We start from the raw sequence: 461,373 nt of genomic DNA on the forward strand, positions 1-461,373 counted from the left end.
TCCGCTTGCGCGTCGTAGAGCGCCGGATCGCTCGTCGCCATCGCCGACGCCTCGCGGTACAGCGCGATCGCGCGCCGCAGATCCCCGAGCGCCAGCTCGTGCTCCCCCCGGTCCTCGGAAAGCGTCGCCCGCCCCCGCAGCGCGTCCCCCTGGATCACCCGCGCCTCGTAGCTCCACGGCTCGGCCCCGAAGGCCCGCTCCCCCTCCGCGTACGCATCGTCCAGCCGCCCCTCCAGCAGCGCCAGCAGTGCCGACGCGTAGGGCATCGACGCCCGCGCCCCCTCCACGCTGCTCCGCAGGTAGCGCAGCGCCGGCTCCAGGTGCTCCCGCGCGATCTCGTCGCGCCGCGCCTCCTGCGCCTCCCGGTTCGGCAACCGGCTCGCCTTGTCGAGCGCCCGCGAGTACAGCATCGCCCGCGCCCGCCCCGCTGCGAAGCTCACCTCCGCCGTATCGTATCCCCGCGAGAGCGACTGCTCCAGGTGGCGCACCGCCTCCTCCACCTCCCCCAGCGCCAGAAACCCGCGCCCCAGCGCGTAGTGCCCCGCACCGTCGGCAAGAGGCCCCAGCCGCTCTCCGGAGGCCGTCACCCGCCGCTCCAGATCGGACAGGCGCGCCCGGATCATCGCCTTCTCCCGCATCGTGTCGTGGAGCGGCAGCGCGTACGCGTAGCGCATGAACAGCTCCATCTCCTTCGCGTCCTGACCGATCTCCTGCGCCAGCGCCCCCACCTCTTCCGCCCGCTGCCGCTGCTCACGTGCCGTCACCCGCGCCCGCAGCGCCACACCGCCCACCATCCCCAGCGCCACCAGCGCCAGCGCCCCGACACCGAGGCTCAGCCGGTGCTTCCGCACCTTGCTCCAGCCCACGTACACCCAGCTCGCGCGCCGCGCCCGCACCGGCTCATCGTCCAGGTAGCGCTGCAGATCCTCCGCCAGCGCCCGCGCCGAGTCGTACCGACGGTGCGGCTCCTTCTCCAGGCACTTGAGCGCGATCGTCTCCAGATCCATCGGCACGCAGTGATCGATCTCCCGTACCGGCCTGGGCAGCTCCGTCCGCACCTTCCAGATCACGTCGAGCGGTGGAAACCCTGCGAACGGCGGCTCCCCCACCAGCGCCTCGTACAGCGTCGCGCCCAGACCGTACACATCCGTGCGCCGGTCGAGCTGCCGCAGATCCCCCGCCACCTGCTCTGGCGACATGTAGCAGGGCGTCCCCTCCACGCTGAAGATCGTCCGGTCCTCCGCCTTGATCTCCCGTGCCAGCCCGAAGTCCACCAGGTAGGGGACGAACTCCCCCGTCGCCGTCCGCTCCACCAGGATGTTCGCGGACTTCACGTCGCGGTGGATCAGCCCCGTCCGGTGGCCCTCATGGAGCCCCTCGGCCACGTCGCGGATCGCCTTCACCCGCTGCTCGAGCGACATGCTCTGCATCGCCTCCCCGAGCGGCCCCCCCTGGATGAGCTGCATCGCGATGTACGGCAGCCCGGCCACCTCGCCGACCTCGTACACCTTGCACACATTCGGGTGATCGATCTGCGCCTGCGCCCGTGCCTCCCGGAAGAAGTGCTCCACCAGCCCCGAATCGCTGCTGCGCAGGAACTTCAGCGCGACCAGCCGGTTGAGGCGCGGGTCTCTGGCCTTGTAGACCGCCCCCATCCCTCCCTCACCCACCAGGCCCAGCACCGCGTAACGGTCCCAGCCGGCGACGGCCAGTTCCGTCGAACGCCTGCTCGACACCGCGGCGAGCCGCCCACCGCTCTCCGGCGGACAGTCCTGCGCTTCCTGGGACGGAGGGCGCACGCTCGGCGGCAGATCACGAGACGAGAGCGTCTCGCTCTCCACCTTGATCTGGCGCCCCGAGCGCTCGGCGCCACACGCGCCGCCCCCGGTGAACCCGACGACGCCAGGGTCTCTGACGCCGCGGTCCGACAGCGTCTCTTCATCGTGTCTGGAGTCGGTGAGGGCCACGTGGAGGGGCACGCCGCCGAGCGTCAGGGACGCTCAGTCGCGCAGGTAAGTGGTGATGACCCGGTCCCCGGAGCCACAGCGCGTGTACCCCATGGTCGGATCCGAATCCGCGGCGCAGGCCGCGGCGCAGCTCCCCGCGCTCTGGATGCCGGTACAGAAGGCCGGACCTTCCGGCGTGCTGTACCCGGCCGCGCACACGCGCTTCAGGGAGCGGGACGTCTCGATGCTGGTCTCATCGTAGCACGAATGGATCTCCGGGCTCGACGAGAAGAGATTGCCCCAGAACGCCCCCTCCCGCACCCGGTAATCGCTCAGCTCCATCGTGGTGACGTCCAGCACGGTGTGGGCCGGGTTTCGTAGCGAGATCAGCACGGAGACACCGTAATGGTTCGCCTTCGCGGCCAGGCACGCGGTGACCCATTCCTGCCCGGCCAGAGGCAGGGGTCCAGTCTGCCACTCCGGCGCCAGCCCCAGGTCTCCCCTGTACTCCTCGTCGTGGATCTCATCCACGAGATCGGTCCACGCGAACCGGAACGTCTGCTCCGGCGTGAAGGCACAGCTCACTGCATAGCGCATGAACATGCGCGACATTTCGCCGGCCGGTCCAGGATCCAGCAGAGCCGTCGTCACCGCGCCTGCCACACCATTCGGCGTCAGCGCATTCGGCGTCAGCGCATTCGGCGTCAGCGCATTCGGTGTCAGCGCATTCGGCGAAAGCGCGTTCGGAGCGACGATAGGGGCGTCGAACTCGCCCACATCGTCCTCCTGTTCTCCCACAATACACCCTGACAGCGCCGTCACGATCAACAGCAGCCTCACAGCACGATGCATCATCTCCCACCCCCTGCACGTCGAGAGGTCCATCGAACATGGCGCCTTGCAGCAGACTCATGGTCGGGCGCGTCGCAACGCGATCCCGACCCGATGGGATCGATGGTCACATCATTGAACTGCAGGCGAGGCCCGGGGCCTCCAAATCGAAGCGTGACGCCCGCCGCACGGTCACGCAACGTTCGGACAATGAGCTATTTGCTCCAGATATCATCCGGCCGCAACGAAGGGTATGTGCACCGCCTGGTGTCGCTCGCTGCAGCGAACACCGCGGCGCTGCACCCCTGGAGCGCGCCTGCCGATACCGATTCGCTCGCAACCTCGGCGCGGTGTGCGCGCAGCTCACTCCCTGGCGGGCAAGAATAGCTTCACGTCGTCGAACTCGGCGGTGCCTTCGTAATAATTGATGTGGGGATCGCCGAAAAAGAAGTGCTCCGGATACCCCACGTCCGCCGGCCAGGCCTCGAACGAACGTGAACCCACTGTCACTTTCTGACGCATCGGTGGCGCTCCCAGCTCACCGGGCACCTGGTTGTAATGCCACACAGGAGGGTCGTCTCGGAACCGTCGACGGGCAATGTAGGTGGTCGCGCCACCGTGATGAAATCGTCCGGTCACAGCCAGCGTATACGCCTCTCCGTCCCGCTCCACGGCGAATGTGTACGCCTCCCCGTCCAGGTACTTGTCCACGAACACCGGCCCGCGCTCGAACCCCGCAGGGGTGAACGAGACGAAAGCGTTTCCCGTCCAGGGAGAGCCGAACGAGCTCCCGTCCAGAAAGATCATGCTCACGTAATGCGAGCCGTCCAGCTCGGGCCGCTGCGTGAGGGGGTCCCACACGGCCGACCAGGCCGGGATGTTGTTGTCGGTGTCCATCACCACCTTGCGGTGGTGATGAATGAAGACGTTATTGTGCGGGGCGGGGCGGGCATAGTCGGTGATGCACAGAAAGTAGACCCCGTTGTCGGTCAAAGCCGGCAGAGGTGTGGGCGAATTCGTCCTGAAACGCCAGGGATCTCCGATCTCGTCACCGTCGTAACCATTGAAGCGACTTCCATCCGGCGAGAGCCAACCGTTCGGACCTGCACCGCCGAAGCGAATGCCGGAGACGGTGACCTCCACGCGGTAGCGCGGGGGCAGCGGGTGGGTCGAGCGCAGGATCGCCGCGTCGTGGTGACGCTTCGACACGAGACGGGCGCGGCCGCCCTCGCTGACGAAACGGCCACCGCTCTCGGGCACACCGTCCCGATCCTGATCCCGGCCATAGAGCTCGACCGTGAGCCACCCGTCGCGGCCATAGGTGAAGCTCTTGCGGAACGATCGAAAGCTCGCCAGGCCCGCGCGAAACAGCTCGCCTCCGGCCTCCAGGAAGAACGCCCCGTCTTCGTCGAAGTCGTCCACGTGCCACGGGCTGGAAGGCCCGTACGTATCCTCGGTCCAGGCCTCGGGCTCGATGAAGGGCGTGTCGAACGTCTCGTGGAGCACGAGCTGGAGATCGGGTGCTGGCGGAGGGAGCCCGGGCGGTCGCGGAGCCCTTCCCGTCCCACCCGATGCACCGGACGCCACCACGCGAGACCCAAGCGCGCCCGCGGCTGACGCTGCCGGCATGGCGCGGGCCTCCTCTGGCGTGGCCGAGGTGGACACCGCGCTCCCGCACGCCAGCAACGCCGAGATCGACAGGGAACTCCCGAGAAGACACGGACCGACAGGGAGGGTGCACGGCTTCACCCCCCCACCGTTATCTCAGCCCACATCCTCCTGGAACGACCTCGGCTGCGGGAAACACCGCGCTCCGGACGAAGGGGAGCGCGAACGGCTCAGAGCTCGAAGCGGAACAGATCGGACTTCACGCCATCGACGCCCGCCTGCTCCGGCCCAGCCCCTTCGCCACCACGCCCCCCGTTGGACCCGTAGACGATCAACCCCTCGACCGACGGCGCCTCACCGATGAACGCGAGCCCGATGCTCGGCCCCCCGGCGCCCCCGCCCCCGCGTCCCCCCGCGCCCCCCGGCCCGCCCTTCCCCCCCGCACAGCCCTCGGCCAGCGACGTCGTCCCCTTCCCTCCCCCGGGACCGCCAGCGCCCCCAGGACCGCCCTCCTGCCCAGGACCGCCGGCGCCCCCCTTCCCCCCTGTTGCCACCGACAGCACGGACCCATCGAACACCAGCGACGCGCCCAGGCTCACCAGGGCGATGCTCGCACCTCCAGCGCCCCCCCCTCGCCCGCCGAGCCCACCACAACCCCCCGACCCCCCGCCCCCACCGCTCGCCCCTGCCCCCATGGCCTGACTCGCGCACATCATGGCGCCGACCCCCCCTCGCATCGCGCCCCCGCCGCCACCTCCCTGCGCGGTCCCCCCCTTCCCGCCGGGCCCTCCAGCGGCGCCCAGGAAACCATTCGCCGTGAGCGTCCCTGTCCCCGTCGCGCCAGCGCCCGACACGCCTTCCTGGCCGGCCATCCCCGCATCCCCTGGCCTGCACAGCTGGGAGGTCCCGCCCCCTTTTCCACCGTTCGGCTGATCGTCCGCCCCGGGCCACCCCGCCGCACCATCTCCACCCGTGGTCAGCGTCGACGACCCCCCGAGCCCCCCGATGGAGTCATCCTCCTCGAAGTCGGGCGTCCCGCAGTCGAAGAGCTGCTCCAGCCCCCCGAACGAAGCTGGCGCCGCGCACGCATCCGCCCCCGCGTTCCCTCCGAGCCCCGCCAGCGCTTCCGTATCGTACCCCTCCCCGTCCTTCCCGTGCCCCCCGGGACCCGCGTCGAGCAGCACCCGGAACATCGTCACGCTCCCCTCCGCCACCGCCGCGATCGACGACATCCCTCGCGTCGCAGGGTCCTCCGGATCCAGCCGTGCCCTCGCGTCGAGCTCCTCCAGCCGAACCGGCGCCGAGATCCCCTCGATCCGCAGCGGAATCTCCCCCGGCCGCGCCACGATCGCCGTCCGCGTCTTCGACGAGTTCGGCGTGAGCGTCCACCCGTGCGCGCAGTCCAGGCTCCCGAAGATCGTCACCCCGCCCGGCACCGTCACCGGCCCCTGAAACTCCTCCCCGCAAGCGTAGATCCGCCCCCCCGCGTCCTGCTCCTGCGCCCGCACGATCGCGCGCGCCAGCGTCTTCAGCGGCTTCTCGCGCGTCCCGGGCCCCTCGTCGTCGCCCTGGCTGCTGGACACGAACACCCCGCAGTTCCCCTCCACGCCCCAGCCCACGTCCCGCGGCGAGCAACCCACGGGCGTCTGCCCTGCACCCACCGTCGGCCCAACCTCGGCCGGCTGGCAGGTCTGCGACCGCGAACAGTCCGTCCCACAGCCCGGTGCACTCGAGACGAGCCCGAGCCCAGCGACCAGAACCTGCGCCACTCCTACCCGTGCCCGCTTTTTCATCTGCACTGCTCCCTGCTTCCCAGCGACCCGACCGCACCCACGCACCCCGCACCCACGCTCGCCGCGCGCATCCACGGCGCGCTCAGAACACCCCCACCACCCCCACGCCCCCACCCCCTGGACCGAACCACGGCGTCACCCGCGCCGACGGTCGCAGCGACGCCCGGGGCCGCGGCGGCGGCGGCGGCAGCAGCAACAGCAACGACGTCCCGACCGCTGCGCTGATGGCGATCGCGTACCCGATGCCCGCCACCGCGGTGAACGTCTCCATCTCCGTCACCGCCTCTGCCAGCGCCTCGCAAGGCCCCGTCTTGCTCCGGTAGCAGGCCGACGGACTCCCATCCCCCACCCGCAGCGCGTCGACGCTGCTGCTGGCGCCATTCGCCGCCGCCGTCATGGCCAGCCCGATCCCGAGCCCTCCCAGCGTCACCCCTCCCCCCACGAGCAACGTCCCGAGACGCCAGGAGCGAGACACCCGACCCCCCTCCAGCGGCGCAGCGGCTTCGCGTGCCGGAACCGACGACACCGCACCTGCCGGTGCCGGACTCGCATCGACCGCTCCCGACGAGGACGCTCCCCCTGGCGCCACTGGCGCGACCGCAGCCCCCGGCGCCGTGGACACCGATGCGGGCACCTCACCGCCGGTCACATCCGCTTTCGAGGGTGGCACCACCGGCAACGCAGCCGCTTCCGGTGCAGCCGCCGCGCTCCCTTCCGGAGGCGTCGCTGGCGAGGACGCCCCTCCAGGCTCACTCGCCCCCGCAGCATGCGGGAACAGTGCACCGAAGAGCAGCGCAGCCGTGAACATTGGCGCACGAAGCGCAGACGAACACATCGAGGGCCAGAGAAGGCTCATGACATGGCGACGATTGAAATGGTGATACTCCGACCAACCTCACCGCGATACTCACGTTCAATGAACCGACCGCCGATGACGTGGAGTGCTCGGACACTAACATGCGCGGCGACACCCAACGCAAGCCCGTTGTCGCCACGATGGCCTTGGATCTCCGGCACTTGAAGCCATTCCAGATGACCGCCGAAGTTTACCACCCACGCAATCGATTCATGCTCGAAGCATCGAAAACCGGTCTCCACCGGCTTCTCTCGCCCCCCAGGAAAGAGCCCACGCCGACGCGCCGCCCGTGAAATCTTCCGGGCGAAGAGTGACGAACACCGACCGCATCTCGTCAGCCCGCCGAGAAACCGTCACCCATTATCGTAAGCATCACGCATGCCCGGACGCGGCATCGAAGTCACGTCCACGCGAGTCCACGCACCCCATCGACCCGCCCCAGCGTCGACGCCGTGCACCGCGCCGGCCCCACCCATCGGCCCGGCAGGCTTCCGCCCTTCAGCGCGATGGGTTCACGATGGCGATCGCGTCGAGGTCGAACCCCGCCGTATCCGCGGCCCCGAAATTCGAGATGTCGCGCACGCGGACGAAGCGCACCTCGGAGAGCCCCAGCTCCGCCAGATCGAAGGGATCGCCCCCGGCGACCTCGGGGTTGAACATCCCCTCGCCCGAGTCGGGCGTCGCCAGCACCGGCCGCCACCCGGCACACCCCTCGTACGGGTACGCGTCCGCCTGACAGGGGAACGTCGTCCACGTCTCGCCATCGGCGCTGACGCTCACCTCCCCCAGCTCCTTGAACACCTTCATCGGATCCCCGCCCACGAGGAACGGGTTCTCGAAGACGATGAAGTCCGGCCCCGGGCCGTCGACGATGGTGTTCCCGCCGAACCCCAGCGCGATCTCTCCGCCCTTGCCCAGCGAGAGCACGTGCAAGCTCCCGCTCGACGAGCTGCCCCCGTGCGGCGGGCCGTAGACGATCTCCGGATACTCCTCCATCCCGAAGCCAGACCCCTCGCCCGGCGTGAACGACAGGACGCAGGAGGCCGTGCGGGTCGGGGGCGCGTCCGCAGGGCACGCCTCCTCTTCGGGCTCCGGCTCCGGATCGAGATCTCTCGGCTCCGAACCGCAGCCAGCGACGAGCAGGGTCACCGAACCGAACACCGAGGCGAGCAGAGCATCAGGACGCAGCACGACGCACCGCATAGCAGAGCCCCGCCCCGCGCTGAAGCCTTGCGGTTGACGGGGCCCGGTGGCCGCTCCAGCGTGGCCCTCCTCGATGAAGAGCAAGACCGAATACTTCACCTTCGAGACCAAGAAGCGGCGCGAGCTGATCAACATCACCGAGCGCGTCGCCGCCGTCGTGAACGCCAGCGGCATCCAGGAGGGCATGGTCCTGGTGAGCGCGATGCACATCACCGCCGGCGTCTTCGTCAACGACCACGAGCCGGGCCTCTGGGAGGACATCTGGGAGTGGCTCCAGCACCTCGCTCCCCAGGGCCCCGACTACAAGCACCACCGCACCGGCGAGGACAACGGCGACGCACACCTGAAGTCGATCCTCGTCCACCACCAGGTCATCGTCCCCATCACCGCCGGCAAGCTCGATCTCGGCACCTGGCAGCAGATCTTCTACGCCGAGTTCGACGGCCAGCGCCGCAAGCGCATGGTGGTGAAGGCCATGGGCGAGTAGGCCGGGGGTCCCCCTGAGGTTCCGGTTGCGGATCGACGGACCGCTGGGGTAAGCCTCCGGCATGGATTCGTCCTCGTTCTCGGGCGATCGGGACGCGGCGCTCAGGGCGCCCAGCAGCGCCTCGCGTGACCTGAGCGGGGGCCCACCGCGCGAAGGCGACGGCGCGCATCGCCCCACCGAGATCAACGCCCTCCTCGGCCGCGGCACCCACTTCGAAGGCAAGCTCTTCTTCGACGGCCGCGTCCGCATCGACGGCAGCTTCCGCGGCGAGATCCGCGGCGAAGACGTGCTGGTCATCGGTGAAGGCGCGATGGTCGTCGGCGAGATCCACGTCGGCACCTGCATCGTCACCGGCGGCGAGGTGCAAGCCAGCATCCGCGCCCGCGACGGCATCGAGCTCTACGCCCCCTCGCGCGTCACCGGCGCCCTGCACGCGCCCGCCATCTTCATCGACCGCGGCGTCCAGTTCGACGGCTCCTGCAAGATGGCCCCCCTCGACGAGCCCACGCAGATCCCCGCCCCCGAAGACGCCCCTCGCCCGGAACTGGCGACCCTGCCCATGGTCGGCAGCGCCAAGCCCGCCGACGAACCGGGCTGACCGCGCCAGCCACGACGGCCGCGCCAGCGCATCACCCCAGGCCGCTGCGTCGCTCCGCAGCAGCACATCACCTCAGGCCGCTGCGTCGCTCCGAGCCACTGCACCGCTCGAGCCCAATGCGAGCGACCGCCCCTACCCATTTCCATTCCAGCGTCCGTGCGCTTCACCGCATGGAAAAACGGCAATCGAGAAGATCCCCCCCTCGCCCTGCCATGTAGAGGAACCTACGCACCCCCTGTATCCGTAGCGCAACGCGCAACCGGAGCAGCTTTTTTTCGGGTTCCTCGCGTGCAGCGGCAGGAAAGCGAGGATACAAGTGAATGGCGTGCGCGGCGAGAATTCACGCCGTGCAGCTCAGGAGTACGCCCCCCGATGAAGCACCTCCGCACCGCATGGCTTGCCCCCTTGATGGCACTCGCCCTCCAGCTCGGCGTCGGCGTGGCACACGCGGACGAGGAATCGGATCGGCTCGCGGCCCTGGGCAAGCCGCACACGTACACCATGAAGACCACGAACCCCCCGTCGCCCATCGAGACGGGGGGTGCCGCGACCGTCATCGACGCGCCCATCGCCGAGGTCCGCAAGGTCGTCACCAACTACGGTGCCTACCAGAAGTTCCTCAAGCCCTTCGATCAGAGCCGCGTCATCTCCAAGCGCAAGGGCGTGAGCGAGGTCTACCTCCAGGTGCCCATCCTGAACGGCGCCGCGAACATCTGGATCGTCACCGAGATCGCCCCCCCCGTGAAGCAGGGCAAGGACGAACTCGTCGTCGGCAAGTTCAAGAACGGCAACGTCGAAGACTTCCGCGCCGTCTGGCGCATGCGCTCGGTGAGCCCCGACAAGACGGTGCTCAAGCTCGAACTGATGGTCGACCCGGCCCTGCCCTTCGGCGCCTCGATCGTCACCCAGACCCTGGTCAAGAGCGCCGCGAAGGGCGTCGCCGGCGTCAAGACGCGGGCCGAGGAAGCCCACGCCAAGCGCCCTGGCAACAAGAAGAAGGGCTCCTCCGCGGCCGTGGCCGACACCCCCTCCGAGGCCCCCGAGAAGCGCCCGGAGACCACCGAGGTCGCGAGCCAGTCTCCCGCCGACACCAAGGCACCTCCCTCCGGCTCCTCGAAGCCGAAGGAAGAAGCCCCGCGCTGAGCCGAGAGGCGCCTCCAGCACCGGCGTCTCTTTCGCCCGCGTGCTGCCCCTCTCGCCCCCGCCTGCACCCGCTTCGCCTTCGCCGGCCTCGCCTTCACCTGCTTCGCCAGCTACGTCGCCGCGCGCAGACGCTGGACGATCGCGTGCATCTGCGATGACGCGCTCTCCTCGGTCAACGCCGCGTCGAGCGCGTCGAGCCCGTCGGCGCGCCTCTCTTTGAGGAGGTTCGCCCATGTCACGAGCGCGGCCTCGTCCCCGAGACGCACCGAGAGACGCGCCGCTGGAAGGGCGACCATGTGGAAGAGGGCCCGGTGACGCGCGCGATCCAGCGCCCCCTGGAGGAGGTCGAGGCCACGACGAAGCTGTGCGGCGTCGCCTTCTTTCAGGACGAGCGCGAGCCCCCCCTGGACGATGCCCTCCCACCGCGATGGATCCGGCAAGGCGACCATCCGCGCCATCGCCGTGAGCGCGTGCTCGAGCCGGCTCTCGATGGGCAGCGTCTCCACCTGCGCGAGGGCGTGGAGCTCGAACGCCTCGGCCACCTCATCGCTGCGGCGCTGGTTGGCTTCCAGGGCAGCCAGCCCCTCGGGCGTCGTCGGGAGCGGCTGGACGGGACCGGCAGGCGCCGCAGGCGCAGCCCCTCGCAGCGCGAGCCAGCGGAACGCGCGCCCTGCCCCCGCGCGATGGGCCTTCCCGAGCGTGGCGGTGGCGGCCTTGGTGCCAGCCAGGTGCTGGAGCAACCCCTGCGCAAAGAGCGCGTCGGCCGCCGAGATGCCGGAGAACTCCCGCGCGTTCCGCGAGAAGTTCCGCGCAAGGGTCGACCAGAGGGTCGGCTCGTGTACCTCGAAGCCCTGCTGCCGCGCTTCGAACACGTCGAGGTCATGCATCATCGCGTGCCGCAGCATCGTCAGGACCATGAAGTAGCTCTCGTCGTTCCGCTGCAAGAGCACACTGAAGTCATCCACGAAGGTCGGCGCGCACAGCCTGGCGAGATCGAGCCCGTTCGAGAGATACCGCCCAGCCCACGGGATGCGAGGCCAGCTCCGGCGCAGCAACTTGAAGTGAAACTGCGCCTCCAGACGCAGCGTCTCGACCGGCTGCGTCAGCGCATCGTCCACGGCGAGCAGGAGCGGCACCAGGTACGCCTCGAGGGTCCCCAGGAGGTCTCTGACACACGGCCTCCCGTCCCGGGTCTGGACCCCGGCGCGGAACTCGGTGCGATCGCGGGTGAGCGCAAACTCCGGACTCCCGGGCCCGGGCTCGAACAGGTTCGCGCGCATCACGGCCCCGAAGAGCGGGAGCAAGGGAATGCGCCGCGTCTCCTCGGCCGCGTCGTCATTCCACGCGAGGTGCCACGCCACGGAAGTCGGCATGTGCCCCCAGAGGCACACGACATGCTTCCCGGCACGCGCCAGGAGATCTCGCTGATGGTAGCCGTGGGTCCCGATGATGTAGTCGCCCATCCGGCGGCATCCTAACTTCCACCCCCCCGCCCGACCAGGACGCCAGAGGGGCTCCGCCGCACGCGACCAGCCCCTCCGAGCGCGACCTCCTCAGCCGCTCCCGCGACCTCCTCGGCTCATGGAGTCGTCACCGGGAGCGAGACGATGCCGTTCACTTCCTTGAACTTCCACCCGGCGTTCGTCTTCACGTACTTCTCGGCGTAGTGCCCCCACAGCGTCAGCACGGGCGAGGGCGGACTCGTCTTCGGCTGCGTGTAGAGCAGGAAGTACCAGGTCCCCGTCGCGGTATTGCCGTTCACCTGGAGGAGTGGGTTCACGATGTAATGCGTGCTCCAGGCCGTGGCTGCGGGAAACAGGTTCTGAAACGCATTCAGGATCTGCGCGCGCCCCTCATAACGGCTGCCCGGGCCCAGATCGAGGATCGCGTCATTCGTGAAGAGATCGGCCGCTGCGGTCGCGGACTGAGGCGTCGGCGCACGATGATTGTCATCGACACGCCGCGCATAGAGCGCCTTCAGATCGCGCAGCGCTTCCAGATCGTCGATCCGATCCAGACGCGCCTTGATTCCCGGCAAGAAGCTCAGATCCGGAAGGAGTGCGTTGCTGTCCGACATGCGTTCACCTCGATCCCTTCGGTCCCTGCATCGCCCGCTCGAAGCAGAGAGTGGTCAACACGGCGCGGGGCAACTGAATCGTGGTCCCGTGTCGTCGCGCATCGTCTCTCGAAGACCCACGGCGACACCCCGTCCGACGACGCACGGCGCCGCGCAATACCGCACGGCGTCGTTTGCCGCCTCCGTCGACATGCACCGACATACGGTGACGGTCGTTGGCGCGCATAGCAATTCGCATCGCATCGCGCGGACGCACGGGTAGCTTCGCGCGTCTGCGCGTGAAAGAGACCACGATCCAGCCGCTTCTGGGTATCATGAACGGTCTGGCTGCCCTAAGGTCGAATCCACACGTGGCATTCGATTCGGGGGTCGAGGCGACGTTCTGCACGAGCCGACGCACCGGATCACGAGGCAGAGCGCTCACCATTCTCTCTCGCGGTACACATGATGGATCCGAATGCGCATGACACGCTGCTCGACGCGTGTCCGGACATGCTATCGACCCACGGCCACGACAGCGCTTTCGTGAACGCCTCTGGTGTGTGCGAGTCGCTCCTCGGCTGGTCGCCGCGAGAGCTGTCGGGGAAGCTCCTCGCCGAGCTGGTCCATGACGAGGATCGTCGCGCGTTCGACGCCCGGTGGCGCAGGGGCGTCGAGCACGAGGGAGAACTCGTCACCATGCACTGCCGCCTCAAGCGCGCCGACGAGAGCTACGCCTGGGTGGAGCTGCGGCTCCAGGGGGCGCGGGCCGCACGTGCGCTCGGCGCGAACGGCGCGAACGGCGCGAACGGCGCGAACGGCGCCTCGCCGCACATCCGCTGCGCGGCCCGGATGCTCGCGCCGCACGTGCCCGTGGAGTACGCCTACAGCCAGCCGGAGACGGTGGAGCACGCTGCCCGGCACCGCGACTTCCTCACGCGGATCATCCCGGGAATGGTCTGGTACTGCCAGATGAACCCGGACGCGACGCTCCGGCCGGCGACGTACATGAGCCGCTACCTGGAGCGGCTGGCCGGCTACTCCCCGGAGCAATGGGTCGGCACCCCTGGCATGTGGGCGAACCTCATCGATCCCGAGCAGAAGGCCGAGGTGCTCGCCGCCACGCGGGAGGCGCTGCTCCACGGTACGCCGATGCCTCCCTACCGGCTCCGGGCCCAGGACGGGCGCTACCTGTGGCTCCAGTCGGACCTGTTCGTCGAGCGGCAGGACGACGGAACGCCTCTGTACATGTACGGCCTGTCCCTCGACGTCACCCGCTACAAGGAAGCCGAGCTGCGCATCGCCCAGCTCCTCCACGGCGAGCAGGAGCTGCGCGAGCGCCTCGACGGCCTGGTCCAGAGCGTCCCCGGTGTGCTGTGGGAGCGCTGGGAGGGCGACCCGGAGCCGCTCGCCAGCGCGGCCTTCTGCAGCGAGAACGTCGAAGTGCTCACCGGGCACAGCGTGGAGACCTGGCGCGAACGAGGCGGCGGGTTCGTGGCCATGGCCCCCGCAGCGGAGCGCGCGCGCGTGGAGGAGGCCTGGACGCAAGCGTGGGAGCGCGGGGCCGCAGCGCTCCGTCAGCCGATCGTCACGCGCCAGGGCGAGCTGCGGTGGCTGGAGCACCACGTCCGCGTGCTCCCGGCCCGCGGCGCCGACGGCGTCCGCTGCATGCGCGGGGTGACGCTCGACATCAGCGAGCAGATCCGCCTCGAAGAAGAACGCGCGCGCCTGCGCCACGAGGTCGAGCAGCAAGCCCAGCGCATCGTCGAACTCTCGGTGCCGTTCATCCCGCTCGACGATCGCGTCGCCATCCTCCCCCTGGTGGGGACGATCGACGCCTCGCGCGCCGATGCCCTCGTCGGAACCTTGCTCGACGGCATCGAGCGCACCCGCACCGAGATCGTGGTCCTCGACATGACCGGCGTCCCCACCCTCGATCGCGACAGCGTCGACGTGCTGGAGCGCGCGGCCCGCTGCGCGCAGCTCCTCGGCGCCCGGCTGGTCATCGCCGGCGTGCGCCCGGAAGTGGCGCGCACGCTGGTGCAACTCGGCATCGCGCTCGAAGGCGTGGAGCTGAAGCGGAGCCTCCGGGGTGCGCTCGCCGCTTACATGACATAAGTGGACACGGTGCGTGGAAGAGACGCCGCGGATGGCGCAAGCCGCGTCGAGCAGGGCGGAAGCTGCGTCGACGACGACAGCACGTCTGGTCCTCTTCAGCGCCTTCGCCTAGAACGCGCGCCGGAGGTCAGCTCATGTCCATCGTCTTCTACTTCAGCCCCTGGTCGAACGCCGTCCGCATCCAGGCCTCGCTCGCCGAGCTGGGCACGCCGCACGAGGTCGTCACCCTCGATCTGAAGGCCGGCGACCAGAGGAAGCCCGAGTTCCTCGCCTTGAACCCCAACGGCCGTGTGCCCACGCTCGTGATCGACGGCGCCCCGATCTTCGAGTCGGTCGCCATCCAGATCGCCCTCGGCGATCGCTACGGCGTCGAGAAGGGCCTCTGGCCTGCTCCTGGCACCGCCGATCACCTGCAGGCCCTGAGCTGGCTCGTGTGGAACCAGGTCACGCTGCACGGCTGCACGTTCCGCTACATGCAGTCCACCGGCAAGTTCGTCCCCGAGGGCTACCAGCACCAGCCCGCGCTGGCCGAGCACTTCCTGAAAGACGCGCTCGAACAGCTCCGCATTCTCGACGCCCACCTCGCGGGCCGTGAGTACATCGTCGGCGACCGCTGCACGCTGGTCGACATCGACGTCGTCGCCGGGCTCAACTTCGCCATCCAGGTCGCGCAGCTGGACATCACGCCCTTCCCTCACCTCGCCGCGTGGCAAGGCCGCATGATGCAGCGCCCCGCCCTCCGCTCCGCACTCGGTGGCGGCTGAGCCCGAGCGACCTGAACGGCCGCGACCGCGCAGCCTTCGTCGAGCCCTCCTCGAGGCACCTGGCCTGATCGCGCGCCTTCGCCTAGAACGCCCGCGGAGGTCAGCTCATGTCCATCGTCTTCTATTTCAGCCCCATGTCGAGTGCCGGCCGCGTCCATGCGTCGCTCGTCGAGCTGGGTGTCCCGTACGAAACCGTCACCCTCGATCTGCAAGCGGGTGATCAGAAGAAACCCGAGTTCCTCGCCCTGAACCCGAACGGCCAGGTGCCGACGCTGGTGCTCGACGGCACCCCGATCTTCGAGTCGGTCGCCATCCAGATCGCCCTCGGCGAACGCTTCGGCGTCGAGAAGGGCCTGTGGCCCGCGACGAGCTCACCCGAGCACCTGCAAGCGTTGACCTGGCTGGTCTGGACCCAGGTGTCGCTGCACGGAGACGTGTTCCGCTACATGATGGCCGCCGGCATGACCAGCGCGAAGGACGCGGCGAACCCGGCGCAAGCCGAGCTGCTCCTGGGAGAGTCCCACAAAGCGCTCCGCGTCCTCGACAAGCACCTCGAAGGCCGCGCGTACCTCGTCAGCGACCGCTGTACCCTGGTCGACATCGACGCCGTCACCACGCTGGGCTGGAGCCTCTCGTTCGCCAAGATCGACACCAGCGCCTACCCGAACCTCGCCGCCTGGCTGGAGCGCGTGTCGAAGCGCCCTGCCCTGGCCGCCCTGTTCTCCGGCGCCTGACCCTCAGCCGCTCGACCCCTCCTCGCCGCCCGACCCCACCCCGGCCGCGACGCGCGCCGCTCCCCAGCCCCGAACCCACCCGGACACGCGAGGGACACCCCGCCGCGGTGTCGGAACGCGCCCCGATCGCGAAAAAACGCGTTCCCACTTCTCTCAACGTCGCCCCAACCCGTTCCCGCGCCGTTGAAACATCTCTCAACGTCGCCCCAACCCGTTCCCGCGCCGTTGAGACATCTCTCAACGTCGCCCCAACCCGTTCCGACGCCGTTGAAACATCTCTCAACGCCGCCCCAACCCGTTCCCGCGCCGTTGAGACATCTCTCAACGTCGCCCCAACCCGTTCCCGCGCCGTTGAAACATCTCTCAACGTCGCCCCAACCCGTTCCCGCGCCGTTCCCACTTCTCTCAACGCCATCCACGCCCGCACCCGCGCCGTTCCCATACCTCGGAGCGCCACCTCGCCTCCTCCACCCCTTTCGCGCTCCTCCTTCAGCCTTCTCTCGCCCCCTGCTTCGGCGCTTCCTGCCCCCACGCCTCCAGCACGCCCAGCGCGACGGTCCACCCGCGCTCGTCCCCTTCGACGACTCACCCATCGACCGACGATCCCCCTCGCGTGACGCCTGCGTTGGTCCATCTCGTGCATACCGCGCGTCCTGGTCCATCTCGTGCATGGCGACGCGACGTCAGCCTCCCGCGGGCGCCCGGTCCATTTCCTGCAAGCGGCGGCTTCATCCCCAACCCATTGGGGGTCCTTCCTCGCCACGGCCCCATGGATGGTAGCCGCGCGGCTCGCGGCACCATTCTCGACGCGGTCCTCCCGCGCACAATTCGACATCCATTCGTCTGTTCAGTGGGGATCGTGGGCCGCACGCACCGGCTCGGCCCGCTTCTCGGCGCGCGCACCGATCGAAGAAATCGTGGCGTCGACCATTGCATCCTGGTCATCCAATCAGTAGAGCCTCGCTTGGAACAGTCGCCCCCGCCGTTCTGCGGCGGCCAGAGCCCCTGCTGCGCGAGGCGCACCTGTGTGCGTCGTGTGGCGCGGGCCCGTGCGATCCGGGGCGCGAGCGAGCACGTCCACGTGATTGAAGGGTCCCTCCTCCTCGTCCCCACCGAGCGCCACGTCGAGCTCGAGCTCTCACGGCAGGAGACTCGACTCGGGGAGGATCACGGCACCGCGATCCACGACGGGCCGGTGCTGGCACGGTGGCCCTTCCTCGCCGGGTGTCTCGCGAAGCTCTGCCCCGAGCTTCGCGTCGCGACGCCGCACGCTTGCCGGCTCGCGACGCGGGTGGCGCTCGACGCGCTGGCGCCCGGGCGGCTGCGGCAGCCCTCGGAGCCCGCGGCGCAGGTGGCGCTGGCCTTCACGTTCGACCGGGCGCTCGGCGGGCTGCGGCGCGCGGGCACCGAGCCCGACGATCTGCGCGGGGTCGGGTCGCCGTTCGCGGGCGCGATCGCGGACGTGCTGGAGCATGCGGACGCGCTCCTTTCGGACGCGGGCCTCGTCGATCCGCGCGGCATCGGCGCGGTGCTGGGGCGGGCGCTGCGCGATCTTCCGCGGGGGTTCCCGCTGCCGAGCGCGGTGACGGTGCGCGGCATCGCGGCGTGGGAGCTGGACGATCTGACGTGGGTGGAGGCGCTGCACGCGGCCATCCGGCGGCGCAACGGTCAGGGTGTGACGGTGGAGCTGCCGCAGATCCGCGGGCCCGAGGGCGACGCGATGGAGCCCATCGCCGATACGCTGGAGAAGCGCTGGGCATCGCTGGCCGACGCGCCGGAGCTGCTCTGGACCACCGCCAGCGCCGGGGCGTCGGGCGCGGCGATCACGGCGCGCACGCCGGAGGGAGAGGCGCGCGCGGTCGCGACGGAGGTGGCGCGGGCGCTCGCACGCGGTGTGGCACCAGAGCGGATCGCGATCGTGGTGCCGACGCTGGACGACGCGGCGATGGAGCCTTTGCGGGCGGCGCTGCTCGACGCCGGGGTGCGCTTCCACGAGCCACGGGGGCGCGCGGCGGCGAGCTGCCCGGACGGGCGCGCGGCGCTGTCGTTGCTGAAGCTGGCGCAGACGCCGGTGACGCGGGAGCAGACCATCGAGCTTCTGCGCGCGCCGGGTCTGTCGACGGTGCCCTGGACCGATCGAGGGAGCCCGCGGGAGGCCGCGCGGCGAGCGCAGCGGCTCGCGCACCGGCTGCGCGAGGTGCCGGTGGAGGTGGATCGCACCGGCAAGCTGCTGGTGGAGGCGCTGCGCAAGCTGGTGGAGAAGCAGCAGGAGGAGCGCACGGCGCGCGCGTCACGGAAGCGCGGGTCCGCCGGGGAGATGGCGCTGCCGCTCTCCGGGGGAGACGATGGGCTGCCGCCGGTGGCGGTGGCGGCGCGTGCGCCTCGCGGTGGGAAGCCCGGGGACGACGAGGACGAGAGCTGGATGCCGTTCGCGCTGGAGCGGCTGCTCGCGAGCGGTCGGCATCTGGGCGAGGGGGAGACGCGGCCAGAGCTGGCGCGGCGGCTGCTGGCGCTGATGGATCAGCTCAAGCTGGGCGTGCCGGTGGCGGACGAGCTGCGGTCGATGCTGAAGGCAGAGCTGCGCGGTGGGGGTCGGGGGGCCGGGGGGCTGCCGCAGGTCGAGGGGGGCGCGCTGGCGATGGAGGCCATCGGTCAGGGGGCGCGCGCGGCGAAGATCGTGCGCGAGCTGGTCGAGGGCATGGCGCAGGCCTCGCGCACGCTGGGGCTCGCGGAGCGGCCGTGCACCGTGGAGGAGCTTTACGCGGAGCTGGAGCGCGCAGCCACGGAGGTGGGGGTGTGCCCGCAAGGGGCGCCGGCGCGGGCAGGCGCGGTGCGGGTGGATCTGCCCGGTGGGCTCGCGGGGCTGTGGCACGAGGTGGTGGTGGTGACGGGGCTGTCGTCGCGCGCGTACAGCGGGGCGGCAGGGCCGGAGGACGTGCTGGTGGGCGAGCACCTGCGCGCGAAGCTGCCGCCGCAGTGCAGGCCGCCGTCGATGCGCGAACGGCAGGGCTACCAGCGGGCAGAGCTGTCGTGGGTGGTGGCGGGCGCGACGGCGGTGTCGGTGAGCTACACGCGGGGTGACGAGAGCGAGCCGTCGGATCCGCATGCGCTGTTCCGCTGGGTGTCGGTGCGCAAGGCGCGCAAGCACGAGGAGCCGGCGTCCCGGGTGGCGCTCTCGGCGTCGAAGCTGGGGCCGCGGGGCGCCGAGCTGATCGCGCTGGCGAGCGGGGCGCCGCCGTCGACGGACGTGGCCGAGCGGGCACGCATCGAGCGGGAGCGGGCGGCGTTCTTCCTGGATCTGCGGGTGCCGGCGGAGGCGCACACGGGGCAGGTGGAGGTCGGGCGCGACGCGGCGCTGGGGGCGCAGCTCCAGGCCGCGGTGGGCGGGGGCAAGGCGGAGAAGCCGATCGCGGTGACGCACATCGAGCGCGCGATGGGGTGCCGGTTCGCGGCGTTCGCGCGGCGGGTGCTGCGGGTGCGGCGGGTGGAAGACCTGCTGGAGTCGGCCGACGCGCGGGAGCGGGGGACGATGATCCACGGGGCGCTGGAGGCGGCGTTCGAGGCGCTGCGGGAGCTGAGCCCGGAGAGCGATCCCGACGTGCAGCTCCAGCGAGCACGGGAGGCCGCCGAGGCCGCGCTGGGGGCCGACGCGGCGATGGCGCCGCTGCGGCGGGACGCGATCGAGAAGGCGGTGTCGGACGCGCTCCAGGTCGTGGTGCGCACGATCGACGCGGGCGATCCGGTGCGGTTCTCGCTGGCAGAGCAGCGGTTCGGGGCGCGCGAGGACGCGCCGTGGGGCGCGCTGGAGCTGGAAGACGACGAGGGGGGTGGCGAGAGCCTGTTCGTGGACGGGGTGATCGATCGGATCGACCGGAGCACCGACGGGCGGATCGCGCGGGTGATCGACTACAAGACGGGGCGGCTGCCCGACAAGAAGCAGCAGGAGCGGGCGCTGCAGCTCCCGCTCTACGCGGCGGTGGTGCGCCGGGCGCTGGGGGCCGAGGAGGTGCGCGCGCAGTACATGGCGGTGCGCCAGCGCGGCTTGGTCGAGGAGTCGCCCGCGAAACCCGAGGCGCAGATCGCCTTCGCCGACCGGGCGCCGCAAGCGGCGACGGAGGCGCGCAAGGCGGTGCGGGCGCTGTGGGTCGGAGACGTGGCGCCGCGGCCGACGCGCCAGGACATGTGCGCGAGCTGCGATGCGCGCGACGTGTGCCGGCGGCCGGCGGTGATGCCGATCGAGGAGGCCTCGGAAGAGCGAGGCTGAGGAGCGGGAACGCGCTGGCGCTCGGGAGGCAACGCGCTGGCGCTCGGGAGGGAGCGCGCTGGCGCGCAGGAGGGAACGCCGTCGCTCAGGAGGGGGAGGTCGTGAAGAGGGCGGATGCGTCGCCGATGGCGGCCGCGCGGCGGACCCACTGGTCCAGCTCGGTGAGATCCGTGCTCGCGAGCACGCGCTTGCGCACGGTGGCGGGGATCTTGATGGCCCGCGCCTCCAGCACGGCGAGCACGGCTTGCGCCTTGCCTGTGACCAGACCATTTCGCTCCCCTTCCAGGAGCCCCTCCCGTCGACCTTGCGCAACGTAAGAGCGTGCGAAATTGCTCTGATACACGTACCCGTTCTTCATTTTCGCCTCCAGGCTTCGCCTCGCGGCTTGGTTCAGCGATGAGAGTACCACGTCGATGTAGAGCCGTTGCCGTTCCGGTGGAACCTTGGCGATGGCCCCGATGGCGGCGAGCCCGATGGAGAGACCTTCAGGGCTCCGTCCATGCGCCATGGCGGAAAGAACGGCGATCTCCGGGTTGCCACGCGCATCTTGGCGCTTGGTAATTACGGGGATCGCCTCGGGTCCGATCACAAAAGGTGTGAGAGTCCAGCCAGGGACACCGACGCGGATGGGCCTGGCGCTCCACCTTGCAATGGTCGGGTCGGTCGTCACCACCAGCAGACAGACGAGGCACTGATGACGCGCACGCACCGCGGTCAGGTAGGAGGGCCAGGTGTACTTCTTGTTGGGGTCGCGCCCGAGCTGCGCTTCGATGACGATGGCGAAGACGGGGCGACCCGCGAGGAGCAAGACGACGAGGTCGGCGTGACGCGCGACGGGGAGGGCTTCGGTGAGATCCGCGGGCACGATGCGGGCCTCGGAGAAGGAAGGCACCGGGATGTCGAGGAAGTCGCGCAGGAACTCGGCGGCCATCGCGGGTCGATGCCGGAAGAGAAGGAGCAGCGCTTCGTGGGTCGAGGAAGGCACGTGGTTTCCGCCGTGATGTCCGGCGTGGGACCCGTTCACGGCACATGCCAGCAGGTGCTCTCGCTGCAAATGCTTGAATCGATGTGAGAATGGCGAGCGGCGGGTTCCGCGCGACCGTTCTTTCTTCGTCGACCGCCATGGCGCCGACAGGCGTGGGCCAGGGGGTGGCGCGTGAGGTGATGGAGCTGCGCGAAGGGGCGCGGTGGAGAGGGGGGCGGTGGAGAGGGGGGCGGTGGAGAGGGGCGCGGTGGAGAGGGGCGCGGTGGAGAGGGGCGCGGTGGAGAGGGGGGCAGTGGAAAACGGGGCGGTGGAAATCGAGGTCAGGGGGGCTGCCCGGACGGGCGAGGGAGGCCGCCTGTGCAGGGCGCGGGTGGAATGCAAGGTCCCGTTGCCTGAACAGCGGTTCATGCAGTAAAGCCTCACCATGTCCTCGAAGCCGCCGCGCGGCCGTTCGGGCTCCGCCAAAGCCATGGGGGCGCGGCCGCTTTCGCGTGCCGTGCGGTCCGGGCCGGTCGGGGATACGGTGTTCGAAGCGGATCTCGGCGGTGGCGATATAGACTTCGACGTGGATTCGGATGTGGCAGCGTCGCTGTTCGCGCACGTGAAGCCGGGAGCGGCTGCGTCGGGGCGATCTGCGTCCGAAGAGCGTGGAGACGAGCGGGCGCTTCGGGGATCGCGCGACGGCGAGGAGCTGGACGCGGGCGACGGGAGCGCGGACGGCGGGAGCGTGGACGACGGGGACGCGGCTGCCGCAGAGGCTGGCGAGGACGACGCGGAAGGGGCCGTCGAGCTGGTCGAGAGCGAGCCAGTGGTGCCGAGGGGGCCGCTACCGCCGCTGTCGAACGACGACGCTCGGCTCTACGCCTTCAAGCGCAACGTGGTCGTCGCGGCGAGCGCGGGGACGGGGAAGACGTACCGGCTCACGGCGCTCTACCTGCTGCTCACGCTGGGGCTCACGTCGTCGGGGCAGCTCGGGCCGCAGTTCGCGGCGAAGGCGGTGCTGCCGGATCGGATCGTGGCGACGACCTTCTCGCGGGCGGCGGCGGCGGAGATCGCGCACCGCATCGAGTCGGTGCTGAGGAAGATCGCGGGCTGGGACGGGCGCGGGGAGATCCCGGCGCTGCCCGAGGTGATCCGGGCGCGGGAGGCGACGACGGGAGAGTTTCTGTCGCCCGAGGAGCTGAAGAAGCGCGCGGGGGAGGCGCTGGGGCGCTGGGGGGCGGCACGGATCGATACGCTGCACGGGGTCGCGAAGCAGATCGTGGACCGGCACGCGATCGCGATGGGGCTGACGCCAGGGGCGCGGATCCTCGACGAGGAGGAGGCGCAGGCGCTCAGCGATCTGGCGGTGGACGAGGCGCTGTCGGCAGCGCTCGCGGAGGGCGGGGAGCGAGGCGATGCGGCGCGGGCGATGCTCGCGGCGGCGGGCGGCGTGGATGTGGCGCGGGCGCAGATCACGCGGCTGCTGGATCGGCTCGACGAGGAAGGGCTGACGCCGCGGACGCTGGCGTTGACGGATCACGCGGCCGAGGCGCGGGCGCTGCGCAAGGAGTTCGCGCGGGTGGCGGTGGCGCTCGCGACGGGGGGGAATCCGAAGCTGCAGGCGCCAGCGAACACGCTCGCGGCGGCGCTGCGCGGGGTGTCGCACGATGCGCCGCTGCCGCGCGGGGCGTGGGGGCCGGCGGTGGAGCTGATCACCACGCCGAAGCGCGGCAAGAAGACGCCTGCCGACGAGGCGTTCGTCGCGTTCTGCGAGGAGCTTCCGGGCGATACGCTGAAGGACAAGGCGCACAAGCTGCTCGGGTTCCTGCGGGATGCGCCAGGGCTGGGGCGGCGCGAGCAGCTCATCGTGGAGCTGCTCGAAGAGGTGAAGGTGCGGCTGGCGACGATCCGGCGCACGGAGGGGGGGCTGGGGTTCGGGGACCTGCTGCGCGCGGCGCGCGATGGGTTGCGTGACGACGTGGGCGTGGGGCAGGCGGTGCGCGACCAGGTGGACGTGCTGCTGGTCGACGAGTTCCAAGACACGAGCGCGGTGCAGCGCGATCTGGTGTACCTGCTGCGCGAGCGCGAGGACGCGGCGCGGATGCGCAAGCCAGGGGACGCGCCGACGGCGGCGGGGCTGTCGGAGCACGGGCTGTTCCTGGTCGGGGACCGGAAGCAGTCGATCTACGGGTTCCGTGGCGCGGACGTGTCGGTGTTCAGCCGGGTCTGCGCGGAGCTGGCGGGGAGGACGGCGGGAGAGGCGCTGGGGCTGCCAGAATCCTTGTGGTCGCCGCGGCCGGTGGCGGACTTCGTGGCGCTGAACGAGAGCCGGCGGTCGACGCCGGAGGTGCTGCGCTTCGTGAACGAGTTCTCGGTGCGGGACTTCGCGCAGGATCGGCTCGGGGCGCCGGCCGGGGCGCCCGTCCGGGACTTCGAGGTGTCCTACGGGACGGCGGAGCACCTGAAGCCCGTGGAGGGAGCGACGCCGCCGTCGTCCGACGTGGTGCTGATCGGGGACGACGGGGAGGCACCAGAAGACGCGGAGTCGCTGGTGCGCGACGCGAAGGGGCCGCTGCGCGAGGCGCTGGTGGCCGCGGCGTGGGTGGCGAAGCGGGTGCGCGAGGGCGGGGGGGAGCTGAAGTTCAAGGACGTGGCGGTGCTTGCGCGGCGGCGGAGCACGATCCCGTTGATCGAGCTCGCGCTGGGGCGGCTGTCGGTGCCGTACGTGGTGGCGGGGCGGGCGCTGTTCGATGCGCCGGAGATCCGCGACACGGCGGCGGCGCTGCGGCTGCTGCTCGATCCAGGGGACCAGCTCGCGCTGGCGACGGTGCTGCGCGGGCCGATGGTGGGGCTCAGCGACACGGCGCTGGCGATCCTGGCGCCGCCGGGGCGAGGGCTGACGGTGCCGCTGCTGGGGCGGTGGCCAGCGCGGCAAGGGAGCGCGGAGGCAGGAAGCGCGGGAGGCGCGGGAGGCGCGAAGGGGGGGAGCGCGGACGCGACGGACGACATGACGGCGTCGGCGCTGGAGCGGTTGCCCGCGCAGGACCGGACGCGGCTGGAGCACTTCCGGTCGAAGTTCTCGGGGCTCCGGCGGGCGGCGCTGCGCTCGTCCCCGGGGGAGGCGATCCGGGCGGCGATCGCGGCGTTCGATCTGGACCGGGTGCTGGCGGCGCTGCCGCGGGCCGACGCGCGGATCGGGAACCTGGATCGGCTGGTGGCGATCGCGCGGCGGCGCGGGGGGTCGCTGGCGAGCTTCGTGCGGTGGCTGGATCGGCGGATCAGCGACGAGGCCGACGAGCCGGAGGCGGCGGTGTTCTCGCAAGAGGACGACGCGGTCCGGCTGACGACGATCCACGCGAGCAAGGGGCTCGACTTCGCGGCGGTGGTGGTGGTGGACCTGAACGCCGCGCCGATGCCGCAGCTCCCGGGGCTGGGGTTCGTGCCGGCTTCCGGGGACCGGCCGGCATCGCTGTTCGTGCAGCACTACGCGCGGCGGATGGATCGGGCGGGGCGGGAGGGGTCGCGCTACGAGGCGGCGGTGGAGGCGCTGGCGCCGCTGTACGCGGTGTCGACGCCGGCGATGAAGGAGGCGCGGGAGGAGATCCACGCGCGCGAGCGCGCCGAGCGGCAGCGGCTCAGCTACGTGGCGATCACGCGCGCGAAGCGGGAGCTGGTGCTGGTGGGGCCGGCGGCGAAGCCGCGCAAGGGGTCGGCGTGGCTGACGCTGAAGGCGGCGTTCGACGCGGAGGCGATGCCCGGGGTGGTGCGCACGGTGCTCGACGCGAAGGCGCTCCTGCAGGGGGCGCACGCGCCAGAGGCCGGGCTCGATGTCTATGCGCGGCCGGTGACGCCGTTCCGGCACGCGCCAGCAGCGCGGTTGGCCCACGCGCGCACGGTGGCCATCGACGCAGGGGCGCTGGCGCTGTTCCAGGAGTGCCCGCGGCGGTTCCGGCTGCGGCACCTGCTGGGGGTGGAGGAGCCGGCCCCGAAGGCGCAGCTCGGGCTCTTCGATCTGGAGGGGCCGGCCGAGGTGCCCGGCGAGGAACGGGTGGAGCTGATGGAGGGCGCGGATCCGCGGCCGCCGGGGCGGGCGGCGCACCGGGTGCTGTCGCGCTGGCCGCTCCAGCGCTGGGGGGTGCCGACGAAGGTGGGCGAGGTGATGGAGCGCCTGTCCGCCGAGGGGATGGGGCCGGAGCATCCGGAGGCGATGCGGCTGGCGCAGGGGATCGCGGCGTTCCTCGATGGGCCGTACGCGCGGCGGGTGCGGGTGGAGCAGGCGGCGGTGCTGGGGGATGAGGCGTTCACGCTGGGGGTGGATCCGCGGATCATCGAGCGAGGGCGCGGGGCGCATCTGTCGGTGCGCTGGGCGGCGGATCTGGTGGTCGACTTCCCCGACGGGTCGGTGGACGTGATCGAGCTGCGGCGGGCGCGGCCTCGGACGAACCTGTCGGCCTACGAGCTGGTGCTGCGGGTGGACGCGCTGGCGTTGCACCGGCGCTCGGAGGGGAGGCCGATCCGGGCCGGGGTGCTGTTCCTGGGGAGCAAGCTGGAGCCCACGTGGCTGCCAGCGCAAGGCGAGGGCGGGGCGCTCGCGCTCGAGGAGCACGAGCGGTTCGAGCAAGGGCTTTCGTGGCTGGCCCAGGGGTTCGCCGAGGCGCGCGGGAACGAGCGCTGGGAGCCCGTGCCGGTGGAGACGTGCCGCCGGCTGCGCTGCGGGTTCATCGAGATCTGCCACGGAGAGAAGGACGCGACGGTCTGAGCCGCCGTGGGGCCGCGCAGGGCCGCGGGGGGGGGCAGCACAGGGCCGCGCAGGGCCGCGCAGGGCCGCGCAGGGCCGCGGGGGCAACGAACGCGGCCAAGGGCGACAGGTCGAGGCCTACGAGTCCAAGGGGTTGCTCACGCGGCCCACGAAGATCACGGCCTGGGTGGCGCGGTCACGGATGAAGAAGAGGAAGGGTCGATCGGCCTTCACCGACGGCGGTTCGTTGCTCGACACGTCGAAGCCGATCACCGCGGTCGAGGCGGCGGCCTCTGTGCCGCTCTCGTCGACGCTCACGAAGGACTGGTGGACGACCTCGGCGAGCGCGAGGCTTCCGCTGGTCGAGATGCCCGACAGATTGGCCTCGGAGGTGAAGGCGCTCGCCATGCCCAGCTTGCTCAGCAGCTCCTTGAGCTTGAACTTCGCGTCGATCGAGAACCTGGGCATCTCGAGCTTCACCGCACGGGGCGTGAGGCCCGCGACGACTTCGTCGAAGCGCTCGAAATCGAGGCCTTGCTCGAAGGCGTCGAGATCGTCGGGGACGACGAGGACCATCTCGACCTCGTCCCCGTGGTAGGGCAAGGCGATGGCCTGATAGCCCGCGCCTGCGCCATAACGCCCGTTCCGGAGGGCGCGCATCATGGGCACGTTGACCCGCGCGCCCGCCTGGGTGGCGAAATCGCTGTACTGCGTGTCTCCCACCTCGAACCGCTCGGCCCAGGAGGCAGAGAAGTAGATCGCGTTGGTGAGGACGAAGCGCGTGTCTGCGGTGACCGGCGGGCTGCTCAGGAGGTCGTTGACCTTGTTCTCGGTCTTCTCGGACACCCAGCCGTTGATGGCCTCGATGGAGTCCTGGGTGCGCTCCTTGAAATCGGCGACGTACAGGGGGGAGCCGTAGCTCTCGCTCAGCACGTTCAGGAAGGGGTTCTCGAAGGTGTAGCCGAGCTGGCCCCAGAGCGAGTTGGCGACGACGAGACGGAAGGAGCTCGCTCCGTCGTGGGACGCACGCTTCCCTCGGCTGGCGAGTGCCAGGTCGAGGGCGTTGAACGCAGGGTGCAAGCGGTCCTGCGGCAAGGTGAACTGGAGGGCGGTGGCGATGTCCCGCTCGGTCTGCTCACGGGCACCGGCCCACGTCATGGCGAGCGCGGTGGAGATGCTGTGCGGTGAGTAGAAGAGGTTTCCGGGCGTCTCGCGGAGGTGCTCGTAGAGGGCGAGCGCGAAGCGGGCGTTGTCCCGGGCCAGGACGTCGGCGTCGGCCGCCGGGACCTGGGGGCTCAGGTTGCGTTCGACGCTTCCGGCGAACGCGCAACCGATGATGGGGGCGTCTTCACAGGACGGTCTGCCCGTGTCGTCGGGCGTCTCGTCGCCGCTCGACCCCGAGGTGCATCCGACAGCCACCAGGGAGAGGAGGAGAGGGAGGGTCTGGGACCAGCGCATGGTCATGCGGAAAGCAAGCGGCGTTCCGGAGCCGAGGCGAGGGCGAGGACGCGCGCACGTCGCAGCGCAGGGGCGTCGGCGCGCGCGGTGGCACAGGGTGCCCCGGTCAGGGGTGATCTCACCGCGGCGCAGGGTGACACAGCTCACGGGCGGGAGAGGTGCCAGCGCGGGGTAGGAGGTCCGATGCCGTCGGCGAGGGCGCGAGGGCGCGGTGGTGAAGGGGGAGCGGCGGCGCTCAGGGATTGGCGACGCGGCCGACGAAGAGCACGGCGCGCGTCTCGATGTCGCGGATGAAGAACAGGAAGGGGCGATCGAGGTGCAGCTCGGCGATCTGCGAGGGATCCGGGGCGCTCGTGGGGACGGCGACGACGGCGGTCGCTGCAGCCGCTTCGGTTCCCGCCTCGTTCACCTTCACGAACGACTGGTGCACCACGTCGGCGAGCATCAAGCGGGTCTTCTCCGAGATGCCCGTGAGATCGGCGTCCGGGGTGAACGCGATGGCCATGCCCAGCTTGTCGAGGGCCGACTTGAGGCTGAACTTCGCGTTGATCTCGAACCTGGGCATCTCGACGTCGACGAGGCGGCGGCTCATGGAGGCGACCACCTGGTCGAAGCGCGCGCCGTCGAGGCCTTGCTCGAAGGCGTCGAGATCGTCGGGGAGGACGAGCACCATGTCGAGCTCGCTGCCGTCGTAGGGGAGCGTCGCCGCCTTGAAGCCCGCGCCCTCGCCGTAGCTGGCGTAAGGAACGCCGGCCATCGTGGGCACGTCGCGCACGTCACCGGCCTGGTTGGTGAAGGGTCGGGGCTGGGTGCGCTCCTCCTCGAACGGCTCTTGCCACGCGGCGTTGAAGTACACGGCGTTGGTGAGCACGAGTCGGGTGTCGGAGGTGACGGGGGGGCTGGAGAGCAGGTCCTTGATCCTGTCCTCCGTCTTCTGGGCGACCCAGCCGTTGATCAGATCCAGGGCCTGCTGGGTGTGGCGCTCGAAGTCGACGACGTGGACGCCAGCGCCGTAGCTCTCGCCGAGCACGTCCAGGAACGGCTGCTCGAAGGAGAAGCCCGTCTGGCCCCAGAGCGCGTTGGCGACATGGAGGCGGAAGGGCTGGCCGTCAGCGCCAGCGGCCCCCTGCCCTCGGCTCGCCAGCGCGAGGTCCAGGGCGTTGAAGGCCGGGTGCAGGCGCGCTCGAGGGAGGTCGAAGCGCAGGGCCTTCGCCATGTCCTGCTCGGTCTGTCCGCGCGCGCCGGCCCAGGTCATCGCGAGGGCGCTGGAGATGCTGTACGGCGAGTAGAACAGGTTGCCGGGCTCCTCGCGGAGCTGCTGGTAGAGATCGAGGGCGAAGCTCGTGTTGCCTTTCGCCAGGAGGTCACTGTCGGCAGGCGAGACCTGGGGGTTCAGGTTCCGCGCAGCTTCGCTGGTGACGACACAGCCCGCAGTGTTCGGGTCGCTGCACGCAGGGCCGGGGTCGTTCGGCTCGGATCCATCCCCGCTGCTCGTCGTGCAACCAGCAGCAGCCAGGGACAGAACCAGGGGGATGGACATGAAGAAACGCATGTCCCTTTGCCGAGCAAGGAACGTACCCGGCCGTGATGCCCCTCACTGAGCGGCCTCGTTGCGCAGCAGGGGCACGGCCTGACCAGGGACACAGGATCGGGGCCTCGGAGGTTTCGATGGGAGGGTGGGTGGCGCGCCGAGCGGGATGATGACGGCAATGCCCAGGTCGAGGCGCAAGGTGGCACAAGACCGTCCCTGGAGACCCGGTGCCTTCAGAGCGGCTCGTGGCCGGCGACGCCCGTGACGCGACGCCCCCACCAGACCAGGTGGGGGCTCCTGGAAGGAGGCCGTCGTGACGGGGAAGGTCAGTTCCCGGCGGGGTCGCTCACCCGGCCGGCGAAGACGACGGTGTGCGTCGCGATGTCGCGGATGAAGAACAGGAACGGACGGTCGAGGTGGAACTGCACCATGTCCGACGGCGCGCTGTCGCGGCCGATGATGACCGCCGTCGCCGCGGCCGCTTCCGTGCCGGTCTCGCTCACGTTCACGAACGACTGATGGATGACGTCGGTGATGGAGAGGTGCTCCTGCGTGGAGATGCCTGAAAGATCGGCCTCCGCCGAGAAGGCGATGCCCATGCCCATCTTGCTCAGGACGTCCTTGAGCGAGAACTTCGACGCGAACTCGAACTTGGGCATCCGCGTCTCCACGAGGCGGGGACCCAGGCCAGAGAACACCTGGTCGAGGCGGACGGCGTCGAGGCCTTGCTCGAAGGTGCCGAGGTCGTCGGGGAGCACGAGCACCATGTCCAGCTCCTGTCCGTCGTACGGCAAGGAGGCCGCCTTGAAGCCGGGTCCCTCGCTGTAGGTCGTCTCGAAGGTGCCGTTCATCATCGGCACCTGGACGCTCTGCCCCGCCTGGGTGGTGAAGCTGCCGGGCTGGGTGTCGTCCTCCTCGAACTGCGCCAACCACGAGGCGTTGAAGTAGACGGCGTTGGTGAGCACCATGCGGGTGTTCGGGGTGACGGGGGGCGAGGAGAGGAGGTCTTTGATGCGGTCCTCGGTCTTCTTCTCCACCCAGCCGTTGATCAGGTCCACGGCCTCCAGGGTCTTGTTCACGAAGTCGACGACGTGAACGCCGGCGCCGTAGCTCTCGCCGAGGACGTTCAGGAAGGGGGCCTCGAAGCTGTAGTTGATCTGGGCCCACACGGCGTTGGCGACCGTGAGGCGGAAGGGCTGGCCGTCCGCGCCCTGGGCGCCTTGTCCACGGCTGGTCAGCGCGAGATCCAGGGCATTGAAGGCGGGGTGCAGGCGGTCCTGCGGGAGGGTGAACCGGAGGGTGGAGGCCATGTCCTGCTCGGTCTGGCCACGGGCGCCCGCCCAGGTCATCGCGAGGGCGCTGGAGATGCTGTACGGCGAGTAGAAGAGGTTGCCGGGGTCCTCGCGGAGCTGCTGGTAGAGCGCGAGGGCGAACTCGGTGTTGCCCTGGGCGAGGGCGTCACGATCGGTCGCGGGGATCTGGGGGCTCAGGTTGCGCGAGGCCTCGCCGACGACCACGCAGCCGGCGATGCCGGGGTCGTTGCAGGCGATGTCATCACCCGGCAGGTCGGGGTCGGTGTTGGGATCCCTGACGCCGGTCGAGGTGCAAGCGAGGGCGGTCAGAGAGAGGGTAAGCGGGAGGAGGTGGAGGAAGCGCATGCCCTCTCTGAAGCAAGGGGCGTACCGCGGCAGGGGGCGTACCGCGGCAGGGGGCGTACCGCGGCAGGGAGGCGTACCGCGGCAGGGGGCGTACCGCGGCAGGGAGGCGTACCGCGGCAGGGGGCGTACCGCGGCAGGGGGGCGTACGGCGCGACTCAGGAGGGGGAGGGATCGCCGACGCGACCGACGAACAGCACCGCGCGGGTCTGGAGGTCGCGGATGAAGAACAGGAACGGCCGATCCAGGTGGAACTGCACCATCTGCGAGGGGTCGGGGGCGCTCTCGTTGCCGACGATGACGGCCGTCGCCGCGGCGGCTTCGGTGCCGGTCTCGCCGACGTTCACGAAGGCCTTGTGGACGACGTCCATGATGTAGAGGTCCCCTGCGGCGGAGATGCCCGAGAGGTCGGCCTCCTCCGTGAAAGCGATCGCCATCCCGAGCTTGCTCAGCGCGTCCTTGAGGGAGAACTTCGCCTCGAACTCGAACTTGGGCATCTTCGTCTCCACGAGGCGCTGGCTCAGACCCGAGAACACCTGGTCGAGGCGAGCGGCGTCGAGGCCCTGCTCGAAGGCCGCGAGGTCGTCGGGGAGGACGAGCACCATGTCCAGCTCGCCGCCGTCGTACGGCAAGGACGCCGCCTTGAAGCCAGGTCCCTCGCTGTAGGTCGTCTCGAAGGTGCCGTTCATCATCGGCACCTGGACGCTCTGCCCCGTCTGGGTGGTGAAGCTGCCAGGCTGGGTGTTCTCGTCGTCGAACTGCGTCTGCCACGCGGCGTTGAAGTAGACGGCGTTGGTGAGCACCATGCGGGTGTGTTTGGTGATGGGGGGAGAGGCGACGAGGTCCCTGATCCGCTCTTCGGTCCTCTTCTCCACCCAGGCGTTGATGAGACCTACGGCCTCCTGGGTCTTGTTCACGAAGTCGACGACGTGGATACCCGCGCCGTAGCTCTCGCCGAGCACGTCGAGGAAGGGGGCCTCGAAGCTGTAGTTGATCTGGCCCCACACGGCGTTGGCGACCGTGAGGCGGAAGGGCTGGCCGTCGGCGGCCTGGGCGCCTTGTCCACGGCTGGTCAGCTCGAGGTCGAGGGCGTTGAAGGCGGGGTGCAGGCGGCCCTGGGGCAGGGTGAAGTGGAGCGCGGAGGCCATGTCCTGCTCGGTCTGGCCACGAGCACCGGCCCAGGTCATCGCGAGGGCGCTGGAGATGCTGTGCGGCGAGTAGAACAGGTTGCCAGCGGGCTCGCTGAGGTGCCGGTAGAGCGCGAGGGAGAACTCGGTGTTGCCCTGGGCGAGGGCGTCACGATCGGCTGCGGGGATCTGAGGGCTCAGGTTGCGGGAGGCCTCGCCGACGACCACGCAGCCGGCGACGCCGGGATCGTTGCAGGCGATGTCTTCACCCGGACCCGGCTGACCGGGTTCAGGGTTCTCGGTGCCGGTCGAGGCACAGCCGAAGGCCGCGAGGGACAGGGCGAAGGGAAGGACACGGAGGAAGCGCATGCTCGCCTTCAAGCAATGGGTGTGCCGCGTGGCACCACGCGCGCTCGACCGCGGCGCAGGCTGGAAACGCGCCGAACAGGAGTGGTCATGCGCCGTGGTGTGCCAGACACGTGGCACACCGGGGAAGGCCAGCCATGCCGCTCTGGGGGGTGCGTGAGGTGAGCGTAGGCGACAGGCGCGGTGGCGCCCCCGTGGAGCGAGAGCGCGAGCCACCATGTCGCTGGAAGAGGTGGGGGTGAGGCCCGAAGGCGCGGGGGCCTTCGTCACGACAGGGAGCGGCTGGGCGGGGAGCGGCTGGGCAGGGAGCAGCGCGGCGAGGCGCTTCCCTGCACCACGTCACTTCGTGGGATCAGCGACGCGGCCGACGAACAGCACCGAGCCGGTCGCGATGTCGCGAATGAAGAACAGGAAGGGTCGGTCCAGCGTGATCGACGCCGGCTCCTCGGGATCGGGGATGCCACCCCCCAGGACGAGCACCGCGGTGGCCGCGGCAGCCTCGGTGCCCTTCTCGTCCACGCCGACGAAGGCCTTGTGGATCACGTCGGAGATCTGCAGGCCCTCGGTCGAGCTGATGCCGGAGAAATTGGCCTTCTCGGTGAAGGCGTCGGCCATGCCCAGCTTGCTGAGCGCGTCGGCGAGGCTGAACTCCGAGTCGAAGCTGAAGCGCGGGATGCGCGTCTCGACGCGGTGGTCCTGGAGCGAGCCGAGCACCTCGCCGAAGCGGGCGCCGTCGAGGCCCTGCTCGAAGGTCGCGAGGTCGTCAGGGAGGACGACGACCATGTCGAGCTGGTCGCCATCGTAGGGGAGCGTCGCGGCCTTGAAGCCGTCCCCTTCGCCGTATGTCGTGTCGAGGAAGGCGTGCATCATGGGGACCTGGACGGCCTGATGCTGGTCGGTCGTGAAGGTCGCCGTCTCGGTGTTGTCCTTCTCGAACATGTCCTTCCATGCGGCGCTGAAATACACGGTGTTGGTGAGCACGAGCCGCGTGGACGGCGAGACCATGTCGGGGCTCAGCAGGTCCTTGATCTTGCCCTCGGTCTCCTGCTCCACCCAGGTGTTGATCAGGTCCACGGCCTGGTCCTTCTTGCGGGCGAAATCGACGACGTGCATGCCTGCGCCGTAGTTCTGGGCGAGGACGTCGAGGAACGGCGCCTCGAACGCATAGCCGGTCTGTCCCCAGAGCGCGTTGGATGCGTGGAGGCGGAAGGGCAGGCCGTCGGCCCCCTTGGCTCCCTGACCCCGGCTCGACAGTGCGAGATCGAGGGCGTTGAAGGCGTTGTGGAGCTGCTGCTGCGGCAAGGTGAAGCCGAGCGTTGCGGCCATGTCGTCCTCGGTCTGCGCACGGGCGCCGGCCCAGGTCATCGCGAGGGCGGTGGAGATGCTGTACGGGGAGTAGAACAGGTTGCCCGACTCGGCGCCGAGGTGGCCGTAGAGCGAGAGCGCGAAGCTGGTGTTGCCCTCGACCAGCGCGGTGAGCTCGTTGGCCTGGACGGCGGGGCTCTCGTTCCGCGCCAGCTCGGAGCGCACCACGCAGCCCGCGGTGTCGGGGTTGTCGCAGCCGCAAGGCGGGGCATCGGCGGCCTTGGGCGTCGAGGAATCACCGCAAAGATCGGGGGCGCTCGTCGTACATCCGAGAGCGGCGGCGGAAAGGAAGAGGGGAAGGAGCTTGAGGAACCGCATGGCGTATCTGTTTAGCAAGCGACATGCCGGGTCTACCCCGCGATGAAAACAGCCCTCGAACGGCCAAGAATCGGGCCGTGAATCGGAAGGGATCATCCGCAGGTCAGGAGGGGGGGTCGAGAAGCGAAGAGGGGAGGTGAGCCCGCAAGGGCGTGGCTGCCGGACAGCGACACAGGGTGGCACAGCCTGGCTGAGGTCGTCGCGACGCTCCTCTCACAGGATGCCCTCGGCACACGGTGGGGAGAGTCGGTGAGCTCTGGCGGGGGGATGCCGAGGAGAAGACAGGGACAGGCCATTCCGGCAGATGCTCACTCGTCCTCGTCCTCGTCCTCGTCGTCCTCTCCTTCGGCCTCGTCTTCGTCCCCATCCTCCTCTTCAGCCCCGCTCTCGTCCTCGTCGTCGCCCTCGTCGTCGCCCTCGTCCTCTTCGGTTCGCTTCAGCGAGAGCTTCGGAAACCGATCGCCAGAGAGGTCTCGACCCGCTGCCTCCCACGCTTCTGCCATCTGGGTCAGCTCGTACCAACCGAGCGGGGACGCATCGATGAAGAGGCGCCCCTCCGAACGCTGGAACTCGAAGAGGGGCAGTTCGAACTCGCCCAGGATGCGGGGCCCATCCTCGTAAATCCCCCACAAGAGGATCGATTTCTCGCCACTCACGGCCGCGGCGACCACCCGCCCCTTGCAAGCGGATTTCATGTCGAAGCAGTCGAGGCCGCCGCGCATCCTCAGCTCGCTGACAGTGTCGCGTACGGTGAAGAGGTAGCCTTCCGAATGGGTCGCTACCAGGACCCACCCATCGGCGAGCGGCTCGCAGAAGTTGACCTCCTCCTGGTCCTCACCGAAGTCGCGAACGAGGACCATGTCGTTCGAGTGGATGCCGACCCGCCAGAGCTTCGTGTCGTCGTCGGTCTGTACGAGGGCGTGGGTCTGGTCCCAGTTCACCACGGCGTTGCTGGGGTGAGGCGTCACCAGGGCCGTCTCGAAGAGCTGCCCGTCCTTCGCCACGCAGAAGCGGAACGAGCGCTTCGCCTCTTTCTTCCAGCCCCAGCAGCTATCGCTTTCTTTGTCGATGTCGGTGACGTCCCGCGCGCCGGTGCCGAACATGGCGCGAACGGGCTTCGGGATGGTCTTTCCTCGTGGCAGAGGGGACTTCTTGCCGAGGTAGCGCAAGCCAGGGTGTCCAGCAGGCGGCTCGATGACGAAATCTTCGGGCTGCTTCGGTGGCGCCGCGGGGGTGTCATCGTCATCGTCCTGCGACTCGTCATCGTTCTCGTCGTCGTCGTCGTCGTTCTCGTCCTTGGCTCGGTCGGTCACGGCGACCTCCGGATACGAGCGTGGATCCGTGGCGAGCCGTTCGAGCAGCGCTTCAGGGTGGAGGATCTCGTACCCCCTGGCGTAGCTCCCCGTCCTCACGGGCTCCCCCGAGACACGCACGAAGAGACGGTCGCCGCTCGGAACGACGTCGGCGATCGAGACGTCCTCCTCGCACTGGAGGCTCGCCAGACTGCGGAGCGTGGCGCCGTCGAAGCCCAGAATGCGCAGGGATGGCGCGTCATTGCCCGCGTCGGCGAAGGTCATGACGATCCGCCCATCGAAGAAGGTCTTGAGATCGTCGGCGTGCACGTCCCATTCCGCCTCTCGTACGAACCCTTCGTCGGAGGGCCCGTACACGACCAGCGAGTCGCTCGACAGCAGCAGGATCCTGCCTTCCGGCCCACAGGCCACGGTAGACATCCAGCCATCGAACTCGAAGAGCTGTCGCACCTTGCCCGCGGCGAACTCCAGCTCGTACACGGCGCCGGAGTCGACGGCGACGAGGGCGGTCGCGCTGTCTGGGCGGGCGGCGAGGTGGTACTCGGATGACCAGACGCCCTCCAGATCGGCCAGGCGAACCTCGTCACCTTCCAGCCAGGCGAAAGCGATTGCCTTGCGGAGTGGCCTCACGATGCCGAAGGGGCGTCCGTCGGGCGCCACCTCCAGCGCGAGGGGCCTGGAGAACAGCCTCCGGACATCTACCGATGGCTGGGGCCGAGACGGTAGCTCTTCGCGCTTGCGCGCCTCGAACTGGAGGTCACCTTCGATCAACTGAAACGGGGGGTCCTTGGACGGATCTCCGGCAAACGCCTCGTCGTCCTGGTCTTCGTCGCCTTCGTCGTCGGACGCGGAATCCTCGTCGTCGGAGGCGGAGTCCTCGTCGTCGGAGTCCTCGTCGTCGGATGCTGCGTCTTCATCGTCGGACGCAGAATCCTCCTCAGCGTCTCGATCCTCGCGCTCCACCGCGACCCGGGCGACCTCGGCGAAGGCCCCGGGATCGGCCTCGAGGCGCTCGAGCATCGTGCTCAGACCGACCAGCTCGCAGGTCACCGGCCCGGCCTTGCGGCCTCCGCGCTCGCTTCGACCCTGTGCCAAATGCCGTCCGTGCAACGAGAACAGGGCGCCGACGCTCACGGTCTTCCGGGCGAGCAAACGAAGGGTGGGCCCGTCGAAGCCATAGACGGCGACGCACTCTTCACCGTCATCGTCCCACTGGGTCATGACGAGGATGCGGCCATCGAGGCAAGAGCACATGGCGTAGCCGGTGACATCCCACCCCTGCTCCAGCACCCAGGTGTCTCCATCGTTCCGGTAGACGACGAGCATGATGTCGGCGAGCACGAGGACGCGCCCCTCAGGTCCGTAGGCAATCTCATCGGCCCCGCTGACTCTCCCGTCGATCGGGAAGAGAAGGCGCTGGGTCCCGTCGCGGAAGTCGATCTCCCAGATGGCTTCGTCTTCGATGGCGATCAACGCAGTGCTGCCATCGTCGCGCGCCGCGAGGGTCATGCTGCTGACGTCTGGAAGCTCGGGCCCAGAGGCGGTGCAGAGGGTGTCATCGACGAGCCACGCGCCGACGCGGCTCCGATTCTTTTTGGCAACGCCATACACTTTGCCATCGGGGGCCATGCGGACATGAGAGGAGGAGCCGAATGGCTTCCACCGCAAGGCGAGCGCGCCAGGCCACGGCTCGTCTTCGTGGCGCTCGATGTTCAGCTCGAGCAGGGCGCGAGCGCCGGTTTCGTCCCCTGTCGCCTCGTCTGCCGCCCCCACGCTCCAGCTCCGCGAGGGCTGCTCTTCCGCGGCTTCTGTGCGCATGGCAGCGAGGGCGCGCTCGACCTCCGGATCCACCGCGGCGCGGGCCTCGAAGCGCGCGTGAGCGCCGGAGCGAGGCAGGTCGATGGGCCAGGCTGGGCCTGGTACGGGCTCGGGCCGGAGGGCAGCAGACCAGGCGTCCCAGTCGCCGTCGCTCTCCAGGACCTCGGCGAGCTGGACCTGATCGAGGGGGCAGGCTTCGTGGACGGCACGAAGCGCATGCGCGACGGCCTGCGCGAACGCTTCGAGGCACGGGCGGCTCCAGCCCGCGGGCCGCGCTCGCACGAGGGCCCAGCGCTCGGTCCACAGGAGGGGCTCGACCAGCTCCACGGTGTCCGGATCGAGGGCGCGCTGCCATGCCATCGCCGCCGCCCGCCTCGCCGTGCCATCCAGTGCGCTCGCAAAGCGGAGCTCGTAGGAGAACAGGTCCTGCTGGAGGGAAAACCAGTCCGCAGGTTCCACGCCGAAGAACACGAAGGGGTACGACGCTGCGTCCGACATCGGGCGCTGAGACTAGCCGAATACAATGGGCTCCGGGGAGCGACGCGCGGCGTCCCAGGCTTCGTCGAGGTGGTGAAACTCGTACCAGCCATGGAGCAATGCGTGGATAAAGATCCTGCCCTGGCGGTCGCGCTCGATGGACTCGGGCTCCATGGGAGAGGTGGCGAGGAGGCGCAGGCCGTCTTCGTACACGCCGCAGACACGGAGCGGCGCTCCCTGGGCCGACTGCACGACGAGCGTACGTCCACCAGGGCATGCGAAGATCCGCCGCAGGTCCAGGTCGCCGCGCGCTCGTAGTCTGAACTCGTCTCCGCACCGGGTGAAGCGCCAGGTGCCCTGGTAGGACTCGGCGAGGACGCCGCCGTCTGCGACTGCCTCGGCGAGGTACACGACGCGCTCCGCCTCGTCCTCGATGGCGGCAAAGTCGTCGCTGAAGTCGCGGACGAGCAGCGGCGCCGCGCCGCTCAGCGGGACCCACCAGAGCGTGGTGTCATGGTGCACGAATACCAGGGCGTGGGCGCGATCCCAGCTCAAGCTGACCCGGGCTCTGGGCTGCTGCGCGGGGATCAGGAAGGAGGTCTCGCGGCGCCTCTCCCCATCGACGACGACGAGGCGGTAGGTGTCGTCACGCACTCGCGTCCAGCCGGCGTAGAGAGCATCGAGGCCCACGTGCTCGATACGGTGCACCTCTTCCCCGAAGCGTGCGCGCACCTGCTCGGGGATCTCGCGACGCAGCGCTGGCAAGGGAGGCTGGCGACCCAGGTAGCGTAGACCGGCCCGCCCAGGAGCCGGCGCGATGATGAAGTCCTCCGGGGCCTCGTCGGCATCGGACCACGCGTCGTCGTCTTCGTCCGCGCCCTCCTCGGGCGCGTAGAGGGCGACCAGCGGAGACGCCTCTCGCTTCGCAGCGAACTCGACGGCGATGGCACGCAGGCCCAGCAGCTCGCACCAGTCGATCTGCGCTCGAACGAAGGCCTGCTCTCCGCTGACCCGAGCGTCGAACACGTCACCACGCACGGATGCCAGGCGGCGGAGCCGGGGGCCATCGCGGCCGAGAAGGACGATCCCCTCCTCGGCGTCGTCTCCCTCTCCGACGAAGCTGACGACGAGCAGGAGCGGTAGATGGGGGAAGGGGTGGATCTGGAAGGCGGGCAGCGCGAAGCGCTGGTCGAGCACCACGGCCTCTCCGTGGCGGCGGTAGACGTCGAGCGAGCGCGAGGTCCCCACGAGGAGCGTCCCCTCCGGCCCGTAGGCGACGCTGTAAATCGCACCTCCAGGGGAGAACATCTCCCGAGCTTCCCCGGTCGCGAAGTCGAGTTCCCAGACCACGCCGTGCATGTACCCGAAGAGCACGGCACCGCCGTCAGGGCGCGACGCGAGGGTCACCTGCCCCCCGGGCAGGTAGTCACCCGTGGCTTCGTGAAGCGCGCCCTCCTCGATCCATGCGGCGAATGAAGGACGACGACCGAGGGGGATGACGCCGTAGAGGCGCCCCGTCGGTGTGCAGTGAACCTGCGCCGCTGGGCCGAACAACGCTCGTTCTTCGGGCTTCGGAGTCGGCTGTCGCGGAAGTCGGTCCACCCCGCGATGCGTGATCTGGAGGGCTCCTTCGATGACCTCGAAGGGCAAGGGTCTGGACTCGACGGTCGCCCTGGCGACGTGACGCCTTCCGCGGCTCTGGCTGCGTCTGGCCTTTCCCCCCTGCTTGCTCGCGTCCTGTGGCTCATCGGGCGCGATCGTCGTCACCGACGAGAGCCAGGCCGCGGAGGGGGTCGCGCGGGCACGCGCATCGCGGTGGCTCCCCTCCTCGTCCCCTGCCCCCTCGACGTCGGTCCTCTCGTCGCTCGCGTGATTGTCGTCCGTCTGCTCTTCGACAGGAACCAGGTGGAAGGCCGTCGGGTTCCTGTCGAGCTGGGCGAGCAGTGTGTTCGTTCCGAGCAACTCGAGCCAGGTGCGCCTCGTGTCGCGCTTCTCGGCGATGACGACGCGCCGCTCCAGGAGGGCCATCTCTCCGGGGACGATGTCCACGCGGAGCAGCGCCCGCAGCGTCAGGTCGTCAAAGCCGTACAGGACCAGGCCGCCAGCGGCACATGCGTCGGAGGACCGCACGACCACGAGGCGGCCTCCGTGCAAGGTGACCATCTCGTCGCCAGCGACGAACCAGGGAGGGCTCTGCGAGGACACGGCGCCGTCGGGGCGAAGGCTCTCGCCATCGCGCCGGAGCAGGTGCAGTCGCTGGCCCGCGAGCAGGAGGATCCTGTCTTCGGGTCCGTAGGCGATGCCAGCGATGGGGCCGAGCGAGGCGTCGAGCGCGCAGAGTCGACGCACCGTTCCCTCGCGGAACAGAACCTTCCAAAGGCTGTCTCCGTGCAGCGCGAGCAGCGCGGTGTCGCCCTCGTCGTGGGCTGCGAGCGAGACGTCTCCGGACCTGGGCCACGCTGGGCCTCGTGCCGTATGAAAGGCGCCTTCGTCGTCGAGCCATGCGGCGAGCCGTCCCTGCCCCTTGATTCTCGCCACGCCATAGACACGCCCCGTCGGAGCGACGCGAACGTCACGACGGAGGCCGAACGGCTTTGCTTGCGCGGCAGAGACGCGGGGCAGCGCGAAGCTCCGGAGGCGCCGCAGGCGGACCGCGTTCTCGAGAGCGCGAGACATGACGACGAAGGTAGCCGAGGGCACGCGCCCGCAGGGGTTCGCCTCGCGCGACGAACCCGACAACGTCGGAGCTGACGAAAAATGGAGGGCTGGCGGACGGAAAGTGTCACACGACGCAATGCAATTCCCCGCGACAGGCTCTGGGCGGCCATAATTCGGTCCCCTCCCGGGATCACCGATGCCCTTTGCTCGATCGCTCGCCGTCTTCGCTCTCGCCTCCGCCCCGCTCGGCCTGTGGAGCTGCACGCCCGAGGGTCCTCATCGGACGCAGGAGCCTTCGCCGCGCCCCCTCGGCCCCCCCGATGACGAGGTCACCCTGAGCGAGCCACCGCCGCCCCCCGTCAGCGGTGGCACGCTGCTGATGACCCGTGAAGGGTTCGCGTTCGCCGCGGATCCGGACCGGGATCGGATCTGGATCGTGCGCCCGCCCGGGGACGAGGAGGAGGGGTCGGTGGTGGCCACCGTCGTCCTCTCTCCAGGGGACGAGCCCGGGCGCGCCGTGGAGACGCCGGATGGGCGTGTTCACGTCGCGCTGAGGGGCGGCGGCGCCATCGCGATCGTGGAGCCCGCGACGGGAGAGGTGGTGGAGCGCCGCGCGGTGTGCGAGGGCCCTCGGGGGATCGATGTCGATCCGGCGCTCGGTGTCGTCCACGTCGCGTGCGTGCGGGGGGAGCTCGTCAGCTATCCCCTGGCGGGCGGGGCCGAGGTGCGGCGCCTGCTGCTCGACGAGGATCTGCGCGATGTCGTCGTCGATGGCGATCGGCTGCTGGTGAGTCGTTTCCGGTCGGCGGAGGTGCTGGTGCTCGATGCAGCCGGCACGGAGACGGCGCGACTCCGACCCCTGGACGGCCTGTGCACACCGGGCGTGGCGTGGCGCATGACGGCGCTGCCTGGCGGTGGGGCCGCGCTGGTGCATCAGCGGGCCCAGATGACGCCGGTGAACGACGAGCCGGGGGCCTACGCCGCAGGGCAGCACGACTGCGACGGCGGCGTGGTCGCGACCCGGGTGGCGATCCTGCCGCCCGTGACGACGCCGGGCGATGCGCCACCAGAAGACGCCCTCCCGGGCGGCGCCACACCAGGGGGCGCGACACCGAGCGACGGGATCCCTGAGCACACCGCGCAGCTCGTCCCGCTCCTGACCCGCCCCTCGTCGCCCCTGAGCTTGCAGCACCAGCTCCTCGTGGACGTGGCGGTCTCACCTGATCACAAGCGCTATGCGCTCGTGAGCGCTGCAGGCGGGTGGATCGGCGAGCTGCGCCGGCGTCACGTCGGCGGGGATCTGCTGTCCAGCCTCCAGGTCACCGTTCTGCCCGACGCTTGCCGCGTCGCCGGAAGCGCCGTCCCCTGCCAGCCGACGGCCGCAGCTTACGACGCAGAGGGGGCGCTGCTCGTCTTCTCGCGAGAGCCGGCGCGGGTGCTGAAGCGGACGATGGCCCCCGATGACCGGCCCACCTGGCGAGAGGTGGTGCTCGGAGGGGAGAGCCGGCGCGACACGGGGCACGATCTGTTTCACCTGGCGCCCAGGGGGACGTCGATCACCTGCGCCTCCTGTCACCCCGAGGGTCGGGAGGACGGGCACGTGTGGCACTTCGGCAGCGAGGGTCCACGTCGTACGCAGTCGCTCGAAGGTGGAGTACTGGACACGGCGCCGCTCCACTGGGACGGGTCACTCCCGGATCTGGAGGTGCTCGCCGCGCGGGTGCTCACCGGGCGGATGGGAGGGGATCGGTTGGGGCCTCGACGGGTCGACGCGCTGGGTCGCTGGATGGATGCGCTGCCGGCCCTGCCGGCGCGGGTGGTCGTCGATCCAGCGGCGGTCTCCCGCGGTGAGGCGCTCTTCACGGACGCCCGGGTGGGCTGCGCGGGGTGCCACGCTGGGCCTCAGTTCACGAACAACCAGTCCGCGGATGTGGGCACGGGCGCCCCTCTCCAGGTGCCCCGGCTCTCGCGGGTGGGCGCGCGGGCGCCTTACTTCCACGATGGCTGTGCGCCGACGCTGGACGCACGCTTCGGCGCGTGCGGGGGAGGTGACGCGCATGGGACGACCTCTCACCTGAGCGACGCTGAACGCTCGGACCTCACGCATTACCTCCAGTCTCTCTGAGCAGGGACGAAACCGCGGGCCGCGAGCAAGCACGCGCCGACCAGGAGCAAGCGCGGGCAGAGGGGCTCGCGGAGCGGTTGAAGGCGCCGGGCGTCGATCCCGACGCCGACTGATCACGGGAGCGCTTCGCAGTGCCTCCATGCTCGGAAGGGCTCGCTCAGGGCTGCACTGGGGTATGGATGGGCATATGCACATGCCGCGTCGTCTCCAGGCTCTTGGCCGTGGCGTGCCCCGCCTGACCTTCCTCTTGCCGGTGCTCGGCATGATCGCAGCGTGTGCCGGCGCGCCCGTCGAGCCGTCGGCGCAACCTCCCACGGCCTCGACGAGGGCTGGCGCCGCCACGCCCACGCCACCTCGGGCGGGCGACATCGACGGCGTGATCCAGGGTCCGGACGGTAAGCCCGTCGCGGGCGCGCTGGTCTCGGTGGTGGCGGCCGATACGGACGAGACGCGCGCCGCAGGGCAAGCGTTCACTGGTCCCGAGGGACGGTTCCGCGTCAGCGGTCTCCCCTCGGGGAGGTACGGGATCACGGTCACTGCTCCCGGCTTGACCGGCGCCTACCTGGACGTCTTCCAGCACCGCGAGACCGCGCCGACCGAGAAGCTCGCGATCCAGCTCGGGGGCGAGGGAATGACCGTGGAAGGCGCGGTGCGCGACAAGGCGGGCAGGCCCGTGCCGGGAGCGATGGTGTCGCTCATCGGGTTCAGCTACTTCGACGCAGACATTTTCTTCGCCCCCGTCGATGGCGACGGTCGCTACCAGGTGAAGGTGCCGGAAGGGCGCTATCACCTGGCCGCGCAAGCGCCCGGGCACGCCGACGAAGGCAAGACGGTCACGGAGAGCACGACGCTCGATCGCACCCTCCAGCGCGCCTTCCCTGCCGATCAGCTGGCGCCGGAGGCCGTGTCGACCTGGCTGCGCGCGAACGTGGCCCCGATCGCTTCCGTGGAGGTCGGGCGAGGGTTCACCGATCTGGCCCCCGTGACCGCGATGATCGGAGAGGCCAAGGTGGTGTCGCTCGGCGAGGCCACGCGGGGAACGCGCGAGTTCTTCCAACTCAAGCACCGCATGCTCGAGGTGCTCGTCCACCAGAAGGGGTTCCGCGTGTTCGGCATCGAGGCGAGCTTCGCCGAGGCGCTGGTGGTGAACGACTACATCCGCACGGGCAAGGGAGATCCCGTCTCGGCGGTGCGCGGGCTGCGGTTCTGGACGTGGGATACGGAGGAAGTCGTCGCGCTGGTCCGCTGGATGCGCGCGTACAACGAGGATCCCTCGCACCCGCAGAAGCTCGCATTCCACGGCTTCGACATCCAGTCGCCGGCGTCCTCGGTTCGTGCACTGCTGACCTATCTCCGGCAGGTGGATCGCAGCTTCGGCGCCGAGGCGGAGCAGGCGCTCCGGCCTCTCGACAGCCAGTTCGACGTCTTTCGCTACGATCGGCGCGGGGCCTCGGTGTGGGAGGCAACGCGGACCGGCCTCGAGCGGATCGCGCAGCGGCTCGAGAGCGAGCGAGACGGCTACATCCAGCGGTCCAGCGCCGCGGCATGGAAGACGGCGCGCCTCCACCTCGACGTGGTGCGCCAGGCAGAGCCAGGGCTCGCGCAGGGAGGGGACGCGCCAGGAACACGTGACCAGGCGATGGCGAAGAACGTGCTGAGCTTGCTGGATCTCGAGGGACCGCAAGCCAAGATGGTGCTCTGGGCCCACAACCTCCATGTCGCGCGGGGGCAGCTCAACGGGAGCGCGACGATGGGGGAACACCTCCACCAGGCGCTCGGAAAAGATCAGGTGAGCTTGGGCCTGGCCTTCGACCAGGGCAGCTTCCAGGCGCAGGACATCTCCCCTGGGGCACTCCGGGCGCTGCGGGATTTCTCGGTGGGCGTCCTCCAAAAGGGAAGTCTGGACGCGACCCTGGGGCGGCTCGGTGTGCCGATCCTTGCGCTCGATCTGCGGCGAGCACCGGCCGGGAGCGAGGCGGCGGCGTGGCTCGAGGCGCCGCTCCAGAGCAGGACGATCGGGCCGTCCTTCCAGGAGGGAGCGGCAAGCTCGTACGTGCGAGAGATCTCGCCGCGAGCAAGCTTCGATGCGCTGCTCTTCGTGGAGCGCACCACGGCGGCGCGACCCACGCAGGGAGACCGTCCACCGCCACCGCCGAACCGCGGCCCGTTGCCGCTGCCCGTCAACCTGGGGTTCGAGGAAGTGGACGCGCAGGACACCGCCCTGGGCTGGTGGAACCCGCCCCTCTCCACGAGCGGTGACCCGGCGCAGCGCGTGACCACCGTCGGCAAGCCTTCGCGGTCGGGCAAGCGCGCGGCGCTGATCCAGGTCGAGCCGCGCGACGAGCGCCTGGCCGACGAGATCGGGATGCTGGTGCAGAAGGTCGACGCCGCTCCGTACCAGGGGCAGCGGGTGCGGCTCGACGTCGCGGTGCGGACGGCGCGCCTCGCCCCCAGGTCGCGCGCGCGTCTGTTCCTCGAGGTGGTCGGAACGAACCGGCAGATGTTCCGCTACGTCGACACGCTGGAGCGGCCGATCACTGGCACCACGTGGCGTGATCACACGCTGGAGATCGACGTCCCTGCCGACGCGACGACGCTCACGATGGGGTTGATGCTGGTCGGTGAAGGGCAGGCGTTCTTCGACGACGTGCGCCTGAAGGCCGTGGGCGCGAAGTGAGGCCGGGGCGCAGCAACGAGGGCGGCGCGGGGCGAGAGGGCTGGAGAGACACGATGGACAGGGGAGCCATGAGACGAGCGGGCGGGGCGACGGGTCGATGGTGGCGCGCGCTGGGTTGGATCACACCGACGCTGCTGCTGATGAGCGCATGCGGAGGCGTGGATGCGTCGACCAAGGGACAGCAGGCGGTCGCGCCGGCGCCTGGAGGTGACGAGGCGGCCCCGGGAGATCTCTCCGGGCTGGTCACGGCCCAGGACGGGCAGCCCATCGCGGGAGCGCTGGTCTCGGTCGTGGACGCTGCTGTGCTCGACGACGAGCCTGCGGCGCAGGTGAAGAGCGGCGCGGATGGCCGGTTCCGTGTCTCCCGGCTCCCCACGGGGCGCTACGGGATCACCGTGACGGCGCCCGGGGTGACCGGGACGCGCCTGGAGGTACTCTCGCACCGTGCCGAGACCCCGACCCGAGGCCTCGTTGCGCGGCTGGGAGGCAGAGGGATCGTCGTGCAAGGCGCCGTTCGCGATCCCGCGGGCAAGGGCGTGCCCGGCGCGACCGTGGTCGCGACGCGCCAGGGAGAAGGCGGCGTGGTCTCGTTCTTCGCGCCGGTGGCCCCGGAAGGGCACTACCAGATCATGCTCCCCGAGGGACGCTACGACGTGGCCGTGAAGGCCCCGGGTCATGTGGCGGGTGGCCCTGAGGGTGGGCGGCCCGTCACGGAGAGCGCGCAGGTCGACATGGCGCTGCGGCGAGCGCCTCCGCTCGATCAAGCGGCGCCGGCCGAGGTGGTGTCCTGGATCCAACAGCAGGCGATGCCGCTCGGTGGGACGGAGGCCGGGCGTGGGCTCGCGGACATGGCGCCGATCAAGGCGATGGTCGGCAACGCGCGCGTGGTCTCTCTCGGCGAGGCGACCCACGGGACCCGCGAGTTCTTCGCACTCAAGCACAGGATGCTGGAGCTCCTGGTCACCGAGCTGGGCTTCACCGTGTTCGCCATCGAGGGGAGCTCTCCGGCGTCGCTCGCGGTGAACGAGTACGTGCTCACGGGCAAGGGAGATCCGGTCAAGGCGCTCCAGGGGCTGGAGTTCTGGACCTGGAACACGGAGGAGATGCTGGCGCTGGTCCGCTGGATGCGCAGGTACAACGAGAACCCAGCGCACAAGCAGAAGCTCCGGTTCCATGGGTTCGATCTGGAAGACCCACAGCAGGCGGTGCATGCGCTCCTGAGCCATCTCCGCAAGGTGGACCGTCCCCTGGCGCAGGAGGTCTCGGCGCAGCTTCGCCCGCTGGACAATGAGCATGACGTCGAGCGGTATCCGCAACGCGGCGACACGGTGATGCGAGCGACACGGGCGGCCATCGTCCGGGTCGCGGAGCAGCTCGACCGGGAACGACCCACCTACGAGCGCCGCGCAGGCGCCGCAGCCTGGAAGCTCGCCCGCCATCACGCGCGGCTGCTGCAACGGACCGAGGCGATGCTCGCAGACCCGCGCGGAGGGGCCGCGCTCCGCGAGCAAGGCATGGCGGAGAACGTGCTTTCGTTGCTGGACCTGGAAGGTCCCGACGCGAAGGCCGTGCTCTGGTCCCACAACGTTCACGCGCAGCGCGGCGGACAGGAGGCGTACCCCAGCATGGGGGAGCATCTCCACCGCACGCTCGGCGCCGAGCACGTGGTCTTCGGCTTCGGCTTCAACCAGGGAAGCTTCCTGGCGGTGGAGCTGAACCCGGTGACTGGAAACAGGCTGCGGGATTTCACGGTCGGCCCGGGTGACGTGGGGACCCTGGACGCGACGCTCGCGAAAGGCGGCGTACCCCTGTTCGCCCTGGATCTGCGGAGGGCGCCTGCCGACGGCCTCGTGGGAGGATGGCTCGACGCGGCCCTCGGGACACGCTCGATCGGGTCGGTGTACCGGGAGAGCAGCCCGGCCTCGTCCTTCCGACGGAGCGCGCCACGGGGCGCCCTCGACGCGCTGCTGTTCGTGGAGCGGACGACGGCGACACGACCCCTCGCCAGCGTGCGCCGCGGCCGTCCGCCGAGCCCTCCTCCGGCCGCTGTCCTGTCGAATCCGGGGTTCGAAGAGGTGAACGGGCGCGGCGCGGCCGCCGGCTGGACGGCACCGCTGCTGACGCTCGACACCACCTCGACGGACGTCGCCACGAGCGAGCAGCGGCCGCGCTCGGGGAAGCGCGCGGCGGCGCTGCGCGTGGTGCCCAGAGGCCCGTCGACCGTGGGAGCCCACGCCCTCGCCACCCAGACGCTCGATGCAGCGCCGTTCCGCGGCAAGCGGGTCCGCCTCACCGTCGCCACACGCGTGGAGGGGCTTTCCGCCGAGGGCCGCGCCCAGCTCTTCCTGGAGACGGTGGGCGCCAAGGGGCAACCAATCGGTTACGCCGACCTGCTGGACCAGCCCATCACGAGCACGGCCTGGGCCGACCACGGCGTCGCGCTCGACATCCCGTCGGAGGCCGCGACCCTCACGCTGGGCCTCGTCCTCATCGGAGACGGGCAGGCCTTCTTCGATGACGTACGCCTGGAGGCGCTCGGCAACCCCTGACCCCCACGGTCGGAGACGTCATCGCTCCTCGGCGCGCGGGGGTCGGGCCTGCATGCAGGAGGGGACGGCAGGCGCCGCCCCCGTGGGCTCACTTGATGCCGTACTCGGCCTGCAGGAGCTTGGCGATGGTCGAGAGCTGCATGTTCGAGGTGCCCTCGTAGATCTTGCCGATCTTCGCGTCTCGATAGAGCTTCTCCACGGGGTACTCCTTGGTGAAGCCGACCCCGCCCATCAGCTCGACGCACTGCGAGGCGGCACGCTCCGCGACCTCCGAGGCGAAGAGCTTGGCCATCGCCGCCTCTTTCACGAACGGCTGCCCCGCGTCCTTCAGCCGGGCCGCGTTGTACACCATGAGCCGAGCGGCCTCGATCTCCATGGCCACGCGGGCGTACTGGAACTGCATGCCCTGGAAGTTCGCGATCGACTGACCGAACTGCTTGCGGTCGCCCATGTAGCGCATGGCGTGGTCCAGCGCGCCCTCGGCGAGGCCGAGCATCTGCGCGCCTATGCCGATGCGGCCTTCGTTCAAGGTCTCGATGGCGATCTTGTAGCCCTTGCCGACCTCACCCACGACGTTGCTCTCCGGGACCTCGCAGTCTTCGAGGATCAGCTCGCAGGTGCTGGAGGCGCGGATGCCGAGCTTGTCCTCCTTCTTGCCCACGGAGAAGCCGGGGAAATCGCGTTCGACGGCGAAGGCGGTGATGCCCTTGTAGCCCTTGGAGGGATCGACGTTGGCGAAAACGAGGAACAGGTGGCTCTCGGCCGCGTTCGTGATCCAGAGCTTGCGACCGTTGAGGATGTAGCGATCACCCCGCTTCTCGGCGCGCGCGGCGAGGGCGAACGCATCGGAGCCCGAGCCAGCCTCGCTGAGGGCGTAGGAGCCGACCCAGTCACGACACAGGCGGGGCAGGTAGCGGGACTTCAGCTCGTCGCTCGCCCAGCGCAGGTAGGCGTTGGCGACGAGCGTGTTCTGCACGTCGACGACCACGCTGACGCTGGGATCGACGATGGCGAGCGCCTCGACGGCGAGGATGGCGTTGAAGAAGCTGGCGCCGGCGCCGCCGTACGCCTCGGGGATCTCGACGCCCATGAGCCCCAGTTCGAACAGGGGCGGGACGATCTCCTTGTCCATGGCGCCGGCTTCATCCATGGCGTGGACACGGGGAGCGACGCGCTTGCGCGCGAAATCGAGGACGGAATCACGGAAGAAGCGCTCTTCCTCGGAGAGCTGGGTCAACGCAGGGTGAGTCACGGCTACCTTTCTCGGGGGTTCAGGGGTGAAGGCTCGGCGCCGTCGACGTTTCTCGGACGCCGCGGCCGCAGCCGTCGAGCTGGGATGAGGGAGGATTCTTGGTAGGGAGCGCCCCGAGCGTCAACCTGCGAAGGCAGGCCTCGTCAACCTGCGAAGGCAGGCCTCGTCAACCTGAGAAGGCAGGCCTCGTCAACCTGCGAAGGCAGGCCTCGTCAACCTGCGAAGGCAGGCCGCCCCGCGTGGACCCGCCTGGCGACGCAGGGGCACGTTTGACCGGCCAGGCCGTTCGGATTACACCCGAGCGTTACCGTGGCCACGAGGCTCGACCGCGACCAGCCACGCATCCAGAGGGGGGATGATGGAGCAAGATACGATCGACACTGCACTCAGCGCAGGTCGAAGCGGTTGGCAGCGCCTCGGAGCGCACAGCATCCGGTTCGAGGCGCCTGATCTCGTGTTCCTTCGGGTGGTCGGCGATGTCAGTCCGGATCAGCTCACCCACCTCTTCGCCGCGCTGCGGCGCCTGTCCTCACGTGCGGGCGGCGTCTGCTGGCTCATCGACATGACTCACCTCGGCGAGATGCCCCTGGCCACGCGCAAGGCCGCTCGATGGCACGGTCTCGACGGACAGCTACACGCGACCGCGATGTTCGGAGCGTCGCTGCTTCAGCGGGCGATGGCGACCTTGACCATCCACGCTGGCCGCCTTTCCAACCGCGGGAATGGACACCACAAAACCCGGTTCTTCACCAGCGAGTCCGAAGCGCGAGCGTGGCTCGACGGCGTGCGCCCCACGCCCCACCAGCTCGGCCCGACCGAGTGACGTGCCGTGGGTCAGGAGGCTGGCGGCCACGCGGTCCCGCTCCTCGGCACCGTCAGCGAAGCGTGCCCCTGTCGCCCCGTCCGGGAGCGATGCCTTCCGGAGGAAAGTTCGGCGTCCCGGGCGACTGCACCTCGGGCCGCGTGCCTGGCGGCATCTCGGGCGTGGGCGGAGGCTCTGCGGGCTGCATCTCGCGCTGCGTGCCACCCGGCATTCCAGGTGGGATATCACCGTTCGGTGGTCGAGGTCGCTCGGGAGACGAGTCGGGCGGCCCCCAGAGGGGGGGATCCGGCGGATACCGCGGGGCGGGATCGGGCTCGATCACGACGGGCCGCCTGGGCACAGGGGCGGGCTCGGCGCGCGGCTCGGTGCCAGCTTCGCCAGCTCTCGGTCGCTCTGCTGGCTCGAGGGGCGTGCTGGTCTCTCCGCTCGCTGGTCCCGGGCGCTCGGCGCCCAGCGCGCGCCCCTCGTCCCGCTCGGCGCGACATGCTGCGAGCCCCAGGACGCCGGCAGCAACCACGATGAACCATCGCATGGGCGTCACCTCCGTTCCTCACACAAGCGATGAGTGTGCCAGCGTCGGGGGCTCTCCCCGACCAGCAGGCTCACGCTCACCCTGCGCCGAGTGCGCTCTCCGTGCTCGGTGTGCCACCCGGACACCTTCTACGACCTCGCGCCTCGTTCCGGCCTCTCGACGTCTTCCGTGAGGTGACGTATGCGCCTGCGCTGGAGGCCTACCGAATGACCGTTCACTCTCCGGAGACCCGCCGAGAAGCGGGCATCCTGCTGCACCCGACCTCGCTCCCAGGCCCGCATGGAATCGGCGATCTCGGTCGAGCGGCGCGGCACTTCGTCGACTGGCTCTGTTCCGCGGGGCTGTCCTTGTGGCAGGTCCTGCCGCTCGGGCCCACCGACAACGACGCCCCCTACATGAGCTGGTCGGCCCTGGCGGGCAACCCTCTGCTCGTCGATCTGGCGGCTCTCCGCGAAGCCGGCTTGCTCGACGACGACGACCTGCGTCCGACCGAGGGGCTCGACCACGGCTCTCTGGTCGACTACGCCGCGGTCCGCGCCTTCAAGGAGCCCCGCCTCGCCAAGGCCGCACGGAAGCTACTCTCGACCCCATCTCATCCGCTCGCCGCCCGCTACCAGGAGATGAAGACGCGAGAAAGCTGGCTGCTCGATGCCGCGCTGTTCAGCGTCCTGAGGCGCCAGCACGGCGGGATCGCCTGGTGGGACTGGGCGACGCCACTGCGTGACCGAGACCCTCAGGCCATCGAGGCCGCGAAGCGAGAGCACGCCGAGGCCATCGAAGAGGAAGCCGTCGCGCTGTTCTTCTTCGAGCACCAGTGGGCCGAGCTGCGCCGCTACTGCAATGACCGTGGCGTGCGCATCGTCGGCGACATTCCCATTTACGTGGACCGCAATAGCGCAGACGTGTGGACACACCGGGATCTTTTTTTCCTGGACGAGAATGGCTTGCCCACGGGCGTCGCCGGCGTCCCTCCCGATTACTTCAGCGAGCTCGGTCAGCTCTGGGGGAATCCCCTCTATCGCTGGGAGCGAATGGCGAAGAACGATTTCGCCTGGTGGCGTACGCGCCTCGGCCGCACGCTCGCCCACGCCGACGTCGTGAGGATTGACCATTTCCGTGGCCTCGCGTCGTACTGGGAGATCCCCTTCGGTGCTCCTGACGCGCGCGGGGGCCGGTGGGTCGAGGGCCCCGGGATGGCCTTCTTCGAGGCCATCGAGCGCCACGAGGGTCGGCTACCGCTCATCGCCGAAGATCTCGGCATGATTGACCAGGAGGTCCTCGACCTCCGTCACAAGGCCGATCTGCCCGGGATGCGTGTGCTGCATTTCGCCTTCGGTGGCGGCGCGGACAACACCCACCTCCCCCATCACCACACGGAAGACAGCGTCGTTTACCCTGGTACCCACGACAATGACACGACCGTCGGCTGGTGGAGGAGCATGACCGCTCATGTCCGCACGCATACCCAGGTCTATCTGCGGGTCTCGGGTGACGAGATTCACTGGGACATGATCCGGACGGCATTCTCCTCGGTGGGCCGGATGGCCATCGTGGCGTTCCAGGACGTCCTGGGGCTCGGCGGTGAGGCGCGCATGAACAACCCAGCCGTCCCCTCGGGCAACTGGCGCTTCCGCCTCACGGGGGATCCCTTCCGCCAAGAGCATGCGGCCCGCCTGCGCGACCTCGCGGAGATGTACGATCGCATTCCCCGCCCTCGCCCGGAGCAGAGCTGAGCCTGCGCGCCCCGGGGCGCTGATCGCACCGCGAGAGACCTCCCGTCGCCGAGCTGCAGCACGTATCGCCAGCCAGCACTCCTCGGGCCCCAGCGTGTGACCGCACGCTTTGCACTCACGCTTCGCCGGGCTCGCGCCTCTCCGAGTGGCTCGGTCCCGGGTGGTTCGGTTCTCTCGACCCACCCTCCACCTCACGTTTCGTCGCCACCGCGCGCCTCGCCGACGCCGTCCGTCGATCGATAACTTCTCCGCCACCGCGACGCTCCCCTCACATCACAAGGGGCACATCGCATTGCAGGACCTGCAGCATTTTTTCCACCCGCTGCGGCCGCGCATGAGATTCGCCTCTTTCCGTCGGTGCAGGCGCCACTTACGGAGCGCTTACAGAATACGCAACACCATTTCCCCTTCGCTCGATGCCTGCTCCTCCTTGCCTCGTTCTCGGCTGAATTACCCGGCTCCACACACGATTCGTGAACCGTAATCTTCTTGCGAGACATCGTATTGCAGTGATAATCAGCGCGTCGTACCGCGGTAGTCAGCGCGCGGCATCGCTCCGAGAAAACACGGATGCAGCGCGGAATACAGCGGCAGGAATGCAAAGCCGTGAGTGGCTCACGAGTGGAGTCGAACTCGGATGGATGTCATCCGCGCAATCGCATCGATTGGTAATACGAGCACCGCACCCGGAGGGACATCGGCCAACAGGGCCTACCCCAGTGGCAAGGTGCCCGATGAAGCGGGGCAGCCGTTGCAGGTTTTCTGGACCACCGCGAGCTGGGCCCACGCAATACTCGAACTCCCTGTCGAGGGTCCGCTGCCGGTGCGGACTGTCCTGGTCCCGCACGGACGCGCGGCCCACGGGTTGCGTCGGGAGCTGTTGCGGCTGGGTCGCCCCGAAGGCCTCGCAGGGACGCGCTTCGTGACGGTCGCTGGCGCTGCTGCCGCGGTGTTGCGCACCGCCGAGACGTCGTTCACTGCGGGGGAAGAGTCGATGCGGGAGGCCCGGCTCGCGGCGCTGTTTCGCGAGGCGCTGCCCTTGGAGCGATTCGATATCGCCCAGCTCCGCAGCAGCAGAGGCTGGGAGGAAGCATTCGCCCGCACCCTGCGGGACCTGGAGGCTCAGGGGTTCGGGCCCAGGGATCTGCTCGTCCAGGCCGGTCCTCGGGAGCGCGACGTGGCGACCCTGTGGGCGGCGGCCGAGCGCGCCGCGGGCAGCTCGGTGACGACACCTCGCCTGCTCCGAGAAGCCGCCTCGGTGCTGACCACCACCCCCACGTCGTGGCCGTTCGAGGGCCCCACGCTCGCCGTGGTGGCTGGGGATCTGACGGTCGCGGAGCGCGATTTTCTGCTCGCGGTGCCCCGCGTGACGCTCGGGCTCCTCGCCGCCAGGCCACGGACGCCGGAGTACCTGGCGCGGATGGAGGCACTGCTCGGCGCAGAGGTCGCTGACGCGCTGCGGAACGACTGGCCGCCCGAGCATGCGTTCGGCCCGCAGGAGAGCACCAGGACGCAACCGCAGAGAGGCATCGCTCCCTCCCCCGCCCCGAGCACGACCGCGCCCGAGAGCGACGCCACTCCGGAGGGCGCAGCTCCTGAGGAGGTGCAGGGTGACCTGTCCCGGCTCGGCAGTCGTCTCTTCGAGGCCCCCGTGGTGCTCGCTGATCAGGAGAGAAGTTCCAGCGCCAAGGGCGATGGCGCGGTCCGCCTGGAGCTCCATGGCTGCATGGACGAGGAGCTGGACGCAGCCGCAGCGTGGGTGTCCGAAGCAGCGCGCGAGACGCCGCTCGACGAGATCGCGCTGCTGGTCCCCGCCATCGAGCCCTGGGCGGCGTTGCTGAAGGAGCGCCTGGAGCGCGCGTCGTGGCCTCTGGAAGGTGGCGTCCCCCTGTACGTGGCAGGCGGGCTCCCGATGGCGCAGACGGTGTTCGGTGCGCGGATGCTGGCCCTGGTCCGAGCGCTCCAGGAGCACCTGCCCCTGGCACGCCTCGCCGAGCTGCTGCCCACCTTCCGTCTCCCGGGGCGTGACCCACTCTCCCCGAGCGAAGCGAGCGAGGTGGTGGCGGCACTGATCGAGGTCGGGGGGGGACCCGAGGATCTGAGCGGCGCCATGGGCTGGGTCGAGCGGGTGGGTGGACGAGGCGATGAGGCGCGCATCGCGCTCCTGAGAGCCGCCAGGCAGCCGCTCCTGGCGCTGGCGAACCTGGCGCGTCTTTCGGCCGAAGGGGGCCCGCTGCGTCAGATCTGGCCAGCGCTGAGGACCCTCGCCCAGCGGTGGCTGCAGGCCCCTTCGGGGGAGGCTGCGCTGGACGCGGCGCACGTCGTCCTCGCGCCTCAGTGCACCGACCCAGCGACGGGCGCGCTGCGCGGGGAGGCGGCGCTCGCGCAGGTCGCGCGGACGCTGAGAACATGCCGTGTTCCGGCTGGTCGGTGCGGGGATCGAGCGGTGTTCATCGGGACGCCACGGCAAGCGCGGGGGATGCGGTTCGACGCCACCCGGCTCCTCGGGCTCACCGACGGCGTGGTGCCGGCGCCATCCGAGGTGGATCCCGTGCTCCCGGGCCGCCTCACGGTCCGGAATGCGGACCTTTCGACACTTCACGACCTGGATCGCGCAGTGCGTGATACGCGGCGCACCCTGATCCTCTCGGCGGCACGGCGGGACCGCAAGGGACTGGAGAGGGGGCCCTCCGTCGTCCTCCAGGACGTGGCCGCAGCCCTGGGGCGACCCCTCGTGCTCAGCCCGCCAGCGGTCGGACAGGGTGCCGCTGGGCCGAGCCACGCGAGCGTGTCCGGCGAGGCAGCGACCGACCCAGGGGGAGATGCGCTCGATGTCGCCCGGGTCCTCGCCCTCCTCGCCTCGGACGCCTGGGATGCCCCCATCTCCCCCGGAGCAGGGCCCCTCCGGCTGCCGGGGATGAGCGCCGACGTCCCCATCACGGTCCCCGAGCTGCAGGAGTTGCTGGCGTGCCCGCAGCGCTTCCTGCTGATCCACGGGCTGAGGTTCTCGCCGAAGAGGCCCCTCCCCATCGCCCACGCGCTGGGCCCGGAGCCGCATGGGCGGCTGCTGCGTCGCGCGCTGGCTGCGTTCTTCGCCAAGCATGGAGAAGAGTTCGGCAAGCGCGAACGCAGCTTGCCCGCCTGGGAGGTGCTCGCCGACGCCGCGGCGCGGACCGTCTTCGCGAACAGCATGGTCCCTTCGCTCCGGGCAGGCGCCGCGGTCCGGGAGCAGCGCGACCGGCTTCGTCGCGACGCTCGCCTGTTCGTGTCGCAGGACTGGTGCGGTGGGCGGCCGCGTCGCTTCCTGGATGTGGAGAGGCCCTTCTCGGCGGTGCTGCCTGCCGGAGAGGTCCGGCTGCACGTGGCGAGTGTGACGCACCGGCTGGACGAGGATCGGGATCGTCTGCTCGTGCGGATGCTCAGCACCGAGCGATGCTGCCCCAGGTCATCGGAAGGGCCGAGCCCCGAGCAGGATCTCCCGGTCGCCGTCGCGGCGCTGGCCTCCGGAGATCAGGCCCAGGCGCTCGGACTGAGTCCTTCGGCGGCCACGGCCTATGCGGGGGTGCAGGTCCCCTCGGAGCGGGCCTACCATGACGACTTCGACGAGCTGGCCAGCGCGGCGAGGGCGTGGCTCGCGATGCTGGGTGGCCTGCTCGCTGCGCGCGCCTTCCCGCATACGCCCCGAGAGAAGGACTGCCATCGCTGCGCCTTCCAGACGGCGTGCGGCTCCCGCGCGTCAGCGCGCGCGGCGAGCAGACTCGCAGTCGGCGCAGAGCCCGCGCTCGGCGCGTTCTGGGCGCTGAAATCCGCGAGGGCGGTCGGCGCTCCGGGTAGCCAGGGAGGGGCGTCGCTCACGTGACGCGCGACCTTCCTCCGGGACCGTCGTCGACCGATGAGGCCGCGCGACGATCCGCATTGCGCGAGCGAGGCCGGTGCGTGCTCGTCGAGGGCGGGGCGGGGACCGGCAAGACCACCCTGCTCGCAGCGCGCATCGTCGCGTTGCTCGCGCCGGAGGAGCGGGAGAGGGCGCCTGCCCTTACCCTCGAGCAGGTCGCCGTGCTCTGCTCCACGCCCGAAGCTGCAACACGGCTGCGCGCCAGGGTCCGGGAGCAGCTCCTCGACGCGCTCGACGGCGTGGAGCGTGACGACATGCTCGAGGAGGAAATCACGGGTCCAGGAGGAGCACGAGCGACGAGGCTCCGCGCCGCCCTCGCAGGCCTGGGGACCACACCTGCGTGGACGCTGACGCACCTGTCGGAGCAGCTCCTCCGAGAGTGGCCCCTGGAGACTGGTATCGGTCCTGCGGACCTGCTGGTGGAGGATCCGACGGCGCTCGCCCACGAGACGTTCTGTGAGCTCCTCGATGGCGCCCAGAACGGGACCCTGGCGGCCTCGCTCGGCGCAAAGCCCGTCTCGGCCACGACCTCGACCGAGCACCGTGGGCCACACGATCTCCCCATGTCGCTCGCTGCAGAGGCGGAGCAGACGGTGCAAGAAGCGCTGCTGCTCGGGATCCATGCCAGAAAACACGTCGGGGGCCAGCGAGACCAGCTCACGCTGGAGGACCTCGTGACGGGCTTCCTTCTGGAACGGCACACACGCCCTCGGCTCGAGCTGCCCGTGTTCGACCGGGAGCGGTTCCGCCGCGGCGTCGACGGTCTGATGACGCTGACCGAATCGCTGGGCGTGGCCTCACCGGGCGCCGCCTGGATCCAGGGCTGCGCATGGCTCGCGGACGCGATGCGCGACAAGGTCGATCCGCTGACGATCCTGCGGACGCTGGGGCCCGCTCTCGGCGCGCTGCGCGACCGGCCGTACCGCAAGGCATTCGACGGAGATCCAGGCGCCTGGGAGGCCTGGAGAAGACTCTCGGAGGGGTCGGGGCGACCCGACGAGCCCCCCTTGCTCTTCGAGCTTCTCGGTCCAGCCGAGGAGCAGTTCGCAGCCCGGCTCTCGCGGCTCGAGCCGGTGGTGCTCGCGCTCCACGAGCGGGTGAAGCGACGCCTCCGCGTGCTCGATCGGCGCGACGTCCTTTTCAAGCTGCGCGCGCTGCTCACCTCGAATGTCGCTGCGCGCGCCGAGTTCCAGAGCCGAATCCGCCACCTCGTCGTCGACGACGCCCAGACCCTCGATCCACTCGAAGCAGAGATCGTGCTCCACCTCGCCGGAGATGGGATGGCAGCCTGGACCCCCCCCTCGGCCCGCTTCGGGGAAGGGCGCGTCACGCTGGCGCTGGACCCACTCTCTTTTTCTGGTGGCTCGTCCCCCGAAGACACGCCGGGCGAGATGCTCCGCGAACGGGCCCTCGAGGCGGGGGCGCTGCGGGTGCAGCTCACGACGAGCTACCGGGCGACGCCTCCCCTCACGCGCTGGCTCGCGCGCCGTCTTCCAGCGCTGCTCGGAGTCTCCTCATCCAGCGATGAGGGTCCCACGCTCCCCCTGCTCACGCCGAGGCCCATGGAGGAGGAGCGCGCGGGGGAGCCCCCTGGAACGCGACACCCATCCGTCCACCTGCTCCCGCTGGCGCTGCCGGCAGGAGCGCCATCCGCCGAAGCCACCTGGAAAGCACTGGAGGCGCGGACGCTCGCCGCTCACCTGCGGTGGCTGGTGGAGGAGAGCGGGCTCCGGATCGATGCGGAAGAGGGGAGGCACCGGGCCGTGCGTTACGGAGACATCGCGGTGATCGCACTGAACGGCGAGCACCTCGGGGCGCTGTTCACCGCGCTCGATCACCAGGCGGTCCCCCACGCAGCCGCAGACGGGCCGCTCGCGCTCGAGGATCCGCTGCTGAGGCGCTTTCTCCTCGGCCTGCGCGCCCTGGCCGATCAGGACGACGGAGCCGCCATGGCGACGCTGCTCCGTCCACCGTTCTTCGCGCTGACCCTGGAGGATCTCTGGCGACATCGCGCCGGTGACGCGCAAGATCCAGCCGCAGCGCGGGTCGCAGTAGCGCTCGACCTCGTGACGGCGCTGCGGAAACGACGGCTGGAGCGCTCACCAGGAGCGACGGCCAGGGACCTGCTGGAGCAAACGGCCTTCGGTCGGACCACCGCGCTGGGCCCAAATGGCGAGGCGCGACTGGCAAGGCTCAGGGCGCTCTGCTTCGCGCTCGGTGAGCGCGCGGCGCGCGAAGGGCTCGACTACGACACGGCCACCGCAGGGCTCCACGGCTGGCTGGAGCGCCCCCCCCCTCTGGGGGCGCTGGGGACAGGGCTGGAGCATGTGCGGGTGCTGATGGCCCAGCAGGCCGGAGATCTCGAGATCCCCGTGGTGGTGCTCTGGGATGCGCTCTTCGCAAGGACGCGCGACGCGAGTCCTCCGCTGCCGCGACGCGCCTGGTGGGTCGACCCGCGCACAGAAGAGTGGGCGGTCTGGCTCTCGGCGGAAGGGGGCTGGCAGCTCCGCTGGGGTAGCCAGGTGCTCTCGCGCGCGCGCGACGAGCAGCTTCGAGAGCATCGGTGGCAGATCTACCGGATCATTACGCGCGCGCGTCGGCTCCTCGTGCTGCCTCACCCCGAAAGCGCGACGCACGATGCAGGCTGGCTCGAAGCGCTCTTGCGCGTGGATGACCAGGAGCGCGGCGCCACGCGCTCGACCGATCAAGAGGACGTCGACGCGCCCTGGGCGCCGACTCGGGACATCACCCGGGCTCTGACTGAGCTTTCCTCCCCTCCCCTGCGCGCCGGCGTTCAGCTGGGTGCGCGGAGCGCCCCTCATCGCGGCCCCCCCCCCCTAGAAGTGCCACGCCCACGCGCCCAGCGGTCTCCGCTCCGATCCGAGGAGCCAGAAGGCGACACGCTGATGCCCATCTCTCCTGGTGATCCGGCCGAGCCACTCCCGAGGACGACCCGCGGCGCGCCGCGGGTGAGCCGCTTCGATCCCCCCTTCGCGGCCACCGTCCAGCGAGCGCTGTCCTTGCTCCTGCGAGGCGCGCTCTCCCTGGAGGCTGCGCTGCACATGGCGGCGCGGGAGACCGGCCTACAGCGTCGGCTCGGTGAGGCAACCCGTGACGTGGGACGAGCGCGGACCGCGCTCCGCGCTGAAGGCCTCTGGGAGCGCGCCGGGATCACCCTGCACACCGACTACCCGATCGCGGGCTCGGAGAGCGGGACGCTGGTCCATGGGAGCATCGATCTCGTGGCCGTGAGCGCCACGCGGCTCGATCTCCTGGAAATCAGGACCGAACAGCCCATCAGGAGCGCCTCTGAACTCGAACGGGCGGCGCAGCACCTGGTGGCGTGCGCGCGGCTGCTGGAGACGACGACGCGAGGCACGGGCCGACGGCTGCGCTGCGGGCTGCTGTTCACGGCCGAGGGGCGGGTGTGGTGGCTTTAGCGCGCCTTGCATCTCTCTGGCCAGCTCGGTCCGGTTCGGCACACCCAACTTTTGCATTCCAGGCCACAATTTCAACCCCACCTGCTGAACCTGGTGCCGGAGCTTTTTTTTTCGTCCGGTCACGGTCGTGAACGAAGAGATGCAGCGAGCGACACGGTCCAGCTCCTCCTCGATCCTGTCCTCCTTGGCCGACACGATCCCCCTGTCACGCAGAACTCGACGTCCCTGGCCGCAGGCCAGACCAGGGTCCCCTCCCGTTCAGGTCCCCACGCCAGCAGGCGACACCTCGTCTCGAGCATGACCCACCGCCGAGAGCCACATCCGGAAGGATGGTTTGCTGACCAACATCCCATGGGTGGCCGGCGGCACCTGGTCACGCCCGAGACAAGGTCGCCTCAACGGCCGACGGCACCTGGTCACGCCCGAGACAAGGTCGCATCAACGGCCGACGACGCCTGTTCCACCGAAAACCTGGGGCCGTCCTGCCCTTGGAAGCACATTTTCCTTCCCGCAGCCCTCAAGCCGGACGGTTTGATGACGCGATCCTGGCCATCCGGAGCCACGGCGTAGATCGTTCAGGACAGCACGCCTCTCGCACGAGACGGAGCATGGATCTCGGTCATCCAGAGACCCCCTCGCCCTCAATCTTCCGTACGAAACCGCTGGAAACCGGCGCGAACCGCATCCCCAAAGCGTGACAGGAGGTTCTTCGCGGTGCGCCTCCGAATTTAACCGTCGCGTTATATAACGCGCACGCTACACAAGGGACTTCGGCGATTCATGGTTTCCGGCCGTCCCGATCCAGGCTGAGCCAGTCTGCGCATGCGGGTGATGGGAGCGTTCGTCCCAGCGTCCTCAGCCATCAGTTCAGCGATCTAAATCACATTCAACGAGGACCTGCTCGCCAAGCGGTGGAGCTCGGCAGCGGAGAGTCACCGGGCGACACGTCTCATCTGGCGCGCGCGATCGTCCGCGGCGGGATGCGAGCTGCATCGATTAGGATGCGCAATCATCGGGCACGCGCAATTCCATCCTCTTCCTTCACCAAACGAGCACCGCAACATCCAAGCGGATCGACATGACGAGACCCGTGATACGGTGCCGAAACGTAATTCGTGGCACGTGCTATCAGCATACCGACCCTTGCCCTGTGAAGCGGCTTGGAGGAGGATGACTCCGTGGCGACAGTCGACCATTCCAGGAAGCAGATCCTGGCCAAAGTCGTGTGGTATGGGACCTCGGGTTCCGGGAAGACCTCATCCCTTCAGCACATTCGCGAAACGACCAGCTCGCCCGCGGAACGAAGGAAACCTCTCGATACGAGAGCAGCCGGCCCGGAAGGGGTCTACGAGCATTACACGCTCACCGTCAGCGAGCAGCGCGGTTATCGGACCAGGCTGGGGATCTTCACGGTCCCGGGTGCGCCCAGATTCGCCGAGGCGCGGCGCGTGATACTCGAAGGCGTGGACGCCGTGGTATTCGTGGCCGACGCGCGCCCGGACCGTCAGCAGGCGAACAAGGCCGCGCTCGACGAGCTGCGGACCCACCTGGACTCGTACGATGTGCCGCTGGAGCGGCTGGGCTTCGTCGTGCAGTGCACGTTCATCGACGCCCCCGATGCACTGCCCGTGGCCGATGTCGTGACCCCCTTGCTGGCGGATCGAGCCGATGCCGCAGCCATCCCGGTGGTGGGCACGGTCCCCGTGCGAGGGCAAGGCGTCCTCGACACCGCCCACCAGGTGGCGCGCCAGATCCTGAAGCTGGTTCCCCCCGGCTGACGCCCTGGCCCAGCAGGGACTCCCGAAAGAGGAGCCCGGACGCCACGAGACCTTCGGTTGACGCGGCGCGCGCATGCGAAGTTTAGCCAGAGTCCCTCCGATCGCGGTACGACTCGGCCATGAGACCTTCCCGACGAGCCGCTCTGGTCGCCATCGTGGCGTGGGCCCTCGGCCTGTCTGCGTGCGGCGCTCCCCTGCCCGAGCCCGAGATCCTGTCTTCCGCACCTCAAGGAGGCTACGCGGCGCGGTTTCCCGAGGGCCTCGGCGAGACCACCTCGCGGGTCAACGTGCAGGACGAGACAGCCAGCCGCACCGCGAGCGAGATGGCCAGCTATCCCGAGGCGCTCAAGAAACCCGACTGGGCGCTGGTGCTGAAGATCGTGGAGCGCGCCGAGGACACGGGTCGAAGCCACGACTACGTGGAGCGAGCGCGCCGCGTCGAGGGCGCAGCTGGCTTCTTCGTCGACAACAAGGACGACATCACCCGGAAGGTCGCGGGCTCGGCGCAGTACGTCGCCAAACAGAAGGGGTGCGAGGTCGAACTCTCCGGGACGGTGGCGCACGCGCTCGAAGAGGCCGTGGAGCGTGAACTCCAGCGAGAGCTGCGCAAGCGCAACGAGGCGCATCGGCTCATCGAGCGCCACAAGACCGGGCTCGGCAAGGAGAACGTCGCGGCGCTCGAGAAGCAGGCCGACGACATCGCGCTCGCGAGCTACATCGTCCACATCTCCATGGTGGAGGACAAACTCCGGCTGAAGCGCCTGCTCGAAGAGGTCGAGCAGGTGCAGGCATCCATCGACACCGCCATCGAGGAAGAGCGCGCCTTCGAGGCCGAGCCGAACCGCACCGCCGAGGAGAAGAAGGCATCGGCGCAGCGATCGCAGGAGCTGTCGAAGGCCAAGGCGCTCCTCGCCTCCACCGCGGAGCAGGCCAGGAATGCCTCCGAGCGCATGGAAGAGCGCATCACCACGGCGCGCAAGCGGCACACCGACGCCATGAACAAGCTCACGGCCGACATCCGCCAGCGCGGTGGCCTGCCGGCCGCCGAGCAGAAGCCCTAGCGGCGACGCACCAACGAGCATCGAGGCCCATGTCACTCCGAGTCCCTTTCGTCTCCGTCAGTCTCTGCGCCGCCGCTCTGCTGGCAGCGGGCTGTAGCTCCAGAAAATCGGAGCGCCCCGACTGCAGCAAGCCCGAGGTGTTCTGCGTCGGCCTCGTGACCGACGTGGGCAAGGTGGACGACAAGTCGTTCAACCAGTCGGCCTGGGAGGGGGTGCAGCGTGCGAAGCGAGAGCTGGGCGCTACCGTGCAGTTCATCGAGACCACGGACGCCAAGGACTACGCCAAGAACATCGGGACCTTCGCCGAGGACCACTACGATGTGGTCGTCACCGTCGGTTACGCGCTCGCCGAGGCCACGCAGACGGCCGCAGCGCGGTTTCCTTCGGTCGCGTTCATCGGCGTCGACCAGCTCCAGCCACCCGGCCTGGGTACGTCGAACCTGGCCAGCCTCGTCTTCGCCGAGGATCGAGCGGGTTTCCTCGTGGGGGCGCTGGCGGCGATGACCACGAAAAGCGGGAAGCTGGGCGCGGTTCTGGCGACGGACGCCGTGCCGCCCGTGTGGCGCTACGGCGAGGGCTACCGCGCAGGTGCGAAGCACGTGAGGCCCGACGTGGATCTCAGCGTCGTCTACCACAACGACGTGGGCATCGATCGAACCTTCACCGATCCGGAGTGGGGCAAGACGACGGCGATCTCGATGATCGACAAGGGGGTGGACGTCGTCTTCGGCGCGGGTGGAAAGACAGGGAATGGCGCCTTGCTCGGCGCAGCGGAGAAGGGCGCGTATGCCATCGGTGTAGACACCGATCAGTACGCCACGGTCCCCGAGGCGCAGAAGGTGATGCTGAGCAGCGCCATGAAGCGCCTCGATGAGGGCACCTTCGATCTGCTGAAGCTCGCCAAGGAGGGGAAGGTGCAAGCAGGCAACCACCTGGGCAAGGCGACCTACGCCCCCTTCCACGACACGGAAAGCAAGGTTCCGGCCGAGGTGAAGGCTCGCCTGGAGGCGCTCGAGAAGAGCCTCGACGACGGCTCGCTGAAGACGGGCGTGCCCCCGACGAAACCCTGACGTCCAGCCAGTCCCCTGGCCAGTCCGTGACGGCCGCGCGCCGGGGCGGGTGGGAAGCGCCCACCCAGAAGGCTGCTCTCCCGCATGCGATGTCCGGTCACCCTCCTTTACAATCCTCCAGATCCAGGGCAAAGGACCGAGCATGGCGGTAGCAGCCAGAACGACATCGGCGTTCGACGCGGAGGTCGCGCGCGCCGTCGAGGCGGTCGGCGCCAGCGCCTCGGATTCGCTGATCGACGGCCTCACGGATCCGATCGGCGCAGCCCGAGCGCTCAGCGAGCGAGGCGCGAAGCCCCCCTTGCTGCGCGCCGTGCCAGCCCTTGGGACCGGATCCGAGGGATACGGGCCCACGCCTGCTGACTCTGTCTGGATTCGGCCGAGCGGGAGTTCCATCCGCATCGCGCCGTTGCGTCTCGACGCGGGCGGCAAGGCGGAGACTGCCGAGGTGGCGCGCGTCGCGATCACCTCACGGCAGCTCTCCTGCTGTGAGTCGCCGGCGTGTAACCGGCAGCGCACCCACCTCTCGGCGTGGGTCGTCCTCGCAGGAGGCTCAGCGGACGGCGCTCGGACGCCGCGTGATCGCTGGCTCGTCGCGGAGGTACGGAGCCTGGACGCCGCCCGCGCCGAGGCCCAGGTCGAGGCCTTCGCCGCCAGGCTCGCCCGGGTACTCGGTGTCCCTCTGGAGACCGCACATGGGACCGAGCCGGCCGACGCCATCGCCCACCGCGCGGTGCCAGAGCGCGACGGCGACCGCGAGACCGTCGACGACCACCCGCCGCCAGGGGTGGCGGACCTTGCGCGCTTCGTGCTGCGCACCGAGGGTGACTACCTCGTCCTCCGCGACCACGCGAGCATCGGCCCCCGCACCACGGCCCCCCGCAATGTGACCATCGGCTCGCTCCTGCTCGCGGTCTCCGTGCCACTGTGGATCCAGGTCGCCCGCAGCCTCTCCGCAGGCCAGAACGGTCTCGCCATCGGCCTGGGCGCCTCGGCGATGCTCATCTCCCTCACGGCCTATGCGTTCCTCGGCGTGGCCCGCTTCGCCGTGAAATATGTGGCGCTCTCCAGCCCGCTGTTCTGGCTCGCGAAGGACCGGATCGTCGTCGCGCCATGGGTGAGCCGGGTGGGCGGCATCGATCTGAAGCCAGAGGGTCGCTTCGGTGCAGGGATTCCTCTGGGTGAGCTCAACGGGGTCCATGTGCGCGCCGCGGCCGGGAGCTGGGCGGTGGAACTCGACACCGAGCACGGCCCCATCGACGTCGTCGCCGCGCCCACGGAGCAGGTCGCGCGGCACCTTGCCGTGATCGTCTCGCGTGCTGCCGCCTCGGTGCGTCACCCGGGAGGCCCGTCGCTGAAGCAACGGCTGCGCGCTCGCGCCCGCCAGCAGGCCGAGGCCCACGGCGGGAGCGCAGCCCGCGGCGCTGCGGCGCGCTAGCCTCAAGCGTCGCCGGCAACGACGCGCTGACTCTCGCAGCGCGCGCTCTCCAGCGTGCAGGCTCACGCTCGGCGCGCGGACAGAGGCATGTCGACATCTGCGGCACCTCCCAGCTGATGCCTTCGCGGCATCTTCTCACGTTACATTCCTCTGTCACCCTGAACCCACCTCCTGTCCAAGGAGCATCTCCATGATCCGCAAGATCCTCGCTGCCGCTGCCCCCCTCGCCATCGCGCTCGCGTCCTTTCCAGGGGACAGCGCCGCATCGAACTACCCGCCCGACTACGACTTCTGCAGCCGCGTCGACACGGCCTCCTCGGGCCCGTTCGACATCATCCGGGATCATGTGGACGTCACACGCCACATGAAGCTCACGATCAGCTACGACGGGTATCTGCGTGACCACTTCGCCGACGACGAGATCAACATCTACATCCGGCTGAACGGGAACGACGCGTTCGTCGCGGCAAACGCCGGCGTGAACGACGATGCGTACGTCTTCCTCGACTCCGGCCCCCGCGGCTGTTTCTGGTGCAGCGCGGGCAGCTACAACCAGAACCCTGCCTGTGAGGGGGTCGAGCACGCGCCCTACTCCGGAGGGCGTTACGTGTGCAGCGATCCCACCCCGACCGAGGAGCATGTGTTCTTCTGGGCGTTCGGCGAACAGGGGCAGCTCAACGCGTGGGACATCGAGGTCGCCGCAGAAGCCAACGGCTGGTGGGACAGCAACTACGGCGCCAACTACAGCGTGCGCCTGGAGCCCACCAGCTGCTTCGGCAACTGAAGCGCTGACAGCCCCTCACGGCCTCCAAGAGGGCGCACCACGGCCGCGCGTCACGGGACGCGCCGCACGCTCTCCGCCCTCACCCAGCGCTCGAGGCCCTCACCACTGTCAGCCCCCACGCGGGGCGCTCACCGCCCGGAGCAGCAGCTCTCCGGCGCGCTCCACGTCCTCTTCGGTGGTCCCTCGCCCCAGGCTCAGGCGGATGGCGCACACGGCATCCTCTGCGGCGATCCCCATGGCCGTCAGCACGTCGGAAGGCTTCGCGACGCCTGCGTGACAGGCGCTGCCCGTCGTGAACGCCAGCTCTTCGCAGAGGCGGGTGGCGAGCGTGGCTCCTTGCACGCCCGGAAAGCGACCGTTCGTGGTGTTCGGAAGCCGCGACGCGCCGGCTCCGTGGACGACGAAGCCCGCCGCACCGAGCCGCTGCTCCAGGGTGTCGCGGAGGCCTTGCTGTCGCTTCGCCTCTTCGTCGAGTCCCTCCAAGGCCATACCGCAGGCCTCACCGAGTCCCACGATCCCGGGGACGTTCTCCGTCCCTGGCCTCAGGCCGCGCTCGTGACCCGCGCCCACCAGCAGCGGCTGGATGGTCACGCCGCGTCGCACGTAGAGCGCTCCCACGCCCTTGGGTGCATACAATTTGTGTCCTGCCAGCGAGAGGAGGTCCACGCCGAGCGCGTTCACATCGACCGGAATCTTGCCCACGGCCTGCGCCGCGTCGACGTGCAACAGGGCGCCGTGAGCCCTGGCGAGCGCCGCGATCTCGGCCACGGGCTGGAGGACGCCCGTCTCGTTCTGGGCGAGGAGCAGGCTCACCAGAACGGGCGGTGTGCGCATCGCGTCGAGCGCAGCGGACACGTGGTCGGCCTCCACGCACCCGTCCGGGGTCGGCGCGACGCGCGTCACCTGCACCCCCGCGGCTTCCAGTGCGCGCGACGGCGCCTGGGTGGCCGGATGCTCGATGGTCGTGGTGACCAGTCCGCCTCCGTTGGTCCCGGGGAGCACGCCGCGCAGGGCAAGGTTGCTTGCCTCGGTGCCACCGCTGGTGAAGACGATTTCTTCAGGCTCCGCGCCGATCAGCCGGGCTACCTGGATGCGCGCGCGCTCCACCATGTCCCGCGCTCGACGCGCATAGGGGTGAGCGGCGCTCGGGTTGCCAAAGCCCTCTTCGAGGGCCCGGAGCACCGCGGCGCGGACACGCGGCGGGACGGGGGTGGAGGCGTTGTAGTCGAAATAGAGTGGGTGGCCGGTGCGGTTCAAGGCATTGGCTCGGATGCAAAGGCAGGCAGGAGGGATTCTGCCCGCTCCCCGAGCGCTGCGTAAGGGGACGACCACCCCTTCCCTCCGAATCGGCACGGCCAGCGTCTTGCAATGAGACGGGCGATCCGACCAGAGCACAGCGCCGAGGCACTGCTCGTGGGGGCAGGACATGCAAGCCGGTCGCGCGACGGGCCGTCCGTGCGGAAGACGGTGTCGTCCGTCGCGTGCCGTCCGTCGTGGCGGGCCGTCAGTTCGGAAGGATGATTCCACCCGGGGTGCGAGTGCCTTGCACCCTCGGGGCCACGCCAGGCAGAGAGAAATCGACATCGCCTGGCTTGATGATGCGCGGCGGCTGGATACGGGGGCTCTGGCCTGGAAGCAGGATGGTCCCCTGGCCGCCCGTGGGGCTGGCGACCCGCGGTGGTGGCGCGGGGAGGAGCAGGCCGCCGTCGGTTCTGCGCATGCCAGGAGGCGCGTTGGGCACCAGGAGACCCGACGCCCGCTGGGTGGTTCCGGCGGGCGCCGTGGGCACGAGCAGGCCGGCATCGTTCCGCATGTAGCCCGGGGGAGGCTGTGGGGTGCGGACCGTCGAAGCAGGCGTCGCCTGCGGACGCATCCGGAGGAAATCCCGGCCCGTCTTCACCGCCGCAGCACCGCCGAAGATCAGCTTTCCGTACTGGTAATACTGGTTGTCCGCGAGGCTGGTGCCGCTGACCGCCTTGTCGAAGGCGTAGAGACCGATCGAGCCGAGGTCGTTCCAGTTCTGTCGCCAGAAGGAGGGCTTCAGGAGGTTGCGGGCGAGAAGCCTGAGGCCGCCCCTGGCGAGGCCGGCCGCGCTCCCGAGGAGCGAGACCACATCGAGCGTGTTGCTGATCCAGGTGAACCACCACGGGTCGTCCGGTGACTTGATCTCGAGGACCTGCACCGAGGGACCGCCGTAGATGACGGACGGGCATCCCTCCTTGATCTTCCCGTTGCACTCGGTCTTCTCTTCGACCCGTGCGGCAGGCTCGTCGTTGATCGTGATGGTGGCGCACCCCGACGCGATCCGCTTGCCTGGATGGCAGTTGACGGGATCGCGGACCCGGGCAGCCTGCAACATCATGCTGCCAACGGTCACGTTCGGAGAGCCACGTTCTATGTCACCTGCGTTTTTATTGAAGAACCCGCCTATGAACCTGCCGATGTCTCTGCCAAAAGCACCGCACGTCGCCACGGTGCCCGCCGCCATGAGCACGGGCACGACGGCGAGCGCCATCCCGCCGGAGAACACGACGGCTGCGACGATCGCAGCGCCGATCGCGAGCCCGATGGCTGCGCCGACGATCGCACCGAACAGGCCTCGATCGTGCTCGATCGGGTCGACCATGTGGCGGGCAGCTTGACCCATCGCGCTCATCTCGTCGTCCTCTCGCTCAGGTGTCTTCGGCGTCGCGAATGGTGATCGTCGCACGCAGCCGCTGGAACAGCGCGTCGATGTGCTCCCCGGCCTTCACCGGGCCGAGGACACCGACGGTCACCAGCTTCTCGCCCACAATCAGCGTCACCGCGTGCTGGTAGAGGTGCGCATCCTCGTCGCGGTAGCGCATCCCCAGCTCGACGGCTGCGCGCCCGGCCACGAGCACCTCTTCTTCGAGGATCAGCTCGAAGGCCGCGAGCCTCCGGCGCAAATCCACGAGGCGCGCGGTATGCAGGTCTTTCAAGGTGCGCTGCTCGGTGGGCTCGCGCTGCACCACCACCCGGGTCACCCCCTCGGGGCTGCTGTACTCCAGGGATGTGACCGAGCGATCCAGCCAGCTCGCTGGCACATCGAAGCGCGCTTCGTCCGTTTCGTAGGCCGCCATGATCACCTCTTGCGAAACTTGATGCTGTCGGCGAGCGACTCGACCGCTCGGTCACAAAACGACTGGTGAGCGCGCTTCGTCGTGACGGTCATGGTGAGCAGCGTCCCGTAGTAGGAGACGAAAACCTGGCGCGCGTAGAGAAGGATCTTGTTCGCCGCGGTGGTGGTACGGACCTCGCGCGCGGCGAGCCCGCCCATGGTGCGCTCTCGCTGCCCGGTCACCTTGCTCCCGGGCACCTGCTTCAGCATCGCCTCCAGTACCTGAGACACCTGCGTCGCGAGGGGCGCGTCTGTCCGCGGCTCCCGCGTGATCACCAAACTGATCGCGGGCTCTCCCGTCGGGGAGAGCACGGTCAGGGAGCGGTCGTCGAAGCCCTCGGGCACCTCGAAGCTGATCTCGTCGGTGTGGTAGATCGGCATCGGTTCACCCCAGTTGCACGACGAGATCACGTGGGACCATTCCGATCACCGCTGGCGAGCGGGTCGCGACCACGAGCTGGTTGTCCTCTTCGAGCGAGAGCAGGCCCTCCACGAACTCGCGCGCCTCCGTGTCGGAACGGTGCAGTTCCGGCGTGTCGACGAGGACCACAGAGTTCCGGATGCCGTTGCGTACGAACGACGCCGCGAACAGCAGCGCGTCGAGCTCTCCGTCTGAGAGCTGGGTCAGGCCCAGCGCACGCCCCGCTTTGTCCTGGAAGCCAGGAAACACGCCGTCGCCGACGCGGTAGAGGCCAGCGAGCTTCTTGGTCGAGCAGAGCTTGGCGAAGGCGGCGGTGACCCGCCCTGGCTGGCGCGGCTGACCTTCAGCGTCGACGTCGAGCCCGAGCCCGGCAGCGACGATGTACTTCACGAGGGCGCTGAACTTGCCGTCGTCGCGGGTCAGCCGCAGTGCCCGCTCCGCCAGCCCTCCGGAGAGCTGCGTCGCGTCCACTGGCTGCCCGGGGTTCATGCGGCGCGTCGCGTGGAAGTATTCGATCTTCGACGACGCCGGATCGAGCGAGTATTCCCCGAGCACGGCGGAGAGGGCGGGGTCGTTCACCGGCGGGGTCAAAGAGCCCCCGAACATCGCCTCGCTCTCCAGCGTGGGCACCCCGAGCCCGGTGCGCCCCCGTTCGGCGTCCGACAGCTCCCAGACGATCTTGACCTTCGCCGCCCCGGCACCAGGGCGCACGTACGTGGTGTCGGGACGCATCGGACCGTAGGCGGCCACCTTCTCCTTGCCAGCGATGATCGCCTCGAGCAGCGAGGTCTTGCCTGACCCCGTGGCACCAGTCACCACCACCAGCGACCCTGCCCGCCCATTGCTGGGATCGATGAACGGAAATGCCTTGTCGGGGAGGCCGCGGAACCCGTCCACGCTGACGCGCTGAACCTTCATGGCGCACCGAAGAAGAAGCCTTCCGGCGGCGTGATGTTCACCTCGTTCACTGGCGGCGGAGGGGGATCCGCAAAACAAAGGCTCGGGTTGATGTGGACCATGTCTCCCTGGATGATGATGTGCTCATCGCTCATGATGATGACGGACTTGCCGCACTTCAGCCGGATCTCTTTGGCCCCCACGCTCTGCACCAGCACGTTCTCGTAGGCGTAGAGCATCAGACTCTTCTCCTGGGCGTGCTGGATGATGTGCTCCTTCACGGAGTGGATCTGGTCTCGGCCCACGCTGACCAGGCGATCCTCGCCGACCTGGATGTACTGATCGCGGGTGACGCTCTCGCGGTCATCGTTGTTGACGTGGTGCTGGCGGTCGTGACCGATGTTGAGGGCGAAGTCGTTCTTCACGAGGCCCGAGAAGTCCTTCTGCGCCTGAAAACGAACGAGTTCCTTGCCCGCGGAGTCCTCGAACATCAGCTCGCTGTAGCCGCCGTTCGATGGTGACGAGTTCGACCGGAGGCCGCTCTGCGTCTTGTTGGCCGGCAGCGCGTAGGGCACCTTCTGCAGGTTGGTGTAGACGCGGCCGACGATGACCGGCCGATCCGGATCGGCGTTCAGGAAGTCGACGATGACCTCCTGACCGATGCGCGGCAGGTTCATGCCGCCGAAGCCGGCGCCCCCCCACGGCTGGCTCACATGGATCCAGCACGAGCTGTCCTGGTTCATGCCGCCCTCGCGATCCCAGTGGAACTGGACGCGAACCCGGCCGAACTCGTCGACATGAATCTCCTCACCCGCAGGGCCGACGACGGTGGCACTCTCGCAGCCATCCGCTTTGGGCTTCTCGGTCGCGAGCGGCGGCCGGTAAGGTAGCGCCGCGCTGCGCGCCTCGATCCGGTGCTTCCACGCGCCGTCGTAGGTGCCCTCGTAGGTCGCCTCGACGACGAGGAGGGGCTTCTCCAGCTCCCGGTGGGGGTGGTCGGAGACACTGAGCACCGTACCCGTCCGGACGTCGAGCGCATGGACCCGCATCACCACGGACTTGGCCGAGGCCCGCTTCGCCTCCAGCCGGTGTCGTGCGATGCGTGCCGCCTCGCCTTCGTCGTGCCGCGCCGACCCCTTGTCGTCTGCCGAGGGTGTGGGCTCTCGCCCATCGCTCCGGAACAGCGACATCCCGGGTACGTAGTGGAATCGCTCCATCCGCTGCTCGATCGCGTCGCCGGCGCTGTGCGTCCCCTGGAGCTTGAAGCTCGCCGGGCGTCGGTAGTCGTGATCGAAGATGGTGTACTTGCCAGGCCTCGTCCGCTGCTGGACCCGCACCTCGGTCGCGAACTCCTCGTCCTTGTCGACCATGGGCCGCTCGATGAACGGCAGCGAGCCACGCGGCGGGTTGTCTTGAGGCGCGTCGTTCAGCACGAGCTTGGTCTCGTCGTCGACCTGGTCGAAGTAGAACGAGATGCCCGCATCCTCGAGGAGCCGGCAGACGAAGGAATAATCGCTCTCGCCGTACTGCACCCGGTACTTCCGCTTCTTGTAGGCCCCCTGATCGACGGACATCACGGGGGTGATGTCCCACTCGGCGAGGAGCTTCAGCACGATCTCGAGATCCGAGAGCTGCTGGAAGATCCGGTGGTTCCTGCGCTGGGTCAGGAACCAGAGGGTCGGCACGATGGTCAGCTCGTAGGTGCTGAGCCCCTCGTCTTCGACGCCGACCTGCTGGATACGGCAGCAAATACCACGCCACAGCCGCTCCAGCGTCCCGACCAGCCGATTGCGCTGGATGCGAAACAGCGCGGGCTTTCCAAGCACCGCGTCGAAGTCGATATCAGGGTTCGGGGAGACCACCCGGAGCTGAACCTCGAACAGCGAAGAGAAGCGCTCCTGCACCTGGAATTCGCGCACGTCGAGGATGTCACCCGAGTCGACCCGCAGCTCGAAGTTGGGCTTCTGAAGATCCGAGGCGATCGCGCCTGCCGAACTCACGAATGAGCTCATCACCATGACGTGCTGGCCTTTCCTGCGAGGGAGGCGACGCCTCCGCGAGGCCGGCGAGTCTACACGAGACACAGCGCATGCAACGCCACAACCTGCGCGCCTCATCTCGTGGGGAGAGGATCACGCCGCCGATCTTGCCCCTCCTGCGGAAGAATTTTTGTGTTCGTGTGCTCGTCCACGGTTCCGCGACGGGCTCTGCATTCGCGCTGCGAGCCACCCCATCGACGCCCGGGCCGTGAAGTTCGCGCCCACGCTCGGCGCCTCTACGGCCCCAGTGCGCGGCGCACTTGCTGCTTCCGGGGAGAGCCCAGGAGAGGCCATGCACCAGCACACGTCACGACGGGTCTTCCTGCAGACCATGGGCGCCGGCATGGCGCTCACAGCGTGCTCCGGGGGCGCCCCCAGGGGACCCTTGCCGGGCGCGCCCGAGCAAGGTGACATCCGCCTTCCCCCGGGTGGGATCATGCCGACGAGGAAGCTCGGGCGCACAGGCCAGACCGTGAGCCTCGTGGGGCTCGGCGGGTTCCACATCGCGATGCCCAAGGAAGAGCAAGACAGCCTGCGCATCGTCCGCCATGCGATCGATCACGGCGTCACGTTCATGGACAATTGCTGGGACTACAACGAGGGACGCAGCGAGATCTTGATGGGAAAGGCGCTCGCCGATGGCTACCGCCAGAAGGTCTTCTTGATGACCAAGATCGACGGCCGCACCAGCGAATCGACGACGAAGCAGCTCGAGCAGTCGCTGAAACGCCTGGCGACCGATGTCATCGATCTGGTGCAGATCCACGAGATCATCCGGATGGAAGACCCCGCGCGCTGCTTCGCGCCCGGAGGCACCATGGAGGCGCTGCTCGCAGCCCAGAAGGCCGGCAAGATCCGCTACATCGGCTTCACCGGACACAAGGACCCAGCGATCCACCTCGCCATGCTGAAGGCTGGCTTCGACAACGGCTTCACCTTCGACAGCGTGCAGATGCCCCTCAACGTCATGGATCCGCATTACAAGAGCTTCGAGCGACACGTACTGCCAGTGCTCGTCGAGCACGACATCGGCGTGCTCGGAATGAAACCGCTCGGCTCGGGCGCGATCTTGAAGAGCAAGACGGCTTCTGCGACCGAATGCCTGCACTATGCGATGAATCTGCCCACCTCGGTGGTGATTACCGGATGCGACAGCGTGGGTGTGCTGGATCAGGCGCTGGCAGCCGCGTACGACTTCCAGCCGCTCTCTTCTCGGTCCGTCGATGCGCTGCTCGCGCGCACAGCCCCAGCCGGCAAGGCTGGCGAATACGAGAAATTCAAGACGACGGAGGATTTCGACGGGACGACGAAGAACCCGCACTGGCTCGAGACGGCCTCGCTCTGAAGGTGCTCGTCGGGCGATGGACGAGGTGGTGCTGTGTGGGTCCAGCGATGGATCGTGTGGGTCCGAGGAGCATGAAGAACACGTGATGCACGGCGTCGTGCCCCGGGGGAGGGCCTTGCCGCTCCAGACGGTCCTCTGATAACCTGTCCGGGCGTGCTCTGCGTCATACGATCACACATCAACGATGCCGCTCCGGGTTCACGAGCAGCGATTTGTCAGAGCACCTCGCCCCGGATCCATTCATTCTCTTCCGGGAGAATGTCTCCGTGAAAACCATGGTGTCCACGCTCGTGGGCAATACCCTGGTCCTGCTTCATTCGGAGGCGCCCCCCAGCGACGACGAATGGGCCAAGTACATCGATCTCATGCGATCGATAAAAGATATCACCAAAGCGCGCAGCATCGCGTTCACGGACGGAGGCGCTCCCAATTCGAGGCAGCGCAAGGACGTCAACGACATCCTGCGCGGGCGCCCTGGACTCGCCGTGGTGGTCTCCCACAACACCCTCGTCCGGGGTGTCGTCACCGCGCTCAACTGGTTCAATCCGCTGGTGAAATCATTCCCGCCGGACAAGCTGTCGGAGGCGTACGATTACCTGAAGCTCAGCCGTGAAGAGGTCTTCAAGCTCAACAAGGCGATTGAAGATCTTCATGTCGAGCTGGGCTTCAGGTTGAAATGCTCTCCCACCAAATTGCAGCTCAGGTGAGACGACGCGCGGGCGTCCCTCGCCAGACAAGGAGAGCATGGCCCATCACGCTGGTCTGAAGTCCCTCGCCATCTGCTCTCCCTCCACGCTCCGCACGCCCGACTACTGGAGAAAGCACCACGCGCAGGCGGTGGCCGAGGCCGAGAGCAAGAGCCTCGGGCGCCTCTTCGCGGGAGGCTCGGCTCCGTCGACCGATCCATTCCAGATCGAAATGCAGCCGTATCTCTCGACCCCCTTCCGCGGCACGGTCGAATGCCGCGTGCTCGGGCCGGAGGAGACGCCGCTGTCGCTCGAACTCCAGGCGGCGCGGGGGGCGCTCGCTGCAGCGCAGCTCTCTCCGGGGGACCTGGACGCCATCATCGTTGCGTCGTTCGTTCCCGACAGGCTCTTCCCTGGCAACGCCGTTTTTCTGGCGCGTGAGCTCGGCGCAGCGGCGCCAGCCTGGAACCTCGAGTCGACCTGCACGGGTGCCATCGTGGGGCTCCAGAGCGCGTCGGCGCTGATCCAGGCGGGGGCCTATCGAAACGTTCTCCTCGTTTCCTCTTGCTCGTATTCCCGGATGCTCGAGCTCTCGGACTCCCTCTCCTGGTTCATGGGGGATGGCGCCGGGGCCCTGGTGCTCGGTGAGGTGCCGGAGCCCTACGGGGTGCTCGGGACGAAGCTCGTGAACACCCAGAGCACCTGCGGCGCGTTCGGCACTGGCGTGAAGCTCGACGAAGACGGGAGGGCCGTGTTTCGCATGTGGTCCGGTGACGAGGAGGCCGCACGACGGATGCGGGACGACGCGGCCTCGCAGCTCGAGGCCTCGGTGGCGGGGGTGACCGCGGCGACGGGAGTCGCGTTGGAGGACATCGATTTCTTCGTCTTCAACACGCCCACGGCCTGGTTCGCCAGCTTCTGCGCGAGGGTGCTGGGGATCTCTTCGGAGCGCACGATCAGCGTCTACCCCAGGTACGGGAACATCGGCGCGGCGCTGATGATGGCCAACCTGTTCCACGCCGCCCACGAGAAGAAGATCGCGGCGGGGGACCTGGTGCTGCTCTATGGCGTGGGTTCGGTCTCCACGGCAGGGGCGACCCTGGTGCGCTGGGGCGATGTCGCCCTGGGGCCCCTCCCCCCGCCGTCGAGCACCCTCAGGCTCGCCTGAGCCCTGCTGGCCAGCGCCGTCACGCTCTGCCCGAGGCGACCGGCGCAAGACCCGAAGCGACGTGGAGACGAGCCCTCTCCGTTCATCGACGGGAGCGCATCGACAGCGGCACGTGGTCGAAGGAGGCCGCGAGCGTTCTGACGCGGCGCGACAAGGTCTGCGGCACCTCGCGCGGGTCGACCAGCACGTCGATGACGCAGGGGGCCTGGGATGCCTGGGCCTCCTCGAAGGCAGCTCGGAAGGCCTTGCGCGTCTCCACGCGGAAGCTCCGCGCGCCCAGCGCCGTGCCGAGCGCCGCGATGTTCAGTGGGGTGCGGAACCTGCAAGCGTCGAGGTGTCTGCCGAGCAGCAGGCTCTCGCCGTGCATGATCATCGCGTGCCCGCCGTCGTTGAGAACGATCCAGATCACGGGCGCCCCGTGCTCCACGGCGGTGTGAACCTCCATCCCGTTCATCGCGAACGCCGAGTCACCGACGAGCGCCACCACCGTCTTGTCGGGAGCGGCGAGCTTGCCGCCGATCGCGCCGACGAGGCCCGTCCCCATCGACGCCAGCCCCAGGGCGACGAAGTAGGTCCCCGGCCGGCGGCACTGGTAATAGTGCCCGGCCCAGCTCATCGCGTTGCCGATGTCGACGAAGAACAGCGCGTCGTCCGGCATGAGCTGCTGCAGATCCTGGATCAGGTACTGCGGTTTCACTGGCGTCGACTCGTCGTCTCCCTGTGGCTCGTTCAAGAAGCGCGGCGTCGTCTCCCGCATCGACTCCACCGCCTCGGTGCTCATCCGCCGCTCTCCACGGCGCTGGGAGAGGACCTCGATGCCCTCATTCATCAGGGTGAGTACCTCCGTGGCGTCGCCGACCACAGGGACCTCGACATGGAAGTTGCGCCCGATGATGGCCGGCTCGATGTCCACCTGGATGAGCGCGCGCGTGGGCTGGAGCCGGCTGCTCCAGGCGTTCGTCGACCACTCGCCCATGCTCGTCCCGACGACCAGCAGGACGTCGACGTTCGTCTGCAGCAGGTATTTCTCCGCGTGCGCGTGCCCAGCGAAGCCGAAGACGCCCAGGGAGAGGGGGTGATTCTCCGGAAACACGCCCTTGGCCTTCGGGGTGGTGGCGACCGGAATGCGCAGCCGCTCGGCGAGCAGCAGGAGCTGCTCCGAGGCGTTGGCAATGCTCGCGCCGTGCCCGGCCAGGATGGCTGGCCGCTCGGCCTCGGAGAGGGCTTTCACGGCCTCGGCCGCCGCCGCGCGATCCGCCGGTCGGCTCCTGGGGCGCAGCTGCGTGGGGAGGATCCGCGTTGCGGCCACGAACTCTTTCAGGAAATCGGCAGGGATGTTGATGTGTACCGGCCCTGGACGACCAGCACGCATGGTGCGCAAGGCCTCGTTCAGAAGCGCCGGGAACCGCTCCGAGTTCGGGAGCATCACCGAGAGCTTGGTGACGGGCTCGAAGAGCCGGACGATGTCGATCCCTTGAGGTGAGCTCTCCTGGAAGGCCCCCTTGCCGAAGAACTGGGTCGCCGCTTGCCCGGTCACGAGGAGCACGGGGACCGAGTCCGCATGAGCGGACGCAATTCCCGTCAGGGCATTGGTCGCTCCCGGCCCTGTCGTCGCGCAACAGACCCCGATCTTGCCCGAGGCCCTGGCGTACCCCATCGCCATGAGCGCGGCCCCCTCTTCGTGCTTCGCGAGGACCTGCTTGATGCCCGGGCGCTCCAGCAGCGCCTCGTAAATGGGGGTGAGCGACGCACCTGGTACACCGAAAACGTATTCGACCCCTTCGGCCTCGAGACAATCCATCAGGATCTCGACGACCGTCGCACCGTAAGCCCCTGGCATATCGAAATGCTCCGATCGGTGTTCAGTCACCCGCCACGGGAGCCGTGGCGACGTTCGCCAGCAATCATTGCGAAATCACCGACGGCCTGGCTCAGCTCGTCGCCTCGATACCGATAATCAAAGGAGACCGTGTCTCCACGGGCGGGTCAAGCACGATACCCCTGTTCTCGTGCATAGCAGAGAGCGCAGCATTTTCGCGTTCTCTGCGCCGGAACAGAACATTCGTGTCCTCACCAACGACTGCAAGCGCCGAGAACGGCACCATTATGGTCTGCACGCAGCGCTACGACGTGGCCGGAGTCACCGGGTAATCAGGCTCTCCCGAGAGCGCCTCCTCGATGGCAATCATTGCGGCCAGGACGACATGCTCTTGATAAGGAAAGCTCACGACCTGGACACCCACCGGCAGCCCGGCGCTCTTTCGGTCCACCTCGAGGGCGCGGCGCTCGAGCCGGTCTCTCGGATCGTCACGCCGCGCCTCCTCCGCCTGCACCCGGCTGACGGGGACGACTCCGGCCGGGAACTGGCAGATGTTCCACAGCATCGAGTAGCTGCCCGCCAGCGCGAAATCACGAGATGCTCCGTGCGGCAGCGCGGGGGTCGCGTGGGGCGGGCATAGCACCACGTCGAGGCGCTCCGCCCGCATTGCAGCGTGAATTGCATCACGACTCTGCCGCATAGCGTGGGTCAGCCCCCAGAGTTCTGCGGTCGACCGGGCCCCCACCGCGGTCAGGAAGCGCTCCAGTCGATGCTCGCCGGCCAGACCAGCGACCCGAGCGGCTGCGACCCGGGCGAGCGGCGGGAGCATCGCCAGCGCACGAATGGACTGGAGGGAGCGGTCGACCTCTGACCCCCGCAGCAGCGTGGCGGCCGCAGCTCCGCCATCGGCCGAGAGCGCCGAGAAGTACCCGAAGATGGCGTCTGGCATGCCGGGCGGTGTGAACGGGAGGATGGTCGCTCCTCGCGCGTGAAGGGCAGACGCAGCCTTCGTCACGGCGCGGGCCACCGCCTTGGAGGCAGGGAAGACCCCATCATCGACGTAGAAGCCGACGCGCAATCCGGCGACATCCACCGACCCTGGGTCGGAGACCGGGAGCGGAGGGACCCGGGGATCCATCGCGGCCATGGCCAGCGGATCCAGCGTCGTCATCGCCAGCGCCAGATCGCGCGCGGTGCGAGCCATCGGGCCGAGCTGGGAGCGAATGACCTCCTGACCGAGGAGGGCGCCGTTGCTGCCCTTGTTGGTCCAGCGATCGAGGGTGGGCTTGAGGCCCGCGATCCCGGCGAAATGTGCGGGGACGCGGATGCTGCCGCCGATGTCCGTCCCGACGCCGAGGGGAGAGAGTCCGGCGGCGATGGCCGCGGCTTCGCCTCCCGAGGAGCCCCCCGGGGTGTGGTCGAGGCTGAAGGGGTTGGCCGTCTGACCGAAGAGAGGGTTCCTGCTCTCATGGAACAGGAGGAGCTGGGACACGTTGGTGCGACCGAGGACCACCGCCCCCGCACGGCGGAGGAGCTGGACGATCCCCGCGTCCGTTGCAGCCCGCAGCGTCTTGCGGGCGTGGACGCCCAGCGTGGGCGCCTGGCCCTCCATGTCGAGCGATTCCTTGATGGTCACGGGCAGGCCGTGGAGGCGACTCCGCACCTCACCCCGACGGCGCTCCTCGTCGGAGCGTCGTGCGGCCGCGAGGGCTTCGCTCCGGAACACCTGCGTGAAAGCGTGCAGCTTCGGGTCGAGCGCTTCGATGCGATCGAGGTGCGCACGGGCTGCCTCTTCGGCGCTGATGGTCCCCTCCTCGAGGAGTTCGACGAGGCGGGTAGCGGATTGCTGGGTGAGGTCGGTCGCTGTGCTCACGAGCCCTGCTTGCGGTGGAGGAGATGACGCCGGGTCGACGCGACCCTGATGCCCCCACGCCTAGCACAGGTCGGTGTCCGTCAAAGCTTGCTACGCTGCGCCCCCTTCGTCCCCCAGCCACGGCTTCTCCATGCTCGCGCTCCCCATCGATCCGCTCTTGCCAGAACTCTGCTCACGCCTCCGGGCCTCGAGCGCCGTGGTCCTCGAAGCGCCTCCTGGCGCGGGCAAGACCACCCGCGTCCCCCGCGCACTGCTCGACGAGGGGTTCGCAGCCCAGGGCGAGATCCTGGTGCTGGAGCCTCGACGGATCGCGGCCCGGCTCTCCGCGCGCCGCGTGGCCGAAGAGCTGGGCGAAGAGGTCGGCCGGCGTGTGGGGTACACCATGCGTTTCGAGGAAGCGGCGGGCCCGGAGACCCGGATCCGCTTCATCACCGAGGGCGTGCTGACCCGGCGCTTGCTCGCCGATCCGACGTTGCGGGGCGTCAGCGCCGTTCTGCTGGACGAGTTTCACGAGCGCCACCTCGCCGGTGACGTGGCCCTCGCGCTGCTCCAGCGCCTCCTCGGAGGGGCCCGTCCCGATCTCAAGGTGGTCGTGATGTCGGCTACGCTCGATGCGGGACCCATCGCTGCGTTCCTGGGGGGCAGCGCGCCCGTGCCCATCCTGCGCGCCGAGGGGCGCATGTTCGAGGTGACCATCGAACACCTGCCTCGCCCCGACGAGCGCCCTCTGGAAAGCCAGATCGCCTCGGCAGTCCGGCAGCTCCTCCAGGACGGGCTCGAGGGTGACGTGCTCGTCTTTCTGCCAGGAGCCGCCGAGATCCGGCGAGCGATGGAGGCTTGCGGCAACCTCGCTCGCAGCGCCGATCTGCTTCTGGTCCCTTTGCACGGCACGCTCGGCCCGGCCGAGCAAGACCGCGCCGTCCGTCCTGCCGATCGGCGCAAGATCATCTTCTCGACCAACGTCGCGGAGACCTCCGTCACCATCGACGGTGTCACCGCCGTCATCGACAGCGGGCTGGCCCGCGTGGCGGCCCACTCGCCCTGGTCCGGCCTGCCCACGCTGCGCCTCGCGCCCGTCTCCAAGGCCTCGGCCACCCAGCGGGCCGGGCGCGCCGGTCGCACCCGCCCCGGGCGCTGCTTGCGCCTCTACACCCGCACCGACTTCGCTGGGCGACCGGATCACGACGCGCCCGAGGTGCGGCGCGCCGATCTCGCCGAGGCGGTCCTCGATCTCCACGCCGCAGGCGTCGACGATCTCTCCCGCTTCGGCTGGCTGGAGGCGCCACCTCCCGCAGCGGTCATCGCGGCCGAGGACCTCCTCGTCCGGCTCGGCGCGCTGGTGCGGACCCCAGCGGCTGCTTCCTCCGATCCCGCGAGCCAGCGCCGCCTCCAGGTCACCGCCACTGGCCGGCGCATGCTCCACTTCCCGACCCATCCCCGCCTCTCGCGGATGATCCTCGAAGCCGAGCGCCGCGGTGTCGCGGCCGACGGCTGCGCCCTCGCAGCGCTCGCCGGGGAGCGCGAGATCCAGACGTCGTCCGGTCGCCGCACCGACGCTCGCGGCAGCTCGGATCTCATCGCCGCCCTCGACCGCCTCGACGAAGCCGCTGCAGCCCGCTTCGATCACGATCGCCTCCGCTGGATGGGTGTCGACCCCCTCCGCGCCACGGCCGTCGACCGCACCCGCAAGCAGCTCGCCCGCATGGCCGACCGACGCGCAGCCGCCCCCGGCTCTCCCGAGGCGCACGAAGAGGCCCTCCTCATCGCCATCCTTGCCGGCTTCCCCGATCGCGTGGGCCGCCTGCGCCGTCCCCAGAACGCCACCGGCCGCGCCGGTCGCGAGGTGGTGCTCGCCGCTGGCGGCACCGCCGTGCTCGCCGAGAGCAGCGTGGTCGACGGCGTCGAACTCGTCGTCGCCGTCGACGTCGAAGAGCGCAGCGAAGGCGGCCGCGCGCGCGCCGTCGTGCGCTCCGCCAGCGCCATCCAGGCCGACTGGCTCCTCGACCTCTTCACCGACGCCATCGTCGACACCGCCGAGGCGGTCTGGGTCGAAAGCGCCGAGCGCGTCGAGGTGCTGCGACGCCTCTCCTACGACGGCCTCGTACTGGAGGAGAGCCGCATGGCCGCCGCCGACGGCACCCCGCTCGCGGCCACCGCCGAGAGCGCGCTCGCCACCCGGGCCAAGCTCCGCGGCTGGCGCACCTTCACCAAGGGCGACGATCTCGACCGCTGGCTCGCGCGCGTCGCCTTCGCCCGGTCGAGCTGCCCGGAGCTGGCCCTCCCCGCCCTCGGCGACACCGAGCTCGATGCCACCCTGGAGGATCTCTGCGTGGGGCGACGCAGCTTCGCCGAGCTGCGTGAAGCCGACTTCGCCACCGCGGTGCGCGCTACGCTCGACCCCGCCACCCGGCGGCTCCTCGAGGAGGTCGCTCCCGAGACCATCACCTTGCCGGGTGGGCGCCGCGCGAAGCTCGAGTATCCCCCTGGCGCGCCCCCGTCCCTCGCCTCCAGGCTGCAAGACTTCTTCGGCATGGCCGATGGCCCGGTGGTCGCGCGAGGCCGCGTCCCCGTCGTTCTGCACCTCTGCGCCCCCAACCAGCGCCCGGTCCAGGTCACCACCGACCTGCGCGGCTTCTGGGCACGCCACTACCCGGCCGTCGCCAAGGAGCTGCGCCGCAAGTACCCGCGGCACGCCTGGCCCGACGATCCCCTCACCGCGCGCCCCCCCACCGGCGGCCGACCTCGCTGAAGCCCGGCGATGGCGCTCAGCGCTGCACGGCCACGTTCTTCAGCACCTCCGCCCCCTGCCGGAGCAGCATCCGCGCCATGGTGTCGTTCAGCGGCAGCGTGAACGCCACCTCGCTCTGATGCTGAGCCACCTGCATCTGCGGCGCGGACCCGAGCCCCCATGACGTGAGCAGCGACGCCACCCGGGCGATCTGCTCCACGTTCCGCAGCGCCTGCGCCCCGCTCGCCGCCGTCTGCGGATCGCCGTACGTCAGCGTCCCCGCGTAATTGACACCCGGCGACAGAAAATTCCCCAGCACCCGCACGTATTTCAGCCCCGCGAGGAACGGCACCTGCTGCGCCGCGCTCGCCACCGCGGCCTGGCCCGAGAGATCCCCCGCGAGCGCGAACGCCGCGCCCTGCGTCTCGGTCAGCTGCACCATCCAAGGCGGCATGCTCCGCGACAGCTTGCCGCGCTGGATCCGATCGAGGGCGCGGCGCATCCCCGTCTCGTTCCCCGCCAGCGCCGTGCGCGGCGTCAGCGGCACGAACCCGATGTTCCCCGCCGTGTACATGTCGTTGCCCGCGTAACGCGATTTCACCAGCGGCACGCCGAGCATCGTCGTCGCCCGCGCATCGGCCGCGCGCCGGATGGCCTCGGCGTCGAAGTTCCCCTGAACCACCGCGCAGAAGTCCGCCCCCTGCATCGCGTACACCCCGCCGTAGATCCGGGTCACGTCACGCGAAGCCACGAAGTTCGACTCACGACCGATGGGCACGAGCTGGCCGACCAGGGTGTCGACCTCGCCCCCCAGGCTCGACTTGAACAGCGTCGCTGCGTCGAGGTAGGCCAGCATCAGCACGCCGCTCGGCAGGACCGACAACGGATCCTTGTCGATGGCCGCCGCGTCGATCGGCTCGCCTCCGACGAGGATCAGGCTGTCCTTGGCCGAACCACACCCCAGGAGCCCGGTCCCTACCGCGAGCACCCCCGCGCCGAGGGACAACCGCAGCGCGCCCGCGTAGAGGCGCTTCACCACCCAGCTGTTCATCCGCATGTCTTCAGAGTCGCTCGGCCGAAGGAGAAGGATCGATCCGCTCCAGCGGGAACGACCCGATGATCTTGAGCATCTTGGTCTCCCGCTTCACCCCCTCCAGCGCGGCGACCAGCGCCCTGTCCGTCGAGTGACCGCTCACCTCGACGTAGAACACGTATTCCCACCCCTCTCCGGGGATGGGACGGGAGTGGATCCGCCGCAGGTTGCAGCTCCGCTCCTTGAAGTGGTGCAGGATGTCGTGCAGCGCTCCCGGACGATCCCGCACGCTGAACAGCAGCGCCGTCGTGTCGTGCCCCGAGCGCGGCGCGGGCAACCGGGAGACGACCGCGTAGCGCAGGCGCACCTCGCCCTCGTCGCCGATGTTCTCTCGCACCACCTTCAGCTCGCGCGGCCCGGCGAACCCCCGGGGCACGATCGCCGCGGCCGTCGGGTCCTCCGTGGCAAGCTCCCAGGCCATCTGGGGCGAGCGCACGTCGATCACCAGCGCCTTCGGGTGATGCTGCTCCAGGTAGCCCACGCACGCGACGTGATCCTGGGGTGAGCTGTACACCTTCTGCACCTCGGTCGGGTTACCGACGCGGCTCACCAACACCAGCGCTTGCAGGAGTTCCCGCTCGGCGACCACCTTCAGATCGGCTCCGCCGATGGCCTGGAGCGTGGGGAAGATGGGCCCCTCGGTGAACGACTCGTAGGGGACCACCGCGAAGTCCGCGCGCGAGCGCACCACCTCGTCGAGCGCGGCGGAGGTCGCCTCCACCCGTACGAACTCCGCCCCGTGACCGAAGTGATCTCGCGCGGCGAGCCACCCGAAATCGCCCTCGGCGCCGAGGAACACCACCCGCGGTGTGATCTCCGAGACCCGACAGGCGGCGTCGATCGCCGTGAAGATCGGGCGAATGGCGGCCACCGGAATCCTGGAGGCCGCCGCCGCCTCCAGCTTCTGGAGGTCGCTCGCCTCGGCGAGGGGCGCGTACCGCGACGTCCCGGGCCGCAGCTTGGTCAGCTCCTGCGCGATGCGCGCCCTGCGCTCGATCGCGCGCACGATCTCTTGATCGATCTCCGCTATCTGCGCACGGAGCTCTTCGAGTCGCTTCCTCTCGTCCATCCCTGCTCACCCTAGCACCAGGCGAGCTTGAGCGGGTGGCCGAGCACGCCCGAGCCGCTCGGCCCGAGAACCTCCGGGCGCGCCACCGTGCCCCCGGAGGCCTGGATTCAGACCGAACCGTTCCCCCCTCGGGAGGCCGCGCGCTTCAGGAAGCCGTGCTCGTCGAGGAGGACGAGGTCGATGTGCTCGGTGCAGCGGTGCTGGTGCTGGAGGAGGCCGAGCTCTCGCTGCTCGAGCTGCTGCCCGCAGTCGGCGTGCTCGCCGCCGACTCGCCCGAGCTGCTCCCCTCAGACTTGCTCGCGCCATCGCTGCCCTTGTCGGGGCGCGCGTTCGAGCCACCCGAGTAGAGGTCGGCGTACCAGCCGCTCCCCTTCAGGATGAACCCGGTCCCCCGGGAAATCTGACGCTTGGCGGTCGCATTGTTGCAACGTGGACAGTCTTTGAGCGGATCGTCCTTGATGGACTGCTCCGCCTCCCATTCGTGGGTACACGACGAACAGGCGTACTCGTAGGTGGGCATCGGGGTTGTACTCCTGGAACAAGCGACGGGTACGGCTCGCCTAGCCACCTGTCAAGGTGAGTGCCGCCCCAGCAGGGTGCCAGGGCCATCGAAAGAACGTTCGAACGAGCACCAACGGCGACTCCGCTCACGTCGCCAGCACGCCTTCCGACCTGGTGAAACCTCGTCGCGCGTTCAGTCCTCACGCCCATGGTTCAGCCCGGATCGAAAAGGGCGGCCAGAGCATCGGGGGTGCGATCCATGATCTTGCCGCCGCAGGAGGTTGACCTTAGACCGCGTCCCTGGTGGCAGTACGTGACGTGCGGTGACGCTATATCACCCCGCGGGGACTGACCGACCGCCCTGATTCTCTCATGCGCATCCGCAAGCTCGAAATCTCTGGCTTCAAGTCGTTCGTCGACCGGACCCTCATCCACTTCGACAGCGACGTGATCGGCATCGTCGGACCGAACGGCTGCGGCAAGTCCAACATCGTCGACGCCATCCGCTGGTGCATCGGCGAGCAGAGCGCCAAGCACCTCCGCGGCAAGTCCATGTCGGACGTCATCTTCAACGGGTCCGAGACCCGCCCGATGCACGGCATGGCCGAAGTGACGCTGACCTTCGAGAACAGCGACCCCGAGTCCGCGGCGCAGCTCCCGCTCGAGTACAAGGATTACGCCGAGATCGCCGTCACCCGGCGCCTCTACCGCGACGGCACCAGCGAGTACCTGATCAACCGCACCCAGGTCCGCCTCAAGGACGTCACCGACCTGTTCCTGGGGACCGGCGTCGGGACCAAGGCCTACTCCATCATCGAGCAGGGCAAGATCGGCCTCATCGTCTCGGCCCGCCCCGAGGACCGGCGCATGCTCATCGAGGAGGCCGCCGGCATCACCAAGTACAAGGCACGCAAACGCCAGGCCGAGCAGAAGATGGAGCAGACCCGCCAGAACCTGCTCCGCGTCGGAGACATCGTCTCCGAGATCCAGCGCAGCCTCGCCTCCCTCAAGCGCCAGGCCGCCAAGGCGGAGCGCTATGTCGCGTACCGCAAGGAGGTGGAGGACCTCATCCTCCACGAGGCCTCGCACAAGTACCTGGAGATCACCGTCCTCAACCAGCGCGAGGAGTTCGCCCGCAAGGACCACGCCGAGCAGGAACAGGTCGCCAAGACGGCGCTGGGGACCCGCGAGGCCGAGCTGGAGGTCAGCCGCCTCGAAGCCCTCGCCTGCGAGGAGCGGGCCGAGCGCGCCCAGAACGAGGCCTTCATGGCCGACAACGAGGTGCGCACCCACGAGGCGGAGATCGCCCGCGCCAAGGACAAGCTTCGCCACCTCGAAGAGCGCCGCACCGTCGCCGCCCGCGAGCAGGCCGACCTGGAGCGCTCCATCCAGGAACTGAGCGCCGAGCGCGCGCAGCTCGAAGCCCAGCTCGGTGCCGTCGCCGAGGAAGAGGCCCAGGAGAACGAACTCGCCCTCGAACAGCACGAGCGCCTCGAAGAGGTCCGCTACGGTGAGCGCAACGCCGAGCAAGAACTCGCCGTGCTCCGCAAGCGCGCCGCCGAGGCCACCGCGGCCGTCGCCGCCGCCGAGGCCACGCTCACGGGCTTCGATCGCCGCCTGGTCGACATGAGCCAGCGCCGCGCCAAGCACGAGGACGAGCTGGGACGCCTGAGCTTCGAGGGCGAGGACTTCGAGCGGCGCCGCTCGGATCTGGCCCGCGAAGTCGCCGAACTCTCAGGCAACAAGCAGTACGCGACGGACGAGCGTGCGCGCCTCGACACCGAGCTGAAGCAGCTCCGCGAGCAGGCCGTCACCTCCGATCGCACCGTCGAGCAGGCCAAGAACGAGCTGAACCAGCGCAGAAACCGCCTCCGCGCCCTCGAAGAGCTGCACACCCGGCTCGAAGGCGTCGGTGCCGGCGTGAAGAACCTCCTCAAGACGAAGGACCCGGCATTGCTCGGCCTCGTCGCCGACCGCGTCGAGGCCCCCGCCGAGCTGACCGCGGCCTTCGCCGCCTTGCTCGGCGATCAGCTCCAGTGCGTCGTCGTGAGCGATCTCGATCGCGCGATGAGCCTCCTCGGCGATCTGGCCCAGAAGAAGCAAGGCCGCGCCAGCGTCATCGCCACGAACCCGACCTGGATCCCCGACCCGAACTTCACGCTCCCCGAAGGGGAAGGCGTCCTCGGCCGCCTCGTCGAGCGCCTGCGCTTCGCCCCCGAAGACGACGCCCTCATCCGCGCCCTCGTCGGTGACGCCGTCGTGGTGGAGAGCGCCGAGGTCGGCGCGCGCCTCGCCGCCCAGGGCCTCCGCTGCCCGCTGGTCTCGCTGGACGGCACTGTCTTCGGGTCCGACGGCACCGTCAGCGGCGGCCAGGGAGACGCGGTCGCCGCCGGCATGATCGAGCAGAAGCGCGAGATGCGCGAGCTGCACGAGTTCATCGCCCAGCGCAGCGACGAAGTCACCGCCCTCCTCGAAGCACAGCAGACCCTCCGCCAGCGCATCACCGACGCCACCGCGGCCCTGGAGCGCGCCCGCACCGAGGCCCACCAGAGCGAGATCGGCCTCCTCGCCGCCGAGAAGGACCTCAAGCGCGCCGAGGAGCAGCTCGCCGGCGCCCACAAGCGCCGCGGCGTCGTCGAGCTGGAGCTGGAAGACCTCCGCGAGCACCTCGATCTCGCCAGCGGCGAGCACGAGGCCGCCCGCGAGCGCCTCGAAGCCGGCCGCGCCACCCTCGAAGAGGCCCACGGCGGCCTGGAGCACGCCGAGCAGGTCGCCGCCGAGTGGCGCGAGCGCGTCCTCGCGCAGCAGTCGGTGGTGACCGACCGCAAGGTCCGCCTCGCCCGCGTGCGCGAGCGCGCCACCGCCGCCCGCAACACCGTCGAACGCCTGGCCCGCTCCTGCGAAGAGCTGCGCATCCGCATCGACCGCCTCGATCAGGAGCGCACCGACGGCGCCGTCGGCGCCGGCCGCGCCGCCGCGACGATCATGCTCGCCCACGAGGCCCTGCGCCGCGCCGCCGCCGAGGCCCACACCGCGCAGGCCAACCTCACCGAAGCCCGCCGCGCCCTCGACGAGAGCCGCCACGCCCTCGCCGGCCGCGAGTCCGGCTTGCGCGGACTACGCCAGCAGCTCGCCGAGATCACCGAGCGCCTCCGCAAGCACGAGCTGGCCCTCGAACGACTCGCCATCGAGCACACCCACCTCATCGAGGGCGTGCGCGAGCGCTTCCGCGGCCTCGAGCTGCACACCGTGGTCGGCGACTACCACAAGCGCCCCCCCGTCGAGGCCTCCCACCGCGCCCGCATCGTCGAGCTCACCGAGCTGCTCGATCGCATGGGCCCGGTGAACCTCGAAGCCGTCCGCGAGTACGCCGAGGCCGAGGAGCGCCACACCTACTACGCCAGCCAGAAGGCCGACCTGGAGAACGCCATCGCCGACCTGGAGAAGGCGATCGCCCAGATGAACCGCGAGTCGAAGCGCCTCTTCAAGGCCACCTACGACAGCGTCAACGCCCGCTTCAAGGTCCTCTTCCCCAAGATGTTCCGCGGCGGCACCGCCGAGCTGCGCCTCACCAACCCCGATGACATGCTGGAGACGGGCATCGAGATCCTCGCTCAGCCCCCTGGCAAGAAGCTCGGCAACATCGAGCTGATGAGCGGCGGCGAGAAGGCCCTCACCGCCGTCTCCCTCATCTTCTCCATCTTCCAGCACAAGCCCTCACCGTTCTGCATTCTCGATGAGGTCGACGCTCCCCTCGATGAAGCCAACGTCGCCCGTTACAACGAGGCGATCAGGAGCATGACCAGCCACTCGCAGTTCATCCTGATCACCCACATCAAGCGGACCATGCAGTCCGTCGACGTCCTCTATGGCGTCACCATGCAGGAGGCCGGCGTCTCCAAGCTGGTCAGCGTCCGCGTCAACGAGACCGTCCGCCGCGCCGACACCCCCTCCACCGCCGTCGCCTGAAGCGCGGAACGAAAAGCACGCCAGCTCACCGCGAGAACACGTTCGCCTCGGCGCCCATGCTGGCGCTGGAGCGGCGTGGTCATCCTGGTGCGCGCACATGTGCGGCTCGGCGTACCGGGTCCTGGGGGCGGACGCACGGGAGGTGCGGGAGGCCACGGAGTCGCACTTCCCCATGATTCATGGCGCTCGCTGCCATGCCGGGTAGACGGTATCGATGTTGCCAGGGGCCTCAGGACGAAGGGCCGCCTCGCACGACGCCGAGGTCCGGCCCTGGAGGATGATCATGGCAAACCCGATCGAGACCGTGGACCTGTCGACGTGCGCCCAGCGAAACACCGCCGTGAAGTCCCCAGCGACACCAGCAGGACCCAGCAAGCGGCCGCCCCTCGGGCAGCTCGATCCGAGCGTGAAGGACTACGCGCTCTACGATCTCACGATCACCACGAGCGGCGGGCGCCTGAAGGCCCAGGTCCTCGCGGTGAACAACCCGCACTTGACGACCTTCGGCCCGTACGAGGCCGGCGCGGAGTACTGGGTCGTCGACGAGGCCTTCGTCCGCGCCGTCAACGACACGACCTTCGCCAGACGGAAGCTCATCGTGACCGTGAGCAGCGGCGACTGGGGAAACGAAGACCCGCTCTCGGCGCGCTACGTGCTCGAGGACGCGACGAAGATCACCTGGAGTGCGGAGGAACCCCGCGATGTCACCTGGCTCGAGTGCAGCGCCGCCAACGCAGGCATCGGCATGGCCTGGAAGGACGACAACCTCACGGTCTACTGGCGCCTCCTCGGAGACGAGATGGGCCCTCCGCCTCCAGGGATCTACGCACTCTCCAGCAACAGCAGGTCCCCCTACACGTTCACCACCCAGGTCATCCCCGACAGGAACAGCGTGTGGGGGTATCACGTGAGCGGCCGGAACGAGGATCGCCTTTCACAGCAAACCCATGACCGGCTCGACGCACGTCGTGACGCGAGCCTGGATCAGCGGTAGCTGCGCGCGAGACGGATGCCAATCACGGGGCGGCGCACATCGGGACGGGCACCGAAGCGCGCCGCAGCCCGGCTGTAGGCCATCGCGCTCGCCCACGCGCCGCCCTTGATGGCCCGGAAATCGTCGTCGTCCGGCTGCGCGGCGTCGATGCAGAGGCGGTCGCCCTCCGTCCGGGGCCCCTCGTACCTCCACGTACCGAGACACCAGTCGCGCGTGTTCCCGGCGAGACCGCGCACGCCATAGGGGCTCTCGTCCGCCGGATGCCCGTGCACGCTCTGCCGCGAAGGCTCCAGGGAACTCGCATCGACGACGGCGGCGAAGGTAGGGTCGGCGTGACTCCCCCAGGGAAACTCGCGCCCATCCACGCCACGGGCGGCCTTCTCCCGCTCCAGCTCGTCGGGGAGACGCCAGGGGCCACCACGCACCCCCGCGAACCAGCGCGCGTAGGCCATCGCCGCATGCCAGTCGACGAGGACCACGGGCCAGTCTGGACGCCAGGAAAGGCCTTTCTGGTCGGGAGGCAACGAGAACAGACCACGCTCGTCGCGCTGGAAGGCCAGGTGCGCGTCCGACGTCTCTGCCAGGCCGAGCTGCGCACGAGGACAGACGGCGCGGGCTTCGGCATCGCGGCCGCAGGCCACCAGGTCGTTCATGAACGCCAGGTATTCGGCGGTGGTCACGGGGTGCCGACGGAGGATGAAAGCGTCGATCCAGAGACGTCGCCCTGGGAGGCTGTCGGACGCCCCGGAGTCGCCTCCCGTCCACGTCCACCCCGCGGGCACGTACACGTCGTCCGGCGCGAGCGCCGCCTCGTCGGGCAGCGTGATCGGAAGAGGCTCCACCGCGCCCGGCGGCACACCGTCCCAGTGGCTGTCCCGGGTGATGAGCACGGGATAGCGCACCTCGGCACGTCCGGGCGCCCGCACGACGAGGAGATAACTCCCCCGGGCGACGGGCACCTCGCGGAGGGGAGTGACGCCGAGGTCACGCACGAAGATCGGAGCGAGACGGCGGTCCTGCGAGGCGTAGCGAAACAGGGCGACCGAGGCGCCAGGGGGATCGGTCAACAGCGTCAGCGCGCCATCGCCCCGCAGGAAGGCGGCGTGCCTCCCGCGATCGTGCGCCTTCAACATCGCCTCGAAGCGTGCCGCATCCGCATCGGCGTGCGCGCGCTCGGCCCGGGTGAGGGCCTCGCGGTAGTGGTCCGCGAGCACCTCGTGCGCCTCGGGGAGCTCGCCGTCGATGGCGAGGGCGCCGTGGACGCGCTGGAGCCACAGCGTCTCGGCGAGGGCCGCTTCACGGACGCGCGCAGCAGCCTCGTCTTCGAGCTGCCACGCCGGACGCTTGGTCTCGACGGGATCGAAGGGCCGCACCTCGGCGAGACGGACCCGTGCCTGGTGCTGTGCAGCTTCGGCCGCACCGTGGAGCTTCTCGATCTCGGGACCGAGCGCCCGCGCCTCCCCCAGCACGGCGAGCGCCCGCTCCCGCCGCTGCACACCATCGAGCCACGCGAAGAGATCCTGGGCGAACCCCTCCGCCGTGCCACGCGCCGCCATCTCCCGATCCAGGGCCCTCGCGCACACCCGCGACAGCTCCAGGGGGACTGGCGCGTGCCCAGCCGCGGCGCTCTCCACGGGCGCCGGCGGCCCCGCCAGGATGGCCTGCAGCACGTCTCCTGCGGTCCCCACATAGGGAGGGCGGCCGGCGAGCAGGTGGTAGAGGATGGCGCCGAGCGCGTAAACATCGCTGGGCGGCCCGTGCCGCTCCCGCTCCCCCCTCGCCTGCTCCAGCGGCATGTACGCGGGCGTCCCGAGCACGTCGCCATGACGCGTGTGCGCGCTCCGATCATCATCGGCCCCCACGCGCGTCGGTGCGAACGCCTCGATCTCACGCCCCGACCCGATGCGCCGGGCGAGGCCCCAGTCCATGACGAGCACCTCGCCGAACTCGCCGACCATGAGGTTCTCCGCCTTGAGATCACGGTGAACGACACCACGACCGTGGGCATACGCGACGGCCTGGGCGATGCGCGCCAGCGCGTCGACGAGCCGGCGGAACGTCCAGCCCGAGGCGGTGACCCCGTAGGCCTCCGGGCCCGACGCCTGGTGCAGCTCGTCGATCAGCTTGCCGAGCGTGCAGCCACGCACCTCCTTCATCGCGTACCAGAGGCGCCCATCGGCAAGCTCCCCATGATCGTAGACCGGCACGATGCCGGGATGCTGGAGCTGCGCGGTGATCTGCACCTCGGTGAAAAAGCGCTTCCGGATGGCTGGCAACGCACCGAGCTCGGCGTGCAGGAGCTTGATGGCCAGGCGGCGTTCGAGGAGCGTGTCGCGCACGCGGCGCACCTCCCCGAAGGATCCGCGGCCGATGAAGCCCAGATCCTCGTAACGACCCGGCAGAGCGCCCCCCCCCGTGGAGACGGGCACGTCCATGTCGAAGGCCGCGGCATCTCGCGATGGCGCCGGGATGGTCACCTCGAACCTCCCCTCGCCCTCCGAGGCGACGTCCGCTCCGGAACCAATCACAGGGACGCCTGATCCCGAGCCGTCCGCAGGGAGGAGCGAGGGCTCCGTGACCAGCGTGGCGTCGTTCGGGTCGCCATCGCGCATGGAGGACGCGGATGGTAGCGTGCAGCGTTGCGCGGATGCACTCCTCCAACGAGACGCGGGCAAAGCTGTGATGGGGATTTCCTCCACACTCGATACCGCTCCCTCGATGCACCAGGCAGACGAGGACGGCACGCTCGACGTCCTCGGGCTACTCATCGCCTGGTCGCGCGACGAGCCTCACCGCGTGGGCGAGGTGGCGCTGTTCGAAATGGAAGGGGCCGCACTGCTCCTCGGCCGCGGCGATCCTCCTGGCGGATCGACCGCCGGCCGCGCCGTCTTCCTCCAGCAGCACCCGGGGACGACCACGCGCATGCCCCCGCTCGCGAGCCCCGCCGTGTCGCGCGAGCAGCTCCGGATCACGCCCCGACGAGGGCAGCTGCACATCGAGCGCCTGGGCCGCTGCCCCCTGCTCTTCCAGGGAAAGCAGGTCGACCACTGTGTCCTCGGCCCCGGGGACGCGCTGCTCCTGAAGGGGCAGCTCCTCCTGCGCTGCACGACGCGACCCCACCGGCTGCCTGCGCTGCGCGACTTCCCGGCTGCGGCGGTGAAGGGCTTCGGAGAGCCCGACGCCTTCGGACTGCTCGGCGAGAGCCCGACCGCGTGGTGGCTGCGTGACGCGCTCGCGTTCCAGGCGAAGGCAGGCGCGCACGCGCTCGTGCTGGGTCCGAGCGGCGCCGGCAAGGAGCTGGCAGCGCGCACGCTCCACCTCCTCTCCAGCCGCGCCGAGGGACCGTTCGTCGCCCGGAACGCAGCGACCTTGCCAGCCGGCCTGGTCGACGCAGAGCTGTTCGGAAACGCGAAAAACTACCCCAACCCCGGCATGGCCGAGCGCCCGGGCCTCATCGGCGCCGCGGATGGCGGCACGCTCTTCCTCGACGAGATCGGCGAGCTGCCGGCCGCGCTGCACGCCAACCTCTTGCGCGTGCTCGACGGCGACGGCGAGTACCACCGCCTCGGCGAAGCCCGAGCACGGCGGGCCCAGATGCGCCTGGTCGCAGCGACCAACCGCACCCCCGAGGCGCTCAAGCACGACCTCCTGGCGCGCTTGCCCCTCCGGCAGCGCATCCCGGGAATCGACGAGCGACGTGACGACATCCCCCTCCTCGTACGCCACCTGCTCCGACGCGCCCTCGAACGGAGCCCGGAGCTGGTAGGGCGGTTCGCCGAGCCGACCGGCGAAGTCCGGATCGGCAGCGATCTCGTGCTGCACCTGCTCGGGCGTACGTACACGACCCACGTGCGCGAACTCGATGGACTCCTGTGGAGAGCGATGGCCGCGAGCCGAGGCGAGCGGGTCACCCTGCCCGACGACATGGCAGCCGAAGAGAAGGTCGACGAGCGGGCGGCGAGCGCGTCGAGCAGGTCGAGCGCGGCGAGCAGGTCGAGCGCGGCGAGCAGGGCGAGCGCGTCGAGCGCCGAGGCGGAGGAACAGGGCCGCGTCGATGCTCCCACGGACGGCGGCTGCTTGGCGTGCACGACCAAACACCGAGGTGACACGACGTCCCCACCCCCGGCCACACCGTCCATCCCTCCTGCACCTGCAGCCCCTCCTGCACAGGCGGCCCTTCCTGCACCTGCGGCTCCACCAGCCGCGACCGCGTTCACCAGCGACCAGCTCCGAGCCGCCGTGGCTGCGCATGGCGGCAACCTGGTGAAGGCCGCTCAGGCGCTCGGTCTGTCGAGCCGCTATGCGCTCTACCGCCTTCTGCGGAAGCACGGCATCGACGTGGACTCGCTGCGCGACGACGACTGACGGACAGCGCCCTCGCTCTCCTGGAGCCCGGAAGTCCGGTCGACCCTGCTCCTCTTCACGACAGACAAGGACGAGCCGCATCACCCGGCCGCCCTTCAACCACCGTACTTCCGTCGACCATCGTGGTTGGCGATGTCCTCGCGCACGAGGTCCTGAAACTCGAAATCGCCGGGCTCCCAGCTCCCATCAGGCCTCTGGCCTTCGGCGAGGAGAGAGACCCCGTCTTCCCCGTCTTCCAGGTGAATGTTCCGCGCCATGCGCACGTAGGAGCTGCCAGGTAGGGGGATCAGCACGCCATCCCTGCTGGCGACGTAGTACGTCAGCGCGCTGTCGCTGAAGCTGCCTTCTCTCCTCGCTCGCCGGGCAGAGAGGGAGCGGCTCCCGTTCACCTGCTCGAAGGAGAGGTCACGGGAGGTCTGGGTGCAGGAGCCGGGGGAGAGTGCGTCGGCCATGTCGTTTCGCCTACCAGGAGTGGCTTTCATCGCCGGATCCGGAGCGTGCTCTCCGCCGACGATCACCCCCTCAAGCAATGCCGGTGCCGACGCGGCTCACCTCTCCTTCGCCCCCCCCCGCATGCACCTCGTGCAGAGGCACCGCGCGGAAAAGTGCATCGGCACGGCCACACCGCCCACTGCGGGCGGCCGTGTGCGCGGCGTGTGCGCCGCACATGTGCGGTGCGCGACGGCCCCTACGCCGAGACCGGGGGGCGCACACCACGCTTCAAGACAGCACGCCCCCGCTCACATCGAGCACGGAGCCCGTGATGTAGCCCGCGTTCGGCCCTGCCAGGAACACGATGGCCGCGGCCACCTCCTCGACCGTCGCGATACGACGGATCGGGTGCATGTCGAGGACCGACGGCGGCAGGTTGTGCGCCGCGCTGGCGGCCATGTCGGTGTCCATGATGCCTGCCTGCACCACATTGACGGTGATGTTGCGCGGGCCGAGATCACGCGCAGCGCCGCGCGTATAGCCGTTCACGGCCGCCTTCGTCGCAGCGTAGTCGGTCGCCCCCGGAAACAGCGAGCGGGTCCCGAGCCCCGAGCCCACGGAGATGATCCGACCCCCTTCCGGCAGCACCTTCGCAGCCGCGCGAATGTTGGCGATGACTCCCGCCACGTTGATCGCCCACTGACGATCCAGAGCGGCGACGTCGAGATCGGGATCGTCGACCCGCTTCCCCTGAACGGCGACGGCGGCATTGTTGACGAGGATGTCGAGGTGACCGAAGTGCTCGACGACCGCGCGCACGAGCGGCTCGGACTGACTCGGGTCCCCCTGATCGGCGCGGAACGCGCGCGCCCGGACACCCAGAGCGCTGACGTCACGCGCGACCTTCGCCGCCTTCTCCTCCGATGCGACATAGCTGATGGCCACATCCGCTCCCTCGCCGGCGAAGGCCAGTGCTGTGGCCGCGCCGAGTCCACGGGAACCACCGGTGATGAGAACCACTTTGCCTGCAAGTACCTTGGTCATCGAATGCTCCTTTCAATCGTCGAGGCGTGTCACCACGGCAAACGTTGCTCGCGGAAAAAGAACCCCCCCGTGGGCCCGTCGTCATCGAGCAGCGCGTGGACGACGATCGCATCCGCCCCCTCCTCGATGCCGAGGTCTGCCGACGGGCCCCCCATGTCGGTCCGCACCCAGCCCGGATGCACGGCATTCACCTTGATGCGCGTGTGTCGAAGCTCCTCCGCGAACAGCAGAGAGAACGCATTGAGCGCGGTCTTCGAGGTGTCGTACGCCAGCGTCTTGTTCGGGTAGACGGGGGAAGACGGGTCGGCTTGCAGGGTGAGCGACCCGCGGATGCTCGACACGTTCACGATGCGGCCCGCCGGCGAGCGCCGCAGGAGCGGTAGCAGCGCCTGCGTGAGCGCGAACGGACCGAAGAAGTTGGTCTCGAACGTCTCTCGAAGCACGCCGAGGGGCGTCTCGCTCGGCGACCTCGACGTGGCGGAGCCTGCGTTGTCGCTCTCGAGCCACACGGCGGCGTTGTTGATGAGCACATCCAGCCGCCCGGACGTGCGCTCGATGAACGCCACCGCATCGCGTCGATCGCTCTCGCGCGTCACATCGAGCGGGAGCGCGTACGCCTGGACGCCATCGCGCACCAGCTCGGCGACCAGCGCCTCGGCGTCTGCCCCCCGTCGGCCGGCAGCGACGACCACCGCACCGAGCGCACCGAGCCGCCGGCACACAGCCCGCCCGAGCCCGCGGGTGGCGCCCGTGACGAGCGCGACACGATCACGAAGGGGATGGAGCGTCTCCGCGTTCGACATATGTACCGATCGGTACTGTACCAATCGGTACACGTCAAGCGAAGAGGGCGACCTCACCCCCGGCGCTGCGCCCCGTGAGGGAAGGGCCGAGGTTCCCGCGGGAAAACGCCGGGAAAACGCCCTCCCACGACAACCACGGCTCGCGATCGCCCACCGAGCGAGGGCTCACGAGCGCGATGCCGAGGAGGAACCGTCGCGCTGGCTCGTGTGTCAGACGGCGCGCGTCGTCACCGTGGTGCGTGAACGAACCACGCCGACCTCTCGAACGTTCTCCGCGACGTCACCGTGAGGTCCGAACGGATGACCCTCGCTGACTTCCTGCCAGCGTGGATGCAAAGGCGCGTCGTGGGAGCAGCCGGTGGCTCCAAGGCAAAGGCGCGTCGTGAGCCTTGCCCGTGTCGGTGGCGAAGATGGCGCGCCTCAGCGTGCGCGCCATCTCAGTGGAAGTCCCGCGACCGCGCCGGCACGTTCCCCCCGCCCGGCAGATCCAGCCGCTCCAGCTCCCGCGCCAGCACGTGGATCACCTCGCCCTGACGCTCCACCCGCCCGGCCACCAGCATGATCTTCGCGTGCCGCGCCACCTGGTAGCTGTCCGCGAAGAGCTGCTTCTGCACGATCACGTTCACCGTCCCCGTCTCGTCCTCCAGCGTCACGAACGTCACCCCGCTCGCCGTCGGCGGCCGCTGCCTCCCCACCACCAGCCCCGCCAGCCGCACGCTCTCCCCGTGCTGTAGCTGCGGCAGCTCCTCGGCCCGCCGCACCCGCCGCCGCCGCAAGGACGCCCGCAGGTGCCGCATCGGATGATCATCGACCGACAGCCCCACCCGCCCGTAGTCCAGGCTGAGCTGCTCCAGCGGCGCCAGCGCCGGCAGCCCCACCGGCTTCTCCGCCTCCAGCGGCACCCCCTCGAACAGCCCTCCCAGCCGCGGCGCCCGCGCCTGCCACAGCGCCTCCCGCCGTGACGGCGAGAGCCCTTCCAGCGCCCCGGACTCGGCCAGCGCCTCGATCTCGTTCTTCTTCAGCCCCGCGCGCCGCACCAGATCTTCGAGCCCCGCGAGCGGCGCCTCCTCGCGCGCGGCCACCACCGCCCGCCCAGCCGCCTCCCCCAGCCCCTTGATCAACCGCAGCCCCAGCCGCATCGCCGGCTGCGCTTGCGCTCCCCCCAGCGCATGCTCTCCCCCGTCCACCTGCGGCTTCCCCGCCTCCGCAGCCTCCTCCAGCGTGCAGTCCCAGTCGCTCTTCAGCACGCACACCGACCGCACCTCCACCCCGTGCCGCTGCGCGTCCTGCACCAGCGCCGACGGCGTGTAGAACCCCATCGGCTGCGAGTTCAGGATCGCACACACGAACGCCGCCGGATGATGCACCTTCAGCCACGCCGACGCGTACACCAGCAGCGCGAAGCTCGCCGCGTGCGACTCCGGGAACCCGTACTCCCCGAACCCCTGGATCTGCTGGTACAGCATCTCCCCGAAGCGCGCCGAGATCCCTTGCGCCACGAACCCTCGCAGCAAGCGCTCCCGGTGCCGCGCCAGCCGCCCGTGCTTCTTCCACGCCGCCATGTCGCGCCGCAGCTGATCCGCCTCGCCGGGCGTGTAGCCCGCTCCCACCATCGCGATCTGCATCACCTGCTCCTGGAACAGCGGCACCCCCAGCGTCCGCGCCAGGATCGGCTCCAGACAGGCGTGCGGTGACACCGGCGCCTCTTCCCCCGTCCGCCGCCGCAGGTACGGATGCACCATCCCGCCCTGGATCGGACCCGGGCGCACGATCGCCACCTCGATCACCAGATCGTAGAACGTCTTCGGCTTCAGCCGCGGCAGCATCGCCATCTGCGCCCGGCTCTCGATCTGGAACACCCCCACCGTGTCCGCGTGGCAGACCGCCTCGTACACTTCCGGATCCTCCGGCGGGATCTGCGCCAGCGCCAGGATCGGCTCGAAGCTCCCCTGCCCTGCCAGCGCGTCCCCCAGCGGCGCCATCCCCCGCCCGTGCAGGAGCCCCAGCGTCTTCCGGATCGCCGTCAGCATCCCCAGCCCCAGCACGTCGATCTTGAAGAAGCCCAGCTCGTCCAGATCGTCCTTGTCCCACGGGATGACCGTGCGCCCCTCCATCCGCGCCGGCTCGATCGGCGCCACGTGGTGCAACGGCGCCGACGACAGCACGAACCCGCCCACGTGGATCGACAGGTGCCGCGGGAACCCCTCGATCGCTTGCGCCATCAGCACCGTCTGCCGCACCCGCGCGTCCAGCGGATCCAGCCCCGCCTCGGCCACCCGCTGCTCGGACACATCGATCTCGTGGTACGTCGACAGCCCGCTCAACCTGTCCAGCTGATCCAGCGACAGCCCGAACGCCTTCCCCACCTCCCGCAGCGCGCTCTTCCCCCGGTAGCAGATCACCTCCGACACCATCGCCGCCCGGTCTCGCCCGTAGCGCGCGTAGATGTCCTGGATCACCTCTTCTCGACGCTCGTGCTCGAAGTCCACGTCGATGTCCGGCGGCTCGTTCCGCTCCTCCGACAGGAAGCGCTCGAACAGCAGGTTCGACCGCGCCGGGTCCACCGCCGTCACCCCGAGCACGAAGCACACCGCGCTGTTCGCCGCGCTCCCGCGCCCCTGGCAGAGCACCCCGCGCGCCCGCGCCATCTTCACGATCTCCTGCACGCTCAGGAAGTACGGCGCCACCCCCAGCTTCTGGATCAGCAGCAGCTCCTTCTCGATCTGCGCCTGCACGGAACTCGGCGTCTCCCCCGGATACCGCTCCTTGCACCCCTCCAGGGACAGCCGCCGCAGCGCCTCGTCCGCCGACTCCCCTGGCAAGCACAGCGTGTCGCTCGGAAAGCTGTAGCGCAGCTCCGACAGCGAGAACCGACAGCGCTCTGCCACCTCCACCGTACGCGCCACCCAGCCCGGTTCGTCCCGGAACAGCGCCGCCATCTGCCCGGGCGCCCGCAGCGCCGCCTCCGCATTTGCCGCCAGCAGCGTGCCCGCTTGATCCAGCGTCGTCCCGCGCCGGATGCACGCCAGCACATCCGCCACCGGCTTGCGCGACGGGTGGTGGTACAGCGGCCGCGCCGACGCGATCACCGACACCCCGAACCGCGCTGCCATCGCCCTCGCCGCCGCGGCCCGCGCCGGGTCCCGCCCATCCAGCCGGCGCCACGTCGCCACGTGCACCCGCTCCCCGAACCCCTCGCGCAGCGGCCCCAGCACCGCCTCCCACGCCTCCATCGGCACCGCCGGATCCAGCGGCACCACCGCCGTCAATCCCGCCGCTGCCGCGGCCACCGCCTCCACCCCGATCCCCGCGTCCCCCTTCTCGTGCTCCGCGTGCGCCGCCGTCAGCAACCGGCACAGGTTCGCGTACCCCGCGTGCTCCTCCACCAGCAACGCCACCGACGGCACTGGCCCGGCCGCACCGCGCCCCCGCGCCCCCTCCGCCACCTTCGGCACCTCCGACGACGACGGCGCCAAGGTCGGCTCGAGCGTCAGCTCCGAGCCCACGATCACCCGCTGCCCCAGCTTCTTCGCCGCGCTGTGCGCCCGCGCGCTCCCGTAGAGCCCGTTCCGATCGCACAGCGCCAGCGCGGCCAGCCCGATCTCACCGGCCCGCTCGCACAGCTCATCCGGGTGCGAAGCCCCTTCGAGAAACGAAAAACTGGAGCGCCCCAGAAGCTCCGCGAACGACGCGCTCACTCGCACCATCCCTGCAAGAATGCCTCACCCGAGGCCCGATCCACATAAATCCACGCCTCCCCCGCCGGACCGAGCGCCCCCTGGCGCCCCTCCCCCACCCCGCCCGAGCGCCCCCCGCCCCCCGCAGACGCTGGCGACGCCGCCGAGAACCACGCCTTGAAGTAGTCCCGCGACACCGGCGTCGACGTCCACCACTCCACCCCGTCGAGCCGCATCACGAAGCGCATCCCCTCCACCGAGAAGATCTGCCGATCCACCGCCACGATCGCCCCGCGCCCCACCTGCCCCAGCGGGATCGCCCGCGGCAGCATCCGCGCCGGCGCGGGCAGCGCCATCGCATCCGGCGCCTCCGGATCCACCACCTTCCCCGCGGCCGCGGCCTCCAGCGACGCCGGCACCAGCCGCGAACGCGCCTCGGGCCGGTGCGCGTCCACCACCTCCAGCACCCCCACCCGCTCGGCCCCGATCTCCGCCGACAGCTCCGCCAGCAGCGCCGGCAAGCTGTCCGGATCCGCGCACCGATCCCGCGACAGATCGAGCTGCACCCGCCGCGCCGGCACGATCTGCACCGCCGTCAACCGCACCCCCACCGCCGGCGCCAGGAGCGCGATCTGCTCCAGCCGCGCCTTCAGTGGACGCAGCAGATCCGCCGCGTCCGCGAGCGGCGCCGGCAGCTCGATCGCGAACCGCAGCGCCTCCACGTCCTCCCCGTCCGCCAGCGGCCGATCCAGATCGAGCGCGCGCAGCCGCGCCACCGACCGATCGTAGGGAATCATCACCTCCAGCAGCCCCGTCGCCTCCCCGCGCGCCTCCAGCCGCGCCCCGAGCCGCGACGTCATCCCCCGCAGCACGAACAGCAGCGACTCTGCCCCCTCGACCCCGTCCTCGAACGACGCCTCTTCCTCCAGCACCCGCGGCGGCTGGAACGGCTGGAGCGGCGCCGGATCGAACCCCCCCGTGAGCGCCATGATCTCCGCCGCCGCCTTGCCCAGCCGCGCCGCCGCCGCCGCCCGCGGCAGCTTCGCCAGATCCCCCACCTTGAGCAGCCCCACCCGCACCAGGAAGCTCGCCACCTCCGCGTCGAGCGGCAGCGCCTGCACCGGCAGCGGCGAGAGCGCATCGGCCCCGCGCCCGGGCGGCGCGATCAACCACCGCGACGAACCCCCGCCCTCGCCCTCCGCGCGCGCACCTTGCGCCGATGACGCACGCCCCGGAGCGGCGCCACCCATCCCTTGCGACACCACCCCCCAGCGCGCCAGCGCCTGCGCGATCCGCGGCCCGTCGGCGATCGCGATCCGCGCCCGGTGCCCCAGCACCGACAGCCGCTCGGCCAGCTCGTCGCACAGCGCCTCTTCGCCCCCGACCAGATGCGCCGCGCCCGTGATGTCGAGCCACACCGTGTCGTACGGCCCCTTTCCCCACGCGCACCGATCCCCCGCCTCGATCTTCGTCCCGAGCTGGATCGCCGCCGTCGGCCCCAGCGCCAGCGCCACCTCGGCCACCCGCCCCAGCGCCGCGTCGATCTCCGCGAACGTCACCCGGTGCACCGCCAGGTGCGCCACCAGCGCCGACGCCTCCGTCACCCGCTGCCCGGGCCGCACCCCGTAGCGACGCGCCTCCTCGTTCACCACGTCGATCACCGCCGTCGCTGGCAGCGCCTCGCGCCCCTCGCCTTCGGCCCCCACGGCGTGCACCGACGCCTCCAGGATCACCGACAGCGGCCCCTTGCTCCCGGGCGCCACCGCTCCTCGCTGACCCACCAGCTCGCACGCGAGCTGAGGGAGCACGATCGCCGCGATCCTCCGTGCAGTGCTCATCGCAACCCCCTCACGCGCTCCGCGGCCACGCCGCCGTCACCGAAGACCCCGCCGTCGATCCTGCCGAAGCCCCTGCCGCCGCCGACCCCATCACCACGCCCGCCGACGTGAGCGGCCCACCCGCCGACGCCACCGGCCGCAGCGGCACCGCCGCCGGCGCCGTCACCCGGCCCTGACGATCCTTCGCCACCCGCACCGACAGCCGCCCCTCATCGAGCCGATCCACCTCGATCCGCATCGACACCGGCAACGGCATCGGCCGCGCCGCCAGCCGATCGGTCAACAGCAGCACCGTCGCATCGCTCCCCTCCACCGCCAGCGACAGCTTCCGCACCACGTTCAGCCAGCGCCCCAGATCGGCGCCTTCCTCTGCGCTCCCTCGCTCCCGGTCCGCGCGCGTCGCCTGCTGCCGCGACCCCCGCGAAACCGGCACCCCGCGCGAACGCCCCACCACACTGCGCGCCCCGGGCACCCCGAGGGTGTCCACCACCAGCACCGAGAACGACCCGCTCGACGCCATCCGCACCGCCACCCGCGCCAGCGACTCCAGCGGAGGCCGCACCACCAGCAACCGACCGAGATCGACCCCCGCCGCTGCCACTGCAGGTGCGTACAGTGTCGACATCACATCGATCCACGCACACCACGCCCCATCGCTCGTCGCCCCACCCCGCAGCCGCGCCTCTGCCTGTGCGGAAGCACACGCCGACAGCGCGATCGAGGTCGCCCGCCCCAGTCCCCGCGGGCTGGCGATCTCCACCACGCCCCCCCGAGGAATCCCGCCTTCCGGGAGCACCTCGTTGATTCCCACGAGCCCGAGCGGCAGCGCCTTGGCACGCCCTTCCAGTTCAGGCAGGGTGTGGCGCAACAGGTCCCGAGAAATCGTTGCGGGCAACGGCATACTGAACACGTTACCAGTAAGCCATCCTCAGGCCAAGTCCATGGCGGACAGGGAATGTCCTAGCCGCTCTGCCACGCGACGTCGCCCCGCGCCCACCTCCGTGACGTCGACCCGCGCTCGCCACCTCGACGCCCACCCGACGGCGCTCCTCCGACGACGCCCACCCGACGGCTCCCCTCTGATGCTCCTCGTGCTCATCGTGCGCCAGCAGCGGCATCGCTCGTTCCGCGCGCGGCATCACCAGGCCATGGCCTCACCCGTCATGGCCTCCCAGGCCCGATCGAGGGCCTGCAACGGTCGTCCTGCCTCCGCTTCATGACGTCACGAGCGCGGAGGGTCGGTTAGCCTCGCGGCCATGGCCTCCAAGAACCACCCGAACGATGAGCCCCTCATCGGAAACTGGAGCCTCTCCCTCGACTGGCTCGACCTGCTGATCCTCATCGTCATCGTCACCGCCGCCATCTCCGCGCAACACGCCCTCGGGCTGGACTCGCTCCGCCCCCGTTACGTGGGCCTCATGCTGGCCCCCCTGGTGCTCGGCGCCCTCGTGGCGCGACGCAAGCTCCTCCCCGTGCGGCGCGCTCCCGTGAAGAAGGGGCTCACGCTGGTGGGCGTGCTCTCCCTCTTCCTCATGGTCCCCGGCGTGATCGTGGGCGCCTTCGGCGCATTCATGTGGTGGAGAGGGATGCAGGAGGAACCACCTCGGGTCGACGAGTCCCTGGTGCAAATGGAGGCCGAGCTGCGCGCCAGCGCGACGCCGCTCGAGGTCGTCCCCGTCGTCGACGGCGTGGCCTTGCCGTCCGACCATGGCGAGCCCAGCGCCGGAGACACCGAGGCCCTCTTCGCCGCCCTCAGGGACGCCAAGACACCGTCGACCGACGTCCTCGCACGTCACAAGGCCGAAGTACGCCACCAGCATGAAGAAGAACTCGCCACGCGCTTCGCCGAGCGGCGAGCGGAGAACAACACCAGGGCGCTCTGGTGTGCCGCCATCAGCGCGCTGGCCATCGTGCTCGGTGGCTTCCTCGACAGCCGCCGAGCGCGTCACGCACCGACCCCAGAAGGCGCCTGACCGCCCGAACCGGGTCGGCGTGCAGCCCGGACCCATGCCCACGCGCGCAGGTCCACCGTCACACCAGCGCAGGTCCGACGCAGGGAGGACTGCGATCCGGTGTACCGTGGCCGCGTGCGCAGGCTCCTCATCTCTCCTCGCTCCGCGTGGCTTTCCCTTGCGTGGCTCCCCCTCCTGCTGACTTCAGGCCTGCTCTCGGGCTGCCTCTCTCACGCCTCCGAGGCCGGCCCCAGCGATCCCACCCACGAGCACGCCGCATCGAGCAGCGCCGCGCAGCGCGACGTCGACCCCCAGCACCGCCGCCATGACACCTCTGGCACGCCCCGCGTCCGCGCCAGCGCCGTCCCCGCGAGCACCTGGACCGCCTGCTACCGCGACTTTCAGCCCGAAGGCGACGCCCCCACCGATCTGGAGCGCCTGGCCACCGCCTGCGGCGCCATCACGGGCCTGTCACCGATCACCCCCGTCCACCTCGGCGCCCCCCAGAGCGCCGACGATCCCTCCGCACGTCTCACCTTCCGGGCACGCGCGGGCCACTGCTACCGCTTCTTCTCCGTGGGCACCGCCGACGTCGCCGATCTCGACGTCGCCGTGTTCGATGCCGACGGGCACATCGTCGCCGCCGACGCCTCCGACGATCGCTTCCCCGTCGTCCCCCCGCGCGGGCCCCTCTGCGCCGAGGACGACGGCACGTACGCGCTGGAGATCGCCGTCATGCGCGGCAAGGGCAGCTTCGTGATGCAGGTCTGGAGCGACTGAGCCCGGATCGCCGTCCCGCGCTTCGATACGTCACGCTTCGATACATCGCGCTTCGAAGGTCAGGCCGGGCGTCGCGCTTCGAGGGGTCAGGCCGGGCGTCGCGCTTCGAGGTTGAGCGGCACGTAGTCCAGCACCAGCGCAGGATCCGCCTGCCGGGCCTTCGCCACCACGGTGTCCACGAAGGCGGCGCGCGTGGCGTCATCCGGGAGCCTCGCCAGGTGGGAGCGCAGCAGCACCTTGTCGAGGAAGGAGCGCAGCGCCGTCGCGCCCGGCATCGGGGTCGGCACCTGCTCCAGGTAGGTCCGCACCGGCGCGAAGCCAGCGTCACGCAAGCGGGTGGCGCTGAGCTCCGCCGGGGCGAGCTCCCAGGGCTCGGTCCAGCCCTCGAAGAACCGCGCGTAGCCAGGCTCGTGCATCAAGCGCTCGGCGGGTTCGAGCACGCGGCGCATGCTCCCTGCGCCGCCGCACTGCGCGTGCAGCCGACCCCCTGGCCGGAGCGCGGCGAACAGGTTCCGGAAGAGGCGCGGATGATCGAGCAGCCAGTGGAAGACCGTCGTGCTGAAGATCACGTCCACCGGCCCCACGTGGAGCGACTCCTGCACATCGGCGACGTGGAAGCTCACGCGGTCGCCGTAGGCCGCCAGGTTGTGGCGCGCCTCCTCCAGCATGTTCTGCGAGCGATCCACGGCGATCACGCGCCCTTGCGGCAAGCGATCCAGGAGCGCCGCGGTGAGCCGCCCCGAGCCACAGCCGGCGTCCACCACCACCTCGTCTCCGCGGAGGTAGAGCCGCTCCAGCACGCGCGACCCCCACTGGAACTGCGGATCGGAGATGCGGTGGTACGTGGACGCATCCCATTCCACGAGCTTGTCGTCGCTCTTTCCGGCCACCTGCCAGCCCCCGGCAGCGACACGCCCATCGACGGCGACGCGCCCATCGACGGCGACGCGCCCATCGACGGCGACGCGCCCATCCATGCGGAGTTCACTCATGACCTGCTGCTCCTTCGCGTTGGACCCCTTCCTTGACACGGCCGCGCGCGCCGTCGACCGGCGGAGCACGACGCCGCACGACCTCGCAGCGCGCACGCCGTCCTGGTCGACGGCGTCGCCGTCAGGGCCTTCGCGTCCCGGCCATCCTCGCGCGCCTCACCGCACCGAGGCGCGAGGCACCCGGAAGTCTCAAGGCACCCGGAAGTACTGACGCCCCCTCTCGGCGAGCTGCGCTGCATCGAAGGTGAGCGGCTCACTCGACCAGGCCTCGAAGCGCTCACGCTCTCGTTGCTCCCCGCGCGTGGCCACGAGCAACTCCAGGTACGACGCGAAGTCCGTCGTCGCCGCCTTCGGTTCGAGGCAACCCGAGCTGATCAGCTTCACCACCCGCGCCCGCTCCGGATCGTCGAAGAGCACCAGCGCCATCGCCGCATCCTCGTTGCTGCGCCGCAGGTGAAAGTCGAACGGGAAGATGCGCCGCGCGAGATCGGCATGCGCGAGTTCGTCCCCCGCGAAGCGCGCCGGCTCGTCCCCGAGGACGACGAACTCGCGCGGCCACTGGGTGAACGCGACGATCTCCTCCAGCGGCGGGATGAGGATCCCGTGCGTCTGCTCGGGGTGGAAGTAGTCGCTCTGCGGCTCCTGGTCGATGTACGCCATCCACAGCTCGCCGGGCAGCTCACGCGGCGCGCGCCAGAAGACGGTGACGCCGTTCATCTCGCGGAAGAACGTGTGCGCCGCGGCGGGCAGCTTCCCCCCTGCCTCGCGTTCGAGCGCCTCGATCCGCTCCTCGGAGAGCCCAGGCGGAATCGCAGCGTCAAGGACCTGGATGCAAGGGTGACGTCGCAGGTCCTCGATCAAGGCCTCGAAACGCGGTCGGTAGTGCAGCAAGGGACGTCCTCCAGTGGAAAGCACGCCCGGTGGCGCGCGACAGGAGGGCAGGCCACGAGGCGAGGCATTCCCAGAGAAGCCTCCCAGCCACGCTCGCGTGAACCCCACACCCCACCGAGCCGAGTTCACCAGGCCCGTCGACGGAAGTCACGGGTCCCTGTCGCAGCCCGTGCGCGCCTGGACGGCTCACGCGCCGTCTCCGAGCCGCCACCGCACCAGACGTGGGTAACATCACGGTTCATCCGTGGGGGCGTGTGTTCCCTCGGAGGAACCCCGCTCCCAGAACTTCGGCGCGTGTGTTCCCTCGGAGGAAACCCTCCTCCCAGAACTTCGGCGCGTGCCTTCCCTCGGAGGAAGCCTGCTCCCAGAACTTCGGCGCGTGTGTTCCCTCGGAGGAACGCCGCTCCCAGAATTTCGGCGCGTGTGTTCCCTCGGAGGAAACCCTGCTCCCAGAACTTCGGCGCGCGTGTTCCTTCGAGGGAAGGCGCTCCCCACGGCTCGGAGGTGGGATTTCTTGCGAGGACGGCATCTGCGAAGGAAAGCCGGCCCACCTTGCCCTGGTGTCCATCGGGCTGGTGTCCATCGGGGAACCCCGAGCGTGTGGCGAGACGGCAGGATGAGGGTGGGCCTTCGCCGTTCGTCCGTGGGGTTGGAGCGATGGCGTTCCGCTCACGATGGATGAGGAAGGTCAAGGCGGGGAGGTTCGCTCGGGCGCGGAGGTGGTCGGGCGATGCGTGATGAGGAGGGAGAAGGGAGAGGGAGGTGAGGGCGCGACCAGGTAGCGGCGGGCGGAGAGATGCTCGGGCGGAGATGACGAGCGCAGGCGTCGTGTGCCCGGCGGGGGTGGGAGCGTCCAGTGTCCCCGCAGTAGCGTTTCCACTCTCGACACACGGGATTGCCCGGACGAGGGTGGATGAGGAGGCCGGGAGGGCGATGGCGCTGTACGACCGGCGCGGCGTCAGGCAAAATTCTGAGAACCGAAGGGGGTTTTGAGCAGGTTTGAGGTTCTCAGAAAAACGATGCCTCCAAGCCAGCACCGACCAACGTGATTTCAAGCACTTAGCGGAGCGCCCCGCAGTCCGCTCCCCGCTGATGAGGGGATTGAAACAGGCTTTGGAGCGCCTGAAGGCGCCCGGCGCTACCCCGCCCGCAGTCCGCTCCCCGCTGATGAGGGGATTGAAACCGCACCTCGTCCCTGCGCAGGAGTGGCGCCTCGTCCTCCCCGCAGTCCGCTCCCCGCTGATGAGGGGATTGAAACCACAATGCGCAACGTACCCTCACTGTCGATCTCGATCTGACCCGCAGTCCGCTCCCCGCTGATGAGGGGATTGAAACGCTACTGGTGTCACCACCCTCCCGTGAAGGTCAGCCACTCCCGCAGTCCGCTCCCCGCTGATGAGGGGATTGAAACTCGCATCGACCGCGTGGAGGGCTTTCGTCGCAGCCTTGACCCGCAGTCCGCTCCCCGCTGATGAGGGGATTGAAACCTGGAGGTGCCGCTCCTGGAGGCCCGCAGTCCGCTCCCCGCTGATGAGGGGATTGAAACGTGAACTGGGGTAGCTGGCCGTTCCAGCGACGCTGCGCCCGCAGTCCGCTCCCCGCTGATGAGGGGATTGAAACACTTGACGGATGCGATCCCTGATGGGGTCTTCGGCGACCCGCAGTCCGCTCCCCGCTGATGAGGGGATTGAAACTGCTCAGGCATCTGCGACTGGGAGGTGCTTTCCGCCCCGCAGTCCGCTCCCCGCTGATGAGGGGATTGAAACTTGTTGTCGAAGTACCCCTGGACCGCAGCCGCCGAGTCCCGCAGTCCGCTCCCCGCTGATGAGGGGATTGAAACCAAGCGGATACGTGCCGGTGCCGGTTGAGCTGTATTGCCCCGCAGTCCGCTCCCCGCTGATGAGGGGATTGAAACCCGAGGGGAAGCGAATCGAAGCCGAGCCCCATCGGTACCCCTTCCTGGCTCCAGACGGCATGGCCAAGCTCGCTGCGCCTCGACCGCAGCCACGCTGCTGAGCCGCGCATCGTCCAGAAATGCGCTAGGATCGCCGGGATGGGAGACCCCGCGGAGCAGCGGCCCGCGCCGGCCACGTACGCCGATCTCGAGGCGGTACCAGCGCACCTGGTTGCTGAGATCCTGGCTGGCGTGCTCCACACCTTCCCTCGGCCCGGACCTCGGCACGCCAGCGTCGCATCGCGTCTCGGCATCGATCTAGGTGGCCCATTCGACCGGGGGCGCGGAGGACCAGGCGGCTGGTGGATCCTCTTTGAGCCCGAGCTGCATCTCGGCGGTGACGTGCTCGTCCCCGATCTTGCCGGCTGGCGCGTGGAACGCATGCCGGACCTCCCGGATGCGGCCTTCTTCGTCTTGCCGCCGGACTGGATCTGCGAGGTCCTGTCCCCGTCGACCGCCGCTCACGACAGGTACGGCAAGCTCCCCGTCTACGCGCGAGAGGGGGTCACGTGGGTCTGGCTCGTCGACCCCGTCGAGCGGGCCCTCGAGGTCCACCACCTCGGCTCACGAGGACGCTGGGAAGTCGAGATGGTTGTTCGCGGTGACGTCAGCGTCCGAGCGGCGCCCTTCGACGCCATCGAGCTGGACCTCGCAGCCCTGTGGCCACGAAGCCGCGGATAGGGGAGCGCCCAGCCCGGAGGGTGCCAACCATCTCGGGCTGCGCTTGCGTCGACCCTGCACGCCGAGCTCAGCGCCCGCCACGCTCACCCCTCAACCTGCCGCGGAGGGCGTCGGGCGGTGCCGCTTCATCTCGGCGATGAACGAGGCGGTGTGCGGCGAGCCGCCCGCGCGCGCGGTCGCGGCGGACCAGTCGAGCCACAGGCCGCCTCCGATTCGCAGGGCGACGACCTCGCGTCGGGCCAGGTCGGGCTCGGCGAACCAGCGGGGGCAGACGGTCACGCCCAGGTTGGCGCGCACCATCTCCAGGGGCGCTCCGGAGGCGTAGGCGAGTGGCGTGACCCGCGTGAACGAGACGCCGTCGGCGGCCAGGGTGTCGCCGAGGGGGGTGCCGGGCGCGAAGCTGTCGGGCGCGCCCCAGTACGCTTCGGCGGCGAGATCGCGCGCGCGGACCTGACGACGGCGCGCGAGGGGATGGCGCGGGCTGACGAGAGCGACCAGCTCGTCGCGGAAGAGGGGGGTGAACTGCACCCGGTCGTCCGAGGGGGCGTCGCCGGCGTCGCCGACGACGAGGGCGAGATCGATGGCGCCATCGCGGAGGGCGTCGAGGGGGGCGACGCCGGCTTCACCGACGATCGAGACCTGGGTGTCGGGGTGCGCTCGGGACCAGCTTTCGAGGACGGGCGGGAGCCAGTGGTAGGTCTGCATGCACGCGGTGGTGATGCGCAGGGTGCCGGTGTGGCCGGCGAGGAGGAGCCGTGTCTCGGCCTCGGCGCGCGCGAGGTCGGCGAGGACGGCGCGGGCGGTGTGCGTGAGGCGTCGGCCTGCGGGTGTGACGTGGAGGCGGCGCCAGCGGCGCTCGAAGAGCTGGCCGCCGAGTCGGTCTTCGAGGTCGCGGAGCTGGAGGCTGAGGGCGGAGGCGGACAGATGCAGTCGCCTGGCCGCAGCGTGGAGGGACCCCAGGTCGTCGATGGCCACGAGCAAGTGGAGATGCCTGAGGTCGAGGCGCATGCGGTGAGCGTGCCTCGACATCCTGGTGAGAACAACGCGCTTTACGGGATCGAGGGCGGCGCCGCATGGTCAGGCACATGCGCGCCTGGCTGCTTCTCGTGATGGGGTTCCACCTGGCCGGCTGCGCGGGGAGATCTTCGACGATGCCCAGCACAACGGCAGTACGAGACACCATCGAGCGGTTCCACGATGCGGTGAACCAGCGGAGAGCCGACGTGATCGCGACGCTGTTCGCCGAGAAGGGGGTGTGGGAAGTCGCGCCGCCCTATGGCCTCCGGTTCGCAGGGAGGAGCGCGATCGAGGCGGGGATCACGGGTACGCTCGACGCGACCGAGGTGCTGGTGCAGTCGTGCGGGCCGATCGTCGTCGAGTTCGTCGACGCCACCCACGCAACGGCGCGCACGTCGATGCAGGAGTTTGGTCGGCTCCGGGATGGGACGTCGATGCACGTGGCTGGGACGTACCACGATGCGCTGGAACGCCAGGACGATGGGGCGTGGCGGTTCGTTCATCGGCGGTTCGTGGCGCACTACGCGGATGATCTGCCGGTGCCTGGGAGGGCGCTGTTCCCCTCCGCGCTGGCGCCCGCGTCGTCGCCGTGAGGTCGGTGTCGCGGGTGTCGCGGGGAGGAGGAGCGGCGGGGGCGACTCCAGGAGGTCAGCGGGCGCGGCGGGATTTCTCGGCGGTGGCCCAGGCGATGCCGCTCTGGAGGGTGCCGTGGGTGATGATGCCGTGGAGGTCGATGCCGAGACCGACGAGGGTCTGGGCGACCTGGGGGCTGATGCCGGTGAGCACGGTGCGCGCGCCGAGGAGGCTGACGCCCTTGGCGGCGCGGAGGAGGGCGTCGGCGACGGCGGAGTCGACGGTGGAGACGCCGGTGATGTCGAGGATCACGGTGTGACAGCGGAGCGAGACGACGCCTTGCATCAGGTTCTCCATGACCTGCTGGGCGCGGCGGCTGTCGACGGTGCCGATGAGAGGCATGACGACGACGTCGTCGCTGATGGGGATGAGCGGGGTGGAGAGCAGCTCCAGGGCCATCGCTTGGGCGCGGATCAGCTCTTCGGTGAGCCGGGTCTGCTCGGCCTGGGCGCGCTTCTGCTCGGTCAGGTCCTGGGTCACCGAGGCGAGGGCGATGGGCTCGCCGGTCTCGCTGTCGTTGATGGAGAACACGGTGTAGCGGACGGGGAAGAGCGCGCCGGTCTTCATGTTGCGGAAGCGGTAGTCGCCGGCCCAGCGGCCACCCTTCCTCAGCTCGGACAGGATGTTCGCCTCGACGAAGGGAAGATCCTCCGGGTGGAAGTAGTCAGGGACGATGGTGCGCTGGGCGGCCTCGTCACCGTCGATGCCCATCATCTTCTGGCCGGCATCGTTGAGGTACTTCACGTGCCCGTCGGGTGTGGCGAGGCCGATGAAGTCGGAGCACTGGTCGAGGATGGCGATGAGAAGCTGTTGCTCTCGCTCCATGGCGCGGAGGCCGTCGAGTTCGAGGCGCAGTCCGGCGAGCGCGCGGTCACGTTCGGCGAGCGCTCCTTCGAGCTCCGCCACGCGGCGCTGGAGGGCCTCCACGTTCTCGTCGGCGCCAGCATGCGCAGACGTCTCCTTGTGCGGATCGTCCATGGTTGCTTCGTCCCGTCTCCCCAAGTGAAGGAATCATGAGCAAGCGTCGCGCCGCGCGACCCTGAGCGCGGTCACGGCTGCCGTCTCGGTCCGGCCTGCTCGTGGCAAACGGACCGAGGATAAGCGTTTCGGTTCCACCAACAACGGGATGGCGCCATCGATTCCGAGGGGCCTGTTGTGGCGATCACAGCCGCGAGCGTACACCCGCGGAGGCGGGCGTCACACGGGGTGAGCCCGCGCCCACGCGGCGCTGGCGAGAGGACGCCACCTTGGAGAGACGGTGGAGGGGTGAGAATGCCTGGAGGCATGGCGTGCGGACGTCATGCAAGGCGAGGGGTCGTGCGTCGACGTGGCGGGTGGTGCGGGCGATCGCGCCGACGAGGACGCTCCTCAGGGGCTCAGCTCGGGCGCCGGGCGCACAGATCGAGGCAGATGTAGTCGAGCACGTACGGCGGATCGTCCTTCGCTATCATCTCCGTCAGCGTGTCCAGGAAGGCGGTTCTCGCGCTGTCGTCCGGGAGCCTCTCCAGGTGGTGCCGCAGGATCACGCGCTCGATGAAGAGGCGCATCGGCGGGGCACTGGGGTACACGATCGGCACGCTCTCGGTGGCGGTCTCCACGTCGACGAAGCCAGCGCGCCGGATGCGGGCGGCGCTGATGTCGGCGGCTGCGAAGTCCCAGGGGTCGGTGAAGCCCTCGAAGCAGGGGGCGTACTCCGGGCGGTGCATGAGGGTCCTCGTGTCTCGCTGCAGCCTGCGCAGGGTGCCGTCGCCGCCGATCTGGGCGTGCAGCCTGCCGCCGGGTCGGACCGAGGCGAACACGTTGCGGTAGAGGTGGTCCTGGTCGAGCACCCAGTGGAGGGCGGTGGTGCTGAAGAAGACGTCGACGGGCTCCTCCGCGACGAACGTCTGCAGGTCGGCGGCGAGGAAGGAGACGCGGTCGCCGAAGCGGGCGAGGGTGTGGCGCGCTTCGTCGAGCATGTTCTGCGAGCGGTCGACGGCGATCACGCGGCCTCGGGGGAGGCGCTCGAGGAGCTCCGCGGTCAGCCGCCCGGAGCCGCAGCCCGCGTCGATGACCACCTCGTCTCCGCGGAGCCGGAGGCGGCTCAGGGCGCGCATGCCCCAGCCGTACTGGGGGTCGGAGATGCGGTGGTAGGTGGACGCGTCCCACTCGAAGTTGCGGGCCTCGGTGGCGTCTGCATGTCGCCGGAAGGCGACGGTGTCCTGGGTCGTGCACTGGTCGTTCATGGCTGTTCCTCCCGTAAGCGCGTGCGGCTGGTGCTTCTGGATCGCGGGTGTCGAGGGGGGAGGTGGTTCATGGGGTTCACGCCGGGCGGCGGGCCTTCAGGTTGAGGCGGACGTAGTCGAGCACGTAAGGGGGCTCGTCCTCACCCGCTTGCGCCATCAAGGTGTCCAGGTAGGCGTTTCGCGTGGCGTCGTCCGGGAGCTTCGCGAGGTGGTGCCGGAGGACGACGCGCTCGACGAAGATGCGCATGGCAGGCGCGTCGGGGAACGGGGTGGGCTCCTGTTCGAGGTCGGTCTCGATGGCCTCGAAGCCGGCGGTCTGCAGGCGGGTGGTGCTGGTCTGGGGGGAGGCGAACTCCCACGGGTCGGTCCAGCCCTCGAAGTAGCGCGCGTAGTCGGGGTGGCGCATCAGCGCTTCGGCGCGGCCGTGCATGCGGTCGAGGTTGCCAGCGCCGCCGCACTGGGCGTGCAGCCGGCCAGCAGGTCGGAGCGAGGCGAACACGTTGTGGAAGAGGCGCTGGTGGTCGCGGATCCAGTGGAAGGTGGCGGTGCTGAAGACGACGTCGACGGGCTCCTCGGAGGGCTCTTCTTGCAGGTTGGCCGCGCGGAAGGTGACGCGATCGCCGAAGGGGGCGAGGGTCTGGCGCGCCTCGTCGAGCATGTTGAGGGAGCGGTCGACGGCGATCACCCGGCCGCGAGGGAGGCGTTCGAGGAGCTTCGCGGTCAGGCGCCCGGAGCCGCAGCCGGCGTCCATCACCACCTCGTCCCCGCGCAGGGTCAAGCGATCGAGGACGCGCATGCCCCACCGGAACTGGGGGTCGGAGATGCGGTGGTAAGCGGTCGCGTCCCACTCGATGGGCCCCTCGTGGGTGGGCGTCGAGGGCTGTCCGGCGGTACGGCTCCCGTTCGTGGGGTGTTCGCTCATGCGTCGGTGCTCCTGGGGTTCGGGGGGGGCGTTCGCGTCAGGGCGCTGCTGGTTCGAGGTACCACGAACCGGAGATCTCGGGATGGAGGGGTCGCACGGAAGGAGCTGCAGGAGACGCCAGAGAGGACGCCGCGTGAGAGGTGCCTTCGAGCAGATCATGGTGTCGTCCGGGCGCAGAAGCACCCACCCCTGCGCGGTTTCAGGGAGGGCGCTCGTCGGCGTGGCGCTTCGACGGGGGCATGCGTCGGTGTTCGCGTTCAGCGAGGGCGCTCGTCAGGTCGGTGGTTCGTCAGGGCGAGGTGCGCGCGCAGCGGCGGCTTCCCGGCAGCGCGCGGCGTAGGCCGCAGGCGTGGCGCCGACGAGGGCCTTGAAGTCGCGGATGAGGTGCGCCTGGTCGTGGAACCCGAGCTCGGAGGCCAGCGCCGCCCAGGCCACATGTTCGCCGTGGGCCACGCGCTCGGCCGCTTCGTGCACGCGGGCGCGACGGATGACCCACTTGGGACCGACCCCCACGTAACGGTCGAACGCGCGGTGGAGCGAACGCAGCGATGTGCCCGCGAGCTTCGCGAGGTCCTCGGCGCGGGTGAGGGTGTGGTCTTGCTGGGCGCGCAGGGCGAGTTCCATGATCTCGCGCAGGCCGGGTTCGTCCGCGGGGTGGAGCGACGCGAAGAACGCTTCGACGAGCGACACGGCGCCTTCGCCGCCGCGCAGGGCACGCACCCGTCGTTCGAGGTGCGCGGCGGGACTCTCCAGGGGCTCGGGCGGGTCGAGCAGCGCTGGCGTGGGGGCGCGGTCCGGGGAGACGAGGGCGGTGTCGAGGGCAAGGCTGCGATCCTTCAGCGCACGCATGGGGACGCGCGAGAACGGGTAGAAGCCACCCGGGCGAAACTTCACGCCGAGCACCCACCCGCGGCCTTCGAGGCGCTGGAGCGAGCGCCGGGTGCCGACGCCGTGCACCTTGGTGAAGGCGGACTCGAACACGAGGTTGACGCACGGGTGCGGGAGCACCTCTTGCTCGAAGGGCGCCGGGAGGTCCCAGTCGACGCACCAGATCCAGTCGATCCACGCGGCGAGCGCGGGCGAGGGGGCGTGGCGCACCAGGCGGAAGTGCTCGAAGCCCGCTCTCGGGTTCAAGATGCCGTAGGTGGACCTGGGGGTGGAGGGCGACATGCCGACAGGGGCTCGACGTCTGGCGCGAATCTACAATACCGCTCGGGCCAGGGAGGATACACCCGGCCGCAAGGAGTCACCCATGATCACCCAGCTCATCGAAGGTCCCCGTAAGCGCGGCGAACTCGTCGTTTTCCATGCACCGAACAGCCGCTCGGTCGGAACGCTCACGCTGCTCGACGAGCTGGGCGCGAGCTACGAGCTGCGCGCGATCGACCTGCGCGCCGACGAGCAGCGCGAGCCGGCATACACGGGTGTGAATCCGCTCGGGAAGGTGCCCGCGCTGCTCCACGACGGGGTGCTGGTGACGGAGCAGGTGGCCGTCACGATCTACCTGGCAGACCGCTTCGCCGACGCCGGGCTCGCGCCGGCGCTCGATGATCCGGAGCGAGGGGCTTACCTGCGGTGGATCGCGTTCCAGGGTTCGAGCTTCGAGCCGGCGATGGTGGACAAGGCGATGAAGCGGACGCCTGCACCGCGCGGGGTGGCCACCTACGGCGAGGTCGAGCAGGTGCTGTCGACGCTGCTCGGAGCGCTGGAGCGTGGGCCTTACTTGCTGGGGGAGCGTTTTACCGCGGCTGACGTGCTCTGGGGCATATCGCTCGGGTGGCTGGTCTCCTTCGGGCTGGTGCCGAAGGAGCCGGCGGTCGTCGCGTACGTGGAGCGCATCAAGAGCCGCCCGAGCGTGGCGCGCGTCGCCGATCTCGATCGGACGCTGGTGGCGCGCTTCGACGCGGCGAAGGAGACTGCCGGGTAGCGGCACCAACGGGGGGGCACGAAAAGGTGGTAGAGGGGGCGATGGGCGCGCGAGGGCGGAAGGAGTGGGTCGTTTCCACGGCGCTGGGGCCGCTCAGGCTGCGGTGGAGCGAGCAGGGACTCACCGGCATCCGACTGCTGGAAGAAGACGAGCAGACCGCGGGCGCGATGGCTGCGACGGGCGCGACGAGCACCACTTCGAGGCCGCGCGACGCACACGACGAGGAGGTGCCCGACTTCGTGCGGGAGGCGGCAGCGCGGCTCGCGCAGCACGTCGCAGGGGAGCCGCAGGATCTCACGGGCATTCCGCTCGACATGCGCGGGCTGCCCGATTTCCATGTGCAGATCTACGAGGCGGCGCGGCGGGTCGGGCCAGGGCAAACGACCACGTACGGGGAGCTGGCGAAGCAGGTCGGCGCGCCTGGTTCGGCGCGGGCCGTGGGGCAGGCGATGGCGAAGAACCCGTTCATCGTGGTGATGCCATGTCACCGGGTGCTGGCCGCGGGGCAGCAGCCGGGTGGCTTCTCTGCGCCCGGGGGGCTCGTGACGAAGGAGCGGCTCCTCCGGCTGGAAGGGGCGCACATGGGGCCTCAGCAGCTCACGTTGCTGAGGTGAGCAGGCTCAGGAGGTCGCAGGGCGAGCGCCGACGTAGCGGGAGTTCGGGCGGATGAGGCGGCCGGTGCGGCGCTGCTCGTCGACGTGAGCACACCAGCCCGCGATGCGGCCGACGGCGAACGTGGGGGAGAAGAGCTCGCGGGGGAGGCCCACGGCTTCGAGGAGGACGGCGGTGTAGAACTCGACGTTGGCGCGGAGGGGGCGGTCGGGGTGCTTCACTTCGAGGGCGCGCTCGGCGGCCTTCTCCACGGCGCGCGAGAGGTCGAGGCGGACCGCGGCGCCGCCGTGGGCTTCGCGGGAGAGGCGCTCGATGGCGCGCTCCAGGACGGCCGCGCGGGGGTCGCGGACGCGGTAGATGCGGTGGCCCATGCCCATGATGCGGCGGCCGGCGGAGAGTTCGGCGGCGATCCAGGCGTCGGCGTGTTCGGCGGAGCCCACGGCGTCGAGCATGTCGAGCACGGGGCCAGGGGCGCCGCCGTGCAAGGGTCCCTTGAGCGCGCCGATGGCGGCGACGACGGCGGAGACGCGATCGGAGCCGGTGGAGGTGACCACGCGGGCGGTGAAGGTGGAGGCGTTCATGCCGTGGTCGGAGACGGTGACGAGGTAGGTGTCGAGGGCGCGGGCCTCGGCATCGCTCGCGGGGGCTCCGCGAACCATGCGGAGGAAATCCTCGGCCTGGCGCAGGCTGGGGTCGGGGGCGACGGGGGCTTCGCCGGCACGGAGGCGGGCCCAGGCGGCGGCGAAGGTGGCGGCGGCGCCTGCGATCGCGGCGGGAGCGGCGTCGCCGGCGAGGTGGGCGACGGCGGCGCGGAGGGCGTCCATGGCGTCGACCGCACGGAGGGCGTCGCCGAGGTGGTCGAGGCGAGCGAAGGCCTCGACGCGGCCAGCAGCGAGGGCAGCGCGCAGGGTCTCCCGGCCCTCGGGGCGCGGGAGGGCGCCTTGCCAGAGGAGGGCGCAGAGGTCTTCGAAGGTGACGTCGCCGCCGGCCGAGAGGGTTTCGAGGTCGTGGCCCGCGAGGAGGAGGTGGCCGCGCTCGCCGTCGACCTCGGACAGGGCGGTGTCGGCGACGACGATGCCATCGAGGCCGCCTGCGCGAGGCTGCCCGGGGCCCGGCTTCGGGGCGACGTCCGCTCCGCTGGGGCTGATGGCGCCGTTGAGTTCGGTCCTGTTCGTGTGGTTCATGGAAGTCTCCTCCATCCCGCTCGTTCGCGGCGGGTGCTGCGCGGCAAGCGCACCCCTGCGTTCAGGGGTGGCCGCTCCGCGGGGCCCGTTCGTGGTGTGACCACGCGCGCTGGCCCGTCCGGCACGCGCGGGACGACGCCCTGGGAGGGGCTCCGCGCGTGTCGCACGTCTCGCGTGGACGGGGATAATGTTGGGGAGTGGGCAAGGTTGATCAATCTCGAATCGACAATCAACCATCCGACTACCTGACGGGGGAGGAGGCGGCCGCGCTGCTCGATGTGAAGCGCGAGACGCTCTATGCGTACGTGAGCCGGGGGCTGTTGCGCGGGACGCCGTCAGGGCGAGGGCGCGCGCGGCTGTACCTGCGCGATGATGTGGAGCGGCTGAAGGTGCGGAGCGATGCGCGCTCGGGGCACGGGCCGGTGGCAGCAGCGGCGCTGCGGTGGGGGGAGCCGGTGCTGGAGTCGGCGCTCACCGGGATCGGGGCGAACGGGCCGCTGTACCGGGGTCACGAGGCGGTGGGGCTGGCGCGCGCGGGGGTGTCGTTCGAGGCGGTGGCGGAGCTGCTGTGGACCGGGGCGACGGACGCGCTGGGGGCCGCCGGGGCGGCTGGGGCGACGGGCGTGAAGGGGGCAGCCGGGGCGGCTGACGCGGCTGACGCGGCTGACGCGGCTGACTCGGCTGGCGTAGTGGAAGCGTCGGAGATGCTGGAAGCGACGGGGGGCTCGGAGGACTCGGGCGCGAAGGCACAGCCGCTCACGTGGGATGCGCCTCCCAGGCCGCCCGTGCAGCGCATCGCCGCGCTGCTGCACGAGGGGGCTCACCCGTTCACGACGCTGGCGGTGGCCATCGCGGCGCTCGGCGCAGGAGGCGCGGCGTCTCGCGCGCTCGCGGTTGGAGGGGAGGCGTCGGGCGAGGAGCTTTCGCACGCGCGGGCGATCGTGGGGGCGCTGGGAGCGCTGGTGGGGCTGGGCCGCGGGGTGGAGGCGGTGGAGGCGGCGCTGTCGGAGCGGTCGCTCGCGCGGCGGGTGCTGCGCGCCTTCGGGGGGCCGCTCGCGGAGAAGGCGGCGGCTGCGATCGATCAGGCGCTGGTGGTGTCGGCAGATCACGAGCTGAACGTGTCGACGTTCGCGGTGCGTGTCGCAGCCTCGGGGGGCGCCGATCTGTGGGCTTGCGTGACCGCCGGGGTGGCGGCGCTGTCGGGGGCACGCCACGGGGGGTGCTGCGATCTCGTGGAGGCGCTGATCGACGAGGCGGGGTGTCCGGAGCGGGCCGCGCAGGTGATCGAGGGGCGGCGCGCGCGGGGGCAGGATGTGCCGGGGTTCGGGCACCCGTTCTACCGGGCGGGGGATCCCCGGGCGGTGGTGCTCGTCGAGACGGCGCTCTCGCTGGAGACCGCAGGCGTGGCGAGGGAGTGCCGGTCTTCGCGGCTGGGGACGTTGCTCGCCCTGGTGGAGGCGACGCGCGCCGAGGGGCTGGAGCCGCCGTCGCTGGACGTTGGGCTCGCGGCGGTCTCGGCAGCGCTGGAGCTGCCCCGCGGGGCGGCGGCGGGGCTGTTTGCCATGGGGCGCACGGCGGGCTGGATCGCGCACGCCTTCGAGCAGCGGGCCGCGGGGTTCATGCTGCGGCCGCGGGCGCGCTACACGGGGCCGAGCGAGGCGCCCGAGGAGCACCCGTAGGGGGCGCGGGAAGGCTCAGACGAGACCGAAATCATAGCGGTTCAGGATGCTGGCCAGCAGCTTCGTGTGGTCGGGAGCGGCCAGGGTACCGAGCTTCTCGACATCGAGATCCGGGGCGATCCGATCGAAGAGCGCAGCGCAGAGTCGGCTTGGATCGTGACGGGAGCGATAGACGATGCCATCCGGTTTTTCCGGGTGCTCGTGAAGAGCCAGTATCCACCTCTGGGAGAGGTCGTAGGAGTCGCCGGATGTCAGACGCGAGTCAGCGCCGATGCGAGCGAGCCCCTCACTCGTCAGATCGACCAGCCGGAGCGCGCGCTTCGGTGTGATCTTCGCGAGCCCGCGGGCGGAGATCTCCGCCCACGGCACGAGCCGGTGCGCAGGTAAGCGCCCCATGGTCTCGATGAAAGAGCCGCGCGCATCTGCGGCAGCGTAGAGCACACCGAACTCTTCCCTCGGTGCGTCGAAGCGATTCGCTCCCGAGCGGCCGAAGAACATCGGCTCGTGCATCGTGCGGTGAATTCTGAACCACGCGCGGCGGAACTTGCGAATGAGGGGTTCGAGTCGAGCCCAGTCCGAAGGCGGGTTCGGGTGCGGATCCAGAGCCATTGCGTGGAGTCAGCCAGAGATGGCAAGACGGCGCCGGGACACGGACGGAGCGATCACCCCGCCCCCTGTTCCCCGAAAACCTGAGCGGCTCGAATCACTGGATCCAGCACGCCGCGGCGGAGCATGTCGAGCGGGCGCTTGCCGCCCAGGAGAGGATGGCTCGACAGAAAGAAGCGCATCCGGGTGAGAGGCGGGTCTCCTGCCAGGATCACCAGCACCTTGTCGATGTCCGGAAGCAGCATGGGCCCGACGAACTGCCAGGCGGGATATCCGTAGGTCTGGTGCTCCAGCTCCACGGCGATCAGCTCTCCTGCGCCCCGTCGCTCCTCGACCTCGTCGAGGGGGATCCGGAGCTGGATCGCGACTTCTCCGGCGTCGAGAAGACCGCCTTCATCGTCGAGGAGCGCTGCGAGGGCCTTCACGCCTCGAACACGCGCCGGAGCGAGCGGGTCCTTGAAGGCCCTGCGCGCGCTCGGCTGCTGCAGTGCCATGATGAGCGCCATGTAGTCGCTGGATGAGCGCTGGACCTGAGCGAGCTCGTCGGGCTGGAGTTCGGCGGCGAGGCTCTTGAGCGCGTTGGAACCGCGCTCCAGAAACTTTGCTTGGAGAGGCTTCAGTTCGCTCTCATCCGTCTTCTTGGTGGCCGAACTCTGTGCCCGTCTCATGACCCAAAAAGGGTGAGCCGGCATCCACCAGCCGTCAATCTTCTCCTGCCATCGAGGCGGACCAGCGGTTCCCAAGCCCCGCCAGCGGGTCCGCGGCACACCCTCGGCACAGCATGCTGGCTCCAGACGGCCTCGCAGGTGAGGCTGATGCCCTGCAGTCGGCTCGACAGCCACGAGCTACAGGTCGATCTGCATGCCCAGCTCGACGACGCGGTTCGGGGGCAGGCCGAAGTAGGCGGTCGCGGGGCGGGCGTTGCGCGAGATGAAGGCGAAGAGGACCTTGCGCCAGCGGGACATGCCGGAGTGGCCGTCGATGAGCAGCGTCTCGCGGCCGAGGTAGTAGCTGGTGCGGCGAGGTTCGATGGTGAGGCCGTAGGCGTTGCACATCGAGAGGACGGAGGGGGCGTTCGGTGTCTGCAAGAAGCCGTAGTGGGCGGTGACCTGGAAGAAGCCCTGGCCGAGATCGACGACGTAGACGCGGCGCTCGTCGGAGACCTCGGGGACGTTGGCGACCTGGATGGAGAGCAGCACGACCTGCTCGTGGAGCACCTGGTTGTGCTTGAAGTGGTGCAGGAGGGCGGGCGGGGTGCCATCCGGGTTCGAGGCCATGAACACGGCCGTTCCGCGGACGCGGTGGGGCGCGGTCTGCTTCACGTCGTCGAGGAAGGTCGCGAGGGGGAGGAGCGCGTTGCGGAAGGCTTCGGCGAGGTGCGCGCGGCCGGTCTTCCAGGTGGTCATCACCACGAACACAACGAGGCTCAAGGCGACAGGAACCCAGCCGCCGTGGAGGAATTTGGCCCAGTTGGCGACGAAGAAGGGGATGTCGAAGGCGAGGAAGAGCGCGGCGAGCGGGGCCGCCTTCCAGATGGACCATCCCCAGGCTTCGCGGACGACCACGTAGTAGACGAGGGTGGTGACGGTCATCGTGCCGGTGACGGCGATGCCGTAGGCGGCGGCGAGGCCGCTGGAGCTCTGGAAGCCGAGGACGAGGACCAGGCACACGACGAGCATCGCGGCGTTGATCTCGGGGATGTAGATCTGGCCGTGCTCGGTCCTGGAGGTGTGGACGATGGTGACGCGAGGGAAGTAGCCGAGCTGCACGGCTTGCTGCGTCAGGGAGTAGGCGCCCGAGATCAGGGCCTGGGAAGCGACGACGGCGGCGGCAGTGGCGACGATGACCGTGGGGTAGAGCGCCCACGAGGGGACGAGGGCGTAGAAGGGGTTCTGCGCCGCGGCGGGCTCGGCGAGCAGGCGCGCGCCCTGACCGAAGTAGTTGAGCAGCAAGGCGGGCCAGACGATCGCGAGCCAGGTGCGGACGATGGGAGGGCGCCCGAAATGGGACATGTCCGCGTACAGGGCCTCGCCGCCCGTGATGCAGAGGACGATGGAGCCGAGGATCAGGAAGCCGTGCCCTTTGTTCTCCAGGAAGAACGTCACGGCGTGGTCCGGGGAGATGGCGAGGAGGACGCCCGGGTTACGGACGATCTCCTTCAGGCCGAGCGCCGCGATGACGACGAACCAGAGCAAGGTGATCGGGCCGAAGATCCTCCCCACCCCGGCGGTGCCGCGCTTCTGCACGAGGAAGAGCGCGAGGATGATGCCGCAGGTGAGTGGGACGACGGCGGGCTTCAGCTTCATCGTCGCGACTTCGAGACCCTCCATCGCGGAGAGCACCGAGATGGCCGGGGTGACCACGCCGTCGCCGTAAAGAAGCGCCGCGCCGAAGAGGACGATGAGGAAGAAGAGCCGCCGCTTTGCGCTCGGTGTGCGGCCCTCGGGTCCCTCGCGCGTGGGGACCAGCGCGAGCAGGGCCAGGATGCCGCCTGCGCCCTCGTTGTCGGCGCGCGTGATGAAGGACAGGTACTTGACCGTGACCACCATCATCAGCGACCAGAACACCAGGGAGAGCACGCCGAGGATGTTCTCCGGGGTGACCGGGACGCGGTGCAGGCTCTGGGGGCTGAAGCACTCCTTCACCGCGTAGAGCGGGCTGGTCCCGATGTCGCCGTAGACCACGCCGAGGGCGGCGAGCATCAGCGTCCCCATGCGGGCCTTGCCGTGATCACCCTCGGTGGTGGAGGCTGTCATCGGCGGAGCACGCTAGCGCTTCCGCGAAGCGGGCTGATCAGGATCCGCTCCGGGCTCCGTTCGCTCGCCCCTCTCCTGCCCTGCCCCACCGCGCATGGTTTCACCCCTCTGAAAAAGATTGACGCGAGATGCTTGACGGTTGCGCGGCACACCCGCATTCTGACTGGCCAGTCAACCATGCCTCGTGTCGCCGACCGCCGTATCAAGATCGAGCTTCTCCGCGCTGCCGAGGCAGTCTTCTCGGAACGTGGTCTCGCCGGCGCGCGGGTCGAGGACATCACGGGTCGCGCCGGCGTGTCGAAGGGCGCGTTCTACCTGCACTTCAAGAGCAAGGAAGACTGCTTTCAGCAGATCGTGGAGGGCTTCGTGGCGCGGCTCGCGAGCACGACGGAGCCCCCGGACGACATCTTCGAGGGGCTGCCGGCGACGGCCGGGGAGCTGCTCGAGCGCGTGCGCGAGCACCACGTGTCGATCCTGGAGTTCTGCTGGCAGAACCGCTCGCTTCTCCGGATGATGCTCGCGGGCGGCGGGGGCACGCCGTACGCCTACCTGATCGACGAGTTCGCAGTGCGGGTGGCGAGCAGGAGCAAGAGGCTGCTCGCCAGAGGGATCGCGGCAGGCCTGTACCGCACCGACCTCGATCCCGAGCTGGCCTCCGCCGTGCTCTCGGGAGGCTACGAGCGGCTGGTGCGCGAGCTGATCCAGCAGGACAAGCGGCCCGACCTGGTGGCCTGGTGCACGCAGGTCCAACGGATCTTCCAGGACGGGATCCTGTCCTCGGAGGCCCGTCAGCAACGTGACCGGCGGGTCAGCAACGAGGCGCTGGCTGTCGAACCGGTCTGAACGCGCGCCGAAGGTTCAGCGGGTCGACGCCTGGCGGGACGTGGGCTGGAGCGCACGGGGCACGCGGGGATGGCTCGACCCACGCGACGCGGTAGGACGCTGGGCCATCGATGGACGCTTCTCCGTGGAGGTATCGGCCGCGATGTGCCGCGGCGAAGGCTCGCTCCACTCACTCCAGGAGGACGTCGGGCGTGGTCAGCGGATGTGGCGGCTGACCGCGTCGAGTAGCTCCTCGAGCCGGATCGGCTTCTTGAGGAGCTGTACCGCGCCGAGCTTGGCCACCTTGTCGTCCTTGCCCGTGGCCGAGACGACGACCACGGGGATGTCGGCGAACTCCGGGTCCTTGCTCTGCTCGGCGCGAAACTGCCAGCCATCCATGACCGGCATCATCAGGTCGAGGAGGATGAGGTTCGGCCTCGTCTGGCTGCGCAGGGTGGCGAGCGCTTCGCCGCCGTGCGCGGCGTTGAGTACGTCGTACCCTTCGTCCACCAGGAGTTCGGTGAGCGTATCCCGAATGTCTTGATCGTCATCGACGACCAGGATCGTTTTGCGATGGCCCGTCACGAGAGCCCTTGGATCTACGTCAAAATCCCTAACGCGCGAATCGGGGAATCCCCGAATCCGGTTCGGGCTCCCACGTGCCCCAGAAGATGCGCCCACGGCGAACGCTGACGTCAGGAACATGACCCTGTTACGCTGGGTTCAATGCCCTCTTCCGGCCGTGTCGCGCTGCTCTCCATGGAGCCCCGCATCTCCGGCGCAGACTACACGCCCTTCAGTTACGGGGTGCGGCGGATCCAGGCCGCTTTGCTCTCGGATCCGAGCCTGTCGGACGTCGCGGTCCACCTGGTGGAGTCTCAGACCCAGGACCCGGAGGCCTGGGTGGCAGAGGTGGAGGCGGTCGACGCCGACCTGGTGGGGTTCTCGACCTACACGTGGTCCTTCGCGACCTTCCTGGAGGTGGCGCGGCGGCTGAAGAGGTCCAGGCCGGACCGGCTGATGGTGATGGGGGGGCCCTCGGCACGGGCGGCGATGTTCGCGCTGCCCCCCTGGCGGGCGTCGCTCGGGGTCGTGGATGCGCTGGTGGCGACCGACGGGGAGCAGATTTTCCGGGACCTGGTGCGGGCGCGGCCGAAGGATCGAGAGGCGCTCCGGGGGATCCCGGGGCTCCATCTGTCGACATCGAGCGGCTTCACGCCGACGTTGCCCGCCGAGGAGATCCACCGGCTGGACGACCTCCCCTCCCCTGCGCGGATGGGGCTGATCCACGGGGGGCGCACGGTGCCGCTGGAGACCTACCGGGGGTGCCCGCTGTCGTGCGCGTTCTGTCAGTGGGGGGATCTGAACAAGCCGGACCGGATCTTCTCGGAGGCGTATCTGACGGCCGAGCTGGGGGCGCTGAAGGAGGCGGGGGCGCCGAGCGCACAGCTCGTGGACGCGGCGCTGAACCTGAACTCGCGGGCCTTCCGGAACCTGGCGGCGGCCGAGCGGCAGGTGGGGTTCTTCCGGGACGCGATGCTGTTCGCCTGCGTGTACCCGACGCACTTGACCGAGCAGCACCTGGAGTTCCTGAGCGGGGTGCCGCGGGCGTGCCTCGATGTGGGGCTCCAGTCGTTCAACAAGGAGACGCTCGACGCAAACCACCGGCCGTTCAAGGAGTCGAAGTTCGCGCAGGTGATCGAGGAGCTGTCGCGCCTCGCCCACGTGGAGGTGGAGATCATCCTGGGGCTGCCGGGCGACAACCCGGAGGCGTTCCGGAAGACGGTGGAGCGGGCCCGGGAGCTGCCCTGCAAGGTGCGGGTGTTCCACTGCCTGGTGCTGCCCGATGCGCTGATGACGCGGGCGCCGGCGTCGTTCGAGATGAAGTTCGATCCGGTGACGCTGCGGATGGCGTCGTGTCGGGGGTGGTCGGAGGAGGCGCTCGCGCGGGAGCGGGCCTGGCTGGTGGAGACGGTGGGGCGCGTGGACGGGGAGATCAGCGCGGACATGTGGTCCTTCCCTGCTCCGGAGCGCGCACGCCGGTCGGTCGCGCAGCATGTGGCGCGCTTCGGGAGGAGCGCGGGAGCTCAGGGGGTCGGAGGAGGCAGCGCGACGGGTTCGGTGGGGATGGGCCGGGTCGGTGAGGTGGGCCGGAACGGTGAGGTGGGCCGAAGCGGTGAGGTGGGCCGGGGCGGGGACCGAGGCGGGGAGCGTCAGGGGGGCGCGGCGCGCGGGGTCGCTGGTGCAGCTGGTGATGAAGGAGAGGCGAGTGCCGGGCTGAACGGAGCGAGCGGGGCCTCACAGGTGGGGGTGCTCGGGAACGCTCCTGCCGCGCCCGGGCCGATGCCGCCCGCGCTGCAGGAGGTGATGGCGTCGGCACTGCGCGAGGTGACCGGCGGGATCTGGAGCTTGGTGGAGGGGTCGCAAGGGCCAGCGCAGCTCGCGATGACCTTCAAGACGCGGGAAACGCGGCTCGTGCTGGAGGCCGTCCCGGCGGCCGGAGCGGTGCGCGCCTACCGGATGCTGGACGGGGTGGCCTTCAGTTACCGCGTGGGGTCAGGGGTGCGTCTGAGCGACGGGGCGGTGCGGCTTCTCGATCGGGTGCTGCGGCGGCTCCACGGTCCCGTGCAGGAGGCGCTCGGGGTGACGTCGAGCCTGTCGGCGCGCCCCGGTGGCGTGCGCCGGCTGCCGGTGGCGCCGTGAGTGGGAATCAGGCGACGGCGGCGCACGAGCCGCTGTCGCGGAACGCGCCCGTGGAGGCCTACCGGGCGCTGTTCGCTGCGTGGGCACGCCTGGAGGGTGAGCCGGCCCCTGCGGTGGCGCGCTCGCTGGAGCAGGTGCTGGCGCTGTTCGCTGCGGACCGGGGGCGGTACGGCGACGTGCTCGAGCCATCGCTGTCCTGGGAAGGGAGGCAGGGGCGCGAGGGGGCGCGCTGCACGCAGCGGAGGTTGTCGTACGCGCTGCCTGGATTTCGTGCGGATCCCGAGGGGGGAGCGCTGGCGCTGCGCGCGCTCTGCGCGCCGTTCGGGGAGGCGGTGCTCGCTCAGGTGGAGCGGGTGGCGCGTGCGGCGCGTCATCCCGTGGTGGCGCAGCCGCTGTTCGGGCTCGCAGACGATGGGCCGGGAGGGCTGCGGCTCAAGCTGTACCTCCAGCTCCGGGACGGTGCTGGAGCGGCCGGGGTCGCGCTGGTCGAGCGGCTGCTCGGGGCGCGGCTCGCGGGGACGCTCCCGGCCCGGGGAGCGCTGCACCTCGTGGGGCTGGATCTGGGGCCGCACGGGCAGCTCGTCGGCGCCAAGCTCTACGTGAGGCATGTGCGGGTGGGGCTGCGCGCGGCGATGGAGCAGGTGGGGCCTGCGGCGCTGTTCGAGGCGCTGGCGGCGGCCGGGTGTCGGCAGCTCCGGGAGGTGCTGGGGATCCATCGCATCGATGGACCAGAGGCCGCGGGGGTGGCGCAGGCCGTGGAGATCGACGTCGCGCTGGAGGATACGGGCCTGAGCTGGGGCACGCTACGGACGCTGTTGCCAGCAGCAGCGCACGTGCTTGGCGAGGGCGGTGCGCTGGCGAGGCTGGAGGCCGAGGGGGCGCGGCTCGTTCCGCGGCGGTTGTCGACGCCCGTGGGGCGCGACGACAAGCTGAACCTGTACTACGTGCTGGCGACGGAGATCGCTCGGTGAGCCTGCGCCGCATCCCCAAGGATCGTTACCTGAGCCGTGAGGCGCTGCTGCTGGAGCGGGAGCGGCTGTGGCGACGGGTGTGGTTGCTCGCAGGGCACGCATCGATGCTCGATGCACCGGGGAGCTTCTTCACATTCGAGACCGGCGTCGAGTCGCTGCTGCTTTCCCGTGATGCGGGAGGGCGGGCGCGCGCGTTCCACAATGTGTGTCAGCACCGGGGGACGCGGCTGTGTGCGGAGGACAGGGGCCACGTGGAGAGCTTCCGCTGTCCCTACCATGCGTGGACTTACGGGCTCGATGGGGCGCTCCTGCGTGCACCCGGGATGCGCTGTGCGCCGGAGGCGCTGCCGCGCGGGCTCTCGGAGTTGCGCTGCGAGGAGCTGGGGGGGTTCGTGTGGGTGTGCCTCGATGCGGAGGCCGAGTCGCTCGACGTGTTCCTGGGGCCGCTGCTGCCGAAGCTGGTGGCGTACGAGGCCAGGGGATACCGGCTGACGCACGATCTGACGGTGGAGATTGCCTGCAACTGGAAGACGTCGGCCGACGTGTCCAACGAGGCGTACCACCTGCGGAGTCTGCACCCGGAACTGTGCGCGGTGGTGGACGATACGCGGATCACCGTGGAGCGGCTGGGGCTGCACGGGAGGATCACGGTGCCAGTCGGAGCGCCGTCACCAGGGACACCGTACGAGGGCAAGGTCGCGGGGGCGCTGCGGGAATTGCTGAAGCAGAGCGGGCTGGATCCGGCGCGCTTCGAGGGGGATCCAGGGTCGGTGCGGCCGGCGCTGCTCACGGCGGCGAAGGAGCGCGCGGCGGCGGCTGGGTGGACGCTGCCAGGGCTCGAAGAGGCGCAGCTCCTCGACAAGCATCAGCTCTACGTGTTCCCGAACGTGCAGCTCAATTTCACGCTGCATCGGCTGGAGATCTACCGACACCGGCCGCACCCGGAGGATCCGCAGGTGACCTACTTCGACGAGCAGGCCTACGAGCGCTCCGGGGGTGAGGGAGGGCGCGGGGTGCGGCCTTTGCCGCAGCGGCGTCGGATCCGTCACGGCGAGGCGCCGCTCGGTCCGGTGATGGGCGCCGATGTGGATCTGCTGCCGGAGCTGCAACGAGGGATGGCGTCGAGCGGATTCTCGGAGCTGCTGCTGGGCGAGGGCGAGAGGGCTATCGAGACGATGCACCAGGGGCTTCAGCACTACCTCCACGGGACGGAGCGACCGACGTGAGGCTCACCGAGGCGGCGCGGGCGCGGTTCGCAGAGGAGGGGTATCTGGTGCTGGCCGACGCTCTCCCGCGGGCGGCGTGCGATGCGCTCTGCGTGCACCTGTCGGAGATGATCGTGGGGGTCGCGGGCGAGCATGTGCGCGGGGAGCGAGAGGACGTGGGCTTCTGGTCGGCGCTGCGGCGCTCGGCGCAAGGGGTCGAGGTGTTCGTCGATCCAGCGGCAGGCCCGCCGCGCGCACTGAAGCCAGTGGACTGGGAGCGGCACGTGATGCGGGTGGGCCACGGGCTGCACCAGGTGGATCCGCGCATCGCGGCGCTGTGCCGCTCGGCGGCGGTGGCAGAGCCGCTTGCGTCGCTGGTGCCCGAGCCTGCGGGGGTGGTGCAGACGGCGTTCATTTACAAGCAGCCACGGAGTGAGGTGGTGCAGTTCGGGTTCCACCAGGACTCCTGGTACCTGAGCGCAGAGCCCGACACGCTCGTGCTGGCGTTCGTCGCGCTCGACGGCATGGACGAGGAGAACGGCTGTCTGTCGGTGATCCCGGGGAGCCACCGGGCAGGGCTCGGGACGCGCCTGGTGCTGGGGGACGCAGGTTACGTTGCCCTGGGCCGGAAGCAGGGGTTGCCAGCGCCGCCCCATCCGGAGCGTGCTGTGCTGCTGCCGGCGAGGAAAGGTACGATCATCCTGACGCACGGGCGGACGTACCACGGGTCGGGTCCCAACCGGTCGGACCGGCCGCGACGCGCGTTCATCGTGCATGCGCTGGGGGGCGGCTCGCGGATGCACGCGACGAGCTGGATCCAGCCGCCTCGGGGAGGATTCATGGGCCTCGGGCAGGACGCGACGGTCGGGTAGCACCGGGTCACGAGCACCGGGTCACGAGCGACCGGCGCTGCGCGCCCTGGGGCCTGTTCGCGAGGTGCGGGGCGCATCGCCTGCCCGCCGCCTTGGTACGTCAGGGGGCCTTGGATGGAGTGCGGGCGTCAGGTGGTTCGCGAGGACCTGGAGCGCTCCCAGGACGAGATCGCCGAGCTGCCAGCGCCTGGCCTGCGCTCTTCGTCGTGCTCGGACGGCGCCGCGCACAGCCTGGATGAGCAGGTCGGGGGTCGGCCCACGCGCCGGTACGCTCTTCGAGGATGCAGCCTCCGGCGACGCGGGGCTCGATGGTCGCGCCTCCGCCTTCGCCCTCGTCCTTCTCGGTCTCGTCCGTCTCGTCGGCTCCGCTGGACTCGACGTGCGCGAAGCGTTCCTTCCCGGCCGTTCGCCGTCGGCGTCGCGCGATGAGGTCTCCGCAGTGACCCGCTCCTTCGGACGGCGCTCGGCACGCTTTGCTGCAGGGGCTCGCCTCGGCAGCTCGGAGCGCGCGTCGCTCGTCCGGCGCCCCTCCGTCGCCCCCTGCGGGCGGGCCTTCCTCGTCCTGGCTCGCGGGCGCGCTTTCGTCGTCGCCTCCTTCGGCTCGGTCGTTGGTTCCGACGCCATGCTTTCGGGTGCCGTGTCTCCTGGCCTCGCGGTTCCACGCCCCCCAGAAGATCTCCGGGATTTTCGGGCACGAGAGGGCGCTTCCTCGCCGAGGAGGGACTCGGACTTCTTCGCGCGAGCGCGGCGCGTTGCAGGAGCCTTGCGCGGGGGGCGCTCGGAGCGCTTCGTGCTGGGGCGACGGGAGGTCGACCCATCGGCGGGGGCGCTGTCGGAAGCGCCCTCGGCCGCGTCGGTCGCGGGCGTGGTTCGCTCGGTCTTTCGAGGTTTCATGAGAGATCCTCCGGGACCTGCGAGGTCCGCGTTCTCGTCGTGAAGAGGCAGCACGCCACGACCGAGGCGCGCTGCATGAGCTGGACGCTGAAAATCGCGAGGAAGCGGTCCATGACCTGTCAGACCCGCACCGGCCGGTCCATGCGATGGCGGGGTTCTCTCGGTGCTCTCTCGGAGGGGCTCGCCGTCTCACCCCCCGAGGGACGGGCACGCCGGGAGCGCCACCATTTCTCCGCGCTGATGATCGGGAGAATGAGCGCAGCCACCGCGGCCGACTTGAGCCAGGCCGTGAAGGACAGCGGGGCAGAGCCGAACAGGGTGTGCATGAAGGGCAGGTAGACGAAGCCGACCTGGAGCAGGAGCAAGAGGAGCGCGCCCGCGTAGACCCAGGGGTTGGAGAAGAGGCCGACGCTGCGCAGCGAGCGGTGCAGCGAGCGGCAGTTGAAGACGTAGAAGATCTGGAACAGCACGACGGTGGTGACGGCGAGCGTCTGCGCCTCCCGTGCGGCACGCGCGGCAGGCTCGCCAGCCTGGAGGGCGAGGTGGTAGTCGACGAGGAAGAGGCCGATCGCGCCGGCCGCCATCAGGACGGCGACGAGCGCGGTCCTGAACAGGACGAAGGGGCTGAGGATGGGGGCGTCCGCGTCGCGCGGAGGACGGGTCATGACGTCCTTCTCCATGGCCTCGAAGGCGAGCGGGAGCGCCAGGGCGACGGTGGCCACGAGGTTGATCCAGAGGATCTGGACGGCGGTGATGGGCATGAGCGGGGAGCCGCCCACGACCGGGAAGAAGAGGACGGCGATGAGGAGGATGAGCGCCTCGCCGAGGTTGGTGGGGAGCACGAAAGCGAGCGATTTGACCAGGTTGTCGTAGACGCGCCGGCCCTCCTCGACCGCAGCGCGGATGCTGGCGAAGTTGTCGTCGGTGAGCACCACGTCGGCAGCTTCTTTGGAGACGCTGGTGCCGGTGATGCCCATGGCCACGCCGATGTCGGCCTGACGCAGAGCGGGCGCGTCGTTCACGCCATCACCAGTCATCGCCACCACGCGCCCCGAAGCCTGGAGGGCGCGCACGAGGCGCAGCTTGTGCTCGGGGGCGACGCGGGCGAATACGTGGGTGTCGAGCGCGGCCTGTCGCAAGGCGCCGTCGGCCATTCTGGAAAGCTCGGCGCCAGACAGGGCTTTCTCTCCCGTCGCAAGGAGGCCGAGCTGCTCGCCGATGGCTCTGGCGGTGCTGATGTGGTCGCCGGTGATCATCTTCACGGTGATGCCGGCCTGACGACACGCGGCGATGGCCTCCACGGCCTCAGGTCGCGGGGGATCGATCATCCCCATGAGGCCGAGCAGGGTGAACCCTCCCTCGGCATCGGCCTCGTCGACGGTGTCCCGACCCCCATCGACCTCGCGCTCGGCGAAGGCGAGGACGCGCATGCCCTGTTCTGCCATCCGCTCGACGCGAGAGAGCACGTCGGACGTCTCGGGCTCGTCGAGGGAACAGCGGGCGAGGATGATCTCGGGCGCGCCCTTCAGGTAGAGGATGCGGGCCCCCTCGGCGCCGCCGTGCAAGGTGGCCATGAACTGGCGCTCGGACGCGAAAGGAATGGCGTCGATGCGGCCTCGCTCGTCACGCAGGGCGTCGACGGAGATACCGACCTTCTCGGCTGCGACGAGCAGCGCCCCCTCGGTGGGATCACCCGTGAGGGTGGGCTCCTCGCCGTCGCGCCGCTCGAGGCGGGCGTCATTGCAGAGCGCCGCTGCGAAGAGGAGGGCGGTCACGTCGTCGGACGGGTCGATCGACGCGCCAGCGCGCTGGAGCTCCCCGTCGGGGGTGTAGCCGACGCCGGTCAACTCGAGCGGCTCGTCGTCGAGGGCAGGGGTCCAGAGAGCCCGGACGGTCATCTCGTTCCGGGTGAGGGTGCCGGTCTTGTCGGAGCAGATCACGGCGGTGCTGCCCAGGGTCTCGACGGCGGGGAGCTTGCGGATGATGGCGCGGCGGCGGGCCATGCGCTGGACGCCGATGGCGAGGGCGATGGTGATGATCGCCGGGAGCCCCTCGGGGATGGCCGCGACGGCGAGGGAGATGCCGGAGAGCACGGCGTCGACGAGGGGGTAGCCGCGGAAGAGGGCCACGCCGACGATGAGCGCGGAGACGCCGAGGATGGCCAGGGTCAGCGTGCGCGCGACACGCGACATGGCGCGGGTGAGCGGGGTCTCCAGCTCGGTCGTCTCGTCGAGGAGAGCAGAGATGCGGCCCAGCTCGGTGGAGCTGCCAGTCTCGACGACGACCGCGCTGGCAGCACCGCTGACGACCATGGTGCCACCGAAGGCGAGGTCACACCGGTCGCCGAGCTCGGTGTCTTCAGGCAAAGCAGGAAGGCTCTTGTCGGCGGGCACGGACTCCCCGGTGAGGGCAGCCTCCTCGATGCGGAGGTTCCGGGCAGAGAGGAGGCGCACGTCGGCCGGGACGCGGTCGCCGGCTTCGAGGAGGACGACGTCGCCCGGCACGAGCTCGGCGGCGGCGATCGACACCTTTTTGCCCGCCCGGAGTGCCACCGCGTTCTGCGGGACCATGCCACTCAGCGCCTCGATGGCCTGGCTGGCGCGCAGCTCCTGGACGAAGCCGACCACGGTGTTGAGCACGACGACGGCAAGGACGACGGCACCGTCGACCGCTTTGCCGAGGACCATGGCCAGCACCGCCGAGCCGAGCAGGACGTAGATGAGCGGGTTGTGGATCTGGTGAACGAGCAGGGCGAGGACGCCTTCGCGGCGCTTGCGCGGGATCACGTTGGGACCGCTGTCCACGAGCCGCTGCGCAGCGTCCTCGGGCGTCAGGCCGTCTTCGCTGCTCTTCAGTCGAGCGAGCGTGTCGTCAGGACCGAGGGCGTGCCAGGCCGTGGCGTCGGGTCGATCGGGCGCGTCGTTCGCAGACTGGGGCGCAGACATGGGTCCTCGGTGGGGCGCGCAGGGGTGCCCAGGTCATGGAAGAGCAGCTTCCGTGCCGTGCCAGGCAGACGCGACACTGCCTCTCCTGCGCGCACGACCGGGGCACGGCGCTGCGCCTTTTGCTCGGAGCGCCCCCTCCGTGCGAAGATCGCCGCCTGCTCGTCGGTCACCGTCCATGAGGGAATCCGAACGCTTCTCCGATCGCTTCGGCGCGTGGATCGACGCCCGCGCCGACGTCCTCGACTTCCGTGACAGCCTGTACCGCCCGACGATGGCGGAGGTGCCGCCACGCATCCCCCTGGAGGAGTTCCAGAAGCACGAGATCCCGGTGCTCGATCAGGGCCGGGCGAACGGCTGCACGGGGTTCGCGACGGCGACGATGGCGCACTACCTGCTGCGCAAGCGGCAGATCGATCCAGACAGCGCGCTGGTCAGCCAGAACATGCTGTACACGATGGCGCGGAAGTACGACGAGTACCCGGGCGAGGACGACGCGAAGGGCTCGAGCCTGCGCGGGGCGATGAAGGGGTGGCAGAAGCACGGGGTCTGCTCGGGTGAGCGGTGGCCCTGGGACCCGAACGATCTCTACGGGGCGCTGACGCAGGAGCGCTCCGAGGACGCGGCGCTGCGCCCGCTGGGGCTGTACCAGCGCGTGAACCACAAGGACATCCCGCTGATGCACAACGCTCTCGCCGAGGTCGGAGTGATCGTGGCGTCGGCGCTGATCCCGCTCGGGGGCTGGTACTACGGGACGCGCGAGGACGGGGTGCTCGCGCCGGTGGATCGGTCGAACCCGTTCATCGCGCCATGGGGTGGGCATGCGTTCGCGATCGTGGGGTACGACAGCGAGGGGTTCTGGCTGCAAAACTCGTGGGGCCCGGAGTGGGGGAAGGACGGGTTCGCGCGGATCAGCTACGACGACTGGCTGAGCTTCGGCATGGACGCCTGGGTGGGCCGGCTCGGGGCGCCCATGCGGCTGAACAGCGCGCGCGAGCGGCGGGGGGTCTCGTACGCCGGTCGGACGTTCGCAGACCTGCGACCCCACCTGGTGAGCATCGATGATCACGGGCAGCTCCAGCGGCGCGGCGCCTACGGGACCACGTCCGAGGATGTCCGGGTGATCATCGAGGAGGACTTCCCGAGCATCACGCGCGACTGGAAGAAGAAGCGGCTGCTCCTGATCGCAGGCGGAGGGCTGCGGAGGCAGCTCGAGGTCGTCGACCGGATGTCGCGCCTGCGGCCGAAGCTGCTGCAGCAGGAGATCTACCCGCTCGAGTTCCTGTGGGAGACCGACCATTACGCGCGGCTCGTGGAGATCGCGCACCGCGCAGCCGAAGGCAGGCGGCAGGACGGCTACGATCCCAGGGAGTTCAGCTTCATGATCGATCGGCGCGACGACGCGCTGGAGCCGATGGTGCGGCGGATGGGCGGAAAGGCCGAGTGGGATCGGATGAAGCTCGCCGCCGGGGATGCGGTGATGGACGCCGACGCCGGCGGGGTGCGCGAGGCGATCGGGCGGATCGCCGAGCTGATGATCAAGGACCCGAGCATCGAGCTGCACCTCGTGGGGCACTCGGCGGGAGTGTTCTTGCTTGCGCCGCTGGTGCAGCTCATCACCGCCGACCGGGGCAAGAAGATCGAGGGGGGGCCGATGCGCGGACAGATGGGGCTGGGGCTGCCCGTGGAGTCGGCGGCACTGCTGGCGCCTGCGTGCCCGATCGAAGCCTTCCGGGACACGTTCATGCCGGCAATCAAGGCGGGGCAGGTGCGAAGGTTCACGCTGTTCACGCTGACCGACGAGGCGGAGCTTCAGGACCACGTGGAGTCCTACGGGCGCTCGCTGCTCTACCTGGTGTCCAACGCGCTGGAGCGCCGGCCTCGGGTACCTGGCGGGACGGGGGTGAGCCTGCTGGGGATGGAGCAGTCGTTGCTCGATCCGGAGAGCGGTGACGTGCTGGGGTTGCTGTCTATCACGCGGGATCCGCAGCCATCTTCGCCCGAGGTGATCGTGCAGCCCTCGCCTTCGCTCACCCTGAGCCAGACGTTGATCAGCGCCGGGAGCAGCGCCAGGGCGTTCCGCGCGGCGGTCAACGAGGGCGGCTTCGTCGAGCCACCGACGATGCTCAGCGTCGGCTCCCTGCGCTCGCCGCGACAGAAGCAGATGGGCTTCCCGAGGGCGGAGTGGATCCGGGGGCCAAACACATGGCCGGCGCCCTACGGCTCGGAGGCGCGGAGGCACGAGGATTTCGAGACCGACGCGACGACATGGCGCTCCATCAGCGCGCGGATCCTGAACAAGGCCTCGGCCGACGAGCCCCCGGCGTCGTCGACCCGGGAGTCGTGGTGACGGTGGCCGCGAGGCCCTCGCTGCCCACCGTGCAAGGGAGTGCCCCGCCAGCGCCGAGGGCACGGACGTCGTTCGAGCGCGTCGGCCCAGAGGATCAGTTCCACGACTACGTGCTGGGGGCTTACACACCAGTCGCTCCAGCAGAAGGGAAGCTTCGCTCGCTGGCGCTCCTGGTGGAGTCGTTCGCGCTGGCGGGCCTGGAAGAAGAGGGGCTCCGGCTCGTGCGCTGTGTACGCGAAGGCCTCGGAGCCTTCCGTACGGTCTGGGGCGTGAAGCGCGTCCACGCGACGGAAGCGATGGCCTGGGAGCTGTATTTCTACGACTGGGAGCGGGCGCACGCGGACGTGTCGCTCCCGCGCCTGCGGGAGATTCTGGCCCCCTCGGTGGACGTGGACGCGCGGGAGCCGTTCCCCCTGCCCTGGCACATGGTGTCGATCGAGGTGTCCTCCGAGGCGCTCGCGCAGCGAGGCCGGGTGGCGGCGCACGTGTACATCGACATGCGGAGCTATGAGCTGTCGGGAGACAAGTTCACGTTCGAGAACGTATACACGTTCCATGATCCACGGACGGAGGTGGACATGATCCTGCACCGGTTGCGGTCGTCGGTTCACTTCGATCCGGATCGCGATGGGCTGGCGACGCTGATGCCTCCGCCGCTGCGACGCTGCGGGAAGATGTGCGTCGCGAACAAGCGCGCCTCCGACGCGGTCTACTTCTCGCGCATCCGGACGCCCGCGCTGACGTGGTTCCTGCGCACCCATGGGTGGCCCGAGGCCCTGGCGTCGCTGACGACGACGCAGGCGGCGGCGCTGGATCACCTGCTCTGGGACGTGGGTCTGGATTTCGATCGCGCAGGAGGGGTGGTCTCCCCGCGCAAGACGGGGATCTATGGAAGCTTCTGAGCGTCCCCGGGCGAAGGCGCTTCAGCTCGCGCCGCCCCTTCCCTCGGTCCGTGAGGAGCACGCGCCGATCCCGCGGGCAGAGGCGTGGTGGGCGGAGAGCCTGCTGGTGACGTTCGCCTTCCGCTGCAACCTGGCTTGCACGTTCTGCATGGTCGAGGACGCGCTCGACGTGTACGCGGGGACGTCGCTGGAGGAGATGCGGCGCGCGACGAGAGATCCGACCGTTTTGCGGGGAGCGAAGCGGATCATCTTCAGCGGCGGAGAGGTGACGCTGGCGAAGGATCTGCTGGCCTACGTGGAGGCGGCGCGACAGCTGCCAGGGATCGAGCACGTGCGGCTGCAGACGAATGGGGTGCGGCTCGTCGACAAGGCGTATCTGAGAGCGCTGCTCGATGCAGGCGTGGACGAGCTGTTCATCTCGCTGCACGCACCGGACGCGGAGACGTGTGATGCCGTCACGCAGCGACGAGGATCGTTCAGGCGGATCCTGGCAGGCATCGAGGCGGTGGCCGAGAGCGGGGCCGCGCTGTTCACGAACACGGCGATCGTGAAGGCCAATTTCGAGGTACTCCCGGAGATCGTGTCGCTGGTGGCGCCGTTCGGTCCGCGATCGATGGAGTTCTGGAACTACTGGCCGAGAGGGGACGAGGAAGGCGCACGGGGGATGAACGCGCGGGTGAGCGAGGTGCGAGAGCCGCTGCTGGAGGCACTCGGGCGCTGCGTCATGCGGGGGATCCCGCCCGTGGTGAAGTGGTTTCCGCGATGCCTTCTGGGAGAGTTCGCGGCCTGTCACGATGACGGGCAGCCGCCGTCGCTGATCGAGGATCGGTACTGGGAGCGGGAGCCCAGCTATGGGTGCATCTATGAGGGGGTCTGCCAGGAGGCGCCCGCACGACCCGGTGGCTCGACGGCAGGAGCGTGCGTTGGGCTGAGCGACTCGTACGTGTTCGAGCACGGCTGGGAGGAGCAGGTGCTCGCGCCGCGCAGGGGCGTGAGAGGTCCTGGTCGAGACGATGGAGAGAAGGTGGTCAGGGGAGATGCCGCTTTCGCAGATGCGGCGGGGGTCGGGCGTTCACTCACCGCAGACGCCGGGCCGCGACGGAGCGAGCAGGCGGTGCTCGCAGAGTTCCTGAAGCCACTGGACCTTCACGTGGGGATGAGGTTCGGAGGGAGCTGGGCACTGCAGGAGGTCGGGCGCGCGCGTGGAGCCGAGGGCGCTCTGGTGACGCTGACGTTCACGCCGTCGGCCCCCGGTGGGCGCGTCATCGTGCGCCTCCACGGGCGGGATCCTGCCAGGCGATGCGCGGTGCGGACGAAGAGCTTCGACGTGAGCTACCGGGTGGAGGGCGCGGTGCGGGCGGAGGAAGCCGCGGGAATGCTGCGGTTGTTGTTCGAGCAACTCGATGGCCGTGATCCTGGTGGGCTGCGGTTGCCGTGAGTCCTGCACGGCGTGGGGACCCCGCTCAGGCCAGGGGAGACGCGAAGGTGAAGAGGAGCGCGCCTGTCGGCCGTATCCATCTGGCCCACGCTGCACTGACCATCACGCTCGTTGCTTGCGCAGGGGACGGGCCGGCCGGGGAGCCTTCTGGAAGCGGTGGCGCCGGAGGGAATACGACGAGCACGACGGGCGTGGTGAGTTCGTCGGGGACCGGCGGTGAGGGAGGAGCGCTCCCCGAGGAGTTCTCGGTGGGTGGTGTGGTCACCGATGGGGTAGCGCCGATTGCAGGCGCGATCGTGATGCAGGGCGGCGGCTCGCCGGACTTCGTCACGGGGTTGGATGGCACCTTCTCCATCCAGCTGAGCCGCACCATCCCGGGCACACCGACGGTCGTGGCCGCCAAGGTGGGCTACCGCAGCCGTGGCGTCGAGATCACGCGGCTCCCCGAGGTGCCCATCGAGCTCGCTCTGCTCGCGGTATCTCCACCGGACAACACGGCCTACGTGTTCGGGAATCCGGGGAAGGGCGACGCGGGTCACGACAATTCGACGGCCTTCTGCGGGCACTGTCACACGACCTTGACGGCGCAATTCCAGACGTCGGCACACGCACGAGCGACGCGCGATCCGCTGGTGCAAGCGCTGTACGCCGGGACGTCGCGCGCCCATGGTGACGAGGCATCCTGCGTGGCGGCCGGAGGGGTTCATCGCGCCGGGCGCGTGCCGGGCTCGGTGGGGGACGTGGAGCCGAAGTGCTACCTGGGCGGCGGCGTGCTGTCGGATCTGAACCCTGCCTGCGGAGGCGCAGGTCAGCTCGCCTGCGATGATCCTGCGCTCCCTGCCGGGAGCCGGCCGACGAGGTTCGGGGGATGCGCGGACTGCCACGCGGCAGGCCTCGAAGGCGCAACAGGAGGGAGAAATCTGCTCGATGCGGTGGGCGTGGCGTTCGAGAACGGCAACCACTGCGACACGTGTCATAAAGTCCGCGACGTGGATCTGTCGCGTCCTCCAGGGACGGCCGGCGCGCTGGTGCTTCAGCGTCCTCGGGAACGGCTGACGGACATGCCGGGCGCACCGCTGAGGCAAGTGATGTTCGGTCCCTACCCTGATGTGCCGAACGAGTTCATGGGAGGAAGCTACCAGCCGGTGTTCTCGAGCGCCGTCTTCTGCGCAGGATGTCACGAGCAGAAGCAAGCCGCCCTGCTTCCAGGAGCGACCCTCGATGCGAGCCGCTGGCCCGAGGGACTGCCGACCCACAGCACGTACTCGGAGTGGTCGGAAAGCTCGTGGGGGACACCAGGGACGCCTTGTCAGTTCTGCCACATGCCCGCGGTGACGAACCTGAAGAGCACCGTCGACGTGACGACGGAGGAGAACGCAGGGATTGTCTTCGGGTTCGTGAGGCCGGAAGGCGCCATCCGGTCCCACACTTTCCGCGGACCGCTGGCGGGAAGCCCGCGGTTGATCGACGAGGCGCTGAGGCTGGGGGTCTCCGTGACGCCTCAAGGTGGCGCGCTGGGGGTGACGGTGCATCTCCGCAACCAGGAGTGCGGTCATGCACTGCCGACGGGTGAACCCATGCGCGCGCTGGTGCTGCTGGTTCGGGCTGAAGGGTGTGACGCGCCGCTGCTTCCGACCGGCGGGATGACGGTGAACGATGTGGGCGGGGCGCTGGTCAGGGGGGTGCTCGGTCAGGGTGCGGTGCTGTCCGGGGTGACGTTGACGTGGGCGGCAGGCGCAGCGCGCGCGCGGCCAGGGCACGTGGTGCGTGTGGTGCGGCCGACGGGGACCTTCGATGACTACACGGGCGTGGGTCGGTTTGCGGATCCGCTGCTGAGCGCGGAGGACAAGGGCCTGGAGGTGCATGCGCCGGTGGGAGAGGCGGTGGTGCTCTCGGTGGGCGGAGGCGTCCTGATGCTGGAGACGCCGATCACGGCGCAAGCAGGGGACGTACTGCTGCTCGGGGAGACGCTGGCGTGGCCCCCGGTCGATGGCCAGGCAGCGCTGGCGCTCGCCGGCATCGCTGGGAGCACGTTCGCGCGGGTGCTGGTGGACCCGTCGGGAGAGAGGCAGGTCCCGCACCACCGTGCGGTCGACATCGCCAGCGACAACCGGATCCCAGCGCAGAGCGAAGGCGTCAGCGAGCACTCGTTCGCGCTTCAGCCGGGATGCTCGGAGGCACGGGTGGAGGTGGTGGTGCTCTATCGTCCCGTGCCGCTCGGCCTGGGGCGCGAGCGAGGAGCCGAGACGCGCGATCACGTGATCGCAAAGACCACGCGGGTCGTGCAGCTACCATGAGGGACGCAGGAGCCAGGCTACAGGGCGGATTTCATCGCGCGCTCCTCAGTCCATCTTCCCACGCACCCTCAAGCCGAAGCCGTTGAAGCCGAGCCAGAGAGGCATGACACCGAGATCTCGGAGGTTCTGAAGGGTCGGAGCCAGGTTGCGGAGCTGAGCCAGGAGCTGATGCGCAGGTCGAGCGCGGGGAGGTTCCGTCGGCTCTCGCCCGGCATCCGCATCCTCCTCGACAGCGACCGCTCTGGCTTCCGCCCTGGCGCTGGCATCTTCACGGAGCGCCGTCTGAAGCCACGCACGGTCGACGGGGAGCACGAAGAACGCAGCACCGTCACCTTCTGCAACAGCGGACCCCGACACCATGAGCAGCGCGATCCCCACCATCGTGCCGCCGATCCCCTGCGACCAGCAGAGTCTCTCCCTCATCCACGAAACCTAGAACGCGCCAGCTAGACCGGCAGCCCCACCGCTCTCCGGATCACGCGCACGACATCGTCCGTGATGGAGTATGCAGCGAGTGTGTCGAGGGGTACCAGGGCGACCTCGGAGGCGTCGTCACCTGCGCGCAATGTGCCCGAGAGTGGCACGCAGGCATAGTCGAGGATGACGTAGTGGTACGGCGGTTCCAGGATCTCGATGATCTCCACCAGGGCCCCCACCTGAACGGAGAGCCCCGTCTCTTCGGAGACTTCACGGGCCACGGCATCGACGAGCCGTTCTCCAGGTTCCACGCTCCCGCCAGGCAAGGACCAGCATCCAGCGAGAGGAGGTCGCGCGCGACGTACGAGCACGACGCGAGGCCCGCCAGGGTTGCTCTGGTCGAGCACCACGGCCCCGATGGCGAGGCGTGGAACGCCAGGGGCATACGGCGATGTGGTCATGCTCAGTGCGGCGTGTCGGAGCGGCCAGGCGCACAGCGCGCGTCGCCTGGAGTGACGACGATGAGATCGTGATCGCCGACCGGAAAGTCACGGGGGACGACGACGGCGCCTTCATAGTGGCCGCGCTCATCGGTGGACAGGGAGCCAATGACGGTGCCCTGAGGCGTGGCGTCGCTGCGCAGGATGACGTCGATGCGGACACGAGCGCAGGGACCAGCGTCGCCGGTGGTCTGGCCTTGGAGGTGGAGCGGGAGGCCGCGCTGGATGTCCTTGTCGATCGAGGTGATGACGACCTTGGTCCTCGATCCGGTCGTTTCCTGGAGTGTGCTCGTCGGAGGCGTCGCCGAGAGGGGCGCCGTCGGTGTCGGGGCCGACGTGCTGCTGGCGCCGTTGCCAGAGCCCCCTGGACCCGACGGAGAACGCGCCTGCTGCTCCGCCCTGGACCGTTCGGCGAGGTCTTGACCGGAGTCGCGTGCCTCGGGCCAGGTGTAAGGATCAGGCGGCGGCACGTAGGGGGGACGGTTGGCGTCGAGGTTTTGATCCATGTTGAGCGCAGCGCCCCCGAGGTCGATGCGGTGCCACAAGGTGCCGTCGAAAACCTCGATCCAGGCGTGGGCCTCGTTGACGACCATGCGCGCAGGGACCCCCAGGTGCAGCGCCGTCACCAGAAAAGCGAAGGCGCGGTGACGGCAGACACCCTTCTTGGAGAGGGCGAGGTCGAGGTAGATGTCCCCTCGCTCGCGGGGAGGATCGTCCGACGGAGCGAAATCGCGGAAGTACTCGACCATCTTTCGCACGGCGACCTGTGGCCGGATGGCGCGAGAAATCCCGATGGCGCGCGCGACCTCGTCGAACGCGGCGGAGGCGGGGAGGCGCTGGCGGGGGTGCTTGTCGAGCGTCGACCAGTCCACGTCGGCGAAGTCGCTGCCGAAGGTGGCGCGAGGGATGGCGAGCTGCATGACCAGCCTCACCCGCGCCTGGGTCGTTCCACGGACGAACCAGTTCTCGGCGCCGTCACGAAGGATCGTGACGTCCGCTGGAGGCGTCACGTGCATGCGCAGGATGCGGGAACCAGGTCCAACGGTCGGGATGCGAACGGGCTCGTTGGGAACGAGGTCGACGCCGATGTCGCCATAGAAGGGCTCGTCACCCGGGGTGAGGGCGCCGCCGACCCGGACGAGCTGAAGTTCCTTCTTGTCGACGAACAGGGTGTAGTTGGGGTGGACGGCGTCGTACGCGCTGAGACGCTTGAAGGGTGCAGTCGCCGGAGAGAAGGGGTCGTCGTAGTTCTCGACGTTCGGTCGGCGCGTGTCCCTGTCTGGCTCGTACGTGGAGTCGATGGACGAGTCCCCAGCAGTGTTGTTGTAGATCTGCTGGCGCGTGGGCGGTGGGTTACGCGGATCCGGCGCTGTGGCCATCCCGCTGGGGGTCTGGAGGTAAGCCGGGATCTCTCCGTCCAGGATCGTGGTCGCGAGCCTCAGATCTTCTTCCGGATCGGGCTCGAAATGCTCGTGCAGAAGGGAACTCTGCGCATCCGCGAGAGGCGCGACGGCGAGGACCAAGGCGAAGGCCAGCCCTCCGTGGGCTCGCCAGCGGGCAGCGGCGCCCGTGGAACTCCTCTGGGCGCGGCCGGCGGGACCTCGGGAAGAGAACGGGATGCGGTGGGTCATCGCGTCCGCCTATGAAACCATGGCCGACGCAAAGGTTCCAACGAGTGCTACCGGCCGAAAGGCCCCTCGGAACGGTAACGGCGAGGGGCAGGCGCGGCACGGAAGCGATCGACAGGCTCGGTGGACAGGCCCCGAGCGGCGAGATCCGCCGCCGCCACCTCGACGGAGGACTGGAAGATCTCGGTCCGAGCAAAACGACCAGCACGGCCGCTCACCAGCCGAGGCAGCACGGCCACGATACGGCGCATTCCATCGGCGTACCGTCTGGAAATCGCGAGGCGCTCGATCAGTGGCTCGAGGAAGTCGGCCACGGCTCCAGCGCGGTCGCGGGCGCCTTCACAGACCTCCTTCATCGGCTCCAGAAGCAGCAAGGTCCAGAGGACGGTGTCATCGAGCGGCCGTCCCTCGGCCGTCCTGCGGTCGGCGAAATCGAGGAGCCGCCACAGCCGCTGCCCAGGGCCGTCGTCGCCTCGATCGTCGTAGATGAGTGCGCTGACCTCGGGGAGGAGCACGTCGAGGACCCCCGTCTCCCAGGCCAGGTAGATGGTGCGGCGCGCCTGCCCCCCGCGCATGAGGCGCAGGATCTCTTCCGACAGGCGAGGCCGCGCCGCGAGGGCCAGCACATCGCGGCAGAAGACGATGGCATCGTAGACGTCAGGGGTGATGCCGAAGCCCAGCCGACCGGCGAACTTGAGGGCGCGAAGGATGCGGATCGGATCCTCGCGAAAGCGGGTCTCCGGGTCGCCGATGGTATGGACGACCTGACGACGCAGGTCCTCCATGCCGCCCATCCAGTCGAGGACCTGCCGCGCTTCCAGATCGTAGAAGAGCGCGTTGATCCGGAAGTCGCGTCGCAAGGCATCTTCATGAGCCGCGCCGAAAACGTTGTCGTTCCGGATGAGCAGCTCCGAGGCTTCTTCACCTTCCTCCTTGGGATTCCTCCGGAAGGTGGCGACCTCGATGACCTTGCCGCCCCCGAAGAGGACGTGCACGAGCCGGAAGCGGCGCCCGATGATCCGCGAGTTGCGGAAAAGATCGCGCACTTCCTCGGGGCGAGCGCTGGTGGCGACGTCGAAATCCTTGGGTCGCCGGTCGAGAAGGAGATCTCGGACACAGCCGCCGACGAGGTAGGCCTCGTGACGGTGACGCGTCAGGCGTCGAACGACCTTCTGGACGTCAGGATCGAGTCGAACGTCGTCGAAAACGACGTGGTAGCGACGGGGCTCCGGGATCGTCTCGGAGACGAGCTCGACCTGGAAAGGATTCTTGACCGCCGCCAGAGACTCCGGATCCAGCGGACGAGGGGGAGGTGCCGAAGCATCCGGCTCGTCTGCGAAGGCGACATGTTCGGCCTCGAGGTCGGGATCTGGGTCGAGCAGAGGCTCGCTCCCCGACGCCGAGAAATCATCGAAGTCGTCGGGCTCGAACTCCAGCTCATCCTCGACGGCCGCGAGTTGCTCGTCGTCCTCGAACCCAGCGGTCTGGGTCGAGGCGTCCGGAAAATCATCGAGGGGAGGATCTGACGAGCGAGGTGCCCGAGCTGCAACCGTCGATGTACTGGTAAGGACGTCGTCACTTACCGCAGAAGGGTCATTTTTTACAGGGATGGGGGTCGGACGACCCATGGCTAGAAACCAATGCCAGCCGGGCAGTGCCTCAGGACGCTGCCGGCTTGAAGAAGACCTGTGTGGCGTCTAGCAGGGCTTTGGTGCGAGAGCAAAGGAGAGCTTGCAAAAGCCGCTGCCATGGCTCCGTCTCACGCGGTTCTCGCTCATTTTGCGACCCGGATGGAGCCCTCTGACGAGGCAGTCGTGGCCGCGGGGGGAGACGTGGGCTCATCGATCACGCTTCCCAGGGGGGAGCTTCTCCTGGCCGGAGGCGTCGGTTCGGGTTTGTTCACCCGGGCGAGTTCTTCACGGGCCTCCGGCGTATCCAGAAGATTGGCGCTCAGCTCCGTCATGGTGGCAAAGCGAGCACGCGGATCTTTGACCAGAGCTTTCTTGACGACTGCATCCAGATCCCGCGAGACGAGAAGGCCCGGGTGAAAGCGGTGCAAGGGAGGCAGTGGTTCCCGCTGGTGTTGCTCCAGGATGGCGTGCGTAGGACCGACAAAAGGGGCGCGGCCAGCGAGCATCTCATAAAGAACGATCCCGAGCGCGTACACGTCGGAGGCGGGAGAAGGCTGGCCACCGCGCACGATCTCGGGAGCGACGTATTCGGGCGTCCCCACGGGCGGGTTCGAACAGGCCTCAGCCCCCGGCTTCAGATGGCGCCCAGCGGCCTGCGATGCGCTCGGCTGGTTTCTCAGCAAAGAGAGGCCGAAGTCGAGCACCTTGACCAGCTCTCGGCCATCGGGAGCATGCACCAGGAACAGGTTCTCCGGCTTCACGTCGCGGTGGATGACCCCCTCGAGGTGCGCTGCCCCGAGCCCTCCCGCAGCCTCCAGCGCGATGCGAACGGCACGAGCCGGTTGAAGTGCTCGCGCCGACGTCAGGGTGTCGGCAAGGTCCAGCCCGAGGAGGAGCTCCATCGCAAAGCAAAGGACGGCCCCATCTCGTTCCAGGCGGTCCACGCGCAGGACGTGAGGGTGCCGTAGGCGAGCCGCCGCCTCGGCCTCACGCTCGAAGCGGGCGACGATGGCAGGCGACCCCGTATGCTCGGCGCGCAGCACCTTCAGGGCGAGTCGCTCATGGGGATGCCTCCCCATCCGCTCTGCGAGATAGACGTTCCCAACCCCCCCGCTGCCAAGGAGCTGGACGACGCGGTAGGTGCCACAAAGAACCCTGCCGACGAGCGCATCAGCGGAGGCACGAGGCCAAGGCATGAGCGCAGGGTAGCGCAGCCGATGCGGCGCCGGGAGACGAAGGCGGGTTCGCCCGCGAGCCTGGAACGCACGGAGCGCCATCGATGGTCACGGTCACGGTTCTCTGCGCGCACGCCTCAGACGCTCGCAGCGATGTGGGCTTGAGGCCGCGCGGGTAGAAGGCCACGCTGGGTCACGGATGTCGTCTCAGCCTCCCTCTGCCGTGCCTCTTCGATGGAGAGTCAACCTTCTCCTCTTTCTCCTGACGGTAGTCGCCGTCTTCCACAGGGGCGCCGAGCCGACGGAGAGCGGCTGGCGAGGGCAGCTGGAAGGGTTGATGAGTGGATGGTCCTTCGCCGTTCCGCTGCTCGCCATCCTGCTCGTCCACGAGTTCGGCCACTACTTCGCAGCGCGCGCCCATGGTGTGGAGGCCTCACTTCCCTACTTCATCCCCCTCCCCGTCGTCGGTCTGCTCGGCACGATGGGCGCCGTCATCGCGATGCCCGACCGGATCAAATCACGCAATGCACTCCTCGATATCGGCGCCGCAGGTCCTCTCGCAGGCATGGCGGTCGCGATCCCGGTGCTGGTGGTCGGTCTGCTCCAGTCGAACATCGAGCCGGTGACCGGGCCAGGTGCGCTGGAAGGTCAGAGCCTGCTCTATCTGGCGCTGAAGCGCGCGCTGCTGGGGCCGATCCCGCCAGGCCACGATGTCTTCCTGAGTCCGACGGCGTTCGCTGGCTGGGCAGGGCTCCTGATCACGATGATCAACCTGCTGCCGGTGGGTCAGCTCGATGGAGGGCACATCGCCTATGCGCTGTTCGGCCCGCGGCAGAACCGCCTCTCACGCGTGGTCCACCCGCTCCTCCTCGGCGTGGTCGCCTACAACCTGGTGAAATTTCTCCCTCCGGCCCTGTCCGCTGGGACTCGAGAAGCGCTGTGGCAGGCCATTGGAAACTCGAGCTTCTGGCTCGTCTGGTTCCTGCTGGTGCTGATGCTTCAGCGCCTCGGTGGGGGCGATCATCCACCCACCGATCCGGGAGAACTCTCACCGACGAGGCGGCTCGTCGCAGTGGTTTCGCTGGGGCTCTTCGTCGTGCTGTTCATGCCCACCCCCTGGTCCACGTACTGAACCTGGGGCGCCTCGCGGGCCGGTGGCCTCTGCGCGCTCATCGTACCGACGCTCATGATCACGAGCGCCGGTACGACCGAGGAGTCAGCCTTTTGAGGGGGTCGCGAACTTGGCTCGGAGCGCCTCGCACACCACGGGCGGTGCATAATGGCTCACGTCACCGCCGTGGCTCGCGATCTCTCTCACCAGCGACGCGGAGACGAACCCGTAATTGGCGCGCGTCGGCAAGAAGACCGTGTCGACTCCAGGAACCATGTCGGCATTCGCGTGGGCGATCTGGAGCTCGTATTCGAAATCGGTCGCTGCGCGCAGGCCACGAACGATCGCTCGGGCTCCCATCCGCTGGCAGTAGTCGATGAGTAGTCCTTCGAACGAGTCCACCCGCACATTGGGGAACGGACGAGAGACCTCGCGCAGCAGGTCGAGCCGCTCTGGATAGGTGAAGAGAGGTTTCTTCGTCGGGTGACGGCCAATGGCGATGATCACGTGGTCGAACAGCTTCGACGCGCGCTCGATCAAATCGAGATGCCCGAAGGTCAGCGGGTCGAAGCTGCCTGCATAGACTGCGAGGAGATCCTGGGCCATGGAATGCTCACTGATCAGGCGTGTTCCGCGGTGGCTTGGTCGCAGGCTTCGGAGGAGAGGGCGGAGCTGCGCCTTGCTGCGAAGCAGGGGGTGCCGGCATCAGCGAGGGACCGCCAGGAGAACCAGGCGCGAAGGACGAAGGAGGCCCCCCCTGCCCCCTCTCGGGCTCCATCCCCCCACCAGGCTCCCCATCTTCCGAGGAGGATGCAGCAGCACCGCTGCGCAGGACCTGGTCCACGGCGGTGTCATCCTCGATCCACATCAAGCGCCCGCCGTCCGCGAAGGTGATCCGGAAGAAGGCGAGCAACCCCGCGCCAATCACGCCATCCACGTCGAGCTTGAGCTGCTTCTCGATCTCGGTGAGCGGCGCCCCATAGACACCGGGAACCTTCGGGATGTCATAGGCACCGAGGCGCAGGATGGAGAGCACCCCCTGCTTCAGCTTCTGCTCGGGATCCTGCTCCAGCGGCTTCAGGCTGGCGACATCGAAGCCCGCTTTCTGCCAACCCTCTTTGTCGAGGGCGACGGGAAAGCTCATCGAGGTGTCGATGAGCATGGGACCACGCACCTCTTTGTCGGCGCTGACCCCGCTCCTCAGGACCATGCCTCCACCGCGCACATAAAACACATCGACGCGGGTCGCGTTGGGAGGAGCGGGAGGCGAGAAGGATCGGACGACGAACTGACGCCCCGCATAATCGAGCGTCGCGTTCAGATGCCGCAGCAGATTGACGCCGAGCAGTGCCTTGATGGGCGCCCCCATCTGCTTGGAGAGGCCCGATAGATCCTGCGACAGCGCCGGGACGTCGTGCACCTCGAGCTTCTTCCCGAAGCGGAGCGAGACCCAGCTCGGCTCGGGGCGCGTCGCGCTGTCCAGAACGACCTCGCCCGTGCCGGTCGAGATCATGGCCAGAGCGGACTCGCCGTCGATTTCTACCGGAACGACGAAGAAGGGGGCGTAAGGGCTGACGTGCGGCATCTCCACGGGCGCGAGGAGGGCGCTGGAGAGAGAGAAGGGCGTGCGGCCTGCGCCGCGCCGAGCCAGCTTGGCAATCGACTTCGCCCAGTCGTCGACCACATCGGGGTCGTCGAGCATGGCCTCCAGCTCGTCAGCAGCAGCTTCGAGGTCCCCCTTGTACCAGTGCGCTCGGCCTCGAAGGCCAGCGGCCTCGGAGCCCTCGATCCCCTTCAGCAACCTGAGGGTCTCTGCGAAGTCCAGACGCGCCAGCGCGATTCGTCCAGCGAGGAGCCGGACTTCCTTGTCGGCGGGGACGATCGCCAGGGCCTTTGCGACAGCATCGCGCGCGTTGTCGACGTCTGCGCTGAGATACTCCTGCTGCGCGCGCTGGTACCACTTGTCAGCCGCCTGAGGCCGAGTGGCGCCTTGGCCCACCGCCCCCGAACAGGCAGCCAGCAGGACGGGAAGCGCGAGCGCTCCGAGGAACCTGCGTGTCCGTGCAAAGCCGGGTGACCAGGCGTTTGCATCCCCGAAGGCCGGCGCGGCCCGTCTCTCGGTCAACCATCGATTCAACAGACTTCGCACGTCGATCCTCATGTTCCCTGCGCGTCGCCACCGGGCTCAGCCCTGCCCGCTTCGGGGGGGGTGAAGCGGCTCGAGCGCAAGGATGCGATCGGCCCGGAGCTCACGACGACTGCGCGAGGGGAGGAGATAGCCGAGAACCAGGGGGGGGTCGAGGTCCGTTCGTACGCCCGTGACCTGGACGGTGAGCTCTTCCGCGGGGCGCCCTGCGGGGCGGTAGCGAATCCGGACCGACTCGCCCCGCTCCGCAGCTCCGCAGGCAGCCTCGACGAGATCGGGGCGAGCGCGGCGCTGTCCCGTCCGGATGCGCCAGAGATCCCGGGGAGTCGCAGGCGAGAGCACCGCCACGATCCGAGAGAAAATCTCCCTCAGTGCGCGCACGTCGTCCTCCGCCCGGTGTGCTCTCTGCCGCTCGATACCGAACTCTCGGCAGAGCGCTGCAAGGCTGTTGCTGGGAAACGAGAACGCGCGGCGCGCTAGCGTGAGGGAGTCGAGGAAGTGTGGGAACGCGTAGACAAGCCCGGCTCGCGCAAACTCCGCCTCGAGGAACGCCACGTCCCAAGGAGCGGAATGCGCCACGAGGATCGCCCCCTCCGCGAGCACGGCAAACTGCTTGGCGAGCGCCGAAAACGTAGGGGCTTGCTGGAGGTCCTCCGGCCGGATTCCATGAACCTGAGCGTTCCCGAACGCGGCAGGCACGGGTCGAACGAGGGAGGTGAGCGTCCCCTCGACGACGTCGCCTCGCACGCGCTCCGCACAGATCTCGATCACGCGATCGGACTCGGGTCGAAGCCCCGTCATCTCGAGATCGAGAAACAAGAGCGATGCTCGCTCGAGGGGTTCGTCCCACGGAGCCCCGGCAGGCGGCTCTTCCTGAGACGCACGCTGGTTCCTCCCAGGTCGCCGCACGCTGGTGTCGTTTCGCCCCTTGCTCACCTCGACGGTGTAACCGAGGACCCGCAGCGTCGAAAGCCTGCACCGAGAATGCACCATCCGATCGCACATTCGTGCTTCGGGTCACGCCTCCAGACGACCACCGCGGGAGTTGAGTCCCCGCTGTTTGCCTCGTCTTTCGCTGCTAGACTCCGGATCGTGGGGAGAGCAACCGCTCAGTCTTCTGACGGATCGAGTGCGACGTGCACAGATATCCAGCCAGAAGAGAAGCCTGTTCATACGTCCGAAGAAGTCGAGGGAGACGCCACCCCTGCACACGCTCTACGGGGGGTGGAGCCACTCGACATCCCGGTCCTCATCGTCAATCGACATTTCCAGGCTGTGCAGATAACCCCTGCACGACGCGCCTTCATTCTGCTGTATAGCGGCTCCGCCCTGGCCCTCGACGACGCAGGAGATCTGCACGACTTTCCGGCGTGGCGTCAGCTCCCGATTCGCGAGCACGACCATGGGCTCCCCGTCGTGGATGGCACGCTCCGGGTGCCTCGTGTCCTGCATTTGCGCCGTTATGACCGAGCGCGTCGCCCGGTGATACGGCTGTCACGCAGCAATGTCATGCTTCGAGACGGTCACCAGTGCCAGTACTGCTCGAAGCGATTGCCCATCCGGGATCTCAATATCGATCATGTCATCCCACGCTCACGTGGAGGCGGGGACAGCTGGGAGAACCTGGTGACGGCCTGCCGTCCCTGCAATCTCCGAAAGAGCTGGCGCACTCCGGACGAAGCGAGCATGCGTCTCATTCGCCCCCCACGCCCACCTCACTGGTCGACGGCGGCTCAGCTCCTTCTTTCGTCTCCGGTCGCTTTCGAGGAGTGGGCTCCGTTTCTCAAGGCAGGCTGAGAGGGCGAGAACGGGAGCGAACCTCCAACTTCACGTCCACATTCGCGCGGGCGGGGAGAGGCTGTGAAAACCTCATCGCTCCTAAAATACGCGTGAAACAAGCGCGCGCGTCCTCACTGCCATAAGTCGTTGTGCCCAGCAGCCGCAGATCGCTGACGGAGCCGTCACGCTCCAGAGAGAGGCGCAATGCCACGACGCCTGTCGACCGATCCGGCTCGACACACCAGCGCAATGCCGACTCGGCTTCGCGCAGCGACGCTCCGATGGCCGCAGGATCGACACCAGGCTCTGCTCGCACGTCGGCGACAGCGATGGTCAACTCCGGCTCCGGCTCCGGCTCACTCGAAGGCTGCGACGCCGGATCGCTGCCAGCCCGCGCGTCCGACACAGACTCTTCCGAGCGGCAGCTCGGACCACTCAGCGCCACACAAACTGCCGCAATACCGACAGAGGAAAGTTGAGTGCGGTACTTCACTGGATCAGAACCACCTCCCCATCTTCAGAGCAGTATGCCACCTCCCGCCAGCCCTGCTCGGTACACAGAAAAAAGTCCTCGCAGCCCGTGAGGCAGACGGACGCCTCGCACATATCTGCGGCGGCCACGGGGCAGTCCGGATCGCGCAAAGCCGGAAGACAGCCCACTGCTTCGCCGGTGCGATCGATCTGGAGCGGCTCACACCCACCTGCTCCTCCATCTCCCGACCCTGCCCCTCCTCCCCCCATGGACGAACCGTCCCACTCACAATCGACGACCTGCACCCAATTTCCCTCGGTGCAGTCATACAGCGCCGCGCAGACCTCGTCGTCGCACGTCCCGCCACGCCCGATCGGGCAGCCATCCTCGGGAATCTCGCCACACAGCAGAGGACGATTCACCGTCCGACAGGCTGCTCCCAGCGTGCAAAGCAGGGCCCCCATCCACAGGGCAGCAACCCCCGAGCACCGCTGACGTTCTCTACCCCACATCATCAGCCCATTTTTTCAAGCTGCAAGAAAAGCGCAAGCTGCCCCTACGCACCCCCGGCGAAACGACTACTATCCGCGCCATGCGTGCCTGTGCCACCGCGAGTGTCCTGCTCCTCGGACTCACCCTCGGCGCCGCGTCGATGGCGGCGTGCTCCAGCGGAACCACCACGACACAGGTGCCCGCAGGCGAGGGGCCTTCCAACAGTCCGACCGTGCGTTCACAGGCGACCGAAACAGCCCTACCCGCCACGGCGGCGCGCCCACCTGCCGCGCCCCAGAAAGCACCGGAGACTGCCGCCGATTGCAAGGAGATGCTGTCGGAGATCACCAATGATCCTCCCGAGGGTGGCGTGGTCATGAACAATGCAATGACCGCGGGAGACGCCGGATCGAGCGACCGGTTGTATTCGATCCTCGAGGTCATCAAAATGAAACGCGACAGCTTTCGCTGCTGTTTCGACGTCTATGCCCGCAAGCATCCAGGGGCGAAAGGGCGACTGGCTCTCCAGATCAAGCTGGACCCCCAAGGCAAGTTCCTCGAGACCAAGATCAAGCCGGACGAGAGCGACATCACGGCGCCCGAGGTCGAGTCGTGCATGAGCGACCTCGTCCAGTCGATGAGCTGGCCGAAATCCCCGAGTGGCAAAGAGACGCTCTACACTCACCGTTTCGATTTCAAACCGCGAACTTGATCAGGACCACCGTGCCGAGCGACGCCGCCCTGCCTGCTCGCAATGCCACGACCACGGATGTACGTAATGCTTATGCCGAGCTCCTCCGCGACACGAGAGGCTTGAGGCGTGAGCAACAACAAGCGCGTGAGGCCTGGTTCGCGCGCCTCGCAGCGGACAAAAAAGAAGAGACACTCTTCGAGCTGGAAATCCTGCTCAAGGGCCTGGCGTGCTTCGCCAACCCACGGAATCACCCGGGTGCCGGCCGCCGCCAGACCATCGTCGGATACGATTTTCGCGAGCACCTGCAGCTAGCGCGTGACGGGATGGCGCGCGTGGTCCACCTGGCGCGAGCGATGCTGGGTGAGCGTGACCGCGCGTTCGTATTCCAGCGTTACCTCGAGACGGTCCTCCCCGAAGACACCGCGCGTACCCGTCTCCTCCACGCTACGATGACCCAGGAGACCCCGGAGGGGAGCCTGTTCGTACTGCGCCATGGATTCACCAACCTCATCGAGGTGGCAGGCGGCCTCCTGCGCGTACCTCGCCTGAACTTTCGCCTTTTCTATGCGCATCTGGCCACGACGATGCGCGAGATCGCACAAAGCGCCTTCTTCAACCCCCTTCACGCCCTCGAGTTCCGGCCCGAGTTCGATCGAATCGCCTCTTCCCAGGTCCTCGAGCTGATCCAGCGGGTCCCCGGAGAGCAAGCGCATCGCCTGGTGGCGCTCACGTTTCTCGCACTGTTCCGGATGCTCCGCTACCTGCGCCTGCTCGACACGATTGCGCTCGACCACTCGGATCGACGCATTGCGGGTCGGGCGTACCTGGTCCTCGCGGTCCTTCGAAGCGACGCTCGTGCCCTTGCGAACTACCTGCGCCGTCGCGCTGGTGCTTTGCTGGCGGGCAGCTACGAGCGCAGCCTGCTCCGTGTCCCCGCCACCGATCTCGACGCTCGTTACGACGAGCTCGCGGCAGAAGGCCACCGGTTGATGGCCGTCAAGGTGGCACTGACCGGCGTGGCCGCGAACCTGCGCCTCGAAATGCGACGCACCTTCGAGCACGACCTGCTTCCAGCAGACAGCGCCCTGTCCGAAGCCGAACACAGAAGCCGCCTCCGCGCCGCGACAGCGAATCTTCGCCCGGCGCTTCAGAACGCCATCCTCTTCCTGGGCCGCTCCCTGGGCGCTCATTTCGAAGAGGGGCGCGTATTCGATGACCATGCTGCCCGCCGCACCACGAGCGAACGACTCCGCAGAGACGTCTGGATGTTCGCGCAGATTGCCCGCGCCTTCGCAAGCAAGGCTCGCCACACGGGCCCCGCTCAGGACCGCTGGACGGGGATTGCCAGCTTCGCGTTCGTTCGAGAATTTCTCTCGTACTTCCGCGCCATGGGGTATCCCCTCCTCCGCGTCGGCGATTATCCGCGCGTCGACACGTTCATGGCAGCCATGAGCCGCCTCGAGGAGACGGATCTCCTCGATCCCGCGCGACTGGAAGCCGCAATCCTCGAATGCGAGGCCTTCTACGAGTTTCTGACCAGGCTATTCGATCAGATCTCGAAGAGAGACGAGCTTGCAGGAGTACCCTTCGACCGGAAGGATGCAGCTCGAGCGCTTCGCCTTTATCTGGGCGAACGATCGTGAATCACGACTGCTCGAACTAGCCGGTTCTACTTGGTACAGGGGGATCGCCCGCGGTTCATCTCACCGCGGGCGTCCACGCGATGGCTCCGACCAGCGCTCAGCTGGACGCAGCCCGCGACACGAGGAGACTATTCCGTCTCGTCGCTGCCGCCGCCCTGAGCGACCTGGGCAGCAGCAGGCGCAGGCGCCGCCTTCTGCCCACGCGAGCTCCCCTTGGAGGCCCGCTTGGCAGCCGTGCGGGTGCCCCGCGCTGCCGTCGTCTTCGTCGCCTTGGCCGCCTTGCGGGGGGCTGCAGCGCGCTTGGCCGCCGCGCGCGGCTTGCGCTTGGCTGCCGTCTTCTTCGGGGCCGCCTTCTTGGCCGCCGTGCGCTTGGTCGCCTTCTTCGCGACGCCACGCTTGGCGGTCGTCTTCTTCGCCGCCTTACGGGCCGGGGTCTTCTTGGCGACCTTCGCAGCCTTGGCTGCTGCCGGCTTCTTGGCCGTCTTGGTCACCTTCTTCGCGGCTTTCCTTCCGGTCTTCGCCGTCTTCTTCGTAGCCATCGGGAATCCTCCTGCATGTGCTCCGGCTACCGGCCGTGCAAGTCAAACTACACTGGCCACCTACCGAAACAACAGATGTTGCGAGACATATATTGCCATGCATGGTGATGGTCAAGGAAATTGTTGCGTGGCCTATACCCGCCTACCCCATGTGTTCGGGCCGAACTGCTCCGCAAGCGTTGCATGGGTAAACGCCAGATCAGTCCATCCCTCCCAGAAGTACGCAAACCCACGAGGCTTTTCCCCATGTTCTCCACGGCGAGCGTTCAGAGCAGTACCGCGTACGACGGGCCGTTCGCCTGAACCGAAGTGAGTTCTCTCACCCACTCTGGGCTTCAGATCACCTTCACCCCTGGACCCACATCAACGCACACATCGTCCACACAAGGACGACAGCCTCTCCAGACCTTGTGCTGACCGACGCGTCTGACTTAGGGTCGCGGGAGCGTCTGCCGTTTGCCGCAGCGCGTACACCGTCCCCATATCGGCTTCTTCAGGAGAAAACCCATGTTGCTTCGTCGCTCCACGCGAGCGTTGGTCCTGGGAGTTGCACTCATCGCCGGCTTTGGAGGTCCTGGTTGCGGCTACTCCGAGGAGGAGATGCAAGCCAAGATCCGTGAGCTGGAGAACCTCAGAAATCAGCTGAGCAGTGAGCAGGCACAGAGCAAGAAGACCCGCGCGGAACTCGAGGAGGCATCAGCCAAGGTCGACCAGCTGAAAGCCCAGCTGAAAGCTGCGGGCGTCGACATCTCGAACCTCAATGCCAACCTCGAGCAGCAGGCGCGCGCTCTCGAAGACTATCGAAAAAGGGCCGAGCAGCTCGAAGCGATCAAGAAGCGATTCGAGCTCCTCCGCGACAAGCTGCAGGCATTGACCAAGCTCGGGCTCAACGTCACCGTGCGCAACAACCGCATGGTCATCCAGATGCCTGGCGACGTGCTGTTCGACTCCGGCCGCGAGACCTTGAAGAAGGATGGGCAGGACATCATCCTCAAGGTCGCCGAGGTCATCCGGAACGACTCGGGCCTCGCGTCACGCTCCTTCCAGGTGGCTGGCCATACCGACGACGCGCCCCTGCAGGGCGGCCGCTTCAAGGACAACTGGGGCCTCAGCGTCATGCGGGCGCGCGAGGTGCTCGCATTCCTGGTCACGCCTGTCGAAAAGGGTGGCGGCGGGCTCAATGCGACGCGCTGGAGCGCCGCAGGATTCAGTGACACCGACCCGATCAAGCCGAATGACTCGCCCGAGAACAAGCAGGCCAATCGCCGCTGCGAGATCGTCGTCGTCCCGAATGTGGAAGAGATGCTCGATCTGAAGACACTGGTGCAGTGACACGATGCGCGTCGCAGCGATCGACATCGGCACGAACTCCGTGCTTTTGCTCGTAGCCGAGCGTCGAGGCGCCGACATCGTCCCCCTCGCCGAGCGCGCCACAATCACGCGCCTCGGCCAGGGGGTCGATGCCACGCGAGCGCTCAATACGGAAGCCGTCGAGCGCACGCTCGCCTGCCTGGCGCGTTATGGCGAGGAACTCAAAGCGCTCGGCGCGGAGCGGATCGAAGCTGTCGGAACCAGCGCCATGCGCGATGCCGCGGGTGGCGACGAATTCACGAACCGCGCGGCATCTCTGCTCGGCGTGAGACCTCGGGTCATCTCTGGCCTCGAAGAAGCCGAGCTCACGTTTCACGGAGCGCTGAGTGGCCTCCCAGCTCGCCCTGGGCCGCGCGTCGTATTCGACATCGGAGGCGGCAGCACCGAGATCATCTCCAGCACAGCACCTCATGAAGCCATCACCGCAGTGAGCCTCGACATTGGCAGCGTCCGGCTCACGGAGCGGCACATCCACTCCGACCCACCTCAGCAGGTCGAGCTGGACGCCACCAAAGCCGACATTCGTGCCCAGCTGGCTAGCGTCCCCCGCCTGGCTTCCAGCACCGAGCCGCTCCTGGTCGGCGTCGCCGGGACGGTCACCACGGTCGCGGCCCTCGTGCACGACGTGGCCCCCTACGACGCCCAGCGAATCCACGGCTCACAGCTGAGCTACGAGGACATCCAGCGGACCATCGAGCAGCTTTCCTCCATCCCGGTCGCCGCGCGAAGAGCGCTGCGAGCGCTCGATCCTGCCCGGGCCGACGTCATTGTGGCCGGAAGCCTCATCGTCCAGGAGATCCTCCTCTGGGCGGGTCACCCGACAGGCGCTCCGGCCCGCAGCATCATTGCTTCAGACCGCGGGGTTCGCTGGGGGATAGCGCACAAGCTCCTCCAGGCGAAGTAACGCATCGGCCAGCCCTCCTGCCGCCGGCCTGCGCCCACGCCTCATCGCGCCTGTGGTTCCCTGATCTCGAGCTGCCCTCTCCCACTGGTCCCCTACCTGCCCTAAGCTCACATCATACCTCCCCCGTGAAGCCGACATGGCCGCAGCCGCCCCGACGAACAAGGGTTCTGTGCGGCCGACAGCTTCATCCCAAGAGTCACAATCCGAGCAGATCGTCTCAGGCACACAGAAATCCGGACTGTACTCCCGCCGTCGGCATGTGTATGTGGAAGCTGTAATTTCACCACATGCGCGACCCAGGATTCCTTCCACCGCGAGCGAGCGGGAACGGAAGTGGCTGGCTTTCACGCTGAAATATCAAATTTATTGACGTTGCACATCGATCTGACTACATTGCGCGCGCTTGGCGCAAACCGGACTCGCTTCTCGAGGTCAACTCAACCCCAGAACTTTCTACCTCTGACCGCCTACCTCATCCGGCGCAGCCAACGAGAAACGCCACAACAACCTCGCACCTACTGCTCCGGCGAAACTCCTCATTACTCCGTGCCCGTTACAACCACGGTTCTTTCGACCTCTCCATGCCCTATCGCTCCTCGAACGATGCGAGCCACCCCGCAGAATTTCTCAGGAATGTGGAGGGGGTCGAATCAGTTTTGTCAGTCGGCACGACCGACCCTGGTAACCGGGCGACGACACAGGGGATTGTCACTTGAGCAGTAAAAAACCCGAAGGACTCGGGGACGGCGGGGTAGAAGGCAAAGGAGATCATATGCAGGCTCGTTCGGAGATCCAGTTCAAGGTAGGTGACAAGGCTGTTTACCCGGCCCAAGGCGTAGCTGAGGTGGTGAATATCGAGGAGAAGGACATCGCTGGAAATCGTCAGCGGTTCTACGTGCTTCGCATCCTCGACACGGACCGAAAAATCATGGTCCCCGTCAGCAATGCCAGCGCCGTCGGCCTGCGCCAAGTCATCTCTGAGCAGGAGATCCGGGAGATTTTCGATATCCTTCGCGAGCGAACGATCGCCTTCGACAACCAGACATGGAATCGCCGTTATCGCGGCTTCATGGATAAGATCAAGACGGGCTCGATCTACGACGTCGCCGAGGTTCTTCGCGATCTCTACCGCCTGAAGACGGATAAGCAGCTCTCCTTCGGCGAGCGCCGCATGCTCGACACTGCCCGGACGCTCATCGTCAAGGAGATCGCCATCGCTCGGGATCAGACCGAGGAGCAGGTCAAGACCGAGATCGAAGCCATCTTCATGGCCAACTGACGCCCGGAGTCGGCTCGAGGCTCCCCGCAGACAGTTCATTCGATGAAGGGGCCAGCTCACGCTGGCCTCGAGCGTTTTGTCGTCTCGACGCTCATTCACTGCCAGGACGCTTCTGCACTGGCGGGAGCGGAGGAAGAGCGACATCCACACGCCAAGCCGAGTCTTCGAACACGCAAGGGACCTGGGCTCGATGGCCGGGCAGGATGCCGGCGACCTCGACCAGTGCGTGCGTCCCCGCAATCTGCGCAACGTAGTTCTGCGGTTCGAAATGCAGCTGAAAGCGAGACGGCACGATCATCGCCTCGGGGGCGATCATCTTGCCGGTGGCCGCGCTGTAGCGCTGAGCACGAGCCAGGAGATTGTCTCGCGCACGCTGCGACAACAGGTCGTAGATCGCCTTCGCGTCCCCAGGATCACCGTGCAGACGCTGCAGTCGCTCCGTGAGCTCTCTGACCGAGCCTTCTGGCGTGGCGTGGGGTGGCCGGCGGCCACACCCCATGGTGAACAGCACGAGCAGAAGCCCGAGAAACGAAGCAATACACTGCCCTCGCCCGGGTCGACTCACCAGGTCTCCATCAGCCTTTCCGCTCGCAACCACCGCGCCGTCGCACTCGGACCCGCGGCCACAGGAATGAATCCCGCCCGCCTCTTCCCACCCGCCGATCTGGCTGACGAAAGTGCGCAAGGACATGCTCCTCACCCTGCTCGGCGAGATCGGTCCATACCCATTCATGACTGCGCCTGCGGGGTATTCAGTGCCCCGACTTGCCGAAGAGCCTCGTAAAGAACGATGGAGACCGCATTCGCCAGATTGAGTGACCTGACAGCCCCTGGCATGGGAATCCCGAAGACCGAATCCGGCATGCTCTCGAGGAGAGCTGGGTCCAGTCCCATGCTCTCCTTGCCGAAGACCAGTGCGTCTCCCGGCCTGAACTCCGCGTCGAGATAGGAACGGGTGGCGGAGGAGCTGAAGAGGCGCAGGCGCGCGCCCGGATGAGCATGCTTGAAATGGTCCAGGTTCACGTGCTGCTCCAGCTGCACGAGATGCCAGTAGTCCAGCCCCGCGCGTCGCACGGCATGCTCGTCGATCCGGAAGCCCAGCCTCCCGATCAGGTGGAGGGGGCTCTGCGTCGCCGCCGAGAGGCGCCCGATGTTCCCCGTGTTCTGCGGGATTTCCGGCTCGATCAACACGAGCCGGAAGGGAGGCTCGAGAGGAGCGGCGCGAAGACGAAGACGGGTTTCATGGGGCACGGCCCCCTTTCTCCACGACCCAGGTCGCTGACGCAAGCCACCCGATGCCACTTCCCGACCCGAGGCCCTTCCGGTCCCGATGAACGCCATCCGGCGGCTCGCCCGACAGCAGGCGCAGGCCTCGACGTCGCGCCCGGCGACCGCTCCAGCGCCCTCCCACAAAAGCTGAGCGCCTCGTCTGTAACCTTGACGGCCGCGCAAACGCAAACGTAGCCTCCCGCTCGGAGACTCGTTATGCGTGCAACCTCCTGCCTCGCCCTGGCAACAGCCATCGCAGGTGCAGCGCTGTCATCACCGGCGGCCGCAGACACCATGGACCCGGCGCTCGCACGCCTGGTCACGAACGGAGGCTGCCGGACGCTCGGGCCCGGAGGCGGGCTTTACTACAATCCAGCGTCCAGCTTCGCTCGCTGCCAGCCGGACAACGCCTCGTTCGCCAAGCTCGTCGCCCAGTACGGCTTCGCCGTCGCACCGACCGCGATGCACTCTGCGCGCACGACGGGCTATGGCGGCTTCGAGCTGGGCATCGAGGCGGCTTATACAAAGATCGACAGCAGCGCCGAGTACTGGAAGCAAGGGACTCGAGGTCCTCAGGATCCGACGACGAAGCAGTTCTCCATCTACAACCAAGAACCCGACAGCATGCTCCAGCACTACGCGCTGAAGGTCCGGAAAGGATTCCCCTTCGGCCTCGAGCTGGCGAGCGCTGTGGGCTTCCTGGGCAACACCAGCATCGTCACGGCCGGCGCCGACGTGCGCATGTCGGTCTTCGAGGGCTTCAGGACGGGCATCCCCGCCATCTTCCCCGAGCTCGCGGTCGGCGGCAGCGTCCGCACCATCACCGGGACCGAAGAGTTTCAGCTCACCGTGGCCGGCGTCGACGCCCAGATCTCGAAGCCTCTGCCCATCGCGGGCACCGTCGTCCTCACCCCTTACGTGGGATATCAGTGGACCCGGATCTTCGGCGACTCGGGTCTCATCGACACGACTCCGAACACCGACGCCCTCGATTACTGCGACTTCCGCGGCACGAATACCCCTGCGACCCCCGGCAACACCACGGGTGTCTACGATGGCCAGCCCGTCTGTGGCGCAGGTTCGAGCGCAGACTTCAACAACACCGTCGTCTTCGACGCGGTGAGGCTCACCCGCCACCGACTCAACTTCGGCGCGCAACTCCGCTTCCAGATGGTGAAGTTCGGCGTGCACTTCATCACCGACCTGACCAGCGCAGAAGACGCCAACCAGGGCCAGGACTACGAGATCGATGGAGTGAACAAGTTCGCTGGCGTGGGCCGTCAGTGGACCCTTGCACTCGATCTCGGCGCCGTCTTCTGACCTCGCCTCACCGCAGACCCTTGCGTCTGCATCAGCGTCGCCGCGAGAGCCGACTCCCTCGACCTCACCTTCGGCGCCGTCACCAGTTCCGCACCGGCATCGTCACCAGGCCTGCCAACCAGGGCCTCGACGCCGCCACCTCAGCCTCGCCCTCTGCACGGACTTCCGACGAGAGCGCCCTCTCCGACGCCCTGCTCAGCGCCCCGGCGTCGTCTCTGGCAGCGTGTAACCCATCTGGGCGATCATCGCCCGGAAGGCCCGATCCTCGTTCCGCGCCGCGAGGAGGTGTTCCATGAACTTCTTGAAGTTCCCCTGCGCCGCCGCGTCCACCGCCCGCTCGCTGTTCTCCAGCACCAGGAGCAGGTGCGGATGGGCTTTCGCCACCGAAGCCGGACACTCCATCTTGCGCGCCGCTTTCACCCGCGCCTCAGCAAGCGCCTGGATCAGCAAAAGCAGCTCGCGATCGTGCGTCCGTGGTTGCAGCAGATCCCCTTCCCGCCGCGCCTCGTCGAGCAGCAAGCTCGCTCGATCCAGGTAGCTCCCCGCCCACGCAGGCAGCACGAGCAGCATCCCGCAGACCACCACCACCAGCGTCGCGATCAACCTTCGCATCTGTCGACCCTCACCGGACGTTTCCCACAGTCCTCGCCGGCCTTCCACCCTCTCCATCGGCCACGGCGGCACCTGCCTCGGCTTGCACGAACGCCTCCCCGCCACCGTTCGACTCTGCCGGCAGAACCCCGAGTCCCTCCAGCGCAGCCCTCGCTGCCGCCTGCTCGGCCAGCTTCTTCGAGCGACCTCGCCCCTGCCCCAGCACCTCTCCGTCTGCCTCGGCCACCGCGGTGAAAACCCGCTCGTGATCCGGCCCCTCCACCCCCACGATGCGGTAACGCGGGGACGGCCCCCCACGCGCTTGAATCCGCTCCTGGAGCTGGCTCTTCGGATCCCGCCCGATGCGCCCCCCACCTTGCAGCCGCCCGATCGGCTCCGCGGTGATCCGTCGGCTCAGGGCGCGTGCCACGTCCAGCCCACGGTCCAGGTACACTGCTGCCACCAGCGCTTCCGTCGCGTCGGCGAGCACGTTCGTCTGATCCCGCTCACCTGCCACATCGGCCCCACGACCGAGCCGCAGCGCTGCCCCCAGATCGACCGCCCGTGCCCACGTCGCCAGCGCATCGGTGTTCACCAGCGCCGCGCGCATCAGCGACAGCTCCCCCTCGCGCGCCTCTGGGAAGCGCGCCATCAGGATCTCCGTCACGCACAGCCCCAGCACCGCATCGCCGAGAAACTCCAGCCGCTGGTTGTCCAGCCGCCGCACCCCGCGCTGCTCGTTCGCGAAGCTCGCGTGCGTGAGCGCCTCCTCGAGGTGCGGAAGCTCCCCCTCCAGCTCTGGCAACTGCCCGAGCTCACCCGGGAGCGCCGACCCCTCCACGCGCAGCTCCTCTCCCCTCAACCGGCGCTGAGCCGATCGCAGAGCGCGGCCATCTCGGTGTCGAGCCCCGTGATCCCGCCAGCATCATGCGTGGACCACGACACCTTCACCTTGCCCCAGCTCAGCAACAGGTCCGGGTGATGATCACGGCGCTCGGCTGCAAGCGCCACCCGCATCACGAAGCCCACCGCCGCACTGTAATCAGGAAACGGGTACACCCGCTCCAGCGCATCGCCAGCGCGCTCCCACCCCGGGTGCGTCCCGACGAAGGAGGCGATCGCATCGCCAGAGAGCTGCTCACGCTTCGACATCCACCTGGGACGATGAGCCAAGCGGCGAGCGATGGCAAGGGGAGCTATCTTCCCCTGGTGCCCCGACTCGAGGCGTGCCCCTTCTGCCGCCAGCTCTTCGAAGCCGGCGAGGTCAGCACCTGCCCCGAGTGCGACCTCCGCCTCGCCGACCCCAGCGACCTCCCTCCCTCCGCCGACGCGCTGGCCATCGACCCGACGCCTCCCCTGCCACCGCACCTCCAGCCGCTCCCGTGGACCTACCTCGGCCGAGGCCGCGCCCTCTTGCTCGGCCTCGCCGTCCTCGGCCTCCTCGCCTTCTTCGCCCCGTGGGTCCACGAGACCGCGCCCGAGCTGCGCGACCTGAGCGGCTTCCACCTCGCGCGCAGACTCCACTGGATGTGGGCCCCCGCGATCGCCTTCTTCGTCCTGATCCCCCTCGTCCTCACCCGACGGTCGATCCACCGCATGCGCGGCGCCCGCCTCTCCATCGCCATGCTCGCCACGATCGCGCTCCTCACCGTCGCGCTGCGCGTCGCCTTCACGCCTGCCACCTCCTCGCTGCGCCCCGTCCGCTTCACCTGGGGAGCGGGCCTGTACGCCACCGCCACCATCGCCCTCGCGGCGCTCGCCGCCTCGGCGCGGTTCGGTGGCCGGCTCGACCCCCTGCCTGCGAGCACACCCCCGGTCGACACCCCCCCCCGCGCAGCGTAACCTTCTCTGGTCGGGTCCACCTGGCCTGCATCGAAGGGGGCGCCATGGGCAACGAGCCAGCCATCGTCCGCCGCCACCCCTCGCGGGATGACGAGACGTTCGACGTCCCAGCAGCCGTCCTGTGCGCCTGCTGCGGCCAGCCCGACTGCGCCGGCTGCACCCCGGCGACCGAGGAAGGCTCTGGCGTCGTCGCCGTCGTCCCCTGGGAACGTCACACCGACGGCACCTGGACCCGCCTCTGGAGCACCGCCAAGGCCACCACCCTCGGCGCCAACACCTTCTTCGCGGCCCTCCCTGACGGCGCCATCCTCCCCGCCATGCGCTTCGCCGTCCTCGCTGAAGGCCTCGCCGTCCTGTCCATGCTCGCCGCCCTCCTCCCGCTCGGCGCCATCGCCCTCCCTGGCCTCACCCTCGAACTCGCGCAGAACCCCAGCGCCCGCGCCAGCGCCGCCCGCTGGCTCCTCTTCGGCGTCCCCTGCCTCGTCACCTGGATGATCCTCGCCCACGCCGCCCACGGCGCCGCGCTCGACCTCGGCGCCTCCCGCCAGGGCGCCCACCCTGCCCGACGCCGCGCCCTCCGCTTCGGCCTCTACGCCTGCGGCTGGGACCTCATGACCGGCCCCCTCGGCGCGCTGTTCGTCCTCTTCTCCGAGGGAAGGAAGCGCATGAACGACCTCCTCTCCGCCGCCGTCCGCGCTCCCCGCACCGCCTCCAACGCCTACCTGGAAGGGATCCACGCCCTCCCCCCTGCGGCAGCGGCGCGCGCCCAGCGCACAGGAAGCATCGCGGCTGCGGCCCTCGCCGTGATCTCCGGCTTCGCCATCATCACCGCCCTCGCGCTTCTTCTTTAGCGCCAGCGCCGCGTCCACTAGCGCCGCGTCCACTAGCGTCGCGTCCACCAGCACCGCTGCCAGTCAGCATCGCTGCCGCCTCCAGCACCGCCGCCAGTCGAGGCCGTCGATGCCAGTCAGCACCGCCGCCCCGCACCGACACGCGCGCAGCGCCCACCGAGCAGAAGCGGCCCTCGCCGCTCAGTGCTGATGCTGGTGCTTCTGATCCTTCAACGACGGCGCACTCGGCTTCCGGCTCGCCGGCAGCGCCCCGGGACGCCGCGTCGGCTGCAGCTCCCCCGCCGTCGACACCTCCAGCAGCGACACCGCCTCCGGATTGAACTCCGACAGGTGCTCCTTCCGGAGCCGCGCCAGGAGCTCCTTCACCTGCGCGTCCGCCTTCTGGTGCGCCAGCATCTGCCGGATCCCGGCGCCTTCCTGCTCCAGCGGCCGCGTCACCGCCTTCATGCTCTGACGACGCCACACCACCGCCCAGCGTTTCCCCTCCGGCACCGGCTCGGGCACCAGCTCTGCGTCCTTCACCTTCGACGCCGCCTCCAGCAACCTCGGATCCACCTGCAGCTCGGGATCCGTCGTCGCCCCGTCCGGCAGCACGAACCCCAGGTTCCCGCCCCGCAGGCTCGACGACTTGTCCAGCGACTTCTCCCTCGCCAGATCGTTCCACTTCTGCACGTCCAGCGACGCCTTCTGGAGTTCCGCGATCAGCTCCGCCGCCTCCTCGCGCGTCGCCACCAGGATCCGCCACAGCGCCACCCGCGCCGGCGACACGAACTTCTCCTTGTTCGCCTCGTAGAACACGCGCACCTCCTCATCGGAGACCGGCGACGTCTTCACCAGCTCTGCGCGCATCCGCCCCAGCAGTGCCCCGCGCAGCACCGAACGACGCCGCTCCTGCACCTCGGGCCGCTCCTTCACCCCCGTCTGCTCTGCCCCTTGCGCGAGCAGCAGGTCGCGGATCATCACCTCGTCCACGAAGCGCTTCCGGATCTCCTCCTGCGTCGACCCGTAGGCCACGAGCTGGAAGGGCGCCATCTGCCCCATCCGCCGCTCCACATCGCGCACCGTGATCACCGCATCCCCCACCCGGGCGACCACGGCATCTTCCCGCGCATCCGCGCGCACCGAGCTGCTCGTCCCCACTGCCACGACCGCGGCCAGCACCGCAGCCCCGAGGACCGTCACCGCCGAATTTCGCCAACGCGCGCGCATTGCCCGCGTTATTGCCGCGCCTCGGGGACGGGTCAAGGACCCTGGCACCACCCCATCCACGCCCCCAGCGCCGCCACCAGAAGGAGCGGCCACGCGACCCGCAGAAACCCGACCACTTCCGCCCGCAGCCCCTGCCGCGCCCGCCGCGCGGACTCGGCCACCCCGACGCGGCGCACCCGCTCCTTCTCGATCTCCCCGCGCTCCTCGTCATCCAGCGGATCGTCACCCGACAGGTAGTGCAGGTGGTGCGTCACCTCGTGGTCCAGCGTCTCCTTGATCTCCGCCAGTACATCGAACCCCGGATCTGCCCGGTGCTCCGCCTCGAACGACCGGTAAAAGATCCTCACCTCCGGCGGCCGCTCGATCATCAGCACCGGATCCATCCCCCCTGGCGTGTAACAGCCCAGCAGCGGCTCCCCGCCATCGTCACAGAGCGGCACCCCCGCATCCACGAACAGATCGATGTTGCGCACCCCGCGCACCCGGTACACCCGCTCTGCGGCTTCGCGCACCTCCCGCTCGAACGCATCCAGATCCGGGAACGCCGCCCGCTCGCCGCCTCTCCTCCGCCCCCCGGCCCGCACCTCACCCCGCGACAGTTCACGCTCCAGCGGCACATCCAGATCGTTGCGCGCCCCGCACCCCGCGCACCGATGCACCGCCCAGAGCCGCGCCGGATAACGCGCCTCGTGGTACACATCCACCACCGCGGACCACGCCGCCTCTGGCGCTTCCGAGAGCGCCTCCGCGATCACCGACGCCCGCCGCTCGCTCCCCAGCGCCACCACCCCCATCGCCGCTGCCACCGCAGGCGTCATCCGCAGCGACCTCCCACCAGCCGCCAGCAGCAGCGGCATCGCCTCATCCACCGTTCGCTCGGCCAACCGCACCCGCCGGCACAGCGTCCCCCCTGCGCGAAACGCCGGCACCGCGTGCCACGCCCCTGCATCGAACGACCGATCCAGATCTGGATCGTGCAGCTCCCCGTCCGTGAACGGCCCCACCTCCAGCAACGCCGAAGGCGCCGCCCGGAACACCTCACCGCAGTTCTCGCAAGAGAACTCCCCCTCCTCCTCCGGCACCACCGACGCCCACGCCAGCAGCGCCCGGAGCACGTGCGCATCCCGCAGCGACAGCGCCCCGATCGCCACCGCCTCTCCCCCCTCCGTCACCACCCCCGCCCCCTCCAGCACCCGCAGATCCCGCAGCCATGGCGCCCCCTCGCGCGCCGCCAGCGCCCCCTCTCCCTCCACGCGACGCGCCTCTCCGAGCGCCTCCCCCACGACCTCCCGCGCCGCGACCCGCGCTGCCGCATCCGACAGACACAGCACCCGACCCGAAGGAACGTGCACCCGCTCGGGCAGCACCCGCCCGGATGCCCCGCTCACCCCCGCCTCACCCACCACCGCTCGTCCTTGCGCCATCCGCTCCCGGGAGGTCTAGCGCTTCGACGCCGGCGACACCCGCCCTTCGCTCAGCGGCTGCAGCGATCGCAGCGACGACGACGGCGGCCCGCTCACCCCTGACGGCTCATCATCGATCTCCGGATCCGAGCGCCGATCCCGACCTCTCGTCCGCGACGACATCGGCGCGCGCTCCCCGTCTCCCGACGGATCCGGCGCCGCGGCGCCCAGCCGGTGCAGCGTCGGCCGCAGGTGCAACCGCCCGAGCCGCTGCGAACTCGAGCTCACCGGCGGCATCGACGACGTCACGCCCAGCGGCAGCGCGCCGGTTCCCAGATCGATGTAGCGCGTGATGAGCAGCGTGTAGATCACGTTCCGGATCGTCTCCGGGTGAGCCACCCTCGTCGCCAGCAGCTCGTCCAGCGTGAGCGGCTCGTCGCGCAGCTGCCGGAGCACCTCCATCTCCCGCCCACCGAACCCGAACCGCCCCGGATCCAGCGCCGGATGCATCCGCAGCGGCATCGACGACACCCGATCCAGCATCATCGCCCGCTGCGCCGAACGGGCCCCGTACTCCCGCAGCCCCGCCCAGAGCAACGCCAGCGGCCCCACCGTCGCCGGCTCACCGCCCCACTCCTCCAGCACCGACTGCCCCTCGAAGTACCGGTAGTGCGTCTCCGCCGGCAGCGAGAACAACCGCACCATCCGCTTGACGAACTGGACCTCGGCCACCCACTCCAGCGTCACCGCGTCCACGCACCCCGACAGCAACAGCACATCGCCGATGAGCCCCCGCGTCGCCAGCGCCGCGTCCACGATCTCCCGCGACACCAGCCCATCCGCGACCAGCAGCTCACCGAACAGCGCGTAAGCATCCCCCGGCCGCACCTTCACTGCCGACCCGCGCAGGAACTGGACCACGTGTTCCGCGCCGTCGGGCTCGGAGAACACCATCGCCCCGCTCAACCGCCGGTCCGCTGCGTAGACGAGGAGGTGCGCTATCGGCGTACGCTCGAGCTTCCCCTCGGCGGTCACAGCGCCCTCCAACGGCATGATGGTCGATCACGCTACCACAGCCTGCCCAGCCTCAGCGCTCGCATTCGTGTCGCCACCAACCTTCTGATCGCGTGCGCCAAGAACTTGCCACACAGAGCCGGATCTGCGCGCTGCCTCTGCCGCGCCTGACGGCCTGACGCCTCGCTCCCGCGACCCACCCGCGCCCCACCCGCGCCCCTCCACGCCCTCGCCCGGCCCTGACAGCGCCGCGGCCCACTGCGCCACGGACCACTGCGCCACGGCCTACTGCGCCACGGCCTACTGCGCCACGGCCTACTGCGCCACGGCCTACTGCGCCACGGCCTACTGCGCCACGGGCTGCGGCCCGCCTGGCCATGGTTTACCGTGGTCACCATGCCGCGCGGCCATGTCCTCGTGCTCGACGACGAGCGCTCGATTCTCACCACCCTCCAGAAGGCGCTGACCCTGGAAGGCTACACCGTCGATGTGGCGGGCGGCATCGCCGTCGCCGACGACAAGCTCGCCAAGCGCAGCTACGACATCGCCCTCTTCGACGTCTCTCTCCCGGACGGCGATGGCGTCGACCTCCTCAAGCGCCTGCGCCAGAGTGGCTCCGACCTGCCCGTCATCATGATGAGCGGCCACGCCACCATCGACGCCGCCGTCCGCGCCACGCGCCTCGGCGCCCTCGACTTCCTCGAGAAGCCCCTCTCCACCGATCGCCTCCTCCTCGTCCTGGACAACGCCCTCCGCCTCGTCCGCGCCGAGGCCGAAGCCAAGACTCTCCGCGCCCAGGCCGGCAAGCTCGGAGAGCTCATCGGCGACAGCCGCGCCATGGTCGACCTCCGCGACCAGATCGCCCGTGCCGCCAAGGCCGCAGCCACCGTCCTCGTCACCGGCGAGCGCGGCACCGGCAAAGAACTCGTCGCGCGCGCCATCCACATCGCCTCCAAGCGCGCCAAGGGACCGCTCGAGAAGATGAACTGCGCCGCCGTCCCCAGCGAGCTGATCGAGAGCGAACTCTTCGGCCACGAAGCCGGCGCCTTCACCGGCGCCACCAAGCAACGCCGCGGCAAGTTCGAGCGCGCCAGCGGCGGCACCCTCTTCCTCGACGAGGTCGGCGACATGCCCCTCGCCATGCAGGCCAAGCTCCTCCGCGTCCTCCAGGAGCGCGAGATCGAGCGCGTCGGCGGCAACGAGACCCTCAAGGTCGACGTCCGCGTCGTCGCCGCCACCAACCGCGACCTCACCACCGCCTGCCAGAACGGCCAGTTCCGACCCGACCTCTACGATCGCCTCAACGTCGTCCCCCTCGCCCTGCCCCCCTTGCGCGCGCGCCGCGAAGACATCCCTCTCCTCGCGCGCCACTTCCTCGCCCTCGCCACCGAAGCCAACGACCGCCCGGGCATGAAGCTCTCCGACGCCGGCCTCACGGTCCTCGCCGGCTACAGCTACCCCGGCAACGTCCGCGAGCTGCGCAACATCATCGAGCGCCTCGTCATCCTCACCCCTGACGACACCATCGACGCCGACGACGTCCGCCTCTGCCTCGGCGGCCCCGCAAACGGCTCCACCGCCGGCCTCTACCGCCCCGGCGTCCCCTTCCGCGTCCTCTCCGAAGAAGCCGAGCGCACCATCCTCGAAGAAGCCCTCGCCCACCACAGCGGCCAGATGACCGCCACCGCCCGCGCCCTCGGCCTCGAACGCAGCCACCTCTACAAAAAGTGCCGTGCCCTCGGCCTGCGAGGCACCGACAAAGCCGACGGCGACGACGACGCCGGCTGAGCCCCAGCCCCTCGCCAACACCACGACGACGCGACGGCGCTCCAGACGACCAGCACGTCGACGAGCACCAGCGAAGCCAAACGTACCGTGAGGAGAACCGACACCGCGGTGCGGTGGGAGCGTCATCTCTTCGGAATTTGCCGTGAGGAGAACCGACACCGCGATGCGGTGCGAACGTCATCTCTTCAGACGCTTCGATGCGGGGACAGACAGCATGCGCTCCCCGAGCATCCCCTCATGCCACGAGGAGCGCACATCACGCGGCACGCAGCTCAGCCGCTCTCGCCTTCGCCTTCACTCTCCCCCGGCTTCGGCGACCTCGGCCTCGCATCCATGAAGAAGCGCTTCACGTAGTCCCTCTGCCGAGGGAACCGATGCTCCATCGCCCCCCGCAGGCTCGCCAGCGAGAGCGCCGACTCCACCACCAGCCGCGCCGCCTCGCTCTTCTTCTGCATCAGCAGCTTGTACCCCGCGTCCCGCGCCCTCAGGAACGACTCCTGCTGCTCCGCCCGGCGCGTGAGATCCTGCTGCAGCTTCTCCTTCTCATCGAACGGCGGCACATCGTTCAACCGCTGCACCGCATCGAGCACCGCCCCCGGCTCCGCCGCCAGCGGCTTCTTCACCAGCTCATCGACCCGCGTCCCGAACGCGTGGCTCGCATCCAGCCCACTCTTCCCACGAAGCCCCAGCTTCGTCCGCGTGTTGGCCACGCGCACCCCGCGATCCAGCACCTCGTCCCCCATCTCCACCTGCCCCTGCAGCACCTCCCCCGGCCCCAGCTCGTGATCCTCGATCGCCAGGTGCACCGACCTGAGCTGCGCCACCAGCGGCTCCAGCTTCGACTTCTCGTTCTCGAAGAACGTTCGATCCTCGTCCGTCCGCTCCAGATCCGCAGCGATCGCCGCCGCCAGCGCCCCCATCGAGTGGGACAGCGCGCGACGCATCAACCGGGTCGAAGAATTGGGTCCAGCAATCATAACAACCTCTTTTCCATGTCAGGGTCCACCGCGGAGCGTGTCCGACCGCCTCACCACCGTCCACGGAATTTTCCCGCCTCCGACACAATAGGTGCGACCTTCACCCCTTCTGTAGGCGCCCGATTTCCCCAACCATTTCCGCCCCTCGCCCCCCCATCTCCCCTCCCCCTCCCCCTCGAAGCTCCCCCCTCGACCCCGCCCCGAACCGCATTTCCCTCCCCGCGCCGACGCGCGCCCTCACTTCGCATGCGCACCGACTCCCCGCGCCGACGAACGCACCCACTTCGCATGCGCACCGACTCCCCGCGCCGACGAACGCACCCACTTCGCATGCGCACCGACTCCCCGCGCCGACGCGCGCCCTCACTTCGCATGCGCACCGACTCCCCGCGCCGACGAACGCACTCACTTCGCACGCGCACCGACTCCCCGCGCCGACGCGCGCCCCCCACGTCGCATGCGAACGCTCCCCGCGCGTCGACGCACGCAACCTCACACCAAACACGCCCGCGATCCCCCGCCTCCCCCCGTCAGGACTCCCGCCATCCCCCGACGCTCACGTCACCCCCGACGCTCACCTCATCCCGCCGCCCCTCCCCCACCATCCCGCAGCGCTCTCGCGCCATCCCGTCTCCCCTTGCACCCACCCCCCAAGGAGCAGGCGCCTCGCGTGCAGCGGGCTCTGGGGGGGCCCCGCCGCTCTGAGCACCGGCCCCCACCCATCTCCACCTCCCCGCCCCACCTCCCCCCTCCCCGCTCACAACTTGCCTTCTACAAGGTGCGAATCGGCGGGAGGACCCAGAGCCCGCTGCACGCGAGGCGCCTGCTCCGCCCGCTGCACGCGAGGCGCCTGCTCCGCCCGCTGCACGCGAGGCGCCTGCTCCGATCAATCCGGGAGCAACCCAGGCTGCCGCGACGCCCCGTTCCGCTGCACTTCCTGCTGGTACGCGAGCGCCTTCTTCGCCAGATCATCCCGCTTCAGCTTCTCGTAAGCCTTCGCCAGCTCACCGTAGATCTGCTCCGCCTCTTGCGCCTTCGGGTGCGTCAGCAGCGCGCTGTTCAGCTCGAAGATCGCCGACAGATGGTACCCCGTCCGCGCCAGCGCCCGCGCGTAGAGCCGGTGCGTCTCCGAACTCGCCACATCCACGAACAGCGCGCTCTCCCCAACGCGCCGCGCCTCCTCCCAGTGCCCTTGCTCCACCAGCAACCGCAAGAGCCTCCGCCACACACGACGATCGTGCTGATCGAGCTGGGCCAGCCGCCGCAGCGCGCTCAGCTCCCCGGCCGGGTCCTTCGCCTTGTGCGCCACGTCGTAGAGCGCTTGCAGCGGCTCTGCTTGCGAAGGATCGAACTGATGGGCGGCCTCCAGGTGCGCCTTCATCTTCACCCGATCCTTCTTCACCTCGGCCAGGTCTGCGGCCTTGAGCCGCACCGCGTAGCCATCGTGCCCGTTCGCGATCATCTTCGCGATCACCCGCTCGGCCTCGTCGAGCCGCTTCTGACCGAACGCCATCCGCAGCTTGATGTAGTGCGCGTCGGGCTGCTTCGGATCGATCCGCAGCGCCTCGGCGAGCACGGCCTCGCCCTCTTGCTCCTGACCGTCGCCGAAGAGCGACAGTGCGAGCTGCACGTGCTTCTTCGGATCGCGCGGCGCCTTCAGCACCGCCTTGCGCGCGTCGTCGAGCGGGGGCGCGTGCAGATCGGGTACGTACTGCTTCTCGTAGCGAGCGAGGCGCGGCTTCAGCCAGGCGCGGAAGCGACGGTCCAGCTCCGTCGTCGAGATCCCGAGCGCGGCCTGCACCACGGCCGGCGTGCGCTCGCCGGCGCCCCAGCGCGGGAGCATGGACGCGACCTTCTCGAAGCCGAACGCCTCCACCATGAACACCACGATCTGGCTCGCGGCGAAGTAGGCCATCGTCACGTCGGACACGTCGTCGACGTGCGTGAAGGCGCGGTTGAAGCTGTTCACCTCGGGGACGCGCCCGGCCTTGTAGGCGGCGTAGAGGGACGACTCTTCCTCGCGCTGCCACTCGGAGCGGCGCACGATCGTCTCGTACTCGCTGAGGCCCTCGGTGAACCAGCGGGGCACGTGGTTCTTCGACGCCTGGATGGCGAACACGTGACCCAGCTCGTGCCAGATCACGTTGCCCCAGTTGAACTCGGCGGCGGCGGGGCTCATCGCGGCCAGCGTCTGACCGAAGCAGACGCCCTGGATGCCCACGTTCGGCAGACCGCTGGTGCGCACGCTGAAGTGCTCCTGGTCGGCGTACAGCTCGATGGCCACGGGCATCTTCGGTGTGAAGCTGTAGCGCTGCACCATCGACGTCCACGCTTCGTCGAGCATGCGCGGCACGTAGCGTTCCAGGATGGCCTTCTCGTCCTTGTGGTAGCGCATCGTGAAGCGCTGCCCCTGGATGCTCACGTAGGAGGTGGCGATGTCCTTCTCGTAGAGGTTCAGCGTGTTGAACACGCGGACGTTGAAGCGGTCCTTGTCCCAGGAGCGCTGCAGCGCCTCCAGCCCGCTCTTCTCGTCGCCCGATCGGATCAGGTTCAGCCCCAGCGAGGCGAAGGCCTTCGCGTCGAAGCGGTCGACCTTCACCGCCTCCTGCATCATGCGCACGATGTCGTCGTAGCGGTGCTCCCACTCCGCGTACTCGCCTACGATCCGGTAGAACTCCGAGTACTCCGGGTTCAGGGAGAGCACCTTCTTGCGCATGGCCTCGAAGCCCGTCTGGTCGTCGGCGAGGAAGCGGATGGCCGCCTTCATCGAGAGCAGCTCGAGGTGCGATGGGTTGATCTTCAGCCCTCGATCGGCGGCGGCGTCGGCCAGCTCGATCTCCAGATCGCGCAGGTGCAGGCCGGCCTTCACCACGTGGGCCTCGGCCAGGTTCGGGTTGGTCTCGAGGGCCTGGGTGATCTCGCTCTTGGCGCCACCGAAGTCCATGGCGCTGTCGAGCTTCACCCGCGCCGCCATCACGCGCGCGCGCGGATCGGCGGGCGCCAGCTTGAGCGCCTCCTTGACCATCGCTCCGGCGCGGCCGGGGTTGTACTTGTCGAGGAACAGGTCGGCGCGCCAGAGCAAGGTCTCGGCGTTCTTCTTCCCGCCCACCCGCTCGGCTTGATCGAAGGCGTCGTTGGCGTCGCGCGGGCTGCGAAGCAGGTGCGCGGCGCGGCCCACCAGGCTGAGACCCACGGCGTCGGTCGAGGCGATCGCGTCGCTGTTGTAGTCCTCGATGAGGGTCATGAGTGGCGCGCGGGCTTCGCCGCGTCGCCCGGCGCGGATCAAGAGTTCGCCGAGCACGAGGCGGGCGCGTCGGGCGCCGTCCTCGCGTTCGACCTCGCGCGCGGCGGCGATGGCCTCGTCGACCTTGCCGAGGTTCGCGAGGGCTTCGGCGCGCAGCGCAGCGGCGGCAATCTTTGCCTTGGCACCAAGGCCGGCGGCGGCGGTCGCGGTCTTCTGGGCTTCGTCGTAGCGGCCGGTGCGCAGCTCGATCTCTGCCTTGAGCAGCGTGGCTTCGGCGCGCGAGGCTGCGTCCCGGAGCAGCGGGGTGACCTCTTTCTCCGCGTCGGCGTACTCGCCGCGATCGATCGCGGCGCGTGCGCGGCTCAGGGCCGTGCCGGGCGTAGCCTCGACGAGTGGAGCTGGGCCGCGAGGTGCCGTCGCGGGTTGCGCGAGGGTGGGCGCGGCGCCGAGGGAGGCCGCACCGAGGGACGCGGTGGCGAGGAGGGCGGCGGCGAGGGTGCGGCTGGAGAATCGGGAGGGTCGCATGGGCTGCCGGAGCGCTCGGGGGCGAGGGTCGACTCTTCGAAGGGCGAAGGATGTGCCTGCGAGGGCGAAGGTGCCAGCGTCGTGACACCGAGTTCGGGTCACGACCGGCGAATCAGGAGGAAACATGGTATCCCAGCTCTCCACCGCAGGGGAGGGACCATGGGCGGTCACATGCGAGGCAAGGTCGTGTTGATCACGGGCGCGTCGTCGGGGATCGGGGCGGCGCTCGCCCGCGAGGTCGTGCAACGCGGCGCGCGGCCGGTGCTGGTCGCTCGCCGCAGCGAGCGCCTGGAGGAGCTGTCACGCGAACTCGAGAATGCCGGAGGCAAGTCGCTCCCGGTGACGTGCGACATCCGCAAGGAGGGGGAGATCGAGCGGGCCGTCGGCGCGGCGCGCGAGGTGTTCGGCGGCATCGATGTGGTGGTCGCCAACGCAGGCTTCGGGGTGCTCGGACGCGTGGAGGCGCTGACCCTCGACGACGTGCAGCGCCAGTTCGAGACCAACGTGCTCGGCATGATGCGGACGATCCAGGCGACGCTCGGTGACGTGCGGCAGAGCCGTGGGTGTCTCGCGCTGGTGGGGAGCATGTCCGCGTACATGCCACTGCCAGGGTTCGCGGCGTACAACATGAGCAAGGCGGCCGTGAAGGCGCTGGCCGACACGCTGCGGCTGGAGCTCTTGCGCGACGGGGTCGCGGTGCTGCACGTGGTGCCGGGCCTGGTGCACAGCGAGCTGCCCAAGGTGGACAACCACGGCGTGTTCGATGAGTCGCGGGTGGATCCGGTGGTGCGTCTGAGGGTCCCGGCGCAGGAGGCGGCGCGGGAGATCGTGGATGCGATCGCCGCGCGGCGAGACGAGGCGGTGATCACGCGGCACGGGCGGGTGCTCGCGGCGATGGCGCGCTACGCGCCAGGGCTCACGGGCGCGGCGCTCGGCATGGCGGCAAAGCGGGGCTGACGGCCGTCATCCAGGGGTCACTGGCTGTCCCAGGCGAGGAGCACGACTCACTGGCTGTCCCAGACGAGGAGCACGCGATCCCGGAGGATGCGCCCGTCGGCCTTGCGGGCGAGGTGCTGGGCGATGACCTTGTCGCCGGCGGCGTAGGTGCGCACCTCGGTGAAGGCGATGGCGTCGTCGGTCTCGATCGCGTCGGTGACCTCGATGGACGCGAGCTGTCGTGCCCAGCCCGAGACGGGGTCGTGCAGGATCTCTTGATGAAGGCGTTCGTTGATGGCTTCGCGCCCCTCGGCGAGGTGCGGATGAGAGGGTGGGTCGAGCTGGCTCAGCTCTTCGAGCACGGCGCGCTCGGCATAGAGGTCGGCGAAGGCGTCGAGGTCCTTCTTCGCGAGGGCTCGGCGGATCGTGTCGACGAGGCAAGCCGACGGGTCGGCCACGCTCGGGCTGATGGGCCTGACGTTCTCCATCCTCATGAAGGGTTGCATGGGGCACGAGGTGTGTGGTGTCGAGCGAGGGAGAGGGCGCGAGCGCGGGATGAGGGCGTGGGAGGGGGTCTTGCATCGAGGGGAGGTCTATGGACACAGTGTGAGACGCATGGGTATGCAGCGTCGTACGGTGGTGCTCGCCGACCTTCACCTGGTGCGGTCGACGCCTCCGGAGGTGAGCCAGGATCTGGCACGGCTGCTCGCTGAGCACGCTGGATCGCGGGTGGTGTTCGCCGGGGATCTGTTCGACCTGTCGTCGGAGTCACCCGGGATGGCGCGACCGCGGGCGCTGCGCGAGGCGCTCGGGGTCCACGCCATCGTGCGGTCGGCGCTCGCCGAGCACGTGGATCGCGGGGGTGAGCTGTGGCTCGTGGGCGGCAACCACGACGCCGAGGTGGGCGAAGACGATTTCACCGGGGAGCTGGTGGGAGCGCTGGGTCTGGGGCAGCAGGCGATGGGGCGCGTGCGGACGACGCCGTGGTTCTTCCGGGAGGAGGGCCTGCACATCGAGCATGGTCACCTTTACGATCCGGACAACGCGCCAGCGCACCCGCTGGTCTCGGGGCAGCGCAGCCTGGGCGTGCACTTCGTGGAGGAGTTCATCGCACCGACGGGTGCGCACCGCTACCTGCAGGCGAACGATCAGACGCCGCTCAAGCTCTTCCTCTCGGCGTTCAAGTGGTACGGGCTGCGCGCGCCGTATGTGATCTACCGGTACTTCCACGCGGCGATCAGCGCGGTGATGCAGAGCGGGCCGCTCTACCGCGGTCACGAGGAAGTGGCGGACGGGGAAGCGCGGATCGCGGGGTTCTCGCAGGAGGCCGGGGTGGGTCGTGAGGTGGCCGATGCGCTCATCGGGCTCTCGGCGACGCCGACGATGGAGAGCGTGGCGCGGACGTTCTCGCGGCTGTACTTCGACCGGGTGCTGGCGACGCTGGCGATGGGTGCGGGCGCGACGGGGCTGGCGCTCGGGAAGCGGGGGATCGGGGCGACGTCGCTGGCGGGCGGGGCGATGGCGATGGCGGTGAGCTGGGCTGCCGGGCACAACCGGTACGCGGGAACGGTGTCGGAGCGGCTGGCGACGAGCGCGAAGGGCGTGGCCGAGGCGACGGGCGCGAAGCTCGTGGTGTTCGGTCACACGCACAAGGAAGCGCTGGGGGACCAGTACGCGAACACGGGGAGCTTCTCGTTCCCGCGGGAGGCGCCCGGGCGCCCGTTCGTGGAGATCGAGGGCTCGGCGGCATGGCCACGGGCGGCGTCGCGGTACTTCACGCGGCAAGCGGCCTGACGCGCGACGCCTGGTGACGGGCGCCGGAAAGGCGCGGCGATGAGGAGCGGCGCTGGAGGTCGCTCAGCGGCCGCTGGCGTGGGCGGTGAGCGCACCTTCGACCAGATCGAAGGCGGTGCGCAGGTCGTCGAGGGGGATGGTGCCTTCGCCGCCCTCGGCGATCGCGGCGAGGCGCTCGCGGAGTTCGGCGCGCAAGAGGAGGCGGCCACCACCGCAGGCGCGGCAGACCAGGCCTCCACGGGCAGGATCGGCGAGGGCCGAGGTTCCCTGGGCGCACGCGCGCCCGCAGCTCACGCAGCGGCTGAGGTCGAGGCCCCAGCCGAAGGCGCCGAGGAGGCGCAGGCCGGTGGTGACGAGTGCGGCGTCTGGAGGGAGGGCAGGCGCGTCCGCTTCGGCGGGGCCGCGGCGGGGCGCTTCGTCGAGTTCGTCGAGCAGGCGGTTCAGCTCTCGCCAGACCTCGGGCTCGGCGGTGTGCGCGGGCGCGATGTCACGGACCCAGCGGAGGGCGCGGCCCGCAGCTTCGAGGCGGGCAAGGTTGCTGGTGAGGTGGAGGCGGGGGTGTTCGATGGAGGCCTCCGAGAGGACGCCGAGTTCGGCGCCAGGTCGCTCGTCGAGGGCGAGGCGGAGCAGGTGCATGGGCTCGAGGCCGACGAAACGCTTGGCGGAGCGGCGGGCGCCACGGGCGAGGGCGGCGAGGAGGCCGCGCTCCTCGGTGAAGAACGTCACGACGAGGTCGGCTTCACCGATGGGGACGGCGCGGAGGAGCAGCGCCAGCGTCTGGAGGCGTTCGGTTCTGCGTCGACCGGCGAAGGCCATGGTCTGGAGAGGTGACCGGAAAAGCGGTGACGCGCCCAGCTCCGTCGCGAGAGACGGGAGAAAATTTGGCCCTCAGGCCAGCGGGGCGATACCGAGGGAGTCGACCTGGCCGCGGTCCGCCAGCTCCGGAGGCATGTCGTGGCCGCGCGGTCGAAGCACGATGCTGAGCGCCAGCGTGAACAGGATGAGCAGGAGCACGAACGCGATGGCGACGCCGAAGCGCTTGCCCTGGGTGCGACGCGCGGGCGCGGCGATGGGCAGCGGGGTGACCAGGGCGATGCGGCGGCTCGCGGTGTACCGCGCGAGCACGTCCTCCATCGCGAGCCCGACGGCTCTGGCGTAGGCCTTCAAGAAGCCACGGACGAAGACCTCTCCAGGGAGATCGTCGAAGTGATCCGCCTCGATCCGTTCGATCGAGATGACGGGAATGCGCGTGGCACGGGAGACTTCCTCCACGCTCATCGCCCGGGCTTCACGAGTACGCCTCAGGTAGCGGCCGATCGAGTCCATCCCACTTCACCCATCATCGTGCGTCCATCTACTGACTGCCTTCCTCAAGTTCTCGAAGCTCAGTGACAGTCTCCCGTCCGGGAGTCAAAGCACAATCATCATTCATGGGAAGGCGCGGAGCTGTGCAGCACAGCGCTGTCCCGTCGGCGTCGACGCCGCAATTTCACGGCAACGTTCGTAGTCGGCGCGCGCGTCGTCGCGCAGGCCCTCTCGGAAACTCACCCGCGCCCTCGCCTCGAAGGCGTCTTGCATGCGCTGGCACTCGGGAGATTCGGTCTCGAGCGCGGCGCTGAACGCCTCGCGTGCGAGCGCGAGTTCGTTCCGCTTTTCGTAGGCGAGGCCCAGGCGGTAGTGACCGACGCAGAAGAGTGGCTGCGCGGCGATGGCACGCCGGAGGGCGTCGATCGCGAGATCCGCGTCGCCCTTGAGGAGATACGCCCAGCCGAGGTTACCCCACGATTTCTCGGGGGAAGCATAAAGGATGTCTTCGGCGAGGGGCTTGAGGAGGGTGATCGCCTCGTCGTAGCGCTTCTCGTGGACCAGGATCACGCCGAGCGTGTTCTTGGCGTCGCGCATGTCGGGCTTGATCTCGAGGGTCCGACGCGCCATCCGCTCGGCTTCCTCGAAGCGGCAATCGCTCGACTGCGCGTCCACGGCGCAGAACATGAGCATGATCAGCGCGCCGAGGTGCGCGGCGTCCGCGTTCTCGTCGTCGTGTTCGAGCGCCTTCTCCACGTGATCGAGCGCTTCGCGGAGCCTGTCGTTCTGGAAGGCGTCCCGCGCGAGATCGTACTCGGCAACCGAGCGCTGCTCGCCCCCCTGCCCGGCCTGCGAAGCCGCGCACGCACCGGCCGCGACGAGCATCAGCGGCGACACCAGCACGAAAGCGCCAGCGCTGAACCGCTGTCGCCCTCCTCGTGCAGGTCGTCGCATCTGCGTCATCCGCTCCAGCTCCTCGTGATCCCGCGGTGTGCCGTGAAGTGCGCCGCTCCGGGCCGTATTCCTCGCGCCGCTCCTGGGGTGTCGCGTCGCGAGCGTCGAGGCCGGAATGATCAGGGTCGTGGCCTCAGGGACCCCCTGAGTAAACCAGGCCAACAGTTCAGTCAACCTGCGATTCGGCAGGGAATGACGCTTCGCGCCGTGCGGATGACGCGGTCCATTCCGTCCCGGACCGCGATGCGATAACCTACGCTGGGCTCATTTCATCTTTTGTCGTTGTACGCGACGCCGAACCGCAGCATCGGCGCTGGTAAACGCCGAGCGCTTGGCAGCGTCGGCGCTGGGAAACGCCGAGCGCTCGAGGAACCTCGCACGCCGAGGCGTCGCGACAGGCGTGCATTGCGCCCTTCGGCTCAGCCTTCTCCGCGGATCTCGTCTTTCACGCCGAGCAGGTGGTAGAGCCTGCGCAAGGCGTCGAGATCGGGGATCTCGAGGCGCTCGTCGGAGACGCGCAGGTACTGTCCATCGCGGAGCTGCTGCACGGCGCGCTTCACGGTGTCCACGTCGAGGCCGACGCGGATCGAGAGTTCCATCGGTGAGACGGAGAAGGAGACGGTGCCTCCCGAGCCTTCGTCGCGGGCCTGCTGGGCGAGCTTGAGGAGCGCGTTCACCACCTTCGACTGGGTGTCGGTGAGCATCATGCTCTCGATCTGATCTTCGGCGTCGCGCAGGCGGGCGACGAGCTGCTTGACGATGCGGAGCGCGACGAGGGGGTGGTTCTCGAGCAGGCTCTGGAGCGTCGCCTGATCGAGCGCGAGGGCAACGACCGGAGAGAGGGCGATGGCCGTGGAGGAGCGCGGGACGCCCGTGAGCAAGGCCGATTCGCCGAGCATGTCGCCGGCCTTGAGGACCATGAGGCTGCGCTCTGCGCCGCGCACGCGCTTGATGAGGCGAACACGTCCCTCCTCGATGAGGAAGGACTCGGCGCCGAGATCGCCTTCGCGGAAGATCACCTCGCCCGCGGCGAAGCTGCGGCCGAAGCGCGCACGGAGGCGCTCTGGATCAGGAGGGCTCGCCTTGAGCTGGGGCGCGCTGCTCATGGCCTGACGCGGAGGAGGAGGAGGCGCCGAGGTGCGCGCAGCTTCGGGGGAGAGGGTCGGACGCCTCGCGGGTGCGGGGGAAGGGCCAGGAGCCGGAGGCGGGAGGTCCGCTCTCTCGGCGACGGGCTCGGCGGCGGTCTGGGTCTCGAGGTCCCGAGAGCCTCGGGTCTCAGCAGAGCGAGAGGTCATCGCGGGGGAGCATATCCCGGCTGGGCGGGCTTCGCGTCGGGAGCGCGTACATAGAGTGGCTCGATCGTGGCGGCGTCGTGCTCGTCGCGCGCTCCGGGGTTCGCCGCGAGCCGTCTGGCCGCCAGGCGGCCGATCCAGGTGGCGTGGGGGAGGTCCATGCCCTCACCCCGGACGAGGTGAGGTCGGAGGGCAGGGATTTCCTCGGCAACGGCACCGGCGATGATCAAGCGGGCGCCCGTGGCGAGCTGAGCGAGCAAGGCCGGAACGTCCTCCCGGGGGAGGTGCCGCGGGACCATCCGGAGGGGGGCATCGAGGGCGTCGTAGGCCGCGAGGAAGAGCTCTCCCTTCTTGGCGTCGATCATGGGGACGACGAGATCGCCCGGTGCAGCGGCCGTGTCGAAGGCTGCCGCGGCCATGGCGTCGAGGGAGGAGATGCCCACGGCAGGCGAGCCGAGCGCGAGGGCGATGCCCTTGATGGTGGCCACGCCGACACGGACGCCGGTGAAGGAGCCAGGGCCGATGTCGCACGCGAGGGCTTCGAGGTCTGCTCTGGAGGCCGATGCGTCCCGGAGGGCCTGCTCCACGGCGGAGAAGATGCGTTCGGCGTGGCCCTGGAGATCGTCGTAGGTCGCGGCGGCGAGAACGTGCTCGCCGTCGAGGAGGGCCGCGCTACCGCGGGGCGTGGAGGTGGAGAGGGCGAGGAGCTTCATGGTGGATGGGGCGAGCGACTCGGTGGGGGGCGTGGCAGGATCGGGAACGGTCCGGCGCGGGCGGTGTCTGACAGAACCCGTGAGCACCGGCAATGCCTTCCTGGAGATGTCCGCGATGCGCGATCCACGAGCCCCGTCCGCCGCCCGAGAGGCGCCGGGGTCCGGCGTGTCCGCGCTGGCGGTGGCGCTGTCGGTGGTCGTTCATGCGGCCCTGTTCGGGGCGGTGCACCTGACACCGGCCGGTTCGGTGGAGCACGCCGCCGTGACGCCATTGAAGGAGCCAGCGGACGTCTGGGTGGGTGACACGGCGGCGTTGCCTGGTCCGGCGGTGGGAGATGACGCGGTGCATGAGGTCGAGCTGGACGAGGCGGCCTCGTCGACGCGCGCCGCTCCGGTGATGCCGGTGGGCGAGGCTGCACCTCCGGCCGCAGCGCCGTCGCTCCCGGAGCCTCCCGTTGCAGCGCCACCGCCGCCGCCCGTCGCAGCGCCACCGCCGCCGCCCGCCGCGCCGAAGGAGCAGGAGCCAGCACACGCAGAGTCCCCGAGCGAGCAGAAGGTGGTGACGCCGAAGGAGCAGGAGGCGGTGCCGCAGAAGCCGCCGAAGGTCGAGCAAGCAGCGCCGGAGCCGAAGAAGGCACCCGTGGCCTCTAGCGCGAAGCCAGCGCGCGAGAAGGAAGACGACGATCCGTATGCCGAGGCGAGCCCTCCGCGTCCGAGTTCGTCGGCAGAGGCCAGCGCAGCGGCGCAGCGTCCGGCTGTGTCCAGTGGGGCTTCGGATGCCGAGGGGCGTCGTGAGGGGAAGCAAGCGCAAGGCGGAGGGGCGCAAGGCGCTTTCGGGGCGGAGGGAGTGAGCGGGGTGCGCAGCCTGGGGCGAGCGTTCACGCGGGCGATCCCGCCAGCATGCCAGGCCGATCCTGCGTGGCGCGCGCTGCCCGCTGGAAGCGCAGGGATCGCGCGGATCGTGGTGGAGATCGATGGCGAGGGGCACGTCGCGGGCTGGAAGCCGGAAGGGACGTCGACCGTTCCCGCGCCCCTCGCAGGGCTGGCGCGGCGCACGCTGGCGCTGCTCCGCGCCGGGGTCTTCGCGATGCGCGGGTCGGAGGTGGTGGCCGGGTCGCAGACGCTGGAGATCAGCGCCGAGGTGCTGGAGGGGGCGGCCGGCGATGACCTGGCGTGGAAGTTCGAGGACGGGCAAGGGCGGGCGTCGTTCATTCCGACGGAGGGGCGTCGCATCGACGTTCGGCTGCGCGTGCTCCGGGCGACGACGTCGGATTCGAGGTCGCCCGGCTGACCAGGAGGGACTGTCACGGACGTGCTGCTGCCATGGTCAGCATGACGGTCCGCGCGCTAGGGTAGGGCCATGGCAACGCGTCCCCCCCCCCGGTGTCCCACGTGCGGGCAACCGGTCGAGATTTCCGCCGAGAATGCGGTGTTTCCCTTCTGTACCGCGCAGTGCAAGCTGGTGGACCTCGGTCGATGGCTCGACGGGAGCTACCGGATCCCGGGGGCGCCTGTGGATCCGGAAGAGTTCGGGGGCAGGAACGCCGTTCGGGAAGAGGAGGACTGAAGGATGCGCTTTCGCTTTGCCTGGTCGTCCGTTCGAACTCTGGGCCTCGCGCTGACGCTGGTCGGGATGAGTGTGAGCACCGCTCATGCGCAAGGTCAGCCGTGGACGCAGCCTGCTGGCGCTGGAGTGCCAGCCGCTCCGCCCGGGCAGGCGCCTGCGCCGAGTCCTTACGATCCGTCGATGCAGGCTGGAGGGCTGGCGCCGCCTCCGCCGATGCAAGAGCCGCCGCCAGCGACCGAGGTTCCGCCGAGCGAGACGGAGCAGCGGCTCGACGATGCGAAGAAGGACGACTCGGGGCGTGGGCTGGAGTTCTTCTACTTCAACGTGGAAGGCGGCTTCCAGCAGGTGGGGTTGTCGACGTTCTCTGCCAACGAGGACGAGCTGACGGCGGGTCTGGTGTCGACCTCAGCGAGCGGCGGGATGGTCGGCGCAGGGCTCGGGCTGCGGCTGTTCGCGCTGACGCTGGGGGCGCGGGCGCGCGCCGGGTTCTTCAGCAACTACCAGCTCTTCAGCGTGGGCGGGGAGGTGGGGCTGCACATCCCTCTCGGCCGGCTGGATCCACACATCGATCTCGGCTTCGGCTACGCGGGGCTGGGGAGCGTGACCGGCGCCATCAGCGGTGTGGAGGACGCGGTGAGCATCCGGGGGTTCTACGGGAGGATCGGTGGAGGGCTCGACATCTACCTGACGCGCGTGCTGTCCATCGGCGCCAACGTGAGCGGGGAGCTGATGGGACTGACGCGGCCAGGGCTCTCGGCGGCGCAGGTGGAGCGGCTCCAGAGCGGCTCGGGGGGAGATCCACAGCAGGTGCGCGCCGACGTGCTCGCCGCGGATGGGAGCAGCCTGGGCTCGGCGCTGGCGATCACCGCGGTGATCGGGCTGCACCTGTGAAGTTCGCTCCCACAGTGATCCGTAGCCGTTGAGCGCCATCTCCTGGTTGCTGTGGGGGCTCACTGTCGTCGCACCGGCGGCGGCGTGGCTCGCCGTGCTGCGACGAGAGCGCCCCGCCAGGACCCAGTTCTCCGTCGGGTTGTTCGCGGCGCTCCTCGGCGCGGTGGCGTTCGTTCCGGCGGTCCTGCTCGAGGAGATCTTGCTGCGCTGGGCCGGGCTGGATCGGTACGCGCGCACGGCCGACGTGGCGACGCTCGTCTATGCGCTGCTGGTGGCGGCGCCGCTGGAGCAAGGGCTCAAGGTCGCGGCGGTCGCGCCGCTGGTCCGCACGCGAAAGGTGGTCGAGCCGATCGATGGCGTCGTCTACGCGTCGACGGCAGCGCTGGGCTTCGTGACCGTGCACAACGCCGTCTACCTGTGGGGTCGCGCGCTGCCATCGGTGGACATCGCGCGCGCGCTGCTGGCGCTGCCGGCGCACGTGGCGTTCGCGACGGCGTGGGGCTTCACGCTGGGGAGAGACCGGAGGCGGCGCATCGGGGGGCGCTGGTTCAACGTGGCATGGCTCGGCGCAGCGCTGTTCAACGGGGTGTTCGATCACCTGGTGTTCGCGCGCAGGCCGGTGGCGATGCTGGCGGCGCTGCCGATCTTGCTGTGTGCCGGGGTGATCGCGCTGGTCGCGGTGCAGTCGCTCCTGCGACAAGGAGAGGCGATCTCGGACGCGCGCGTGAGCCGCTTGCTCACGAGCATGACGCCTCCCTCGATCGGGGCGGTTCGCGAGGCGCTGCGTCGCACCGAGCGTCCGGTCACGTTGCGCTGGATCGTCTTCGGGGCGCTGGTGACCACGGGGGTGCTCACGGCGTGCCTCGCGGGCGCGGTCGCCCTGGGGCACCGCGTGGGGATCGACTTTGCGGCCGTGGATCGCGCCGAAGCGCAGGTCGCGGCGATGGTGCCGCTGGTGTTCATCGGGGGCGCCGCGATGAGCGCGTTTCCGATCGCCGGCTACCTCGTGGCGCGGGCGTCGGCGACGCGGAGTGTGCTGGAGCCGGCGATCTCGGCGGCGCTCGCCATCGTCGGATCGCTGGTGCTGCTCGGGCTGGCAGCACCAGTGGCGGTGGTGTTCGCGATCGCCTTCGCGCCAGTCGCGTTCGGCCTGGCGTGCGTCGGCTCGTGGATGGGGATGAGTCGGTGACGGAGCTCAGGCCGTCTTGGCGCCGCGCTTCTCGCCCTTCGCCAGCTCGCTCTGGAACTTCTGCAGCAGGTCCTTGGCTGCGGCCGAAAGCTCTCGAGGGACCTCGACCTGAACGAGGACCTGCAGGGCGCCGCGACCGCGACCATCGAGACGCGGGACACCCTTCCCCTTCACGGGGATGATGTCGTTCGGCTGCGTCCCTGCGGGGACGGTGACGTCGGCCTTGGTCTCGTCGGGGAGCTCGACTTCGATCGTGGTGCCGAGCGCGGCGTCGACGAAGGTCAAGGGGAGGCGGTAGACGAGGTCCGTGCCGTGTCGCTCGAAGCGTTCGTCCGGCAGGAGGTCGACGTCGACGTAAAGATCGCCAGGGGGCGCGCCGGGAGAACCGGGCATCCCCTGGCCAGGAACGCGCAGCCGCTGCCCGCCATCGATGCCGGCGGGGAACGAGACGACGACTTTGCGGGAGCGCTCGACGGCTCCTGCTCCTTTGCAGGCGGCGCACGGGGTCTTCACGATGGATCCCTCGCCGCTGCACTCGGGGCAGGTCTGAGAGAACATCACGAAGCCACGGGCGGTCGAGACCTGGCCTGCGCCGTTGCACGTCCCGCAGGTCTTGCGCTTCGTCCCTGGCTTGGCGCCCGTACCGCTGCACTCGTCACACGGCGCAGGCGTCCGGAGAGCGACCTCTCGCTTGCAACCGCAGATCGCCTCTTTGAGGGTGAGGCGCTGTTGCACGCGGATGTCCTGGCCACGCGCCGGGCCACGGCGGCCTCTCCCTCCTCCTCCGCCGAAGCCGCCGAAGAACTCCGAGAAGATGTCCTGGAAGTGCGAGAAGATGTCGCCGCCTTCGAAGCCGACCGCGCCTTCGAGCCCAGCGTGACCGAACTGGTCGTAGCGACCGCGTTTGTCAGCGTCCGAGAGGACTTGATAGGCCTCAGTCGCCTCCTTGAACTTCACCTCGGCCGATGCGTCGCCGGGGTTTCGGTCAGGATGAAACTTGAGGGCCAGCTGTCGGTAGGCCTTGCGGATGTCGTCAGGAGATGCGTCGCGCGCAACGCTGAGGACTTCGTAATAATCGCGCTTTTCACTCATGGGCGGCCAGAGCGCGGCGAGGGTTCGCCGCGGCGGAGAAAGGACAGGGAGCCGCGCCAGACGATAAGTCGCAGCACGCCGAAGTCAACGCGTCGCTCGTGCGATGCCAACCTTACTGGCCGCGACGCTGGAACGCGGGGGTATCCCAGTCGCCGTCGAGCGGGGGAACGAAGCTCGAGCGATCCCTGGTTCCGCCCGCTGCACCCGCCTGAGCCGGGGCTTGCGAGGGAGCAGCGCGACGTGAGGTCGGGTAACCCACATCCTCACGGGTCGGGGGTCGCTGCGTCAGCGGAGGCGCGTTCATGGCCGCACGGGACGAAAGGGGCGCCGCCGAGGCTGCGATCGGGGAGAGGGCGTGCGTCCCGCTGCGCCCGGTCGAGGAGCTCGTGTACTGCTGCGGGACCTCCACGACGGGATGATCGAAGCCGGTCGCGATGACCGTCACCTTGATCATGTCGCCCATGCTCTCGTCGATGGTCGCGCCGAAGATGATGTTGGCGTCTTCGTGCGCTTGCTCCTGCACGAGGGTCGCAGCCTCCTCGATCTCCTTCATGCGCATGTCGGGGCCGCCGACGATGTTGATGAGCACGCCGGTGGCGCCTTCCACGGAGATGTCATCGAGCAGCGGCGAGCTGACCGCCATCTCTGCCGCGAGGCGCGCGCGCCCCTGGCCCTTGGCGCAGCCGGTGCCCATGAGGGCGCGGCCCATGTTCGACATGACGGTCTTCACGTCGGCGAAGTCGACGTTGACGATGCCGTTCTGCGTGATGAGGTCGCTGATGCCCTTGATGGCCTGGTAGAGCACCTCGTCCGCTTTGCGGAAGGCCTCGACGAACGACAGGTCCTCATCGCCCAAAGAGAGCAGCTTCTGGTTGGGGATGGTGATGAGGGTGTCGACGTGCTCGGCGAGCATCGCCAGACCGAGCTCGGCACGGCGTGCACGCTGCTTCCCTTCGAAGAAGAAGGGCTTGGTGACGACACCGACGGTGAGGCATCCCTCTTCACGGGCGAGCTGCGCGATGACGGGCGCAGCGCCGGTGCCGGTGCCACCGCCCATGCCGGCGGTGACGAACACCATGTCCGCGCCGGCGATCATTTCCTTGATCCGCGTCACGTCCTCGAGCGCAGCCTTGCGGCCCTTCTCGGGATCAGCGCCCGCACCGAGCCCACGGGTGACGCTGGCACCGATGTGCATCTTGGTCGGGGCCAGGCTGGCGCCGAGCGCCTGCGCGTCGGTGTTGACGACGATGAACTCGACCCCTTCGAGGCCGAAATTCATCATCGTGTTGACCGCGTTGCCGCCAGAGCCACCGCAACCGATGACCTTGATGCGGGCTTCGTACCCAGCATGCTCTGGGGCGAACTCGATGGAGAAACTCATGAAATCCTCCCGGGGGATGTGCGTGCAGTCGCTCTGCCCGCCGCCTCGCGGGCTTGGTTTGGAGGCGAGGGCACTTCGCCCTGCGCCGGACTCGCGGTCAAGAGGCGCCTCTTCCTCTTGACGCTGTCACGTTCAAAACCTTGATCAGGACCCGTCGAAACCGCCCTCTCCTAACAACTTTTGGTAGCCCCGTCATGCTCAGAAAGCAGCACGAAGCCAGCTCCAGAATCTCCCCCCAGACTTCGTCTCGATCCGCATCTCTTCTTGAAGTTCGCGGCGCGGCTCCTTGACGATTCTGTCACGACGGGCGTCGATGCGGGTAACCTCAGGCGGCACGGGTGTGAGCGCGCGAGCCTGCGCCAGCGCATTTGCTCCGTACTGAACAAGTCCCACCCCTGTCGCGTACTGGGGGCCAGCGACGAGCTGCGTGATCCCGCGAACGCCCACGGGCACACCCAGCCGCACAGGCATGCCGAGAATTTCCTCGGCAAACTCGGTCATGCCTTCCATGAGCACGCCGCCGCCCGTCAGGACCGCGCCCGCAGAGAGCTGCTCGAGGAGACCCGTGTCCTCGATGCGCTTGCGGATCACAGCGAAGATTTCCTCCACGCGTGGCTCGATGATGTCCGACAGCACACGCCGAGCGGTCCGACGAGGCGGGTGACCGCCGACGCCAGGGACCTCGATTTCTTCATCATCGCCCACCATGCGGCCGAGCGCGCAGCCGAAATTGCGCTTGAGCCGCTCCGCTTCGCCCATGGGGGTGCGCAAGCCCGCCGCGATGTCCGCGGTGACGTTGTTGCCACCTGCGGGAATCACGCTTGCATGGGCGATCCCTCCATCTACATAGAGGAGGAGATCGGTCGTCCCTCCACCCACGTCGATCAGCGCGACGCCGATTTCTTTCTCGTCTTCCGAGAGAACCGACTCAGCGCTCGCAACGGGCTCGAGGACCACGTCTGCAACGGTGAGGCCACAGCGCTCGGCGCAACGGACCACGTTCTGAACGCACGACGTCGCGGCCGTGATGAGGTTGACTTTCGTGCCGAGCCTCACTCCGCTCATGCCCACGGGATCCCGGATGCCGTCCTGGTTGTCGACGGTGAACTCGCGTGGGAGAACGTGCAGGATCTGGCGGTCTGCGTCGACCGGGATTGCGCGCGCACCTTCGAGGACGCGCTCGACATCCAGCCGGGTGACCTCACCGCCCGAGATGGCTGCGACACCATCCGATCCGTGGCAACGGATGTGGCTCCCTGCCACGCCCGCGTAGACGGTGCGGATCTCGACACCGGCCATGGTCTGGGCCGCCTCGATCGCTTCGCTGATCGAGCGGACAGTCCAGTCGATGTTGCTCACCACTCCCTTGCGGAGACCTCGGCAAGGGACGTTCCCTACCCCGAGGATCGTGATCCCATCGGCGTCGACCTCCCCCACGACGGCGCAAACCTTCGTGGTCCCGATGTCCAGGCCGACAACAATCTCGGTGGTCTCCATCCGGCTCTTCATCGCGTGCACAGTCCTCATGCTCGGCGGGAGCCCGGTCACGGAGTCGGCAGAACGCAGGTCATGGCGCTGGGCCACGCGGCCTGGGACCGCTCCCGATTCGGGCAGGGAGGACGCTGACATGCTCCGACCGAATCGGACAAATTTTGGTCGCGGGAGTCATTTCATCCGGACGACGACCCGCTCCGGATGCGCTTCGTTGTCGAGGAAAAGCACGGAAGCGTTCGCCTTCCGCCTGGCGAGCTCGTTCAAGACCTGCGCCGCCTGCGCGACTCTTTCGCGGTAAGGTGGGTTACCCAGGTGCAAGGAGATGCCCTCTTTGCCGATCATGAAGACGAGCGTTCCATCCTTGACGAGATGCAGCTCCTGGACGGGGTAACGGCGAGAGATGCCGGCACGATCGAACTCGTCGAGCACGTCGAGCGCGCGACGCACGGCGAGGACGACGCCAGGGCGATCTTTGGCCACTTGCTCGGGTGAGATGCCGGTGACGACGGGGAGGTCCGCGGGGTCGTCGCCGTCGTGACGCTTGAAGAGATCGCCATCGCGGGTCGCGAGGTAAAGCTCGCCTCCGATGGCGACGAGGGCCTGCGCTTCGCGCTCGACGACGGAGACGTGGATGGTGGAGGGGAGGCGGCGCGTCACCGTCGCCTTCTCGATCCAGGGATCCGCGGAGATCGCAGCCGAGGCCATCGTGGGGTCGAGGGTGAAGATGTTGCTCCCGACCTCGATGCCGCCAGTGGTCGCTACCTCCTGTGCGCTCCGGCGCTGCTCGCCTTCGATGAGCACGGAGCGGATCGCGAAGCGCGGGCTCGACATGACGTATCGACGCGCGCCCCAGCCGACGGCGATCGAGGCGGCGAGGACCACGGCGATGCCGGCCACGACCTGGAGCCAGCGCAAGCCCTGCGGCAGGCGCGCGGGTCGCTTGGGGCTGCGCGCCGGAGCAGCAGCCGTCGGCTCCTCGGGGGGACGAACCGAGACACTGGTGGCAGGCGGCGGCGGGGAGTGCTCGTTCGAGGGCCGTCGCTCGTTCGCCGGCGGTGTCGGTGGCTTCGAGGGGGGCCTGTCGCTGCTCCGCGCGGCGTCCTTCCCCGCGCGGCCCGCGTGACTCGCCGTGGCTCCCGCCTGCTTGGGGGGCGGAGCGGAGCCGTGTTGCGAAGGAGCGACGCGGCGGTTGGGCGGCGGGGGCGCGCTGGAGCGGCGTTGGTTGTTCACGGTTCGGCGGTCTCCGAGCCCGGTGCCGTCCCGCCGGAGCGGGCTTCGAGCTTCGTTCTGAGTTCGCGCACGGCCGCGTTGATGTCGCCAGCGCCGAGCGCGATGACCACGTCACCAGGGCGCACCATGCTCTCCAGCACGGAGGGGAGCTGGTCCTTGTCGCGGACGTAGGTGGCGTCCTGGTGGCCATGCTCGCGGATCGACTGGAGCAAGCGCTCGGCGGTCACGCCCGGGAGGGGGCTCTCTCCGGCAGGGTAGATGTCCGTCATGAGAAGCACGTCCGCCAGGTTGAAGGCGCGCGTGAACTCGTCGAAGAGATCGCGGGTCCTGCTGTAGCGGTGAGGCTGGAACGCCACGACGACACGGTGATCCTCGCCGGGGAAGGCGCGGCGCGCGGCCTCGATCGTGGCGCGCACCTCCGCAGGGTGGTGTCCGTAGTCGTCCACGAGGGTGATGCCACCGAAGGTCCCCAGCACGGAGAAGCGCCGGGCGACGCCGCCGAAGGTCGCAAGTGCCTGCTTCGTCACGTCGAGGGGGACCTCGAGTTCGTCCGCCACGGCGATGGTGGCGAGGCAGTTCAGCACGTTGTGCGCTCCCGGCATTCTGACGGTGAAGCCGCCGAGGGGTTCGCCACGTCGGTATGCGTTGAAGCTGGTCTCCAGGCCCCGGAACTGGATCCCCCGCGCGGCGTAGTCGGCCTGGGGTGACATGCCGTAGGTGACGTGGCGTCGAGGGATGCGGGGCAGGATGTCCTGCACATGGGGATGGTCGAGGCAGAGGACGGCGAGGCCGTAGAAGGGGACGCGCGCCGCGAACTCGATGAACGCTTCCTTGAGCTTCTCGTGAGAGCCGTGGTGATCGAGGTGCTCGGGATCGATGTTGGTGACGACGGCGATGGTGGGGGTCAGGCGCAGGAAGGATCCGTCGCTCTCGTCCGCCTCGGCGACCAGCAGGTCCCCTGCCCCCAGGCGGGCATTGGAGCCGAGCGCAGCCATCTTGCCGCCAACGACCACGGTCGGATCGAGGCCCGCGGCGCGCAGGACGGTGGCCACGAGGGAGGTGGTGGTCGTCTTGCCGTGAGAGCCGGCGATGGCGACGCCGTACTTGACCCGCATGAGCTCGGCGAGCATCTCGGCACGCGCGATCGCCGGGATGCCGAGGGCGCGCGCCTCCAGTAGCTCCGGGTTGGCGGGGTCGACGGCGCTGGAGTAGACGACCACGTCGACGCCGCACACGTTCTCGGCTCGGTGGCCGATGTCGATGCGGACGCCGAGGGTGCGGAGGCGCCTGGTCGTGGAGCCTTCCTTGAGATCGGAACCGGAGACCTCGAACTCGAGCGAGCGCAGGATCTCTGCGAGCCCGCTCATGCCGACGCCTCCGATGCCCACGAAATGGATGTGCCTGACGCGGCCGCGAAACATGAACTCTACTCTCCAGCCGAGGGTGGGATGGGGGACTCGTCCCGCGCAGTCGACGAACCAGATGCTCTCCGCCCGGCCGTCTCGTGCGCGAGGGCGAGCAGATCGGCGGCCACACGCGCTGCCGCGTCGGGGCGACCAAAGCTCGCCGCAGCGCTGGCCATCTGGACTCGCCGCGGCGCGTCCATGACGAGTGACGTGATGGTCTCCGTGAGGCGCTCCTCGGAGGCGTCCTGCTGTGGGAGGACGATGGCGCCTCCAGCTCGCTCGAGCGAGCGAGCGTTCTTCATCTGGTGGTCATCCGCCGCGTGGGGATAGGGGACGAGGATCGAGGGGCGTCCCACGGCGCAGAGCTCGGCCAGCGTCGACGCGCCGGAGCGCGCGACCACGATGTCCGCAGCTTTCAGCGCGGCAGCGACGTCGTCGATGAACGCCGTGACGAGGGTGCGCTCGTCCTGGCCGTGCTGCGCGTAGAGCGTCCGTACCTTCTCCTCGGACGCCTTGCCGGTCTGATGGACGACGTCGAGCGAGAGGCCAGCCTGACGGCAGCACGCGATCGCGAGGGGGACCGCCGCGTTGAGCGCCGCCGCCCCCTGGCTGCCACCCAGGACGAGCAGAGAAACCTTTCCTTCGCGCGGTTGGTAGGGCGCTCGCTCCATCGAGCGTCGGAGGGGGACGCCGAGGCGGCGAACGGTCCAGGGGAGAAGCCCACGCGCGGTCTCGGGGAAATTGATGTAGGAGCGATCCACCAGGGGGATGAGCAGCTTGTTGGAGAGGCCGAGGACGCTGTTCGGCTCCAGGATGGCGATGGGGAGCCCCAGGGAGCGTGCAGCGAGCGCGACCGGCCCCCCCGCGTAACCGCCCAGCGACAGGACCGCGCTCGCTCCGAGGCTTCGAATCAGCTTGCGCGCTTCGGGCAAGACCCGCATCGCGGCAACCGTCCCTCGAGCGAAGCCTCGAGCCCCTCCGCCTCGGAGGGGGAGGATGTCCAGGAGCCGCAGGTCGTCTCCACGGCGACCCATGAGCTGGACCTCCAGGCCTCGGGCGGTGCCCACGTAGACCACCTGCACGTCCGAAGAGAGGGCACGGAGAGCATCGCCAACGGCGATCATCGGGAAGACGTGTCCTCCCGTACCCCCTCCAGCAATCACGATGGTGGTCACGCCGCGTCCCTGCTTACCGCCGCCACCCCGACAACGCCAGAATTCGACAACCGTGCGGCCTCACGGGGTGAGGCCGTCGTGGATTCGGTCCCTGGGCTGCGGCTGATGCTCAGAAGGATGCCGGCGCCCAGCGCATTCACGATCAAGGACGAACCACCGTAGCTGACCAGTGGCAACGTGAGGCCCTTGGTCGGGAGGATGGCCATGGCGACCGAGAGGTTGACCATCGCCTGGACACCGAACAGCGTCGCGATGCCGAACGCGATGAAGCTCCCGTAGTCGTCGTCCGCAGCCAGCGCGGCCTTCACGCCTCGGGCCACGATGACGAGGTACGCACAGCACAGCGCGACGATGCCGAGGAAGCCGAGCTCCTCGCCGACGATCGCCGAGATGAAGTCCGTGTGCGCCTCCGGCAAGTAGAGCACCTGCAGGCCACGTCCAAGACCGAGCCCCGAGACGCCGCCCGAACCGAAGCTCATGACGGACTGAAACGGCTGGTAGGCCAGGTCGGCGCGGTTGCTCTCCATGTCGATCCACGCCAGGTAGCGGGCGTAGCGGTAACCGCTGAACCGAACCAGCGCTGCCGCAGCGAGAGCAAGGAGCGCGGAGAACGCTGCGATGTAGGGAATCCTTGCGCCAGCGACGAAGAGCAGCGTGAAGGTCAGGAACAGCAGCACCATCGCGCTCCCGAAGTCCGGCTGCTTGAGGCAAAGCAACATCAGCACGCCGACGACGAGGAGGTGCGGGAGGAAGCCGACGGAGAACGAGCGGATCTGATCTCGCTTCTTCGAAAGCGAGTAGGCCAGCCAGAGCACGATTCCGAGCTTGGCCAGCTCGGCAGGCTGTACGTGGACGGGCCCGAGGGCCAGCCATCGGTAGGCGTTGCCCGCCCTGTGGCCCAAACCAGCCACGGTGGCCAGCAGCATCGCCGCGACGGAGAACAGGATGGGGTATGTGAACGGCTTGATCTTCCGGTAGTTGATCCGGCTGGCGACGGCCATCACGATGACGGCGAGGACGGCGTAGACGGCCTGACGCTTGAGGAAGAACTGCGCGTCCTTGTACCGGACCGTGGCCTCGATCGCGCTGGCGCTGTAGACCATCACCACACCGAAGCCGATCAGCGCGATCACGGTGGCGGCAAGGACGGCGTCGACGGGTCCCGTCCGGCGCCGGATGCTCTCGGTCGCGGCCACGCTCTCGTCTGTGGAGCGCTCCTCGACCGGCGCTTCGGGCGACTTCGACGCCAGCAGCACGTTGCCACGTCGGCCTGGGTCTTGCGCAGTCCCAGCCGCCGGTGCGCTGCGTTGCGCGCCTTTCTTGCCGCCATCGCCTGCGCGAAAGCGACTCCAGATGCTCATGCGTCCACTCCTGCGCAAAGCTCACGAACCGAGTGCACGAACGCCTCCCCACGGGCCTTGTAGTCCCGGAACATGTCGAGGCTCGAACACGCAGGGCTCAGAAGCACGGCGTCCCCTGGCAGGGCGAGTTCCTTGGCGCACACGACCGCCTCCTGCATGCTCTTCACACGGCGGCTTGGGAGCACGTCACCCACGGCATGCTGGATGCGCTCCGCGGCCTCCCCGAGGAGGATCACTGCGCGACCCCGCTCTCGTAGGATGTCCACCAACGGCCCGTAGTCTCCGTGCTTGTCCCGCCCGCCGGCAATCAAGACCACCTTCGGCTCGGGAAGTCCAGAAAGTGCCGCGACCGTCGCGCCGACGTTCGTGCCCTTGGAGTCGTCATAGAAGTTCACGCCATCGAGCGCCGCCACGAAGACGGTGCGATGCGGCAACCCTTCGAAGGAAGTCAGCGTGGCCAGGATGGCATCTGGCGAGACGCCCATGCTCGAGGCGACGGCGATCGCGGCGCAGGCGTTGGTGAGGTTGTGGGAGCCCCGCAAGCGGAGTGAGGAGATCGGATAGCGGCTCCCCGTCGAGCGATCGACGATATCGGGTCCGTCCACCCCCACCTGAGCGAGCGGCGTGGCGCCGAAGGTGACGATCCTCGCCTTGCCACGAGCCGCCTGCGCCGCGACGACCGCATCACCGTGCGGGACGACGGCAACATCTTCGGGCTGCATCGGAACGAACGGGTTCCCCTTTGCGTCCGCGTAGGCTTCGAAGGTGTGGTGTCGATCGAGGTGGTCCTCGGTGACGTTGAGGAGGGCGTGGACCTTCGCATGCAGGCACTTCGAGCGCTCGGCCTGGAAGCTCGAGATCTCCACGACGAGCGCCTCGAAATCCTGCCCCACCGCTTCGCTCAGAGGGACACCGAGGTTTCCCCCCACGAAAACGCGCTTTCCTGCCTTCTTCAACATCGCGCCGACGAGCTCGGTGGTGGTGCTCTTCCCGTTGGTGCCGCCGATCAAGACGATCGGTGCCGAGAGCCAGCGGGAGGCAAGCTCGACTTCGCTGATCACCTCGCAGCCACGATCGGTCGCGGCCGAAAGCTCCGGGAAATCAGGGACCCCCGGAGACATCACCACCAGGTCCGCCGCGGCGAAAAGCGCGATGGGGTGCTCTCCCGAGACCAGCTCGATGCCAGCTGTCTCCAGAGCCCGCGCCTGTGCTGACAGCGCGTCTCGCGGAGACGCGTCGTTCGCGACGACACGAGCCCTTTTGGTCTGCAGAAGCCGCGCCGCCGACACGCCGCTGCTTCCCAGGCCAACCACCACGACCTTCAGGCCAGTTACGTCCACCGGATGCCTCACCGAAGCTTCATCGACGCCAGAGATACGAGCGCGAGCAAGATGGAGATGATCCAGAACCTCACGATGATCTTCGGCTCGGCCCACCCTTTCTTCTCGTAGTGGTGATGGATGGGTGCCATCAGGAAGACGCGTCGCCCGGTCAGCTTGAACGACACGACCTGGGTGATGACGCTGACGGTCTCCACGAAGAAGACGCCGCCCAGAAAGATGGAGAGCAGCTCGTTCTTCGTGAAGACGGCCAGCATGCCCAGCCCGCCACCGAGGGCGAGCGCGCCGACATCTCCCATGAAGAGCTGCGCTGGGTAGGTGTTGTACCAGAGGAACCCGATGCCAGCGCCGATGACGGCCCCGCAGTAGACCGAGAGTTCTCCGGCAGAGGCGATCTTGGGGATGTCCAGGTAGGTCGCGAGCGAGAAGTTCGCGATCGATGCTCCCGCCACGTAGGCCAGGATCAGGTAGGTGCCCGCGTTGATCATCACGGGACCGATGGCCAGCCCATCCAGACCGTCCGTGAGGTTCACGGCGTTGCTGGTGGCCACCACGACCAGTACAGCGAACGGGACATAGACCCAGAGGGGAAGGTCGATCGGGAACTTGGAGAAGGCCACGAAGGGCACGGAGAGGCGTGTCTTGATCGCGGCCCAGTCGGCCGGGATCTTGTCGGTGATCACGAATGTGTAGATGATCGCTGCACCACCGATGAGCAGCTGGCCGATGAGCTTGTAGCGGCCCGGGAGCCCGCCAGTGCTCTTCTTCTTGATCTTGAGATAGTCGTCCAGGTAACCGATCACGCCGTAGCCCGCAGTGACGGCAGTCGTTGCCAGGACGAACGGGTTACGCAGGTCGGCCCACAGGACCGTGGGAAGAAGAAGCGACAGCAAGATGAGGGCCCCACCCATCGTGGGCGTACCCGCTTTGATCCGGTGCGTCTCCGGGCCCTCGGTGCGCACCACCTGACCGATCTGCTTGCGCCTCAGCTCACGGATGAACCAGGGAGCGAGCACGAAGGTCAGGAGCATGGCGGTGATCGTCGCCATGATGGTCCTGAACGGGATGTACCGAAGGACGTTCAGCCAGCGAAGCCACCCGTAGTGGAACTTCAGAGGGTAGAAGAGCTCGTAAATCATGATTTGCCCTGAAGCGCTGGCCCGCTGTTGAGACCGCGGCTCGTTCGTCGCTTGGTGAGCGCCCGCCTGACCTCCTCCCGGTCATCGAACGGCGACGTCACGTCACCCACGATCTGGTAGGGCTCATGGCCCTTGCCAGCGATCAGGACGAGATCGCCGGCTTTCGCACTCTGAATGGCACGCTCGATGGCCATCGCACGATCCAGCTGCACCTGGACCTCGATGTCACTCTCCCGTAGCCCGTCGAGGATGGCGTCAGCGATGCGCTGCGGGTTCTCACCGCGCGGGTTGTCGTTGGTCACAATCGCGATGTCGGCGGCGGCCCCCACGGCAGCGCCCATCAAGCTCCGCTTGCCCGCATCGCGATCACCACCACAGCCAAAGACACACCAGATGCGCCCCGAGCCGAGCCCTCTCACACTGGCGAGGGTTCGCTGGAGTGCGTCAGGCGTGTGGGCATAGTCGACGAGCGCCATGATGTCGTCCTGTCCGGGAACATCACAGCGTTCCAAACGGCCCGGAACTGGAACGGGACGGCTGAGCGCTTCCGCTGCTTCCCGGACATCGAGCCCGAGCAACCACGCGATCGAGAGCGCCGTCAGCAGGTTCTCGACGTTGAAGATGCCGAGCAACGGGGACCGAACTTGCACGTTACCGGCTGGCGTCCTCGCCTCGAGCATGGTCCCGTTGGCGTCCTGGGAGATGTGCAAAGGGGCGACCTCCACCCGCGATGAAGGTTCAATCCGCGATGAGATACGAGCCAACGGGTGCTGGGCGAAGGACGCCTGGAATCGTTCGGCGAGCGCCCGTCCGAAGGGCTCGTCAACCTGAATGGCTGCCGTACGAGGGGCGAGATCGGTGAACAGGCGCTCCTTGGCCTGTCCGTAGCTCGCCATCGTGCCGTGGTAGTCCAGGTGGTCCTGCGTCATGTTGGTGAAGGCCGCCACGGAGAACCTTGTGTGGTCCACGCGATGCGCAGCCAGCGCGATCGACGAAACCTCCATGACGAGATGGGACGCACCACGCTCCCTCATTGCCGCTGCCACCCGCGCGAGGGCGTCAGCTTCGGGGGTGGTGTGCTGGGCTGGCATGTCGAGCCCATCGAACCGATAACCCAGCGTGCCCACGATCCCGGCGTGTCCCCCGCAGTGGTCGATCACTGCCTGAACCAGGTGGGCCGTCGTCGTCTTGCCATTCGTTCCCGTGATCCCGACGACCTCCAGGTGGGCTGTTGGATCGCCGTAGATGGCGTGAGCAGCAGCCGCCAGGGCCAGCGGGACGTTGGCCACCTCGATCCGCGGAATCTGGACGCTGTCCACCAGGGCGCCGGGCTCCAGGAGCACCGCGCGGGCGCCTCGACTCACGGCATCGTTGATGTATTTGCTTCCATCGAGGCGCAGTCCTGCCCGCGCGATGAAGAGGTCCCCAGAGGCGACATGGCGAGAGTCCTGCTGCGCGCCCGAGACGACGACAGAGCCAGCATCCGCTGGGACGAGCCGTGCGTGGGGCAAGCTTCGCACGAGCGCGTCCAGCGAGATCTCCTGCGTGGACTGAGGCTTGAGCATGGCTGGACCGTGACTCATCAAGAGGGTGACTCGAACACCAGGCGTACCGTCGTTCCCTTCGGAACGATGCTGCCAGGGGCTGGATCTTGGTGCGCGATCCGGCCTGACCCCTCCATGCTCACGGTCAGTCCGAGTGACAGGAGCGCCCTCACCGCTTCACGGGCGGGCAGTCCTTTGACATGGGGCACGCTGGTCCCGCCACTTCGAAGGGCGGCCGAGTTCGGGGTCGGCAGGGGTCGGGGTTCTGTTTCGTCCTGGCCAGGGGTCTCCTGCGCCCCTCCGAGCCCGCTGCTCCCCGCCTGCTTGGCGACCTCGGAGAGCTTGATGGGATCGCTGCCTCGGGGCGCGACGCCCAGGTGACGCAGGACCATCTCTCCGACCCGTCGAAACACGGGTCCCGCGACCGAACCACCGGCATAGGTGCCACCCATCGGTTCATCCAGGACCACAGCGATGCTCACGCGCGGACGCTCGGCCGGGATGAAGCCGACGAACGAGGCGACATAGTGGGTATCGGTGTACCTCCCGGTCGCCGGGTCGATCTTCTGCGCCGTGGCCGTCTTCCCAGCCACCCGGAAACCCGGGATCGCAGCCTCGACTCCTGTGCCCTCCCCCTCGGTGACAGCGACGAGCATGTCCGAGACCAGACGAGCCACGCTCCCAGGGACCACCTCGCGACGAACCTTGGGAGACGCCTTCATCAGTGAGAGCCCGGTGCTGTCGGAAACCTGACTCACCAGCACCGGCTCCATCAGGCGTCCGTTGTTCGCGATCGAGGCCATGGCCATCGCAAGCTGGAGTGTCGTGACGCTGATGCCCTGCCCGAAGGATGAAGAAGCGGTCTCGACCTGAACCCAGGGCCGTCCACGAGGTCGCAGGACGCCGCTGGACTCCCCGGGCAGCGGAACCCCGGTGATGTCCCCGAAACCGAAGCGCCGGAATCCCTCGTACAGGCGCTGCTCGCCAAGCCCCAGGCCGATCTTGGCCATCCCGATGTTCGAAGAGAGGCTGAGCATCTGAGTCGGGCTGAGCCACTTCGCGGGATGAGTATCGTGAATGACGACGTTATCGATCGCCATGCGCCCCTCTTCGCAATAGAGACTCGCAGACGGCGAAATGGTCTTCGCGGCGAGCGCCGCCGCCATGGTGAACACCTTCATGGTCGAACCGGGTTCGAAGCGGTCGACGACACATCGGTTTCTGCGCGCAGCGGGGTCGCTGTTCGAGTAATCGTTGGGGTTGTATCCAGGCGCGCTCGCCATCGCCAGGATCTCACCCGTGGCGGGGTCCACGATGACAATCGAGCCGCCATGCGCCTCGTAGGTCCCAAGCGCGGCTTGAAGCTCGCGCTCGGCCGTGAACTGAATCACCTTATCGATCGTGAGATAGACATTGTGACCAGCGAGGGCCTGTTCGTTGGAAATGGTCTCGGAGAAGATCAGTTTTCCAGAGCGATCTCGCAGACCTCGGACCTCGGACGCCTCGCCGCGGAGCTGGGTCTCGAGGCTGAGTTCGAGCCCTTCCTTCCCTTCACCGTCTGGCGCGACGAAGCCGAGCAGGTTGCCAGCGAGTTCCCGGTTTGGATAAAAGCGCCTTCCCTCACCCTCGATCACCAGCCCTCGAATCGGATGGCGCTCGCTGCGATCGCTCAGTGCGCGGATCGCCTCGACTTCGCTCTCGGAAATACGCCGCTTCAGCCACGCAAAACGCCGTCGCCGGCTGATCTTCTCCGCGACTTCCTCGACGGGGAGATGAAGCGCCTGAGCGATTCTCTCGGCATACTGTGTCGTCCGCATGGGGACGTACTGGGGCTCGATCCCCCGCAGCATTTCCACGGCATCGAGTGAAACGCTGGGGACTTCGACACTCTCGGCGAGGGGAGCTCCGTTTCGATCGAAGATCGTGCCGCGCTTGGGGGTAATGTGCAATCGACGCTGACGCTGCCGCTCGGCGAGTTCGAACCACTCGGGACCGTCCTCGACTTCGATGCGATAGGCGCCGCTCACGATCGCGCCCAGTCCTGCCGCCATCACGGCACACAGGATCCCCATTCGAATTCTGATCCAGCGTGCCCGGAGGGGATGAAGGTTCTTCATCGGCCTGCCTCAGCGTCCTGAAGTCCGGTTTCCGGTGAAGGCTCCGCAGCCCTCCCCGAACGCAAAGGAATGATCCGCTCAGGAGGCGGGGAAGCCATTCCCAGCAAGGTCCGTGCGATGATCTCGACACGCTGCGGGGTCTCGTGGCTGGCAGCTTCAAGAGAGAGGACTCGCCTCACCTCGCGCAGGCGTGCCTGCTCAGCTCTCGCCTTGCCGAGTTTGTAACCCATCTCCACGGTACGTCCACGCAATGCGAGGTGTACGATGAACGCAGCCACCGTTGCACCCACTGCAATGGTCCACAAGATCAGAAAGGGTCGACGGCTCCTCACGTGATGCCTCGCAGTTGTTCTTCCTCGACTCGCACGGCGGCCCTCAGCTTCGCGCTCCGCGCGCGGGGATTACCTTCCACCTCTGCATCCGACGCGGTGAGAGGCTTCTTCGTGAGCGCACGCCAGATGCTCCGCTCCTTGAACGCCTGCTTGACCATTCGATCTTCCAAGGAATGAAAAGAGATGATCGCGAGCACGCCGCTCGACACCAGAAAAGTAGGTGCCATTTCCAGCAAGCTCGCCAGCTCCCTGAGTTCACCATTGACCGCGATGCGCAGAGCCTGGAAGGTCCGAGTCGCCGGGTCTATACCGCCGTGCCGCCCGGGTCCTACCGCGCGAACGATCGCTCTCCGGAGATCCGTCGTCGTGGCGAGTTCGTTCCGCTCACGCGCAAACTTGATGCTGCGCGCAATTCGCCGGCTATGACGCTCCTCACCATAATGATAAATGAGATCGGCCAGGTCCTCCGCCGTGTGATTATCAATGAGGTCGAGTGCCGTTTCACCTACAGTGGGGTCCATTCGCATGTCGAGCGGTCCCTCGAATCTGAAGCTCATGCCACGAGCAGGGTCGTCGATTTGCATCGAGCTGAGTCCAACATCGGCGAGAATGCCGTCGACGCGCTCAAGCTCCAGGCGAGCAAGGTGCTCCTTCAAGTCCGAGAACCGACCATGAACACCGAAAAAACGGTCGCCAAATTGAGCAAGACGAACGCGGGCGAGTTCCAGAGCACGAGGGTCTCGGTCAATGCCAACGACCACAGTATCCGGCATCTGTAGAATCGCCTCTGAGTGCCCTCCTGCCCCCAGCGTCGCATCGACGTACACCCCGCCCGTACGAAGTGACGAGAACAGCGCCACCACCTCCGGTCGCATGATGGAGGTATGCAGCTCAGAGCCCGAGGGCATGGAGGAAGCATTCATCGTGGCAATCAACGTAGAATGACGAGGAGATCCCTTGGCGATGGCTTCGACGCCCTCTCAGGAGAGATGGAACGGCAGTTGTCGTCAGCCAATGAATTCGGTAAGCTTTCGAATGAATGCCTAGTCTTTCCATGGAATCGTTCTTCCCTGGAATCACTAACCATTTTCGTGACGAACCATCAGAGTGGACGTCAAAAGACGTCCGCACGCTGCAGATACAGCTTGCCGCCTATGCAACGAGGGAAGCGCGACGCTACGATTGTGTCGACGCATGGGTCAACAATTTGGGTCCGTTTGCTTGACACCGCCAAAGACCTACATCAGCGCACATGAGCAGGGGCCGCTCCAAACGCCATCTCAGAGATTCAGCCCACGGTCATACGGTAAATTTCCCCCGAAGCCGTCCTGAGCTGCCTCGTTTCGCTGAGTTCTTAACCCACGTCCGCGTCCTTTCGCGCACTACCACGAACAACTCTCGGGGGTGTAGCGACCGTTCTCGACGCCAGGCGTCTCGGTCACTGCCTCGATGCAGGCGATCAGAATCAGCAGCCACTGGAGACCTTCATAGGCATCCCGTGAGAGAACTTTGGTCTGGCTGAGTCCGGTGAACGCAGATCCCGCGGGGAACGACGCATCCTCTCCAATGGTGTCAGGCAGCACGGTTGCGAACAATCCCGTCCCTCCAGAGGGGACTTGGAGCGCTTGGTGCAGTGTGCTTCCCGGACGACACGGATCACAGGCCGCGGCCATCCAGACCCGCCCACGCTCATCTGAAGGCACGAGCTCGGCACGACATGCTCCCCCAAGCGGCGCAAGAAGCACTCCGCTGCTGTGTCTGCGAACTTAGACTAACGACCACATTACAGTGGGCGCGTTATCTACGCTTCTTCGCGGACTCGTGGTTCATGGGCACACAAGAACTAAACTGAATCTGTCTGCGGATGCGCGTGACGGAGCGAGTGTCCTAGAGTCTCCAAACCCTTGCACTGAACTCGGTGGGGAGTGTCGACGTTTCCCCTGACAGTCATACGTGACCCATGTCTCTCGTCAGGTCAGGCAGTGGGCTTGAGGTGATGAGGTCGGCTGCCGGTTGCCACCGGCTTGTGGAAAGATCCCTATGAGACCACCGGTGTCGGGTCACACTCAATCTCCGAGGCTTTCATGGGCCACATTGGCCTCGCCAAACAAGGTCTCGGTTCACCACTGTCAGAGCAATCCTAGTAGATGCTCTTTGATCGATTGGCGTGTTGGATCATCGGGTGCAACGCTCAATGCGCGCTCCCAGGTCTCAATGGCCTTATTGCGAAAGCCTGCTTTTTGGTACAGAACGGCCAGATTCTTCAGAGCAGGAAAATGCTTACTATTGATGTGCAACGCCGTTTCCAATTCCTGAATGGCATCATATAGCTGCCCCTGCTTTCCGTAGAGCAACCCAAGATGAAAGTGAAGGCGGTAAGCGAGGGGATCCAGCATTGTTCCCTCTCTCAAATTCTTCACTGCGGTCTCGAAGTCGCCTGAGCGGTAGGCCGCAATCCCTGCAGCAAGCAGCCGCTCCGCCTCGGCTGAGATTCGATCTTGGTCGCTGCGCGTCGAGCGACTGTGAACTGCATTCTCTACGGCAGCCACCACATCAGCCACTCGAAACGGCTTCTCAATATAAGCGTCGACACCATAGCTGGACTTGAGATCTTCTGCGAATCTCCAACCGCGATAAACGGCCGAGATCATGATGATGGGGATGTGACCGTAGCGCTGCGTCCCCTTCATTCGTCGCGCAATATCGAAGCCGTGAACCTCTGGGAGCATTGCGTCTAGAATCATGACGTCCGGCGGATTCTCTTTCACCATCCGCAGTGCCAGAAGTCCTCGGTCTGCCTCCTCCACGCGATAACCACGTTCTTCGAAAATGCGCCGGAGAAGGCGACGGATCTCGGCCTCATCGTCCACGACGAGAACAGTTGGCTGCTCACCACGAGGAGCCTCTTTCGGTAGTGTTCCAACGAGAGAGAGGTCTCGATCCGCCTCGCCAAACTCTGCATCACTGAGCTCATAGGTCGCTGCCACGCGACTCATGGCATCATCAACAATGATGTCTGGTTGCCCCACGAAAGCGGCACCAGGCGGAGAGGCAATATCGGCAGTAGCTCCCTCCGGAGCCGCCTCGTCCATGACGTCCGCGAAGGATGTCTCGTCGTTCGTGAACTTCGAATCGAACGCGGACTGGTGAATCTTTGCTGCTTGAGTCGTAATTGTAGACTCGGCCGAGGCCGGAAGAGGTTTGGCCACCGAGAAATCCTGCAGCGCCGCGACTCGCGAGCCATGAGCAGGAATGCGCTGCGCAGGCGTGAAAACTGGATGTGAAGGGGGAGATGTCGCCAGAGGCGGTGTCGAGCGAGCTGGAGACTGAACTCCGGGAGCTTCCGTCGGGGCTGGGGTACTCGCAGGAGACAATCCAGCGCGGCGCAATACCTCGGGCGGGCATTTTGGGCCGACAAAAAACGGCTCCCCTTGGTCCTTCATATCATACGCAGCAGCCACGGTTCTCATCAGCGGCCCCGCAAGCGCGATGTAGGGAAACACTCGTTTACCGGTAACGAACTCAAGCTCATCAACGACTTTCTTGTCCGTTGGAGCCGCCATCGCGACCAAAATTCTATCGTCACGAACAAGCACGGGCAGCAGTTTGTGCTTCATCGCGATCTCTCTAGGAAGGATCGACAGGTCGCTGAGTCGGATGCAGACCTGTGTGAGATCAATCCCAGGAACCCCGCTCTGCTCAGATAGAGCTTTGAGAGCAGCGACCTCTGAAAGGGTCCCGCTCTCGATCATGCCCGTCGCGAGTGGCACACCTTTGGCTCGAGACTCCACCAAGGCCTGCTCCAGTTGGGGCTGGGTGACGGCCCGCTGCTGCAGCAAGATGCGCCCGAGTGGTTTCTTGTTCGGATCTTGAGTCATTCCGCGGCTGTTGTTGGATGAGGAGGCCTCAGAAATTTTTCGCCCCGGCCCGTATATCTCCCGGAGCTTACAACATCGTGTGGGTGGCGTCGGCGTGGATCGCGGGGCTCTTCAGGATCTTGGCCCTCGAGCCGTAACTTTTCCTACAGTCACACGCTGACCAACCATCACGAATCAGCAACGTCTTTCGTCAGCCATGAACGTGCGAAAGCCGCATATCTACCGGCAGCGATCGCAGCACGTGCCTCCCGAACGAGACGTCCATACAGGTGTAGGTTATGCTCAGTCAGCATGCGCAGAACGACTACCTCACCCGCCATGAAAAGGTGTCTAAGGTAAGCGCGGCTATATCCTTGCGTGCATGTTGGACATTCACACCCTGGATCGAGTGGAGAAAAATCTTCTTTGTAACGAGCTTGCTTGATGACGATGCGACCCTGCTTCGTGAGTGCCTGACCGTTGCGAGCATTTCGAGTAGGCAGGACGCAGTCGAACATGTCCACCCCTGCACCAATCGCACGAACGAGGTCGGTGGGTGTTCCAACACCCATCAAGTAGCGAGGACGCGACGCGTCCAGACGAGGAGCGACCTCAGCTAGAACTTCGTGCATTTTTTCGATGGGTTCGCCAACCGAGAAGCCCCCCAGAGCCAATCCATCAAAGGACATGGCCGCGAGTTCGTCCGCATGTGCGAGACGCCTGCGGACATCGGTCCCTCCCTGCACAATGCCGAACAGCGCTTGATCGGGACGCTTCGCTGAGAGGCAGCGACGCGCCCAACGGGTGGTGACGGCACAGGCTTCATCCATCTCGCGGGGAGATGCTGTCCCCGGAGGACAGATATCTAGCTGCATCGCGATATCCGCACCTAGAGCGCCTTGCACCTGCATGGCCACCTCCGGAGTGAGGACGCGCCGAGAGCCATCGAGATGCGAGCGAAACACAAAGCCTTCTTCCGAGACGGTGCGGCGGTCCGCCAGAGAAAACGCCTGAAACCCGCCTGAATCAGTCAGCATCGCATGTGGCCAGCAAGTGAATTTGTGCAGGCCGCCAATCTTGTCTATCACCTCGGGTCCCGGGCGTAGCCATAGATGGTACGTGTTCCCCAGAACGATCCGCGCCCCAGTGGCAGCTACCTCTTCAGGAGTCAGTGTCTTGACACTCCCCTGTGTGCCGACTGGCATGAACGTCGGCGTCTCGACTTCTCCATGGGGTGTCGTCAACACCCCCGTACGAGCTGCTCCATCCTGAGCAGTTTGGCGAAATTCGAAGCCAAAAGTCGATATGGCCATTGGTCTACCCGAACACCATCATTGCATCACCATAGGAATAAAATCGATAAGATGATGTTATCGCCGCACGGTAGGCAGCCAGCGTTCTCCGCCCCCCTGCGAACGCACAGACCAGAGCTAGAAGAGTCGACTGGGGCAGGTGAAAATTGGTGATCAAGGCATCTACCACGCGGAACCTGTAGCCAGGCTGGATGAGCACTCGCGTCTCACCGCTTGAAGCGGTTACTCGTCCCGGTCTGCTGGGATCTGCTGCCGTTTCAAGGGCCCGGACGACCGTTGTTCCAACAGCAATCACGGGTACTTTACGTCGGCGCGCATCATCAATCGCTTCGCTCACCTCGTCGCTCACGAAGTATTCCTCTTCATGCATTGGGTGGTCGTCTAGATCGAGCGCAGTAACAGGCTTGAAAGTCCCCAGTCCCACATGCAGAGTAATGCTCGTCATCTTTACCCCGCGAGACTGAAGCTTTTCGACGAGTTGATTCGAAAAGTGCAGACCAGCCGTGGGGGCAGCAATCGCTCCAGGGGTACGGGCAAAGACTGTCTGATAGCGTTCTCTATCGGACGCATCGTCGGCACGTTTCATGTAAGGAGGAAGCGGAATATGGCCGTGAATGCCAATGAGCTTCTCGACAGCCACACCTCGAGGCGAGGACAGTACGACTTCAAGCATTGCATCACCAGCGCACTGAACAACGTGGGCCTTGATCTCACCATTTTCGCCAAACGCCAGCTCGGCTCCTTGTCGAATCGGCTTCGATGCTCTTCCACGCGCAAGCCAGTGCTCTACGAGGCCTCCCTCGCTCGACTTCAATTTGCGCAGAAGCAGAAGTTCGACCTGGCCACCAGTTGCGAGCTTTCGACCAAGCAGGCGAGCTGCAACGACACGAGTGTCATTGACAATCACCAACGCACCAGGAGGGATGTGCTCGTCGAGCTTGCAGATGGTCGAGTGACCCACCTCTCCAGGCGGTTGAGTTCGGTCGACAAGCAACAGGCGAGCCTCCTCTCTCTCCGCCGTTGGTCGTGAGGCGATGAGTTCATCTGGCAACGAGAAGTCGAGCAATGCACGATGCACACTCAGCTAGTAACACGTATGAGGCACGAGCGTCCCGAGTCCTGCAGGTAAGGACCACCTCAATCTCACAAGGAGTTCCGCGACGCAACGCGACCCTCCCCCACGATGATAGTTTCACACCCCTCAAAAGCGCGTCTTTCAGTGTCTGTTCAACAAACGCTCGTTGCCCGACGAGCGACCTCCGCAGCATCGACAGGCGGAACTCGGGAAGTGGCACGTCATGGCTCCGACCGAGGCCCGGTCAGACTGAAACGCCTATGCTTCGACACTGTTCTTCAGCTCTCTCCGCGGCCAAAAGATGAGCGCTTTAGACGTCCGAGGGACCTTGAACAGGTCAGGTTCGGCCGCTATGGTGCCCACATGCGTGGTGTCTTCGTAGCCTTTTCACTTGCGCTCGGAGGACTTCTGTCGGCCAGCGGATGCGACAGACACTCTACCCTCTCTCTCTCGGTTGCAGATCCCAAAGGAGAGGACCTCGTCAAAGGAGCCGTAGTAGCAGCGTCCGAATCCTCGGGTGGGATCCGGTTGTACAAGATAGTCCATGTCGACGACTATCCGCCTCCTCTCGATTACGAAATTCATATGATTGCCTATGAGCCAAAGGCACAAACATTTGAGGATGCCGCAGCACTTTGGTCGAGAAGAGAGCGCCTGACGATAGCATCAGATCATGTTTATGTTCAACGTTCCCAATTTTTGCTTCGTGAACGACATGTCCTAAGAGTTGAGCCGGTAACCGATCAAGAGGCTGAAGGATACGCGCGCAGCAAGCACTAGCGATAAGCCCGGTATTTACAAGATACGGAGAATGCCTTCGCGGGAAGACAGTCTTCCTGCGCTTAGTTCCCGTCCTCAAAGTCCCCGAACCGAGACCTCCGGCCCTTGTTTATCGGGAATCGTGTAGTCTCTGATGGCGATGAAGGACATTTCGGGACGGGAACTAGCTAGTTCCAGACCTTAAAAGCCCACATCTGACATCAAGGCCCCCCCAATTACCGCGAATTAGAAGGTAGAAATCTCAGTTCAGAAACTATTGAGATGGGGAATACTTGGGCAGCGACAACGCTTCGCTGTGCGTAGCGAAACATGGCCGCCTCCGCATCGAGATTCGGCTCAATCCTGTGCGGGTCACGGGAACTGAGTGTTTACGCTGCCTGAGGTCGGCGACCAGCCGTGAAACATGAGCAACAAGCGCTCCACCAGGTGCACGGAATGCGTGTCCAGCGCGACAAAATCAACAATCTTCGTCAGAAGATATGATACAGGCTGCGGAAGAACGCGGCAACGCCGTCATTGACTGCAAAACTGAGAAGGAAGAGGAGAGAAATAGATGCGACTGAACGACGCCAAGTTCATCATCACGGGTGCAGCCTCCGGCCTAGGTCGTCATTACGCGGTAAGGCTGGCTGAGGCAGGGGGCCAAGTTGTCGCGGGCGATGTCAATGAAGCTGGGCTTGCCTCTCTGGTAGAAGAGGGGAAAAGCCTACCCGGGAAAATTCATGCGAGACCATTGAATGTCGCCTCCGAAGGAGAGGTCGGCGAGTATGTAAGCTGGGCCAACGAAGCAATGGGGGGATTGAATGGTCTCGTCAACAACGCTGGAATTCTTCGAGATGGCCTGCTGGTGAAGAAAGATCGCAAGACCGGTGAGGTCTTGAAGATGAGTGCAGCGCAATGGCAGGCCGTAATCGATGTGAATCTGACAGGTGCGACATTCATCGCTCGGGACGTCGTTGCAAAGATGATTGAGACGAGCACGAAAGGTGTCATTGTCAACATCAGCTCCATCGCGCGTCACGGAAATAGGGGACAATCAAACTACACAGCCGCCAAGGCAGCCCTAGCCGCGAATACACGGACTTGGTCGCTTGAATTTGCACCTTTCGGAATTCGAGTCGCAGCGATTGCGCCTGGGATGATTGAAACTCCGATGACGCAAGGGATGAATCAAAAGGCTCGTGATGCTCTCGTCGCGAACATTCCGAGTGGACGCATCGGAGAACCGGAGGACATCTGGATCGCCGTCCGGTTTGCAATTGAATGTGATTACTTCAACGGGCGCTGCATCGATGTCGATGGTGGTCTCTCGATGTGAGCAAGAGACACCGGACACACACATTCACCCACGTTCACGCAGGGAACTTAGCTCACCTTTCCGTGTCACGAGGAGAGTAATCTCCGCTTGATCCGGGCGATATTGAAAGCTACGTTCAACTTCAAGCACTTGGCTCCGTAGCGAGGTGGTTTGAAGTCATGTACGTCTGCCTCTGCAATGCCGTCACGGACCACGAAATAAAAGATGCAATCGGAGGGGGGGCCTCAACCATGGCAGAGGTGATGAGGTGCACAAAAGCAGGAACTTGCTGTGGCTCTTGCCAGCCAACGATCGCTTTCCTGCTGGATACGACTTTTCTGGTGAAGCCTAAAACCAGACTTGTTGCCCCTGAGGAGCTAGAAAACTCTAGCGCAGCCTAGGTTCTAACTTCGCCCCTCAGCTCGCCGGACAGCTTGAGGCTATGCACGCCCGAGACGCTCCATTTCGGGACGTCGTGGTGGCTTGCTGCCTACCGCCTGTTTTTTCGTTGCGCTTACCCCGGCGAACGCACCATATGGCGTTTGGATCTCCGCACGGTGACACGATCCGTTGCGGAGGGTGGACGACCCAGGTTCGGTAAGAGGGTGCGATGAAGGGATCCAAAGAGGTCATCGATGCACTGAACGAGGTGTTGGCGGCAGAGCTCGTTGCCATCAACCAGTATTTCCTGCATGCAAAGATGTGCGAGAACTGGGGCTACATCACGCTTGCTGCTCACTCGCGCTCAGAGTCCATCGATGAGATGAAGCATGTCGAAACCATCGTCGACAGGATCCTCTTTCTCGAGGGGCTCCCCAACTTGCAACGCTTGGACACCTTGCACATCGGACAGACGGTTGTCGAGCAGTTCAAGAGTGATCTCGAACTGGAGTACCGCGCAGTAAAGCGGCTCAATGATTCGGTAGCGCTCTGTCGTGACAAAGGGGACCGGACAAGTGAAGAACTGCTGGCCGAGATTCTAGCGAGTGAAGAACAACACGTCGATTGGCTTGAAAAACAGCTTGGTCTAGTGGATCAGCTGGGCGAGCAGCAATATCTCGCTCAGCAGATTCGACAGTAGAACCCGCCTAAATCAGACGAGAGATGATGTTCGCCAAGGTTGGTAGTTCTTAGGCGCCGATGGCGCCAAGTCTGCCTTGGCGGAAGCAAGTCGAACTCCTCCTTCTTGCTGGGCGGGTGAGGAGTAAGTACGCAGTGAGGTCGCCCATCGATCTAGCTGTTGAGATAAGTTGGACGGCGGATAGGCCGCTCAGCCCCCAGAATCTCACTACTTAGGGGGGTTGCCGACGGGAGGGGCCGACGGGGGCGTGTGATGGCAAAGATTCTCATCGTTGATGATCAGCGAAACATGCGGACACTTCTCGCAATGTTGTTGCGAGGGGCAGGCTATGAAGTCGATGAGGCGACCAACGGTATCGAGGGCGCAGATCTAGGGGCCCGAGGTGCCTACGATGTCGTCCTCACCGACTTGCGCATGGGTGGCTCAGACGGTCTCTCTGTTCTGAGGGCAGTCAAGGAAGCCAATGCCATGACGGAAGTCATCGTCATGACCGCATATGGGACCATCGAGAGCGCCGTGGAAGCGATGCGCTTGGGTGCGTTTGATTATCTCCAGAAGCCGATAGAAGAACCTGAGCTTCTTCTGAAAGTGGAGCGCGCACTCCAAAATCGAAAACTGGCGGGAGAAGTCCAACTACTCGCAACCGAGTTCAAGGAACGTTATCGCTTCGAGAACATCATCGGTCGTTCGCAGCCGATACGAGATGTTCTAGCCCGGATTGTAAAAATCGCTCCAACAGATGCGACGGTGCTCATCACAGGAGAGAGTGGAACGGGCAAAGAACTCGTCGCGAAAGCCGTCCATGCGAATAGTCGGCGTTCAGATCGGCCCTTTGTTCCGATCAACTGTGCAGCCATTAGCGAAACACTGCTTGAAAGTGAGCTATTCGGTCATGCTCGCGGTTCCTTCACTGGAGCAGTTAGCGCTAGGAAGGGTTTGTTCGAGGAAGCGGATGGTGGGACATTCTTCTTCGATGAAATTGCCGAAACTCCGCTGACCTTTCAGGCAAAGCTGCTGCGCGCTATCCAGGAAAACGAGATTCGCCGAGTCGGCGAGAATAAACCTATCCATGTCGACGTCCGGATCATTGCCGCAACGAATCAAGAGTTGCTGAGCGCGGTTGCCGAAAAGCGCTTCCGACAAGACCTATATTATCGTCTCAATGTGGCACGATTCACTCTTCCGCCTTTGCGATCGCGTCGAGAAGATGTCCCCCTGCTGTTTGCGCATTTTCTGACAAAATTCAACCGGAAGATGAACTGTCGTGCTGTAGCAGGAGAGGGTGTTGTGGATGCGCTTTCTCAGTATGATTTTCCAGGGAACATCCGCGAACTGGAAAATATGGTCGAGCAGGCTGTGGCTCTTTCTGGAGGGGGAGTCATCACCGCCGACGATATCATTCCCTCGCCCACACAAACGCGACGAGCTGCAGATGGTGCAGGCCGCACGCTCGCAGATGTCGTTGACGCTGCAGAGAGACAAGCGATCGAGGCGGCGCTGCGTGAGACCGATGGCAACCGCGAGAAGGCCGCAGATGTCTTGGCAATCAGCGCGACGACCCTCTGGCGTAAAATGAGTCGGCTGGCAATCGTCTATCCGCCATCAGCTTAATTTCCAGAGAGATTTGAGGGGGGGAAGTTAACGACACCTCCTCTCTCAATGAGCTCTCGTGAGTTCGAACGGGGCGGAGTGATCTGCTCCCATGCTAGTTCAAGTGCTTAGATGCTATGCTGTCATGTTCAAGGGCGGGATCTAACCAGGAAGTCGGGAAGCTCGTCACCTACAGTAGCGCATCAATCGCTTTCTCTGAGCCTGCGACTCAGTGTCGCAATGGCCTGCGCATGAAGACGGCTTGCTCGGCTTTTGCTAATTCCGAGTTCTTGAGCGATGTGATCGAATCGTTCACCATCGTAATAATGGCGTTCGACCAGAGCTCGTTCGCGGTCGGGTAGTTCCTGCACCGCTCTCCGAAGCGTCACGGCCATTTCAGCCGCTACAGTTTGCTCTTCCGGATTGCCCCTCCCATCCGCAAGTCCGAGTCCTATACCCTCTCGAGCGACGGTCATTCCGAGCACCATCGCTGCGGCATGGCCGGCCAAGAGGTCACTGAACTGATTGGCAGCATCTCCAGACAACGAAAATGCCGCACCTTCATTTTCGTCAAATGCTTCAGCGAATCGGTCTGAAGCGCCTATCGCGCCAGCGCGGGCCGTCTCGAATAGCCACCGCCGTTCCTGCTTGACGCCATCAAGCATCGCCCAGTTGAGCTTTGCCCGTGCATACGTGGCGAAGCTCGAGCGGGTTGAATCATAGCTGCTAACGATTCTCGGCAATGCCGAATAGCCATAGGACGAAAGATCGTCCAAAGGAACTCTTTGCCCCAGCCTTCTTGCAAGACGGCGGGCGGCGATTCTCAGTAAGTTTACACCTTCGACGTACAGATGATGGTTTTCGGAAACCACTTAACCAACCTTCCAATTTTTGGAATCAGCTCTGTCCGGCGAATCACTTGTACCGTACCCACCTGGCACGATCCGTTCACCACTCTCATCCACATGTCGTGGATGCGCTTCGCGCAGCAGCTTCGCAGCCGTCGCGTCACGGCTCAGCAGTTCTGTCAGTTGCTCACGCATCCAGTCCAGATCCTGCGCCGAGAGCCGTCCCTCATAAGGCCGCACAGCGGCTTCAATCTGAGCGTTGATCCAGGGATCGTCCAAGGGAGGGTGCGGCATGGTGGTCCAGCATCCTAAACTATCCCTTGATCGCCGTCACCTCTTGTCAGAGTTTCCTCGGTCGAGATCCTCACTGCCCAGGATTCGGCTCCACGTTCAAGCACTTATCGAACGCCAGCACGGTCGTCGCTGCCAAGGCGCAAGCGATCGACTTGCGCTCGACGATCTTTCCGACGAGGGCATCTTCGCAACCTGCGATCCACTTATCGCTCATGCGGGCCGCAACATCAGCGATGTTCTTCTCTGCCTGTCCCCGCTGTGCCGAAGTCAGTTTACTACTCAGCTGCGCGACCTGGTCTGAGTGTGTCAATGCGGCCAGCTGTTTGCCCAGTTGCGCGCAGTCCCCACGCGACAAGGCGTAATCGTCGGGGATCGTGTCGTCTACCGCAGGCTTGGCCGACGGAGGCGTCTCTACCTCTTGCGACGCCTCGCCCTCGCTTTGCTCGACGCGCGGAGTCTCGTCACTTGGTTGCCGCTCTCCCACATCCGTTGGAGGTGGCGGATTCGACCCTCCACACCCGAGCGGGAGCGCCGCTCCCCCGATCACGATCGAGAGTACAAGAGCACCACGATTCATCATGCCATGAGGGTTGATCGGTTCTCCCCCTCATGTCCACAAGGCATGCTCTCACTCCTACCGCGGTCCGAGTGAGTCGCAGTCGACGCCGTTGCTCAAGACGCCAACCTTCCCCACCCACTCAGACCCCCCCGCGAAGCTCGACCACTTGCTTTGTTCGAACTCACAGGTCTGTACTTTGGCCGAGCTCGAATCGACGAGCTTCACCTCGTACCTTTCGCTCCGTTTCCCCTCTCTATCGCAACCGACACATGTTCCGGGACGCTTCAAAGTGACCTTTGGCCATACGGGAGTATCCTCGAGCACTGAACCGCTAGCCGTCACCACATCCTTGGCGGCCCATGCATTCATCTCATACTCGCATCGTTCCCCCATCACAGGCTCATCACGGAACTTCGGCTTGCACTCACGGCTCTCTTTGAATGTGCCATCCCCCTGGTCTTTTCGCCGGGTACTGCACTCTTCCCCCGCTTGAACTTGCTTCGTCGATCGAGTCTCCCTCCGTCGACTGATCTCCTTCACCCCCCCTGGCAACTCGTCGCACCATCCAGATTTGCGAACAGGACCGAAGGTCTCGATCTCGACACGACGTTCCCACGCATGCCCGACAACCTTGAAGCTCGCTGGCTTCGTCCAGAAGAGGAATGCACAAGCGAAGCCCAGGGCGCCGAGGCCCAGCACGACAGCCAGTGCAACGACGACAGAGAATGCCTTCTTCTTCGGTTGTGCTCCGCGCGGAGGAGCTGTCGCTCCAAACTCACGACGCGCATCCTGAACGCTCTCGATGCCAAACACTTGGCCCTCGTGGCGAACTTGGTCCGCGCGCATTCGCGCTTCTTGCGCAGCAGTAAGAGGCCCGCCGCAGTGAGTGCAGCAATTGGAGCGACGACTATTCCACGCCGAGCAGGCAGGGCAGCGAAGGTCTACACCCACGTGCTGATGTTCCTCCACGGCGACCTTCTCCTGCTCGGAAGGGAAGTACCGCGCGGCAGCATCCTGCGGAGCTCCACAACTGGCGCAGAAGCGATGGGTCAGTCCTAGGAGTTTTTTCTGGCCGCAGTATCTGCAGTCCCAGAGCATTTCATATGTCTTCTCGGTAGCCGAGCCGCTCATTGGAGCATGCTACTCCACCTATCGGCACCCTGGACGATCAGAGGCTTCGTTTTGAACGCCTCCTGCGTGCTTTACCCGCTAGTGCGCTGCTGCAGAAGGAAGCGAGGCACCTCGAACAGCGCCCCGCTCAGGGCGCGCGTCGATGGCTTGCAACAAGCGACCAGCGTCCAGCCCGGCGCCTTCACGGTGGTGGTACAACACTCCGACCACCCTCCCCCGAACCAGGTGCCTTGGAACTGGACCGATCTCGCGGCTATCGAGGGAGGCAGCGCGGTTGTCACCCATCATGAACACATGCTCGGGTGGAACCACCACGGGACCGAACGCAGCAAGGTCCACCGAACCCGCGGCATGCGCCAGAGGTCCGAGATGCTCCAGAAGTTGACCATCTCCCAGCACCTCCAGCGTCTGTGGAGCACCGTCGATCAGCAACACGCCTGATTGCACGGCTACAGTCTGCCCAGCAACAGCGACGACCCTCTTGACCAAGGGTACTGCTCCACCGCGCGGATCCGAAAACACCACCACGTCGCCAGAACGAGGCCCTTCGCCTTCCAGAAGGTACCGGCTCGTGAAAGGCAGCCTCAGACCATACGACAGTTTGTACACGAAGATGCGATCGCCCGGAGCGATGGTCGGCCACATCGAACTCGTAGGGACGTGGTATTGATCCGCCACAGTCGTGCGCAAAAGCGTGAGTGCCATGGCCAGCAGGATCGCGCGGGTCGCTATCCAGCGCAGGCCGGGAAGCCACTGACGGATCCGATCACCGACGCCGAGCCGAACCGTGAGTTCCACGGGGGCAACCTCGGAAGCGCTGGAGGACACCGCTCCAGCAATTTCAGTCAGCTCATCAGCTTGACCGGGGCCACCGTGTTTGAACATCGGGATTACCCTGAGTAGCATCCTCCGAGTACCTAGGCCAGCCTGTACACCATGGCTGAGCCCCTCTCGCCTGCTGCTCTCACGCCCTCGACGGCAAATCTCTCCAGGCCACTTTCTATCTGCGGCTCCCTTTCACTCCACCCTGTTCCAACGGGCGCGGTCATGCATCACGCTGGCTACCGTGCGCTTGGCCTGCCATTCACCTATTTTCCGTTCAAAGTGACAAATCTTGCGGACGCCATGCGAGGCATGCGAGCCCTGGGGATCCGAGGGCTCGGCATCTCCATGCCCTTCAAACAGGCCGTCATCCCGTTGCTCGACGAGATCGAACCGATGGCCTCGCGCATCGGTGCAGTGAATACAGTGGTCAACGAGAATGGACGACTCATCGGCCACAACACGGACTGGCGCGGTGCAGTGCTCGCCCTCGAGGAGGCCACCTCTCTTCGGAGCCGTCGCGTGCTCCTGCTCGGCGCGGGCGGTGCCGCACGGGCGATCGCCTTCGGCCTCTGCGAACGCGGGGCCGAACTCACGATCGCGAACCGCGATGCTTCCAAAGCCGAGCAGCTCGCAGCGGAGTTCGGCTGCACTGCAGCTCCCCTCCTCGACGTCTTTCAGAACGATTACGAAGTAATTGTCAATGCCACTTCGCTGGGCATGAACAATGTCGACGCAAGAAGCCCTGTTCCAGAAGATGTGCTGAATGCTGGGCGAGTCGTCATGGACATCGTTTACAACCCTCTGAGTACCGAGCTCTTCAAGGCAGCTCACCGACGCGGAGCCACAGCGATCCATGGCGGGCGCATGCTACTTCATCAGGCCGCAGAGCAGTTCCGTCTCTACACCGGGCAGCAGGCGCCACTCGGTGCGATGGACGAGGCTTTGAGAACGCAGCTCGTCGACTGATGCGGCAGCCTCAGCCATCCCAAAGCCATCATCTGCACGATGTAGCTCCGGATGGGGGCCTGTCCATCGTCACCTTGTTGATGCTCCTGCTCACCTGTTGTCATGAGCAGCTGCCCGACGGCGTCTCGGCTGTCCCTCTTACAGCGCCATTCATACCTGCTCTCATTGAAGAGAAAGAGCTACGCTCTCTCCCCGCTCACGCCTCAACCCCTCCCGACATGGTGGAAGTCAAAGAGGGGATGTTCCTCATGGGCTCACGCATTTCCGAAGGATGCCCAGAAGAGCGTCCGATGCACGAGGTCGGTGTCGGCGCCTTTTTTCTCGATCGAACCGAGGTAACGGCGAGCGCGTACGATGCCTGTGTCCAGGCGGGCGGCTGCACGCCCATGCTGGGCTCCAGCTTTCTGTGCAATGGCCCCACCAGTGGAAGGGGCGATCATCCTGCCAACTGCGTCGACTTCTCTCAGGCCGAAGCCTACTGCCGCTTCGTGGGTAAGCGCCTGCCAAGTGAGCGCGAGTGGGAGTATGCGGCACGCGGAGGCTCTGAACTCCGACGTTTCTCTTGGGGAGACGAGCCGCCGGACAGTCAGCGCGCCTGCTACAATCACCCGGGTACTTGCCCCGTAGGCAGCTTTCCCGAGGGCGCCTTCGGTCTCCTCGACATGTCCGGGAATGTCTGGGAGTGGACATCGACCTGGTTCGGCGCATACCCCAACGAACACACCTCCGGGACCCACCGTGTCTACCGCGGCGGCAGCTTCAGTCGTCGTTTTCCCAAGTGGCTCCGAAATGCGCTACGGAACCGCTATCAAGCGCATGAGTGGAGTGCCTCCCTTGGCATGCGCTGCGCCCGCACCATCTCCCCTGTTCGATGTCCCGCCAGCACGGAGCACCGCCCAAGTCACGACGCTGAAGGCCCCCCCAGCTGCGAGCGCGTCAGCGGTATCCCCACGTGTGAACCAGGCATGGAGTGGACGGGCGAGCGCTGCGCCCTCATCGCGGCTCCCCATCTGATGCCAGCTTCCTATGTTGGTCCCCGGAATGAACAACGATCCACCCAGACCAAGACTCGAGGAAACGATCTCCCGAAAGGCGCCCTCCCCTCTCTGGCCGAAGCCGCTACCCAAGAAACAGACACCGTTGTCAGAGTGCGTACACCTACCCACGATGACGACTGCAAAAGGCACTACCCAGGCACTCCCACCGCTTACCAGTTCAAGGGGGGCACATTTCATGGCCGCAACCCCATGATCCGTGCGGGTGGATGCGTCCGCCGTGACATGGGAGAACACTGGACGAGCGCATGTTGCCCCTGAGGAGCATCGACGCATCTTTCTCGAAGATGTTCGAAGCGTGGCCAAGCGCTAGCCGCACGCGTAGGCTGCGACCGCATGATCTCGTTTGAGATACGGGCAGCCATCCCGGGTGACGAGGAGCAGTTGCTCGCGGTCGCACGCCACCTGAACTCGGTCAACCTCCCGAACGATCGGGACGCTATCCACGAAATTGTGGAGATGAGCCACCGGAGCTACAGCGGGGCCATCGAGAACCCCCGACTTCGACAGTATGTGTTCGTGCTCGTCGACGTCAGCGAAGGGACACCCCCTGGTGGGACGATCATCGGCACCTCCATGCTGATCTCTCAGCTCGGGCGGCGCGATGCTCCATACATCTACTTTGATGTCCTTGATGAGGAACGATACTCCGCGACCATCGACAAGCATTATCACCACACGGTGCTGCGCATTGGCTACTCGTACAATGGCCCCACGGAGATTGGCGGACTCGTTCTCATGCCGTCCTATCGGCAGCGTCCCGAGAAGCTGGGCACGATGATCTCGTACGTGCGCTTTCTGTACCTCGCCGCGCACCGGGATCTCTTTCAGGACGAGATCTTGGCGGAACTCCTTCCGCCGCTCGAACCAGACGGCACCAGCCATCTCTGGGAGGCACTCGGCCACAAGTTCGTCGATCTCAGCTATGCGGAGGCAGATCGTCTCTCGAAGAAAAACAAGGAGTTCATCAAGGGCCTCTTTCCCGAAGGAACGATCTACGCCTCACTTCTTCCTGAGAATGCGCAGCGGGTCATCGGCAAAACGGGCATGCAGACACGAGGTGTCGAGAAGCTTCTACGTCGCATCGGCTTCCGCTACGCCCACCGCGTGGACCCCTTCGACGGTGGACCACACTACACAGCCCGCATGGATGAGATCACCCTGATCCAGGAGACCCGACACGGCCGGGTCACGCATTCCTTTGCCCCCACCCCGGCAGACCGACAGGCCCTCATCGCGACCGAACAACCCGAGGCTCCTTATTTTCGCGCTGTCCTGGCTGCCTATCGCGCAGATGGCGCGGGCGGGCTCGCCATTGCAAAGGAAGCATGGGAGCACCTGCATCTCCAGCCCGCTGCGCCCGTCGTCATTCTCCCCATTCCATGACCCTCTGAAACGCGACGCACTCCCGCACCGCGTTCTCCGCCTAGCGCCCCGGAAGTCCACGTCCGGACGAGAGCGCAAACGCGCCCGAGCTCCTCGAATCCCGTAGAGCAGCGACCATTCTGAGTGCGTCCTCATGCGGCTTGGCCAGAGCGGCGCAGGTCCGCTCGTCCACTTCGTCCAGCTCACAACACTGATCTCTTTGAAGAACAAGGGTGCCACCAACTCGATCATCAATTATTCTACAGATACAGAACGACAATAACTCACAGATCATGCGGTGAACCCATGACGATGCAGCTGGAAACGAACCAGACGGTCCCTGGCGAGTCCGAGCGCTCCCATCCCCTTGTCGATACCGACAGCACCAAGCGGGCCCGACGAGCACAGGAGGGGACCCTCACCGAGAGAGAGACCCGCATCGTCGCAGCCATTGCCGAGGCGGCCATGCCCCCAGGCGAAATCCTCCCAGGAGCTGGCGCACCGACTGCGATGGCTCTGGCAGCCTGGCTGGCGGACGTCCCGACGCACATCGCGGGCGGTTTCAGGGCCATGCTCTGGAGCGTCGAGCTCGCCACCATGGCGACTCGCCTCCGCCCCTTCTCCGCATTGCCGCTCGAGCAGCGGATGAACCTGCTCTCCACCTGGGAGCAACGCCGCTCCCCCGCTCTCCGCACTGCGCTTCGCGCGCTCCTTATCCCGTTGAAGCTACTTCACTACGAACGCGCCGAAATGTTCCGGCATGTTGGTTGCCGAATCGAGCTGCCATCGATCCGTGATGAGCACCCTCGCTGGCTGTCTCAGGTGATGAATGGCCGGGAGGTCGACGAAGACCTCGACATCGAGTGCGACGTCGTTGTGGTCGGTAGCGGCGCCGGTGGAGCACCTGTCGCTCATGAGCTGGCGGCGAAGGGCCATGCGGTCCTCTTGCTCGAAGAAGGCGACTTCCATCGCCGCTCCGCTTTCAATGCTCGGGCTGCACGCGCCCACCGCCTTCTCTACCGTGACCAAGGAATGACGGTATCCATCGGGAACCTCGGGATTCCCATTTTCTCAGGAAAAGCCGTCGGAGGAAGTACAGCGATCAACTCGGGTACCTGCTATCGGGCCTCCGAACCAACCTTCGCGTCATGGCGCGAAGAGCTCGGACTGCCTGAAGAGTTCTCCTCGAAGGGCATGGCCCCCTATTACGAACGCGTGGAGAGGATGCTGCAGGTCGCGCCAGCGAACCCCCTCCACTTGGGCGCCATCGCGCCGATCATCCAGCGCGGCGCAGACCACCTCGGTCTCCACCACGCTCCCCTGCTGCGCAATGCTCCAGACTGTGACGGACAGGGTGTTTGCTGCTTCGGTTGCCCGACAGGGGCGAAGCGCTCGACGGATGTGAGCTACGTTCCAGCTGCCCTTCTCAAAGGGGCGCAGCTCGTCACGGCAGCTCATGTCGACCATATCGACATCATTGGCGGCCGCGCGCGCGGTGTCACAGCCACCCTGCTCGGCCCCCACCCGCACTCCACGGGTGGCCGCCGTCCTCGGCTGACGGTTCGCTCTCGAGCCGTCGTCGTCGCCTGCGGCACCTTGCTGTCTCCCCTGCTGCTTCAGCGAAGCGGCGCCTGTCGAAGCAGCAAGATGCTCGGCAAGAACCTTTCCATCCACCCCGCGAGCAAGGTCATGGCCATGTTCGACGAACGCATCGAGCAATGGACCGGGATCCCTCAGGGGTACACCATCGATCACTTTGCCGAAGCCGGCCTGATGTTCGAAGGCAGCTCAGTTCCACTCGACATCGCGGCCATTGGCATCCCCTGGACAGGGAAACGATTCACCGAAATGATGGAGCGCTATCCTTACCTGGCCACGTTCGGCTTCATGATCAAGGACACGAGCCGAGGTGAAGTACGAGCTGGTCTCGGCGGCTCTCCCTTCATTCGCTACAACATGAACCGCCGCGATCTCGAGCTGATGCAACGTGGCTTCACGATCCTGAGCGAGGTGTTCCAAGCCGCCGGCGCCCGACGAGTCCTCCCACTCATCGCGGGTCATGATGAGGTGAACACTCCTGAAGCCCTGGCGCAGCTCCGGTCAGCTCGGATTCGGCCCGGCGATTTCGAGGTCACCGCTTACCATCCGCTCGGAACCTGCAGCATGGGGCTAGACCCCGCGACTTCCTGTATTGGCCCGGACCATCAAACACACGACGTCAGCAACCTGTATGTCTGCGATGGCAGCGCGGTCCCAACATCCCTTGGCGTGAACCCGCAGCTCACCATCATGGCAATGGCGATACGTGCTGCGGAGATCATCGATACACGGCTCGACGGCTGATACCAGCCGACGGCACCATCGCCGCCCTCTTCAAGACGGGACAGCGCTGACAGTTCCCTCTCCATCTTCAGAGAGCGCAGCTCGAGCAGGGGACTCAGGTTCTGAAGCCTGACTCGCTCCAGGACGCTGGTCGGCACGACGCTCGTCGGCCTCGATTCGTCCATCGCGCATCCGAACGACCCGAGGCATCGACTCCGCAAATGCCATATTGTGTGTGACCACCACAATGGTGGTTCCGTGCTTCCGGTTCACATCGAAGAAGAGCTGATGCATCGCCTCGCTCGTCTTCGTGTCCAGATTCCCTGTTGGCTCATCCGCCAGGATCAGCTTTGGAGAGAGGACCAACGCACGGGCCAGCGCCACGCGTTGCTGCTCGCCACCGGACAGCTCACCCGGTCGATGAGACGCCCGCTCAGCGAGCCCGACCTCCGCCAGCAGCGAGTTCGCCAAAGGTTCCAGTTCCTTCCGACTCCGTCCCTGGATCATGCCCGGCATCATCACGTTCTCGAGGGCATTGAATTCGGGCAACAGGTGATGGAACTGAAACACGAACCCGATCATGCGGTTGCGGATCGCTGCCAGCTTCGAGCTGGAGAGGCTGGTCAGCTCCTCACCACCCAGCGAGATCTTCCCACTCGTGGGGAGATCGAGTGTCCCGATGCAATGCAGGAAGGTGCTCTTCCCTGCTCCCGACTGGCCGACCATGGCCACGATCTCTCCCTGATCGATGGTGAGATCGATGCCACGAAGAACATGGAGCTCGCGCCCCATGTGAACGAACATCTTGCGGAGATCTTGGACGACGACGAGCGGAGTTCCCATGGCTACTCGTAGCGGAGGCCGTCGACCGGGGAGAGCCGCGAAGCCGCCCGCGCCGGGTAGATCGTCGCCACCGTGCAAATCACGAGAGCTGCCAGTGCGACGAGCGCATAGTCCACGCCGTTCACATTCACGGGCAGCCGGTCAATGTAATAAACGTTGGGATCGAGGCGGACACCAAACCATGACAGGCCGAGGCAGGTGGCCAGCGCAGTCCCGACGCCGAAGATGGTTCCGATGGCACCGATGATCACGCCTTCCAGCATGAAGATCCGCATCACGGCTCCGTCGGAGGCGCCCAGGGCTTTGAGAATCGCTATCTCCTTGCCCTTCTCCGTGACCATCAGAAGCAATGTGCAGACGATGCAAAAGCTCGCCACGGCGATGGCGATCGACAGAATCACGAAGGTCGCCACCTTCTCCAGCTTCAAGGCGCTGAAGAGGTTACGGTTCATCTCGACCCAGTCACGCACGACCAGCCCAGAACTTTCGGCTACCTTGTCCACCAGAGGTCGAATCTCTGCGACACGCTCGGGATCGGGCACATGAATGTCGATGCGAGAGATCTTCTCTCCCAGACTGAAGAACTTCTGTGCCTCCCCCATCAAGACATACGCATGTGTGGCATCATAATCGTACATGCCACTGTAAAAGATCGCCGCTACCCGAAATTTGCGGGATTTCGGCATCACCCCCGTCGGACCGAGCTCCCCGATTGGCGAGAGCAGCGTCACTTCTTCGCCGACGAGCACGTGTAGTGATTTCGCCAGCTCACGACCGATGATGACCGAGGGATAGACGCGAGCTTGCTTGCGCAGAAACTCCTTCACCGTCGGGTCTACGTCGTTGTTGAAGCGGACATCAGGCCCTTTGAAATACGGCTCTCCTCCTGGGCCTCGCCCGATGACTTCATCGGCTGGCAAATCGACAAGTCGTTCGGGCTCGGTGAGATACTCGAAGCGACCGACCTCAATGTTGTTTTTGAGGTCGATGACCTGACCGATCGTCTCCGGATCGATCCCGCGAACCAGCGCACCTGCTGTGTTCGAGGAACTCGAACCCATCGCATCACCAGCCACGATGGGCGTCGCTGCGCCGCCCACAGGTCCGAGAGCGACCCGAAGCTCGGTGAGGCGTTCTTCCCAGTCTTCAAAACCGCCCGAGCGCGGTGCTTCCACGACGATGTGGGCGTTGTTGTTCAGAATCTTGCGCTTCAGATCAGCCCCGAAGCCACCCATGATGCTCGTCACCGAGCAGAGCGCGCACGAGCTGACCCCCACTCCCGCCATCGACAGCACGGAGATCACCGTCAGAAAGCCGCTCTTCGTTGCCCGCACATGCCGCGCGCCGACATAGGATGTGAAGCTCCGCCGTTCCAGCGCGTCGAGGATCACTGGCAGCAGCGCAGCGAGCGCTATCAGCAGAAACACCGTCCCCGAGACGAGCGCACCACCTCGGATGAGTTCGTGCCGGAGCACGGGAGGAGCCGAGCCACGCGGAACAGGAAGGCGCGAGGCCATGCTCGAGAGCAGGAGGAACCCTCCGCCGAGCAGCCCGCCGAACCACCAGAAGATCGCCCGCGGCAGGCTCTGACGCATGCGACGGATGCCACGGAGCACGAGCAACGCGCTCACCAGCAGAACGACTGCGACGAAGGCGATGTAGAGGGGTTTAGGGAGCGGCGCCAATCGCTTCGGGCCTCAGGAGGGGAAAGAGGATCACGTCCCTGATCGACGACGAACCCGTGAGGAGCATGACCAGCCGATCGACACCCATACCAAAGCCAGCGGCGGGCGGCATGCCGTGCTCCAGCGCGCGGATGTAGTCCGCGTCGTAATCCATCGTCTCTTCCGCCCCACGCGCCTTTTTCTCGACCTGGGCGCGGAAACGCGCATCCTGGTCCTCTGGATCGTTGAGCTCGCTGAATGCGTTGCAGAGCTCGCGACCATCGATGAACAGCTCGAACCGATCGACGAGGGAAGGCTCAGCGTCCTTCTTCCTCGCCAGCGGCGACACCTCGAACGGATAGTCGATGATGAACACGGGCGCGCTCTTGGTGCCGTCGGGGTTCCGGTAGTCCCGGGTGAGGAACGGCTCGGCCAGATACTCGTACGCGCAGAACATGCGCTCTCCTGGCGTCTCGCACTTCTTGGCGCCGGACCTAAAATTCGCCCAGTCGATCTCGCGCCCTTTCGCCTTGGAGGCCTTCGCCCACTCCTTGATCGGAGCGTCGTCCGCCGTCACCCGCTGGGTCACGTCGACGGGCAGCCCCGCCGCCTCTGCCGCTCGCGCGAGCGCCTCCGACATGGGAATGCGCACGAACCGCTCGAAGGACCACGTCCGCGACGCCGCCCATGCAGCGTGCTCCGCTGGCATCTTGTGAGCAAGCTTGGCGTCCACGTGCCGCAGCATCGCCTCCGTGAGATCCATCAAGGTCTCGTACGTGGCGTATGCCTGGTAGAACTCCAGCATCGAGAATTCGGGGTTGTGCCGCGTCGACAGCCCCTCGTTGCGATAGCAACGCGCAATCTCGTACACCCGCTCGAAGCCGCCCACCAGCAGACGCTTCAGGTACAGCTCCGGCGCGATGCGCATGAAAAGCTGCATATCGAGCGCGTTGTGATGCGTCAGGAAGGGGCGAGCCGCCGCCCCCCCGATGATCGAGTGCATCGTCGGCGTCTCTACCTCCAGGAAGTCCCGCTCGTCGAAGAACTCCCGGAGCCCTGAGACGATGGCGGTCCGGGCACGGAACACCGAGGCCACCGGCGGATTGGCGACGAGATCCACGTACCGCATGCGGTAGCGGGACTCGACGTCCTTGAAGCTCGTCTTCGTGGGGAGCGGCCGGTATGCCTTCGTCAGCATCCGGATCGCCTCGGCACGGATCGAGAGCTCCCCCTTGTTGGTCGCCATCGCCTTGCCGTGCGCCTCGACCAGGTCTCCCAGGTCGAGATCATCCAGCCGATCCCACCCGTCCAGGGTCCCCTGCTCGCAGTAGAGCTGAAGCTCACCCGTCCGGTCTCGGAGGCGGATGAAGACCACCCCGCCGAAGGACCGCAGGAAGAGGATTCTCCCTGCGACCCGGAACGGGACGGCCTCCACCAAGGTCGCATCGTATCGTCCCCCCTCGCCGCGGACGCTCTCGAAGCGCGCCCGCACGGCGGCGAGATCCACCAGCTTCTCGCCGGTGGTGACGTCGTTCGCGAACGGGTTCTCCCCCCGCTCGCGCACCCGCGCGGCCTTGGCCTTCCGGGCAGCGATCAGTGCAGCCTCGGCGGCATGCGCCTCGGCCTCGTTACCCGGCTTTCCGCCTCCCTCACGACTCACAGACCATCCTCCTCGGTCCCACCACCCTTACGAAGTGTCCCACCTGCAGCAGCGAGCAAGTAGCTCTCGACGAAGCCGTCGAGATCTCCATCGAGCACCGCCTCCACGTTGCTCGCGTCGGTGCCTGTACGCACGTCCTTCACCAGCCGGTAAGGGGCGAGGACGTAGTTGCGGATCTGGCTACCGAACTTGATCTCGCTCTTCAGCGCGTTCATCGCAGCGACCTCGGCGTCACGCTTGGCCAGCTCCATCTCGTAGAGCTTCGCCTTCAGCACCTTCATCGCCATCGCTCGGTTCTGGTGCTGGCTGCGCTCGGCACGACAGACGATGTTGAGCCCCGTGGGGAGGTGACGGAGCCTCACGGCGGTCTCCACCTTGTTCACGTTCTGTCCCCCCTTCCCACCGGCACGCATCGTGGTGATCTCGATGTCTTTCTCGTTCACCTGGATGTCGATGGCGTCGTCCGTGTCGGGCGTGACCTCCACCGCAGCAAACGCCGTCTGGCGCGTGTGATCCGCGTTGAAGGGGCTCATGCGCACCAGCCGATGCACCCCGTTCTCGGAGCGCATGTAGCCGTAAGCCGAATCGCCAGTCACCGAGAAGGTGACCGCATCAATCCCGGCCTCGTCACCCTCCTGGAAGTCCAGGATCTCGGTCTTGTAGCCGCGCCGTTCACAGAAGCGGAGGTACATGCGCATCAGCATCGACGCCCAGTCCTTCGCGTCCGTGCCACCAGCTCCTGGATGGATGCTGACGATGGCATTGCCACGATCGGCTGGACCGGACAGCATCCGCTCCACCTCCGCCTTGCGGAGCCGGAGATCGATCGCTTCCGCCTGCTTCGCTGCGTCGGCGAGGACACTCTCGTCCCCCTCGCTGGCACCCAGCTCGAAGTACTCCGCCAGGTCGTCGATCTCCTGGCCGAGCTTCTGACTCAGCTCGAGCTTGGACTCTACCTGCGCACGCCTCCGGAGGACGGCCTGGGCCTTCTCGTTGTCGTTCCAGAACCCGGACGCAAGCGTCGTCTGGGTCAGGTCCTGGAGCATCCTTTCAAGTTTAGGGACGTCAAAGATGCCCCCTTAGCGCATCATGGCGCCTTTTGAGGTCGACGATTTTGTCGCGGGTCTCGGACAGCATGGCCGGGGGATCTATTCCATCCGGTGAAGAAGCGCCAGCTCCAGCGCACGCCTCCCCAGCCCACGACCTCGAAGAGGCCGCGGCGCTGCATCAGGGATCGAGATCCTGCCGGATGGTCGTACGCAGCGCGGACAGGGAGGCTTTCAGCGTCTCGATCTCGCGCTGACGCTCGGGCTGGACGAGCCCATCGTCCATCATGTCCAGATACGCCCGAGCGTCGTCCCAGAGCGGCCGCGCCCGCGCTCCGGCTGGGACCTGACGACGCAGCGCGGCCGTCATTTCGCGTACCCGCATCACGCGCTCGTGCGCTTCTCCGAGCGACACCTCACCCCCTGTGTACCGCTGGAGCAGCCCGCACTCGTAGGTCCCGCAGACCTTGGGTCGTGTTGCGTACACCCCGCAGACGGCCCCGTCCTGTCGCGGACAGGGCAACCGGAAGGCGTCGTACACCGGAGTCTGGATCAGCGGCAGCCGCAGGCGCTCCGCCAGCGGCAGCTCTGGCTCTTCCAAGGGCGCGATATCGAACAACAATCCCGTACAGCACAGACCACAGATCACGCACACGTCGGATCCGCTCGGCCTCGCCTGGACACCAACCCCTGGTTCGGGTGCGCCCGGGCGATCGGCTTCGGATGGGTACGGGGAACTCGAACCAACCTGGCTCACGACGTGCAGTCTACACGCCCCCGAGCGCTTTGCCCTTACTTCGCCTGGGCAGGCAGGCCTGGAGGCGCGGTTCGAGCGCCTGGTAAACCTCTCTCAACGTCGCCGAGAGCGCCCGCAGACTTCGCTCTCGAGGAGAGCTGCTCCGCCACAGCAGCGCGACCGTCCTTCCTGGCGCCGGTGCCACGAGCGTCCGGATGGCAAGATCGCCATGACGGTTCTCCGTGGGCAGCGACAGCAGCGGCAGGAGCGTCACCCCTGCCCCCGCAGCGGTCATCTGCACCAGCGTGGGCAAGCTCGTCGCCCGCAGCTCGGCCTCCTTTGCCCTGGCCTCCGCGCAAAATGGCAAGGCTTGCTCCCGGAAGCAGTGACCATCCTCCAGCAGCAGCACCGTCGCCCCGGACAGCTCCTCGATCTCCACAGGCCCGTCCCTCTGCGCCAGCGGATCTCCTTTCGCCATGGCCAGGACGAACGGGTCTCGCCCCAGGATCTCCTGCGCCATGTCCCCCAGATCGGGCTCCAGCGCCAGCAAGGCCGCGTCGAGCTCCCGTGCCCCGAGGAGGCCCCGGAGGACCGCCGTCTTTTCTTCGATCCAGGTCACCCCGAGGTCCGGATGGCGAACCCGCAGCGCCGGGACGAACTCTGGCAGCAGGTAAGGGGCCATCGTGGGGATCACCCCGATCCGTAGCTTACCCACCAACGGCTCTCCCAGCTGCACGGCCATGTCGAGCAGCGCGTCGGCCGCCAGCAGGATCTGCCTCGCATGCCCGAGCAGCTCTTCTCCCGCCGCCGTGGGCACCACCCGTCTCCGATCCCGCTCGAAGAGAGTCACCCCCAGCATCTCTTCGAGCTGCGCGATCTGAGCGCTCAGCGAGGGCTGAGACACATGACAGAGCGCCGCCGCCCGGTGGAAGTTGCGCGTCTCGGCGACCGCGAGCGCGTACTGCAACTGCCGTAGCGTGAACGGGTGCGGTGCGTGGCGCACGATAGGCTCACCCTATCACGACGATTGGCTTCTGGTATTGGCGAGGCCTCCGACGCAGCGCCATCTTCCCCATCGAAGCACGGAAGCAACACGCACCGGAAATCAGCCTTCAGGAGGACGACATGTACCGCAGCCCCAGTCCACTGCCCGCCGAGGCGCGCTCCCAGATCGTGGAGACCCTGAACGCGCGCCTCATCGACGGCCTCGACCTGCACAGCCAGATCAAGGTTGCCCACTGGAACATCAAGGGTCCGCATTTTGCTGCTCTGCATCCCCTGTTCGAGACGTTCGCCGTCAGTCTCGCGGAGTTCAACGACGCCATCGCCGAACGTGCCGTCACGCTGGGTGGCCAGATCCGCGCCACCGCCCGCCACGTCGCCAGCACCTCGACGATCCCCGACTACGACCAGAGCGCCACCCGCGACCTCGACCACGCGCGCCTGCTCGCCGACAGGTTCCAGAAGTACCTGGAGGGCCTCCATGCGTCCCGCTCCATCGTCGATCGGCTCGGCGACGTGGACACCTCCGACCTCCTGACCGGGATCATCGGCACCTTCGAGAAGCACACCTGGTTCTTGCGCTCCACGGTCGAGACCTGACCGAGCGCCTCTTCATCATCCCGTCAGCGGTACGGGTTCGCCATGTCGCTCGGGGGCGGAGGCGCCTCCGTCGCGGCCTTCTTCGCCGGCACCACCGGATTCGAACGCACTGGAGCTGGAGCTGGACTCGCCGCCTTGATGGGAGGCGCGCTCGGCGCTCCTCGCACCGCCTCCGCAGGGCGGTCGATGCTTTGCGGCGTGAGCGCCTCCGCAGAGGGCGCTCCGACCGGCTCGCCCAGGAGCGCGGCGCTCCCCTTCTCCGATGGGGGCCGCAACACAGCTGGGACGACCGCCTCGGCGGCGTCTGCAGGCGGCACCGCATGCCCCGGCGTGGACGCCCCCGTCTCCGTCACCGCGGTCGGCGTCGACGAGCTCCCCAGGCCCGCCCAGAGCGCCCCACTGCCCCCCAGCGCCAGCACGGTCACGGCGATGCCGGCCAACCACCCCCGCCCCCCTTTGCGTCGAGCCGCCACCATCGGCACGGCGGACGTCTGCCGGGTCATCGCCATCGACCCCGGTGTGATGCTCGGCTCCCTCGCCCCCGACGGTGGCTCGTCGGGAAGCGCGACCGGAATGATCTTCGACACCGAGCTGGAGCCAGCGGACAGGGTCCCGATGCTGCGCCCTCCCTCGCTGCTCTCTCCCCACGAACGAAGCTGCAGATCGGCCCCGCTCGACTCGTGCTGCAGCCATACACGCACACTCTCGCGCTGCGCAGCGATCTCCTGCCCGAGCAGCTCCTGCATCACGGCGGCCACCTGTCGTGGCGACGCCACCCCCTCGGGCAGCGACTCGCTCGCCGCACGCTCCAGCGCCTCTGCCATCTCGGCCGCCGTCTGGAAGCGCGGCTCAGGATACCGCTCCAGCGCCCGCGCGCACACCTCGTCCAGCGCCGCGGCCGCCTCGGGATTCGCATCGCGCAGGCGTGGGATCGGCTCGGTCATGATCCGGGTCAGCGTCGCTCCTTCCGAGTCTCCCTTGAACAAGCGACGCCCGGCCAGCGACTCCCAGAGCACCGTCCCCATGGCGAACAGATCGGAGCGCCGATCGAGCGCATCGCCCCCGGCCTGCTCGGGTGACATGTAGGCCAGTTTCCCTTTCATCCGATCGGGTCGCGTGCTCGACAACCGCGACGTCGCGCGCGCCACGCCGAAATCGGTCAAGCGCGTGCAGCCATCCACGCCGATCAGGATGTTCTGCGGCGAGCAGTCTCGATGCACCAGCGAGACCGGCCGCCCATCCGGCCCCAGAAGCTCGTGTGCCGCATGAAGGCCGACCAGGGCGTCCAGCATGATGCGCACCACCACCGAAGGAGACAGCGCGTTCCCGCGGCTCGCGGACCGAGCGAGCACGCGCGCCAGCGTGTCGCCCTCGATGTACTCCATCACCAGGTAGTAGCCGGCGTCCGTCGTGCCGATCTCCAGGATGGGCACCACGTGCGGGCTGTGGATCCCTGCCGCGAGCCGCGCTTCATCGAGGAACATGTCGATGAACTCACGCTCATTCGCCAGGTGCGGATGCAGCCGCTTGATCGCGATGAAGCGCTGGAACCCGCCCACACCCGCGAGGCGGGCGAGGAACACACTCGCCATCCCGCCGGAAGCGATCTCGCCGATCAGCTCGTAGCGATCGAGCCGCCGTCGCGCGTCGCTGGGATCGAGAAGCTTGACCTGGGGCACGGAGCCCTCCTCGCAGCAGGTGACCTTCGTGCAGACTAGAACGTCCCCCGAGCCCCGAGGAAGCCTCCTTCACCGGTTGCCCCCATGAGGGGCTCCACCCGCAGGCGTCCGGCTGCCTCCCGTCCCTTCGAGCCTCCCCAGTCGGTGAAAAACGCGGACACCACCGTCAGCACGCCGACGCCGGCCGTCACGCCGATCAGCACGTTGGTGCGCAGCTCCTTGGCGAGTCCGTCCTGGTACAGCGCACAGCTCGTCCCCTGGCCCGCACACCCTTGCCGGATCGCCTCCGAGCCTGGATTGTTGATCGTGTCGATCCCGCTCCAGGTCGTCACCCCGCCCAGCACGGCCGTTGCAGCCACCCCCCCGAAGAACACCCACCGCGGCAGCCCCCCACCGCTCTCCGACGCGACGCTCTCTCCCGCTCCTGCTGGCGCACCGGCGGTCGGCGCCTCCGCCCCAGCAGATGGACCTGCCGGCCCCCCCGTCACCTCTTCGGCTCCCGAGTGCGCCCCTCCCGCTGGCTCGCTCTGCGCGGAGGACAGCGCGATCTCACTGCTCCCTCCCGCCTTGGCGTCCACCTCGACCTGCCGGCTACCACCGCCCTGGAAGCTCGCGCTGAGGGTCGACGGCTGTGGATCGAGGTAGACCACCCAGCCCGTCGACGATTCCCCGTGGATGGCTCGCGTCCCCACCGCCAGCACGCACGCTGGAGCGCACGTCACCGTCACCTTGTGGAGCGCCGGGGCAAACCGCCCGAGCGCCTCCTTCACGAGCTTGAGGGTCCCCTCGTCGCTCGGATACCGCTGCTGCGCCAGCGCTGCGAGCGTCGCCGCACGCGACCCCTGCCCCGCTTCCGTCCGCGCGCGGATGGCTTGCCGCAGCGCCTGCGGGTTTGGCACGGCCTCATCCGCCTCCTCGAAGCGCGATGCTGCCAGCTCGGGCTGCCGCTCCTTGAGCGCCGTCACCCCCCCATCGAACGCCGCTGCGGCCCGCCGCACCTGGACGGCATCAGGCGCCTTGCCCACCTGCGGCGTTCCGGTCGCGGCTGGCGGCGCCTGCGTGGGCGCCTGCGTGGCACCAGGCGCCTTTCCCCCCTGCTGCGCGGCCGCTGCAGCCCCCCCGGTACCGTCTTCACCGGGGCGTGGCGCTGCAGCCGCAGCCGCCGTCACGAGAAGAACCGCCGCGAACGAAGCCCCCACGCTGACGCGCATCATCGCGGCAGATCCTGTCCCCCTTCCGCCCAGCGCGTCAAATTCAAAGGGCCGTTTGCACGCCCTGGGAGCTGCCCCCCCGCCGAGAGGTCAGGCTTCGTTCAGCACCAGCTCACGCAGCAGGTCCAGCCCCACGGAGCCCGCACCCAGCACCTTCCCGTGGAACGCCTTCAGATCGAACGCCTCGGCCTGTCGCCTCCGCATCTCCGCGCGCAGCTCCAGCATCACGCGCTCCCCGACCTTGTACGAGATCGCCTGCCCTGGCCAGCCCAGGTACCGCGTCACCTCGCTCCGCGCGTGGTCGCTGGCCATGAACGCGCGGCCCTCCATCATCTCCACCGCCGCCTCGTAGCTCCAGCGCTCTCCCCCGTGCGCCGGTGCGTCCTTCGGGATCGGCAGATCCAGGTGCATGCCGATGTCGATCACCACCCGGTACGCACGCATCAGCTTTGCGGCCAGCATCCCCAGCACATACTCGGGCTTCTCGAAGTACCCGAGCTCGCCCATGAGCTGCTCTGCGTAGAGAGCCCAGCCCTCTGCGTACCCCGAGTACATCACCAGGAAGCGGTGCACCCGGCTGAGCTGCTCCTCGAAGTAGACCTGAAGCCCGCACTGGAGATGGTGCCCCGGAAACCCTTCGTGGTAGGCGGTGCTGATCTCCCCGTACAGCGGCACCTGGCACACCTCGCCGGGTGCGTACCAGATCGTCCCCGGCCGCTTGAATCCTTCACTCGGCGGCAAGTAGTAAGCACCGAGCGCACCACCCGGCGGCGCCAGCTTCACCTCGATCCGACGGATCGGCTCCGGTACGTCGAAGTGGACGCCTTCCAGATCGGCGAGCGCGCGGGCCTGGCGCTCTCGCATCAACTCCAGAAACTCGTCCAGCGATCCAGCGCAGCGTGCAGGATCCTGCTCCAGCATCCGGATCACCTCTGGCACCGTCGCCCCCGGCTGGATCTGCTCGGCGAGCGCGGCCATCTCCGCCTCGATCCTCCGCACCTCCGCCCAGCCCCAGGCATAGGTCTCCCTCAGATCGATGTTCGCGCCGAGAAAGCGTCGTGAAGCCCGCTGGTAGCGCGCTTCTCCGACCCCGTCGACCTCGCTCGCGTCGGGCAGGTACGTCTCTGCGAGGTAGCGCGCGAGCTCTCCGAAGGTCCGCCGTGCGTTCTCCACCGCGGCAGGCAACCGCTCCAGAACCGCGACCGACACGCTCCCTGGCGTCGCTTTCTCCGCCGCCTCGGCCGTCGAGAGCAAGGTCAGGAAGAACGAGGATGGCCCCGCCTGGTGCTCCGCCTGGGTGATGCCGGCTTGCACCTGCCGCTTCGCCACCACCTTGCCCGATCTCCGCCCCTCCTCCAGAGACGCCTGGTAGCTCTTGGCGGCACGATCGACCGTCTCCAGCCGCCGGAGCACGGCTTCCCAGCCCGCGGCCGACGAGGTGTCCATCATGTCGAACACCATCCGCATGTGCTGCAGCGTCGAGTCGATGTTGTTCAGGTTGACGAGGTGCTCGCCGTGCGCCTGCTCGTCGAGGCGCTCGTCCAGGTAGTTCGCCATCACCCGCCGGGCGAGGCTCGCCCAGGGGTTGCTCGCCACGGGCGGCAGCGCATGGAGCCGCTCTCGAAACGACGTGAGCGTGGACCCCCAGGCGGCGACGCCGGCGGGGCTCCAGTCGTTCCAGGCGCCTGCGTCGCACGCGACACCCACCAGCGAGGCGTCCACCGGACACGCCACTGCGAAGGCATCGACGAATTCGTCACTGAGGGAAAAGATGGGGTCGCGCGAAGAAGAGGGCTCGGTCACGGCGGGGAGCCTACCAGACCTCCCGCCGTCCGATCACTCCTCGCCCCCGGCTGGCTGATGCGGTGGGTGCATGTGCATCCCGGACGACACCGGCTCCGGAGGGACCTCGCTCTGACGCCAGGAGGCGGGCAGGAGCTTCATCAGTTTGTTCGAGAGGTCGTCGAACAGCGAGTATGTCACCGGCGTCGCCAGCAGGGTGAGCAGCAGCGCGAGCGTCTGCCCCCCGATGATCACGAAGCCCGTCGCGCGGTTGGCGCCGGAGCCGGCGCCGCTCGACACCACCAGCGGGATCATGCCGGCCACGAAGGCGACGGTGGTCATCAAGATCGGCCGGAGCCGGTCGCGGTTGGCCTCCATGATCGCGTCGTACCGTGACATGCCGGATGCCCGCAGCTTGATGGTGTGATCGATCTGGAGGATCGAGTTCTTCTTCACCACGCCGAACAGCACCAGGATGCCCAGCATCGAGAATACGTTCAGCGACTGCCGGAAGATGATCACCGAGATGATCGCGAATGGCACCGTGAGGGGCAGCGAGATCAGGATGGTGATCGGGTGCAGCCACGACTCGAACTGCGCGGCGAGCACCAGGTACATGAAGATGAACGACAGGAGGAACGCGAGGAGGAAGCCCTGCGCCGCTCTGGCCAGCTCCTTCGAGGCGCCTACCGGACCGGCCGAGTAGCCGGACGGCAGCTTCATCTCCGCGACCGCCTTGTCCAGCGCGTCGATGACCTTCTGCTGCGAGTTCCCCGCTTCGAGGTTGCAGGTCAGCATGAACTGACGCTGGCGGTTGAAACGCTCGATACGGGAGGGGCCGCTCCCCTCGGTGAAGTTCACCACGTTGTCGAGGGTCACCGCGCCCAGCTTCGAGGTGGGGACCGTCATCCTGGCCAGACCCGCCTGGTCGGCGCGGTAGGTCGGTAGCGCGCGGGCAAAGACCTCGTACTGCTCGCCGCCCTCGTTGTAGGTCGACACCTTGTAGCCGCCGACCAGGAGCTGGAGCGTGGAGGCCACGTCGAGCACGGAGACGCCGAGATCCGCCGCCTTCTTCCTGTCGATCTGCGCCCGGATCTCCGGCCTGCCTGGCAGGAGTGTCGTGTCGGGATCGACGACGCCCGGGATTTTCTTGAGCCTCTCCAGCAGCTCCAGCGTGACCGCGCTGAGGCGCTGCATGTCGGGGCCCTGCACCATGTAGGCGATCTGGGCCTGCGCGCCGCCGCCGAACGCCGGGATCGGACTGACGCTGGTGCGCAGGTTCTCGGAAGCGAACTTCGGCAGCACCTCGCGCCGGCTGGCGTCGATGAGCTGCTCTTGCGACATCTTCCGCTGGTTGGCGGGGACGAGCTTCACGTAGAGGGTCGCCAGGTTCTGCGTGAGCTGCTGATCGTCACCGATGGTGGTCAGCGCGTAGGCCACCCCCGGCATCTTCTCCAGCTCCGACGCCATCCTCGTCGCGATGATGCGCGTCTGATCGAGGCTCGTCCCTTCGGGGGCACGCATGGTGACACCGAACTGGGACTCGTCCTCGACGGGCATGAAGTTGATGTTCGCGAACTTGCCGAGCACCGGGATCGAGAAGAGCGCGAGGACGCAGGTCACCACGATGACCCAGCGGTGGGCCATGCTCCAGCGGAGCATGACCATGTACACGCGCTCGATGGGGCCGTAGAACGGCGACTTCTTGGCGCCGTGCTGGCCGTGCCCTTCTCCCTGCGCCGGGCGCTTGAGGAAGCGCGCCGAGAGCATCGGGGTCAGGGTGAAGCTCACGATCAGCGAGACGGCGATGGCGAACGCCATGGTCAGGCCGAACGAGTTGAGGAACCGGCCGACGATGCCGGTCATGAACGCGACGGGGAGGAACACCGCGATGAGCGACAGCGTGGTCGCGAGCACTGCGAGGCCGATTTCCTGGGTGCCGCCGAAGGCCGCTTCCCAGGGCGAGATGCCCTTCTCCTCGATCCAGCGGTAGATGTTCTCGAGCACGACGATCGCGTCGTCGATGACGATACCGACCGAGAGGGTCAGCGCGAGCAAGGTCAGCCCGTTCAGCGTGAAGCCGACCACCTTCATCAGGGTGAAGGTGGCGATGATGCTGGTGGGGATGGCGATGGCCGAGATCAGCGTGCTCCGCGCGTTCGCGAGGAAGAGGTACACGATGATCGCCGCGAAGAGCGCGCCGAGCACGAGGTGCTCCTTCACCGCGTTCACCGAGTTCTGGACGAACTCGGACTGGTCGCGGGCGATCTCGATGGTGTAGCCCTCGGGCAGCCGCTTCTCGACGTTCGCGAGGCGCTCCTTGACACCACGCACGACGTCGATGGTGTTGGTGCCGCTCTGCTTCCGGACGTTGAGCAGCACGGCCGGGCTGGTCCCGCGGAAGCCGACCGACTCGGGCTCGGCCATCCCGTCCTGCACCTCGGCCACGTCGCCGAGGCGGACGACGTAGCCGTCGCGCATCGCGACCATGATGTCTTTCATCTGGTCGACGGACTGAACGCGACCGCTCGTTCGCACCGTGAGCGCCCGCTCGCCTTGCTCCATGCGGCCGGCGGGCAGCTCGATGTTCTGCGCGGAGAGCGCCATCGTCACGGCGCCCGCGCTCAGGTTGAACTTCTGGAGCTTGTCCGGATCGATCCAGATGTTGATCTGCCGCAGGCGCCCGCCGATCAGCATCACCTGACCGACGCCGCTCGACGACTCCAGTTCACGACGGACCACCTTGTCCGCGAACTCGGTGACCGCGCGGACGTCGCCCTTGCTCGACGAGATCGCCAGCGTGAGCACGGGCGCCGCGTCCGGGTCCATCTTCATGACCACCGGCGGGTCGATGCCCTTCGGCAGATCGCCGAGCGCGAGATCGATCTTCTCGCGGACCTCCTGGGCGGCGACGTCAGGATCCTTTTCCAGCGCGAACTGGACGATGACCTGGCTCAACCCCTCGACCGAGTACGACCTCAGCTCGTCGATGCCGCTGATGGTGTTGACCGCCGACTCGATCTTGTCGGAGATCTCGAGTTCCACCTCCTGCGGCGCCGATCCCGGCAGCGTGGTGTTCACGATGACGAACGGGAAGTCGACCTTCGGGAAGCGATCCACGCCCAGCCCGAAGTAGGAGAAGGTGCCGAGGACCGTCAGGACCAGCACGATCACCGTCGCGAAGACGGGCCTACGGATACAGACTGCTGCGAGCCACTGCATGGTACTTCCTCAGGGTGCCTTCTCAGGGGCTGGCGCCTCGGGCGCACCGCCCGCGGCCGCCACCTCTGCGCCGTCCGAGAGCTCATTCAACTTGTCGACGGCGACCTCTTCGCCCTCGCGCAGCGGACCGATCACTTCCACCAGACCGTCCAGGCGGCGGCCGACTTTCACCAGCCGCTCGGTCACGCGATCGCCAGCGCGCACGAACACCCGTGAGCTGGACCCGGAGCTGCCGATGGCCCCCTCCGGGACGAGCACGGCGGGGCTCGGATTGCCACCGAGCGTGATGCGTCCCTGAGCGAAGAAGCCAGCCCGCAGTTTGCCGTCGCTGTTGTCGAACTCGGCTTCCACGGGCAGCGTCCTCGAGGCCGCCTTGAGGCTCGCGCCGATTCGCTTGATCGCGCCCTGGAAGGCCTGGCCCGGGTAGGCGGCCACCGTGACCTCCACCGGCTTGCCCATCTCGATCGACGAGACGCCCGTCTCGGGAACGTCGATCTGGAGCCGCAGCGGGTTGTCTTTCACGACGATCATGACCGTCCGACCCACGCCCGCGAACTCACCGACGCTCACCTGTCGCTCGGACACGGCGCCGTCGAAGGGCGCGCGCACGGTCGTGTCGCTCAGTGCCTTCGAGGCCAGCCCAGCCTGGGCCTGCGCCGACGACAGCGACGCGGTGGTCGCGTGGACCCCGGCGACCGCCGCGTCGTACTGCGCCGCCGCCGATTCCGCGCGCGTCCTCGCCTCGTCCCAGCTCGACTGCGAGAGCGCGCCTTGCTCGAACAGCTTCTTCACGCGCTCCGCCTCGGCCTTCGCGAGGTCCGCGTTCTCCTTCGCCGCCCTGACCTCGGGAACCTGGCTCAGATCCACGCCGCCCTTGTCCGCGAACACGAGACGCGCGCGTGCCTGGCTCACGGCCGCCTGCGCGGCCTGTGCCTGGAACTGTGCGTTCTTCGGATCCAGGATGACCAGCGGGTCACCCTTCTTCACCCGCGTGCCCACGTCCGCGATCACCTGCACGATGATGCCGCTGGTCTGCGCCGCGACGGCGCTCGTCTCGTCCGCTGCCAGCGTCCCGCTGATGTCCAGCGTCTGCGGCAGGGGCCGGACCACCACGCCAGCGAAATGGACCGACGGCTTTACCTTCACGGGCGTCGTCGCGTCGGGCTTCGCGGTGCTGCTCTCACCGCCCTTGCAGCCCGTTCCGAGCGTCGCTGCTGCGACCATCGCCAGCACGAAGGTGAGCCCGGTGCGACGGGCGCCCGGGCGGAAGTTGCGACCGGTGGCCTCGCAGATGACCTTGCGGGGCCCCGAGGTGCGGGGGAGAGGTCCGATGGATTCTCGTCTCATGGGATGGGTCCAGCTCGCCCACCGTCGGGCGGGACCGCCTCGGCCGAAGACCTCTGGCAGCGACGGCAGCTACCGAGAGGAGGTGACCAGGCGGTCATCGGGGGGTGGAACGAGCCACTGAGGGCCTGTGGGGAACTCGCAGAGGAGTGGGCGGATAATAATGACTGAGGGGTCAGCTTCGCAAGGTCGCGGGTCACGATTGAGCAGCCGCGCCAGGGAGCGCCGTGTCCTGGAAGCCGGTGACCGTCTGCCGGCGCCCGGGTTCGGTAACCCGAGACCCCGCCGACGTCACGCCGATTCTCTACCCCCTGGAACCAGCATCTCCCGCAGCGCTTCGCCGGAAACCTCAGCAAGAAACGGTGCATGCCGACATACCGAGCCGACCCAGGCGTCGTCCTCGGGCGAGCCACCTCCACGGCTGGCGAACTCGGCCAGGCGTCGAGAACGGATGACGTGCGTCCGGACGCGCGCTTCTGCGTATGACGTCATCTCTCCACGATCGATCATGAACGCCCAGTCACTCGCCTGTAGAAGGAGCAACTCGCGCACGGCCTGATCCACGGCAGCCCCCCGAACCCCCTCTTCTCCGAGGGCGCGTACCCGTTGAACGGCAGCGCGGACAGGACCTTCGGCGTGGTGCACGTGACGCCACAGTCTCGCCGTCCGTTGCCCGATCCACACGGTCCCGAACCCCCCTTCCCCCCAGGTCGAGGCGACGGGATCGGCTCCGACCGACGTACCGTGGCGTTCCACGTAGGCGCCGGGCGTCAAGAGACCCGCCGTGGCACGCCCCTCCTCGCTCGAACGCCCTCCCCTTCCCTCTCCCCCCAGCATGCGCAGCACGTGCTCCAGGAACATCGGCCCTTCCAGCCACCAGTGACCGAACAGCTCTGCATCGTAAGCGGCCACCACCACGGGCGGCGTTCCCCTGCTCCCTTCATTCCCCGTCTCCGCCACCTCGATCGCGCGCGCCAGGTGCTCGCGACGCCGCGCCACGAACGCTGCCGCGTGCAGGCGTGCCCGCGCGCTCGCAGCGACGGGATCGTAAGGCGCCTTGTCCGCATCCGGACCCGTGATCCGGTGCAGCTTGAGCCCCGTCATCAAGCGGCTGCCATCCGGTCCCAGCTCGTCTCCCAGGACGGACTCGTCCAGATCGTGGCCGACATCCCGGTAGAACTCCCGGTAATCGGGGTGCCCTGGGTACCCCTCCTCGCGCGACCACACTTCCCGCGCCGACACGCGATCTCGCCCGAAGAACACCACGCCGCTCGCGGATCGCACGGGCACGAGCCCCGTCGCTGCTGCGCTTCCAGCAGCCACACGCCCTGCCACAGCGCTCCCCGTCGAGGGCGAGAGCGCGTGCTCATCGACGACGGTCCACACCACCCCGGCTGACGAGAGATCCGGCGCAAGCCGCGGATCCCAGCCGCACTCCGGCAACCAGAACCCTGCCGGCGCCCTTGCTGCATCTCCGTGTACGAGCGCTCCGAACCCCTGCCGGCCGAGGCGCACCTGCGCGCGCACGGAGGCCGGCGTCGGCAGCAAGCCCGGCAAGAAGGCGTGCGTCGCCGCCGTGGAGAACAGCTCGACGTGCCCCGCGCGAGCGTGCCGCTGCAACGCGCCCAGCACATCCCCATCACACCCCTCCCACACGGCCCACGCCGCCTCGAGCCGGTCCCGGTAGAACGCCAGCGCCGGCGCGAAGACCCCCGCCCCGAGCACCTGGCCGACCCGCTTCGCCAGCGCCTCCGTTCGCTGCACGTGCAGCTCGAAGCGGCGGCACAGCAGCGCGTCCCGCAGCATGGCCGCGAGCGTGGGCGACACCGACAGCGCGATCGGCGCCCGCACCCCTTCAGCGGCCAGCCGGTCGAGGACGCCGAGCAACGGCAGGTACGACTCCCACAGCGCCTCGAAGAGCCAGCGCTCTTCGAAGGAGCGCGGATGCTCCGGGTGCCGCACGTAGGGCAGATGTGCGTGCAGGACGAGGGCGATGTGACCGTGCATGGTGGCCTTCGCGCCCGCCTTCACCACCACCCGCGCGCGCGCGCCAGCTCCTCGATCGCGGCCGCCAGCTTGCGCGGGTCGTGCCGGATGAGCCGCCCCTCCGCCAGCAGATCTCCTGTCGCGAGCAGCCCCTCCGGCAGCGCGTCCGGCTCACCGAGAGGCACCGGCCGCGAGCGTTCCGAGGCGTAGTGATCGAGCCGCGCAGACGCCCAGACGGCGTTGTAGAGCACCGCGTCGAGCCGCGCTTCTCCCAGGTACATCGCCATGGTCCCCACGAAATCGCCGACGGTGTAGCCAGGGGTCTCGTTCGGCTTCGTCATCAGGTTGCACACGTAGAGAACCTTGGCGCGACTCTGGGCGATCGCTTCACGCACGCCCTGCACGAGCAGGTTGGGGACGAGGCTGGTGAACAGATCACCCGGGCCGAGCACGATCAGGTCTGCATCTGCGATCGCCGCCAGGGCGGGGGGGTATGCCGCGGCCTCTGGATCCAGGTACACGGAGAGCACGGGGGCCTCCAGCAGGTCGGCCAGCGTGTCGATGGAGGCCTCGCCGCGGATCACCCGATCGCTCTCCAGATGCATCACCAGGTCGACCCGGTCGGCCGTCACCGGGAGCACGCGGTTCTTCACCGCGAAGATCTCGTGCAGCCGATCCACGGTGAGCGGCACCGAGCCGGTGATCTCCTGCACTGCCGTGTAGAGCAGGTTGCGCACCGTGTGTCCGCCGAGGCTCCCGGCGCGGAAGCGGTGGCCGAACAGCTCCTTCACGGCTTCGGGGTGTGAGGACAGCGCCGCGAGGCAGCGGGTGAAGTCGCCGGGCGGCAAGAGGCCGTACTCGTCACGGAGTCGGCCCGAGCTGCCGCCCGAGTCCATCATGGTGACGATGGCCGTGATCTGCGCGTCGAGGGCGCGCAGGCCGGTGAGCAGGGTGTAATGACCCGTGCCCCCTCCGATGGTCACGATGTGCGGCCTCGCCATGGAGCACCCGCCCTCGCCGCCTAGGTCGCCTCGAGCTCCACGCCGAGATCGTGGCCACAGCGCGCGGCTTCGGCGCTGTCTGCGGGCCAGGGGATGCGTCGCTCTCCCGTGCGCTGCCGCGACCCGTCTGGCTCCGCGAGGAAGGCGCGGAGCCACAGCGTGTCGCCATCGCGCACCGCGTAGGCCGCCACCGGGGTGCGGCAGTTGCCCTCCACCGCGGCCATCACCGCGCGCTCGGCCGAGACACGCACCGTGGTCTCGGGATCGGCCACCTTCGCCAGCACGTCCTGGATCGCGGCGTCCGCCACCCGGCACTCGATCCCCAGCGCGCCTTGTCCGATCGCAGGCAGCGACACCTCGGGCTCCAGGATCTCCGTGGCTCGCCCGGCGAGGCCCAGGCGCTTCAGGCCCGCCAGCGCGAGCACGGCCGCATCGACCGTCCCGTCCTCGACCTTGCGCAGACGCGTGTCCACGTTGCCCCGCAGCGGCTCGATCTGGAGGTCCGGGCGCACTGCCCGCAGCGCCACCGCCCGCCGCAGGCTCGACGTTCCCACGCGTGCCCCTTCTGGGAGCGCCCGCAGCGAGACACCAGCTCGCGTGACCAGTGCGTCCCGCGGGTCTTCTCGCGCAGGGATGCATGCCAGGGTGAGCGCTGGGGCGATCTCGGCGGGTACGTCCTTGATCGAGTGCACGGCGAAGTCGGCGCGGCCGTCGAGCAGCGCCTCCTCCAGCTCCTTGATGAACAGGCCCTTGCCGCCGATGTCCTGGAGCGGGCGATCCTGGGTCTTGTCCCCCGAGGTCACCACCTGGAGTTCCTCGATGGTGAGGCCAGGGACGGCGCCCCGGAGGTGGTCGGCGAAGGCGCGGGACTGGGCGAGCGCGAGCGCGGATCGACGGGTCGCGAGAACGAGGCGCATGAAGATCAGACTCCCTTGATCCCCATGGCGCGTGCAGCGCCAGGGGGCATCACGACGGACACCGACGGCACGGCCGGCGGTGGAGGGATGGCCGGCGGAGCGGCCACCGCAGACGACGATACCCCACGGGCGCTCCGGCCGCTCTGGGGCGGTGCGCTCTGACCATCGGCTCGCTGAGGCGTCGCGCGTCCGTCGCCGCTCGGGGGGGGCACGCTGCGTCCCCTGCCGCTCGGGGGCGGCACGCTGCGGCCGATACTGCCCGGGAGCGGGGTGTCACCGGACCTCGAGGCGCCGTTGCTCGCCCCGTCGAACGACAGCGGCAGGAGCTCCCCCTGGGGGGAGCTGTCGAGGTCGAACAGTTCCCGCAGGGCCTCCACATGGTCCTCGGCGCGCTCGTCGCCTGCCATGGCGCGCAGCCGCGTCGTCGGGACGTGGAGCAGCTTGTTCGTCGCCGCCTCGACCATCATCGCCAGCGCCTGGCGGTCGGCGGTGCTCAGGTGCCGCAGCTTGCCCGACAGGCTTCGCTCCACCTCGGCGGCGAGGATGGACCGGGTGCGCGCCCGGAGGTCGACGATGGTCGGCGTCAGTGCCCGCTCCAGGGCCCAGGCCTCGTAGCCCCGCACCTCGTCGCGGACGATCTCCTCGGCGCGCGCGGCCTCGACGGCGCGCTCCTCCAGCGACTGGGCGACGATCTGGGAGAGATCGTCGACGTCGTACAGGTACACGTTGTCGAGATCGTTGACGGCCGGATCCACGTCGCGCGGGACCGCGATGTCGATCAGGAAGAGGCTGCGTCCTCGACGGGCCTTGCGCGCGCGCCGGACGAGATCGACCGGGATCACGTAGGTCGGGCTCGACGTGGAGGAGACCACGATGTCGGCCTCGATCACCGACCGCTCCAGTTCGGACCACGCCCGCGGCTCGCCCCCGACCTCCCGCGCCAGCGCTGCTGCGCGCTCCGGGCTCCGGTTGACGACCGTCAGGCGCGCCCCCGCGCGCACGAGGAGCCGCGAGGCCGCCTCCGCCATCTCCCCCGCGCCCACGAGCAGGGCGCTGCGTCCGGCCAGATCCGCGAAGATCTGGCGCGCCAGTTCGATGGCCACGCTGGACACCGAGACCTGGCCCGCGCCGATGGCCGTCTCTGCCCGTGCGCGCTTGCCGACCTTGAACGCGCGGTGCATCGCCTGGGCGAGCCGCGGCCCCACGCTCCCGGCTTCGCGGGCGGAGACGAGCGCCTCCTTGAGCTGCCCGAGGATCTGCGGCTCGCCCACCACCAGCGAGTCGAGCGACGCCGCCACGCGGAACAGGTGCAGCACCGCGTCCAGTCCGCGCGCTCCGGCGAGGTAGGGCCGGATCCCGTCGCCACCGAGCCCGCAGAGCGCGCCGACGACGGCGTGGAGCGCCTCCATCTCGCGCGTCTGCGTGACTTCGGGCGGCAGCGACGCGGGCGGGCGCTCCGACGTCATCGACCCCGCGCCTCCCGCGCCGCCAGGCCCGCAAGGTGCGGCGTAGATCTCCACGCGGTTGCACGTCGAGAGGACCACCGCCTCGCCGATGGCGGGGTGAGCCACGAGGCGCTGGAGCAGCGTCGGGAGCGCGTCGCGCCCCACGGCGAGCCGCTCGCGGACCTCGATGGGCGCCGTCTTGTGAGACAGCCCGACGACGACGATCACCGGCGGTGGCCTCCACCCGACAGCGCCGCCGTCTCGATCCCCGGCGCTGGCGACGCAACCGTTCCTGGCGACACAGCCGATCCTGGCAACGCAGCCGATCCTGGTGACGCAGCCGATCCTGGCGACGCAACCGATCCTGGCGACACGGCCCACCCGGGCGGGGTGGGGAACACCCTCGATGCTGCGGTCATCCCCACCGGCCCGCCGTCCTGGTGACCCGCCGCAGCGATCGCCGGCCGGAACAGGTACACGACCAGCACCACCCCGGCACACGCGAGCCCGGCGATCGTGCCGTACGCCGCTCGACGCCCGCGCCACCCCGCCGCCGCGCGGAGGAGCAGCACCATGCCCACGAGCAGCCAGGTGGCGTATCCGAAGACGGCGCGCATCACCTCGTCGGGGTGACCCATCTCCAGCCGACGCGCCCAGAAGGTCCCGGTGATCACGCCCAGCGTCAGCGGCAGAAACCCGGCGGCGAGGAAGCGATGGACCGCCCGATCCAGCGTGTCCAGGGCCGGGAGGTTTCCAGGGGCGAGGGCCGCGCGCTTGCGCTTCAGCCGCTTCTCCTGGACCAGGTAGAGCACCGCCGCCGCCCCGGCCAGGAGGAACAGCGCCACCCCGAGCAGGTTCGCGAGCACGTGCGCTGCGATGAAGGCCGGTGAGAGCCCTTGCTCGGCCACGGGCTTCCCGAGAAAGAAGGTGCCCAGGAGGCACACGAGCCCGATCGGCGCGATGACCAGCCCGAGCGCGTCGACGCGGAACCAGCGCCGCGCGAGCAGATAACCCGCCGCCGCGAGCAGCGAGGCGATGGAGAGCATGAAGTGAACCGAGTGCACGGGGCACACGTGCGCGACGAAGCTGGCCATCGTGACGTACCCGGCATGCGCGAGTGCACCGAAGCCGAGCAAGCGTGGTGCGTGGCGGGTGATCGAGGTGACCGCCTGGGCCGGCTCGATCGGGAGCCCGGGGATCGAGGCGCGCCCGATCGGCGGCAATTCTGCGCGGCCGATGGGCTGAAGCTCGCCGCGACCGATGGCGGGCAGCTCCAGGACTGCCGCGGCCGAGAGCGACGACGCGCTGGTCGAGGGGAAGCTCGGCAGCGGGGCGCGCGAACGCGGAGAGCGGGCTCCCGCCACGTCGAGGAAGAAGAGCGCGCTGGCGCCACCGTACAGGAGGAGCGCGGCCGCGAAGGTGACCGCGGAAATGGCCTCGGTCATGGGAGGCCAGGGTAGCGCGGTTCGGCGACGAGGAGGAGACGGTTACGGCAACGTTGCAACCGGGACCAGCTCAGCCAGTGGCCACGAACGGCGTCCGTGCGGCCCGACGCGACGAGTCCACCCGTCGTGCGCTCAGAGCTTGGTGGCCAGGAACGCGGCCAGCATCTCCTCGTCCGACTTTGCTGCGGCGGCCTGGGAGGTCCCCGGCGCTGGCGCCACCCGCCGGTGATCCGAGAAGCTCCCCACCGGCGCGCCGATGAAGCCCTGCATCACATCGTAGGCGTTGTCGCCGATGATCATCGATCCTTCCAGGATCTCGGCGCCCAGCTCCGTGAGGAACGCGCGCGTCTTCACCTTGCCGACCACCTCGTGGGTGTCCGACGTGCCGGTCACCTCGTTGAGCACCCGGATCGCCTCGATGATCTTGTAGCGACGGTTCTCCCCCTTCATCAGGAGCTCGTCGCCCTTCAGCTCGATCCTGTCCGTAGCGATCCACTCGTCGAGCGCGGCCTGCGGGAAGAAAACCCGGTTCCTCATCAACGCTCAGTGTAACCGAAAGCGGGGGGGCGTGATGTGCTGGAAAGGGGGAAGGCGCTGCGGGGCGCCTCAGAGCGGCGGGGTCCCGGGCGGGACGGAGTCGCGGGGCGGGAGCGAAGCGGCGCTGGAGCGCGCATCGGCCTGGACGCCTCCACGCAGGCGGCCGGGGAGCTGCCAGAGTGACTCACAGATGCCGAGCATCACGTAGACCCCGAGGAGCCACACCAGCACGAAGGCCGGCTTGAGCTGCGCCGAGATGAACGCGCTCGATCCGATGGCGAAGGCGACGAACGCCATCGTCCGCGCGTTGAGCTTCACGTCTTTGAAGGACCGGAACCGGATGGTGGAGACCATCAGGAGCGACAGGAGCAGCGTCACCCCCAGGATGGCTGCGGCGTACTCGGCGTTCCCGATCATGCCCCCGGCGGCATGGTTCGCCACCACGATGGAGACGAGGATGCCCGCAGCGCCCGGGATGGGCAGGCCGACGATGTACTTCGACGGCTTGGTCGGCTTGCCGCTCTCGCCCATGGAGAGGACGTTGAAGCGAGCAAGGCGCACGGCCCCCAGCGCCGTGAACAGAAACGCCACGACCAGCCCGACCGTATCGAAGCGATGGAGCGTCCACTGGTAGACCAGGATCGACGGCGCCACGCCGAAGGAGACCACATCGGCGAGAGAGTCGATCTGGAGCCCGAACGCGCTCTGGGTCTTCGTCATCCGCGCGACACGCCCGTCGAGCGTGTCGAAGAACATCGCGAAGACGATCAGGAGGGCAGCGCGGTAGAAATCATTCTCCGTCGTGGCCGTCGCCGATACGCGGATCGAGTCGAACCCGCAGAATATCGAGGACAGCGTGATCAGGTTCGGGAGGAGGAACAACGTCTTCCTCAGCTCCAGCCGCCGCCGTTTCCGCACCATCGGGTCCCTCCTTACAGCTCCGGCTGGTCAGGCTATCCCCTGCACTGCGTCACGCGCAAGAAGCTTGGTCCGGGCCATGAGCTGGAAAGTTCCACTGAATCGCGGATTTTCCTTTCTCGGCATGCCTGTCCGTGCTGCGGGGCTCAGAAGCCGAGCTGCGTCGTGCCTGGCTCGCCCAGCACATCCTGAGGCAACTTCACCGCGGGGTCGAAGCGGCAAGCCATCGGTCGTGCCTCGAAGGAGTCGCGGCTGTCTCTGGCGCGGAACAGCCACGCGTGCGCCAGATCGCCAGGGATGACGGCGGTGAACTCTCCCGTGCCCACAGCGCTGGCCTCCCAGGCTGCGACGCAGGGCTCCTTCGGCGTGCCGTGCAGCACGACCGCCGACGTGAGCAGGGTGAGCGATGGCGGCAGCCCGCCCAGGCCGCTGGGATCGAGCACCACGATCGGGTGGCGCGTCCCCGGAAAGAGCGGGTCACGCCGGGCGAACATCGGGGCCACGATCCTCGGGGTGGCGGCGCGCTCGGTCTGCGAGCAAGGCCGCGGGACGGCAGGGAGATCCCATGGTGTCGGCAGCGCTTGCGCAGGGCCCAGGATGCCGTCGCTCCGGAACACCTGGAACGACGCCCACCCGCGCCTCCGGATCGGGTGGCTGAGCAGGGTGGAGACGCCGATGGCGCCGCCCGCGTAGGACCAGTCGATCTGCACGAGGGGCCCGCCCTCGCCAGGCGGTGGGGCGATGGTGAATGCTTCGATCGCCCAGCCGCCGCTCGTCACGCCGTCGTCCGACGCGCTCGAGGCCCCCGCCTTCCCTGCCCCGCTGCTTGCGGCCACCCCGGCGTGCTGGCGCGCGAGCAGCAGGCCGGTGATCGCGGCGCTGCTGTCGAGGTGAACCATCCCCACCGCGAGGGGTCGTCCCTCCACCCACGCGGCGTCGCTGCTCACCTGCAGCTCGCGATCGGTCCCGCTCCGTGGCCAGCTCGGGTAGTCGAAGCGGTGGCTCTTCCCTCGGCCGGCGGGCTCCACGAAGTACGCCGCGGCGCCATCGGCGTGGGGCCGCATGAACAGGCCGCGCACCGACACCGAGAGGAGCTCTGGCTCGTACGCATCGCCAGCGGCCGGGACGACGTCCCGCAGTTCGAGGGGGCCCACGTCGGGGAGCCTCGTCCGCCCCGAGACCCCATCCATCCAGTTCTCCCAGGCGATCTCCACGTCCCGCAGCGGCATGCCGATCGGTAGGGGTGATCTCGGCGCCCCGGGCAGGCGCATGCGCGCGGCGGCGTAGCCCTCCATCTGGTAGCGGATGGCCAGGCCCATACGGGTCCCCGCTGGTGGCGGGGAGAACAGGGAGCGCTCGACGATCTTCGACTCTCCGATGGGGGCGGAGGCGCCTGCGGGGGCCCGCTCCGGGAGCAGGGCGGCCACCGTGCCCACCGCGCCGCTCGGACTGCGCGTGAGCACCGACCACACCGCTCGTCCCCGCATGATCTCGCTGGCCCCGGGCATGGTCCTCGGGCGGCTGACCACCTGCTCGACCCGGGTCCACGCGCTGCCTCTGGGGAACTCGCAGACCATGGGCGCCTTCAACGCGGCCTCTTCGCGCGGTGGCTCGGGCCCCGAGGGGAGCGGTGGCTCGGCCTGACCGTTCCAGCCCACGCGGGTGACGCTCTGGCCGAGCAAGCACCCGGCCACACCGCAAGCGATGAGCGGTGATGTGCCGGCATCGTGAACGATCGCTGGAGAGAGCGGCAGGTCGACCCAGCGCGCGCCGCCGTCGAGCGACTCCCAGACCATGGGCACCGAGTCTCCCCCGCGCTCCTGCGATGAGATGCTTCCCCCGGCCAGCCCACGACGCCCGACGATCCCGATCGAGGTCGCTCCATCGGGCAGCGGCTGTGTCGACAGGACCCGTCCATCTTCGTCGGTCACCACGAACTGAAGCTCTCCCTGGCGCCCGAGCAGCATCCCGACCGCGCCATCCTCCCCGGGCACGAGCTGGCTCTCGTCCACGACCTGGAGGGCTCCGACGCCCCGGCCCGTGTCTTCCTCGTCGTCCTCGGGCGGCGTCTCCTGCGCGTCCGGATCGGTTGGTGCCCGCTGCGGCGCCACATCGCGCGCGAGGAGCCGCATGGCGAACGTCTCTCCGCCATCGTGCGATACGAACAGCGCCAGGTGGCCGTCCTTCACGCGCTCGCCGACGAAGTACGCAGAGCGCCCGTCGACGGAGAATGCCGGGAGCATCGCCGAACCACCGAGTGCCGGCGCCGCAGCGCGTGAGAGCACCGGACGGTCTCCCTCCATCTGGAGCAGCAACGGCCCCCTCGGACGACACGCCACGTCCCCGGCCGCCGAGGCCTCCGAGGCCGAAGCGTCGGCGTCCTGTCCGGCCTCCTCCGTGGGGCGCTCTCCTCCCCCGGGCTTGCACACCCCGGTGATCAGGACCGTTCCCTCGGGCGAGACCGCGACGGCGATGCCATCGACATGCGGCGTGTCCAGGCGCGTCGCGCGGGACCAGGTCTTCCCGGCGTCATCGCTGCGCAGCACGTCGGCGACGACGAGATCTTCCTCTTCCTTGACGCAGATGCCCACCACCGTGCGCCCGGCAGCGCCGAGCTTCAGGCTGCTGCACGTCTCGCTGCCACGGATGGGAACCGCAGCGAGACCCCCCTCGAAGCTGCCGCTGTAGAAGGTCCACGGCGCGCTCTCGTCCTCGGAACGTTCCACCTCGACGTAGCGTGTCCCGACCAGCGCCGCGCGCTGCATGCGCACCGCCATGGCCGAAGGCGGCAGCCCGGCCTCCGGGGCGGCGTGGAGCCTGGCCGGAAGCTCTCGCTTCACCACCTCGAACGCTTCGGCGCGACGTGGATCCCAGTGGACCGAGCGCAGCATCCCTTCGGCGAGCAGCGATCCCTCGGGCAGCCGGCCGACACGCGACAATCCCTTGGGGCTCACCGGCGCGCGCGCCCAGGTGGTCCCGCCGTCGACGCTGTGGAAGAGCGCCTCGGGGACGGCCAGCGCGAGGGCCTGGCCGTCATCCCCTGCCGCCACGTCGAACGCCCACGGGGCCGCGCCGGTCGGTGTACCGGACGCGGCGGGCGCCGACGGGAGCGGGATGTCCTTCCAGCCTCCCTCGCTCTCCACGAGGCGCAGCAAGCGCCCCTCCTCGGAGACCGCGAGCACCCCCGACGAAGATCCTGTGATCTTCCGCAGCGGCGCGGGCGGTGCGAGCGTCCTCTTGAAGGCGCCGAGCGGCGTGCTGGCCTCGTAGATCGCGCCGCTCTTGCCGAAGAACCACCATGCGCTGGATGCGCCGCGCGCGACGCCCACCAGGTCCTCGACCGCGGGGATCGGGCTCGCCGTCGCAGGCCCCGCGCAGGTGCTCGCTGCGCTGGCCCCCGCGCCTCGGTCCGTGCCCCGCGGCGTGACGAGCCACCGTTGCCCGCCCTCGGCGGTGAGCACGCACTTTCCGTCGGACAGGCGCAGGACGGCCGTCGGCTCGACGGGCAGCAGGGGGTGGTACACCCAGCGCGCCGGCGATGTGTACGTCGGCGTCTGCGAGGTGACGGGGGCCCCCACGGGCGACACCGTCGATGTGGCGGGAGGGGCCGACCCCGAGCAAGCCGGCGTGCCTCCGAGCAGTCCGAGGGTGCCGAGGAGCAGCGCCCACCGCACCCGTTCCACGCGACCGAGCACCTTCTCTCTCACGGCCAGGGGCGTCGGACTCAGGTCCCTCGACGCCCCGGCCTCCGGCGCTCGCCGCGTCAGGCTCATTCGACCCAGCGTGCCACGAACAGGTTCGTTTCGCCGGGCTTGCCGCCGAAGCGGTTGGAGGCGAACACCAGGTACTGGCCGTCCGGCGAGAACATCGGGAAGCCGTCGAACCCTTCGTAGTGGGTGATGCGCTCCGGCGTCGGCGCGCCCTCCGGCCCCGGCGTGCCTTCGCTGTCGACGACGAACAGCTCGAAGTTCGGGACGCCTCGGTGCCCGGGGGGGGAGGCCATGTCCGAGGAGAAGATCACGCGGCGAGAGTCCGGGAGGAAGTACGGGCCGAAGTTCGCGCGGCCGTTCTTGGTGATGGTCCGGGGGTTGGCGCCGTCCGCCGAGGCGACGACGATCTCCAGCTTGCTCGGGCGGACCATGCCCTTGGCGAGGAGGGCCTTGTACTCCTCCAGCTCCGCGCCCTCGGGCCGGCTGGCGCGCCAGACGAGCTTGGTGGAGTCGGGGGAGAAGAAGGCGCCACCGTCGTAGCCCGGGGTGGTCGTGATGCGCTTGATGTCGGTGCCGTCGAGGTTCGAGGTGTACAGGTCGAGGTCGCCGTCACGCGTGCTGGTGAAGACGATGCGCGAGCCGTCGAAGGCGATGGTGGCCTCGGCGTCGTAGCCCTTGCCCGTGATGAAGGGCTTGATGTCGGTGCCGTCGGGGTTCGCGGTGTAGATGTCGAACTCGTCGAGGGGCCAGACGTAGCCCTGGGACCGGTCGGGCTTGGGGGGGCAGGCGGGGCTGTGCTCGTGGGAGGAGGCGAAGAGGACCTTCTCCGGTCCCTTGTCGCCCGGGTAGAAGAAGTAGCTGCAGGTGGTCTTGCCCTGGCCGTTGGAGACGCGGTTCGTCTCGCCGGTGCCGAGATCCAGGAGGTAGATCTGGTCGCACTCGTCGTTGCCGCGGGTCGACTGGAGGATGAGCTTGCGGCTGTCCGGCGACCAGTAGGCTTCGGCGTTCTCACCACCGAAGGTGAGCTGGCGCAGCTCGGTGAGGTGCTTCTCCTTCGGGTCGGACTCGACCGGCTTGCCCGCGCGGATGCGGAAGGGGAGCCACTCGGGCTTGGCGGTGGTGGAGGCCTCCGGCATGGCGCCGAGCGGCTCCTTCGGGGGGGTCTCGGAGCTTCCACAAGCGGCCGAGAGGAGCGCCGGGACGGCGAGGAGGAGGGGAAGCAGGCGGCTCATGGCGGCGCACTCTAGTACAGGTCGTCACCCCTGGGTCGAGGGGTGGCGCGGTGCGGGGGTCGGGCGGGGTTCCTGGGTCGGCACGTCGGGCTGGCCCCTGGCCGCGCGGCGCAAGCCCCTTCAGGAAGGGGACTGGAGCGTCCAACGAGGGTCCGGAGGGCCGAGTTCTCTCGGTTCAGCCGTCCGCTGCCTTCAGCAAGGCGGCGATGTCGAGCTTCTTCATCTGCATCATCGCGGCCGAGGCGCGGGTGGCCCGGGCCGGGTCGGGGTCGCTCAGGAGCTGGTAGAGGACGACGGGCGTGACCTGCCAGGAGAGGCCGTAGCGGTCCTTCAGCCAGCCGCACTGCTGGGCCTTCTCGTCGCCGCCCTCGGAGAGACGCGTCCAGTAGTGGTCGACCTCGGCCTGGGTGTCGCACTTGATGACCAGGGAGATCGCTTCGGTGAACTTGAAGATGGGGCCGCCGTTGATGGCGGCGAAGTCGACGCCGTCGAGCTGGAAGTCGATGGCGAGCACGGTGCCCTCCGGAATGCCCGAGATCTCCGCGCTCTCCTTGCCGTGGCGGGTGATGGTGCCGATGTGGGAGTTGGGGAAGATCGAGGTGTAGAGTGCCACGGCTTCTTCGGCCTGGCGGTCGAACCAGAGGCAGGGGCTGATGCGCTGGATTTTCGTTTGCATGGTGGTCGTCCTTGCTGGGGGTCGATGTTCGTGGTGGTGAGCCGGGTTCCAGGACTTCCGCGCCCCGTTCCCCCCGTGTTCACGCTCGTTGCTCCATGGACCCCGGGTGGGCGTGAAACTCATCGGTCGACGTGACGAAATCGTCATCGGGGCTCTTTCCCCCGGCAATGCGGCGCCGAGGCTTCCCGCTGGGCGTCGCGCGGGCACCTCTTTGCGTCTGCGGTCGAGGAGGCTCGCCGCGGTTCAGGCAGTCCGTGCAGTGGGTCAGGCAGTCCGTGCAGTGGGCGGGAGGATCGGGGTGACGGCCTGAAGGCTTCGGCCCCCACACTTCCCCTCACCTGTACGCAGCAGCCTTGCCCTGCCCTTTAGCCTTCCGGGCGTTGCTGTCGGGCTCCGAGACGTTGCTGTCGGGCTCCGAGACGTTGCTGTCGGGCTCCGAGACGTTGCTGTCGGGCTCCGGGGCGTGGCAGTCGACCTCCGGGGCGTGGCAGTCAGCCTCCGGGGCGTGGCAGTCAGCCTCCCGGGACATGGCAGTCGGCCTCCGGGGCGTGGCAGTCGGCCTCCCGGGACATGGCAGTCGGCCTCCGGGGCGTGGCAGTCGGCCTCCCGGGACATGGCAGTCGGCCTCCGGGGCGTGGCAGTCGGCCTCCGGGACGTGGCCATCGGCCTCCCGGGACATGGCCATCGGCCTCCCGGGACATGGCAGTCGGCCTCCGGGACATGGCAGTCGGCCTCCGGGACGTTGCAGTCAGCCTCCGGGACGTTGCACTCGGCCTCCCGGACGTCGCGGTCAGCCTCCGGGACGATGCACTCGGCCTCCGGGACGTTGCACTCGGCCTCCGGGATGTTGCAGTCGGCCTCCCGGACGTCGCGGTCAGCCTCCGGGACGTCGAAGTCCTCCTTCGGGAGGTCGACCTTCCTCCTTCAGGGTGACGACGTGTTCCTCGGATGATCTGGAGCACCTCTCGACCCGTTCCAGCGCCGAGCTGGAGCACGGTGGTGTCCGCCAGCGTTCGTCGGGCTCCAGCGGGCGAGACCACGCTTTTGCCCTCGTGCCTCGGCGGGCTCGCGGCTCTCTGGCAGGCTCGGTCCGGGGTTGGTCGGTGCTCTTGGAGGTAGGGCGATGCTGTCGACGCGAGGTCGAGATCAGAGCGTCGGTGTCGTCGGGTTGGTCGTGCGACGACGAGGCCGACGGCGCAGGCCGAGGAGGCCCAGGGCCAGCAAGCCGACGCTGCCGAGGCCCGCGGCTTCTTGCGCGCCGGCCGCGCGGCAGCCGCAGCCGCTCTCTTCACCCGCGCTGCCGTTGCCGCCGCTCGATGTGCCGCCGTCGCCGCCGACGCCACCGGCGCCGCCGTTGCTCTGGGAAGAGCCGCCGACGCCGATGCCGGAGCCCGTGGAGTTGCCGCCAGCGCCGCCGACGCCGGCCGAGGGGTCTTCCACGCAGGCGCCCTGTTCGCAGATCTGGCCGGTGGGGCAGACGGCGCCGTCGCAGGAGTCGATGCAGGTGCCGGCGACGCAGTGGGTGCCGGGCTGGCAGGTGACGGTGAGGCAAGCCTCTTCCATGCAGAGGCCGCCCTGGGTCTCGCAGGCGAGGCCGGTGGCGCAGGGGGCGCACGCGCAGCTCGACTTGCAGACGCCGCCGTCGCAGACCTGGCCGTCTTCACACATCACGTTGGCGCAGGGGTCGACGCAGACGCCGACGCGGCACACGGTCGGGTGCGGGCAGACCACGCCGTCGCAGGGGGCTTTGCAGGTGCCGGCGGTGCAGACCTCGCCCGCGGGGCAGTTCACGTTCGCGCAGGAGGGTTCGACGCAGAAGCCGTTCGCGTCGCAGACCTTGCCGTCGAAGCACACGAACTCGCCGGTGCCGCACGCTTGCACGCAGGTGCCCTTGTCGCAGACGTAGCCCTGCTGGCAGAGGTCGCCCTGGTCGACGAGGCCGTCGCAGTCGTTGTCGATGCCGTCGCAGACCTCGGCACCGGCCGGCACGAGCGGCGCGCACACCACGCCGCCAGCGGCACACTGGGTCACCCCCTGGGCGCACACGCCGAGCAGGCCGGTGTCGCAGGGCTCGCCGCCGTCGGAGCAGGTGAGGCCCTCGAAGAAGTAGACGTAGTCGTTGTAGTCGCCATCGTTGTTGAAGCTGTTCGGGGTGTTGCCGACGTTGCCGTCTTCGAAGGCGAGGTAGTAGGCGTTCGGGGTGACGACGGAGTGGTAGATGACGGCGGTGATCCAGGGGCCGGGTGGGTTGCAGCCCGTGCAGATGGGGTTCCACTTGGGCTCGGAGTAGTGCGTCTGGCCGCCGACGAGGGCGAAGCCGATCTCGCCGCCCGCGTAAGCCGGGCTGTTACGGATGTCGGCCGCGGTGATCACGGTGTTCACCGGTGCGTTGGCGGGGACGATGACGTGGATGTCGGCGAGGGCCGGCGGCATCGTCGCCGCCGGGTCGGCGTTGTACCAGCCGACGCCGAGGGTGGAGCTGGACTGCTTGAGGACGAAGGTCGCCCTGAACTCGCACAGGGGCGAGAAGGTGGACGGGGAGGTGGTGCCGTCCTGCTGGTAGTCGATGGCCTCGCCTCGGTTGGCGAACAGCGTGTAGAGCTGCGTCTCGCCGTTGTTCGAGTCGACGGGCATCACGACGCCGTTGGGCTGGGTGACGAGCGCGGATGCTGGCTGCGCCGTCACCAGCGTCGCGAGCACCAGGGACGCGCCGAGAACAGGGACGAAGGCGAGATTCCGCGTCATGGACTGGACATATCAGAGCCGGGGGCGCGCTGGGCACTTTTGCCGGGCCGATCCGCGGGAACATGGCGGGCCAGCGCCGGGGTGGAGGGGACAGGAAGACGCGCCAGCGTGGAGGCGTGTAGGTGGAGGGGTGCAGGAGGGAGACTGACGCCAGGAGAGGTCGAGACGCACGGTTCCGGCGGGTCGGGCGGATGGTGCGCTCGGAGGCACCTCGCCTAGCGTGGAGGGATGAAGCAGCTCGTCTTCTTCGCCCTGGGTCTCGCGCTCTGCGCCTGCGGCGGCCAGATGGAGGACCCTCCAGGAGGTGGTGCCATCGGCGGCAACCCCGGGGTGGGCGGGAGCGGTGGTGACGTCGGTCGTCCAGGGGAGCTCCCCGCCCTCCCCCTGCGCATCCTGGGACGCTGGATCCTCGATGGCGACGGGACGCGGTTCAAGCTGGCCAGCGTGAACTGGTACGGGGCCGAGAAGCGAGATCACGTGCCCGCCGGGCTGGAGCGCGCTCACCGTTCGGACATCGCCCGGCGAATCCGGAGGATGGGGGTCAACTCCGTACGCCTGCCCTGGTCCAACGAGCTGGTCGAGACGGACCCGGTGGTGGGCGATGAGGTGATCGCGGCGAACCTCGATCTCGGCGGACGACGCGCGCTCGAGGTGCTCGATGCGGTCATCGAGGCGCTGGCCGCCGAGGGACTCGTGGTCATCCTGGACAACCATTCGAGCGACACCGACGCCTGCTGCGACGAGACGGACGGCAACGGGCTCTGGTACACGAGCACGTACACCGAGGAGCGCTGGCTCGCGAGCTGGAGGGCGATCGTGACCCGCTACCTGGACCAGCCGGCGGTGGTGGCCGCGGAGCTGCGCAACGCGCTTCGGCCCGCGAACGGCGTGACCCCGGTCTGGGGCGGAGGGGACCCGGCGACCGACTGGCATGCCGCGGTGCAGCGCGGCGGGAACGCCGTGCTCGAGATCAACCCGGATCTCCTGGTCGTCGTGCAAGCGCTGGACGGCGCAAGTGATCTGAGAGCCGCGGGCACGTTGCCCGTCCAGCTCGCGGTCGAGAACCGGCTCGTGTACGCGGTGCACGACGACCAGCGATTCTACCCCGGGGTGAACACGCCCGAGGATCTGACAGGTCCACTCGAGGACCACTGGGGGCACCTGCTGGCGTACGACCAGCCCAACAAAGCCCCGATCTGGATGAACGAGTTCAGCACCTGCCACACGAGCGTCACCTGCGTGAACGACGAGAGCGGTCGGGGGCTCTGGTTCCAGTCGCTCCTCGTGTACCTGAGCCAGAACGACGTCGACTGGGGGTACTGGGCGCTCAATGGGACGCAAGCGAGGGGGATGGAGGGGACGTTCGGTGAGGAGGACACGAACGGCTTGCTCGACACGTTCTGGAGGGCGCCCGCCAGTCTGGATCTGCTGGTGCAGCTCCAGCTCCTCATCCCGCCCAACCAGGGGCCTTGAAGTCGGGTCATCCCGCCCAACCAGGGGCCTTGAAGTCGGGTCGTCACGCCTCTCGGGTTCGCGTAGCCTCCGCGGCATGAAGCAGTTTGCGTCCTTTGCTCTGGCTCTCGCGCTGTGTGCCTGCGCAGCAGGGACCCAGCCCGGGAGTGCCTCGGAGTCGACCTCCAGCAGCAGCTCGGGCGGCCCGGGCAGTGGAGGGAGCGGCGGTGAGGGAGGTGCCGGCGGCGGTCAAGGAGGGAGCGGGGGGATGGACGAGCCCGTGCCGCTCCCCGCGCTGCCTCTGCGCACCAGCGGGCGCTGGATCCTCGACGCCAACGGGCAGCGGTTCAAGCTGGCCAGCGTGAGCTGGTACGGGGCCGAGGAGATGGACTACGTGCCCGCGGGGCTGGAGCGCGCGCACCGCAGCGCGATCGCGAAGCAGGTGCGGACGATGGGGTTCAACTCCGTGCGGCTCCCGTGGTCGAACGAGATGTTCGAGCTGAACCCGGTGGTGAGCGACGGGGTGATCGCGGCGAACCCCGATCTCGAGGGGCGGCGCGCGCTGGAGGTGTTCGACGCGGTCATCGAGGCGCTGGCGCACGAGGGGCTGGTCGTGATCCTGGACAACCACGTGAGCGACGCAGACTGGTGCTGCAGCGACACGGACGGGAACGGGCTCTGGTACACGAACGGTTACCCGGAGGCGAGCTGGCTCGCCGACTGGCGGGGCATGGTCACGCGGTACCGGAACCAGCCGGCGGTGGTGGCCGCGGAGCTGCGCAACGAGCCTCGGCCTGCGAACGGGGTGACGCCGGTCTGGGGTGGGGGTGATCCAGCGACCGACTGGCATGCAGCCGCAGAGCGGGGCGGGAACGCGGTGCTCGGCGTCGACCCGGACCTCCTGATCGTGGTGCAAGGGCTGAACTACGGGGCCGATCTGAGCGGTCCGTACACCCTCCCCATCCAGCTCGCCGTCGAGAATCGGCTCGTGTATGCGGCCCACGACTACGCCTGGTTCCACAATGGCCTCGCCAGCTACCAGGATCTGAAGGCGACGCTCGGCGACGCCTGGGGCTACCTGCTGGTGCAGAACCAGCCCTACACGGCGCCCGTGTGGGTGAGTGAGTTCGGGACGTGCCACACCAGCGCGACTTGCGTGACCGACACGACGGGTCAGGGGTTCTGGTTCTCGTCGATCCGGCAGTACCTGATCGAAGCCGACATCGACTGGGCGTACTGGGCGCTCAACGGGACCCAGGCGCGAGGGACGGGGCGGACGTTCGGCGCCGAGGAGACCTACGGGGTGCTCGACACGTCCTGGAGTGCGCCCGCGAGCGCAGCGCTGCACGGCGCGCTGGAGGCGATCATCCCCGTGACCCAGGAGCCCTGACGCTCCTGCCACCAGCCTTTCGACGACCGGGCTCGCCGCCCGGACGAGCGGAGATCGATACCGAATTCGCCGCCCGGACGAGCGGAGATCGATTTCGTCATTCGCTTGTCAGATGGAGCTGCGGACGCTCGTAGACCCTGGAGCCGGTGACGATCTCCAGGGCGCGGGCGCGCTCGTGAGCGTCGATCGCTGGCGTGACCAGATCACACATGCATCCCGCGCGCGGTGCGTTCCGAGCCCGTGCGCGAAGAAGGGACAGTTCCATGAAGATTTCGCCATTCCGCGGTCTCCCGGCGCTCTTCGCGTTCACCCTGGCAGGGTTGACGGCTTGCGTGCAGGAGTCGCCGCCGATCCTGGACGAGGAAGAGGGAGCCGTGCGCACCGAGGAGTCCATCGAGGCGCTCTGCGACAGTGCGTCGCACTGCTGCCCGGTCACGGAGTCCTGTGCCGGACTCACGGACGCGGAACTCCTGGCCCGTTCGAGCAATCCGCAGCGCTTCGGCACCTGCTACTGGCACGATCAGAGCGCATGCCCGGGCTGCGCGTGCCCCTTCTACCTGAAGAACACGCAGCTCCCTCCCCCCAGCGGCTTCGACGGTGGGACGGGCTGCCTCCCCTCGCAGCAAGCGGTGCTGAAGGAGCTCCGCAGGCTCTGCGCGAGCGGGCAGTGCGGCTGTGAATTCGGTGCGGTGATCGAGCCGCCCCTCTCGCCACTCTGATGCATGGAGGCATCGGGTCAGGAGCGCCAAGGGCACGCCGGTCTTCCCATCGGCGGGGTCTCACGGCGCAACGAACTCGACGCTTTGACGAACTCGACGCGTTTCCGACGCGGTGCAACGTTCTGCATCACCCGCCCTGATCCCTCGCCCTGATCCCTTCGGCATCGACCCCGGTCCAGATCAGGGCCCCACCTGCTGCGTGACCCGCAAAGAGAAACGCGACCCGCAGCCTGGCCGTGGCGAGGCTCGCGTTTGCCGAGCGAGAGCACTCCTCGGCTGAACGAAGCCGCCTGCCGGAACGGAGCACGGGGCCAGCGACGCAAGGGGCGGGAGTTCCGCCCGACAGCGAGGGGAGGCCAGACGGGATGCTTGCTCAGCGTCGGATCAGGATCTGCTCGGTGACGGAGCTGGTCTCGTCGGTCTCGGTGTCGGTCACGACCCAGGCGATGGAGGCGGACTGGACCGAGGAGAGGTCGCTGGACCAGGCGATGTCCATGATCGAGAAGGGCTCGGTCGAGGCGCGGATCTGGCGGAGAGGGACGAGGGCGTACGAGACGGTGCGCGGGCGCTGGCCGAGGAATTCCGGTCCGGTGAGGGTGAGGGTCGTCTGGGTGAGGACGCGGCGCTGGGGGTAGTCGGAGGCGATCTCGATGTAGAGGCTGCCGTTCGAGGGCTGGAAGATGCAGGCACCACAAGGGGGGCGCTCGGGCTGAGGGTGGACCCACGGCGCTGCGGCAAGGCTGCGGTAGCGTCGGGGTTCGGGGAGAACGTCGAGCCGGGTGTGAGGACCGAACAAGGGGGGCGCGGTGGCGAGGTCTGTCGCGAGAGCGCTCAGCAAGGATGGGGTCCAGGAGGGGTTCTGCGCAGGTTGCGGCGGTGGGAAGGAGGCGCAAGGGACGCCAGTGGGTGGGCAGGTGGAGGTGCCACCGCCAGGAGGACACGCGGCGGCGAGCGCGCGGCAGCGGGTGACGCGACGGACGAGATCGGAGACGCCGGAGGCGTGGAAGTCGGCCTTGCGCGAGAGGATCGGGCCGGCGCGGTAGACGAGGTCCATGATCTCGGTGGCGGTGAGGTCGGGGCGGTAAGCCCAGGTCGCAGCGGCGATTCCGCTGACGGCCGCAGCAGCGACGGAGGTGCCGGTGAGCGGTGCAGGGAGGGAGAGGCCGGGCTGTCCTGCGGTGCCATGCAAGGCCAGGGCGGCAAGGCGCGGGTTGCCTTCAGGGCGGGCGCGCACGATGGGTCGATCGGCGTGGTCGACGCCACCCACGGCGAACAGGAGGGCGTCGTCGATCGGTGCGCCAGGGGCTTCAGGGGGCGACGGTGGTGTGTAGCGGAGCGGAAGGGCGCTGAAGGGGGTGGCGTAGCCTGTGCCTTCGAGGTCGGTGCACCGGCTGGACGAGGGTGCGGGCTCCACGGACCAGGCGGCAGGACAGGTGGGGCCAGACGGCATCGGGGTGCCTGCCGGGTAGTGGGGTTCGGGGCCGCCTGGATCGTTGCCGGCGGCGGCGATGAGGAGCGCACCGTGGCAAGCGGCATGCTGGAGGGCGAGGAGGACCGCGCGCTCGGGGAGCGGCAAGAGTTCGGGGGCGCTCGGATCGCCACAGCCAGCGTCGGGTTCCCAGCCGACGCTGAGGTTGATGACGAGGCGGCGCTGCGCCGGGTAGGCGGCTTTCCAGGCGTCGACGGCGCGGTGGATGGCCTGGGCGAGCTGGCCACGGGTCCCGAAGTAGCCGCCCTGGGCGAGGTCGACGGTGGCGTTGTCGATGTGCGGGAGGGCGAGCTGGGTGCTGAGGTAGGCGGTGCAGGGGCCGCCGGCAGGGCACGCGAGGTCGCGCGCGAGCCAGGCCATGGTGTAGCCGTGGTCCAGTCGTCCGCGCGGGATGCTGCCCGTCACGCCATCGGGTCGGGCGTCGGGGGAGGTGTCGGCGACGGCGATGGCAACGGGAGAGGGGGTGCCGCCTTGCGGGAGCGGGCCGCTGGCGTCGAGCTGGGCGAGGAGCTGGTCGTGCAACCAGGGGCGTGAGGCCGCCTGGAGCTGGCCGGCGAGGGGTTCGACGACCACGCAGTCTTCTTCGATCGCGGTCGCTCCCTGGGTCGTGAGCGCGGTGTGGAGGGCGGTGATGGGCTGCGGTGGGACAGGGCCAGGGAGGCCGGCGTGGTCGTAGAGGCAGAGCGAGGAGAGCCCTGGTGGCGCGGCGGCGCCGAAGAGGGGGGCCATGATCCAGCCCAGGGGTGGTGCGGGGCAGGTGCCAGGTGGCGGGATGTGGGCGATCCAGCGGCGTCCCGTGCAGCCGAGGGGGCCCGTCGTGCTCGCCAGGGGATGCGCGCCGGTGAGGGTGAGGGTGCCCGGTTCGGCGGTGGGATCGGGCGGGGGCTCGGGTTCGTGGAGTTCGCTACACGCTGCGGTCAGGAGGCCGGCGAGGGCGCAGGCGAGGATCGGGGTCGGGGGGAGGTGCTCCATGATCTGCTCCGGAAGGCCGGCGCTCGGGGGTGAGGCTGGCGATGCGGTCTACGATCCGAGGAGGGCGCGTTTGACAGGAGATGCGCCGAGGGCGCTCGGGCGACGGCGATGTTCACCCAGGCGGCGATGTTCACCGGGCGGCGATGACCACCGGGCGGCGATGTTCACGGGACGAGGACGCGGAAGCTCGCGAGGTGCGCGCTCGATGGGTCGGTGCGCAAGGAGAGGTGGGCGAGGCGGAGGGCAGCGGCGAGATCCAGGGTCGGGTCGGAGGCGAGGGCGGTGTGGACGGCGCCCATCAGGCGCTCGGTGAGGTGGTCGTCGACGGGGCGCATGGCCGCAAGGATCTCGGTGGAGCCCGCGACGGCGAAGGCCTGGGCGAGTCCGAGGCCAGCAGCGGCATGCTCGCCGTGGCTGCGCGCGGTTTCGCAGGCGGAGAGGATGACGCGGCGGGGGGCGCGGCGGAGGGTCATGATGTCGGCGAGGGTGAGCCATCCTCCCTGGGCGAGGGGGAGGCCGCTCTCCCAGGCGTCGAGGCCCTGGTAGATGCCGTGGCCGGCGTAGTGGAAGAGGGAGAGGTCCTGGGCTTCGAGGGCTTCGCGGACGGCGAGGTGGGTGGCGTCGGGACCCTGGAGCAGGAGGGGGCGCGCACGAGCATCCTGGGGGGCGAGGGCTGCGAGCGTCGTCTGGGCTTCGCGGCGGGCGGCCGGGAGGTCGCCTCGAGGGTCGGCCACGATCACCACGCTGCCCGGAGGTTGCGCAGGGGGAGGTGGCGCGGGGGGTGCCGTGGGCTGCGTCTCGGGTGCGAGGGGGCCAAGGGGCGAGGGAGGACGGGAGAGGTCGAGGCCGTAGACGATGGGGAGGTGTTCGATGAGGGGCGCTCCCTCCCAGGGCAGGGTGTGCAGATCGAGGTGCTCCAGGGGGCCGAAGGGCGCGACGCGCACGCGCCGGGCATGCTGGAGGCGTTCGCGAAAGGGCGTGAGAAGCTGCGCTGCAAGGGCGTCGAGCGGGGCGCGCAGGTCGATGGGGCCGAGCGGATGGACCTGCACGCGCTCGGGGGTGATCGCGAAGCCGACCCAGCCTTCGCGGACAGGGTGGTAGACGAGCTGGACTTCGTCCGAGGTCGGCTGGGGGAGTGCGCCAGACCGGGTGTTCGGCTCGGCACCGCGAAGATGGGTGGACTCCGCGTCGCGGGGATGGGTGGGCTCGGCGCCGAGGCGGGAGAGGGCCTCGTCGAGGGCTTCTCGTAGCGCGCCGTGCGTCAGGCGCCGTGCAGCCACGGTCTCGGCGAGGTGCGCGCTGGAAAGCTTCCAGTCGTTCGCGGCGGCTTCGTCGAGGTGGGCGCGCTCGCGGCGGTAGCGCGCGACAGCGGTATCCCATCGGGCACGCTCGTCCGGGGGAAGTGCGCCGAGGCGATCGGCCCAGCGCAGGGCGCGAAGAAGGCGAGCGCGGCTCCGGCGTGCGGCTTCGGCAGCTTCCCGGAGCACCGCCTGCGCGCCAGCAGGGTCATGGCCGTGGGCGTCGAGGGCGCGGGCGTGGCGGACGAGGAAGTCGATGCGCTGGCGTGCGCCCAGCTCGTGGCCCGCGAGGAAGGTCTCGCGGCCTTCGCCGAGGGGGACGAGCAGGCTGGCGTCCTCGATGCGGTCCTCGGCCTCGGCGTGAGCGAGACGGGCGTCGTCCGGGCGATGGAGGGCCTCGAACACCTGGGCCCGGCCCAGAGCGGCCTGGAGCGCCGCCGCGGGGAGCAGGGCGCCGTCGGCGATGTGGACGAGTCGTTCGTAGGCGGCGAGGGCTTCGGTGGTGCGGGCCTGGGCGAGGGCGATGCGGGCTTCGAGGAGGAGCCACCAGACACGGAGTCTGGGATCGGCATCGGGTGTGAGTGCGCGGGCCTGGTCGAGGTGGCGGAGGGCGTCGTCCGGTGCGCCGCGTTCGAGCGCGGCGAGGGCGAGGTTGGTTCGCACGTTGGCGAGATCGGCGGGCTCGGGGCAGGCCTCTCGGTACAGGGCGAGGGCCTCTTCGAGCGGGGGAAGTGGGTCTTCGTCCCCTCGTTCGAGCGCGCTGACGGCGCGGAGAGCGATCCAGCCGCGATCGTTGGCGAGATGGGCTCTGCGACAAGGGCTGCCTCCGGGGCCGAGGGCGTGCTCGGCCTGGCGCAGAAGGCGCATGGCTTCTGCGTGACGGCCCAGCAGAGAGAGGGTGGTGGCCCAGGGCTGGAGGACGTCGATGCGATGGTCGTCGAGGCCGAGGCGCTCGGCATCCTCGGCGGAGGCTCGGAAGAGGCGGAGGGCTGCGCGGAGATCGCCGGTCTCGTAGGCGAGGAGACCGCGGTAGTAGGCGGCGGTGGCGCGGCCATCGGGGGAGAGCTGGAGGAGGTCGTCGAGGCCGTCGAGCGCCTCGCGCGCCTCGGGGAAGCGGCGCCCCTGGTAGAGCAGGGTGTACGCGAGGGCGAAGCGGTCGTTCAGCTCGTCGGAGACGCGCCCGGCCTCCCGGTCCAGGCGCACGGCATCGCGCAGGAGCGCCACGGCACGGTCGATGTCACCACGGCTCCGTGCGATGCGCGCCCGCTTGCCGGTCACGGCCGCGCGCACGGCGGGATGAGGGTCGTCAGCGACGAGGGCGAGGTGCTTCTCGGCATCGTCGAGCCGACCTTCTCGGCGGAAGGCCTCGGCCTCGTCGAGGGCAGGCGGCAGGACGCGGGGGGCGAGGAGGATCTCGCGCACGCGCTCGGATGCACCGCGCTTCGCGGTCACGCGGAGGGAGCGTGCCGCATCGGGGATGGGGACGAAGCGGCGCACACCGTCACGCGCGGGAAGGCCGAGCGGGAGCAGCACCGGGCGCGCGTCGAGGGCAAGGTGGAGGGATGCGTCGGCGTCCGTGGCGATCCAGAGCCGCAGCAGACCGCTGCGAGGGATCTCGCAGAGCGGGCCGTCGTGCCGCACGTCGAGCCGTACCGCGCTGCAGCCAGAGGCCTCGACGGTGAGCGACACGCCAGCGCCCTCCACGAGGGGCGCTGGATCATGGCAAGCAGCGGTGGCGGCGAGGAGGGTGGTCAGGAGAAAGAGAAACCCGAAGCGCATCCCACGCCTCACGGTGCTTGCCGGCCTCCGTCGTCGAGACGCAGGCGCACGCGCAGCACCCGGAAGGGAGCGTGCGCTCTCTGGTCCTCCTCACGCTCCGCGCGCAGGGCGGCCGCCGCATCTTCTGGCAGCTTCCCCTCCGCGCCCACCACGAGAAGCACCGTGATCTCTCCAGCAGGAAGGTCGGGGAAGAGCGCTTCCCGCGTGCCCGCGATGCGCACGGCGCCCTCGGGAGAGATCTCCACCGGAGGCTCCCACCGACGCACCTCCGACAGCGAAGCCGCACCACGGGTCGCCAGGAAGGCGCGCACCGCCACGGACTCATGGGCTGGCTCCGCTGGCCGGAGGAGCAACTCGAGGCGAGAACCCGAGCCGAGCTGAGGGGGCTCCTCGCCTGGGGCTCGCGGCGCGCTGCGTGTGCTTTGCTCCCCCCCGACCACCGTCAGCTCGTACAGGGGGACGCCTGCCGTCGTGCCGAAGCGACCCAGCCCCCACACCGCAGCCACGGCCGCAGCGAGGGACGCGGCCATGACCCAGGTCATGAGCGAGCGTCGCCTCCCCTGAAGCCGCACCACGCGGGCGCTGTCTGGCCCCTCTTCCTTCGATGCTTCCGGGGCATCGACGCCCGTCGAATGCGTGAGCGCGGCCAGGGCACGCTCGACGGTCGCCGCGCGCACGTCCTCCCCGAGCGGGGCGAACGCCTTCAGAGCCTCCTGCGCCTCCGGGTCCTGTCGCGCGAGCGCTTCCAGGGCTTCCCGGTCCTCCTCGGACAGGCGGTCGGCGGCGAGCTCGTCCCAGCGAGGATCGACGAGCGGATCGTCCTCGCGGGCGGCGCGGCTCAGCGCCCGCAGCAGCTCATCGTCCTTCACGGGCCTTCTCCACGGGTTTACGCGACGGCGTGCCGCCGTCTGACAGGATTTCCTCTCCCAGGGCGCGCGCGAGCCGGGTGAGACGACTGCGCCAGGCGTAGACGGCGTCCGGCGACATGTCCGCGAGGGCGCAGACGTCCTCCACGGTCCGCTCCTCGACGAGGAGCCAGGTGAACATCTGGAGTCCCTGCTCGCTGAGGCGCTCCTTCATCGCCCGCACCAGGGCCGTGAGCGCCTCGCGGGAGGCAACGCGCGCCTCGAGCGCGCCGCCGTCGCCCTCCCCTCCCCCTTGCTCGAGGTCCGCACACGCGGTGGCCTCCTCGGTGAACGGGCTGCGGCGACGGCTGCGCAGCACGGTCACGGCTTCACGCTCGGCGAGCAGACCCACGTAGTTGAGCAGCGACAGGCCGCGCGCGGGGTCCCACTGGAGCAGGACGGCACCACCCCCGGCGAACAGCCGCTCGAAGACGTGCTGGGTCAGGTCCTCGACCTCCTGCCGGACGTCGCGCCCGCGGACGCCACGGCCAGCGCGCAGGAGCACCCGCGCCACGCGCGCCTGGATGACCGGCGTCAGCGCGTCCACCAGCGCGCGCACCGTGGGGCGATCTCCCGCGGTCGCGCGGCGGACTAATTCGGGCGTGATGACGGACACCAGGATGACCTCGGCGGAGCGCGGCGGATGCTAGCCAGGCGTCCCCTCTCTCGCCACCCTCTCCGCGTCCTCCGACGACGGCTTCTCGGCGTAGCGGCGCGCGAGCACCGCGCACACCATGAGCTGGATCTGGTGGAAGAGCATCAGGGGCACGATCATCACGCCCACCGTCGCGGCCGGGAAGAGCACGCCGGCCATGGGGACGCCCGATGCAAGGCTCTTCTTGGAGCCGCAGAATACGATGGCAATCTCGTCCTCGCGCGAGAACCCGAGGGCCCGCGCGCCCCAGGTGGTGACCGCGAGCGCCAGCGCAAGGATCAGCCCGGACACGGCGAGGACGACCGCGAGATCGAAGCCAGAGACTTTCTGCCACAGCCCCTCGACGACCGCCTCGCTGAACGCCGTGTACACGACGAGGAGGATCGAGCCGCGGTCGACGAGCGAGAGCACGCTCTTGTGGCGATCGACGAAGGCGCCAATCACCGGCCGCAGGAGATGGCCAAGCACGAACGGCGCGAGGAGCTGGAGCAGGATGGAGCGGATGGCGCCGAGCGAGACACCTGCCCCCTGCGCGCCGAGCAAGGCCCCCGTGAGGACGGGGGTGATGAAGATGCCGAGCACGTTGGAGATCGAGGCGCTGCACACCGCCGCCGGGACGTTGCCGCCCGCCATGGAGGTGAAGGCAATCGAGGACTGCACCGTGGAAGGCAGGAGGCAGAGAAAGAGGAAGCCACTCGCGAGCTCTGGCCCGAGCAAGGAGGAAGGGAGAAGGCCCGTCAGCAGGCCCAGGGCGGGAAAGAGGACGAACGTCGACGCGAACACCAGGAGGTGGAGTCGGTAATGCGCGAGGCCCGAGAGGATGGCTTCGCGAGAGAGCTTCGCTCCGTGCAGGAAAAACAAGAGGACGATGGCGAGATCCGTCAGCAGCGAGAAGCCCCGCGCGACCTCACCGCGGCACGGCAGGAGCGTAGCCAGGGTGACGGTCCCGAGCAGCGCCAGGGTGAAGTTGTCCGGCAGGAGGCGTCGCCACGCGCTGCGCAACGGAGAACGCACCGGCGTGGGTGCGGTCATGCGCACTCTCCAGGGTGGGTGGGTCGTCGACGAGGAGGTCGCTGCACCAGGCGCAGGATATACCGCGCATGACGCGGGTGAGGTAGTTGGCGAGGATACCGGTGAGGGTGCTCCTCCGCATGCTTTCACCACGCCCGGTCCTCTTTCTCTTCGAGGAAGCGGCACGAGCGACGGCAGCGGCACAATCCGCTGGCAGACGCAGGAGCGGTCCCGGCTGGCGAAGGCGCTGGCGTCATCGCTCGGTTGCTGACTAAAACGGCGTCACGATGGCCCTCTGGACCGACGGCAACGTGTTTGTGGTCGCGACAGGCTGGGGAGTCGCGCGATGCATCGACGGAGAGGCGAGCGTGTACCGCTTCTCTCTGTCGGGCCTCCGCCGCGACCAGGATCCCCCCTTCCTCTCTTCCTTCGTCATGCTCGACGCTCAGGGCCAGCGCGCGCTCCTGCGTCGGAACCGGGACACCCCGCTGATCTGGACCGACGGCGAAGGGGGCGGGGCGGTCGCTCCGTGCGAAGCCAAGGGCGTCGTGGATTTCGCGGCGGCCCCCGGAGGACCTCTCGTGGCGCTGACGGCCGAGGAGGCCCCAGGCAAGCGCTCCCGCATGCTGCTGCGCGCTGCCCAGCTCGAAGGAGATCGGCTGGTGCTCGGGGAGGAGGTGCGCATCACGGAGGCGCCGCGGCTGGAGTGGACGTCGGCGGCGCCGCGTCAAGGCGGCGGCTGGCCCGAGGACTGGAGCGAGGACGAGCAGGAGACCGACATGCCTCCCTTCGACCCGCTGGCGCTGAATGCGCAGAGCATCGGAGAGTGGGGGCCCTGGTGGCGCGGCGGGGTGCGGCTGTCGGCGAACCGCTTCGGGATCGGGGTCAGCACGACCTACAGCGGGATCGTGGCGGTGCTCGATCCGAAGACGCTTCAGCCGAGGCTCACGGCGCGGGTGCCGATCGATCGGGAGCATCTCGAGGTGTTCGTGCTGCCGGTGCCGAGCGGGGCGCTGATCACGCTGGTTGCGAACCTCCGGCACACGGAGTTCATCTTCGTGGACGAGGCGGGGACGGTGCGCGCCATCCGGCATCAGTTCGGCGAGGAGCTGGCGTGGGGCTCCGAGTCGCCAGGCTTCGCGTGGGACGAGGAGACGGCGCTGGTCAGCCAGACGCACAGCGACGATCACATCCAGGCGCTGACGCTGCCCGCCCTGAGCGCGCGGCGCTTCTCCAGGGAGCCCGGGTTTCTGATCGATGGCGGCTCCACGCCGGATGGGTCGGTGCACCTGCTCGCGCGCACCGATCGCCACTACCGGCGCCCGCACAACTGGCGGCTGGAGCGGTGGGAGCGCAAGGACGGGCGGTTCGTGGCCAGCGAGGTCGAGATGCCCGACTTCCGCCGCTCGTCCGCGCCGCCGACGCCACCGGCGCTGCCGCGCGTCGATGGGACGCCAGCGATCGGCGTGGCCGGAGATCACAGTACGCGGTGGTGCGCGAGGATCGGCGCGACGACCACGCTGCGCTTGCAGGTGAACAACCATGGAGGGGTGGCCAACGGGCTGTGGGTCGAGCTCGGTGGTGCGGCGATCGTCGAGCGGTACGTGACGGTGGAGGCCGTGGCCCTGGAGGACGGGACGACGTCCACGCCCTGCGTGCTCCGGGGAAGCGTGGCGCGGGCCGAGCTGCCCGAGGTCACGCTGGAGGCCGGGTTCGCCGTCCCTGCCAGAGCGCCCTACGGTGAGCCGATGCCGCTGCAGCCTTCGCTCACGCTGCTCCTCCGGGTCCGCGCGGAGCGGCTGGGCCAGGCATTGATGACGGTGCGGATCGGCCCGCGCGGGGGCGTGTCGACCACCGGCTCCGGGATGGTGGGCCGGTCGTTCATGATCGTGGAACAAGAGGACGAGTGACCGGCGGCCCCGCGCGGTGCGCGCGGGGGCGTCGAGCCCCGAGCCGGTCGTAGAGCACGGGCAGCACCAGGAGCGTCAGCAGGGTCGAGGAGAGGACGCCACCGATGACCACGGTGGCGAGGGGTCGCTGCACCTCGGCGCCGATGCCGGTGCTGAGGGCCATGGGGAGGAAGCCGAGGCTGGCGACCAGCGCGGTCATCAGCACGGGGCGGAGGCGTTGCTCCGCGGCGAGCGGGATCGCTTCCTCCCGGGGCACGCCACGCGCGAGGAGACGTCGGATCGTGGAGACGAGCACCATGTCGCCCAGCACGCTCACCCCGGCGAGCGCGATGAAGCCGACGCCCGCCGCGACGCTGAACGGGAGGCCGCGGATCCAGAGCGCAGCCACGCCGCCCACCGCCGCGAAGGGAACTCCGGAGAAGACGCGGAGCGCCTCCAGCGCGCTCCCGTACGTGGCGTAGAGCAGCGCGAACACGAGGGCGAGCGCGAGAGGAACCACGAGGAAGAGCCGCTGCTGCGCCCGCTCCAGGTGCTCGAACTGGCCCCCGAAGCGGACATAGTAGCCTTCGGGCAGGTCGACCGAGCGCTCGATCGCCGCCCGCGCCTCCTCGACGAAGCCGGCGACGTCACGTCCCCGCGTGTTCGCCTGGACGACGACGCGGCGCTTGCCCCACTCGCGTTGCAGGGTGGCCGGGGCCTCGACCTGGGTGATCCGGGCGAGGCGCGCCAGGGGGATGCTGTCGCCACCCGGGGAGCTGACGAGGATGCGGGCGACACTCTCGGGGTCGCTCCGGTAGCGATCGGCGAGACGCACGGTGATGGGGAAGCGCCGCTCGCCTTCCTGGAGTACACCGACCTGCCGCGTGCCGAGGGCCTCGACGACGTCGAGCACGTCGCGCGCGGCGATGCCATGCCGGGCGATGGCAGCACGATCGACCTGGATCTGGAGGACGGGCTGGCCCGTGAGCTGCTCGGTGGTCACGTCCGCGGCGCCAGGGAGGGTCCGGAGAAGGCGGTCGATCTCGCGGGTTTTCGCGTCGAGCACCTCCAGATCATCGCCGAAGACCTTCACGCCGACGTCGGCGCGGATGCCGGCGGTCATCTCGTTGACGCGCATCTCGATGGGCTGGGTGAAGACCATGCGCATCCCCGGCAAGGGGGAGAGCACCTCTTGCATCGCCTTCACCAGCGCTTCCTGCGTCGTGGCGCGGCGCCAGCTTTCGCGCGGGGTGAGGGTGACGAAGACGTCCGAAACCTCGAGGCCCATGGGATCGGTGGCGACCTCGGGCGTGCCGGTCCGCGTCCACACCCGCTCGATCTCGTCGGGGAAGGCGGTGAGGAGGGTGCGCTCGATCGCGCTGCCGTAACGGATCGACTCGTCGGCCGAGACCCCGGCGAGGCGGATGGTGTTGATCACGAGGGCCCCCTCGCCGAGGCGGGGGACGAACTCGGCGCCGAGGCGTATCGCGAGGCCAGCGCCCGCGGCGATGGTGAGGAGGGCGCCGCCGAGCACCAGCACGCGGTGCCGGAGCGCGGTGGCGAGGACGGGGCGGTAGGCGCGCTTCAGGAGACGTACGAGCAAGGTCTCGTGCTCCCCGGTCCGGCGCGAGAGGACGAGGCTCGCGAGCGCCGGCATGAGCGTCACGGAGAGCACCATCGAGCCCAGCAGCGCGAAGACGACGGTCAGCGCCATGGGCCGGAAGAGTTTCCCCTCGATGCCCTCCAGGAAAAGGATCGGGAGGTAGACGACGAGGAGGATCAGCTCTCCGAACAGGGTCGGCTTGCGGACCTCCAGGGCGGCGTCCCGCACGATGTCGAGCGTGCTGCGCTCGTCGTCGGCCTCGCCGAGGCGCCGGGCCGCGTTCTCGACCAGGATGACCGAGCTGTCGACGACGAGGCCGAAGTCGAGGGCGCCCAGGCTCATGAGGCTGCCGGCGATGCCCGCCTGGAGCATGAGGCTGAAGGCGAAGAGCAAGGACAGGGGGATGGCGGCGGCCACGATGAGCCCTGCGCGCACGTTACCCAGGAACGCGAAGAGCACCGCCACGACGAGCAGTGCGCCTTCGAGCAGGTTGCGGCGCACGGTCACCAGCACGTCGTCGACGAGGTGGGTGCGATCGTAGGCGGTGCGGATCCGGACGCCTTCGGGGAGGGTCTTTTCGATCTCGGCGAGGCGGACCTTGAGGCGGTGGGTGACCTCGCGGCCGTTCTCGCCCATGCGCATGAAGCCGAGGCCGAGCACGACCTCTCCCTGCCCATCGGCGGTCACCCCCGCGCGGCGGATCTCGCGGCCTTCCCGGATCTTCGCGACGTCACGGACGCGGATGGGGACGCCGTCGTCGGTGCGCACCACGATCTCTTCCAGCTCGGCGGGGCGGGTGACGAGGCCGATGCCCTGGATCAAGCTCGACGCGCCCGCCTCGTCGAGGGTGCCGCCGCCGACGTTCGCGTTGTTGCGCTCCAGTGCCTCGATGAGCTCTGCCAGCGTCAGGCTGCGAGCGAGCAGCACCGTCGGGTCGACCACGACCTGGATCTGGCGCTCGTCTCCTCCCCAGGCGTTCACCTCGGCCACGCCACGCACGGCGCGGAGCTGAGGACGGATGATCCAGTCCTGGACCGTGCGCAGTTCGGCGAGGGTCTTGCCCTCCCCTTCGACGGTGTAGTGCAGGACCTCGCCCAGCCCCGTCGCCACCGGGCCGAGCTGGGGGCGCGCGATGCCCGGCGGTAGCTCCACCACCTGGAGGCGCTCCGCGAGGACCTGGCGTGCGAGGTAGATGTCGGTGCCATCGTCGAAGACGACGGTCACCTGGGACAGGCCGAAGCGGGTGAGGGAGCGGACCTCGGCGAGGTGGGGGAGCCCGCCGATCACCTGCTCGATCGGGGCGGTGATCTGGCGCTCGATCTCCAGCGGGGAAAGGGCGGGTGCCACGGTGTTGATCTGCACCTGCACCGGGGTCGTGTCGGGGAAGGCGTCGAGCGGCAACCGCCGGAAGGAGAGGACGCCGGCCACGATCACGCCCACCGACAGCAGGATCACCAGCGCGCGGTGGCGGAGCGAGAAGGTGATGAGGCGGCTCAGCATCAGTCGGCCTCGCAGCAGCCTGCGCCGATGCTCCCTTTGAGGGTCTCCGTCTTGAGGAGGAAGCTGCCCTGGGTGACCACCTCTTCCCCGGCGCGGAGGCCTCGTTTGACCTCGACGCGCTGACCGTCGCTGATCCCGATCTCGACGCGGCGGGTCTCGAACTCGTGCGCGCTCAACCGCACGAAGGCGAGGCGGACGTCCTTCGCACGCTGGATGGCCATGCGCGGTACCAGGACGGCCTGCCGCGCCTCCGCGGTGATGCGGGCCTCGCCGTACATGTTGGCGCGGAGCAGCCCATCCGGGTTCTCCAGCGGCACGCGGGCCCTGGCCGTGCGGGTGTGCGGATCGAGCCAGGGCGCGACGTAGGTGATCGCGCCAGAGAAGGTGCGCCCCGGCAGGCCGTCGAGGGTGAGCTGCACGCGCTGGCCCGCAGCGACGAGCGGCAGGTCGATCTCGGGGACGTCCAGCTCCGCCCACATGGCGGAGGTGTCCACGATCTCGTAGAGGATCTGCTCGGCGCTCACGAGCCGGCCGATGGTGGCGTTGCGCTGGGTGACGACGCCTGCGATGGGCGCCGTGAGCGTGTAGCCCCCGGCGCCACGGCCTGGCGTCCCGAGCACCGACAGGGACGCGGCGAGCGCGGCGCGGGCTCCCTTGGCGTCGTCCAGCTCCTGCCGTGCGGCCAGCACGCTCTTCTGCGAGGCGATGCCGTCCGGGGCCAGGGCGAGCTGGCGCTGGAAGTTCTGCTCGGCGATCGCCACCCGCGCGCGCGCCGTTTCGAGCCGGGCGCGATCGGCCCCGACCTCCGGGCTGTCGATGACGACCAGGGGATCCCCCGCCGCGACCCGGCTGCCGACGTCCGCGGCGAGCGCCCGGACCACGCCCGGCGAGCGGGCGTTGAGGTGGGCGAGCCGGGTCGCGTCGTAGTCGAGGTGGGCGGTGGTCGAGACGCCCCCGGCCCCCTCGCGGAGCTCCGCCTTGACGGTCTCGATCCCGGCAGCGACGACGGTCGCCGCGTCCTTCAGGCGGACCTTCGTGCCATCGGCCGGCGCGCCATCCTGCGCCACGTCGACCACGGGCTTTCCGCCGCGCTCCGGGTGGCAGATCGGGCAGATCGACTCCGGCAGCGCGTGCTCGGCGCACCAGTCCCCCCTGGCCTGGAAGACGGCGGCGAGCCTGGGATTGCACCGGGTACAGAGCGCTTCGAGCACGCCGTGCTCCGCACACATCACGCCCTCGGTGGGCGCCGCGCGGCCTTTCCCGTCGCGTTGCTCGGCAGGCGCGCGCTCGCCCCCCTCCCCCGCCCCGGGCACGAGGCTGCAGGCGGCAGAAGGGAGAAGCCCACCGATCAAGGCGAGGACGAGGCCACGGCGCCTCGATGCGCTCGGTCTCATGTCACGAACCCTTGGGCGGGCGGGTGATGGTCAGGTTCGGGTTGCACTTGAGGCACTGCGACTCGGGCAGGCCATGCTCGGCACACCAGTCCCCGGTCGCCTTGAAGGCGGGGATCAGCTCGGGGTTGCAGCGAGAGCACTGCGATTCGGGGACCCCGTGCTCACCACACCAGTCCTCGTGCGATCCGGGTTTGACTCCCGCGGGCGCGTGGCCCGGTGCCACGGCGACGCTCTGCGCTCCTGACGCAGGAGCGTCCTTCGGGCCGGCCTCCTTCGAGCAAGCGGCGGCGCTGCAAAGGAGGAGGGGAAGAAAGAAAACCAGCTTCGAGAAACGACGAATGCTCATGATCCAGCTCCAGTCGACGAACCATCCCAGTGCCCCAGCGCGACGCAGCCCCGTTCGCCAGCGGGAGGGGTGGAGACCCACTCCGCGCGGGAGAGCCGGACGCGTGACGACAGGGCGATCGCGCCCTGCGCCGCATGGATCGCGACGCATGGCGTGTCCCATGGCGCGCCGTGCTCCAGGCGAGGGCTGCCGGCCGCAAAGCCTCGACGTCCGGCCGCGCAGCCTGCCCTCACGCACGCACGGAGGCGCACGCAGGCCTGACACCGCAGCCGATGGACGGGCAGCGCTCGCCACGAGGGCGCAGCGCACTCACCAGGTCAGGCGTGGGCTCTCGGGACGTGGAGGATCTCGGCGGGCGTCGTCGGAGGCGGACCGCGCTCCGCGCTGCACCAGCGGCAGCTCTCGACGAAGGGGCTCGGCAACACGAACCCCAGGGCCGCGGGCGGGATCGCGCGCAGGGCGCTGCCAGCGCAGGAAGGACCGCAGTCGATCGGGCAAGGGCAACGCGAGTGATCGGCCCCCTGGTCGTCATCGTGCCCGCCGCCTTCCGGGGCGTCCGCGTCTTCCGCGTCGTCGTCGCAGCACGGGTCGTCGTGCCCACTTCTGCCGCCAGAGCAAGGGAAGGCGAAGGCGAGCGTGGACTGGCTGACGAAGACCGCGAGCACGAGCAAGGAGAGGAGCCGGACGATCTGCCGGACCCTCGAGGACCTTCTGCTCCGCTGGCGCCGTCTCGGCACGGAGCGAGCCTACCGCACCCTGCGGTCGTGCCGCCAGACGGAGGACACGAGCCCGCGCTCAGCCTGGCGTGGGGAGCCCCGAGGCGAGGGTCGCGCAGACGTCGGCCGCGGTGGTGCTCGTTCCGTAGACGGTGTTCAGCACCGTCGAGAGCAGCGACGCTCCTGTGCCGTTCGAGCCGTCGGGGCCGAGGTACGCGGCGCGGGGGTGGCAGAGCTTGCGGAGCGGCTCGGTCGCGAACGAGACGTCCCCCCCGGCTTGCTGCTCCGCGCGGAGGACCTGGAGGAACGAGGCGACGGCCTCGGGGGCAGCGATCGTCACTGCTGGCTGATCGTCGCGGGTGAGGGCGAGGGCGATGTCGAGATCGGTGAGCGTGAGGGCGCTGGGGTAGCCGGGCTCGTTCATGAAGGCTCCGTGATCGAAGCCGGCCGTCGTGTAGTCGATGGTTCCCTGACGCGGCCAGTAGAGGCCATGCACCAGCTCCGGGCACGCGGCGACGAGCGCCGGCGTCGCACCGAAGGGGATGAGGACGTCCCACTCGTCGTGCGGGACGAGGACGCGCGTCCCCCCATCGAGCGCGCGCAGGCCTTCGCAGATGGCCGGCTGCTGGTAGCGCGCCCACGCCGCCGGATCCTCGCTCGGCGCTGCGCCGCCCGTGGCCGCGAGGACCCGCCGCAGGTACGTCGAGTAGAACGCCTCGATCCGTGCGGGCTCGGGGTACTCGGCGGGACCACGGACGCGCGCCCAGGTCCAGACGTCGGCGAAATCGCTCGGGGGTGAGAGCGGCGTCACGCTCAGGATCGTGACCCCGGCCGGCGCGCGCGAGGCCCCGAAGAGCGCCATCATGCCGCCCCAGCTCCCACCGAAGCTCGCCATGCGGCGCACATCGACGTCGTCCTTGCGGGAGAGCGCGAAGTGGTATGGCGCGCTGGCGTCGAGGATGTCGTCTTCGAGCGATCCTCCCGCATAGAACCGGCCGTAAGCGTGGACGACGGCGAAGCCGTTCAGCAGGTGGAGCGCAGACGACCGGGCCGCCACCTCGACGGGCTGCGCCTCGTACGCGATCACGTCGTCGCCGTCGTAATCCGGCGCGTCCGCGTCCGGGTGGAGTCCGTTCCCGAGCGCCGCCCAGCGCGCGTCGACCTCCTCGCCCGTCCAGTCGATGCCCGCGTACGGCTGGTTCATCACCACGAGTGGCGCCCCCACCGTCTTCGGATGGATGTAGAGGAGGTACGTGCGGCCCCCGTCCGGCCGGTGGCTGCGAATCAACTCGATCGTCCGCTCCTCTTCGAGCACGGTCTCCGTGCGGGTCTCGATGGTCTCGAACGACCAGCTCTCGGCTCCCCCCTCGCCCGGGGACCCGGGTGGCTGAGGGGTGCGAGGCTCAGCGCAGCCGATGCCGAGCGAGCAGGTGGAGAGCGCGATGGCGGACCACGCCGAGAACGCCGCGGCGGAGAAGGCACGGGCCGAGCCGCGCGAGGACGGTGCTGCAAGCATTGGTGGACTGTAGCGCCGAGAGCGCAGACAGACCTAGACGGCAAGCTCACATCGATCGCGCTTCGATCGTCGAAGCACGACCGCACTGGCAACGATCAGAGCAGATCGATTTCTGTCGATGCCGCATGAGGTGGATCGAGACGACACCTCGAAGGCATCTCTGAAAGCACCCGCTGCTCGATGGCCTGCGATGGCCGGAGCGCCATGGGCGGGTCGAGTCGTCAGGGATCGACGAAAGCAAGGTGAACGAGTCAGCGCGCCCGTGCGGCGCTGGAGCGTCTCCGATCGTCCTCAGGCGGCGCTGCTTGGCGCCCTCGTGACCTGCGGCTCGATGTACGTCTGGAAGCGGCGGATCTTCCCGCCCGCGTGCTCCAGCATGCTCACCCCCTTGCACATCACCTCCGCACCGTCGGACGCCCTCGCCCGGGAGGTCCACTCCAGCGCCGAGGCCCGCTCGCCCTCGACGACACAGCGGAACTCCGAGCGGATGGCCTTGAACGTCCCGCGGTAGGCGGCCCAGAAGCGACGCACGCCGTCCACACCTCGCTCCACGTGCGGCATCGTCAGGTTGCTCAGCTCGGCTTCCGGCGTGAACAGCCGGGCCATGGGCTCGACGTCGCCGGTCTCTTCCACGTGCTCCAGCGCCTCGATGAACTCGAACACCACCGACATCACCACCTCCCCGTGGTCGGAAGAGCAACGTGCGCGCCAGACGAGAGCGTGCAGTCCGCCGCATACTTCGACGCATGTCCGCACGGCGATCCCGACGGTTCCCCGGGGAGATCACACGCCCAGCGCGGCGCGGGATGTCCATGGACGTCGACGCCCGTCGCGTGGGTGTCGTCATCGAGACACTGGACGGCAGCTCACGAAGCGTGGACGGGATGGCGAGGAGGCATCTCCACGTCGCTCCGGTCGGAACACGCGACCGCCGCGCGTCGTTCACACGGCCAGGGCTCACGGCCGCGTGAAGTGGATGCGCGCTCGGCGCCACGCTCGCAGTCACGCACCGGAACGCGCGGCCCCCTCGAACGACCTTCCCTGCCAACCAGAAATGCCACGACGTGCTCGCTGTCCTCTGGCGCTCCGATGCGGTCGGATGGCGAGCGCGCATCGACGACCACGAACAGGAATCATCGCTGTGGCGCCGCGAGCAGAGAGCTGTCGAGGCGTCGACGTTCGCTCGCTCAGAACCCCCACTTCGGGCGGGTCGTGGCCGGCGCTGGCGTGCTCGTCGGTGGCGGCTTGGTTTTGGTGGCGGTCGTCGTGTTCGCTGGAGAAGAGGTCGTTGGCGTGCTCTTTCCGCCCGCCGTCGTGCTGGTCGGCGCGGTCTTCTGCGCGGCTCCGCTCTCCTTGCTGCCGGACTTTTTGTTGTCATCCGACACCTTCTCGGCCAGCTTCCGCTCGTCGGCGTCCTTCTCGGCCTCGGCTGCTGCCTTCTCCGCTTCCGCTCTCTCCCGGGCTTCCTTCTCCGCCGCGGCCTCCGGGCTCACCGTGGGCTCCGCGACGGCTGCCGTCGACACGGGCGCTCCCTCACCCGCTTGTGCCTCCGGCGCACCATCCGAGCGCCCTTCCGACAGCGCGACCGCGGCGATCACCCCGACCAGTCCGATCGCAGCGCCCCCGATGGCGAAGATCGCCTTCCGCTTGCGGGCCTGCTCGGAGGCCAGCGTGGAGAAGGTGGACACGTCGATCGTCCCCCCCGACGCCAGCGTTCCCACGGGGGTGCCCACCGGGATCGGTGCGGCGAGGTTCAGTGGCATCCCGGGCGCTGCGCTTCCAGGAGCCCCCATGCCGGGCATGCTGTGGAACGATCCGCGCGGCGGAGACGCTCCGAACCCCGGACCTCCCACCTGGGCCGCGCCCACCGCGGGATAGGCACCGGAGCCCGGTCTCGGCGCCGACGAGGGCATCTGTGCGCCGTGCGCAGCGCCCTGCGGATACGAGCCGGCTCCCGAGAGGGGACCCGACGGATAGGAGCCCGAGCCCAGCGAGCCCCCCGAAGCCGGCGGCACACCAGGCGCCTGGGCCGGGTAAGCCCCCGAGCCACCAGCGCTCGCGAAGGGGCTCATCTGGACGCCCGCCGTGGTGACCCCGAAGGGTGCGCCGCCAGCGAGCTGCGCGAACGCATCGACCAGCTCGCGGATGTTCTGGAAGCGCTGCTCGCGATCGCGGGTCATGCAGCGTGCGAAGAAGGCGTCGACACCGGGTGGCAGATCCGGGGCGATCTGCGTCGCCTGCGGGACCGGATCGACCAGCACCCGCGCCATGACCGTGCCGAGCACGTCCCCCGGGAACGGCAGCCTCCCCGTCAAGCAGCGGAACAGGATCACGCCCACGGACCAGAGATCGCTCCGCGCGTCGAGATCACGATCGGCACGGAGCTGCTCGGGGCTCATGTAGTGCGGCGAGCCCATCAGCTCGCCGGTGCTCGTGGACTCGGCCACGGAGCGGCCCATGGTGTCCTTGGCGATGCCGAAGTCGAGCACCTTGAGCACCTCCTCGTCGTCGACACGCGCGAGGAAGATGTTGCGGGGCTTGAGATCACGGTGGATGAGGCCCACCTCGTGGGCGCGACGCAGCGCCTTGCCGAGCTGCCCGAGCAGGACGCTCACCTCGTGGATCGGCAGGCGCTTGCGCTGCTCCAGGCGGGTCTGGAGGTCTTCACCGTGGAGCAGCTCCATCGCGATGAAGGGCCCGGCGGCGTCGATGCCGTAGTCGGACACGTGGACCACGTGCGGGGTCTTGAGGCTCGCGGCCACCCGCGCCTCGCGCTCGAACCGCGTCCGGAACGCCGGCGACGAGGCGAACGACGGATCCATGAACTTCAGGGCGACCGCGGAGCCGAGCTGGAGGTGCTCCGCGGCCCACACGGATCCCATCCCGCCTCGCGACACCGGCTGCCCCAGCCGGTACTTTCCCCCCACGATCATCCCGGGCGTGATGCTCATCCGCGCTCCTGCTTGCGGCGAGGAGTCTACCCGACGAAGCGGCCTCGTGGGGCCCCCTTCGCCCCGAGACGCCAGCGATCCGCCGTTTACCGCCCTGGTTGCGCTTCTCCGCTCGCGCCGCCCCGCAGGTCGTTTCAGCTTTCGCCTGCACGTGTCCAGCCGCTTCCTGCGCTCGTCCAGCGAGCCTTCGGGTCGCCCCAGGCGCGTCCAGCGCGCCCCGATCGCCTCGACCGAGCCTCGACCAAGCCCCGCGCTCGTCTCGTGCGTCGACCTTCGCAGCGCCGCGCCCCATGGCTCTGCCGGGCATGCCGATCTACGCTACGTCCCGTGCGCTCCTTCGCCCTCGCCGGCTGCCTGGCCCTGCTGGTCCCCGCCGTGACGACGCTCGCGCTGCCCCGCGCCGAGGCCGCCGACTTCGATCCCTCGGGCCGCGGTCGCAAGAAACCGCCGAAGCCTGCGCCCCCGAAGCCTGGCGGCGCGACGAGTCGGCCCACGCAGCCGAAGCCCGGGCCAGCGAAGCCCCCTGCGCCTCAGCCCGGCGGCGACGAGACCGGCGGCAAGGCCCCCTCGCAGGACGCCCTCGTCGCGCGCTACACCGCCATCGTCCTCAGCCAGCCTTCGGCCCCCTTCCCGCTCCAGCGCCTCGCACAGCTCCACCGCGAGCGCGACGGCAACCTGAAGAAGCTCGTCGAGGATTTCGAGAAGCGCGCGGCGCAGCCAGGCGCCGAGGCCTGGGCCGCGAAGGTCGCCCTCGCGGGGATCTACCGGCAAGACGGCCGGTACGACGACGCCATCAAGACGTACGAAGCGGCGATCACCGAGAAGCCGACCGACCCGGCGCCCATCCTCGCGCTGGCCCAGCTCGAAGGCGATCGCGGCGACAAAACCTCGGCGCGGGCGCGCTACGAGAAAGCGCTGCCGCTCATCAAGGTCGCCGCCGAGATCGAACAGATCCGCCGCACCTTGCTCGGCATCTGCCTCGATCTGAAGGACTTCACGGCCGCCAAGAGCTACCACGATGCGCTGGTGAAGGGTGCCCAGGGCTCGCTCTTCGTGAAGGCCGAGCTGGGACGCGAGCTGTCGGCCCGCGGCCACCACGACCGCGCCGAGGTCGAGTTCCGTGAGCTGGTGAAGGCCGCCGCCGGCGACAACCGCGCGCTCGCGCCGGCCCTGAAAGAGCTGGGGCAGTCGCTCGCGAAGCAGAAGAAGACGCAGGAAGCGCTCGAGGTCCTGAAGCGCGCGCTCAACGTCGCTGGCGGCGCCACCGGCGTCCGCGCCGAGATCCTCTTGATCATGACGGACGCCTTCCGCGCGGAAGGCAGGCTCGCCGAGCTGATCACCCTGCTCGAAGCCGAGCCCGGTCAAGACTTCCAGCGCCTCGCCACCATGGGCACGCTCTACGAGGAGACCGGCGACGTGGCCAAGGCGATGGCCATCTACCGCAAGGCGCTCGCCATCGACGGCAAGCACATCGACACGCGCCTCAAGCTCGTCCACCTCCTCCAGACCGCCGGTGAGCTGGAGGCGGCGATCAAGGAATACGAGCTGCTCATCCGCGCCGCGCCGAACAATGCCGACTTCGTGTTCGAGCTGTGCGAAACGCTCATCCAGCGCGGCGACCGCCCCAAGGCGCTGAAGCTGCTCACCGAGCTGGAGGCGCGCGTCTCCTCCGATCCCGAGGTGCTCGCTGCCGTCGCCGACTTCTACGAGCGGGTGGAGGAGAAGGACAAGGCGCTCCGCGTCCTGCAGAAGCTCGCCGGTGTGGCCGGGGGCGATCCGAGTCACCTCGTCGATCTCGGTGATCGTTACTTCCAGGCTGGCGACAAGAAGAAGGCGCTGGAGACCTGGGCCCGGATCAAGACCGTGGTGCCGAACCGCGCCCGCGCCGCGGCCACGCTCGGCGAGGTGTACCTCGATCACGATCTCGTCGGCGAGGCGCTCGCGTCGCTGCGCGAGGCCGTGCAGCTCGAACCCGCGAACACCCGCTACAAGAAGTCCCTGGCCATCGCCATCGAGCGAACCGCGAGCTCTCTCGGTACCCCGGCACCGCGCTACGCCGAGGCACGGGCGCTCTGGGAAGAGCTGCTCGCCACCGCGGGCACGACCGGCGACAAGCTGCTCGCCCGCGAGGCGCGGACGCACATCGTGAGCCTCTGGTCGCTGAACCACGAGCTGCCCAGCCGGCTCTCGCCGCTCACGACGCGGCTGAACGCCACGCCGCCCGATCTCGAGGCGGGGCGCCTGCTCGCCGAGGTGCAGCGCAAGCTGGGCAAGCTGCCGGACGCCGAGGCGACGCTGCGCAAGATCGTGCAGGCCGCGCCCGGCGACGAGGAGTCGCTGCTCGCCCTGGAGCGGGTGCTCGTTCTCCAGCAGAACCTGCTGGGAGCCATCGAGGTGCTGGAGAAGCTCGTCGAGGTGAACCCGAAGCGCGCCCGGGAGCTGTACCAGCGCATGGCGCAGTACGCCGCGGAGCTGTACCGCGACGACGACGCCATCCGGTACGCCGCCAAGGCCGTGGAGCTGTCCCCCGAGGACGCCGGCGGCCACCAGAAGCTCGGCGACATGTACCGGCGCCGCCAGGACATCCCCCGCGCCATCGCCGAGTACCGCCAGGCCATCGCCCGGAATGATCGCCTGTTCCCCGTCTACTTCGATCTCGCGGAGCTGCTCCTCTCGTCCGGGCAGGTCGACGAGGCCGATCGCCTCTTCCGGCGGGTGATCCGCTCGTCCCCCGACGAGGAGCTGGTCGCGCGCGCCGCGCGCATGTCGATGCAGGTGAACCTCGGCAAGGGCTCGCTCGACGTCCTGGAGCGCGAGCTGCTCCCCGTCGCCGTCGGCAATCCGCAGAAGCCACTGTACCGACGCCTCCTCGTGGAGCTGTACGGCGCGATGACCTTCCCGCTCGTGCAGAAGGTCCGCAGCCCCGACACCGCGCAGCGAACCGGGGCCCGCGCGGAGCTGGCCCGCATCGGCGCGCGCGCCGTGAAGCCCTTGCTCGACGCGCTCGCCGACGAGCGGGAGTCGCAGCAGAAGATCGCCATCGAGGTGCTCGCCTACGTCGAGAACAAGAGCGCCGGGCCCGCGCTCTACAACTTCGCCACCGGCCAGGCCGACAAGTCGCTGCGCACCCGGGCAATGATCGCCTGCGGCGCCCTGCGCGATCCGGCGATGTTGCCCCGCTACGAGCAGATGCTGATCCCCAAGGACGGGACGGCGACGGTGCTACCGAACGACACGATCGCCGTCGCGGCGGCCTGGGGAGTGGCCCGCCTGGCCGATCGGAGCGTCGCGAGCACGAGCGGTGTCAAAGCAGGCGCGCGCCCGGCCGCGGGTGGACCGAAAGGCGAGGCGCTCCTCGTCCAGCTCCTCGGCTCTGCTGCCCCCGAGGTGCGCGCCATCGCCGCCATCGGCCTGGGGCTCACCGGCGACAAGCGCCACACGCCGGCGCTCGTGACCCTCGCACGCTCCCCCGAAGCCGGCCCGATCGCGCGCGCAGCGGCCGTCCATGCCCTCGGGGAGCTGGGCGGTCGGCTCACGAACGAAGCCAGCGCGAACGGCGGCGGTGGCGCGAACGGCGGGGTCGATCAGGCGCTGCTCCTGTCCCTCGCCGAGAGCAACGACAGCCAGCTACGTCAGGCAGCGCTGCTGACGCTGGCCAGGCTCGCGGCTCCGAGTTCGGGCGCACTCCCCCAGAGCGCGGCCGAGGCGATCGCGGCAGGCGCCTTCTCCGCGGAGCCCGAGAGCCGCGACGCCGCCGTGTCCGCCGCCGTGGCGCTGACCCGCAAGGCATACCCCCGCACGCGCGAACCCCTCGCGGTCCCGGATGGAACCCTCACGCTGAAGGAGGTGCTCGCCGGGCTCGCCCCCGACGCCGCCTCTCCTGCCGATCGCGCCGCTGCCCTGGTGGCCCTCGCCCCGGCCCTGCGCAAGGCGGCCGTCGCCGCGGTGTCCACCTCACCTCACCGCGCGCGCCTCGTCGCCGACGCGCTGCTCGCCGGAGCGTCGGGTCGCCAGGGGCTCGCACCTTTCCTCGGAGGGGACGAGGCGCTGGACGAGGGCGCAGAGCGCGCCGTGCGGAGCGCCGCCGAGGCCATCGCCGCGGCCGTCGTCGCGCCGTTCGTATCCCTGGTCCGTCACCCGGCCGTCGAGGTGCGCACGCGCGCCGTGGAGCTGCTCGCCTCGCGTCCCGAGCCCGAGGCCCAGGCCGCGGTGATCGACGCGCTCGGTGATCCCGACGAAAGCGTGCGGCGCGCTGCCCTGTCGGCCCTCGGGAAGGTGCGCGACGGCGGGACGGTGGCCGCCGTCGCGGGCATCGTGAAGTCGTCCCCGAGCTGGCCTCTGCGCGTGCGCGCCGCCGAAGCCCTGGGCCGCCTCGGCGGCGCCGGCGCAGACAAGGCGCTGCTGGAGACGCTGACCGTGGCCGCGCGCAGCGACGGCTACGCCCTCGTGCGAGAAGCGGCAGCGCGGGCCCTCGCCAGCGCAGATCCCACCGCCGCGACGCCGCTCTTGCGCGAACTCTCGCAGCGGGATCCGGAGCCGAGCGTGCGCAAGACCGCTGGCGAGCTGCTGCGAGGGAAGCCTTGAGACCGAGGCGGTGGCGATGCAGCGCCTTGCTGCTGGCGAGCGCGCTGCTCGCCGGCGCCACCGGCTGCGATGATCTGAGCCGCTTCTCCACGAAGCCCGGGCAGGCCTACTGCGGTGCGGTGACCCTGGGCAGCGCGTTCCGGACCGGGCTCTCCCCACGCGTGCAGATGCGGCTGGAGATCGACGCCAGCGCACTCGACGGACCGGACTCGCCAGGAACCCTGACGACCTACGAAGCAGCGACCCAGGATCAGCCGGAGCGGAGGCTCCTCGACGGCGCCGAGCTGCGCACGATCGCGCCGATCGCACACGACGCCCTGTCACGCCTCCAGTTCGGAGAGGGGCGCGAGCGCAACGCCCTCTTCGCCGTGAATCCCGCCGATCCCGCAGGCGAAGGGCTACTGGCGATCGTGTCGTTCCAGAGCGACGAGGCCATCGAGGTCCGGCTCTTGCGGCCGGGAGCGCCCGTCGTGGAGGGCGCGGCGCCCGGGATCGAGCGGCGCCAGATCTTCGGGATCTTCAGGCTGACGAAACGCAAGGAAGGCTGCGGGTTCTAGGGCGTCGCGGCGAGCGCGCGCCCGCACGCGCCCGCTCGCGCAGCGAAGAGGTCGTGGCCGAGGAGCGCCGCGCCACTGCGAAACGTCGTTCTCTCTTTGTGCAGCGCGTCTGCGAAGACGACGCGCCGTGTCAGACATCGGTTCGTCGGGAGTGTGCTGGGAGGGCGATGACAGCCCGGAGGGGCGTGCTATGCATCGCGCCCTTTTTTGCCCAGCTGATGCCCGCTGCGAGACGCAGGGGGGCGGAGGTCTTCGTTGTACTCAGCAGTCATTGCCGCCACGGGTCTGTTCACCCCCTCGGAAGCCGTCTCCAACGAGGAGCTGGTCAAGGCCTTCAATGCGTACGTGACGCGGTTCAACGCTGAACACGCCGACGAGATCGCCACGGGGAAGGTCGAGGCGCTCCAGGGCTCCTCGGTCGAGTTCGTCGAGAAGGCCTCCGGGATCAAGTCACGCTACGTGATGAACAAGGGCGGCGTGATCGACTCCGAGGTGATGCGCCCGATCATCCCCGAGCGCCCCGACGACACGCTGTCGGTCATGGCCGAGATGGCCGTGGCGGCGGCGAAGGACGCGATCGCGCGGTGGGGGAAGCCGGTATCGGAGATCGGTGCGGTGCTCTGCGCAGCGTCGAACATGCAGAGGGCGTATCCGGCGATGGCGATCGAGGTGCAGAACGCGCTCGGCATCGACGGCTTCGCGTTCGACATGAACGTGGCCTGCTCGTCGGCGACCTTCGGGCTCAAGACCGCCGCGGACTTCATCGCCACCGGCTCGGCGAAGGCGGTGCTGATGGTGAACCCCGAGATCTGCTCGGCGCACCTCAACTTCTGCGATCGCAACAGCCACTTCATCTTCGGTGACGTGGCGACGGCGGTGATCCTGGAGCGCGCCGAGGAAGCGAAGGGCGGCTGGGAGATCCTCGGGACCCGGCTGAAGACGGAGTTCTCGAACAACATCCGCAACAACTTCGGGTTCCTGAACCGCGCGGCCCCGGAGGGGATCGGCAAGGTCGACAAGTTGTTCGTTCAGCAGGGCCGCAAGGTGTTCAAGGACGTGGTGCCGATGGTCTCGGAGATGATCGTGGAGCACGCCTCGGACCTGGGCCTCACCCCGCAGTCCCTGAAGCGGCTGTGGCTGCACCAGGCGAACATCAACATGAACGACCTCATCGGGCGCCGCGTCATGGGGCGGGATCTCACGCCCGAGGAGAACGTGATCATCCTCGACGAGTACGCGAACACCAGCTCCGCGGGCTCGATCATCGCGTTCCACAAGCACAGCGAGGACCTCGCGCCCGGCGACACGGGGCTCATCTGCTCCTTCGGCGCCGGCTACTCGGCCGGCACGGTGTTCGTGCGCAAGCGCGCCTGACCCCACCTCGGCCCTCAAGGCCGCCGCTCCACGCCGGGGCAGTCCTCTCTCCAGCCTCAGCGGAAGCACCGTGCCACCCCCGGACAGCAGCTCTCCTTCCAGCATCAACGGAAGCACTGCCTGTGCTGGGAGCGCACCTCCTTCCAGCTTCAGCGGAAGTACCGCCCTTCGACAGCGGAAACACCGTGCAGATCACCCGTACGAAGCCTTGGTGAGGTCTCACCAGGCGTGCGGATCACCCGCATGCTGCCTTGATGAGGTCTCACCAGGCGTACGGATCACCCGCATGCTGCCTTGGTGAGGTCTCATCAGGCGTGCGGATCACCCGCACGCAGCCTTGATGAGGTCTCATCAGGCGTGCGGATCACCCGCATGCTGCCTTGATGAGGTCTCACCAGGCCTGCATACGGGTGATCTGCACGGTAGATGAGACCTCGCAGGCCTTCTGGGCGGTCGCGCGCCCAGGGCCCCCTCATCCCGTCGGTAGTCTGTCCCACTCTCCATGCGCCATCTCATCCAGCTTCCACGGATTTCGTTTCCCCACCGAATTCACCCGGACGGAAGTCAGAGCAGCGCGGGTCGACGGGATTCGAGGTAGAGAGGGGGCCATGCGGGTCCTGGGTATCGAGACCTCCTGCGACGAGACCGCGGCGGCAGTGGTCACCGAGCAGGGCGACGTGCTCTCCGACGTGGTGCGGAGCCAGGTCGAGCTGCACGCCCCTTACGGCGGCGTGGTGCCCGAGGTGGCCGCACGCGATCACGCGCGGGTCATCGTGCCGGTGGTGCGGGAGGCGCTGCGCAAGGCCGACCTCACCGTGGACGCGCTCGATGGGATCGCCGTCACGACGCGCCCTGGCTTGCTCGGCGCGCTGCTCGTGGGCCTGTCGACGGCGAAGGGCCTGGCCTGGGCGTCGGGCAAGCCGCTCATCGGGGTGGATCACCTGGTGGGGCACCTGCTCGCCGTGTTCCTGAAGCGCGAGGGCAGCGAGGCGCGCATGCCCGCGTTCCCGTTCGTGGCGCTGCTCGTGTCGGGAGGCCACACCGCGCTGTACCGGGTGGATGGGCCATCGCTCGACCAGATCCGCGAGCTCGGAGCGACGCGGGACGACGCGGCCGGAGAGGCGTTCGACAAGGTCGCGAAGCTGCTCGGGCTCGGTTATCCGGGCGGCCCGGTGGTCGATCGCCTCGCGGCGCAGGGCGACGCAGCGCGCGCGGTCGAGGCCCTGCCCAAGGCGATGGCGCGGCGAGACTCGCTGGAGTTCAGCTTCTCGGGCCTGAAGACGGCCGTGGCGCGCCACGTGGCGCAGCGGTCGGTGCGACCCGAAGGGCAAGCGCTCCACGATCTCTGCGCGGCGTTCCAGGGCGCCGTGGTGGACACGCTGGTGCGCAAGACGGTGACCGCCGCGCTGCGGGAAGAGGTGACCCGGGTGGTGCTGGGCGGTGGCGTCGCCGCGAACCGGGGACTGCGGGCGAGGATGACCGAGTCCTGCGCGCGGCGAGGCGTCGAGGTGTTCATCCCCTCCTTCGCGAGCTGCACGGACAACGCGGCGATGATCGCGTACGCAGGCGCGCTGCGGCTCGCTGCAGGCGAACGGGACTCGCTGGATCTCTCGCCCGCCACGAGGACGTCGCTGCCGCGGGTGACGCGCAAGGGCGGCGGTCTGCGGTAGTGTAGCGGCGTGGAGAGCGCGATCGGGGAGGGCACGGGTGGGGTCCCGCTGGAGCGGGTGCAGGTGGAGAACTTCGGCTGCCTCCAGAACGTGGAGGTGACGCTGGAGCCCCTCACCGTGCTGGTGGGGGCGAACGACTCGGGGAAGTCGATGTTCCTCCAGGCGCTGCTCACGCTGAGCCACGCGCTGGACGCCGAGAACGGCTGGGGGACCGTCTTCCGGGACGCGGCGACGCTCAACGCGCGGACGTTCGACGGGTCGGGAGGCGCGATCCGCTTCCAGCAAGAGGGGCGGGTCGGAGGGCTGCCGTACTCATACGAGGAGCAGGTCGACGCGCAAGGGGGCGTGATCCGAACGCGCGCCGGGCATTTCACCTGCGGCCCGGTGAGCGTGTGGCGGGCGCCCGACGGCATATGGCGCCGTGATCCGCAGAGCGGCTCGAGCAAGGGGCCCTACCCGTGGGGCGACCACGAGACGCCGCTGCTCCATCCCCGCCGCTTCACGGCGAGCCCGGGGCAACCGGAGGAGTTCAAGCGGCTGGCGCGGTACTTTCAGCCCACGCTGCCGGTGCTCGACGCGCTGACGTCGCTCCAGCTCTACGCACTGCGGCCAGAGCACCTGCGCACCTCCCGACGGCACGGGGAGCCCGAGGTGGACGCGGACGGCGTGGACCACGCGCCGCGGCTGGGGCGGTTCGGAGGAGGCCTGGCGAACGCCATCGCCGAGCTGCTGCTGAGCGGCCGTGACGTCCTGGAGGGCATCGAGGAGGCGCTTCGCCGGGCGATGCCGCAGGTCAAGCGGGTGGACGTGCGGCGGAGGCCCTCGTCGACCCAGGGGGACGGCTACAGCATCGAGCTGGTCGCGCGCTCCGGGACGCGCATCCCGAGCCACGCCATCTCCGATGGCATCCTGCTCTTCCTCGGCTACCTGTACCTGGTCCTCGGGCCCGATCCGGCAGCGATCCTGCTCATCGAGGAGCCCGAGACGGGCATCCATCCGGGCCTGCTCCGCCGGCTGATGCAGCTCTTCCGCGACATGAGCACCGGCCTGCACGGGAGACCCCCGACCCAGATCCTGCTCACCAGCCACTCGCCGGTGCTCTTGAACCTGGTCCGGCCGGACGAGATCCGCGTGTTCGAGCGCGGCGAGGACGGCGCCACCCGGGTGACCCCCTTCCTCCATGCCCCCGACACCGAGCGCCTGCTCGACGACCGGGGCCCTGGCGAGCGCTGGCTCGACAGCGAGCGCTGGCTCGACGCGAACGCAGCCGCCCTCGCCGATCCCGGGGAGCGATGAACCTGCGGCTGGGGTGACCCCCCTCGCGACCAGCGCGACGCCGCCGCGTGGCGGGCCGAGCTGCAGGGTCCGACGAGGGCCGGGAGATGCCCTTCCTGCGCGTCCAGGGCAACCCATGGCGGCACCGCGGCATCGAGGGTGAAGACATGTCGACGGGCAACGGCTGGCGCGTCACCGACATCCCGATACGCTGGTCCCTTCACCCGGAGCGTGGTGAGAGGATGACGAGGCGGTTCGAGGGGTGGAGGCTGGTCCTGAGTGCCCACCATGGACGGGGGAAACGTGAACAGGGAAGAGGAGCCGCCATGAACGTCTGCGGCCTGTCCTCCTGAAACATGCCAGCACGCTCCCCCAGTCATGTTCTCGGTGCAGCGCTGATGCTGGTCACGGCCATCGCACGCGCACAGCCAGCGACGCCCCCCTCTGCGCCCCCGACGCCAGCAACGACATCGCCCTCTCCTGCTGCACCCACGTCACCCGCGCAGGCAGCGCCCTCCCCTGCCCCAGCAGCGCCCGCGCAGGCAGCGCCCTCTCCTTCCCCGGCAGCTTCCCCACCAGCGCCCGCGCAACCCGCGCCCTCCGCTCCTGCGTCTCCGGCACCAGCCACGCCCTCTCCTGCCGCGGCGTCTCGCCCCGACACCGTCGATGACGTGATGACCCCCGGCGAGATGAACGCCGGAAAGACGCGCGACGAGGTGAAGCGGGATCGGCTGAAGCCCGAGCTGTTCGGCGAGCCCGAGAAGGGGTCGCACCTCACCGGCGTGGAGCGCAAGGCCAGCTACCCGAGCGACGGAATCCGCAGCGCAGGGAGCGCGCTGCTCGCCGTCCCTCGGGCCATGGTCGACTTGCTCTTTCTGACGAGCGGCACCGCGGCAGGTCTGGTGCAGGAAGATCAGGTGGTGCCTCGGGTCGCCGAGCTGGTGAACCCGGGCCGCGGCTCGGTCGGGGTCTTTCCGACGGTGTTCGCGGAGACGGGTCGAGGTCGGTTCAGCGTCGGAGCCCGCATGGTCGGCAACCTCGGCAGCCTCGCCACGGGCGTCCGGATCGGGTACGGCGGGCCGGACGAGACGGTCGTGGAGAGCCGGCTCCGCATGAGCCGGCTGGCGCCCATCCCGGCAATCTTCACCGTGGAAGCGTACGCCGATCGGCGCACCGATCTCGAGTACTACGGCGTCGGGCAGGCGCCCGAGGAAGATCCGCGCAACCACTTCGCGCGGGATGTGCAGACGCGGGAGGCGCTCTACCGGGAGCGGCGGCTGAGGTTCATCGCGGGCGCCGGTATCCGCCCGTACTCGGACGTCGAGGCGTTCTTCTCGGTGAGCGTGACGCGGCGCCAGGCGGATGATGCGCAAGGGGTCGCGGCCTCGGCGTTGAGCCGGGTCTTCGACGTGGACAGGCTGCCGGGCGCGTTCGCGGAGACGCGGTTCTTCTACACGGAAGCCGCGCTGCGCGCCGACACGCGCGCCTCGCGCTCCAGGCCCTCACCCGGCGTGCTGGCGGAGGTGTATAGCGGCGTGGGCGTCGGGGATCTGAGCCGCGGCCCGGCAATCTGGCTGACGCGGCTGGGGGGTCGGCTGATCGGCTCGATCCCGCTCGTGCGTCCGACGACGGTGCTGTCGCCCCGGATCGTGATCGACGGGGTGATCCCCCTCGAGGGGACGCTGCCGTTCAACGAACTGGCACGGCAGCCCGATTTCCGCGGGTTCGACCGGCGCCGCGATCAGGTGTCGGTGGTGGCGTCGCTGGACCACCGCTGGCTCCTCTTGCGCTACACCGGCGCGCGCATCTTCATCGACGCGGCGACGGTGGGACCGAATCCGGCGAAGCTCGATCTGGAGCACGTCCGCATCGCGGCGGGGTTCGGGATCGATCTGAACAGCACCACCAACGAGATCGGTCGCACCTCGGTCGCGTTCAGCCCGGAGGGCGTGCGCGTGCTGCTCACGCTGGGCGTGGCGCAGATGTTCGGCGACCGCCAGCACAGGGACTGACACCATGCGCGCCAGAGCCCTCCTCCTGCTCTCTCTCACCGCTTGCAGCTACGTGCCGCCCCGGTTCGCCGATCGGCCACCGGTGCGGGACGCAGGTGACGCGGTCCCGATCCCGGTGCCGCGGGTGACGGGGATGCTCTCGTCGGACACGATCACGAACCTCCACGTGCGGTACGTGCTGCTCGACGGGATGGACCTGCGGCGCAGGCCGGAAGCGGCCGACGTCAACGCCTTCGACGAGGTGCCCGCGTCGACCTGGTTCAGGCCTGCCGGGGACGTGCCTCCGCCGGATCCGCCGCCCGTGCCGCCGCTGACGCTGCTGCCCCCCGAGGAGGCGGGGTCGGCGTGGCCGCCGTACACGTCGGGGATCTACGCGGGGCAAGCGGGGTTGAGCCGGCGCACGACGTCGATGGAGGGCACGGTGGTGACCGCGCTCGACGCGCACGGGCGACGTTACGTGCTGCGGCGCGATCCGCGCGAGCACCCGGGGATGCGGACGAGCGCGGAGGCGACGACGTCACACCTGGTGCGGGCGCTCGGCTACCTGAGCCCCACGGTATCGATCCTCGATCTGCGGGCCATCGACTTCCGCAACACGACGCCGGGCCAGCCCAAGGCGTCCCCAGCCGGGGGCTGGAAGCGACCCGATCTCGTGCGCGGCTTCCTGGAGCCCGGTCCTTCCCCGCGACGGGGGCGCTACCGGATCAGCGCCACGCGCTGGCCTCCGTCCCCTGGCGTGGATCTCGGCGCCACGGTGGCGATCGATGTCCGGCTCGACGATCCCAACGACCAGATCCCCCACCGGGATCGACGCACGCTGCGCGCGCTCGGGATGCTCACCGGCTGGCTCCGGTTGCGGCAGCTCGATCCGGAGCACCTGCGCGACGTGTACGTGGGAGAGCCCGGTCAAGGTTACGTGAAGCACTACCTCGTGGCGCTCCACGGCGCGTTCGGTGCCGATCTGGTGGGCGCGCGCGAGGAGGACGGGATGTTCAAGCGCATCGTGACGCTCGGGCTGATGCCCGAGGAGAAGCCGGTGCAGGTGCAGACCCGCTTCCCTTCGATCGGGCAGCTCGATCCCGTGGTCACGCCGCGAGACCTCGATCCTTCGCCCGCGTTCGCGCCGATCGATCGAGCATCCCCGGGAGATCTGTACTGGCTCGCGCGCCGGATCGCGGCGCTCCCCCGGGCAACGCTGGAGGCCGCCGTGGCCGCGGGAAAGCTCGGTGATCCGGTGGCCGAGACGTGGCTCCTGGGGACCCTGGAGCAGCGGCGGAAGCAGATCATGGCCCTCGCTTACGGGAAGACCACCCCCTGCGACGTGGGTCACGTCGAGGGCAACCACCTCCTGTTGCGGGATCTGGGGGTGTCTCAGGGCCTGTGGGCGGCCGCCGCATCGCGTTACGAGGTCGAGCAGATGGATTACAAAGGCCGCCGGCAAGGGGACGCTTTTTCCCTGCTGCCAGCTGGAGAGAGGGGCGAAGTCCGCGTCCCTCTGCCTCGGCCCCTCATCGGCTCGTACCTGGTGATCCGCCTGAAGGTGGAGCGGTCGGAGGGCCCCCCCGCCGACGGTGTGCCCATGGAGGTCCACCTCGTCGCGCAGCCGGCCGAGGCCGTGTTCGGCACGATGAGAGCGGGAAAATCCGGGGCGAAGGGTGAAAACTCTGCGCAAGGGGGCCGCCCACGGACGGACGCGACCTGGGTCGTGCGCGGAATCCGGCATTGATCCGGAGGCTTGTTCCTCTGGCCTCGCCGTGGTCTTCTGGAACCACGGTACGGCCGGCCTGGCCAGGCCACCCCGCCCCGGGATAGCGCTGACATCACCCTCAGGCGGGGGCGCGAGGAGTGATTCCATGCTCTTTCTGACAATCTTGTTGGGTCTGGTGGCGCTCGGCGCCAGCGCGGCAGCCGTGGCGCTGTATCTTCAGACAAGCCGACTGAAGCAGCAGCACCTGGACGCGAACAAGCACATCCAGGCCTTGCAGTCCTCCCAGGTCCAGAACGAGTCGATGCGTTCGCAGAACGCGCAGCTCAGCCAGATGGTCGAGGAGGCTCGGGACGAGGACCGCAAGAAGGTCGAGTGGCTCGATCACCAGCAGCAGGAGATCGACTGGCTGCGCGCCGAGCTGGAGAAGCGGCCGAAGATCACGCAGAAGCGCTACAAGATCCTGACCGTGGGCGTGAAGTGGACGGGGAAGACGTCGCTCACGCTGAAGTGGTCGAACCCGCTGGTCGACCTCGGCGCGCTGCAGGGTACGAAGATCGAGCGCTACGAGCGCACCGTCAGCCACGTGACGACGAAGGAAGTCGTCACCGAGCACGTGTTCGAGATCGGCGACTGGGGCGGCGAGCACATCGTCGACGCGCAGCAGGAGCTGATCATGGACGAGATCCACGGCCTCCTGATGGTGGTCGATCTCGCCGGCAAGGAAGGCCAGCGGGTGGATCAGCAGCGGGTGCACGACCAGCTCCGCGAGTTCCAGCCGCAGTCGCTGAAGTACTTCTTCGGGCCGAAGACGCTCGCGTCCTGCAAGGCCGTGGTGCTCTTCATCAACAAGTCCGACGTGCTCTCGGGGACGCCGGCCGAGGTGGAGCGCGAGGCGAAGAACTACTACAAGCCGCTGATCGACGCGCTCGAGCTGTACAAGAGCCAGATCGACATCCGGGTGCTGGTCGGCTCGGCGACCTACGGGCACAGCACGCACTTCCTGTTCTCGCACTTCGTCGAGCGGATCCTCCCGAAGAACGCCTACGACACGCAGCTCCTGCAGCGCATGAAGGCCGACCTGCCGCACTCGGCCCAGGCCATCCCGCACGGCCTGCCGCCGGCCCACGGGATGCAGCAGCCCGGCCAGCACGGCATGCATCCTCACCAGGTGCCGCCGCCGCCGGCCGGGGCAGCGACGCGGCTGCCACAGCCGGCGTACCCGCAGGCGACCTCGAGGTTCAATGGTCGATAGCGAAGCCAGCGCGGGATACCAGATCCCACGCTATCGGGCGTCGGACGACGTGTGCTGGCACCACGTCCTCCACGGCAACATCCCGAACCACCAGATCGACTTCATGTACGGGCCGGAGGTGCCGCAAGGGACGCTCACGCCCACGCACTTCAGCCACATGACGCGGCTGATGAAGTACATCGAGCCGCAGACGCATGCGTCCCACGCTTTCGCAATCGGCAACCTGTCGCGTGACGACACGCAGCACGAGCCGGGTCACGGGGCGCTGGGGATCATCTTCGGGATGCGCATCGGTGGGACGACCGATCACGCAGGGCGGCAGAACCCGCCGTTCGCGCACGGGATCCTGACCGTGGACCGGGAGCTGGTGTACTCGACGGTGCTGGAGGCCGCGGCGACGTTCTACCGGCACGTGATGTACGCCGGCGAGGCGCAGTCGACGACGAGCGACTTCTACAAGGCCTACATCCGGACGATGGTCGAGAACCCTGCCGAGATCGGGCAGGTGCTGTCGCGCTACGTGGCCGACTTCAACGATCTGCCGCGGCTGCGCCGGAGCCCGCTGGGCTTCGACTTCGAGGCCGACGAGGAGGCGACGCCGAAGCGGGTGGTGATCGTGCACCCGCACGGGGAGTCGTTCGGGACCATCGCGCACGCGGCGGCGAAGATCGCGTCGATCCTGTACCGCTCGAACATCAAGTGGACGTCGATCTCGACGGGGCGGGAAGCGGACATCCCGGGCGGGGTGTCGATCCGGTTCTACTCGGAGTCCGACGTGAGCACCGAGGAGCGGCGGGTGGGCACCCTGCACCAGCTCGAGGAGCTGCCGGAAGACGAGGCGGAGATCGCGCGGCAGCTCTTCCACGCACGGCCGCAGGGCGGTGGTGAGACGAACCGGCGCTACGTGGGGTGGCGCGAGAAGTTCGCGTCCCAGGCGGTGCCCGAAGAGGCCCCTGGGCCGAGCGCGTCGTTCCGGCGATCGCCGATGGGGAGCCTGTCCGAGGCGGAGGGGCGGCACGAGCGTCCGGAGGGCCGGTTCGAGCGGCACGAGGCGCGTGAAGGGCGTGGGGAGCCGCCGCGGGCGGCGAAGTTCACGGACACGGGGCCCGAGGGGATGCCGCGCGCGCCTGGCCTGGAGCGGGGTGAGCGCGGGATGCCGCCGAGGGATCTGGGGTCGACCGCGTCGAAGGCGTCGAAGCCGCCGTCTGCCGGGGGGGCGCGCGAGAAGAACGGGCGGCCCATCACGGCGAGCGGGGCGTTGCCGGCCGTGTCGAGCACGACGAAGCCCGTGGCCAAGACGGTCGCGCTGGATGACGAGCCGACGCAGGTGCAGGAGTGGCGCGATGCGAGCTCCTCGGGGATGAAGGGGCGCGTCGCAGGGAGAGGGGCCGGGGACGAAGACATCGAGATCACGGTGGAGCCGCCCGCGGGCTCCTCGAAGAAGTGGGTGTGGATGGTGATCGGCGCCGTGGCCGTCGCAGCAGGCGCCGCCGCGGTGATGGGGGGGGTGCCCGGGAAGGTACCGGGGCTGGGTTCGCTGGGCGGGGGGACGCAGCCGGAGCTGACGCCACCGACGCCGACGCAAGATCCGGGGGCGGGGGAAGAGAAGGCGCCGACGCAGGAGGCGCAGCAAGGGCAAGAGCCGCAGGGGGCGCAAGCGCCAGGCTCACCCGACAAGAACTCGCCCGACAGCACGACGAACGCTGCTGCGACGACGACGTCCGGCACCGAATCGCCTCCCGGAAGCACGACCGGCACGACCAATTCAAACAAGAAGACCGTCCGGCAGGGGGGAGCGAAGGGCGCCACGAACAAGGGCTCCACGGGGACCAACAAGGCTGGGACGACGTCAAAAGAACCCGATGCCCCGAAGACCCCGAGCATCTTCGATCAAGAACTCAAACTGACGCCCAAGTAGGGCGCGCCGGCATGACCCATCCTTCCTCCAGCCCCGGCGGCTACGTTCGCGCGGATCTCGACGCGGCGCTGCCTCGCTTCAGCGGTTTTCGTTTGCTCGGTCGTGGTGGCGAAGGCGCCGTGTTCATCGCCTTCGACTGGACCCGCAAGGAAGACGTCGCGCTGAAGCTCATGCGCGCGGGCGAAGACCCGACGCTCTGGGAACGGTTCGAGCGCGAGTACGCCATCCTCGCGACGTCACGCGCGGCGAACCTGGTGCAGGTCTTCGCGTCCGGTCACGGGCAGATCCGGGTGCAAGACGGCTCGGTGCAGCACCACTTCTGGTACACGATGGAGATCTGCGAGACGACGCTCCGGAAGGTGTACCGGGGGATGAACCTGGAGCAGCGCGTCGATCTGATGCGGCAGATGTTCGATGGGCTGGCCTATCTGCACGCGAAGAACGTGGCCCACCGCGACATCAAGCCGGCCAACCTGTTCCTCGTGAAGGGCACGCAGCTCAAGATCGGGGACTTCGGTCTGGCGACGGTGACGAAGGTGCCGACGTCGAGCACCGGGATGGTCTCGGGGAGCCCGCCGTACCTGGCGCCAGAGCGGTGGCTCGGAGATCAAGCGTCCGACTGGAGGCCCAGCGATCAGTACGCGGCCGGCGTGACGGCGTTCGAGCTGCTGAGCTGTGGGTCGCCTCCGCTCGATTTCAATGTGGGGACGATGCAGGCGCACCTGTCCGGGGCCGTCAATCGGCTGGTGATTCCAGAGTTGCCGCGACAAGGGCTGTTCGCGGTGAACGCGGTGCTGCGGCGGATGCTGGCGAAGCGACCCGAGGATCGCTACCCGGATCTGGCCGAGTGCAAGCGGGAGCTGGACGCGGCGCTGGCGCAGGACGCAGTGACGGGCCTGGTGCGGCGGTAGCAAGACGGGCAGCGCGAAAAGCGGCGCGGTGAGGGAAAGCCGCGAGCTGCCTGACAGGCCACGTGAGGGGCAGCGAGGCCAGCGGAAGGCGACGCGAGGGGGGCCTCGCGGTCGAGCCACGTGCGGACGTCGCCAGGCTTCAGTAGCGGAAGGTCTGGGTGACCTGGGGGAGCTCGCCCGAGAAGGGGGCGACGCGGGCGCGCTTGAAAAGGGCGGCGAGGCAGGTCGCCATCGGGGTGGTGCCCAGGGTGCCTGGGAGGCTGGGCGCGGCGGAGAGTGCCTTGCCGCTGCGATCGAAGGAGACGTAGACGGTGCCAGTCCCCGACGGGTGGTTGGCCGTGTTGCAGCGGGATGCCTGGGCGGCGAGGGCCTGGACCTGGGATTGCGCTGCGGCGCGGTCGAAGGGAGGCGCAGTCTCCTTGGTGGGCGCGGGCGCGAGCGCGGGCTGCTTCACGTGGTGCCGAACGTCGTTGCGCTTCGCGTTGCCAGGAGGTCTGGGCTGGACGTCGTTCGAGGTAGAGGGTGAGGCCGGGGGGGTGAGCCCGTCCGGCGGTGGTGCCAGCGGGTCGGAGGGGGAGGCCGCGTCGGGTGGCGCCGAGGGCGATGGGGCGGTGTCGGGTGTCTCGCTGGGAGGCTCGAGCGCCACGCGCGCGGTGGTGGGCGTGGTCGTGGGCTCTCCGGTCGCGTCATCCGAACTCTGCGAAGGGACGGGCGCTCGGAAAAGGGGGAGGAGAAGGATGGCCGCGGCGACGAGGATGGCCGTCACGACGGCGATGGCCGGGACGAGGAGGGGGGAGCGCGCACGCCTTCCTCGGGTCGAGATGGCCACGGCCGAGCGGGCGGTGATGTCAGCGGCCACGGAGGGCGAGAGCGAGGGCTGAGCAGCGTCCTGAGGCGGGGCGTCCCGATGAGAGGCCGTCGGTGGTCGGTTGGCTGCGTGCGCGAGCGGAGCCGTCTGCGCGAGTGGAGCCGTCTGCGCGAGTGGAGCCGTCTGCGCGAGTGGAGCCGTCTGCGCGAGCGCCGGTGAGCCAGGTGTCGCACGGGGGGATTCGCCGTGGCCGTGCGAGGCAGCAGCGGGCGGCGAGAGCACGTGGGAGGGGGCGATGGGGCGCGCACCACCAGCAGCGGGTTGCGATGCGGAGGTGGGCGCGGGGGCCCAGGGCTGGGGTGTTCGTGAAGCTCGGTCGGGCGCAGTGGGTGAGGTGCCCAGTGAGGGCGCGGTCCCCGGGGTCGAGGGGCGTCCCGAGGGAGCAAAGCCTGGGGTCGAGGGGCGACCGGAGGGGGGGAAGCTCGGTCCGGAGGAGGGGAGCCCAGGAGCGGAGGCTGGAGCCGGCTGGGCGAAGGAGGGAGACGAGGGGTCTGCGCTGGCGAAGCCTTCGAGGAGGGACGCAAGCTCCGCTGCGGAGGCGGGGCGCGAGGCGGGGTCGCGCTGCAAGCAGGCGCGGACGAGGGCAGCGAGGGCCGGGTCGAGGCCACGGACGAGGGCGGCAATGTCCGGTGGCGGGCGGGTGAGGATGCCGGTGAGGAGGGTCTCGACGTTGCCCTGGAAGGGGCGGGCGCCCGCGAGCATCTCGTAGAGGACGACGCCGAGGGACCAGAGGTCGGTGCGGGCGTCGAGGGTGGCAGCAGCGCGGATCTGCTCGGGGCTCATGTACGCGGGGGAGCCGAGGACGACGCCGGTGGCGGTCTTGTGGACGTCGTTGCCAGCCGCGAGCTTGCTGATGCCGAAGTCGAGGAGTTTGACGGTGTAGCCCTGGACGTGCTCGTTGACGCTGAGGAAGACGTTCGAGGGCTTGAGGTCGCGGTGGATGACCTGCATGCGGTGCGCAGCGGCGAGGCCGCGGGCGATGTCACCGGCGATGCGGGCGGCCTCGGTGGGGTCGAGGCGGCGTTTGCGGGCAAGGAGGGCGGTGAGGGTCTCGCCCTGGAGCAGCTCCATGACGAGGAAGGGTTCGCCGCGCTCGGTGAGCTCGGCGTCGTAGAGGGAGATGACGTTGCGGTGCTGGATCTGGCCGCAGATGCGGGCCTCCTGGAGGAGGCGGGCGCGGAGGTCCTGGTCCGGCTGGAGGAGGAGCTTGAGGGCGACTTCGCGGTGGGTGCGTTCGTGCCGGGCCGCCCAGACGGCGCCCATGCCGCCCTCGGCGACGACGCGGAGGAGGCGGTACTTGCCAGCCAGGAGCGCGCCAGGGGTGAGGCTGGGGTCGTAAGGGCTGGTCATCCGGCGGGCGTGCTGCGAGCGAAGGGGGCGGGGCTGAAAGCCGGGGCCCGGTGATGAGGGGGAGCATACTGCCGGAGGGGGGGCGGAGGGGGGTGATTTGGTGGGGAGGGGGAGAGGAGAGGGCGGGAGGGCGGGAGGGCGGGAGGGAGGGGAGAGGGGGAGAGAGCGAGAGATGGGGAGGGAGGAATGGGGCCGGGGGTTTCGCTGGGGGTCAGGAGGTTGCCGCGGGGTACATCACGCCGGCTTCGGCTTGCTGAGCTGAATTGAGCGAGCCTTCGGGTTGGAGGAGGGCGCAGGGCGCTTCAGCAAGGCGCATCAGCAACCAGAGCGGAGAGGGTGCGTCACGAAGGGGGGTGATCTGGCACGGCCGTCTTCAAGGGCGGCAGCAGAGTTTTCTGGGGGTGGCGGTCGGGGTGGAGGCAGCAGGCATGCAGGTCCCCGAAGGCGCATGAGGCTTGATGGAGGCAGCGAATGAGATGGTCGTGAGCTGCGTCTGGGAGCACTGCGCCGTCGCGGGGATGGACTGCGATGGTCCGCTGCAATCCTCCGTGCCGTATGCGATGAATTCGTTTGGGCATGTGACGGCGCTGGCATTGCAGTCGCAACCGCAGGCGGCAGCTCTTGTCTCTGGGCTGTCGGGGCCATCCTGCTCCGCAAGGAGGTGGACGTTCCGCTCGTGGTCGTACTCCACCGGGCAGTCGTCGGACTCGGCCACGAGCAGGCATCCGTGTTCGCGGGGGATGCAAGCGCCTCCAGAGGCGCATGCTTTCGGTTCGTCGAGCTGGCAGGCACGAGGAGCGGGTGCGTTCAGCCTTGCAGTGCAGTGGGGAGTGACAGTGCCTCGGGTATGAATCGGCGGGTTCAGAGCGGTTACCTCCACGCAGGAGACGATTGCTGAAAACGCGATCTCAGCAACGCTGTTCGTACAGTTGGCTGCGCTGCTCGAGATGTACCCCGTGACTTCACAGCTCGACTCACAACCGCACTGCGTGCAGTCCAGCAGGTCACCCAGAGCGGAGGTTCCCTCTCCGCAAGAGCTTCCCACGGTCACGTAGACGGCATTCGCGGGAGCGACGGCGCACACCTCGTCAGCGTCACACTGCGTCAGACCGCCGCCGCCCGTCGTGGAGGGAGCGATGCTCGCGCCAGCACCGCCTTCGCCAGGTGGTGAATCTGAGTTTGAGAATTCATCGAGTCCAAGAATCAGGCCACAAGAAGCAAGGAGCCACGCGGTGATGATCGAGAACACGACGCGGGCAGGATGCACGGCATGACCACGGAGCATGGGGGTATCTTCCCGCGTTCACGTCACGGTGCCTTGCAGAAGATGGATTGCCGCTCTCAGATCCGAGGTCACTCCTCACACCGGACACCAACATCTTCGTCTCGTTTCGAGACGGCAATCCGGGATGCACTGAACGTTCAGGGGTTGGTCTCGAAGCGTGGGACGCTCACAGGGGTGCGTCGTCGCTGGCGAGCAGGGCGCAGGCGTGGGCGGCGAGGCGCGGCTCGTCGAGGGCCTCGTCGTAGACCGCGGCATAGTGCAGCACGCCCTGGAAAGAAGCGCCCAGGAGTGCATTGCCGAGGACCAGCACATCGGCACCATTCAGGCTGAGCTGCTCGTTCGCTGATGGCGGCGTCACGCTCGCTTCGCCGGGTACAGGATTGCCGTTCACATACAGCCTCACTCTGTCCAGCTCAGGCGCGTTCGTTTCTACCACCAGGTGCACCACCTGACGGGTGGACAGGTCCACGATCCATTGCCCTGCCAGTGCACCGTTTCTGCTGGGGGTGTGCTGATTCCAGTACGCTCCGAGGTGTCCCGGAGGGAGGAATCCTCCCGCGACCAAGGAGAAACGATCGATCTTGTCGTGATTGATGTCACGCGTATGAAGCCCGACCAGACGGGATGGCTCATCGACGTTCAGGAAGCCCTGTGCGCGCATCACCAGTTCGACCGTGAACGATTGGTTGCCGTTCAGCCGGCTGAAGACTTTCCCACCACCGATCGCTGCCTCTACGCGCGCGTCACGACCCGGGTTCTGGCTCCACGCCAAGCCCAACTGGCCGGGGGTGCCGTCGAGTTGTGGGTCTGTGTCCCCCATCGAGGTTGTCGCTGCGACGGTCAGGTTCAGGGGATCCAGCGCGGAATCCTTCACAGAAGCGGGCACCGAACCGGCTGCGCCGTCGGACGCGTCGATGAAGTACCGCACCAGAACGCCCCCATCCTCCAGCCCGTCTCCGCAGGCGCTGCCACCATTCCCCCCCTGCCCCCCTCCGCCCGAAACTCCTCCTCCGGGCCCTCCGCTAGGCCCCTGGCTCGTCGACGTCGTTCCCCCGGTGCCCGATATCGAAGAAGACGCGGCCTCTATCTCCAGGTCTGCGAGTCCCGTGAGCTGAGCACAGGCGGCCAGTCCTATGGAGGCCACACCAGTTGCGAGCATCAGGGCATATCGGATGGACATTGGTACTCCCGTGCGGAAATCTCGAACGCAGAGGTTCAGACTGCGGAGTCACGGAGCCAGGTCATCATCGTCCAGCAGGAGCAAGGATGCGTTGCGCTCGATCTCCTCGGCTGAAAGGTTCGTTGTATAGATTGCGCTGTAGTAGAGCAGGCCCTGGAATGAACGCATTCCCGAACTCCGGTTGCCAAGCGCATACCTCGGATCGTTGGAGAGATTCAGCGTGGTTCCGAGAGCAGGCACTGTCGGCGAGCCGTTGTTGCTCGCAGAAACCTGCACACCATTACGGTAAAGCTTGATGCGGTCAGCCGGCATGGGTGCGTCGGTGTCGACGACCACATGGAGCACACACCGTTCGTGAACCAGCGGCTCCCAGCTCGCCGCGAGCTGGTTGTTCCAGTAGAAGCGAAGGTTCTGCGGGGGCAAGAACCGGAGATCGAGCTGGCCAAAGCCGCCTCCCATGCCGAGGGAGGTGATTGCCGAGCCCTCGGACACATCGCCACCTGCAATCGAGAGAACGACCTCCACGGTGAGCTGCTTCGCCCCCAGCAGTTGGTCCTCGACCTTGGTCGTTCCCACCGAAGCCACACCACGACCTGCGGAGTTGACCAAGGCCCAGAACAACCCGCGATGTCCGTCGACCTCGGCAGCCGTCACCGTCCCTCCCACGACGTTGAGGTTCACCGGAGTTCCCTCTGGGGAAGAGTCCCTCAACGAGGACAGGGGCGTTTCGGGTTCGTCATCGAGAAAGTAGCGGGTCAACAGCGCCCGGGTCACGAGAGCCTGCGTCGCGCTAGCGTCAGCGCCATCGCAGTCTTCATCAATGCCGTTGCTGTAGATCTCGGCGGCGGGGGTTATTTCGCCAAGACAGTCCGCGATCCATTGTCCGGAAACATCGCAAAATGCCTTTCCGGGCTGACAGATGCCAATGCCTTCAGTCTCAGGTGCTGCGCTATAGCAGGACCGATCCTCGCCTGGACGGCAGACACCGCCCCCTCCGCTTCCTCCTGTAGCCCCCGCCTCGCCAGTGCCAGCAGAGCCACCGGGGCCGTTGGAATTCCCTGAGTCCTCCTCCCCGTTCGACGTCATCGTCACGAAAACGAGTCCGGAGAAGACGGCGGACAACAAGACCGTGGGCATTGACATGGGAACTCCTGAGCGCTCGGCAAGATCGAACACGGTTGGTTGGCGCGAAGGAAATCAGCCTTCAGGGGGTGCGTCGTCGCTGGCGAGCAGGGCGCAGGCGTGGGCGGCGAGGCGCGGCTCGTCGAGGGCCTCGTCGTAGACCGCGGCGTAGTGCAGCACGCCCTGGAAGGAAGCCCCTCCAACAAAAGCGTTACCAAGGACCAGCGCGTCGCTCGCCTGGAGGCTGAGCGGCTCGTTCGCTGATGGCGGTGTCACGCCCGCCACACCGGCTTCGCCAGGCACATGGCTGCCGTTCACATACAACCTCACCCGCTCCACCTCAGGCGCGCTCGTCTCCACCACCAAGTGCACCACCTGGCGGGTGGATAGGTCCACCGCCCACTGGCCCGCCCGGTCGTCCTCTTCGCTGGGGGTCTGCTGATTCCAGTACGCTCCGAGACGCCCTGAAGGGATCGAGCCTCCCGCGACCAAGGAGAAGCGATCGATTCTATTTACAGCGTCGCTCGCATGAAGCCCAAATAGCCGAGAGGGATGTGCAACAGCAGCCGAAAACCCCTGTGCGCGCAATACCAGCTCCACCGTGAGCGCTTGCTTGCCGTTCAGTTGGCCGAAGACTTTCCCGCTGCCGATCGCTGCCAAGGCACGCCCATCACCGTTAGGGGGCTGGCTCCACGCCAGACCACCGTGCGGAAAGACGCCTTCGCGACGCGGGTCCGGAGACCCCGGCGCCACATCCAGGTCCAGGGCGGGTGTCACCGCATCCGGCACCTTCTCCGGCACCGAACCGGCAGCGCCATCCGACGCATTGATGAAGTAACGCACCACCACGCCCCCATCCTCCAGTCCGTCTCCGCACGCGCCTCCAGCACTCCCCCCCTGCCCTCCTCCGCCCGGACCTCCTCCTCCGGGCCCTCCTCCGGGGCCCTGGCTCGTCGACGTCGTCCCCCCGGGGCCCGATGTCGAAGAAGACGCGGCCTCTATCTCCAAGTCTGCGAGTCCCGTGAGCTGAGCACAGGCCGCCGGTCCTACGGAAACCACGCCAGTTGCGAGCATCAAGACATATCGGATGGACATCTGTACTCCCGTGCTGAGGCTTCGAGCCGTAGAGGTTCTGCTCGCGGCGTTACGGAGTCACGTCGTCATTGTCCAACAGCACCAAGGGAGGCATTGCCTGCCAGGCAGGAGCGCGCCAGCGAGGCGTTGAAAGGTGCAAGACTGGCCATCGAGCCGTCGGGGCTCACGGGGGTGCGTCGTCGCTGGCGAGCAGGGCGCAGGCGTGGGCGGCGATGCGCGGCTCGTCCAGGGCCTCGTCATAGACCGCCGCGTAGTACAGCACCCCCTGGAAGGAAGACCCTCCTGAGGCCGCGTTGCCAAGGACCAGCTCGTCGTTCGCTTGGAGGCTGAGCTGCTCATTCGCGGACGGTGGCGTCAGACCCGCCACACCGGCTTCGCCAGGCACATGGCTGCCGTTCACATACAGCCTCACCCTCTCCAACTGAGGCGCGCTCGTCTCCACCACCAGATGCACCACTTGGCGGGTGGATAGGTCTACCGTCCACTGGCCCGCCAGGTCACCAGCGTAGCTGGCGGTTTGCTGATTCCAGTACGCTCCGAGGCCCCCCGAAGGGAGCAAGCCTCCCGCGACCAAGGAGAGGCGGTCGATTTTGTCACCATTGCCGTCGAGCGTATGAAGTCCGAACAGCCGGGATAGCGTGGTGCTCGCAAAGGCCTGTGCGCGCACCACCAGTTCCACGGTGAGCGCTTGCTTGCCGTTCAGCCGGCTGAAGACCTTGCCACTGCCGATCGCTGCCGAGGCACGCGCATCACTGCCAGGCGCCAGGCTCCACGCCAGCCCACCATGCGGAGCGACGCCTTCGCGCTGCGGATCCGCATCGGCTCCCCAACTCACCGCTTCAACGCTCAGGTTCAGGGCTGGTGTCTCCGCATCTTTCACCTCAGTCGGCACCGAGCCGACCGCGCCATCCGACGCATCGATGAAGTACCGCACCACCACGCCTCCATCCTCCAGCCCGTCTCCGCACGTGACGCCACCATTCCCACCTTGACCCCCTCCGCCCGGCCCTCCTCCGGGCCCCATACTCCACGACGTCGTTCCCCCGGCCCCCTGGCCTGACGTCGAAGAGGACGCCTCCTCTACCTCCAAGTCGGCAAGTCCCGTGAGCTGAGCACAGGCCAGCAAGCCCACGGAGACGACACCAGCAGCGAGCATCAAGACATGTCTGATGAACATCTATGACTCCCATACGGATGCTTCGAGCCGCAGAGGTTCAGCCCGCGGCGTCACGAAGCCACGTCAACTTCGTCCAGCAGGAACGAAGAAGACTTTACCTTCCAGTCGAGAGCGCACCGGGGATGAGTCGAGAGGCGCAGGTCGACCCATCAAACCGTGGGACGTTCAAAAGGGTGCGTCGTCACTGGCGAGCAGGGCGCAGGCGTGGGCGGCGATGCGCGGCTCGTCCAGGGCCTCATCGTATACCGCCGCGTAGTACAGCACGCCCTGGAAGGAAGCGCCCAGCGCAGCCGAGTTGCCGAGAATCAGCTCGTCGCTCGCCTGAAGGCTGAGCGGCTCGTTCGCGGATGGCGGCGTAACGCCTGCCACACCGACTTCGCCAGGCACCTGGCTGCCGTTCACATACAGCCTCACCCGCTCCAACGCTGGCGCATTCGTGTCCATCACCAGATGCACCACCTGGCGGACGGATAGGTCCACCGTCCACTGGCCTGCCAGGTCACCAGCGTAGCTGGCGGCTTGCTGATTCCAGTACGCGCCGAGGCGCCCCGACGGGAGGAAGCCTCCCGCAACCAAGGAGAGACGATCGATCTTCTCGTCATTGGCGTCGCGCGCATGCAGCCCGAATAGCCGGGATGTCACGGTATTCGAAATGCCCTGTGAGCGCACCACCAGCTCCACCGTATGCGCTTGCTTGCCGTTCAGTCGGCCGAGGAGCTTCCCACTGCCGATTGCTGCCCAAGCACGCCCATCGTTGCCAGGCATCTGGCTCCACGCCAGCCCACCATGAGGAAACTCGCCTTCACGCTGCGGGTCCATGTCGGCCCCCAAGTTTGTCACTTCGACGTCCAGGTCCAGGGCAGGAGTCACCGTATCCGGCACTTTCTGCGGCACCGAGCCGACAGCGCCGTCCGAGGCATTGATGAAGTACCGAACCACCACGCCCCCATCCTCCAGCCCGTCTCCGCATGCGCCTCCCCCGTTCCCACCCTGCCCCTCTCCACCGCGACCTCCTCCCCCGAGCCCCGCGCTGGTCGACGTCGTGCCTCCCGCTCCTGATGCCGAGGAAGAGGCCGGATCTATCTCCAGATCAGCGAGTCCGGTGATCTCAGCACACGCCAGCGGCACCATACAGACCGCACCGACCGCGAGCATCAAGACATCCCTGATGGTCATCTGTACTCCCGCACGGAGGAAGTGAGCCGTAGAGGCTCAGCCTGTAGCGTCACGGAGGCGGGCCGTCATCATCCAGCAGCAGCAGGGAGGCGTTGAGCGCGACCTCTTCGGGCGAGAGGTTCGTCGCGTAGAGCGCGCTGTAGTACAGCAAGCCCTGGAACGAACGCGCTCCCGATCCGCGGTTGCCGATCGCATAGAGCTGGTTATTAGGGAGAATCAGCGTGCTATCGGAATCAGGTACCGTGGGCGAGCCATTGGTGCTCGCGGAGACATGCGCGCCGTTCCGGTATAGCTTGATGCGGTCAGCTGGCACGGCGTCCAGGTCGACGACCACATGGAGCACACACCGCTCGTGAACCAAGGGCTCCCAGCTCGCCGCGAGCTGATTGTTCCAGTAGAAGCGAAGGTTCTGGGGGGGCAGGAACCGGAGATCGAGCTGGCCGAAGTCGCCCCCTGTGCCGAGGTAGGTAATGGCTGAGGCTCCAGAAACGCTGCCGCTTGCAATCGAGAGAACCACCTCCAGGGTGAGCTGTTTCGCCCCCTGTAGTTGGTCCACGACCTTGGTCGTTCCGACCGAAAGGACACCGCGTCCATCGGAGCTGGGCATGGCCCAGGACAAGCCACGATGTCCATCGACCTCGGCAGCCCTCACCGTCATCCCTGCAACGATGTCGAGGTCCACCGGTGTTCCCTCCGGGGCAGAGTCCATCAAAGGGGTGAGGGGCGCGTCGGGCTCGCCATCGAGATAGTAACGCGTCAAGAGCTTCCGGCTCACGAGGGCCTGCGTCGCGCTTGCTTTGACGCCGTCGCAGTCTTCATCGATGTCGTTGTTGTAGATCTCGGTGGCGGGGGTCGTTTCACCGAAGCAGTCTGCAAGCCATTGCCCGGAGACACCACAGAACGACTTGCCTGCCTGACAGATGCCAATCCCTTCAGTCTCGGGCGCTGCGCTGTAACAGTCTCTCACTTCTCCAGGAGTACAGTCACCGCCCCCTCCAAGCCCTCCTGCGCCCCCCTCTCCGCCAGTTCCAGCGGAACCACCGGGTCCGCTGGAGTCCCCCGAGTCTTCTTCGCAGTTCGAGGTCATTGCAATGAGAACCAGGCCGGAGAACATGGCGGACAACCAGACGGTGTGCTTTGACATGGGAACTCCTGTGCGCTCGGCAAGATCGACCACAGTTGGTTGTCGCGGAGGAAATCAGCCTTCAGGGGGTGCGTCGTCGCTGGCGAGCAGGGCGCAGGCGTGGGCGGCGAGGCGCGGTTCGTCCAGGGCCACGTCGTAGACCGCCGCGTAGTGCAGCACGCCCTGGAAGGAAGCCCCTCCTGCAAACGCGTTTCCAAGGACCAGCGCATCGTTCGCCTGGAGGCTGAGCGGCTCGTTCGCTGATGGCGGTGTCACGCCCGCCACACCGGCTTCGCCAGGCACATGGCTGCCGTTCACATACAACCTCACCCGCTCCACCTCAGGCGCGCTCGTCTCCACCACCAAGTGCACCACCTGGCGGGTGGATAGGTCCACCACCCACTGGCCCGCCCGGTCGTCCTCTTCGCTGGGGGTCTGCTGATTCCAGTACGCTCCGAGACGCCCTGAAGGGATCGAGCCTCCCACGACCAAGGAGAAGCGATCGATTCGCTCTAGAAGATCGCTATACGCATGAAGCCCGAATAGCCGAGATGGACGTACAGCATCAGTCGAAAAACTCTGTGCGCGCAATACCAGCTCCACCGTGAGCGCTTGCTTGCCGTTCAGTTGGTCGAAGACTTTCCCGCTGCCGATCGCTGCCCAGGCACGCCCATCAGTGGCAGAGTCCTGGCTCCACGCCAGACCACCGTACGGAAAGACGCCTTCGCGATGCGGGTCCGGAAACCCCGGCTCCACATCCAGGTCCAGGGCGGGTGTCACCGCATCCGGCACCTTCTCCGGCACCGAGCCGGCTGCGCCATCCGACGCATTGATGAAGTACCGCACCACCACGCCCCCATCCTCCAGTCCGTCTCCGCACGCGCCTCCAGCACTCCCCCCCTGCCCTCCTCCGCCCGGACCTCCTCCTCCGGGGCCCTGGCTCGTCGACGTCGTCCCCCCGGCCCCCTCTGACGTGCTGGAGCTCACGGTCGAATTTCCACCCGGACTCGGGTCATACGGCCAGCATCCCGACATGCCCCCCCAAATCAATGCCAGCCCTGCCAACCCGATCCCCAACCGCAAGCCAAGATTGCTCATCGCTCGCCCTCTCTCCACGTCCTACCAGGACCCCGAAAGCCACATGCCGGCATCTCGTGTTCCCACGGCCGGAACGAGGCGCCACGCAGACGCCCGCGTTTCCTGCTTCCGAGGGGCTACCAGCGCATAGACGACTGTGGCCCCCGCCACAGCGCCTGCCCCCACGAACGTCCACAGGGCCGTATTCGAAATGTAGGCCTGCTGGGCGATAGCATCTGCCTTCTCCTGCCCGGTGACGGAGTCTGGATCCACGCTGTTCGCCCATACCGTCAGCGAGGCCCCTGCAATCACCCCCACGCCAGCCGCAGCCCCCCCTGCAATCAGCACCCACGTCTTCGGCCCACCCTCACCTTCTGCCACTGGCGGCGGTGTCTTCGGCAATGTCTTGGGCTCCACCGCTCGGGGCACCACACGCAGCGCGATCTGCCGAGACTCCCCCGCCTTCAGCTCCACCGTCTCCGGCTCCGCCGCCTCCTTCCCGAGGCGCGCCTCCAGCGTGTGCTTGCCCGCGTCCACGAAGATCTCTCGCATGAGCGGCGCCTGCCCGACCACGCGGCCGTCCACCAGCACCTCGGCGCCTTCGCGATCCACCTTGACGATCAACGTCCCGATCTTCTGCTTCGCCTCCCCGAGGAGGCTCTGGATCAGCGCGCGGTCCTGGTCCTTGAGCTTCTCCGGCGGCTGCTGCAGGAAGAACGTGAGGCGCTCTGCCGCCTCGACGAAGCGGCTGGTCTTCAACGAGGCGCGCCCCAGGTGCAGCGCGATCAGCGGGTGCTGCTGCACGCGCCACGCAGCGCTGAAGGACTCGTAGGCCTTCTCCCACTCCCCGTTGTCCGCAGACGTACGCCCCGCGTCGTAGAGCATCTTCGCGGCCTTGATCGGGGCGCTGCTGGACGTGTCGTCCTCCTGAGCGTGAGCGGACCACGAGGGGGTCGCGGTGAGCAGCACGGCGGCGAGGGCGACGACCCACTTGCTGGAAGGCTGCTGGTGCCTGGTGACGGGCGTTCGATGCATCTCACCTCGGGGTTCACGGGGTCCTCGTCGAGGAGACCATCCTGTCGCCTGGCCTGTCAGGAGGGGCGCAGGGTCTGGACGCGACAGGGACGCGGGGTGCGGGGGGATGGCTCGGGGGTCAGTGGTCACGAAAGCGCTCCAGATTCGAGGTCAACGAAGCAAGACCAGGATGGACGGCCGACGGTGTCCCGGGCTCGAAAGGAAGGGTTGACGAGCGGCTGAGAGGAGGTGGATGCGCGTCGGCGGCTGCATGGGCTACTTGCCTCCCTTCAGGCGGTTCTCGCACAGCTTCTTCTCGAAGCCGGTCTTGCCGAAGCACGGATCCTGGGTTTTGCCTGCTCCGCGAGGGGGGGCAGGAGAAGACGCCGTGGCGGGTTTGTTGACGGTGGCGGGCGCGGTGGCACCCGTCGCGAGAGCAGCCGTCGACGCGCCCTTGCTGGGCTCTGCGCTGGGGGTGGCCACGGGGATCGCGGTCGGCTCCGCGGAAGGTGCGGGAACTGGAGCGGCCTCGCCGGTGGGCGCCGCGCTCGGCAGTGGAGGTGCCAGCTCCTGCGCGGGGACGGGCTCCGTGTCGTTCGGCTTTTCGTCCTTCGCTTGCGCGGGTTGCTCCGGGGTCAATTCGGGACGCTCGGGTGCGCTTTGCATCGTGATGAAGAACAAGGCTCCAGCGGCCACTGCCAGCCCGACGAGCACGCCGACGACGGCCGCCACCATCCGGCTGCGCTTGCGCTTCTCCTCGAAGAACAGCGTCGCACCCATGGTCTGGTTGGCGGGGGGCAGGTTCTGCGGGATGGCGCTGACCAGCGGCTTCGTCGTCGAGATCGCGCTGCTGTGCACCCCCATCGTGCCAGGGAAAGGGGTCGCACCGTCCGGCGCACCAGGGTGCCCTGGTCCTGGTCCCATGCCAGCCCCTGGGTGCAGGGGCGCCGTGTTCTGCAGGCCGGCGGCGAGGCCCCGGAGGGCCTGCGCTTCGTTGCCGGCGAGCTTCACCGTTCCGCCTTGCGCCCAGCCCTGGGCTGCAGGTTGCCCCTCCGGGCTCGCGCTCTGAGGGATGGCGCCACCCATGCCGCCGTAGATCTCGGGTGAGGAGGCCTGAGGTGAGCGCATCGGCATCGCGCCGGCGCCATGCGATCCTGGCCCGGCAGACCACGGACCGCTCTCCCGCATCGGGTCGCTCGTGGGGTGCGATGGGTGAGCGCCCGCCCGGGGCCACGACTCGCCCGTGCGGTACTGCTGCTGTTGCCAGGCGCCAGGTCCGGACTGAGGGGACGATTCTGCCGCATGGCCCGGCATCCCTCCCTGCCCTCCTGCACCATACCCACCCGCGCCTTGCGGGCCGCGCGGCAGCACCGCGGTCGCGCCGCCGGCAGGGAGGCCTTGCCCGGCGCGCTGCTGCGCGAGCTGCTGCATCACGGCCTGGGCCATGCCGGGGCGGATCGGGATGGTCTTGGCGTCGTCCTCGTCGATGACCTCTTCCAGTTCGCCGCTCAGCGACAGCACGTCCGCTCCCGCGGGCGCAGCCGCATACGGGCCGGAGCCGTAGGCGGGGTACGCGCCGGAGCCCGACCGCGGTCCTCCGGCAGGGACCGACACGCCCGGGTACGAACCCGACGGCGACGAGGGTCGCAGGCCGGGGACCGGCGACGCGGCGGCATAGGGGCCGGAAGCATAGGCGGGGTACGGTCCGGACCCCGGCCGCGAGGGCGCAGCCCCCGAAGAACTCGCGCTGCCAGCGCCGCCTCCGCTCACGGGCGCGTACGCGCCTGAAGGAGGGCCGCTCGCCGGCCCGCTGCCGAGCGCCGCGTTGGACCACCCCGCGGAGGTCGACTCCCGCGGCGTCATGAAGGCCTCGAGCGCGACCGCGACCTCGGCGGCGGAGTGAGGGCGCTCCTCGCGCTTCCGCTTCAGGCAGCGCTGCACCAGGTCGACGAGGCCGGGCTCGATCCGACGGACCACCCTGTCCAGCCGCGGGGCGTCGCCCGTCAGGATCTTGGCGAACACCTGCTGCGCGTCGCCGTCGAAGGGGCGCTGCCCGGCGATCATCTCGAAGAGCACCACGCCGAGCGACCACAGATCCGCGCGGTGATCTACGTCGCGCTGGGCGCGCACCTGCTCGGGGCTCATGTACAGCGGCGAGCCGACCGTGCCGCCGGCGGCCGTGTGCATCCCGTCCGAGTGGGCGAGGTTCTTGGCGACACCGAAGTCGAGGACCTTGACGACGACCTCGCCCTCTTCGCCCGGCTCTTGGTGGAGGAAGATGTTCGCGGGCTTGAGATCGCGGTGAATGATGGGCACCTGGTGCGCTGCGGCGAGCGCGCGGGCGATGTCACGGCCGATGCGCGCGGCCTCGTGCGGCTCCAGCCTTCGCTTGCGGCGCAGCATGTCATGGAGGGTCTCGCCGGTGAGGAGCTGCATGACGAGGAAGGGGTCTCCCTTCTCGGTCTGGTCGATGTCGTACACATCGATGATGTTTTTATGATGCAGCGCACCGAGCGCCTTGGCCTCTCGCTGGAGCCGGATGCGGAACTCGGGCTCGGGGCGCAAGATCAGCTTCACCGCGACGTCCCGCGACGTCGACTCGTTCACCGCGGCCCAGACGGATCCCATCGCGCCCTCGCCGAGGGGCCGGAGCAATCGGTATTTACCAGCAAGCAGGACCCCCGGGGCGATCAGGTCGACGGAAGAGGGCGGCATCATTGTCCTCGCGAGGCAGAGGGCCTCACCCGAGAAACGCAGGGTCGCCAGGCGTCGGAGCTGCCCACGCAGGACCGGCGTACCGATAACTGCACGTGAAGGCGGTTCTCAACGGGCGAGGCCATGCGCAACTCCCACACAGCGTGGCACGCGGGATTTACGCGGCGTGCCCTGAGCCACGATACTACTGCAAGCCAGTACGTCCGCACACCTTCTCGGCAAAAGTGAACCCGAGGTTGCTTGCTCGACGGAGACGTCTCGAACGGCCAATCGTGCATGCCGACCGAGGCTGGCCACGCATGACCAGCCTCGCGCCAGACACGGTCAGCCCCCGCGCTCGCAGCGCTTGCGCTCGAGGAGCTTCAGCTTGGCGCAGTTCTTCTTCGTGGTCGTCGTGGGAGACGTCGCCGGACGCGTCGCCGTCGTGGTCGTGGCGGGACGCGGGGTGGTCGCTTGAGGCTTCGCAGTCACCGCGGGCACGAGCGTCGAAGGCGGTGCGGCACTCGCGGAGGCCGAAGGGGCCGGCGGAGGCTCGGCAACAGGCTCGGCTTCGGGCGGAGGCTCAGGGGTCGGCGGAGGCTCAGGAAGAGGGCTCGCGCTGGCCGCCGCCGTCGCCCCCGGGAGTGGCGTGGCCGAGGAGTCGGAATCCGGCGTCCCCGAGGCGGGATCGTCCTTCGGATCGTTGAGGACCATCACCAGGCTGACGCCGATGATGCCGAGGGCGACGATGAGGCCCACCAGCAGGGCGATCATCGATCTGGAGAGCCGGCGGGGCATGAGCGAGGCGCCGCCATCCCCTTCGAATGCCGCGTTGCCGCTCGCCATCAAGGGAGTGAACGAGGAGCTGGGTGTCCCTTGTGGCTGACCGGAAGGCTGCAACGGCTGCGTGGACAGCTCCTCGCCGTATAGGCCCGAACTCGCACCGAACGACGCGGTGTAGGCGGGAGAGCCGTAAGGATTCGCCCCAGGAACAGACCCCTGAGAAGGCATCATCCCCGGCGGAGGGGGAGGTGCAGGAGGTGCGGAGGTGATGACCGAGGCCGAGCCCTGGGGCAGGCGGTAGCGCGCCATGTCGTCGGCGGCCATCTTGACCGTGCCGCCACGAGTCCACGCAGGCGCGTCAGAGTAGGGGGAGTCGAGCGCCGCCGTCGTGTCGAGCGAGAGACCAGGAGGCACGGGAGGCCCTTCGCCCCAGCGCATGGTGTTCGGAGGCTGGCTCCCGCCTTGAGCGAGCCCAGGCGCCATCGCGGGGCCTGGCGGCAGACCCGGGGAAGAGCCACGCGGGTCCGGCGGGATGTACTCGTCGGCCTTGTAGAACGTGGTGGGCGCCTCGTCCTCGTCCTCGTTGTCGAGGTACATCATGCCCGGGTTCGATCCGCGCGAAGGTGGCGGAGCAGGCATCCCGGGCGGTGGCGTCAGGCCCATCGGCGACCGGGGCGCAGGGCCAGGCGTGGCGAGTCCAGGGAGGGGCGTGGCGATGGCCGGGGTGTACGGCGGAGACGCTAGAGGCGTCTGCCCTGGCGAAGAGGGCTGTGGTGCGCGGTTGCCCTGCAGGGACGGAGCCCCTGGTGCGAAGGGCGAGTTCGCCGACTGCCCGCGCACCAACGGTTCGAGCAAGGCCGTGACCTCGGCCGCCGAAGAGTAACGGTGCTCGCGCTCGCGCGAGAGGCAGCGCGAGACGATCTGCGCGAGGCGCTCATCGACGCGGCGCACGTAGCGGGTGACGCTGGGGATCTCGCCGGTGAGGATCTTCGCGAACACCTCTGGGGTCTCGCCCTGGAAGGGGCGAACGCCGGAAAGCATCTCGAAGAGGACCACACCGAGCGCCCAGATGTCGGCGCGGACGTCGATGGTGGGATCGCCGCGGACCTGCTCGGGGCTCATGTAGAACGGCGAGCCCACCGCGCCGCCCGCCACGGTGTGCAACCCGTCGGAAGCGCCCAGGTTCTTGGCGATGCCGAAGTCGAGGACCTTGACGACGTAGCCGTCGATGTCCGGCTCCTGGTGCAGGAAGATGTTCGCCGGCTTGAGATCGCGGTGGATGATCTGCAGCGCGTGCGCGGCGGTCAGAGCGCGGGTCACGTCGCGGCCGATCGACGCAGCTTCCTCGGTCTCCAGGCGGCGCTTGCGCGCGAGCACCTCGGCGACGGTCTCGCCGGACAGGAGCTGCATCACCAGGAACGGCTCACCGCTCTCCGTCTCCATGATGTCGAAGACGTCGATGATGTTCTTGTGCTTCAGCGATCCGCAGGCGCGGGCCTCACGCAGCAGGCGATGGCGGTGCTCCGGATCGGGCCGGAGGAGGAGCTTGAGCGCGACCTCACGCGTCGTCACCTCGTCGATCGCAGCCCAGACGGCACCCATCGCTCCTTCGCCGATCTGGCGGGTCAGCCTGTACCGCTTGGCGACGATGGACCCGGGCACGAGTCGGGAAACGAACGAGGGATTGACCATGGTGGAGATGCCGGTGTCCTTCTCGCAGGCTGGACCGAGTTGCAGGATGGTATCCCAGGGAGGCGCAGCAGCGCACCCCCCTTCCATGGCCCGAAGGCGCGAAGAAACCCTTCGCAGCGGTGGTGGCTGCGGTTGCGAGCCGGACTACGCTCCCTGGCCGGACGGGGTCGGCGGTGTCGCTCGTCGTGGCGCAGATCCAGGTGATTTCGACGCGTTTCCAGGCGTCTTTGACGCAGATCCGGGCGTCTTCGTCGGCGGCGTCGCGTCGACCGGGGTGCTCGCGCCCGCAGGGATCGTCTCTGAATCTGCCCCGCTTTCCGGCTCGTCCGGTGTGTCGGAGGCATCAGGCCGTAGCAGCGCAGGCTTCACCGATCCCTCGCTGCCAGGGTCGATCGCGGCGGCGATGGCCTCCTCGCCGTCCCGTGGCGGAGGAGCGATGACGGGCTCGCTGGGGCGATCCAGCGGCACGTAGACCACAACCTTCTCGCCAGGCTGGAGCGGACTGCGCCGCGAGCGATGATTGATGCGCTCCAGCATGCCGAGCGACAGACCGTAACGGCTGGAGAGCTTGCGCCAGTCGTCGCCGTCGCGCACCGCGACTTCGAGCCGCTTACGGCCCTTCAAGGCCTCGAAGTGCGCGAAGAAATCATCCGATCCGACAGGGAGGATGCGCGCGTCGGCTTCTTCGAGGAGCAGCACGTCGTCGGTCCGTCTGCTCTTGTGGAGGAAGACCTGGAGGCTCATGCCCTCGTGCAGCGAGGCGCTCGGATCGAGCGCGTTCCACCGGCAGAGCTCGTCGACACCGACCCCGAGCACGGAGGCGACGTCACGCAGCGCATCGCCAGAGACGACGCGGTAGAAGACGCGACGGCGATCTTCGTAGGAGAATCGCTGCGGCGGGACGGTGATCACGGGCCGGGAGTCCGGGACGTCGGCAACGCTTCCCTTCGTCGTCCCTTCGCCGAGCAGCCCTCGCGCCGGAACGAAGAGCAGCGTCCCAGGGCGCACGGACTCACCCGAGCGAAGGCCGTTGAGCGACTGCAGGGAGCTGCGGGTGGTGCGGTGGGTGGTGGCGATGTTCTCCAGGGCCTCGCCCCAGCGCACCAGATGCCTGCCCAGCTTTGGCTCCCGCTCCAGGACACGGGGAATGGCCTTGGCGGCCTGAGCACCGACCCCAGGGGGCACACGGACTTCCCAGCGGGTGAGCGCGTCGTTCTCCAGAGGGAGCGGGGGGGTGCGACGCGCGACGAGCTGCGGGTTCAGCGCTTCGATGTCGGACTGTGGCGCGCCCGAGGCCGTGGCCACGGCCTGCAAGGATACCCCGGAGCCCACGGCCACCTTGTCGAAGCCCACGGCGGGCTCGAGCTCCACGTCCTCGACGCCGAAGACTTCGGGGTTCCGCGCGACGATGGAGATGGCGATGATCTTCGGCACATAGAGCGCCGATTCCAGGGGCAAGCCCGCTTCCATGCGCGCGAGCTCCCAGAAGTCGTTGGTGTTGTACTTGCGGATCGCCGCGAGCAGACCGCCATAGCCCATGTTGTACGCGGCGAACGCCAGCTCCCAGCTCCCGAAGCGCTTGCGCAGATCGGAGAGGTAACGCGCGGCGGCCAGCGTGGAGCGCTCCGGATCGAGGCGCTCGTCGATCCAGCGATCGACCGTGAGTCCGTAGATGCGCGCGCCGTCGGGCATGAACTGCCAGAGGCCTGCGGCGCCCACCGCGGACTGCGCCGTGGGCTCGAAGCCGCTCTCGACGAGGGCGAGCCAGACGACGTCCTCGGGGACCTTCTGCTCACGGAGCACGCGCCGGATGGCCGCGCCGTACCGCCCGCTCTTGCGGAGAAAGATCACCGCAGCCGACTTGCCGTGCGGATCGTTCTTGTAGTGCTCGAGGTAGCGCACGACGCGCGCGTCCCAGCGGACGGGGATGTCGGGCATCTTGAGCTGGCGGAGCCAGGAAAGGTCGCGCGGGGGCGATGGCGGAGGGCCAGGATCGACGGGGGGCGCCGTCCCCGGGAGGAGCGCCGAGGGGGGCACCCCGGAAGCGTCGACCCGTGGACCACCAGGATCCATGAGCACCGTGCCATCGGCCACCCAGGCAGGCCCTGGCGCGGGAGCTGCCGTGGGGAAAAGGAGGCGATCGATGTCGCGAAGAGCGCGCAGCTCGCCGGACTCCGCAGCGCTCGTCCCTTGCGGGGCCGCCGCCCCCGAGACCACGCGTCGCGCCGTCTCGTTGGGTTGCCCGGGCTCACCAGGCTTGCGGGTGCGCTTGGGAGGCGCCTTCTTGACGGGCTTCGCGGCCGTCTTGGGGGCAGGACGGGCGGGCTTCTTCGCCTGGGGCTTGACCGCGACCTTCGCCGGCTCGGCCTTCGGGGCGACCTTCGCCGCCAGCGTCGTGGCATCTGTCCGGGGAGCGTCCTTCGCAACGTCGGCCTTCGGAGCGTCCGTTTTTGGCGTGTCTGCCTTCGAGGCCTCCGCCTTCGGCGCATCCGCCTTCGAGGCCTCCACCTTCGGCGCTTCCGCTTTCGGTGCCTCCGCTTTCGGTGCCTCCGCTTTCGGTACCTCCGCTTTCGGTGCCTCCGCCTTCGGCACCTCTGCCTTTGTCGTCCCGGATTTGGCCGTCTCGGCAGTGGCTCCCGTTTTGTCGGAAGCCACGGCCAGTGCAGGCTCGCCTAGCGCTGCGAGGCCCAAGAGGGCCGCGAGACAGGAACAAACCAGGGGGCGGCGCACGATTCGGGTCCGCATCTCGGGCTTTCGAGCTGTCTCACGAGGGGCCTGAAGGGTCAACTTCGAGGCGAGACGCTCACCTGGGAGCCTGGTGACGAGAGCGCCGAGCGGAGAAGCGCCTCGTGCACCGCGCACTGCGTCATCGGTCAGCCTCCCCTCGGACCACGGCGGATTTCCTGGTTGGTCTCCTTGGAGCACCGACCAACCGGGAAGGAGCCGAACAAGATGATACGAGCCTGGCGAGGCGCGCGAGCTGGAGCGTGATGCTCTTGACGCGCTCCTGCTCAGCTCCCCGCTTCACCCCGCCATCTCGACACGCCGGGGGCACTCCGCCACGACAGCCGTCAGGCGAGCAGCGCGATGAAGTCGCCGATCGCGCTGAGTGGCAAGCTCTCGTTCACCACCCCGGCGCGCACCGCGGCCCCAGGCATGCCATAGACCACGGCGGTCTCTTCGCTCTCGGCCACCACCGTCCCGCCAGCAGCACGGATCGCGCGGGCGCCGATCACGCCATCGTCGCCCATGCCCGTGAGAATCACGCCCACCGCGCGGGTCCCTGCGACCTGGGCCACGCTGCGGAAAAGACGATCCGCGCTCGGCACGTACCTGTCGCCCGATACGGGCGGGCCGACCTTGATCCTGACGTCGCCTTGCAACGAGTTGCCGGAGGTCACCACGACGTCCATGCACATCCTGCCCGGACAGACGTAGGCCTTTCGACTGATCACCTGATCGCCGTCCTGCGCCTCCACCACCCTCACGCCGCCGCGCCGGTCCAGCCGCTCGGCGAAGGTGCGCGTGAACTTGTCCGGCATGTGCTGGGCGATCACGATCGCTCCGGGGAACCTTTCCGGGATGCGGTTGAAGATCTCCAGCAGTGCCGTCGGCCCTCCGGTGGACGAGCCGATGGCCACGAGGTGGCGCAGCGGCAGACCGAGGCGCGGCTCGGTGGGCACACGCTGGTGCCCGGGAGGCGCCGACACGGCTCGGGGAAGCGCAGGGGCTCTCGGCTTGAGGTAGCGCACGAGGAGGACCTTCTGGATGATCTCTTTGCGGATGGTGGCATCAGGAGAGAACTGCCTGTCCGGCTTGGCCACGAAGTCGACCGCACCGAGTTCGAGCGCCTTGAAGACGTTCTCCTTCTGAGCGTAGCTCGAAACCACGATCACCGGGGTCGGTTGCCGCGCCATCAGGATCCGGAGGAAGGTGAACCCGTCCATCCGGGGCATCTCCAGATCCAGCGTGATCACGTCCGGCTTGAGCTGGGCGACCTGACGGAGGGCCTCGTCTCCGTCGCCGGCCTTGCCAACAACCTCGATCTCGTCGCTTCCACCCAGAATCTCGGCGATGTTGCGCCGGTTGTAGGCAGAGTCGTCGACGACGAGCGCACGCAGGGGAACCTGAGACGTCATCAAGAGGGGGACTTTCTCGATCCGCAATTCTAACCAGAGAGGCTCGGTTTCTGAAACGGCGGCTTTGCGGGAGCCTCGGGCGCCGGAGGTTCGGTGACGCCGAGACGGACGGGGGCCGCCGGCTTGCGGTAGACGAGATCCTCCCGGAGATGGACCAGCTCGAACTTCGTGGGGACGTTCAGGAGCGACTCGGAGTGGCCGAGGAGCAAAAAGCCTCCAGGAAGCAGTCGTTCGTGGAACGAGTTGATCACTTTGATCCGAGACGCCTCGTCGAAATAGATGAGGACGTTCCGGCAAAAGATGATATCGACGCCGCTTACCACCCTGGCCGACGATCCGTCGAGCAGGTTCAAGCGCCCGAACTGGCACATCGCCCGGATTTCGTCGGCCACGTGGACGCCGTCAGGGCGATCGTAGAAGTAGCGCCGCCGCATTTCCGGGGGAATCGCGCGAAACGACGAGCTTCCATACACGCCGCGCCGCGCAACGGCGATGCACCGGCGTGAGATGTCGCTCCCGAAGACGCGCACCTCGCGTGACGCGGTGAGGCCAGCGTCGTGGGCGACCATGGCGATGGAATAGACCTCTTCCCCGGTCGAGCAGCCCGCGCTCCAGATGGAGAGGCGGTTTCGCGCCCCACCCGCCTTGATGAGCATCGGCACGATCTCCGACTTCAGCGCGCGGAGCTGGTAGTCCTCGCGGAAGAAGTAGGTCTCGTTCACGGTCACCACGTCGAGCGCCTCGTCGAGCTCGGCCCGGCCCCGGGGGTGATGGCGGAGGAACTGGTGGTACTCCGCGAAGGAGCGGTGGCCCAGCACCGCGAGCCGCTCACGCAAGCGCCGCTCCATGGACAGGCGAGACTCGGGCCCGAACTGCAGTCCGCAGTGCTGGTTGAAGAACTCGCGCAGGAGACGGAACTCCTCGGGAGACAGCCGGATTTCTTCGTTCTTCGGGCTCACGGTGAGCTGGGCCCCTCCGAAGGACGCCAGGACGCGCGGGCGCGGCTTGGTGGCAGCCCCGACACGTCAGGAGCGCACGGAGCCGCAGCGGCCAGGAGCTCCACGTCACGGGACTGGCCCAGCAGGTCCAGAAGCTCCTCGGCGCGCGCCGCCACGGCCGGCGTCACGGCGGGATCGAGGTTCGCACGGAGCCTCCCCAGGGCCCGCGCCGCCGCAAGCTGGACCTCCCGCTCCTCGTCCGCCAGCGCGGCAGCCAGAAGCTCCAGCGAGTCCGCTCCGGAGACGGCTGCAGATGCCAGGACCGCGGCACAACGCGCTCGTGCGTCGCCCGTCGCCGCGGCGTGGGTCAGGAACGAGAGTTCGTCGACCTCCAGCGCGCTCGAGGGGCCTCTCCTCTGCCCTCCCGGAAGCACCTGGGGCGCCCCCAGCGCCTCCAGCACCACTGCCGCTGGCAGGTAGCGCGACGGGTCATGCATCATCTCCCGCACCAGGGAGCGCGCTGCCCCCGGATGAAGCGCCGAGAGCGCCGCGAGCGCACGCTCGGCCGCACAGGCCACCGGCAGCGACGCCTCCACCGACTGCTCCGCCATGAGCCGGAGGTCTTCTTCCTGACCCAGCTTCGCCAGCGCGTAGACCGCGGAGGTCGCCACCAGGGTCGAGGGGCTGCGCAGCGCGCCATGAACGACCGCCTGCACCTCACCGATGCGCTCGCTCTCGTCCTCCACGAGGACCACCGCGACATCGAGCAGGGCTGCTGCTTGCTCCGGTTCCAGCGGATCGACGTCGATCACGACGCCCGTCAGCAGGCGTCCCGCGGGCCCACTCAGGCGACCGAGCACCTCACCGAGCGCTCGCGGCCCGAGCGACACGAGCGCGCGCTGGGCGGGCTCGGCCAGCGCAGGCTCGGCCAGCGCGTCGACGGCCGCCTCGACCGCGCCGGGCGCGTCCGCGAGGGCGGCGAGAACCAGCGCTTGCCCCCGCAGCTCCAGGGAGCTGCTGCTCGGACCCCGCCAGGAAGGAGGCTCCACCAGGGCACCGGCCTCGTGACGCGCCGGATCCGCTGCAGCCCGCGTCAGGCGCACGCCCACGTCGGGCCCTGCAGAGCGCAGCGCCTCCACGACGTGATCGGCGAGCGGGCCCCCGATGAGACGCGACAGAGCCCCCACGATCTGCGCGAAGGCGCGCCCCCTCCCGGTGGCGAGCGCGTTCACGAGCGCCGCGGGCGCCTCGGGGCTCTCGGCAAGCGCCGCCGCCTCCAGCGCCGCAGGACGCAGCATCGGATCGGACAGAAGCGGCTGGATCTTCGACCACGGGGCCGAGGCCTCCAGCGCGTTCAAGCCGTGCAGCGCCGTGAGCTGCACCAGCCGATCCTCGTCGGAGAGCGCTCTCGTGAGCACCTCCACCACCTGCTCGGGCGCTCCTGGACCCAGCGCAGCGATCGCCTCCACGGCGGCGTGGCGCACGTTGTCGTCTCGATCCGAGAGCGCCGCAGTGAGTGGCCCGAGCGCCTGCGGGTCACCCGTCCTCCCGAGCGCCTCCACGGCCAGCTTCCGCCCGTCCGCGTCGAGGTGCGGGAACGTCCCCGCGATGATGTCGATCGCCGCGCGCCCGTGCCCCGCGAGCACGTCGATCGTCGCGTTGCGGAGCCCCACGTTGTCCCCCGGTCGCAGCGCCTCGACCAGCGCCTCCAGCAGCAACGCCTCTCCCCCGAGGTCCCCGCGATCCGCCGCCGCCGCCAGGAGCTCTTGCCCCGCGAGCGTCGCATCCTTGCGCACCCGCCAGTCGGCGTCCCCCAGCGCCAGGAGGAGCAACGACGCCGCCGAGCGCGCTTCCAGCGCAGGCAACCTCACCGCCGCCAGACGACGGACCTCCGCATCGGGTGCGAGCAGCTCTTCACCCAGCACGGCCACGCTGATTCCATCGGGTACGCTCACGACCCCTCCGGCAACACGCCCGACGCGGCGAGCGCGAGCGCCATCTCCACGAACCGGTGCTCATCGAGCACGAACACGAGCTGATCGTTGTGGTTGGTCACCCCGGAGATGCCCCGCAAGTCGCGGTCACCACCGACGGCCGGCGTGGGACGCAGGGGACCATTCACGCGGAACACCTCGGTCACCGAGTCCACCACGAGCCCCACCGTATGCGTCCCGGCGTCGACCAGGATCCATTTCGTGCTCCGGGTCGGCTCGATCTCGTGCAGCCCGAAGCGCAAGCGCAGCAAGATGACCGGTACGACGTCTCCCCGATGATCGGCCACGCCCAGCACCTCGGCGGGCGTGTGCGGCAGCGGGGTGACCGGGAGAGGGTTCACGATTTCCCGGACCCGTCCGATCTCGATGGCGTACTGGACGTCCCCCACCACGAAGCCGACGAGACTACGCTGGGGATCGGGGCGGCTTCGCTCTCCAAGGATGGGCATGATGGCTGCTGCGGATGAGGGCCCAGCGGGCCGGGAACTCTGCTGCTCGGGCGCTACGATGCGAGGATGGCCTGAAGATCGAGGAGGACGATCACCGGCGGCTGCTCTCCTCCCCCTCCTTCGGTACTGACCTGTTGCATGGGACGGGCGATGCCCGCGATGTAGCTGGCCACGTCGCCGCCGAGCGCCGTGGCCGCTGGCTCCACCTCGGCGTCCGACAGGCGATACACTTGCTGCACCTCGTCCACGTAAAGGCCGAGCTGCTCCCCCCAGGGCGCCTCCACCAGCAGGATCCTGGTCCGCCGGGAGGCCTGTGACTCCGCCAGCCGGAGCCGCCGGCGCAGATCGATCACCGTCACGAGCTGCCCGCGCACGCTCACGATGCCCATGGTCGAGTCCGGCGCACGCGGGACCGGGGTCAGCGGCGGCGGCTTGACGATTTCCCTGATCTCTTTCACCGGGGCTGCATACGTCTCGCCGGCGAGCAAGAACGCCAGGTACTCACGGCGCGGCCCGCTCTGCGCGTGGACGTTGCGCTTGATCACGCCGCCGCGGGCGCGCCTCTTCGCGAGATCTGCAGCCATCAGCCGTGAACCCCTCTCGGCTCCGGGCGCGCCCTGTCGCTCCCGCTCAGGACCTCGAAGATGAGCGCTGGCGCATCGATGACGAGGGCGATGCGCTGATCACCGAGTTCGGTCGCGCCGGCGAACCCCCGCACCGAGGCGAGCGACGGGCCGAAGGTCTTGATCACCACGTCCTGTTGCCCGATGAGTGCGCTCACCACCAGCCCCAGCCGCTTCGCGCCGACGGCGGTGACCACGATGTACTTGCGCTTGCTCCCCGGGGACAGGCCCAGCGAACTCCGGTCGAGCTTCCTGCTCCCGGTGATCCCGGCCCGCATGCCGCCGAGGGAGCGTGTCCCCCCGAGCAGACCCGCGAGGCGCGCGCTCAGCTCTTCTTCTTCGTCCAGCCCGAAGAGCCGCGTCAGGTAACAGAGCTGCAGCGTCTGGTTGCGCAGGGTGATCATCTCCCTGCCGTCGAGCCGCTTCACCGTGTGCTCGTCCAGCCCCACCGCCTCTTGCACGTTCGCGAGGGGGATGGCGAAGAGCCGGTCGGCCACCCGGACGATGAGCGCGCTGATGATCGCCAGCGTGATCGGCAGCGTCACCGTCATCTTGGTGCCGATCCCGACCTCGCTGTTCACGTCGATCACGCCGCCGAGCCGGCCGATGTTGGTCTTCACCACATCCATGCCGACCCCGCGCCCCGAGATCTCGCTCACGTCCGACTTGGTGCTCACCCCCGGAAGGAAGATGAGGGTCAGCGCCTCGCGGTAGCTCGTCGTCCGCGCCTCGTCCTGGGTGATGAGGCCCCGCCGCAGCGCCACGTCGAGCAGCCGCGTCGCGTCGATGCCGCGCCCATCGTCCTCGATCTCGATGACGACGTGGTTGCCCTTCTGGAAGGCGTTCAGCGCGATCGTCCCCACCGCCGGCTTGCCCACCGCCTCGCGCTCCGCCCGCGTTTCGATCCCGTGATCGATCGCGTTGCGCATCATGTGCATCAGCGGATCGCTCAACTCTTCGACGATGAGCTTGTCGACCTCGGTCTCCGCGCCGGTGATCACCAGGTTGACGATCTTGTCCGCGTCGCGGCTGATCTGCCGGACCACGCGCGCGAGCTTGTCGAACACCTGCCCGAGCGGGACCATGCGGACTTCGAGGATCCCTTGCTGGATCGCCGCCAGGTGTCGCTCGAAGGTGCGCTGCAGCCGGTGCAGCTCCAGGCTCATCTCGCGCTCGGCCGGCGTCGCGCGCAACCGCTCCACGATGGCGCCCAGGGACGAGCGCACCAGCGCCAGCTCACCGACCGTGTTCATCAGCCGGTCGAGCTTGTTGATGTCCACCCGGACCGTCTGCGCCACGGAGCGGATCGAGCTGAGCTCCCCACGCTTCTTGCGCGCGCCCGTCGCGGAGTCCGGAGGCGCCGACAGCGAGCCCGAGTCCGACGAGCGCGGCGAGATCGGCCCCGCGGGCGCCATCGCGGGCCTGGACGAGAGCCCACCCCCCTCGAACGCCCCCGTGTCTCCGCCACCCCCGCCACCTCCGCCCGTCCCTGCGCGGCGAGGGATCTCCTCGACCTCCGCCCCCGTCTCGGAGAGCGCCCGCCGCAGCTCCTCCACGGACGAGCGGGAGGCCATCAGGATGTCGAGCTCGATCGAGTCCGCGTCCGCCCCTGTCCCCGTGGGCAGGTAGGTGATGATCTCCCCGAACGGCTTCGCCGTGACCTTCAGCTCGTCGAGCGCCTGGTCGATGGTGGCGAGCTGGAAGTGCACGCGGATCCGGTAGAGGATCAGCCCGCTCTGGATGTTGGTGCGGAGGCGGTGCTCCTCGTACTCGGTGAGCACGGCGAGCAGCCCCGGATCCAGATCGTACTCCGCCGCCAGCGGCTGCTGCTCCCGCTGCCCGAACCCCCGGTGCAGCTCCCGGAGCAGCTCGTCCACCTCCGGGATCGGCTGGTCGTTGCCGTCCTTCTCGACCTGCAGGATGCGCCCGTACAGCTCGATGCTCCGGAAGAGCATGTCGAGCACCACCGGGCTCACGTCGATGCGCCCGAGCCGCAGGTTGTCGAGCAGCTCCTCCAGCTCGTGCGAGAGCGTCGCCATCCGCGTCGCGCCGAACAGCCCAGCCAATCCCTTCAGGGTGTGGACGGCACGGAACACGTCGTTGATGAGATCCGGATCGATCCGGTTCGCGCGCACCGCCTCGTCGAGAGCGAGCAGGTCTCTACCGAGCCCCTCCACGATCTCCTGCGCTTCCGAGAAGAACTCGTCGCGCGCGCGATCGCCCGTGTCGACCATCAGCCCTGCACCTCGTCGCGATCGAGCAGCACGTCGTCGTCGCCGCGTGGCGCTTCGGCCCGCCGCGTCAGGCTCGCGGTCACGGCCTCTCGCAGTGCCTCCGGCGTGAACGGCTTCGGCAAGAAGCCGTCCGCCCCGAGCGCCAGGCCCCGCTCGATGTCTCGCTCCGACGCCTGCGTCGAGATGATCAGCACGCCGATGTGCTCGTAACGGGGGCTCTGACGCACGAAACGGATCAGCTCCAGCCCGTTGATGTCCGGCATGTTGATGTCGGTGATGACCAGGTCGAAGCGCCCGCGCGGGAGGAGCCGCAGGGCGGAAAGCCCGTTCGCGGCCTCGGTCACCTCGACATCGTCAGGTAGGCTCATCTCCGGGTCTTCGAGCGCAGAGCGCACGTATACCCGCATGGCCGCCGAGTCTTCGACGATCAGGATGCGCGTCACCGGCGGTAGCGTACCGGATTTGGGGCCCGAGGGGCGAGACCCCTGGTCCCTCGCGTCTCCGGGCGGTACGCTTTGCTCCGATGGCATCGCCCTACCAGCAGAGCGAACCCAGCTCACAAGCAGGATCACCGCGGTCGGGCCCAGTGAGCCTCACCCCGTTCCCCTCGCTCATCACGGAAGACCACATCCGCGACGAGCTCACGCGCCTCTTCGACGCCGGTCCCGAGGCGGGCCTGGTCATCCGCGTCTACGGGGAGAACTCCCTGGCCGGCTCTGCCGAGGCCGTCGCCACCTTCCGTGAGCTGTTCGCCTCGCTCCGGATGTACGACACCAGCCCCAAGGAGCGGGGCGAAATCCTCGTCGACGCCCCCAGCAAGTCCACCCTGACCAGCGCCCTGTCCGTGCTGGGCCGCGAGGAGCAGCAAAAGCGTATCCTCGACTACATCCTCACCACCTTCGGCCGCCGCCTCATCGACCCGCTGGCCGAGATCCTCGACACCACCCCCTCGGGCACCCTGGTCTCCCGCCTGCGCGTCACCCGGGACCTCATGCTCGCCCACATCACCGATCTCCGGATGACCGCGGAGAGTCAGGCGCTCATCAGCGACGATCTCCATAAACTCCTCACAGACGAGTACCTTTCCATGCTCGCCGAGCACGAGGAGCGCGTGCAGCGCCCCCGCGTCGCCCAGCTCGCCCAGCAGATCCTCCGCTTGATCGGCTCCACTTTTCACCGCGCCTTGCGCCGCTGGCCAGCGCACGCCGAGCCCATCGCCGCCTCCATCGCCCGCCGCCACCAGGGCCAGGTTCCGCTCCGGGAAATCCCCGTGCTCCTGCGCAACCACATCACGACAGGGATCGAAGAATTCCTCTGGATCGAGACCAGCGCCGAGATCGAGGGCGCGCTCCGCCACCTGCTCGCCGAGCACAAAGGCGTGATGCCCATCAACACCGCGATCAACCTCGACCGCTCCACCTACCGTGAGTTCGCCGACGCCTGCTGGGCGATCATCAAAGAAAACTGCTGACGCGCACTCCACGGCCGCACCGGCCTGTCCGCATTGACAGCCCGTGCCTCCACGGGCGCTAATGCGCTTCGTGAACAACCTCCCGCGCAAAGGCATCTGCCATGTGCTCCTCGCAGCCCTCCTCGCCCTCACCGGGCTCGGCTGCGGCGGCGGCCTCAGGGTCACCCGCATCAACTCTGCCGAGAAGAAGCCCAACAACGTCTGGGTTTTCTTCACCGTCGAGGAAGGCGACGAGCCCGTCGGTGGCCTCACGGCCGACAAATTCAAGATCTATGAAGACGGCGAGCTGGTCTCCGAGTTCGAGAGCAAGCAGACCATCCAGAACCCGGAGGTCGCGGCCGTCATGTACACGATGCTGCTCGTCGACATGAGCGGCAGCATCACCGAGTCGGGGCAGGCCGACGCGCTGGTCGACGCCGCCCAGTCCTTCAGCGAGCGCGTGGGCAAGCAGCAGAAGGTCGGCGTCTACGCCTTCGATGGCGAGGCGAAGATCCACAGCGTCGTGCCCTTCACCGAGGCGCAGGGCTCCGTGAAAGGCGGGCTGGAAGGCCTCCGCCGCTACAAGCCGAAGGACCCCTCCACGAACCTCCACGGCGCCGTGGTCGAGGGCCTCAAGGAGCTGAAGAAGGAACTCGACAAGGACAAGCGCCCCCTCAAGTTCGGCACCCTCGTCGTGTTCTCCGACGGCACGGATCGCGCCCGCCGCGTCCCCCGCAACGTCATGCGGGACGAGATGGCCAAGAGCGACTACGACAACTACGAGATGTTCGCCGTCGGCGTCGGTGCCGAAATCGAGAAGGCGCGCCTCGACGAGATCGGCCGCGACGGCACCGAGCTGGTGTCGGATCAGGCCAAGGTCCAGGACGCTTTCAACAAGATCGCCGCGAAGATCGAGGCGCACATGAAGCGCTTCTACCTCCTGTCGTACTGCACGCCCTCCCGCGCCGGCGAGCACGAGGTCGAGATCGTCGCCGAGCGCACCGAGCCCAAGGCCTCCGGCTCGCTCGAATACAAGTTCAGCGCCGAAGGCTTCGGTCCTCCTCCCGAGTGCAACCCCGACACGCCCCCCACCTTCGACCTGAAGGACACCCGGCCTCAGGGCAGCGACGACAAGGGCGGCGGCCCCGGCGTGAAGGCGAGCGGCAGCGTCAAGGTCAACAAGTAGCCCGACCACGCCACCGCGCTCCCGCGATACGCGACGCGACGGCCCGCGTCGCTACGATCCTCAGCCAGGCTCGGAGAACGACGTCGAGGCTTGCTGGCGCAGCAACCCGGCGAGCTGGCCACACGCCCCACCCACATCCCGCCCACGTGGCCGGCGCACCAGCGTGGTGACCCCCTGCCCGCTCAGCCTCGCCACGAACGCATCGAGTCGCTCCGCCGAGGGGGGCCTCAGGCGAGGATCGGGCCCTGGATTGCACGGGATCACATTCACGCGACAACGGATCCCTGCCACCTGCGTGGCGAGCAGATCGGCGTCCTCGGGGGCATCGTTGTAGCCGTCGAACAGCACATACTCGAACAGCACCCGCCGCCCTGGAGGCAACGACCGCAAGAGCGCCTCTCTGAGCGTCGCGATCGGGAACCGCCCGTTGATCGGCATGATCGACGAACGCCGCCCATCGTCGGGCGCGTTCAAGCTCACCGCCAGCTCTGCTGGCGTGGTCTGGAAGAACGTCTCGATCTTGTCCGCCACCCCCACGGTGCTCACCGTCACCCGGGACTGCGCGAACCCGAACGCCCGCCCATCGGTCAGCAGCCGGATCGCTCGGCTGACCTCACCCAGGTTGTCGAACGGCTCGCCCATCCCCATGAACACCAGGTTCGACAGCGGCGGCGCCCCTTCCCCGGACGACGCCCGCCAGAGCGCCAGCGCGATCCGCACCTGATCGATGATCTCTCCCGCGCTGAGCTGCCGGGTGAGCCCCAGCCGCCCCGTCTCGCAGAACGCGCACGCCCGCGCGCATCCGACCTGACTCGACACACACAGCGTCGTCCGGGCGGGCCCCGGGATCAGCACCGATTCGAGGAACGCACCGTCGCGCGCTCGAAGGGCCAGCCGCAGCGTCGCGTCCCCTGCCGGTACCACCTCCGCTACCGACAGAGACCGGGTAACATCCAGCGCGAGCAGCGGCGCATGGGCCCACGCGCCGATTCCCAGACCGGCGAGCGCAGCACCGTCCCACGCGACCTGCCCATCCCCCCCGTCACGAAACAGGTACCGCAGCACCCGCGCCGCCGCCGACCGCGCCGCCGTCACCGTCCCCCCCGCACGCACGAGCAGCTCGGCCAGCGAAGCCGCATCGTGATCGGCCAGGAGCGGCCCAGCGTGTGCCTTGCGCGACACCAGCACACGACCGACCCGCACGTCGGGTTCTGGAGTCTCACGAGCGGATGCGGAGGACACGGGCGACTCATACCATCGCCCTCTTTCCGCCTGTGACACCGATGTCCCCTCACCTCCGGAATCAACCCTCGCCGACGACGGCCGAGGTCTTCGCGGCGAGGCCTAAACGACGACAGCTCAGCCCAGACGACAGTCCGCACGCTCGCCCCCTTCGAGACGTCGCGACACGTCAGCCCGTCACGCTCCCGTCGATTTCCTGTTGCACGTCAGGAGCGGATGGGCGACCGTCCCGCCCCCCCGCGGCACGCCTGAACGCGGTCTGCGCTCAGACGCAACGCAGCCCTCACCGTCGCAGACGACGGTGAGAAAAAAGACACCGAGTCCGGAATCCACAAGCTGGTGAAAAGCTGTGGATATCTTTGCTTTGTCTACTGCCTCCACCGCAAGCGGATCTCTCCACCCAAGGCGTTCCTGACTCCCTCCTCAGCGACGGCAACCTCGTCCTCGGATGGAGCCGACGACCACGAGCCTCATCAGCTGGCGACGGGCAGATCGAGGATGAACCGCGCCCCACGCTCGGCATTCTCGTCCAGCAGCACGTCTCCCCCGCAAGCGCGAGCGATCCCCCGCGCGATGGTCAAACCCAGGCCGGCGCCATCGTGCTCCCCGGACTGCTCCTTCGGTCCTCGGTAGAACGGCTCGAAGATGTTCGCGCGATCGCCGGAGGCGACCCCAGGTCCCTCGTCGCTGACCAGGATACGCACCCGCTCACCGCAGGCCTCCACGTGCACCTCGACCTTGCCGCCTTCGACCGTGTGGACCACCGCGTTGTCGACCAGGTTCCGCAGGGCGCGGGCCGTTTTCCACCGTGTGCCGCGCACCAGGATGGCCAGCTCCGGAGCCTCCGGTGTCGTCTCCACCAGGGACACGCCTCGCTCGTCCGCCTTCCCGCGCGCCATCCGGAGCGCTTCGTCCATGACTTCGGCCACCGAGACCGTCTCCGAAGCGGTCCCCCCCTGACCTCCGGGTGGGACCCGCGCGAGCACCAGGAGATCTTCGGCCAGCGTCCCCAGCGCTTCGACGTCGGTGAGCGCCTCCTCGATGGCATCACGGTACTCCGCGGGCTCGCGAGGCCTCCGGAGTGCGAGCTGGAGCTCCCCACGGATCGTCGCGAGCGGGGAGCGCAGCTCGTGCGCGGCGTGGGACACGAACATCTGTTGCGCTGCGACCAGCGCGCCGAGGCGACCGATCATGTGGTCCATGTCTTCGGCAAGGATCCGGGTCTCCGCCGAGCTCCGCACCCCTGGGCCCACCCGCGCGCCGAGATCGCCCTGCGCCACCGCACGGGCCACCTGCGCGATCGACTGCACGTCGCTCGCGAGCCTCGCGCTCAGCCACCGCGCGACGAGCGCCGTGAAGACCATGGCGGCGACGAAGATCACGCTCGCGGCGCGGCCGATGAAGCGCGTGTCTTCGTCCACCGTCCCCCGGGACGCCGCGTAGAGGAGCGACTGCCCCGCCGTCCCCAGGGGCAGCACCACGCCTCGGAGCGCCACCTCGCCCACCGAGAGATCCACGGCCACTCCCTCCTCCGGGAGTGGCGGCGTGATCCCCAGCTCGCTGAAGCGGGGTGGGCCACCACCGAAGCTCCGCGTCGCCGAGAGCAAGGAGCCATCCGCCTCGTACGTCGCCATGTATCGCGCGGTCAGGCCGAGGGACTCGGGCACCACCGCGTGCCCCTCGGTCACGCTCGGTCGCGAAGGAGAGCGCACCAGCGCCAGCTCCGCCGCCGTATGGGCCTGGATCAGCAGCGCGCGATCGAGATCTCCCAGCTCGTCGCGCCTCACGAGGAGCGCCACCGTCACGAACGAAGCGAGAAGCGCCAGCGCGGTGACGGCTGTCACCGTCAACATCACCCGGGTCTGTAGCTTCACGGAGACACCAGCTTGTAGCCCACCCCCCGGACGGTCTCGATCATCGACGCGTGGCTACCGAGCTTCTCCCGCAGGTTCTTCACGTGCGCCTCGACCACGTTCGAGCCCGGGTCGAACGCCGTCTCCCACACCTTCGTCAGTAGCTCCGTCCGCGGGACCACCCGCCCCGATTCACGCGCGAGGTAGGTGATGAGCGCGAGCTCGCGCGGCGTCAGCTCGAGCCGCTTGCCGTCGAGCAACACACGCCGCTCGGCGCGATCGACGAGGAGTGGCCCCACCCTGAGCACGAGCTCGGACGCCCCGGCGCGGCGCCCCAACGCCCGGACCCGCGCGAGAAGCTCCCCCAGATCGAAGGGCTTCGTGAGGTAGTCGTCCGCACCAGCGTCGAGGCCGGCAATGCGCTCCCCCACCTCGCCACGCGCGGTCAGCATCAGGATGGGCACACGGATGCCGCGCGCGCGAGCCGTCCTGCACACCGCGAGGCCATCCATCTCGGGCAGCATCCAGTCGAGGAGCACCAGATCGTACGCGATGGCCTGGAGCTGCTCGATGGCGGTGTGTCCGTCGGCGACCTCGTCGACGACGTAACCCTCTTCCAGGAGCGCCCGCTTCAGGAAGCGCGCGAGCTTCTTGTTGTCCTCGACGACCAGGACCTTCACACCGAACACTATACGATCCGACGCGCGCAGCGCGCGGGGGCAGCGAGGCATCGATGAAGGAATCTTCATCTTCGCTTCATGCTCACCCTGTCCCCCCTCGGTACGTTGCAGCCGATGGTTTCGAGACCACAGTCGTCGCGCTCGCCCCTCTCGCGCGCCGCCCTTTCCATCATCTTCGCCACGTCCTTCTTCACCCCTGCGCGCTCTTTCGCTGCCGACCCCGCTCCTACCTCCTCATCATCAGCATCATCGGCCGGCCGCTCGACCGCCACGCAAGACACCGCCAGCTCGACTGGGCGGGGCGGTAGCGACGCGCCTGGTGGCCACGGCGACATGTTCGTTCCTGCCGCGACGCTCGATCTGGCGGCGCTGACCCGCCTCGTCGCGCAGCGCAACGCCTCCATCGAGACGGCTCAGCTCGAAGCGGACCTCGCCGCTGCCGAGGTCGCTCAGAGCCGCCTCTTCGGCAACCCCACGCTCGACGCGACCTGGGACACGATCCCGGTCGGTGAGACCAACCCGCCCGGCCTCCGGAGGCCGTTCGCGAACGTGCCGAACTACGGCGTCGGCCTCAGTTACACGTTCCCCCTCGGGAAGCGCGGGCCCCGCATCGAGCAAGCCACGGCCATGGAGCGCGCGGCGCGCGCCAGCGTCGAGAGCGAGACCCGTGAGCAAGCCATCGCCCTCGCGCGTCTGCTCGGCGTCGTCGCGACCTCCACGCTGCGGCTGGTGGGCGTGCGCGACATCGTGACCAGCGGCAACCGCTCGATCGCCATCGCCGAGGAGCGACTCGCGTCGACCTTCGGGACACCGCTCGACGTCGATCGGCTGCGGATCGAGGTGAGCCGCTCCGAGCAGGTCGTCCTCTCGGCAGAGAGCGACAGGACCTACGCGCTCGCGGCCTGCGCCTCGCTGGTGGGCATGCCTTGCCAGGGGTTCCGCAGCGAGGACGAGGCGCGAGGCTTCCTCACGGGCTGGATCGAGCGCGTCGCCCGCGTCGCCATCCCCGAGCGCCTCGAAGAGCGCCCCGATCTGCGCGCCCTCGACGCCTACAGCAAGGCCGCGAGCGCAGAGGCCGATCTCGCCAGGGCGCAGGCCATCCCCGACCCCACCGTGCGCTTCGGCTACGTCCACGACCGCTTCCTCGAGTCGGGAAACCACATGAACTCGTTCAACCTCTCCGTGAGCTTGCCGCTGCCGTTCTTCGATCACGGCCAGGCGCAGGCGCGCGCGGCAGAAGCCAAGCGCAGCCGCTTCAGCGCCCAGCGCACCAAGGCGGTCCAGGCCGCGCGCGCGAAGATCCCCACGCTGTCGGCCCGGCTCAAGGCCCAGCGCGAGCGCCAGGAGGCGCTCTCGACGCGCATCATGCCCCGCGCCCTGGAGGTCCTGCGCAACGTCGAGCGCGCCGTGGATGGGCGGCTCTTGCCCCTCTCGGACGCGATCCAGGCCCGGCGCACCGTCGGTGAGCTCCTCGTCGAGGAGGCCGACAGCTTCGCCGACGCCTTCGACGCTGCGCTGGAGCTCTCCGCCGAGCTGCCCACCGTCACCGCTTCGTCCCCCCCCGCCGCTTCTCCCAGAACCCCGTGAAGGAACCCCAGGACATGAACCGCCGTACATCCCACCGCAACGCCAGCGCGGACAGCGCACGCCGCCGCGCCACGAGGCACCGCATCGCGGGGGTGCTCCTCGTCGCTGCACAGAGCCTGGTGCTCGGCGCTTGCGCCAAATCCTCGGCCGACGCCACGCCTGCGGCGTACGCGCTCGAGCAGGACGGGGTGCGCATGAAGCCGGGGGCGCCGCAGCCGGTGCGCTTCGAGACGACCGAGGCCGAGATGGGGGCGCCGCTGGTCCCGCCGCCGGTCACCGCGCGGATCACCACGGTGGAGACCTTGACCGCGCCGAGCTTCGCCCCCCTCGAAGGGCGCGTCGTCGAGATCCGGGCGCGGCTGGGCGATCAGGTGAAACAGGGTGACAAGCTGGTCCTCGTGCGCACGGCCGACCTGGCTTCGCTGCAGCACGAACTCCAGGCCGCCAGCCTGGCCATCCGCACCAAGCAGGCCGTCGTCGATCGCCTCGAAAAGCTGGCCGAGACGCGGGCCGCCTCGCAGAACGATCTGCTCGTCGCGCAGAGCGAGCTGGCCGAGGCCAAGCTCGCCGCCCACGCCGCGGGGGCCCGGATCCGCTCGCTCTCCGTCTCGCAGCAGGGCGACACGATGTACTGGGTGCTCGCCACCCGGTCCGGCACCATCGTCGAGCTGAACGCGACGCCCGGCTCCGAGGTCGGCCCCAACCGGGACCGGCCCATCGTCACCGTGGCCGACCTCGATCAGGTCCTCGCCCTCGGCGATCTCTCCCAGAACAGCACCATGCCCCTCGCGGCCGGCATGACGGCGCGCATCACCATCCCCGGCCGCGGTGACACGGTGGTCCTCGGCAAGGTGGAGACCGTCTCCGAGGTCGTCGATCCCAGCCGCCAGACGGTGCCGATCCGCGTCCTCGTGGAGAACAAGAACCGCACGCTCCGCCCGAACGCCTACGTCGATCTCACCTTCGAGCCCCAGGACCAGACGGCCATCGTCCAGGTCCCTGCGGCGGCGGTGGTCAGCGACGGCGCCCTCTCCGTCGTCTTCGTCGAGCACGAGTCCGGCGTCCTCAAGCGGCGCGAGGTGCGCCTCGGCCGCCAGGGCCGCGACAAGGTGGAGGTCGTGGCCGGCCTCAGCGCCGGCGAGCGCGTCGTCACCACCGGCGCCCTCCTCCTCCTGAACGCGCTCAACATCGAAGGATAGCCCCCAGTGTTCGAAGCGATCATCGCCGCCGCGGTGCGGCACCGGATGGCCGTCATCGTCGCGACCATCATCACCGTGCTCTGGGGCATCTGGGCCTTCAGCGGGCTCACCATCGAGTCGTTTCCCGATCCGACGGACACGCAGGTCAACATCATCACCATCAATGCCGGCCAGCCCGCCGAGGAGATGGAGCGGCAGGTATCGATCCCGATCGAGCGGGCCGTCAACGGCATGCCCGGCCTGTTCCGAACCCGCGCGATCAACCTGTTCGGCCTCTCGTTCATCACCCTGACCTTCCGCGACGGCGTGGACCCGATCTTCGCCCGCGCCCAGACGCTGGAGCGGCTCTCGAACGTCGACATGCCCGACGGGGTGAAGCCCGAGCTGGGCTCGTTCTCGACGCCCATCGGCGAGATCTACCGCTACACCCTGCGTGCCGAGCGTGACGATCCGCTGGAGCTGCGCACGCTCCAGGACTGGGTGGTCGCCCCCCGCCTGCTCCGCGTGGAGGGCGTGGCCGACGTGGTGAGCTACGGCGGCCTGGTGCGCGAGATCGAGGTGCGTCCCGACCGCGTCGCGATGGCGGCGCGCGGCCTGACCATGGCCGACCTGGAGGACGCGCTCAGGGAGGCCTCCAAGAACGCCTCCGGTGGCATCGTGGAGCGCGGCACCGAGCAGCTCATCATCCGCAGCGAGGGCCTCTTCCGCGACGTGCCCGACATCGGGACCGTCGCCGTCGCCACCCGTGATGGGACCCCGATCCTGCTCAAGGACGTGGCCAGCGTGCAGAACGGCTGGATGCCCCGCCAGGGCATCGTGGGCCGGAGTGACAACCAGGACGCGGTCGAGGGCATCATCCTCATGCGCCTCGGTGAGAACCCGAGCGAAGTGCTGGAGCGCGTCCGCGCCAAGATCGACGAGATCAACAAGCAGGTACTCCCCGCGGGCACCGAGATCTGGACGTTCTACGACCGCACCGAGCTGGTCTCCAGCACCCTCAAGACCGTCGGACGCAACCTGGCCGAGGGTGCGCTGCTCGTCACCTTCGTCCTCTTCGTGTTCCTGCTCGACATCCGGGCGGCGCTGATCGTCGCAGCGATCATCCCGCTGTCCCTGTTCACCGCGTTCATCTACCTGCGCTCGCGGGGGATGGCGGCGAACCTCATCTCGATGGGCTCCGTCGACTTCGGCATCATCGTCGACGGCGCCGTGGTCATCATCGAGGCCATCACCTTCCGCATGGCGCAGGCCGCGCACGGAGGAGCCCACGGCGCGGAGGCGACGACCCCGACCACCGTCTCCGAGCGCGTCACCCGCGCAGTGAGCGACGTCGCGCGGCCCACCGTCTTCTCGCTGCTCATCATCATCGCGGCCTACCTGCCCATCTTCCTGCTCCAGCGCGTCGAGGGGCGCATGTTCAGCCCGATGGCGCACACCGTCGTCGCGGCGCTGCTCGGGAGCCTCGCCTTCTCGATCACCCTCGTCCCGGTGCTGGCGACCTTCGCCTACCGCAAGCCGCGCCCGCACCGCGACTCGCCGGTGCTCATCTGGGCCGTGCGGGCCTACATGCCGGTCTTGAAGGGCGCCTTGAAACGGCCCGCGCTGGTCCTGTTCGCGGCGCTCATGTCGCTGGGAGGCGCCGGCGTCATCCTCGCCAACCGGGGCAGCGAGTTCCTCCCGGAACTCAACGAAGGCGCTCTCTACATCACCTTCACCCTGCCCTCGAACACCGCGCTCAACGAAGGCCGCCGGCTGGTCCCGACCCTCGCCGAGGTCGTCGACAGCTTCCCGCAGGTGGAGGCCCGCGTCAGCCAGCTCGGGAGGCCGGAGGACGGCACCGACCCGAAGATGGCGAACAACCTCGAGTTCTTCGTCAAGCTCCGGCCCGCCAGCGAATGGCCGGCGGACACACCCACGCTCGGGGCGCTGATCGACAAGATGAGCGCCACCTTCGAGGCCATCCCCGGCATCGAGGTCAACTTCTCCCAGCCGATCCGCGACAACGTGAACGAGAACATCTCGGGTCAGGTCGGACAGATCGCGCTGAAGATCTTCGGCGACGACCTGCAGATGCTCCAGACCACGGCGGAGGCGGCGAAAGCGGCCATCGCCGACGTGCATGGCGTCGCCGATCTCGGCATCGTGAAGAGCGGCGAGGTCCCCCAGATCCAGGTGCTCCCGAACCGGCAGGCGCTCGGCCGGTTCGACCTCACCATGGACGACCTGCAGAGCTTCCTGTCCACGGCGCTCGGCGGGAAGGCCGTCGGCACGCTGTGGGAGCAAGACCGCTCCTTCGACGTGGTGCTGAGGCTACCCCAGGCCTCGCGCGACACGCTCGAGAGCGTCGCCGGGCTGCGGGTACCGACGCCCCAGGGCGGCCTGGTCCCCCTCTCGTCGCTCGCCGAGGTGAAGGTCGGCTACGGCCGAGCCTCCATCAACCGCGAGAACGGGCAACGCTACATCGGCGTGCGCATGAACGTGCGCGGACGTGACCTCGGCTCGTTCGTGGAGGACGCGCGCGCCGCGGTGGAGCAGAAGGTGAAGCTCCAGCCGGGCATGAGCGTGGAGTGGGGCGGGGAGTTCGAGTCGAAGGAGCGCGCCATGAACCGTCTCCTCGTCGTCGTCCCCGTCGCGCTCGTCATCACCCTCGGCCTCCTGTTCAACGCCTTCGGGTCGATCCAGCTCGCCCTGCTCGTCCTGCTCAACGTCCCGTTCGCGCTCGTGGGCGGAGCGCTCGGCCTCTGGATCTTCGACATGCCCATGTCGATCGCGGCGGCCGTCGGGTTCATCGCGCTCGTCGGGCAGGCCTCGCTGAACGGGGTACTCGTGCTCTCCGCGGTCGACGACCTCCGCGCGAAGGGGGCCCCGCTGCGCGAGGCCATCCTCCAGGGAGCCAAGGACCGCCTCCGCCCCGTCCTCATGACCGCGGCCCTCGCCGCGCTCGGCCTCGTCCCTGCCGCCTTCTCCAAGGCCATGGGCGCGGAGACCCAGCGCCCCATCGCCGTGGTGATCGTCGGCGGCACGGTCTCGGCCGCGATCCTGACGCTCGTCGTCCTCCCGGTCATGTACCAGCTCATGATCCAGGCGAGGGCACGCCTCCTGGGCGTGAGCGTCGACGCCGCCGCGGCCGACAAGGCGTCGTGATCCACACGGCGGGGGCAGGTGTCCCCGCCGCCTCTCGCCGCCCACCACCGCACCGCCGACGAACCATCCCCAGCAAGCCCCGCCGCTCCGCGTCACGCGAGGCGCGCAAACCGCTTCACGGCGTGCTACTCCCCTGCCCTCTCCACGCGCGATGCGCCTCCTCCACGCGCGATGCGCCTCCTCCACGCGCGATGCGCCTCCTCCACGCGCGATGCGCCTCCTCCACGCGCGGGACGCTCACGCTCGGACCCTCGCCCCTCCTTTCGACCGGACCACGGGGTGAGTTACAGTGCGCGCCCCCATGCTACGTGCCCCCCTCCTCGCCCGCGTGACGTGTGCCCTGTTCACTGCCCTCGCTGGAGTGGCCCTGGGGCCTCTCTCGGCGCTCGCGCAGGAGACTGCTGGCGCCAAGGATGCCCAGGCGGAGAAGGCCATCCAGTCCGCGATGGAGGGAGACTTCCTCGAGACCCGCTTCGACAAGGCGCAGCAGAAGCTGTCGGCCGCGATCGAGGCCTGCGGAGAGACCGGCTGCTCGAAGAAGGTCAAGGCGCGGCTCTACGTCTCCCTCGGCACGGTGCTCGCCCACGGCATGAAGGAGTTCGAGGACGCGCGGGACGCGTTCTCCGAGGCGCTCCAGCTCGACCCGAACGCCCGACCCGACGCCGACCTGAACTCCACGGCCGTCTCGTTCGCCTACGAGCAGGCACGCAGCGCCCTCACCCGCGCCGGCACGCGCTCCGGCCTCGAGGTGAAACCCATCCCGGAGCAGCAGCTCAACACCCCCATCCCCGTCTTCGCCGAGATCCGTGAAGACCTGCTCGCGCGCGCCCAGCAGATCACCCTCTCGTACCAGGCGCCCGGAGGGCAGGCATACAAGCCGCTCGTGATGAAGAAGCTGCGCGACCGCGGCTTCGGCATCAACATCCCCTGCGCCGAGCTGACCACCGAAGGGACGGTCCGGTACTACCTGGTCGCGACCGACAAGGACGGCGCCATCGTCGCCACCGCGGGCACACGCGAGGCCCCGCTCTCCACCGCGATGAAGAAGGCGATCACCACGCCGCCTCCGAGCTGGCCCGAGTTCGCACCGCCCCAGATCTGCGGCGAGGTGGAGGCCGAGAAGCCCTCGCAGTGCCTCGACGACCGCCAGTGCAACCAGGGCTTTCAGTGCTCGGCCGGTGCCTGCGTGCCCCTGCCTCCGCCGCCTCCCAAGGACGACTTCCGCCGGAACTGGTTCTCCATCTCGTTCGGCCCCGACGTGTCGCTCTTCTCGGGCGAAGGCGTCTGCTCCACGCAAGGCCAGGCCGAGCAGAACTACGTGTGCCTCCGCAAGGACGGCTCCCGCTACGACGGCGTGCCGATGGACGACGTGGCGAACAACGTGAACCCCGGCTTCGCGCTGGGCACGCTCCGGCTCGCGCTCGGCTACGAGCGGATGCTGCTGGAGAACGTGAGCGTCGGTGCCCGCGTCGGCTTCGCGTTCCTGGGCAACAGCGACGGCGGCGCCTCCTTCATGCCGGTCCACCTCGAGGCCCGTGGGCAGTACTACCTCCTCCCGCGCGCGCTGAAGGGCGTCGGCGTGGCGCCTTACGTGCTGCTCTCGACGGGCCTCGCCCAGGTCGACAGCCACGTCGACGTCCAGACCTACGAAGAGGCGACCGCCTGCGGAGCGAACCCGGCCGACGCCAGCAGCCCATGCACCAGGCCGTCGGGCGGCAGCGGCGTCGTCGAGGAGCGCCTCCAGACCTTGCGGGCGACCAAGCAGGCCGGCCTCGGGTTCTTGACGGCAGGCGCCGGGATCAAATACGAGCCTGCCCCCGGGCTGGCGCTCAACGTCGCCGTGCGCACGGGCCTGACCTTCCCCGTGGTGACCTTGCTGGTCGCGCCCGAGCTGGGCGTGGCGATCGGATTCTGAGATGGCCATCCGTACGAAATCGGCACCTTCCGCCGGACTGCGCAGCGAGCGGCTGGAAGCGGCCCTCGCGAAGGCACTGGACGGCGAGCCCGCCGAGCTCTTCGATCAGCTCACGCGCTCGTCCGGCATGCCCGGCCCGCGCCCCAACCTGGATCTCGCCCGCGCCATGGGCCAGAGCATCGCCCGCGCTGGAGGCCGAGGCGTCGACCTCTTGCACGCGATGGAGGCCGACGAGAGGCAGGAGTTCCTGCTCATGGTCGTCGCCCACGGCTACGCCGCCCGCATGGGCGAGGGCAAGGCCGACGCGGGAGAGCTGCTCCAGCGCCTCGGCGAGGACGCGCGGAAGCAGGTGCGCGACGGCGTCGCCGACGCCCTGCGCGCCCTGCTCGGTGCGCGCGGAGAGGACGCCGTGCGCACGCTCCAGGCCTGGACCGACGGCTACCTGCAAGCCCACGTCGCCCTCTCGGCCCTGGCCGATCGCGAGGTGCTGGCGCACCTGCCTTCCAGCGCGGGCCAGGAGGTGGTCGCGCGCCTCGACGAGGCCTTCGAGCTGGCCGACAAGTCCCCGCGCGCCGCCGAGCGACTGCAAGGCGTACGGCAGCTCCGCGAGGGCATGCCGAAGCAGATAGGGCTGTTCGCATCGCGCTTCCCGGAGACCCTCACCTGGCTGGAGCAGAAGGCTCAGATCGTGGAGCGGCCGGAGTCGCGTCAGGTGGTGGACGAGGCCATCACTGCGCTGCGACGAGAGACGTTCCCTCAGGCCGAGGTGGATCGACTCGCGAAGGTGCTCGCCTCGAGCGCTCCCCCGGAGCGGTACGCCGCGCGCATCGTCCAGGGGACGCGAAAGCGCAGCAAAGGCCGGCGCTAGAGCCACGGCGTCGACCGGCCAGTACAGCGCCACCTGCACGCGGCGGAGCATGGGTTTCCGTCATCCAGTCCCTCTCGCGCTCATCCGGACGCATGAAATCGGCTCGATGCGCATCCCCGGGCGGGACAGGGGGCACTCCGCTGCCGCTTTCGCCCTCACGCCTTGACGTGCTCTCGTCTCTTGGCCGGCTCGGTCCGGTTTCGTTCAGAGCTCTTGACCGCCGCGTCCAATGACGCGGGCGTCGTCCACGGTGCTCCGCCGACCACGGGTCCACGGCGGTCCGAAATCCGGATGGCCTGGTAGAACGCACTCGCGGCGCAAACCGCTCGCAAAGAGATGCGCCGCACTCCCTGACACGGATGGCGCCCAGCAAGAATGCGCTCGCGGAAGAGGCGCTCGCGGAAGAGGCGCTCGCGAAGCAAGCACACAAGCATTCATACGCACGACTGCCGCGCCCATTCCCGACCAGCGACATCGTGGGACGCCCCGATCGCGCAGTCACCCCTCCGTCTGCGCGTGAACATCGTATACAGCCGCGTCGCGACATGGATACGCGCTCCTCTTCATACAGCGCACAACACGGCCGATTTCGAGGCCCATCCCCGATTAAACGAATCTCATCAAACGCCATTTTACAATGGCAACACGATGCCGCGGCAGAGCGGTGCGCCCCGGTCACACCATAATGAGTACGCGCCGCCAAATCGCTCGCACGGGTCAACTGCCTTCGTTAGGCTCTCCATCGATCCAGAGGCAATCGTGCCTCCTGGTGAGATCGGAGAGATCCGCAATGGCCAACAAAGCAAAGAACACGCAATCGCCCTCGAACGAGAAGACGAGCCAGCAGGCGCCGAAGATCAGCGTCCGCAAGCTGACGATCAAGACGAACGTCAAGGCGCAGCAGAGCCGCGGTTATTCCGCGGCCTGATCTCCTGCGAATGCCGTTCGTGTGATTGCCCGGGGGGCGGGACGATTGCGATCCCGCCTCTCGGGCATGTTTCAGGGCCGCCGGGCCACCACCCGGCAAGGGAATGGTCTCCAGCAGAGTGGGTCCAGATGCCACCTTCGAGAGAGGTTCACACCATAGGATTGGAGCGGCTCATTCGACCTGCATCCCTGGACGATTTCCGCGAGGGCGACGCCTGGCGATACCCGCAGCTCGACCGCGGGCCTCTCACGCGCTTCCCGGAGCTGCTCGCCATCCCGGAGCTCTTCGACCTGTCTCGCCTCGCCGCGGTCTACAATGAGCCCGTCCCGGTCTGGATGCCGGCGCGGTGGCTGAAGAGCGCGGCCCACCGTGGCCTCTACGGAACGTTCTTCGAGCCCGAGTCCGCGCTGCGCCTGCACCGGCTCGGAGCGACCCTCTTCTTCCCGAACGTGGAGCGCTTCCTCCCCGTGGTGCGCCCCCTCCTCGCGCGGCTCGAGCGAGATCTCGGCGTCGTCGAGGTCCACAAGAAGAGCGTCTTCAACGTCTTCGCCTCCGCGCCTGGCGCCGGCGCCGTCGCCCATTTCGATCCGGAGATCAATTTCGCCGTGCAGCTCAAGGGCAAGAAGCGATGGTGGATCTCCGACAACACCCAGATTCAGTTCGCCCCCTCGGCCTACAGCGTGATCGATACGGACGCCACGATGAGCCCCGCCTTGCGCATCGCCTGGGGCTCCGCGCCGAGGCCCAAGCGGCTCCCCGGCAAGCCGCGGGTCATCGACGTCGACGAAGGGAGCGCCCTCTACTTCCCGGCGGGCTGCTGGCACAAGACGAAGACCCTCGAGGAATCGATCCACGTGGTCCTGGCGATCTGGCCAAAGAGCTGGCTCGGCGTGCTCTCCAGCCGGCTCCGGGCATCCTTTCCTCAGCGGGTGGGCGGCACTCCGGTCCAGGCAGCGCGTCTCTCGGAGCGCGTTGCCGAACGCATTGCGGCGCTGCGCGCCGAGGAGCTTGTGGACGGCCCACGTGGCCGGCGGGCGCGGTCAGGACGCCGTCCCCAGGTCCAATGAGTGACTGGTTGAGCCTGCGGCGGCTGATCGCTCCTCTCCCCTTGGCGCGGTTCGAGCGCGACTGCTGGGGGCACGAGGCCGCGGTCATGCGCGGCCCCCTCGAACGCTTCGGTCCACTCTCCGGCCTTGCGGAGGCGTGGCCTGCCGAAACGCTGGTCCTCGCGCACCGCGCTCCCCTGACGGTCTGCTATCCCCGCCCATGGCTCCGCGGCGTTCGCCCGCAGGTGGCCCCGACGGCGGTTTACCCGGCCACGGAAGCGCTCGTCCTCCACCACCTGGGCGCCTCGCTCTATGTGCGGCAGCTCGAACGCTTCGACCCGATCCTGAACCAGGCGCTGGCGAGCCTGCGAGGAACCGCCGGGTCGACGACGCAGGTGCACGGCGACGTCCTGCTCACCGGAAGCTCGTTGCCCTCCGAGGTCCCCTTGCCGGACGGAGCCACGTTCCTGGTCCACCTCCACGGCGAGCAGCGCTGGGCGGTGAGCGGCCTCGTGCTCGACGCGGCCGCGCGGAGCCCGTCTCGCGCGCGAAAGCAGCGCACGACCGAGGTGCGGACACAGCCCGGCACGGTCCTCTACCTGCCCACGAACACCGCGCGCCTCACCGCGTCCACAGAGGGCGCCCTCACCCTCGTCCTCTCGGTTCCCGTCCAGTCGGCGATCGAGCCGGTTCTCGTGCGCGCCGCCGAGCTGCTGCTCCGGGTCGAAGCCCTCCGTGCACCCGCCCTGGTGCCCCCCACCGCCTCTGGCAAGCGGAAGGCGCTCGCCGCTGCCGCCCGCGCGATGCAGTCCCTCCCGACGGCCCTCCGCGACCTCCACCCGCACCGTCTGCTCGCGGAGAGCCGGGGGCGCCGCTTTCTCCGCACCAAGGGGGTGCGCGCTCGCTTCCGGCCCCTCCCGGGTCGAACGGACATGTCGTTGCTGACCCTGTCCCCCAGACACGGCCCCTCCACCGAGGTGACGCTCGACGCCACCTTCGGCCAGGCCTGCGCCTGGATCCTCGCCCAGCGCACCGGCTTCTGGGAGCAGGACGCGCGCCTCTCCCTCGGCATCGAGGTCGAGGCCCTGAACGGCTTGCTCGAAGCCCTGGAGCAGGCCGGCCTGCTCCAGGAGCGCCGCGGGTGAGGTCGCGATGAACGCGCACGACGGCCGCCGTGAGCGACTCTCACCAGCGATGATGAAGCGCCGTGCGCCTGGCGGTGGCTGGCTCGTCCTCGGACCGAACCTCTCCCTCTTCCACCTCGACCGGCTGCCCACCTCGCTCACGTCGATGCGCGAGGCGGACCTCCAGGCACTCCGGCAGCTCGGCCTCGTCGTCCCCAGCACGCCCTCTCCTCCCGCCGCTCCCTCGCCCTCGGCGCCACGAACGCGCAGACGCCGAGCCGGGTTTCACGGCGTGATCCTGAGCAGCCCTGGCCCTCGTGGCAGGCTGGCCGCGGCGCACCTCGCCCACGCCCTCGGCGCGCAGCACGGCATCTTCCACGTCGAGACCGCCGCAGCGCTCCGGCAGGCGGCCAGGGGGACCCTCGTCGTCTGGATGGCCCAGGTCGAGCCCAGCGCCCCCCTCACCACCATCCGACACCTCGTGCGCCGCGGCCTGCGGGTGCTCTGGTTCGGCGAGACGACGGAGGGACTCCAGGTCGGTCCGCTGTTCGAGTCCGTCGCCCAGGTGCGCGCATACACCGAAGCCACCTCGCGGCGGGGCAGCACCCAGGCACTGCGGCGGCTGGGCTTCCGCGCAGGGTGGCCCCTCTCGCTCCTCGATCGGACCCTGACCGACCCCCGCCCCATCGCCCGCGCGATCCGTCGCATCCTCACGGAACCACAGCGCTGCGTGCTCCTGCCCTCCAACCGGCAGGTCGCCCTCTGGACGGAGGCGCGCTCCGCTCCGCAACCCTTCGCCATCCTCCGTCAGCGCCAGCAGTGGTCGAAGGGTCTCTTCGCGGATCTTCAGGTCGAGCGCCTCCCCGGAGGCGCCTTCATGGCCTCCTGCGCCACCCCGTGCCGCGGGATCGCCGCACTCGAAGGCTGCAACGGCAAGGGACTGGATCGTCGCCACGCCGTCCTCACCGCCCTGGGCGAGGCCGTCGAACGCTTCTCCGCCGCCGAGGCGGGACTGCTTCTCCCAACCGAACCACCGCCACCGACGGCCTACCCGCTGAGCGCCTTCCACCCACGCGAGGATCGGCACTACGTCGCCCACCTCCAGGCCGGCGCCCCTGATCTGCCAGGGTACCCCGTCAGCGATGAGCTCACCGGACGCCCCACACGGGTGCCCGAGTGCCTGGTCCCGTTCCCCTACATCGCGCCGCGCAACCGCCCCCGCTTCGCGAGCGACACGGCAGGCCTCGCCGCGTACCCGAGCCGCGACGGCGCGATCTTGCGCGGCGCCTCCGAGGTGCTCGAACGCAACAACCTCTACCCCCACCTCCTTCACCAGCGCCCTGCCATCCAGCTCCGCGGCGAGCGTGACGCCCTCGGGCCGCGCGTCCTGCATCTCGTGGAGCGCCTCGAACGCAGCCTGCCCGCGCGGGTGTGGCTGCTCGAGTACCCCGAAGCGCACCGCCTGCCCATCGTCCACGCCTTCCTGTTCGACCTCCGGGCAGGCCACATGAGCCGCGGCACCGGCTCGGGGACCACCGTCGCGCACGCCGCGGAGCGCGCGCTGCTCGAAGCGCTGATGACCCGCGCCCAGCACGAGCACCTGCGAAACAACCCCGAACTGCGCGCGGACGGCGGCTTTCGCGACTGGGCCAGCCCGCACCGGGTGCGCTCCCTGATCGCCTACCTGGATCGCCAGCCGAGCGCCCCTTCGACGGCTCGTCCCGCGGCGGACGACACCGCGCAGCTCGACCGGATCAAGGATCACCTGCGGGCGGCGCAGATCCCCCTGCTCGTGGCGACGCTGCCGTGCCCCGTGGAAGGCTGGTCCGCAGTCCGGGTGCTCCTCCCGGGCCTCACCTGCCACGCGCACGCCTCCCGCAGCGCCGGCGGACGTGCCCTCCTCGGCGCATCGCTCCGCCTCCGGATCCCCACCTGAGCCGCACCGACGCATGCTCCACCCAGCACGCGGACTCCCAGGCCTCCCGATCGCCCCTCGCCTCGCTTGCGCCGCGGCGAGCGCTCTAGGCGTAGAGGTAGCTGGTCATGCGCGCTCGGGGCAGCTTCGCGAGCAGCAGCGCGAGCACGTACCGCGCGACGATCTCCGCCGCGTGGTTGACGCGCTCGTCCCGCCTGGCCACCTCGACGAAGTCCGCACCCACGATGTCGAGATGGCGCGCGGCGTGCTCGATCAGATCGAGGCCCTGGTAGTACGCGATGCCTCCCAGCTCCCGCGTGCCGGTCTCGCGTGCCAGGTGCGGCGCCATGCAGTCCACATCGAAGCTCAGGTACCAGGGCAGATCGCGCGGCAGCCTGGCGAAGACCTCACGCGGAGACCGCCGCGACAGCTCCCGCGCGGTCACGAAGTGGATCCGCGGATCCGACCGCTTCCGGTGTCCGGCCGGGATCACGTCGAGCGTCCGCAGGCCGAGCTGAACCAGCTTGCGCACCCCCGCCTCGCGCATCGCCAGCGCGAAGACGCTCGCATGGGAGAGCGGCCCGGGCTGGCTCGGATCGAGGTAGTGATCGTGGTGGGCGTCGAAGTGGAGGATGCCCAGCGCGGCGTGGTGGCGCAGCAGCGCGCGCAGCGGGAACAGGGAGATCGCATGATCCCCGCCCAGCGTGATCGGCGTGAAGCCCTGGGCCACTGCCCTGTCGACCACGAACTGGAGACGCGCACCGAACGCCGAGAGCCCCTCCCCGGGGACCCGCCGCACGTCGCCCACATCGATCGTCCCCAGCGACGGCGGCAACGTGTACACGCACCTCCCGTCGACATCGAGCAGCCGCGTCCCGGCATCCACCGCGGACGAGGCCCCGAAGTAGCGGAAGCGCTCACGGATCAACGAAGGCCCGTGCTGCGCACCAGACGCCGTGTGCGACCCCTGCTCCGAGGGCGCCCCGACCACGACGAAGCGCCTCGCCGACACGCGACGCTGCAGATCACCGAGCCCTCCAGGCGCTCCGATCGCAGGCCCACGCCCGACACCGACGAGCGGCCCCTCGTCCCAGTCCTCGGCCTCGGACTCGGGGACGAGCACCCGCGCCGCGAGGAGCGCATCGAGATCGCGCTTCGCGGCCTTCGTCAGGTGCGAGCCATCGGGCAGTGGCGACGGCTCCAGGAACGAATCCAGCGCACGAGCAGCACGCGCGCTGATCTTCATCCGCAACCCGAGCCGCTCGTGGAGCAGCACGTATCCCCGCCCCTCCCGCTGACAGAGAAGCCCTGGCAGAACGACATGGCGCGGAGACGGCATCGGCCACGATTTTATCACTGCCCTCTCTGGCACCAATCCCTGGAGAATGGCGCAAACCAGGGACTTTTCCCGTGATCCACCGATCGGGCCATGCACGCTGGCTCGTCCCCGAGACGCTGCAGACGTCGACCACGGACTGCGGCCCTGCGGCCCTTCGCTCCCTGCTCGAAGGCATGGGCATCCACGCGAGCTACACGCGCCTCCGGGAAGCCTGCCAGACCGACGTCGACGGGACCTCGATCGACGGCCTCGAAGGGCTGTGCCTCTCCCTCGGCCTGGAGGCCGAGCAGATGGTCGTCCCACGCGATCACCTCCTGCTCGAGCCGTCCCGCATCCTTCCCTGCATCGTCGTCGTCAAGAGCCGCCTCGGCCCCCACTTCGTGGTCGTCTGGAACGTGGTGGGTCCGTGGGTCCAGACCATGGATCCCTCGTACGGTCGCCGCTGGCAGCTCATCGACGCCTTCCTCGGCACCCTCATGCCCTTCGCCCTGCCCGTCGACGCAGCAGCCTGGCGCACGTGGGCCGAGAGCGACGAGTACAGCGGCGCCATCAAGGCGCGCCTCTCGGCGCTGCACCTCCCGAAGACCCGGCGCGATGCCCTGCTCGAACGCGCGCACACGGACACCACCTGGAAGGGCCTCGCTCATCTCGACGCTTCCCTCCGTTTCACGGCACAGCTCGTGAAATCAGGCGGCCTGCGGCGCGGAGGAGAGGCCTCTCGTCTCCTCGAAGCCCTGAGCGATCCTGCGCGCCAGCACGACGCCGAGATCCCCGAAGCCTACTGGTCCGTGCGCCCCTCCGCGCCAGACCACGAAGATCCCCCGTCAGACCACGATGAGTCTGCACCTGACCACGAGGATCCCCCGTCAGACCACGATGAGTCTGCACCTGACCACGAGGATCCCCCGTCAGACCACGATGAGTCTGCACCTGATCACGAGGGCGAGGAGCAGCTCTCCTTGCGCGGCGCCGTCGTCTTGCGCGTGCGCGCCCCGAAGAACGCCCCGCAGGACGACAACGAACCACCGCAAGACGCTGCGCCCGATCCAGACGCCACCGCGCCCCACGCGCAGAGCCCTCAGCAGCTCGCCAGCGCGATCGCGGACACCGGTCCCTCTTTGCGCGACCACCTCCTCGCGCTGCTACGAGCCGACGGCCCGCGCGAGCGCCTGCTGCTGCTCGGCCTCCTCCTCGTCGGCACGCTCGGTGTCGTCGTCGAGCTGGTCCTGTTCCGCACCCTCATCGACCTCATGGGCCGCCTGGGCCTCGCCAGCCATCGCCTCCAGGCCCTCGGCGTCGTCCTCGTCTTCACCCTCTCGCTTCTCCTCCTCGACATCCCCGCGATGAGCCTCGTGCTCCGTGCGGGCCGCCGCCTGGAGCTCCGGCTACGCCTCGGCTTCGCGGAGCGCTTGCCCAGGCTCGCCGACAGGTACCTCCAGAGCCGTCTCGTCTCCGACCTCGCGGGCCGGCTCCATCACGCCACACGGATCCGCCAGCTCCCCGACGTCCTCTGGCAGCTCGCCCGCGCGGGCATGGAGCTGCTCATGACCGCCGTGGCGCTCGCGTGGCTCGACCCACGCCTCCTCCCGCACCTCGGCGTCGTCGTCACGCTCGGCGTGCTGATCCCCCTGCTCACCTACAACGCCGTCCAGGAGCACGACTACCGCGTCCGCACCCTGAGCGGCAGCCTGTACCGCTTCTACCTCGACGCCCTCCAGGGCCTGTTTCCAGTCCTCACCCACGGCGCAGAGCGCGGCGTCCAGAGCGAGCACGACCAGATCATGAGCCACTGGGAGACCGCCTCCCACGCTCTCCTGCGCGTGCGCATGGGCGCCGAAGGACTCCAGCTCCTCGTCGGCCTGGGCTCCGCCGTGTGGCTCGTGCACGCCCACCTGCGCCACGTCGAGGGCCACGTCGGCAGTGTCCTCCTCGTCGTCTACCTCGCGCTGAACCTCCCCGCCCTCGGACAGCGCCTCTCGCTCCTCACACGGCAGTTCGTCCGGCTCAGGAACTACAGCTTCATCCTCCTCGAAACGCTGGCCGAGCCGCTCCAGCGTCCCCCGTCAGCAGCCCTCACGCGCGCATCGTCAGCGCCCCCGCCCCCGCGCGTGACCGGCATCCAGCTCGACTTCCAGCAGCTCTCCGTGGTCTCCGGCGGAAAGGAACGCCTCGCTTCCCTCGACCTTTCCATCCGCCCCGGAGAGCACATCGCCGTCGTCGGCCCCTCGGGCGCTGGCAAATCCAGCCTCTTCGGCCTCCTCCTCGGCTGGGTCGAGCCCACCGATGGACACCTGCTCCTCGATGGCGAGCCCCTGAGCCCCGCCGTCCTGACACGGCTCACCGAGCACCTCGCCTGGGTCGACCCGGTCACCCAGCTCTGGAACCGCCCCCTCCTCGACAACCTCACCTACGCCGCACCAGGCCGCAGCGTCGGCGAGACGATCGACGCCGTGGACCTCCGCACGGTCCTCGGCCGCCTCCCCCAGGGCCTCCAGACCTCGCTCGGCGAGGGAGGTCGACTCCTCTCCGGGGGCGAGGGCCAGCGCGTGCGCCTCGGCCGCGCCCACCTCCAGCACGACGCCCGCCTCGTGCTCCTCGACGAAGCCTTCCGCGGCCTCGACCTCCCCGTGCGCAAGCGCCTCCTGCGCATGGCGCGCGCGCGGTGGCGAGACGCCACCCTCCTCTGCATCACCCACGACATCGAGGAAGCCCTCGCCTTCGACCGGGTCCTGGTCATCGACGACGGCCGCCTCGTCGAGGACGGCGATCCCCGCGTCCTCGCCCGCACCCAGGGCACGCACTACCACACCTTGCTCACCCTCAAAGCCTCGCTCCAGGGCGCCTTGAGCGCGCCCGCGTGGCGTCAGGTCGTCGTCTCCGCGGGCCGCATCGCGCCTCCCTCCCCTCCAGGAGCCACACCGTGAGCCCCTCCATCGAGCGCGCCGCCTGGCCGATCGAGCGCCTCGGCGACGCCGCAGCCGCTCTCGCGCAGCACCTCGGCTCGACCTTCACGCAGCCGCCTGCCGGCACGCCCCCCACCGACGCCGATGCCTGGGCGCTGACGCGATGGCTCGAATCCCTCGAAGCCACACTCCACATCACCTTCCACCCGGTCGAGCCCTCCCTGAGCCGCCTCGGCCCCGTGCTCACCCACCCCCTGCCGAGCCTCGCCCTCCTGCACACCCCCCAGGGCCGACGGGTGCTGGTCATCCTCCGCGCCACCGGGCGATGCCTCGCTCTCCTCGCGCCCGACGGCCGACGCATCGAGGTCGACCGACACGCAGCCGAAGACACCCTCGCCCACGCCGCCCTCACCGCCGCTGCCCGGCACATCGAGCCTCTCCTCGATCTCGCCGCCGTTCCACCCCGTCGCCGCGCCGCCACCCGGCGCGCCCTCCTCGAAGACTGGCTCGGCGAACAGCCAGTCGCTCAGCTCTGGCGCGTGCGCATCGCGGCGGCGGCCCCGGTGCGACAGCAGGCCGCCCACGTCCATCTCCCGCGACTCGTCTCGCTCATCGCCATCGCCTTCGCCGCCTACCAGCTCCTCTTCCTCGCCTCGTGGTGGGCGCTCGGCGAGAGCGCCTTCGCCGGCCACCTCGACGCAGGCTGGATCGCCGCGTGGACCCTCGTGCTCCTCTCCTCGGCGCCCTTCCTCCAGGCCTCGAGCTGGCTCCAGGGGCACGTCTCCATCGCCGTCGCGCGCCTCCTCAAATCCCGCCTCCTGCGCGGCAGCCTCGCCGTGGATCCCGATCGCCTCAAGCACGAGGGCATCGGTCACCAGATCGGCCGGGTCATCGAGGCCGAGACCTTCGAGCTGCTCTCCTTGAACGGCGGCTTCCTCGGCCTCCTCGCCCTCTTCCAGCTCCCCGCCGCGGCCACGGTGCTCGCGCTCGGTCCAGGCGGCGCGGTCCAGGTCCTCGCGCTCCTCGCCTGGAGCGCGCTCACCGGACTCAGCGCCCTCCGCTTCTACCGCGCCCGCGCCGCCTGGTCCCACCGCGCCTTGCGCCTCACCCACGACACCATCGAGCGCATGGTCGGCAACCGCACCCGCCTCCTCCAGCAACCCGAAGCAGCCTGGCATCACGACGAAGATCGCGACCTCGCCGCCGTCGCCGAGGCCGCAGCCCGCATGGACCAGCGTGACGTCGTCATGCGCGCCGTCATCCCGCGCGGCTGGCTCGTCCTCGGTGTGGCCTCACTCCTGCCGACCGTCATCGAGCAGCGCATCTCCACCGCGCGCATCGCCATCGCCCTCGGCGGCGTCCTGCTCGCCTACCAGGCGTTCTACCTCCTCTCCCAGTCGCTCACGCAGATCCTCACCGCCCACGTCTCGTGGACGCTGGTCCGCGACCTCTTTCACGCCGGCGCAGCCCCGCCCCTCACCCTGCCGCTCTGCCCGGACGAAGACCCTGCCCGCAACGCCGTCGTCAGCGACGCCCACGGCGACCCGCCCCCCGACCTCACAGAGGCCCCTCCCGGCGACCCCCCCACCGACCTCACGGAGACCCCTCCAGCCGACGCACCTGCCGCTCAGATGCCGCCTGCCGCTCAGATGCCACCTGCGGCTCAGATGCCGCTTGCGGCTCAGCTACCGCCTTCAGCCCCCGTCCTCCTCGAAGCCACCAACCTCGCCTTCCGCTACCCCGACCGCGCAGCGCCGGTGCTCGACCAGTGCAGCCTCACCATCGCGCACCGCGACCGCATCCTCCTCTGCGGCTCCTCGGGCGGTGGCAAATCGACGCTCGCTTCCCTCCTCGCCGGCCTGCGCGAACCCCAGGAGGGAACCTTGCTCCTTGCCGGCCTCGACCGCCCCACCCTCGGGCACGAAGCCTGGCGACGACGCGTCGTCCTCGTTCCCCAGTTCCACGAGAACCACGTCTTCACCGCCAGCTTTGCGTTCAACCTCCTCGTCGGGCGCAGGTGGCCGGCCCACGACGAGGACTACCGCGCCGCCGAGACGGTCTGCCACGGCCTCGGCCTCGGCAAGCTCCTCGAACGCATGCCGGGTGGCCTCATGGAGATGGTCGGCGAGGCGGGCTGGCGCCTCTCGCATGGCGAGCGCAGCCGCATGTTCGTCGCCCGCGCCATCCTCCAGTCCCCGCGCGTCCTCATCCTCGACGAGTGCTTCGGAGCCCTCGATCCGCAGAACGTCCTCCGCTGCCTCGACTACGTCGCGCAGCAAGACTGCAGCTTGATCCTCATCTCCCATCCCTGAGCACCGATGTTCCACCGTGCATTGCAGGCGCTCGAATCCGACTCCTTCCGCACCACGCTGATCGTCTCGGTGATCGGCGGCGCCCTGATCGCGGCCTGGTCCTGCTGGCTCTTCTGCGGAAGCCTGCCGGTCTACGCCGTGAGCACCCAGGCCCGGATCGAGGTGGTCCCCGCCCCCTTCCCGGTGCAGTCCCCGGTCCGAGGACGGCTCACCGCGCTCCACGTCGACATCGGCGACGAGGTCACCGTGGGCACGCTGCTCTTCGAACTCGACAGTGTCACCGAGCAGCTGGAGCTGAAGACCGCCGAGCGCCGCCTCGCCGCCCTCCACCTCGAACTCGCCCCCCTCCGTCGCAAGGCCGGCGCCGTCGCCGACGCCGCAACCCGACAGCGCGAAGCGGCTCGGTTCAGCGGCCTCCAGGCCGAAGCACGCCTGGAGGAGGTCAAGGCCGCCGAGGGCTACCTCGAGAGCAACACCCGCAGCGTGATGGCCCTCGCGCAGCAAGGCGCCGTCGCCGAACTCGAACGCCGACGAGCCACCTCCGAACTCGAACAGGTCATCGCCTCACGCCGCTCCTCCCAGCTCGAAGTCGTCCGCAAAGGCCTGGAGACGCGCGTCGGCCACGCCGATCGACAGGCCGCCCTGGCGGAGATCGAGCACGAGATCGCCACCCGGGAGGGACTGTGCGCCGAACTCGAAGTCCGCATCGAGGCCCTTCAGCACGAGATCGCGCGCCGCACCTTCCGCGCGCCGGTCGACGGCCGCGTCGGCGACCTCGCCAGACTCCAGCTCGGCGCCTGGGTCGAGGCAGGTGACCGCATGGCCGCCATCGTCCCCCCTGGCAGCTACCAGATCCTCGCCGAGTTCGAGCCCGACACCGCCCTCGGACGCATCCGCCCCGGCCTGCCGAGCCGCGTCCACCTCGAAGGCTTCCCCTGGACCCAGTTCGGCAGGGTCGAAGGCCACGTCGTGCGGACCAGCAGCGAGGTCCGCGACGGCCGGATCCGCGTCGCCCTCTCCATCGAGCACGTCAACCCCGTGATCCCGCTCCAGCACGGCCTCCCCGGCGTCGCCGAGATCCTCGTCGAGAGCAGCTCCCCAGCCGAGCAGATCCTGCGCGCCCTCAGCCGTTATCCGTAGCGAAAGCCTGCGTCTCGTCGACGCGCTCCAGCACGCCCTCAGCCGCTCTCCGAAGCGGAGGCCTGCACCTCGTCGACGCGCTCCAGCACGCCCTCGGCCAGAAGAACCTCCAGCGCAGCGCGCGCCTCTGCCCAGGGGACCCCGGGCGCCGCGCCCGCACGGAAGGGTCGCCCACCCAGCACTTCCTGGACGATCGGCGACAGCGACGGAGGCAGCGCAATCTCTCGATCGCCAGCGCACAGGTACACCCCGACGCCGCCTTGCGCCTCTCGGGCATCCAGCGCGCTCAGCAGGTGCGGCGACACCGCCCGCAAGAGCGCCCCTCGCCGCACGGGCCCGGAAGGCTCTGCGGAGACCGTCGCGCTGCCCTGCGCGATGAAACGACGCCAGACCCGTGCGAGCTGCACCTCCGAGGCATCCGTCGTCTGGAGCTTCGCCAGCAGCTCCTCCAGCCGCGCGGTGACGTACGCGGCGACCGGCGCTGGCACCCCGCGCATCATCTCCCCCGTGGTCGTCATGCTCATCGGCACGCCCTTGATCCAGGCGTCGTTCTCCTCGAAGCACGACCAGAGCCAGCGCTCCAGGAACGCCGAGAACGACAGCGGAACGAAGTACAGCACGAGCCCCATCGACGGACTCCCCGCCAGCGTCTCGTGCCAGTGCCCCGCCGGCAGGTACAGCACATCCCCGGGCTTCAGCTCGACCTCGCGCAGCTTCCCTGCAGGCGGAGCAACGTCGGGGAAGGGCAGGTCCCCCGGCGGCGTCCCCGTCCACTCCACCTTCCCGGAAGCCTCCAGCACCGCGTTGGCCCTCGGCACCTCGATGGCGGGCTCCTCGGAGTACCGCCACACCTTCGCCCCCTCCACCTGCAGCGTCAGCACCGCTTGCGCATCGAAGTGGGTCGTCAGACCGTGCCCCGCCGGTGACACGTAGCAGCTCATCCCGACCTGCCCCACGCAGCTCAGCGCGTGCTTCGCCGCGCTCACCAGCGCCGCGAGCGCACCATCCGCCCGGTGGATGTCGTGCACGCACACACTGGCCCCAGCCGCGAGCAGCGCCTCGACCTGGTTCGGCGCGATCGGGATCTCGACGGGCCCCTCGTGCGCAGGGGGAAAGATGGCGCGAAGACTGAACCCATCCTCGCTGCCGCCGCGGCTCGCCGCGTGTCCCCGCGCGATCGCGCGCATGAACCGCCCCCTGTCGAAGAACGCCTGAACCCGCCGGCGCTTCGCTGGCCCCGCCGGCAGGTGCAGCGGCCGGCGATCCGCGTGCTCCTCGATGAAGCGAGCGATGCCGAGAGGCGAGAGCAGCTCGGCCAGCATCATCTCCTTCGGCATCGTGGATGCTGCACGAGCGACCCGGCCTCGGGTGCCCAGCGTCGACGGCGCGACACGCGATCTCTTCGTGGTGCTCACGGGCTCTGCTGACCTCGACTACGGCGCAGCATAAGGTCGACCCTTGCGCCTTCGCACCCTCCGCCAGGCAGCAGCCATACCGACCTCGCGCCGTCATGACGGCATCGCGCCTTGATCACCCTGCGCCTCGATCCACAGCGCGTGATGCTGCACAGCATTCCACCGAGACATCGACTCTTCCAATGCAGCCGGACCTCAAACGATTCGTCGGTGCGATTCCCCTCGAATGAAGCGTGCTTCTCGGTACACGGCACACAAACACGCGCGCTAACGTGCCGCGCACCATGAGGTCGCTGGCGAACCCCTTCTTCTCTTGCCTCCTGCTCATCTCCACGGCGTGCACCACGACGGCATGCGACTCCACCGCGACGGGCGACGGTGGCCTGGGAGGAGCGACCACGACGAGCAGTGATGGCGGCTCCGATGCGAGCGGAGGTGGCCAGGGCATCGGAGGCAGCCAGCTCACGGGCGGCGGACAGGGCGGCGACACGGGTGGCGACGGCAACACAGGCGGCACGGGCGGCGCGGGCGGCGACGGCACTTCCACCGCGGCATCAGGCGCTGGTGGCAGCGGACAGGGCGGCGCGGGCGGCATCGGCGCCTCCGCTTCGGCTTCGGGCTCAGGGGGCAGTGGACAGGGCGGCGCGGGCGGCATCGGCACCTCCGCTTCGGCGTCGGGCGCTGGTGGCAGCGGACAGGGCGGCGCGGGCGGCATCGGCACCTCCGCTTCGGCATCAGGCGCTGGTGGCAGCGGACAAGGCGGCGCGGGCGGCATTGGCACCTCCGCTTCGGCATCAGGCGCTGGTGGCAGTGGACAGGGCGGCGCGGGCGGCATCGGCACCTCCGTCGCAGCGTCGGGCGCTGGCGGCGCTGGCGGCAGTGGACAGGGCGGCGCTGGCGGCATCGGCACCTCCGTCGCAGCGTCGGGCGCTGGCGGCGCTGGCGGCAGTGGACAGGGCGGCGCGGGCGGCATGGGTGGAGGTAGCGGCACGGGCGGGAGCAGCGGCTTCCCCAGCGGCACCGCCTTCGCCGTCCACGGGGCGGTCGGAGACGACTTCACGAGGTTCGGCACCTTCGACGCCGCCACGTACGGCTTCTCGCTCGTCGCCGAGCTGCCCGGCATCGTCTCGCCCGGCAGCGAGGACGTCCTCGATCCAGACGCGCGCACGCTATCGTTCACGGCTGCGTTGAGCCACGCGTCGCCGGGAGACCGGAGTTACGTGACGATCGACATCGACACCGGCGACGTCCTCGCCACGCCTCCGTTCGCCGACGGCTTCAACTACCCGCTGCACGACCCCGTGACGGGGAACATCGTCGCGATCCGCTGGGATCATGCTGCCATGATGGAGGAGTTCGGGATCGTCGACGTCATGACGGCGACCTTCACACCCATCTCCACCCTGCCCGGCATCCTGTGGATCAGCGGCCCTGCGGTGCTCGATCCGATCGCGCGCACCTACTCCTTCTGGTCGAGTTCGAACCACGTGACCGTCGACATCGACACCGGCGACATGCTCACCGTCACGCCTGTCCCCCAGATGTTCATCAACTCCCACTACGACCCGGTGACGGGCGAGGTGTTCGCCCTTCGCTTCGACGCCGATGCCGGGATGACGCAGCTCGGAACCGTCGACGTCATGACGGCGACCTTCACCCCCTTCGCCGATCTGGTGGACGTGGCGTCGGTCGCCACCTTCGCGCTCCTGAACCCCGTCGCGCGCACGTACTCCTTCGGCCGCGGCGCCACCGCTGGCGAGCCGCCTGGCACCAGGTACATGAGCGTCGACATCGACACCGGCCTCGTGGTCTCCACCGCGCCGATCACGGACTGGTACACCAGCGTCCTCGCCCTCCCCTGAAGCGCCGGCCCGCTCCCGGGGCGGCCCCCTCGCCCTCGCTCACACGCCGTACTCCGGCAGCCGCAAGGACTGGTGGTGGCCGAGTTTGCCTATGAACCTGTTGAGCCCAGCGTAGGGCTCACACGGGCAACATCAGTGGCCGTCTGAACAAGCTAGGAGGACATGGCAGACAGGGGTCGGCTGCCAGCACCGCCTGCGAAGTAGGGGAAGCCCGCCTTGTGAAGCCCGGCGCAAGGAAGACCGACGAAGGGGGCCGAGGGCAAACTGTGCGCAACGAAGCGGTTGACGGACGCACTGTAGTAGCGTTCCTTAAGACACTGCACTCAACCGCATAACATCAGAAGAGAGAGAGGCGCATGAAATACTGGTCTTTAGGCACAACGGGGATTCGTCGACCGGACAACACATATTGCGTGTGCGCAATCAACGAACAGAAAGAAATCGCTCACGAAGCAATCGGTGCGCAAAACAATGTTCCTGCCGGCAGAGTATTAATCGCGGATCGTGGAAACTGGGGCATAACCAACATTGACGAACCTCGGATGTTCTTGTCGATCGTCTCCAAGGTCGCCGAGTCATGGACACCCAGATGGGACCCACAGAGCAGAACCTGGTCATCTGCAGAAATATTTGATGGATCCATATCGTGGTCCGACGATGCGACCCCGAAGCGGCCGGCATGCGCCCGATCTGTGTACGATAAGATGGATCACGATCATCCTAGAACGCGAGTTCTGCGCCTGAATTTTGATATGGTGCTAGTTGAGAGAAAAGATGATGGCTACGATTTTCGGCCGGCAAAACCGCACGATGGAGAGTGGTTGATAAAGTATAATGGAATAGCGCCTCCGCCTGCAGACCTCCCCTCTGGATCCATGGTGGCGGCCTTTCTCTCTCCTCATAGGTACGATCGGGGTTATGCCTATATGAAGTTCGGGAGCATTCTCTGGACTGGATAAGGTGCCTGATAAAATTTAGGCCCTGTCTTCGCTCGCCAAGCGATGGCTAAGCCTGTCGTAACTGACAGCCTGTAGGAACGCACTCAGACGCTACTCCCAAAACACAGGCCAAAGCCGCATAAAGGCAGACCAGTCGTGGAGGACCGCACCGCCCTTGCGGGCATCCTTCTCGTCTTGAAGCCAGAGCGCCATCGGCAGAAGCTTCTGCAAGAGATGGGGCTGTGGTCGTGGGATGAGGAGCTGGCGACGCTTGCGGGACTGGTGGAACCGGAGGGCTGGGCGCAGCTTCACCACTGCCTGCTTGATGATTTCGGCCAAGCCAACGTCATCGACTGTCAGCGAGCCTCGCTCGATTCTGCCGGCGTGAAAACCAAAGGGGGATGAGCAGACGAGCCCGAACCCTACGGACCGAGACAAACTCGGCATGGCACCTGCTCCCTGCAACCGTGCCCACGCCCACGACCCCGCCGGCCGCTACTCCCGTCGTCCCCCCAGACGCGCGACGCCCGCGCCCGCGTTCACGCAGCCACCGCGGCCAAGCCCGCGAGTCTCAAGTCCAGCATTCCTGTCCAGCTATCCCTCTTATCTGAGGGGAGCCGCTCAAAATCGGCCAATGAGGAGAAGGTGGCCGAAGTAGACCACTACCTGAGCACTGCGAGACGCGCTTCATCTTCTCGCCGGAAATATACCGAGACGCGCGCATTATCCGCATGCTCTGGTTACGCAACCAGATCGACCACGCGACCGCAGGCAGGAGGAAGCTCATCCCAGAGCTAGCGATCTCCTAGTTCTGCGCACGGCGAGATACTATTGCCATTAGCGAACGAACCGCGCGACGCCGCTCAGGACTCGCAGACGACTCCGGAGGCCTCTCCTTGCATCGCCCCGGCGTGACCGCTCAGGGACCGCAACCTCACCACCATCTCCTGCGCGAGCCCCTCGACCGTCGCGCGATGGTGCATCTTCGCGCTGTACGTCCAGCTGATCTGCAGCCGCCCCTCCATGACCACCCCGTGCACGTTGAAGAGGTAGTGCGCCCGGTCGGTCGTCGGGCTGTAGAACGAAGGCCTCTCTTCTCGAGCGAAGCGAAAGGCCCGGTCGGCCTTCAGCATCGGATCGTACTGACCGAAGTAGGTGAACGTCACCTCGGCCCTCGGGAGCGCGCGCAGCGCCTCGCGGACGGCGGCGTCATCGTGCAGGTACCGCAAGATCTCGAAGCCGGCCCCTTGCCCGGGGACGCCCTGTCGCTGTGCCTTCACACGCTGCAAGGCCACCTCGGGCCGCTCGTCGTCGGGCAGCGTCAAGAGGACGGGGTACTCGGAGACGAACCACCCCACCGTGCGCGAGAGGTCGACCCCTTCGGGCAACGCCTCTCGCCCGTGGGTGGCCAGCTCCACGAGCCGTGAACGCTCCCCGGTCCACCCGGCGATGGCCTGCACGAGCGCCGTCAGCAGGGCATCCTCGATCGGCGCGCCCAGGGTGGAGGGCAGCTCCGTGAGCAGCGCCCGCGTCTCGTCCTCGGTCAGCGTCACGAGCACGCGCCCGAGGTGCGCGAACGTGTTGCAGCCGGGCGAAGGCGGGACATCCAGGGGGAGCGGAGCGACCTGCGCCTCGCCGAGGGTGAGCCAGGTGGGCAGCTCCGCAGCGAGGGTCTCGGACTGCGCGTGCTGCTTCAACCGCTCCGCCCAGGCCCTGTACGACGTCGTCTTGCGCGGGAGCGCGATGGGCTCGCCGCGGCGGAGCTGCTGGTAGCTTTCGAGCAGATCGTCGAGCAAGACCCACCACGACACGATGTCCATCACCAGGTGGTGGACGACGACGATCAGCCGCCCCGGCGTGCCCTCGCCGAGCTGGACGAACGCCACCCGCACCACGGGCCCCTTCGCCAGGTCCAGGCTCCCCAGCAGCGCCAGATCCGCCTCCCGCAGCGCAGCCGGCTGCTCCGCCGCAGGAAGGTGAGCCAGATCGACGACGCTGAACGGCGTCTCCGAGGCATCCACATCGGCGTAGCGCGACTGCCAGACGCCATCCCGACGCTCGAAGCGCAGGCGCAGCGCATCGTGCTGCACGAGAAGCGTTTGCACCGCCTCCCGCAGGAGCGCTGGCTGCACGTCCGGCGGGGTCTCCAGCATCATCGAGAGGTCGAAGAACTCGGGGTGTACTTGCTCCACCGAGAAGAAGGCGTGCTGCACCGGGGTCAGCGGCACCTCGCCCGTGAGCACCCCCTGCTCCGCCTCGATGCCTCGCGCCGAGCCGACCGCCGCCGCCAGCTCGGCGATGGTCTGGAACTGGAAGATCTGCTTCGGCGTCAGCGCGATGCCCTCGCGGTTGGCGCGGGTCACCGCCTGGATGCTGAGGATCGAGTCCCCGCCGAGCGCGAAGAAATTGTCGTCCACGCTCACCTCGGAGGCACCGAGCAGCTCGGCCCAGATGGCCGCAAGGCGCGCCTCCGTCGGGGTCCGTGGCGCGACGACGGTGCGGCCCTGATCGCGCTGGGACACGTCGCCGGGCGCGGGGAGTGCGCGGAAGTCGACCTTGCCGTTGCGGGTCAGCGGCAGCCTGTCCAGCACGACGAAGGCGCTCGGCAGCATGTACGCCGGCAGCGTCCGCGCCAGGAAGTCACGCAGCGCGGAGATCGCCGGCGCGGGCTGCGTGGTCACCACGTACGCCACGATCCGCTTGTGACCGGCGCCCTCCGGGCTCCCCGCCGTGCCCCGCGCCCGGCTCGCCTCCTCCCGCGTCGTGACCACCACCTGCGTGACCTGGGGATGCTGGCAGAGCGCGCTCTCGATCTCCCCCAGCTCCACCCGGAAGCCGCGCACCTTCACCTGGGCGTCGGCCCGCCCCAGGAACTCCAGGTTGCCGTCGGGCAAGGCGCGCACGAGATCCCCCGTCCTGTAAAGGCGTGCTCCTGGCGTCGACGAGAACGGATCGGGGATGAACTTCTCCGCGGTCAGCGCCGGGCGGCGCAGGTAGCCGCGCGCCACCTGCACGCCACCGAGGTGCAGCTCCCCGGCGACACCGACCGGCACGGGCAGCAGCGCCCGATCCAGCACGTAGGCCTGCGTGTTCGACAGCGGGACGCCGATCGGCATCTGTCCACGCCCCACCTGCTCTTCGGAGAGCGAGGCAAGCTCGCAAGCCGTGGCGATGACGGTCGTCTCCGTCGGACCGTAGCCGTTCACCAGCCGGGTCTCGCCGCCGCCGAAGCCGCGCCACTGACGGACGCGCTCGGGCAAGAGCGCCTCCCCTCCCACGAGCGCGAAGCGCAACGACGCAGGCAGCGTCGATCCCCTGCGCTCGATCTCGTCACACACCAGGTGCCAGTACGCCGTGGGCAAGCACCACGCCGTCACCCCCCACGCGATCGAGCGGTCGACGAAGCGCTTCACCGACCGCCGCATCTCCTCGTCCCCGAGGAACACCACTCCACCAGCGCCGAGGTACGGGTAGATCTCCTCGGCGGAGCCGTCGAAATTGATCGACGCGAGCTGCACCACCCTGTCCTTCGGCCCGAGATCGAAGGTGGCGATGTCGAACTGGACGAGGTTCCACAGCGAGCGGTGCTCGGTCATCACCCCCTTCGGCTTCCCCGTCGAGCCGGACGTGTAGATGATGTACACGAGGTCCTCGGGCTGCGCCGCGCAAGGCGGGTTCAGCGCGCTGCACTGCGCGATCACCCCCTCAGGATCGTCCAGGTAGACGGCCTTCACCGGGTGAGGCGCGACCACTGCCGACAGGGCGCTCTGCGTGACGACGACGCGGAGCTGCGCGTCCTCGATCATGTACGTCAGCCGCTCGGCCGGGTAGCCAGGGTCGAGCGGGACGTAGGCCCCGCCCGCCTTGAGGATGCCCAGCATCCCCACGAGCATCTCCAGCGAGGTCTGCGCGCAGAGCCCCACCAGGGTCCCAGGGCCCACGCCGAGGCCTGGCGACTGGAGGTGGTGGGCGAGCTGGTTGGCGCGCTCGTTCAGCGCGCGGTACGTGACTGACGCGAGGCCCTCCCCCGAGACGTTCGCCCATGCCACCGCCATCGCGTCGGGGGTGCGCTCGACCTGTTGCTCGAAGAGCGCGTGGATGCACCGCACCGGCCCGTCGTCGACCGCAGTCGCATTGCGGGTGACGAGCAGCTCGTCGAGATCGGCCTTCGTCAGCAGCGGCAGTGTGGACACCGGCCGATCCGGAGCAGCGACGATCGCGTCGAGCAGGACCAGGAAGCTCCGCGAGATCCGCGCGATGGTCGACGCATCGAACAGGTCGGTGCTGTACTCCCACTCGCCGACCAGCCGCTCTCCTGCCTCCTTCACGGTCAGCGACAGATCGAACTGGGTGGTGGTGTTCTCCCAGGGCAGCGTGCCGAGCGTCAGGCCTGGCAAGCGCAGGTCCTCCATGGGGACGTTCTGGAGCGCGAACATCACCTGGAACAGCGGGTTGTAACGCATGGTGCGCGCCGGCTGGAGCGCGTCGACCAGGCGCTCGAACGGCAGATCCTGGTGTGCATAGGCGTCCAGCGCCACCTGCCGGAGGCGGGACAGCAAGGTCGCGAAGCTCGGGTCCCCGTGAAGCTCCGCCCGCAAGACCAGCGTGTTGACGAAGCAGCCGATCAGCGGCTCGCTCTCCCGGTGATGGCGCCCGGCGATGGGGGTCCCGACGACGAGGTCCTCTTGCCGGCTGAAGCGCGACAGGAGCACCGAGAACGCCGACAGCAGCGTCATGAACAAGGTCGCCCCGCCCTCGTTTCCGAGTCGCCTCACCGCGCGCGTCAGCGACGGCTCGACCTCGAAGAACATCGAGGCCCCCCGGAAGCTCTGGACCGGCGGCCGCGGGTGATCCGTCGGCAGCTCCAGCAGCTCCGGCGCCCCATCGAGCTGCTTCCGCCAGTACGCGAGCTGCTTCTCCAGGAACTCACCCTGAAGCGATGCCCGCTGCCAGTGCGCATGGTCGGCGAACTGGAGCCGGAGCGCGGGCAAAGGAGACGCCTCTCCCGCACAGAACGCCGCGTACAGCGCCGACAGCTCCCGCCGCAGGATCGCGATCGACCAGCCGTCACAGACGATGTGGTGCATCATCAAGAGCAGCGCGTGCGAGCCCTCCGAGAGCCGCAGCAGGGTCGCGCGGAGCAGAGGCCCGGCCTCCAGGTCGAACGGGCGCCGCGCCTCCTCCGCGAGCCGCCGCTGCAAGGCCTGCGCGGGCTCCTCCTCGGGCAGCACGTCCAGCGCCTCCACCGGGAGACGCAGCGCCTGCACGGGGCGAACGACCTGCACCGGGGTGCCCTCGACCGCCTCGAAGGTCGTCCGCAGCACCTCGTGCCGCTCGACGAGGGCGTTCAGCGCACGTTCCAGCGCGGCGACATCGAGCTGCCCCGTCAGCTTCCACAGCGCAGGGATCTTGTAGTCCGCGTTCTCTCCTTCGAGCCGATCCAGGAGCCACAGCCTCATCTGCGCAAACGAGAGCGGCAGCGGCCCACTTCGATCGACGGGCGTGGGCCCCTTCGTACGCTCCCCCGGCGCGGCCTTCGCCTCCGCCGTGCCCTTCGCCTCCGCCGTGCCCTTCGCCTCTGCCGTGCCCTTCGCCTCTGCCCTGGCCCCTTGCTGCTGCCGGAGCTTCTCCAGAAGCAGCGCCTGCTTCTCCGGAGAGAGCTGCTCGAAACGAGAACGTCGTGACTCCATCCCGTGACTCCTCGCTTCGACCACCGCGCCACGCGCACGCGGTCGAGCGCTGTGCTTCGTTCCCCAAAGAGCGCTGACCTAGACCTCTGTCTCTCCCTCGGAGGGCAGCGCATCCATGTCGTCCAGGAGCTGATCCAGGAGGTCACCATCCGCCTGGTCGAGCTGCTGCGCGATCACGTACGCCGCGAACGAGGCGACCGTCGGGTGCTCGAAGAGCGAGCGCAGGGGCAGCTCCAGCGCGAAAGCATCCTGCGCCCGCGAGACGGCCTGGGTGGCCAGCAGCGAATGCCCTCCCAGCTCGAAGAAGTTCGCCTCGACGCTCACTGGCCCGGCCCCGAGGACCTCGGCCCAGATGGCCGAAAGCGTCTCCTCCGCGGGAGAACGTGGCGCCACGAAGCCCGCTTCCCCCACCCCGCACGCGCCGGCCCGCGCCTCGTGCCCGGGCGCAGGGAGCGCCGCCCGGTCCACCTTGCCATGGGGGGTGAGCGGCAGCGCCGAGAGCCCCACGAATGCTGCCGGGATCATGAACTCCGGCAGCGTCTCCTTCAGCGCCGAGCGCAGCGAAGCGGGCGTCGGCGCCTCTCCCTCCGGCACCACGTAGGCCGTGAGGCGGCTGTCTCCTGGAGCGTCCTCGCGCACGATCACGGCCGCGTCCTGCACACCAGGGTGCTGCCGCAGCGCCGCCTCGATCTCCCCCAGCTCCACCCGGTAGCCACGCAGCTTCACCTGCGCGTCCACGCGCCCCACGTAGTCGATGCTGCCGTCCGGCAAGTAACGCGCCCGATCCCCCGTCCGGTACAGCCGGGCCCCAGGCGCGTCGCTGAACGGATGCGGGATGAACTTCGCCGCCGTCAGCGCCGGCTGGTTCAGGTAGCCGCGGGCGAGCCCTGCGCCGCCGAGGTACAGCTCCCCGGGCACCCCCACGGGTGTCGGCTCGAAGTTCCGATCGAGCAGGTAGACCTGCATCCCGGGGAAAGGTCGCCCGATCGGCGGCTTGCGGACACCATCGAGATCCCGCGCGATCGTCGCGGCCACGGTGGACTCCGTAGGACCGTAGCCGTTCATGAACCGGCGCCCTTTCGCCCAGCGCCGCGTGAGTTCCGCGCTGCATGCCTCGCCCGCCGCGATGACCACCGCCAGATCCGGCAGCCCCTCCGGAGGCGTCACCGCGAGCGCGGAGGGCGGCAAGATGGCGTGGGTGATCCGCTGCGCGCGCAGGGTCCGGGCCAGCGGCTCCCCGGGCATCAGCGACGTCGCCGGGCCGAGCACCAGGCACGCCCCCGCGCCGAGCGCCAGGAAGGCGTCCGCCACGAAGGCATCGAAGCCGAACGAGAAGAACTGCAACCCACGGCTGTCGGGCGTCACCGCGAACCGCTCCGGCACCGCCTCGATCAGGTTGCACACCCCCCCGTGCTCCACCAGCACCCCCTTCGGTCGGCCCGTGGAGCCCGAGGTGTAGATCACGTACGCCAGGGATCGCGACGTCACCGCGCTCTCCGGGTTCCCCTGGGGCCTCGCCGCGATCACTGCCTCCTCCGCATCGAGCAGCACCACCTCGGCCCCGCGCGTGGGCAGCCGCTCGCCGAGGCGCTGCTGCGTCACCAGCACCGACACCGCGGCGTCCCGCAGCATGTACGCGAGCCGGTCGGTCGGGTAGTCCGGGTCGAAGGGCACGTATGCCCCTCCGGCCTTGAGGATTCCCAGGAACCCGATCACCATCGCCGGCGACCGCTCGACGCAGATGCCCACCCGCATCTCGGGCCCCACCCCCAGCCCTTGCAGGTGGTGCGCGAGCTGGTTCGCGCGCGCGTTCACTTCGCCATAGGTGAGCTGCTGCTCCTCGAACACCAGCGCCACCGCCTCCGGCGTGCGCGCCGCCTGCGCCTCGAACAGGTGGTGCGCGCAGGCTCCCCGTGGCGGCTTCGCTGGCGTCGCGCTCCAGTCGACCAGGATGCGCGCACGCTCCTCCCGGCCGAGTAGCGGGAGGCGACCGAGCTTTCGCGCCGGGTCCTCGCTCATCCCTTCCAGCGCCGTCCCCAGGTGCCCCAGCATGCGCGCGATCGTCGCGCGGTCGAACCGCTGCGCGTCGTAGCTGATGCGCAGGAGGAGCGCGTCCTTCACGGTCGCCACGACGGTGAGCGGGTAGTTGGTTTCCGCCACGCCGCGCATCTGCTCGAAGCGAAGCTCGCCCGGCCTCCCCGGCTCCGCGCCCGCCGACGGGTAGTTCTCGAACACCAGCAAACTCTCGAAGAGCGGACTCCCGGCGGGCACCTCGCTCACCCGCTGGATCTCCGAGAGCGCCAGGTACGAGAACTGCTCGTTCTCCAGGTGCTGCGCTTGCAGCGCCTCGAGCCACGGGAGGAGCGGCGCCGCGTCGGAGACCGACGCCCGGACCGGGAGCGTGTTGATGAACAGCCCCACCATCGACTCCACCCCGCCGAGCGCACCGGGACGTCCCGCGACCGTCGCCCCGAAGACCACCTCGGTCTCACCGCTGTAGCGCGAAAGGACCAGCGCCCAGGCCCCCTGCACCAGCGTGTTCAACGTCAGGTGCTGCTGGCGCGAGAAAGCCTGGAGCTTGCTCGTCAGCGCCTCGGAGAGGCGGAGCGCTTCGAGAGCGTGAGGCCCCTCCGCCTCCCCCACCTTCGCGCCCCCCTCCGCCGAAGCCTCCGCAGAGACCCCCTCGCTCGGGGCGCACCGCGTCTCGCTCGGAGCGCACAGCGTGTCGACGTGCAGCGGGATCGGCCCCGCGAAGCCCGCCAGCGCTGCCCGCCAGTGCGCCTTCGCCTTCTCGGCATCCTGCGCCTTCAGCCAGGTGATGTAGTCCCGGTACGGCCGCACCGGCGAGAGCTGGAGCACTTCGCCGCGCACCTGCGCCCGGTAGACCGAGAGCACCTCGTTCAGGAGGATCGGCAGCGACCAGCCATCGAAGAGCAGGTGGTGGTGGCTCCACAGCAGCTCGTGCACCTCGTCCTCCACGCGCACCAGCGTGAAGCGCATGAGCGGCGCTTCATCCAGGCGGATCCCCGACGCCTTGTCGGCCTGCACGATCGCCTCGAAGCGCGCCGTGCGCTCCACTGCCGGAAGCTCGCGCAGGTCGTGCTGCACCCATGGGGGCGAGGCCGTCGTGTGGGCGATCTGCAAGGGCTCGTTCAGCTCCTCCCAGTGGAAGGAGCTGCGCAGCACCGGGTGGCGCGCGACCACCCGATCCCACGCCTGCCGGAGCGCGTCGACCCGCAGCTTCCCGCGCAGGGTGAAGACGATCTGCTCGAGATAGGCCCCTCGCTCCGGCGCAACCAGGGCATGAAACAGCATGCCCTGCTGCATCGGAGAGAGCTCGTAGACATCCTCGACGCCAGCATCCTCCACGGTCATCTCCTACTTCGCCTTCGCGCGCTTCACTTTGCCCAGCAGCTTGTCGAGCTGCCGCTGATCGAGCTTCGACGCCGAGAAGTCCGACGGCGTATGCCCCCCAGCTTCCGGCGCCTTGCAGTGCGCGATCAGCGCGCGCAGCGCCTCGACGTATCCCGACGACAGGCGCTCCACGGTCGCGCGCTCCAGGACCTTCTCGCCGTACTCCCAGACCGTGTCCAGCTTGCCACCCCGGATCACCGCTCCCACGGCGAGCCGGTGGCTGCGCTTCCCGCGCGGGCTCTGCGCGAGCTTCCACACGCTCGCCGTCCCCAGCACGCTCGACGCCGAGAGCACCTGATCGAACTGCCCGAGGTAGTTGAAGCTCACCTCCGCCGCAGGGTGCGCACGCAAGGCGCTCCGCACCGCCTCGTCACGGCGCAGGTATCGGAGCAAGCCGTGGCCGATGCCGCGCCCGGGCAGCTTGCGGAGCTGCTCCTTCACCGACTTCAGCGCCTCGCCCACACCCGCCTCGCCGCGCCCCTCCCCTGTCACGGGAAGCGCCAGCCGCACCGGGAACATCGTCGTGAACCACCCCACGGTGCGCGACAGGTCGGCGTCGAACAGGTCCTCACGACCATGCCCCTCCAGATCGACCCGCAAGGAGGGGCTCCCCGTCCACCGCGCGATGGCCTGCACCAGCGCCGTCAGGAGCACGTCGTTGATCTGCGTGTGGTAGACGGACGGCACGTCCTGGAGCAGCGCGCGCGTCTCCTCTTCGGTCAAGGAAGCCGTCACCGACGCGGCGGTCGCCATGGTGTCGAGGCCGAGGCCCGAGCCGACGTCGCGCGGCAACGGACGGTCCTCTCCCGCCGGCCGGTTCCAGAACGAGAGCTCGGACGCGACCGCGTCGGACTGCGCGTGCGCTTCGAGACGCCTCGCCCACGCCTGGAACGACGTGGTCTTCGCCGGGAGCCGGACGACCTCGCCCCGGACGAGCTGCTCGTAGGCGGTGCCGAGATCCTCCAGCAGAATCCGCCACGAGATGCCGTCCACGGCCAGGTGGTGGACGACGAAGAGCAGCCACCCCGGTTGACCTTCTCCACGCGAGAAGAACGCGAGGCGCGCGATCGGTCCCCGCGCGAGATCGAGGCGCCGCTGGAAGTCCTCTTCGGCCCGCAGCATCGCCGCCTCCTGCTCGCTGGCCGGCAGATGCGACAGGTCCACGACGACGAACGCCCTCCGCTCCGGGGGCACCGCCGCGAGGGCATCGTCCACCGGGGCATTCACCTGCACGAAGCCGTCAGGTGACGGCGTGTAGCGCAGCCGCAGGGCGTCGTGGTGCCGCAGCAGGTGGCCGAAGGCCTGCTCCAGGGGCTCTGCGCGGAGACCCGCGGGCGTCACCAGCAGCGCCGACTGGTTGAAGTGGTGCGGCTCCGAAAGGTCCTGCTCGAAGAACCAGCGCTGGATGGGCGTCAGCGGCACTGCGCCCGTCACCTCCCCTTGCGCTGCCTCCACCGCGTGCGCTCCAGGCCGCGTGGCGTCGCCTGCCTTCGTGGCGTCGAGCTCCGCCGCCAACCTGCCCACCGTCTGGTGCTGGAAGAGCAGCTTGGGCGTGATCTCCAGGCCCACCCGCCGCGCGCGCGACACCACCTGGATGCTCAGGATCGAGTCCCCACCCAGCTCGAAGAAGTTGTCGTCGACGCGCACCTCCGGCACGCGCAGCACCTCCGACCAGATCCTCGCCAGCGTCACCTCGGTCGGCGTCCGCGGCGCCTCCTGGGACGCACCGGCGAGAGCGCGGCTCGTGGCAGGATCGGGCAGCGCGCGAACATCGACCTTGCCGCTCGTGGTGAGCGGCAGCGCCTCCACCAGCACGAACGCGGTGGGCACCATGTAGCTGGGCAGCTTCCCGGCGATGAACTGGCGCACCGCCTCCACGTCGAGCGGCGGCTCCCGCGGCACCACGTAGGCCACGAGCCGCTTGTTGCCCGTTCCCTCTTCGCGGACCGTGAGGAACGCTTGCTGCACCCCGGGGTGACCGCTCAGCGCCGCCTCGATCTCGCCCAGTTCGATGCGGAACCCCCGGATCTTCACCTGGCTGTCGAGGCGGCCCAGGTACTCCAGCCGCCCGTCCGCGCGCAGGCGCGCCAGATCGCCCGTCTTGTAGAGGCGCTCCGATTTCGGGGCGAGGAGAGGGTTCCGGATGAAGCGCTCCGCAGTCAGCTCCGGTCGCCGCCAGTACCCCCGCGAGAGCCCCACGCCCCCGATGTGCAGCTCGCCAGGGGCGCCTACGGGCACGAGCTGGTGGTGCCGATCCAGGAGGTAGATCTGCGTGTTTCCGAGCGGCCGCCCGATCGGCACCAGCTCCGGCTCGGGGTCGTCGCAGTGCTGGAGCGTCGCCGTCACCGTGGCCTCGGTCGGGCCGTACCCGTTGAAGAGCTGCGGCGGTGGAGACAGGTGCGCCACCGCCTCGTGGAAGCGCCGCACCTTCTCGAGCTGCGCTTCCTCGCCTCCAACGATCACCAGCCGCACGGTGGGCGGGACGCGCGGATCCCGTGGCCCCAGCTCCGCCGTGAGCTGGTGCCAGAACGCCGTCGGGAAGTTGAGGACCGTCGCGCCCCAGGCCCGGCAGGTGCTCCAGAAATCGTCGCTGGAGTGCAGCATCGCCTCGGTGCGCAAGAGCAAGGTCGCGCCCCGCGTGAGGCACGGGAAGATCTCCTCCACCGCCGTATCGAAGCTGATCGATGCGAATTGCAGGATGCGATCCTGCCGGGTCACCCCGTACCACTCCGCCGCCGTCGTGGCGAAGTTCATCAGCGCGCGGTGCTCGATCATCACCCCCTTCGGCGTTCCCGTGGAGCCCGAGGTGTAGATGACGTACGCCAGGTGGTGCGGTCGCGCCGCGCCCGGAAGATCGCTCTCGTCGCGCGCGCCGATCGTGGCCCAGTCGGCATCGAGCGACACTGCCGTCACCGGGTGCGCTTCGAACCGCCCTCGCAAGCTCGCCTGCGTGAGCAGCACCGTGATCTCCGCGTCCGCGAGCACGCTCGCCACCCGCTCGTCCGGGTACGCCGGATCGATGGGCACGTACGCGCCCCCCGCCTTGAGCACGCCCAGCAGGCCGACGACCATCTCCAGCGATCGCTCGACGCAGAGGCCGACGAGCCTCTCCGGCCCCACGCCGAGCCCGCGCAGGTGCCGTGCGAGCTGGTTCGCCCGCGCGTTCAGCGTGCGGTAGGTCCACGAGCGCCCCTCGACCACCACCGCGACGGCCTCGGGCGTACGCGCCACCTGCTGCTCGAAGATTTCATGCGCACAGCGCTCGGCCGGGAAGTCGTTCTCCGTCGCGTTCCAGTCGTCGATCCACCGCTGCTGCGCCTCCGTCAGGAAGGGCAGCTCCGAGAGCCTGGCCGACGGGTTCGCCACGATGCCGCCGAGCAGGTTCCGGTACTGCGCTTCCATCCGCGCGATGGTCTCGGGCTCGAAGATGTCGCTGTTGTATTCCCAGATGACGGAGATGCCCGGTGTGGAAGCCTCGTCCCGGTTCGCGAGGCGCTGCTCCGCGTGGGGGATGGCCACCACGTCGAGATCGAACTTCGCCGAGCCATTGCCGAGCGCCACCTCCATGTCGATGGACAGCCCCGGCAACCGCAAGCTCGGCAGCGGCGCGTCGTGGAAGCTGAACATCGCCTGGAAGAGCGGGTTGTAGCTCAGGTCGCGGGCCGGCTTCAGCGCCTCCACCACCTTGTCGAACGGCAGGTCCTCGTGCGCGTACGCATCGAGCGTCACCTGACGCACCTGGGCCAGAAGCTCCTGGAACGTCGGGTCGCCGTCGATCTGCGTGCGCAGGACCAGGTTGTTGACGATCATCCCGATGAGGCCCTCCACCTCGCGGGATCGCCGGTTCGCGACCGCCGAGCCGACGCAGAGATCGTCCTGCCCGCTGTAGCGACGAAGCAGGATCAGGAACGCGGCGAGCATGGTCATGAACAGCGTGCTCTGCTCGCGGCGGCACAGCGCGCGCAGCCCCTCGCTCAGCGCCCCGGAAAGCTCGACCCGGAGCTGGCGCCCCTGGAACCGCTGCTCCGGAGGGCGCGGCCGGTCCAGCGGCAGCGCCAGCAAGGGCGGGCTTCCCGAGAGCTGCTCTTTCCAGTACGCGAGCTGCGCCTGGGCCGCTGGGCTCGACACCCAGCGCCGCTGCCAGCTCGCGTAGTCGACGAACTGGAGCGCCGGCTCGGGGAGCGGCGAGGGCTCGCCGCGCACGTAGGCCTGGTAGACCACGAGCAGCTCGCGCAGGAACAGCGCCGCCGACCAGCCATCGTGCACCATGTGGTGCTCGACGTGGGTCAAGAGGTGCTCGTCGTCGCCCAGCCGGAGCAGCGACCACCGCACCAGCGGGAGCCGATCGAGGTGGAAGACCCCCCTCGCCTCCGCCCCGACGAGGCGCTCCACCTCGGCGCCCCGCGCCTCGGACGAGAGGCCGCGGAGATCCACGATCGGCACCTCGATCGCGGGCGCCGGGTGGATCACCTGCACGAGCCGCCCGTCCACCGTCGGGAACGTCGTCCTGTAGATCTCGTGGCGGCGCACCATCTCGCCGAGGGCGCGCACCAGCGCTGCCACGTCGAGCCGCCCCTCGAAGCGCACCTTGGACTGGGCCTGGTACGCCGTCCCTTCGGGCGACATCTGCTCGATGAAGTGAACCCGTTCCTGCGCGAAGGAGACGGGCATCCTCGCCTCCCGAGGCGCCCGGACCAGCGCGACCCCCTGCCCCTGCGGCGCGAGGTCCCCGTGCGCCGCCCGGTGCGCCGTGATGTGGCTGGAGAGCCCCGCGACCGTCGGGTTCTCGAACAGGCTCTTCAACGAGATGTGCTCCCCGAACCGCTCGCGCACCCGGGAAAGGAGCTGGATGGCCGTCAGCGAGTGCCCTCCCAGATCCAGGAAGCTGTCGTGCACCCCGATCGACGCGACCCCGAGCACCTCCGACCAGAGGGAAGCCAGCGTCTCCTCCGTGGCGTCCCGGGGTGCGACGAGCCCCGCTGCGCCCTCCGAACGAGAGAGCGCCGCCCAGTCCGGCGCAGGGAGGCTCTCCGCGTCGACCTTCCCGCTGGGCGAGAGCGGCAGTGCCTCCAGCGCGACGAAGGCCGCCGGCACCATGAACTCGGGCAGGCTGCGGCACAGAAATGCGCGCAGGGCGCCCCCGTCCAGCGTTCCCGCCACGGCGCTCGATGGCGAGGCAGCAGGCGCTCCCTGCACAGGCTGCGGCACCACGTAGGCGACCAGCCGCGGATCTCCTGGCTGATCCTCGCGGACGCGCACGGTGGCGTCCCGCACCTCGGGGTGGCGGTGCAGGGCCGCCTCGATCTCGCCCAGCTCGATGCGGAAGCCGCGCAGCTTCACCTGCGCATCCAGCCGCCCGAGGAACTCCAGACGTCCATCCGGCAAGAGGCGCGCGAGATCTCCCGTCTTGTAGAGCCGAGCGCCGGGGACGTCGCTGAAGGGGTGCGCGATGAACCTGGCTTGCGTCAGCGCAGGCTGGCGGAGATACCCGCGGGCGAGCCCGATGCCGCCCACGTGCAGCTCGCCGGGCACGCCAGCCGGTGTGGGTCGCAGGAACTCGTCGAGGACGAAGACCTCCACACCCGGGAGGGGACGCCCGATCGGCAGCCGTGACGCCCCCTCCTCGAAGCGCTCGGTCGTGGCGCACACGGTGCATTCCGTCGGGCCGTAGGCGTTGGTGAAGCTCCGCCCCTGGCTCCACCGCTGCGCCAGGCTGGGCGGGCACACCTCGCCGGCCACGATGAGGTGCCGGAGCGCCGGTAGCGCCGCGACGGGCGTCACCGCGAGCGCCGAGGGCGGCAAGGTGACGTGCGTGATGCGCTGCTCGCGCAGCGTCTGGAGCAAGCTGGGGCCGGGCATCGACGCGGCCCGAGAGGTCAGCGTGAGGCGCGCTCCCGTGGCGAGTGCCATCACGATCTCCCAGATCGACGCGTCGAAGCTGAGCGACGCGAACTGGAGGATCCGGCTCTCCGGCCCCACGGAGAAGAGCGACGCTTGCGCGCGCGCCAGGTTGCACACGCCCTCGTGCTCCACCATGACGCCCTTCGGCTTGCCGGTGGAGCCCGAGGTGTAGATCACGTAGGCGAGCTGATCACCACGCGCCGTCTCGCCCAGGTTCTCCGTGGGCTGCGCGTCGAGGAGCGGCCCGTCCGCGTCGAGGCAAAGCACGTGGCCCGCGTAGGCCGGCAGCGTGGCGACGAGGGACCGCTGGGTCACGAGCACGGGGGCCGCGGCGTCTTCGAGCATGAAGGCGAGCCGCTCCGACGGGTAGCTCGGATCGAGGGGCACGTGAGCGCCGCCCGCCTTGAGGATGCCCAGGAGGCCGACGATCATCTCGAGGGAGCGCTCCACACAGAGACCCACCAGCACCTCGGGGCCGACGCCCTGGCGCCGCAGGTGGTGGGCGAGCTGGTTCGCGCGCTGGTTCAGCGCCCCGTAGCTCAGCGCGACGCCCTCGAACGTCAGCGCGATCGCCTCGGGGGTGCGCGCCGCGTGCTCCTCGAACATCTCGTGGACGCACGCACGCTGCCCGGTGCCCTCGGACCCGTCCCCGCGCCGTGATGCCATGCTCACGCTCTCCTGCCGTTCCTGGGTCATGCGATCTTCGACATCCTCCGTAGCGACCCCCTGCGCTCCCGGATGACCAGGCGCGCCGCGATGGGCTCGAAGGAGCGCTCGTCGACTTTCCGGGGCCCCTATACACCGGCCCCACGAGCCGCGGAATCGACGAGTCGTGCGCGACGACGCCACGCTCGGGACGGGCTCACCCGCACCTCGTGCAGCATGTCCCCCTGGCAAAATTCCACCATCTGCTGCGATGTCGGGGTGAGCCGCCTCGCCTTCTTTCGTCGTTCAGCGCAGTTCGTTTCACCTCGCCTGCCCTGGCGAGCCGCTGGCGACGCGAGGCAGCCGCTCTACGTTCATCGCGGTCCCCGAGCCCCGCAGCAGAGCGGCGGACGCGCAACCGGAGCCGAACGAACGCCCACGAACGCACGAGCGGTCCGCGCACCTCTGCGCGGCGCTCGCGCCTTCCAGCACGGCACACCGGAGCGAGAGCACGCAGCGAAGCCGCGCGGCATGGAGATGGAGGTCGATCATGATGAACACGATGAGGCGAGCTTTCCTGAGGAGCATGTCCTTCGCGGCGACCCTGGGTCTCCTCACCGCGCTCGGCGGCACCGCGCTCGCGCAGACGCTGGCTCCCGGCCAGAGCCTGGAGCGGGGCAACAGCGTTCGATCGAGCAACGGCAGGTACACCTTCGTCATGCAGGATGACGGCAACCTCGTGCTCTACGCGCCCGGCAGCCGGGCGCTGTGGGCGACGGGGACCGACGGCCAGGCCATCCGGAACGCCATCATGCAGCAGGATGGCAACCTGGTGCTCTACGACTACGCCAACCGGCCCAAGTGGGCCTCGAACACGAACGGTCAGAGCGGCGCTTACCTCGTCGTGCAGGACGACGGGAACGTGGTCATCTATCGCCCCCGGGTCCCGATCTGGGCGAGCAACACCAACCAGAACAGCCCCCAGTGCAACACGCCAGGCATCCTCGAGCCAGGCCAGTCGTTGCGACGCGGGGCGCAAGTCCAGACGGGGAACGGCACCTACCGCCTGGTGATGCAGGACGACGGCAACCTCGTCGTCTACCGCCGCAACGGCAGCGCCGTGTGGGCGACGGGCACGAATGGCGTCTCCATCCGCGAGGCCATCATGCAGCAGGACGGCAACCTCGTGCTCTACGACTACGCCAGCCGCGCCCGGTGGGCCTCGGGCACCAATGGCAACCCCGGCTCCACGCTGGAGATGCAGTGCGACGGCAACCTCGTCATCTACAAGCCGAACGCCGCGATCTGGGCGACGAACACCGTGCAACGCTGAACCGCCCTCGGCCGCTCTGCCCGACGCTCCTCACCCTGTGGTATGACGCCGGTCATGCGCCTCCAGGATCGCGTCGTGTTCATCACCGGGGCTTCGCGCGGCATCGGCCGGGCGGTGGCCCTCGCCTGCGCCCGCGAGGGTGCCCACATCGTCGTCGCGGCCAAGACGGACGTGGCGGAAAACCCCAAGATCCCCGGCACCATCCACGACGTCGCCAAAGAGGTCGAGGCCCTCGGCCGGCAGGCGCTGCCCATCAAGCTCGACGTCCGCGACGATGCCGCCTGCGAGCAGGCCGTGGCGAAGGCCGTCGAGCGCTTCGGCCGCGTCGACGCGCTCGTCAACAACGCGGGCGCGCTCTGGTGGGCGGACATCACGGAGACCCCGGTCAAGAAGTTCGACCTGATCATGGGCATCAACGTGCGCGCCTCGTTCGTGCTGTCCCGCGCCGTGCTCCCGCACATGGTCTCGCGCAAGTACGGCCACATCCTGATGATGTCGCCCCCCCTCGCCGGCGACGCGTCCGACCCGTCGGTCTACGCGCACCACGGCGCGTACGCCGTGTCCAAGCTCGGGATGACCATGATCGCCAACGCGATCGCCGCCGAGTACGGCGAACACAACATCACCGCCCACGCCCTCTGGCCCGCGACGGCCGTGGAGAGCTACGCGACCATGAACTTCGGCCTCGGCGGTCCCGAGATGTGGCGCAAAGCCGACATCCTGGCGGACGCCACCGTGGCGCTCCTCGCCAAGGAACCGTCCGCTCGCAAGGGCCAGGGCTGGATCGACGAGGACCTCCTGCGCGAAGAGGGCGTGACCGACTTCTCCAAGTACCAGTGTGTCCCTGGGGTCGAGCCACCGCACATGGTGTTCTCCTCGATCCCGAAAGCGACCTCGACCAAGGTGTAGGCATGCGTGACGACGACGAGGACGACGATCGGTTCACCGCGACGAGCGTGGATCCCACGCGGGAGATCAAGGAGCTCTTCGACGATCTCGAGGGGCTCCTGAAGAACGGCGACGTCGTGGCCGCACTGACGAAGAACGAGGTGAACGCGAGCCTCGCCTTGCTCGCCGTCGACGGCCTGCGCGCCTACCTGGAGAACCGGAAAGCCGACGCCGCGGAAGACCTCTCGACCGTCGCCGAGGAGATCAAGATGCGCATGCAGCTCTCCAGCCCCTCGCGCCGCGGCAACGGCCACGGCGAACCGAAGAACTGACGCCGCCGAGCCGCCGAGCCGCCGAGCCACCAGGTCCCCGAGCCCCGAGCCCCCAGCGCCGGAACTCCCGGCGCCCCTGCCCCCCGAGCGAGCCGAGATGTCCGTCACCAACCTGCCTCCCTGGGCCCCCGCCGAAGCCCTGTCGGGCGCGAGCTACTCGGCGGCCGAGCTGTCCGCCGACGGCGACCGCGTCTTCCTGCTGGAGCAGCGGGAGCTGCCGGTCGTCGAGCGCTACGTCACCCTCACCACGCCCGCCGAGGTCGCCGAGGGCATCCGGGCCATGGTGGTGCGCGGGGCGCCGGCCATCGGCATCGCTGCCGCCTACGGAATGGTCCTCGCCGCGCGGGCCGCGCGAGGCGAAGGCGCCGAGGGCTACCTCCATGCCCTCCGCCGGGCCGGTGCCCTCCTCGACGCCTCTCGCCCGACTGCCGTCAACCTCTCCTGGGCCGTGCGCCGCGCCCTCGCCCTCGCCGAGCAGCACGCTCCGCGCGACGGCGAGCAGCGCTTCCAGGAGATGGCCGCCTTCGCCCGCGCCCTGCACCGTGACGACGTGGCCGCCTGCCGCGCCATGGGCCGCCTCGGCGCCGCTCACCTTCCCGACGAGGGCGCCATCCTCACGCACTGCAACGCCGGCGCCCTCGCGACCGGCGGCTACGGCACCGCCCTCGGCGTGATCCGCGCCGCCATCGAGGCCGGCAAGCGCCTCCGCGTCCTCGCCGACGAGACCCGCCCTTACCTCCAGGGCGCACGCCTCACCGCCTGGGAGCTGCACAAGGACGGCATCCCGGTCGAGGTCCTCGCCGACTCCATGGCCGGCTGGCTGATGCAGCGAGGCGAGGTGAAGGCCATCGTCGTCGGCGCCGATCGCATCGCGCGGAACGGCGACGTCGCGAACAAGATCGGCACCTACGCCGTCGCTTGCCTCGCCCGCCACCACGGCATCCCGTTCTACGTGGCCGCCCCCTGGAGCACCGTCGACCTCGCCACGCCCGATGGCACCGCCATCCCCATCGAGGAGCGCGCCTCCGACGAGGTCGGCCTCATCGCAGGCAAGCGCATGGTGCCCGAGGGCGTGCGTGCCCGGCATCCCGCCTTCGACGTGACCCCGGCGTCCCTGATCACCGCCATCTTCACCGAGCGCGGCGAGGCCACACCGGGCGAGCTGGCGCGCCTCGCCGGCTGAGCGGCCGGCATCGTCCACCGACGGGTTAAGACTTTCTTCAGAAGCGTCGACTACAGGTGAGATGAGGGCGCGGAGGTTCGCGCCCGGCTGGCTCGCTGACCCATCTCCGGGACGGGAGGCTCCATGGGACACGGTGACGATCATCCTCACGACGGGCTCACGGCGGATCTGAAGGCCCTGGCTGCGCAGAGCAGCCGGCGGAAGGTCCTGGGGTGGCTGGCCGGGGCGACCCTCTTGCCGCTCCTGGGCTGCGAAGACGCGAACGGTGGTGCGTGCGCGGCCATCCCCGAGGAGACGGCAGGACCTTATCCAGGCGACGGTACCAACGGGGCGAACGCGCTGGTGCTCGACGGGATCGTCCGCAGCGACATCCGGTCGAGCATCGCAGGGCTCAGCGGGACCGCCGAGGGCATCCCGCTGACGGTGACGCTGACGGTCGTGGACTCCGGTGACGCCTGCGCTGCGCTCGCAGGGTACGTGGTCTACCTGTGGCACTGCGATCGCGACGGCCAGTACTCGATGTACACCCGGCAGGATCAAAACTACCTGCGTGGCGTGCTGGAGACGGCAGAGGACGGGACGGTGACGTTCACGACCATCTTCCCTGGCTGCTACGACGGCCGGATGCCGCACATGCACTTCGAGGTCTACGAGGACCTGGCGTCGGCGACCTCCGGTCGAAACGCGATCGCCACCTCGCAGCTCGCCTTCCCGACGGCCGTCTGCGATGCCGTCTATGCAACGACGGGCTACGAGGCGAGCGTCACCAACTTCGCGAGGACGAGCTTCGAGCGCGACAACGTCTTCAGCGATGGCGTCGAGCAGCAACTCGCCGAGGTCGCAGGCACCGTGAGCGACGGTTACTCGGCGACCTTGACCATCGGCGTCTGACTCCGGCCGACACCGCGCCCCCTCGTGCAAGGCACCAGCGCCCTTGCGCCCGAGACCTCCCGCCATCGTCCACGCTCCCTTCGGTCCTTGGTCGCGACGCCTTCGGTCCTCGGCCGCGACCCACGCGCCCCTCGGCCACGACCCCCCGAGCCGTGTGCTTCGACCTCCTCGGTCCTCGCTCCCGAGACGTCTCCCCATCGGCCACGCCCCGCTCGCCCATCGGCCACGAGCCCCACGCTCCTTGGCCACGAGCCCCACGCTCCTTGGCCACGAGCCCTTCCCCCATCGACAACGACAGCCTCGCTCCTTGGCCGCGAGCCCTGCGCCCCTCGACCGCGACCCCCGCTCCCATCACGCACGACAGGCCTCGCCCTCGGCCACGACACCAGACGCCATCGGGACCGACACCTCTCGACGCCGGTCACGAGGCCCTGAGCCCTTGGTCACGACACCCTCGGCCCTTGGTCACGACACCCTCGGCCCTTGGTCACGACACCCCCAGCCCTCGGCTTCTCGTCCTCAGGACGACAGACTCGACCCCCTCGCTCCCCACGCCTTCGTCCAAGCTGCCGCTCACCATTGCACTCTGGACATTCAAAATCGTCGTTTCGAGCTGCGCCGAGGAGCTCTTCGACATGCGCCTGGGCGCACCTGCTTTCGCAGCAACCATTCGAAATATCGGGACAAAAATCGCACGAGCCCATGCGATGAGCGGCCCCAGCGAGCCCCGCCACGGCGTCCACGCTCGGTCGACCGGGCGGCTCCGCTGCTCGATGGGTCGACGCTACGTGACGTTTTCGTTATATATGCATCAGACTATATACGCTTTCGATTATATATGCTTCCAGTTATACACACCGCATGGACATCTTCGAGATCGTCGCCGACCCGAACCGGCGGGCTCTGCTCGACATGCTGGCCGGGGGAGAGCGGACGGCTGGCGAGCTGGCATCCTGCGTTCCGAAGCTCACCCAGCCCGCCGTCTCGCGGCATCTCCGGCTGATGCGTGACTCGGGGCTCATCGAGGTCCGGCCGGAGGCGCAGCGACGCATCTACGCGCTGCGGCCCGAGGCGCTCCTCGAACTCGATGCCTGGCTGAGCCGGTATCGCCGTCTCTAGGGGGCGCATCTCGAGCGCGCCACCGCTGACGAAGCGGGATGGCTCCGAGGCTTCACCCGACAGAAAGAGCGAGTGACGACGAGGCGACTCGGCACGATGGCGCTACACGTCGGCGCGATGGCCCCGGCGCACGCCTGAGCTGCGACGCTCTCGCCGGTCGGTCCGGCTCACGCCGGAGCTGCGACGCTCGCGCCGGTCGGTCTGGCTCACGCCTGAGCTGCGGCGCTCTCCCCAGTAGCCGGCAGGGCGGATCGGCACTACAGACGAAGGCGTGACCACGACCGCCGAGCCCCAGCAGCCCGCGCCGACCGCGGGCACGCCCACGAAATCTCGCTTCGAGCCCAAGCCGGAGTGGTTGAAGGTCCGCGCACCGGGCGGGGACACGTACCACGAGATCAAGGGCACCCTCCGCAAGCTGGACCTGTTCACGGTCTGCGAGGAGGCGCGCTGCCCGAACATCGGGGAGTGCTGGCGCGAGGGGACGGCGACGGTGATGCTCCTCGGCGACGTGTGCACGCGGGGGTGCCGCTTCTGCGCGGTGACCACCGGCGATCCGCGCGGCGCGGTCGATGTGCGGGAGCCGGAGCACGTGGCGCGGGCGATCGCGCGGATGGGGCTCCAGTACGTGGTCATGACGATGGTCAACCGCGACGATCTGCTCGACGGCGGGGCGGAGCACGTGGGGCGGACGGTGCAGCGGCTGCGCGCGCTGCGGCCCGACATGCTGATCGAGACGCTGGTGGGCGATTTCCAGGGGCACATGAGCCACGTGGACACGGTGGTGGAGTCGGGGCCCGACGTGTTCGCGCACAACATCGAGGTGGTGCGGCGGTTGACGCGGACGATCCGCGACGTGCGCGCGGGATACGATCAGTCCCTCGAGGTGCTGCGGCGGGCCAAGGCGAAGCAGCGGGCGCTCTCGAAGGCGTCGGAAGGCGACGGGAGCGAGGCGGCGCGGCGTCTGACCAAGAGCTCGATCATGGTGGGGCTCGGGGAGACGGACGAAGAGCTGCTGGAGACGCTGCGGGATCTGCGCGAGGCCGAGGTCGACGTGGTGACGCTGGGGCAATACCTGCGGCCGTCGCCGAAGTACGCGCCGGTGAAGCGGTTCATGACGCCCGACGAGTTCACGGCGCTCGGGAAGGCCGCGATGGAGATGGGCTTCCTGTATGCGGCGAGCGCACCGCTGGTGCGGTCGAGCTACAAGGCAGCCGAGGTGTTCATCCGGAGCGCTCTCCGAGGGAAGGGTGAGGGCGGCGAGGGCGCCGAAGCGCTGCTGGACGAGCGGCTGGCGATCGCGCAGCGCGAGGCCGCCCGGGTCGCCGCGGAGCTGGGTCCGGAGACGGAGACCAGGACGCCCGCCGCGCCGCGAGAGACACCGCTCATCCCCATGGAGTCGCTGATCCGACGCTGAGCTGGCTTCCAGGCCGGCGTCGGGCTGGCTGCCGGGCTGGCTGCCGGGCTGGCGCTGAGCTCGCCACGGAGCCCGTAGGGGCTGCCGATGAGCTGGCTGCCGGGATGAGGCGCCCCCACCCGTGGCTTGACGCTCGCTGGGCTCCGGCCGAACTTGGCGGACTCCCGAGAGAGCACGGGGGAGGACATCCGACGATGCGCATCCAGAGTCAGAGCCTCCTCGACAGGGTGGCCCGCCAGATCAGTCGGCCGCCGACGAGCGCGCCCGATGCGGCTTCGCTCCTCTCGCGGATCGCGAACGCCTACAGCGCGCTGCCGGTGATCGATGAGGAGATGGGGCTGACGAGCTTCGATCCGGACGCCGCCGCCCTGTTCGAGGCGGTGGTGGAGGCGACGTTCCTCGTGGCCCACGCGGACGGGCACTTCGACGCGGAGGAGCGGGCGGCGTTTCAGACGGTGGTGTCGAGCGCCTGCGGGGGGGCGGTGAAGGCGCCGCGGCTCGACGCGCTGATCGCCGACTTCACGGAGCAGCTCGCGGAGGACGGGCAGGAGAAGCGGACGAGGATGATCGGGCGCACCATCACCGTCCACCATCAGCAGATGGAAGTGATGCGCATGGCCGCGCTGATGGCCTGGGCGTCGGGCGGGGTGAGCGCAGAGGAGCGCGTCACCCTGGAGCTGCTCGCGGCCGGGCTGGGGCTCGCGCGGGGGAGCGTCGACACGGTGCTCGCACAGGCCGCCGCCGCGCTGGATCTGGACGGTGTGACATAAACAGGCCCCCTCCGGGGCGGCGTTGCCGCGCTGAGTCATGAAAGCGACACCGCGCCGTGACTTCGATAACGGCGCTGTTCGCGAAAGTTATGCGCTCCAATCACCGGGAATCGGTCTGGTCTCGGGCGGCCCGTTTGGCTAGTGTCCGGCGGCCTTATGAGCACCGCCACGCACACTGAGCACAACAAGCCTTCTGCTGGAGGCTCCGCCCCGGCGCCGACGAACTCAGGCCAAGGCCTCCGGCCAGAGGATCTGAACTCGGACGGCGTACTCAAGGTCCTACGCGACGACGGCTCGCTCGACCCCGCCACGGATCCCGGTCTCGGCTCCGACGAGGTGATCGCGCTGTACAAAGCGATGGTCCGGACCCGAATGCTCGACGAGCGGCTGGTCACGCTGCAGCGGCAAGGCCGCATCGGCTTCCACATCGGCTCGCTCGGCGAGGAAGCCTGCATCCTGGGCAGCACCGCCGCCATGCGCGACAAGGACTGGATCTTCCCGTGCTACCGCGAGTTCTCGGCGATGCTGTGGCGAGGGATGCCGCTGCAGCGGTACATCGACAACATGTTCGGGAACGCGAACGACCTGGTGAAGGGTCGTCAGATGCCCGACCACTACACGTACCGCGAGGGGCGGTTCGGCTCGGTGAGCTCGCCGATCGGCACGCAGATCGTGCAGGCGGCAGGCTTCGCCTGGGCGGCGAAGATGAAGAAGGAAGACCTGGCGGTGCTGGTCTACTTCGGCGACGGGGCGACCAGCTCGTCGGACTTCCACAACGGGATGAACTTCGCAGGCGTGTTCAAGGCGCCGGTGGTGTTCCTGTGCCGGAACAACGGCTGGGCGATCAGCGTGCCCACGGAGCGGCAAACGGCGAGCGCGACGTTCGCCGAGAAGGGCGTGGCCTACGGGATCCCCGGGGTGCGCGTGGACGGCAACGATCTGTTCGCGGTGATCAAGGCGACGCGGGACGCGACGGCGCGCGCGGCGCGCGGTGAGGGGCCGACGATCATCGAGGCGCTGACCTACCGGATGAGCGGGCACTCGACGAGCGACGATCCGAAGGCGTACCGGCCCGACAACACGCTGGATCCGTGGAAGCAGCTGGATCCGATCCAGCGGGTGCGGCGCCACCTGGTGCTCGCGCACGGGTGGAAGGACGAGCAGGACAAGCAGATCGAGACGGAGACCGACGCGGAGCTCCGCGCCTGCGTGGCGGTGGCGGAGAAGACGCCGGCGCCTTCGCTGGAGTCGATGTTCGAGGACGTGTTCGCAGAGCTGCCCTGGCACCTGAAGGAGCAGCGTGACGAGCTTCTCAAGGGGCCACGGGCCAAGGGACACGGCGGCCACTAGGCGGTACCCGGGCGCGGCCCGGTGCGTACCCCAGAGCTTCCAGCGTTAAGAGAGGATGGAGACGACAGCATGCCCCAGATGAACATGGTCCAGGCCATCAACGACGCGCTCCGCCTGGAGATGCGGCGCGACCCGCGGGTCGTCGTTCTTGGTGAGGACGTAGGCAAGGTCGGCGGAGTGTTCCGCGTGACGCAGGGCCTGTTCGACGAGTTCGGTGACGATCGGGTCATCGACACCCCCCTGTCCGAGGCAGGGATCATCGGGACCGCCATCGGCATGGCGCTCTACGGGCTGGTGCCCGTGCCCGAGATCCAGTTCTCCGACTTCATCTTCCCGGCGTACGACCAGATCGTGTCGGAGCTGGCGAAGTTCCGTTACCGCTCCGGTGGCGAGTACCCGGCGAAGGTGGTGGTCCGGACGCCGGTCGGCGGCGGCATCCGCGGCGGGCACTACCACTCGCAGTCCCCGGAGGCGCAGTTCATCCACGTCGCCGGGCTGAAGGTGGTGTGCCCGTCGAACCCGGCCGACGCGAAGGGGCTGCTCCTCGCGTCGATCCGGGATCCGGATCCGGTGCTGTTCTTCGAGCCGAAGCGCATCTACCGCGCCGCCAAGGGCGAGGTGCCCGAGGGCGACACGGCGCTGGAACTCGGCAAGGCGCGGGTGGTGAAGCCCGGCAAGCACGTGACGATCGTGGCGTGGGGCGCGATGCTCTACGAGGCGCTCGACGCGGCGAACCAGGCGGCGGCGCAGGGGGTCGACTGCGAGATCATCGATCTGCGCACGCTCTGGCCGCTCGACATCGACACCATCGTCGAGTCGGTGAAGAAGACGGGGCGGGTGATCGTGGTGCACGAGGCCCCGAAGAGCTGCGGGTTCGGGGCGGAGATCGTGTCGCTGGTGAACGAGAAGGCGTTCCTCCACCTGGAGGCACCGCCGCTCCGGATCACCGGGTTCGATACGCCGTTCCCCTACACGCTGGAGAACGAGTACCTCCCGCTCTCCCACCGCATTCTTCCCGGCATCCTCCAGACCGCGAGGTACTGATGAGCAGGTACGAGTTCAAGCTGCCCGACATCGGCGAGGGGGTCACCGAGGGCGAGATCGTGAACTGGCTGGTCGCTCCAGGTGACACGGTCACCGAGGATCAGCCGATGGTCGAGGTGATGACCGACAAGGCGACGGTGACGATCACCTCGCCGAAGGCCGGGAAGATCCTGGAGACGCGCGGCAAGGCCGGGGAGATCGTCCCCGTGCACGACGTGCTGGTGGTGTTCGATCTGTCCGGCGGTGGCGCAGCCGCTGCGGGCGGGACGGCACCGCAGGCAGCCGCAGCGGAGGAGCCCAAGGCAGAGCCGAAGAAGGAGCTGGCCGCCACGGCGGTCGGCGACATCAAGGAAGACCTGCCGGGGATGAGCTTGATGACGGTCGCAGCGCCGCAGGCCGCAGCGCCGGCACCGAGCCAGGCAGCGGCGTACTTCAACGAGAAGCCGCTGGCGACGCCGGCGACGCGCAAGCTCGCGCGGGATCTCGGGGTGGACCTGAAGCAGGTGCCGCCGACGGGGTCGAGCGGGCGGGTGACGAGCGACGATGTGCGCTCGTTCAAGTCGTCGGGTGGTGCCGCGTCCGGCGGGGTCGCCCAGGTGCCCGTGGCGGTGGCTCCGGGGACGGCGCCGGCAGCCGTGCCTCCGGTGGCGACCGCGGTGCATCCGGCAACGCCAGCAGGCTCTGCGCCTCCCGGGACCCCGGGGACGCCCGAGCCCGCCGTCGTTGCACAGCCGGCGGCCACGCCTGCCGCAGCGCACGCTGCGCCGGCCGCACCGCAGCGCACGCCGACGAAGATCGTGTCTTCGGCGAGCGGCGGCGACGAGCAGGACGAGCGGATTCCGCTGCGCGGGGTGCGGAAGCGCATCTTCGAGCAGATGGGTCGCTCGAAGCAGACGGCAGCGCACTTCACCTTCGTGGAGGAGTGCGACGTGACGGCGCTGAAGGAGCTGCGCACGCGGCTCAAGCCGGCAGCAGAGAAGGAGGGCGTGAAGCTGACGTTCCTGCCCTTCATCGCCAAGGCCGTGGTGGCGGCGCTGAAGAAGCACCCGTCGCTGAACAGCGCGTTCGACGAGACGTCGCAGGAGATCGTGGTGCGGAAGTCGATCCACCTGGGGATCGCTTCGGCCACGGAGGCCGGGCTGACGGTGCCGGTGGTGCGCAACGCGGACCGGAAGAGCATCCTCGACATCGCGCGCGACATCGGGCGGCTCGGCGAGGCGACGAAGGCCGGAAAGGTTCGGCCCGAGGATCTCGGTGGGTCGACGTTCACCATCACCTCGCTGGGACAGCAGGGTGGGCTCTTCGCGACGCCGATCCTGAACTTCCCGGAGGTGGGGATCCTCGGCGTGCACCAGATGAAGCAGAAGCCGGTGGTGCGCGACGGGCAGATCGTGGTGGGCGACGTGATGCTGCTGTCGCTGTCGTTCGATCACCGGATCATCGACGGGCATGTGGGCGCGGCGTTCGCCTACGAGATCATCAGCTACCTGGAAGACCCGGATAAGCTCTTCCTGGGGACCTGAGCGTCCTCCCCGTCAGCTCGCGAAGGGTGCTTTCCCCGAGCGCCCTTCGCGCGTGCCCTCCCCGTCAGCTCTCCCTCTGCCAGAAGGCTCCCCCGAGCGCCGCGTGCCTCCACCGAGGTGTGCGGCCCGTCGCGCGCATCCGCAGACGGATTCAGCGCAGGAGCGCTTCGCGGAGGCGTCTCGCCGTGTCGAGGTCGAGGGGGCGGAATGGCGCTGAGCGGCCACGCACGGTCTCCTTCCATCGCTCGAAGGAGCGGCGTGGGCTGATGCGGGTGCCGTCGGAGCTGCGCTCGGCGTGCCGGTTCGGGTCGCCAGCCCAGGAGAGGGTCTGTACGAGTTCGGGGCGGAACCAGAGCAGGGTGCGCTCGCCCTGATCGTCGAGGGTGATGGCGAGGACACCGGCCGCGATGTCCTGGAGTGCGGCCCCCGGCGGCCAATCGTTCGCCAGGGTGTGGCTGGCGTAGATGCCATCCGCCTGCTGCGCAGCGATGAAGCGAGCCAGGGCTCGGACCTCGGGTTCTCCTGGCGTGTCGCCGAGGCGCTGGCACGCGGCGCCGTCGAGCACGGCAACGCCGCCGCACGAGAGGAGTGAGGTCGGGGTGGGCGTCTCGGAGGCGAGCGCGAGGAGGTCGTGGGCAGCGGTGAAGCGCGCGATCAGGGCGTCGTGCGCGGCCTCGACGCGGGCGCGCTCGTTGCGGTCTTCGCGGTCTTCTTTCTCGGTCACCTGCGCAGAGACCAGGTCGCCGATGAAGGCGCAGTTGGTGCGGGTCTCGTGAGAGAGGGCCCAGGGGGTGCGGTGATGGCAGGCGATGAGGCCCCAGAGGTGCTCGCCACGGTGGATGGCCAGCGACATGGAGCCGCCGACCTCCATGTTCGCGAGGTACTCGACGTGGACGGCGGAGACGCCACGGAGGTGGGCGTAGCTCAGGTCGACGGGGAGGCCGGTGAGCGGGTTGTGCTCGGGGAGGAGGCGGGAGGGGGTGTAGCGGGCGTCGACGATGACCCGGACCGGGCTCTTGGTGTAGAGGGCGCGGACTTGCCTGGGGACGTCGTTCGTTGGGAAGCGGAGGCCGAGGTAGGGGGGCATCTCGGCGGCGCAGGCCTCGGCCAGGACCTCGCCGCTGCTGTCTTCGAGGAACCTGTACAGGAGCACCCGGTCGTAGCGGGTGAGGGTGCGGATCTCCTCGACGACGCGCTGGCAGAACGAGGCCAGGGAAGGCTCGTCCCGGAGCTGAGGGAGGGAGCGGCGGAGGACGGGGTAGAAGTCGGGCGGGCGGCGGCCGACTGGGGTGAAAGGCTCGATCTCGATCAGGAGCACGCCGTCGTTGTGGTGGCAGAGGACGTCGTACGGGCCGCCCTGTGCGATGGTGAGGAGGGCATGCACGTGCCGATCTCCGGCCGGCTTGGCCGCGAGGCGCTCCCGGAGTCGGATGAGATCCGCGGCGTCGAGCAAGGCGCCGAGTCCCTCCCGGAGGATGCGCTCGGGAGGGACGCCGAAGTGGAGTTCGATGCTCTCGCTGACCTGGAGGACGGCGAAGTTCTGCGGGTCGAGCGCGAGGAGGACGCCGTGAGGCTGGATGTGGGGGATGAGGTGGATCGGCTCGCGTTCGCAAGCCGAGAAGTCGAGTGGGCCCTCGGTTGGAAGGGGGGCCATCACGCCTCCGCGGAACCGATCCAGCGCTCCAGGGTGGTGAACGTGTCTTCGGCGCCGCGGATGACGGCGGCGACGTCGGCGCGGGGGGCGTAGGTGGCGAGGGCCTCGCCGTAACGTACCCACATCGGGCCGGTCTCGTTGCCGTAGCCGGCGAGGAAGGAGGCGCCCGAGCCTTCGTCGAAGCCGAGGGTGCGCATGGTGCGGAGCAGGACGCGGGAGCCGAGGGTGGAGCCTTCGAGGACGTAGAGGCAGCCGACCATGTGGTCCGGGGTGCTGAGCAGAGGAAGATCGGTGCAGCGGGGGAGGCCAGCGATCTGTTCTTCGCCGAGGCCGAGCGCGAGGAGGTCGCGGTGGAGCAGGTGGCTCTTGCCACGCTCGGGAATGCCGAAGTGCTGCTGGAACGCGGGAGGTGCGCTGGCCATGGCCTCTTCCACGGGAGGGTAGTAGCCGACCAGGCGCGCGAGGTAGGTGATGTAGGCCTCGCGGGTGAGGCCCGGACGCAGGAGAGGGACGACCAGCTCGATGCGCTCGTGGAGTTCCCGCGTGGCGCTGCGCAGCCGCTCGAGCAAGGGGTTCTTCCCTGCCGCTTCGGTGGCGTTCTGTTCCATGGTGCTGTGATTACAGATCGGCCAGGTTGAGCAACCCGTCAAGCCTGGGTGGTGCTGGGATTTCACTCGGGAAGCCACGAGGGAGGTGCCCCCGGAGACAGGGAGCGTGAGCCGGTGATGCAGAGCCCAGGGTGGATTCCACGCTGAGCTGCGCGGACGAACGGCACGGCTCTGCGGGTCGGGGACGAGAGGGCTGGAGAGGCGTTTTCAGCCCGCTCGGCGCGCGGCGCGTGCGGAGGAGGGAGCAGTGCGTGCCAGCGGAGGCCGAGGGAGGGTGACGGCGCGCTTGCCTTCGAGGAGCTCGGCGACGGTGAGGATCTGGAGGCGAGGCTCGGGGCCACTGGTGCTCGCCGTGGTGCCGGCGGCTTCGGCTTCACGTCGGGCGTCGGCGCCTGGAGCAGCCAGCGCGAGGACGATGCCGCACTCGGCTTGTTCGCGGTCCATCGCGGCGCAGAGGGCGCGCACGCGCTCGGGGTCGGGCGCGCCCGTCTCGACGGCGAGGAGGGTGTGGCGCGCAGGCGTGCGGCGGGTGGGGCCTTCCTGGACGAGAAGGCGACCGTCGACGGCGCCGTCGAGGGCAAGGTCGCGCTCGACGGGGCGCGCGCCGACCCGACCCAGGAGCCAGTACACGAGCTGGCGGGGGTCGCGTTCGGCGAGGGCGCGGGCTTCGTCGAGGGTGGTCGGCTCGCCGGTGACGTCGTACTGGAGGCCAGCGCCGAAGGCGGTGGTGAGGCGGTGCTTGGCGAGGCCGAGGGCGAGGTGGCTGACGTCGATGCCGATCCAGCGGCGGCCGAGGCGCTGGGCGACGGCGAGGGTGGTGCCGGAGCCGCAGAAGGGGTCGAGGACGACGTCGCCTTCGTCGCTGCTGGCGAGGAGGACGCGCTCGAGGAGGGCCTCGGGTTTCTGGGTGGGGTAGCCGAGGCGCTCGCGGCCAATCGCGGCGATGACGCCGATCTCCCAGACGTCGGACAGGGGCGGGCCCTGCGTCTCGACGTCCTCGGTGCCCGGCTTGCGGTGGCCGTCGGAGAAGTCGGCGCGCTGCTTGCGGGTGCCGAAGGTCTTGAGGGTGGAGTCGGCGAGACGCTCGTAGCCGTACAGGGTGCGGAACTTGTGCTCGCCGGACGGGGAGCGCGCGTAGACGAGGAGGACGTCGTGCATGCGCTGGAAGTGGCGCGCTGCGGCGGGCCAGCGTCGGTAACGCCACACGACCTCGTTGCGGAAGCAGGCAGGGCCGAAGATCGCGTCGAGGAGGACCTTGAGGTAGTGGCTCGCCGAGGGGTCGCAGTGGAGGTAGAGCGAGCCGGTGTGCTTGAGGGCGCGGTGCAGCTCGCAGAGGCGCGGCGCCATCATGCAAAGGTAGGCGAGGAGATCGCCTTCGCCGGTGATCTGGCGGAGCGCGCGCATGGCGCCCGCGGCGGGGCCGCCCGCGTCGAGGATCTGCTGGTGAGCCGCCTCGGCCTCGGCGCCCCAGCGCCAGGTGTCGTCGAAGGCGGGGATGGCCTTGGCACCCTCTCTCCGTTTGCGGAGTGCGGCGGAGACGCCGTAGCTCCTGCCGCTCTGGAAGGGGGGATCGAGGTAGACGAGATCCACGGAGCCATCGGGGATGGCATGGCGGAGAATGTCGAGGTTGTCGCCGCAATGAAGGGCCGAACCAGCGCCCGCGGCTTCGCGCAACATGGCGGGATGCTCGTCCGGAATGCCGCATCCGGCCCAGAAAGGAGCAAACGACGACCACGGTGAAGCGCGGCGCCCTCGCCTGCATCCGGTGTCAGGAGCGATCGTGCGGGGGCGCGAAGCTGGCCGAGGCGCTGGGTGATCAGGAGCTGGGCGACGACTGCGGCGTCCACTCGCCCCGCAGCTCGATGAGACCGCCAGGGCTCTTCAAGAGGCTGAAGCGATCGACGCTGAGCAGCTCTGCGCTCTCTTCGTCGAGGATGATCCCTTGCACGCCAGCACGGACGCCGCGATCGAGGAGGCGGGCCGCGAGATCGATGGCGGGACCACTCAGCCACTCTCCAGGGCGGCTGGGTGGGACGAGCGTCAAGGCAGCAGGCCGACCCTGGAGCGCGGTGCGCACGGCGAGGCCGCAGCGGGCTGCGCGCTCACCACCATGGGCTTGCATGCGGGCTCGGCGCAGCATGCCCAGGATCATGCCGTGACGCCGCTGCTCGTGGGCGGGGTCGTCTTCCGAGGTGGCGGCGGCGAGCGCGCCGACGTCCTGCGGAGAAGGTGTGGTGCCGCCACGCTCGTGCTCGATGCGGACGACGACGGAGCCGTCGTGGAGTCGCTGCGCGTGCGCGTTGAAGGCGCCGAGCACGCTGGCGACGCGCTCGGGGACGTTGGGCGCGCCCGTCGTGTCGCCGTCACCGAGCGCGACCACCAGCCAGATCAGCTTCTGCTGGCCAGGGTGGGTCGCGGCGGCGGTGAGGGCGTCGCCGAGGTAGCCCCAGGACTCGACGCTGGGGGGCACGGACGAGACGGGGCTGATGCTATCGCGCGGGTTCAGCAGGTCATCGACGAGGTCGCGCAGGGCAGCGCCGTCGGCGGGCCGCGCGTCGCGGGCCTTGGAGAGCATGCGGGCGACGAGGGCGTCGACCGGCGCCGGGACCTCGGCGACGAGGCGACGCACCGAGGGAGGGATGGCGAAGACGACCTTCGCGGTGGCAGCGAGCGCGTACGCGCCGTCGAAGGCAGGACGGCCCGCGAGGCACTCGTAGAGGACGCAGCCCAGGGAGAACACGTCCGAGCGCGCGTCGATGCTGGGATCGCCCTGCGCTTGCTCCGGCGAGAGGTACAGCGGACCGCCCGGCGCGAGACCGGAAGTCGTCACGAGCGGTCGCGCCGCGCCGCGCGCGCTCCCGAGATCGAGGAGCTTCACGTCGCTGGCATTGCCACCCGGCAGAAAGAGGTTGGTCGGCGTGAGCGCTCCGTGGACGAGCCCACGCGCGTGCGCCTCGGCGAGCGCATCACCGACACGCGTGACGAGCGCGAGGGCGTCGGCGATCTTGAGCGCGCTCCGCGCGAGCCAGGTCCGAAGGTCGACGCCGTCGAGCCACTCGGTGGCGACGTAGCCGTGACCTTCGTCCGTCACGCCGTGGGCCACGTAGCGGGCGAGCACGGGGTGCTCGAGCGCCGCCCGCAAGCTCATCTCCCGCTCGAAGCGTTCGCGGGCCTCGGGCGTCAGCGCGGCGATCACCTTGACGGCGCAAGGTTCGCCGCTCACCCGGTCGCGAGCGCGCCACAGCGTGACGGAAGCCACACTGGAGGACGCGGTCGATGCGCCCGATCCGCCATGCATGGGGGGACCAGGGCGCTCGAGTTCGAAGCGGTCAGCTAGGACGTCTCCTGGTTTCATCGCATCCGGCATCGACGATCAGGCGGCGTGGACCCAGGAATGACAGGACACCTTTCGCACGGGGGTTTCAGTGTAGCCCCCTCATGGTCGCCACGTCGCCCCCCAAGCGCACCGGAGCGTGCTGGAAGGGTCGACGTGGACTGGAAAGGGTGGGCAGGAGCACGCCATTCATCGGGGGTCTTCTTTTACGCCGGCTCGGCGGCGGCGCCTAGCATTCGGTGCCTGTCCAGCGTCACAGGCGCCGAATCTCCCGCAGTTCACGCGCTGCGACCCGGGCGAAGGAGGGCTTCCTCGGGCACCGCCTCACCGGGTCGTACGTTCTGCGCACTTTCGGACAGGCAGCCGAGCGGGCTATCTTGCCCCCCTTCGAGCCGGCGCGCCTGCGCCATGCCCCCCGAGGTGCTGCGTGAAGGACCTGATCACCATCTCGTCGAGTGTCCTGCCCGAGTCCACCCGCGTCGCGGGCTTTCGCGGCGTCGAGGCGATCTCCCGCCCCTACCAGTTCGAGCTGTTCCTGGTTCTGAAGAACGATCAGGAAGAACTCGATCTCGCTGACGCCATCGGCGCGAAGGCGAAGCTCGAGCTGGACAGTGAGAACGACGACCTGCCTCCCTTCATCTTTTCCGGTGTGCTCGCCAGCGCGGAGCTGCTCCACGAGTACGGAGGGCAGGCCCTCGTCCGGGTGGTGATGGTGCCGAGGCTCTGGCAGCTCGGTCTCTCCCGCCACAGCCGGCTCTTCACCAAGAAGAGCATCAAGGACGTGCTCCAGATCGTCCTGGAGGAGAACGGGCTGTCGGGCAGCGACGTGGAGCTGCGCCTCGGCGGCTACGACGTCGAGGAGCACATCACCCAGTACCGCGAGAGCGATCTGGAGTTCATCTCGCGGTGGATGGAGCGCGAGGGCATCTTCTACTTCTTCGAGCACGGCGAGGACGGCGAGAAGCTCGTGCTCTGCGACAACCGGACCTACGACCACGACGAGGTGGGCAAGCCGGTGCGCTACTTCCCGCAGCTCGGCGACGACGTGAGCGCTGGACCGTCGTTCCGATCGTTCACCAGCCTCCATGCGTCGCTCCCCTCGCAGGTGCGGTTGAAGGACTACGACTACGCGCGACCGAGCCTCGCCATCACCGGGAACGCGCCCGTCGATCCGAACGGCGTCGGCGAGGTGAGCCTCTACGGCGAGCGCTTCTTCAGCCCCGCCGCAGGCCAGCGGCTCGCACGCATCCGCGCGGAGGAGCTGCTCACCCGTCAGGTGGTCTACCGCTCCACGGGCTCGCGGTTCCATCTCCGCTCGGGCTACACGTTCGATCTCGAGGAGCACCCGCGACAGAGCTTCAACACGCGCTACCTCGCGTCGGAGGTGCGGCACTACGGCAACCAGGCGACGGGCCTCGATCACTGGAAGTCGTTGATGGGGCTCGAGTACGGCCAGGTGTACTTCGTGGAGGTGAGTTCCATCCCCGCGGACACCCAGTTCCGCGCGGCGAGCCAGACGGTGTGGCCGCGCATCTACGGGTACGAGAACGCGGTGGTGGATGGACCGGCCGACAGCGAGTACGCGCAGATCGACGCGCAGGGCCGGTACAACATCAAGTTCAAGTTCGACGAGAGCGCGCTCAAGGACGGGCAGGCGTCGACGTTCGTGCGGATGATGCAGCCACACGGCGGGAGCGTCGAAGGCTTCCACTTCCCGCTCCGCAAGAACACCGAGGTGATCTGCAGCTACCTGGGCGGAGATCCGGATCGTCCGGTCATCGTCGGCGTGGTGCCGACGGCGGTGACGCCGAGCAAGGTGGTGGCGGCGAACCACACGCAGAACATCATCCAGACCGGCGGCGGGAACTACATCACCCTCGAGGACAAGTCGGGGTCGCAGTTCATCAACATCTTCGCGCCGATCTTCAACACCAACCTGTACCTGGGAAACCCGCGGTCCGCAGGGCCGCACAGCCTCACCTTGCCCTCGGGGCCTCAGGTGCCCCCCGCCGGGCCGAGGCAGCGTGACGCGCTGGGTCCCTTCGCGTTCGACCTGCGCACGGACGGCAGCGGTCAGATCCACGCCGGGAGCAACCTGAACATCGACGCTGACGCGGAGCTCCAGATCGAGTCCGGCGCGATGACCACGATCTACTCCGGCGCCGACTGGCACGTGGACGTGCAAGGAGCGGCCGACGAGAAGTACCACGCGACCTTCAAGAAAGAGGTCATCGGCGCGGTCGACGTCGATTACCAGGACACGCTGAACTACGACGTCAAGGCCGCCGCGGTCGAGCACTACCACGATACGCGCAACCTGACGGTGACCGCCGCCGAGGAGGAGCTGTTCGACGACACCCTCAAGACGACGGTCACGCAGCTCGCGACGCTGGTCTACAACAACGGGCTCGACGTCACGGTGAACAGCGCCCTGACGGACGAGAAGTTCAACGCTTCCAAGAAGCAGTACGTCGACGGGACCTACGACACGGAGGTCACCGGGAAGACGACCCTCACGACCAACGGCTACACCATGACGAACAAGGCGGCGACCACGGAGAAGACGTGGGGCCCCTCGGCCACGTTCAAGTTCGTCGTGGCGAGCGATACGGTCGTGGGCCTGAAGAACGACAACTTCTTCGGTGGAAAGCTCGTGTTCAACGCGGGGCTCTTCTCCACGATCACCCTCGGCTTCAAGTTCGACTTCGACGGGTCGGTCAACTTCAAGGTCCTCGGGCTCCAGCAGAAGGTGGAGGCGCTGCAGAGCAAGGTCTCCGGGTTCACGCTGAAGGCCGCGACCACGACGATGAAGACCATCGCGGCGGGCCTGGAGGCCCACGGCACGGCGATGATGATGGCCGGGTTCCGTATCATGTGAGCCCCTCCGCTCTCCTCCCCTGACCGCCCAGCCACGAGTACCGAAGCGTGAAGATCATCAAGCCCCAGCAGCTCGGACTGCTCACCCGGGTGTTCGAGGACGACAGCCAGCCGTACCTCGTGCTCAGCGCCATGGCGATGTTCCCCATGAACGCGCCACGCAAGTTCCTGCACGAGGTCGCCCTGTGGAAGGTGGCCATGGATCAGCTCGGCAAGGACGCCGTGCTCGACGCCTGCATGAGCAAGCAGCGCGCGGAGGTCCTCGTCGCCGGCAAGGCGTTCGCCGCGGGCGGTGAGCCCACCACCGCGACGTCCGTGCGCGTGCAGATGGGCAGCGTGGACAAGCAGCTCTACGTGATCGGCGATCGCTTCTGGAAGACCACGGGGCCGAGCGACGCGGTCCCCTTCACCGAGATGCCCGTCACGTGGGAGCGCGCCTTCGGCGGAGAAGGGTTCGCGAACAACCCCCTCGGCCGTGGGTTCAAGCCGGTGCAGACGGAGGGCAGCACGCAGCATCCGCTGCCGAACGTCGAGGATCCGAAGCACCTCGTGAAGTCCACCTCGGATCGGCCGGAGCCGGTGGGGCTCGGCCCGATCGACCAGAGCTGGCCGCAGCGCATGAGCAAGGTGGGGACGTACGATCGCGAGTGGCTCGACACGCGGTTCCCGGGGTTCGCCAAGGACTTCGACTGGGAGTTCTTCAACGTCGCGCCCGCGGATCAGCGCGTTCAGGGCTACTTCGCCCTCGACGAGCGGTTCCGGATCGAGGGGATGCACCCGTCCGAGCGGGCGATCGAGTCACGCTTGCCGGGGGCGACGGCGCGCTTCTTCGTCATCAAGAAGAACGAGAAGGGCGAGGAGGAGCTGGTCGAGGCGGCGTCGCGCATCGACACGGTGTTCCTCTTCCCGAACGTCGAGCGAGCGCTGGTGGTCTTCCGGGGGATGATCCCCGTCACCGAGGACGACGGCGCCGACGTGAAGCACATCATCGCCGCCTTCGAGGATCCCACGGCGCCGCGCAGCGTGGACCACTACCGCGGCGTGCTGGCGAAGCGGCTCGACAAGCGCCGTGGACCGATCCACAGCCTGCTCGACGACGATCTGATGCCGCCCTGGGAAGAGCCCCCCGAGCGCATCGCCGAGGACGACTGGAACGACATGGCCGCGCTCGTGGAGCTGGAGGGGCTCCAGCACGCGACCGCCCAGCGCAAGGTGGACAAGGAGCTCGCCGCGGCGCGGGCGAAGTACATCGAGCTGGGGCTGGATCCTGCGGATTTCGACAAGAAGGTGCCTCCGCCCGTGGAGCAGCCGCCGAAGGATCTGCGGAAGGTGCCCGCCTACCTCGATCGCGTCGAGCTGATCTTCGCCCAGGCCGAGAAGGAGTCGAAGGCGCAGGAGGCCGAGGCGATGGCGCGGGCGCGGGCCCAGTGCGAGGAGATGGGGCTCGACTTCGACAAGCTGCTGGAGGAGCAGAAGGGGGGCGGCGGAGGTCCACCGAAGCTCACGGTCGACAAGGAGCTGGATCACCTTCGTGAGCTGCGCCAGATGGGCCAGAACATCGGCGCCGACACGAGCGCGCTCGACGCGATGCTCGCCGACCCCACCTTCGAGGCGAACCTGCGCCGCGCCGAGAAGCAGCTCCTCGATGGCTACCGGGTGGGTGCGCACTTCTTCCCGCCTGCCGACCTGGCAGACGCGGAGTCGTCGCGGCGTCTGCGAGAGGAGCTGCTCGCCGCCCACGCGCGCGGGGAAAGCCTGGCAGGCCGCGACTTCACGGGGGCGGATCTCTCCGGGGTGGAGCTGTCGGGGGTGAACCTGACCGAGGCGCTGCTGGAGCGGGTGAACCTGTCCGGCGCCAGGCTGCGGGGGGCGAAGCTGCGGGGCGCGGTGCTGACGCGCGCGAACCTGACGGGCGCCGATCTGGAAGACGCGGATCTCCGCAAGGCGAACCTGGGAGGCGCGGATCTCCGGGAGGCCAGGCTCTCCGACGCCGATCTGGTGGAGGCCGTCCTGTACCAGGCCGATCTGCGGGGCGCTGGGTTCCGTGGGGCGATGCTCGATCGCGTGCAGTTGCTGGAGACGAAGCTCACCGGTGTCGATTTCAGCGAGGTGCGCGCGGACGGGGTAATGGCGCTCGAAGTGGATCTGACGGGGGCTCGCTTCGTCGGAGCGCGCTTCGAGAACGGGATGTTCTTGAAGTGCAAGCTGGAGGGCGCCGACTTCACCGGAGCGAGCCTGCCGAAGACGGCGCTGGTCGAGTGCCGCTGCGACCGGGCGACGTTCACCGAGGCGACGCTGGAGTCGACCCGTTTCGCGCTGGGGACGACGTTCGCAGGTGCCGACTTCCGACGGGCGAAGATGAAGCTCACCCTGCTGCGAGGCTGTGAGTTCACGGGCGCCGACTTCACGGAGGCCGTCGCCGACGACTGCGACTTTTCCGAGGCGGTGATGACGGAGGCGCGGCTCTACCACCTGAGTGCGAAGCGCTCTCTCTTCATGCGCACCCGTCTGGAACGAGCGGATCTTCGCGGGGCCAACCTGATGATGGCGATCCTTCAGAAGGCTCGCCTCCACGGGGCCGATCTGCGCGGAGCCAACCTGTTCCGCGCCGACATGGCCAAGGTCCGGGGCGACAACGACACCAATTTCAAGGACGCCTATCTGGTGCAAATCCGCGTGGTGCCCGAGAAAAACCAGCCGAGGCTCTTGCCGTGACGCGCGACGAACTCTTGCAGCTCCTCAAGGACGGCGAGCCCGTTCAGAAAGCCTATCTGGCCGAGGCAGACCTCGCCGGGCTCGATCTCGGCGGCGCCACCATGGAAGGGGTGAGCTTCCGAGGCGCCGATCTTCGCGGGGCGAGGCTCAAGGAGTCGTTGTTTTCCGACTGCGATTTCTCCGGGGCGAAGCTCGACGGCGCCAACCTGCATCACGCCACCTTCCACCAGTGTGACCTGTCGGGGGTGCGCCTGACGCAGGCGAACCTGACGCTCGCCAAGCTCGTGGAGTCCAACGCGACCGAAGCGGATTTCCGCGGCGCCACCACGGCCGTGCTGTCACTCGTCGACTGCGACGCCGAGGGAGCGAACTTCGCGGAGACGTTCCTCGACCGGACGAACTTCGTGAAGACGCGGCTCCAGCGGGTGAACTTGCGCAAGGCGCAACTCCTGCGCACCAACGTGCTCGAAACGGACCTGCGCACGGTCGACTTCGAGGGAGCGACGCTCGACAAAGCGGTCTTCCACAAGGTGACGCTCGCCGGCCGCTCGCTCGTGGGGCTCGATCTCCGGATGACGCAGCTGATGGAGGCCGATCTCTCCGGCTGCGACCTGTCGGGCTGCTTGCTCGACAACTCCAACTTCAAGGGCTCGGAGCTGTCGGGCGCGCGGTTCGACGGCGCCTCCGCGAAGAGCGTCCTCTTCGTCGAGGCGAGGATGCACAAGACCAGCTTGAAGGGCGCCGATCTGACCCAGTCCATCCTGGTCGACGCGCAGCCCATCGGGGCGAATTTCGCCGGGGCGAAGCTCTACCAGACCACCTGGCACCGCGCGCAGTGCGTCGGCGCGCTCTTCGCCGACAGCGACCTGACCTACGCGGACTTCTCGTGGGCCCAGCTGGGAGGCGCCGACTTCCGGGGAGCGACCCTGTTCCGGACCCGCTTCCACCAGACGAAGGAAGACGGGACACTCTTCACGCACCGCACCCTGGCACTCGGCGACGACGAGGAACTGGCGAAGGCCGAGAATTTTCGATCCCCGCACTGAAGCGGGGCTGTTCACTGATCCTGAGAACGGAGCGACGGAGGCGACACATGCAGAACCTGGCGAAGAAGCTCGAGCCGGCGGTCGAGGCAATGCAACGCTCGGGGTACGTCGTGCGCGTCGAGGGACCGACCTGCACGATCCGATGGGAGAACATCGAGTACCGCGCCCGGCGCGCCGTGAGCTGCCTCGTGGACCCCGAACTCGGAGATCGCGTGCTCTTCACGGTCATCGAGGATGGCTCGGCGTGGGTCCTGGCCATCCTGGAGCGCGAAGAGGACACGCCTGCCGCCGTCTCGCTCGATCGTGACCTCACCATCCGGGTGCCGAACGGCCGCTTCGACGTGGTGACGAGCGAAGGCGTGGGGATGACGACGACGGGCGACGTCTCGGTGGTGTCCCGGGGCGTCGAGGTGACGGCCGCAGTCGGGCGGCTGGGCCTCGACAGGTTGACGATGGCGGCTCGCGAGCTTCTGGCCGAGGTCTCGACGGCCAAGGTCCTCGCGGGGAGCATCGACTCGGTGCTCGACCGGGTGAGCCAGAAGGTGAAGCGCGCCTACCGCGTCGTCGAGGAGATGGATCATCTCCGGACGAAGCGCGCTGACTGGAGCGCCGAGAAGAGCCTTCATCTCCACGCCGAGAACGCCATCGTGAGCGCGACGGGCGTGGTGAAGGTGGACGGCGAGCACATCCACCTCGGCTGAACGACGGACGAGAGGAGACACCAATGTTCGCGAACACGCAGATGATGGGCGTCGACATGGGGTTCCCCGACGTCTGTTTGACGCCTCCCGTGGCGGTCCCGATCCCCTACCCCAACATCGCGCTGGGTCCGATGACGGTCCCGGCCGTGTACAACGTGCTGATGTTCTGCGCCCCGGCGCACAACCTGTTCTCCACGGTGGTCATGACCAACGGTGACAACAGCGGTGTGATGCTGGGTGTCGCCTCCGGCATGGTGATGGGCCCGTCACGACGGCTCACCGGGGCGTTCACCGTCATCTGTGGCGGCGCGCCGCTGCAACGGCTGACCAGCTTCGGGATCCAGAACAGCACCAACTGCCCTGGCGTGCGTATCGTTCCCAGTCAGCTCAACACGCTCGTCCTCGCGCCCTGACGATCTCAGAACGGTTTTCGCGCAGAGACCACATACTCGTACAGCTCTCGCTTCGAGGTCCGCTTGCGGATGGCGCGCACCTCGACGTGTTCGAGCCCTTCGGCCTCGAACAGCGACGCGAAGACCCTCTCCACGGGGACCAGGACGTCGTAGAACTTCGAGTTGCCCACGATGTAGTGAGCGACGCCGCCCGGCTTGAGCACCGCCCGGAGCGAGGCGACGTGGCGCACCATGTCGTGGAAGTACTTGTGCACGTAGCGCGACAGGAGCGGGCTGCGTTCGGCGATGCGCGCGACCAGCTCGTCGAAGCCAGCGTGTGGGATCGCCCCGCTCCCCTCGGGCGACCACTTGCCGACATTGCTGGTCGCGCAGCCCCAGGTGCCGCCGATCGCTTGCCAGTCGAGTTCTCCGGCAGAGCGGCCGTCACAAAGGTAGCCGAGCCAGTACATGTAAGGCCGAAGCTCGCGGATGTAGCTCATCCGGTTGGGATAAGGCGGCGAGGTGATCACCACGTCGTAGCGGTCGGCGGGGAGCTGCTCCCGCAGATTCCGCGCGTCACAGAGCACCGCCTGGGGGGGTGTCGAGATGGGCGTGGAGGCGCTCCGAGCGACGCTCTCGACCGCGCCGTCCCACGCGACGGCGACGGCTTCGGCAGCGGCCACCGGCTCGACGACGGGTGCGGCTCCACGACCCCGAGCAAACGACATCGACTGGTGACCGAAGCTCACCTGGGCACGCTCGATCAGCGTACGGCAGAAGGCGACGAGCAGCAGATCGGGTACGGCTCGTCCTCCTTCGATGGGCTCTGCTGCGGCCGAGAGGGCGCGAATCGTGGCGAGCCCGCGTCCGAGCGCCGCCAGCGTCGCGTCGTCCCACCAGCGCTCGATGCGGTGGATCGGAGGCGTCCACGCTGCCGTCGCGGAGCGATCACGTATCGCCGAGACCACCGTCCTGGCGGTGCTCCGCAGCGCCGTCAGCTCGGTCTCCCTGTAGGAGCGCCCTTTCGCCTCGCACAGCCAGAGGAGGAACGGGTTGATGTCCGTGGTCTCGGCGCGGATACCTCGCTCGGCGCAGACCAGGGCGGTCGTCCCCGTGCCACAGAAGGGATCCAGCACCTGGCTCTCTCGTGATGCCTCGGCCAGCAGCTCGCCGACGAGATGCACCGAGTACGCAGGTGTCAGGCGCAGCCAGCCATGGCGCGTCTCCCGCAGGTTCCCCTTGAAGGTGAGGTGATCGGAGCGCCGGAGCGCGGGAGGTTCCATGGCCGTCAGCTGGCCAACCTATCATCCCATCCTGCTGGGGGCTCGTCGGGGCGGCGGTTCTTGGAGGGCTGAGGCCACCGGGGAGTCCGAACGGGTGGAGAACATGCCGCGGTGGCCCTTCTCTCCCAGAGAGGGCCGCCCGCGAGCCCCGAACTCAGGTGCCGTCCAGATAGGTCGCCAGGTGCCGATCACGAGACCGTGATCGCAGCTTCTCGAGCGCCTTGGACTCGATCTGGCGGATACGCTCTCGGCTCAACGAGAAGGAGCGCCCGATCTCCTCGAGCGTGTGGTCCGTCTCTCCATCGAGCCCATAACGGAGCCGCAGCACTTCGCGCTCGCGCGGGGTCAGGCCTTCGAGGAGATCGCGCGTCTGCTCCATCATCCGGCGCTGCGCGAGGGCCTCGTCCGGCGTCACCGTGTCGCTCGGGAGGAAGTCGCCGTAACGGGCGTCTCCCTCCTCGTCGATCGGCGCATCCAGGCTGATGGGCTCCATCGAGAGATCTCGGACGGCCTTGACCTTGGCGAGCGGGAGCCCGCTGTGCTCCGCGATCTCCTCCGGAGACGGCTCCCGCGCGTGCTCCTGGGACAGGGCTTTGCGCGAGCGCAGGACCTTGCGGCGGCTGTCCGCGAGGTGGACCGGCATCTTCACGATGCGGCCCTGGTAAAGGAGCGCTCTCTCGATCGCCTGCTTGATCCACCACCCGGCGTAGGTGCTGAAGCGGTAGCCCCGGCGGTAGTCGAACTTGTCCGCCGCGCGCATCAACCCGAGGTTGCCCTCCTGCACCAGGTCGAGCAGGGGCACACCACGGCGCTGGTAGTGGCGAGCCGTCGCCATCACGAGCCGCAGGTTGGCTTGCACCAGCTCGGCCTTGGCGCGAGCCGAGCCGGCGCGCGCCTTGGAGAATGCACGGAGCGTCGACGTCGCCCCTTCGCTCTCGGGGCTGCCCGAGCGCGCGACATCGCGGAGGGCCTGGGTGATCCGATCGCCGACCGAGGGATCGAGGCGCACCTCGCACAACCCAGCCGCGAGTCCTTCGAGCGCTGCCTCCGCATTCGAACCAGTCAAGGTCATGACCGAGCGCGCGAGCTGAAGGAGCTGCGCGAGGCGCAGCGGCGCAGCCTGACCTGCAGGGTCATCCGCATCCGGGTTGAGCAGGAGGTCCTGGATCACCACCCGGCCTGCCTGCACGTCGTCCGCCAGGCTGGCGAGCACGCGCAGCGCGATCGGCGAACGAACCCACGTCCGGAGAGAGGCATCTTCGGCCGCCTCGATCCGTCGCCCGAGATCGATCTCCCCATCCCGGGTGAGCGGCTGGCTGCCCGAGAGCTCCGCGAGATACAGGTCCGTGGCGTCAGGGGAGGCGAAGTCGGGCTCGACCTCCCGTTCGCGCAGGGCACGCACGCGCGACGCCGGCGAGCTGCCAGCCAGGGCCTCAGCCAGCGACGACACCGGTCCCCGATTTTCTTGCTCCATCGACGGGCGCAGCGTGGCGCTGCTCCCAGCGTGGGCCTCGAGCTCGGACTCGTTCCTGTGCAACTCGCCCTGTCGGAGCGAGATCGATGACTTGGTCTTCAATGCCACATGAGGAGCGCTGCGTTCACCTGGCGCGAGCGGAACACAGCGGATCGGGGTGTCAGATGCGCCTAGAAAAGAGGGTAGTTCAACCACACACCTTCCGGAAGTGGCAAGAAAGAAGTCTCCTTGACGCGCAGATCCGACTGCGGTTTCCGAACGACTTCGAGCGCTCCACGCGACCGGCTTCAGCGCTCGTCGGCGCGCGCTGATTCTGCGCGTTTCAGCAGCCGGAAGACGTCGACACACACAGCCGACCTCTTCCTCCCACGTGGAGATGGCCTCCTCCCACGTGGAGATGGCGGAGGTCGGCAACGCGCTACGCACATCGCCCCCGGTCCCCCGAGGTCCCTCGGGGAGCGGGGGCGCGGATACCCCGTTCGAACGTGTCGCTTCGGGAGGTCAGTACCCCTGCGCCGTCGGGCGCACGACGATCTCGTTCACATCCACGTCGCCCGGCTGCTCGATGGCAAAGGCGATCGCTCGCGCGACGGCGGCTGCGGGAAGGATCTCTCGCCGGTAATCCTGGATCACTCGCTGCTTCATTTCCGGATCGGAAATGCTCTCGGCGAGCTCGGATTCGGTGGCACCAGGCGAGACGAGGGTGACCCGGATGTCACGGCCGATTTCCTGGCGCAGCCCTTCGGAGAGGGCCCTCACCGCGAACTTGGACGCGCAGTAGACGGCGGCCGCGGGCACCACGACAAGCCCTGCGACGGACGAGATGTTGACGAACTGACCCGCCCCTTGCTTCTTCATGAAGGGTAGCGCGGCCGCGATCCCGTAGAGCACACCCTTGATGTTCACGTCGATCGTACGGTCCCACTCGTCGACCTTCAGATGCTCGACGAGAGACAGCGGCATGACGCCCGCATTGTTCACGAGCACGTCGATGCGCCCGGTGCGCTGCACCGCGAACTGCACGAAGGCCTCCACCTGCTCGCGCCGGGTGACATCGAGTGGGTGGATCTCTGCCTTGCCACCTCCCTCTCGAATGGCCGCCGCGATCGATTCCAGCCGCTCCGTGCGACGGGCGCCGAGCACGACGTGAGCCCCTCTCTCTGCGAGGAGCCTCGCCGCGGCCTCACCGATGCCGCTGCTCGCTCCCGTGATTGCAATGGTCTTCCCTTGAATGCCGCTCATCTGAATGCCGCTCATCGAGGTTCTCCTGCTGCCATGGGTCGCCGGTGCTCTCGTCGGGGTGGCGACGAGCGCGAACCGAGCCTGGTCGAGCGTTTCCCGGCGCGCTCCAGCGCGATCGCCGGAGCACACACGAATGTCGCGGTGTGCCGGCGTCGATCACCAGTGCGCGTGGTGCTCGCGATGCGACGGGCCCCAGGGCCCATCTGCCGATCACCCTACGGCCTTGACCGACCATCGCACCAACGCCTAATGGTCACTCTCAGCGTGACAGGAAGTCATGACGACGTTTGATCCACGCTTGCTGAACGGGATCGGAGTCCTCGTCGCCGTCGTGGAAGCTGGCAATTTCGTGCGCGCCGCGGAGGCGCTGCACATGACCCAGTCAGGCGTCAGCCGCGCGGTGGCACGCCTGGAACAGCGCCTCGGAGTGCGCTTGTTTCATCGCACCGCGCGCGCGGTGCACCTCACGGAGGAGGGGCGCCGGTTCCACGACGATGTCGCGCCCTTGCTCACCGGGTTGGAGGATGCGGCCCACCAGGCCGCAGGGGCCTCGGCTTCCGCTCGTGGGAAGCTGAGCGTCAACGTCGACGCGACGTTCGGCCATTACATCCTCTCGCCGCGCATAGGCGCATTCCTTGCTGCACACCCGGAACTCTCGGTAGATCTCCTCATCCGGGATCGGATGGGAGATCTCGACGCGGACGGGTTCGATGTCGCCGTCCGCTTCGGCGAACCGGAGCCGTCGAGCCTCACCTGCAAGCTTCTGTCGCAATCACGGGTCGTGACCTGCGCCTCTCCTGCGTACGTCGCTCGGCGGGGCCGCCCCGCACGGCCTCGATCCCTGGTCGACGACGGCCACGAGTGTCTCCTCTTCCGCAACCCCAGCACCGGGCGCCCTTTCGCGTGGGAGTTCCACCGTCGGAAAAAGGTGGTGCCCGTACCCGTGACCGGCCGGCTCGCCACCAACGACGTGAACAGCCTGATGGCGGCTTGCCTCGGAGGTCATGGGGTCTCCCAGTTCCTCGAGATCTGTGTGCGGGAGATGTTCGAGGACGGCAGGTTGATCCAGCTCCTCCCCGACTGGGCGGAGGAGCGCTTCCCCCTCTACGCGTACCACCGGTCGCGGAAGCTCCCCCCGGCCAAGGTCCGTGCGTTCCTGGACTACGTCGTCGAGTTGACCCGTTGAATGCCGAGCCAGAGCGCGGATGAGGCGGGATGGTTCCTCGAAAACCTGACATGCTCGTGTCACGACGGCACTGCAGGCTCGCAGTGTCAGGGACGCGCTGGCGCGACGAGAGACGAGGAAGAAGGGCGTGAACCGCAAGGAAGACGAATGGCTCTGGGGCTGGGATCCCACGCCTGGCATCGTCTCGGTGTGGGCCGAGCCCGAGGGACGGGCCATCGTCTGGCGGCGCCTCCCGGAGACGGACGCCCTCGTTCGAGAGGACCTGTCTTTTCGCCCCTGGCTGCTCCTCGCTTCCTTGGAGGACCTCGGCCACCTCGGCGCACGGCTGCGGCCCGAGGGGGACGGGCCAGCGCCGCATCGGGTGACGTACCAGGAGCTGGAAGGACCGGGCGCGCTCCGCTACGTCATCCGCGCCGACGACGGCCGCACCCTCTCGTCCGCCATCCTGCAAGGCGCGGCGAGACGCCTCGGCCGACCGCTCCAGCACCTGCGCGACCTCCCTCCCGAGGTGGTGTTCGTGATGCCGCCCGAGGAGCAGTACCTGATCGCTTCCGGCCGCACGTACTTCCGGGACCTGCCCTTCGATGCGCTGCACCGCTTGCAGTTCGACCTGGAGACCACCGGCCTCGATCCCGAGCACGATCGCATCTTCCTGGTGGCGCTCCGCGCTCCGGATGGCAGCACCGAGGTCCTCGAGGTGCACGGCGACGAGGACGACGACGAGGCAGAGGCCGACCTGCTCGGGCGGCTCGTCGCCCGGATCCAGGCCTGGGATCCCGACGTCATCGAGAACCACAACCTCCACGGCTTCGATCTTCCCTTCCTCGCCCGCCGCGCCCAGCACCTCGGCGTGCCGCTCGCGCTGGGCCGAGCGGGCGCGCCAGGCCTCCGGCAGCGCCCCTCGGCGCGCGGTGCCTCGCTGGGCGGCAGGAGCGACGCTCCTGCGACGAACGGGGCGGCTCCAGGCCAGAACGGCGGCGCTCGCACCGATCGACAGCGCCGGACACGCTACACCGTGCCCGGGCGCGAGCTGATCGACACCATGGACGCCGTCCTGCGCCACGACTTCTCCGCGCGGGATCTCCCCGGCCATGGCCTCAAGGCGGTCGCCAGACACTTCGGCCTGGCGGGGCCCGACCGTGAACTCATCACCGGCGCCCGGATCCACCACGTCTTCCGGACCGACCCCGAGCGGGTCCGACGGTATGCCTGCGATGACGTCAAGGAGGCCGCCGGCCTCGCGCGTCTGCTCGGCGGCGCAGCGTTCGCCCTCGCGCGCATGGCGCCACGCCGCTACGAGCGCCTCGCGGACGCGGGAGCAGCCACGGGCGTGCTGGATCCGCTCCTCGTCCGGGCGTATCTACGGGCTGGGGCCGCGCTCCCCGCCCACGAGCCGGGCGATGGCACTTCACACAGCGGCGCAGCGCTCCACCTGTTCGCCACCGGCGTGGCGAAGCACGTGGTGAAGGCCGACGTGGCGAGCCTCTACCCCTCCCTGATGCGGGAGTACCGCATCGGCCCGCGCCGGGACCGCCTCGGCGTGCTCCTCGCGCTGGTCGATCGCCTCGTCGACCAGCGCCTCGACGCCAAGGCGCGGGCCCGCGCGGCGCTTCCCGGCTCCCCCGAGCGCCATACCCACGAGGCCCTCTCCGCCGCGATGAAGCTCGTCGTCAACTCCGCCTACGGCTACCTGGGCGCCGTCGGCCTCACCCGCTTCGCCGACGTCCACGCCGCGAACGAGGTCACCCGGCACGGCCGCGAGGTGCTGGGCCTCCTCTGCCGAGAGCTGGCCGCCCGCGGGGTCACCTTGCTCGAAGCCGACACGGACGGGGTGTACTTCTCCGTCCCGCCAGCCTGGGAGGAGGCCGACGAGCGGCGCGTCGTCTCCGAGGTCGCGGCCCTGCTCCCTCCCCGCGTGCACCTCGAATTCGACGGTCGCTACGCCGCGATGCTCTCGCACGAGCCGAAGAACTACGCGCTCCAGCCCTACGACGGACCGCTCCTCCTGCGCGGCGTGGCGTTCCGATCCAGGCGGGCGGAGCCCTTCGGGGAGGACTTTCTGCGGCGCGCGCTGCGCTGTCTTCTGGCCGGAGACATCCCTGGCGTCAGGGAAGCCTACATCAGCACCGTGCTCGCCTTGCGTCGCCGGACGATCCCGACCCACGAGGTGGCGTCCCGCGTCCGGCTCACCAAGGCGTCGAGCCAGTACATCGCCACGCGCACGCGCCGGCGCGAGCTGCCCTACGAGGCCATGCTGGCGAATGGCCGCACCCACTGGTCCATCGGGGAGCGCATCCGTGTGTACCGCGCGACGGGAGGGCGTGCCGGTCTCTTGCCGACGCCCGCAACCGAGGAGAGCGAGCAAGAGGACGGCGACGCCCTCGAGGGCCGGCAGGGCTCGGAGCGCACCTCGCGTGATCCGCGGGACTATGACGTCGAGTACTACACACGGCAGCTGCGCGAGACCTTCGCGGCCCGGCTGGCGCGCGCGCTGACCCCGGCAGATTTCGCGGCGGTCTTCGACGATCCCGGACAACCGTCGCTCTTCACGCCATGCCTCTCGGGGGCCCGGCCCATTCTCACCGTCCTGCAAGAGCCCCAGGAGCATCGCGACGAGGCAGAATCGCCTGTCGAGACCACCGCGACCCCGGGCTGAACAGACGCCGGAGCCATTCCCCGGCGAACCTTGCGACCCGACAGGCCAGAGGAGAATGCTTCGCGACGGCATTCGCTTGCGCTGAAGTGAATCGAAGGTTCTATCAGCACACAACGACAACGCTCCAGCAACGCTGACCCTGCCGCTACGGCTCCTCGGCCACCACCAGCACGATCTTTCCCCGTGTGTGCCTCGTCGCGATCATCTCGTGTGCCGTCCGCACCTCCGAGAGGGGAAGGGTCTCCGACACCAGCGGCCGCACCTTCTTCTCCTCGATGAGTGCCGTCATCTTCTCCAGCGTCGCCGCATCGGGGTGCGCTTGCACCCTGGCTCCCTGGATCCCTCGTTTCTTCAGCGCCTCGGCGTCCGGCGCCTCCAGGAGCGTCGCCAGGAACCCTCCCCTGCGCACCACGTCGATCGAACGCTTCGTCGTATCTCCGCCAACGTTGTCGAGCACCACGTCCACGTTCCTCACGACGCGATCGAAGCTCGTCCTCGTGTAGTCGATCGCCAGGTCCGCCCCCAGCTCGCGCAGCAGCTCCTGGTTGCGCGTCGACGCCGTCGCCAGCACCCGCGCTCCGCGCGCCTTCGCAAGCTGGACCGCGAACACCCCGACCCCGCCCGATGCTCCCTGGATGAGCACCGTCTGCCCCTTCTCCAGGGACGCCGTCTCGAAGAGACCTTGCCACGCCGTGAGCCCCGCCAGCGGCACCGCAGCCGCCTCCTTGAACGAAAGCGACGCGGGCTTCAGCGCGGCTTCCCCTTCCTTCACGATCGCGTACTCCGCGTAGCCACCCCCGCGCGCTTGATCCAGGAACGCATACACCGCGTCCCCTTGCTTGAAGCGCGACACCCCCTCGCCCACCTGCGTGACCACCCCGGCGACATCCAGCCCGAGCACGAACGGCAGCCGACTCTCCATCAGCGCCCTCAGATCCTTGCGGGTGGCTTGCCGCATCTTGGCGTCGACGGGGTTCACCCCGGCCGCGATGACGCGAACGAGCAGCTCACCTGCCTTCGGCTCGGGCCGCGGGATCTCTTCCTGCTGCATGACGTCCGCATCTCCCACGGCATGGATGCGGATCGCCTTCATCATCGCCCGCTTCGGCTCCAGCTGTGGCGCCGGTGCCACCGGCGCTGCGCTCGGCGAGGCTTCGCTCGGTTGAACCGGCTCCGACGGACGAGTCTCTGCAGCGGGGGCCGCGCAGGAAAGAATGCCCACCAGGCAAGAGCACACCGCAGCCATCCAGGGGGCGCGCAGCGCGCCGGCGAGGTCGTCCATCATGTTCGCATTCCCTTCGTTTGAAGGGCCTACGTAGCGTCCAGAGACGAGCGAAGCAACCGACTCGCGGGCACGGCGCCTGTGCCTGCAAGGCACGCGACGAAGCCCTTCGATGGTGCCACCCCGAGCGCGCGATGCGCCTCCCCACATCACAGCTTCACCGCAGGAGGAGCGCTATGCCGACGTCCCCAGCTCCCCCAGCCGCCGCTCCAGGTACGCTCGCTCCTGCGCGTTCCTCGCCAGCCCGATCGCTGCGGTGTACGCCGCGCGCGCTTCCTCCTGGCGCCCCAGCCGCCGCAGCAACTCTCCCCGTGCGGCCGGCAGCAGGTGGTAGCTCGCCAGCTCCTCCCGCGCGGCCAGCCGATCGAGCCACGAAAGCCCTTCCGCAGCCCTGCCGGCCATCGCCACCGCCACTGCCGCGTTCAGCTCCACCACCGCGGACGGCGCCACGCGGAGCAGCGCCCCGTACAGCGCCGCGATCTGCGGCCAGTCCGTCGCCTCGGGTGTCGTCGCTTGCGCGTGCAGTGCCGCGATGGCTGCCTGGAGCTGATACGGCCCGGCCGGCTGCGACCGCACCTCCCGGGGTGCCGCCCGTCGCAACGCGATCGCCCGGTCCAGCAGCGAGAGCCCCTCGGCGATCGCCCCTCGATCCCAGCGCGACCGATCTTGCTCCTCCAGCGGGATCAGCGCCCCCTCCTCGCCAAGCCGCGCTTCCCGTCGCGCATCGTGCAGCAGCATCAGCGCCGCGAGCCCCAGCACCTCGGGCTCCTCCGGCAGCAGCTCCACGAGGAGCCGGCCCAGAGCCACCGCCTCCGATACCAGATCCCGCCGCCCCAGCACCTCGCCGAACGAGGCCACGTACCCCTCGTTGAACACCAGGTACACCACCGCCAGCACCCCCCCGAGGCGCTCTGGCAGGTCCGCGGGCGCCGGTACCGCGTAAGGGATCCCGGCCTCCTTGATCTTCCGCTTCGCCCGCACCAGCCGCTGCGCCGTCGTGGCTTCGCTCTCCAGAAACGCCCGCGCGATCTCCCCCGTCGACAGCCCGGACACCGTGCGCAGCGCGAGCCCCACCTGCGCCTCGCGGGACAGCGCCGGGTGACAGCACGTGAACAGGAGCCGCAGCCGATCGTCCGGCAGGTGCTGCCCATCCAGCGCCTCCTCGCGATCGAACGCTTCGAGCGCCGCCACCTCTGGCAGCTCTCCGGACACCTGCGGCGCTCCACGCTTGCGCCGCAGCAGGTTCCGCGCGCGGTTCTGGGCCACCGTCGTGAGCCAGGCCGCCGGACGCACGGGAACGCCCTCTGCCCCCCACACCGTCAGCGCCTTCTCGAAGGCGTCCTGCAGCGCGTCCTGCGCCAGCTCGAAATCACCCCCGCACACACGGATCAGCCCGGCGAGGACACGGGCCCCCTCCAGTCGGAACACCTGCTCGATGGTGGTTTCGGATCGCACGACGCCGAGGACGCGCCCCCACGGGCGCCCCTCGGCCGCGAACCTACCACGCGAGACAAAACCGGCGGGAGGCCCACCCGCCGCCACGCACCGCGCCGTGACGGCCCGGGACCTCCCTTCCGATCACATCTCGAAATTCATCACCGGCCGCACCTCGACCGACCCGAGCGGCGCGCTCGGACACTTCGCGGCCCACTTCAACGCTTCTTCCAGGTCCGGCACCTCGATCACGTAGTAGCCACCGAACTGCTCCTTCGTCTCCGCGAACGGCCCGTCGGTCGTGAGCGTCTTGCCCTCACGGATGCGGACCGTGGTCGCCGTCGCCACCGGCTTCAGGGCGTTACCGCTGCGCAGGATGCCCGCCTTCTCCATCGCATCGGTGTACGCGTTGTACTCCCCGAAGAGCTGCTGCGACTGGGCCTCCGGCATGTTCGCCCAGAGCGACTCGTCGTCATAAACGAGGATCATGTACTGCATCGGTCTCTTGTCTCCTGGGTCACGCGGCGCCCCTGCGGCGCCGTCTCCACCCCCACGACACGCGAGCAGGCCTCGGATCGACAGACCTCGGTCGATTTTTTTCTCTCGTGGGATGAGGTGATGTCCCTGACCTCTGGGAGCGGCTTGTGACGTCAGGTCGACCCACGTAGAACCAGACGCCCCTCAGCGACCGCTCCTCCCGGAGGCCTTCAGGCATGAGCAACAACGACCCCGTATCGATCGCGAAAATTCGCCAGGTGCGTGCGCGCGTCGAGGTGTCGCTGGCCGAGGCCAAGGCAGCGCTGACGGCGACCGACGGCGATGTCGCCGCAGCCATCGCCAGGCTGATGACGCCCGAGCAGGAGGCCCGCGACCGCAACCATGCCATCGCCTGGAAGATCGTGGACGGCTCGGCGCCGAGCGAGGCCAGGCCCCCGCCGGACGCGAAACCGGACGTGTCGCCACCGCCTCCACCGCCTCCACCCCTCTCCGCCCTGGACCGCGCCGCCTGGGTGCAGGCGCAGATCGACGAGCGACGACCAGCCGCTCACGTGGAGGGGAGCATCGGGCGCATCGTGCAGGAGCTTGCGCGCGGGGTGCACGGCCTCGAACACCAGGGACCGGACGTGTTCGGGATGGAGGTCCCGCCCGCGGAGCGCGCGGGCCTGAGCGTCCTGGCAGAAGAGGCACGCGCGGCGCTCCTCGCGTGGCGTGACGAGTGCGTGCGACGCGAGGGAGACGCCGGCGCGCAGTTCGTCGCCGCCATCGCCGGGCGCGTGGGCGTGCTGCTGGAGCCGGAGCGAGATCACCTGGACCTGCCTGGAAGCGACAGGCTCGCCGCCGTGCAAGCTGCGTTCGCGCGGGTGACGGACCTCCTTTCGGATCCCCCCGCGCTCATCAGCTGGTGGCACCAGAACGGCGGCCTTGGAGACGGCCAGGTCGAGGTGCGGATACAGACGTCGGATGGCGCCGCCCTGCAACACCTCGCGGGCACACGGCACGCTGGCTACGGCGCCGCACTTCCCGCCGAGTACCTGTGGTTCCTGACGCAGACCAATGGCCTGACCGTCCTCGCCGAGAACGACGCCCCGGCACTCCTCGTCGCTCCGATCGAGTCCATCGACCACGACCACTTCGACGCGGTCCCCGTCGAGGGCCTCGATTCCCCCTTCGTGTTCGGCGACATCGACGGGTACGGGGCGCTCGCCTTCGACGCAACGGCCACGCTGCGCGATCCGCGGCCCGTGTTCTGGATCGAGGGAGACGATGCGCCGAGGGCGACCCGCATCGCCGACTCCTTCGCCGACTTCATCGAGCGGCTGTGCGACGCCCATCTGCGGCTGCCCACCTTGCTCGCTGCGAGCGGCATCTCTGTTCCCCCGTCCCTCGAAAAGCCGAGGCCAGCGTCCACGGAGCCACACGCCGCTCATCGCAACCTGCGCCCCCCTCGATCCTCCCCTACGCCGAGGCGCCGGCGCCGCGTCCGAGAATGAACGCGACCCGCTCCTCCACGGTGCCCCTGGGCACGTCGAGCAGCTCGTAGCCGCACGCCGAGTAGGTCATCACCATCGAGGCGTAGGTCCGCTCTGCCTCCTCCAGCGACTGCTTTCGCTCCTCGTCTCGCGTGAAGATCTCGGGCCAGGGCGGGCAGAGGAAGACCCGGCGCGCGTAGCGGAACAGCGCCGCGGCCTTCTCCATGTGCGCCGGGACGGGCAGCCCCTGCAGCCGCAGGTAGCCGATCACATCCGGCACGCCCCGATCGAAGAAGACCCGCCCCGCCCTCGCCGCGTGATCATGAAACGCTCGGATCTCCCAGGACAGCATCATCTCGGCGAACAGCACGGGATCCACCCACGGCAACGCCCTGCCCGAGATCGCGACCTGCTCCTGGATGATCCGGCGCCCCACCTCGCTCGACGTGCGAAAGCCAGCCCTGCCGAGCGCCGCGATCAGCGTGCTCTTCCCCGACCCTGGCCCTCCACTGATCACCGAGAACGAGCGCATGACCTCGAACCAGACCGGCGTCAGCCGGGCTCGTCGCTTTGCGCCTCGACGGGCTCGTGCAGCACCGCCTCCAGACGATACCCATCGAGATCACGCACGAACGCCGCGTAGTAGCCTGGCTCGTAGTTCTCCCGGATGCCGGGCGGCCCTTCGTCGACGCCACCCCCCGCCATCGCCTCGGCATGGAACCCGTCCACCGCCCCGCGTGAAGGTGCGGCGAGCGCGAGGTGAAAGCCCGGCCCGGGTGCTCGCGCCTCCGCCCCGGTCTGGACCAGGGCCAGCGGCGCCTCGCCCACGAAGCCCGCCGGGCCATACCCGATGCCCCTCGTGCTGCGCCACAGACGCACGTAGCCGAGTGGAGCGAGCACCTTGTCGTAGAAGGCCCCGGCCCGCTCGAGATCCGCCACGCCGAGCGAGAGATGATCGAACACGGCCGACCGTAACATCCCTCCCCCGGCCCTCACAACGTGCCTCCCGGCACCGCCCATCCCCACTCGAACACCTCGCCAGGCGACCGAAAACCACGCCCTTCATCCGGTCTCCGTTGCGCGCTACGACGCGGCGATGGCGAACGAAACGAACGAGTCCCTCGCAGCGTCCGACTGGGCCGGCGCACGTGGCGAGAAGTGGCGTGCTCAGCTCTCGGGCATGGAGGCGATGCTCCGGCCCGTGGAAGAGCCCTTGCTCCGCGCGCTGGACCTCGACGGCCCTCGCCGCATTGCCGACATCGGATGTGGTGGTGGAGGCACCTCCCTGGAACTCCTGCGCCGAGCCCCAGCAGGAAGCATCGTCCACGGCTTCGACGTCTCGCCTCCCCTGGTCGACGTGGCGCGCGAGCGTGCACTGGCCGATGGCAGCGGGGTCGTCTTCCACCTCGCCGACATGTCGACGGCGCGACCGCCCGAAGGGCCCTACGATCGCCTCGTCTCGCGCTTCGGCATCATGTTCTTCTCCGATCCGCCCGCGGCCTTCGCCAACCTGGCCCAGTGGCTCGCCCCCGGCGGTCGGTTCGCCTTCGCGGCCTGGGGCCGCCAAGCCGACAACCCGTGGATGCTCACCCTGCGCGACGTGATCGCGAAGATCGTCGACATCCCCGCGCCGGAGCCCGACGCGCCCGGGCCGTTCCGCTACGCCGAGGCCGACAAGCTGCTCGCCCTGCTCGAACGAGCGGGCTTCGGCGAACTCGCCGTGCAGGACTGGCGTGGGACCTTGGCCATGGGCGACCACCTTCCGGCAGCGGAGGCGGCCAGCTTCGCGCTCGCCGCGTTCTCATTCGGTGAGCTGCTCGCTCAGCATGGAGACGCGGCGCGCGAGCAGGCCCGCAAGGCGCTCACGGAGCGCTTTTCCGAGCACGAGCAGCAAGGTGTCGTCCGGATGGCGGCGTGCGTCCACATCTTCACCGGCACACGCCTCGCCCCATGAGCCCAGGCCGCCAGCCCTCCTGATCAGACCTCTGCCAGCGCGGAGACAGCGCGGCGCCTCCGAGGCCTGGCTTGCTCGGAGAGCCTGGCTTGCTCGGGGAGCCCCAGGTAGCGCTCCAGGAGCAGCACCAGCTCATCCTCCAGCACCCCCGAGAGCACGTCGTCCTGCCGCTCGACGAAGCCCTGGAGGATCACCGCGTGGCACACCGTGGCCAGCAGCCAGCCCGAGAGCTCCGGGTTCGGCAGCGCCACCCCCAGCGACGCGAAGAACGCCCCCGCCTGCGCCGCGCACCGCTCTCCCGCCGTCGGCGGCCTGCGGCTCCGGATCCTCGGCATCTCCTCCGCGAACACCCGCTGCAACGCAGGCTCCACGGCCTGTGCCGCCATGAACGCCTTCACCAGCGTCCGCAGCCTCGCCTTCCCCCCCTTGCCCGTGTGCTTCCGCAGCACCTCGCCCATCACCGCGTCGGTCCGGGCCACGTGACGCCGCTCCAGCTCCACGACCAGCGCCTCCTTGTTCGGGAAGAACTGGTAGAGCGACGCGATGTTCACGCCGGCCCGCTCCGCCACCCGGTTCGTCGTCAGCGCGGCGTACCCCTCCCGGATGAGAATGTAAGTCGTTGCTTGCAAGATCACGTTCACCGTCTCCCGGGACCGATCCTGCTTCGGGGTGCGGCGCAGCTCCGTCGTGCGTCCTCTCGCCATGCCCGCATCGTTCCCGAACGCAAGCTGACGGTCCAGCCTGTGCGACCTAGATTTCAGCGGCATGAAGCCAGCTCGAACCTCTCCCGAGACGCCCCCCGAGCGCGACCTCCAGGGCGCCAGCATCGCCTTCCTCGGCGGCACCTCCGGCATCGGCCTCGCCGCGGCGACGGCCATCGCCTCGCGGGGTGCTGCCATCCTCCTCGCCGGTCGCGACCCCGACCGAGGCGCGCGGGCCGCCCAGCGCGTGCGGGACGCGGGCGCCGCCGACGTCACGTTCCTGGAGGCCGATCTCCTCTCGCTGGCGGGCGTCGCTCGTGCCGCCGACGCCATCCGCGCCTGGCGCCCTGCCCTCCACGGCCTCGTCCACACGGCCATGGTGGCCGCCCCCCAGCGCGTCGACACGCCCGACGGCTTCGAGCGCGCCTTCGGCCTCCAGTACCTCGCCCGCTACGCACTCAACCGCGCCTTGCTACCCACGCTGGTCGCCTCCGGCGACGGGCGCATCATCCACGTCGGCGCCAAGCCCATCCCAGCAAAGCTCGTCCCCGACCTCGACGACCTCCAGTTCACGCGGCGAAGGTGGTCCCTCCTGCCCACGCTCATGTCGTCCCAGGTGCTCGGCTACCTGCACGTCCAGGAAGCCACCCGCCGCTGGCACGACCTCCCCGTCACCGCCACCATCGCCTGCGTCGGCATGACCCGGACCGCCACCGTCCGCGACTTCCCCTGGTACATCCGGGTCCTCTACCAGCTCTTCGCAGAGACCCCCGAGAGCGCCGCCAGGAACGTCATCCGCTTGCTGCTCGACGCGGACACGCGCCGCGCGAAAGGCGCCGTGATCTACAACCCCGGCCGCTTCGAGCCGGTGCCCATCCGCCACGACCCCGCGCTCACGGAGAGGACGTGGCACCTCTCCGAGGCCCTGGCCCGAGCGCGCGGGTTCGCCTTCCCTCCCGCCTCGACCTGAGTCAGCGAGCCGTGCCTCGACCGAACCACGCGCCTCGACCCGAGCCGGCTCGCTCGACCTGACCCCGAGACCCGAGCAGCCCACGACCGAACGGGTCCCTCACCGGCCGCCGAGATCAGACGCTGAGATCGCCACCTCTGCCTTGACAGTTCTCATGATCATCATCATATGATGGCCATACGATGTTCGTCCCTGGGCCCCTCTGGCCCTCGATCGCCGCGGCTCTCCTCGCCGCGCTTGCGACCAGTACCTGGAGTGCCCTCGCGTCGAAGCACCTCGGCGTGCTCGCGATGCTGGCGCTACGATCCCGAGGAGGAGGCAGCGCGTGAACGCCAAGGTCGAGCAGAAGGACAGGTCCCACGAGAACATCCTCGCGTCGGCGGCGCGTTTGCTCCGGGAGAAAGGCATTGCCGGGGCCCGCGTCGCCGAGGTGATGAAGGGAGCGGGCCTCACCGTCGGCGGCTTCTACGCCCACTTCGCCTCGAAAGAGGCCCTGATCGACGACACCATCCGGCGCACCAGCGCCGCACTGCGCGCGGAGCTGTTCGGCAGGCTCGACGCAAAGCCCAAGGAGGCGCGCGCCGAGATCGTCCTCAAGCGCTACCTGTCGGCACGCCACCGGGACGACATCGACCGCGGCTGCCCGCTCCCTGCCGTCGTCGGCGAGGTGGGCACGACGGCGCCCCAGCACCGGGAGTCCGTGCGCGAGATGCTCGAAGAGATGACCACAGGCCTGGAGGAGCACCTGCCGCCCGAAGGCCCCCTGCCACGTCGGACGATCGCCCTCGGGCTCCTCGCGATGATGTACGGGGGCCTGAGCCTGGCCCGCGCCCTGCGCGGCAGCCCCCTCTCCGACGAGATGATCAAGGCCTGCCGCACCCTCGGCGCCTTCGCCGCACGCGCCGGCGCCGAGCCATGACGCTCGTCACGCTCGCCTGCGCAACCTGCGCAGCCTGCGCAACCTGCGCGCCCTGAGACCACCACGACACCACCGGCACACGACCCCCCACCGACGCGGGGGAAGGACCTCGCACGCCCGCACACGTCCGGCGTGCCCCGCAGGAGACCCCATGACCGAAGCCATCCGCCCTCCGAAGACGACGAAGCACCTCGACGACATCCAGCGCCTCGCGCGCGGTGAACTCCCCCCACCCGGCATCGCGAAGCTCGTGGGCTTCACCATCGGCGGCATCGACCTCGGCCGCACCGTCGCCGAGATGGACACCGGCCCGCAGCATGCCAACCCGATGGGAACCTTGCACGGCGGGGTGGTGTGCGACCTCTCCGACGCCGCCATGGGCATGGCGATGGCGACGACACTCGAAGACGACGAGAGCTTCACCACGCTCGACCTGACGGTGAAGTTCTTCAAGCCCATCTGGAAGGCACACATCAAGGCCTCCGCCGTGGTGGTGAAGCGAACGCGCACCCTCGGACTCATCGAGTGCACCGTCGAAGACGACAAGGGCAGCCTGGTGGCCCGGGTGTACAGCACCTGCATGGTGCTCCGCGGCCAGGCCGCCGAAGGACGCTGACGTCCCGGCGCCATCAGGGGCCATGCCCGCGGGTCGGTGGCGAGACCCCTCTTCACCTGCACCGTCTCCCCTCTGGAGCAGCACGCCCCTCGAAGGCCTCGCACGCTTGCAGCGCATGCCAGCTCGTAGCAACCATCGGCGTCTCGGGGCGGGAGCGAGGGCGCGGACGCACCCGACCCCACGCACCCCCGCGACAGGAGCACGCCATGCAACCTCTTCGATACTCCATCAACGTCACCCTGGACGGGTGCTGCGACCATCTCGCCGGTGTCCCGAGCGAAGAGATCCACCAGCACGCCGTCGCGAACATCGAGCAGGCCGATAGCCTCCTCTTTGGCCGGGTGACGTACGAAATGATGGAGGTCGCGTGGCGACACCCCGTGCCTGCGGGGACGAGGCCGGGCTGGATGGAGCCTTTCGCCAGAACGATCGACGCCAAGAAGAAGTACGTCGTGTCGAGTTCCCTTCCCGGGGTCGACTGGAACGCGGAACTCCTGCGCGGGGACCTGGGAGAAGCCGTTCAGCAGCTCAAGCAGAAGTCGGGGAACGGCATCTTGACGGGTGGCGTCACCCTCCCGAAAGCGCTGGCGGAGCTAGGATTGATCGATGAGTACGAGTTCGTCGTGCATCCCCGGATCGCAGGCCATGGGCCGACGCTGTTCGCGGGGCTCTCGAAGTACATCGACTTGAAGCTTGTCGGACGGCTGGAGCTCCCCTCGGGGGCCATGGCGATGCGGTACGCACCGAAACGGTAGCCGAGCCGCGGACGTCGGAAGCTCGCCGAGGTTCCCCGGCACGCGTCGGAAGCTCGCCGAGGTTCCCCGACACGCGTCGGAAGCTCGCCGAGGTTCCCTGACACGCGTCGGAAGCTCGCCGAGGTTCCCCGACACGCGTCGGAAGCTCGCCGAGGTTCCCCGACACGCGTCGGAAGCTCGCCGAGGTTCCCTGACACGCGTCGGAAGCTCGCCGAGGTTCCCCGACACGCGTCGGAAGCTCGCCGAGGTTCCCCGACACGCGTCGGAAGCTCGCCGAGGTTCCCCCGACACGCGTCGGAAGCTCGCCGAGGTTCCCCGACACGCGTTTGGTGGGTCCAGAGGTTCGCAGTCTCTGCCCGCCTCCAGCTCCACCGTCAGACAGACTACCGCCCCAGCGCCCTCGCTCCACGGCCCCAACCAGAGTCCTCCGGACCGTCCCCACGGCCATCACAGCATCAGCCACGACCCTCCGGACCGTCCCGAGGTGCTCTCTTTCCTTCATGCCATCCCATCCCTCCCTTCCACGCCACGGAAGAGATCGCGCCTCCGACCTCCCCTCTCAACACGCCGGTGTGCCCCATCACTGCCCTCTGGGACTCGTGAAATCAGACCGCCCGGCGTACTCTCGGGACGCATTTCCGCCCAGAGAACGACCTCCATGCTCCGCGGTGTGCCCAACCTTTCCCTTTCATCGGACGACGGCTCTCACGGGTTCGCGGAAGGCCCATCATCACGGATGGCGTCGCGATGTGTGCCGCCTGCATGCCCAGCAGAACTCCCGCATCCCTCGTCACGCAGCGTGACGCCCGGCGTCGTGGCCTCGCTCGTGCAGCCCGTCGCTGCGAGGCTGTGGCAACGCTCGCACCGGGACGAGGCGCGGGCGCTGTTCGAGAAGGTGCGCGGCGCAGCGCCCGAGACCTTGATCCCGGGGCGTGAGCTGAAGCCACTGCTCGCAGCGCTGGAGGCGTCGGGGCTGCTCGGACTGCACCTCGTCGCGCTGTTCCCGCAGGCGAGCCTGGGGTTCGTCGACTACTACACGATGTCCAGCGCGACGCTGCGCGAGGGGCTCCAGCGGTTCGTCCACTGCATCGGGGTGTTCGTCGATGCCATCCCGCTCTCGCTCGTCGTCGAAGGGGACGAGGCGCGGCTCGTCCTCCGGGAGCGCAACCGGCCGCGGCTGTCGCGGCGTCTGGCGGAGTTCTTCTTCGGGCTGGTGGCGACGCGGTGCCGCGAAGCGGTAGGGCCGGCGATGGAGTTCCGGTCGGTGTCGTGGATTCACCCGGAGAGGGACCAGCAGGCGGCGTGCGAGGCGTTCTTCGGCGCTCCGAACCACTTCGGGTGCGAGGAGGATGCGCTCGCCTTCGACGCTTCGCTGCTGGACTGCCCGCTGCTCACGGCGGACCCGGCGGTGAGCTTGGCGCTCGACGAGCACGTGCGCCGCCTGGGCGATCGCGCGCGACGCGACGAGTTCGTGGAGGCGGTGCGGGTGGCGGTGGCGCGCACGTTGCCGGGAGCGCCGAAGGTGTCGCTCCTGGCACGGGCGCTGGGGGTGTCGACGCGGACGCTCCAGCGGCGGCTGTCGGAGCGAGGCACGCACCTGCAAGCGCTGCTCGACGAGGTGCGGCGCGAGCGGGCGGTGGCCCTGCTAGAGGATCCGAAGGTGCCCATCGCCACACTCGCCGAGCGTCTGGGCTTCGCGGAGAGCGCGCCGTTCTTCCGGGCGTTCCGCCGCTGGACGGGCACCACGCCGGCGGTCTTCCGGTCGCGGAAAAACGGGGGCGATCACGGAGGTTGAGGGGCGGCGAGGGGCTCAGTCGTAGCGCGCGGAGAGCTTGAAGGTGCCCTGGAGATGCACCTGCACGGCGTCGGGGTCGGCGTCGTAGCTCACGGTCAGCTCGCTCCCGAGTTCCTCGCGCTCGCCGTCGGCGTCGATGCGCTCGATCATCGTGCCCTCTTTGCCTTCGAGCGTGGCGGACGCCAGGGGGCCCGCGGCGAGCACGAACAGGCCAGGGGCCTTCGCCGGGGTCACGCCCTTCTCTGCCAGGAGGGCGTCGAGCTTCGCCTGCGCGCGCTCGAACTCGGCCTCGGCGCGTGCCGTTTCCTCGGCGCCCAGCTTGGTGGCCTTGCCTTTGGCGCCCTGTCTCGATCGCACGCTCATCTCCGCGGCGAGAGCACCGACCAGGAAGGTGAAGCACGTCGTCTCGTCCGGCGTGGTGGCGTTCGGGGTCCCGCTCTCGGTCAGATCACCGTTGGGAGCGGCCACGAGCTGCCCGCCGAGGGCGTGCACCGCCTTGGCGAGATCGACGCACTGGGCGTACGTGAGGCCGTCGAGCGGATAGCCGTACACGACGAGCGCATGGGTCTGCTTGGAATCGAAACCGTAGTCCATCCTCAGCTCCTCGAAGGGTGACGCCCGGCTCGTCGCGATCCTGAGACGACCGCGCACCGGCGACGGCGCGAAGCTCAGCCGAAACAGGGTCGTTCCCCAAGAGCTGGCGCGGCTTTTGGCGCGGGAAGGTACGAAGTTGGCGCGCGGTGTCGCTCACCGGAGCGTCGGTGGTGACCGCGCCGACGGCAGGCCGGGCGGCCGTGGAGAGATGCTGGTTGCGCCGACGGCAGGCCGGGCGGCCCTGGAGAGGTGCAGGTCGCGCCAACGACAGACCAGGCCGCGGCGGAGGGAGGCCGCGCCTGGATGCGGGTGGAGATTCAGGGGGTGTGGTGCTTGCGGAACTGCGCGAGGAGTTCGGCCTGGGTCGCTTCGGGGACGGGCTCTTCGGGGAGCGCCTTCAAGGTCTCGACGGTGGTGAGCATCTGGTCGACGTAGATGCGGCAGTGGCTGCACCACGAGAGATGGAACCGGTAGCCGAGCCGCTGGACGGGGGAGAGCTTCCCCTCGCCTTCGTCCGTGATCATCTCCGTCAACTGCCGGCAGGTGATGAACATGGCGTCTACTCGCTCCGCAGGTACTGCTCGAGGGCAGCGCGGAGCCGCGCTCGCCCTCGGTGCAGGAGAACGCGCTGGTTGGTCTCGTTGATGCCCAGGATCTCGCACACCTCTTCGGAGGAGCACCCGTCCACGTCCCGGAGGGTGACCACGGCGCGCTGGCCCTGAGGGAGGGCGTCGAGCTCGACGAGCAGCCGGGTGCCCATCTCCTTGCGAAGGACGTGGTCCTCCGGACTCGCCGAGGGGAACGAGGTCGGCGCGGACGTCCAGCGGCCCCACCAGTGGAAGCGCTCGGGGGAGACGGCCGATTCGTCGTCCGCGCCGCCGTCCTCCATCCAGGCCACGGGGACCATGCGCTTGTCGCGGGTGGCCCGGGTCCGGGCGCGGTTGGTCAGGATGCGGAAGATCCAGGTCTTGAGCGACGCGCGGCCCTCGAAGCGAGGGAGGCTGTCGAGCACGACGGTCCACGTCTCCTGGACGATCTCCTGGGCCCCTGCCTGGTCGCGCACCAGGGTGCGAGCGAGACGCTGCATGGGGCCGTGCAAGCGCTCGACGAGCTGGGTGAAGCAGGCCTCGTCGCCGGCCACGAGGCGCGCGACCAGGGCCATGTCTTCACGGTGGATGCCGTTCGGGGTGCTGGTGGCGACCCGCGCAGGGGCGCTCGCGGCGTGCGGGGCGCTCGCGGAAGCTGCAGGGGGCCGGGGCGTCAACGAAGCGACAGTACCATGAGGGGAGAAGGCGCGGGTCCCTGGCCGGTGTCGCGCGGGGCGCAGTCGATGCGGTGCACGCCGTCGCCCGAGGTGCTGGAACGTGACGGCAGGACTGAAGTCGTGGCGGCGACGTGCTCCAGGCCCGACGCGATGTCATGAAGTACCTGGCCACGGTTGAGGCAACCGCACCGCTCGTCCCGGTCCGAACACGACCGGGACGAGCAGACGCCTGGGGGATGGCTGGTGCGGCAGCGAGGGGGGAGATGACCATGGACGCGCTGTTCATCGGGGTGATGGCGGGGTGTTTCTTGCTGTCCTGGGGGCTTGTGTGCTTCTGCGGGAAGGTTTGATGGCCACGACGTCCTGACGGGCACAGAGACGTCCGCAGATCTCTACAGCCAGAGTGAGGCGTCACGCCGGGAGGGCGATCTGGCAGATCGCCGAGGGGCGATCCACGCGATCGCCTCGCGTCGGCAGCGCCTGTGCGCAGGCGCCACGTCACGCGGCGAACCCGCTGAAAATCGCACGTTCCGTGCGCGAGGGCCTCGCTGGCCTGCTCCCTGCAAAGCGGGAGGGCGGCGCGATGAGACCGCGCCGGAGTGGCCCTGCGCCGCTCGGACGATCCGTTCACCCCTCGACCCGCAAAGGACGGTTTCCATGTCGCGTCAGCTCCGCTTCGCCCCCGCATCCCTGCTGTCTCTCCTCTTCGCCGTGGCGGCATCAGGCACGGGGGGATGCGTCGCAGAGGACGCGCAGCTCGACGAGGACATGGAGCGGCACACGCTGGCGGTGGGGTGCCAGGACGTCCCGAGCTGGGCCGAGAACGTCGGCTACACGGTGGGCACCGTGGTGAGCTTCCAGGGGAAGACGTACGAGTGTCGCCAGAGCCATACGAGCCTCGGAGGCTGGACGCCCGAGGCCGTGCCCGCGCTGTGGCTGGAGACGGGGACGTGCTCGAACACGAGCAGCAGCACGACCACCACGAGCGGGAACGGTGGCAGTGGCGGCGCGGGTGGGAATGGTGGTTCCGGGGGCAGTGGTGGCTCGGGAGGCAGTGGCGGCTCCGGGGGCAGTGGCGGCTCCGGCGGTGGACCCACCAGCACCTTCGCGGAGCACGCGCTGATCGGCTACTGGCACAACTTCACGAACCCCAGCGGCTGCACCATTCCCCTGTCGCAGGTGTCCAGCGACTGGGACGTCATCGTCGTCGCGTTCGCCGACAACGATCCGCAGAGCAACGGGACGGTGCACTTCACGCCCTTCCCGGGCGGCGGGAGCTGCCCGGCCATCAACGCGGCGCAGTTCAAGACCGACATCGCGGCGAAGCGCGCGGCAGGGAAGATCGTGGCGCTCTCGCTCGGTGGGGCCGAGGGGACGATCACGCTGAACACGGCCGCGGACGAGGCGAACTTCGTCAGCAGCTTGACGGGGATCATCCAGGAGTGGGGCTTCGACGGGATCGACGTGGACCTGGAGAGCGGCTCCGGGTTGCTGCACGGGACGCAGATCCAGCAGCGGCTGGTCACCGCCATCAAGACGATCAACACCAACGTGGGCGGGAACATGTACCTGTCGATGGCGCCGGAGCACCCGTACGTGCAAGGGGGCGTCGTCGCGTACTCGGGGATCTGGGGCGCGTACTTGCCCGTCATCGATGGGCTGCGGGACGAACTCGATCTCCTGCACGTGCAGCTCTACAACAACAGCAGCGTCCCCACGCCGAACACGCCGGCGTACCGGAACGGGAAGCTCTATCCCGAGGCCACGGTCGACAACCTGGTCGTCTCGGTGACGATGCTCCTGGAGGGCTTCACCATGGCGAACGGGTCGCAGTTCCAGGGGCTCCCTGCGAGCAAGCTGGCGTTCGGGTTGCCCTCGGGGCCCAGTGCGTCGAACTCGCCGGTGACGAGCAACGCGACGATCCAGAACGCTTACCGCTGCATCACGCAGCGCACGAACTGCGGCGAGCACGTTCCCTCGGCGAGCTATCCGAGCTTCCGTGGGGTGATGACGTGGTCGATCAACTGGGACCGGCACGACGGGTACGTCTTCTCGCAGCCGCTCGGCGCCTTCCTGCACAACTGAGGCGCGCTCAGGCGGGGGGTGGCTCGGCGGAGGAGACGGCGCCGAACTCCGGGCGGTAACGCACGATGCCGGGGTGGGACACGAGGGCGCCAGGGCGAAGCTCCAGGGCCATGAAGGCCTCGTCGGGGCAGGCGATCTCCCAGCGAAGGCCGAAGCGGCTGGCGGGTTCGAAGCCGAAGCGCGGGTAGTAGGCGGGGTGGCCGAGGACGACCACGGCGCCGTGGCCTGCGCGTCGGAGGCGGTCGAGGCCCTCGCGGATCAGGCGGTCGCCGATGCCGCGACGCTGGTGCTCGGGGAGGACGGCCATGGGGGCGAGGCCGATGGCCTCGTCGTGCGCGCCTTCGCGTTCGATGGTGACCGGGGAGAACAGGATGTGACCCACCACCTGGCCGTCGATCGAGGCGACGAGGGAGAGCGTGACGCCGCCGTTGCGGGTCAAGGCGTCGACGAGGTCGGCCTCGGCAGGTGTGTTGAAGGCGCGCTCGTTCACGCGGCGGATCGCGGCGGCGTCACCAGGGTGCTCGGGGCGAAGGTCGACGATGAGCATGTCCATCGATGGCCCCGAGGCCGGGTGGTGGCAAGCGTCCCGCGCCGGGTGGCTCAAGGGCGCTGGGCAGGGGGACCGCAGGAGCAGGCGCACTCGTCTGGAACGGCGCCCGAGGGGCCTGTGGCGAGCGAGAAACGCCAGAAACGCAGGCGATTCACATTTTACCCGGGTGCTATTGACCAGAGAATTTACCCGGGTATAAACACCTCACGATGAACGACGACGTGACGTACACAGCGTTCGTGGGGACCCGGTGTCTGGTGTCGGGGGGGCTGCGCGAGGTGCTTCTTCGCACGAAGGCGCTCCTCGATGAGGGGAGCGACGAGGTGGTGCTCCTGTTCGACGACAGGACGGGCCGGCAGGTGGATTTCAACTTCCAGGGGACGCCGGAGGAGGTGGTCGCACGCGCGACGCCGGCTGCGCCACGCACCGGGCCGGGGCGTCCGAAGCTCGGGGTGGTGAGCCGGGAGGTGTCGCTGCTGCCGCGGCACTGGGCGTGGCTCGAGCAGCAGCCACAAGGGATCTCGGCGGCGCTGCGAAGGCTGGTGGAGGAGGCGAGCAAGCGGGATCCCGGCAAGGAGCAAGCGCGGCTGGCACGAGAAGCGGCGAGCCAGTTCCTGACGACGATGGCGGGCAACCTGCCGGGGTACGAGGAGGCGACACGCGCGCTGTTCGCCGAGGATGCAGGGCGGTTTGCGGAGCAGATCCGAGCGTGGCCGGAGGACGTCCGAGAGCACGCGGCGCGGCTGGCGAAGCCTTCGTTCCGGCAGGACGAAGCGGCTCCTTAGCCGGGGAAGAGGCCGAGGGAGAGGCTCGGGCGGGGAGACGGAGCTCGGGGACTCGACCCGACGTGACGCCATGGGCCGGCTTGCGACGAGAGGAGAGGAACGTGAACGGGTCTTGCTGGAAGCTTTCGGCCTCGGCGCTGGCCGAACTCGTCGCGCGCGGAGAGGTCTCTGCGTGCGAGGATCTCTGCCTGGAGGCCGCGACGGCGATCGAGGCGCGGCTGGGGCGCTTCACGCCGCTGGATCGGTGGTCGCGCGATCCAGGCGGAGCCAGCAGGTGGCCGCCTCCCCCACGTACTTCATGAGCGCGTAGTTCGTTCCGCCGCTGAAGACGACGCCGATGCCGAAAGGGAGAGACTTGGCGATGGAGCTACGGGCGAGGACGATGCCGACCTTCTTGAAGAGGTCGGAGGTGGACTGGAGCCTGGCGCCCTTCAGCATGCGCCGTACGCGTGCCACGCCGCCCTCGGTGTCGAGTCGTTCGCCGTCGTCGTCCCCGGCTCGCTCCAGCGTGGCGCCGGCCGAGAGGAGGAACGAGAGATAGCGGGCTTCCTCGGTGTCGAGATCCCACCCGAACACGCCAGCGAGGCAGAGGCACATGTCGACCTGGAGCTTCATGCAGATCGCGCCGTCGGCGACGCCGCCGCCCAGCATGGCGACGGCCGTGCCGAGGCCAGGGACGATGCCCGCCAGGGAGGTGAGGCCGCCGCTGGTCGCAGCGAGGCTGGCGTAATACCCGACGAGGTCGCGCGCGGCCCGGTCCTGGTGCTGGTCGAGGGCGTCCTCCGGGTGCCGAGCGCGACTCTGGTCGAGCCACCTGGCCGCGGTGGTCCGGGCTTCGTCCGGGAGGATCACCATGACCTCGACCGCTCTCAGAAACCGGAGTCCGGCGTCGTCACTCGTCTCCTCGTCCGCCATCGACTCGCCCGGCATAGCACGAGGTGCAGGTCGGGTTCAGGGCGGCGGCGCTGGAGTGGGCTGTCAGGAAAGCCGAGCGTCCGCAAGAAGCGAGCGTCAGCAGACACGGAGGGGGGGTGAAGCCTCGTCACGCCGCATGAAGGCGCCCGGGGTCATGCCCAGAAGCTCACGAAAATCAGCGTTCATGTGGGACTGGTCGTAGTACCCCGCGTCGGCAGCCACCTTGGTGAGGAGTTCTCCGGCGCGCAGGGCACGCACCGCGCGCTGCAAGCGGACGCTTCGAATGAAGGCCTTCGGGCTCATGCCCACCGCCTCGGTGAAGGAACGGCGGAGATGGCGAGGGCTCGCCCCCACACGGCGAGCGAGGTCGTCGAGGCGGTCGGGGAAGGGGTCCCAGTCGACGGACTACGGCAACGTGGCCACGGCAAGATGTCTCGGGGGCGGCGAAACCAGTCCACAGCGTTCCCTGGGGACCACCCCCTGCTGTGCTTGTGCCCCCTCGGCATCGCGTGACAATCTGGTGGGATGTCGGCAGACCACGACGCCCCACGTGACGTTGGCACGGCCCCCGTCCAGTTGTCTTCCGTGATGCAGCAAGCGGTGGCCTTGTTGCATGAGCAGCCGACGACGGTTGCGGCAGCGTTCCTCGCCCCGCTGCAAGAAAAACTTCACGACATCTCAATGAAGATTCAGACTGCCTTTGAATCCGGGTGGCTGGAGTCCTTCCAGCAACGGTTGCAGGTTGGCGTGACGAGGATCCAGGCTGCCGAGGCTGCGCTGAAGAACGCGGAGGGCATCGGCCGAATGGGCTGGACGTTCCCGATGAACGTAAGCCTGACTGACGTCGTCGAGATCCTGCTGCAGGTGCCTAACGGCCCAGAGGCCATAGACGCCGCATTCGCCCGCTTCTATGCCGATACGGAGAAGCAGTCGTTACCGCTACTTCTGGCAGCTCTTCGACAGCATGCGCGCCTCGCCGAGTTTAGAGCGCTTATTGAGGAGGTCGGGTTCGGTCTTGAGCACCAGAAGTATCGTCTCGTCGTGACGGCGCTTATCCCGCTGTTCGAGGGAGTGGCGCGTAGCTGTTGGGGCGATAGTTTCTGGCAGGGAGCGGCCAGGGACAAATTCTTCAAGGACAAGATCGCAACTTTGGCATCTGACGGCCTCGACCACGTCATGTGGTCCGCGACGCAAGCCTTCGTCGAGCTGCTCTATAAGAAGAATTTCCATGGCGATCCAAAGCCGCGTGCCCTCAACCGTCACTGGATCTTGCACGGGCGCGGTCCTGCTGATGCCAGCCTCGTAGACGCGCTTCGGCTCCTCCAAGCCATTTACACTGTCGTGTCGTTGGCGGACGAAGAAGCGCAAGACGCAGTACAGGCTGCGCCGGCCGTGTAGCATCAATGCAACGCCCGTTCCCGAAAATCGTCGAGCGCTGAAATCAGGTGTCGCAACGACGGGGCTAATCGCTCGAAGCGCCAGCAGGAGAGGATGTCGACGCCGCCCGGGTGAACGTCAGACGGTAGCCGGTCAAGTTCGGGACGACGCTCACGTGCGCCGCTAACTGCGCAGTCCACGTACTCGACCACGATCTCCAGCCGCCTTGTTCGGCCAACTGCCGCCGCTCGTGGACCTTGCATTTTTGGCCGCTGATCGTGATTGCTGACACGGCAGTAGAGCCCGGCACGAGGTCTATTGCTGACTTGTCGAAGTTGGGGTTCACCCTTCTGGTACGTCGCTGGCAGCGTCGAACTGAACCACACTTTCGCGCCTACACGATCATCTTCAGACCAAGCACTGCCCAGTTATCCAGGTGCTTCTCCTGTTGGTCGAAGAAGGCTCTGAGGCTGCCATCCGGGTGCGGGTTCCCGTCTCGTCGCGGCGTGTTCAGCCATGCCTGATGGCTCGTCTTGATCGTGTGGGCCACCGTCTCGCTCGGGACGACGAAAAACCTGGGACACTCGCCTGGGAGGCCAAGGTTCACGAACACGTAGAACAGCGTCGACGATACGAGCGTTTCGTTCTTCTTGGAGAGGAGCCACTTCGTTTTCCTCGACTGGTTCGTCTTCACTTGAAGAGCGACGCTCCGCCCCCCATTCGGCTCAGAGGCGATGAGGTCCACGCCCTCGGTGTTCCGAATCGTCGGGAGGGCGGTCAAACCTCGTCTCGACAGTTCGGCGGCGACGAACAGCACTCCGGCGTTGCCGGCTACGTCCTTCCTCAGCCTGAGCATGCCCACCATCTTGCTTCAGGCCCATGAGTACGTGGGAAGAATTACCAAGCGTCACGGCCACGGCACCTCGGGGGCAGCCTCCAAGTCTTCCCGGAGCCCCCGACGATCGTGTTCCTGTGCTCGGCCATCAACACGGCGGTCACGGGCGACACCATTCGCGCAAGCGGTGGCGTCACCTGAACCCCACGGCCAGGGACTTCGCCCGCTTCCCGGGACAACGAGCGTCAGGCCCGAAGCGGTGAGCCAGGGGCTCGAGCGCAGGCGGCGTTCGTCGTCTTCTCAGCGGGGGGCGATGCGCATGACCTCGGCCTGCGCGATGCGGTCGAGGCGAAAATGGCGGCGCTCGCCCCGGTTCAGGTCGATCGCGTCGAGGCGGGTCTCGTGGCGGTCCATCAGAATCGACTGGATGCGGATCTCGCGGGTCGTCTGGATGTAGTTGCCGTCCACGTACACGATGCGGAGTGGCTGCTGCTCGAACCACGCCCGCTCGACGGCGGCGCGGACGTCCTTGTTGCTGGGGAGGCCGGGCACGCCGCTGAACGACAGCTCCGACAGGCGGGCGAGGAGGTCGCGCTGGGCCGAGGTGGAGAGGGCGGAGCGGACCTTGTCGAGGGCGGACTGGAGGGTGTCGGTGAACGGGAGGAGGCGGGTGTCGATGGCGAAGCGGCCCAGGGCGACGAGGAGGGCGGCTTCGCGCGCGGTGAAGTTCACCGGGGGGAGGCTGTAGCTGCGGTCGAGGGCGTAGCCGCCGCCACGGCCCCGCTCCGCAGCGACGGGCATCGCGGCGGCGCGGAGGGCGTCGAGGTCGCGGTAGATGGTGCGGATGGTCACGCCGAAGCGCTCGGCGAGGGCCTCGGCGGTGACGCCGGTGCGGCGGCCGCGCAGGTACTCGGCCAGGGCGAAGAGTCGCTCGGTTCGCTGCACCTCGGGCGAGCGCATACCGAGGTCGAGGCGCTGCGGCAAGCGCACGCCCCGCCTGCGATGATCGGGTGGTCGTCGGCACCTCGATCTCGGGCAGGCGGGGCGGAGCCTTCCGTCAGGCGACCTCCTCGTGCTGGGCGAGCCGATGCTCGAGGCGCGCGAGCACCTCGGGCGAGGCGCGCAGGGTGAGGAGGATGCCTGTTTCACCGTACTCCTCGGTGAGCACCTGCAGCTCCTGCCGCAGGCCCGCGAAGACGCGGGCGAGCTGGTAGGGGACGCAGACCTGTGCGGTGGTCATCTTCCCCTCGAAGAAGCGGATCACCTCCTCCCTCAGTCGCCGCACATCGGCCGGATCGTGCGCGGAGATCGCGAGCGCGTCGGGGAACTGTTCCTCCAGCGCAGCACGCTCCAGGTCGTCGAGCCGGTCGATCTTGTTGAGCAACACCTTCGCCGGGATCTGAGCCGCGCCAAGCTCGTCGACGACCTGGCGCGTCACCGAGAGCTGCGTCTCGAAGGCAGGATCCGAGGCGTCGACGACGAAGAGCAAGAGCGACGCCTCGTGCACCTCGTCCAGCGTGGAGCGGAACGACTCGATGAGCGCGTGGGGCAGGTGCTCGATGAACCCCACCGTGTCCGCCACGAGGATCGGCGGGTTCGCCGGCGGCTGGAGCGCCCGGATGGTGGTGCCGAGGGTGGCGAAGAGCTTGTCCTCGACGAGCACGTCGCTCCCCGTCAGGCCACGCATCAGCGAGGACTTGCCCGCATTCGTGTAGCCGACGAGGGCCACCCGCCGCATGTCCTGCCGACGAGCGCGCTGCATCGCCCGCTGGGCCTTCACCACGGAGAGCTCACGCTGGAGGGCGCCGATCCGGGCTCGGTGGCGCTGCTTGCGCAGCTCGACGTTGGAGTGGCCGCGTCCGCCCCTCCCGCCGCCCCCCTCGCGATCACCAAGGCCGGTGTCGTCGCGGATCCGGGGCGCTTCGTGGTGGAGACGGGCCATCTCCACCTGGAGCATCGCCTCGCGGGTCCGGGCATGCAGCTCGAACACCCGCAGGATGATCGCCGTCCGATCGAGGACGTCGACCCCCAGGGCGATGCCCAGGTGGCGCTGTTGCCCCGGGGTCAGCTCGGCGTCGACGAGCACGACGTCGACGACCGGCGGGACCTCGGGCTCGACGCTCGGTGGCCCAGCCGCCTTCGGCCCTGGATGGACCTCGCCCGGGCCGCCGGTCAGCGCGGCCAGCTCGCGGAGCTTGCCCTCTCCCACCAGCGAGGTGGCGCTCGCGCCGAGTCGCCGCTGCACGACACGCTGGACGACGTGGATCCCGAGGGAGCCGGCGAGCCGCACGAGCTCCCCGAGCGACCTCGAGACCTCGGCGTCCGGCTGCTCCGGACGCTGAACGGCGATGACCAGCGCGCGCTGGGAATGAAGGGGACGGTGAACGGGATGATGATCAGAACGTGAACGATCGGAACGCTTCGCCATGATGGCCTCCTCTGGGTCAGGTCCAGGGAAGGCCCGCGATGCGGGGCACACGGCGTGTCGAACCTTCGTGAAGCTCGTGCCGCTGCGATCCTTTGTGGACGATCACGACGGTGGACGAGCAAGGCCCTCGGCATGCGCACCGCACCCGGGACCTTCCCTGAAGGAACGCGGGTACGGAAGGCAGCGCCGCACACGAGGGTCTTCGCACATCAGGCGCGAAGGGCCGTCATCGTTCGTGCGACCGCTGCCGGTCTTAACGCAACCGAATGCTCGCCAACATCGAGCCGTAGCTTACCCGGAGAAGGCGACCACGCCAATCCCCGTTCAGCCCATGGGACGCCCGCTCAGCCCACGGGACGCCCATAAGGATGGATCTCGCGCGCCTGGCGGAGCGCGAGGCCCCACCAGACGAGCTGGTCGAGCATCGCCTTGGCCGCCTTGCTGCTCGCGCCCGGATCCCTGGGGCGCCCGGCTTCGTCGAACTGCCGCTGCGCCATCTGGAAGCTCACGGTGTCGCGCATCGTCACCACGTGCAGTTCGGCGAAGACCTGCCGGAGCTGCTCGACGGCGCGCAGACCACCCGCCGTGCCGCCATACGAGACGAAGCCCAGGGGCTTCGCATGCCACTCGGTGGATGCCGAGTCGATCGCCGCCTTCAGCAGCGCCGGGTAGCCGTGGTTGTACTCCGAGGTCACGACGACGAAGGCGTCAGCGGCGCCGATCTTCGCCGCGAAGGCAGCGACCTCGGGCGGGGCCTTCTTCTGATGCTCGACCGGGAGGCCCGCCTCGATGAGGTCGATCACGTCCAGGCGCACATCGCCCCGACGCTCGGCCTCATCGAGAAACCATCGCGCCACGGTGGCGCCCAGCCGACCTTCCCTCGTGGCGCAGATGAGCACCGCGAGGTGAAGAGGGAGATCCGACATGTCCATGTTCTCCTGGTGTGGGTGGGGAGGGAGAGGACAGGGGTGCGGTCGAGGTGACGGCCGGAGAAATCAAGCAAGCGTCGCGCCCGGTGCTCGGCGAGCGCCCAGGGATCGAGCTGCCACGCGAGACCGCGCGCGACCTCGGATGGCGACGGACGTGCTGGTCGCGTCGGCCCGCGCGGCTCGCTCCATGCGGAGCGTGATGCCACACTCGCCGCATGCACGACCTCACGCGACGGAGGCTCTTGCAGCTCTCCTTGACGATCCCCGCGGGCGTCGCCATCGGTGGCTGTCTGCGCGACAAGGCCGAAGCCCAGGCGGGGCGCGAGACCAGCAAGCCAGCTGGCCCGTCCACCGGGGCCTCGGCCGAGCCCTCGGGTCCCACCGAGTCCCCTGCCCCGCAGGCTCGACCCTCAGCCCAGGAAGGCGCCACGATGAACACCCGCCCCATCCCGAAGAGTGGTGAAGCGCTCCCCGTCATCGGCCTCGGCACCTGGCAGACGTTCGACATCGCCAGCACGGGCGACGAGCGCGGCCCGGTGCGCGAGGTGGTCCAGCGCCTCCTCGCCGCGGGCGGTCGGGTGATCGACTCGTCGCCCATGTACGGTCGCGCCGAGACGGTGACCGGGGACGTGCTCGCCGACCTCGGCGCCATCGGAAAGCCCTTCCTTGCGACCAAGGTCTGGACCCGCGGCGGACCCGAGGGCATCGCGCAGATGGAGCGCTCTTTTCAGCGCATGCGTACCCAGCGCATGGACCTGCTCCAGATCCACAACCTGCTCGACTGGAAGACCCATTTGCCGACGCTCCGCGCGTGGAAGGAGGCTGGTCGGATCCGCTACATCGGCATCACGCACTACGCCCACAGCGCGTTCGAGGAGATGGAGCAGATCCTTCGGACCGAGGCGCTCGACTTCGTGCAGCTCCCCTACAACCTCGAGGATCGAGAGGTCGAGAAGCGGCTCCTTCCAGCGGCCCGTGACGCCGGCACGGCCGTGCTGGTGATGCGCCCCTTCGCCGAAGGAAGCTTGTTTCAGAGGGTTCGCGGCAAGGCGCTGCCCGCGTGGGCCGCGGACTTCGACTGCACGAGCTGGGCGCAGTTCTTTCTCAAGTTCATCCTCGGGCACCCGGCGGTGACCTGCCCGATCCCGGCCACCGCCAAGCCAGACCATGTGGCCGACAACCTGAAGGCGGGTCTGGGGCGTCTTCCGGACGAGAACACGCGCCGCAAGATGATCGCACTCCTCGGTTGAACGGCCAGGCGAAGCGGGGCCGGCAAGGACGTCGGGGGCTTCGAGGAGACCTGACACCGGCCTGCGACGACCAGGAGCGTCAGGACGCCGGCGTCACGCGCGTGAACATCTCGGTGAGGTCCGCATTCACGCGAACAGGGATGAACCGGCCCTCCTGCGGCGAGACCATGAGCCCCATCATGTCGGCAAAGAAGCGCGCAGAGACGCCTCTGTCTCGCGCAGGAACGATGAAGTGGTTCAGCACGATGGTCACGTCGGCGCGCCTCGTCGTGAACGATCCCGAGTCGCTCCTCGGAGCGGCTCGTCGCCAGGGTTGCACGCCGTCGGCTCGGGTGGGTGCCACGTCCTCGTGACCCAATCATCAACCAGATGGTTGACAGTCGGTCCTCGGCTCCCCAATCATCAACCAGATGGTTGAGCAACAAGCTGCTTCCCTCGACCGCGTGTTCCACGCGCTCGCCGACCCGACGCGTCGCGCCATGCTCAGCAGTCTGGCGCTCCGTGAACAGACGGTCGGCGAGCTGGCGGCGCCGTTCCAGATCTCGCTGGCTGCCTCCTCCAAGCACGTGAAGGTGCTGGAAAGCGCTGGCCTGGTCCGGCGCACGGTGCAGGGCAGGACGCATGTCTGCCAGCTCGAAGCCAGGCCGCTCGGGGCGGCGCATGGCTGGCTGCAGTCCTACGAGCAGTTCTGGAGCACGCGGCTCGACCGCCTCGAAGCCTTGTTCGCCGCTTCTTCGAAGGAGCCCGCAGGATGAAGAAGCCCGAGCATCTGTTCGCGATGGTCCGCACGATCGATGCCTCGCCGGAGGCGGTCTACGCCGCCTGGACCCAGCCGGAGATCATGCGCCGCTGGTTTGCCACCGTCGTCGAGGCCGACGTACGGGTCGGCGGGCGCTACCGCATCGAGAACCACGAAACCGATGGCACGGTGAACGTTCATGCCGGCGAGTACCTCGTCCTCGAACCCGGGCGTCGCATCGTCATGACGTTCCAGCATGTCGGGGCAACGCCGAACACCGACTATTTCGACGAGTTCGTGAGCGTCACGCTGCGCCCACTGCCTTCGGGAATGACCGAACTCACCCTGGAGAACGGGTGGGATGGCCTCGGCCCCGGCGACGATGGCCTCGAGGCGTTGAAGCAAGGGTGGGGTGAGTGGCTGGACCTGCTCGCCGCCGTGCTCTAAGCCCTCTCGTGGCGCACCGCTTGCAGCAGTTGCAGCAGACGTCACGAGGGATGACCCGATGACCCTGCTCACGACCCCCACGGCTCCGACCCCCCCGCGGCGCGTTCACCTGACAGGGGTGCCGGAGACCATGCTCTGGACGCTGCACAACCGCGCCTCGGAGGCGAAACGCCCCGATCGCGTCCTCGACGACCCGCACGCCGTCCGGATCGCCGAAGCCATCGCGTACGACTACGAGCGTTCGTTCGGTCCACCCGAGATCTTTCACGCCATCCGCGCCAAGCTCTTCGATGACGTCGTGCGCACCTGGATGTGCGCTCACCGTGGCGGCACCGTCGTCAATCTGGGGGACGGCCTCGAGACCCAGGCATTTCGTCTGGACGATGGGCAGGTGCGCTGGGTCTCCGTCGACCTTCCGCAGGCCATCGCCCTCCGCGAGCGCTTCATCCAGCCGAGTTCGAGGCGTCGTCACGTGGCCGCGAGCGCACTCGATACTTCCTGGATGAACGAGGTCGAGGCTTCACAGGGTGTCTTCGTGACCGCCCAAGGCCTGCTCATGTACTTCGAGGAGGAGCAGGTCCGCGCCCTCCTCGTCGCCATCATCGAGCGCTTTCCTGGCGTCGAGCTGATGTTCGACGCCATCCCCCCCTGGCTCTCGCGCAAGACGCGCTCGGCCGCAGGATGGCAGAAGACGAAACACTACCGAACGCCTCCCATGCCCTGGGGCATCCAGCCCGAGGCGATCGAGGCGACCCTGTGTCGCTGGAGCCCTCGGGTCACCTCGGTCGAGCTCGTCCCGCTCCCCACCTTTCGAGGGGTCGCTGGGCACATCCTCCCCCTGGTGTCACGCCTGCCACTCGTGCGGAACGCGATCCCGACCGCCGTTCACGTGAAGACCGCGCGCTGACCTGGCACGTTCCCGCTCGGCCGATACGACGCTTCCATGGGCGCGTTCCGCCGTGACGCCTCCGCAGGCCCAGGGACCCTGCACGCGACCAACGGCCAGCCCCAGCCCCCACGCCATCATGACCACCCAGAAGAACCGCCCTTCCCTCGACCCTGCGCTCCTTCGCGGCGAACGCCCCACGAAGACGCTCACCGAGATCCTGGCCGTCGATACGCGGCGCCTCCTGGAGGGCGCATTCCCGGCCCTCACGCTCACGGACCGCGAGGGAGAGCAGCTCACCAGCACCTCGATCACCGCGCGCATGACCGCAGCAGGCCAGCTCCTTCATGATCGCCTCGGTCCGGACTGCATCCCGCAGCTCCACAGACATACCGCCGACACCGTGCGCGGGTTCGCGCCCTACGTCGTCGCCGCGATCCCTGCGCTCGATCTGCGCGAACGTCTGGACCGGGTGCGCGAGAGCGCCGACGATCCGCACTTCGGGGTCCGCGAGTGGGCCTGGCTCGCCGTGCGCGCTCACGTGGCCAGCGACATCGAGGGGGCCATCGCGCACCTGGAGGCGTGGACGGCCGATCCCTCTCCGCGCATCCGTCGCTTCGCGACCGAGGCAACGCGCCCTCGTGGCGTGTGGTCGGCGAAGATCCAGAAGCTGCTCGACGCGCCTCGGCTCGGCCTGCCCTTGCTCGAAGCCCTCCGCGCCGATCCCGAGAAATATGTGCAGGACTCCGTCGCGAACTGGATCAACGATGCCGCCAAGTCTCGCCCGCAGTGGGCGCTCGACCTGTGCGATCGCTGGCGACGGGAGAGCCGTGGGAAATCCACGGAGCGCATCTGCACCCGCGCACTGCGGAGCTTGAAGTAGCAAGGCACCGGCGTCGGCTGGAGGTCAGCGCTTGCTGCACTTGCTGGCGTGGAGGTCATGGTCTGCCAGCCGGATGAGATCTTCCGCCGAGTGGGTGTCCTCGCACGCCTGGGCAGCGCCCGCCGAGGTGGTCAACGAGAGAGAGTGTGCGTCGACGCGGAAGGTGTGCGCTGCGATCGCGACACGGATCTGCTCCGCCAGCAGCGCGGCGCCCGCAAGATCCGTTTCCGGAAGCATCAATGCGAACTCGTCACCACCGTACCGCGCCAGGACGTCACCCGGACGCACGTGGTTGCGCAGGAGCAGAACGAGGTCTCGTATCACCTGATCTCCCGCCAGGTGACCATACGTGTCGTTGAGGTTCTTGAAGCGGTCGAGATCGAACAGCACCAGCGCGAGGGGTCGTCCGGTACTCCGGGCGCGCTGCAGCTCGTCGCCGAGCCGCTCGCGAAGGTAACGACGGTTGTACGCCTTCGTCAGACCGTCGAATTCCAGGTCGCAGGATCTCGGCTCGACGATGCCTCGGGAGACGTCGTCGGAACGCGTGAGCTTCAAGATCGTACCGCCGACACCAACCTTGTCACCCCGCTGCAGCAGCGCGCTCTGCACCCGCTCCCCGTTCACATAGGTGCCGCTGGTGCTGTCGGTGTCGACTACCCACCAGCCATCTTCTCGGTGCTCGAACCGAGCGTGGTGCCGTGAGACGGTGTCGCTGCCGATCACGATGGTGTTTTCAGCATGCCTCCCGATCGTCATCACGCCGGCAGAAGGCATCAGGGGGTAGCTCCTGCCCAGGAGCTTCGCATCCTGCGAATGGACGAGAAGGAGGAGGTCTGGAGCCATCGAGTCCTGAGAGATGCTCATCCGAGGTGGCCGGTGGTGCTGGGTTGAGAGGGAACCGAGAGGCCCATCCTGCCTCCCGACAAGGAAGCGTACCTTGCCCGAGACCGCCCGAGCGTGTCCTCCGCCTCTTGGCGCGACTCCCTGGCGTGCGGAACATCGCCTACGACGCGAAGCGCCGGATCGTCACCGAGGCCTGGAGCCCGCTCGGACGGGGTGACACGCTCCGAAACGAGACCGTCGTGGCCCTCGCAGCGAAGCACGGCAAGACGCCCGCACAGTTCATCCTGCGCTGGCACCTCGATCTGGGTGTCGTGGCCATCCCGAAATCACAGGACCCGGCCCGCATCTGCGACAACCTCGACCTCTTCGACTTCGCGCTGGATGCGGGCGATCATGCACAGCTCGCGACGCTGGATCGAGGCCACCGTCTCGGGGAACACCCGACCCACTGTACCGAGGAACAGAGCGCTCCCATCCAGAGGCGATGCGTCGAATTCGAAAGCAAGGCCCGGAGTGCTACCTCTCCTGTCGAGCGTTAGCTTCGACCCGTGACCCGCAAGGACTGCCGGAAGGAGGCACACGCGATGTCCACCCGCCTGGAGACACGAGCAGCGGCGACCCTGAGCGACCCGCGCTGGGCAGCCGTACTCTCACGGGATGCGAAGCAGGATGGCCAGTTCTTCTATTCGGTCCGGTCGACCGGGGTGTACTGCCGCCCTTCCTGCGGGGCACGGCCGGCGAGGCCCGAGAACGTCGCGTTTCATGTAACGGCAGCCGCCGCAGCGCAGGAGGGCTTTCGCCCGTGCAAGCGCTGCAAGCCGGATCGGCCTCCCCTCGCCGAGCAGCATGCGGACGTGGTGGCCGAACTTTGCCGCTTCATCCAGAGGGCGGACCACGCACCCACGCTCGATGAGCTGGCAAGCCACGCCGGCTTCAGCCCCTACCACGTGCACCGCATCTTCAAGACGGCGACCGGGTTGACGCCGAAGGCCTACGCCGTGGCCCACCGGGCCGAGCGTGTCCGGACCGAGCTGGGCCGGCGCTCCACGGTCACCGAGGCGATCTACGGTGCGGGCTATGGCTCGAACGGGCGTTTCTACGAGGACGCGCCCGAGGTGCTCGGCATGACGCCGACCGCCTACCGGACAGGGGGAGCGAACATGGAGATCCGCTTCGCCGTCGGCGAGTGCTCGCTCGGGTCGATCCTTGTGGCGTCGAGCCAGCGGGGCGTGTGCGCCATCCTGCTCGGAGACGATCCAGATGCGCTGGTCCGGGATCTCCAGGACCGATTCCCGCGCGCGGATCTGGTGGGCGGCGATGCGGGCTTCGAGGCGCTGATCGCGAAGGTGGTCGGTTTCGTGGAAGCGCCACAGGTGGGCCTCGACCTACCGCTCGACGTGCGAGGAACGGCGTTTCAACAGCGGGTCTGGCAAGCGCTGCGCGAGATCCCTGCCGGCGCGACGGCGTCCTATGCGGCGATCGCGGCACGGATCGGGGCACCGAAGTCGGTCCGCGCGGTGGCCCAGGCGTGCGCCGCGAACACGCTGGCCGTGGCGATCCCCTGTCATCGCGTGGTCCGCAGCGATCACACGTTGTCGGGCTATCGCTGGGGCGTCGAGCGCAAGCGGCTCCTGCTCGATCGGGAGGCGCGCCCGTGAGCCTGCGGGAGGACGTGGCCGCCATCGACTGGGCGCGTGTCACCAGCGAACTCGACGCGCGGGGCAGCTCGACACTCCCGCGGTTGCTGACGTCGGAGGTCTGTCGGGAGCTTGCCACGCTCTACGACACCGAGGGCCTCTTCAGGAGCCGCGTGGTGATGTCGCGCCACGGCTTCGGACGAGGGGAATACAAGTATTTCGACTACCCGCTCCCGGCCCCCGTGGCCGAGCTACGGACAGCGCTCTACCCGCACCTCGTGCCCGTCGCCGACCGCTGGAACGAGGCGATGGGCATCGAGGTGCGCTACCCGGCGGATCATTCGGCATTCGTCGAGCGCTGCCACGCCGCGGGCCAGGTACGCCCGACCCCGCTCCTGCTGCGCTACGGAGCGGACGACTACAACTGCCTGCACCAGGACCTCTACGGAGAGCACGTGTTTCCGCTCCAGGTGGCCATCCTGCTGTCCGAGCCGGAGCGAGATTTCTCCGGGGGCGAGTTCGTGCTGACCGAGCAGCGCCCCCGCATGCAGTCACGGCCGGAGGTGGTGCCCTTGCGGCAAGGGGATGCCGTCGTCTTCGCCGTCCATCACCGCCCGGTGCAGGGAACGCGCGGCATGTACCGCGTTCAGCTCAGGCACGGGGTCAGCCGGGTGCGCTCGGGAAACCGGCACACACTCGGGGTCATCTTTCACGACGCGACCTGACCGGTTCTCGACCCGACCAGAACGGTGGTCTGCCCACCGGAGGGCTGGCTGAGTTTCCGGTCCCCCTCCCCTCCCGGACGCGCCTCGCTCCCGGATCGACCCCACGGCACGCTCGGTCCACCACCAACATCTGTGATTTCGAGCGCCTGGGCTCTTTCTCGAAAAAAGTCGTCCTGCGTGTCGATCCCGGGACCCATCGTTCGTCGTGAGGGTAGAGCCACGGAAAGACGGGCGGCGAAGCGCTGCTCCAGCCTGGGCCAACGGAGAAACACGATGCGGGTCATGGTCATGCACAAGATCGACAGAAGCAGCGAAGAGGGCCTCCCCCCCTCCCCCGAGATGATGGCCCGGATGGGCGCGCTGATGGGCGAGATGACGACGTCCGGGGTGCTGCTCGCAGGCGAAGGGCTCAGGCCGAGCGCGGAGCGCGTACGCCTTCGATTCTCGGGCGGTCAGCGGACGGTGATGCAGGGACCTCTCCCCGGAACGAACGAGCTGATCGCAGGCTTCGCGTTGATCCGGGTGAAGTCGATGGAGGAAGCGATCGGCTGGGCGTCGCGCTTCGCGGATCTGGTCGGCGACATGGAGATCGACGTCGGACCCATCACCGAGCCCTGGGACCTGGGCTTCTGTCCGAAGCCGGAAGGGGATGTGCCGATGCGGTTCCTGCTGACGCCCAAGGCCGACAAGAACTCCGAAGCGGGCGTTCCCCCCACGCCAGAGCTGGCGAGCAAGATGGGGAAGCTGCTCCAGGAGATGAAGGAGGCCGACATCCTCCTCGCCACCGAGCGGCTCCAGCCGAGCTCGCAGGCCGTTCGTATCCGGTTCGACGAAGGCAAGCACACGATGATGGACGGCCCGTTCACGGAGTCCAAGGAGCTGATCGCTGGCTACGCGATGCTGAACGTGACGTCGAAGCAGGAGGCGATCGACCTGTCCCTGCGCTTCGCTGGCGTGGTCGGTGACGTGGAGATGGATGTTCGTCCGGTGGACGAGGCATCGGACATCCCTTCAGGTCCCTGAGGCCACGCCGCCAAGGGACGTGGTCCCGGAAGCTACGTACGTCGAGAGCGAGCTACGACGATCGAGAGGAGGCACGACGATGCGATTCATGATGCTGATGATCCCCAAGGGCTACGAGAACGCCAAACCGGGCACGCTGCCGGACGCCAAAGGTGTCGAGGCGATGATGAAGTACAACGAGTCCCTGCAGAAGGCGGGGGTGCTGCTGGCGCTCGATGGGCTGCATCCGCCTTCGATGGGCGCGCGCATCAGCTTCTCGGGAGGCAAGCCCTCGGTGACGGATGGGCCCTTCAGTGAGGCCAAGGAGATCGTCGGCGGCTACTGGATGATCCAGGTGAAGTCGCGAGAAGAGGCGATCGCCTGGGCCTCACGCTGTCCAGCGTCGGACAACGAGGTCATCGAGGTGCGGCAGGTGCAAGACTTCGAAGACTTTCCTGCGGACGTGCAGGAGGTCATCAACAAGAGCAACGTGCAGACGCCGTCGGGCGGAAGCACGGGTTCCTGATCCCCACGGCGGGAGTACGCCTCCCGTCGCGCCACCGAACCGAGCGCGTCGACGCTGCCCGAGAGAGATTTCCTCGGGCGCACTGCGTGACCACCGGGCTCGGGTATGCTGCGCCTCGAGAAATCGATGCTGGAAATCGAGCCTTACAACGCACAGTGCGCACGGTGGCCGACCATGGGCCGGGCTCTGCTCGCCCAGCATGATGAGACGAGCGTGATCGTCTATCAGGCGTATCATCCGAGGATTGGAAGGGCGGCGGCGTCGACGGGGCGCTTCGGCGAGGGGTGGAGCCGCACCCGCATGAGCTGGATCAAGCCGAGCTTCCTCTGGATGATGTTCCGGTCGGGCTGGGGGACGAAGCAGGACCAGGAGGTGGTGCTGGCGATCCGGATGAAGCGGGAGGGGTTCGACTGGATCCTGAAGGAGGCCGTTCATTCGAGCTACGCGGCCGAGGTGTACGGGACCCGCGAAGCCTGGGCGTCTGCGGTGAGGCGCTCGGATGTCCGGTTGCAGTGGGACCCGGATCACGCCCCCGGGGGCGCCAAGGTCGAGCGGCGCGCCATCCAGCTCGGGCTACGCGGGCAGGCCCTGGCGCATTTTGCGGACGAGTGGATCGTTGGACTCGAGGACATCAGTGGCTTCGTGGCCGAGCAGCGAAGGCACGCGCAGGAAGGGGATTTCGCGCGCCTGGTCACGCCTCGGGAGAAGGTCTACCCGGTGATGGATCCGGCGGTGGCGCGGAAGCTCGGGTTGAAGGAGCAAGAAGGGTCAGGCTGAAAGGCCCCCTCGAGCGCGCGCTGGGCCTTCGTGACGGTCGTCGACGTCATGGCCGCTCACTTCCGTGAAGAGCGGCTCCCGGAGCGCTTCCGGGCAGGTTGACCCCGGGGGGCCGCGCTGGCGGAGCCATCGGCGTGGAAGCGAGGAAAGCTCGGCGCAGCACGTCGAGCATGCGACGCCCGGACAATGTCGATGAACGCCCGCAGTCCCGCCGGGATGTGGCGGTGGCCCGGGTAGTACAGGGAGAGACCCGGGAAGGGGGGGGTCCAGTCGTCGAGGACGCGGACGAGGACTCCAGCTTCCAGGAAAGGAGCGACGGCCCACTCGCTGAGGAACGCGAGACCGATGCCCCGCAGCGCCGCCTCCATCATCAACTCGTGGTCGCCCAGGGTCAGCGAGCCTTTCACATCCACCACCGTCTCCTCGCCGCGGGCCTCGAACTCCCAGCGATAGATGGTGCCGCTCGGCATGCGGTACCGGATGCAGTTGTGCGCCAGGAGATCGAGGGGCACCGTCGGACGCGGGTGCCGCTCGAAGTAGCGCGGTGAGCCCACCACGGCGAAGCTCACGGGTGGGCTGCACGGGACAGAGATCATGTCCTGGGGCACCGCCTCGGCAAGCCGCACGCCAGCGTCGAAGCCCTCCGCCACGATGTCGACGAGGCGGTCGTCGGTGACCAGATCGACGTGCATGTCGGGATAGCGCTCGAGAAACTCCAGCACCATGGGCATCAGGACCATGCGCGCGGCCCCCTCGGAGGCATTGAGGCGAAGGATGCCGGTCGGCGTGTCACGGAACTGATTGACGGCCTCCATGGCCTCGGCGATCTCGCGCAAGGCTGGCCGGATGCGGGCGAGGAACTGCTCTCCGGCCTGAGAGAGCGCGACACTCCGCGTGGTCCGGTTGAACAGCCGCACGCCGAGCCGTTGCTCCAGGGTGGTGATCGCGTGGCTGAGGGCCGAGGGAGACATGCCCAGCTCGGTCGCAGCGGAGCGAAAGCTCCGGTGTGTCGCCACCGCGACGACGGCGTTCAGCTCGGGGAGACCCGTCCTCTGCATTGTTCGACAATGTGCATCAAGTCATGCTGGTTCAGCGTGATTGTTTCATGAATGAGCGGCTCTTAGGTTCGCCCTCGCCCCCCAAGGAGGCACGGACGAAACGGAGCCAAAGCATGAAGAAGACCGTTCTCATCACAGGGAGTTCGACGGGGTTCGGGAAGGCCGCGGCAAAGCGGTTCGCAAGCGAGGGCTGGAACGTCGTCGCGACGATGCGCTCTCCCGGCGCAGAGACGGAGCTGGTGGATCGAGACGACGTGCTGGTCACCCGACTCGACGTGAGTGACCGCGAGAGCATCGCTCAGGCCATCTCGGCGGGAATCGGTCGATTCGGCAGGATCGACGCGCTGATCAACAACGCCGGGTACGGGCTTCACGGAATCTTCGAGGAGACCCCGCGCGCGAAGGTGCAGGAGCAGTTCGACGTCAACGTGTTCGGCGTCATGGACGTGACCAGGGCCATGCTGCCGCACTTCCGGGAGCAGAAGGGTGGCGTGATCGTCAACATCAGCTCGGGCGCCGGCGTGTTCACCTTGCCCATGCTGTCGCTGTACTGCGCGAGCAAGTTCGCACTGGAGGGATTCTCGGAGGCCCTCTCGTACGAGCTGGCCTCGCAGAACATCGTGGTGAAGATCGTGGAGCCAGGCGGCGTCACCAGCACCCGCTTCGGAGACCGGAGCGGCGCCGAGGCAGCCCAGAACGCAGCGATCGATGCCTATGCCCCCTTCGTGGCAGGAGCGAACGAGCTCTTTGCAGGGCTGCGGGGACAGCGGCTGGCAAGCTCCGAGGAGGTGGCAGAAGTCATCTTCCGCGCCACCTCCGACGGGACGAATCAGCTTCGTTATGTCGCCACCCATGACATCACGCCCATGATCGAGGCGCGGCGGCAGACCTCCGAGGCGGAGTACATCGCGTTCATGAGGTCGCAGTTCCTTCCCCGATCGTAGTCGACGAGGCCCTCTGGCCAGGAGCCATGCCGAGAGCGACGCTAGGCGACGGCAGCAGCGAAGGTGGCGAAAAGGTCGCCTGGAAGAGGATGTGTCAGCCGCCAGGTAACGCTCATCGGCAGCTCGGATTCGTGCCTCACGTACGATGCTGGACCGAGGAAGTAAAACGCACGCTCATCGCTGCGCAGACGAGCGAAGAGCATAATGCTCGAGCCGAGCTGCGCGTGGCGCTGATAGCGGAGCCCCGTCTCGCTGTCCGCCCGCGTGACGGACTGGCTCTGCCAGTGAATGAGGTCACGGCTGATCGCATAATCGCGATAGCGGGTCGTTGGTGAGAACTGCCCCGTCGTCTTGTCCAGGGTGAATGCCAGAAGATCCGCACTGGCCTCCTTCGCCCAGTAGACACCGGTCTGCCAGGGGGCGACCTTGGCCCCATCCCCCAAACCGAACGCCGCGAGGATCTCGATCCGTGTGTAGCGAGCGTGGACTTGCAAGGGAACGTCCGGGTGGGTCGTGAGCGCCAGAGGTAGGTGCTGGATCCTGCATGCCTGGGCATCGAGCAAGGCGCGCAGCTCCGCCCGGACCTGAGGATGACGCCACAACAAGGCACAAGCATCCGCAAGAGAATGCCCCTTCGTGACGGCCTTGTCGGCGACCGAGCTGACGAGCATGCGCAGGAGCCGTCGCTCTCTGGGGGGCAATCGCTGAGGCTCGGGAGCGACGTCATGCTCGAGAAGCCGCCGGTAGGTCTCGATTCGCGTGGGATCGTCGACATGCAAAAGCCGACCGCACGCGCGTCGGAGTTTGTCTTCCTGAGGCCCTGCAGGCAGCAGCGTCAGGCCAGCGTCACCGCACAAGTCAGACCAGCTCTTGTTGCCTCTATAAACGTCCTCGAGGTCGACACCCACCGCCTCGAGAAAGTCCTGAAGCCTACAGGATGAGCCCTCTCGAGCGAGCGCACGCAATTCGTCCACCTTGGCGCTCCACCGTGAAGGAACCGCTTCACGAAGGTTCCCCAGCACAATCCGGCTCGCGATGGGGTCCAGCTCCATGTGACAGCCCGCGGGCAGGAACGGGAAGCCAGCCTGGATCTGCTCCACGAGGCCACTGCGGCTACCCCCCAGGAGGGAGCGGAAGCGGCGGTCGAACCTGTACTCCGCGCGGTGGTGACCGACGAAATCGAGGACGGTACAGACCGTCTTCCCTGAGTTCCGGCGGAGCCCGCGCCCGAGTTGCTGGAGGAACAAGGTCGGACTGTCCGTCGGCCGCAGCAGCAGCAAGGTATCCACCGAAGGGATGTCGACGCCTTCGTTGAACAGGTCGACCGAGAACAGGATGTTCGTCTTGCCCTCTGCGAGCTCAGTCAGGGCGGCCTGTCGCTCTGGAGCGGGCGTATCCGACCAGATGGCCGTTGCAGCAATCCCCGCTTCTCGAAAGACCCGCGCCATGAAACGCGCGTGCTCGATGCTGACGCAAAAGCCGAGCGCCCGCATTTGCGCAGGCGCATCCACCCGCTTTGCTACCTCCTTGAGGACGAAGCGCGCCCATACATCGTTGCCTGTGAGCAGCTTCGAGAGCCCTTCGACCTCGTAGCCACGCCCGCGTCTCCAGGGGATGTCCCGGAGGTCGAGCCCGTCATGGATGCCGTAGTACGCAAAGGGCACCAGCCGGTGCTGGTCTATCGCATCCCATAGGCGCAGCTCAGCAGCGATGCGGTGCTCGAACCAGTCGAGGATGGGCAGGCCGTCGCTTCGTTCAGGCGTCGCCGTGAGACCCAGAAGTTCGACCGGACGCACATGTCCGAGCATCGAGCGATAGGAAGCAGCAGCAGCGTGGTGAAACTCATCCACGATGACGACATCGAAATGGGTCGGGTCGAGGTGTGCGAAGCCATTGGCGTGCAGGCTTTGAATCGAAGCAAAGACGTGCTCAAAGGCTCTCGGACGGTTGCCACGGACCCATAGTTCCCCGAAGCAAGGGTCTCGAAGCGCATACCGGAACGTCGCGAGGCTCTGCTCGAGGATCTCCTCGCGATGCGCCACGAGCAGGAGGCGCGCACGCGGTAGCTCTTTCCGGAGGCGCACATAATCGAGCGCGGCCATCACCGTCTTGCCGGTCCCTGTGGCGGAGACGAGCAGATTGCGGTGGTAGCCCTGCTGCCGCGACAGCGCGATTTGCTCCAGGAGCCGCTCCTGGAATGGCTCCGGGCGAAGCTCGATGGGGCTCAGGATCAGGCGAGGTGTCGTTCGCGCCTCCGCGTGGCTGAGCGCCTCGAACTGCGCAGGTTCGTAGGGCACGAAATCGCCATGGTTCCAGTAGCTCTCGAAGACGGCGGCGACCTTCTCGATCACGCCAGGATTCCGCGCCCCCGACACACGAACATTCCATTCGAGACCGCTGATCTGGGCAGATTGGGTGAGGTTCGACGAACCAATGTAGGCCGTCGAAAACCCCGAGCGACGATGCAGGAGCCACGCCTTCGCGTGGAGCCGCGTCCCGCTCGTGTCGTAAGAAACGCGGATGTCGGCTCCGAGCGCTCGAAGCGCATCGAGCGCGCTGGCTTCCGTCGACCCCGTATAGGTGGTCGTGAGAATTCGCAGTTCGCGACCTGCTTCACAGTGGGCGCGGAGCGCGTCCAGCATGGGATTGATCCCGCTCTTGCGAATGAACGCCATCACGAGATCGATGCGATCGGCCGAGCGGCTCTCTGCGAGGATCTGGTGGCCTACGCGCGGCTCACCAGGAGCATTGGTGAGCAGCGTCGTGTCGAGCAGCGGGATGAGGGGCTCGGGGATGGACTCGAGGCGACCATCAGGGAGCCGCCCGAGAATCGCCCGCAGGACTTCGCCAGCCTCGAGAGGGCTTTCGAGGCCGAGATCCGGAGCACTCGCGGACTCGACGACGACCTCGATCAGGCGGCGGGCGAGGGTCGTCCCCAGGCTGGCCCGTTCCTTCTCATCGAGCGAAGCAATGGCCCTCTCGATGACGCGGGAAAGATGAAGCGCGATCCTGTCGGGAGCCTCGGCTGCGCGGAGGCCGGTTCGATGAGCCTCGAAACGCGCATCCAGTCCGCGGAGTCGAGCCTCCACAGCGTCGGTCAGGAGTACCTCGTAGAGCCCTCGCTCGTAGCGCGACATCGCGGGGAGTCTAGGGGAGAGTGCCTGGAATGCGCCTCCTCATGGCTCCCTTCCACCGAGGAAACCGCACAAATACGTGGGAGAATGTCGCCATAGACTCACACGAAGGAAGAGCATGGCCACCAAGTCCCGACGCGAAGCAGCCACCACCACCAAGCAGCCGTCTCAGGGCACCAAAAAGCCGGCAGCCCCGCGCGCATCACCAGCTGCACCTCGCAAACGCACCAGCATCCCTGAGCCCGGTGGCGCCACCGTCACGGCCTTCCTGGACCAGCTCGACCATCCTCTCAAGAAGGAGATTCACGTCGTCCGACAGCTCATCCTCGGTGTCAGTCCAGAAATTCGCGAGGAGATCAAATGGAACGCCCCCAGCTTCCGGACGACGGAACACTTCGCGACCTTCAACCTGCGCACCCAGGATCGCGTTCGGCTCATTCTCCACACAGGAGCCAAAGCGAAGAAGCCTGCCCAGCAGAAGGGGCGTATCGAGGACCCGGAAGGGTTGCTGGAGTGGCTCGCCGAGGATCGTTGCCTGGTGACCCTCATCAGCAGCGCAGACATCGAGTCCAAGCGAGCTGCGCTGGAGGCCATCCTGAGCGCGTGGATTGCTCGCATGGAGTCGCCGTAGCGACGCAGGGCGTAGCCCGTGCACCGCGCGATGGCGAGAACGTGTCGACAGAGGAGGCTCGACCGCCACGAACGCGGTACAGAGGGATGCTCAGCGAGGAGAAGCCAATGAACGACAAGCGAACGGACGACACCGAGCGGAGGGAGCACGCAGCACAAAAGGCTCAGAACGCAGCTCACCTCGACCGACGCACCTTCTTGAGCGCCATGGGCCTGGCAAGCCTGGCCGGCACCTTGCCAACCCTCGGCTGCACGCCTCAAGCCACCACGGGGAACGAGCCTCCACGCAGCTCGGCGTCGCTTCAGCCCGAACCCCCGCCCCCTTCAGCTGGCGCCAAAGCGAACGAGAACACCATGCAGAACATCGACGTCGGCCCCATCGTGCTGGGTGGGAATGTGTTCGGGTGGACGGTGGAGCGCGATGACGCCTTCCGCATCCTGGACGCCTTCGTGGACAAGGGAGGACGCGCCATCGACACGGCGGACGTGTACCCAGCCTGGGCGGAAGGCCGGAAAGGCGGCGAGTCCGAGCAGATGATCGGCGAGTGGCTCGCAGCGCGCGGCCACCGGAGCAAGCTCGTCATCGCGACCAAGGTGGCGAAGTGGAAAGAGCGACCCGGGCTGTCGCCAGCGAACATTCGCACGGCCATCGAGGGTTCTCTGCGGCGGCTGCAGACCGACCACGTCGACATCTACTACGCGCACGAGGATGATCAGAACGTCCAGCAGGCCGAGTATCTCGATGCCTTCGATCGGCTCGTGAAAGAGGGGAAGGTCCGCGCCCTGGGAGCGTCGAACTTCACGCCAGAGCGACTCGCTTCTGCGCTCGCGCTCTCGCGCGCCAACGGGCTACGACCCTTCCAGTTCTCGCAAGATCACTGGAATCTCGTCGAGCGTGGCATCGAAAAAACGCTCGTCCCGTTGCTCCAGAAGGAGGGGCTGAAGGAGCTGCCCTACTGGTCGCTCGCGTCAGGGTTCCTCACGGGCAAGTACCGGCCAGGTCAGAAGGTCGACTCCATGCGCGCGGGTTCGGCGGGGAAGTACCTTACCGACCCGAAGAACGTCACGCTCCTCGGTGCGCTCGACGAGATCAGCGCGGCGCACAAAACCTCGGTGGCCGCCGTGGCGCTCGCGTGGCTGCATGCTCAGCCTGTCGTTGCCGCCCCGCTCGCGAGTGCGCGCACCATCGAGCAGCTCGGGCCCCTCTTCGACGCCGCTTCGCTCCGGTTGACGGCCGAGGAGGTCTCGAAGCTCTCGGCCATCACCGCTCCCTGAGCCATGACACCGCCCCCGATCCCGGCTAGCGCCCAAGGAAGCAGGTCGAACTGGGGTCCAGGGGGGGGTAGTCCAGGCGGGGTGGCCTGCACGCTCAGACGCCCCGTGGCGGGCTCGGTTCGCCCCTCCTCTCCATCAGCTCCCTCCGCACGCCGCCTCGGCCGCCCATGGCTCCTTGCACTGCTTTCCTCGACGGGATGCGCAACGACCTACCCTCCTGGTTGGTCGATGCGCGCTGGCCCCCCGGAGGTGCTCGAAGCAACCCCCGGAGTCCCGTACGTCAAGGTGCCGCTCCGCTGGGACCTGCCCGGCGGGGACGAGATCCGCATCACGCCGGAGAAGAGTTCAGCCACGTTCAGCCTGCGCCTCGATGGCACCGAGGTGCGCTTCGAGATCGCCTATGCGCGAGAGCCGGAGAGTCGGCTCCTCTGCGCGACGGAGCCTGAAGGCCCCGGGGTCCCGCGCACCCATTTCGGCTGCTGGACCCCGCCGGAGGCGCCAAGGCCGCTCCGTTTCTGGATGGCGCCCGGCGTGGACTGCCCCCCTCGCCACGTCGACGCCACGAAGACCCTGACGACCCCGATGTGCTGGAACGGCGAGCTCGACGTCGAGGACCAGACCCTCTGGCTCCGACACGCCATCGTGGACTCCCTCCGCGCCCCCGTCGGCTACGTCTCCTGGCTAGGGCGAGATGGCCAGCTGCTCCTCGCCGCCGACATCGTGCGTGAAATGCAGATCGAGGTGTTCGACCCGATGAGACAGCCTCTCGCCAATCCGAGCCTGCGCCGACAGCTGGTCCTCCTGACGGTCGCTCTGCACTGGTGGGAACACACGACGCAAGATTGAGCCTCAGCGCTCGGCCCTGTCTACGATGCGCTCGACACGCCCTCAGCGGGGAAGGAATCGAACTCACATGAACGACGCCATCTCTCATCGCACCCTCAAGACGAACGGCATCGACCTGCACATCGCCGAGGCCGGACAAGGGCCTCTCGTGCTCCTGCTCCATGGCTGGCCCGAGTCCTGGTACTCGTGGCGCCATCAGCTGACCGCGCTGGCTGCCGCTGGCTACCACGCCGTGGCCCCCGATGTCCGCGGGTACGGGCAGAGCGACAAACCTCAGCCCATCGAGGCGTACAGCATGAAGAACCTGCTCGCCGACTACGTCGGCTTGCTCGATGCCCTCGGCGAGAAGACCGCCGTGGTCGTCGGCCACGACTGGGGCGCGGCCATGGCCTGGAACTGCGCAGCCCTCCACCCCGACCGCTTCCGCGCCGTCGTCGGAATGAGCGTCCCGCACCTCGGCCGTGCGCCCCTCCCCCCGACGCAGCTCTTCAAGCACATGTTCGGCGACACCTGGTTCTACATCCTCTACTTCCAGGAGCCTGGCGTCGCCGAAGCCGAGTTCGAGGCCGACGTACCGAAGACGGTGCGCACCATCCTCGCCGGGATTCCCAGCTTCGATATGACCGCCGAGGTGGTACAGGCCAAGAAGAAGGGCGACAAGTTCCTCACGGACCTCGACGCGCCCACCACCCTGCCGGACTGGCTCACGGAAGAAGACGTCGCTTACTTCGCACAGCAGCTCACCAGCAGCGGCTTCCGTGGCGGTCTCAATCGCTACCGCAACATGGACCGCGACTGGGAGGAGCTGCCCGAACTCGCGACGGCGAAGATCGAGCAGCCGGCCCTCTTCCTCACCGGCGAGAACGACCCGACGCGCGCCATCGGCCCGGTCGACACCATGAAGGCGCTGGTGCCGAACCTCGAAGAGATCCTCATCCTCCCTGGCGCTGGACACTGGGTGCAGCAGGAGTGTGCTGCTGAAGTGAATGCCGCACTGCTCCGTTTCCTCGCCAAGCTGCCCGCATGACGGATGCCGCTTCACGATTGCACTCGCAATCGCCCAAGCCCCGCGCGGGTGGCGCTGGTCCCGACTGGCCTTACCCTGAGCCCGCCGGTTACAGGTCGGTTCACAAGCCCTTGCTGGAGGCTCTGGTCTACGGCTTCATCTGCCTGGTCGTCACCGTCGTGAGCTTGGTCCTCGCCGTCCCGAGGTTGGAAGGCGAGCTGCTCCTGGGCCTTTCGGGGGTCGCGCTCGCGATCGTGTTCGCATGGCTGGGCGTTCGAGGTGTCCGCGATGCACTCGAGGAAGCGCGAGTCGGCGAGGAGACCGTGCGGGCTGGCCTGCCCTGCTGGGGTCGTATCGTCCACACCGCGCGCGGACAGTACGCCAACAAGGTCAACCACCTGCGCTGGATCCAGATGAAACTGACCGTCGAGCCATACGCCGCGAAGACCTCCAGGAGCATCCCGGGCGAACGCCAGTACGCTGTCGGGGAGCGTGTTGCCGAGCAGGTGACCTTCACCTGGTACATCTCGGAATTGCAGATGGCCATGTTGCAACCAGGCCACTACTGCGCGTTTCTGCTTCACCCGACCCATCGGAGCAAGGTCTACCTGGACAGCTTCGCAACGCCACAAGGCAGCATCGTCCCTCTCCAGTGACTCGGGCCGCGAAGAAGGCCTCCGTCTCGACCCCAGACCCCCCATGCACCTACGACCCGCGACGCAAGACGACGAGGAAGCCATCTGGTCGATCCTCGGCCCGACCATCCGCTCGGGTGAGACCTACGCTCTTCCTCGTGGGATGGATGAGGCGAGCGCCCTGGCCTACTGGATGGGGCCAGCTCACGAGACGTTCGTCGCCGACGATCATGGCCAGATCGTCGGTACCTACTGTCTTCGTCCGAATCAGCTCGGCGGCGGTGCTCATGTCGCCAACTGCGGTTACGTGACCGATACCGCAGCAAGGGGGAGAGGCATTGCGCGACGAATGTGTGAGCACTCCATTGCGCACGCGCGATCGCGAGGGTACCGCGCCATTCAGTTCAATTTCGTCGTCAGCACCAATGAAGGTGCCATTCGTCTATGGCAGTCGATGGGTTTCGAGATCGTCGGCCGCCTCCCGCTGGCTTTCCTGCATCCCACGCTCGGTTACGTCGACGCGCTCGTCATGTTTCGGACGCTGACACCTGCGTAGATGCAGGGGCCCGCAAGGCAGCAGGACTCGTGAGGTCGATCGAGTCGCGGCCTCTCCCAGCCCTCCGCGCAGATCACGAGCGGCGCGAGGCAAAGATCAATGACGGAAGAAAGAGGCTTGCTGGAACCGCAGACCATCCACGATCTGCTCGACGCGCTCGGCGGACAGCGACCCGATGTACTCGCCGAGGCTCTCCTTGTCGACCGACGACACCTGCGACACCACGACGACGCTCTGCGTGGGCAAGTGGCCTTCACCCACCTCGAGCAGGACGTTCCCAGGCTCGTTCGCCTTCTTCAAATTCGAGGTCAATGCACACACGACGACGGTGTGAATGCGCGAACGATTGAAGACATCGTCCTGGATCACCACGTGGGGGTGACGATGGCCAGGGATGGAACCTCTCGTTGCATCGGGCTCGATCCAGAACAGATCACCTCGATGGATCGTCTTCGCGTTTCCACTCACGGGCAGTGACCTCGCGCGCTGTATGTCATGTAGCGCGCACCCCTGCAAGCTGCGGAAACCGCGCTGCAGGCCTGGCTTTCACTCCACAGTCCGCGCTGGTAACGCCGCAGCGCTCAACCCGCCATGTGCCCCTTCTGAGAGGTCATCCGTGAACGAACAACCTCAACGTATCGACATCCACGGCGCGGTGCCCATCCCTGTGGGGCATGACGTCGAAGTCTGGTACTTGCGTGCTGCACGAGGGGGCCTGTACGCCGACGTCGAGGGTCCCATGGTGCGCCAGCTCAGCACCGGGATCCTCTATGGCCCGTCGTGGGCTTATCGCGATGAGGGGGGCGTCATCTACGAGTCCGCGCCGCCGGATCTGCAACTTCACGGGAAAGTGAAGATCACGTCCAACTGGACCGGACGGGTCGTGCACTGCCGCATCGTGACGACCGGGAGCAAGAGAGTCGGTGAGATCACGACGCTGCTGGTGCAGCGGCACACGGCGGCACCGCCCTACCGGTGACGCCGAGGAGACGCCCGACGTCCTGACGCGCCGACGAACCGCCTACGGCTCCGCAGGACGCTTCACCGTGATCACCCGGAGACGACGCAGGCCCCCCGGCATGCGCCAGTCGATCTCCTGCCCGACCTGCAATCCGAGCAGAGCACAACCCAGCGGAGCCAGGACCGAGACCCGTCCAGCGCTCGTGTCCGCATCGGCCGGGACCACGAGCTGCACCCGACGCCGCTGACCCGTCGCGGAGTCCTCGTACTCGATCTCGCTGTTCATCACGACGACATCGGCCGGAACGTCGCGCCGGGGCACGACGCGAGCGCGCTCGAGCTCAGCATCGAGCAGCTCCGTCACTTCGGTGGTCGGCTGCTGTTCGATGAGCTGCAGCAATAGCACTCGGTCTTCGGCTGCAACGAGGATGGGCGGTGACGACGACATGACCTGACCTCAGTTCTCTGGAGAAACGCGGAGGCCGGGCGTCAACACGTCGCCCGGCCTGGTGCCGGGCGACGGGAGAAGGCTCTACCCGAAGAGCCCGCAACCGCCGACCGGCCCGTGATGGCGCGTGGGTGCGCCTCCAGGTCGACGAAGCAGCGGGCGGATGCTCATGCTTCTGTTTACCACGGGTCCGGCCTCCACCCCACGCCCAAGGTGGGACGGCTCTGTGAGCATCGCCGCAGAACGGAGTCCTCATTCACACGGCAGGGGCACGCGCCCCCGCCGCCCCGCCGAGCAAAGCTCGTCGTGACCCCACCACCCCGCGATCCACTCGGGAAATCTGGCATGTCTCGCCGCTTCGGGCCTGACGTCGTTGCATCAAGAAGCGGGCGAAGTCACCGGCCGTGTGCATCAGGGCGGCCAGCCGAACCGTTGTTCTGCGCATGCGTGTCCCGTGATTCCGCCACGGCGCGACGACGACCAGGCCCGATGCGAGGTCGACCGCCTCGAAGGTGCTCAGGCGTCAGCCGATCGCGACGACGACCTTGCCCTTGGCGCGGCCCTTCTCGAGGTAGGCAAACGCTTCGGCAATCTCGGCAAAGGGAAAGACGCGATCGACGATGACATCGAGTTTCTTCGCGTCGACGAGAGTCGCGAGCGCTTCGAGGTCCTTTCCGCTCGGGTGCATGAACAGGTAACGGTAGGTGACGCCCGAGCGCCAAGCGCGGAAGCGAATTCCCGCGCTCGCGAACCAGAAGAGTGTCGCAAGGCCTGCACCGCGGCCGAGATCCTGGGTCGCCGTCAACGGCTCGGGGAGCCCCGCGATGCTGACGATCTTGCCGCCACGACGGACGACCTCGAAGGCCCGCAGGAGCGTGTCGCCGCCGATGAGGTCGAAGGCCGCGTCGTACTCGCGCAGCACGGTCGTGAAGTCCTGGGTCGTGTAGTCGACGACGACATCCGCTCCGAGGCGCTCGACGAGCGCACGACCACGCGCAGAAGCCGTCGTCGCGACGGTGGCACCGAGGTGCTTCGCGATCTGGATCGCAAACGTCCCGACCCCGCCCGCGCCGCCTGGAATGAAGACGCGCATGCCCGGCGTGACGGAGAGTTCGTCGCGCAGCGCTTGCAGCGCGGTGAGCGCCGCCAGCGGGACCGCCGCCGCATGAACGAAGTCGAGCGACGCAGGCTTCTTTGCAACGAGATCTTCGTGCACGCACGCCGTCTCGGCGAAGGCGCCGAGGTGCTCCTTGGCGACGCGGGTGAAGACGTCATCGCCAGGGCGGAACCGTGTCACGCCTTCCCCGACCGACGCGACCACGCCCGACAGCTCGCAGCCGAAGACCAGCGGGAACTCGTACGAGTTGATGACCCGCAGCTTGCCCTCGCGCATCTTGAAGTCGACGGGATTCAAGCCTGCCGCCTTCACGTCGATGCGCACCTCGCCGGGTCCGGGTTCGGGCGCGGTGACGTCACGGAGGTCGGCGACTTCGGGACCACCGTACCGGGTGAGAAGGAATGCTCGCATGTCGGTCCTCGGTGCGATCGATGGAGGCAGAACGACCCGCGTCCCACGGGCGGCACGACCGTTTCGCTCGGAAACCTCTGCCGTGCGGGGCCGAGTGAACCACATCCATCGCCGAGAAGCTCGCGACGCGCGGTCCGGGCAGATTCGCTCCGCCCGACCGCCTCGATGGCCTCGCAGCGCGCCGTCAGGACTTCTGCTGACGCTCGATCTCGTCGCGCAGGCGCTCCTCCTGGGCGCGCAGCTCCGGCGTGAACTCTTTGCCGAAGTCCTCGGCCTCGAAGATCTGTCGGATCTCGAGCTCGGACTCCTGTCCAGGCATGGCGCCAGGACAGCGCCTGGCCCACTCGGCGGCTTCCTCCAGCGACTTCACCTGCCAGATCCAGAAGCCAGCGATGAGCTCCTTGGTCTCGGCGAACGGGCCGTCGACGACGGTGGTCTTGTCGCCCAGGAACCGCACGCGCTTGGCCTTGGTGCTGGGATGCAGTCCCTCACCCGCGAGCATCACGCCGGCCTTCACCAGCTCTTCGTTGTACTTGCCCATCTCGGCGAGCAGCTGCTCGCTCGGCATGTTCCCCGCCTCGGAATCCTCCGTCGCCTTGACAATGACCATGACCTTCATCGCTGTTTCTCCTCTGTGTGGTTGTGTCGTTGGGGTCATTTCGCCAGCACGATGTGCGTGGCGTGATCTGTTGAGACGTGCTCCGAGCACGTGTAACCAAGGCTCACCGTGTCGATCCCGGTGAGGAGGTGTTCACCTCGACCGAGGAGCACGGGGGAGATCGCGAGGTGCATCTCGTCGATCAGCCCCGCGGTGAGGTACTGGCGGATGGTGGCAACGCCGCCGCCAACTCGGACATCCTTGCCAGAAGCCGCCTCCTTCGCGCGCTCCAGCGCGGCATGGATTCCATCGGTCACGAAGTGGAACGTGGTGCCGCCCTCCATGGTGATGGGTGCGCGAGCGTGGTGCGTGAGCACGAAGACGGGCACGTGGTAGGGGGGGTTCTGGCCCCACCAGCCCTTCCAGGCCTCGTCGGTCCAGGGGCCGCGGATCGGTCCGAACATGTTGCGGCCGAGGATCCAGGCGCCGACGTTCTCGAAGCCGCGGGCGACGAAGTCGTCGTCGACACCTCCACGAGGCGCCTGGTCGCCGATCAGCGCGCCAGCGAAGTCGGCGTGGAGCTTCTGGAAGGTCCGGGTGCCGAGGACCCACGTGTGCAGGGCGTTGCCTCCGACGCCCAGCGGGTTGTCCAGATCCTGGTCGGGACCGGCGCCGTAGCCGTCGATCGAGATGGAGAATGCGTTGACCCGAAGCCTCGACATCCGTGGAACTCCTGCGAGCGGGCAGCGCCCGCGCTCGTGGGGTGACTACCGTCTTCTGAAGGGGCGACGAACGGGCCAGGGGGGGATCGACATGGCCGCGACATTTTTTTCGTCGAGGGTCCGTCGACCGCACGTGGTGGCCGGTCGGAGCGGGGGGGCTGGAGCCTGGAGCAGGGAAGAGGTGAGCAAGATCAGGGGCTTGCGTGCACATGGGGGGTCGGCAGCGGCTTGGGTCGCTGGTCCGAGGCGGCCGGGAGGGTATGCATGGCGGGCACGGTCGAGCACGGTCTGGCGAAGCCGGTGACCGGCAGCGCCACCCTGTCGGCTACCGAGGGGCGGGGCCCTGGCGAGGGGCGCGGCGCGGTTGGCACCGGTTTGTTTGTTGGGGCGTCGGGGTCGATGCGCGCGCGTTGCTGGCTACGGGTTACTGGCTACTGGCGGAGGATGCTCGCCATCTTCTTTCCCCTCGCGAGTTCGTCGATCAGCTTGTCGAGGTAGCGGATCTTCTGCATCAGCGGGTCGGCGACGTCTTCCACGCGCACGCCGCAGACGACGCCCGTGATGAGTCCGACGTTCGGGTTCATCCGGGGGGCCTGGGCGAAGAAGGCTTCGAAGTCGACCTTGTCGTCGATGACGCGCTGAAGCTGGTCACCCGTGTAGCCCGTGAGCCAGGTGATGATCTCGTCGACCTCTTCCTTGATGCGGCCCTTCTTCGCTGCTTTTTGCAGGTAGAGCGGATACACGCTCCCGAATGAGGTCGTGAAGATGCGCGGCTTCTTGTCCATGGGGCCGAGAGGGTCGATACCGCAGGCGTAGCGGGGGGATCAAGGTGACGCAGAGGGGCTGGGGGGAGTAGCAGGTGGCTCTGAGGGGAGTGACGGCTGCCTTGGAGGGAGTAACGCCTGCCTTGGGGCGAGCAGCGGCTGCCTTGGAGGGAGCAACGCCTGCCTTGGGGCGAGCAGCGGCTGCCTTGGAGGGAGCAACGCCTGCCTTGGGGCGAGCAGCGGCTGCCTTGGAGGGAGCAACGCCTGCCTTGGGGCGAGCAGCGGCTGCCCTGGGGTAGGCGGCGGCTGCCTTGGGGCGCGCAACGCCTGCCTTGGGACGAGCAACGCCTGCCTTGGGGGGAGCAACAGCTGCCCTGGGGCGGGCGACAGCTGCCCTGGGGCGGGCGACAGCTGCCCTGAGGCGGGCGGCAGCTGCCCTGGGGTAGGCGGCAGCTGCCTTGGGGCGCGCAACGCCTGCCTTGGGGCGCGCAACGCCTGCCTCGGGGCGGTGCGCATGGACTTCGACACGTAGAACGACGGCGACAGGCCATCAATCCAGCGATCCGCCTTACAGCGATCGCTCAACCTGCTGCCACGCGCGCGCTGCCCATACAGGCCAGGACGGAACTGGAAGACGACCAGCAAGGACCTCACGCTTCCGCCACGCGCGCCTCGCGCAAATCCAGCCACCGCCTCCACGACGGACATCCCCCCGACGCCACTCCCTGCCGCAACCAGCTTGCCCCCCCGAACCCAAGACCCCTCTCACGTCGACCTGACGACTCGACCCAGCGTCGGCTGAAACGAAGGAGCCGCCTCCCGAAGACCCCTCAAACGCACTTCCGGCACCCGCTCCCAAGCCTCGGCCGGCAAGAGCGCACCAAAGAGACTCGCATCGAAGTGATGTTGCCGGCCCATCACCCGATCCCACTGGAAAGCATCATACGTGCCCTCGAAGACGAGCTGCCGCACCTCGATGAACGGAGGCTCCCCCTGAGCTCCCGCATCAAGCCACGACCGAGCACGCCGCTCCCAGAAGCTCCCCTTGCGATCGACACGTCCGATCTGCTGCTCGAGGACGGCAGGGTTCCACTCGGCATGAAACTGCACGACCACGCGACAGGACTCGTGGAGATTGAGTCCCTCGCGTCCCACCTGACTCTGAGCGATGAGGACTCCGGGCGAGGCGCCAGGTCGGTTGAAGGCGGCCTGCAGATAGCGCCGGGTCTGCCAGCGCGTCGCCCCCTGGAGAAGTCGTGCGTGGAAGCTCTGGCGGACATCGTCATCCTCCAGGAGCGCTCGCAGGGCATCCTGTCGGAAGGCAGCCTGATCTTCGTCGACGTCTTCACCATCCAGCTCGCCGAGCAGCGGGCGGAAGCGTTCTTCGACGAAGATGTTCGAGAGTTCGTGGACGCGCTCGTCGGAGACGTCGTCGTTGTTCGAGAGCGTCTCGTGGGCGTCATCGCGCATCGCGAGAACATCCTCGAGGAGGAACGAGGCGAGGTGATGTTCGAGGGCCTTCTGAAGGGCGCTGTCTCTCCGCGCACCGCCGAACAGCGATGGATCCCCCATCCACGAGGCGACTGGCTGCTTGGCACGCCTGTGCACCTTGTTCCGCAGTCGCTCGTAGGCCTTGTGGCCATCGGCCAGCGCGCGTCGCATCTCCGTGACGTCGCGCATCGACAAACGACCCGAAAGCGCCCCCTCGTCCCACAGGCGCTCGCGCTGTCGAACCGCAATCCCGAGCAGCGCGGCATCGCTGTGAACCGCGTGGGCGATGGGCCGACCCGCACTGACCGCGCGCAGGGCGTGACGAACGTTGAGCACGTCACGGAGGAGTCGAAGCGGACGCAGGAAGACACCGAACACGAGCACCTTCTCGCGCTGCTGCGTCCAGCGCTCGATCTCCTTCACGGCGGCGAGAATCCGCGGGTGCTCGGCGTCGGGATCGAGTTCGACCCCGTTCACACGGGGCAGCCCGTCGAGCACGCGCCTCCGGCCGTCGCGCAGGCATTTGTACCAGTAGGCAGTACGCGCCATCTTGCCACGGGTGTGGTCGTCGACGACACCGGACTCGGGCACCCGGAAGGGTTCACCCGTCTCCGACAGGTCGATGCTGACGTGTCCCGCCGAGAGCTTCGTGTATGCGTCACGCACGGTCCGCGGCCAGTCTGCGGTGTCCTCCACCGTGAGCCCGCGAGCGCTCTGGCTCATGCACTCGGCAGCCAGAAGCACGTCAGACCCGTCGAGGAAGCAGGCGCCAAGATCAAGCACTTCATCCAAGCGGAGGGTCCTCGTACGACGGCTGATGTCTACGAAGCCCTCGGCCAAGCGCTGGGCAGCATCTCTTCAACGGATGCGGCAGGATGGTTCGGGCATCGCGCTGCGTACGCCTATCCTCGTACCAAAGCATCTGGGCCGCCGCTCTAAACGCCGGGTCCGAGTCCCACGAGAACGGCCCGGTTGTTAAACGCGCTCTCCGAAAGTCTCCCCGGGCGGGACAGAGAACGGCGCGTGAGAGCGGTCCCGGACGCTTGATGAGCGCGCCTCGGCGTTCTCCATGCGAACGCGAGCGCCGCACGCGATACGGCGCGCAGCGCGCGACCCCCTTGGTTTTCGCAGATAAAAACAAAGAGCCCCGAGGATCGCTCCTGGAGGCTCGGTGTTTACTCGGTGCTCTTGTCAGGTTGGTGACGAGAGTCCCGCCACGACTGCGGGGGCCAAGCGTAGCGTGCCCGGTTCGAGTCCCGAACGGCCCCTTGCACCGACCTGGGCGCCCTCAGCCAGATCCCAAGAAACCCCGCCGGCCGCGTCAAAGGGCTCCGCGAGCGCGTCACGGCCTGGCCGAGAGGGCGTCGGAGAACGCCACCAGAGCGCCCACGTTGGCGCGTGTTGCGCCGAACGGGCCGCCTCGGGCGTGGCTCGCAGGCTCGGGACAAAGGGCGCCCGTTCGCGCCGTCCGGGGAGCTGGGGCGCGATGGTGGGGTGGGCGGCGTTCATGGTCAGGCTGCCTTGGCCGACGGGACGTCTTCGGCGAGCGCGTAGCCCCGGAGCAGCCCGTGAGCGTACTCGCGGCGCTCGAGCTTCCGACGCCGGACCGTGTCGAGGTCGATGAGCTCGGCGAGCGGCGTGTCCTGCGAGCGCTCCTCCGGCGTGCGCCCCTCGATGCCTTGGTGCGGGCGCTCGGTGTTCGCGTAGCGCCGGTACTCGTCGAGGAAGAACTGCAGCTCCTTCGCATCGGCCACGCGGATCTGCCGGAGCAGCTCGCGGCGAATGGAGCCGATGGCGCGCTCGGCGTAGCAGTTCATCGACGGCAACCCGACCGGAGTGAGCTCGTTCTCGATGTCCAGGACGCGCATCTGGCGCTCGAACTGCCCCATGAAGTGCGCGCCGTGGTCATGAACCACCGCCTTCGGCGAGCGCTTCTCGCGAGCGCAGGCCTCGTTGAACATGCGGATGGTCCACACCGAGTCGACGTCCCAGCCGTCGTGGACGCGCAAGTCGATCAGCTCGCGGGTGTGGACGTCGATGATGAGAAGTGCCTGCAGCCAAACGCCCTTGGCCGTCTGCACCGCGAAGTAGTCGAGCGCCCAGAGCGCGTCCTTCGCAGATGACCTCACGCGCTCGAAGTCGAGCTTCCGCCCCGGCCGAGGCGAGAACCCGTTCTCCTTGAGGATGCGCGAGACGGTGGGCTCGCTCACGCGGATGCCCATGCGCCGCAGCTCCTCGCGGATGCGACGGCAGCCCCACGCCGGGTTCTCGCGCTTCAACGTGACGATGAGCTCGACGACCTTCTCGTCGAGCGGCGGGCGCCCGCCGACGTTCCGACGTCGGAACAGCGAGCGGAACCGGGTCGCCCACCGCTTCACGGTGCTGAGCGACGCCGAGAGGAAGTAACGCTGGAAGGGCTCGTCACCGCGCGTGAGGAAGTACGCGAAGACCTGCGACGCGCGCGTCGCCATCGGCACGGGCGCGGGCTTGGTGCGCTGGGCAAGCTCGGCCTCGAGCGCGTCCAGCTGCGCCTTCAGCGCGATGTTCTCGCGGTAGAGGCGCATCGCCTCGGGCACCGTCGTGTTGCGCGGGAGGCGCGAGACGCGATCCACCGTCGAGAGGAGCACGTGGTAGTAGCCGAACTCGACGGTGCGGAGCGTGAGGGCGGCGGCGCGCTTGATGCGGTCGATGACGCTCATGACGTTGATTGCTCTCCGACGTGTTGAGCGCGAGACGTCGCGACGACAAGCGCGAACGGGCACAACGTGGGTGCGCACGCCGCGCAGGGAGCGCCGCGTCCAGCGCAGGCGTCCCCTCGCGCGACGCGGTTCGACTTCGAACAGAAGGCGTAGAGCGCTTCCTGCAAGAGCCTTGGCGAATAGGCGGGCAGGTCGGACCCGAACGCACGGAGGTCGAGCCTCGAGGCCTGCTCGAGCACCCACCGCTCGCGTGCATCGTAGGTCTTCACCCCGCCGGGCGCGCAGAGGGCGTCGACGGCGCGCGCGACGTTCGTGTCGACGACCACCAGCTCGTTGCCATCGATCTCCGGAAACCAGGGCGTCAGGCCCGGTGCCAGCGCGGGCGTCGAGAGTGCGCTCACGAACATCGTCGCGAGCTTCCGGCCGACGCGGTGAACGGCAGCGAACCGCTCGACGAGGAGCACGGCGCGCTTCGTCGGCGACTGCTCCTCACGGCGGACGGCGTCGAGCAACGCCTTCACCCCACCGCCCCGCCAGATTCGAAGCCACGCCGAGGTCGGCAGCTTGCCCATGTCGCCCATGCGGTTGAAGGCGCGCGTCGCGTCCTTCACGTGGCAGGCTGCGCCGGGGCACGTGCCGCAATCGATGTCGTCTCCGTTCTTCGCGACGTCGCAGCCCCCCTCGAAGGCCTCGACGGAGGCGAACGTCGGGCAGGCGTGGCGCGAGATCGACCGCTTCACCGTCGCGACGTCGGCGACGACGCGCATCGAGGCGCGCGGCAGCGAGCGCTGCTGGCGCATGATCACGACGTCACGCAGCGCCTGGTACATCGCGAGCGCGACGAAGAGCCGGAAGAGGCCGGCGTCCGTGCCTTCCGTGAGCTCGTTGGGCTCGACCGCGAAGGCGCCGATGCGGGTCGCGTCGCAGTAGAACGGCACGCCCTCGACGCGCCCCTCGTCGAAGTACCAGCGGACGACGGACATTACCGACTGTTGCGAAGCTGCGTTCGTGGCGCGTGCCATAAGGGCCCTCAGCGGTGCTTGAGGTCGACGTCCTCCGAAAGCCCCAGCTCGCGGAGTGCCACCTTCGTCTCCTCGACCTTCGAGACCGTGGTGCCGCCAGGGGGCTCGACATCGACCGAGACGGTGAGCTTCAATCCGCCGCTGGTCGCGAAGCGCGAGAGGACCTTCGTGTAGAAGTTCATCCACTTCTGCGGCGAGATCTCGCCGGTCCACTGGAATCCGGCGATCTCGGTGGAGGGTGGCGGTTCCGAAGTTCCGCTCGTTGCCGTGGTGGTCGTGGACGTAGGCGTCACGCCGCGCAGGATGCCCGTCGGCTGCGGGTTCGCCGTGCCCCCGGACGGAGCCGCTCCCCCACCCGAGACGGGTTGTGTGGCGCCTGCGGGCGCCGCAGGCGCGGCCTTCTGGGCGACGTACTCTTCCGCGCGCTCGCGGACGATCAGGTACACGTCCTCGGCGATCTCGATGTCGTTGGAACCGAGGGAGCGCTTGTAGACGAACGGCTCATAGCCGCCGTCGGCTGCCTTGCCGACGTATGCCACGGTGCCAGCGTCGAGGCCGCGCGAGATGGTGTCCTTCACTGCATCGGGCTTCAGCAGCCTCGGGAACTTCGGTGAGGCGTAGAAGGCGTCGCGCACCGACTTGGTGCTCCACTCGGGCAGCGCGGGCGGCCAGTAGCGCGTGAGAAAGTTCGGGCTGACGCCCTCGACGACGATGTCCTCCTGCCGGAGGCGCGCGAGGATCAACTCCACCAGCGAGCCCGCCGCGCTCGAGTGAACGAGCCCGAGGTCGATCTTCCGCAGCGAGTTGTCGTCGCCGAGCAGGAAGACGTTCTTGTACGCGCGCCACACGGCCTCGCGCAGGTCGCGCTCGGCGCGCTTGGTGTTCTCGGTGAGTTGCCGCTGCTGCGTTTCATCGAGCTTCAGCTCGCCGGAGTCCGCGTCGATGTCCTTCCACGCCAGGAGCTTGCGGGCCTCCTCGAGGAGCGTCGTTGCATCCTCCGGCACGATCCAGATGAGCGCGCTTTTGAAGGTGCGCGAGGATGCGCCGCTCTCGGTCGTCATTGTGGAGATCAGGTTCTTCGTCGCAGGCTCCGGTGCAGTGTTTTCGGGAGCCAGCACGACGAGTGTGAGCAATGCGCGGTCGGGCACGTCGTTGCTCTTCTTCGGGAAGTAGACGCGCTCGAGGCCCGTGCCTGCTCCGAAGACCTTCTGGATCTCCTTGCGCACCACTTCGTCGATCGACGCCGTGCTGACGCTCGCGCGGCGATCCGCGAGGAGCTTGTTTAGGTTCGGCTGGAAGCTGAAGCGGTAGCGGTTCTTCTCGGCCGCGAGGAAGTAGCAACTGTCGGTCAGCGCTTCGAGACACTGCTCGACGTTGCCGATGTCGAGCGCGGGCTCGGCCACAGCCAGGCGCACCTCGGGCAAGGTCGCCTCCCCACGCTGCTGACCTCCGTTCGACTCGAACAAGATCGTCGTCGCGACCTTGCGGTGAAGCCGCGCCTTCTTCAGCTCGGGCGTCGCCTCCGTGTCGAGCCGCAGCGCGTGCGCGTGGTCCTTCCCGGCGATGTCTGTGGTCACGGCGGGCTCGAGGCGTGCCTCGCCGAGCTGCTCGAAGAGCGCCGCGCGGAACAGCGGGTCTTCGAGAGGCGCCGTCCCGAGCGAGATGAGCGGGTCCTTGTGCGCTCCCTTGTAGCCCTCGGCGTAGGCCTTCGATACCCACAGCGCGAGTAGCCGCAGTACGCCGCGCGTCTGCTGGAAGCGAGGGAGGCCCTGCCACTTGCGCTCGAACACCGAGAGCAGCGACGGGTGGAAGGGGTACGAGGCCTTCATCGCCTCGCGTGCGTTCTCGACCGGGAACCAGCTCGGGAGCTGCTGCTTGTTGGCCTGCAGCCACGCCTCGTACTCCTCGATGGTTGCGATGGCCTCCTTCGGCAGCCCCTGCCACTCGAAGAGGCGGCGGCGGATGATCTCAGAGGTTTCGGCCTCGGCCGACATGATCACAGCCTTGCCGAGACGGTCGAGCAGCTTCTTGAAGCGCTCGAAGTCGGACTGGTCCTCCGCGGTCATCTCCAACTCAGATGCCGGGATCGACACAGCCAGCACCACGTTGTCGCGGCCGCGCGCAACCTCGGAGAGGTTGTGCAGGAACGTGTAGAGCTGACTGGCGAGCCCGCTCTTGCGGCTGCGGCTCACGTAGTTCATCAGCTCGTCGAACAGGATGAGCGTCGGCTTGCCCTTCGGGAGCATGCGCTCGATGACGTCGCCTCCGGGCGCGGTCAGCTCCTTCTCATGCTGCTCGACGAGCTTGAAGCCCTCCTCGCCGCCGAGCTGGAAGGCGATCTCGCCCCACGGCGTCTTGCGCAGCGGCGTGCCGTCGTGGCCACCGCGACCGGTGATGGAGTCGAATTCGGTTCCGACGAAGATGGCCGTCGCCGCCTTCGGCACGGTGGTCACGCCCGCGTTCTGCAGGATGCCGCTCACGCCCTTCCACGACTTCGACGCGTCGCCGTTCTGGGCGAGGTGAAAGAGCAAGGTCAGCGAGTGGGTCTTGCCACCACCGAACTGCGTCGAGAGGTTGAAGATGGCCGAGGTCTCGACCTTCACGCCCGATAGGCGCCGCACGACCTGCGCGGTGAGCTCGCTCAGGTTCTTCGTGAGGAAGGTGCGCTCGAAGAACTCGGCCGGGTTCTGGTACACAGCCGGCGCGCGCCCATCGCGAACGTGGTCGAGGTGGACCGCGAATTCAGACGCGTCGAGCGGCTTGCCTTCGCGCAGATCTTCGCGCGGGGTGACGATTTTGTACCAGGGCTTCATTGCCATGTTGTTCTCACTTTCACTGCCGCGCGAAGCGCTCGAAACGCCCCGTGTTGGAGTTGAGCTTCCACGCCTGAAAGAATCCGTAGGGGAACGTCCCCGCGTCGTTGCGCGAGCCGACGATCACCAGCGTCTCGCCGGCGAGCGACGCACGTTCGGCGATAGGCATGGCCTCGATCACTTCGCCCGCGAGCGACGCGACGAACGCGGGGCCGTCTGCGGCGTCGGGCCGGTAGCAGACGACGACGCGCAGACCGCACCGAACGCAGAGCACCTTCCACAGCGAGTAGGCGACGAGGTCCGCGTCCGCCGAGTTCTCGAGCTCGCACACCGCGAGCGGGAAGCGCCAGCCCTCGCCCGGCGTCGAGAACGCCATCACGTCTTGCGAGAGGTACTCGTTGCGCTTCACGGGTAGGACCGTGCAGCGATGGCCCTTGCCAGCGGCTGCCCAGCCCAGCGTCTCGAACGAGCGCACGACCACGCTCGTGAGCGCCGACGTCCACCGCGCGAGGTCGGAGCGCACGGACGCCTCCCGAAGCTCGTCGGCGGCGAGCCGGTCGTCTCCGAGTGTCTCGAAGAACTGCGACGTCCACTTGGTGGCCAGCGCACTCATCCGAAGCCCAGCCCCTTCTTGCGCGCAAGCACGCCATCGACCCAGCGCTTTTCGTCGGAGCCGCTTGGGTATAGGGCCGAGAACGATTGGGCGAGCTTCCAGAACAGCGGGCCCTGGCCGACGCCCTCCTGCACCAGGAAGCGCTTCAGCGCCTCACCGCGCCCGGAGGCGAAGAGCAGCATCGCCTGATGGACGCGGTCGAGCGAGGTGGCGCCTGCCTTGGGCGAGCCGACGTCGCCCCAGCCCTGCTCGTCGGCAGCGTGTTCCAGCTCGGCGAAGAGCGACATCTGCTTCTTCTTCGACGACCGCTTCGGCGCGGGCACCGCGTCGGCACCGCCGAAGAGGTACTTCGTGCGCTCGGCAACCGCGAGAAGGCGCGCGGTCTCGCCCTTCACTTCGACCACGTGGTCGAGTGATTCGAGGCGCGCACCGAGCCCTTGGGCAATCTTGCGAGCTGCGTCGTACTCGAGACTGAAGCCAGCCAGCGCTCCTTCGCTATCGGCGTTCTCGTCGTCGCCAGCCGGCTCGTCGTCTCCGGCTTCCGAGCCCCTCGACGAGCCCGGGCCGGCGAGCGTCCAGAGCCACATCGCAGTGATGCGCGCGTCCTCTTCGAGCCCTGTGGTCTCGGCCTCGTCGAAGATCATCGCGAGGGCTTCGCGCGAGACGGTGGCCCAGACCTGCTCTAGGTACTCCTCGAGTGGCACGATGGCACCGGAGACCTTCTCGACGCGGGCGTAGCGCGAGAACAGCTCCAGCGCGGGGCCGAGGCACGCGAAGATCGCGTCGGCGCCGACGATGCCCTCGCGGGCGAGCCGCGGCATCCACTCGGCAATGCGTTTCGGGAGGGCTGAGAGGATGTCGCGCCAGTCGCCTACAGTGTCCACGATGAGGCGTCCGTCGCGGTGCTCGC

346 protein-coding genes, 2 pseudogenes and 2 CRISPR repeat arrays (2 of these 350 running past the window's edge) are annotated in these 461,373 nt (G+C 68.6%); of the genes and pseudogenes, 149 read left to right on the forward strand and 199 right to left on the reverse strand.

Features of this window, described 5'->3' with window-relative positions:
* The 6 genes from CMC5_RS48710 to CMC5_RS31380 form a co-directional block, all read right to left on the reverse strand.
* Positions 1-1,979 carry the 5' portion of a protein kinase domain-containing protein gene (locus CMC5_RS48710; protein ID WP_050433838.1) on the reverse strand. It extends 1,498 nt beyond the left edge of the window, so 1,979 of the gene's 3,477 nt are visible here — the first part of the coding sequence; the start codon lies at positions 1,977-1,979; its stop codon lies off the left edge, out of view.
* A 21-nt stretch (positions 1,980-2,000) separates the two neighbouring features.
* Entirely contained in the window at positions 2,001-2,801 is an 801-nt protein-coding gene (locus tag CMC5_RS31360; RefSeq protein WP_050433839.1) for a hypothetical protein, read from the reverse strand.
* A gap of 339 nt (positions 2,802-3,140) precedes the next feature.
* Positions 3,141-4,526 carry a hypothetical protein gene (locus tag CMC5_RS31365; RefSeq protein WP_218920103.1) on the reverse strand — a complete coding sequence of 462 codons (1,386 nt, stop codon included), beginning with the start codon at positions 4,524-4,526 and terminating at the stop codon, positions 3,141-3,143.
* 89 nt (positions 4,527-4,615) lie between these two features.
* A complete protein-coding gene (locus CMC5_RS48715; RefSeq protein WP_156338997.1) occupies positions 4,616-6,046 on the reverse strand; it encodes a PGRS family protein in 1,431 nt (476 codons plus the stop codon).
* Positions 6,047-6,260: 214 nt separating this feature from the next.
* Positions 6,261-6,986, reverse strand: a complete 726-nt coding sequence (locus CMC5_RS31375; protein ID WP_050433842.1) for a hypothetical protein — start codon at positions 6,984-6,986, stop codon at positions 6,261-6,263.
* A 546-nt stretch (positions 6,987-7,532) separates the two neighbouring features.
* On the reverse strand, positions 7,533-8,225 hold the full coding sequence (locus tag CMC5_RS31380) for a cell surface protein (RefSeq protein ID WP_156338998.1): 693 nt from the start codon (positions 8,223-8,225) through the stop codon (positions 7,533-7,535).
* 85 nt (positions 8,226-8,310) lie between these two features.
* Between CMC5_RS31380 and CMC5_RS31385 the strand changes: the two genes are divergently transcribed.
* The 3 genes from CMC5_RS31385 (at position 8,311) to CMC5_RS31395 (ending at position 10,465) form a co-directional block, all read left to right on the forward strand.
* On the forward strand, positions 8,311-8,724 hold the full coding sequence (locus tag CMC5_RS31385) for a secondary thiamine-phosphate synthase enzyme YjbQ (protein WP_050433844.1): 414 nt from the start codon (positions 8,311-8,313) through the stop codon (positions 8,722-8,724).
* A 61-nt stretch (positions 8,725-8,785) separates the two neighbouring features.
* Complete coding sequence (locus CMC5_RS31390) at positions 8,786-9,322, forward strand: bactofilin family protein (RefSeq protein ID WP_063796384.1); 537 nt, start codon at positions 8,786-8,788, stop codon at positions 9,320-9,322.
* A 372-nt stretch (positions 9,323-9,694) separates the two neighbouring features.
* On the forward strand, positions 9,695-10,465 hold the full coding sequence (locus CMC5_RS31395; protein ID WP_082362958.1) for an SRPBCC family protein: 771 nt from the start codon (positions 9,695-9,697) through the stop codon (positions 10,463-10,465).
* Positions 10,466-10,575: 110 nt separating this feature from the next.
* Here CMC5_RS31395 and CMC5_RS31400 read toward each other — a convergent pair whose 3' ends face one another.
* Both CMC5_RS31400 and CMC5_RS31405 read right to left on the reverse strand, forming a co-directional pair.
* Entirely contained in the window at positions 10,576-11,928 is a 1,353-nt protein-coding gene (locus CMC5_RS31400) for a hypothetical protein (protein ID WP_050433846.1), read from the reverse strand.
* A 116-nt stretch (positions 11,929-12,044) separates the two neighbouring features.
* Positions 12,045-12,542, reverse strand: coding sequence for a nuclear transport factor 2 family protein (locus tag CMC5_RS31405; RefSeq protein ID WP_050433847.1), 498 nt, complete (start codon positions 12,540-12,542; stop codon positions 12,045-12,047).
* Positions 12,543-12,989: 447 nt separating this feature from the next.
* On the opposite strand from CMC5_RS31405, the gene CMC5_RS31410 reads away from it, so the two are divergent.
* From CMC5_RS31410 to CMC5_RS31425, 4 genes are all read left to right on the forward strand, one after another.
* Positions 12,990-14,639, forward strand: a complete 1,650-nt coding sequence (locus tag CMC5_RS31410) for a PAS domain-containing protein (RefSeq protein WP_281180890.1) — start codon at positions 12,990-12,992, stop codon at positions 14,637-14,639.
* A gap of 134 nt (positions 14,640-14,773) precedes the next feature.
* Positions 14,774-15,403 (forward strand): glutathione S-transferase family protein, encoded by a 630-nt coding sequence (locus CMC5_RS31415; protein WP_050433849.1) that lies wholly within the window; start codon positions 14,774-14,776, stop codon positions 15,401-15,403.
* 107 nt (positions 15,404-15,510) lie between these two features.
* A complete protein-coding gene (locus CMC5_RS31420; protein WP_050433850.1) occupies positions 15,511-16,137 on the forward strand; it encodes a glutathione S-transferase family protein in 627 nt (208 codons plus the stop codon).
* A gap of 1,081 nt (positions 16,138-17,218) precedes the next feature.
* Positions 17,219-20,401 (forward strand): PD-(D/E)XK nuclease family protein, encoded by a 3,183-nt coding sequence (locus tag CMC5_RS31425; protein WP_156338999.1) that lies wholly within the window; start codon positions 17,219-17,221, stop codon positions 20,399-20,401.
* Between the two features lie 85 nt (positions 20,402-20,486).
* On the opposite strand, the gene CMC5_RS31430 is transcribed toward CMC5_RS31425, so the two are convergent.
* Positions 20,487-21,332 (reverse strand): hypothetical protein, encoded by an 846-nt coding sequence (locus tag CMC5_RS31430; RefSeq protein WP_050436238.1) that lies wholly within the window; start codon positions 21,330-21,332, stop codon positions 20,487-20,489.
* Positions 21,333-21,810: 478 nt separating this feature from the next.
* Here CMC5_RS31430 and CMC5_RS31440 point away from each other — a divergent pair, with 478 nt between their 5' ends.
* The gene (locus CMC5_RS31440; RefSeq protein ID WP_245677852.1) at positions 21,811-26,127 is read left to right on the forward strand and encodes a UvrD-helicase domain-containing protein; all 4,317 of its coding nucleotides are present in this window, start codon (positions 21,811-21,813) and stop codon (positions 26,125-26,127) included.
* 117 nt (positions 26,128-26,244) lie between these two features.
* Here the strand turns inward: CMC5_RS31440 and CMC5_RS31445 are convergent, their stop codons facing one another.
* The 7 genes from CMC5_RS31445 to CMC5_RS31475 all read right to left on the reverse strand — a co-directional run bounded on the left by CMC5_RS31445 (position 26,245) and on the right by CMC5_RS31475 (position 40,210).
* Positions 26,245-27,570 carry a serpin family protein gene (locus CMC5_RS31445; RefSeq protein WP_050433853.1) on the reverse strand — a complete coding sequence of 442 codons (1,326 nt, stop codon included), beginning with the start codon at positions 27,568-27,570 and terminating at the stop codon, positions 26,245-26,247.
* A 229-nt stretch (positions 27,571-27,799) separates the two neighbouring features.
* A complete protein-coding gene (locus tag CMC5_RS31450) occupies positions 27,800-29,104 on the reverse strand; it encodes a serpin family protein (protein ID WP_245677853.1) in 1,305 nt (434 codons plus the stop codon).
* A 317-nt stretch (positions 29,105-29,421) separates the two neighbouring features.
* Positions 29,422-30,753, reverse strand: coding sequence for a serpin family protein (locus tag CMC5_RS31455; protein ID WP_050433855.1), 1,332 nt, complete (start codon positions 30,751-30,753; stop codon positions 29,422-29,424).
* A gap of 155 nt (positions 30,754-30,908) precedes the next feature.
* Positions 30,909-32,246, reverse strand: a complete 1,338-nt coding sequence (locus CMC5_RS31460) for a serpin family protein (protein ID WP_050433856.1) — start codon at positions 32,244-32,246, stop codon at positions 30,909-30,911.
* Positions 32,247-32,582: 336 nt separating this feature from the next.
* Complete coding sequence (locus tag CMC5_RS31465) at positions 32,583-33,926, reverse strand: serpin family protein (RefSeq protein WP_050433857.1); 1,344 nt, start codon at positions 33,924-33,926, stop codon at positions 32,583-32,585.
* A gap of 308 nt (positions 33,927-34,234) precedes the next feature.
* A complete protein-coding gene (locus tag CMC5_RS46685; RefSeq protein ID WP_050433858.1) occupies positions 34,235-37,555 on the reverse strand; it encodes a hypothetical protein in 3,321 nt (1,106 codons plus the stop codon).
* Between the two features lie 12 nt (positions 37,556-37,567).
* A complete protein-coding gene (locus tag CMC5_RS31475) occupies positions 37,568-40,210 on the reverse strand; it encodes a hypothetical protein (RefSeq protein ID WP_156339000.1) in 2,643 nt (880 codons plus the stop codon).
* Between the two features lie 178 nt (positions 40,211-40,388).
* On the opposite strand from CMC5_RS31475, the gene CMC5_RS31480 reads away from it, so the two are divergent.
* The 3 genes from CMC5_RS31480 (at position 40,389) to CMC5_RS31490 (ending at position 47,543) form a co-directional block, all read left to right on the forward strand.
* Entirely contained in the window at positions 40,389-42,317 is a 1,929-nt protein-coding gene (locus tag CMC5_RS31480; RefSeq protein ID WP_050433860.1) for a c-type cytochrome, read from the forward strand.
* Positions 42,318-42,543: 226 nt separating this feature from the next.
* On the forward strand, positions 42,544-44,994 hold the full coding sequence (locus CMC5_RS31485; RefSeq protein WP_169796719.1) for an erythromycin esterase family protein: 2,451 nt from the start codon (positions 42,544-42,546) through the stop codon (positions 44,992-44,994).
* A gap of 68 nt (positions 44,995-45,062) precedes the next feature.
* Positions 45,063-47,543, forward strand: a complete 2,481-nt coding sequence (locus tag CMC5_RS31490; protein WP_050433862.1) for an erythromycin esterase family protein — start codon at positions 45,063-45,065, stop codon at positions 47,541-47,543.
* An 88-nt stretch (positions 47,544-47,631) separates the two neighbouring features.
* Here the strand turns inward: CMC5_RS31490 and CMC5_RS31495 are convergent, their stop codons facing one another.
* A complete protein-coding gene (locus CMC5_RS31495) occupies positions 47,632-48,795 on the reverse strand; it encodes an acyl-CoA dehydrogenase (RefSeq protein WP_050433863.1) in 1,164 nt (387 codons plus the stop codon).
* 355 nt (positions 48,796-49,150) lie between these two features.
* Between CMC5_RS31495 and CMC5_RS31500 the strand changes: the two genes are divergently transcribed.
* Entirely contained in the window at positions 49,151-49,618 is a 468-nt protein-coding gene (locus CMC5_RS31500; protein ID WP_050433864.1) for a SpoIIAA family protein, read from the forward strand.
* Positions 49,619-49,670: 52 nt separating this feature from the next.
* Here CMC5_RS31500 and CMC5_RS31505 read toward each other — a convergent pair whose 3' ends face one another.
* Positions 49,671-50,150: a hypothetical protein gene (locus tag CMC5_RS31505; protein WP_050433865.1), complete on the reverse strand. Its 480-nt coding sequence runs from the start codon at positions 50,148-50,150 to the stop codon at positions 49,671-49,673.
* A 206-nt stretch (positions 50,151-50,356) separates the two neighbouring features.
* On the opposite strand from CMC5_RS31505, the gene malQ reads away from it, so the two are divergent.
* The 8 genes from malQ to CMC5_RS31545 all read left to right on the forward strand — a co-directional run bounded on the left by malQ (position 50,357) and on the right by CMC5_RS31545 (position 65,346).
* A complete protein-coding gene (gene malQ / locus CMC5_RS31510; protein ID WP_050433866.1) occupies positions 50,357-51,883 on the forward strand; it encodes a 4-alpha-glucanotransferase in 1,527 nt (508 codons plus the stop codon).
* Between the two features lie 823 nt (positions 51,884-52,706).
* On the forward strand, positions 52,707-55,742 hold the full coding sequence (locus CMC5_RS31515; RefSeq protein WP_050433867.1) for a PD-(D/E)XK nuclease family protein: 3,036 nt from the start codon (positions 52,707-52,709) through the stop codon (positions 55,740-55,742).
* 56 nt (positions 55,743-55,798) lie between these two features.
* A complete protein-coding gene (locus CMC5_RS31520) occupies positions 55,799-59,218 on the forward strand; it encodes a UvrD-helicase domain-containing protein (protein WP_050433868.1) in 3,420 nt (1,139 codons plus the stop codon).
* Positions 59,219-60,666: 1,448 nt separating this feature from the next.
* Positions 60,667-60,996: a hypothetical protein gene (locus CMC5_RS45205; protein WP_156339002.1), complete on the forward strand. Its 330-nt coding sequence runs from the start codon at positions 60,667-60,669 to the stop codon at positions 60,994-60,996.
* A 119-nt stretch (positions 60,997-61,115) separates the two neighbouring features.
* Complete coding sequence (locus tag CMC5_RS31530; RefSeq protein ID WP_050433870.1) at positions 61,116-62,057, forward strand: hypothetical protein; 942 nt, start codon at positions 61,116-61,118, stop codon at positions 62,055-62,057.
* A 29-nt stretch (positions 62,058-62,086) separates the two neighbouring features.
* On the forward strand, positions 62,087-63,127 hold the full coding sequence (locus CMC5_RS31535; protein WP_050433871.1) for a BMP family ABC transporter substrate-binding protein: 1,041 nt from the start codon (positions 62,087-62,089) through the stop codon (positions 63,125-63,127).
* Positions 63,128-63,269: 142 nt separating this feature from the next.
* On the forward strand, positions 63,270-64,562 hold the full coding sequence (locus CMC5_RS31540) for a hypothetical protein (RefSeq protein ID WP_050433872.1): 1,293 nt from the start codon (positions 63,270-63,272) through the stop codon (positions 64,560-64,562).
* 190 nt (positions 64,563-64,752) lie between these two features.
* Positions 64,753-65,346 carry a hypothetical protein gene (locus tag CMC5_RS31545; RefSeq protein ID WP_050433873.1) on the forward strand — a complete coding sequence of 198 codons (594 nt, stop codon included), beginning with the start codon at positions 64,753-64,755 and terminating at the stop codon, positions 65,344-65,346.
* Positions 65,347-65,454: 108 nt separating this feature from the next.
* Here the strand turns inward: CMC5_RS31545 and CMC5_RS31550 are convergent, their stop codons facing one another.
* The 6 genes from CMC5_RS31550 to CMC5_RS31575 all read right to left on the reverse strand — a co-directional run bounded on the left by CMC5_RS31550 (position 65,455) and on the right by CMC5_RS31575 (position 71,803).
* Entirely contained in the window at positions 65,455-66,603 is a 1,149-nt protein-coding gene (locus CMC5_RS31550; RefSeq protein WP_050433874.1) for a cysteine desulfurase family protein, read from the reverse strand.
* Positions 66,604-66,850: 247 nt separating this feature from the next.
* The gene (locus tag CMC5_RS31555; RefSeq protein WP_082362964.1) at positions 66,851-68,002 is read right to left on the reverse strand and encodes a PAAR domain-containing protein; all 1,152 of its coding nucleotides are present in this window, start codon (positions 68,000-68,002) and stop codon (positions 66,851-66,853) included.
* Between the two features lie 16 nt (positions 68,003-68,018).
* Positions 68,019-68,447: a DcrB-related protein gene (locus tag CMC5_RS31560; RefSeq protein WP_050433876.1), complete on the reverse strand. Its 429-nt coding sequence runs from the start codon at positions 68,445-68,447 to the stop codon at positions 68,019-68,021.
* Positions 68,448-68,449: 2 nt separating this feature from the next.
* Positions 68,450-68,866 (reverse strand): DcrB-related protein, encoded by a 417-nt coding sequence (locus CMC5_RS31565; RefSeq protein ID WP_050433877.1) that lies wholly within the window; start codon positions 68,864-68,866, stop codon positions 68,450-68,452.
* Positions 68,867-68,870: 4 nt separating this feature from the next.
* The gene (locus CMC5_RS31570) at positions 68,871-69,824 is read right to left on the reverse strand and encodes an AAA family ATPase (protein ID WP_050433878.1); all 954 of its coding nucleotides are present in this window, start codon (positions 69,822-69,824) and stop codon (positions 68,871-68,873) included.
* Positions 69,821-71,803 (reverse strand): type VI secretion system Vgr family protein, encoded by a 1,983-nt coding sequence (locus tag CMC5_RS31575; protein WP_245677854.1) that lies wholly within the window; start codon positions 71,801-71,803, stop codon positions 69,821-69,823. The genes CMC5_RS31570 and CMC5_RS31575 overlap by 4 nt, the downstream gene beginning before the upstream one ends.
* Before the next feature lie 331 nt (positions 71,804-72,134).
* On the opposite strand from CMC5_RS31575, the gene CMC5_RS31580 reads away from it, so the two are divergent.
* From CMC5_RS31580 to CMC5_RS31590, 3 genes are all read left to right on the forward strand, one after another.
* Positions 72,135-73,187 (forward strand): aldo/keto reductase, encoded by a 1,053-nt coding sequence (locus CMC5_RS31580; protein WP_281180746.1) that lies wholly within the window; start codon positions 72,135-72,137, stop codon positions 73,185-73,187.
* Positions 73,188-73,453: 266 nt separating this feature from the next.
* Positions 73,454-73,894 (forward strand): hypothetical protein, encoded by a 441-nt coding sequence (locus CMC5_RS31585; RefSeq protein ID WP_156339003.1) that lies wholly within the window; start codon positions 73,454-73,456, stop codon positions 73,892-73,894.
* A gap of 37 nt (positions 73,895-73,931) precedes the next feature.
* Positions 73,932-75,041 carry a 3-oxoacyl-ACP synthase III family protein gene (locus CMC5_RS31590; RefSeq protein ID WP_050433881.1) on the forward strand — a complete coding sequence of 370 codons (1,110 nt, stop codon included), beginning with the start codon at positions 73,932-73,934 and terminating at the stop codon, positions 75,039-75,041.
* Between the two features lie 82 nt (positions 75,042-75,123).
* Here the strand turns inward: CMC5_RS31590 and CMC5_RS31595 are convergent, their stop codons facing one another.
* On the reverse strand, positions 75,124-76,881 hold the full coding sequence (locus CMC5_RS31595; RefSeq protein ID WP_050433882.1) for a thiamine pyrophosphate-binding protein: 1,758 nt from the start codon (positions 76,879-76,881) through the stop codon (positions 75,124-75,126).
* 283 nt (positions 76,882-77,164) lie between these two features.
* Positions 77,165-78,733 carry an amidase gene (locus CMC5_RS31600; RefSeq protein WP_050433883.1) on the reverse strand — a complete coding sequence of 523 codons (1,569 nt, stop codon included), beginning with the start codon at positions 78,731-78,733 and terminating at the stop codon, positions 77,165-77,167.
* Positions 78,734-78,863: 130 nt separating this feature from the next.
* On the opposite strand from CMC5_RS31600, the gene hrpB reads away from it, so the two are divergent.
* A complete protein-coding gene (gene hrpB, locus CMC5_RS31605; protein WP_050433884.1) occupies positions 78,864-81,482 on the forward strand; it encodes an ATP-dependent helicase HrpB in 2,619 nt (872 codons plus the stop codon).
* 16 nt (positions 81,483-81,498) lie between these two features.
* Here hrpB and CMC5_RS31610 read toward each other — a convergent pair whose 3' ends face one another.
* Both CMC5_RS31610 and CMC5_RS31615 read right to left on the reverse strand, forming a co-directional pair.
* Positions 81,499-82,512 carry a hypothetical protein gene (locus CMC5_RS31610; protein ID WP_050436241.1) on the reverse strand — a complete coding sequence of 338 codons (1,014 nt, stop codon included), beginning with the start codon at positions 82,510-82,512 and terminating at the stop codon, positions 81,499-81,501.
* Positions 82,513-82,522: 10 nt separating this feature from the next.
* Positions 82,523-83,623, reverse strand: a complete 1,101-nt coding sequence (locus tag CMC5_RS31615) for a bifunctional chorismate mutase/prephenate dehydratase (RefSeq protein WP_050433885.1) — start codon at positions 83,621-83,623, stop codon at positions 82,523-82,525.
* 155 nt (positions 83,624-83,778) lie between these two features.
* Between CMC5_RS31615 and CMC5_RS47965 the strand changes: the two genes are divergently transcribed.
* Positions 83,779-83,970 carry a hypothetical protein gene (locus CMC5_RS47965; RefSeq protein ID WP_245678630.1) on the forward strand — a complete coding sequence of 64 codons (192 nt, stop codon included), beginning with the start codon at positions 83,779-83,781 and terminating at the stop codon, positions 83,968-83,970.
* A 26-nt stretch (positions 83,971-83,996) separates the two neighbouring features.
* On the opposite strand, the pseudogene CMC5_RS47970 reads toward CMC5_RS47965, so the two are convergent.
* Positions 83,997-84,143 (reverse strand): annotated as a pseudogene (locus CMC5_RS47970) (FmdB family zinc ribbon protein); the annotation flags it as partial.
* Positions 84,144-84,496: 353 nt separating this feature from the next.
* Here CMC5_RS47970 and smc point away from each other — a divergent pair.
* Both smc and CMC5_RS31630 read left to right on the forward strand, forming a co-directional pair.
* The gene (gene smc, locus CMC5_RS31625) at positions 84,497-88,093 is read left to right on the forward strand and encodes a chromosome segregation protein SMC (RefSeq protein WP_050433887.1); all 3,597 of its coding nucleotides are present in this window, start codon (positions 84,497-84,499) and stop codon (positions 88,091-88,093) included.
* A gap of 283 nt (positions 88,094-88,376) precedes the next feature.
* Entirely contained in the window at positions 88,377-89,087 is a 711-nt protein-coding gene (locus CMC5_RS31630) for a hypothetical protein (RefSeq protein ID WP_050433888.1), read from the forward strand.
* Here the strand turns inward: CMC5_RS31630 and CMC5_RS31635 are convergent.
* Complete coding sequence (locus CMC5_RS31635; protein ID WP_050433889.1) at positions 89,078-91,699, reverse strand: bifunctional serine/threonine-protein kinase/formylglycine-generating enzyme family protein; 2,622 nt, start codon at positions 91,697-91,699, stop codon at positions 89,078-89,080. The two genes, CMC5_RS31630 and CMC5_RS31635, sit on opposite strands and share 10 nt — an antisense overlap.
* A gap of 106 nt (positions 91,700-91,805) precedes the next feature.
* On the opposite strand from CMC5_RS31635, the gene CMC5_RS31640 reads away from it, so the two are divergent.
* Positions 91,806-93,452: a sigma 54-interacting transcriptional regulator gene (locus tag CMC5_RS31640; RefSeq protein ID WP_169796721.1), complete on the forward strand. Its 1,647-nt coding sequence runs from the start codon at positions 91,806-91,808 to the stop codon at positions 93,450-93,452.
* Positions 93,453-93,547: 95 nt separating this feature from the next.
* Here CMC5_RS31640 and CMC5_RS31645 read toward each other — a convergent pair whose 3' ends face one another.
* The 6 genes from CMC5_RS31645 to CMC5_RS31670 form a co-directional block, all read right to left on the reverse strand.
* Entirely contained in the window at positions 93,548-93,904 is a 357-nt protein-coding gene (locus CMC5_RS31645) for a CVNH domain-containing protein (protein ID WP_050433891.1), read from the reverse strand.
* A 268-nt stretch (positions 93,905-94,172) separates the two neighbouring features.
* Positions 94,173-94,928, reverse strand: a complete 756-nt coding sequence (locus tag CMC5_RS31650) for an SDR family NAD(P)-dependent oxidoreductase (RefSeq protein ID WP_050433892.1) — start codon at positions 94,926-94,928, stop codon at positions 94,173-94,175.
* A 29-nt stretch (positions 94,929-94,957) separates the two neighbouring features.
* Entirely contained in the window at positions 94,958-95,731 is a 774-nt protein-coding gene (locus tag CMC5_RS31655) for an SDR family oxidoreductase (protein ID WP_050433893.1), read from the reverse strand.
* A gap of 437 nt (positions 95,732-96,168) precedes the next feature.
* A complete protein-coding gene (locus CMC5_RS31660) occupies positions 96,169-99,438 on the reverse strand; it encodes an error-prone DNA polymerase (RefSeq protein ID WP_050433894.1) in 3,270 nt (1,089 codons plus the stop codon).
* A complete protein-coding gene (locus tag CMC5_RS48720) occupies positions 99,426-101,246 on the reverse strand; it encodes a Y-family DNA polymerase (protein ID WP_050433895.1) in 1,821 nt (606 codons plus the stop codon). Before CMC5_RS48720 ends, CMC5_RS31660 begins: the two co-directional genes overlap by 13 nt.
* A 10-nt stretch (positions 101,247-101,256) precedes the next feature.
* Positions 101,257-102,114, reverse strand: a complete 858-nt coding sequence (locus CMC5_RS31670; protein ID WP_245677855.1) for a DNA recombination/repair protein RecA — start codon at positions 102,112-102,114, stop codon at positions 101,257-101,259.
* A 388-nt stretch (positions 102,115-102,502) separates the two neighbouring features.
* Between CMC5_RS31670 and CMC5_RS31675 the strand changes: the two genes are divergently transcribed.
* Together CMC5_RS31675 and CMC5_RS31680 are read left to right on the forward strand one after the other, a co-directional pair.
* Entirely contained in the window at positions 102,503-103,219 is a 717-nt protein-coding gene (locus CMC5_RS31675) for a hypothetical protein (protein WP_050433897.1), read from the forward strand.
* Between the two features lie 114 nt (positions 103,220-103,333).
* The gene (locus tag CMC5_RS31680; RefSeq protein WP_156339007.1) at positions 103,334-103,978 is read left to right on the forward strand and encodes a hypothetical protein; all 645 of its coding nucleotides are present in this window, start codon (positions 103,334-103,336) and stop codon (positions 103,976-103,978) included.
* 86 nt (positions 103,979-104,064) lie between these two features.
* Here the strand turns inward: CMC5_RS31680 and CMC5_RS31685 are convergent, their stop codons facing one another.
* Both CMC5_RS31685 and CMC5_RS31690 read right to left on the reverse strand, forming a co-directional pair.
* Positions 104,065-104,970, reverse strand: coding sequence for a class I SAM-dependent methyltransferase (locus tag CMC5_RS31685; protein WP_156339008.1), 906 nt, complete (start codon positions 104,968-104,970; stop codon positions 104,065-104,067).
* Positions 104,971-105,159: 189 nt separating this feature from the next.
* Positions 105,160-105,861: an SMI1/KNR4 family protein gene (locus tag CMC5_RS31690; protein WP_050433900.1), complete on the reverse strand. Its 702-nt coding sequence runs from the start codon at positions 105,859-105,861 to the stop codon at positions 105,160-105,162.
* A 1,071-nt stretch (positions 105,862-106,932) separates the two neighbouring features.
* A CRISPR array of direct repeats spans positions 106,933-107,349; the repeat unit is 37 nt; unit sequence CCCGCAGTCCGCTCCCCGCTGATGAGGGGATTGAAAC.
* Positions 107,350-107,444: 95 nt separating this feature from the next.
* A CRISPR array of direct repeats spans positions 107,445-107,776; the repeat unit is 37 nt; unit sequence CCCGCAGTCCGCTCCCCGCTGATGAGGGGATTGAAAC.
* A gap of 138 nt (positions 107,777-107,914) precedes the next feature.
* Between CMC5_RS31690 and CMC5_RS31695 the strand changes: the two genes are divergently transcribed.
* The gene (locus tag CMC5_RS31695; protein WP_050433901.1) at positions 107,915-108,496 is read left to right on the forward strand and encodes a Uma2 family endonuclease; all 582 of its coding nucleotides are present in this window, start codon (positions 107,915-107,917) and stop codon (positions 108,494-108,496) included.
* A 90-nt stretch (positions 108,497-108,586) separates the two neighbouring features.
* On the opposite strand, the gene CMC5_RS31700 is transcribed toward CMC5_RS31695, so the two are convergent.
* Entirely contained in the window at positions 108,587-109,504 is a 918-nt protein-coding gene (locus tag CMC5_RS31700) for a LysR family transcriptional regulator (protein ID WP_050433902.1), read from the reverse strand.
* 143 nt (positions 109,505-109,647) lie between these two features.
* On the opposite strand from CMC5_RS31700, the gene CMC5_RS31705 reads away from it, so the two are divergent.
* Positions 109,648-110,106: a nuclear transport factor 2 family protein gene (locus CMC5_RS31705; protein ID WP_169796722.1), complete on the forward strand. Its 459-nt coding sequence runs from the start codon at positions 109,648-109,650 to the stop codon at positions 110,104-110,106.
* A 55-nt stretch (positions 110,107-110,161) separates the two neighbouring features.
* Here CMC5_RS31705 and CMC5_RS31710 read toward each other — a convergent pair whose 3' ends face one another.
* From CMC5_RS31710 to CMC5_RS31725, 4 genes are all read right to left on the reverse strand, one after another.
* On the reverse strand, positions 110,162-111,124 hold the full coding sequence (locus CMC5_RS31710) for an STAS domain-containing protein (RefSeq protein WP_050433904.1): 963 nt from the start codon (positions 111,122-111,124) through the stop codon (positions 110,162-110,164).
* Positions 111,125-111,522: 398 nt separating this feature from the next.
* A complete protein-coding gene (locus CMC5_RS31715; RefSeq protein ID WP_050433905.1) occupies positions 111,523-112,371 on the reverse strand; it encodes a class I SAM-dependent methyltransferase in 849 nt (282 codons plus the stop codon).
* 76 nt (positions 112,372-112,447) lie between these two features.
* A complete protein-coding gene (locus CMC5_RS31720) occupies positions 112,448-113,293 on the reverse strand; it encodes a class I SAM-dependent methyltransferase (protein ID WP_169796723.1) in 846 nt (281 codons plus the stop codon).
* Positions 113,294-113,566: 273 nt separating this feature from the next.
* Positions 113,567-114,463, reverse strand: a complete 897-nt coding sequence (locus CMC5_RS31725) for a helix-turn-helix domain-containing protein (RefSeq protein ID WP_050433907.1) — start codon at positions 114,461-114,463, stop codon at positions 113,567-113,569.
* Between the two features lie 82 nt (positions 114,464-114,545).
* Between CMC5_RS31725 and CMC5_RS31730 the strand changes: the two genes are divergently transcribed.
* Both CMC5_RS31730 and CMC5_RS31735 read left to right on the forward strand, forming a co-directional pair.
* Positions 114,546-115,220, forward strand: coding sequence for a glutathione S-transferase family protein (locus CMC5_RS31730; protein WP_050433908.1), 675 nt, complete (start codon positions 114,546-114,548; stop codon positions 115,218-115,220).
* A 41-nt stretch (positions 115,221-115,261) separates the two neighbouring features.
* A complete protein-coding gene (locus tag CMC5_RS31735; protein ID WP_050433909.1) occupies positions 115,262-115,834 on the forward strand; it encodes a methylated-DNA--[protein]-cysteine S-methyltransferase in 573 nt (190 codons plus the stop codon).
* A gap of 6 nt (positions 115,835-115,840) precedes the next feature.
* On the opposite strand, the gene CMC5_RS31740 is transcribed toward CMC5_RS31735, so the two are convergent.
* Positions 115,841-117,016 (reverse strand): citrate synthase, encoded by a 1,176-nt coding sequence (locus CMC5_RS31740; RefSeq protein ID WP_082363553.1) that lies wholly within the window; start codon positions 117,014-117,016, stop codon positions 115,841-115,843.
* Positions 117,017-117,213: 197 nt separating this feature from the next.
* Between CMC5_RS31740 and CMC5_RS31745 the strand changes: the two genes are divergently transcribed.
* Entirely contained in the window at positions 117,214-118,695 is a 1,482-nt protein-coding gene (locus tag CMC5_RS31745) for a citrate synthase family protein (protein ID WP_050433910.1), read from the forward strand.
* Between the two features lie 15 nt (positions 118,696-118,710).
* Here the strand turns inward: CMC5_RS31745 and CMC5_RS31750 are convergent, their stop codons facing one another.
* The 3 genes from CMC5_RS31750 to CMC5_RS31760 form a co-directional block, all read right to left on the reverse strand.
* A complete protein-coding gene (locus tag CMC5_RS31750; protein WP_050433911.1) occupies positions 118,711-119,304 on the reverse strand; it encodes an RES family NAD+ phosphorylase in 594 nt (197 codons plus the stop codon).
* A 53-nt stretch (positions 119,305-119,357) separates the two neighbouring features.
* Positions 119,358-119,969 (reverse strand): hypothetical protein, encoded by a 612-nt coding sequence (locus CMC5_RS31755; RefSeq protein WP_050433912.1) that lies wholly within the window; start codon positions 119,967-119,969, stop codon positions 119,358-119,360.
* A 177-nt stretch (positions 119,970-120,146) separates the two neighbouring features.
* Positions 120,147-122,057 (reverse strand): potassium transporter Kup, encoded by a 1,911-nt coding sequence (locus CMC5_RS31760; protein WP_050433913.1) that lies wholly within the window; start codon positions 122,055-122,057, stop codon positions 120,147-120,149.
* A 177-nt stretch (positions 122,058-122,234) separates the two neighbouring features.
* On the opposite strand from CMC5_RS31760, the gene CMC5_RS31765 reads away from it, so the two are divergent.
* Complete coding sequence (locus tag CMC5_RS31765; RefSeq protein ID WP_050433914.1) at positions 122,235-122,900, forward strand: TetR/AcrR family transcriptional regulator; 666 nt, start codon at positions 122,235-122,237, stop codon at positions 122,898-122,900.
* A gap of 195 nt (positions 122,901-123,095) precedes the next feature.
* Here CMC5_RS31765 and CMC5_RS31770 read toward each other — a convergent pair whose 3' ends face one another.
* Positions 123,096-123,584, reverse strand: coding sequence for a response regulator (locus tag CMC5_RS31770; RefSeq protein ID WP_082362969.1), 489 nt, complete (start codon positions 123,582-123,584; stop codon positions 123,096-123,098).
* Positions 123,585-123,605: 21 nt separating this feature from the next.
* On the opposite strand from CMC5_RS31770, the gene CMC5_RS31775 reads away from it, so the two are divergent.
* The 4 genes from CMC5_RS31775 to CMC5_RS31790 are packed head-to-tail and all read left to right on the forward strand — an operon-like array spanning position 123,606 to position 128,630.
* Positions 123,606-125,582 carry a B12-binding domain-containing radical SAM protein gene (locus CMC5_RS31775; RefSeq protein ID WP_050433916.1) on the forward strand — a complete coding sequence of 659 codons (1,977 nt, stop codon included), beginning with the start codon at positions 123,606-123,608 and terminating at the stop codon, positions 125,580-125,582.
* Complete coding sequence (locus tag CMC5_RS31780; protein WP_050433917.1) at positions 125,579-126,553, forward strand: hypothetical protein; 975 nt, start codon at positions 125,579-125,581, stop codon at positions 126,551-126,553. Before CMC5_RS31775 ends, CMC5_RS31780 begins: the two co-directional genes overlap by 4 nt.
* Positions 126,550-127,779 carry an aromatic ring-hydroxylating oxygenase subunit alpha gene (locus CMC5_RS31785; RefSeq protein ID WP_050433918.1) on the forward strand — a complete coding sequence of 410 codons (1,230 nt, stop codon included), beginning with the start codon at positions 126,550-126,552 and terminating at the stop codon, positions 127,777-127,779. The genes CMC5_RS31780 and CMC5_RS31785 overlap by 4 nt, the downstream gene beginning before the upstream one ends.
* Entirely contained in the window at positions 127,776-128,630 is an 855-nt protein-coding gene (locus CMC5_RS31790) for a phytanoyl-CoA dioxygenase family protein (RefSeq protein ID WP_050433919.1), read from the forward strand. Before CMC5_RS31785 ends, CMC5_RS31790 begins: the two co-directional genes overlap by 4 nt.
* A gap of 1,013 nt (positions 128,631-129,643) precedes the next feature.
* On the opposite strand, the gene CMC5_RS31800 is transcribed toward CMC5_RS31790, so the two are convergent.
* Entirely contained in the window at positions 129,644-132,469 is a 2,826-nt protein-coding gene (locus CMC5_RS31800) for a cation-translocating P-type ATPase (protein ID WP_063796385.1), read from the reverse strand.
* 175 nt (positions 132,470-132,644) lie between these two features.
* Between CMC5_RS31800 and CMC5_RS31805 the strand changes: the two genes are divergently transcribed.
* The 4 genes from CMC5_RS31805 to CMC5_RS31820 are packed head-to-tail and all read left to right on the forward strand — an operon-like array spanning position 132,645 to position 139,453.
* A complete protein-coding gene (locus CMC5_RS31805; protein WP_050433921.1) occupies positions 132,645-134,816 on the forward strand; it encodes a C1 family peptidase in 2,172 nt (723 codons plus the stop codon).
* Entirely contained in the window at positions 134,735-135,718 is a 984-nt protein-coding gene (locus tag CMC5_RS31810; protein ID WP_050433922.1) for a hypothetical protein, read from the forward strand. The genes CMC5_RS31805 and CMC5_RS31810 overlap by 82 nt, the downstream gene beginning before the upstream one ends.
* Positions 135,705-137,156 (forward strand): radical SAM protein, encoded by a 1,452-nt coding sequence (locus CMC5_RS31815; RefSeq protein WP_050433923.1) that lies wholly within the window; start codon positions 135,705-135,707, stop codon positions 137,154-137,156. Before CMC5_RS31810 ends, CMC5_RS31815 begins: the two co-directional genes overlap by 14 nt.
* Positions 137,157-137,203: 47 nt before the next feature.
* Positions 137,204-139,453 (forward strand): peptidase associated/transthyretin-like domain-containing protein, encoded by a 2,250-nt coding sequence (locus tag CMC5_RS31820; protein ID WP_156339010.1) that lies wholly within the window; start codon positions 137,204-137,206, stop codon positions 139,451-139,453.
* A 45-nt stretch (positions 139,454-139,498) separates the two neighbouring features.
* Here CMC5_RS31820 and CMC5_RS31825 read toward each other — a convergent pair whose 3' ends face one another.
* The 5 genes from CMC5_RS31825 to CMC5_RS31845 form a co-directional block, all read right to left on the reverse strand.
* Entirely contained in the window at positions 139,499-139,876 is a 378-nt protein-coding gene (locus CMC5_RS31825) for a hypothetical protein (protein ID WP_156339011.1), read from the reverse strand.
* A gap of 23 nt (positions 139,877-139,899) precedes the next feature.
* Positions 139,900-140,331, reverse strand: a complete 432-nt coding sequence (locus CMC5_RS31830) for an NUDIX hydrolase (RefSeq protein ID WP_050433926.1) — start codon at positions 140,329-140,331, stop codon at positions 139,900-139,902.
* Positions 140,332-140,333: 2 nt separating this feature from the next.
* A complete protein-coding gene (locus CMC5_RS31835) occupies positions 140,334-142,001 on the reverse strand; it encodes a transglutaminase domain-containing protein (protein WP_082362971.1) in 1,668 nt (555 codons plus the stop codon).
* Positions 142,002-142,048: 47 nt separating this feature from the next.
* Positions 142,049-143,626: a tRNA nucleotidyltransferase/poly(A) polymerase-related protein gene (locus tag CMC5_RS31840; protein ID WP_245677856.1), complete on the reverse strand. Its 1,578-nt coding sequence runs from the start codon at positions 143,624-143,626 to the stop codon at positions 142,049-142,051.
* Between the two features lie 146 nt (positions 143,627-143,772).
* A complete protein-coding gene (locus CMC5_RS31845) occupies positions 143,773-144,825 on the reverse strand; it encodes a serine/threonine-protein kinase (RefSeq protein WP_082363554.1) in 1,053 nt (350 codons plus the stop codon).
* Positions 144,826-145,141: 316 nt separating this feature from the next.
* Here CMC5_RS31845 and CMC5_RS31850 point away from each other — a divergent pair, with 316 nt between their 5' ends.
* The gene (locus CMC5_RS31850) at positions 145,142-145,936 is read left to right on the forward strand and encodes a site-2 protease family protein (protein WP_156339012.1); all 795 of its coding nucleotides are present in this window, start codon (positions 145,142-145,144) and stop codon (positions 145,934-145,936) included.
* An 84-nt stretch (positions 145,937-146,020) separates the two neighbouring features.
* Here CMC5_RS31850 and coaD read toward each other — a convergent pair whose 3' ends face one another.
* The 3 genes from coaD to CMC5_RS31865 are packed head-to-tail and all read right to left on the reverse strand — an operon-like array spanning position 146,021 to position 149,054.
* Positions 146,021-146,521, reverse strand: a complete 501-nt coding sequence (gene coaD / locus CMC5_RS31855) for a pantetheine-phosphate adenylyltransferase (protein ID WP_050433929.1) — start codon at positions 146,519-146,521, stop codon at positions 146,021-146,023.
* Positions 146,522-146,528: 7 nt separating this feature from the next.
* Positions 146,529-148,040 carry a tetratricopeptide repeat protein gene (locus CMC5_RS31860; RefSeq protein ID WP_050433930.1) on the reverse strand — a complete coding sequence of 504 codons (1,512 nt, stop codon included), beginning with the start codon at positions 148,038-148,040 and terminating at the stop codon, positions 146,529-146,531.
* Between the two features lie 60 nt (positions 148,041-148,100).
* A complete protein-coding gene (locus CMC5_RS31865; protein ID WP_169796724.1) occupies positions 148,101-149,054 on the reverse strand; it encodes a 3'-5' exonuclease in 954 nt (317 codons plus the stop codon).
* Between the two features lie 516 nt (positions 149,055-149,570).
* Here CMC5_RS31865 and CMC5_RS47980 point away from each other — a divergent pair.
* A complete protein-coding gene (locus CMC5_RS47980) occupies positions 149,571-149,858 on the forward strand; it encodes an HNH endonuclease (RefSeq protein WP_245677857.1) in 288 nt (95 codons plus the stop codon).
* Positions 149,859-150,329: 471 nt separating this feature from the next.
* Here CMC5_RS47980 and CMC5_RS31875 read toward each other — a convergent pair whose 3' ends face one another.
* On the reverse strand, positions 150,330-150,734 hold the full coding sequence (locus CMC5_RS31875; RefSeq protein ID WP_156339013.1) for a hypothetical protein: 405 nt from the start codon (positions 150,732-150,734) through the stop codon (positions 150,330-150,332).
* A gap of 170 nt (positions 150,735-150,904) precedes the next feature.
* Between CMC5_RS31875 and CMC5_RS31880 the strand changes: the two genes are divergently transcribed.
* Positions 150,905-151,516, forward strand: coding sequence for an AgmX/PglI C-terminal domain-containing protein (locus CMC5_RS31880; protein WP_050433934.1), 612 nt, complete (start codon positions 150,905-150,907; stop codon positions 151,514-151,516).
* On the opposite strand, the gene CMC5_RS47985 is transcribed toward CMC5_RS31880, so the two are convergent.
* Positions 151,486-151,800 (reverse strand): hypothetical protein, encoded by a 315-nt coding sequence (locus CMC5_RS47985; protein ID WP_245677858.1) that lies wholly within the window; start codon positions 151,798-151,800, stop codon positions 151,486-151,488. The genes CMC5_RS31880 and CMC5_RS47985 overlap by 31 nt on opposite strands.
* Before the next feature lie 6 nt (positions 151,801-151,806).
* The gene (locus tag CMC5_RS47990) at positions 151,807-152,718 is read right to left on the reverse strand and encodes a hypothetical protein (protein ID WP_245677859.1); all 912 of its coding nucleotides are present in this window, start codon (positions 152,716-152,718) and stop codon (positions 151,807-151,809) included.
* Positions 152,719-152,763: 45 nt separating this feature from the next.
* On the opposite strand from CMC5_RS47990, the gene CMC5_RS47995 reads away from it, so the two are divergent.
* Positions 152,764-153,141, forward strand: coding sequence for a hypothetical protein (locus CMC5_RS47995; protein WP_245677860.1), 378 nt, complete (start codon positions 152,764-152,766; stop codon positions 153,139-153,141).
* A 128-nt stretch (positions 153,142-153,269) separates the two neighbouring features.
* Here CMC5_RS47995 and CMC5_RS45215 read toward each other — a convergent pair whose 3' ends face one another.
* Positions 153,270-153,680, reverse strand: a complete 411-nt coding sequence (locus CMC5_RS45215) for a hypothetical protein (protein ID WP_050433936.1) — start codon at positions 153,678-153,680, stop codon at positions 153,270-153,272.
* A 600-nt stretch (positions 153,681-154,280) separates the two neighbouring features.
* Between CMC5_RS45215 and CMC5_RS31895 the strand changes: the two genes are divergently transcribed.
* The 3 genes from CMC5_RS31895 to CMC5_RS31905 all read left to right on the forward strand — a co-directional run bounded on the left by CMC5_RS31895 (position 154,281) and on the right by CMC5_RS31905 (position 157,234).
* Positions 154,281-155,012, forward strand: coding sequence for an OmpA/MotB family protein (locus tag CMC5_RS31895; RefSeq protein ID WP_245677861.1), 732 nt, complete (start codon positions 154,281-154,283; stop codon positions 155,010-155,012).
* A gap of 4 nt (positions 155,013-155,016) precedes the next feature.
* Entirely contained in the window at positions 155,017-155,955 is a 939-nt protein-coding gene (locus CMC5_RS31900) for a Ppx/GppA phosphatase family protein (protein ID WP_050433938.1), read from the forward strand.
* Positions 155,956-156,727: 772 nt separating this feature from the next.
* A complete protein-coding gene (locus tag CMC5_RS31905) occupies positions 156,728-157,234 on the forward strand; it encodes a CarD family transcriptional regulator (protein WP_050433939.1) in 507 nt (168 codons plus the stop codon).
* A 91-nt stretch (positions 157,235-157,325) separates the two neighbouring features.
* On the opposite strand, the gene CMC5_RS31910 is transcribed toward CMC5_RS31905, so the two are convergent.
* Entirely contained in the window at positions 157,326-157,925 is a 600-nt protein-coding gene (locus tag CMC5_RS31910; RefSeq protein WP_245677863.1) for a hypothetical protein, read from the reverse strand.
* A gap of 38 nt (positions 157,926-157,963) precedes the next feature.
* Entirely contained in the window at positions 157,964-158,485 is a 522-nt protein-coding gene (locus tag CMC5_RS31915) for a tRNA (cytidine(34)-2'-O)-methyltransferase (protein ID WP_050433940.1), read from the reverse strand.
* A gap of 234 nt (positions 158,486-158,719) precedes the next feature.
* On the opposite strand from CMC5_RS31915, the gene CMC5_RS31920 reads away from it, so the two are divergent.
* Positions 158,720-159,823 (forward strand): hypothetical protein, encoded by a 1,104-nt coding sequence (locus tag CMC5_RS31920; protein ID WP_050433941.1) that lies wholly within the window; start codon positions 158,720-158,722, stop codon positions 159,821-159,823.
* A 195-nt stretch (positions 159,824-160,018) separates the two neighbouring features.
* Here the strand turns inward: CMC5_RS31920 and CMC5_RS31925 are convergent, their stop codons facing one another.
* The 3 genes from CMC5_RS31925 to CMC5_RS31935 are packed head-to-tail and all read right to left on the reverse strand — an operon-like array spanning position 160,019 to position 161,566.
* Positions 160,019-160,435: a hypothetical protein gene (locus tag CMC5_RS31925; protein WP_050433942.1), complete on the reverse strand. Its 417-nt coding sequence runs from the start codon at positions 160,433-160,435 to the stop codon at positions 160,019-160,021.
* A gap of 10 nt (positions 160,436-160,445) precedes the next feature.
* Complete coding sequence (rnc, locus tag CMC5_RS31930; RefSeq protein ID WP_169796725.1) at positions 160,446-161,255, reverse strand: ribonuclease III; 810 nt, start codon at positions 161,253-161,255, stop codon at positions 160,446-160,448.
* Between the two features lie 17 nt (positions 161,256-161,272).
* Positions 161,273-161,566 (reverse strand): 4a-hydroxytetrahydrobiopterin dehydratase, encoded by a 294-nt coding sequence (locus CMC5_RS31935; RefSeq protein ID WP_050433943.1) that lies wholly within the window; start codon positions 161,564-161,566, stop codon positions 161,273-161,275.
* 12 nt (positions 161,567-161,578) lie between these two features.
* Here CMC5_RS31935 and CMC5_RS31940 point away from each other — a divergent pair, with 12 nt between their 5' ends.
* The gene (locus CMC5_RS31940) at positions 161,579-162,256 is read left to right on the forward strand and encodes a hypothetical protein (RefSeq protein WP_245677865.1); all 678 of its coding nucleotides are present in this window, start codon (positions 161,579-161,581) and stop codon (positions 162,254-162,256) included.
* Between the two features lie 44 nt (positions 162,257-162,300).
* A complete protein-coding gene (locus CMC5_RS31945) occupies positions 162,301-163,107 on the forward strand; it encodes a hypothetical protein (RefSeq protein WP_050433944.1) in 807 nt (268 codons plus the stop codon).
* 180 nt (positions 163,108-163,287) lie between these two features.
* Here the strand turns inward: CMC5_RS31945 and CMC5_RS31950 are convergent, their stop codons facing one another.
* Genes CMC5_RS31950 through CMC5_RS31960 form a run of 3 tightly spaced genes read right to left on the reverse strand, consistent with a single transcriptional unit; the run spans position 163,288 to position 166,772 of the window.
* The gene (locus tag CMC5_RS31950) at positions 163,288-164,316 is read right to left on the reverse strand and encodes a peptidyl-prolyl cis-trans isomerase (RefSeq protein ID WP_050433945.1); all 1,029 of its coding nucleotides are present in this window, start codon (positions 164,314-164,316) and stop codon (positions 163,288-163,290) included.
* 32 nt (positions 164,317-164,348) lie between these two features.
* Positions 164,349-165,740 carry a metallopeptidase family protein gene (locus CMC5_RS48725; protein WP_050433946.1) on the reverse strand — a complete coding sequence of 464 codons (1,392 nt, stop codon included), beginning with the start codon at positions 165,738-165,740 and terminating at the stop codon, positions 164,349-164,351.
* A 15-nt stretch (positions 165,741-165,755) separates the two neighbouring features.
* On the reverse strand, positions 165,756-166,772 hold the full coding sequence (locus CMC5_RS31960; protein WP_156339014.1) for a hypothetical protein: 1,017 nt from the start codon (positions 166,770-166,772) through the stop codon (positions 165,756-165,758).
* A 357-nt stretch (positions 166,773-167,129) separates the two neighbouring features.
* Between CMC5_RS31960 and CMC5_RS31965 the strand changes: the two genes are divergently transcribed.
* On the forward strand, positions 167,130-168,521 hold the full coding sequence (locus CMC5_RS31965; protein ID WP_050436247.1) for a sigma-54-dependent transcriptional regulator: 1,392 nt from the start codon (positions 167,130-167,132) through the stop codon (positions 168,519-168,521).
* A gap of 272 nt (positions 168,522-168,793) precedes the next feature.
* On the opposite strand, the gene CMC5_RS31970 is transcribed toward CMC5_RS31965, so the two are convergent.
* Together CMC5_RS31970 and CMC5_RS31975 are read right to left on the reverse strand one after the other, a co-directional pair.
* Positions 168,794-169,465, reverse strand: a complete 672-nt coding sequence (locus tag CMC5_RS31970) for a hypothetical protein (protein ID WP_156339015.1) — start codon at positions 169,463-169,465, stop codon at positions 168,794-168,796.
* 919 nt (positions 169,466-170,384) lie between these two features.
* On the reverse strand, positions 170,385-173,267 hold the full coding sequence (locus CMC5_RS31975; RefSeq protein WP_050433949.1) for a tetratricopeptide repeat protein: 2,883 nt from the start codon (positions 173,265-173,267) through the stop codon (positions 170,385-170,387).
* Positions 173,268-173,438: 171 nt separating this feature from the next.
* Between CMC5_RS31975 and CMC5_RS31980 the strand changes: the two genes are divergently transcribed.
* Positions 173,439-174,224: an SDR family NAD(P)-dependent oxidoreductase gene (locus CMC5_RS31980; protein WP_245677871.1), complete on the forward strand. Its 786-nt coding sequence runs from the start codon at positions 173,439-173,441 to the stop codon at positions 174,222-174,224.
* A gap of 47 nt (positions 174,225-174,271) precedes the next feature.
* Here CMC5_RS31980 and CMC5_RS31985 read toward each other — a convergent pair whose 3' ends face one another.
* Positions 174,272-174,697: a nuclear transport factor 2 family protein gene (locus CMC5_RS31985; protein WP_156339016.1), complete on the reverse strand. Its 426-nt coding sequence runs from the start codon at positions 174,695-174,697 to the stop codon at positions 174,272-174,274.
* Between the two features lie 127 nt (positions 174,698-174,824).
* On the opposite strand from CMC5_RS31985, the gene CMC5_RS31990 reads away from it, so the two are divergent.
* Entirely contained in the window at positions 174,825-175,997 is a 1,173-nt protein-coding gene (locus CMC5_RS31990; protein ID WP_050433952.1) for a metallophosphoesterase family protein, read from the forward strand.
* Between the two features lie 63 nt (positions 175,998-176,060).
* Here CMC5_RS31990 and recO read toward each other — a convergent pair whose 3' ends face one another.
* The 5 genes from recO to tsaB form a co-directional block, all read right to left on the reverse strand.
* Entirely contained in the window at positions 176,061-176,813 is a 753-nt protein-coding gene (gene recO / locus CMC5_RS31995) for a DNA repair protein RecO (protein WP_050433953.1), read from the reverse strand.
* Between the two features lie 72 nt (positions 176,814-176,885).
* A complete protein-coding gene (locus tag CMC5_RS32000) occupies positions 176,886-177,323 on the reverse strand; it encodes a helix-turn-helix domain-containing protein (protein ID WP_050433954.1) in 438 nt (145 codons plus the stop codon).
* 102 nt (positions 177,324-177,425) lie between these two features.
* Positions 177,426-178,430 (reverse strand): tetratricopeptide repeat protein, encoded by a 1,005-nt coding sequence (locus CMC5_RS32005; RefSeq protein WP_245677873.1) that lies wholly within the window; start codon positions 178,428-178,430, stop codon positions 177,426-177,428.
* A 245-nt stretch (positions 178,431-178,675) separates the two neighbouring features.
* The gene (locus tag CMC5_RS32010) at positions 178,676-179,362 is read right to left on the reverse strand and encodes a Crp/Fnr family transcriptional regulator (protein ID WP_156339017.1); all 687 of its coding nucleotides are present in this window, start codon (positions 179,360-179,362) and stop codon (positions 178,676-178,678) included.
* A gap of 185 nt (positions 179,363-179,547) precedes the next feature.
* Positions 179,548-180,261 (reverse strand): tRNA (adenosine(37)-N6)-threonylcarbamoyltransferase complex dimerization subunit type 1 TsaB, encoded by a 714-nt coding sequence (gene tsaB, locus CMC5_RS32015; RefSeq protein WP_050433956.1) that lies wholly within the window; start codon positions 180,259-180,261, stop codon positions 179,548-179,550.
* A gap of 79 nt (positions 180,262-180,340) precedes the next feature.
* On the opposite strand from tsaB, the gene CMC5_RS46690 reads away from it, so the two are divergent.
* From CMC5_RS46690 to CMC5_RS32035, 4 genes are all read left to right on the forward strand, one after another.
* Complete coding sequence (locus CMC5_RS46690) at positions 180,341-181,552, forward strand: hypothetical protein (protein ID WP_179955489.1); 1,212 nt, start codon at positions 180,341-180,343, stop codon at positions 181,550-181,552.
* Positions 181,553-181,621: 69 nt separating this feature from the next.
* Positions 181,622-181,828, forward strand: coding sequence for a DNA gyrase inhibitor YacG (locus CMC5_RS32025; protein WP_050433958.1), 207 nt, complete (start codon positions 181,622-181,624; stop codon positions 181,826-181,828).
* Positions 181,829-181,894: 66 nt separating this feature from the next.
* Positions 181,895-182,719, forward strand: a complete 825-nt coding sequence (locus tag CMC5_RS32030) for a hypothetical protein (RefSeq protein ID WP_050436249.1) — start codon at positions 181,895-181,897, stop codon at positions 182,717-182,719.
* 28 nt (positions 182,720-182,747) lie between these two features.
* Complete coding sequence (locus CMC5_RS32035) at positions 182,748-183,908, forward strand: PrsW family glutamic-type intramembrane protease (protein ID WP_050433959.1); 1,161 nt, start codon at positions 182,748-182,750, stop codon at positions 183,906-183,908.
* A gap of 6 nt (positions 183,909-183,914) precedes the next feature.
* Here the strand turns inward: CMC5_RS32035 and dnaJ are convergent, their stop codons facing one another.
* The 15 genes from dnaJ to queA form a co-directional block, all read right to left on the reverse strand.
* Positions 183,915-185,000 (reverse strand): molecular chaperone DnaJ, encoded by a 1,086-nt coding sequence (gene dnaJ, locus CMC5_RS32040; protein WP_050433960.1) that lies wholly within the window; start codon positions 184,998-185,000, stop codon positions 183,915-183,917.
* A 112-nt stretch (positions 185,001-185,112) separates the two neighbouring features.
* A complete protein-coding gene (gene ftsZ / locus CMC5_RS32045; protein ID WP_050433961.1) occupies positions 185,113-186,381 on the reverse strand; it encodes a cell division protein FtsZ in 1,269 nt (422 codons plus the stop codon).
* Positions 186,382-186,579: 198 nt separating this feature from the next.
* Positions 186,580-187,890: a cell division protein FtsA gene (ftsA, locus tag CMC5_RS32050; protein WP_050433962.1), complete on the reverse strand. Its 1,311-nt coding sequence runs from the start codon at positions 187,888-187,890 to the stop codon at positions 186,580-186,582.
* A 156-nt stretch (positions 187,891-188,046) separates the two neighbouring features.
* Positions 188,047-189,105, reverse strand: a complete 1,059-nt coding sequence (locus CMC5_RS32055) for a cell division protein FtsQ/DivIB (protein ID WP_050433963.1) — start codon at positions 189,103-189,105, stop codon at positions 188,047-188,049.
* Positions 189,102-190,526: a UDP-N-acetylmuramate--L-alanine ligase gene (gene murC, locus CMC5_RS32060; protein ID WP_050433964.1), complete on the reverse strand. Its 1,425-nt coding sequence runs from the start codon at positions 190,524-190,526 to the stop codon at positions 189,102-189,104. The genes CMC5_RS32055 and murC overlap by 4 nt, the downstream gene beginning before the upstream one ends.
* A gap of 5 nt (positions 190,527-190,531) precedes the next feature.
* Positions 190,532-191,686 (reverse strand): undecaprenyldiphospho-muramoylpentapeptide beta-N-acetylglucosaminyltransferase, encoded by a 1,155-nt coding sequence (gene murG / locus CMC5_RS32065; RefSeq protein ID WP_082362973.1) that lies wholly within the window; start codon positions 191,684-191,686, stop codon positions 190,532-190,534.
* Positions 191,683-193,047, reverse strand: coding sequence for a putative lipid II flippase FtsW (ftsW, locus tag CMC5_RS32070; RefSeq protein WP_082362974.1), 1,365 nt, complete (start codon positions 193,045-193,047; stop codon positions 191,683-191,685). The genes murG and ftsW overlap by 4 nt, the downstream gene beginning before the upstream one ends.
* Positions 193,044-194,399 (reverse strand): UDP-N-acetylmuramoyl-L-alanine--D-glutamate ligase, encoded by a 1,356-nt coding sequence (murD, locus tag CMC5_RS32075; RefSeq protein ID WP_245677874.1) that lies wholly within the window; start codon positions 194,397-194,399, stop codon positions 193,044-193,046. Before murD ends, ftsW begins: the two co-directional genes overlap by 4 nt.
* Entirely contained in the window at positions 194,396-195,526 is a 1,131-nt protein-coding gene (gene mraY / locus CMC5_RS32080; protein WP_050433967.1) for a phospho-N-acetylmuramoyl-pentapeptide-transferase, read from the reverse strand. Before mraY ends, murD begins: the two co-directional genes overlap by 4 nt.
* Positions 195,523-197,091 (reverse strand): UDP-N-acetylmuramoyl-L-alanyl-D-glutamate--2,6-diaminopimelate ligase, encoded by a 1,569-nt coding sequence (locus CMC5_RS32085; RefSeq protein WP_063796386.1) that lies wholly within the window; start codon positions 197,089-197,091, stop codon positions 195,523-195,525. Before CMC5_RS32085 ends, mraY begins: the two co-directional genes overlap by 4 nt.
* A 17-nt stretch (positions 197,092-197,108) precedes the next feature.
* Positions 197,109-199,142, reverse strand: coding sequence for a penicillin-binding protein (locus CMC5_RS32090; RefSeq protein WP_245677875.1), 2,034 nt, complete (start codon positions 199,140-199,142; stop codon positions 197,109-197,111).
* A gap of 373 nt (positions 199,143-199,515) precedes the next feature.
* Positions 199,516-200,442, reverse strand: coding sequence for a 16S rRNA (cytosine(1402)-N(4))-methyltransferase RsmH (rsmH, locus tag CMC5_RS32095; RefSeq protein WP_063796691.1), 927 nt, complete (start codon positions 200,440-200,442; stop codon positions 199,516-199,518).
* Positions 200,443-201,648: 1,206 nt separating this feature from the next.
* Positions 201,649-203,397: a response regulator gene (locus tag CMC5_RS43400; RefSeq protein ID WP_082362976.1), complete on the reverse strand. Its 1,749-nt coding sequence runs from the start codon at positions 203,395-203,397 to the stop codon at positions 201,649-201,651.
* Between the two features lie 167 nt (positions 203,398-203,564).
* On the reverse strand, positions 203,565-204,689 hold the full coding sequence (gene tgt / locus CMC5_RS43405) for a tRNA guanosine(34) transglycosylase Tgt (RefSeq protein ID WP_082362977.1): 1,125 nt from the start codon (positions 204,687-204,689) through the stop codon (positions 203,565-203,567).
* A gap of 4 nt (positions 204,690-204,693) precedes the next feature.
* On the reverse strand, positions 204,694-205,755 hold the full coding sequence (queA, locus tag CMC5_RS43410; RefSeq protein WP_245677877.1) for a tRNA preQ1(34) S-adenosylmethionine ribosyltransferase-isomerase QueA: 1,062 nt from the start codon (positions 205,753-205,755) through the stop codon (positions 204,694-204,696).
* A 372-nt stretch (positions 205,756-206,127) separates the two neighbouring features.
* Here queA and CMC5_RS47060 point away from each other — a divergent pair, with 372 nt between their 5' ends.
* From CMC5_RS47060 to CMC5_RS43420, 5 genes are all read left to right on the forward strand, one after another.
* Positions 206,128-206,544 carry a hypothetical protein gene (locus CMC5_RS47060; protein WP_156339018.1) on the forward strand — a complete coding sequence of 139 codons (417 nt, stop codon included), beginning with the start codon at positions 206,128-206,130 and terminating at the stop codon, positions 206,542-206,544.
* A gap of 553 nt (positions 206,545-207,097) precedes the next feature.
* A complete protein-coding gene (locus CMC5_RS32115; RefSeq protein WP_050433974.1) occupies positions 207,098-207,862 on the forward strand; it encodes an SDR family oxidoreductase in 765 nt (254 codons plus the stop codon).
* A gap of 158 nt (positions 207,863-208,020) precedes the next feature.
* Positions 208,021-208,242: a (2Fe-2S)-binding protein gene (locus CMC5_RS43415; RefSeq protein ID WP_082362979.1), complete on the forward strand. Its 222-nt coding sequence runs from the start codon at positions 208,021-208,023 to the stop codon at positions 208,240-208,242.
* 209 nt (positions 208,243-208,451) lie between these two features.
* Positions 208,452-208,922, forward strand: coding sequence for a bacterioferritin (gene bfr / locus CMC5_RS32120; RefSeq protein ID WP_050433975.1), 471 nt, complete (start codon positions 208,452-208,454; stop codon positions 208,920-208,922).
* Between the two features lie 252 nt (positions 208,923-209,174).
* Positions 209,175-210,533, forward strand: coding sequence for a sigma-54-dependent transcriptional regulator (locus CMC5_RS43420; protein WP_082362980.1), 1,359 nt, complete (start codon positions 209,175-209,177; stop codon positions 210,531-210,533).
* Positions 210,534-210,715: 182 nt separating this feature from the next.
* Here the strand turns inward: CMC5_RS43420 and CMC5_RS43425 are convergent, their stop codons facing one another.
* The 4 genes from CMC5_RS43425 to lepB all read right to left on the reverse strand — a co-directional run bounded on the left by CMC5_RS43425 (position 210,716) and on the right by lepB (position 214,142).
* On the reverse strand, positions 210,716-211,384 hold the full coding sequence (locus CMC5_RS43425; RefSeq protein ID WP_082362981.1) for a sigma-70 family RNA polymerase sigma factor: 669 nt from the start codon (positions 211,382-211,384) through the stop codon (positions 210,716-210,718).
* Positions 211,385-211,654: a hypothetical protein gene (locus CMC5_RS43430; RefSeq protein WP_245677878.1), complete on the reverse strand. Its 270-nt coding sequence runs from the start codon at positions 211,652-211,654 to the stop codon at positions 211,385-211,387.
* Between the two features lie 70 nt (positions 211,655-211,724).
* The gene (locus CMC5_RS45230; RefSeq protein ID WP_156339019.1) at positions 211,725-212,234 is read right to left on the reverse strand and encodes a hypothetical protein; all 510 of its coding nucleotides are present in this window, start codon (positions 212,232-212,234) and stop codon (positions 211,725-211,727) included.
* Positions 212,235-213,422: 1,188 nt separating this feature from the next.
* Positions 213,423-214,142, reverse strand: coding sequence for a signal peptidase I (gene lepB / locus CMC5_RS43435; RefSeq protein WP_245677886.1), 720 nt, complete (start codon positions 214,140-214,142; stop codon positions 213,423-213,425).
* Positions 214,143-214,391: 249 nt separating this feature from the next.
* Between lepB and CMC5_RS32140 the strand changes: the two genes are divergently transcribed.
* The 4 genes from CMC5_RS32140 (at position 214,392) to CMC5_RS32155 (ending at position 219,898) form a co-directional block, all read left to right on the forward strand.
* Positions 214,392-215,135, forward strand: coding sequence for a shikimate dehydrogenase (locus CMC5_RS32140; protein WP_050433979.1), 744 nt, complete (start codon positions 214,392-214,394; stop codon positions 215,133-215,135).
* Positions 215,136-215,353: 218 nt separating this feature from the next.
* On the forward strand, positions 215,354-216,451 hold the full coding sequence (locus tag CMC5_RS49280) for a formylglycine-generating enzyme family protein (RefSeq protein WP_218920107.1): 1,098 nt from the start codon (positions 215,354-215,356) through the stop codon (positions 216,449-216,451).
* 75 nt (positions 216,452-216,526) lie between these two features.
* Positions 216,527-217,576 (forward strand): arginine N-succinyltransferase, encoded by a 1,050-nt coding sequence (locus CMC5_RS32150; protein ID WP_050433981.1) that lies wholly within the window; start codon positions 216,527-216,529, stop codon positions 217,574-217,576.
* A 285-nt stretch (positions 217,577-217,861) separates the two neighbouring features.
* Positions 217,862-219,898 carry an FAD-dependent oxidoreductase gene (locus tag CMC5_RS32155; RefSeq protein ID WP_050433982.1) on the forward strand — a complete coding sequence of 679 codons (2,037 nt, stop codon included), beginning with the start codon at positions 217,862-217,864 and terminating at the stop codon, positions 219,896-219,898.
* A 30-nt stretch (positions 219,899-219,928) separates the two neighbouring features.
* On the opposite strand, the gene CMC5_RS32160 is transcribed toward CMC5_RS32155, so the two are convergent.
* The 6 genes from CMC5_RS32160 to CMC5_RS32185 all read right to left on the reverse strand — a co-directional run bounded on the left by CMC5_RS32160 (position 219,929) and on the right by CMC5_RS32185 (position 226,829).
* Positions 219,929-220,720, reverse strand: a complete 792-nt coding sequence (locus CMC5_RS32160) for an ABC transporter ATP-binding protein (protein WP_082362983.1) — start codon at positions 220,718-220,720, stop codon at positions 219,929-219,931.
* Positions 220,721-220,722: 2 nt separating this feature from the next.
* On the reverse strand, positions 220,723-222,405 hold the full coding sequence (locus tag CMC5_RS32165) for an ABC transporter permease (RefSeq protein ID WP_245677888.1): 1,683 nt from the start codon (positions 222,403-222,405) through the stop codon (positions 220,723-220,725).
* The gene (gene lysS, locus CMC5_RS32170; protein ID WP_050433984.1) at positions 222,389-224,044 is read right to left on the reverse strand and encodes a lysine--tRNA ligase; all 1,656 of its coding nucleotides are present in this window, start codon (positions 224,042-224,044) and stop codon (positions 222,389-222,391) included. Before lysS ends, CMC5_RS32165 begins: the two co-directional genes overlap by 17 nt.
* Positions 224,041-225,181, reverse strand: a protein-coding gene (prfB, locus tag CMC5_RS32175) for a peptide chain release factor 2 (RefSeq protein WP_179955490.1) whose coding sequence is annotated in 2 segments (ribosomal slippage) — positions 224,041-225,111 and positions 225,113-225,181 — 1,140 coding nt in all. Because the reading frame shifts where the segments join, the coding sequence is not laid out codon by codon here. The genes lysS and prfB overlap by 4 nt, the downstream gene beginning before the upstream one ends.
* Before the next feature lie 90 nt (positions 225,182-225,271).
* On the reverse strand, positions 225,272-225,745 hold the full coding sequence (locus CMC5_RS32180) for a zinc/iron-chelating domain-containing protein (RefSeq protein ID WP_050433986.1): 474 nt from the start codon (positions 225,743-225,745) through the stop codon (positions 225,272-225,274).
* A 112-nt stretch (positions 225,746-225,857) separates the two neighbouring features.
* Positions 225,858-226,829 (reverse strand): LysR substrate-binding domain-containing protein, encoded by a 972-nt coding sequence (locus tag CMC5_RS32185; RefSeq protein WP_156339021.1) that lies wholly within the window; start codon positions 226,827-226,829, stop codon positions 225,858-225,860.
* Positions 226,830-226,951: 122 nt separating this feature from the next.
* Between CMC5_RS32185 and dps the strand changes: the two genes are divergently transcribed.
* On the forward strand, positions 226,952-227,428 hold the full coding sequence (gene dps, locus CMC5_RS32190; protein ID WP_050433988.1) for a DNA starvation/stationary phase protection protein Dps: 477 nt from the start codon (positions 226,952-226,954) through the stop codon (positions 227,426-227,428).
* A 23-nt stretch (positions 227,429-227,451) separates the two neighbouring features.
* On the opposite strand, the gene CMC5_RS32195 is transcribed toward dps, so the two are convergent.
* The 15 genes from CMC5_RS32195 to CMC5_RS32265 form a co-directional block, all read right to left on the reverse strand.
* Positions 227,452-229,107: a serine/threonine protein kinase gene (locus tag CMC5_RS32195; RefSeq protein WP_050433989.1), complete on the reverse strand. Its 1,656-nt coding sequence runs from the start codon at positions 229,105-229,107 to the stop codon at positions 227,452-227,454.
* Positions 229,108-229,142: 35 nt separating this feature from the next.
* Positions 229,143-230,321 (reverse strand): hypothetical protein, encoded by a 1,179-nt coding sequence (locus CMC5_RS32200; protein WP_050433990.1) that lies wholly within the window; start codon positions 230,319-230,321, stop codon positions 229,143-229,145.
* 87 nt (positions 230,322-230,408) lie between these two features.
* Positions 230,409-232,121 (reverse strand): DUF885 domain-containing protein, encoded by a 1,713-nt coding sequence (locus CMC5_RS32205; protein WP_050433991.1) that lies wholly within the window; start codon positions 232,119-232,121, stop codon positions 230,409-230,411.
* A gap of 33 nt (positions 232,122-232,154) precedes the next feature.
* Positions 232,155-235,322, reverse strand: coding sequence for an efflux RND transporter permease subunit (locus CMC5_RS32210; RefSeq protein ID WP_082362984.1), 3,168 nt, complete (start codon positions 235,320-235,322; stop codon positions 232,155-232,157).
* 9 nt (positions 235,323-235,331) lie between these two features.
* Positions 235,332-236,669, reverse strand: a complete 1,338-nt coding sequence (locus tag CMC5_RS32215) for an efflux RND transporter periplasmic adaptor subunit (RefSeq protein WP_245677895.1) — start codon at positions 236,667-236,669, stop codon at positions 235,332-235,334.
* A gap of 288 nt (positions 236,670-236,957) precedes the next feature.
* On the reverse strand, positions 236,958-238,673 hold the full coding sequence (locus CMC5_RS32220) for a glycoside hydrolase family 57 protein (protein ID WP_050436251.1): 1,716 nt from the start codon (positions 238,671-238,673) through the stop codon (positions 236,958-236,960).
* Between the two features lie 20 nt (positions 238,674-238,693).
* Complete coding sequence (locus CMC5_RS32225) at positions 238,694-239,653, reverse strand: gluconeogenesis factor YvcK family protein (RefSeq protein WP_050433992.1); 960 nt, start codon at positions 239,651-239,653, stop codon at positions 238,694-238,696.
* Between the two features lie 20 nt (positions 239,654-239,673).
* Positions 239,674-240,570, reverse strand: a complete 897-nt coding sequence (hemC, locus tag CMC5_RS32230) for a hydroxymethylbilane synthase (protein WP_156339022.1) — start codon at positions 240,568-240,570, stop codon at positions 239,674-239,676.
* A 5-nt stretch (positions 240,571-240,575) separates the two neighbouring features.
* A complete protein-coding gene (gene hemA / locus CMC5_RS32235) occupies positions 240,576-242,243 on the reverse strand; it encodes a glutamyl-tRNA reductase (protein WP_245677896.1) in 1,668 nt (555 codons plus the stop codon).
* The gene (locus tag CMC5_RS32240; protein ID WP_063796387.1) at positions 242,240-243,460 is read right to left on the reverse strand and encodes a cytochrome C assembly family protein; all 1,221 of its coding nucleotides are present in this window, start codon (positions 243,458-243,460) and stop codon (positions 242,240-242,242) included. The genes hemA and CMC5_RS32240 overlap by 4 nt, the downstream gene beginning before the upstream one ends.
* A 132-nt stretch (positions 243,461-243,592) precedes the next feature.
* Positions 243,593-243,997 (reverse strand): hypothetical protein, encoded by a 405-nt coding sequence (locus CMC5_RS32245; RefSeq protein ID WP_050433994.1) that lies wholly within the window; start codon positions 243,995-243,997, stop codon positions 243,593-243,595.
* Between the two features lie 69 nt (positions 243,998-244,066).
* Complete coding sequence (gene pssA / locus CMC5_RS32250) at positions 244,067-244,918, reverse strand: CDP-diacylglycerol--serine O-phosphatidyltransferase (protein WP_050433995.1); 852 nt, start codon at positions 244,916-244,918, stop codon at positions 244,067-244,069.
* Positions 244,919-245,061: 143 nt separating this feature from the next.
* Positions 245,062-248,688: a hypothetical protein gene (locus CMC5_RS32255; protein ID WP_050433996.1), complete on the reverse strand. Its 3,627-nt coding sequence runs from the start codon at positions 248,686-248,688 to the stop codon at positions 245,062-245,064.
* Positions 248,685-249,857: a TolB family protein gene (locus CMC5_RS32260; RefSeq protein ID WP_050433997.1), complete on the reverse strand. Its 1,173-nt coding sequence runs from the start codon at positions 249,855-249,857 to the stop codon at positions 248,685-248,687. The genes CMC5_RS32255 and CMC5_RS32260 overlap by 4 nt, the downstream gene beginning before the upstream one ends.
* 175 nt (positions 249,858-250,032) lie before the next feature.
* Entirely contained in the window at positions 250,033-250,533 is a 501-nt protein-coding gene (locus CMC5_RS32265; protein WP_050433998.1) for a VOC family protein, read from the reverse strand.
* Positions 250,534-251,232: 699 nt separating this feature from the next.
* Between CMC5_RS32265 and CMC5_RS32275 the strand changes: the two genes are divergently transcribed.
* On the forward strand, positions 251,233-251,466 hold the full coding sequence (locus CMC5_RS32275; RefSeq protein WP_050434000.1) for a hypothetical protein: 234 nt from the start codon (positions 251,233-251,235) through the stop codon (positions 251,464-251,466).
* 213 nt (positions 251,467-251,679) lie between these two features.
* On the opposite strand, the gene CMC5_RS32280 is transcribed toward CMC5_RS32275, so the two are convergent.
* Entirely contained in the window at positions 251,680-253,278 is a 1,599-nt protein-coding gene (locus CMC5_RS32280; protein WP_050434001.1) for a MopE-related protein, read from the reverse strand.
* Between the two features lie 228 nt (positions 253,279-253,506).
* On the opposite strand from CMC5_RS32280, the gene CMC5_RS32285 reads away from it, so the two are divergent.
* The 3 genes from CMC5_RS32285 to CMC5_RS32295 all read left to right on the forward strand — a co-directional run bounded on the left by CMC5_RS32285 (position 253,507) and on the right by CMC5_RS32295 (position 256,839).
* Positions 253,507-254,751, forward strand: coding sequence for a glycoside hydrolase family 5 protein (locus CMC5_RS32285; protein ID WP_050434002.1), 1,245 nt, complete (start codon positions 253,507-253,509; stop codon positions 254,749-254,751).
* A gap of 76 nt (positions 254,752-254,827) precedes the next feature.
* Positions 254,828-256,120, forward strand: a complete 1,293-nt coding sequence (locus CMC5_RS32290) for a glycoside hydrolase family 5 protein (protein ID WP_169796727.1) — start codon at positions 254,828-254,830, stop codon at positions 256,118-256,120.
* Positions 256,121-256,383: 263 nt separating this feature from the next.
* A complete protein-coding gene (locus tag CMC5_RS32295) occupies positions 256,384-256,839 on the forward strand; it encodes a hypothetical protein (protein ID WP_050434004.1) in 456 nt (151 codons plus the stop codon).
* 373 nt (positions 256,840-257,212) lie between these two features.
* Here CMC5_RS32295 and CMC5_RS32300 read toward each other — a convergent pair whose 3' ends face one another.
* The 5 genes from CMC5_RS32300 to CMC5_RS32320 form a co-directional block, all read right to left on the reverse strand.
* Positions 257,213-259,300 (reverse strand): S8/S53 family peptidase, encoded by a 2,088-nt coding sequence (locus CMC5_RS32300; protein WP_050434006.1) that lies wholly within the window; start codon positions 259,298-259,300, stop codon positions 257,213-257,215.
* A gap of 164 nt (positions 259,301-259,464) precedes the next feature.
* A complete protein-coding gene (locus CMC5_RS32305; RefSeq protein WP_050434008.1) occupies positions 259,465-262,377 on the reverse strand; it encodes a CHAT domain-containing protein in 2,913 nt (970 codons plus the stop codon).
* Between the two features lie 8 nt (positions 262,378-262,385).
* Positions 262,386-263,246: a hypothetical protein gene (locus CMC5_RS32310; protein WP_050434009.1), complete on the reverse strand. Its 861-nt coding sequence runs from the start codon at positions 263,244-263,246 to the stop codon at positions 262,386-262,388.
* Positions 263,233-263,898 (reverse strand): RNA polymerase sigma factor, encoded by a 666-nt coding sequence (locus tag CMC5_RS32315; RefSeq protein ID WP_156339023.1) that lies wholly within the window; start codon positions 263,896-263,898, stop codon positions 263,233-263,235. Before CMC5_RS32315 ends, CMC5_RS32310 begins: the two co-directional genes overlap by 14 nt.
* Before the next feature lie 30 nt (positions 263,899-263,928).
* Positions 263,929-264,969 carry a bile acid:sodium symporter family protein gene (locus tag CMC5_RS32320; RefSeq protein WP_050434012.1) on the reverse strand — a complete coding sequence of 347 codons (1,041 nt, stop codon included), beginning with the start codon at positions 264,967-264,969 and terminating at the stop codon, positions 263,929-263,931.
* A 347-nt stretch (positions 264,970-265,316) separates the two neighbouring features.
* Between CMC5_RS32320 and CMC5_RS32325 the strand changes: the two genes are divergently transcribed.
* Entirely contained in the window at positions 265,317-266,858 is a 1,542-nt protein-coding gene (locus CMC5_RS32325) for a hypothetical protein (RefSeq protein ID WP_156339024.1), read from the forward strand.
* Here CMC5_RS32325 and CMC5_RS32330 read toward each other — a convergent pair.
* The 7 genes from CMC5_RS32330 to CMC5_RS32360 form a co-directional block, all read right to left on the reverse strand.
* The gene (locus CMC5_RS32330; protein ID WP_050434014.1) at positions 266,830-269,940 is read right to left on the reverse strand and encodes an efflux RND transporter permease subunit; all 3,111 of its coding nucleotides are present in this window, start codon (positions 269,938-269,940) and stop codon (positions 266,830-266,832) included. The genes CMC5_RS32325 and CMC5_RS32330 overlap by 29 nt on opposite strands.
* Positions 269,940-271,334: an efflux RND transporter periplasmic adaptor subunit gene (locus tag CMC5_RS32335; RefSeq protein ID WP_082362986.1), complete on the reverse strand. Its 1,395-nt coding sequence runs from the start codon at positions 271,332-271,334 to the stop codon at positions 269,940-269,942. The genes CMC5_RS32330 and CMC5_RS32335 overlap by 1 nt, the downstream gene beginning before the upstream one ends.
* Before the next feature lies 1 nt (position 271,335).
* The gene (locus CMC5_RS43445) at positions 271,336-271,680 is read right to left on the reverse strand and encodes a hypothetical protein (RefSeq protein ID WP_082362987.1); all 345 of its coding nucleotides are present in this window, start codon (positions 271,678-271,680) and stop codon (positions 271,336-271,338) included.
* 317 nt (positions 271,681-271,997) lie between these two features.
* Positions 271,998-272,417: a hypothetical protein gene (locus CMC5_RS32345; RefSeq protein ID WP_156339025.1), complete on the reverse strand. Its 420-nt coding sequence runs from the start codon at positions 272,415-272,417 to the stop codon at positions 271,998-272,000.
* Between the two features lie 58 nt (positions 272,418-272,475).
* Positions 272,476-273,912: an alpha/beta hydrolase family protein gene (locus tag CMC5_RS32350; RefSeq protein ID WP_050434017.1), complete on the reverse strand. Its 1,437-nt coding sequence runs from the start codon at positions 273,910-273,912 to the stop codon at positions 272,476-272,478.
* 291 nt (positions 273,913-274,203) lie between these two features.
* Entirely contained in the window at positions 274,204-274,584 is a 381-nt protein-coding gene (locus tag CMC5_RS32355; protein WP_050434018.1) for a nuclear transport factor 2 family protein, read from the reverse strand.
* Positions 274,585-275,099: 515 nt separating this feature from the next.
* Positions 275,100-276,863: a serine/threonine-protein kinase gene (locus tag CMC5_RS32360; protein WP_050434019.1), complete on the reverse strand. Its 1,764-nt coding sequence runs from the start codon at positions 276,861-276,863 to the stop codon at positions 275,100-275,102.
* Positions 276,864-277,190: 327 nt separating this feature from the next.
* Between CMC5_RS32360 and CMC5_RS32365 the strand changes: the two genes are divergently transcribed.
* From CMC5_RS32365 to CMC5_RS32385, 5 genes are all read left to right on the forward strand, one after another.
* Positions 277,191-281,447, forward strand: coding sequence for a tetratricopeptide repeat protein (locus CMC5_RS32365; protein ID WP_050434020.1), 4,257 nt, complete (start codon positions 277,191-277,193; stop codon positions 281,445-281,447).
* A gap of 26 nt (positions 281,448-281,473) precedes the next feature.
* The gene (locus tag CMC5_RS32370; protein WP_245677911.1) at positions 281,474-282,004 is read left to right on the forward strand and encodes a hypothetical protein; all 531 of its coding nucleotides are present in this window, start codon (positions 281,474-281,476) and stop codon (positions 282,002-282,004) included.
* A 255-nt stretch (positions 282,005-282,259) separates the two neighbouring features.
* On the forward strand, positions 282,260-283,378 hold the full coding sequence (locus tag CMC5_RS32375; protein WP_050434021.1) for a beta-ketoacyl-ACP synthase III: 1,119 nt from the start codon (positions 282,260-282,262) through the stop codon (positions 283,376-283,378).
* A 608-nt stretch (positions 283,379-283,986) separates the two neighbouring features.
* Positions 283,987-285,048 carry a tRNA (adenosine(37)-N6)-threonylcarbamoyltransferase complex transferase subunit TsaD gene (tsaD, locus tag CMC5_RS32380; protein ID WP_050434022.1) on the forward strand — a complete coding sequence of 354 codons (1,062 nt, stop codon included), beginning with the start codon at positions 283,987-283,989 and terminating at the stop codon, positions 285,046-285,048.
* A 9-nt stretch (positions 285,049-285,057) separates the two neighbouring features.
* Positions 285,058-286,344, forward strand: coding sequence for an AAA family ATPase (locus CMC5_RS32385; protein WP_050434023.1), 1,287 nt, complete (start codon positions 285,058-285,060; stop codon positions 286,342-286,344).
* A 384-nt stretch (positions 286,345-286,728) separates the two neighbouring features.
* Here CMC5_RS32385 and CMC5_RS32395 read toward each other — a convergent pair whose 3' ends face one another.
* Entirely contained in the window at positions 286,729-286,944 is a 216-nt protein-coding gene (locus tag CMC5_RS32395) for a hypothetical protein (protein ID WP_050434025.1), read from the reverse strand.
* A 53-nt stretch (positions 286,945-286,997) separates the two neighbouring features.
* Here CMC5_RS32395 and CMC5_RS32400 point away from each other — a divergent pair, with 53 nt between their 5' ends.
* From CMC5_RS32400 to CMC5_RS32420, 5 genes are all read left to right on the forward strand, one after another.
* The gene (locus CMC5_RS32400; protein WP_050434026.1) at positions 286,998-288,335 is read left to right on the forward strand and encodes a BamA/TamA family outer membrane protein; all 1,338 of its coding nucleotides are present in this window, start codon (positions 286,998-287,000) and stop codon (positions 288,333-288,335) included.
* A gap of 4 nt (positions 288,336-288,339) precedes the next feature.
* Entirely contained in the window at positions 288,340-290,061 is a 1,722-nt protein-coding gene (locus CMC5_RS32405) for a hypothetical protein (RefSeq protein WP_050434027.1), read from the forward strand.
* A gap of 127 nt (positions 290,062-290,188) precedes the next feature.
* Positions 290,189-291,295: a hypothetical protein gene (locus CMC5_RS32410; protein WP_245677912.1), complete on the forward strand. Its 1,107-nt coding sequence runs from the start codon at positions 290,189-290,191 to the stop codon at positions 291,293-291,295.
* Positions 291,285-293,213 carry a hypothetical protein gene (locus tag CMC5_RS32415; RefSeq protein ID WP_050434028.1) on the forward strand — a complete coding sequence of 643 codons (1,929 nt, stop codon included), beginning with the start codon at positions 291,285-291,287 and terminating at the stop codon, positions 293,211-293,213. The genes CMC5_RS32410 and CMC5_RS32415 overlap by 11 nt, the downstream gene beginning before the upstream one ends.
* Before the next feature lie 11 nt (positions 293,214-293,224).
* The gene (locus CMC5_RS32420; RefSeq protein WP_050434029.1) at positions 293,225-294,124 is read left to right on the forward strand and encodes a serine/threonine-protein kinase; all 900 of its coding nucleotides are present in this window, start codon (positions 293,225-293,227) and stop codon (positions 294,122-294,124) included.
* Between the two features lie 139 nt (positions 294,125-294,263).
* Here CMC5_RS32420 and CMC5_RS32425 read toward each other — a convergent pair whose 3' ends face one another.
* From CMC5_RS32425 to CMC5_RS32515, 19 genes are all read right to left on the reverse strand, one after another.
* Positions 294,264-296,342, reverse strand: coding sequence for a serine/threonine-protein kinase (locus CMC5_RS32425; protein ID WP_050434030.1), 2,079 nt, complete (start codon positions 296,340-296,342; stop codon positions 294,264-294,266).
* 1,451 nt (positions 296,343-297,793) lie between these two features.
* Positions 297,794-298,555 carry a LamG domain-containing protein gene (locus CMC5_RS32430; protein ID WP_050434031.1) on the reverse strand — a complete coding sequence of 254 codons (762 nt, stop codon included), beginning with the start codon at positions 298,553-298,555 and terminating at the stop codon, positions 297,794-297,796.
* Between the two features lie 300 nt (positions 298,556-298,855).
* Positions 298,856-299,950 carry a LamG-like jellyroll fold domain-containing protein gene (locus CMC5_RS43450; protein WP_082362989.1) on the reverse strand — a complete coding sequence of 365 codons (1,095 nt, stop codon included), beginning with the start codon at positions 299,948-299,950 and terminating at the stop codon, positions 298,856-298,858.
* Positions 299,951-300,004: 54 nt separating this feature from the next.
* Positions 300,005-300,778: a LamG-like jellyroll fold domain-containing protein gene (locus CMC5_RS43455; RefSeq protein WP_156339028.1), complete on the reverse strand. Its 774-nt coding sequence runs from the start codon at positions 300,776-300,778 to the stop codon at positions 300,005-300,007.
* Positions 300,779-301,187: 409 nt separating this feature from the next.
* A complete protein-coding gene (locus tag CMC5_RS32445) occupies positions 301,188-301,964 on the reverse strand; it encodes a LamG-like jellyroll fold domain-containing protein (RefSeq protein WP_156339029.1) in 777 nt (258 codons plus the stop codon).
* 402 nt (positions 301,965-302,366) lie between these two features.
* Positions 302,367-303,143 (reverse strand): LamG-like jellyroll fold domain-containing protein, encoded by a 777-nt coding sequence (locus CMC5_RS32450; protein ID WP_156339030.1) that lies wholly within the window; start codon positions 303,141-303,143, stop codon positions 302,367-302,369.
* Positions 303,144-303,426: 283 nt separating this feature from the next.
* Positions 303,427-304,344 (reverse strand): LamG-like jellyroll fold domain-containing protein, encoded by a 918-nt coding sequence (locus tag CMC5_RS32455; protein WP_050434036.1) that lies wholly within the window; start codon positions 304,342-304,344, stop codon positions 303,427-303,429.
* A 231-nt stretch (positions 304,345-304,575) separates the two neighbouring features.
* Entirely contained in the window at positions 304,576-305,352 is a 777-nt protein-coding gene (locus CMC5_RS32460; RefSeq protein WP_050434037.1) for a LamG-like jellyroll fold domain-containing protein, read from the reverse strand.
* Between the two features lie 267 nt (positions 305,353-305,619).
* Positions 305,620-306,612 carry a PEGA domain-containing protein gene (locus CMC5_RS32465; RefSeq protein WP_050434038.1) on the reverse strand — a complete coding sequence of 331 codons (993 nt, stop codon included), beginning with the start codon at positions 306,610-306,612 and terminating at the stop codon, positions 305,620-305,622.
* A 255-nt stretch (positions 306,613-306,867) separates the two neighbouring features.
* The gene (locus CMC5_RS47065) at positions 306,868-309,219 is read right to left on the reverse strand and encodes a serine/threonine-protein kinase (RefSeq protein WP_050434039.1); all 2,352 of its coding nucleotides are present in this window, start codon (positions 309,217-309,219) and stop codon (positions 306,868-306,870) included.
* A 411-nt stretch (positions 309,220-309,630) separates the two neighbouring features.
* The gene (locus tag CMC5_RS32475) at positions 309,631-311,847 is read right to left on the reverse strand and encodes a serine/threonine protein kinase (RefSeq protein ID WP_050434040.1); all 2,217 of its coding nucleotides are present in this window, start codon (positions 311,845-311,847) and stop codon (positions 309,631-309,633) included.
* Positions 311,848-311,904: 57 nt separating this feature from the next.
* The gene (locus CMC5_RS32480) at positions 311,905-314,415 is read right to left on the reverse strand and encodes a lytic transglycosylase domain-containing protein (protein WP_245677914.1); all 2,511 of its coding nucleotides are present in this window, start codon (positions 314,413-314,415) and stop codon (positions 311,905-311,907) included.
* 416 nt (positions 314,416-314,831) lie between these two features.
* The gene (locus CMC5_RS32485; RefSeq protein ID WP_050436255.1) at positions 314,832-315,899 is read right to left on the reverse strand and encodes a protein-glutamate methylesterase/protein-glutamine glutaminase; all 1,068 of its coding nucleotides are present in this window, start codon (positions 315,897-315,899) and stop codon (positions 314,832-314,834) included.
* A gap of 29 nt (positions 315,900-315,928) precedes the next feature.
* Positions 315,929-316,858, reverse strand: a complete 930-nt coding sequence (locus CMC5_RS32490) for a CheR family methyltransferase (RefSeq protein WP_063796388.1) — start codon at positions 316,856-316,858, stop codon at positions 315,929-315,931.
* A complete protein-coding gene (locus CMC5_RS32495; protein ID WP_050434042.1) occupies positions 316,855-318,792 on the reverse strand; it encodes a HEAT repeat domain-containing protein in 1,938 nt (645 codons plus the stop codon). The genes CMC5_RS32490 and CMC5_RS32495 overlap by 4 nt, the downstream gene beginning before the upstream one ends.
* A complete protein-coding gene (locus CMC5_RS32500; protein WP_050434043.1) occupies positions 318,789-319,280 on the reverse strand; it encodes a chemotaxis protein CheW in 492 nt (163 codons plus the stop codon). The genes CMC5_RS32495 and CMC5_RS32500 overlap by 4 nt, the downstream gene beginning before the upstream one ends.
* Before the next feature lie 53 nt (positions 319,281-319,333).
* Positions 319,334-319,864: a chemotaxis protein CheW gene (locus CMC5_RS32505; protein ID WP_050434044.1), complete on the reverse strand. Its 531-nt coding sequence runs from the start codon at positions 319,862-319,864 to the stop codon at positions 319,334-319,336.
* Positions 319,864-322,137: a chemotaxis protein CheA gene (locus CMC5_RS32510; protein WP_050434045.1), complete on the reverse strand. Its 2,274-nt coding sequence runs from the start codon at positions 322,135-322,137 to the stop codon at positions 319,864-319,866. The genes CMC5_RS32505 and CMC5_RS32510 overlap by 1 nt, the downstream gene beginning before the upstream one ends.
* Entirely contained in the window at positions 322,137-322,580 is a 444-nt protein-coding gene (locus tag CMC5_RS32515; protein WP_082362994.1) for a response regulator, read from the reverse strand. Before CMC5_RS32515 ends, CMC5_RS32510 begins: the two co-directional genes overlap by 1 nt.
* A 143-nt stretch (positions 322,581-322,723) precedes the next feature.
* On the opposite strand from CMC5_RS32515, the gene CMC5_RS32520 reads away from it, so the two are divergent.
* Both CMC5_RS32520 and CMC5_RS32525 read left to right on the forward strand, forming a co-directional pair.
* Positions 322,724-323,608 carry a hypothetical protein gene (locus CMC5_RS32520; protein ID WP_050434046.1) on the forward strand — a complete coding sequence of 295 codons (885 nt, stop codon included), beginning with the start codon at positions 322,724-322,726 and terminating at the stop codon, positions 323,606-323,608.
* A 70-nt stretch (positions 323,609-323,678) separates the two neighbouring features.
* Positions 323,679-324,773, forward strand: coding sequence for a vWA domain-containing protein (locus CMC5_RS32525; RefSeq protein WP_245677917.1), 1,095 nt, complete (start codon positions 323,679-323,681; stop codon positions 324,771-324,773).
* A 60-nt stretch (positions 324,774-324,833) separates the two neighbouring features.
* Here CMC5_RS32525 and rlmN read toward each other — a convergent pair whose 3' ends face one another.
* The 4 genes from rlmN to CMC5_RS46180 form a co-directional block, all read right to left on the reverse strand.
* Positions 324,834-326,015 (reverse strand): 23S rRNA (adenine(2503)-C(2))-methyltransferase RlmN, encoded by a 1,182-nt coding sequence (gene rlmN / locus CMC5_RS32530; protein ID WP_082362995.1) that lies wholly within the window; start codon positions 326,013-326,015, stop codon positions 324,834-324,836.
* A 473-nt stretch (positions 326,016-326,488) separates the two neighbouring features.
* Positions 326,489-327,889 carry a sensor histidine kinase gene (locus CMC5_RS48730; protein ID WP_050434048.1) on the reverse strand — a complete coding sequence of 467 codons (1,401 nt, stop codon included), beginning with the start codon at positions 327,887-327,889 and terminating at the stop codon, positions 326,489-326,491.
* A complete protein-coding gene (locus CMC5_RS32540) occupies positions 327,886-328,548 on the reverse strand; it encodes a response regulator transcription factor (RefSeq protein ID WP_050436257.1) in 663 nt (220 codons plus the stop codon). Before CMC5_RS32540 ends, CMC5_RS48730 begins: the two co-directional genes overlap by 4 nt.
* A gap of 65 nt (positions 328,549-328,613) precedes the next feature.
* A complete protein-coding gene (locus CMC5_RS46180) occupies positions 328,614-328,820 on the reverse strand; it encodes a hypothetical protein (protein ID WP_050434049.1) in 207 nt (68 codons plus the stop codon).
* A 61-nt stretch (positions 328,821-328,881) separates the two neighbouring features.
* On the opposite strand from CMC5_RS46180, the gene CMC5_RS32550 reads away from it, so the two are divergent.
* From CMC5_RS32550 to CMC5_RS32585, 9 genes are all read left to right on the forward strand, one after another.
* Entirely contained in the window at positions 328,882-330,135 is a 1,254-nt protein-coding gene (locus tag CMC5_RS32550; RefSeq protein ID WP_050434050.1) for a TolC family protein, read from the forward strand.
* Between the two features lie 14 nt (positions 330,136-330,149).
* Complete coding sequence (locus CMC5_RS32555) at positions 330,150-331,334, forward strand: efflux RND transporter periplasmic adaptor subunit (protein WP_050434051.1); 1,185 nt, start codon at positions 330,150-330,152, stop codon at positions 331,332-331,334.
* Positions 331,335-331,340: 6 nt separating this feature from the next.
* Positions 331,341-334,478 carry an efflux RND transporter permease subunit gene (locus tag CMC5_RS32560; protein ID WP_050434052.1) on the forward strand — a complete coding sequence of 1,046 codons (3,138 nt, stop codon included), beginning with the start codon at positions 331,341-331,343 and terminating at the stop codon, positions 334,476-334,478.
* A 301-nt stretch (positions 334,479-334,779) separates the two neighbouring features.
* A complete protein-coding gene (locus tag CMC5_RS32565; protein ID WP_050434053.1) occupies positions 334,780-336,393 on the forward strand; it encodes a tetratricopeptide repeat protein in 1,614 nt (537 codons plus the stop codon).
* Position 336,394: 1 nt separating this feature from the next.
* Positions 336,395-337,261, forward strand: a complete 867-nt coding sequence (locus CMC5_RS32570) for a hypothetical protein (RefSeq protein WP_050434054.1) — start codon at positions 336,395-336,397, stop codon at positions 337,259-337,261.
* A 790-nt stretch (positions 337,262-338,051) separates the two neighbouring features.
* A complete protein-coding gene (locus tag CMC5_RS45240) occupies positions 338,052-338,189 on the forward strand; it encodes a hypothetical protein (protein ID WP_156339031.1) in 138 nt (45 codons plus the stop codon).
* A gap of 161 nt (positions 338,190-338,350) precedes the next feature.
* A complete protein-coding gene (locus CMC5_RS45245; protein WP_050434055.1) occupies positions 338,351-339,256 on the forward strand; it encodes a JmjC domain-containing protein in 906 nt (301 codons plus the stop codon).
* An 8-nt stretch (positions 339,257-339,264) separates the two neighbouring features.
* Positions 339,265-340,380 (forward strand): hypothetical protein, encoded by a 1,116-nt coding sequence (locus CMC5_RS32580; protein WP_156339032.1) that lies wholly within the window; start codon positions 339,265-339,267, stop codon positions 340,378-340,380.
* A gap of 7 nt (positions 340,381-340,387) precedes the next feature.
* On the forward strand, positions 340,388-342,295 hold the full coding sequence (locus CMC5_RS32585) for a YcaO-like family protein (RefSeq protein WP_050434057.1): 1,908 nt from the start codon (positions 340,388-340,390) through the stop codon (positions 342,293-342,295).
* 85 nt (positions 342,296-342,380) lie between these two features.
* Here CMC5_RS32585 and CMC5_RS32590 read toward each other — a convergent pair whose 3' ends face one another.
* Positions 342,381-343,613, reverse strand: a complete 1,233-nt coding sequence (locus CMC5_RS32590) for an arginase family protein (RefSeq protein WP_082362998.1) — start codon at positions 343,611-343,613, stop codon at positions 342,381-342,383.
* 71 nt (positions 343,614-343,684) lie between these two features.
* Between CMC5_RS32590 and CMC5_RS32595 the strand changes: the two genes are divergently transcribed.
* The 3 genes from CMC5_RS32595 to CMC5_RS32605 are packed head-to-tail and all read left to right on the forward strand — an operon-like array spanning position 343,685 to position 349,968.
* Positions 343,685-346,537, forward strand: a complete 2,853-nt coding sequence (locus tag CMC5_RS32595; protein WP_050434059.1) for an ATP-binding cassette domain-containing protein — start codon at positions 343,685-343,687, stop codon at positions 346,535-346,537.
* Positions 346,534-348,828 carry an ATP-binding cassette domain-containing protein gene (locus tag CMC5_RS32600; protein ID WP_050434060.1) on the forward strand — a complete coding sequence of 765 codons (2,295 nt, stop codon included), beginning with the start codon at positions 346,534-346,536 and terminating at the stop codon, positions 348,826-348,828. The genes CMC5_RS32595 and CMC5_RS32600 overlap by 4 nt, the downstream gene beginning before the upstream one ends.
* Positions 348,829-348,834: 6 nt before the next feature.
* On the forward strand, positions 348,835-349,968 hold the full coding sequence (locus CMC5_RS32605) for an HlyD family secretion protein (RefSeq protein ID WP_050434061.1): 1,134 nt from the start codon (positions 348,835-348,837) through the stop codon (positions 349,966-349,968).
* Between the two features lie 38 nt (positions 349,969-350,006).
* Here CMC5_RS32605 and CMC5_RS32610 read toward each other — a convergent pair whose 3' ends face one another.
* Complete coding sequence (locus CMC5_RS32610; protein ID WP_050434062.1) at positions 350,007-351,305, reverse strand: JmjC domain-containing protein; 1,299 nt, start codon at positions 351,303-351,305, stop codon at positions 350,007-350,009.
* A 362-nt stretch (positions 351,306-351,667) separates the two neighbouring features.
* Here CMC5_RS32610 and CMC5_RS45250 point away from each other — a divergent pair, with 362 nt between their 5' ends.
* Positions 351,668-353,245: a hypothetical protein gene (locus tag CMC5_RS45250; RefSeq protein WP_156339033.1), complete on the forward strand. Its 1,578-nt coding sequence runs from the start codon at positions 351,668-351,670 to the stop codon at positions 353,243-353,245.
* A gap of 1,094 nt (positions 353,246-354,339) precedes the next feature.
* Positions 354,340-354,588 carry a hypothetical protein gene (locus tag CMC5_RS32620; RefSeq protein ID WP_050434064.1) on the forward strand — a complete coding sequence of 83 codons (249 nt, stop codon included), beginning with the start codon at positions 354,340-354,342 and terminating at the stop codon, positions 354,586-354,588.
* A 458-nt stretch (positions 354,589-355,046) separates the two neighbouring features.
* Here the strand turns inward: CMC5_RS32620 and CMC5_RS32625 are convergent, their stop codons facing one another.
* From CMC5_RS32625 to CMC5_RS32635, 3 genes are all read right to left on the reverse strand, one after another.
* Positions 355,047-359,873 (reverse strand): non-ribosomal peptide synthetase, encoded by a 4,827-nt coding sequence (locus tag CMC5_RS32625; protein ID WP_050434065.1) that lies wholly within the window; start codon positions 359,871-359,873, stop codon positions 355,047-355,049.
* A 78-nt stretch (positions 359,874-359,951) separates the two neighbouring features.
* Positions 359,952-363,248 carry a non-ribosomal peptide synthetase gene (locus CMC5_RS32630; RefSeq protein ID WP_050434066.1) on the reverse strand — a complete coding sequence of 1,099 codons (3,297 nt, stop codon included), beginning with the start codon at positions 363,246-363,248 and terminating at the stop codon, positions 359,952-359,954.
* A 3-nt stretch (positions 363,249-363,251) separates the two neighbouring features.
* The gene (locus CMC5_RS32635; protein WP_218920112.1) at positions 363,252-369,884 is read right to left on the reverse strand and encodes a non-ribosomal peptide synthetase; all 6,633 of its coding nucleotides are present in this window, start codon (positions 369,882-369,884) and stop codon (positions 363,252-363,254) included.
* A gap of 511 nt (positions 369,885-370,395) precedes the next feature.
* Between CMC5_RS32635 and CMC5_RS47070 the strand changes: the two genes are divergently transcribed.
* The 11 genes from CMC5_RS47070 (at position 370,396) to CMC5_RS32695 (ending at position 381,680) form a co-directional block, all read left to right on the forward strand.
* Positions 370,396-371,166, forward strand: coding sequence for a hypothetical protein (locus CMC5_RS47070; protein WP_218920114.1), 771 nt, complete (start codon positions 370,396-370,398; stop codon positions 371,164-371,166).
* A 54-nt stretch (positions 371,167-371,220) separates the two neighbouring features.
* The gene (locus tag CMC5_RS32650; protein WP_050436259.1) at positions 371,221-372,075 is read left to right on the forward strand and encodes an SDR family oxidoreductase; all 855 of its coding nucleotides are present in this window, start codon (positions 371,221-371,223) and stop codon (positions 372,073-372,075) included.
* 2 nt (positions 372,076-372,077) lie between these two features.
* Positions 372,078-372,386, forward strand: a complete 309-nt coding sequence (locus CMC5_RS32655; RefSeq protein ID WP_050434068.1) for a hypothetical protein — start codon at positions 372,078-372,080, stop codon at positions 372,384-372,386.
* Between the two features lie 97 nt (positions 372,387-372,483).
* Positions 372,484-373,569, forward strand: coding sequence for an S-methyl-5-thioribose-1-phosphate isomerase (gene mtnA / locus CMC5_RS32660; protein ID WP_082363001.1), 1,086 nt, complete (start codon positions 372,484-372,486; stop codon positions 373,567-373,569).
* A gap of 123 nt (positions 373,570-373,692) precedes the next feature.
* Positions 373,693-374,460, forward strand: a complete 768-nt coding sequence (locus CMC5_RS32665; protein ID WP_050434069.1) for an intradiol ring-cleavage dioxygenase — start codon at positions 373,693-373,695, stop codon at positions 374,458-374,460.
* Between the two features lie 861 nt (positions 374,461-375,321).
* The gene (locus CMC5_RS32670; RefSeq protein WP_050434070.1) at positions 375,322-375,579 is read left to right on the forward strand and encodes an ArsR/SmtB family transcription factor; all 258 of its coding nucleotides are present in this window, start codon (positions 375,322-375,324) and stop codon (positions 375,577-375,579) included.
* Between the two features lie 271 nt (positions 375,580-375,850).
* Positions 375,851-376,993, forward strand: a complete 1,143-nt coding sequence (gene lipA / locus CMC5_RS32675; protein WP_063796389.1) for a lipoyl synthase — start codon at positions 375,851-375,853, stop codon at positions 376,991-376,993.
* Between the two features lie 194 nt (positions 376,994-377,187).
* Positions 377,188-377,763: a tellurite resistance TerB family protein gene (locus CMC5_RS32680; protein ID WP_050434071.1), complete on the forward strand. Its 576-nt coding sequence runs from the start codon at positions 377,188-377,190 to the stop codon at positions 377,761-377,763.
* 156 nt (positions 377,764-377,919) lie between these two features.
* Positions 377,920-379,113 carry a thiamine pyrophosphate-dependent dehydrogenase E1 component subunit alpha gene (locus CMC5_RS32685; RefSeq protein WP_050434072.1) on the forward strand — a complete coding sequence of 398 codons (1,194 nt, stop codon included), beginning with the start codon at positions 377,920-377,922 and terminating at the stop codon, positions 379,111-379,113.
* A gap of 69 nt (positions 379,114-379,182) precedes the next feature.
* Entirely contained in the window at positions 379,183-380,157 is a 975-nt protein-coding gene (locus CMC5_RS32690) for an alpha-ketoacid dehydrogenase subunit beta (RefSeq protein WP_050434073.1), read from the forward strand.
* A complete protein-coding gene (locus tag CMC5_RS32695; protein WP_050434074.1) occupies positions 380,157-381,680 on the forward strand; it encodes a dihydrolipoamide acetyltransferase family protein in 1,524 nt (507 codons plus the stop codon). The genes CMC5_RS32690 and CMC5_RS32695 overlap by 1 nt, the downstream gene beginning before the upstream one ends.
* A 151-nt stretch (positions 381,681-381,831) precedes the next feature.
* Here the strand turns inward: CMC5_RS32695 and CMC5_RS32700 are convergent, their stop codons facing one another.
* From CMC5_RS32700 to CMC5_RS32715, 4 genes are all read right to left on the reverse strand, one after another.
* Positions 381,832-383,334 (reverse strand): GAF domain-containing protein, encoded by a 1,503-nt coding sequence (locus CMC5_RS32700; RefSeq protein ID WP_050434075.1) that lies wholly within the window; start codon positions 383,332-383,334, stop codon positions 381,832-381,834.
* A complete protein-coding gene (locus tag CMC5_RS32705; RefSeq protein ID WP_050434076.1) occupies positions 383,334-383,942 on the reverse strand; it encodes a biliverdin-producing heme oxygenase in 609 nt (202 codons plus the stop codon). The genes CMC5_RS32700 and CMC5_RS32705 overlap by 1 nt, the downstream gene beginning before the upstream one ends.
* Positions 383,943-384,149: 207 nt before the next feature.
* The gene (locus CMC5_RS32710; protein WP_050434077.1) at positions 384,150-385,619 is read right to left on the reverse strand and encodes a DNA-methyltransferase; all 1,470 of its coding nucleotides are present in this window, start codon (positions 385,617-385,619) and stop codon (positions 384,150-384,152) included.
* A gap of 139 nt (positions 385,620-385,758) precedes the next feature.
* A complete protein-coding gene (locus CMC5_RS32715) occupies positions 385,759-387,309 on the reverse strand; it encodes a serine/threonine-protein kinase (RefSeq protein ID WP_082363002.1) in 1,551 nt (516 codons plus the stop codon).
* Between the two features lie 394 nt (positions 387,310-387,703).
* Here CMC5_RS32715 and CMC5_RS45260 point away from each other — a divergent pair, with 394 nt between their 5' ends.
* Genes CMC5_RS45260 through CMC5_RS32740 form a run of 5 tightly spaced genes read left to right on the forward strand, consistent with a single transcriptional unit; the run spans position 387,704 to position 395,028 of the window.
* Complete coding sequence (locus CMC5_RS45260; RefSeq protein WP_050434079.1) at positions 387,704-390,154, forward strand: type VI secretion system Vgr family protein; 2,451 nt, start codon at positions 387,704-387,706, stop codon at positions 390,152-390,154.
* 47 nt (positions 390,155-390,201) lie between these two features.
* Positions 390,202-392,868 carry a DUF2169 family type VI secretion system accessory protein gene (locus CMC5_RS32725; RefSeq protein WP_050434080.1) on the forward strand — a complete coding sequence of 889 codons (2,667 nt, stop codon included), beginning with the start codon at positions 390,202-390,204 and terminating at the stop codon, positions 392,866-392,868.
* A complete protein-coding gene (locus CMC5_RS32730) occupies positions 392,865-393,914 on the forward strand; it encodes a pentapeptide repeat-containing protein (RefSeq protein WP_050434081.1) in 1,050 nt (349 codons plus the stop codon). Before CMC5_RS32725 ends, CMC5_RS32730 begins: the two co-directional genes overlap by 4 nt.
* Before the next feature lie 47 nt (positions 393,915-393,961).
* On the forward strand, positions 393,962-394,615 hold the full coding sequence (locus tag CMC5_RS32735; protein WP_050434082.1) for a DUF3540 domain-containing protein: 654 nt from the start codon (positions 393,962-393,964) through the stop codon (positions 394,613-394,615).
* Positions 394,616-394,638: 23 nt separating this feature from the next.
* Entirely contained in the window at positions 394,639-395,028 is a 390-nt protein-coding gene (locus tag CMC5_RS32740) for a DUF4150 domain-containing protein (RefSeq protein ID WP_050434083.1), read from the forward strand.
* Positions 395,029-395,033: 5 nt separating this feature from the next.
* On the opposite strand, the gene CMC5_RS32745 is transcribed toward CMC5_RS32740, so the two are convergent.
* From CMC5_RS32745 to CMC5_RS32755, 3 genes are all read right to left on the reverse strand, one after another.
* Positions 395,034-396,290 carry a TRM11 family methyltransferase gene (locus tag CMC5_RS32745; RefSeq protein ID WP_050434084.1) on the reverse strand — a complete coding sequence of 419 codons (1,257 nt, stop codon included), beginning with the start codon at positions 396,288-396,290 and terminating at the stop codon, positions 395,034-395,036.
* A gap of 154 nt (positions 396,291-396,444) precedes the next feature.
* Positions 396,445-397,740, reverse strand: a complete 1,296-nt coding sequence (locus tag CMC5_RS32750) for an RNA polymerase sigma factor RpoD/SigA (protein ID WP_245677925.1) — start codon at positions 397,738-397,740, stop codon at positions 396,445-396,447.
* A 525-nt stretch (positions 397,741-398,265) separates the two neighbouring features.
* Positions 398,266-399,006 carry an SDR family NAD(P)-dependent oxidoreductase gene (locus tag CMC5_RS32755; RefSeq protein ID WP_050436262.1) on the reverse strand — a complete coding sequence of 247 codons (741 nt, stop codon included), beginning with the start codon at positions 399,004-399,006 and terminating at the stop codon, positions 398,266-398,268.
* Between the two features lie 277 nt (positions 399,007-399,283).
* On the opposite strand from CMC5_RS32755, the gene CMC5_RS32760 reads away from it, so the two are divergent.
* Together CMC5_RS32760 and CMC5_RS32765 are read left to right on the forward strand one after the other, a co-directional pair.
* Positions 399,284-400,192, forward strand: coding sequence for a LysR family transcriptional regulator (locus CMC5_RS32760; RefSeq protein ID WP_050434086.1), 909 nt, complete (start codon positions 399,284-399,286; stop codon positions 400,190-400,192).
* A 127-nt stretch (positions 400,193-400,319) separates the two neighbouring features.
* Complete coding sequence (locus tag CMC5_RS32765; RefSeq protein WP_050434087.1) at positions 400,320-402,848, forward strand: DNA polymerase domain-containing protein; 2,529 nt, start codon at positions 400,320-400,322, stop codon at positions 402,846-402,848.
* A gap of 145 nt (positions 402,849-402,993) precedes the next feature.
* Here CMC5_RS32765 and CMC5_RS32770 read toward each other — a convergent pair whose 3' ends face one another.
* The 3 genes from CMC5_RS32770 to CMC5_RS32780 all read right to left on the reverse strand — a co-directional run bounded on the left by CMC5_RS32770 (position 402,994) and on the right by CMC5_RS32780 (position 406,062).
* The gene (locus CMC5_RS32770) at positions 402,994-404,133 is read right to left on the reverse strand and encodes an NADP-dependent oxidoreductase (protein WP_050434088.1); all 1,140 of its coding nucleotides are present in this window, start codon (positions 404,131-404,133) and stop codon (positions 402,994-402,996) included.
* Between the two features lie 171 nt (positions 404,134-404,304).
* The gene (locus CMC5_RS32775; RefSeq protein WP_050434089.1) at positions 404,305-405,585 is read right to left on the reverse strand and encodes an RNA polymerase sigma factor; all 1,281 of its coding nucleotides are present in this window, start codon (positions 405,583-405,585) and stop codon (positions 404,305-404,307) included.
* A gap of 123 nt (positions 405,586-405,708) precedes the next feature.
* Entirely contained in the window at positions 405,709-406,062 is a 354-nt protein-coding gene (locus CMC5_RS32780; protein WP_050434090.1) for a YciI family protein, read from the reverse strand.
* 215 nt (positions 406,063-406,277) lie between these two features.
* Here CMC5_RS32780 and CMC5_RS32785 point away from each other — a divergent pair, with 215 nt between their 5' ends.
* Complete coding sequence (locus CMC5_RS32785) at positions 406,278-407,555, forward strand: SMI1/KNR4 family protein (protein ID WP_050434091.1); 1,278 nt, start codon at positions 406,278-406,280, stop codon at positions 407,553-407,555.
* Here CMC5_RS32785 and CMC5_RS32790 read toward each other — a convergent pair.
* A complete protein-coding gene (locus tag CMC5_RS32790; protein ID WP_050434092.1) occupies positions 407,521-408,066 on the reverse strand; it encodes an AAA family ATPase in 546 nt (181 codons plus the stop codon). The genes CMC5_RS32785 and CMC5_RS32790 overlap by 35 nt on opposite strands.
* A gap of 20 nt (positions 408,067-408,086) precedes the next feature.
* Entirely contained in the window at positions 408,087-408,512 is a 426-nt protein-coding gene (locus CMC5_RS32795) for a VOC family protein (protein WP_050434093.1), read from the reverse strand.
* A 118-nt stretch (positions 408,513-408,630) separates the two neighbouring features.
* Here CMC5_RS32795 and CMC5_RS32800 point away from each other — a divergent pair, with 118 nt between their 5' ends.
* The gene (locus CMC5_RS32800) at positions 408,631-409,488 is read left to right on the forward strand and encodes a class I SAM-dependent methyltransferase (RefSeq protein ID WP_050434094.1); all 858 of its coding nucleotides are present in this window, start codon (positions 408,631-408,633) and stop codon (positions 409,486-409,488) included.
* 23 nt (positions 409,489-409,511) lie between these two features.
* Here CMC5_RS32800 and CMC5_RS48735 read toward each other — a convergent pair whose 3' ends face one another.
* Positions 409,512-410,192: a TetR/AcrR family transcriptional regulator gene (locus tag CMC5_RS48735; RefSeq protein WP_050434095.1), complete on the reverse strand. Its 681-nt coding sequence runs from the start codon at positions 410,190-410,192 to the stop codon at positions 409,512-409,514.
* A gap of 61 nt (positions 410,193-410,253) precedes the next feature.
* Between CMC5_RS48735 and CMC5_RS32810 the strand changes: the two genes are divergently transcribed.
* From CMC5_RS32810 to CMC5_RS32830, 5 genes are all read left to right on the forward strand, one after another.
* Entirely contained in the window at positions 410,254-411,159 is a 906-nt protein-coding gene (locus CMC5_RS32810; RefSeq protein WP_050434096.1) for an SDR family NAD(P)-dependent oxidoreductase, read from the forward strand.
* Between the two features lie 325 nt (positions 411,160-411,484).
* Positions 411,485-412,078, forward strand: a complete 594-nt coding sequence (locus tag CMC5_RS32815; protein ID WP_050434097.1) for a TetR/AcrR family transcriptional regulator — start codon at positions 411,485-411,487, stop codon at positions 412,076-412,078.
* 151 nt (positions 412,079-412,229) lie between these two features.
* Entirely contained in the window at positions 412,230-412,694 is a 465-nt protein-coding gene (locus CMC5_RS32820; RefSeq protein ID WP_050434098.1) for a PaaI family thioesterase, read from the forward strand.
* 206 nt (positions 412,695-412,900) lie between these two features.
* Positions 412,901-413,449, forward strand: a complete 549-nt coding sequence (locus CMC5_RS32825) for a dihydrofolate reductase family protein (protein ID WP_050434099.1) — start codon at positions 412,901-412,903, stop codon at positions 413,447-413,449.
* 736 nt (positions 413,450-414,185) lie between these two features.
* Positions 414,186-415,244, forward strand: a complete 1,059-nt coding sequence (locus CMC5_RS32830; RefSeq protein ID WP_169796730.1) for a helix-turn-helix domain-containing protein — start codon at positions 414,186-414,188, stop codon at positions 415,242-415,244.
* A 15-nt stretch (positions 415,245-415,259) separates the two neighbouring features.
* Here the strand turns inward: CMC5_RS32830 and CMC5_RS32835 are convergent, their stop codons facing one another.
* The 3 genes from CMC5_RS32835 to CMC5_RS32845 all read right to left on the reverse strand — a co-directional run bounded on the left by CMC5_RS32835 (position 415,260) and on the right by CMC5_RS32845 (position 417,102).
* Positions 415,260-415,838: a hypothetical protein gene (locus CMC5_RS32835; RefSeq protein WP_050434101.1), complete on the reverse strand. Its 579-nt coding sequence runs from the start codon at positions 415,836-415,838 to the stop codon at positions 415,260-415,262.
* A gap of 317 nt (positions 415,839-416,155) precedes the next feature.
* Positions 416,156-416,392 (reverse strand): anti-sigma factor family protein, encoded by a 237-nt coding sequence (locus tag CMC5_RS32840; protein ID WP_050434102.1) that lies wholly within the window; start codon positions 416,390-416,392, stop codon positions 416,156-416,158.
* A gap of 5 nt (positions 416,393-416,397) precedes the next feature.
* Positions 416,398-417,102: an RNA polymerase sigma factor gene (locus CMC5_RS32845; protein ID WP_245677934.1), complete on the reverse strand. Its 705-nt coding sequence runs from the start codon at positions 417,100-417,102 to the stop codon at positions 416,398-416,400.
* Positions 417,103-417,759: 657 nt separating this feature from the next.
* On the opposite strand from CMC5_RS32845, the gene CMC5_RS32850 reads away from it, so the two are divergent.
* A complete protein-coding gene (locus tag CMC5_RS32850) occupies positions 417,760-419,187 on the forward strand; it encodes a chitinase (RefSeq protein WP_050434104.1) in 1,428 nt (475 codons plus the stop codon).
* A 7-nt stretch (positions 419,188-419,194) separates the two neighbouring features.
* Here the strand turns inward: CMC5_RS32850 and CMC5_RS32855 are convergent, their stop codons facing one another.
* Positions 419,195-419,734, reverse strand: a complete 540-nt coding sequence (locus CMC5_RS32855) for a GNAT family N-acetyltransferase (RefSeq protein ID WP_050434105.1) — start codon at positions 419,732-419,734, stop codon at positions 419,195-419,197.
* Between the two features lie 224 nt (positions 419,735-419,958).
* Here CMC5_RS32855 and CMC5_RS32860 point away from each other — a divergent pair, with 224 nt between their 5' ends.
* Positions 419,959-420,522: a DUF2239 family protein gene (locus CMC5_RS32860; protein ID WP_245677937.1), complete on the forward strand. Its 564-nt coding sequence runs from the start codon at positions 419,959-419,961 to the stop codon at positions 420,520-420,522.
* Positions 420,523-420,750: 228 nt separating this feature from the next.
* On the opposite strand, the gene CMC5_RS32865 is transcribed toward CMC5_RS32860, so the two are convergent.
* Positions 420,751-421,437: a hypothetical protein gene (locus tag CMC5_RS32865; RefSeq protein ID WP_050436263.1), complete on the reverse strand. Its 687-nt coding sequence runs from the start codon at positions 421,435-421,437 to the stop codon at positions 420,751-420,753.
* Positions 421,438-421,533: 96 nt separating this feature from the next.
* Positions 421,534-421,803 (reverse strand): annotated as a pseudogene (locus CMC5_RS32870) (helix-turn-helix transcriptional regulator); the annotation flags it as partial.
* A gap of 159 nt (positions 421,804-421,962) precedes the next feature.
* Between CMC5_RS32870 and CMC5_RS32875 the strand changes: the two are divergent.
* Positions 421,963-422,835, forward strand: a complete 873-nt coding sequence (locus tag CMC5_RS32875; protein WP_050434108.1) for a hypothetical protein — start codon at positions 421,963-421,965, stop codon at positions 422,833-422,835.
* A 2-nt stretch (positions 422,836-422,837) separates the two neighbouring features.
* Here the strand turns inward: CMC5_RS32875 and CMC5_RS49285 are convergent, their stop codons facing one another.
* From CMC5_RS49285 to CMC5_RS32895, 5 genes are all read right to left on the reverse strand, one after another.
* Positions 422,838-423,200 (reverse strand): recombinase family protein, encoded by a 363-nt coding sequence (locus CMC5_RS49285; protein WP_156339036.1) that lies wholly within the window; start codon positions 423,198-423,200, stop codon positions 422,838-422,840.
* 8 nt (positions 423,201-423,208) lie between these two features.
* The gene (locus CMC5_RS32880; protein ID WP_063796698.1) at positions 423,209-423,670 is read right to left on the reverse strand and encodes a hypothetical protein; all 462 of its coding nucleotides are present in this window, start codon (positions 423,668-423,670) and stop codon (positions 423,209-423,211) included.
* Positions 423,671-423,949: 279 nt separating this feature from the next.
* Positions 423,950-424,594: an HTH domain-containing protein gene (locus CMC5_RS32885; RefSeq protein ID WP_050436264.1), complete on the reverse strand. Its 645-nt coding sequence runs from the start codon at positions 424,592-424,594 to the stop codon at positions 423,950-423,952.
* 112 nt (positions 424,595-424,706) lie between these two features.
* On the reverse strand, positions 424,707-426,077 hold the full coding sequence (gene hflX, locus CMC5_RS32890; protein WP_050434110.1) for a GTPase HflX: 1,371 nt from the start codon (positions 426,075-426,077) through the stop codon (positions 424,707-424,709).
* A 344-nt stretch (positions 426,078-426,421) separates the two neighbouring features.
* Positions 426,422-427,003 (reverse strand): NADPH-dependent FMN reductase, encoded by a 582-nt coding sequence (locus CMC5_RS32895; RefSeq protein ID WP_050436265.1) that lies wholly within the window; start codon positions 427,001-427,003, stop codon positions 426,422-426,424.
* Positions 427,004-427,221: 218 nt separating this feature from the next.
* Here CMC5_RS32895 and CMC5_RS32905 point away from each other — a divergent pair, with 218 nt between their 5' ends.
* On the forward strand, positions 427,222-428,256 hold the full coding sequence (locus CMC5_RS32905) for an aldo/keto reductase (RefSeq protein WP_082363007.1): 1,035 nt from the start codon (positions 427,222-427,224) through the stop codon (positions 428,254-428,256).
* Between the two features lie 79 nt (positions 428,257-428,335).
* On the opposite strand, the gene CMC5_RS45265 is transcribed toward CMC5_RS32905, so the two are convergent.
* Entirely contained in the window at positions 428,336-428,509 is a 174-nt protein-coding gene (locus CMC5_RS45265; protein WP_156339037.1) for a VOC family protein, read from the reverse strand.
* Between the two features lie 157 nt (positions 428,510-428,666).
* Here CMC5_RS45265 and CMC5_RS32910 point away from each other — a divergent pair, with 157 nt between their 5' ends.
* The 4 genes from CMC5_RS32910 (at position 428,667) to CMC5_RS32925 (ending at position 431,211) form a co-directional block, all read left to right on the forward strand.
* Positions 428,667-429,011 (forward strand): ArsR/SmtB family transcription factor, encoded by a 345-nt coding sequence (locus CMC5_RS32910; protein WP_050434112.1) that lies wholly within the window; start codon positions 428,667-428,669, stop codon positions 429,009-429,011.
* On the forward strand, positions 429,008-429,442 hold the full coding sequence (locus CMC5_RS32915) for an SRPBCC family protein (protein WP_050434113.1): 435 nt from the start codon (positions 429,008-429,010) through the stop codon (positions 429,440-429,442). Before CMC5_RS32910 ends, CMC5_RS32915 begins: the two co-directional genes overlap by 4 nt.
* Before the next feature lie 58 nt (positions 429,443-429,500).
* Entirely contained in the window at positions 429,501-430,349 is an 849-nt protein-coding gene (locus CMC5_RS32920) for a class I SAM-dependent methyltransferase (RefSeq protein WP_050434114.1), read from the forward strand.
* 118 nt (positions 430,350-430,467) lie between these two features.
* Positions 430,468-431,211, forward strand: a complete 744-nt coding sequence (locus CMC5_RS32925; protein ID WP_050434115.1) for a hypothetical protein — start codon at positions 430,468-430,470, stop codon at positions 431,209-431,211.
* Positions 431,212-431,235: 24 nt separating this feature from the next.
* On the opposite strand, the gene CMC5_RS32930 is transcribed toward CMC5_RS32925, so the two are convergent.
* Positions 431,236-432,054, reverse strand: a complete 819-nt coding sequence (locus CMC5_RS32930; RefSeq protein WP_050434116.1) for a diguanylate cyclase — start codon at positions 432,052-432,054, stop codon at positions 431,236-431,238.
* Between the two features lie 128 nt (positions 432,055-432,182).
* On the opposite strand from CMC5_RS32930, the gene CMC5_RS47075 reads away from it, so the two are divergent.
* From CMC5_RS47075 to CMC5_RS32960, 6 genes are all read left to right on the forward strand, one after another.
* On the forward strand, positions 432,183-432,593 hold the full coding sequence (locus CMC5_RS47075) for an aldo/keto reductase (RefSeq protein ID WP_218920116.1): 411 nt from the start codon (positions 432,183-432,185) through the stop codon (positions 432,591-432,593).
* Between the two features lie 45 nt (positions 432,594-432,638).
* Positions 432,639-433,712, forward strand: coding sequence for a bifunctional DNA-binding transcriptional regulator/O6-methylguanine-DNA methyltransferase Ada (ada, locus tag CMC5_RS32940; protein WP_050436267.1), 1,074 nt, complete (start codon positions 432,639-432,641; stop codon positions 433,710-433,712).
* Complete coding sequence (locus CMC5_RS32945; protein WP_281180755.1) at positions 433,709-434,416, forward strand: 2OG-Fe(II) oxygenase; 708 nt, start codon at positions 433,709-433,711, stop codon at positions 434,414-434,416. Before ada ends, CMC5_RS32945 begins: the two co-directional genes overlap by 4 nt.
* Before the next feature lie 282 nt (positions 434,417-434,698).
* On the forward strand, positions 434,699-435,439 hold the full coding sequence (locus CMC5_RS32950; protein WP_245677942.1) for a YciI family protein: 741 nt from the start codon (positions 434,699-434,701) through the stop codon (positions 435,437-435,439).
* Between the two features lie 79 nt (positions 435,440-435,518).
* Positions 435,519-435,944, forward strand: coding sequence for a YciI family protein (locus CMC5_RS32955; RefSeq protein WP_050434119.1), 426 nt, complete (start codon positions 435,519-435,521; stop codon positions 435,942-435,944).
* Positions 435,945-436,118: 174 nt separating this feature from the next.
* A complete protein-coding gene (locus CMC5_RS32960) occupies positions 436,119-436,721 on the forward strand; it encodes a DUF4291 domain-containing protein (RefSeq protein WP_281180892.1) in 603 nt (200 codons plus the stop codon).
* Between the two features lie 56 nt (positions 436,722-436,777).
* Here CMC5_RS32960 and CMC5_RS32965 read toward each other — a convergent pair whose 3' ends face one another.
* Positions 436,778-437,779: a LysR family transcriptional regulator gene (locus tag CMC5_RS32965; RefSeq protein WP_050434121.1), complete on the reverse strand. Its 1,002-nt coding sequence runs from the start codon at positions 437,777-437,779 to the stop codon at positions 436,778-436,780.
* Positions 437,780-437,892: 113 nt separating this feature from the next.
* Here CMC5_RS32965 and CMC5_RS32970 point away from each other — a divergent pair, with 113 nt between their 5' ends.
* On the forward strand, positions 437,893-438,723 hold the full coding sequence (locus tag CMC5_RS32970; RefSeq protein ID WP_156339038.1) for an SDR family oxidoreductase: 831 nt from the start codon (positions 437,893-437,895) through the stop codon (positions 438,721-438,723).
* Between the two features lie 41 nt (positions 438,724-438,764).
* On the opposite strand, the gene CMC5_RS32975 is transcribed toward CMC5_RS32970, so the two are convergent.
* Positions 438,765-441,860: a DUF3427 domain-containing protein gene (locus tag CMC5_RS32975; RefSeq protein WP_050434122.1), complete on the reverse strand. Its 3,096-nt coding sequence runs from the start codon at positions 441,858-441,860 to the stop codon at positions 438,765-438,767.
* 115 nt (positions 441,861-441,975) lie between these two features.
* On the opposite strand from CMC5_RS32975, the gene CMC5_RS32980 reads away from it, so the two are divergent.
* From CMC5_RS32980 to CMC5_RS33005, 6 genes are all read left to right on the forward strand, one after another.
* Positions 441,976-442,488, forward strand: a complete 513-nt coding sequence (locus CMC5_RS32980) for a DUF1801 domain-containing protein (protein WP_082363008.1) — start codon at positions 441,976-441,978, stop codon at positions 442,486-442,488.
* 107 nt (positions 442,489-442,595) lie between these two features.
* Positions 442,596-443,762, forward strand: a complete 1,167-nt coding sequence (locus CMC5_RS32985) for an aldo/keto reductase (RefSeq protein ID WP_245677949.1) — start codon at positions 442,596-442,598, stop codon at positions 443,760-443,762.
* 228 nt (positions 443,763-443,990) lie between these two features.
* Positions 443,991-444,608, forward strand: coding sequence for a hypothetical protein (locus CMC5_RS32990; RefSeq protein ID WP_050434123.1), 618 nt, complete (start codon positions 443,991-443,993; stop codon positions 444,606-444,608).
* A 67-nt stretch (positions 444,609-444,675) separates the two neighbouring features.
* Entirely contained in the window at positions 444,676-445,635 is a 960-nt protein-coding gene (locus tag CMC5_RS32995; protein ID WP_050434124.1) for an alpha/beta fold hydrolase, read from the forward strand.
* Positions 445,632-446,270: a hypothetical protein gene (locus CMC5_RS33000; protein ID WP_156339039.1), complete on the forward strand. Its 639-nt coding sequence runs from the start codon at positions 445,632-445,634 to the stop codon at positions 446,268-446,270. Before CMC5_RS32995 ends, CMC5_RS33000 begins: the two co-directional genes overlap by 4 nt.
* Before the next feature lie 43 nt (positions 446,271-446,313).
* A complete protein-coding gene (locus tag CMC5_RS33005) occupies positions 446,314-446,805 on the forward strand; it encodes a GNAT family N-acetyltransferase (protein ID WP_050434126.1) in 492 nt (163 codons plus the stop codon).
* Between the two features lie 96 nt (positions 446,806-446,901).
* Here the strand turns inward: CMC5_RS33005 and CMC5_RS33010 are convergent, their stop codons facing one another.
* Positions 446,902-447,273 (reverse strand): type II toxin-antitoxin system PemK/MazF family toxin, encoded by a 372-nt coding sequence (locus CMC5_RS33010; protein ID WP_156339040.1) that lies wholly within the window; start codon positions 447,271-447,273, stop codon positions 446,902-446,904.
* Between the two features lie 148 nt (positions 447,274-447,421).
* On the opposite strand from CMC5_RS33010, the gene CMC5_RS33015 reads away from it, so the two are divergent.
* Entirely contained in the window at positions 447,422-447,784 is a 363-nt protein-coding gene (locus CMC5_RS33015) for a hypothetical protein (RefSeq protein ID WP_156339041.1), read from the forward strand.
* Between the two features lie 42 nt (positions 447,785-447,826).
* On the opposite strand, the gene rnk is transcribed toward CMC5_RS33015, so the two are convergent.
* The 11 genes from rnk to CMC5_RS33070 form a co-directional block, all read right to left on the reverse strand.
* Positions 447,827-448,213, reverse strand: a complete 387-nt coding sequence (gene rnk / locus CMC5_RS33020) for a nucleoside diphosphate kinase regulator (RefSeq protein WP_050434128.1) — start codon at positions 448,211-448,213, stop codon at positions 447,827-447,829.
* Between the two features lie 523 nt (positions 448,214-448,736).
* Positions 448,737-449,741 carry an NADP-dependent oxidoreductase gene (locus CMC5_RS33025; RefSeq protein WP_050434129.1) on the reverse strand — a complete coding sequence of 335 codons (1,005 nt, stop codon included), beginning with the start codon at positions 449,739-449,741 and terminating at the stop codon, positions 448,737-448,739.
* A gap of 184 nt (positions 449,742-449,925) precedes the next feature.
* The gene (locus tag CMC5_RS33030) at positions 449,926-450,360 is read right to left on the reverse strand and encodes a YciI family protein (protein ID WP_050434130.1); all 435 of its coding nucleotides are present in this window, start codon (positions 450,358-450,360) and stop codon (positions 449,926-449,928) included.
* Between the two features lie 35 nt (positions 450,361-450,395).
* Positions 450,396-451,061, reverse strand: a complete 666-nt coding sequence (locus CMC5_RS33035; RefSeq protein WP_050434131.1) for a dihydrofolate reductase family protein — start codon at positions 451,059-451,061, stop codon at positions 450,396-450,398.
* Between the two features lie 431 nt (positions 451,062-451,492).
* Entirely contained in the window at positions 451,493-451,846 is a 354-nt protein-coding gene (locus tag CMC5_RS33040) for a DUF2200 domain-containing protein (protein ID WP_050434132.1), read from the reverse strand.
* A gap of 744 nt (positions 451,847-452,590) precedes the next feature.
* Positions 452,591-454,039 carry a helicase-related protein gene (locus CMC5_RS33045; protein ID WP_156339042.1) on the reverse strand — a complete coding sequence of 483 codons (1,449 nt, stop codon included), beginning with the start codon at positions 454,037-454,039 and terminating at the stop codon, positions 452,591-452,593.
* Positions 454,040-454,827: 788 nt separating this feature from the next.
* Positions 454,828-456,015 carry an integrase core domain-containing protein gene (locus tag CMC5_RS33050; RefSeq protein WP_050434134.1) on the reverse strand — a complete coding sequence of 396 codons (1,188 nt, stop codon included), beginning with the start codon at positions 456,013-456,015 and terminating at the stop codon, positions 454,828-454,830.
* A complete protein-coding gene (locus tag CMC5_RS33055; protein ID WP_156339043.1) occupies positions 456,012-457,037 on the reverse strand; it encodes a hypothetical protein in 1,026 nt (341 codons plus the stop codon). Before CMC5_RS33055 ends, CMC5_RS33050 begins: the two co-directional genes overlap by 4 nt.
* 8 nt (positions 457,038-457,045) lie before the next feature.
* Complete coding sequence (locus CMC5_RS33060) at positions 457,046-459,856, reverse strand: ATP-binding protein (RefSeq protein ID WP_050434136.1); 2,811 nt, start codon at positions 459,854-459,856, stop codon at positions 457,046-457,048.
* A gap of 13 nt (positions 459,857-459,869) precedes the next feature.
* On the reverse strand, positions 459,870-460,463 hold the full coding sequence (locus CMC5_RS33065; RefSeq protein WP_050434137.1) for a hypothetical protein: 594 nt from the start codon (positions 460,461-460,463) through the stop codon (positions 459,870-459,872).
* Positions 460,460-461,373 carry the 3' portion of a DUF1156 domain-containing protein gene (locus CMC5_RS33070; protein ID WP_050434138.1) on the reverse strand. It continues 1,984 nt past the right edge of the window, so 914 of the gene's 2,898 nt are visible here — the last part of the coding sequence; its start codon lies beyond the right edge, outside the window; the stop codon is at positions 460,460-460,462. Before CMC5_RS33070 ends, CMC5_RS33065 begins: the two co-directional genes overlap by 4 nt.

Origin of the sequence: Chondromyces crocatus (assembly GCF_001189295.1) — a bacterium.
GTDB lineage: Bacteria > Myxococcota_A > Polyangia > Polyangiales > Polyangiaceae > Chondromyces > Chondromyces crocatus.

Bases quoted from the DNA above. Each gene is read 5' to 3' on its own strand.
- CMC5_RS31360 (WP_050433839.1), bottom strand. From the start codon at position 2,801: ATGATGCATCGTGCTGTGAGGCTGCTGTTGATCGTGACGGCGCTGTCA.
- CMC5_RS31375 (WP_050433842.1), bottom strand. From the start codon at position 6,986: ATGTTCACGGCTGCGCTGCTCTTCGGTGCACTGTTCCCGCATGCTGCG.
- CMC5_RS31385 (WP_050433844.1), top strand. From the start codon at position 8,311: ATGAAGAGCAAGACCGAATACTTCACCTTCGAGACCAAGAAGCGGCGC.
- CMC5_RS31390 (WP_063796384.1), top strand. From the start codon at position 8,786: ATGGATTCGTCCTCGTTCTCGGGCGATCGGGACGCGGCGCTCAGGGCG.
- CMC5_RS31395 (WP_082362958.1), top strand. From the start codon at position 9,695: ATGAAGCACCTCCGCACCGCATGGCTTGCCCCCTTGATGGCACTCGCC.
- CMC5_RS31400 (WP_050433846.1), bottom strand. From the start codon at position 11,928: ATGGGCGACTACATCATCGGGACCCACGGCTACCATCAGCGAGATCTC.
- CMC5_RS31405 (WP_050433847.1), bottom strand. From the start codon at position 12,542: ATGTCGGACAGCAACGCACTCCTTCCGGATCTGAGCTTCTTGCCGGGA.
- CMC5_RS31410 (WP_281180890.1), top strand. From the start codon at position 12,990: ATGGATCCGAATGCGCATGACACGCTGCTCGACGCGTGTCCGGACATG.
- CMC5_RS31415 (WP_050433849.1), top strand. From the start codon at position 14,774: ATGTCCATCGTCTTCTACTTCAGCCCCTGGTCGAACGCCGTCCGCATC.
- CMC5_RS31420 (WP_050433850.1), top strand. From the start codon at position 15,511: ATGTCCATCGTCTTCTATTTCAGCCCCATGTCGAGTGCCGGCCGCGTC.
- CMC5_RS31430 (WP_050436238.1), bottom strand. From the start codon at position 21,332: ATGGCCGCCGAGTTCCTGCGCGACTTCCTCGACATCCCGGTGCCTTCC.
- CMC5_RS31440 (WP_245677852.1), top strand. From the start codon at position 21,811: ATGTCCTCGAAGCCGCCGCGCGGCCGTTCGGGCTCCGCCAAAGCCATG.
- CMC5_RS31445 (WP_050433853.1), bottom strand. From the start codon at position 27,570: ATGACCATGCGCTGGTCCCAGACCCTCCCTCTCCTCCTCTCCCTGGTG.
- CMC5_RS31450 (WP_245677853.1), bottom strand. From the start codon at position 29,104: ATGTCCATCCCCCTGGTTCTGTCCCTGGCTGCTGCTGGTTGCACGACG.
- CMC5_RS31455 (WP_050433855.1), bottom strand. From the start codon at position 30,753: ATGCGCTTCCTCCACCTCCTCCCGCTTACCCTCTCTCTGACCGCCCTC.
- CMC5_RS31460 (WP_050433856.1), bottom strand. From the start codon at position 32,246: ATGCGCTTCCTCCGTGTCCTTCCCTTCGCCCTGTCCCTCGCGGCCTTC.
- CMC5_RS31465 (WP_050433857.1), bottom strand. From the start codon at position 33,926: ATGCGGTTCCTCAAGCTCCTTCCCCTCTTCCTTTCCGCCGCCGCTCTC.
- CMC5_RS46685 (WP_050433858.1), bottom strand. From the start codon at position 37,555: ATGTCGGACGCAGCGTCGTACCCCTTCGTGTTCTTCGGCGTGGAACCT.
- CMC5_RS31475 (WP_156339000.1), bottom strand. From the start codon at position 40,210: ATGTCTCGCGCTCTCGAGAACGCGGTCCGCCTGCGGCGCCTCCGGAGC.
- CMC5_RS31480 (WP_050433860.1), top strand. From the start codon at position 40,389: ATGCCCTTTGCTCGATCGCTCGCCGTCTTCGCTCTCGCCTCCGCCCCG.
- CMC5_RS31490 (WP_050433862.1), top strand. From the start codon at position 45,063: ATGAGACGAGCGGGCGGGGCGACGGGTCGATGGTGGCGCGCGCTGGGT.
- CMC5_RS31500 (WP_050433864.1), top strand. From the start codon at position 49,151: ATGATGGAGCAAGATACGATCGACACTGCACTCAGCGCAGGTCGAAGC.
- CMC5_RS31505 (WP_050433865.1), bottom strand. From the start codon at position 50,150: ATGCGATGGTTCATCGTGGTTGCTGCCGGCGTCCTGGGGCTCGCAGCA.
- malQ (WP_050433866.1), top strand. From the start codon at position 50,357: ATGACCGTTCACTCTCCGGAGACCCGCCGAGAAGCGGGCATCCTGCTG.
- CMC5_RS31530 (WP_050433870.1), top strand. From the start codon at position 61,116: ATGAGACCTTCCCGACGAGCCGCTCTGGTCGCCATCGTGGCGTGGGCC.
- CMC5_RS31535 (WP_050433871.1), top strand. From the start codon at position 62,087: ATGTCACTCCGAGTCCCTTTCGTCTCCGTCAGTCTCTGCGCCGCCGCT.
- CMC5_RS31540 (WP_050433872.1), top strand. From the start codon at position 63,270: ATGGCGGTAGCAGCCAGAACGACATCGGCGTTCGACGCGGAGGTCGCG.
- CMC5_RS31545 (WP_050433873.1), top strand. From the start codon at position 64,753: ATGATCCGCAAGATCCTCGCTGCCGCTGCCCCCCTCGCCATCGCGCTC.
- CMC5_RS31555 (WP_082362964.1), bottom strand. From the start codon at position 68,002: ATGAGCGCGATGGGTCAAGCTGCCCGCCACATGGTCGACCCGATCGAG.
- CMC5_RS31560 (WP_050433876.1), bottom strand. From the start codon at position 68,447: ATGGCGGCCTACGAAACGGACGAAGCGCGCTTCGATGTGCCAGCGAGC.
- CMC5_RS31565 (WP_050433877.1), bottom strand. From the start codon at position 68,866: ATGCCGATCTACCACACCGACGAGATCAGCTTCGAGGTGCCCGAGGGC.
- CMC5_RS31570 (WP_050433878.1), bottom strand. From the start codon at position 69,824: ATGAAGGTTCAGCGCGTCAGCGTGGACGGGTTCCGCGGCCTCCCCGAC.
- CMC5_RS31580 (WP_281180746.1), top strand. From the start codon at position 72,135: ATGCACCAGCACACGTCACGACGGGTCTTCCTGCAGACCATGGGCGCC.
- CMC5_RS31590 (WP_050433881.1), top strand. From the start codon at position 73,932: ATGGCCCATCACGCTGGTCTGAAGTCCCTCGCCATCTGCTCTCCCTCC.
- CMC5_RS31595 (WP_050433882.1), bottom strand. From the start codon at position 76,881: ATGCCAGGGGCTTACGGTGCGACGGTCGTCGAGATCCTGATGGATTGT.
- hrpB (WP_050433884.1), top strand. From the start codon at position 78,864: ATGCTCGCGCTCCCCATCGATCCGCTCTTGCCAGAACTCTGCTCACGC.
- CMC5_RS31610 (WP_050436241.1), bottom strand. From the start codon at position 82,512: ATGAACAGCTGGGTGGTGAAGCGCCTCTACGCGGGCGCGCTGCGGTTG.
- CMC5_RS31615 (WP_050433885.1), bottom strand. From the start codon at position 83,623: ATGGACGAGAGGAAGCGACTCGAAGAGCTCCGTGCGCAGATAGCGGAG.
- smc (WP_050433887.1), top strand. From the start codon at position 84,497: ATGCGCATCCGCAAGCTCGAAATCTCTGGCTTCAAGTCGTTCGTCGAC.
- CMC5_RS31630 (WP_050433888.1), top strand. From the start codon at position 88,377: ATGGCAAACCCGATCGAGACCGTGGACCTGTCGACGTGCGCCCAGCGA.
- CMC5_RS31635 (WP_050433889.1), bottom strand. From the start codon at position 91,699: ATGCGCGATGGCGACCCGAACGACGCCACGCTGGTCACGGAGCCCTCG.
- CMC5_RS31640 (WP_169796721.1), top strand. From the start codon at position 91,806: ATGCACCAGGCAGACGAGGACGGCACGCTCGACGTCCTCGGGCTACTC.
- CMC5_RS31645 (WP_050433891.1), bottom strand. From the start codon at position 93,904: ATGGCCGACGCACTCTCCCCCGGCTCCTGCACCCAGACCTCCCGTGAC.
- CMC5_RS31650 (WP_050433892.1), bottom strand. From the start codon at position 94,928: ATGACCAAGGTACTTGCAGGCAAAGTGGTTCTCATCACCGGTGGTTCC.
- CMC5_RS31655 (WP_050433893.1), bottom strand. From the start codon at position 95,731: ATGTCGAACGCGGAGACGCTCCATCCCCTTCGTGATCGTGTCGCGCTC.
- CMC5_RS31660 (WP_050433894.1), bottom strand. From the start codon at position 99,438: ATGGTGCGAGTGAGCGCGTCGTTCGCGGAGCTTCTGGGGCGCTCCAGT.
- CMC5_RS48720 (WP_050433895.1), bottom strand. From the start codon at position 101,246: ATGAGCACTGCACGGAGGATCGCGGCGATCGTGCTCCCTCAGCTCGCG.
- CMC5_RS31675 (WP_050433897.1), top strand. From the start codon at position 102,503: ATGGCCTCCAAGAACCACCCGAACGATGAGCCCCTCATCGGAAACTGG.
- CMC5_RS31685 (WP_156339008.1), bottom strand. From the start codon at position 104,970: ATGAGTGAACTCCGCATGGATGGGCGCGTCGCCGTCGATGGGCGCGTC.
- CMC5_RS31695 (WP_050433901.1), top strand. From the start codon at position 107,915: ATGGGAGACCCCGCGGAGCAGCGGCCCGCGCCGGCCACGTACGCCGAT.
- CMC5_RS31700 (WP_050433902.1), bottom strand. From the start codon at position 109,504: ATGCGCCTCGACCTCAGGCATCTCCACTTGCTCGTGGCCATCGACGAC.
- CMC5_RS31705 (WP_169796722.1), top strand. From the start codon at position 109,648: ATGCCCAGCACAACGGCAGTACGAGACACCATCGAGCGGTTCCACGAT.
- CMC5_RS31710 (WP_050433904.1), bottom strand. From the start codon at position 111,124: ATGGACGATCCGCACAAGGAGACGTCTGCGCATGCTGGCGCCGACGAG.
- CMC5_RS31715 (WP_050433905.1), bottom strand. From the start codon at position 112,371: ATGAACGACCAGTGCACGACCCAGGACACCGTCGCCTTCCGGCGACAT.
- CMC5_RS31720 (WP_169796723.1), bottom strand. From the start codon at position 113,293: ATGAGCGAACACCCCACGAACGGGAGCCGTACCGCCGGACAGCCCTCG.
- CMC5_RS31725 (WP_050433907.1), bottom strand. From the start codon at position 114,463: ATGTCGCCCTCCACCCCCAGGTCCACCTACGGCATCTTGAACCCGAGA.
- CMC5_RS31730 (WP_050433908.1), top strand. From the start codon at position 114,546: ATGATCACCCAGCTCATCGAAGGTCCCCGTAAGCGCGGCGAACTCGTC.
- CMC5_RS31735 (WP_050433909.1), top strand. From the start codon at position 115,262: ATGGGCGCGCGAGGGCGGAAGGAGTGGGTCGTTTCCACGGCGCTGGGG.
- CMC5_RS31740 (WP_082363553.1), bottom strand. From the start codon at position 117,016: ATGAACCACACGAACAGGACCGAACTCAACGGCGCCATCAGCCCCAGC.
- CMC5_RS31750 (WP_050433911.1), bottom strand. From the start codon at position 119,304: ATGGCTCTGGATCCGCACCCGAACCCGCCTTCGGACTGGGCTCGACTC.
- CMC5_RS31755 (WP_050433912.1), bottom strand. From the start codon at position 119,969: ATGAGACGGGCACAGAGTTCGGCCACCAAGAAGACGGATGAGAGCGAA.
- CMC5_RS31760 (WP_050433913.1), bottom strand. From the start codon at position 122,057: ATGACAGCCTCCACCACCGAGGGTGATCACGGCAAGGCCCGCATGGGG.
- CMC5_RS31765 (WP_050433914.1), top strand. From the start codon at position 122,235: ATGCCTCGTGTCGCCGACCGCCGTATCAAGATCGAGCTTCTCCGCGCT.
- CMC5_RS31770 (WP_082362969.1), bottom strand. From the start codon at position 123,584: ATGTTCCTGACGTCAGCGTTCGCCGTGGGCGCATCTTCTGGGGCACGT.
- CMC5_RS31775 (WP_050433916.1), top strand. From the start codon at position 123,606: ATGCCCTCTTCCGGCCGTGTCGCGCTGCTCTCCATGGAGCCCCGCATC.
- CMC5_RS31800 (WP_063796385.1), bottom strand. From the start codon at position 132,469: ATGTCTGCGCCCCAGTCTGCGAACGACGCGCCCGATCGACCCGACGCC.
- CMC5_RS31805 (WP_050433921.1), top strand. From the start codon at position 132,645: ATGAGGGAATCCGAACGCTTCTCCGATCGCTTCGGCGCGTGGATCGAC.
- CMC5_RS31810 (WP_050433922.1), top strand. From the start codon at position 134,735: ATGGCGCTCCATCAGCGCGCGGATCCTGAACAAGGCCTCGGCCGACGA.
- CMC5_RS31815 (WP_050433923.1), top strand. From the start codon at position 135,705: ATGGAAGCTTCTGAGCGTCCCCGGGCGAAGGCGCTTCAGCTCGCGCCG.
- CMC5_RS31825 (WP_156339011.1), bottom strand. From the start codon at position 139,876: ATGAGGGAGAGACTCTGCTGGTCGCAGGGGATCGGCGGCACGATGGTG.
- CMC5_RS31830 (WP_050433926.1), bottom strand. From the start codon at position 140,331: ATGACCACATCGCCGTATGCCCCTGGCGTTCCACGCCTCGCCATCGGG.
- CMC5_RS31835 (WP_082362971.1), bottom strand. From the start codon at position 142,001: ATGACCCACCGCATCCCGTTCTCTTCCCGAGGTCCCGCCGGCCGCGCC.
- CMC5_RS31840 (WP_245677856.1), bottom strand. From the start codon at position 143,626: ATGGGTCGTCCGACCCCCATCCCTGTAAAAAATGACCCTTCTGCGGTA.
- CMC5_RS31845 (WP_082363554.1), bottom strand. From the start codon at position 144,825: ATGCCTTGGCCTCGTGCCTCCGCTGATGCGCTCGTCGGCAGGGTTCTT.
- CMC5_RS31850 (WP_156339012.1), top strand. From the start codon at position 145,142: ATGAGTGGATGGTCCTTCGCCGTTCCGCTGCTCGCCATCCTGCTCGTC.
- coaD (WP_050433929.1), bottom strand. From the start codon at position 146,521: ATGGCCCAGGATCTCCTCGCAGTCTATGCAGGCAGCTTCGACCCGCTG.
- CMC5_RS31865 (WP_169796724.1), bottom strand. From the start codon at position 149,054: ATGGTGCATTCTCGGTGCAGGCTTTCGACGCTGCGGGTCCTCGGTTAC.
- CMC5_RS47980 (WP_245677857.1), top strand. From the start codon at position 149,571: ATGCTTCGAGACGGTCACCAGTGCCAGTACTGCTCGAAGCGATTGCCC.
- CMC5_RS31880 (WP_050433934.1), top strand. From the start codon at position 150,905: ATGCGTGCCTGTGCCACCGCGAGTGTCCTGCTCCTCGGACTCACCCTC.
- CMC5_RS47990 (WP_245677859.1), bottom strand. From the start codon at position 152,718: ATGGTCATCGAATACGCGCCCCTCTTCGAAATGAGCGCCCAGGGAGCG.
- CMC5_RS47995 (WP_245677860.1), top strand. From the start codon at position 152,764: ATGTTCGCGCAGATTGCCCGCGCCTTCGCAAGCAAGGCTCGCCACACG.
- CMC5_RS45215 (WP_050433936.1), bottom strand. From the start codon at position 153,680: ATGGCTACGAAGAAGACGGCGAAGACCGGAAGGAAAGCCGCGAAGAAG.
- CMC5_RS31895 (WP_245677861.1), top strand. From the start codon at position 154,281: ATGCAAGCCAAGATCCGTGAGCTGGAGAACCTCAGAAATCAGCTGAGC.
- CMC5_RS31900 (WP_050433938.1), top strand. From the start codon at position 155,017: ATGCGCGTCGCAGCGATCGACATCGGCACGAACTCCGTGCTTTTGCTC.
- CMC5_RS31905 (WP_050433939.1), top strand. From the start codon at position 156,728: ATGCAGGCTCGTTCGGAGATCCAGTTCAAGGTAGGTGACAAGGCTGTT.
- CMC5_RS31910 (WP_245677863.1), bottom strand. From the start codon at position 157,925: ATGTCCTTGCGCACTTTCGTCAGCCAGATCGGCGGGTGGGAAGAGGCG.
- CMC5_RS31920 (WP_050433941.1), top strand. From the start codon at position 158,720: ATGCGTGCAACCTCCTGCCTCGCCCTGGCAACAGCCATCGCAGGTGCA.
- CMC5_RS31925 (WP_050433942.1), bottom strand. From the start codon at position 160,435: ATGCGAAGGTTGATCGCGACGCTGGTGGTGGTGGTCTGCGGGATGCTG.
- CMC5_RS31935 (WP_050433943.1), bottom strand. From the start codon at position 161,566: ATGTCGAAGCGTGAGCAGCTCTCTGGCGATGCGATCGCCTCCTTCGTC.
- CMC5_RS31940 (WP_245677865.1), top strand. From the start codon at position 161,579: ATGAGCCAAGCGGCGAGCGATGGCAAGGGGAGCTATCTTCCCCTGGTG.
- CMC5_RS31945 (WP_050433944.1), top strand. From the start codon at position 162,301: ATGGGCAACGAGCCAGCCATCGTCCGCCGCCACCCCTCGCGGGATGAC.
- CMC5_RS31950 (WP_050433945.1), bottom strand. From the start codon at position 164,316: ATGCGCGCGCGTTGGCGAAATTCGGCGGTGACGGTCCTCGGGGCTGCG.
- CMC5_RS48725 (WP_050433946.1), bottom strand. From the start codon at position 165,740: ATGGCGCAAGGACGAGCGGTGGTGGGTGAGGCGGGGGTGAGCGGGGCA.
- CMC5_RS31960 (WP_156339014.1), bottom strand. From the start codon at position 166,772: ATGCCGTTGGAGGGCGCTGTGACCGCCGAGGGGAAGCTCGAGCGTACG.
- CMC5_RS31965 (WP_050436247.1), top strand. From the start codon at position 167,130: ATGCCGCGCGGCCATGTCCTCGTGCTCGACGACGAGCGCTCGATTCTC.
- CMC5_RS31970 (WP_156339015.1), bottom strand. From the start codon at position 169,465: ATGCGTCGCGCGCTGTCCCACTCGATGGGGGCGCTGGCGGCGGCGATC.
- CMC5_RS31975 (WP_050433949.1), bottom strand. From the start codon at position 173,267: ATGCGACCCTCCCGATTCTCCAGCCGCACCCTCGCCGCCGCCCTCCTC.
- CMC5_RS31980 (WP_245677871.1), top strand. From the start codon at position 173,439: ATGCGAGGCAAGGTCGTGTTGATCACGGGCGCGTCGTCGGGGATCGGG.
- CMC5_RS31985 (WP_156339016.1), bottom strand. From the start codon at position 174,697: ATGAGGATGGAGAACGTCAGGCCCATCAGCCCGAGCGTGGCCGACCCG.
- CMC5_RS31990 (WP_050433952.1), top strand. From the start codon at position 174,825: ATGCAGCGTCGTACGGTGGTGCTCGCCGACCTTCACCTGGTGCGGTCG.
- recO (WP_050433953.1), bottom strand. From the start codon at position 176,813: ATGGCCTTCGCCGGTCGACGCAGAACCGAACGCCTCCAGACGCTGGCG.
- CMC5_RS32000 (WP_050433954.1), bottom strand. From the start codon at position 177,323: ATGGACTCGATCGGCCGCTACCTGAGGCGTACTCGTGAAGCCCGGGCG.
- CMC5_RS32010 (WP_156339017.1), bottom strand. From the start codon at position 179,362: ATGAGCAGCGCGCCCCAGCTCAAGGCGAGCCCTCCTGATCCAGAGCGC.
- tsaB (WP_050433956.1), bottom strand. From the start codon at position 180,261: ATGAAGCTCCTCGCCCTCTCCACCTCCACGCCCCGCGGTAGCGCGGCC.
- CMC5_RS32025 (WP_050433958.1), top strand. From the start codon at position 181,622: ATGGCAACGCGTCCCCCCCCCCGGTGTCCCACGTGCGGGCAACCGGTC.
- CMC5_RS32030 (WP_050436249.1), top strand. From the start codon at position 181,895: ATGAGTGTGAGCACCGCTCATGCGCAAGGTCAGCCGTGGACGCAGCCT.
- dnaJ (WP_050433960.1), bottom strand. From the start codon at position 185,000: ATGAGTGAAAAGCGCGATTATTACGAAGTCCTCAGCGTTGCGCGCGAC.
- ftsZ (WP_050433961.1), bottom strand. From the start codon at position 186,381: ATGAGTTTCTCCATCGAGTTCGCCCCAGAGCATGCTGGGTACGAAGCC.
- ftsA (WP_050433962.1), bottom strand. From the start codon at position 187,890: ATGAAGAGCCGGATGGAGACCACCGAGATTGTTGTCGGCCTGGACATC.
- murC (WP_050433964.1), bottom strand. From the start codon at position 190,526: ATGTTTCGCGGCCGCGTCAGGCACATCCATTTCGTGGGCATCGGAGGC.
- ftsW (WP_082362974.1), bottom strand. From the start codon at position 193,047: ATGAGCATCTGGAGTCGCTTTCGCGCAGGCGATGGCGGCAAGAAAGGC.
- mraY (WP_050433967.1), bottom strand. From the start codon at position 195,526: ATGATTTACGAGCTCTTCTACCCTCTGAAGTTCCACTACGGGTGGCTT.
- CMC5_RS32085 (WP_063796386.1), bottom strand. From the start codon at position 197,091: ATGCTCAAGCCTCAGTCCACGCAGGAGATCTCGCTGGACGCGCTCGTG.
- CMC5_RS32090 (WP_245677875.1), bottom strand. From the start codon at position 199,142: ATGGGGATCCTGTGTGCCGTGATGGCGGCAGGACTGGGCGCGATCGTG.
- rsmH (WP_063796691.1), bottom strand. From the start codon at position 200,442: ATGAATGCTTCCTCCATGCCCTCGGGCTCTGAGCTGCATACCTCCATC.
- CMC5_RS43400 (WP_082362976.1), bottom strand. From the start codon at position 203,397: ATGACTCAAGATCCGAACAAGAAACCACTCGGGCGCATCTTGCTGCAG.
- tgt (WP_082362977.1), bottom strand. From the start codon at position 204,689: ATGGCCATATCGACTTTTGGCTTCGAATTTCGCCAAACTGCTCAGGAT.
- CMC5_RS47060 (WP_156339018.1), top strand. From the start codon at position 206,128: ATGCGTGGTGTCTTCGTAGCCTTTTCACTTGCGCTCGGAGGACTTCTG.
- CMC5_RS32115 (WP_050433974.1), top strand. From the start codon at position 207,098: ATGCGACTGAACGACGCCAAGTTCATCATCACGGGTGCAGCCTCCGGC.
- CMC5_RS43415 (WP_082362979.1), top strand. From the start codon at position 208,021: ATGTACGTCTGCCTCTGCAATGCCGTCACGGACCACGAAATAAAAGAT.
- bfr (WP_050433975.1), top strand. From the start codon at position 208,452: ATGAAGGGATCCAAAGAGGTCATCGATGCACTGAACGAGGTGTTGGCG.
- CMC5_RS43420 (WP_082362980.1), top strand. From the start codon at position 209,175: ATGGCAAAGATTCTCATCGTTGATGATCAGCGAAACATGCGGACACTT.
- CMC5_RS43430 (WP_245677878.1), bottom strand. From the start codon at position 211,654: ATGCCGCACCCTCCCTTGGACGATCCCTGGATCAACGCTCAGATTGAA.
- CMC5_RS45230 (WP_156339019.1), bottom strand. From the start codon at position 212,234: ATGATGAATCGTGGTGCTCTTGTACTCTCGATCGTGATCGGGGGAGCG.
- CMC5_RS32140 (WP_050433979.1), top strand. From the start codon at position 214,392: ATGCATCACGCTGGCTACCGTGCGCTTGGCCTGCCATTCACCTATTTT.
- CMC5_RS49280 (WP_218920107.1), top strand. From the start codon at position 215,354: ATGGTGGAAGTCAAAGAGGGGATGTTCCTCATGGGCTCACGCATTTCC.
- CMC5_RS32150 (WP_050433981.1), top strand. From the start codon at position 216,527: ATGATCTCGTTTGAGATACGGGCAGCCATCCCGGGTGACGAGGAGCAG.
- CMC5_RS32155 (WP_050433982.1), top strand. From the start codon at position 217,862: ATGACGATGCAGCTGGAAACGAACCAGACGGTCCCTGGCGAGTCCGAG.
- CMC5_RS32160 (WP_082362983.1), bottom strand. From the start codon at position 220,720: ATGGGAACTCCGCTCGTCGTCGTCCAAGATCTCCGCAAGATGTTCGTT.
- dps (WP_050433988.1), top strand. From the start codon at position 226,952: ATGTACCGCAGCCCCAGTCCACTGCCCGCCGAGGCGCGCTCCCAGATC.
- CMC5_RS32200 (WP_050433990.1), bottom strand. From the start codon at position 230,321: ATGATGCGCGTCAGCGTGGGGGCTTCGTTCGCGGCGGTTCTTCTCGTG.
- CMC5_RS32210 (WP_082362984.1), bottom strand. From the start codon at position 235,322: ATGCAGTGGCTCGCAGCAGTCTGTATCCGTAGGCCCGTCTTCGCGACG.
- CMC5_RS32215 (WP_245677895.1), bottom strand. From the start codon at position 236,669: ATGAGACGAGAATCCATCGGACCTCTCCCCCGCACCTCGGGGCCCCGC.
- CMC5_RS32220 (WP_050436251.1), bottom strand. From the start codon at position 238,673: ATGCACGGTCACATCGCCCTCGTCCTGCACGCACATCTGCCCTACGTG.
- CMC5_RS32225 (WP_050433992.1), bottom strand. From the start codon at position 239,653: ATGGCGAGGCCGCACATCGTGACCATCGGAGGGGGCACGGGTCATTAC.
- hemC (WP_156339022.1), bottom strand. From the start codon at position 240,570: ATGCGCCTCGTTCTCGCGACCCGTCGATCCGCGCTCGCGCTCGCCCAG.
- CMC5_RS32240 (WP_063796387.1), bottom strand. From the start codon at position 243,460: ATGACCGAGGCCATTTCCGCGGTCACCTTCGCGGCCGCGCTCCTCCTG.
- CMC5_RS32245 (WP_050433994.1), bottom strand. From the start codon at position 243,997: ATGAGGAACCGGGTTTTCTTCCCGCAGGCCGCGCTCGACGAGTGGATC.
- pssA (WP_050433995.1), bottom strand. From the start codon at position 244,918: ATGGTGCGGAAACGGCGGCGGCTGGAGCTGAGGAAGACGTTGTTCCTC.
- CMC5_RS32255 (WP_050433996.1), bottom strand. From the start codon at position 248,688: ATGAGCCTGACGCGGCGAGCGCCGGAGGCCGGGGCGTCGAGGGACCTG.
- CMC5_RS32260 (WP_050433997.1), bottom strand. From the start codon at position 249,857: ATGAGCCGCCTGCTTCCCCTCCTCCTCGCCGTCCCGGCGCTCCTCTCG.
- CMC5_RS32265 (WP_050433998.1), bottom strand. From the start codon at position 250,533: ATGCAAACGAAAATCCAGCGCATCAGCCCCTGCCTCTGGTTCGACCGC.
- CMC5_RS32275 (WP_050434000.1), top strand. From the start codon at position 251,233: ATGGCAGTCGGCCTCCGGGACATGGCAGTCGGCCTCCGGGACGTTGCA.
- CMC5_RS32280 (WP_050434001.1), bottom strand. From the start codon at position 253,278: ATGACGCGGAATCTCGCCTTCGTCCCTGTTCTCGGCGCGTCCCTGGTG.
- CMC5_RS32285 (WP_050434002.1), top strand. From the start codon at position 253,507: ATGAAGCAGCTCGTCTTCTTCGCCCTGGGTCTCGCGCTCTGCGCCTGC.
- CMC5_RS32290 (WP_169796727.1), top strand. From the start codon at position 254,828: ATGAAGCAGTTTGCGTCCTTTGCTCTGGCTCTCGCGCTGTGTGCCTGC.
- CMC5_RS32295 (WP_050434004.1), top strand. From the start codon at position 256,384: ATGAAGATTTCGCCATTCCGCGGTCTCCCGGCGCTCTTCGCGTTCACC.
- CMC5_RS32300 (WP_050434006.1), bottom strand. From the start codon at position 259,300: ATGGAGCACCTCCCCCCGACCCCGATCCTCGCCTGCGCCCTCGCCGGC.
- CMC5_RS32305 (WP_050434008.1), bottom strand. From the start codon at position 262,377: ATGCGCTTCGGGTTTCTCTTTCTCCTGACCACCCTCCTCGCCGCCACC.
- CMC5_RS32320 (WP_050434012.1), bottom strand. From the start codon at position 264,969: ATGACCGCACCCACGCCGGTGCGTTCTCCGTTGCGCAGCGCGTGGCGA.
- CMC5_RS32330 (WP_050434014.1), bottom strand. From the start codon at position 269,940: ATGCTGAGCCGCCTCATCACCTTCTCGCTCCGCCACCGCGCGCTGGTG.
- CMC5_RS32335 (WP_082362986.1), bottom strand. From the start codon at position 271,334: ATGAGACCGAGCGCATCGAGGCGCCGTGGCCTCGTCCTCGCCTTGATC.
- CMC5_RS43445 (WP_082362987.1), bottom strand. From the start codon at position 271,680: ATGAGCATTCGTCGTTTCTCGAAGCTGGTTTTCTTTCTTCCCCTCCTC.
- CMC5_RS32350 (WP_050434017.1), bottom strand. From the start codon at position 273,912: ATGCTTGCAGCACCGTCCTCGCGCGGCTCGGCCCGTGCCTTCTCCGCC.
- CMC5_RS32355 (WP_050434018.1), bottom strand. From the start codon at position 274,584: ATGTCGGTGGTGTTCGAGTTCATCGAGGCGCTGGAGCACGTGGAAGAG.
- CMC5_RS32360 (WP_050434019.1), bottom strand. From the start codon at position 276,863: ATGAGCATCACGCCCGGGATGATCGTGGGGGGAAAGTACCGGCTGGGG.
- tsaD (WP_050434022.1), top strand. From the start codon at position 283,987: ATGCGGGTCCTGGGTATCGAGACCTCCTGCGACGAGACCGCGGCGGCA.
- CMC5_RS32400 (WP_050434026.1), top strand. From the start codon at position 286,998: ATGACCCCCGGCGAGATGAACGCCGGAAAGACGCGCGACGAGGTGAAG.
- CMC5_RS32405 (WP_050434027.1), top strand. From the start codon at position 288,340: ATGCGCGCCAGAGCCCTCCTCCTGCTCTCTCTCACCGCTTGCAGCTAC.
- CMC5_RS32410 (WP_245677912.1), top strand. From the start codon at position 290,189: ATGCTCTTTCTGACAATCTTGTTGGGTCTGGTGGCGCTCGGCGCCAGC.
- CMC5_RS32415 (WP_050434028.1), top strand. From the start codon at position 291,285: ATGGTCGATAGCGAAGCCAGCGCGGGATACCAGATCCCACGCTATCGG.
- CMC5_RS32420 (WP_050434029.1), top strand. From the start codon at position 293,225: ATGACCCATCCTTCCTCCAGCCCCGGCGGCTACGTTCGCGCGGATCTC.
- CMC5_RS32425 (WP_050434030.1), bottom strand. From the start codon at position 296,342: ATGACCAGCCCTTACGACCCCAGCCTCACCCCTGGCGCGCTCCTGGCT.
- CMC5_RS43450 (WP_082362989.1), bottom strand. From the start codon at position 299,950: ATGTCAATGCCCACGGTCTTGTTGTCCGCCGTCTTCTCCGGACTCGTT.
- CMC5_RS32465 (WP_050434038.1), bottom strand. From the start codon at position 306,612: ATGCATCGAACGCCCGTCACCAGGCACCAGCAGCCTTCCAGCAAGTGG.
- CMC5_RS47065 (WP_050434039.1), bottom strand. From the start codon at position 309,219: ATGGGATCCGTCTGGGCCGCGGTGAACGAGTCGACGTCGCGGGACGTC.
- CMC5_RS32475 (WP_050434040.1), bottom strand. From the start codon at position 311,847: ATGGAAGGGGGGTGCGCTGCTGCGCCTCCCTGGGATACCATCCTGCAA.
- CMC5_RS32485 (WP_050436255.1), bottom strand. From the start codon at position 315,899: ATGACGTCTCAGGTTCCCCTGCGTGCGCTCGTCGTCGACGACTCTGCC.
- CMC5_RS32500 (WP_050434043.1), bottom strand. From the start codon at position 319,280: ATGCCCATCCTTGGAGAGCGAAGCCGCCCCGATCCCCAGCGTAGTCTC.
- CMC5_RS32505 (WP_050434044.1), bottom strand. From the start codon at position 319,864: ATGGCTGCAGATCTCGCGAAGAGGCGCGCCCGCGGCGGCGTGATCAAG.
- CMC5_RS32510 (WP_050434045.1), bottom strand. From the start codon at position 322,137: ATGGTCGACACGGGCGATCGCGCGCGCGACGAGTTCTTCTCGGAAGCG.
- CMC5_RS32550 (WP_050434050.1), top strand. From the start codon at position 328,882: ATGTTCGTTCCTGCCGCGACGCTCGATCTGGCGGCGCTGACCCGCCTC.
- CMC5_RS32555 (WP_050434051.1), top strand. From the start codon at position 330,150: ATGAACCGCCGTACATCCCACCGCAACGCCAGCGCGGACAGCGCACGC.
- CMC5_RS32565 (WP_050434053.1), top strand. From the start codon at position 334,780: ATGCTACGTGCCCCCCTCCTCGCCCGCGTGACGTGTGCCCTGTTCACT.
- CMC5_RS32570 (WP_050434054.1), top strand. From the start codon at position 336,395: ATGGCCATCCGTACGAAATCGGCACCTTCCGCCGGACTGCGCAGCGAG.
- CMC5_RS45240 (WP_156339031.1), top strand. From the start codon at position 338,052: ATGGCCAACAAAGCAAAGAACACGCAATCGCCCTCGAACGAGAAGACG.
- CMC5_RS32585 (WP_050434057.1), top strand. From the start codon at position 340,388: ATGAACGCGCACGACGGCCGCCGTGAGCGACTCTCACCAGCGATGATG.
- CMC5_RS32590 (WP_082362998.1), bottom strand. From the start codon at position 343,613: ATGCCGTCTCCGCGCCATGTCGTTCTGCCAGGGCTTCTCTGTCAGCGG.
- CMC5_RS32605 (WP_050434061.1), top strand. From the start codon at position 348,835: ATGTTCCACCGTGCATTGCAGGCGCTCGAATCCGACTCCTTCCGCACC.
- CMC5_RS32610 (WP_050434062.1), bottom strand. From the start codon at position 351,305: ATGCCGAAGGAGATGATGCTGGCCGAGCTGCTCTCGCCTCTCGGCATC.
- CMC5_RS45250 (WP_156339033.1), top strand. From the start codon at position 351,668: ATGAGGTCGCTGGCGAACCCCTTCTTCTCTTGCCTCCTGCTCATCTCC.
- CMC5_RS32625 (WP_050434065.1), bottom strand. From the start codon at position 359,873: ATGGAGTCACGACGTTCTCGTTTCGAGCAGCTCTCTCCGGAGAAGCAG.
- CMC5_RS32630 (WP_050434066.1), bottom strand. From the start codon at position 363,248: ATGACCGTGGAGGATGCTGGCGTCGAGGATGTCTACGAGCTCTCTCCG.
- CMC5_RS32635 (WP_218920112.1), bottom strand. From the start codon at position 369,884: ATGACCCAGGAACGGCAGGAGAGCGTGAGCATGGCATCACGGCGCGGG.
- CMC5_RS47070 (WP_218920114.1), top strand. From the start codon at position 370,396: ATGAGGCGAGCTTTCCTGAGGAGCATGTCCTTCGCGGCGACCCTGGGT.
- CMC5_RS32650 (WP_050436259.1), top strand. From the start codon at position 371,221: ATGCGCCTCCAGGATCGCGTCGTGTTCATCACCGGGGCTTCGCGCGGC.
- CMC5_RS32655 (WP_050434068.1), top strand. From the start codon at position 372,078: ATGCGTGACGACGACGAGGACGACGATCGGTTCACCGCGACGAGCGTG.
- mtnA (WP_082363001.1), top strand. From the start codon at position 372,484: ATGTCCGTCACCAACCTGCCTCCCTGGGCCCCCGCCGAAGCCCTGTCG.
- CMC5_RS32665 (WP_050434069.1), top strand. From the start codon at position 373,693: ATGGGACACGGTGACGATCATCCTCACGACGGGCTCACGGCGGATCTG.
- CMC5_RS32670 (WP_050434070.1), top strand. From the start codon at position 375,322: ATGGACATCTTCGAGATCGTCGCCGACCCGAACCGGCGGGCTCTGCTC.
- CMC5_RS32680 (WP_050434071.1), top strand. From the start codon at position 377,188: ATGCGCATCCAGAGTCAGAGCCTCCTCGACAGGGTGGCCCGCCAGATC.
- CMC5_RS32685 (WP_050434072.1), top strand. From the start codon at position 377,920: ATGAGCACCGCCACGCACACTGAGCACAACAAGCCTTCTGCTGGAGGC.
- CMC5_RS32690 (WP_050434073.1), top strand. From the start codon at position 379,183: ATGCCCCAGATGAACATGGTCCAGGCCATCAACGACGCGCTCCGCCTG.
- CMC5_RS32695 (WP_050434074.1), top strand. From the start codon at position 380,157: ATGAGCAGGTACGAGTTCAAGCTGCCCGACATCGGCGAGGGGGTCACC.
- CMC5_RS32700 (WP_050434075.1), bottom strand. From the start codon at position 383,334: ATGGCCCCCCTTCCAACCGAGGGCCCACTCGACTTCTCGGCTTGCGAA.
- CMC5_RS32705 (WP_050434076.1), bottom strand. From the start codon at position 383,942: ATGGAACAGAACGCCACCGAAGCGGCAGGGAAGAACCCCTTGCTCGAG.
- CMC5_RS32710 (WP_050434077.1), bottom strand. From the start codon at position 385,619: ATGTTGCGCGAAGCCGCGGGCGCTGGTTCGGCCCTTCATTGCGGCGAC.
- CMC5_RS32715 (WP_082363002.1), bottom strand. From the start codon at position 387,309: ATGCCGGATGCGATGAAACCAGGAGACGTCCTAGCTGACCGCTTCGAA.
- CMC5_RS32735 (WP_050434082.1), top strand. From the start codon at position 393,962: ATGCAGAACCTGGCGAAGAAGCTCGAGCCGGCGGTCGAGGCAATGCAA.
- CMC5_RS32740 (WP_050434083.1), top strand. From the start codon at position 394,639: ATGTTCGCGAACACGCAGATGATGGGCGTCGACATGGGGTTCCCCGAC.
- CMC5_RS32745 (WP_050434084.1), bottom strand. From the start codon at position 396,290: ATGGAACCTCCCGCGCTCCGGCGCTCCGATCACCTCACCTTCAAGGGG.
- CMC5_RS32755 (WP_050436262.1), bottom strand. From the start codon at position 399,006: ATGAGCGGCATTCAAGGGAAGACCATTGCAATCACGGGAGCGAGCAGC.
- CMC5_RS32760 (WP_050434086.1), top strand. From the start codon at position 399,284: ATGACGACGTTTGATCCACGCTTGCTGAACGGGATCGGAGTCCTCGTC.
- CMC5_RS32770 (WP_050434088.1), bottom strand. From the start codon at position 404,133: ATGATGGACGACCTCGCCGGCGCGCTGCGCGCCCCCTGGATGGCTGCG.
- CMC5_RS32780 (WP_050434090.1), bottom strand. From the start codon at position 406,062: ATGCAGTACATGATCCTCGTTTATGACGACGAGTCGCTCTGGGCGAAC.
- CMC5_RS32785 (WP_050434091.1), top strand. From the start codon at position 406,278: ATGAGCAACAACGACCCCGTATCGATCGCGAAAATTCGCCAGGTGCGT.
- CMC5_RS32790 (WP_050434092.1), bottom strand. From the start codon at position 408,066: ATGCGCTCGTTCTCGGTGATCAGTGGAGGGCCAGGGTCGGGGAAGAGC.
- CMC5_RS32795 (WP_050434093.1), bottom strand. From the start codon at position 408,512: ATGTTACGGTCGGCCGTGTTCGATCATCTCTCGCTCGGCGTGGCGGAT.
- CMC5_RS32800 (WP_050434094.1), top strand. From the start codon at position 408,631: ATGGCGAACGAAACGAACGAGTCCCTCGCAGCGTCCGACTGGGCCGGC.
- CMC5_RS48735 (WP_050434095.1), bottom strand. From the start codon at position 410,192: ATGGCGAGAGGACGCACGACGGAGCTGCGCCGCACCCCGAAGCAGGAT.
- CMC5_RS32810 (WP_050434096.1), top strand. From the start codon at position 410,254: ATGAAGCCAGCTCGAACCTCTCCCGAGACGCCCCCCGAGCGCGACCTC.
- CMC5_RS32820 (WP_050434098.1), top strand. From the start codon at position 412,230: ATGACCGAAGCCATCCGCCCTCCGAAGACGACGAAGCACCTCGACGAC.
- CMC5_RS32825 (WP_050434099.1), top strand. From the start codon at position 412,901: ATGCAACCTCTTCGATACTCCATCAACGTCACCCTGGACGGGTGCTGC.
- CMC5_RS32830 (WP_169796730.1), top strand. From the start codon at position 414,186: ATGGCGTCGCGATGTGTGCCGCCTGCATGCCCAGCAGAACTCCCGCAT.
- CMC5_RS32835 (WP_050434101.1), bottom strand. From the start codon at position 415,838: ATGGACTACGGTTTCGATTCCAAGCAGACCCATGCGCTCGTCGTGTAC.
- CMC5_RS32840 (WP_050434102.1), bottom strand. From the start codon at position 416,392: ATGTTCATCACCTGCCGGCAGTTGACGGAGATGATCACGGACGAAGGC.
- CMC5_RS32850 (WP_050434104.1), top strand. From the start codon at position 417,760: ATGTCGCGTCAGCTCCGCTTCGCCCCCGCATCCCTGCTGTCTCTCCTC.
- CMC5_RS32855 (WP_050434105.1), bottom strand. From the start codon at position 419,734: ATGCTCATCGTCGACCTTCGCCCCGAGCACCCTGGTGACGCCGCCGCG.
- CMC5_RS32865 (WP_050436263.1), bottom strand. From the start codon at position 421,437: ATGGCGGACGAGGAGACGAGTGACGACGCCGGACTCCGGTTTCTGAGA.
- CMC5_RS32875 (WP_050434108.1), top strand. From the start codon at position 421,963: ATGTCGGCAGACCACGACGCCCCACGTGACGTTGGCACGGCCCCCGTC.
- CMC5_RS32880 (WP_063796698.1), bottom strand. From the start codon at position 423,670: ATGCTCAGGCTGAGGAAGGACGTAGCCGGCAACGCCGGAGTGCTGTTC.
- hflX (WP_050434110.1), bottom strand. From the start codon at position 426,077: ATGGCGAAGCGTTCCGATCGTTCACGTTCTGATCATCATCCCGTTCAC.
- CMC5_RS32895 (WP_050436265.1), bottom strand. From the start codon at position 427,003: ATGTCGGATCTCCCTCTTCACCTCGCGGTGCTCATCTGCGCCACGAGG.
- CMC5_RS32905 (WP_082363007.1), top strand. From the start codon at position 427,222: ATGCACGACCTCACGCGACGGAGGCTCTTGCAGCTCTCCTTGACGATC.
- CMC5_RS32910 (WP_050434112.1), top strand. From the start codon at position 428,667: ATGGTTGAGCAACAAGCTGCTTCCCTCGACCGCGTGTTCCACGCGCTC.
- CMC5_RS32915 (WP_050434113.1), top strand. From the start codon at position 429,008: ATGAAGAAGCCCGAGCATCTGTTCGCGATGGTCCGCACGATCGATGCC.
- CMC5_RS32920 (WP_050434114.1), top strand. From the start codon at position 429,501: ATGACCCTGCTCACGACCCCCACGGCTCCGACCCCCCCGCGGCGCGTT.
- CMC5_RS32925 (WP_050434115.1), top strand. From the start codon at position 430,468: ATGACCACCCAGAAGAACCGCCCTTCCCTCGACCCTGCGCTCCTTCGC.
- CMC5_RS32930 (WP_050434116.1), bottom strand. From the start codon at position 432,054: ATGGCTCCAGACCTCCTCCTTCTCGTCCATTCGCAGGATGCGAAGCTC.
- ada (WP_050436267.1), top strand. From the start codon at position 432,639: ATGTCCACCCGCCTGGAGACACGAGCAGCGGCGACCCTGAGCGACCCG.
- CMC5_RS32950 (WP_245677942.1), top strand. From the start codon at position 434,699: ATGGTCATGCACAAGATCGACAGAAGCAGCGAAGAGGGCCTCCCCCCC.
- CMC5_RS32955 (WP_050434119.1), top strand. From the start codon at position 435,519: ATGCGATTCATGATGCTGATGATCCCCAAGGGCTACGAGAACGCCAAA.
- CMC5_RS32960 (WP_281180892.1), top strand. From the start codon at position 436,119: ATGGGCCGGGCTCTGCTCGCCCAGCATGATGAGACGAGCGTGATCGTC.
- CMC5_RS32965 (WP_050434121.1), bottom strand. From the start codon at position 437,779: ATGCAGAGGACGGGTCTCCCCGAGCTGAACGCCGTCGTCGCGGTGGCG.
- CMC5_RS32970 (WP_156339038.1), top strand. From the start codon at position 437,893: ATGAAGAAGACCGTTCTCATCACAGGGAGTTCGACGGGGTTCGGGAAG.
- CMC5_RS32975 (WP_050434122.1), bottom strand. From the start codon at position 441,860: ATGTCGCGCTACGAGCGAGGGCTCTACGAGGTACTCCTGACCGACGCT.
- CMC5_RS32980 (WP_082363008.1), top strand. From the start codon at position 441,976: ATGGCCACCAAGTCCCGACGCGAAGCAGCCACCACCACCAAGCAGCCG.
- CMC5_RS32985 (WP_245677949.1), top strand. From the start codon at position 442,596: ATGAACGACAAGCGAACGGACGACACCGAGCGGAGGGAGCACGCAGCA.
- CMC5_RS32990 (WP_050434123.1), top strand. From the start codon at position 443,991: ATGCGCGCTGGCCCCCCGGAGGTGCTCGAAGCAACCCCCGGAGTCCCG.
- CMC5_RS32995 (WP_050434124.1), top strand. From the start codon at position 444,676: ATGAACGACGCCATCTCTCATCGCACCCTCAAGACGAACGGCATCGAC.
- CMC5_RS33000 (WP_156339039.1), top strand. From the start codon at position 445,632: ATGACGGATGCCGCTTCACGATTGCACTCGCAATCGCCCAAGCCCCGC.
- CMC5_RS33005 (WP_050434126.1), top strand. From the start codon at position 446,314: ATGCACCTACGACCCGCGACGCAAGACGACGAGGAAGCCATCTGGTCG.
- rnk (WP_050434128.1), bottom strand. From the start codon at position 448,213: ATGTCGTCGTCACCGCCCATCCTCGTTGCAGCCGAAGACCGAGTGCTA.
- CMC5_RS33025 (WP_050434129.1), bottom strand. From the start codon at position 449,741: ATGCGAGCATTCCTTCTCACCCGGTACGGTGGTCCCGAAGTCGCCGAC.
- CMC5_RS33030 (WP_050434130.1), bottom strand. From the start codon at position 450,360: ATGAAGGTCATGGTCATTGTCAAGGCGACGGAGGATTCCGAGGCGGGG.
- CMC5_RS33035 (WP_050434131.1), bottom strand. From the start codon at position 451,061: ATGTCGAGGCTTCGGGTCAACGCATTCTCCATCTCGATCGACGGCTAC.
- CMC5_RS33040 (WP_050434132.1), bottom strand. From the start codon at position 451,846: ATGGACAAGAAGCCGCGCATCTTCACGACCTCATTCGGGAGCGTGTAT.
- CMC5_RS33045 (WP_156339042.1), bottom strand. From the start codon at position 454,039: ATGAGCCAGAGCGCTCGCGGGCTCACGGTGGAGGACACCGCAGACTGG.
- CMC5_RS33050 (WP_050434134.1), bottom strand. From the start codon at position 456,015: ATGAGCGTCATCGACCGCATCAAGCGCGCCGCCGCCCTCACGCTCCGC.
- CMC5_RS33055 (WP_156339043.1), bottom strand. From the start codon at position 457,037: ATGGCACGCGCCACGAACGCAGCTTCGCAACAGTCGGTAATGTCCGTC.
- CMC5_RS33060 (WP_050434136.1), bottom strand. From the start codon at position 459,856: ATGGCAATGAAGCCCTGGTACAAAATCGTCACCCCGCGCGAAGATCTG.
- CMC5_RS33065 (WP_050434137.1), bottom strand. From the start codon at position 460,463: ATGAGTGCGCTGGCCACCAAGTGGACGTCGCAGTTCTTCGAGACACTC.